This window comes from Salmonella sp. FC25216 (assembly GCF_057751355.1).
In genome coordinates this window covers 115,344-576,716 of sequence record NZ_JBDGON010000001.1, presented here as the reverse complement: position 1 = coordinate 576,716, position 461,373 = coordinate 115,344, and the positions used below count along the sequence as shown (strand labels likewise).

At 50.9% G+C, this 461,373-nt stretch carries 417 protein-coding genes, 8 tRNA genes, 26 pseudogenes, 1 riboswitch and 1 other annotated feature (2 of these 453 running past the window's edge); of the genes and pseudogenes, 232 read left to right on the top strand and 219 right to left on the bottom strand.

Going from position 1 to position 461,373, the window contains the following annotated elements; translation table 11 throughout:
• The 3 genes in view from AC3G3F_RS02750 to AC3G3F_RS02740 are tightly spaced (at most 8 nt apart) and all read left to right on the top strand, a layout consistent with a single transcriptional unit that may run on beyond the window.
• Nucleotides 1-1,064, top strand: partial view of a beta-barrel domain-containing protein gene (locus tag AC3G3F_RS02750; protein ID WP_223232409.1) — the 3' portion only. Its footprint begins 130 nt before the window's first position; only the last 1,064 of its 1,194 coding nucleotides appear in the window; its start codon lies beyond the left edge, outside the window; it ends in the stop codon at nt 1,062-1,064.
• Nucleotides 1,065-1,072: 8 nt separating this feature from the next.
• A complete protein-coding gene (locus AC3G3F_RS02745) occupies nt 1,073-1,474 on the top strand; it encodes a hypothetical protein (protein WP_023249535.1) in 402 nt (133 codons plus the stop codon).
• Nucleotides 1,471-3,441, top strand: a complete 1,971-nt coding sequence (locus AC3G3F_RS02740; RefSeq protein WP_488394394.1) for an ATP-binding cassette domain-containing protein — start codon at nt 1,471-1,473, stop codon at nt 3,439-3,441. Before AC3G3F_RS02745 ends, AC3G3F_RS02740 begins: the two co-directional genes overlap by 4 nt.
• Before the next feature lie 322 nt (nt 3,442-3,763).
• Here AC3G3F_RS02740 and rtsB read toward each other — a convergent pair whose 3' ends face one another.
• Nucleotides 3,764-4,051 carry a transcriptional regulator RtsB gene (rtsB, locus tag AC3G3F_RS02735; RefSeq protein ID WP_072158706.1) on the bottom strand — a complete coding sequence of 96 codons (288 nt, stop codon included), beginning with the start codon at nt 4,049-4,051 and terminating at the stop codon, nt 3,764-3,766.
• Complete coding sequence (locus tag AC3G3F_RS02730) at nt 4,048-4,923, bottom strand: AraC family transcriptional regulator (RefSeq protein ID WP_053509246.1); 876 nt, start codon at nt 4,921-4,923, stop codon at nt 4,048-4,050. Before AC3G3F_RS02730 ends, rtsB begins: the two co-directional genes overlap by 4 nt.
• 720 nt (nt 4,924-5,643) lie before the next feature.
• Between AC3G3F_RS02730 and AC3G3F_RS02725 the strand changes: the two are divergent.
• From AC3G3F_RS02725 to AC3G3F_RS02700, 6 genes and pseudogenes are all read left to right on the top strand, one after another.
• Nucleotides 5,644-6,836: pseudogene (locus AC3G3F_RS02725) on the top strand (IS4 family transposase).
• Between the two features lie 84 nt (nt 6,837-6,920).
• Nucleotides 6,921-7,402: pseudogene (locus tag AC3G3F_RS02720) on the top strand (E2/UBC family protein).
• A complete protein-coding gene (locus AC3G3F_RS02715) occupies nt 7,402-8,031 on the top strand; it encodes a Mov34/MPN/PAD-1 family protein (RefSeq protein ID WP_223232410.1) in 630 nt (209 codons plus the stop codon). The pseudogene AC3G3F_RS02720 and the gene AC3G3F_RS02715 overlap by 1 nt, the downstream one beginning before the upstream one ends.
• Nucleotides 8,032-8,811, top strand: coding sequence for a ThiF family adenylyltransferase (locus AC3G3F_RS02710; RefSeq protein WP_488394392.1), 780 nt, complete (start codon nt 8,032-8,034; stop codon nt 8,809-8,811). It abuts the gene before it with no gap.
• 38 nt (nt 8,812-8,849) lie between these two features.
• Nucleotides 8,850-9,137, top strand: a complete 288-nt coding sequence (locus AC3G3F_RS02705; RefSeq protein WP_072162019.1) for a ubiquitination-like system serine protease family protein — start codon at nt 8,850-8,852, stop codon at nt 9,135-9,137.
• 357 nt (nt 9,138-9,494) lie between these two features.
• Nucleotides 9,495-10,043: a hypothetical protein gene (locus tag AC3G3F_RS02700; RefSeq protein WP_220531291.1), complete on the top strand. Its 549-nt coding sequence runs from the start codon at nt 9,495-9,497 to the stop codon at nt 10,041-10,043.
• 494 nt (nt 10,044-10,537) lie between these two features.
• Here AC3G3F_RS02700 and AC3G3F_RS02695 read toward each other — a convergent pair whose 3' ends face one another.
• Genes AC3G3F_RS02695 through AC3G3F_RS02675 form a run of 5 tightly spaced genes read right to left on the bottom strand, consistent with a single transcriptional unit; the run spans nt 10,538 to nt 14,614 of the window.
• On the bottom strand, nt 10,538-11,275 hold the full coding sequence (locus AC3G3F_RS02695) for a hypothetical protein (protein WP_488394390.1): 738 nt from the start codon (nt 11,273-11,275) through the stop codon (nt 10,538-10,540).
• Nucleotides 11,276-11,310: 35 nt separating this feature from the next.
• The gene (locus AC3G3F_RS02690) at nt 11,311-12,048 is read right to left on the bottom strand and encodes a class I SAM-dependent methyltransferase (protein WP_220529818.1); all 738 of its coding nucleotides are present in this window, start codon (nt 12,046-12,048) and stop codon (nt 11,311-11,313) included.
• Nucleotides 12,026-12,736 carry a methyltransferase domain-containing protein gene (locus tag AC3G3F_RS02685; RefSeq protein ID WP_079814376.1) on the bottom strand — a complete coding sequence of 237 codons (711 nt, stop codon included), beginning with the start codon at nt 12,734-12,736 and terminating at the stop codon, nt 12,026-12,028. The genes AC3G3F_RS02690 and AC3G3F_RS02685 overlap by 23 nt, the downstream gene beginning before the upstream one ends.
• The gene (locus tag AC3G3F_RS02680; protein WP_053509793.1) at nt 12,723-13,634 is read right to left on the bottom strand and encodes a DMT family transporter; all 912 of its coding nucleotides are present in this window, start codon (nt 13,632-13,634) and stop codon (nt 12,723-12,725) included. Before AC3G3F_RS02680 ends, AC3G3F_RS02685 begins: the two co-directional genes overlap by 14 nt.
• Nucleotides 13,631-14,614: a sulfite exporter TauE/SafE family protein gene (locus tag AC3G3F_RS02675; RefSeq protein ID WP_226302618.1), complete on the bottom strand. Its 984-nt coding sequence runs from the start codon at nt 14,612-14,614 to the stop codon at nt 13,631-13,633. The genes AC3G3F_RS02680 and AC3G3F_RS02675 overlap by 4 nt, the downstream gene beginning before the upstream one ends.
• Before the next feature lie 86 nt (nt 14,615-14,700).
• Between AC3G3F_RS02675 and AC3G3F_RS02670 the strand changes: the two genes are divergently transcribed.
• Together AC3G3F_RS02670 and AC3G3F_RS02665 are read left to right on the top strand one after the other, a co-directional pair.
• A complete protein-coding gene (locus tag AC3G3F_RS02670) occupies nt 14,701-14,928 on the top strand; it encodes an ArsR/SmtB family transcription factor (protein WP_488394387.1) in 228 nt (75 codons plus the stop codon).
• Nucleotides 14,929-14,958: 30 nt separating this feature from the next.
• Complete coding sequence (locus AC3G3F_RS02665) at nt 14,959-15,414, top strand: hypothetical protein (protein WP_488394385.1); 456 nt, start codon at nt 14,959-14,961, stop codon at nt 15,412-15,414.
• Nucleotides 15,415-16,381: 967 nt separating this feature from the next.
• Here AC3G3F_RS02665 and AC3G3F_RS02660 read toward each other — a convergent pair.
• The 7 genes and pseudogenes from AC3G3F_RS02660 to aspA all read right to left on the bottom strand — a co-directional run.
• A pseudogene (locus AC3G3F_RS02660) lies at nt 16,382-17,261 on the bottom strand (tyrosine-type recombinase/integrase); the annotation flags it as partial.
• Between the two features lie 160 nt (nt 17,262-17,421).
• A tRNA-Phe gene (locus AC3G3F_RS02655) sits at nt 17,422-17,497 on the bottom strand.
• Between the two features lie 116 nt (nt 17,498-17,613).
• Nucleotides 17,614-18,189 carry a transcriptional regulator gene (locus AC3G3F_RS02650; RefSeq protein WP_053507701.1) on the bottom strand — a complete coding sequence of 192 codons (576 nt, stop codon included), beginning with the start codon at nt 18,187-18,189 and terminating at the stop codon, nt 17,614-17,616.
• Between the two features lie 36 nt (nt 18,190-18,225).
• A complete protein-coding gene (locus tag AC3G3F_RS02645) occupies nt 18,226-19,926 on the bottom strand; it encodes a protein-disulfide reductase DsbD (protein ID WP_488394383.1) in 1,701 nt (566 codons plus the stop codon).
• Entirely contained in the window at nt 19,902-20,249 is a 348-nt protein-coding gene (gene cutA / locus AC3G3F_RS02640) for a divalent cation tolerance protein CutA (RefSeq protein WP_080225635.1), read from the bottom strand. Before cutA ends, AC3G3F_RS02645 begins: the two co-directional genes overlap by 25 nt.
• A 120-nt stretch (nt 20,250-20,369) precedes the next feature.
• Complete coding sequence (gene dcuA, locus AC3G3F_RS02635; RefSeq protein ID WP_000637596.1) at nt 20,370-21,671, bottom strand: anaerobic C4-dicarboxylate transporter DcuA; 1,302 nt, start codon at nt 21,669-21,671, stop codon at nt 20,370-20,372.
• 114 nt (nt 21,672-21,785) lie between these two features.
• Nucleotides 21,786-23,222, bottom strand: a complete 1,437-nt coding sequence (aspA, locus tag AC3G3F_RS02630) for an aspartate ammonia-lyase (protein WP_023220389.1) — start codon at nt 23,220-23,222, stop codon at nt 21,786-21,788.
• 340 nt (nt 23,223-23,562) lie between these two features.
• Between aspA and AC3G3F_RS02625 the strand changes: the two genes are divergently transcribed.
• Entirely contained in the window at nt 23,563-24,039 is a 477-nt protein-coding gene (locus tag AC3G3F_RS02625; protein WP_001267291.1) for an FxsA family protein, read from the top strand.
• Nucleotides 24,040-24,099: 60 nt separating this feature from the next.
• Here AC3G3F_RS02625 and yjeH read toward each other — a convergent pair whose 3' ends face one another.
• Nucleotides 24,100-25,341, bottom strand: coding sequence for an L-methionine/branched-chain amino acid transporter (gene yjeH / locus AC3G3F_RS02620; RefSeq protein WP_070803994.1), 1,242 nt, complete (start codon nt 25,339-25,341; stop codon nt 24,100-24,102).
• 275 nt (nt 25,342-25,616) lie between these two features.
• Here yjeH and AC3G3F_RS02615 point away from each other — a divergent pair, with 275 nt between their 5' ends.
• From AC3G3F_RS02615 to AC3G3F_RS02605, 3 genes are all read left to right on the top strand, one after another.
• Nucleotides 25,617-25,910, top strand: coding sequence for a co-chaperone GroES (locus AC3G3F_RS02615; protein WP_000027827.1), 294 nt, complete (start codon nt 25,617-25,619; stop codon nt 25,908-25,910).
• A 43-nt stretch (nt 25,911-25,953) separates the two neighbouring features.
• On the top strand, nt 25,954-27,600 hold the full coding sequence (gene groL, locus AC3G3F_RS02610; RefSeq protein WP_023185643.1) for a chaperonin GroEL: 1,647 nt from the start codon (nt 25,954-25,956) through the stop codon (nt 27,598-27,600).
• Nucleotides 27,601-27,852: 252 nt separating this feature from the next.
• Complete coding sequence (locus AC3G3F_RS02605; protein ID WP_000558210.1) at nt 27,853-28,206, top strand: DUF4156 domain-containing protein; 354 nt, start codon at nt 27,853-27,855, stop codon at nt 28,204-28,206.
• Between the two features lie 47 nt (nt 28,207-28,253).
• Here the strand turns inward: AC3G3F_RS02605 and yjeJ are convergent.
• Both yjeJ and epmB read right to left on the bottom strand, forming a co-directional pair.
• A pseudogene (gene yjeJ / locus AC3G3F_RS02600) lies at nt 28,254-29,111 on the bottom strand (YjeJ family protein).
• Between the two features lie 283 nt (nt 29,112-29,394).
• Nucleotides 29,395-30,423 (bottom strand): EF-P beta-lysylation protein EpmB, encoded by a 1,029-nt coding sequence (gene epmB / locus AC3G3F_RS02595; protein WP_023248780.1) that lies wholly within the window; start codon nt 30,421-30,423, stop codon nt 29,395-29,397.
• Nucleotides 30,424-30,463: 40 nt separating this feature from the next.
• Between epmB and efp the strand changes: the two genes are divergently transcribed.
• The 3 genes from efp to ecnB all read left to right on the top strand — a co-directional run bounded on the left by efp (nt 30,464) and on the right by ecnB (nt 31,479).
• Nucleotides 30,464-31,030: an elongation factor P gene (gene efp / locus AC3G3F_RS02590; RefSeq protein ID WP_000257282.1), complete on the top strand. Its 567-nt coding sequence runs from the start codon at nt 30,464-30,466 to the stop codon at nt 31,028-31,030.
• A gap of 60 nt (nt 31,031-31,090) precedes the next feature.
• Nucleotides 31,091-31,225: a hypothetical protein gene (locus AC3G3F_RS02585; protein WP_023248781.1), complete on the top strand. Its 135-nt coding sequence runs from the start codon at nt 31,091-31,093 to the stop codon at nt 31,223-31,225.
• Between the two features lie 107 nt (nt 31,226-31,332).
• Nucleotides 31,333-31,479 (top strand): lipoprotein toxin entericidin B, encoded by a 147-nt coding sequence (ecnB, locus tag AC3G3F_RS02580; RefSeq protein ID WP_000239598.1) that lies wholly within the window; start codon nt 31,333-31,335, stop codon nt 31,477-31,479.
• Nucleotides 31,480-31,509: 30 nt separating this feature from the next.
• Here the strand turns inward: ecnB and AC3G3F_RS02575 are convergent, their stop codons facing one another.
• A complete protein-coding gene (locus tag AC3G3F_RS02575; RefSeq protein ID WP_023248782.1) occupies nt 31,510-32,097 on the bottom strand; it encodes a helix-turn-helix transcriptional regulator in 588 nt (195 codons plus the stop codon).
• A gap of 258 nt (nt 32,098-32,355) precedes the next feature.
• On the opposite strand from AC3G3F_RS02575, the gene sugE reads away from it, so the two are divergent.
• Nucleotides 32,356-32,673: a quaternary ammonium compound efflux SMR transporter SugE gene (gene sugE / locus AC3G3F_RS02570; protein ID WP_023248783.1), complete on the top strand. Its 318-nt coding sequence runs from the start codon at nt 32,356-32,358 to the stop codon at nt 32,671-32,673.
• Between the two features lie 16 nt (nt 32,674-32,689).
• On the opposite strand, the gene AC3G3F_RS02565 is transcribed toward sugE, so the two are convergent.
• The 5 genes from AC3G3F_RS02565 to frdA form a co-directional block, all read right to left on the bottom strand.
• Entirely contained in the window at nt 32,690-33,223 is a 534-nt protein-coding gene (locus AC3G3F_RS02565; protein ID WP_063390010.1) for a lipocalin family protein, read from the bottom strand.
• A 111-nt stretch (nt 33,224-33,334) separates the two neighbouring features.
• A complete protein-coding gene (gene frdD / locus AC3G3F_RS02560; RefSeq protein WP_000609650.1) occupies nt 33,335-33,694 on the bottom strand; it encodes a fumarate reductase subunit FrdD in 360 nt (119 codons plus the stop codon).
• A 10-nt stretch (nt 33,695-33,704) separates the two neighbouring features.
• Nucleotides 33,705-34,100, bottom strand: a complete 396-nt coding sequence (gene frdC, locus AC3G3F_RS02555) for a fumarate reductase subunit FrdC (RefSeq protein WP_079796256.1) — start codon at nt 34,098-34,100, stop codon at nt 33,705-33,707.
• A 10-nt stretch (nt 34,101-34,110) separates the two neighbouring features.
• Nucleotides 34,111-34,845: a fumarate reductase iron-sulfur protein gene (gene frdB / locus AC3G3F_RS02550; protein WP_000829509.1), complete on the bottom strand. Its 735-nt coding sequence runs from the start codon at nt 34,843-34,845 to the stop codon at nt 34,111-34,113.
• Complete coding sequence (frdA, locus tag AC3G3F_RS02545) at nt 34,838-36,628, bottom strand: fumarate reductase (quinol) flavoprotein subunit (RefSeq protein ID WP_001192954.1); 1,791 nt, start codon at nt 36,626-36,628, stop codon at nt 34,838-34,840. Before frdA ends, frdB begins: the two co-directional genes overlap by 8 nt.
• Before the next feature lie 322 nt (nt 36,629-36,950).
• Here frdA and epmA point away from each other — a divergent pair, with 322 nt between their 5' ends.
• Together epmA and yjeM are read left to right on the top strand one after the other, a co-directional pair.
• On the top strand, nt 36,951-37,928 hold the full coding sequence (gene epmA / locus AC3G3F_RS02540) for an elongation factor P--(R)-beta-lysine ligase (protein WP_070801348.1): 978 nt from the start codon (nt 36,951-36,953) through the stop codon (nt 37,926-37,928).
• Between the two features lie 225 nt (nt 37,929-38,153).
• The gene (gene yjeM, locus AC3G3F_RS02535; RefSeq protein WP_023248786.1) at nt 38,154-39,656 is read left to right on the top strand and encodes a glutamate/gamma-aminobutyrate family transporter YjeM; all 1,503 of its coding nucleotides are present in this window, start codon (nt 38,154-38,156) and stop codon (nt 39,654-39,656) included.
• Nucleotides 39,657-39,717: 61 nt separating this feature from the next.
• On the opposite strand, the gene mscM is transcribed toward yjeM, so the two are convergent.
• The 3 genes from mscM to rsgA all read right to left on the bottom strand — a co-directional run bounded on the left by mscM (nt 39,718) and on the right by rsgA (nt 45,175).
• Nucleotides 39,718-43,044 carry a miniconductance mechanosensitive channel MscM gene (gene mscM / locus AC3G3F_RS02530; protein WP_488394379.1) on the bottom strand — a complete coding sequence of 1,109 codons (3,327 nt, stop codon included), beginning with the start codon at nt 43,042-43,044 and terminating at the stop codon, nt 39,718-39,720.
• 18 nt (nt 43,045-43,062) lie between these two features.
• A complete protein-coding gene (gene asd / locus AC3G3F_RS02525; protein ID WP_023248788.1) occupies nt 43,063-44,031 on the bottom strand; it encodes an archaetidylserine decarboxylase in 969 nt (322 codons plus the stop codon).
• A 91-nt stretch (nt 44,032-44,122) separates the two neighbouring features.
• Nucleotides 44,123-45,175, bottom strand: coding sequence for a small ribosomal subunit biogenesis GTPase RsgA (gene rsgA / locus AC3G3F_RS02520; protein ID WP_023248789.1), 1,053 nt, complete (start codon nt 45,173-45,175; stop codon nt 44,123-44,125).
• A gap of 106 nt (nt 45,176-45,281) precedes the next feature.
• Here rsgA and orn point away from each other — a divergent pair, with 106 nt between their 5' ends.
• Nucleotides 45,282-45,827: an oligoribonuclease gene (gene orn, locus AC3G3F_RS02515; protein WP_488394377.1), complete on the top strand. Its 546-nt coding sequence runs from the start codon at nt 45,282-45,284 to the stop codon at nt 45,825-45,827.
• Nucleotides 45,828-45,888: 61 nt separating this feature from the next.
• Here the strand turns inward: orn and AC3G3F_RS02510 are convergent, their stop codons facing one another.
• Nucleotides 45,889-46,629 carry an arginine ABC transporter substrate-binding protein gene (locus AC3G3F_RS02510; protein ID WP_023248790.1) on the bottom strand — a complete coding sequence of 247 codons (741 nt, stop codon included), beginning with the start codon at nt 46,627-46,629 and terminating at the stop codon, nt 45,889-45,891.
• 402 nt (nt 46,630-47,031) lie between these two features.
• Between AC3G3F_RS02510 and AC3G3F_RS02505 the strand changes: the two genes are divergently transcribed.
• The 3 genes from AC3G3F_RS02505 (at nt 47,032) to AC3G3F_RS02495 (ending at nt 47,451) form a co-directional block, all read left to right on the top strand.
• Nucleotides 47,032-47,107, top strand: a tRNA-Gly gene (locus AC3G3F_RS02505).
• A 156-nt stretch (nt 47,108-47,263) separates the two neighbouring features.
• A tRNA-Gly gene (locus tag AC3G3F_RS02500) sits at nt 47,264-47,339 on the top strand.
• A 36-nt stretch (nt 47,340-47,375) separates the two neighbouring features.
• A tRNA-Gly gene (locus AC3G3F_RS02495) sits at nt 47,376-47,451 on the top strand.
• A 269-nt stretch (nt 47,452-47,720) separates the two neighbouring features.
• On the opposite strand, the gene queG is transcribed toward AC3G3F_RS02495, so the two are convergent.
• Nucleotides 47,721-48,860, bottom strand: a complete 1,140-nt coding sequence (queG, locus tag AC3G3F_RS02490; protein WP_023248682.1) for a tRNA epoxyqueuosine(34) reductase QueG — start codon at nt 48,858-48,860, stop codon at nt 47,721-47,723.
• On the opposite strand from queG, the gene nnr reads away from it, so the two are divergent.
• From nnr to AC3G3F_RS02390, 20 genes and pseudogenes are all read left to right on the top strand, one after another.
• On the top strand, nt 48,859-50,406 hold the full coding sequence (gene nnr, locus AC3G3F_RS02485) for a bifunctional ADP-dependent NAD(P)H-hydrate dehydratase/NAD(P)H-hydrate epimerase (RefSeq protein WP_064055799.1): 1,548 nt from the start codon (nt 48,859-48,861) through the stop codon (nt 50,404-50,406). The genes queG and nnr overlap by 2 nt on opposite strands.
• The gene (gene tsaE / locus AC3G3F_RS02480; protein ID WP_023248680.1) at nt 50,378-50,839 is read left to right on the top strand and encodes a tRNA (adenosine(37)-N6)-threonylcarbamoyltransferase complex ATPase subunit type 1 TsaE; all 462 of its coding nucleotides are present in this window, start codon (nt 50,378-50,380) and stop codon (nt 50,837-50,839) included. Before nnr ends, tsaE begins: the two co-directional genes overlap by 29 nt.
• A 16-nt stretch (nt 50,840-50,855) precedes the next feature.
• Nucleotides 50,856-52,172 carry an N-acetylmuramoyl-L-alanine amidase AmiB gene (gene amiB, locus AC3G3F_RS02475; protein ID WP_220529101.1) on the top strand — a complete coding sequence of 439 codons (1,317 nt, stop codon included), beginning with the start codon at nt 50,856-50,858 and terminating at the stop codon, nt 52,170-52,172.
• 9 nt (nt 52,173-52,181) lie between these two features.
• On the top strand, nt 52,182-54,038 hold the full coding sequence (gene mutL / locus AC3G3F_RS02470; RefSeq protein WP_088734535.1) for a DNA mismatch repair endonuclease MutL: 1,857 nt from the start codon (nt 52,182-52,184) through the stop codon (nt 54,036-54,038).
• A complete protein-coding gene (gene miaA, locus AC3G3F_RS02465) occupies nt 54,031-54,981 on the top strand; it encodes a tRNA (adenosine(37)-N6)-dimethylallyltransferase MiaA (RefSeq protein WP_023248677.1) in 951 nt (316 codons plus the stop codon). The genes mutL and miaA overlap by 8 nt, the downstream gene beginning before the upstream one ends.
• Nucleotides 54,982-55,063: 82 nt before the next feature.
• Complete coding sequence (gene hfq / locus AC3G3F_RS02460; RefSeq protein ID WP_001051879.1) at nt 55,064-55,372, top strand: RNA chaperone Hfq; 309 nt, start codon at nt 55,064-55,066, stop codon at nt 55,370-55,372.
• A 71-nt stretch (nt 55,373-55,443) separates the two neighbouring features.
• The gene (gene hflX, locus AC3G3F_RS02455) at nt 55,444-56,724 is read left to right on the top strand and encodes a ribosome rescue GTPase HflX (RefSeq protein WP_000460339.1); all 1,281 of its coding nucleotides are present in this window, start codon (nt 55,444-55,446) and stop codon (nt 56,722-56,724) included.
• A 216-nt stretch (nt 56,725-56,940) separates the two neighbouring features.
• Entirely contained in the window at nt 56,941-58,200 is a 1,260-nt protein-coding gene (gene hflK / locus AC3G3F_RS02450; RefSeq protein WP_000312502.1) for an FtsH protease activity modulator HflK, read from the top strand.
• Between the two features lie 2 nt (nt 58,201-58,202).
• Complete coding sequence (gene hflC, locus AC3G3F_RS02445) at nt 58,203-59,207, top strand: protease modulator HflC (protein ID WP_001232419.1); 1,005 nt, start codon at nt 58,203-58,205, stop codon at nt 59,205-59,207.
• Between the two features lie 78 nt (nt 59,208-59,285).
• Nucleotides 59,286-59,483, top strand: a complete 198-nt coding sequence (locus AC3G3F_RS02440) for a DUF2065 domain-containing protein (RefSeq protein WP_001089290.1) — start codon at nt 59,286-59,288, stop codon at nt 59,481-59,483.
• Nucleotides 59,484-59,585: 102 nt separating this feature from the next.
• Nucleotides 59,586-60,884, top strand: coding sequence for an adenylosuccinate synthase (gene purA / locus AC3G3F_RS02435; protein WP_023248676.1), 1,299 nt, complete (start codon nt 59,586-59,588; stop codon nt 60,882-60,884).
• A gap of 178 nt (nt 60,885-61,062) precedes the next feature.
• Nucleotides 61,063-61,599, top strand: a complete 537-nt coding sequence (locus AC3G3F_RS02430) for a GNAT family N-acetyltransferase (RefSeq protein ID WP_024149716.1) — start codon at nt 61,063-61,065, stop codon at nt 61,597-61,599.
• A 172-nt stretch (nt 61,600-61,771) separates the two neighbouring features.
• Nucleotides 61,772-62,197: a nitric oxide-sensing transcriptional repressor NsrR gene (nsrR, locus tag AC3G3F_RS02425; RefSeq protein ID WP_001177632.1), complete on the top strand. Its 426-nt coding sequence runs from the start codon at nt 61,772-61,774 to the stop codon at nt 62,195-62,197.
• Between the two features lie 37 nt (nt 62,198-62,234).
• Entirely contained in the window at nt 62,235-64,679 is a 2,445-nt protein-coding gene (gene rnr / locus AC3G3F_RS02420) for a ribonuclease R (RefSeq protein WP_070803985.1), read from the top strand.
• Between the two features lie 63 nt (nt 64,680-64,742).
• Nucleotides 64,743-65,474: a 23S rRNA (guanosine(2251)-2'-O)-methyltransferase RlmB gene (gene rlmB, locus AC3G3F_RS02415; RefSeq protein WP_001293263.1), complete on the top strand. Its 732-nt coding sequence runs from the start codon at nt 64,743-64,745 to the stop codon at nt 65,472-65,474.
• A gap of 122 nt (nt 65,475-65,596) precedes the next feature.
• Nucleotides 65,597-65,996, top strand: a pseudogene (locus tag AC3G3F_RS02410) (YjfI family protein).
• 4 nt (nt 65,997-66,000) lie between these two features.
• Nucleotides 66,001-66,222 (top strand): annotated as a pseudogene (locus AC3G3F_RS02405) (DUF2491 family protein); the annotation flags it as partial.
• A 35-nt stretch (nt 66,223-66,257) separates the two neighbouring features.
• A pseudogene (locus AC3G3F_RS02400) lies at nt 66,258-66,392 on the top strand (DUF1190 domain-containing protein); the annotation flags it as partial.
• Nucleotides 66,378-66,743, top strand: a pseudogene (locus AC3G3F_RS02395) (glutathionylspermidine synthase family protein); the annotation flags it as partial. The pseudogenes AC3G3F_RS02400 and AC3G3F_RS02395, both read left to right, overlap by 15 nt.
• A gap of 84 nt (nt 66,744-66,827) precedes the next feature.
• Complete coding sequence (locus AC3G3F_RS02390; RefSeq protein ID WP_053507686.1) at nt 66,828-68,450, top strand: isovaleryl-CoA dehydrogenase; 1,623 nt, start codon at nt 66,828-66,830, stop codon at nt 68,448-68,450.
• Between the two features lie 207 nt (nt 68,451-68,657).
• Here AC3G3F_RS02390 and yjfN read toward each other — a convergent pair whose 3' ends face one another.
• Complete coding sequence (yjfN, locus tag AC3G3F_RS02385) at nt 68,658-68,933, bottom strand: DUF1471 family protease activator YjfN (protein ID WP_001664967.1); 276 nt, start codon at nt 68,931-68,933, stop codon at nt 68,658-68,660.
• Between the two features lie 130 nt (nt 68,934-69,063).
• On the bottom strand, nt 69,064-69,393 hold the full coding sequence (bsmA, locus tag AC3G3F_RS02380; RefSeq protein WP_000236760.1) for a biofilm peroxide resistance protein BsmA: 330 nt from the start codon (nt 69,391-69,393) through the stop codon (nt 69,064-69,066).
• A 182-nt stretch (nt 69,394-69,575) separates the two neighbouring features.
• Here bsmA and yjfP point away from each other — a divergent pair, with 182 nt between their 5' ends.
• A complete protein-coding gene (gene yjfP / locus AC3G3F_RS02375) occupies nt 69,576-70,325 on the top strand; it encodes an esterase (protein ID WP_023248669.1) in 750 nt (249 codons plus the stop codon).
• Here yjfP and ulaR read toward each other — a convergent pair.
• Together ulaR and ulaG are read right to left on the bottom strand one after the other, a co-directional pair.
• Nucleotides 70,322-71,077, bottom strand: a complete 756-nt coding sequence (ulaR, locus tag AC3G3F_RS02370; protein WP_053529621.1) for an HTH-type transcriptional regulator UlaR — start codon at nt 71,075-71,077, stop codon at nt 70,322-70,324. The two genes, yjfP and ulaR, sit on opposite strands and share 4 nt — an antisense overlap.
• Before the next feature lie 105 nt (nt 71,078-71,182).
• Entirely contained in the window at nt 71,183-72,247 is a 1,065-nt protein-coding gene (gene ulaG / locus AC3G3F_RS02365; protein WP_053507683.1) for an L-ascorbate 6-phosphate lactonase, read from the bottom strand.
• Between the two features lie 363 nt (nt 72,248-72,610).
• Between ulaG and ulaA the strand changes: the two genes are divergently transcribed.
• From ulaA to AC3G3F_RS02335, 6 genes are read left to right on the top strand one after another with little or no spacing between them, the layout of a single operon-like run.
• Nucleotides 72,611-74,011, top strand: coding sequence for a PTS ascorbate transporter subunit IIC (ulaA, locus tag AC3G3F_RS02360; RefSeq protein WP_070801352.1), 1,401 nt, complete (start codon nt 72,611-72,613; stop codon nt 74,009-74,011).
• Nucleotides 74,012-74,023: 12 nt separating this feature from the next.
• Entirely contained in the window at nt 74,024-74,332 is a 309-nt protein-coding gene (gene ulaB / locus AC3G3F_RS02355; protein ID WP_023248665.1) for a PTS ascorbate transporter subunit IIB, read from the top strand.
• 9 nt (nt 74,333-74,341) lie between these two features.
• A complete protein-coding gene (gene ulaC / locus AC3G3F_RS02350) occupies nt 74,342-74,809 on the top strand; it encodes a PTS ascorbate transporter subunit IIA (protein WP_023248664.1) in 468 nt (155 codons plus the stop codon).
• A gap of 12 nt (nt 74,810-74,821) precedes the next feature.
• Entirely contained in the window at nt 74,822-75,472 is a 651-nt protein-coding gene (ulaD, locus tag AC3G3F_RS02345; protein ID WP_000056750.1) for a 3-keto-L-gulonate-6-phosphate decarboxylase UlaD, read from the top strand.
• 9 nt (nt 75,473-75,481) lie between these two features.
• Complete coding sequence (gene ulaE, locus AC3G3F_RS02340) at nt 75,482-76,336, top strand: L-ribulose-5-phosphate 3-epimerase UlaE (RefSeq protein ID WP_053507680.1); 855 nt, start codon at nt 75,482-75,484, stop codon at nt 76,334-76,336.
• Nucleotides 76,336-77,022 (top strand): L-ribulose-5-phosphate 4-epimerase, encoded by a 687-nt coding sequence (locus AC3G3F_RS02335; protein ID WP_053507679.1) that lies wholly within the window; start codon nt 76,336-76,338, stop codon nt 77,020-77,022. Before ulaE ends, AC3G3F_RS02335 begins: the two co-directional genes overlap by 1 nt.
• A 129-nt stretch (nt 77,023-77,151) precedes the next feature.
• Here AC3G3F_RS02335 and yjfY read toward each other — a convergent pair whose 3' ends face one another.
• On the bottom strand, nt 77,152-77,427 hold the full coding sequence (gene yjfY, locus AC3G3F_RS02330; RefSeq protein WP_053507678.1) for a DUF1471 family protein YjfY: 276 nt from the start codon (nt 77,425-77,427) through the stop codon (nt 77,152-77,154).
• A 490-nt stretch (nt 77,428-77,917) separates the two neighbouring features.
• On the opposite strand from yjfY, the gene rpsF reads away from it, so the two are divergent.
• From rpsF to AC3G3F_RS02305, 5 genes are all read left to right on the top strand, one after another.
• Nucleotides 77,918-78,313 (top strand): 30S ribosomal protein S6, encoded by a 396-nt coding sequence (gene rpsF / locus AC3G3F_RS02325; RefSeq protein ID WP_001216673.1) that lies wholly within the window; start codon nt 77,918-77,920, stop codon nt 78,311-78,313.
• Nucleotides 78,314-78,319: 6 nt separating this feature from the next.
• On the top strand, nt 78,320-78,634 hold the full coding sequence (gene priB / locus AC3G3F_RS02320) for a primosomal replication protein N (protein ID WP_012134407.1): 315 nt from the start codon (nt 78,320-78,322) through the stop codon (nt 78,632-78,634).
• 4 nt (nt 78,635-78,638) lie between these two features.
• Nucleotides 78,639-78,866 (top strand): 30S ribosomal protein S18, encoded by a 228-nt coding sequence (gene rpsR, locus AC3G3F_RS02315; protein ID WP_000135199.1) that lies wholly within the window; start codon nt 78,639-78,641, stop codon nt 78,864-78,866.
• A 41-nt stretch (nt 78,867-78,907) separates the two neighbouring features.
• Entirely contained in the window at nt 78,908-79,357 is a 450-nt protein-coding gene (gene rplI / locus AC3G3F_RS02310; protein WP_001196065.1) for a 50S ribosomal protein L9, read from the top strand.
• 148 nt (nt 79,358-79,505) lie between these two features.
• Nucleotides 79,506-80,432 (top strand): DMT family transporter, encoded by a 927-nt coding sequence (locus tag AC3G3F_RS02305; RefSeq protein WP_488394371.1) that lies wholly within the window; start codon nt 79,506-79,508, stop codon nt 80,430-80,432.
• A 49-nt stretch (nt 80,433-80,481) separates the two neighbouring features.
• On the opposite strand, the gene AC3G3F_RS02300 is transcribed toward AC3G3F_RS02305, so the two are convergent.
• The gene (locus AC3G3F_RS02300) at nt 80,482-81,117 is read right to left on the bottom strand and encodes a LysM-like peptidoglycan-binding domain-containing protein (RefSeq protein ID WP_023248659.1); all 636 of its coding nucleotides are present in this window, start codon (nt 81,115-81,117) and stop codon (nt 80,482-80,484) included.
• 220 nt (nt 81,118-81,337) lie between these two features.
• Between AC3G3F_RS02300 and bamJ the strand changes: the two genes are divergently transcribed.
• Nucleotides 81,338-81,958, top strand: a complete 621-nt coding sequence (gene bamJ, locus AC3G3F_RS02295; protein WP_023248658.1) for a BamJ family beta-barrel-assembly machinery protein — start codon at nt 81,338-81,340, stop codon at nt 81,956-81,958.
• A 294-nt stretch (nt 81,959-82,252) separates the two neighbouring features.
• The gene (gene cycA / locus AC3G3F_RS02290) at nt 82,253-83,662 is read left to right on the top strand and encodes a D-serine/D-alanine/glycine transporter (RefSeq protein WP_023248657.1); all 1,410 of its coding nucleotides are present in this window, start codon (nt 82,253-82,255) and stop codon (nt 83,660-83,662) included.
• A gap of 111 nt (nt 83,663-83,773) precedes the next feature.
• On the opposite strand, the gene ytfE is transcribed toward cycA, so the two are convergent.
• The 3 genes from ytfE to AC3G3F_RS02275 all read right to left on the bottom strand — a co-directional run bounded on the left by ytfE (nt 83,774) and on the right by AC3G3F_RS02275 (nt 86,433).
• The gene (gene ytfE, locus AC3G3F_RS02285; RefSeq protein ID WP_000331471.1) at nt 83,774-84,436 is read right to left on the bottom strand and encodes an iron-sulfur cluster repair protein YtfE; all 663 of its coding nucleotides are present in this window, start codon (nt 84,434-84,436) and stop codon (nt 83,774-83,776) included.
• Between the two features lie 102 nt (nt 84,437-84,538).
• A complete protein-coding gene (locus tag AC3G3F_RS02280) occupies nt 84,539-85,504 on the bottom strand; it encodes a DMT family transporter (protein WP_023248655.1) in 966 nt (321 codons plus the stop codon).
• An 80-nt stretch (nt 85,505-85,584) separates the two neighbouring features.
• On the bottom strand, nt 85,585-86,433 hold the full coding sequence (locus AC3G3F_RS02275) for an SDR family oxidoreductase (protein ID WP_023248654.1): 849 nt from the start codon (nt 86,431-86,433) through the stop codon (nt 85,585-85,587).
• A gap of 87 nt (nt 86,434-86,520) precedes the next feature.
• On the opposite strand from AC3G3F_RS02275, the gene AC3G3F_RS02270 reads away from it, so the two are divergent.
• Nucleotides 86,521-86,907, top strand: coding sequence for a winged helix-turn-helix transcriptional regulator (locus tag AC3G3F_RS02270; RefSeq protein ID WP_023248653.1), 387 nt, complete (start codon nt 86,521-86,523; stop codon nt 86,905-86,907).
• Nucleotides 86,908-86,964: 57 nt separating this feature from the next.
• Here AC3G3F_RS02270 and AC3G3F_RS02265 read toward each other — a convergent pair whose 3' ends face one another.
• A complete protein-coding gene (locus AC3G3F_RS02265; protein ID WP_023248652.1) occupies nt 86,965-88,908 on the bottom strand; it encodes a bifunctional 2',3'-cyclic-nucleotide 2'-phosphodiesterase/3'-nucleotidase in 1,944 nt (647 codons plus the stop codon).
• A 268-nt stretch (nt 88,909-89,176) separates the two neighbouring features.
• On the opposite strand from AC3G3F_RS02265, the gene cysQ reads away from it, so the two are divergent.
• The gene (gene cysQ / locus AC3G3F_RS02260) at nt 89,177-89,917 is read left to right on the top strand and encodes a 3'(2'),5'-bisphosphate nucleotidase CysQ (protein ID WP_000893398.1); all 741 of its coding nucleotides are present in this window, start codon (nt 89,177-89,179) and stop codon (nt 89,915-89,917) included.
• Here cysQ and AC3G3F_RS02255 read toward each other — a convergent pair.
• Entirely contained in the window at nt 89,907-90,464 is a 558-nt protein-coding gene (locus AC3G3F_RS02255; RefSeq protein WP_023248651.1) for a YtfJ family protein, read from the bottom strand. The genes cysQ and AC3G3F_RS02255 overlap by 11 nt on opposite strands.
• A gap of 325 nt (nt 90,465-90,789) precedes the next feature.
• Between AC3G3F_RS02255 and AC3G3F_RS02250 the strand changes: the two genes are divergently transcribed.
• The gene (locus AC3G3F_RS02250; RefSeq protein WP_023248650.1) at nt 90,790-90,996 is read left to right on the top strand and encodes a DUF1107 domain-containing protein; all 207 of its coding nucleotides are present in this window, start codon (nt 90,790-90,792) and stop codon (nt 90,994-90,996) included.
• 84 nt (nt 90,997-91,080) lie between these two features.
• On the opposite strand, the gene paeA is transcribed toward AC3G3F_RS02250, so the two are convergent.
• The gene (gene paeA / locus AC3G3F_RS02245; protein WP_023248649.1) at nt 91,081-92,424 is read right to left on the bottom strand and encodes a polyamine export protein PaeA; all 1,344 of its coding nucleotides are present in this window, start codon (nt 92,422-92,424) and stop codon (nt 91,081-91,083) included.
• A 183-nt stretch (nt 92,425-92,607) separates the two neighbouring features.
• A complete protein-coding gene (msrA, locus tag AC3G3F_RS02240; RefSeq protein WP_023248648.1) occupies nt 92,608-93,246 on the bottom strand; it encodes a peptide-methionine (S)-S-oxide reductase MsrA in 639 nt (212 codons plus the stop codon).
• A 212-nt stretch (nt 93,247-93,458) separates the two neighbouring features.
• Here msrA and tamA point away from each other — a divergent pair, with 212 nt between their 5' ends.
• Genes tamA through AC3G3F_RS02225 form a run of 3 tightly spaced genes read left to right on the top strand, consistent with a single transcriptional unit; the run spans nt 93,459 to nt 99,315 of the window.
• Nucleotides 93,459-95,192: an autotransporter assembly complex protein TamA gene (gene tamA, locus AC3G3F_RS02235; RefSeq protein ID WP_023248647.1), complete on the top strand. Its 1,734-nt coding sequence runs from the start codon at nt 93,459-93,461 to the stop codon at nt 95,190-95,192.
• Nucleotides 95,189-98,968 (top strand): autotransporter assembly complex protein TamB, encoded by a 3,780-nt coding sequence (gene tamB / locus AC3G3F_RS02230; protein ID WP_488394366.1) that lies wholly within the window; start codon nt 95,189-95,191, stop codon nt 98,966-98,968. The genes tamA and tamB overlap by 4 nt, the downstream gene beginning before the upstream one ends.
• Nucleotides 98,969-98,970: 2 nt before the next feature.
• Nucleotides 98,971-99,315, top strand: coding sequence for a gamma-glutamylcyclotransferase family protein (locus tag AC3G3F_RS02225; RefSeq protein ID WP_053507672.1), 345 nt, complete (start codon nt 98,971-98,973; stop codon nt 99,313-99,315).
• 146 nt (nt 99,316-99,461) lie between these two features.
• Here AC3G3F_RS02225 and ppa read toward each other — a convergent pair whose 3' ends face one another.
• Nucleotides 99,462-99,992 carry an inorganic diphosphatase gene (gene ppa / locus AC3G3F_RS02220; protein ID WP_000055079.1) on the bottom strand — a complete coding sequence of 177 codons (531 nt, stop codon included), beginning with the start codon at nt 99,990-99,992 and terminating at the stop codon, nt 99,462-99,464.
• 306 nt (nt 99,993-100,298) lie between these two features.
• On the opposite strand from ppa, the pseudogene AC3G3F_RS02215 reads away from it, so the two are divergent.
• From AC3G3F_RS02215 to AC3G3F_RS02205, 3 genes and pseudogenes are all read left to right on the top strand, one after another.
• Nucleotides 100,299-100,637 (top strand): annotated as a pseudogene (locus AC3G3F_RS02215) (substrate-binding domain-containing protein); the annotation flags it as partial.
• Nucleotides 100,637-101,022: pseudogene (locus tag AC3G3F_RS02210) on the top strand (ABC transporter permease subunit); the annotation flags it as partial. The pseudogenes AC3G3F_RS02215 and AC3G3F_RS02210, both read left to right, overlap by 1 nt.
• A gap of 66 nt (nt 101,023-101,088) precedes the next feature.
• Entirely contained in the window at nt 101,089-102,201 is a 1,113-nt protein-coding gene (locus tag AC3G3F_RS02205; protein ID WP_023248642.1) for a methyl-accepting chemotaxis protein, read from the top strand.
• Between the two features lie 97 nt (nt 102,202-102,298).
• Here the strand turns inward: AC3G3F_RS02205 and fbp are convergent, their stop codons facing one another.
• Nucleotides 102,299-103,297, bottom strand: a complete 999-nt coding sequence (gene fbp, locus AC3G3F_RS02200) for a class 1 fructose-bisphosphatase (protein WP_023248641.1) — start codon at nt 103,295-103,297, stop codon at nt 102,299-102,301.
• A gap of 174 nt (nt 103,298-103,471) precedes the next feature.
• Here fbp and mpl point away from each other — a divergent pair, with 174 nt between their 5' ends.
• The 7 genes from mpl to AC3G3F_RS02165 all read left to right on the top strand — a co-directional run bounded on the left by mpl (nt 103,472) and on the right by AC3G3F_RS02165 (nt 115,757).
• Nucleotides 103,472-104,839, top strand: coding sequence for a UDP-N-acetylmuramate:L-alanyl-gamma-D-glutamyl-meso-diaminopimelate ligase (gene mpl, locus AC3G3F_RS02195; protein ID WP_053529610.1), 1,368 nt, complete (start codon nt 103,472-103,474; stop codon nt 104,837-104,839).
• A 255-nt stretch (nt 104,840-105,094) separates the two neighbouring features.
• The gene (locus AC3G3F_RS02190) at nt 105,095-105,646 is read left to right on the top strand and encodes a hypothetical protein (RefSeq protein ID WP_023248639.1); all 552 of its coding nucleotides are present in this window, start codon (nt 105,095-105,097) and stop codon (nt 105,644-105,646) included.
• On the top strand, nt 105,643-106,896 hold the full coding sequence (locus tag AC3G3F_RS02185) for a hypothetical protein (protein WP_488394364.1): 1,254 nt from the start codon (nt 105,643-105,645) through the stop codon (nt 106,894-106,896). Before AC3G3F_RS02190 ends, AC3G3F_RS02185 begins: the two co-directional genes overlap by 4 nt.
• Complete coding sequence (locus AC3G3F_RS02180) at nt 106,896-108,215, top strand: TolC family protein (protein ID WP_023248637.1); 1,320 nt, start codon at nt 106,896-106,898, stop codon at nt 108,213-108,215. The genes AC3G3F_RS02185 and AC3G3F_RS02180 overlap by 1 nt, the downstream gene beginning before the upstream one ends.
• Nucleotides 108,202-109,479 carry an HlyD family type I secretion periplasmic adaptor subunit gene (locus tag AC3G3F_RS02175; protein ID WP_254888680.1) on the top strand — a complete coding sequence of 426 codons (1,278 nt, stop codon included), beginning with the start codon at nt 108,202-108,204 and terminating at the stop codon, nt 109,477-109,479. Before AC3G3F_RS02180 ends, AC3G3F_RS02175 begins: the two co-directional genes overlap by 14 nt.
• A gap of 11 nt (nt 109,480-109,490) precedes the next feature.
• Nucleotides 109,491-113,699 (top strand): Ig-like domain-containing protein, encoded by a 4,209-nt coding sequence (locus tag AC3G3F_RS02170; protein ID WP_488394361.1) that lies wholly within the window; start codon nt 109,491-109,493, stop codon nt 113,697-113,699.
• Nucleotides 113,700-113,720: 21 nt separating this feature from the next.
• Nucleotides 113,721-115,757, top strand: coding sequence for an ATP-binding cassette domain-containing protein (locus tag AC3G3F_RS02165; RefSeq protein WP_023248635.1), 2,037 nt, complete (start codon nt 113,721-113,723; stop codon nt 115,755-115,757).
• 84 nt (nt 115,758-115,841) lie between these two features.
• Here the strand turns inward: AC3G3F_RS02165 and AC3G3F_RS02160 are convergent, their stop codons facing one another.
• Nucleotides 115,842-116,009: a hypothetical protein gene (locus AC3G3F_RS02160; RefSeq protein ID WP_154707533.1), complete on the bottom strand. Its 168-nt coding sequence runs from the start codon at nt 116,007-116,009 to the stop codon at nt 115,842-115,844.
• On the opposite strand from AC3G3F_RS02160, the pseudogene AC3G3F_RS02155 reads away from it, so the two are divergent.
• Nucleotides 115,954-116,193 (top strand): annotated as a pseudogene (locus tag AC3G3F_RS02155) (hypothetical protein); the annotation flags it as partial. The gene AC3G3F_RS02160 and the pseudogene AC3G3F_RS02155 overlap by 56 nt on opposite strands.
• Before the next feature lie 42 nt (nt 116,194-116,235).
• On the opposite strand, the gene yjgA reads toward AC3G3F_RS02155, so the two are convergent.
• Nucleotides 116,236-116,793, bottom strand: a complete 558-nt coding sequence (yjgA, locus tag AC3G3F_RS02150) for a ribosome biogenesis factor YjgA (RefSeq protein ID WP_488394359.1) — start codon at nt 116,791-116,793, stop codon at nt 116,236-116,238.
• Nucleotides 116,794-116,888: 95 nt separating this feature from the next.
• On the opposite strand from yjgA, the gene pmbA reads away from it, so the two are divergent.
• The 13 genes from pmbA to AC3G3F_RS02085 all read left to right on the top strand — a co-directional run bounded on the left by pmbA (nt 116,889) and on the right by AC3G3F_RS02085 (nt 127,078).
• Nucleotides 116,889-118,241 carry a metalloprotease PmbA gene (gene pmbA / locus AC3G3F_RS02145; RefSeq protein ID WP_044136437.1) on the top strand — a complete coding sequence of 451 codons (1,353 nt, stop codon included), beginning with the start codon at nt 116,889-116,891 and terminating at the stop codon, nt 118,239-118,241.
• Between the two features lie 157 nt (nt 118,242-118,398).
• Nucleotides 118,399-118,785 carry a cytochrome b562 gene (gene cybC / locus AC3G3F_RS02140; RefSeq protein ID WP_023248632.1) on the top strand — a complete coding sequence of 129 codons (387 nt, stop codon included), beginning with the start codon at nt 118,399-118,401 and terminating at the stop codon, nt 118,783-118,785.
• Between the two features lie 287 nt (nt 118,786-119,072).
• Entirely contained in the window at nt 119,073-119,411 is a 339-nt protein-coding gene (locus tag AC3G3F_RS02135) for a glycine dehydrogenase (RefSeq protein ID WP_072094726.1), read from the top strand.
• A gap of 10 nt (nt 119,412-119,421) precedes the next feature.
• On the top strand, nt 119,422-119,784 hold the full coding sequence (locus AC3G3F_RS02130; RefSeq protein WP_000435389.1) for an SFCGS family glycine-rich protein: 363 nt from the start codon (nt 119,422-119,424) through the stop codon (nt 119,782-119,784).
• Entirely contained in the window at nt 119,784-120,086 is a 303-nt protein-coding gene (locus tag AC3G3F_RS02125; protein WP_488394357.1) for a DUF4312 family protein, read from the top strand. Before AC3G3F_RS02130 ends, AC3G3F_RS02125 begins: the two co-directional genes overlap by 1 nt.
• A 22-nt stretch (nt 120,087-120,108) precedes the next feature.
• Nucleotides 120,109-120,885 carry a DUF4311 domain-containing protein gene (locus tag AC3G3F_RS02120; RefSeq protein WP_023182642.1) on the top strand — a complete coding sequence of 259 codons (777 nt, stop codon included), beginning with the start codon at nt 120,109-120,111 and terminating at the stop codon, nt 120,883-120,885.
• 11 nt (nt 120,886-120,896) lie between these two features.
• Nucleotides 120,897-121,538 (top strand): DUF4310 family protein, encoded by a 642-nt coding sequence (locus AC3G3F_RS02115; RefSeq protein ID WP_000392124.1) that lies wholly within the window; start codon nt 120,897-120,899, stop codon nt 121,536-121,538.
• A 42-nt stretch (nt 121,539-121,580) separates the two neighbouring features.
• The gene (locus tag AC3G3F_RS02110) at nt 121,581-122,714 is read left to right on the top strand and encodes an amidohydrolase/deacetylase family metallohydrolase (protein WP_488394355.1); all 1,134 of its coding nucleotides are present in this window, start codon (nt 121,581-121,583) and stop codon (nt 122,712-122,714) included.
• The gene (locus tag AC3G3F_RS02105) at nt 122,698-123,816 is read left to right on the top strand and encodes a DgaE family pyridoxal phosphate-dependent ammonia lyase (RefSeq protein ID WP_488394353.1); all 1,119 of its coding nucleotides are present in this window, start codon (nt 122,698-122,700) and stop codon (nt 123,814-123,816) included. The genes AC3G3F_RS02110 and AC3G3F_RS02105 overlap by 17 nt, the downstream gene beginning before the upstream one ends.
• Nucleotides 123,813-124,553, top strand: coding sequence for a 2-dehydro-3-deoxy-phosphogluconate aldolase (dagF, locus tag AC3G3F_RS02100; protein ID WP_488394351.1), 741 nt, complete (start codon nt 123,813-123,815; stop codon nt 124,551-124,553). Before AC3G3F_RS02105 ends, dagF begins: the two co-directional genes overlap by 4 nt.
• A gap of 16 nt (nt 124,554-124,569) precedes the next feature.
• Complete coding sequence (locus AC3G3F_RS02095; RefSeq protein ID WP_488394349.1) at nt 124,570-126,483, top strand: BglG family transcription antiterminator; 1,914 nt, start codon at nt 124,570-124,572, stop codon at nt 126,481-126,483.
• A gap of 78 nt (nt 126,484-126,561) precedes the next feature.
• Nucleotides 126,562-126,804 carry a type II toxin-antitoxin system RelB/DinJ family antitoxin gene (locus AC3G3F_RS02090; RefSeq protein WP_023182636.1) on the top strand — a complete coding sequence of 81 codons (243 nt, stop codon included), beginning with the start codon at nt 126,562-126,564 and terminating at the stop codon, nt 126,802-126,804.
• Nucleotides 126,794-127,078 carry a type II toxin-antitoxin system RelE family toxin gene (locus AC3G3F_RS02085; RefSeq protein ID WP_000220584.1) on the top strand — a complete coding sequence of 95 codons (285 nt, stop codon included), beginning with the start codon at nt 126,794-126,796 and terminating at the stop codon, nt 127,076-127,078. Before AC3G3F_RS02090 ends, AC3G3F_RS02085 begins: the two co-directional genes overlap by 11 nt.
• A gap of 9 nt (nt 127,079-127,087) precedes the next feature.
• Here AC3G3F_RS02085 and nrdG read toward each other — a convergent pair whose 3' ends face one another.
• From nrdG to treR, 5 genes are all read right to left on the bottom strand, one after another.
• The gene (gene nrdG, locus AC3G3F_RS02080) at nt 127,088-127,552 is read right to left on the bottom strand and encodes an anaerobic ribonucleoside-triphosphate reductase-activating protein (RefSeq protein WP_023248625.1); all 465 of its coding nucleotides are present in this window, start codon (nt 127,550-127,552) and stop codon (nt 127,088-127,090) included.
• A 184-nt stretch (nt 127,553-127,736) separates the two neighbouring features.
• Nucleotides 127,737-129,875, bottom strand: a complete 2,139-nt coding sequence (gene nrdD, locus AC3G3F_RS02075) for an anaerobic ribonucleoside-triphosphate reductase (RefSeq protein ID WP_053507663.1) — start codon at nt 129,873-129,875, stop codon at nt 127,737-127,739.
• A gap of 408 nt (nt 129,876-130,283) precedes the next feature.
• Nucleotides 130,284-131,936 carry an alpha,alpha-phosphotrehalase gene (gene treC, locus AC3G3F_RS02070; protein ID WP_488394346.1) on the bottom strand — a complete coding sequence of 551 codons (1,653 nt, stop codon included), beginning with the start codon at nt 131,934-131,936 and terminating at the stop codon, nt 130,284-130,286.
• Nucleotides 131,937-131,985: 49 nt separating this feature from the next.
• Nucleotides 131,986-133,404 (bottom strand): PTS trehalose transporter subunit IIBC, encoded by a 1,419-nt coding sequence (gene treB / locus AC3G3F_RS02065; RefSeq protein ID WP_063390029.1) that lies wholly within the window; start codon nt 133,402-133,404, stop codon nt 131,986-131,988.
• Nucleotides 133,405-133,541: 137 nt separating this feature from the next.
• Nucleotides 133,542-134,522, bottom strand: a complete 981-nt coding sequence (treR, locus tag AC3G3F_RS02060) for a trehalose operon repressor TreR (protein ID WP_488394440.1) — start codon at nt 134,520-134,522, stop codon at nt 133,542-133,544.
• 111 nt (nt 134,523-134,633) lie between these two features.
• On the opposite strand from treR, the gene mgtL reads away from it, so the two are divergent.
• A complete protein-coding gene (gene mgtL, locus AC3G3F_RS02055) occupies nt 134,634-134,732 on the top strand; it encodes a mgtA regulatory leader peptide MgtL (RefSeq protein ID WP_108418447.1) in 99 nt (32 codons plus the stop codon).
• 140 nt (nt 134,733-134,872) lie between these two features.
• A complete protein-coding gene (gene mgtA / locus AC3G3F_RS02050; protein ID WP_053529637.1) occupies nt 134,873-137,581 on the top strand; it encodes a magnesium-translocating P-type ATPase in 2,709 nt (902 codons plus the stop codon).
• Nucleotides 137,582-137,669: 88 nt separating this feature from the next.
• Here mgtA and ridA read toward each other — a convergent pair whose 3' ends face one another.
• The 4 genes from ridA to pyrL form a co-directional block, all read right to left on the bottom strand.
• Nucleotides 137,670-138,056, bottom strand: coding sequence for a 2-iminobutanoate/2-iminopropanoate deaminase (ridA, locus tag AC3G3F_RS02045; RefSeq protein ID WP_000047540.1), 387 nt, complete (start codon nt 138,054-138,056; stop codon nt 137,670-137,672).
• 106 nt (nt 138,057-138,162) lie between these two features.
• A complete protein-coding gene (pyrI, locus tag AC3G3F_RS02040) occupies nt 138,163-138,624 on the bottom strand; it encodes an aspartate carbamoyltransferase regulatory subunit (protein WP_000148565.1) in 462 nt (153 codons plus the stop codon).
• Between the two features lie 12 nt (nt 138,625-138,636).
• On the bottom strand, nt 138,637-139,572 hold the full coding sequence (pyrB, locus tag AC3G3F_RS02035; RefSeq protein ID WP_023248618.1) for an aspartate carbamoyltransferase: 936 nt from the start codon (nt 139,570-139,572) through the stop codon (nt 138,637-138,639).
• 35 nt (nt 139,573-139,607) lie between these two features.
• On the bottom strand, nt 139,608-139,709 hold the full coding sequence (gene pyrL, locus AC3G3F_RS02030; RefSeq protein ID WP_000249504.1) for a pyr operon leader peptide: 102 nt from the start codon (nt 139,707-139,709) through the stop codon (nt 139,608-139,610).
• Here pyrL and AC3G3F_RS02025 point away from each other — a divergent pair.
• Nucleotides 139,689-139,829, top strand: coding sequence for a hypothetical protein (locus AC3G3F_RS02025; RefSeq protein WP_001541415.1), 141 nt, complete (start codon nt 139,689-139,691; stop codon nt 139,827-139,829). The two genes, pyrL and AC3G3F_RS02025, sit on opposite strands and share 21 nt — an antisense overlap.
• Here AC3G3F_RS02025 and AC3G3F_RS02020 read toward each other — a convergent pair.
• The 5 genes from AC3G3F_RS02020 to arcA (AC3G3F_RS02000) all read right to left on the bottom strand — a co-directional run bounded on the left by AC3G3F_RS02020 (nt 139,799) and on the right by arcA (AC3G3F_RS02000) (nt 145,204).
• On the bottom strand, nt 139,799-140,287 hold the full coding sequence (locus AC3G3F_RS02020) for an arginine repressor (RefSeq protein WP_023248617.1): 489 nt from the start codon (nt 140,285-140,287) through the stop codon (nt 139,799-139,801). The genes AC3G3F_RS02025 and AC3G3F_RS02020 overlap by 31 nt on opposite strands.
• Nucleotides 140,288-140,467: 180 nt before the next feature.
• Nucleotides 140,468-141,871 carry a YfcC family protein gene (locus AC3G3F_RS02015; RefSeq protein WP_023248615.1) on the bottom strand — a complete coding sequence of 468 codons (1,404 nt, stop codon included), beginning with the start codon at nt 141,869-141,871 and terminating at the stop codon, nt 140,468-140,470.
• 55 nt (nt 141,872-141,926) lie between these two features.
• Nucleotides 141,927-142,931: an ornithine carbamoyltransferase gene (gene argF / locus AC3G3F_RS02010; protein ID WP_023248614.1), complete on the bottom strand. Its 1,005-nt coding sequence runs from the start codon at nt 142,929-142,931 to the stop codon at nt 141,927-141,929.
• 109 nt (nt 142,932-143,040) lie between these two features.
• Entirely contained in the window at nt 143,041-143,973 is a 933-nt protein-coding gene (gene arcC, locus AC3G3F_RS02005; RefSeq protein WP_023248613.1) for a carbamate kinase, read from the bottom strand.
• Nucleotides 143,974-143,983: 10 nt separating this feature from the next.
• A complete protein-coding gene (arcA, locus tag AC3G3F_RS02000) occupies nt 143,984-145,204 on the bottom strand; it encodes an arginine deiminase (protein ID WP_488394342.1) in 1,221 nt (406 codons plus the stop codon).
• A 674-nt stretch (nt 145,205-145,878) separates the two neighbouring features.
• On the opposite strand from arcA (AC3G3F_RS02000), the gene AC3G3F_RS01995 reads away from it, so the two are divergent.
• On the top strand, nt 145,879-146,331 hold the full coding sequence (locus AC3G3F_RS01995; protein WP_023248611.1) for a YhcH/YjgK/YiaL family protein: 453 nt from the start codon (nt 145,879-145,881) through the stop codon (nt 146,329-146,331).
• A 73-nt stretch (nt 146,332-146,404) separates the two neighbouring features.
• Here AC3G3F_RS01995 and argF (AC3G3F_RS01990) read toward each other — a convergent pair whose 3' ends face one another.
• Both argF (AC3G3F_RS01990) and argL read right to left on the bottom strand, forming a co-directional pair.
• Nucleotides 146,405-147,409 carry an ornithine carbamoyltransferase gene (argF, locus tag AC3G3F_RS01990; protein ID WP_023180060.1) on the bottom strand — a complete coding sequence of 335 codons (1,005 nt, stop codon included), beginning with the start codon at nt 147,407-147,409 and terminating at the stop codon, nt 146,405-146,407.
• Nucleotides 147,379-147,474: a putative translational regulatory protein ArgL gene (argL, locus tag AC3G3F_RS01985; protein WP_394341729.1), complete on the bottom strand. Its 96-nt coding sequence runs from the start codon at nt 147,472-147,474 to the stop codon at nt 147,379-147,381. Before argL ends, argF (AC3G3F_RS01990) begins: the two co-directional genes overlap by 31 nt.
• Nucleotides 147,475-147,574: 100 nt before the next feature.
• On the opposite strand from argL, the gene rraB reads away from it, so the two are divergent.
• The gene (rraB, locus tag AC3G3F_RS01980) at nt 147,575-147,991 is read left to right on the top strand and encodes a ribonuclease E inhibitor RraB (RefSeq protein ID WP_000002940.1); all 417 of its coding nucleotides are present in this window, start codon (nt 147,575-147,577) and stop codon (nt 147,989-147,991) included.
• An 11-nt stretch (nt 147,992-148,002) separates the two neighbouring features.
• Nucleotides 148,003-148,816, top strand: a pseudogene (gene miaE / locus AC3G3F_RS01975) (tRNA isopentenyl-2-thiomethyl-A-37 hydroxylase MiaE).
• Between the two features lie 235 nt (nt 148,817-149,051).
• On the opposite strand, the gene AC3G3F_RS01970 reads toward miaE, so the two are convergent.
• The 4 genes from AC3G3F_RS01970 to pepA form a co-directional block, all read right to left on the bottom strand.
• A complete protein-coding gene (locus tag AC3G3F_RS01970; RefSeq protein ID WP_023248608.1) occupies nt 149,052-149,555 on the bottom strand; it encodes a GNAT family N-acetyltransferase in 504 nt (167 codons plus the stop codon).
• Between the two features lie 169 nt (nt 149,556-149,724).
• Nucleotides 149,725-152,580: a valine--tRNA ligase gene (locus AC3G3F_RS01965; RefSeq protein ID WP_053529596.1), complete on the bottom strand. Its 2,856-nt coding sequence runs from the start codon at nt 152,578-152,580 to the stop codon at nt 149,725-149,727.
• Entirely contained in the window at nt 152,580-153,023 is a 444-nt protein-coding gene (holC, locus tag AC3G3F_RS01960) for a DNA polymerase III subunit chi (protein ID WP_023248606.1), read from the bottom strand. Before holC ends, AC3G3F_RS01965 begins: the two co-directional genes overlap by 1 nt.
• A gap of 98 nt (nt 153,024-153,121) precedes the next feature.
• Complete coding sequence (gene pepA / locus AC3G3F_RS01955; protein ID WP_023248605.1) at nt 153,122-154,633, bottom strand: leucyl aminopeptidase; 1,512 nt, start codon at nt 154,631-154,633, stop codon at nt 153,122-153,124.
• A gap of 279 nt (nt 154,634-154,912) precedes the next feature.
• On the opposite strand from pepA, the gene AC3G3F_RS01950 reads away from it, so the two are divergent.
• From AC3G3F_RS01950 to lptG, 3 genes are all read left to right on the top strand, one after another.
• The gene (locus tag AC3G3F_RS01950) at nt 154,913-154,963 is read left to right on the top strand and encodes a hypothetical protein (protein WP_212724070.1); all 51 of its coding nucleotides are present in this window, start codon (nt 154,913-154,915) and stop codon (nt 154,961-154,963) included.
• Between the two features lie 63 nt (nt 154,964-155,026).
• Nucleotides 155,027-156,127 carry an LPS export ABC transporter permease LptF gene (gene lptF / locus AC3G3F_RS01945; RefSeq protein ID WP_023182613.1) on the top strand — a complete coding sequence of 367 codons (1,101 nt, stop codon included), beginning with the start codon at nt 155,027-155,029 and terminating at the stop codon, nt 156,125-156,127.
• Nucleotides 156,127-157,209 carry an LPS export ABC transporter permease LptG gene (lptG, locus tag AC3G3F_RS01940; RefSeq protein ID WP_001182242.1) on the top strand — a complete coding sequence of 361 codons (1,083 nt, stop codon included), beginning with the start codon at nt 156,127-156,129 and terminating at the stop codon, nt 157,207-157,209. The genes lptF and lptG overlap by 1 nt, the downstream gene beginning before the upstream one ends.
• Nucleotides 157,210-157,308: 99 nt before the next feature.
• On the opposite strand, the gene AC3G3F_RS01935 is transcribed toward lptG, so the two are convergent.
• From AC3G3F_RS01935 to idnD, 5 genes are all read right to left on the bottom strand, one after another.
• Nucleotides 157,309-158,811 (bottom strand): helicase HerA-like C-terminal domain-containing protein, encoded by a 1,503-nt coding sequence (locus AC3G3F_RS01935; protein WP_053507657.1) that lies wholly within the window; start codon nt 158,809-158,811, stop codon nt 157,309-157,311.
• A 66-nt stretch (nt 158,812-158,877) separates the two neighbouring features.
• Complete coding sequence (gene idnR, locus AC3G3F_RS01930; RefSeq protein WP_053529595.1) at nt 158,878-159,876, bottom strand: DNA-binding transcriptional regulator IdnR; 999 nt, start codon at nt 159,874-159,876, stop codon at nt 158,878-158,880.
• 63 nt (nt 159,877-159,939) lie between these two features.
• Nucleotides 159,940-161,259 (bottom strand): gnt-II system L-idonate transporter, encoded by a 1,320-nt coding sequence (gene idnT / locus AC3G3F_RS01925; protein ID WP_053507703.1) that lies wholly within the window; start codon nt 161,257-161,259, stop codon nt 159,940-159,942.
• A 61-nt stretch (nt 161,260-161,320) separates the two neighbouring features.
• Nucleotides 161,321-162,085, bottom strand: coding sequence for a gluconate 5-dehydrogenase (gene idnO / locus AC3G3F_RS01920; RefSeq protein ID WP_488394337.1), 765 nt, complete (start codon nt 162,083-162,085; stop codon nt 161,321-161,323).
• A 24-nt stretch (nt 162,086-162,109) separates the two neighbouring features.
• Complete coding sequence (idnD, locus tag AC3G3F_RS01915) at nt 162,110-163,141, bottom strand: L-idonate 5-dehydrogenase (protein ID WP_079796243.1); 1,032 nt, start codon at nt 163,139-163,141, stop codon at nt 162,110-162,112.
• A gap of 216 nt (nt 163,142-163,357) precedes the next feature.
• Between idnD and idnK the strand changes: the two genes are divergently transcribed.
• Entirely contained in the window at nt 163,358-163,888 is a 531-nt protein-coding gene (gene idnK / locus AC3G3F_RS01910; RefSeq protein WP_023248600.1) for a gluconokinase, read from the top strand.
• 27 nt (nt 163,889-163,915) lie between these two features.
• On the opposite strand, the gene ahr is transcribed toward idnK, so the two are convergent.
• Nucleotides 163,916-164,935 carry an NADPH-dependent aldehyde reductase Ahr gene (gene ahr, locus AC3G3F_RS01905; protein ID WP_023180041.1) on the bottom strand — a complete coding sequence of 340 codons (1,020 nt, stop codon included), beginning with the start codon at nt 164,933-164,935 and terminating at the stop codon, nt 163,916-163,918.
• A gap of 222 nt (nt 164,936-165,157) precedes the next feature.
• On the opposite strand from ahr, the gene AC3G3F_RS01900 reads away from it, so the two are divergent.
• Nucleotides 165,158-165,242 (top strand) — tRNA-Leu (locus AC3G3F_RS01900).
• A 147-nt stretch (nt 165,243-165,389) separates the two neighbouring features.
• On the opposite strand, the gene AC3G3F_RS01895 is transcribed toward AC3G3F_RS01900, so the two are convergent.
• From AC3G3F_RS01895 to AC3G3F_RS01885, 3 genes and pseudogenes are all read right to left on the bottom strand, one after another.
• Nucleotides 165,390-166,316 (bottom strand): tyrosine-type recombinase/integrase, encoded by a 927-nt coding sequence (locus AC3G3F_RS01895; protein WP_488394439.1) that lies wholly within the window; start codon nt 166,314-166,316, stop codon nt 165,390-165,392.
• Nucleotides 166,306-167,393: pseudogene (locus tag AC3G3F_RS01890) on the bottom strand (helicase/relaxase domain-containing protein); the annotation flags it as partial. The gene AC3G3F_RS01895 and the pseudogene AC3G3F_RS01890, both read right to left, overlap by 11 nt.
• A gap of 482 nt (nt 167,394-167,875) precedes the next feature.
• Nucleotides 167,876-167,995: pseudogene (locus tag AC3G3F_RS01885) on the bottom strand (phosphorothioated DNA-binding restriction endonuclease); the annotation flags it as partial.
• A gap of 112 nt (nt 167,996-168,107) precedes the next feature.
• Here AC3G3F_RS01885 and dndB point away from each other — a divergent pair.
• The 4 genes from dndB to dndE are packed head-to-tail and all read left to right on the top strand — an operon-like array spanning nt 168,108 to nt 173,179.
• Complete coding sequence (dndB, locus tag AC3G3F_RS01880; RefSeq protein WP_053529583.1) at nt 168,108-169,193, top strand: DNA sulfur modification protein DndB; 1,086 nt, start codon at nt 168,108-168,110, stop codon at nt 169,191-169,193.
• A complete protein-coding gene (gene dndC / locus AC3G3F_RS01875) occupies nt 169,190-170,827 on the top strand; it encodes a DNA phosphorothioation system sulfurtransferase DndC (RefSeq protein ID WP_053529582.1) in 1,638 nt (545 codons plus the stop codon). The genes dndB and dndC overlap by 4 nt, the downstream gene beginning before the upstream one ends.
• Nucleotides 170,817-172,826: a DNA sulfur modification protein DndD gene (dndD, locus tag AC3G3F_RS01870; RefSeq protein WP_488394334.1), complete on the top strand. Its 2,010-nt coding sequence runs from the start codon at nt 170,817-170,819 to the stop codon at nt 172,824-172,826. The genes dndC and dndD overlap by 11 nt, the downstream gene beginning before the upstream one ends.
• Nucleotides 172,826-173,179 carry a DNA sulfur modification protein DndE gene (gene dndE, locus AC3G3F_RS01865; RefSeq protein WP_053529581.1) on the top strand — a complete coding sequence of 118 codons (354 nt, stop codon included), beginning with the start codon at nt 172,826-172,828 and terminating at the stop codon, nt 173,177-173,179. The genes dndD and dndE overlap by 1 nt, the downstream gene beginning before the upstream one ends.
• Nucleotides 173,180-173,252: 73 nt before the next feature.
• Here the strand turns inward: dndE and AC3G3F_RS01860 are convergent, their stop codons facing one another.
• The 9 genes from AC3G3F_RS01860 to AC3G3F_RS01820 form a co-directional block, all read right to left on the bottom strand.
• Nucleotides 173,253-174,446 (bottom strand): DGQHR domain-containing protein, encoded by a 1,194-nt coding sequence (locus AC3G3F_RS01860; protein ID WP_053529580.1) that lies wholly within the window; start codon nt 174,444-174,446, stop codon nt 173,253-173,255.
• Nucleotides 174,447-174,450: 4 nt separating this feature from the next.
• Entirely contained in the window at nt 174,451-175,332 is an 882-nt protein-coding gene (locus AC3G3F_RS01855) for a hypothetical protein (RefSeq protein ID WP_053529579.1), read from the bottom strand.
• Nucleotides 175,333-180,390, bottom strand: coding sequence for a DNA phosphorothioation-dependent restriction protein DptH (dptH, locus tag AC3G3F_RS01850; protein WP_488394332.1), 5,058 nt, complete (start codon nt 180,388-180,390; stop codon nt 175,333-175,335).
• Nucleotides 180,371-181,699 carry a DNA phosphorothioation-dependent restriction protein DptG gene (gene dptG, locus AC3G3F_RS01845; protein WP_053529577.1) on the bottom strand — a complete coding sequence of 443 codons (1,329 nt, stop codon included), beginning with the start codon at nt 181,697-181,699 and terminating at the stop codon, nt 180,371-180,373. The genes dptH and dptG overlap by 20 nt, the downstream gene beginning before the upstream one ends.
• 4 nt (nt 181,700-181,703) lie before the next feature.
• Nucleotides 181,704-183,350 (bottom strand): DNA phosphorothioation-dependent restriction protein DptF, encoded by a 1,647-nt coding sequence (gene dptF / locus AC3G3F_RS01840; RefSeq protein WP_053529576.1) that lies wholly within the window; start codon nt 183,348-183,350, stop codon nt 181,704-181,706.
• A 167-nt stretch (nt 183,351-183,517) separates the two neighbouring features.
• Nucleotides 183,518-184,999, bottom strand: a complete 1,482-nt coding sequence (locus AC3G3F_RS01835) for a conjugal transfer protein TraG N-terminal domain-containing protein (RefSeq protein ID WP_488394330.1) — start codon at nt 184,997-184,999, stop codon at nt 183,518-183,520.
• A complete protein-coding gene (locus AC3G3F_RS01830) occupies nt 184,996-185,253 on the bottom strand; it encodes a hypothetical protein (RefSeq protein ID WP_070803964.1) in 258 nt (85 codons plus the stop codon). Before AC3G3F_RS01830 ends, AC3G3F_RS01835 begins: the two co-directional genes overlap by 4 nt.
• Nucleotides 185,250-186,434 (bottom strand): integrating conjugative element protein, encoded by a 1,185-nt coding sequence (locus AC3G3F_RS01825; RefSeq protein WP_079814210.1) that lies wholly within the window; start codon nt 186,432-186,434, stop codon nt 185,250-185,252. The genes AC3G3F_RS01830 and AC3G3F_RS01825 overlap by 4 nt, the downstream gene beginning before the upstream one ends.
• A gap of 2 nt (nt 186,435-186,436) precedes the next feature.
• Nucleotides 186,437-187,369 (bottom strand): TIGR03756 family integrating conjugative element protein, encoded by a 933-nt coding sequence (locus tag AC3G3F_RS01820; RefSeq protein WP_488394329.1) that lies wholly within the window; start codon nt 187,367-187,369, stop codon nt 186,437-186,439.
• 196 nt (nt 187,370-187,565) lie between these two features.
• On the opposite strand from AC3G3F_RS01820, the gene AC3G3F_RS01815 reads away from it, so the two are divergent.
• Nucleotides 187,566-188,939: a hypothetical protein gene (locus AC3G3F_RS01815; RefSeq protein WP_488394328.1), complete on the top strand. Its 1,374-nt coding sequence runs from the start codon at nt 187,566-187,568 to the stop codon at nt 188,937-188,939.
• Between the two features lie 114 nt (nt 188,940-189,053).
• Nucleotides 189,054-189,947, top strand: a complete 894-nt coding sequence (locus tag AC3G3F_RS01810) for a hypothetical protein (protein WP_085347330.1) — start codon at nt 189,054-189,056, stop codon at nt 189,945-189,947.
• An 81-nt stretch (nt 189,948-190,028) separates the two neighbouring features.
• Here AC3G3F_RS01810 and AC3G3F_RS01805 read toward each other — a convergent pair whose 3' ends face one another.
• The 28 genes from AC3G3F_RS01805 to AC3G3F_RS01670 form a co-directional block, all read right to left on the bottom strand.
• Nucleotides 190,029-190,508: an Hcp family type VI secretion system effector gene (locus AC3G3F_RS01805; RefSeq protein WP_085347331.1), complete on the bottom strand. Its 480-nt coding sequence runs from the start codon at nt 190,506-190,508 to the stop codon at nt 190,029-190,031.
• 2 nt (nt 190,509-190,510) lie between these two features.
• Nucleotides 190,511-190,858, bottom strand: a complete 348-nt coding sequence (locus AC3G3F_RS01800; protein WP_085347332.1) for a hypothetical protein — start codon at nt 190,856-190,858, stop codon at nt 190,511-190,513.
• A gap of 1 nt (nt 190,859) precedes the next feature.
• Nucleotides 190,860-191,534 (bottom strand): hypothetical protein, encoded by a 675-nt coding sequence (locus tag AC3G3F_RS01795; RefSeq protein ID WP_085347333.1) that lies wholly within the window; start codon nt 191,532-191,534, stop codon nt 190,860-190,862.
• A gap of 383 nt (nt 191,535-191,917) precedes the next feature.
• Nucleotides 191,918-194,584, bottom strand: coding sequence for a conjugative transfer ATPase (locus AC3G3F_RS01790; protein WP_488394437.1), 2,667 nt, complete (start codon nt 194,582-194,584; stop codon nt 191,918-191,920).
• Entirely contained in the window at nt 194,584-194,973 is a 390-nt protein-coding gene (locus AC3G3F_RS01785; RefSeq protein ID WP_085347335.1) for a TIGR03751 family conjugal transfer lipoprotein, read from the bottom strand. The genes AC3G3F_RS01790 and AC3G3F_RS01785 overlap by 1 nt, the downstream gene beginning before the upstream one ends.
• Nucleotides 194,973-196,310 carry a TIGR03752 family integrating conjugative element protein gene (locus tag AC3G3F_RS01780; protein ID WP_085347336.1) on the bottom strand — a complete coding sequence of 446 codons (1,338 nt, stop codon included), beginning with the start codon at nt 196,308-196,310 and terminating at the stop codon, nt 194,973-194,975. The genes AC3G3F_RS01785 and AC3G3F_RS01780 overlap by 1 nt, the downstream gene beginning before the upstream one ends.
• Nucleotides 196,307-197,089: a TIGR03749 family integrating conjugative element protein gene (locus AC3G3F_RS01775; RefSeq protein WP_488394327.1), complete on the bottom strand. Its 783-nt coding sequence runs from the start codon at nt 197,087-197,089 to the stop codon at nt 196,307-196,309. The genes AC3G3F_RS01780 and AC3G3F_RS01775 overlap by 4 nt, the downstream gene beginning before the upstream one ends.
• The gene (locus AC3G3F_RS01770) at nt 197,086-197,712 is read right to left on the bottom strand and encodes a PFL_4703 family integrating conjugative element protein (protein WP_488394325.1); all 627 of its coding nucleotides are present in this window, start codon (nt 197,710-197,712) and stop codon (nt 197,086-197,088) included. Before AC3G3F_RS01770 ends, AC3G3F_RS01775 begins: the two co-directional genes overlap by 4 nt.
• A complete protein-coding gene (locus AC3G3F_RS01765) occupies nt 197,709-198,062 on the bottom strand; it encodes a TIGR03750 family conjugal transfer protein (RefSeq protein WP_488394323.1) in 354 nt (117 codons plus the stop codon). The genes AC3G3F_RS01770 and AC3G3F_RS01765 overlap by 4 nt, the downstream gene beginning before the upstream one ends.
• 3 nt (nt 198,063-198,065) lie before the next feature.
• The gene (locus tag AC3G3F_RS01760; RefSeq protein WP_023247603.1) at nt 198,066-198,392 is read right to left on the bottom strand and encodes a TIGR03745 family integrating conjugative element membrane protein; all 327 of its coding nucleotides are present in this window, start codon (nt 198,390-198,392) and stop codon (nt 198,066-198,068) included.
• Nucleotides 198,393-198,410: 18 nt separating this feature from the next.
• Complete coding sequence (locus AC3G3F_RS01755) at nt 198,411-198,644, bottom strand: TIGR03758 family integrating conjugative element protein (protein WP_023247602.1); 234 nt, start codon at nt 198,642-198,644, stop codon at nt 198,411-198,413.
• Nucleotides 198,641-198,955 carry an integrative conjugative element protein, RAQPRD family gene (locus AC3G3F_RS01750; protein ID WP_488394321.1) on the bottom strand — a complete coding sequence of 105 codons (315 nt, stop codon included), beginning with the start codon at nt 198,953-198,955 and terminating at the stop codon, nt 198,641-198,643. Before AC3G3F_RS01750 ends, AC3G3F_RS01755 begins: the two co-directional genes overlap by 4 nt.
• A gap of 87 nt (nt 198,956-199,042) precedes the next feature.
• Nucleotides 199,043-199,996, bottom strand: coding sequence for an SIR2 family protein (locus tag AC3G3F_RS01745; protein WP_488394320.1), 954 nt, complete (start codon nt 199,994-199,996; stop codon nt 199,043-199,045).
• A gap of 30 nt (nt 199,997-200,026) precedes the next feature.
• The gene (locus tag AC3G3F_RS01740; protein WP_488394319.1) at nt 200,027-200,662 is read right to left on the bottom strand and encodes a hypothetical protein; all 636 of its coding nucleotides are present in this window, start codon (nt 200,660-200,662) and stop codon (nt 200,027-200,029) included.
• A 289-nt stretch (nt 200,663-200,951) separates the two neighbouring features.
• A complete protein-coding gene (locus AC3G3F_RS01735; protein ID WP_488394318.1) occupies nt 200,952-201,635 on the bottom strand; it encodes a TIGR03747 family integrating conjugative element membrane protein in 684 nt (227 codons plus the stop codon).
• The gene (locus tag AC3G3F_RS01730; RefSeq protein WP_488394317.1) at nt 201,635-201,901 is read right to left on the bottom strand and encodes a hypothetical protein; all 267 of its coding nucleotides are present in this window, start codon (nt 201,899-201,901) and stop codon (nt 201,635-201,637) included. The genes AC3G3F_RS01735 and AC3G3F_RS01730 overlap by 1 nt, the downstream gene beginning before the upstream one ends.
• The gene (traD, locus tag AC3G3F_RS01725; protein ID WP_488394316.1) at nt 201,864-203,897 is read right to left on the bottom strand and encodes a type IV conjugative transfer system coupling protein TraD; all 2,034 of its coding nucleotides are present in this window, start codon (nt 203,895-203,897) and stop codon (nt 201,864-201,866) included. Before traD ends, AC3G3F_RS01730 begins: the two co-directional genes overlap by 38 nt.
• Nucleotides 203,894-204,301, bottom strand: coding sequence for an integrating conjugative element protein (locus tag AC3G3F_RS01720; protein ID WP_488394315.1), 408 nt, complete (start codon nt 204,299-204,301; stop codon nt 203,894-203,896). Before AC3G3F_RS01720 ends, traD begins: the two co-directional genes overlap by 4 nt.
• Nucleotides 204,298-204,831 (bottom strand): lysozyme family protein, encoded by a 534-nt coding sequence (locus tag AC3G3F_RS01715; RefSeq protein ID WP_488394314.1) that lies wholly within the window; start codon nt 204,829-204,831, stop codon nt 204,298-204,300. Before AC3G3F_RS01715 ends, AC3G3F_RS01720 begins: the two co-directional genes overlap by 4 nt.
• The gene (locus tag AC3G3F_RS01710; RefSeq protein WP_488394313.1) at nt 204,807-205,457 is read right to left on the bottom strand and encodes a TIGR03759 family integrating conjugative element protein; all 651 of its coding nucleotides are present in this window, start codon (nt 205,455-205,457) and stop codon (nt 204,807-204,809) included. The genes AC3G3F_RS01715 and AC3G3F_RS01710 overlap by 25 nt, the downstream gene beginning before the upstream one ends.
• A gap of 6 nt (nt 205,458-205,463) precedes the next feature.
• Nucleotides 205,464-206,072 carry a hypothetical protein gene (locus AC3G3F_RS01705; RefSeq protein WP_488394312.1) on the bottom strand — a complete coding sequence of 203 codons (609 nt, stop codon included), beginning with the start codon at nt 206,070-206,072 and terminating at the stop codon, nt 205,464-205,466.
• Entirely contained in the window at nt 206,065-206,529 is a 465-nt protein-coding gene (gene pilL2, locus AC3G3F_RS01700) for a PFGI-1 class ICE element type IV pilus protein PilL2 (protein ID WP_488394311.1), read from the bottom strand. Before pilL2 ends, AC3G3F_RS01705 begins: the two co-directional genes overlap by 8 nt.
• Nucleotides 206,530-206,694: 165 nt before the next feature.
• The gene (locus AC3G3F_RS01695; RefSeq protein WP_488394310.1) at nt 206,695-208,011 is read right to left on the bottom strand and encodes a histidine-type phosphatase; all 1,317 of its coding nucleotides are present in this window, start codon (nt 208,009-208,011) and stop codon (nt 206,695-206,697) included.
• Between the two features lie 15 nt (nt 208,012-208,026).
• Nucleotides 208,027-209,151, bottom strand: a complete 1,125-nt coding sequence (locus tag AC3G3F_RS01690; protein ID WP_488394309.1) for a porin — start codon at nt 209,149-209,151, stop codon at nt 208,027-208,029.
• A 20-nt stretch (nt 209,152-209,171) separates the two neighbouring features.
• Nucleotides 209,172-210,287, bottom strand: a complete 1,116-nt coding sequence (locus tag AC3G3F_RS01685) for a YdcF family protein (protein WP_488394308.1) — start codon at nt 210,285-210,287, stop codon at nt 209,172-209,174.
• A gap of 262 nt (nt 210,288-210,549) precedes the next feature.
• Complete coding sequence (locus AC3G3F_RS01680; protein WP_023247587.1) at nt 210,550-210,960, bottom strand: STY4534 family ICE replication protein; 411 nt, start codon at nt 210,958-210,960, stop codon at nt 210,550-210,552.
• Between the two features lie 561 nt (nt 210,961-211,521).
• Entirely contained in the window at nt 211,522-212,040 is a 519-nt protein-coding gene (locus tag AC3G3F_RS01675; RefSeq protein ID WP_488394307.1) for a DUF3158 family protein, read from the bottom strand.
• Entirely contained in the window at nt 212,030-212,734 is a 705-nt protein-coding gene (locus AC3G3F_RS01670; protein WP_488394306.1) for a PFL_4669 family integrating conjugative element protein, read from the bottom strand. The genes AC3G3F_RS01675 and AC3G3F_RS01670 overlap by 11 nt, the downstream gene beginning before the upstream one ends.
• A gap of 366 nt (nt 212,735-213,100) precedes the next feature.
• On the opposite strand from AC3G3F_RS01670, the gene AC3G3F_RS01665 reads away from it, so the two are divergent.
• Genes AC3G3F_RS01665 through AC3G3F_RS01655 form a run of 3 tightly spaced genes read left to right on the top strand, consistent with a single transcriptional unit; the run spans nt 213,101 to nt 215,609 of the window.
• A complete protein-coding gene (locus AC3G3F_RS01665) occupies nt 213,101-213,823 on the top strand; it encodes a DUF6088 family protein (protein WP_488394305.1) in 723 nt (240 codons plus the stop codon).
• Nucleotides 213,820-214,785, top strand: coding sequence for a nucleotidyl transferase AbiEii/AbiGii toxin family protein (locus AC3G3F_RS01660; RefSeq protein ID WP_488394304.1), 966 nt, complete (start codon nt 213,820-213,822; stop codon nt 214,783-214,785). Before AC3G3F_RS01665 ends, AC3G3F_RS01660 begins: the two co-directional genes overlap by 4 nt.
• A gap of 56 nt (nt 214,786-214,841) precedes the next feature.
• A complete protein-coding gene (locus AC3G3F_RS01655; RefSeq protein ID WP_488394303.1) occupies nt 214,842-215,609 on the top strand; it encodes an HNH endonuclease in 768 nt (255 codons plus the stop codon).
• Between the two features lie 515 nt (nt 215,610-216,124).
• On the opposite strand, the gene AC3G3F_RS01650 is transcribed toward AC3G3F_RS01655, so the two are convergent.
• The 7 genes and pseudogenes from AC3G3F_RS01650 to AC3G3F_RS01620 form a co-directional block, all read right to left on the bottom strand.
• Nucleotides 216,125-217,258, bottom strand: a complete 1,134-nt coding sequence (locus AC3G3F_RS01650) for an STY4528 family pathogenicity island replication protein (RefSeq protein WP_488394302.1) — start codon at nt 217,256-217,258, stop codon at nt 216,125-216,127.
• Nucleotides 217,259-217,277: 19 nt separating this feature from the next.
• Complete coding sequence (locus AC3G3F_RS01645; protein WP_488394301.1) at nt 217,278-217,817, bottom strand: DUF2857 domain-containing protein; 540 nt, start codon at nt 217,815-217,817, stop codon at nt 217,278-217,280.
• Nucleotides 217,801-219,285, bottom strand: a complete 1,485-nt coding sequence (locus AC3G3F_RS01640) for a ParB family protein (protein ID WP_488394300.1) — start codon at nt 219,283-219,285, stop codon at nt 217,801-217,803. The genes AC3G3F_RS01645 and AC3G3F_RS01640 overlap by 17 nt, the downstream gene beginning before the upstream one ends.
• Nucleotides 219,282-220,637, bottom strand: coding sequence for a replicative DNA helicase (gene dnaB / locus AC3G3F_RS01635; protein WP_488394299.1), 1,356 nt, complete (start codon nt 220,635-220,637; stop codon nt 219,282-219,284). The genes AC3G3F_RS01640 and dnaB overlap by 4 nt, the downstream gene beginning before the upstream one ends.
• The gene (locus tag AC3G3F_RS01630; RefSeq protein ID WP_488394298.1) at nt 220,630-221,004 is read right to left on the bottom strand and encodes a hypothetical protein; all 375 of its coding nucleotides are present in this window, start codon (nt 221,002-221,004) and stop codon (nt 220,630-220,632) included. The genes dnaB and AC3G3F_RS01630 overlap by 8 nt, the downstream gene beginning before the upstream one ends.
• A complete protein-coding gene (locus tag AC3G3F_RS01625; protein WP_488394297.1) occupies nt 221,001-221,885 on the bottom strand; it encodes a ParA family protein in 885 nt (294 codons plus the stop codon). Before AC3G3F_RS01625 ends, AC3G3F_RS01630 begins: the two co-directional genes overlap by 4 nt.
• 131 nt (nt 221,886-222,016) lie before the next feature.
• Nucleotides 222,017-222,496, bottom strand: a pseudogene (locus AC3G3F_RS01620) (transposase); the annotation flags it as partial.
• A 236-nt stretch (nt 222,497-222,732) separates the two neighbouring features.
• On the opposite strand from AC3G3F_RS01620, the gene AC3G3F_RS01615 reads away from it, so the two are divergent.
• From AC3G3F_RS01615 to AC3G3F_RS01605, 3 genes are all read left to right on the top strand, one after another.
• Entirely contained in the window at nt 222,733-223,641 is a 909-nt protein-coding gene (locus AC3G3F_RS01615) for a hypothetical protein (RefSeq protein ID WP_053529544.1), read from the top strand.
• 70 nt (nt 223,642-223,711) lie between these two features.
• Nucleotides 223,712-226,009, top strand: a complete 2,298-nt coding sequence (locus tag AC3G3F_RS01610) for a hypothetical protein (protein WP_053529543.1) — start codon at nt 223,712-223,714, stop codon at nt 226,007-226,009.
• 12 nt (nt 226,010-226,021) lie between these two features.
• Nucleotides 226,022-226,663, top strand: a complete 642-nt coding sequence (locus tag AC3G3F_RS01605; protein ID WP_023247573.1) for an N-acetylmuramidase family protein — start codon at nt 226,022-226,024, stop codon at nt 226,661-226,663.
• 243 nt (nt 226,664-226,906) lie between these two features.
• Here the strand turns inward: AC3G3F_RS01605 and AC3G3F_RS01600 are convergent, their stop codons facing one another.
• From AC3G3F_RS01600 to AC3G3F_RS01590, 3 genes are all read right to left on the bottom strand, one after another.
• Entirely contained in the window at nt 226,907-227,623 is a 717-nt protein-coding gene (locus tag AC3G3F_RS01600) for a YebC/PmpR family DNA-binding transcriptional regulator (protein ID WP_023247572.1), read from the bottom strand.
• A 476-nt stretch (nt 227,624-228,099) separates the two neighbouring features.
• Nucleotides 228,100-229,731 (bottom strand): class I SAM-dependent methyltransferase, encoded by a 1,632-nt coding sequence (locus AC3G3F_RS01595; RefSeq protein ID WP_077944389.1) that lies wholly within the window; start codon nt 229,729-229,731, stop codon nt 228,100-228,102.
• Between the two features lie 4 nt (nt 229,732-229,735).
• Complete coding sequence (locus tag AC3G3F_RS01590) at nt 229,736-229,993, bottom strand: YjhX family toxin (RefSeq protein ID WP_001054380.1); 258 nt, start codon at nt 229,991-229,993, stop codon at nt 229,736-229,738.
• Nucleotides 229,994-230,479: 486 nt separating this feature from the next.
• Between AC3G3F_RS01590 and AC3G3F_RS01585 the strand changes: the two genes are divergently transcribed.
• On the top strand, nt 230,480-231,088 hold the full coding sequence (locus tag AC3G3F_RS01585; RefSeq protein WP_053507648.1) for a DUF1062 domain-containing protein: 609 nt from the start codon (nt 230,480-230,482) through the stop codon (nt 231,086-231,088).
• A 369-nt stretch (nt 231,089-231,457) separates the two neighbouring features.
• Here AC3G3F_RS01585 and AC3G3F_RS01580 read toward each other — a convergent pair whose 3' ends face one another.
• From AC3G3F_RS01580 to AC3G3F_RS01530, 11 genes are all read right to left on the bottom strand, one after another.
• Nucleotides 231,458-231,601, bottom strand: a complete 144-nt coding sequence (locus tag AC3G3F_RS01580; RefSeq protein ID WP_001767846.1) for a hypothetical protein — start codon at nt 231,599-231,601, stop codon at nt 231,458-231,460.
• A 35-nt stretch (nt 231,602-231,636) separates the two neighbouring features.
• Nucleotides 231,637-234,330, bottom strand: coding sequence for an autotransporter domain-containing protein (locus tag AC3G3F_RS01575; RefSeq protein ID WP_079796207.1), 2,694 nt, complete (start codon nt 234,328-234,330; stop codon nt 231,637-231,639).
• Nucleotides 234,331-234,339: 9 nt separating this feature from the next.
• The gene (locus tag AC3G3F_RS01570; RefSeq protein ID WP_488394296.1) at nt 234,340-236,739 is read right to left on the bottom strand and encodes a polysaccharide lyase 8 family protein; all 2,400 of its coding nucleotides are present in this window, start codon (nt 236,737-236,739) and stop codon (nt 234,340-234,342) included.
• 18 nt (nt 236,740-236,757) lie between these two features.
• A complete protein-coding gene (locus AC3G3F_RS01565) occupies nt 236,758-237,762 on the bottom strand; it encodes a hypothetical protein (RefSeq protein ID WP_012291304.1) in 1,005 nt (334 codons plus the stop codon).
• A gap of 44 nt (nt 237,763-237,806) precedes the next feature.
• Nucleotides 237,807-239,264 (bottom strand): DUF2264 domain-containing protein, encoded by a 1,458-nt coding sequence (locus AC3G3F_RS01560; protein WP_088734415.1) that lies wholly within the window; start codon nt 239,262-239,264, stop codon nt 237,807-237,809.
• A 33-nt stretch (nt 239,265-239,297) separates the two neighbouring features.
• Nucleotides 239,298-240,332, bottom strand: a complete 1,035-nt coding sequence (locus tag AC3G3F_RS01555; protein ID WP_488394295.1) for a glycoside hydrolase family 88/105 protein — start codon at nt 240,330-240,332, stop codon at nt 239,298-239,300.
• Between the two features lie 79 nt (nt 240,333-240,411).
• Nucleotides 240,412-240,849, bottom strand: coding sequence for a PTS galactosamine/N-acetylgalactosamine transporter subunit IIA (gene agaF / locus AC3G3F_RS01550; protein ID WP_012291315.1), 438 nt, complete (start codon nt 240,847-240,849; stop codon nt 240,412-240,414).
• A 9-nt stretch (nt 240,850-240,858) separates the two neighbouring features.
• Complete coding sequence (locus AC3G3F_RS01545; RefSeq protein ID WP_023247564.1) at nt 240,859-241,725, bottom strand: PTS system mannose/fructose/sorbose family transporter subunit IID; 867 nt, start codon at nt 241,723-241,725, stop codon at nt 240,859-240,861.
• Nucleotides 241,715-242,488, bottom strand: a complete 774-nt coding sequence (gene agaW / locus AC3G3F_RS01540; RefSeq protein ID WP_024149626.1) for a PTS N-acetylgalactosamine transporter subunit IIC — start codon at nt 242,486-242,488, stop codon at nt 241,715-241,717. The genes AC3G3F_RS01545 and agaW overlap by 11 nt, the downstream gene beginning before the upstream one ends.
• A 16-nt stretch (nt 242,489-242,504) precedes the next feature.
• Nucleotides 242,505-242,978 carry a PTS sugar transporter subunit IIB gene (locus AC3G3F_RS01535; RefSeq protein ID WP_023247562.1) on the bottom strand — a complete coding sequence of 158 codons (474 nt, stop codon included), beginning with the start codon at nt 242,976-242,978 and terminating at the stop codon, nt 242,505-242,507.
• A gap of 112 nt (nt 242,979-243,090) precedes the next feature.
• On the bottom strand, nt 243,091-243,879 hold the full coding sequence (locus tag AC3G3F_RS01530) for a DeoR family transcriptional regulator (protein ID WP_053529537.1): 789 nt from the start codon (nt 243,877-243,879) through the stop codon (nt 243,091-243,093).
• A 1,028-nt stretch (nt 243,880-244,907) separates the two neighbouring features.
• On the opposite strand from AC3G3F_RS01530, the gene AC3G3F_RS01525 reads away from it, so the two are divergent.
• A complete protein-coding gene (locus AC3G3F_RS01525; RefSeq protein ID WP_053507643.1) occupies nt 244,908-245,819 on the top strand; it encodes an STM4504/CBY_0614 family protein in 912 nt (303 codons plus the stop codon).
• 204 nt (nt 245,820-246,023) lie between these two features.
• On the top strand, nt 246,024-246,485 hold the full coding sequence (locus tag AC3G3F_RS01520; RefSeq protein ID WP_023247559.1) for a DUF302 domain-containing protein: 462 nt from the start codon (nt 246,024-246,026) through the stop codon (nt 246,483-246,485).
• 16 nt (nt 246,486-246,501) lie between these two features.
• On the opposite strand, the gene AC3G3F_RS01515 is transcribed toward AC3G3F_RS01520, so the two are convergent.
• A complete protein-coding gene (locus tag AC3G3F_RS01515) occupies nt 246,502-247,167 on the bottom strand; it encodes a dienelactone hydrolase family protein (RefSeq protein ID WP_053507642.1) in 666 nt (221 codons plus the stop codon).
• Nucleotides 247,168-247,519: 352 nt separating this feature from the next.
• On the opposite strand from AC3G3F_RS01515, the gene uxuR reads away from it, so the two are divergent.
• A complete protein-coding gene (gene uxuR / locus AC3G3F_RS01510; protein WP_023247556.1) occupies nt 247,520-248,293 on the top strand; it encodes a Uxu operon transcriptional regulator in 774 nt (257 codons plus the stop codon).
• Here the strand turns inward: uxuR and trpS are convergent, their stop codons facing one another.
• The gene (trpS, locus tag AC3G3F_RS01505; RefSeq protein ID WP_023247555.1) at nt 248,294-249,307 is read right to left on the bottom strand and encodes a tryptophan--tRNA ligase; all 1,014 of its coding nucleotides are present in this window, start codon (nt 249,305-249,307) and stop codon (nt 248,294-248,296) included.
• A gap of 717 nt (nt 249,308-250,024) precedes the next feature.
• Here trpS and AC3G3F_RS01500 point away from each other — a divergent pair.
• Both AC3G3F_RS01500 and cuyB read left to right on the top strand, forming a co-directional pair.
• Nucleotides 250,025-250,555 carry an Hcp family type VI secretion system effector gene (locus AC3G3F_RS01500; protein ID WP_072158623.1) on the top strand — a complete coding sequence of 177 codons (531 nt, stop codon included), beginning with the start codon at nt 250,025-250,027 and terminating at the stop codon, nt 250,553-250,555.
• A gap of 240 nt (nt 250,556-250,795) precedes the next feature.
• Entirely contained in the window at nt 250,796-251,530 is a 735-nt protein-coding gene (gene cuyB / locus AC3G3F_RS01495; RefSeq protein WP_023247552.1) for a cysteate racemase, read from the top strand.
• A 4-nt stretch (nt 251,531-251,534) separates the two neighbouring features.
• Here the strand turns inward: cuyB and hypT are convergent, their stop codons facing one another.
• From hypT to mdtM, 7 genes are all read right to left on the bottom strand, one after another.
• Nucleotides 251,535-252,443 (bottom strand): hypochlorite stress DNA-binding transcriptional regulator HypT, encoded by a 909-nt coding sequence (gene hypT, locus AC3G3F_RS01490; RefSeq protein ID WP_053529533.1) that lies wholly within the window; start codon nt 252,441-252,443, stop codon nt 251,535-251,537.
• Between the two features lie 118 nt (nt 252,444-252,561).
• On the bottom strand, nt 252,562-253,734 hold the full coding sequence (gene iadA, locus AC3G3F_RS01485; RefSeq protein WP_053507641.1) for a beta-aspartyl-peptidase: 1,173 nt from the start codon (nt 253,732-253,734) through the stop codon (nt 252,562-252,564).
• 14 nt (nt 253,735-253,748) lie between these two features.
• On the bottom strand, nt 253,749-254,210 hold the full coding sequence (locus tag AC3G3F_RS01480; RefSeq protein WP_053507640.1) for a YjiG family protein: 462 nt from the start codon (nt 254,208-254,210) through the stop codon (nt 253,749-253,751).
• Nucleotides 254,207-254,878: a nucleoside recognition domain-containing protein gene (locus AC3G3F_RS01475; RefSeq protein WP_023247549.1), complete on the bottom strand. Its 672-nt coding sequence runs from the start codon at nt 254,876-254,878 to the stop codon at nt 254,207-254,209. Before AC3G3F_RS01475 ends, AC3G3F_RS01480 begins: the two co-directional genes overlap by 4 nt.
• Nucleotides 254,879-255,586: 708 nt before the next feature.
• Entirely contained in the window at nt 255,587-256,771 is a 1,185-nt protein-coding gene (locus AC3G3F_RS01470) for an MFS transporter (RefSeq protein ID WP_023247548.1), read from the bottom strand.
• A 219-nt stretch (nt 256,772-256,990) separates the two neighbouring features.
• Nucleotides 256,991-258,262 (bottom strand): DUF445 domain-containing protein, encoded by a 1,272-nt coding sequence (locus AC3G3F_RS01465; RefSeq protein ID WP_023247547.1) that lies wholly within the window; start codon nt 258,260-258,262, stop codon nt 256,991-256,993.
• Nucleotides 258,263-258,348: 86 nt separating this feature from the next.
• On the bottom strand, nt 258,349-259,590 hold the full coding sequence (gene mdtM, locus AC3G3F_RS01460; protein ID WP_023247546.1) for a multidrug efflux MFS transporter MdtM: 1,242 nt from the start codon (nt 259,588-259,590) through the stop codon (nt 258,349-258,351).
• Between the two features lie 479 nt (nt 259,591-260,069).
• Between mdtM and AC3G3F_RS01455 the strand changes: the two genes are divergently transcribed.
• Nucleotides 260,070-261,035: an Rpn family recombination-promoting nuclease/putative transposase gene (locus tag AC3G3F_RS01455; RefSeq protein WP_063390077.1), complete on the top strand. Its 966-nt coding sequence runs from the start codon at nt 260,070-260,072 to the stop codon at nt 261,033-261,035.
• Nucleotides 261,036-261,215: 180 nt separating this feature from the next.
• On the top strand, nt 261,216-262,586 hold the full coding sequence (locus AC3G3F_RS01450; RefSeq protein ID WP_023179947.1) for an NAD-dependent succinate-semialdehyde dehydrogenase: 1,371 nt from the start codon (nt 261,216-261,218) through the stop codon (nt 262,584-262,586).
• 94 nt (nt 262,587-262,680) lie between these two features.
• On the opposite strand, the pseudogene AC3G3F_RS01445 reads toward AC3G3F_RS01450, so the two are convergent.
• Nucleotides 262,681-262,823 (bottom strand): annotated as a pseudogene (locus AC3G3F_RS01445) (hypothetical protein).
• Between AC3G3F_RS01445 and yjiS the strand changes: the two are divergent.
• The gene (gene yjiS / locus AC3G3F_RS01440) at nt 262,790-262,954 is read left to right on the top strand and encodes a DUF1127 domain-containing protein YjiS (RefSeq protein ID WP_063390078.1); all 165 of its coding nucleotides are present in this window, start codon (nt 262,790-262,792) and stop codon (nt 262,952-262,954) included. The pseudogene AC3G3F_RS01445 and the gene yjiS overlap by 34 nt on opposite strands.
• Nucleotides 262,955-263,028: 74 nt before the next feature.
• Here the strand turns inward: yjiS and AC3G3F_RS01435 are convergent.
• The 5 genes and pseudogenes from AC3G3F_RS01435 to hsdR all read right to left on the bottom strand — a co-directional run bounded on the left by AC3G3F_RS01435 (nt 263,029) and on the right by hsdR (nt 271,001).
• Nucleotides 263,029-263,727 (bottom strand): annotated as a pseudogene (locus tag AC3G3F_RS01435) (hypothetical protein).
• 73 nt (nt 263,728-263,800) lie between these two features.
• Nucleotides 263,801-264,133, bottom strand: a complete 333-nt coding sequence (gene symE, locus AC3G3F_RS01430) for an endoribonuclease SymE (RefSeq protein WP_053507635.1) — start codon at nt 264,131-264,133, stop codon at nt 263,801-263,803.
• 351 nt (nt 264,134-264,484) lie between these two features.
• Nucleotides 264,485-265,834 carry a restriction endonuclease subunit S gene (locus AC3G3F_RS01425; RefSeq protein ID WP_488394294.1) on the bottom strand — a complete coding sequence of 450 codons (1,350 nt, stop codon included), beginning with the start codon at nt 265,832-265,834 and terminating at the stop codon, nt 264,485-264,487.
• Nucleotides 265,831-267,420, bottom strand: a complete 1,590-nt coding sequence (gene hsdM, locus AC3G3F_RS01420) for a type I restriction-modification system methyltransferase (protein ID WP_488394293.1) — start codon at nt 267,418-267,420, stop codon at nt 265,831-265,833. Before hsdM ends, AC3G3F_RS01425 begins: the two co-directional genes overlap by 4 nt.
• A gap of 71 nt (nt 267,421-267,491) precedes the next feature.
• Nucleotides 267,492-271,001 carry a type I restriction-modification system endonuclease gene (gene hsdR / locus AC3G3F_RS01415; protein WP_079817165.1) on the bottom strand — a complete coding sequence of 1,170 codons (3,510 nt, stop codon included), beginning with the start codon at nt 270,999-271,001 and terminating at the stop codon, nt 267,492-267,494.
• A 197-nt stretch (nt 271,002-271,198) separates the two neighbouring features.
• On the opposite strand from hsdR, the gene AC3G3F_RS01410 reads away from it, so the two are divergent.
• From AC3G3F_RS01410 to AC3G3F_RS01400, 3 genes are all read left to right on the top strand, one after another.
• Nucleotides 271,199-272,113, top strand: coding sequence for a restriction endonuclease (locus AC3G3F_RS01410; protein ID WP_023247537.1), 915 nt, complete (start codon nt 271,199-271,201; stop codon nt 272,111-272,113).
• Nucleotides 272,114-272,381: 268 nt separating this feature from the next.
• Complete coding sequence (locus AC3G3F_RS01405) at nt 272,382-272,669, top strand: BrnT family toxin (RefSeq protein WP_023247536.1); 288 nt, start codon at nt 272,382-272,384, stop codon at nt 272,667-272,669.
• Entirely contained in the window at nt 272,656-272,958 is a 303-nt protein-coding gene (locus AC3G3F_RS01400) for a BrnA antitoxin family protein (RefSeq protein ID WP_023247535.1), read from the top strand. The genes AC3G3F_RS01405 and AC3G3F_RS01400 overlap by 14 nt, the downstream gene beginning before the upstream one ends.
• Before the next feature lie 74 nt (nt 272,959-273,032).
• On the opposite strand, the gene yjiA is transcribed toward AC3G3F_RS01400, so the two are convergent.
• The 3 genes from yjiA to btsT all read right to left on the bottom strand — a co-directional run bounded on the left by yjiA (nt 273,033) and on the right by btsT (nt 276,461).
• Entirely contained in the window at nt 273,033-273,989 is a 957-nt protein-coding gene (gene yjiA / locus AC3G3F_RS01395; RefSeq protein ID WP_488394292.1) for a GTPase, read from the bottom strand.
• A gap of 10 nt (nt 273,990-273,999) precedes the next feature.
• Complete coding sequence (locus tag AC3G3F_RS01390) at nt 274,000-274,203, bottom strand: YbdD/YjiX family protein (protein ID WP_000460616.1); 204 nt, start codon at nt 274,201-274,203, stop codon at nt 274,000-274,002.
• Between the two features lie 107 nt (nt 274,204-274,310).
• Nucleotides 274,311-276,461, bottom strand: a complete 2,151-nt coding sequence (gene btsT, locus AC3G3F_RS01385) for a pyruvate/proton symporter BtsT (RefSeq protein WP_079817162.1) — start codon at nt 276,459-276,461, stop codon at nt 274,311-274,313.
• Nucleotides 276,462-276,827: 366 nt separating this feature from the next.
• On the opposite strand from btsT, the gene tsr reads away from it, so the two are divergent.
• Nucleotides 276,828-278,489: a methyl-accepting chemotaxis protein gene (tsr, locus tag AC3G3F_RS01380; protein ID WP_488394291.1), complete on the top strand. Its 1,662-nt coding sequence runs from the start codon at nt 276,828-276,830 to the stop codon at nt 278,487-278,489.
• An 86-nt stretch (nt 278,490-278,575) separates the two neighbouring features.
• Here the strand turns inward: tsr and opgB are convergent, their stop codons facing one another.
• From opgB to AC3G3F_RS01350, 6 genes are all read right to left on the bottom strand, one after another.
• Nucleotides 278,576-280,867 carry a phosphatidylglycerol--membrane-oligosaccharide glycerophosphotransferase gene (gene opgB, locus AC3G3F_RS01375; RefSeq protein ID WP_070789376.1) on the bottom strand — a complete coding sequence of 764 codons (2,292 nt, stop codon included), beginning with the start codon at nt 280,865-280,867 and terminating at the stop codon, nt 278,576-278,578.
• Between the two features lie 281 nt (nt 280,868-281,148).
• Complete coding sequence (locus tag AC3G3F_RS01370; protein WP_023247530.1) at nt 281,149-281,640, bottom strand: YjjA family protein; 492 nt, start codon at nt 281,638-281,640, stop codon at nt 281,149-281,151.
• Between the two features lie 57 nt (nt 281,641-281,697).
• Nucleotides 281,698-282,435 carry a replicative helicase loader DnaC gene (gene dnaC, locus AC3G3F_RS01365; protein WP_000799924.1) on the bottom strand — a complete coding sequence of 246 codons (738 nt, stop codon included), beginning with the start codon at nt 282,433-282,435 and terminating at the stop codon, nt 281,698-281,700.
• Between the two features lie 2 nt (nt 282,436-282,437).
• On the bottom strand, nt 282,438-282,977 hold the full coding sequence (gene dnaT, locus AC3G3F_RS01360) for a primosomal protein DnaT (RefSeq protein WP_053507629.1): 540 nt from the start codon (nt 282,975-282,977) through the stop codon (nt 282,438-282,440).
• 92 nt (nt 282,978-283,069) lie between these two features.
• Nucleotides 283,070-283,543 (bottom strand): threonine/serine exporter, encoded by a 474-nt coding sequence (locus AC3G3F_RS01355; RefSeq protein WP_000511329.1) that lies wholly within the window; start codon nt 283,541-283,543, stop codon nt 283,070-283,072.
• Nucleotides 283,534-284,310 (bottom strand): threonine/serine exporter family protein, encoded by a 777-nt coding sequence (locus AC3G3F_RS01350; RefSeq protein WP_023247528.1) that lies wholly within the window; start codon nt 284,308-284,310, stop codon nt 283,534-283,536. Before AC3G3F_RS01350 ends, AC3G3F_RS01355 begins: the two co-directional genes overlap by 10 nt.
• A 709-nt stretch (nt 284,311-285,019) precedes the next feature.
• On the opposite strand from AC3G3F_RS01350, the gene AC3G3F_RS01345 reads away from it, so the two are divergent.
• On the top strand, nt 285,020-285,745 hold the full coding sequence (locus AC3G3F_RS01345; RefSeq protein ID WP_023247527.1) for a helix-turn-helix domain-containing protein: 726 nt from the start codon (nt 285,020-285,022) through the stop codon (nt 285,743-285,745).
• Entirely contained in the window at nt 285,706-286,380 is a 675-nt protein-coding gene (bglJ, locus tag AC3G3F_RS01340; RefSeq protein WP_024149624.1) for a DNA-binding transcriptional activator BglJ, read from the top strand. The genes AC3G3F_RS01345 and bglJ overlap by 40 nt, the downstream gene beginning before the upstream one ends.
• A gap of 51 nt (nt 286,381-286,431) precedes the next feature.
• On the opposite strand, the gene AC3G3F_RS01335 is transcribed toward bglJ, so the two are convergent.
• From AC3G3F_RS01335 to AC3G3F_RS01325, 3 genes are all read right to left on the bottom strand, one after another.
• Nucleotides 286,432-286,890, bottom strand: coding sequence for a YbaK/EbsC family protein (locus tag AC3G3F_RS01335; protein ID WP_023247525.1), 459 nt, complete (start codon nt 286,888-286,890; stop codon nt 286,432-286,434).
• Between the two features lie 150 nt (nt 286,891-287,040).
• Entirely contained in the window at nt 287,041-287,829 is a 789-nt protein-coding gene (gene fhuF, locus AC3G3F_RS01330; protein WP_063390083.1) for a siderophore-iron reductase FhuF, read from the bottom strand.
• 120 nt (nt 287,830-287,949) lie between these two features.
• Entirely contained in the window at nt 287,950-289,005 is a 1,056-nt protein-coding gene (locus AC3G3F_RS01325; RefSeq protein ID WP_053507626.1) for a GGDEF domain-containing protein, read from the bottom strand.
• Between the two features lie 250 nt (nt 289,006-289,255).
• Here AC3G3F_RS01325 and AC3G3F_RS01320 point away from each other — a divergent pair, with 250 nt between their 5' ends.
• On the top strand, nt 289,256-289,492 hold the full coding sequence (locus AC3G3F_RS01320; RefSeq protein WP_023247522.1) for a DUF1435 domain-containing protein: 237 nt from the start codon (nt 289,256-289,258) through the stop codon (nt 289,490-289,492).
• A 22-nt stretch (nt 289,493-289,514) separates the two neighbouring features.
• Here AC3G3F_RS01320 and AC3G3F_RS01315 read toward each other — a convergent pair.
• The 4 genes from AC3G3F_RS01315 to rsmC all read right to left on the bottom strand — a co-directional run bounded on the left by AC3G3F_RS01315 (nt 289,515) and on the right by rsmC (nt 291,052).
• Nucleotides 289,515-289,601, bottom strand: a tRNA-Leu gene (locus AC3G3F_RS01315).
• 31 nt (nt 289,602-289,632) lie between these two features.
• Nucleotides 289,633-289,719 (bottom strand) — tRNA-Leu (locus AC3G3F_RS01310).
• 27 nt (nt 289,720-289,746) lie between these two features.
• Nucleotides 289,747-289,833: transfer RNA gene (locus tag AC3G3F_RS01305), tRNA-Leu, on the bottom strand.
• Nucleotides 289,834-290,023: 190 nt separating this feature from the next.
• Nucleotides 290,024-291,052, bottom strand: a complete 1,029-nt coding sequence (gene rsmC / locus AC3G3F_RS01300; RefSeq protein WP_001272280.1) for a 16S rRNA (guanine(1207)-N(2))-methyltransferase RsmC — start codon at nt 291,050-291,052, stop codon at nt 290,024-290,026.
• 102 nt (nt 291,053-291,154) lie between these two features.
• Between rsmC and AC3G3F_RS01295 the strand changes: the two genes are divergently transcribed.
• From AC3G3F_RS01295 to AC3G3F_RS01260, 8 genes are all read left to right on the top strand, one after another.
• Nucleotides 291,155-291,592 (top strand): DNA polymerase III subunit psi, encoded by a 438-nt coding sequence (locus tag AC3G3F_RS01295; protein ID WP_023245593.1) that lies wholly within the window; start codon nt 291,155-291,157, stop codon nt 291,590-291,592.
• Nucleotides 291,537-291,983, top strand: a complete 447-nt coding sequence (rimI, locus tag AC3G3F_RS01290; RefSeq protein WP_023245594.1) for a ribosomal protein S18-alanine N-acetyltransferase — start codon at nt 291,537-291,539, stop codon at nt 291,981-291,983. Before AC3G3F_RS01295 ends, rimI begins: the two co-directional genes overlap by 56 nt.
• A gap of 21 nt (nt 291,984-292,004) precedes the next feature.
• Nucleotides 292,005-292,682, top strand: coding sequence for a pyrimidine 5'-nucleotidase (gene yjjG / locus AC3G3F_RS01285; RefSeq protein WP_053509861.1), 678 nt, complete (start codon nt 292,005-292,007; stop codon nt 292,680-292,682).
• 91 nt (nt 292,683-292,773) lie between these two features.
• Nucleotides 292,774-294,363 (top strand): peptide chain release factor 3, encoded by a 1,590-nt coding sequence (prfC, locus tag AC3G3F_RS01280; RefSeq protein ID WP_000175965.1) that lies wholly within the window; start codon nt 292,774-292,776, stop codon nt 294,361-294,363.
• A 403-nt stretch (nt 294,364-294,766) separates the two neighbouring features.
• Nucleotides 294,767-295,384 carry a molecular chaperone OsmY gene (gene osmY / locus AC3G3F_RS01275; protein ID WP_023245596.1) on the top strand — a complete coding sequence of 206 codons (618 nt, stop codon included), beginning with the start codon at nt 294,767-294,769 and terminating at the stop codon, nt 295,382-295,384.
• 128 nt (nt 295,385-295,512) lie between these two features.
• The gene (locus AC3G3F_RS01270; protein WP_000490276.1) at nt 295,513-295,674 is read left to right on the top strand and encodes a DUF1328 domain-containing protein; all 162 of its coding nucleotides are present in this window, start codon (nt 295,513-295,515) and stop codon (nt 295,672-295,674) included.
• 122 nt (nt 295,675-295,796) lie between these two features.
• Complete coding sequence (locus AC3G3F_RS01265; protein ID WP_023245597.1) at nt 295,797-296,870, top strand: patatin-like phospholipase family protein; 1,074 nt, start codon at nt 295,797-295,799, stop codon at nt 296,868-296,870.
• The gene (locus tag AC3G3F_RS01260; protein WP_070803674.1) at nt 296,867-297,640 is read left to right on the top strand and encodes a metal-dependent hydrolase; all 774 of its coding nucleotides are present in this window, start codon (nt 296,867-296,869) and stop codon (nt 297,638-297,640) included. The genes AC3G3F_RS01265 and AC3G3F_RS01260 overlap by 4 nt, the downstream gene beginning before the upstream one ends.
• A gap of 32 nt (nt 297,641-297,672) precedes the next feature.
• On the opposite strand, the gene AC3G3F_RS01255 is transcribed toward AC3G3F_RS01260, so the two are convergent.
• Both AC3G3F_RS01255 and AC3G3F_RS01250 read right to left on the bottom strand, forming a co-directional pair.
• The gene (locus AC3G3F_RS01255; RefSeq protein ID WP_023245599.1) at nt 297,673-298,536 is read right to left on the bottom strand and encodes a YjjW family glycine radical enzyme activase; all 864 of its coding nucleotides are present in this window, start codon (nt 298,534-298,536) and stop codon (nt 297,673-297,675) included.
• Nucleotides 298,508-300,058, bottom strand: coding sequence for a YjjI family glycine radical enzyme (locus tag AC3G3F_RS01250; protein ID WP_053529519.1), 1,551 nt, complete (start codon nt 300,056-300,058; stop codon nt 298,508-298,510). The genes AC3G3F_RS01255 and AC3G3F_RS01250 overlap by 29 nt, the downstream gene beginning before the upstream one ends.
• Nucleotides 300,059-300,317: 259 nt before the next feature.
• Between AC3G3F_RS01250 and deoC the strand changes: the two genes are divergently transcribed.
• From deoC to deoD, 4 genes are all read left to right on the top strand, one after another.
• Nucleotides 300,318-301,097 carry a deoxyribose-phosphate aldolase gene (deoC, locus tag AC3G3F_RS01245; protein ID WP_488394290.1) on the top strand — a complete coding sequence of 260 codons (780 nt, stop codon included), beginning with the start codon at nt 300,318-300,320 and terminating at the stop codon, nt 301,095-301,097.
• 128 nt (nt 301,098-301,225) lie between these two features.
• Entirely contained in the window at nt 301,226-302,548 is a 1,323-nt protein-coding gene (deoA, locus tag AC3G3F_RS01240) for a thymidine phosphorylase (protein ID WP_000477846.1), read from the top strand.
• Nucleotides 302,549-302,599: 51 nt separating this feature from the next.
• Entirely contained in the window at nt 302,600-303,823 is a 1,224-nt protein-coding gene (deoB, locus tag AC3G3F_RS01235; RefSeq protein ID WP_000816451.1) for a phosphopentomutase, read from the top strand.
• A gap of 135 nt (nt 303,824-303,958) precedes the next feature.
• On the top strand, nt 303,959-304,678 hold the full coding sequence (gene deoD, locus AC3G3F_RS01230) for a purine-nucleoside phosphorylase (protein ID WP_023245603.1): 720 nt from the start codon (nt 303,959-303,961) through the stop codon (nt 304,676-304,678).
• 83 nt (nt 304,679-304,761) lie between these two features.
• On the opposite strand, the gene lplA is transcribed toward deoD, so the two are convergent.
• Nucleotides 304,762-305,778 (bottom strand): lipoate--protein ligase, encoded by a 1,017-nt coding sequence (gene lplA / locus AC3G3F_RS01225; protein WP_063390088.1) that lies wholly within the window; start codon nt 305,776-305,778, stop codon nt 304,762-304,764.
• A 33-nt stretch (nt 305,779-305,811) separates the two neighbouring features.
• Nucleotides 305,812-306,456: a YtjB family periplasmic protein gene (locus tag AC3G3F_RS01220; RefSeq protein WP_000090066.1), complete on the bottom strand. Its 645-nt coding sequence runs from the start codon at nt 306,454-306,456 to the stop codon at nt 305,812-305,814.
• 116 nt (nt 306,457-306,572) lie between these two features.
• Here AC3G3F_RS01220 and serB point away from each other — a divergent pair, with 116 nt between their 5' ends.
• The 3 genes from serB to nadR all read left to right on the top strand — a co-directional run bounded on the left by serB (nt 306,573) and on the right by nadR (nt 310,350).
• Nucleotides 306,573-307,541, top strand: coding sequence for a phosphoserine phosphatase (serB, locus tag AC3G3F_RS01215; protein WP_053509872.1), 969 nt, complete (start codon nt 306,573-306,575; stop codon nt 307,539-307,541).
• Nucleotides 307,542-307,632: 91 nt separating this feature from the next.
• Nucleotides 307,633-309,015: a DNA repair protein RadA gene (gene radA / locus AC3G3F_RS01210; protein ID WP_023245606.1), complete on the top strand. Its 1,383-nt coding sequence runs from the start codon at nt 307,633-307,635 to the stop codon at nt 309,013-309,015.
• Between the two features lie 102 nt (nt 309,016-309,117).
• Nucleotides 309,118-310,350 (top strand): multifunctional transcriptional regulator/nicotinamide-nucleotide adenylyltransferase/ribosylnicotinamide kinase NadR, encoded by a 1,233-nt coding sequence (nadR, locus tag AC3G3F_RS01205; RefSeq protein WP_023245607.1) that lies wholly within the window; start codon nt 309,118-309,120, stop codon nt 310,348-310,350.
• A gap of 80 nt (nt 310,351-310,430) precedes the next feature.
• On the opposite strand, the gene ettA is transcribed toward nadR, so the two are convergent.
• A complete protein-coding gene (ettA, locus tag AC3G3F_RS01200; protein ID WP_488394289.1) occupies nt 310,431-312,098 on the bottom strand; it encodes an energy-dependent translational throttle protein EttA in 1,668 nt (555 codons plus the stop codon).
• A gap of 208 nt (nt 312,099-312,306) precedes the next feature.
• Between ettA and sltY the strand changes: the two genes are divergently transcribed.
• Both sltY and trpR read left to right on the top strand, forming a co-directional pair.
• Nucleotides 312,307-314,244, top strand: coding sequence for a murein transglycosylase (sltY, locus tag AC3G3F_RS01195; RefSeq protein ID WP_139386942.1), 1,938 nt, complete (start codon nt 312,307-312,309; stop codon nt 314,242-314,244).
• 57 nt (nt 314,245-314,301) lie between these two features.
• On the top strand, nt 314,302-314,628 hold the full coding sequence (gene trpR / locus AC3G3F_RS01190) for a trp operon repressor (RefSeq protein ID WP_000192003.1): 327 nt from the start codon (nt 314,302-314,304) through the stop codon (nt 314,626-314,628).
• Between the two features lie 76 nt (nt 314,629-314,704).
• On the opposite strand, the gene yjjX is transcribed toward trpR, so the two are convergent.
• The gene (gene yjjX / locus AC3G3F_RS01185; RefSeq protein WP_000554304.1) at nt 314,705-315,220 is read right to left on the bottom strand and encodes an inosine/xanthosine triphosphatase; all 516 of its coding nucleotides are present in this window, start codon (nt 315,218-315,220) and stop codon (nt 314,705-314,707) included.
• Nucleotides 315,221-315,268: 48 nt separating this feature from the next.
• On the opposite strand from yjjX, the gene gpmB reads away from it, so the two are divergent.
• Nucleotides 315,269-315,916 (top strand): 2,3-diphosphoglycerate-dependent phosphoglycerate mutase GpmB, encoded by a 648-nt coding sequence (gene gpmB / locus AC3G3F_RS01180; protein WP_023245610.1) that lies wholly within the window; start codon nt 315,269-315,271, stop codon nt 315,914-315,916.
• Here gpmB and robA read toward each other — a convergent pair.
• The gene (gene robA / locus AC3G3F_RS01175; RefSeq protein ID WP_053529516.1) at nt 315,913-316,782 is read right to left on the bottom strand and encodes an MDR efflux pump AcrAB transcriptional activator RobA; all 870 of its coding nucleotides are present in this window, start codon (nt 316,780-316,782) and stop codon (nt 315,913-315,915) included. The genes gpmB and robA overlap by 4 nt on opposite strands.
• A 212-nt stretch (nt 316,783-316,994) precedes the next feature.
• On the opposite strand from robA, the gene creA reads away from it, so the two are divergent.
• On the top strand, nt 316,995-317,465 hold the full coding sequence (gene creA / locus AC3G3F_RS01170; protein WP_023245612.1) for a protein CreA: 471 nt from the start codon (nt 316,995-316,997) through the stop codon (nt 317,463-317,465).
• 25 nt (nt 317,466-317,490) lie between these two features.
• On the opposite strand, the pseudogene AC3G3F_RS01165 reads toward creA, so the two are convergent.
• A pseudogene (locus AC3G3F_RS01165) lies at nt 317,491-317,859 on the bottom strand (fimbrial major subunit SthE); the annotation flags it as partial.
• A gap of 32 nt (nt 317,860-317,891) precedes the next feature.
• Between AC3G3F_RS01165 and AC3G3F_RS01160 the strand changes: the two are divergent.
• The gene (locus AC3G3F_RS01160; protein ID WP_063390092.1) at nt 317,892-318,764 is read left to right on the top strand and encodes a hypothetical protein; all 873 of its coding nucleotides are present in this window, start codon (nt 317,892-317,894) and stop codon (nt 318,762-318,764) included.
• Between the two features lie 116 nt (nt 318,765-318,880).
• Here the strand turns inward: AC3G3F_RS01160 and AC3G3F_RS01155 are convergent.
• Nucleotides 318,881-319,122 (bottom strand): annotated as a pseudogene (locus AC3G3F_RS01155) (IS4 family transposase); the annotation flags it as partial.
• A gap of 187 nt (nt 319,123-319,309) precedes the next feature.
• Nucleotides 319,310-320,026, bottom strand: coding sequence for a two-component system response regulator ArcA (gene arcA, locus AC3G3F_RS01150; protein ID WP_001194359.1), 717 nt, complete (start codon nt 320,024-320,026; stop codon nt 319,310-319,312).
• A 95-nt stretch (nt 320,027-320,121) separates the two neighbouring features.
• On the opposite strand from arcA (AC3G3F_RS01150), the gene yjjY reads away from it, so the two are divergent.
• From yjjY to thrC, 6 genes are all read left to right on the top strand, one after another.
• A complete protein-coding gene (yjjY, locus tag AC3G3F_RS01145) occupies nt 320,122-320,262 on the top strand; it encodes a YjjY family protein (protein ID WP_001541509.1) in 141 nt (46 codons plus the stop codon).
• Nucleotides 320,263-320,661: 399 nt separating this feature from the next.
• Nucleotides 320,662-321,348, top strand: a complete 687-nt coding sequence (locus AC3G3F_RS01140; protein WP_023245615.1) for a tRNA/rRNA methyltransferase — start codon at nt 320,662-320,664, stop codon at nt 321,346-321,348.
• A 213-nt stretch (nt 321,349-321,561) separates the two neighbouring features.
• A complete protein-coding gene (thrL, locus tag AC3G3F_RS01135; RefSeq protein ID WP_001575544.1) occupies nt 321,562-321,627 on the top strand; it encodes a thr operon leader peptide in 66 nt (21 codons plus the stop codon).
• Nucleotides 321,563-321,683, top strand: a sequence feature (Thr leader region). Its footprint overlaps the gene before it by 65 nt.
• Nucleotides 321,684-321,708: 25 nt before the next feature.
• The gene (gene thrA, locus AC3G3F_RS01130; protein ID WP_488394288.1) at nt 321,709-324,171 is read left to right on the top strand and encodes a bifunctional aspartate kinase/homoserine dehydrogenase I; all 2,463 of its coding nucleotides are present in this window, start codon (nt 321,709-321,711) and stop codon (nt 324,169-324,171) included.
• Between the two features lies 1 nt (nt 324,172).
• Nucleotides 324,173-325,102 (top strand): homoserine kinase, encoded by a 930-nt coding sequence (gene thrB / locus AC3G3F_RS01125; RefSeq protein WP_023245617.1) that lies wholly within the window; start codon nt 324,173-324,175, stop codon nt 325,100-325,102.
• Between the two features lie 3 nt (nt 325,103-325,105).
• Complete coding sequence (gene thrC / locus AC3G3F_RS01120) at nt 325,106-326,392, top strand: threonine synthase (RefSeq protein ID WP_023245618.1); 1,287 nt, start codon at nt 325,106-325,108, stop codon at nt 326,390-326,392.
• A 50-nt stretch (nt 326,393-326,442) separates the two neighbouring features.
• Here thrC and yaaA read toward each other — a convergent pair whose 3' ends face one another.
• Both yaaA and AC3G3F_RS01110 read right to left on the bottom strand, forming a co-directional pair.
• A complete protein-coding gene (gene yaaA / locus AC3G3F_RS01115; protein ID WP_023245619.1) occupies nt 326,443-327,216 on the bottom strand; it encodes a peroxide stress protein YaaA in 774 nt (257 codons plus the stop codon).
• 78 nt (nt 327,217-327,294) lie between these two features.
• Nucleotides 327,295-328,725, bottom strand: coding sequence for an alanine/glycine:cation symporter family protein (locus AC3G3F_RS01110; RefSeq protein WP_053509886.1), 1,431 nt, complete (start codon nt 328,723-328,725; stop codon nt 327,295-327,297).
• A 268-nt stretch (nt 328,726-328,993) separates the two neighbouring features.
• On the opposite strand from AC3G3F_RS01110, the gene tal reads away from it, so the two are divergent.
• The gene (gene tal, locus AC3G3F_RS01105; RefSeq protein WP_023245621.1) at nt 328,994-329,947 is read left to right on the top strand and encodes a transaldolase; all 954 of its coding nucleotides are present in this window, start codon (nt 328,994-328,996) and stop codon (nt 329,945-329,947) included.
• A gap of 59 nt (nt 329,948-330,006) precedes the next feature.
• Here the strand turns inward: tal and AC3G3F_RS01100 are convergent, their stop codons facing one another.
• The gene (locus AC3G3F_RS01100; protein ID WP_129382363.1) at nt 330,007-330,192 is read right to left on the bottom strand and encodes an RpnC/YadD family protein; all 186 of its coding nucleotides are present in this window, start codon (nt 330,190-330,192) and stop codon (nt 330,007-330,009) included.
• Nucleotides 330,193-330,400: 208 nt separating this feature from the next.
• Here AC3G3F_RS01100 and mog point away from each other — a divergent pair, with 208 nt between their 5' ends.
• Nucleotides 330,401-330,991, top strand: a complete 591-nt coding sequence (gene mog, locus AC3G3F_RS01095; RefSeq protein WP_023245623.1) for a molybdopterin adenylyltransferase — start codon at nt 330,401-330,403, stop codon at nt 330,989-330,991.
• Between the two features lie 128 nt (nt 330,992-331,119).
• Here the strand turns inward: mog and satP are convergent, their stop codons facing one another.
• From satP to AC3G3F_RS01080, 3 genes are all read right to left on the bottom strand, one after another.
• Nucleotides 331,120-331,686 carry an acetate uptake transporter gene (gene satP, locus AC3G3F_RS01090; RefSeq protein ID WP_053509888.1) on the bottom strand — a complete coding sequence of 189 codons (567 nt, stop codon included), beginning with the start codon at nt 331,684-331,686 and terminating at the stop codon, nt 331,120-331,122.
• A 148-nt stretch (nt 331,687-331,834) separates the two neighbouring features.
• The gene (gene msyB / locus AC3G3F_RS01085; protein ID WP_023245624.1) at nt 331,835-332,548 is read right to left on the bottom strand and encodes an acidic protein MsyB; all 714 of its coding nucleotides are present in this window, start codon (nt 332,546-332,548) and stop codon (nt 331,835-331,837) included.
• 35 nt (nt 332,549-332,583) lie between these two features.
• Nucleotides 332,584-332,988 carry a DUF2541 family protein gene (locus AC3G3F_RS01080; protein WP_053529509.1) on the bottom strand — a complete coding sequence of 135 codons (405 nt, stop codon included), beginning with the start codon at nt 332,986-332,988 and terminating at the stop codon, nt 332,584-332,586.
• A 349-nt stretch (nt 332,989-333,337) separates the two neighbouring features.
• Here AC3G3F_RS01080 and dnaK point away from each other — a divergent pair, with 349 nt between their 5' ends.
• From dnaK to AC3G3F_RS01060, 4 genes are all read left to right on the top strand, one after another.
• A complete protein-coding gene (gene dnaK / locus AC3G3F_RS01075; RefSeq protein ID WP_000516126.1) occupies nt 333,338-335,254 on the top strand; it encodes a molecular chaperone DnaK in 1,917 nt (638 codons plus the stop codon).
• A gap of 85 nt (nt 335,255-335,339) precedes the next feature.
• The gene (dnaJ, locus tag AC3G3F_RS01070) at nt 335,340-336,467 is read left to right on the top strand and encodes a molecular chaperone DnaJ (protein ID WP_001119011.1); all 1,128 of its coding nucleotides are present in this window, start codon (nt 335,340-335,342) and stop codon (nt 336,465-336,467) included.
• 277 nt (nt 336,468-336,744) lie between these two features.
• Complete coding sequence (locus AC3G3F_RS01065) at nt 336,745-337,692, top strand: LysR family transcriptional regulator (RefSeq protein ID WP_023245626.1); 948 nt, start codon at nt 336,745-336,747, stop codon at nt 337,690-337,692.
• 126 nt (nt 337,693-337,818) lie between these two features.
• Nucleotides 337,819-338,163 carry a phage holin family protein gene (locus AC3G3F_RS01060; protein ID WP_023245627.1) on the top strand — a complete coding sequence of 115 codons (345 nt, stop codon included), beginning with the start codon at nt 337,819-337,821 and terminating at the stop codon, nt 338,161-338,163.
• A gap of 60 nt (nt 338,164-338,223) precedes the next feature.
• Here the strand turns inward: AC3G3F_RS01060 and AC3G3F_RS01055 are convergent, their stop codons facing one another.
• Both AC3G3F_RS01055 and AC3G3F_RS01050 read right to left on the bottom strand, forming a co-directional pair.
• Entirely contained in the window at nt 338,224-338,757 is a 534-nt protein-coding gene (locus tag AC3G3F_RS01055) for a glycoside hydrolase family 108 protein (RefSeq protein ID WP_488394287.1), read from the bottom strand.
• Nucleotides 338,758-338,773: 16 nt separating this feature from the next.
• Complete coding sequence (locus tag AC3G3F_RS01050; protein WP_023245629.1) at nt 338,774-339,217, bottom strand: winged helix-turn-helix domain-containing protein; 444 nt, start codon at nt 339,215-339,217, stop codon at nt 338,774-338,776.
• Nucleotides 339,218-339,597: 380 nt separating this feature from the next.
• On the opposite strand from AC3G3F_RS01050, the gene AC3G3F_RS01045 reads away from it, so the two are divergent.
• The 12 genes from AC3G3F_RS01045 to AC3G3F_RS00990 all read left to right on the top strand — a co-directional run bounded on the left by AC3G3F_RS01045 (nt 339,598) and on the right by AC3G3F_RS00990 (nt 354,204).
• A complete protein-coding gene (locus tag AC3G3F_RS01045; protein WP_114048536.1) occupies nt 339,598-341,736 on the top strand; it encodes a glycoside hydrolase family 18 protein in 2,139 nt (712 codons plus the stop codon).
• A 92-nt stretch (nt 341,737-341,828) separates the two neighbouring features.
• On the top strand, nt 341,829-344,825 hold the full coding sequence (locus AC3G3F_RS01040) for a chitinase (RefSeq protein WP_488394286.1): 2,997 nt from the start codon (nt 341,829-341,831) through the stop codon (nt 344,823-344,825).
• Between the two features lie 287 nt (nt 344,826-345,112).
• On the top strand, nt 345,113-345,808 hold the full coding sequence (locus tag AC3G3F_RS01035) for a winged helix-turn-helix transcriptional regulator (protein WP_044135962.1): 696 nt from the start codon (nt 345,113-345,115) through the stop codon (nt 345,806-345,808).
• A 426-nt stretch (nt 345,809-346,234) separates the two neighbouring features.
• Nucleotides 346,235-346,777 (top strand): fimbrial protein BcfA, encoded by a 543-nt coding sequence (locus AC3G3F_RS01030; protein ID WP_154714302.1) that lies wholly within the window; start codon nt 346,235-346,237, stop codon nt 346,775-346,777.
• Nucleotides 346,778-346,875: 98 nt separating this feature from the next.
• A complete protein-coding gene (locus AC3G3F_RS01025; protein ID WP_023245634.1) occupies nt 346,876-347,562 on the top strand; it encodes a fimbria/pilus periplasmic chaperone in 687 nt (228 codons plus the stop codon).
• Nucleotides 347,563-347,566: 4 nt separating this feature from the next.
• Nucleotides 347,567-350,188, top strand: coding sequence for a fimbrial usher BcfC (gene bcfC, locus AC3G3F_RS01020; RefSeq protein ID WP_053509897.1), 2,622 nt, complete (start codon nt 347,567-347,569; stop codon nt 350,186-350,188).
• Nucleotides 350,189-351,196: a fimbrial protein BcfD gene (locus AC3G3F_RS01015; RefSeq protein WP_070801414.1), complete on the top strand. Its 1,008-nt coding sequence runs from the start codon at nt 350,189-350,191 to the stop codon at nt 351,194-351,196. It abuts the gene before it with no gap.
• Nucleotides 351,197-351,736: a fimbrial protein BcfE gene (locus AC3G3F_RS01010; RefSeq protein WP_023245637.1), complete on the top strand. Its 540-nt coding sequence runs from the start codon at nt 351,197-351,199 to the stop codon at nt 351,734-351,736. It begins immediately after the preceding gene.
• A gap of 15 nt (nt 351,737-351,751) precedes the next feature.
• Complete coding sequence (locus AC3G3F_RS01005; RefSeq protein ID WP_488394285.1) at nt 351,752-352,270, top strand: fimbrial protein BcfF; 519 nt, start codon at nt 351,752-351,754, stop codon at nt 352,268-352,270.
• Nucleotides 352,236-352,994, top strand: a complete 759-nt coding sequence (locus AC3G3F_RS01000) for a pili/flagellar-assembly chaperone (RefSeq protein ID WP_077950751.1) — start codon at nt 352,236-352,238, stop codon at nt 352,992-352,994. The genes AC3G3F_RS01005 and AC3G3F_RS01000 overlap by 35 nt, the downstream gene beginning before the upstream one ends.
• A 38-nt stretch (nt 352,995-353,032) precedes the next feature.
• Entirely contained in the window at nt 353,033-353,878 is an 846-nt protein-coding gene (locus AC3G3F_RS00995; protein ID WP_023245640.1) for a DsbA family protein, read from the top strand.
• Between the two features lie 38 nt (nt 353,879-353,916).
• On the top strand, nt 353,917-354,204 hold the full coding sequence (locus tag AC3G3F_RS00990; protein WP_023245641.1) for a hypothetical protein: 288 nt from the start codon (nt 353,917-353,919) through the stop codon (nt 354,202-354,204).
• Between the two features lie 112 nt (nt 354,205-354,316).
• On the opposite strand, the gene AC3G3F_RS00985 is transcribed toward AC3G3F_RS00990, so the two are convergent.
• Complete coding sequence (locus tag AC3G3F_RS00985) at nt 354,317-354,766, bottom strand: winged helix-turn-helix domain-containing protein (protein WP_488394284.1); 450 nt, start codon at nt 354,764-354,766, stop codon at nt 354,317-354,319.
• Nucleotides 354,767-355,137: 371 nt separating this feature from the next.
• Between AC3G3F_RS00985 and AC3G3F_RS00980 the strand changes: the two genes are divergently transcribed.
• Complete coding sequence (locus AC3G3F_RS00980) at nt 355,138-356,136, top strand: LysR family transcriptional regulator (protein WP_079817154.1); 999 nt, start codon at nt 355,138-355,140, stop codon at nt 356,134-356,136.
• 13 nt (nt 356,137-356,149) lie between these two features.
• Here AC3G3F_RS00980 and AC3G3F_RS00975 read toward each other — a convergent pair whose 3' ends face one another.
• Nucleotides 356,150-356,587: a winged helix-turn-helix domain-containing protein gene (locus AC3G3F_RS00975; RefSeq protein WP_023245644.1), complete on the bottom strand. Its 438-nt coding sequence runs from the start codon at nt 356,585-356,587 to the stop codon at nt 356,150-356,152.
• Between the two features lie 583 nt (nt 356,588-357,170).
• Between AC3G3F_RS00975 and AC3G3F_RS00970 the strand changes: the two are divergent.
• Nucleotides 357,171-357,326, top strand: a pseudogene (locus AC3G3F_RS00970) (hypothetical protein); the annotation flags it as partial.
• Nucleotides 357,327-357,430: 104 nt separating this feature from the next.
• Here the strand turns inward: AC3G3F_RS00970 and AC3G3F_RS00965 are convergent.
• A pseudogene (locus AC3G3F_RS00965) lies at nt 357,431-357,550 on the bottom strand (outer membrane protein OmpK); the annotation flags it as partial.
• A gap of 307 nt (nt 357,551-357,857) precedes the next feature.
• A complete protein-coding gene (locus AC3G3F_RS00960; RefSeq protein WP_254888664.1) occupies nt 357,858-357,992 on the bottom strand; it encodes a hypothetical protein in 135 nt (44 codons plus the stop codon).
• A 151-nt stretch (nt 357,993-358,143) separates the two neighbouring features.
• Between AC3G3F_RS00960 and AC3G3F_RS00955 the strand changes: the two genes are divergently transcribed.
• The 4 genes and pseudogenes from AC3G3F_RS00955 (at nt 358,144) to nhaR (ending at nt 362,264) form a co-directional block, all read left to right on the top strand.
• Nucleotides 358,144-359,637 (top strand): sulfatase family protein, encoded by a 1,494-nt coding sequence (locus tag AC3G3F_RS00955; protein WP_079817153.1) that lies wholly within the window; start codon nt 358,144-358,146, stop codon nt 359,635-359,637.
• 140 nt (nt 359,638-359,777) lie between these two features.
• Nucleotides 359,778-359,969: pseudogene (locus AC3G3F_RS00950) on the top strand (aryl-sulfate sulfotransferase); the annotation flags it as partial.
• A gap of 162 nt (nt 359,970-360,131) precedes the next feature.
• Complete coding sequence (gene nhaA / locus AC3G3F_RS00945; RefSeq protein ID WP_053509911.1) at nt 360,132-361,298, top strand: Na+/H+ antiporter NhaA; 1,167 nt, start codon at nt 360,132-360,134, stop codon at nt 361,296-361,298.
• 60 nt (nt 361,299-361,358) lie between these two features.
• Nucleotides 361,359-362,264: a transcriptional activator NhaR gene (gene nhaR, locus AC3G3F_RS00940; RefSeq protein WP_000062873.1), complete on the top strand. Its 906-nt coding sequence runs from the start codon at nt 361,359-361,361 to the stop codon at nt 362,262-362,264.
• An 82-nt stretch (nt 362,265-362,346) separates the two neighbouring features.
• On the opposite strand, the gene rpsT is transcribed toward nhaR, so the two are convergent.
• Nucleotides 362,347-362,610 (bottom strand): 30S ribosomal protein S20, encoded by a 264-nt coding sequence (gene rpsT / locus AC3G3F_RS00935; RefSeq protein WP_001518655.1) that lies wholly within the window; start codon nt 362,608-362,610, stop codon nt 362,347-362,349.
• 102 nt (nt 362,611-362,712) lie between these two features.
• Here rpsT and AC3G3F_RS00930 point away from each other — a divergent pair, with 102 nt between their 5' ends.
• The 8 genes from AC3G3F_RS00930 to dapB all read left to right on the top strand — a co-directional run bounded on the left by AC3G3F_RS00930 (nt 362,713) and on the right by dapB (nt 370,787).
• Nucleotides 362,713-362,931 (top strand): DUF2575 family protein, encoded by a 219-nt coding sequence (locus AC3G3F_RS00930; RefSeq protein ID WP_023245651.1) that lies wholly within the window; start codon nt 362,713-362,715, stop codon nt 362,929-362,931.
• 7 nt (nt 362,932-362,938) lie between these two features.
• The gene (ribF, locus tag AC3G3F_RS00925) at nt 362,939-363,877 is read left to right on the top strand and encodes a bifunctional riboflavin kinase/FAD synthetase (RefSeq protein ID WP_053509913.1); all 939 of its coding nucleotides are present in this window, start codon (nt 362,939-362,941) and stop codon (nt 363,875-363,877) included.
• Nucleotides 363,878-363,921: 44 nt separating this feature from the next.
• Complete coding sequence (gene ileS / locus AC3G3F_RS00920) at nt 363,922-366,756, top strand: isoleucine--tRNA ligase (RefSeq protein ID WP_070803685.1); 2,835 nt, start codon at nt 363,922-363,924, stop codon at nt 366,754-366,756.
• Entirely contained in the window at nt 366,756-367,256 is a 501-nt protein-coding gene (gene lspA / locus AC3G3F_RS00915) for a signal peptidase II (RefSeq protein ID WP_023245654.1), read from the top strand. The genes ileS and lspA overlap by 1 nt, the downstream gene beginning before the upstream one ends.
• Before the next feature lie 154 nt (nt 367,257-367,410).
• Nucleotides 367,411-367,860 (top strand): FKBP-type peptidyl-prolyl cis-trans isomerase, encoded by a 450-nt coding sequence (gene fkpB, locus AC3G3F_RS00910; RefSeq protein WP_000047271.1) that lies wholly within the window; start codon nt 367,411-367,413, stop codon nt 367,858-367,860.
• A 2-nt stretch (nt 367,861-367,862) separates the two neighbouring features.
• The gene (ispH, locus tag AC3G3F_RS00905; RefSeq protein WP_023245655.1) at nt 367,863-368,813 is read left to right on the top strand and encodes a 4-hydroxy-3-methylbut-2-enyl diphosphate reductase; all 951 of its coding nucleotides are present in this window, start codon (nt 367,863-367,865) and stop codon (nt 368,811-368,813) included.
• Nucleotides 368,814-368,878: 65 nt separating this feature from the next.
• Nucleotides 368,879-369,793 (top strand): ribonucleoside hydrolase RihC, encoded by a 915-nt coding sequence (gene rihC, locus AC3G3F_RS00900; protein WP_023245656.1) that lies wholly within the window; start codon nt 368,879-368,881, stop codon nt 369,791-369,793.
• Between the two features lie 172 nt (nt 369,794-369,965).
• A complete protein-coding gene (gene dapB, locus AC3G3F_RS00895) occupies nt 369,966-370,787 on the top strand; it encodes a 4-hydroxy-tetrahydrodipicolinate reductase (protein WP_053509918.1) in 822 nt (273 codons plus the stop codon).
• 230 nt (nt 370,788-371,017) lie between these two features.
• Here the strand turns inward: dapB and AC3G3F_RS00890 are convergent, their stop codons facing one another.
• Nucleotides 371,018-371,755 carry a hypothetical protein gene (locus AC3G3F_RS00890; RefSeq protein WP_023245659.1) on the bottom strand — a complete coding sequence of 246 codons (738 nt, stop codon included), beginning with the start codon at nt 371,753-371,755 and terminating at the stop codon, nt 371,018-371,020.
• Nucleotides 371,756-372,479: 724 nt separating this feature from the next.
• On the opposite strand from AC3G3F_RS00890, the gene carA reads away from it, so the two are divergent.
• The 4 genes from carA to AC3G3F_RS00870 all read left to right on the top strand — a co-directional run bounded on the left by carA (nt 372,480) and on the right by AC3G3F_RS00870 (nt 378,201).
• Nucleotides 372,480-373,628, top strand: coding sequence for a glutamine-hydrolyzing carbamoyl-phosphate synthase small subunit (gene carA / locus AC3G3F_RS00885; RefSeq protein ID WP_063390105.1), 1,149 nt, complete (start codon nt 372,480-372,482; stop codon nt 373,626-373,628).
• A 17-nt stretch (nt 373,629-373,645) separates the two neighbouring features.
• Nucleotides 373,646-376,870 (top strand): carbamoyl-phosphate synthase large subunit, encoded by a 3,225-nt coding sequence (carB, locus tag AC3G3F_RS00880; protein ID WP_070801417.1) that lies wholly within the window; start codon nt 373,646-373,648, stop codon nt 376,868-376,870.
• A gap of 284 nt (nt 376,871-377,154) precedes the next feature.
• Entirely contained in the window at nt 377,155-377,550 is a 396-nt protein-coding gene (gene caiF / locus AC3G3F_RS00875) for a carnitine metabolism transcriptional regulator CaiF (RefSeq protein ID WP_023245662.1), read from the top strand.
• A 234-nt stretch (nt 377,551-377,784) separates the two neighbouring features.
• Entirely contained in the window at nt 377,785-378,201 is a 417-nt protein-coding gene (locus AC3G3F_RS00870; protein WP_162786046.1) for a hypothetical protein, read from the top strand.
• 234 nt (nt 378,202-378,435) lie between these two features.
• On the opposite strand, the gene srfN is transcribed toward AC3G3F_RS00870, so the two are convergent.
• A complete protein-coding gene (gene srfN, locus AC3G3F_RS00865) occupies nt 378,436-378,726 on the bottom strand; it encodes a DUF1471 family virulence protein SrfN (RefSeq protein ID WP_023245664.1) in 291 nt (96 codons plus the stop codon).
• A gap of 696 nt (nt 378,727-379,422) precedes the next feature.
• Here srfN and AC3G3F_RS00860 point away from each other — a divergent pair.
• Nucleotides 379,423-381,312, top strand: coding sequence for a sulfatase family protein (locus AC3G3F_RS00860; RefSeq protein WP_053529494.1), 1,890 nt, complete (start codon nt 379,423-379,425; stop codon nt 381,310-381,312).
• Nucleotides 381,313-381,517: 205 nt separating this feature from the next.
• On the opposite strand, the gene caiD is transcribed toward AC3G3F_RS00860, so the two are convergent.
• From caiD to caiT, 5 genes are all read right to left on the bottom strand, one after another.
• Nucleotides 381,518-382,303 (bottom strand): crotonobetainyl-CoA hydratase, encoded by a 786-nt coding sequence (gene caiD / locus AC3G3F_RS00855; RefSeq protein WP_023245666.1) that lies wholly within the window; start codon nt 382,301-382,303, stop codon nt 381,518-381,520.
• A 114-nt stretch (nt 382,304-382,417) separates the two neighbouring features.
• Nucleotides 382,418-383,971, bottom strand: coding sequence for a crotonobetaine/carnitine-CoA ligase (gene caiC / locus AC3G3F_RS00850; protein ID WP_079817152.1), 1,554 nt, complete (start codon nt 383,969-383,971; stop codon nt 382,418-382,420).
• A gap of 62 nt (nt 383,972-384,033) precedes the next feature.
• Nucleotides 384,034-385,254 (bottom strand): L-carnitine CoA-transferase, encoded by a 1,221-nt coding sequence (caiB, locus tag AC3G3F_RS00845; RefSeq protein WP_053529493.1) that lies wholly within the window; start codon nt 385,252-385,254, stop codon nt 384,034-384,036.
• Between the two features lie 99 nt (nt 385,255-385,353).
• Nucleotides 385,354-386,496 (bottom strand): crotonobetainyl-CoA dehydrogenase, encoded by a 1,143-nt coding sequence (caiA, locus tag AC3G3F_RS00840; protein WP_000347100.1) that lies wholly within the window; start codon nt 386,494-386,496, stop codon nt 385,354-385,356.
• Nucleotides 386,497-386,527: 31 nt separating this feature from the next.
• Nucleotides 386,528-388,045, bottom strand: a complete 1,518-nt coding sequence (gene caiT / locus AC3G3F_RS00835) for an L-carnitine/gamma-butyrobetaine antiporter (RefSeq protein ID WP_000845326.1) — start codon at nt 388,043-388,045, stop codon at nt 386,528-386,530.
• 478 nt (nt 388,046-388,523) lie between these two features.
• Here caiT and AC3G3F_RS00830 point away from each other — a divergent pair, with 478 nt between their 5' ends.
• The 9 genes from AC3G3F_RS00830 (at nt 388,524) to folA (ending at nt 396,797) form a co-directional block, all read left to right on the top strand.
• The gene (locus AC3G3F_RS00830; RefSeq protein WP_023245669.1) at nt 388,524-389,297 is read left to right on the top strand and encodes an electron transfer flavoprotein FixA; all 774 of its coding nucleotides are present in this window, start codon (nt 388,524-388,526) and stop codon (nt 389,295-389,297) included.
• A gap of 9 nt (nt 389,298-389,306) precedes the next feature.
• Nucleotides 389,307-390,251, top strand: coding sequence for an electron transfer flavoprotein subunit alpha/FixB family protein (locus AC3G3F_RS00825; protein ID WP_070801421.1), 945 nt, complete (start codon nt 389,307-389,309; stop codon nt 390,249-390,251).
• A gap of 48 nt (nt 390,252-390,299) precedes the next feature.
• Nucleotides 390,300-391,586: an FAD-dependent oxidoreductase gene (locus AC3G3F_RS00820; RefSeq protein WP_079817150.1), complete on the top strand. Its 1,287-nt coding sequence runs from the start codon at nt 390,300-390,302 to the stop codon at nt 391,584-391,586.
• Nucleotides 391,583-391,870, top strand: coding sequence for a ferredoxin-like protein FixX (gene fixX, locus AC3G3F_RS00815; protein ID WP_000203755.1), 288 nt, complete (start codon nt 391,583-391,585; stop codon nt 391,868-391,870). Before AC3G3F_RS00820 ends, fixX begins: the two co-directional genes overlap by 4 nt.
• 104 nt (nt 391,871-391,974) lie before the next feature.
• Entirely contained in the window at nt 391,975-393,315 is a 1,341-nt protein-coding gene (locus AC3G3F_RS00810; protein ID WP_053508856.1) for an MFS transporter, read from the top strand.
• Nucleotides 393,316-393,403: 88 nt separating this feature from the next.
• Complete coding sequence (locus tag AC3G3F_RS00805) at nt 393,404-393,634, top strand: YgdI/YgdR family lipoprotein (protein ID WP_001172089.1); 231 nt, start codon at nt 393,404-393,406, stop codon at nt 393,632-393,634.
• Between the two features lie 99 nt (nt 393,635-393,733).
• Nucleotides 393,734-394,264, top strand: a complete 531-nt coding sequence (kefF, locus tag AC3G3F_RS00800) for a glutathione-regulated potassium-efflux system oxidoreductase KefF (protein ID WP_053508854.1) — start codon at nt 393,734-393,736, stop codon at nt 394,262-394,264.
• Entirely contained in the window at nt 394,257-396,119 is a 1,863-nt protein-coding gene (gene kefC, locus AC3G3F_RS00795; protein ID WP_053529489.1) for a glutathione-regulated potassium-efflux system protein KefC, read from the top strand. The genes kefF and kefC overlap by 8 nt, the downstream gene beginning before the upstream one ends.
• 198 nt (nt 396,120-396,317) lie before the next feature.
• Nucleotides 396,318-396,797 carry a type 3 dihydrofolate reductase gene (folA, locus tag AC3G3F_RS00790; RefSeq protein ID WP_000624378.1) on the top strand — a complete coding sequence of 160 codons (480 nt, stop codon included), beginning with the start codon at nt 396,318-396,320 and terminating at the stop codon, nt 396,795-396,797.
• A 94-nt stretch (nt 396,798-396,891) separates the two neighbouring features.
• Here the strand turns inward: folA and apaH are convergent, their stop codons facing one another.
• From apaH to lptD, 6 genes are read right to left on the bottom strand one after another with little or no spacing between them, the layout of a single operon-like run.
• Entirely contained in the window at nt 396,892-397,740 is an 849-nt protein-coding gene (gene apaH, locus AC3G3F_RS00785; protein ID WP_023245677.1) for a bis(5'-nucleosyl)-tetraphosphatase (symmetrical) ApaH, read from the bottom strand.
• Between the two features lie 10 nt (nt 397,741-397,750).
• Entirely contained in the window at nt 397,751-398,128 is a 378-nt protein-coding gene (apaG, locus tag AC3G3F_RS00780) for a Co2+/Mg2+ efflux protein ApaG (RefSeq protein ID WP_000610894.1), read from the bottom strand.
• A gap of 2 nt (nt 398,129-398,130) precedes the next feature.
• A complete protein-coding gene (gene rsmA, locus AC3G3F_RS00775) occupies nt 398,131-398,952 on the bottom strand; it encodes a 16S rRNA (adenine(1518)-N(6)/adenine(1519)-N(6))-dimethyltransferase RsmA (RefSeq protein ID WP_023245678.1) in 822 nt (273 codons plus the stop codon).
• Nucleotides 398,949-399,938: a 4-hydroxythreonine-4-phosphate dehydrogenase PdxA gene (gene pdxA / locus AC3G3F_RS00770; RefSeq protein ID WP_053508849.1), complete on the bottom strand. Its 990-nt coding sequence runs from the start codon at nt 399,936-399,938 to the stop codon at nt 398,949-398,951. Before pdxA ends, rsmA begins: the two co-directional genes overlap by 4 nt.
• Nucleotides 399,938-401,224, bottom strand: a complete 1,287-nt coding sequence (surA, locus tag AC3G3F_RS00765) for a peptidylprolyl isomerase SurA (protein ID WP_023245680.1) — start codon at nt 401,222-401,224, stop codon at nt 399,938-399,940. The genes pdxA and surA overlap by 1 nt, the downstream gene beginning before the upstream one ends.
• 53 nt (nt 401,225-401,277) lie before the next feature.
• A complete protein-coding gene (gene lptD / locus AC3G3F_RS00760; RefSeq protein WP_023245681.1) occupies nt 401,278-403,638 on the bottom strand; it encodes an LPS assembly protein LptD in 2,361 nt (786 codons plus the stop codon).
• A 253-nt stretch (nt 403,639-403,891) separates the two neighbouring features.
• On the opposite strand from lptD, the gene djlA reads away from it, so the two are divergent.
• Complete coding sequence (djlA, locus tag AC3G3F_RS00755) at nt 403,892-404,701, top strand: co-chaperone DjlA (protein ID WP_023245682.1); 810 nt, start codon at nt 403,892-403,894, stop codon at nt 404,699-404,701.
• 58 nt (nt 404,702-404,759) lie between these two features.
• On the opposite strand, the gene rluA is transcribed toward djlA, so the two are convergent.
• The 3 genes from rluA to polB form a co-directional block, all read right to left on the bottom strand.
• Nucleotides 404,760-405,419: a bifunctional tRNA pseudouridine(32) synthase/23S rRNA pseudouridine(746) synthase RluA gene (rluA, locus tag AC3G3F_RS00750; protein ID WP_053508846.1), complete on the bottom strand. Its 660-nt coding sequence runs from the start codon at nt 405,417-405,419 to the stop codon at nt 404,760-404,762.
• A gap of 11 nt (nt 405,420-405,430) precedes the next feature.
• The gene (gene rapA, locus AC3G3F_RS00745; RefSeq protein ID WP_063390115.1) at nt 405,431-408,337 is read right to left on the bottom strand and encodes an RNA polymerase-associated protein RapA; all 2,907 of its coding nucleotides are present in this window, start codon (nt 408,335-408,337) and stop codon (nt 405,431-405,433) included.
• 174 nt (nt 408,338-408,511) lie between these two features.
• Nucleotides 408,512-410,863 (bottom strand): DNA polymerase II, encoded by a 2,352-nt coding sequence (gene polB, locus AC3G3F_RS00740; RefSeq protein ID WP_053508842.1) that lies wholly within the window; start codon nt 410,861-410,863, stop codon nt 408,512-408,514.
• A gap of 657 nt (nt 410,864-411,520) precedes the next feature.
• Between polB and AC3G3F_RS00735 the strand changes: the two genes are divergently transcribed.
• Nucleotides 411,521-411,940, top strand: a complete 420-nt coding sequence (locus tag AC3G3F_RS00735; RefSeq protein WP_053508840.1) for a DUF4751 family protein — start codon at nt 411,521-411,523, stop codon at nt 411,938-411,940.
• A gap of 5 nt (nt 411,941-411,945) precedes the next feature.
• Here AC3G3F_RS00735 and araD read toward each other — a convergent pair whose 3' ends face one another.
• The 4 genes and pseudogenes from araD to araB form a co-directional block, all read right to left on the bottom strand.
• Nucleotides 411,946-412,641: an L-ribulose-5-phosphate 4-epimerase gene (gene araD / locus AC3G3F_RS00730; protein ID WP_053508838.1), complete on the bottom strand. Its 696-nt coding sequence runs from the start codon at nt 412,639-412,641 to the stop codon at nt 411,946-411,948.
• 14 nt (nt 412,642-412,655) lie between these two features.
• Nucleotides 412,656-412,733: pseudogene (locus AC3G3F_RS00725) on the bottom strand (hypothetical protein); the annotation flags it as partial.
• Between the two features lie 5 nt (nt 412,734-412,738).
• The gene (gene araA, locus AC3G3F_RS00720) at nt 412,739-414,241 is read right to left on the bottom strand and encodes an L-arabinose isomerase (RefSeq protein ID WP_070801425.1); all 1,503 of its coding nucleotides are present in this window, start codon (nt 414,239-414,241) and stop codon (nt 412,739-412,741) included.
• 10 nt (nt 414,242-414,251) lie between these two features.
• Nucleotides 414,252-415,961, bottom strand: a complete 1,710-nt coding sequence (araB, locus tag AC3G3F_RS00715; protein WP_070801426.1) for a ribulokinase — start codon at nt 415,959-415,961, stop codon at nt 414,252-414,254.
• A gap of 340 nt (nt 415,962-416,301) precedes the next feature.
• Between araB and araC the strand changes: the two genes are divergently transcribed.
• Both araC and AC3G3F_RS00705 read left to right on the top strand, forming a co-directional pair.
• Nucleotides 416,302-417,147 carry an arabinose operon transcriptional regulator AraC gene (araC, locus tag AC3G3F_RS00710; protein WP_023245690.1) on the top strand — a complete coding sequence of 282 codons (846 nt, stop codon included), beginning with the start codon at nt 416,302-416,304 and terminating at the stop codon, nt 417,145-417,147.
• 118 nt (nt 417,148-417,265) lie between these two features.
• On the top strand, nt 417,266-418,033 hold the full coding sequence (locus AC3G3F_RS00705; RefSeq protein ID WP_023245691.1) for a DedA family protein: 768 nt from the start codon (nt 417,266-417,268) through the stop codon (nt 418,031-418,033).
• A 103-nt stretch (nt 418,034-418,136) separates the two neighbouring features.
• Here AC3G3F_RS00705 and thiQ read toward each other — a convergent pair whose 3' ends face one another.
• The 4 genes from thiQ to sgrR form a co-directional block, all read right to left on the bottom strand.
• Nucleotides 418,137-418,835 (bottom strand): thiamine ABC transporter ATP-binding protein ThiQ, encoded by a 699-nt coding sequence (gene thiQ, locus AC3G3F_RS00700; protein ID WP_023245692.1) that lies wholly within the window; start codon nt 418,833-418,835, stop codon nt 418,137-418,139.
• A complete protein-coding gene (gene thiP, locus AC3G3F_RS00695; protein WP_023245693.1) occupies nt 418,819-420,429 on the bottom strand; it encodes a thiamine/thiamine pyrophosphate ABC transporter permease ThiP in 1,611 nt (536 codons plus the stop codon). Before thiP ends, thiQ begins: the two co-directional genes overlap by 17 nt.
• Complete coding sequence (thiB, locus tag AC3G3F_RS00690) at nt 420,405-421,388, bottom strand: thiamine ABC transporter substrate binding subunit (RefSeq protein WP_488394283.1); 984 nt, start codon at nt 421,386-421,388, stop codon at nt 420,405-420,407. The genes thiP and thiB overlap by 25 nt, the downstream gene beginning before the upstream one ends.
• A 31-nt stretch (nt 421,389-421,419) precedes the next feature.
• Nucleotides 421,420-421,519, bottom strand: a riboswitch (TPP riboswitch).
• A 46-nt stretch (nt 421,520-421,565) separates the two neighbouring features.
• Entirely contained in the window at nt 421,566-423,224 is a 1,659-nt protein-coding gene (sgrR, locus tag AC3G3F_RS00685) for an HTH-type transcriptional regulator SgrR (RefSeq protein WP_023245695.1), read from the bottom strand.
• 92 nt (nt 423,225-423,316) lie between these two features.
• Here sgrR and sgrT point away from each other — a divergent pair, with 92 nt between their 5' ends.
• Both sgrT and AC3G3F_RS00675 read left to right on the top strand, forming a co-directional pair.
• Nucleotides 423,317-423,439, top strand: a complete 123-nt coding sequence (gene sgrT, locus AC3G3F_RS00680) for a glucose uptake inhibitor SgrT (RefSeq protein ID WP_023245696.1) — start codon at nt 423,317-423,319, stop codon at nt 423,437-423,439.
• Between the two features lie 118 nt (nt 423,440-423,557).
• Complete coding sequence (locus AC3G3F_RS00675) at nt 423,558-424,736, top strand: sugar efflux transporter (protein ID WP_023245697.1); 1,179 nt, start codon at nt 423,558-423,560, stop codon at nt 424,734-424,736.
• A gap of 138 nt (nt 424,737-424,874) precedes the next feature.
• Here AC3G3F_RS00675 and leuD read toward each other — a convergent pair whose 3' ends face one another.
• The 5 genes from leuD to leuL all read right to left on the bottom strand — a co-directional run bounded on the left by leuD (nt 424,875) and on the right by leuL (nt 429,732).
• Complete coding sequence (leuD, locus tag AC3G3F_RS00670) at nt 424,875-425,480, bottom strand: 3-isopropylmalate dehydratase small subunit (RefSeq protein ID WP_023245698.1); 606 nt, start codon at nt 425,478-425,480, stop codon at nt 424,875-424,877.
• 11 nt (nt 425,481-425,491) lie between these two features.
• The gene (leuC, locus tag AC3G3F_RS00665) at nt 425,492-426,892 is read right to left on the bottom strand and encodes a 3-isopropylmalate dehydratase large subunit (protein ID WP_488394282.1); all 1,401 of its coding nucleotides are present in this window, start codon (nt 426,890-426,892) and stop codon (nt 425,492-425,494) included.
• 2 nt (nt 426,893-426,894) lie between these two features.
• Nucleotides 426,895-427,986, bottom strand: a complete 1,092-nt coding sequence (gene leuB, locus AC3G3F_RS00660) for a 3-isopropylmalate dehydrogenase (protein ID WP_023245700.1) — start codon at nt 427,984-427,986, stop codon at nt 426,895-426,897.
• Nucleotides 427,986-429,557 carry a 2-isopropylmalate synthase gene (gene leuA, locus AC3G3F_RS00655; protein WP_023245701.1) on the bottom strand — a complete coding sequence of 524 codons (1,572 nt, stop codon included), beginning with the start codon at nt 429,555-429,557 and terminating at the stop codon, nt 427,986-427,988. Before leuA ends, leuB begins: the two co-directional genes overlap by 1 nt.
• A gap of 88 nt (nt 429,558-429,645) precedes the next feature.
• A complete protein-coding gene (leuL, locus tag AC3G3F_RS00650) occupies nt 429,646-429,732 on the bottom strand; it encodes a leu operon leader peptide (protein ID WP_023245702.1) in 87 nt (28 codons plus the stop codon).
• Between the two features lie 655 nt (nt 429,733-430,387).
• Here leuL and leuO point away from each other — a divergent pair.
• The 25 genes and pseudogenes from leuO (at nt 430,388) to mutT (ending at nt 459,840) form a co-directional block, all read left to right on the top strand.
• Complete coding sequence (gene leuO, locus AC3G3F_RS00645) at nt 430,388-431,332, top strand: transcriptional regulator LeuO (RefSeq protein ID WP_023245703.1); 945 nt, start codon at nt 430,388-430,390, stop codon at nt 431,330-431,332.
• A gap of 321 nt (nt 431,333-431,653) precedes the next feature.
• Nucleotides 431,654-433,378, top strand: coding sequence for an acetolactate synthase 3 large subunit (gene ilvI / locus AC3G3F_RS00640; protein WP_053508828.1), 1,725 nt, complete (start codon nt 431,654-431,656; stop codon nt 433,376-433,378).
• Nucleotides 433,379-433,380: 2 nt separating this feature from the next.
• On the top strand, nt 433,381-433,872 hold the full coding sequence (gene ilvN, locus AC3G3F_RS00635; RefSeq protein WP_023245705.1) for an acetolactate synthase small subunit: 492 nt from the start codon (nt 433,381-433,383) through the stop codon (nt 433,870-433,872).
• A 285-nt stretch (nt 433,873-434,157) separates the two neighbouring features.
• A complete protein-coding gene (gene cra / locus AC3G3F_RS00630; RefSeq protein ID WP_023245706.1) occupies nt 434,158-435,162 on the top strand; it encodes a catabolite repressor/activator in 1,005 nt (334 codons plus the stop codon).
• A 596-nt stretch (nt 435,163-435,758) separates the two neighbouring features.
• Nucleotides 435,759-436,217 carry a division/cell wall cluster transcriptional repressor MraZ gene (mraZ, locus tag AC3G3F_RS00625; RefSeq protein WP_000488294.1) on the top strand — a complete coding sequence of 153 codons (459 nt, stop codon included), beginning with the start codon at nt 435,759-435,761 and terminating at the stop codon, nt 436,215-436,217.
• Between the two features lies 1 nt (nt 436,218).
• The gene (gene rsmH, locus AC3G3F_RS00620; protein WP_023245708.1) at nt 436,219-437,160 is read left to right on the top strand and encodes a 16S rRNA (cytosine(1402)-N(4))-methyltransferase RsmH; all 942 of its coding nucleotides are present in this window, start codon (nt 436,219-436,221) and stop codon (nt 437,158-437,160) included.
• The gene (gene ftsL / locus AC3G3F_RS00615) at nt 437,157-437,522 is read left to right on the top strand and encodes a cell division protein FtsL (protein WP_000625651.1); all 366 of its coding nucleotides are present in this window, start codon (nt 437,157-437,159) and stop codon (nt 437,520-437,522) included. The genes rsmH and ftsL overlap by 4 nt, the downstream gene beginning before the upstream one ends.
• 152 nt (nt 437,523-437,674) lie before the next feature.
• Nucleotides 437,675-439,429: a peptidoglycan glycosyltransferase FtsI gene (gene ftsI, locus AC3G3F_RS00610; RefSeq protein WP_000196885.1), complete on the top strand. Its 1,755-nt coding sequence runs from the start codon at nt 437,675-437,677 to the stop codon at nt 439,427-439,429.
• Nucleotides 439,416-440,903, top strand: a complete 1,488-nt coding sequence (gene murE, locus AC3G3F_RS00605; protein ID WP_053529481.1) for a UDP-N-acetylmuramoyl-L-alanyl-D-glutamate--2,6-diaminopimelate ligase — start codon at nt 439,416-439,418, stop codon at nt 440,901-440,903. The genes ftsI and murE overlap by 14 nt, the downstream gene beginning before the upstream one ends.
• Nucleotides 440,900-442,258 (top strand): UDP-N-acetylmuramoyl-tripeptide--D-alanyl-D-alanine ligase, encoded by a 1,359-nt coding sequence (gene murF / locus AC3G3F_RS00600; protein WP_023245711.1) that lies wholly within the window; start codon nt 440,900-440,902, stop codon nt 442,256-442,258. The genes murE and murF overlap by 4 nt, the downstream gene beginning before the upstream one ends.
• On the top strand, nt 442,252-443,334 hold the full coding sequence (gene mraY / locus AC3G3F_RS00595) for a phospho-N-acetylmuramoyl-pentapeptide-transferase (protein ID WP_000964138.1): 1,083 nt from the start codon (nt 442,252-442,254) through the stop codon (nt 443,332-443,334). Before murF ends, mraY begins: the two co-directional genes overlap by 7 nt.
• A gap of 2 nt (nt 443,335-443,336) precedes the next feature.
• Nucleotides 443,337-444,653 (top strand): UDP-N-acetylmuramoyl-L-alanine--D-glutamate ligase, encoded by a 1,317-nt coding sequence (gene murD / locus AC3G3F_RS00590; RefSeq protein ID WP_053508820.1) that lies wholly within the window; start codon nt 443,337-443,339, stop codon nt 444,651-444,653.
• A complete protein-coding gene (gene ftsW / locus AC3G3F_RS00585; RefSeq protein ID WP_001239803.1) occupies nt 444,653-445,897 on the top strand; it encodes a cell division protein FtsW in 1,245 nt (414 codons plus the stop codon). Before murD ends, ftsW begins: the two co-directional genes overlap by 1 nt.
• Nucleotides 445,894-446,961 (top strand): undecaprenyldiphospho-muramoylpentapeptide beta-N-acetylglucosaminyltransferase, encoded by a 1,068-nt coding sequence (murG, locus tag AC3G3F_RS00580; RefSeq protein WP_023245713.1) that lies wholly within the window; start codon nt 445,894-445,896, stop codon nt 446,959-446,961. The genes ftsW and murG overlap by 4 nt, the downstream gene beginning before the upstream one ends.
• Nucleotides 446,962-447,079: 118 nt before the next feature.
• A complete protein-coding gene (murC, locus tag AC3G3F_RS00575) occupies nt 447,080-448,555 on the top strand; it encodes a UDP-N-acetylmuramate--L-alanine ligase (protein ID WP_023245714.1) in 1,476 nt (491 codons plus the stop codon).
• Nucleotides 448,548-449,468: a D-alanine--D-alanine ligase gene (locus tag AC3G3F_RS00570; RefSeq protein ID WP_053508818.1), complete on the top strand. Its 921-nt coding sequence runs from the start codon at nt 448,548-448,550 to the stop codon at nt 449,466-449,468. Before murC ends, AC3G3F_RS00570 begins: the two co-directional genes overlap by 8 nt.
• A gap of 1 nt (nt 449,469) precedes the next feature.
• Nucleotides 449,470-450,300, top strand: a complete 831-nt coding sequence (gene ftsQ / locus AC3G3F_RS00565; protein WP_000075728.1) for a cell division protein FtsQ — start codon at nt 449,470-449,472, stop codon at nt 450,298-450,300.
• Nucleotides 450,297-451,559 carry a cell division protein FtsA gene (gene ftsA / locus AC3G3F_RS00560; RefSeq protein WP_000588463.1) on the top strand — a complete coding sequence of 421 codons (1,263 nt, stop codon included), beginning with the start codon at nt 450,297-450,299 and terminating at the stop codon, nt 451,557-451,559. The genes ftsQ and ftsA overlap by 4 nt, the downstream gene beginning before the upstream one ends.
• 60 nt (nt 451,560-451,619) lie before the next feature.
• Nucleotides 451,620-452,771, top strand: coding sequence for a cell division protein FtsZ (gene ftsZ, locus AC3G3F_RS00555; protein ID WP_000462785.1), 1,152 nt, complete (start codon nt 451,620-451,622; stop codon nt 452,769-452,771).
• 100 nt (nt 452,772-452,871) lie between these two features.
• Nucleotides 452,872-453,789, top strand: a complete 918-nt coding sequence (gene lpxC / locus AC3G3F_RS00550) for a UDP-3-O-acyl-N-acetylglucosamine deacetylase (RefSeq protein WP_000595487.1) — start codon at nt 452,872-452,874, stop codon at nt 453,787-453,789.
• 541 nt (nt 453,790-454,330) lie between these two features.
• Entirely contained in the window at nt 454,331-455,605 is a 1,275-nt protein-coding gene (locus AC3G3F_RS00545) for a hypothetical protein (protein WP_053508814.1), read from the top strand.
• Between the two features lie 12 nt (nt 455,606-455,617).
• Nucleotides 455,618-455,783, top strand: a pseudogene (locus AC3G3F_RS00540) (3,4-dihydroxy-2-butanone-4-phosphate synthase); the annotation flags it as partial.
• 245 nt (nt 455,784-456,028) lie between these two features.
• Entirely contained in the window at nt 456,029-456,526 is a 498-nt protein-coding gene (gene secM, locus AC3G3F_RS00535) for a secA translation cis-regulator SecM (protein ID WP_023245717.1), read from the top strand.
• Nucleotides 456,527-456,587: 61 nt separating this feature from the next.
• The gene (gene secA, locus AC3G3F_RS00530; RefSeq protein WP_023245718.1) at nt 456,588-459,293 is read left to right on the top strand and encodes a preprotein translocase subunit SecA; all 2,706 of its coding nucleotides are present in this window, start codon (nt 456,588-456,590) and stop codon (nt 459,291-459,293) included.
• Nucleotides 459,294-459,444: 151 nt separating this feature from the next.
• Nucleotides 459,445-459,840, top strand: coding sequence for an 8-oxo-dGTP diphosphatase MutT (gene mutT / locus AC3G3F_RS00525; protein ID WP_023245719.1), 396 nt, complete (start codon nt 459,445-459,447; stop codon nt 459,838-459,840).
• Between the two features lie 33 nt (nt 459,841-459,873).
• On the opposite strand, the pseudogene AC3G3F_RS00520 reads toward mutT, so the two are convergent.
• Nucleotides 459,874-460,002, bottom strand: a pseudogene (locus AC3G3F_RS00520) (aldo/keto reductase); the annotation flags it as partial.
• Nucleotides 460,003-460,044: 42 nt separating this feature from the next.
• Here AC3G3F_RS00520 and AC3G3F_RS00515 point away from each other — a divergent pair.
• Nucleotides 460,045-460,158: pseudogene (locus AC3G3F_RS00515) on the top strand (LysR family transcriptional regulator); the annotation flags it as partial.
• Here AC3G3F_RS00515 and yacG read toward each other — a convergent pair.
• The 3 genes in view from yacG to coaE are tightly spaced (at most 9 nt apart) and all read right to left on the bottom strand, a layout consistent with a single transcriptional unit that may run on beyond the window.
• Complete coding sequence (gene yacG / locus AC3G3F_RS00510) at nt 460,155-460,346, bottom strand: DNA gyrase inhibitor YacG (RefSeq protein WP_023245722.1); 192 nt, start codon at nt 460,344-460,346, stop codon at nt 460,155-460,157. The pseudogene AC3G3F_RS00515 and the gene yacG sit on opposite strands and share 4 nt — an antisense overlap.
• A 9-nt stretch (nt 460,347-460,355) precedes the next feature.
• Nucleotides 460,356-461,099, bottom strand: a complete 744-nt coding sequence (zapD, locus tag AC3G3F_RS00505; RefSeq protein WP_023245723.1) for a cell division protein ZapD — start codon at nt 461,097-461,099, stop codon at nt 460,356-460,358.
• Nucleotides 461,099-461,373 carry the end of a dephospho-CoA kinase gene (gene coaE / locus AC3G3F_RS00500; RefSeq protein WP_488394281.1) on the bottom strand. It continues 346 nt past the right edge of the window, so the window shows 275 of its 621 coding nt (coding positions 347-621); the start codon falls outside the window, past its right edge; it ends in the stop codon at nt 461,099-461,101. The genes zapD and coaE overlap by 1 nt, the downstream gene beginning before the upstream one ends.

Sequence of the window (461,373 nt, the reverse complement as noted above, 5' to 3'; positions counted from 1 at the left end):
AATTTGATTTAAGAACTGGCTCAAAGGTTAATATCGGAGATATACTTTTTTCGTATACGAACCTTGATGTCTTTCACCAGGAAAAAACACTTAATGAGTTAGTATTATTTGCAGACAGACGGATCGTTAGCCTGGAAGAGGATCAGCGATTGCTTAAAATACTCCTGGCTGGAGAAATATCCGAGGAAAGTGAGTTTAGTACGGAAAATAAAGATTTCTTCAGTCAGGAACTTAGTGCTTATAAGCTTTTGAATGAGTATTTTTCTTTAAGAAATGAAGAAAAGAATTTAAAGCTCAGAGAGGAGAAGATGATTGAAGAAAAAAACGATCTTCACGATCGATTGCTTCTTTTGAAAAGGAAAGGAAATTTACTTAAATCGGCCCGTGCGCCAGAAATAGAGATAATAAATAATAAAACTGAAATAAGTCAAATTATATCTCAAATAACTACAGGGGAGATCAGTTTACTCTCATTACAAAATGACATTAAGCTGGCAAACAATAGGTTTCGTAGTAGCGTCCTTGAGCAACTCAATAACAATGCTGAACAACTGGAACAGTTACGTAGAGAACGTCTTGAAAATCGGGGACAATTGGAACTACTAAGAAATAAAATTAAGGCTAATAGTGTTTTATCACCGACGAATGGCATAATATTAAGTATTGAACGTAGCTTTGAGAAGGGTTCTTATGTTGAAAACTCACAGCCAGTAATGACAATAAAGAAAAGTAATGAAAGTAAAGTCATTGATGCTCGTATTTTAGCAAAATACAGGCCTTTTATCTTTATGGGCACAACGGCAAAAATTACTGTGAATTCACCTGGCTATAAAAAAACACTCTCAGGTGAAATTACGAGGATAAGTGCTGATTCGTTCTCAGATGATGAAAAAAATGGTGCTGAACGTTATTACAAAGTTGAAATAAAGCCAGATGATAAAATTATAGTCCCTCCTGAGTTAGAGGGTGTCCAGGTTAATGTATATGCGCTAAGTAAGAAAGTGACTCTGTTAAATTACATTACAGCGTTAGTCGGCGATAATATTGTATTTAATGTATGGTAACGTAAACTATGCTTGGATTTGTTTCTGCATTATCTTCCGCTGTGGCAGTAATGATATTATTACTGTCTGTATTATTAGCTAATTTGCTATCTGTAGCTATAACGAAAGACAATAAGCTTGATTCGGCAAATCTAACCTATGAAGCTGATAATAAAGATCAGACTGACGTTGTCATGGGTAAAGGATTTTCTTTGTCAGTCAAGGATCTCTTGCCGTTACGTTCATCTGATGCTGCAGTCAGACTATATTGTACATATGGTAATAATTTAAGTCTTGAGGTGGCCAAAAAATACACCACTTATAATTATATCGTTGCCAAATCAGCCTTAGGAGATAAAGAAATTATTGTAGAACAACCGATCTATGAAACTAAAAAAAATAATTGCATTGTAGAAGAAGTGAAAAAATGAATAGTAACTTTTTTGAAATTATTAGGAAATATTGTCTTGTTGAAGACATTGATTTTGTTTTTAAAAATAAAAGCAAAGATATGTGTGATGTATTACAGAACTTTAATGATTATGTAAATAATCACTTCTTTGACTATAAAATAACCACTGATAATTCTTACGATTATACTCATCTACCAAAAACATTTATAGTAGAGTGGACTGAATCTTATTTTTTAATTATACAAAAAGAAAAAAATAAGCTAATTAATTTAACATCTACAGATATCGTCACACAGGACGACTTACTTAGTAAACGAATATTTTACTTGTCAAAAGAATTAAAAAATATAAATGATGTGGATGTTTTCGATGCTATCAAAAAGATGACACCTGGGGCGAGTTATTTTGCTCTTGGTTTGATTTTCTTTGCCTTGATGACGCCACTTTATTCAAACTTGTTTAATACTCGTTTGATTTACAGTGATTCTTATCATTCTGTTTTCTTTGTTACCGGAATATTTATAATTTTTGTTATCTTTGAGCTTATTTTAAAAAGCATTATTTATGACAAAGCGTCTTCTCAGATTAAAAGTAACAATATAAAATGCAATGCTTTTTTTTTATATGCTTTAAAAATTTCAAACTGCAGAAATGCGGCAGTAAAGATACGTACTATTGAATCTTCTGTAGCATCATTTTGGGAATCTTATCCTTTAATCTCAGTAGATTTCTCATTAACATTTTTGTTTATTATATGTCTTTTTGTAATGATGGGGGGGTATGCTTTCCCCTTGTTTATCTATTATATAGCGTTAGCTTTTCTTTGTGTTCATATCCGTTTTTCTGCATATAAAAAAACGTTGCAAACAAATAGCGTCAGTTATGAAAAAATGTCTACATTAATATCATTAGAAGAAAAAAGAAAAGAGTTGAAGTTTCTACGCAGCACCTTTTTTGAAAAGCTATTGATGGATAAAACTAATCGTGACGAATATACCAAAATGGAAATGAATATTGAAAATCATCATTGGGCTGAAATGATAAAGGCTAACTCTTTTGTTTCTATGATTGTGATGTTTATTTCATCCTATTTTGCTGTCGTCAATGGTAGTTTGACGACAGCCTCTATTATTGCCATTATGATTATCAACTCTCGGCTCTCAGGGGCTTTAGTTGGGGGCGTTAATAAGTTATATTTATCACGATTACATTCGTTTCACATCATGAATAGTTTAAGCGAGCTATTAAAAGATAAAGATACATTTGTATCGCATAGCGGTATATATATATCACGGATTCAACAACTATCAGTTGAAAAATTATCTATTTCGTTTGCCGAACGAAAACTGATCGAACCGCTCTCATTTACGGCTGTTCCTGGAGATTTTATTGGCATTGTTGGTGCATCAGGAGCGGGTAAATCATCTTTAATTAAAGCACTGTCAAACTCTATTAATTGCTATACAGGGTCAGTTAAGCTAAATAATGTTGATATAACACACATTTCTGAAGAGTATATACAGAGCTGTATCGCTTATCACTCTACAAACAGCTCTTTTATAAAGGGCTCGCTTCGTGAAAATTTCATGATATATGGTGTTGTGGATGATAGTGATATCATAGAGATATTAACTTTATGCTGTAGAAATCTTATTCTTTCGAAAGAAAACGTAGACGAAAAATTTGTTGATGAGCTAAACCTTTCCAATGGGGAAAAACAGAAAATTTTATTATGTCTCGCATTATTTAAAAAACCGGAGATGGTGTTCTTGGATGAATCGACATCTTATCTTTCAACCACTGACGCTTTAGATTTTCTGGAAAGAATAAAACATCTTTACTCAGATAGTATTGTCATTTTTGCGACCCATGATATATCACTACAAAGGTTATTTACTCGAAAGATTGAACTCTCACATGAACATTTAAGAACTGTAAGTTGTAATACAACGATAAGTATTCCGAAAATGAAACTGAATGGATGAAAAGGTTTAGGTTAGTATGTATGGGATTAAAACGGTAGTGTTTTTGGTAGTGGCGATTTAAGCCAGATTATATACAATATGTAAATGTAAAGCGGTGATATGAATATTACCGCTTATAAAACTATTTGATCATTTTCTGGCTCGATGAATCTATTGATGTCACGAAAAAACCTATATTATAAATAACTATTGTAGTGAAATCATAATATCTGAAACTGTAAGATTACTGACATGACTGCACCTCCAATAGAACGTTACTATGTGACCAGTACTTTACTGTTAGTCTATTTTAATCATGGTATTTCTGAATTTTATGATCAAATCAAGTTATCTCTAATGAAATAGAAAACTCAGTTAACATTAAATGAATTAGTTCCACATCAGTAGTGATAGCCATTTTTCTATAAGCTGATCTTTTTTGGGTTGAAATGGTCTTGATGTTTCGATCTAATAAGTTTGAACAGCTTTTTACCGATAACCCTGCTGCGATATAATAAATAACCTTTTTTTCGCTCAACGTTAAATTAAACTTTTCAGCGAGTAAGAGGATGCCATTTTTTATGTTAATATGCTTTAACTTATTCTTATACTGCATTGCTATATATCTCAGTTGACAAATTGATATTGAGAGGAAGACAAAAAAGATAGGAATTCTGATGGCGTTGTTTTAAAATGTTTTTTAAAAACACATGTAAAATAAGAAGCACTATCATAGCCACACATATACGCCACACGAGTAACATTATACTCACTATTGCGTAGAAGCTTTGCCGCTTTATTCATTCGCGCATTAAGGTAAACCTCGCTGAATGAGGTGTTCTCTTGTTTTAGTTTCCTTTTTAATGTGGAGCAACTCATATAAAGTGAATCAGAAATATCCTTGAGTGTCCATTTTCGACTTATGTCACTTATAATAATATTATAAATATTTTCGGCTACTGAATTTTGCGATAGTTCTCTAAAGAGATAAAATGCTTCAGGTTCATAGATGAACTCTGAAAGTAGAAATCTTATTAAATATTCTCTTTTATCTTGTGGCAACTTCTGGTTTTTATTTGAAGAGTGTAAGAGGTTGAATACTCTTGCCACTCCTGTTTCTATTGGCGCTAATAAATGCTTTGTTGTCGGTTTTGTCGGGGGGGCCGAAAACTCTGCATGTTCATACAGAAAAAAGTTATAAGCATTTTTGATTGATGCTGAATCTAATTCAATTAAATTATAATTTAACTTTTCATTGGTCTCTTCCAGGGTGATATGAATAGTTTGCTCTTTAGCCAAAAATATTAACATTGGTCCTGTTGTTGTAATATACTCTCCGGACGATGACGTAATTGAAATTTTACCTGTGGTGAGCTTGATGAGCACGGACTGCAGTAAATTTAACCCCTGAAGAGATAAGGACTTCCGCTGCCAATTTTGTGCTGATTGTAAATATTCAATGTTCCCCACCGGGATAGGTGAGGAATTAAACTCTTTTAGCATGATAACTACCTTTTATTAAATGTGTGTAAATTAAAATTTATGCTAACAAATATAAAAGAGAACTGATGAATATAATTATGTGTGTTGGCTATCTTAAAGTTTCAGGCTTTGATCTTTTCATTTTCTATTGAAAATGGTATTTTATATTCTATTGTTATATATTATAATATCGTTAAAAAAGTATGTCGCGTATAAAAAAAAGATGAAAATTTACAAGAATTGGCTCATATTATTATAAAGTCATCTCTTTAAAATTTGAAGTAAGTAATAATCACACTTGATTTTTAGAGTTGATCTCTTTAATTTCATGGGAACGGTTAGCATGAGGTACGGGATCTGGTGTTAATTTGAGATAAGTTTTCTCTGAGTTGTAAATATTAACGATCTCGATTGGGAAAGGGCATACAAAGCGGTAAAGATATATTGCGATGGGCAGAGGGCGTAGAGATATCCGGGAGTTTGCGGGGATGGGAAGGATTGTGTTGAATGGCTGGCTTCGTGAACAATCGTGTAGCGCGCTATTAGGTTTTTTTACTGTGCGTATCCGTTAGGTTTATGCTTTTACTGGATTGCATAATGTAGCGAGCTTTGGGGGCGGGGAGTATTGAATGCGCTTTTGCTACGCTGGCCCCGAAAGGCTGAGGAATCCCCAGAAAAAAAGACAGGCATAGAGTTTTGTGATCTACTGATTGCGCTAACAAATTCAATGAGATCACCTCTATGCCTGCCCGAACATTATGCCAGAAATTTTTCCGTGGCGCTCTGAGCCCGTTTCATCAATATCGTCAGAATGCTCTTCTTGATGCTACCGTGGCTTTGACCCGTGGTGCATCACTTACTCTGACAAGCATCGGTCGCTACCTTCCTGGTTCAGCACAAGTCAAAAACAGGATAAAACGCGTTGACCGCCTGTCAGGTAATACCTCTTTGCATGAGGATATCCCGTTGATATTCCGTAATATTACATCACTCCTTACTCGCCAGTTTTCCTGGTGTGTTATCGCTGTCGACTGGAGCGGTTACCCGTCCAGGAATATCACATCCTTCGTGCCAGTCTTATCTGTGATGGGCGTTCAATCCCTCTGCTTAGTCGGCTTGTACCTTCAGCAAAGCAAAATAATTCGCTGATACAAAAAGAATTTCTCGATGAACTTCACCGGTGCGTAAATCCCAAAGCAAAAGTCATACTTATTACAGATGCGGGGTTTCAGAGTGCATGGTTTCGGCACATAAAATCACTGGGGTGGGACTTTATTGGCCGCATAAGGGGAACGGTTCAATTCTGTCTGCTGCATGATGACGAAAGATGGCTGAAAATAACGGATGTTCGGGGTAAAGCAAGCCCGGAATATCCGGGAGCAGGATGGCTTGTCCGGGCGGAATATGCCCGGTGTTCAGGCCATTTTTATCTTCATAAAAGGGAAACCAGAGGACGTAAAAACCAGCGTTCCAGAGGGCGATTATCCAGCCCAACGACAGAAAAGGAAAAACAGGCCTCAGCGAAAGAGCCCTGGCTGATATTTACCAGCACAGAAGAGTTTAAGCCGCGAGAAATCATGAAGTTATATAGCAGAAGAATGCAAATAGAGCAGAATTCCCGTGATGAGAAAAGTGAACGCTTCGGATTCGGCCTGCGGGCCAGTTACAGTCGTTCTGCCGGGCGGCTGTCAGTCCTGAGCCTTCTGGCGACACTGAGCACAATCGTGCTGTGGCTTATAGGATATCATGCTGAAAACACAGGATTACATCTGAGATACCAGGCCAACAGCATTAAATCACGGCGTGTTATCTCATATCTGACATTAGCGGAGAATGTCCTGCGACACTCTCCGCTAATTTTGAAGCGAACAGCATTAGACGTCGTTCTTCATCATCTCGCCAGAACCTACCGAAGTATGGTGCTGGTTTATTAGCACTGGTTTTGTGGGGATCTCTCAGCCGATAAGGGTTGGATTTTAGTTCTCAAGGTTAAAGGGGAACCAAAGCAGGTTATTGGTATGGATGATGTTATCGATCTGCGAAAACCAGGTATTGAAAAACTTCACCTTATTCCTGCAGAAATCAATAATGGCGAGCTGCCAGTAAATTTTCCCCGGGATTTCGCCTTACTTGAGAAAGATACTGTCTACCTATGTCAGCAGAACTTTGAATGGGAAACTCGCGTTGTAGCTGCCCGCCGCTGGCTTATCATTCATGGCTACCCCCTTCCTGAGGGGGACAACCACGCGCAAATCGATTTGGCAGTCGAAATTCCTACAACTTATCCAGATGCTCAGTTAGACATGTTCTACGTATACCCTGCGCTTACACTAGCCAATGGGAAAAGTATTAGTCACAATGCCAGGCAAATATTCTCGGCAATAGCTATCAGCGCTGGCGCCGCCATCTGAATGGAACTACGAGATGGAATCCACTGACGGATAGTGTGACGACTCATTTGGCTGTAGTAGAAGAATCACTTCTGCGAGAGGTGGAATAATGAACACTGTAAATCACGACTCTTACTTCAGGCTGGCTCTAAGTGAAAATCATCACAACATGCTACATAAACATCTTTTTCCCGGCGTTGGCCTTGAAGCCGCTGCTATACTTCTATGTTCGCAAAGTTCGGCATCTCGCTATTTAGTCAAAGATATTTTATTGGTAGATTATTCTGAGTGCCGCACAAGAACAAACGACTTTATTAGTTGGCCAGGGACCTATATTGAAAATGCGATTGATGCTGCTGAAACAAACAATCTATCAATAGTATTAGTGCACTCGCATCCAGGAGGCACATTAGTATTTTCAGATATGGATGACGACAGTGACCGTGAAGTTTTACCTGCATTATTTGAAGCCAATGAGTCGTTAGACACTCTTCATGGTTCTGCAATTATGACTCCTGACGGAGCAATTCGTGCACGATTTTATAATCGCCGACTGGATATTATTCCCGTTAACGCTGTACATTGTGCTGGTGATAACCTCATTCAATGGAAAATGACTGAATTCGATAGTTTACAACCGCATCCAATGGCTTTTTCAGCTCAAATGGGGAAAGACCTGAAGTCCTTCACTGCCTGTATTGTAGGTGTGTCAGGTACAGGATCAATCATCGTTGAGTAATTGGCACGTCTCGGCATTGGGCGACTCATCCTAATCGATTTTGATGAAATTGAATTTAAAAACCTCAATCGTATTGTCAATTCAACGATAGAAGATGCACGTAATAGCGTAACAAAGGTCGCCAGTATTGCTGATGCACTAACTACATATCGCGACGATATTGAAGTAATAGCGATTAAAGCCAGCCTGTCAACTCGTGAGGCCATAACTTTAGCTGGTATGGCTGATGTATTGTTCTGCTGCGTAGACAGCTTTGAAGGCCGACAAATGTGCGATCGCGTTGCTACTGCCTTCTTGCAACCACTGTTTGATGTTGCAGTTACTATACCTACTCGAGAAACAGAAAGTGGGGTAACAATTGGGGATGTATGTGGGCGCTTAGACTATGTGAAACCTGGAGGAAGCACACTGGCAGACCGTGGTGTATATACCCCAGAAACATTACACAGAGAATACCTTCAAAAAGTCGCCTCCGATGAGCTCGATGAGCAAATTGCCGAGGGGTATATCAAAGGTATTGCTGATGAGGCTCCTTCAGTAATAACGCTTAACATGCGTGCTGCCAGCGATTGCGTGATGGAGTTTATTGCCCGTAAATATCCATTCCGTCATGACTCAAATAGCAAACGAACTCGATCGATTTTCTCACTTGCTGCTAATGAAGAAGATTTCATGAACGAATCAGACTTTGAGCGTGCACATAATCCTCATTTTGGTCGAGGATTAATAGAGCCGCTTATGGGAATGCCGTGTTTTAGCAACAAGGAGATATCTAAATAAGTTGGCCCCGTTGGTTTTTAAAACTGAAAGAATCTCTAATGCCTCGCCGACGGGTTATTGTGGTAGAGGGGGATACCCCTCCACTCAAACTCCCTAAGCGTAATTTGATCTTAGCCAGGGAAAATAATGAAGACTGGGCAGTAGCATTTTTCTGCCCATGTGGGTGTGGCAAGTGGATTGAATTGTTACTCCTAAAAGAAGCTAAACCTAATTGGTCGATCCATGTTGATCAAAAAAACATTCCAACGTTTCATCCTTCAGTTTTGTTACAAAAAGGCTGTAAATCACATTTTTGGCTGCGAAATGGAAAAATTGAGTGGGTTTGAAAGATATAAATTGGTTGCATATGTGGATTTTTCATCTAGGGACAATCAAACCCAGTTCGGTTCCATACTCTGACAATGAGAAATTCCAGATAGCCACATAGATAATGATTGGTAGCCTGAAAAAGTCTTTTATTGTGACTATCACTGATCATGTTCCATTTTATAAAAGAACAAATCGATACGTAGCTCATTCTTCAAAAAAGTAGATATCTAATTGATAAAATGAAAAATCTAGGTGCATATCGTGAATATAAAAAGAACATTAATGGCCATAGGGGCAGCAATAATTTTTTGTCCTGGTTTTATCTTTAGCTTAAAAGGTAGTGCGGATTTTTTATTTATATCAAAAATATAATCATGCCTAAAGATGAATATAATTTGGCGGTAATTCAATCAAGGTTACTTCCAGCCAGACCGGGTTTAAAGTTTAAAACAGATATGGCCAATGATGCGTTCATTATCTTGGAGCTCAGAAACTATAGTAGCAACCCAATTATATTCACCTCAGCAAAAGTAGAGGTTATACGTAGTCATGATATATCAACAACCGGAGCATATGGGCGTGAAGCCTGCTTACTTTCTAATGATCCAAATAGTAATCGTGGGCCTGTAACAATTGAGCCCGGTCAAACCAAGTGGATTGGGGTCGCTCTGGCAATTAGATTTAAGGGCCTCCTGGAATGGTTCCCAAGGAAAGAATTAGAAAGCCTTTTTCTTCACGAAACGGCTCCTCATATGCCATTTACAATCGCCGAGAACTATTATGTAGATATTTTAAATAAGAAGCTATCAGATCTTTACGGTGAAAACTCAGCAATTAAGGTTACATATACAGTCAATCTTAATGCCGGCACCAAAAAATTCATAATCCCATTAAAAAAAAGGGAAGGATATTTTTTTTCGTGACGGTAGCTTTCAGCATGACTGGATGGCTGCTCAATTAATTGAACCTTCAGCTATCCCTTCAATTAATTTATCAAGCTCAGAATGTAATATGGATAAAATTGTGTACTTCCCTGATTATGAAAATTAAAAAAATTATTTTGTTAAAATCATAGAGTGTGAAAGTTTAATAACTTGGAAAATGGCTGTAAGTATTTACCTTAATAATTATGTAACATAGAGTGTCGTTGAATAATCTAATATTTTTCCTGGTGTTATCTAGGATAACTTACTAGAAGTAGATATAAATTAATACATGTAGTAACACTCATCAAATGTTACAGCTATCCACCTGTTCCCCGATGAGTACTCCTGCTGTAGTACCGATAGGTGCCGACTTGTAATTTATGCATGCTGTTTTGAACGATATCAGAATATTGAGTCTGTTAATATAGAAACATTCCATTTTTTCTGATTAGATAAGTATCCTCAAATATATTGAGGATACTTATTTAAATCTATATAGCCACATCTATAATTCTGCTACTACCATCGAAATATTGTATCCCAGTATTGTAGTTAACTTCTGTTGATGTATTATAGTCCTTGATGACAAGATAACAGTGTGGATTGCCTTTAGATATTATTTGACTTATTCTTCCATTGTAATCTACTCCTATGAAATTATGCGGGGATGATGCTGAAATAATTCCATTTATAGCTAATTGTGTTTTTCCCAATGATTGGCATTCAAAACCAACAGGAAGGTTTAATGCGGATATAAATTCTCTATGTACCTGAGATTCTGTTGAGCTATAAGGTAAAATTCCCCAAATCAGAAATGGTTGAAAATACTTGAATAAGATTGGATTATTAATAACAGCACCTACATAATATCCTTGATCAAGAATATTATAAATTAGTGATATGAATTCTGAAAATAATAACTCTATCTTTTCCATGTTAGTATTTTCTATCTCATTGAAATTAAATGATTTTTCGAAATCAAATAAGATAATGATACTGCATGAGTAATGCCGTCGAGCCTCCAATAGTTCAGGATTTTTATTTTCCTTGTCGAAAGAGGAGTATGCATCATAAGTCATAATGAAATATGACATGTCAGATTTGTTTTCCAAGGCCTTGATCAGATTGCTCCTTCCAAAATTAATATGGTCTGCATATTTACCTGTCGGAAATTGAGGGGCTAAATTAAGATCGATGGATGGCTCATTGAAACCATGTTTTTTGTTCATGCTACGATTCATTATTCTTGGTAAAGTATGCCCTATTAACCTTTCATAAAACAACCAAACCAGAATCCATTTTCTCTCTCGAAATTTTCATCTCCAAAAGCCCTAATGTGTTCTGACACCACATCTAGTTTTTTTAGAGATAATTTATGTAAGTATCTTTCCAATTCATCGCTTGTATACGATTTCTCGATCATATTATCGAATTTCCGTTTAAACAAGCTTTCATCGCCAAGATTAGGGTCTAATATTTTATCCTTAAAAAAACCTTCCGTTCTGACACATAAGAAAAAATATATGCCACCAGGTTTTAATAACCGACAGATATTATCGAAATATCTCAGTCTTAAATCTTCATCTGGTATAAATGTAATAGCGGACATAATGTCAAATACACAGTCAAAACTTTCATCTGAGAATGGAAGTTGTTCGCCTGCATTTTCTTTGAAAATTTTCACAATCCCGTGATTGATATAGTTATTTAATAATGAAGAGGTTTTCGATATCGAAATATCTGTTTGATCTATTCCTACATATTTTCCAGAAAATTTATTCTCTAAAAGATATAGAAGGTTTCGACCAAAACCACAACCTATTTCAAGAGTATTTGTATTGGAACATGTTCCACTCGTTTCTATCATATTTCGTTCAGAAAATATTCTGCGTATAGCATAACTAGGTGTAGTTCTAGTTTCTTTTAATGAAGATTTCTTATGCAAATCCTCCCATTTAGTTTCATTCTCATTGACTAAACTATTTGATACAAAGGTATCCATGGAATTCTCCGTATTTCATGATTGTCTCAAACTGGGTAAACCCAGCATTCATCAATAGACGTATGTTTTGATTTTCAGTGTTAGTGTTCATTACACCTTCTAAGCTAAATTTTTTCGAGAGAACTTCATCAATAGAAAATCCTTGTTTTAATTTGAATTTAAGATAGCAAGACTCAACAATTTCATTAATTTTTGAATCATTAATTATTTCTTTCTCGAAAATAATCAGAGCTCCACCCGGCTGTAATTTTTCATAGAATTTATGGAATATATATTCTCTATTTCCCATTTCTATAAACTGTACGCAATAATATGATACGATAAGATTACACGGTTCTAGTTCCACTACTTCTATACATTCATTAATGTATTCAATATGCTTTCCCTTTGATTGTTTTTTTGCTTGTTCAACCATACTTTTTACAGGTTCGATGCCAATGAACCGAACATTATTTTTCATATGGTGCCGGTCAAAAATTTTATTAATCAACGCTCCTGTCGATGAACCAACTTCATATATAATAGCGTTATCTCTAACAAAGAAATCACTAATGAAACAAATTAGTTCATGGCCTTCAAGATAAACTGGAACAGATTGCTGCACATGACTATCAAAATAAGGAGCTACATTATTATCGAAAGTCCATTGTTTACCACTTTCTAAGGCAATTTCATTACCTAATTTCATCTTTATCCCCTTTATTTAAAAGATATAATGAAAGGACAATAAGTCCTCCACCAAGTATTAGATGAGTAGAGAGCCCATCGTGTAACGCCAAAACAGAAAAAATCACAGAGAAAAGAGGTACTAAGAATAGAAAACCACTTGTCAGAGTTGCTCCTCCCTGGCGTAATGCAGAGAACCAAAGCCCAAAGGATCCGATACTTGCAGGAATGATTAACCAAATAAACCATACCCATCCCCACAATTGGAGCGATCCTATATTATATTCTTCATGTCTTATGTATGCAGTGAGTAGCATAAATATTGCCCCCCAGAATAACTGCCAGCCAGTTAATACCCAGCTACTTTTGTCAAAGATAAATCTTTTTGTTATTATTGTGCATATTGACCAGCATAATGAACCCAAAAAAGCATAAATTAGTCCTATCCCCCCTTGCATGGTACTCAATCCAAGGCAGAAAATGACACCAGAAATTCCTATTATGAGTGAAATTATTTTTCTTTTATTTAATTTATCTTTCAGTAGGAAGTGAGCTAATAATGATAACCATAGTGGGTTAGTAAAAAGTATGATTGAAGACATTGAAGATGAGACACTTTGTAATGCAAGGTTCAAAAAACCCATCGTTCCTGTTGTTTGCAAACATCCAATTATACCAGTAAGAATAATTCCTCCTACAATTGATTGCTTATATGTTGGGACTACCTGTCTGTATCCTTTTAATATGGTAGCACTAATTAACATAAGTAACCCAGCCGCTAAAAATCGCCATCCTCCCATTAAGAAAGGGGGCATGTGCTCATTTGCTATAAGGTATTTCCCTGTGGGAAATGATGATCCCATACATATGGTGGCTAATATTACTTTAGGTAGAAAACCTGTATTATGATTATTGCTCATTTATTTTTTCCTTTGAATAATTTGTTTATGAGTAAAAGAAATAATGCTGATATTAAAATAACACAGACCGAAATGATTAAGTTGTTAATGATATGGAAATATGTCGATGCTACAACTAAATATTGTATTGTTACTATAAGCAGTAGTAATTTGCGGATAAATAAATCACCTCTTTTTGTCGCGTACATTATGCCTAGAGGGGCAAAAAATATGACAATTGGGATCGTTGCACTTAGATATTCTAGTGTATGTGTACTATAGTTACCCGTACTGAAATTTATAATGGTTGATAAAATAGATATTAAAGACATAACGACGACGGCTGAGGCCGTAGCGATAGATTCTGATTCGGAAAAAATTAATATCAAAGCACAAAAAAACATCACATCTATGCCATTTCCTATCCAAGATGTAATTACCCCACCAATAAAGCTAATTATTCCTAGGGTTAACATTTTTGATGATGCCATTTCCCCTTTGTTTCTCATCGTCAGCATTACTTTGTTTTTTCGACGTAGAAGATATATAGCAATGCCGAATGTCAACCAGAATGAAGAGAAGAATATTTTTAGACTTACTGATGAAAATGGATTTTGAATATATGCTAGGCCTACTAAATATCCTAGAGTAGCAATAACTGTGCTATAAATTATAAGAAAACTATTGACTTTAATTTTATTCTTATAAATGGTTAGAGATGCTGCCGTCATACCAAAAGCCTGCATAGCAAGGCAGAAGGTCGCTGCTTCTGATGAAGGAGCATGTTTGATGAAAGAAAGCACTGGAAATGCGATCACCCCACCTCCAACAGGAGTTGCACTACCTATAAATGCTCCAAACATCATTGATAAAGATAATATATAATTATTAATTATCCCTTGTACTCCAGTGGTAAAGACTATTAACCCTCCCCATATGATCAAAATAAGTGTTCTATAAACTAAAAGTGTATTTTTTTGTAAGTAAGAATACAAAAACATTAAATTATGCCATGTGAATCAAATGTAGTTGTATTATGGCTCTTCACTTTTGGAGATGTTTCATTACACGATGAACTATCATTGCTATGGACGATTCCTTACCTAACTTTAGCCGACTTGCATACTTACTAGCCAATCCAGGCAGAGCAAAGATGCTTTCTTCACTGATGGATAGCAATCATTTGACTGCATCAGAATTGGCTTACCTATCGGGGTTATCTGCGCAATCAACAAGTAATCACTTATCGAAATTGTTATATTTCAAAGTTGTTACTTTTGAGAAGGTTGGACGAAATAGGTACTATCGCTTATAAAACCAACTTGTTGCGCAGGCTATTGAGTCAATGATGGCAGCAACTTATACTGATCTTGCTCTTCAACAGCGGCGTAAGCCTGCAGGATTCAAAAAACTATGTTATGCACGGACATGCTATGATCACATTGCTGGGCATGTTGGTGTATCTATTTTTGAAAGCTTGTCGAAACAACAGATCTTGATTACTGAACGAGATCACCTAGAAATTAGCGAAAAAGGCTATCAATGGTTTATAAAGGAACTGGACATTGATATCCGTTCTGTTCCCCCATCCCGAAGAGCGTTGGTAATTCCTTGCATGGACTGGAGCGAACAGAGCTACCACTTGTCAGGCGAATTAGGGTCTATATTGCTTCGGTGTATGCTTGATAGGCGATATATAACAAAGGCTGATGAATATCGAACTTTAACCATCACCACTTCAGGTTTGCGGTTTCTTCAACAGGCGTTAGAGATCGGTGGGCTGTTGGAACCACATGAATAGAGAATTGAAATGTTGGAAATATTGTTATCTTATTTATTAGGTTATTATTACCATGGCATAATATGATATACTTCCTTATTTTATCGTTATCATGGCATATAAAAATCACGTTATCTATATACTAGAAACACTGTGAAATATATTAGCTAAATACAATGCTATTATCTATCTACAGCCCGTCGATTAGATATTATAGATAATGAAATGGCAGTTTTGACTTCTGTGTAAATTAATTTTCAGTTAGGTAAAAGAATAGGTTGGATATATATTACCAAAAAATAATAATTTTCAGTGTTCTAAGAGTGGCTATCATTTGTGAATAATTTTATTGCGTTCTCGATTATTTGTTATAACTGCTGGAGCACTCCGTAACTACTGGGTTATCTGTCAGTTCAGACTGTCGTGGGATATTTTTATTTAAAAAATTAACTGCCGTTGATGACTATATTTGACGATGGATACATCAAAACATTCTATCCGAATAATTTGATGTATTTACCTTTTATCTGATGCAGATGTTGTTACTTCTGCTTGAGGATAGAAGATTATAAATACCAGAAGAAAGGTCATAATCTAAAAAGCTGGAATCGGTATCGCTTAGCGATGTTGTCTTATTGGAATAACCTTCGATAATTTTTTAAGGCTAAAAATAGTTTCTTCTTTCTTTACTATCGCTTGCAGGATAGACTTTTTCCCAGCACAAAATGCTTCATGGCCTGAAAGAAGCGCCTGAGGAACTCAGGATGGCAGCCCCTACCGGTGAATACCTCCGCAAACACCGGCTCGCAGGCAACTGCGACAGAGGTCAAATTTCACACTTATCCTTTTAACTGCGCCAGCTTGCTGGTTAACGCTCCTTCACGCCGAGATATTCCGGCTCATCTGCATCTGCTGACATTCAGCGCCTTTTACCTGACGGGCTGCGGCCTGCAAAGACAGCAGGCCTTGTTGCCGCGTGACCGTATACCTGCATCTGCTCCAGCAGGGTAACGGCCTGAGAAGACAGCGGCACCAGATGCTCATCTTTCATCTTTGAACCGCACTCCTTTCACCGCCTCGCGTTGCGCGGGTACTGTCCAGATACGGGCTTTGAGGTTGAACTCATCCCAGCGGGCCAGACGCAGTTCGCTGGAACGCAAAAAGACGTGCAGATTAAGCTCCAGCGCCAGACGGGTCAGCTCCCGCCCCTTGTAGCCATTGATCTTGTCCAGCAGCTCCGGCAGGCGTTTCAGGGGCAGGGCGGGGTGATGTTGGATCACAACCGGGGTCACGACGCCATCCAGGTCAAAGGCCGGATTATAGCGGATAAGACCGCGCTGTACGGCATGATGCATGATTTTGGTCAGATGCTGGCGTACCCGTCCGGCGACATCATGCACGCCCTTATCATCGATAGCTTTGACTGGCTCGGCCAGATGCAGGGTTTCAATCCTGGTGATATCCATTGCACCAATATCAGGAAAGACATAGCGCTTAAGGCATATCAGGATTTTGTCCGCATGACCTTCTGACCAGCGAACAAGGTTATCCGTGTGCCATTCGGTGGCGATGAATTTAAAGGTCCGGGACTCGTCAACGGGGGATTTTCCGGTTTTGCGAAGCTGAGAGGGGCTTATATCAGATGCCAGCAGCTTTCTTGCCGCATCACGTTTTTGGCGGGCTTTGACCAGTGTCACCTGAGGGTAAGTGCCAAACGCCAGATGGAACTCTTTACCAGCAAAGCGGTAACGGAAATACCATAAGCGTGAACCGGTGGTAGAAACCATCAGGTACAGACCGTATGTATCAGTCAGCTTGTAGGATTTTTCAAGGGATTTTGCAGTGCGGATGTGGGAATCAGTTAACATAATGAGTCACTCAGTTTATCGAACTGAATGACCCGCAATCTGACCCCAAATTTTGTCGGATGCGTACAGATAAACAGATACGCACTGAGACATTTTTTACGCTAATTCTCTGAATCTAAATACTTATAGAGACATCCTGAGAAGCATAAAAACAGAATAGTGGTGCCCGGACTCGGAATCGAACCAAGGACACGGGGATTTTCAATCCCCTGCTCTACCGACTGAGCTATCCGGGCAACGGGGCGCATTAAACCGTAAAGGGGCGCGGTCGTCAACGGCTTTACACGAAAAAAGTGATAAAAGCGCGTTGGTTGTCTGCTTTTCAGGCAAAATGCGTAAAATCAGTACTCCGTCAGGTTAGCGCGCCACCCTGGCGGCACTGTGCAAAACGCAGAATATCTTCCGCCAACCGCTGAGCGGTATCTACATCAGCCTGACTGCGGTTGACCAGCATTCGACTGAGACAACCTTCCAGCACCAGCTCCATCTGCCTTGCGACCATCGCTGGATCGTCAATTTCCAGCGTGGTCAGTAGCTCATGGGTAAAATCATGTGCCGCGCGTTTTTGTTGATCGGCCAGTTGATGAATAGGATGGGCTGGATCGGGATAAAACGTGCAGGCGGCAATGAACAGGCAACCAGGATAACGGTTATTACTGACACATTCCGAGAGCGCGCTGTAGCGTGCCAGCAGCTTTTGTTCAGCAGAAAGGGTCTCATCAAGAAGAAGCTGGCGTCGCCAGATATCTACCTGCTGACTAAGATAACGTAGCGCGTCATACAAAATGGCTTCTTTATCTGGCCAGAAACGCTGTAATGTGTCGAGTGGTTGATTTACGCGCTCCGCCACCATTTCCAGCGTAGTATTGGCTATCCCTTGCGTCTCCAGTAATTTCAGGGCTTCTCCCAGAATATCTTCACGTTGCACGGTATTCTCCTCCGTCTTTGCTTTTGCAAGTGTCGCTCACGGTTGGCGATCGTGCAAATGCGCGCTAAAGGTTGCGGCGTCCATAAAGCCGGTGACTCGCGCTTGCGGCTGTTCCTGACCTTGAGCATCAAAGAACAGAATGGTGGGTAGCCCGAGGACTTGCAGATGCTTTAACAGCGCGACATCCTGCGCATTGTTAGCGGTGACGTTAGCCTGCAAGAGCACCGTGTTGTCGAGCGCCTGTTGGACCCGCGGATCGCTGAAGGTATACTTTTCAAACTCTTTACAGGCCACGCACCAGTCGGCGTAGAAATCCAGCATAACGGGTTTGCCTTTGGCCTGTGCCAGCGCCTGATTGAGCTCGTCCACGGTAGAAATAGCCGTGAAATTGAGGTGCGCCTGAGTCTGCGCGGACGGCGATCCGAATGCCCAATCCTGTAGCGGCCGCACGCTAATGAGCGCTGCTGCCAGCAGGATAATCTGTACGATACGCATCCATGCACGTCTGGCCTGAAGGCTGGTGATAAACGCCCAGCCAAAGAAAGCGACGCCCAGCAGCGACCACAGACGTAAACCCCAAGCCTCGCCAATAATCCGCTCCAGTAAAAATACCGGTAACGCGAGGATTACGAAACCAAAAGCGGTTTTGACATGCGCCATCCACGGGCCGCTTTTCGGCAGCAGGCGGTTGCCAAATACGGTGACCAGAATTAGCGGCAGACCCATGCCTAATGCATACAGATACAGCGTGCCGCCGCCCAGCCACATATTTCCGCTCTGAGCGATATAGAGCAGAATCGCGCTTAACGGCGCTGTGGTGCAGGGAGAACAAATTAATCCGGCAATCGTCCCCATAACAAAGACGCCGCCGGGCGAGCCGCCTTGCTGACGATTACTCATTAATGTTAGCCGGGTTTGCAGTGAGGAGGGGAGCTGTAGTGTGAACAGGCCAAACATCGACAACGCAAGCAGGGTGAACACGATGGCAAGGCCGATTAACACATAAGGGTGCTGCAGCGCCGCCTGAAACTGTAATCCCGCCGCGGCGACGACCAGACCCAGTGCGGTATAGGTCAGCGCCATCCCTTGTACATAGATAAAGGCCAGCAGCAGTGCGCGACCCGTCGACAAACGTTGCCTTCCGCCCAGTACAATACCGGAAATCAGCGGATACATGGGTAAAACGCAGGGCGTAAAGGCGATGCCGATGCCGATCAGAAGTGCCCAGATCGCGGAGAAAGGTAGCTGGGCGGCGGGTTTTGACGTCTCACCCGTCTGGGTGACAGCAGGCGTCGGCGTGGCGTCTATTGCCGCGGCGACTTCACTTAGCGGCACCGTTTTCGTTTCCGGCGGATAACAGAATCCCGCATCGGCGCACCCCTGGTATGTTACCGTTAATGTCGCGCCAGCCGCCTGGTTAACTGTTACCGGAACGTTTAGCCGCTTACGGTAGATTTCGCTTTTCCCGTAAAACTCATCTTCATGCCAGACGCCTGCCGGGAGCTGGACTGCGGCGATATCCGCTTTCGTCGGCGTAATGCTGATTTGTTTACGGTAAAGGTAGTAACCCTCTTTTACCTGCCAGGAGAGGGTAAGGTCGTGTTGATTTTGCTGAAAATCAAAAACAAAAGCCCGGTCGGCAGGGACGAACTGTGAGCGACCCGGCGCGTCGAATAATCCGGCGAAGGCGGATGTGCTGCACAGCAGCAGGATCAGCGTAAAGATGCGTTGAGCCATGAGAGGTAATCAGTATCTCCGTGAGTAACAGGTAAAACCAGAAGTTCGGGCGTTTGATACGGGTGATGAGACTTCAGGCAGTCGATAAGCGCTTGCTGATGTGAAACGGTGGTTTTCAAGATCATTTGAACTTCATACTCCTGCTCCAGTTTGCCTTCCCAGTAGTACAGCGATGTCGCTCCGGGGAGGAGGGTGGCGCAGGCGGCCAGTTTTTCCGCCAGCGCTTTGGCGGCCAGATCCTGGGCGGTAGCTTCATCCGGGGCGGTGCAAAGCACCACAACGGCCTCGGGGATGGAAATATCCTGACTCTTAACATCAAGCATAAACACCTCGAAAGAACAAAAAGATCCGCAAGTGAATGGTCACTATACAATGGACGAGGGCAGGATGTTAGTCAAAGGGCGGGAGAATGCGGGGCGTGATACGCCCCGCGGGTAAAACACTTACAGCATAACGCTGCCCAGCAGGAAGCCGAAGCAGACAGCCAGAACGACGCCCAGGGTGCCTGGGATGAAGAACGGGTGGTTAAAGACGAATTTACCGATACGGGTTGTACCGGTGTCATCCATCTGTACCGCCGCAACCAGAGTCGGGTAGGTCGGCAGAATGAACAGGCCGGAAACGGCAGCGAAGGAAGCGACTGCCGTCAACGGAGAGACGTTCAGCGCCAGCGCCATCGGCATCAGAGCTTTCGCCGTTGCCGCCTGAGAGTAGAGCAGCGCGGAAGCAAAGAAGAAGATGACGGCCAGCAGCCACGGATGACCCTGAATGACGCTACCCGCAGTATCTTTGATCCAGTCGATGTTAGCGGATACGAAGGTATCACCCAGCCACGCCACGCCCAGAATACAGATACAGGCGCTCATCCCTGCTTTAAAGGTACTGGAGTTGAGGATGGCGTCAGTTTCCACTTTACACAGGATGGTGGTCAGCGTTGCGACGCTCAGCATGATGATCAGAATAGCGTTGGTGGTGTTCATCAGCGGTTTCTCAACCAGGCCGAGGCTCGGACTGTTGACAATCGCATAAACAACCACGCAGATAACGCCCAGCAGGAACAGCCAGACGGAGTTTTTTGCCATCGGTTTGATTTCAATCTGCTTTTCACCACGCAGTTCAATCAGTCCTTCTTCCAGACGCTTGCGGTAAATCGGGTCGTCCGAAAGTTTGGAGTTGAACAGCATAGTGACCAGGAAGGACATCACCAGTACCGCCAGCAGCGTAGATGGGATAACCACGGACAACAGGTGGATGTAGCTGATGCCATGACCTTCCATGACAGAAGACATATACACCACGGCCGCAGAAATCGGCGAGGCGGTAATCGCGATCTGCGCGGATACCACGGCGGTAGAGAGTGGCCGGCAAGGTTTGATTCCCTGCTCCTTCGCGACTTCAGCAATAACCGGTAGCGTTGCCAGGGAAATGTTCCCGGTACCGGCAAAAATAGTCAGGAAATAGGTCACAATCGGTGCGAGGATGGTGATGTATTTCGGGTTCTTACGCAGCAGTTTTTCTGTCTGGTTTACCAAATAATCCAGACCGCCCGCGACCTGCATGGCAGAGATCGCGGCGATAACCGCCATGATGATGGAAATGACATCGAATGGAATTGTCCCTGGCTTCACGCCGATGGCGGCAAGTACCAGAACACCCAGCCCACCTGCGAATCCAATACCGATGCCCCCAAGTCTGGCGCCCAAAAAGATTGCCAGCAAAACAATGATAAGTTCGACAACTATCATATTAGCCTTCCTTGTTGTTTAACAAGTTGATATTAAATTGTTGTTATTTGGTAACTTATTGCAAGAAAAAAGGCACGTCATCTTGACGTGCCTCTTTGGTACTACCCTGTACGATTACTGTTCGCTTTCATCAGTATAACGTTTAGCTTTATAAGCCGGGTGCATCAAGTTCTGTACGGAGAAAATATCGTCCAGCTCGGCTTCCGTCAACAGGCCGCGCTCCAGCACAACTTCACGTACGCTCTTACCGGTTTCGGCACAGATTTTACCGACGATGTCGCCGTTGTGGTGGCCGATGAACGGGTTGAGGTAAGTGACGATACCGATGGAGTTATAAACGTACCCTTCGCACACTTCTTTATTCGCGGTAATGCCGTTAACGCATTTTTCCAGCAGGTTGTAGCACGCGTTGCTCAGAATGTGAATGGATTCGAACATCGCCTGACCGATAACCGGTTCCATAACGTTCAACTGTAGCTGACCGGCTTCCGCCGCCATCGTAACGGTGGTGTCGTTACCGATGACTTTAAAGCATACCTGGTTTACGACTTCCGGTACAACCGGGTTCACTTTTGCTGGCATGATGGAAGAGCCCGCCTGCAGTTCCGGCAAGTTGATCTCGTTCAAGCCGGCACGAGGGCCAGAAGAGAGCAAGCGCAGGTCGTTACAGATTTTGGACATCTTCACCGCCAGGCGTTTCAGCGCGCTATGAACCATGACATATGCGCCACAGTCAGACGTCGCTTCAATCAGGTCTTCAGCCGGAACACAAGCAAAACCAGTTACTTCAGCCAGTTTTTTCACCGCCAGCGGAGAGTATTCTTTCGGCGTGTTCAGACCGGTACCGATTGCCGTAGCGCCAAGGTTCACTTCCAGCAGCAGTTCAGCAGTACGTTCGATGCTTTTCACTTCTTCTTTCAGCAGGATGCTGAAAGCACGGAATTCTTGACCAAGCGTCATCGGTACGGCGTCCTGCAACTGGGTACGACCCATTTTCAGGATGTCCTGGAATTCAACTGCTTTACGTTCGAAGCCTTCACGTAACTGGTTGATGGCATCAATTAGTTTGATGATAGAGGCGTAAACCGCTACACGGAAGCCTGTCGGATAGGCGTCGTTAGTCGATTGACATTTATTCACGTGGTCGTTCGGGTTCAGGTACTGATATTCACCTTTCTGATGACCCATCAGTTCCAGCCCGATATTGGCCAGCACTTCGTTGGTATTCATGTTGACGGAAGTGCCCGCGCCGCCCTGGTAGACATCTACCGGGAACTGATCCATGCACTTACCGTTATTAAGGACTTCATCACATGCGGCAATGATGGCATTCGCCACACTCTTAGGAATGGTTTGCAGCTCTTTGTTGGCCAGCGCCGCCGCTTTTTTTACCATAACCATGCCACGCACAAATTCAGGGATGTCGCTGATTTTGTTATTGCTAATGTAGAAGTTTTCAATCGCTCTCAGAGTGTGAACACCATAGTAGGCTTCAGCTGGAACTTCCCTGGTACCCAACAGATCTTCTTCGATACGAATGTTGTTTGACATGTGAACCTTCTTTTTCAAGCTGCCAATGATTTTTACTTTAAAACACACAGGATATATGTGATTTCGAATGTTTTCTGACCGACGATTATCCCCTCCATCGGCCTGATAAACGAGATCATATGCTGGTTCAGAATTCCTACCGTAATCTGGATCACTTAAAGTGTGGGAATTTACCCCTTATTTATTATTTTGTGAAATAGGTCACCGCTTTAGGATTACTACTTAAAATAAGTGTACAAACTGCTTGAAATTTTGCTAAGCACCACCATATCGGATCAATGCGAATCGCAAACCCATTTAAATGGTCGTCGCAGACGGCTATGACTTACAGGAGAGTCCTTTGCGCTGGATACCCTTTTTAGCTGTCTTTCTCTATGTTTATATTGAGATTTCTATCTTTATCCAGGTCGCCCATGTGCTTGGCGTCCTGATGACGCTAATCCTGGTGATTTTTACGTCGGTTATCGGTATGTCGCTGGTACGTAACCAGGGTTTTAAAAACTTTTTGCTGATGCAACAAAAAATGGCGGCCGGTGAGAGCCCTGCGGCAGAAATGATTAAGAGCGTATCGCTGATCATCGCTGGCTTACTGCTCCTGTTGCCGGGTTTTTTCACCGATTTTCTCGGCCTTCTCCTTTTGTTACCGCCAGTGCAAAAACATTTGACGCTAAAGTTGTTGCCACATTTACGTTTTTCCCGGATGCCGGGCGGCGGGTTTAGCGCAGGTACTGGTGGTGGCGAAACATTTGACGGCGAGTATCAGCGTAAAGACGACGATCGCGATCGTATTGAACATAAGGATGATCGTCGGGATTAAAGGTGGAGATGCAGGTCGGATAAGTTGCGTGAGCGTCGCTATCCGGCCAATGGTTGCCTCTCACGTCATGCGTTTCCGCTTCGGTAAAAACCGCCATAACATTACCAGCATAATAGTGGCGTATAAGCTTTTCCAACCCACCATTACCAGCAATAATAGACACAGTAGACAACCCGTCACCGCCAGTGCATGACCGCGCCCTTTCAACAGCCGACAGCCCGCCAGCATACAAAGCAGATAGAGCATAATAAAAATACCGTTAGCATAGACGATCAGCGCATTGAGATTAATTCTCAGGGCGTAGACGACCAGGGAACTCACGCAACAACAGGCCAGAATGGCGTTTAACGCGTGCAAGGGGATGCGTCCGGGAGAGAGTTGAGCCAGATAGTGGTCGGGCTTATATTGCATTTGCGTCCATATCAGGCGCGCGAAACTCTGAGCATACACATTCAGGCTGGCAAAGCAGGTGAGATAACCAATAATGCAGGCTACCCACAACGCCTGCAGACCGAAGAGATGAACAATAATAAGCGGTAGCGATGCTGTCGCCGCTATCTTGTCGCTATAGACGCCAAAATGCAGTACCACGGCGGTACTGGCCCAATAAATGGAGCCGGCCAGCATCAGGCCAATGATCAATGCGCGCGGAAAATCACGTTCAGGATTTTTAAATTCAGACGACAAATGCGTAAAAGCCTCAATTCCCACAAATCCCCAGAATATGATCGCCAGGGCGGTACACAGCCGGGAAAATGTGAGTTCGTTTACGGCTGGAAAGGTGATATCCGCAGGTTTAATCGCGCCTTTCCACAGAATGGCGGCAATAAGCGCGATAATTAATCCAGCGATAATGGCTTGCAGGTTGGCGCTGGAGCTGGCGCCGCGAGAGCCCATAAACCATAGTAAGACTATAGTTCCCAGTTCCCCGAATAAGAGCTGCTCGTTCCGCCAGCCAAACAGCGCCTGACCGAAGCCCACCGCAATATGCAGGGCTGCGGGAAAGCTGACAGGAATTACCGATAAAAATAACCAACTGATCACCCGTTGTAGGTGCGGGCCAAATGCCATTCCGACAAAATGCGCTATGCCGCCAGCGTGTGGAAAATGACGTCCCAGCACGGCAAAGACAATGGCAATAGGGAAAATCAAAATAATGAGCAGCGGCCATGCCCACAGGCTGATGTTGCCTGCGGCCCGCGCAGCCAGTTCCGGAAGCGCAAAAACGCCAGTCCCTAATAATGACGTGGTTAACAAGATAACGCCCTGAACCAGCCCAAGCTCTTTTTTTAGTTCATTCATAAGCTAATTATCCGGCGGCATTGTAACGTCAGGCGACGACAGACATTTTTAAGCGTATCACACACGCATTTTCTTTTAGCAGGATGTTCTAAACCTCGGGTAAACGTGAGATAAGTAGCGTTTTTACAGCTTTTTTGGCTTAGAAGAATTTTTTTTCATCTCCCCCCTTGAAGGGGCAAAATCCCATCCCCATCTCTCTGGTCACCAGCCGGGAAACCGTTTACGGGCCGGCGTAACCCATAACTGATAAAGACTTTCTCAAAGGAGAGCTATCAATGAGTATTCGTCCGTTACATGATCGTGTGATCGTCAAACGTAAAGAAGTTGAGTCCAAATCTGCTGGCGGCATCGTATTGACCGGTTCCGCAGCGGGTAAATCAACTCGTGGCGAAATCATCGCTGTCGGTAAGGGTCGCATCCTGGACAACGGTACTGTACAGCCGCTGGATGTGAAAGTCGGCGACATCGTTATTTTTAACGATGGCTACGGTGTGAAATCTGAGAAGATCGACAATGAAGAAGTGTTGATCATGTCTGAAAGCGACATTCTGGCAATTGTTGAAGCGTAATCCGCGAACGACACTGAACATACGAATTTAAGGGAAAGAGAAAATGGCAGCTAAAGACGTAAAATTCGGTAACGACGCTCGTGTGAAAATGCTGCGCGGCGTAAACGTACTGGCAGATGCAGTGAAAGTAACCCTCGGTCCGAAAGGCCGTAACGTGGTTCTGGATAAATCTTTCGGTGCACCGACTATCACTAAAGATGGTGTTTCCGTAGCGCGTGAAATCGAACTGGAAGACAAGTTTGAAAACATGGGCGCGCAGATGGTGAAAGAAGTTGCCTCTAAAGCGAACGATGCTGCAGGCGACGGCACCACCACCGCGACCGTACTGGCGCAGTCCATCATTACCGAAGGCCTGAAAGCCGTTGCTGCGGGCATGAACCCGATGGATCTGAAACGTGGTATCGACAAAGCGGTTGCTGCTGCGGTTGAAGAGCTGAAGGCGCTGTCCGTACCGTGCTCCGACTCTAAAGCGATTGCTCAGGTAGGTACTATCTCCGCTAACTCCGACGAGACCGTAGGTAAACTGATCGCGGAAGCGATGGATAAAGTCGGTAAAGAAGGTGTCATCACCGTTGAAGACGGTACCGGTCTGCAGGACGAACTGGATGTGGTTGAAGGTATGCAGTTTGACCGCGGCTACCTGTCCCCTTACTTCATCAACAAGCCGGAAACTGGCGCAGTAGAGCTGGAAAGCCCGTTCATCCTGCTGGCTGATAAGAAAATCTCCAACATTCGTGAAATGCTGCCGGTTCTGGAAGCCGTTGCGAAGGCTGGTAAACCGCTGCTGATTATCGCAGAAGATGTTGAAGGCGAAGCTCTGGCTACCCTGGTCGTGAACACCATGCGTGGTATCGTGAAAGTGGCTGCGGTTAAAGCGCCTGGCTTCGGCGATCGTCGTAAGGCGATGCTGCAGGATATCGCTACCCTGACCGGCGGTACCGTAATCTCTGAAGAGATCGGTATGGAGCTGGAAAAAGCAACTCTGGAAGATCTGGGCCAGGCGAAACGCGTTGTGATCAACAAAGACACCACCACCATCATTGATGGCGTGGGTGAAGAAGCGGCCATCCAGGGCCGTGTCGCTCAGATTCGTCAGCAGATTGAAGAAGCGACCTCCGACTACGATCGTGAAAAACTGCAGGAGCGCGTAGCGAAACTGGCAGGCGGCGTTGCGGTTATCAAAGTTGGCGCTGCGACCGAAGTTGAAATGAAAGAGAAGAAAGCCCGCGTTGAAGATGCCCTGCACGCGACCCGTGCGGCGGTAGAAGAAGGCGTGGTTGCTGGTGGTGGTGTTGCGCTGATTCGCGTGGCGTCCAAACTGAGCGAGCTGCGTGGTCAGAACGAAGACCAGAATGTGGGTATCAAAGTTGCGCTGCGCGCAATGGAAGCTCCGCTGCGTCAGATCGTGCTGAACTGCGGCGAAGAGCCGTCTGTTGTGGCTAACACCGTTAAAGGTGGCGACGGTAACTACGGTTACAACGCAGCGACCGAAGAATACGGCAACATGATTGATATGGGTATCCTGGACCCAACCAAAGTCACCCGTTCTGCGCTGCAGTACGCGGCTTCTGTGGCTGGTCTGATGATCACCACCGAGTGCATGGTGACCGACCTGCCGAAAAGCGATGCGCCTGATTTAGGTGCTGCTGGCGGTATGGGTGGTATGGGTGGTATGGGCGGCATGATGTAATTGCCTACACCCTGCATCCTTCAGGCTGCAGATGCGTTGGCTGCGTTTGCTAACCCCAGTCACTTACTTGAGTAAGCTCCTGGGGATTAACAAACTGGCCGCCTTCCTGCAACCAGAATGATTTGGGTGCTTATCTCCCAGAATTGAGAAACCTCCGGGCAGAAATGACCGGGGGTTTTTCTTTTGGTCATCTTTTTAGTATAAGATTCAGATACGGACAAAACGTCCAGCTCATTGATTATGGGGAATAACATGCACGTGAAATATTTAGCAGGGATCGTTGGCGCCGCGCTGCTGATGGCGGGTTGTAGCTCCAGCAACGAACTCACCGCGGCCGGCCAGAATGTGCGCTTTGTCGAAGATAAGCCAGGCGCGGAATGCCAGCTTATTGGTACGGCAACCGGTAAACAGAGTAACTGGTTTTCAGGCCAGCACGGCGAAGAGGGGGGGTCAATGCGCGGCGCAGCGAACGATCTGCGTAACCAGGCGGCGGCGATGGGCGGGAACGTTCTGTATGGCGTAAGTAGCCCGTCGCAGGGCATGTTGTCCAGCTTTGTCCCGACGGCCAGCGAGATGAACGGCCAGGTTTATAAATGTCCGAACTGATATGTCTGAATCGTAACGCCCTCTGCAAGATTCAGAGGGCGATATGGTTAGTGTTTTTCCTGCGATGACTCCATGCGTAGATTATGCAACGCGCGCAGGCATTGATCTTGCGTCAGACGCGTTGCTTTACCGGTTCCTGGCGTTCTGACAAAAACCTTACATGGTCTTCCCTCCAGCTTTTTAAGACGCGGGCTGTAATTCAGCAAACGGCGTGATATCGCTTCGGCTTCTTTAGAGCCTGACTGACTGCGGGTTTTAATGATGGTGCCGCAATCATAAGATTTTCCTGCTTCATCCGTGTAACGATAAACGAGCGCCAGATAATGGTTATACAGATTATGTTTCCAGTCGGGCTGGTTATAGGTATCGAATTGCAGATTACCGTTTTCCAGACAATCAGCATCGTATAATGGTAAAAAGTCCAGCATTGAAGAAATACGCAATGCGAGCTCACGCATTCCGGCATTGTTAATAGCGTGAATAATAGCTATCACCAGGACTTCAACCTGCCACTTTCCAACCTGTAAATCCAGGTGGCTACCATTGTGCAGATTTAACGTAAAGATTAATGCCTCTTCTGTATTATCGCTGAGCGCTAAGGACTCAATGCGCTAATTAATATTGGCGTTTTCCAGCTCTTCACGGAGTATTGCCGGAATATTCTCATGCATTTTACGCACATGGCTGCTTTTGGCTTTCTGGCGTTTTTCCTGCTCTTGTTCCGGAAGCGAGTGTTGTAAATAAAGCTGGTGTTCAAGGCCGATCAGCAGGTCTCGCAGCGCGAGCACAGGAAAGAAAAGCACTATTTCTTTATTTCTCAGGGACTTCACCTTAAGCGCCAGCGCGATAAACGTATTATTGTGACGAATAACTCCGGTATTTAGTTCTTTAATCGTTAAGGCTATGTCAATTCTCCATAAATATAAAATAATTAAATGTTTAATAGTAATGTATTTAATATATGAATTGTTTATGCTGCTCTATAAAAAGGAAAGCCAGTATAATTTGAAAATGCAGTACATGCTAAGCGAGTCCTAAAACGGATTTTATTGAAAAGAGAGTGTCAGAAATAGGAGGGATAACGAACGTTATTTTATCGTCGCCAGATGGTGAGGAGAATCGCAGGGCGAATCTCCTCGTGATATTGCGCGGTAATATTTTTCGCCGTCCCTGATTCGCCCGCGAGTATTATTGTTGACGAAGCTGTAAATCAAGCGGCGTTTTGCTCGGTTCGCCGCCAATTTCACGCGCCAGTCTTGGCACCATATAGCCGGATACCAGCGTGAGCAGTTCGCGCATGATTTGCCGAGCTTCGTCATCGGTGACCATAAAATGCGCGGCACCCTGCACTTTATCCAGCACATGCAGGTAATAGGGCATCACTCCGGCGTCGAATAGCGCGTTGCTCAGATTCGCCAGCGTTTGCGCATTATCATTCACGCCACGCAGCAGGACGCTCTGGTTGAGAAGCGTTACGCCCACGCGGCGCAGTTTCTTCATCGCCAGGCAGAACGCCTCGTCCACTTCATTGGCGTGGTTGATATGGTTCACCAGCAAAAGTTGCAGACGCGACTGGTCAAAGCGGGCGACCAGTTCGTCAGTAATACGTGCCGGGATGACGATAGGCAACCGGCTATGGATGCGTAACCGCTTGACGTGCTTAATGGCTTCCAGTTGCGTAAGCAGCCAGTCCAGCTCATGATCTTTCGCCATCAGCGGATCGCCGCCGGAAAAGATGATCTCATCCAGTTCCGGGTGCGCGGCAATATACTCCAGCGCGACTTTCCAGTTGCGTTTATTGCCTTGATTCTCCGCATACGGGAAGTGACGACGGAAACAGTAGCGGCAATTTACCGCGCATCCGCCTTTTACCAGCAATAGCGCTCGGTTTTGGTATTTATGCAATAATCCTGGCACCACGCTGTGTTGCTCTTCCAGCGGGTCGGTGGAGAAACCGGGGGCGACAATAAATTCGTCCCGGGACGTCAGTACCTGACGTAAAAGAGGATCGTCAGGGTTGCCTTTCTCCATGCGCGCAATAAAAGCGCGCGGCACGCGGAGGGCAAACAAATGCCTGGCGTCCTGTCCTGCCCGGAGTTTTTCATCAGCTTCAATCTGTAAAAGATGCAGCAGTTCATCGGGATTGGTCACAACATCGGCAAGTTGCGCTAACCAATCTTCTCGCAATGGGGTATTTAGGGTTACAATATGCGCCATTTTGTGGCTTAGCTACCAGTTAACAATTTCAGAGGGCCTTATGGCGACTTACTATAGCAACGATTTTCGTTCCGGTCTTAAAATCATGTTGGATGGCGAACCTTATGCGGTTGAATCCAGTGAATTCGTGAAACCGGGTAAAGGCCAGGCGTTTGCCCGCGTTAAGCTGCGCCGCCTGCTGACCGGCACGCGTGTAGAGAAAACCTTCAAATCGACCGATTCCGCTGAAGGCGCGGATGTGGTCGATATGAACCTGACTTACCTGTATAACGACGGTGAGTTCTGGCATTTCATGAACAACGAAACCTTCGAACAGCTCTCTGCAGATGCCAAAGCTATCGGCGACAACGCAAAATGGCTGCTGGATCAGGCGGAATGCATCGTGACCCTGTGGAACGGTCAGCCAATCTCTGTCACCCCGCCAAACTTTGTTGAACTGGAAATCGTTGATACCGACCCAGGTCTGAAGGGCGATACCGCAGGTACGGGCGGTAAACCAGCTACTCTGTCTACTGGCGCAGTGGTTAAAGTTCCGCTGTTCGTGCAGATTGGTGAAGTGATCAAAGTCGATACCCGTTCCGGCGAATACGTATCTCGCGTAAAATAATTTACGTTACCGGGAAGTATGGCGTAGCGTGTGCTGCGCCATCGTATTTTTCGAGCATCAATGATGAAACGCCTTATCAGCCTTGTCGCGCTGGTTCTCCTCATCGGCACATTATTAACGGCATGTAATACCGCTCGTGGTTTTTGCGAAGATATTCAGCATCTCGGTCACACCCTCTCCCGCGCAGCCAGTTAATCACTTCTCGTCTTCCTAAAATTAGTCGAACGTCCGTCATTTTCTGGGATGTTGTCTATTATTAAGTTGCTATACACAAACAACATTGGCTAGAAAAGGAAGACATTATGGTTAAAAAGACAATTGCAGCGATCTTTTCTGTTTTGGTACTTTCCACTGTATTAACCGCTTGTAATACCACGCGTGGCGTGGGTGAGGACATCTCGGACGGTGGTAGTGCGATCTCTGGCGCTGCAACCAGAGCTCAGCAGTAATCATCAACGGTACGGCATGGCGTCGTACCGTTAATCTATTCTCTCCGGAAGCGTTAGAAAGGGAGAATACCGATTATCCATATGAAGTTTCATACGGATATTACGTTTATAGGTGTAAACCGTTTTCCCATGAATGCCAAGCGCATACGCAATTTCTTTATTGCTGGTGCCTTCTGTCCACATCGCGAGCACCTTTTCCTCCTGCGGAGAGAGCAATGGCGTGGCGCTTTCCGGCGCTTCCTGCAGTGGATGAGTACAGAGTGCGCCTTTAATTCGTTGTGCAAGCTCATGTAAAGACGTGTGTTTAGATAACACCGCATGGCTGGCATAGTGTGACCTGTACGGCACATCCCCTGACTGTAATAATACCAACGGCGTCATCCCACAGGCGGCGAAAAATGCATTGATAGGCTGCGCGGGCAAGGCATCGTTGAGAAAACCATATAAATCAGCGATAACCAGATGAGGCTTCCATTGCAGAATATGTTCTTTCGCCAGTATAAGGTTATTCATCCCGGATACCAGCAGCGAAGAACTGAGCACATCAGTGTGATTAAGCCAGGCCTCCATTCCCGTACGGGTAAAATGGCATCGGTCTATCACTAAAATTTTCAACATAGTTTTTTTGCACCTGGAAGTAGATAAAGCATTTTCTGATCCCAGAAAGCGCTCCATCATAGAGAACTCCTGTTGGCGCTAAATGCGAAAATTACGCGGCTTAAAAGGGTCAATTCCCGCCTTTAGACGGAAAAAAATAAAAAGGTTGAAATTCATTTTCTCTCAGGCAAGAATAGCTTTTAATCCGTATACGTTACAGGACGACCTGTAAACGCTATTCTCAGCGGGGACGGCCCCATTAATTCTCTGGAGCCTGATATGTCCTGGATCATTTTATTAATCGCTGGTTTACTTGAAGTGGTATGGGCTGTCGGCCTGAAGTATACCCACGGTTTTTCTCGTCTGACCCCCAGTATTATCACTATTATTGCCATGATTATCAGTATGGCGTTACTTTCCTGGGCAATGAAAACGCTACCTGTTGGAACGGCGTACGCTATCTGGACCGGCATCGGTGCCGTCGGGGCGGCAATCACCGGTATCCTTCTGCTGGGCGAGTCTGCCTCACCGGCGCGTTTGCTCAGTCTTGGCTTGATCGTCGCGGGTATAATTGGGCTAAAACTCAGCACGCATTAATTCGTCGCTGACATCGCTACGAACCTGATTGTTTTACCCAAATTAATTTATTGACGTCAAACCCCTCCCGGGTCGCGACGGCCAGCATTTGCTGTTTTATTTCCTCAGAGAGCGTTGGCGTGCGAGAGAGTATCCACAAATAATCGCGATCCGGGCCGCACACCAGCGCATGACGGTATTCCCTGTCAAGCGCAATCACGTTATAGCCGCCGTAGAACGGGCCGAAAAAAGAGACCTTGAGCGCGGCGCGGTTTGGACTACCGGTAAAATACGCTTTGCCTTCTGTTTTTTGCCACATTCCCCGATCCGGGTTATAGCCTTTATTGATGACATTAAGCCCGCCATCGTTACGCAGACTATAGGTGGCAGTAACTTGCTCCAGTCCACGCTCAAATCGATGATCGAGGCGTGCGATTTCATACCAGGTGCCGAGGTAACGTTTGGCATCAAAGTTATTTACCACGGTAACGCCTTTAGGCGGCGTAGGCGAACTACAGGCGACAACCAAAAATGCCGCGGTAACTGCAGCAACGACGGGCAGCAAGCGCATAGAATTTTTCCTTCCAGTGTTTTTTCTAAGTGTAGAACCTGGCGGGAAAATGAGGGGCAGGAAAAGAAAAAACGCCCTCTTACCGAGTAGATAAGAGGGCATCGTTGCGACTTAGAGAGTGATAACGCCAATCGCCGTCACAACGGTCAGGATTGCCGCCAGGCCGTAGAAGACCCATTTGCCCGCGGGCACATGAATTTTCAGGTCATGCATCGCATGGTGCATACGGTGTAAGCCACACCATAGTGGCAGTACGATCATCAGGAACAGAAAAACGCGACCAATAAAGCTTTGGGCGAACGTCAGTACGCGCTCAAAACTTAGGGCATCGCCCGGAAACAGCCCCAGCGGCAGCATGATGCCAACCAGTAGCACGATCACCGGCGCGATGATCGCGCCCCACATACCGCCTGCGCCAAACAGTCCCCAGAATACGGGTTCATCAGAACGTTTTGGGTTTGGATTAATCATCCGGGACTCCTTACCAGAACAGGGCAACATACAGAATGACTACGGTGACTACCGCAGTGACCATCCAAAGCCCTTTGATGATTGGCTCTGGCCCCATTTTTTCGTCTTTTACAATGATATTGGCAGCCTTCGGCGCCAGCTCAAACCAGGTTTTGGTATGCAGCAGCGCGGCAGCCAGGGTGATCAGGTTTAAGATCACTACCACCGGATTTTGTAAAAAGCCGACGAATCCCATCCAGGATTCCGCGCCGTGTTTGAGTGCAAACAGACCGAAAATCAGTTCAATACTGAACCAGACTGCCGGCACCGCTGTGCCTTCGCGCAGCATATAAAAGCGATAAAACGGCAGTTTCTTCCACCAGGTGGACGTCATCGGCCGCACATAGGGTTTGCGTTTAGTCGTCATGTTGCACTCCTTAGCGTGGTTTCAGGGTGGCGATAAGAAAGTCTTTCGAGCTTTCCACTTTACCCTGCTGAATGGCCGCAGCCGGATCGACATGTTTTGGACAGACTTCGGAGCAGTAGCCCACGAAAGTACAGGTCCATACGCCGTTCGGACTGTTCAACTGCGCCATACGCTCCTTCTTACCGTGGTCGCGGCTGTCTTCGTTATAGCGATGCGCCAGCGTAATCGCAGCCGGTCCGATAAACTCAGGGTTCAGACCGAACTGCGGGCACGCGGCGTAGCACAGACCACAGTTGATGCAACCGGAGAACTGGTGATACTTCGCCATTTGCGCCGGGGTCTGGACGTTCGGCCCCTGATCCGGCGTGCGAGAGTTGCCAATAATGTACGGTTTGATCGCTTCCAGACTTTCAATAAAGTGCGTCATATCGACAACCAGGTCGCGCTCAATCGGGAAGTTTGCCAGCGCTTCCACCTTCATACCGTTGGTGTAATCGCGCAGGAAAGTTTTACACGCCAGTTTAGGGACGTTGTTGACCATCATGCCGCAAGAGCCGCAGATAGCCATACGACAGGACCAGCGGTAGCTCAGGTCTGGCGACAGGTTATCTTTGATGTAGCCCAACGCATCCAGTAGCGACGTTGTCTCATCATAAGGAACTTCATAGAAAGCACTGTGTGGCGCGGTATCGGTTTCCGGGTTATAGCGCACCACCTCAACTTTCAGGTTTTTCATCTCAGCCATTCGCCTTCTCCTTCTTATCGGCTGCTTCCGCTTCACCGCCGTAAACACGTTTGGCTGGCGGCAGGGTGGTGATTTTCACGTCACTGTATTCCAGGCGGGTCGTGCCATCAGCATCGCGGAAGGCGAGGGTGTGCTTGAGGAAGTTCACATCGTCGCGCTCGGTACAGCCTTCATCCAGACGCTGATGCGCGCCGCGGGACTCTTTACGCGCCAGAGCAGAGTGCGCCATACATTCCGCCACGTTCAGACCATGACCCAGTTCGATGGTATATAGCAGGTCAGTGTTGAACACACTGGAGGTATCGGAGATACGTACGCGCTTGAAGCGTTCCTGAAGTTCGGCCAGTTTATCAACGGTTTTCTGCATCAGTTCCGGGGTACGGTAGATACCGCAACCTTCTTCCATAGACAGACCCATCTCATCGCGGATCTTCGACCAGTTTTCGTTGCCTTCCTGGTTCACCAGATTTTTCAGACGTTGTTCAATGTCGGCAACCTGGGCGTCGAGCGCGGCGCTATTTGCGGCGCCTGCCGTAGCAGCGCGCTCCATCGCTTGTTCGCCAGCCAGACGACCAAATACCACCAGTTCCGCCAGTGAGTTGGAACCGAGGCGGTTCGCGCCATGCAGACCGACAGAGGAACATTCGCCAACGGCAAACAGTCCTTTGACACGGCTTTCACAGTTCTGGTCGGTTTCAATGCCGCCCATGGTGTAGTGCGCGGTCGGACGTACTGGAATCGGTTCTTTAACCGGATCAACGCCGACATAGGCTTTCGCCAGTTCGCAAATGAACGGCAGACGTTCATGCAGTTTCTTCTCGCCGAGATGACGCAGGTCGAGGTGAACCACATCGCCGCGCGGCGTGGAGATAGTGTTGCCTTTACGCCATTCGTGCCAGAAAGCCTGGGATACTTTGTCGCGCGGCCCCAGTTCCATATATTTGTTTTTCGGCTCGCCCAGCGGCGTTTCAGGGCCCATGCCGTAGTCTTGCAGGTAACGGTAGCCATTTTTGTTGACCAGAATACCGCCTTCGCCACGGCAACCTTCGGTCATCAGGATACCGGAACCTGGCAGGCCGGTCGGGTGATACTGAACGAATTCCATATCACGCAGCGGAACGCCGTGGCTCAGCGCCATGCCCATCCCGTCGCCGGTGACGATGCCGCCGTTGGTGTTATAGCGGTATACGCGGCCTGCGCCGCCTGTCGCCATTACCACGGCGTTGGCGCGGATTTGCACCAGCGTGCCTTCCATCATGTTCATCGCCACCAGGCCGCGCGCATGGTTGTCATCAACCAGAATGTCCAGCACAAAATGTTCGTCAAAGCGCTGGATTTGTGGGAATTGCAGGGAAGTCTGGAACAGGGTATGCAGCATATGGAAGCCGGTTTTATCTGCGGCGAACCAGGTACGCTCGATTTTCATACCACCGAAGCGACGCACGTTAACGCTACCGTCCGGACGGCGGCTCCACGGGCAGCCCCATTGCTCGAGCTGCGTCATTTCAGTGGGACAATGGTGGACAAAGTAATCCACGACATCCTGCTCACACAGCCAGTCTCCGCCTGCTACCGTATCGTGAAAATGATAGTCAAAGCTGTCATGATCCTGGGCGACAGCGGCTGAACCCCCTTCGGCAGCGACAGTGTGGCTGCGCATCGGGTACACTTTTGAGATCAGTGCGATTTTAGCGTTGGGATTCGCCTGTGCGGCAGCAATTGCAGCACGTAATCCCGCGCCACCGGCGCCTATAATGGCAAGATCGGCTTGAAAGGTTTGCACGACATTCCTCCAGATTATTGTAATTTCACCCTCGCGCAGCCAGATAAAGCCTCTGGGTTCTGCGGAGTATGAATGCGTTTCCACTGCTCCTTTATGGGTACAACAGTATAGTCTCAGGGATGTCAGGGAAATTTGACGTGTTCGATTTTTTTAGCGTATCAGGGGGATGAATTATCATTGATTTTGATTAATTTAATTACTAAACCATCTGAAATCACTTTTTTTACCCTCCAGAAGGCGCCCGATACGCCCGCGCAAAATTTGTTTCGCCCGCGCGTTGCGAGTAGACTTCGTGACCTTGTCTTAAACTGGAGAAAGAATCATGAGCGAAACGGCAACCTGGCAGCCGAGCGCGTCCATCCCCAATTTATTAAAACGCGCGGCGATTATGGCGGAAATCCGTCGTTTCTTTGCCGATCGTGGAGTGCTTGAGGTTGAGACGCCTTGCATGAGTCAGGCGACGGTCACGGACATCCATCTGTTCCCGTTCGAAACGCGTTTCGTCGGACCTGGCCATTCCCAGGGGATGAACCTCTATTTAATGACCAGTCCGGAATACCATATGAAACGCCTGCTGGCGGCAGGATGTGGTCCGGTTTTTCAGCTATGCCGCAGCTTCCGCAACGAAGAGATGGGACGACATCATAATCCGGAATTCACTATGCTGGAGTGGTATCGACCGCATTACGATATGTACCGCCTGATGAATGAAGTGGATGATTTGCTTCAGCAAGTGTTGGATTGTCAGCCTGCGGAAAGCCTCTCCTATCAACAGGCGTTTCAGCGCCACCTGGAGATTGACCCATTATCAGCGGACAAAATGCAGATGCGTGAGGTGGCGGCAAAGCTTGATTTAAGCAATATTGCCGATACGGAAGAAGACCGGGACACCTTGCTGCAACTGCTGTTCACGATGGGGGTCGAGCCGCATATAGGTAAAGAAAAGCCGACCTTTATTTATCATTTTCCGGCAAGTCAGGCATCGCTGGCGCAAATCAGTACCGAGGATCATCGCGTCGCCGAGCGCTTTGAGGTGTACTACAAAGGTATTGAGCTGGCGAATGGTTTCCACGAGCTGACGGACGCACGTGAACAACAACAGCGCTTTGAACAGGATAATCGTAAGCGCGCTGCGCGCGGCCTGCCGCAGCAGCCGATTGACCAAAATCTGCTGGATGCGCTGGCCGCAGGTTTACCGGATTGTTCCGGTGTGGCGCTGGGCGTTGATCGTCTGGTGATGCTGGCGCTGGGGGCGGAAAGCCTGGCGGACGTGATTGCTTTTACGGTCGATCGGGCGTAAATCTGAAATTTACTCTTTTGCGAGATAAAATGGCGCAATAAGCGCCATTTTGTAGCATATTTTTTCAATTATCCTCTACTTGCCACAACATAAGGCTGGATATTTGATGCCATTTAGGTATCAATCCTGTGTTGATTTTTTTATCGCTGACCTTTGTAAAAAAGAAGGCGGCGTCAATCGGTGAGCGGCGTCTGGCAAACGCGCTCGAGCGTAAGGGATGGTTGAATGACTCACACAATAAAAAAGATGAGCCTTATTGGGCTTATCCTGATGATTTTTACTTCTGTTTTTGGTTTTGCGAATAGCCCTTCGGCGTTTTATTTAATGGGATATAGCGCAATCCCGTGGTATATATTTTCTGCCTTACTGTTTTTTATTCCATTCGCCTTAATGATGGCTGAAATGGGTTCCGCTTATCGAAAAGAAGAGGGTGGAATCTATTCCTGGATGAATAATAGCGTGGGGCCGCGTTATGCGTTTATCGGCACGTTTATGTGGTTTTCATCGTATGTCATCTGGATGGTAAGTACGGCGGCAAAAGTCTGGGTACCGTTTTCTACTTTTGTTTTTGGCGCCGATATGACGCAGCACTGGGGGATCGCCGGGCTTGAAGCTACCCAGGTTGTCGGATTGTTGGCCGTTGGCTGGATGATTCTGGTGACGTGTGTCGCCGCCAGAGGGATTAATAAAATTGCGCGAATTACGGCAGTCGGAGGTATTGCCGTAATGTGTCTTAATTTAGTTTTATTGTTAGTGAGTGTCGCTATTTTGTTGTTAAATGGTGGGCATTTTGCACAAGAAATTAATTTTACCTCGTCACCGAATCCGGGTTATCACTCTGGCCTGGCAATGTTGTCATTTGTTGTATTTGCTATTTTTGCTTACGGTGGCATTGAAGCCGTCGGCGGGCTGGTGGATAAAACCGAGAAACCGGAAAAGAATTTTGCGAAAGGTATCGTCTTCGCGGCAATTGTGATTTCAATTGGTTATTCTTTGGCAATCTTTTTATGGGGCGTCAGCACTAACTGGCAACAGATATTAAGTAATAGCGCCGTTAACTTAGGGAATATCACCTATATTCTGATGTCGAGTTTAGGCACGACATTAGGCAACGCGTTAAACCTTTCTCCAGAAGCGGCGTTGACGGTGGGCGTCTGGTTTGCACGTATCACTGGTCTTTCTATGTTTCTGGCTTATACCGGCGCGTTTTTTACGTTGAGCTATTCACCGCTGAAAGCCATTATTCAGGGGACGCCAAAAGCGTTGTGGCCCGCGCCGATGACGAAACTGAACGCTAACGGTATGCCGGCGACCGCTATGTGGCTACAGTGTGTGCTGGTGAGTCTGTTTATTTTGCTGGTCTCTTTTGGCGGCGATACCGCGTCGGCGTTTTATAACAAACTCACGCTGATGGCGAATGTCTCAATGACGTTGCCATACCTGTTCCTTGCGCTGGCATTTCCCTTCTTTAAAGCGCGTCAGGATCTGGAGCGGCCATTTGTTCTCTTTAAAACCAAAGCCTCTACCCTGGTCGCGACAGTTGTTGTGGTGCTGGTGGTGACGTTTGCCAACGTTTTTACCATCATCCAACCAGTGATTGAGGCCGGGGACTGGAATAGCGCTCTGTGGATGACCGGCGGCCCGATCTTCTTCTCGTTGTTAGCGATGGCGATTTATCAGAATTACAGCCGCCGTATGAGCGCTGATCCGGAGTGGGCGGCGGAGTAAGCGCTTTGCGTGTAGGCCTGATAGCGCTGCGCTTATCAGGCCTACACGACACGAACCCGGATTACAAACTGCCGGCCGGGCGGCTGGTTTTACCGGCTGACGTTAACGTTCTTCCCGTCTGCTTCCCGTTCAGGCTTTCCAGACGCATCTGGAACGGTGGGAATGGCATATCGATACCGTGCTTATGGAAGCCCGCCAGAATCAACTGATGGATCTCATGGCGTAATGGCATACGGTGCCCCATTTCCGCGGCATAGATACGCAGTTCGAAAATCTGAATACCCTGCTGGAGATCCACCAGAAAGATTTCAGGTGGTGGGTTATCAAGCACCAAAGAACAGCGCTGCGCCGCCGTCAGTAGAATTTGCGTCACCTCTTCGCTATTGGCATCCGCTGGCGCCGGGATGGTTAACACCACGCGCGTAACGGAGTCAGACAGCGACCAGTTAATAAACTGTTCAGTGATAAAGGCTTTGTTCGGCACGATAATCTCTTTACGATCCCAGTCGCTGATGGTGGTGGCGCGGGTATTGATTTTGGTCACGCTACCGGTGAGATCGCGAATGGTCACCGTATCGCCGATACGAATCGGCTTTTCAAACAAAATAATCAGACCGGAGATAAAGTTAGCGAAAATTTCCTGCAGGCCAAAACCGAGCCCAACGCCGAGTGCGGCAACCAGCCACTGTAGCTTCGACCACTCAATTCCGATCATCGAGAAGCCGACCAGTCCGCCAATCAGCATTAACAGATATTTGGTGATGGTAGTGATGGCGTAACCGGTGCCCGGCGTTAAATCGAGATGCTGTAATAACGCCAGCTCCAGCAGCGCAGGCAGATTACGCACCAACTGCGTGGTGATGATAAACACCAGAATCGCAATGAGCACCGCCCCCAGGGTAATCGGCTCCAGGCTCTCCACACCCTGCACCGTAGAGGTGACATCCCACAGCGAAATATTCTCCAGGAAGCCGAACGCCGAGTGGATTTCCGACCACAGTACGATCACCGATAGCAGGGCGATAAGCATCAGAATCGAGCGGACCAGACGTAGCGATTGAGCGCTAATAGTGTCAAGATCGATTTCACTTTCATCGATGTCGACCGCGCCTTCAAGGCTGGAGGAGTGCGCCGGTTCTTCTTCGCCGCGCGCGCGCTGCGCCAACATTTCCGCCCGACGATGTTTGGCGCGGTCAAAAGCCAGTCGGCGTCGTTGGATCAGCATCCAGCGGCGAATTACGTGATAAATGACCAGCAGCAGGAACCAGATGGCGACCGAGGTTTCCAGTCTCGCCAGTAGCGCCTGCGCCGTGGCCAGATAGCCCACCGCCGCCGCCAGAATCGCGATAAGTGGCGCGCCCATCAACATATTCCACAGCAGGCTGTTGACCATGTTGTCGCTGTTGCCTTCTTTATCGAGATAGAGCGGGATTCCCGCTTTTTTCAGACTCAGCGTCACCAGCGCCAGCGCGCCGCATATCAGGATGAAGCAAAGGCGGCCCAACGAGCCGGAAAACTCCCGATCGTTAAGATTATCAAACATGATCACCGCCATAATGAGCGGCACGATCAGCCCAATGCTCATCAGGTAGTAGCGCATCGCTTTCGCTACCCGATTTCGCGGCCAGCCGAAATGCGCCACAAACAGGCCGTTAGGGCGGGCAAAAGCAGCGCAAATCATGACTACCCACAACAGCGGTACTGTCGCCGTCACGCCATCGCCGATGGCGACGGCCAGCGGATACGGCCAGGCTTCCTGTAGGCCATAACCAAGCGTCGCCCATAAGACGGGCAGCGGCGAGGCGACCAGAATCGACCAGAACACCGTTCGCAGCGTCAGCGAGAAGTGATCCTGGGTAACTTTCCCGACGCGCGAGGCTGAGCGCTCAAGGAACCGGTTGAAGTGTTGGCGCGAATAGAGGCTAAATCCGACCAGCACCAGCGCGCCGAATAACGGCAGTAGCGTCTCTTTGCTGGTCAGCATCATGATGCTGGCTTTACCTAACTGATTAAACGTATCTAATGAGATAAGCCGACGTAAATCCTGAACCAAATCAACAGGCCAGGAGAGCGATAGTGGGCTAACGTCAGCGGTCCAGAACAGATAACGGTGGGTCGCTTCGTTAACCTCTTTAAGCGCATCCTCCAGTTGACTATTGGAGACTTTCAGTTTGGTCAGCTCCAGGATCAGCGTGTCGCCGCCCTGTAACAAGGAGTTGAGCAGCTCACGCTGAGTACGAAGCTGGGCGTCAAGGATCCGGTTTTGCTCGGCGGTCAGCGGCTGTCCATCGGCCTGACGTATTTGCCGTAGCTGCGGCTGCTTATTGAGTAACTCTTCATAGCGCATACGGTGAACGCGTAGCTGCGCCATTTCCGTATCAAGCTGCTGCGGCTTAGGCATTTCCGGCAGACGGGCGACCTGCGCGCGCAGCGCTTCGCCAAGCATGTTGGACACGCCAAGCCATTGCGATTGCTCCCGCAGCGTATTGAGCGCCTGACGCACCTGTAACGTTTGGCTGGTGGCCTGTCGCTGCTGCGAGGCGACCAGATCCATCCGCTGCGCTTGTTGATTGAGTGCTTGTGACAGTTCGCGGTTGATTTTAAATTGCTCGACGATGCCTTCCGGCAGACCGGCGCTGTTTTCCGCCAGCAGCTCAGTGCTTTCCAGCGCGCGTTCCGCTTCACGTTGACGCAGGCTGTTAAGCTGATTGCGCAGCGCCTGAAGATACGCATCCAATTGCTGACTCTGTTTTTCCGCCAGTTCGGAACGCAGACGAGCCAGTTCCTGACGGTTGTTGGCGGACAGTTGCGCCAGCTCCAGTTCGTCGACTAACGCCTTTAGTTTAGCGGATTCCGCCTGCATACTGAGACTTTGCGCCTGGCTAAGCGAGGCACTTCCGCCCGCGGCGCCGAGCCGTCGCTCAATCTCATTAAGCTGGCGGCGGGCGTCGTTTTGCTGTTGGGGAAGCTGGCTGAGCGAGTCGGCGATCTCCCTGGCGCGCTCCTGCTCCTGTTGCGCCTCGCGGGTTTTATCCAGTAGCTGGCTGCTAACCTGCAAGATCTCCTGATTTAACACCTCGGTGGACATCTCTGGCGGTACGCTGCGAGGTTCATCGCGCAGATTATTCAACTGGGCGCGCAAGGTGGCGGACAGCTTAGGGAAATTATCAATAACGTGTTGATATTGTTTCGCGCGCTCAAGCGAGCCTTTTCGCTCTTCAAGCGCGTTTAACGCAGTCTGGAGCGCCTCAACAACTTCCGGCTGAGCAGGCTTCGCCGCTTTTGCCTGCTCCAGTTCCTGCGTGATTTGTTTGGCGTCGGGGGCCGTTGCGGCGAACGCCCCCGTGCTGAGGCACCAGGCCATCAGAAAAGCGATAATCAGGCGCACGTCAGCGTTCTCTCTTGATTAGGTTTCGTCTTTTTTATCGTCAACCAGCGGGCTGGCGTCGTGTTCGGCTTTAATTTCTTCTTCCGGCAGTGGAGCAGGTTCTACCTCTGGTGCGACGAATGTTTCGGTCGAGGTTGCCAGCGGTTGGCCAATTTTGGTGACGGACAGGCTTGCCAGCGACTCGATCAGATCCACTTTCCCCGGCGCAAATAAGTTGATGACCGTGGAACCCAGTTTAAAGCGCCCCATCTCCTGGCCTTTCAACAAGGCGACAGACCCTTCATGTTCGCCTTCTGGCCAGGTCCAGCGCTTGATGATACCTTCGCGCGGCGGCGTAATGGTCCCCGCCCAGACGGTTTCGATACTGCCGACAATAGTCGCGCCGACCAGAATCTGCGCCATAGGGCCGAACTCGGTATCAAACAGACAGATAACGCGCTCGTTGCGGGCAAACAGGTTGGGGACGTTTTGCGCGGTCAGATGGTTAACGGAGAACAGATCGCCCGGTACGTAGATCATTTCGCGCAGGATGCCGTTGCATGGCATATGCACGCGATGGTAGTCGCGAGGGGAGAGGTAAGTGGTCACGAACGTGCCGTTGCGGAACTTATTCGCCATCAGGTAGTTACCCGCCAACAACGCCTCAAGGCTGTAATTATGGCCTTTGGCCTGCAAAATTTTATCTTCTTCGATACGGCCCAACTGGCTAATCACACCGTCGGCAGGCATAACCAGGATGTTAGGATCGGTATTGAGCGGGCGCACATCATCACGCAGCGGGCGCACGAAAAAATCATTGAACGTACGATAGCTGGCGGTATCCGGTTTTTGCGCCTCTGTCATATCGACTTTGTAATACTTTACAAAGAGATCGATAACCAGTTTCGTCAGCCATCCTGCTCGTTTGCTTGCGCCCCAGCCCGCCAGGCGAGTGAGCCATAGTTTCGGCAGAATGTATTGTAGCGAAAGTTTAAATGAGTTTAACAAGGTAGCCTCCAGGCCATTGTTGTTCCTGAACCGGCATTTATACCGGCATCCTGAAAAAAGGGGACGATTCTAACGACGCCTAGCGTATCTGTCAGTCGTCCGTATCAGAAAAGTTTTTACGCGTTTTTACCTGCGCCATACTTTCAAGAATTCGGTGATAATTTTCGAAACGGGTTTCCGCTATAGCGCCGTTCTCTACCGCCTCGCGAATGGCGCAGCCTGGATCGGCGTCATGCTTGCAGTCCCGGTATTTGCAATGTCCCAAATAGTCATGAAATTCGACAAAGCCCTGCGTGATTTGTTCCGGCTCCAGATGCCATAAGCCGAACTCGCGCACGCCAGGGGAGTCAATGACATCGCCGCCATGCGGGAAATGATACAGACGAGCAGCGGTAGTGGTATGTTGACCCAGACCGGAGACATTCGACACATCGTTCGTCAGAATCTCGTTCTGTAAGCCGAGCAGGGCGTTTAGCAGACTGGATTTTCCGACGCCGGACTGTCCGGCAAAAATACTGATGCGACCGGTTAACGCCTCTTCCAGCGGTTTCAGGCCATCCTGCGTATGGCTGGAGACCATCAGCACGCGATAGCCGATATTGCGGTAAATATCCATCTGCTCATTAACGAAGTCCATGCCTTCGTCATCCAGCAGATCAATTTTGTTCAGTACGATAAGCGGCTCAACCTGTAGGGTTTCACAGCCGACCAGATAGCGATCGATGATATTCAGCGACAGCTCCGGCAAAATCGCGGAGACGATAACGATTTGGTCAATGTTGGCGGCAATAGGCTTCACGCCGTCGTAGAAGTCCGGGCGCGTCAATACCGAGGTGCGCTCATGCACCGCTTCAACGATGCCTTTTACGTTGACGCCCTCTGAGGCGGCTTTGCCCGGACGCCAGACGACACGATCGCCTGTCACCAGCGAGCGAATGGTGCGGCGGATATTGCAACGGTGAACCTCGCCGTCAGCAGATTCCACATCGGCATGCATACCAAAACGGCTAATGACGATACCTTCTGCAGGCTCGCCAAACAGGTTGTCATCGTAGTCGGCTTTCTCCGCGGACGTTTTTAAACGACGCTGGTGATTGGCGTTCACACGGCGCTGCTGGCCTTTGGAGAGTTTATTTTTGCTCAATCGTACTGGCTCCTGGTCGCCCATAGTGGGCAAAACATCTATGATACACGCAATTGTAGATGAATATAGTCACAGTGAATGTGACCTCTGAAGGGTGGAAAATAGCATGAGTGCCGATGAAAACAACCTGATTTGGATCGATCTGGAGATGACAGGTCTGGACCCCGAGCGCGATCGCATTATTGAGATAGCCACGCTGGTGACGGATGCCAGTCTGAATATTCTGGCGGAAGGGCCGACGATTGCGGTACATCAACCCGATGCGCAACTGGCGTTAATGGATGACTGGAACGTGCGCACCCATACCGGCAGCGGCCTGGTGGGTCGCGTTAAGGCAAGTACGATGGGCGAACGAGACGCTGAACTGGCGACGATTGAATTCTTGAAAACGTGGGTGCCTGCGGGTAAGTCGCCGATTTGCGGTAATAGCATTGGTCAGGATCGTCGTTTCCTGTTTAAATATATGCCGGAACTGGAGGCTTACTTCCACTATCGCTATCTGGATGTCAGTACACTCAAGGAACTGGCGCGCCGCTGGAAGCCGGAGATTCTGGCTGGCTTTACCAAGCAGGGCACGCACCAGGCGATGGATGATATTCGCGAGTCGGTAGCGGAACTGGCTTACTACCGCGAGCATTTCATTAAGCTATGAGGCGCGACATGCCGGATGACGACGCCAGAGCGTTTTATCCGGCAGCTCTCCCGCCGCTGAATTACTGCGTAAACCATTTCTCTTGCATCTGCGCATATTCCGGCGACGCTTTCACCTTGTCGAGTGCGGCATTAATCTCTTGCAATAGCGGGTCATTGCCTTTGCGTACCGCAATGCCTAACCCTTTTCCGTAGTAGTCAGGATCGCTGGCGCGTTCATCCATGATGGCGTAATCTGGATTGTTTTTTAGCCATTTGCCAATCGCGGCGACATCGCCAAACACGCCCTCAAGGCGGTTATTTTTCAGATCGGTAAAGGCGTTCAGATAGCTGTCATAGGCGACTGGCGTGATTGCTTGTTGTTTATCCTGCAAATAGCGCTGATGCGTTGTACCGTTTTCCAGTCCGACTTTTTTGCCTTTCAGATCGGCAAAAGTGTGATAAGCCCCTTTACGCGTGACGACTACCGCCGACAAACCTTCGTAATAGGGTTGGCTAAAGGAGACCTGCTGTTCACGTTTGGGCGTCATGTCCATACCAGCGATCACCGCATCAAATTTCTTGAAGCGTAGACCGGGGATCAGGCTATCAAAGCTCTGGTTAGTGAATGAACACTCCGCTTGCATCTCTTTGCAGACTGCGTTGGCGACATCAATATCGAAACCAACAATTTTATTATCGGCATCGACAAACTCATAGGGCGCATAGGTTGCGGAGGTGCCAAAATGTAATGTTCTGGCGGAAACGGAAGCAGCGTGAACGGAGAGGCTGGCTAACAGCATGACAATAAGCTTTTTTTTCATCTTGATCCTTGATATCGATTGGATGTTGTGGTGGTTCCGATGCGCTTCGTTCTTTAAGCGGTTTTCTGGCGGCTGGCTTAAGATACGCCAGTCACATCGCTATCTATGTTCCTGATCGTTTTTTGCTGCTGCGATACCGCGTAAATGATGAGGCGCATACACCTTGCTATTCTTTTTTTGGCGCAGGGTGCTATTCTGATTCTGTGCCTTTAGGCGTGGCGTGAAAAGTTTTTTGTCGAATGACGCACGCTTTGCTCGTTTTTTATCTTGTTTGGTGATTTAATCAGCACTCAAACAAAAAACGCGAAAAAATGCGCTCAGGGGCTTGCAGCTAAATGGATTTCTCGTATAATGCGCCTCCCGTAACGACGCAGAAATGCGAATTACGACAGCAACAAATTTGCGGGAATAGCTCAGTTGGTAGAGCACGACCTTGCCAAGGTCGGGGTCGCGAGTTCGAGTCTCGTTTCCCGCTCCAAAATTTGAAAGTACTTGTTAAGTACAGACCACCAATCGCAGGATTTCGAATTGCGACAAGGCGGCAACTGAATGAGTCCTCAGAAGCTTACTGAAGTAAGTGGCTGAGGCGAGTGAAGGCAGCCAACGCAGTAGCGGTTCGAAAGACGAAGATTATGCGGGAATAGCTCAGTTGGTAGAGCACGACCTTGCCAAGGTCGGGGTCGCGAGTTCGAGTCTCGTTTCCCGCTCCAAATTTGATAGTGCTTGTTAAGCACAAACGCACCCAAGCGGGAATAGCTCAGTTGGTAGAGCACGACCTTGCCAAGGTCGGGGTCGCGAGTTCGAGTCTCGTTTCCCGCTCCAATTCTTATCTACAGTAAAATTATCCACAACGAAAATCGCGTTGGGGAACGTTTTGTTCCGCTTTCGTCAGATCCTTGTAAACAGACTTATCCACAGGATGGTCCATTACTCCTGGAATGCCAAAAATCATACCTAACCAGTGGAATTTATACAACGCATTGAAATTTATGCAAAAAATAAGATTTCAAAATGTTAGCGTTATGGACTGTTCCTTTTCTCCCTCTTGAATCGCAATGTGTTTTTATTTTTATACACAGCCTGTGAATAATTCAGGCATCGCGCACCAGCCCTTTCTCAATCACCCTGACCAGACGTTGTTTTTTCGGTAGCTGCACTTCAATGATGCAGGCGTTCCGCTTTTCAATTTGTTGCGCAACCGCCCATTCGATATGCTCATCAAGGAGTGGATGCTCACCCTTGCGGCTTTCCAGCGCCGCAATGACGGCATTACTCCACGGCGCATTCCCCAGCGCGACGGCAACATTGCGCAGCCAGCGTAAATGACCAATGCGCCGAATCGCAGAACCTTCAGTGACTTTCAGAAATTGCGCTTCGCTCCAGCTAAACAACTCAAGCAACTCCGGAGCATGCAGCGCCTTGCGTGGGCTAAAATCTGCTTCGTCGGTCAACTGAGAATAACGATTCCACGGACAGATAAGCTGGCAGTCATCGCAGCCGTAAATACGGTTGCCTATCAGTGGGCGAAATGCTTCTGGAATAGCGCCTTCCAGCTCAATGGTAAGATAAGAAATACAGCGCCGCGCGTCCACCGTATAGGGTTCGACAATCGCCCCGGTCGGGCAAATGGTCATACAGGCGACGCATTTGCCGCAACCTTCCTCAATCGGTTGGTCGACCGGCAGCGGTAAATCAATCAGCAATTCCCCCAGGAAAAAGAATGACCCCGCCTCCCGATTAAGAATAAGTGAGTGCTTACCCGTCCAGCCAAGTCCGGCTTTTTCCGCTAATGGGCGTTCAAGAATAGGCGCAGAGTCGACAAACGGTCTAAAATTCAGCGAACCGCAGTGCTGCTGGATCTGCTCGCCCAGTTTTTTAAGGCGGTTGCGTAATAGCTTGTGATAATCACGCCCCAGCGCATATCGGCTAACGTAGCCCAGCGTGGGATTCTTCAACGTACTGGCAAACGCGGCGTTGGCGGGCAGATAGTTCATGCGCACGCTGATGACACGTAGCGTTCCAGGTAAGAGTTCATGAGGCCGGGCGCGCATCATACCGTGGCGCGCCATCCATGCCATCTCGCCGTGGTATTGTTTGTCCAGCCACGCCTGCAGCACAGGTTCGGATGCGCGCAGATCGGTGTCGGTAATACCGACCTGCTGAAAGCCCAGCTCCAGCCCCCACTGCTTAATATTTTGCGCTAACTGATTGAGATCGAGGGGCTTTGACATGATGGACCATAACATGAAGAAAAACCCTGTAAGTATACCACACTCCATTTGGCCCGCCGATGACATCAAACGGCTGGAACGCGATGCGGCGGATGCCTTCGGGCTCACACTCTATGAATTGATGCTGCGCGCTGGCGACGCAGCGTTTCGGATAGCTCGTGACATGTACCCTGACGCCCGACACTGGCTGGTGCTGTGTGGTCATGGTAACAACGGCGGCGATGGTTACGTCGTGGCGCGACTGGCGCAAGCGGCGGGCATTAGCGTGACGTTGCTGGCGCAGGAGAGCGACAAACCGTTGCCTGAAGAAGCAGCACAGGCGCGCGATGCCTGGCTGAATGCCGGGGGAATTATTCATGCTGCCGATATTATCTGGCCGGAAGTGACAGATCTGATTATCGACGCGCTGCTTGGCACTGGCATAGCCCAGGCGCCGCGCGCCCCGGTAGCCAGTCTGATTGAACAGGCGAACGCCCATCCTGCGCCGGTTGTCGCCGTCGATATCCCGTCAGGTCTGCTGGCGCAAACGGGCACCACGCCCGGCGCGGTGATAAGTGCCGCGCATACGGTCACGTTTATCGCGCTGAAACCTGGGCTGCTGACCGGCAAAGCGCGTGATGTTACCGGCATACTGCATTATGACGCGTTGGGACTGGAAGGCTGGCTGGCGAGCCAGACGCCGCCGCTCCGGCGTTTTGATGCGACGCAGTTGGGGCAATGGCTAACGCCGCGTCGACCGACCTCCCATAAGGGCGATCATGGTCGCCTGGCCATTATCGGCGGTGACCTGGGAACTGCGGGCGCGATTCGGATGGCTGGCGAGGCGGCGCTGCGTGCGGGAGCGGGGTTGGTCAGGGTACTGACCCGCGGTGAAAACATCGCGCCGTTGCTGACGGCCCGCCCGGAACTGATGGTACATGAACTGACGCCTCAGTCGCTGGAAGAGAGCCTGACCTGGGCTGACGTTGTGGTTATCGGCCCGGGGCTTGGGCAGCAGGAATGGGGCAAAAAAGCCTTACAGAAAGTAGAAAACGTCCGTAAACCTATGCTGTGGGATGCGGATGCGTTGAACCTACTGGCAATCAATCCTGATAAACGTCACAATCGCGTGATTACGCCGCATCCGGGAGAGGCTGCCCGCCTGTTAGGATGTTCTGTGGCAGAAATTGAAAGTGATCGCTTACTTTCAGCACAGCGTCTGGTAAAACGTTACGGAGGCGTGGTTGTGTTAAAAGGCGCAGGAACGATTATCGCCTCTGCACACCACCCTTTGGCTATCGTTGACGCTGGTAATGCGGGGATGGCGAGCGGCGGGATGGGCGATGTCCTGTCTGGCATCATCGGCGCATTGCTTGGACAGAAGTTTACCCCGTATGATGCGGCATGTGTGGGATGTGTGGCTCACGGCGCGGCGGCGGACTTACTGGCAGCGCGTTATGGCGCTCGCGGCATGTTGGCGACCGATCTTTTTACTACGCTGCGGCGTATTGTTAACCCTGATGTGATTGACGTAAACCATGATGAATCGAGTAATTCCGCTACCTGACGAACAGGCGACGCTAGACCTGGGGCAACGGGTAGCCAACGCCTGCGATGGCGCGACCGTTATTTATCTGTATGGCGATTTAGGTGCCGGTAAAACGACGTTTAGCCGGGGGTTTTTACAGGCGTTAGGCCATAACGGTAATGTAAAAAGTCCCACCTATACACTGGTAGAACCTTATGCGCTTGATAACATGATGGTATATCACTTCGACTTATACCGTCTTGCGGACCCGGAGGAGCTGGAGTTTATGGGCATTCGCGATTATTTCGCCAACGACGCCATTTGCCTGGTGGAGTGGCCGCAACAAGGTAAAGGCGTTCTCCCCGACCCGGACGTCGAAATCCATATTGATTATCAGACGCAGGGGCGTGAGGCGCGCGTAAGCGCAGTATCCTCAGCGGGTCATTCGTTACTGGCGCGTTTAGCCGATTAGCTATAAAGGTGGCGGGATGATTTATCGCATCAAAAATGCCGTAATAGCAGCCTTAATCCTGCTGTGCGCGCAGGCGGGCGCCGCCAGTCTCTCTGATATTCAGGTTTCCAACGGCGAGCAGCAGGCGCGCATTACGCTCAGTTTTATCGGCGAGCCGGAATATGCTTACTCACAGGACGGTAAACGTACCGTGGCGCTGGATATCAGGCAGACCGGCGTGATTCAGGGGCTGCCGCTTCAGTTTAGCGGTAACAATCTGGTGAAAACGATCCGTGCCGGGACGCCGAAAGATGCGCAATCTTTACGGTTGCTTGTCGATCTAACAGAAAATGGCAAAACCGAGGCTGTGAAGCGGCAAAACGGCGGCAACTATACGGTCATTTTCACCATTAATGCCGATGTCCCGCCACCACCACCTGTCGTTGCGAAACGGGTTGAAAGTGCGCCCCGCCCGACGGAGCCTGCCCGTAATCCGTTTAAATCTCCTGATGATCGCCTAACCGGCGTAACCAGCAGCAAGACCGTTACGCGACCTACGGCGCGCGCGCCGGCAGGCGCTGGCGATAAAGTGGTGATTGCTATTGATGCCGGACATGGAGGCCAGGACCCCGGCGCGATAGGCCCGGGTGGTACGCGTGAGAAAAATGTCACCATCGCCATCGCGCGTAAGTTACGCACATTACTGAATAACGATCCGATGTTTAAAGGCGTGCTGACGCGTGACGGCGACTATTTTATTTCGGTGATGGGGCGGTCTGACGTGGCGCGTAAGCAAAACGCCAACTTCCTTGTCTCTATTCATGCGGATGCCGCGCCAAATCGCGACGCCACCGGCGCCTCCGTTTGGGTATTGTCCAATCGTCGCGCGAACAGCGAAATGGCAAACTGGCTTGAGCAGCATGAGAAGCAGTCCGAACTGTTAGGCGGCGCTGGCGATGTGCTGGCGAACAGTCAGTCAGACCCTTACCTGAGCCAGGCGGTACTGGATTTGCAATTCGGTCATTCGCAGCGGGTAGGGTATGATGTGGCGACGAACGTGCTAAGCCAACTGGACGGCGTGGGGTCACTGCATAAACGTCGCCCGGAACACGCGAGCCTCGGCGTGCTGCGTTCGCCGGATATCCCGTCCATTTTGGTGGAGACAGGCTTTATCAGTAATCACGGCGAAGAGCGATTGCTGGCGAGCGATCGCTATCAGCAGCAGATTGCTGACGCTATATACAAAGGGTTGCGTAAGTACTTTGCAGCGCATCCGATCCAGTCTGCGCCGCAGGGCGGCCCAGGCCAGACGGCCAGTACCAACCAGCCTGGCGGCATAACCGCCGCGAATTAAGGAGATTTCATGCCGATTCAGGTTCTGCCGCCGCAGCTTGCGAACCAAATCGCCGCTGGCGAAGTGGTGGAACGCCCTGCGTCGGTTGTTAAAGAGCTGGTAGAGAATAGTCTGGATGCCGGCGCCACCCGCGTTGATATCGACATCGAGCGTGGCGGCGCGAAGCTTATTCGTATTCGTGACAATGGCTGCGGCATTAAAAAAGAGGAGCTGGCGCTGGCGCTGGCCCGACATGCCACCAGTAAAATCGCCTCGCTTGACGATCTGGAAGCGATTATGAGTCTGGGATTTCGCGGCGAAGCGTTGGCGAGTATCAGTTCGGTCTCGCGTCTGACGCTAACGTCGCGCACGGCGGAGCAGGCGGAAGCCTGGCAGGCGTATGCGGAAGGGCGCGACATGGACGTGACGGTAAAACCCGCCGCGCACCCGGTCGGCACCACCCTGGAAGTTCTGGATCTCTTTTATAATACGCCCGCCCGGCGCAAATTCATGCGTACCGAAAAAACGGAATTTAATCATATCGATGAGATCATCCGTCGTATTGCATTGGTTCGTTTTGACGTCACTCTTAACCTGTCGCACAACGGCAAATTGGTACGGCAGTATCGCGCTGTTACAAAGGATGGGCAAAAAGAGCGCCGGTTAGGCGCCATCTGCGGCACGCCGTTTCTCGAACAGGCATTGGCGATCGAGTGGCAGCATGGCGATCTGACTCTGCGCGGCTGGGTCGCCGATCCGAATCATAGCACCACGGCGTTAACGGAGATCCAGTACTGCTATGTGAATGGCCGCATGATGCGCGATCGTTTGATCAACCATGCTATTCGCCAGGCCTGTGAAGACAAATTGGGCGCGGACCAACAGCCTGCGTTTGTGCTGTATCTGGAGATTGACCCGCATCAGGTGGATGTCAATGTTCATCCCGCCAAGCACGAAGTGCGCTTTCATCAATCCCGACTGGTGCACGACTTCATCTATCAAGGGGTGCTGAGCGTTCTGCAACAGCAGACGGAAACGACGCTGCCGCTGGAGGACATTGCGCCAGCGCCGCGGCATGTCCCGGAAAACCGTATCGCCGCCGGACGTAACCATTTTGCTGAACCCGCCGTGTCGGCTGCGGCGCGCGAGCCGGCTACACCGCGTTATTCTGGCGGCGCATCGGGCGGTAGCGGCGGGCGTCAGTCCGCTGGCGGCTGGCCTCACGCGCAGCCGGGCTATCAGAAGCAGCAGGGCGAGGTTTATCGCGCGCTTTTACAGACGCCTGCGACGAGCCCAACGCCGGAACCGGTTGCGCCTGCGCTTGACGGACATAGCCAGAGTTTTGGCCGCGTACTGACGATAGTCGGCGGTGACTGCGCGTTACTGGAACATGTGGGGAATATCCAGCTCTTGTCGCTGTCGGTTGCGGAGCGTTGGCTGCGTCAGGCGCAGCTTACGCCGGGTCAAAATCCGGTTTGCGCGCAGCCGCTGCTGATTCCGCTGCGTTTAAAAGTGAGCGCCGATGAAAAAGCCGCGCTGCAAAAAGCCCAACCTTTGCTGGGAGAATTGGGCATTGAATTTCAGTCAGATGCGCAGCATGTGACCATTCGTGCAGTGCCTTTACCCTTACGACAACAAAATTTACAAATCTTGATTCCTGAACTGATAGGCTACCTGGCGCAACAAACTACATTTGCAACGGTCAATATTGCACAGTGGATAGCGCGTAATGTGCAGAGCGAACATCCGCAGTGGTCGATGGCGCAGGCCATATCGCTGCTGGCGGATGTTGAGCGGCTATGTCCGCAACTGGTAAAAGCGCCGCCGGGTGGTCTGTTACAACCTGTTGATTTACATTCGGCGATGAACGCCCTGAAGCATGAATGATGTAAGTAAGGCGAGCCTGCCTAAGGCGATATTTTTGATGGGGCCGACGGCCTCCGGCAAAACGGCACTGGCGATAGAACTGCGTAAAGTTTTGCCAGTAGAGTTGATAAGCGTTGATTCCGCCCTCATTTATCGGGGAATGGATATTGGTACGGCCAAGCCGAATGCCGATGAGCTGAAAGCGGCGCCGCATCGACTGCTGGATATACGCGACCCGTCGCAGGCGTATTCGGCGGCAGATTTTCGCCGTGATGCGTTAGCGCAAATGGCGGAGATCACCTCCGCGGGGCGTATCCCGCTGTTAGTAGGCGGTACCATGCTGTATTTTAAGGCATTGCTTGAAGGGTTATCGCCGTTGCCTTCAGCAGATCCGGAAGTCAGATCCCGGATAGAGCAGCAAGCTGCGGAGCTTGGATGGGAAGCGTTGCACCAGCAACTTCAGGAGATAGATCCGGTTGCCGCCGCGCGAATTCATCCAAATGATCCGCAAAGACTTTCCCGGGCACTGGAAGTTTTTTTCATTTCGGGTAAAACTTTAACGGAGCTAACGCAAACGTCAGGAGACGCGCTACCGTATCAGGTGCATCAGTTCGCTATCGCCCCGGCGAGCCGTGAACTGCTCCATCAGCGCATTGAGCAGCGTTTTCATCAGATGTTGGCTTCAGGTTTTGAAGCAGAAGTCCGGGCGCTTTTTGCCCGAGGAGATTTGCATACGGACTTGCCTTCCATCCGTTGTGTGGGATACCGCCAGATGTGGTCATACATTGAGGGCGAAATTTCATATGATGAAATGGTTTATAGAGGTGTTTGCGCCACGAGACAGTTGGCGAAGCGCCAGATGACCTGGTTGCGCGGTTGGGAAGGGGTGCGCTGGCTTGACAGTGAAAATCCCGATCGAGCGCGAAAAGAAGTATTACAGGTTGTTGGTGCTATCGCAGACTGAATGTGTACAATTGAGACGTATCGTGCGCAATTTTTCAGAATCGAAAGGTTCAAAGTACAAATAAGCATATAAGGAAAAGAGAATGGCTAAGGGGCAATCTTTACAAGATCCGTTCCTGAACGCATTGCGTCGGGAACGTGTTCCAGTTTCTATTTATTTGGTGAATGGTATTAAGCTGCAAGGTCAAATCGAGTCCTTTGATCAGTTCGTGATCCTGTTGAAAAACACGGTCAGCCAGATGGTTTATAAGCACGCGATTTCTACTGTTGTCCCGTCTCGCCCGGTTTCCCATCACAGCAACAATGCCGGTGGCGGCACCAGCAATAACTACCATCACGGTAGCAACGCGCAGGGTTCTACTGCGCAACAGGACAGCGAAGAGACTGAATAAGTTCACGCGCTGTTTATCCATGTCGGGGGCGTCGGATAATCGCCCCCGCTGGTTATTAAGAGGGTTTACGCTTGTTTGACCGTTATGATGCCGGTGAGCAGGCGGTACTGGTACACATCTATTTTTCGCAAGACAAAGATATGGAAGACCTCCAGGAGTTTGAATCTCTGGTCTCTTCCGCCGGTGTCGAAGCAATGCAGGTGATTACCGGTAGCCGTAAAGCACCGCACCCGAAGTACTTTGTAGGTGAAGGTAAGGCAGTTGAAATTGCGGAAGCCGTGAAAGCGACTGGCGCAGCGGTCGTATTGTTTGATCATGCATTGAGTCCAGCCCAGGAGCGAAACCTGGAACGTTTGTGCGAGTGCCGGGTTATCGATCGCACCGGTCTTATCTTAGATATTTTTGCCCAACGTGCGCGAACCCATGAAGGTAAGCTGCAGGTTGAGCTGGCGCAGTTGCGCCATCTGGCTACGCGTCTGGTGCGTGGCTGGACCCACCTTGAACGTCAGAAAGGCGGGATTGGTTTGCGCGGTCCGGGTGAAACCCAGCTCGAAACCGACCGTCGTTTACTGCGTAATCGCATTGTGCAGATTCAGTCGCGCCTGGAGAAAGTTGAGAAGCAACGTGAGCAGGGGCGACAGTCGCGTATCAAGGCCGACGTTCCGACGGTATCGCTGGTGGGCTATACCAACGCCGGAAAATCCACCCTTTTTAATCAGATCACTGAAGCGCGGGTCTACGCGGCAGATCAGCTATTCGCGACGCTGGACCCCACGTTACGTCGTATTGATGTGGCGGATGTCGGTGAAACCGTGCTGGCGGATACGGTAGGTTTTATCCGCCATTTACCGCACGATCTGGTGGCTGCCTTTAAAGCTACCCTGCAGGAGACGCGTCAGGCGACGCTGCTGCTGCATGTGGTCGATGCGGCGGATGTTCGTGTGCAGGAAAACATCGAGGCGGTAAATACCGTTCTTGAAGAGATTGACGCTCACGAAATCCCCACCTTAATGGTGATGAACAAAATCGATATGCTGGACGACTTTGAACCGCGTATCGACAGAGATGAAGAGAATAAACCCATCCGTGTTTGGCTTTCAGCGCAAACCGGCGTGGGAATACCACAGCTTTTTCAGGCTTTGACGGAGCGTCTTTCCGGCGAGGTGGCGCAGCACACGCTGCGTTTGCCGCCGCAGGAAGGGCGTCTGAGAAGCCGGTTTTATCAGCTTCAGGCAATAGAAAAAGAGTGGATGGAGGAAGACGGTAGCGTCAGTCTGCAGGTACGAATGCCGATTGTCGACTGGCGTCGCCTCTGTAAACAAGAACCGGCGTTGATCGAATACGTGATCTAGAGCGGAGTCATTCAGGTCGCATTGAAGCGGTAGCTGAGAGAATCTCAGGAGTTTACAACTGTAAAGTGACTGGGGTGAAAGTAGCAGCCACTCAAGGAGCGGCCTGAGAGATGACGCCTGTAACGGCGGCTCGTCTGAAGCATGGAGTAATTTCGCCTTATCCTCTGGAGTCGAAAGACAACGGGGATCACCGCATAACAAATATGGAGCACAAACATGGCGTGGAATCAGCCCGGTAATAACGGACAGGACCGCGACCCGTGGGGAAGCAGCAAACCTGGCAGCAACTCTGGGGGAAATGGAAACAAAGGTGGCCGCGATCAGGGACCTCCCGATCTGGATGATATCTTCCGTAAGCTGAGTAAAAAACTCGGTGGTTTTGGGGGCGGTAAAGGCACCGGTTCCGGCGGCGGTAGCTCATCGCAAGGCCCGCGTCCGCAACTGGGCGGTCGTATCGTCGCCATTGCCGCGGCGGCAATAGTCATTATCTGGGCAGCCAGCGGCTTCTATACCATTAAAGAAGCCGAGCGCGGCGTTGTGACGCGTTTTGGTAAATTCAGCCATCTGGTAGAGCCAGGCCTGAACTGGAAGCCGACATTTATTGACGACGTCACGCCGGTGAACGTCGAAGCGGTGCGCGAACTGGCGGCGTCAGGCGTGATGCTGACGTCTGATGAAAACGTCGTGCGTGTTGAAATGAACGTGCAATACCGCGTCACCGATCCGCAGAAATATCTGTTTAGCGTGACCAACCCGGACGATAGCCTGCGTCAGGCCACCGACAGCGCGCTGCGCGGCGTCATTGGTAAATACACGATGGATCGCATCCTGACCGAAGGTCGTACCGTTATTCGTAGCGATACCCAACGCGAACTGGAAGAAACCATCAAGCCGTACAACATGGGGATTACCCTGCTGGACGTGAACTTCCAGGCTGCGCGGCCGCCGGAAGAGGTGAAAGCCGCCTTTGACGACGCGATTGCCGCACGTGAAAACGAGCAGCAGTACATTCGTGAAGCGGAAGCGTATACCAACGAAGTTCAGCCGCGCGCCAACGGTCAGGCGCAGCGTATTCTTGAAGAAGCACGCGCGTATAAAACCCAGACTATCCTGGAAGCGCAGGGTGAAGTTGCCCGGTTTGCGAAGATTTTGCCGGAATATAAAGCCGCGCCACAGATTACGCGCGAGCGTCTGTATATTGAAACGATGGAAAAAGTGCTGAGCCATACCCGTAAAGTACTGGTTAACGACAAGAGCGGTAATTTAATGGTGCTGCCGTTAGATCAGATGCTAAAAGGCGGGAATGCGCCGGCGGCAAAGAGCGACAATAGCGCCAGCAACCTGCTGCGCCTGCCGCCGTCCACAAAGTCTAACGCCAGCGGAGCAAGCAACACGTCGTCCTCAAATCAGGGCGATATTATGGACCAACGCCGCGCGAATGCGCAGCGTAACGACTACCAGCGTCAGGGGGAATAACGATGCGTAAGTCAGTTATTGCGATTATCATCATCGTGCTGGTAGTGCTCTACATGTCCGTCTTTGTGGTCAAAGAGGGCGAGCGCGGCATTACGCTGCGTTTTGGTAAAGTTCTGCGTGACGATGAGAACAAACCGTTGGTTTACGCGCCGGGTCTGCACTTTAAGATCCCGTTTATTGAATCAGTGAAAATGCTTGATGCGCGTATCCAGACGATGGATAACCAGGCCGATCGCTTTGTTACCAAAGAGAAGAAAGACCTGATTGTCGACTCCTACATCAAATGGCGTATCAGCGACTTTAGCCGTTACTATCTGGCGACCGGCGGTGGCGATATTTCGCAAGCCGAAGTGCTGTTAAAACGTAAATTCTCGGACCGCTTGCGTTCTGAGATTGGTCGCCTGGACGTAAAAGACATCGTGACCGATTCTCGTGGTCGTCTGACTCTGGAAGTGCGCGACGCGCTGAACTCCGGTTCAGCCGGTACTGACGATGAAGTGGCGACCCCGGCGGCGGATGACGCCATTGCCGAAGCGGCGGAACGCGTCACGGCGGAAACCAAAGGTAAGGTACCAGTCATCAATCCGAACAGTATGGCGGCATTGGGTATCGAAGTGGTCGATGTGCGTATTAAGCAGATCAACCTGCCGACCGAGGTTTCTGAGGCGATTTACAACCGTATGCGCGCCGAGCGTGAAGCGGTAGCGCGTCGTCACCGTTCACAAGGTCAGGAAGAAGCGGAAAAACTGCGTGCGGCGGCTGACTACGAAGTGACGAAAACTCTGGCGGAAGCTGAGCGTCAGGGGCGTATCATGCGTGGTGAAGGCGATGCCGAAGCCGCGAAGCTGTTTGCCGACGCATTCAGCCAGGACCCTGACTTCTACGCGTTCATTCGTAGTCTGCGCGCTTACGAGAATAGCTTCGAAGGTAATCAGGACGTCATGGTGCTGAGCCCGGACAGCGATTTCTTCCGCTACATGAAGACACCGAGTTCGACGACACGCTAAAATAGCGTCAGCGGTTTTAGACCAGCAAAACCACCGCATCCAAAGGATGCCGGTGGTTTTCTTTTATAAGGGCGATAAATGAATTCAACAATCTGGCTGGCGCTTGCTCTGGTATTAGTCCTCGAAGGGCTGGGACCGATGCTATATCCCGGCGCATGGAAAAAAATGGTTTCGGCACTGGCGCAACTGCCGGAAAATGTTTTACGTCGTTTTGGCGGCGGACTTGTGGTTGCGGGAGTTGTAGTCTACTACATGTTGAGGAAAACGATTGGCTGAGCAAAAAGTGGTCGGATTTGCCGCAGATTGAGTGCAAAAAGTGCTGTATATCTGAAAAAGCGATGGTAGAATCCATTTTTAAGCAAACGGTGATTTTGAAAAATGGGTAACAACGTCGTCGTACTGGGCACCCAATGGGGTGACGAAGGTAAAGGAAAGATCGTCGATCTTCTGACTGAACGGGCTAAATATGTTGTACGCTATCAGGGCGGTCACAACGCAGGCCATACTCTCGTAATCAACGGTGAAAAAACCGTCCTCCATCTTATTCCATCAGGTATTCTTCGTGAGAATGTTACCAGCATCATCGGTAACGGCGTCGTGCTGTCTCCGAGCGCGCTGATGAAAGAGATGAAAGAACTGGAAGACCGTGGCATCCCCGTTCGTGAGCGTCTGCTGCTGTCTGAAGCCTGTCCGCTGATCCTTGATTATCACGTTGCGCTGGATAACGCGCGTGAGAAAGCGCGTGGCGCGAAAGCGATCGGCACCACCGGTCGTGGAATCGGGCCTGCTTATGAAGATAAAGTGGCACGTCGCGGTCTGCGTGTTGGTGACCTTTTCGACAAAGAAACCTTCGCTGAAAAACTGAAAGAAGTGATGGAATATCACAACTTCCAGTTGGTTAACTACTACAAAGTTGAAGCGGTTGATTACCAGAAAGTTCTGGATGATACGATGGCTGTTGCCGACATCCTGACTTCTATGGTTGTTGACGTTTCGGACCTGCTCGACCAGGCGCGTCAGCGTGGCGATTTCGTCATGTTTGAAGGTGCGCAGGGTACCCTGCTGGATATCGACCACGGTACTTATCCGTACGTAACTTCTTCTAACACCACTGCAGGTGGCGTGGCGACCGGTTCCGGCCTGGGCCCGCGTTATGTTGATTACGTTCTGGGTATCCTCAAAGCTTACTCCACTCGTGTAGGTGCAGGTCCGTTCCCGACTGAGCTGTTTGATGAAACCGGCGAGTTCCTCTGCAAGCAGGGTAACGAATACGGCGCCACTACCGGTCGTCGTCGTCGTACCGGCTGGCTGGACACCGTTGCCGTTCGTCGTGCGGTACAGTTGAACTCCCTGTCTGGCTTCTGCCTGACCAAACTGGACGTTCTGGATGGCCTGAAAGAGGTGAAACTCTGCGTGGCTTATCGTATGCCGGACGGTCGCGAAGTGACCACTACTCCGCTGGCGGCGGACGACTGGAAAGGCATCGAGCCGATTTACGAAACCATGCCGGGCTGGTCTGAATCCACCTTCGGCGTGAAAGATCGTAGCGGCCTGCCGCAGGCGGCGCTGAACTATATCAAGCGTATCGAAGAACTGACCGGCGTACCGATTGATATTATTTCTACCGGCCCCGATCGTACTGAGACGATGATTCTGCGCGACCCGTTCGACGCGTAATCTTCCTGAGGGCGTGGTTATCCACGCCCTATGTTATCCTTCCCGCCGTTAGCGCCGCGCGTAAGCCCGCGACATTTCCCTGTTTTTAGACGCCAGCAACGCGAAGTTCGTTGGGTATAGCTATGTCCGGTTACGTGGTAGGATAAACGTTGGCATCAAGGCGCCAGAGAGGGAAAGCATGTTGACCATTACCACTGAGAGATTAATTCTACGTCCACAAACCATCGCTGATTTTGCAATATGGTATCCTATGTATGCCGATCCTGAGATATTTCGTCTGGATAATGCGCCTGGATTCACACCAGAAGAGGGATGGAATCGCCTATTAAGGAATGTGGGTCATTGGGCGGCATTCGGTTACGGCATCTTTGCCATTTTCCAGAAATCTGACGGCGCTTTCCTTGGGGAAACGGGGCTGGCTAACTTTCATCGCGGCCTTGATGATAACTTTGCGCGTTGCGCTGAGGCTTCCTGGGTTATTTCACGCCCGGCGCAGGGGCGGGGAATTGCAAAGGAAGCGGCTGTTGCCGCGCATCAGTGGTTTGTGCAGACATTCTCGCCAGCAAAAACGGTCTGTCTGATTGCCAAAAATAACCCTGGCTCGGTCAGCGTTGCTGAACATGTGGATTATCATATTTACGACGAATGTTTATACAAAGGCGCCGAGTGTTTAAAGCTTGCGTGTTTATGGGATAAATCAGTCGGCTCGCCTTGAGATTCGCGCTTTTTTGCTCTTGCGTTTAAATAAATTAGCGGCCTGAGCGCTGGCTGGTTTATCATCAACGATAATGCTCTTTATTGAGCTGGTGTCTGTGTTGGGTGTGTTGGCGCAACATTGATATCCTGAATCATAGAGGCATCCCTATCCGTTTTTCCCAGAGGTTGATGTGCAGTTAACGAGTTTCACCGATTACGGCTTACGTGCGCTAATCTATATGGCGTCGTTACCAGATGGACGAATGACCAGCATTTCTGAGGTGACAGAAGTCTACGGCGTGTCCCGTAATCATATGGTCAAAATTATCAATCAGCTTAGCCGGGCGGGCTTTGTCACCGCCGTTCGGGGAAAAAATGGCGGTATCCGCCTGGGTAAACCGGCTAATACTATTTGTATTGGCGATGTGGTGCGTGAGCTGGAACCCTTATCACTGGTCAACTGTAGCAGCGAATTTTGCCACATCACCCCTGCCTGTCGTCTGAAACAGGCGCTTTCTAAGGCCGTGCAGAGTTTTCTCAAGGAGCTGGATAACTACACGCTTGCCGATTTGGTTGAAGAGAATCAACCGCTTTATAAATTATTACTGGTGGAGTGAAGTAAACTTCATTAGAGATGACAATGGAGGAACCTCAATGTCACATGATCCTTTCCAGGAACGCGAAGCAGAAAAATACGCGAATCCTATCCCGAGCCGGGAATTTATCCTCGAACATTTAACGAAACGTGAAAAACCGGCCAGTCGCGAAGAACTGGCCGTAGAACTGAATATTGAAGGCGAAGAGCAGCTTGAAGCCTTGCGTCGCCGCCTGCGCGCGATGGAGCGCGACGGACAACTGGTCTTTACCCGTCGCCAGTGCTATGCGCTGCCGGAACGCCTCGACTTGGTGAAAGGCACCGTGATCGGTCATCGTGACGGTTACGGTTTCTTACGTGTCGAAGGCCGCAAAGATGATCTGTATCTTTCCAGCGAGCAGATGAAAACCTGTATTCATGGCGACCAGGTGCTGGCGCAGCCGCTGGGCGCCGATCGTAAAGGGCGTCGCGAGGCGCGTATCGTCCGTGTTCTGGTACCGAAAACCAGCCAGATAGTCGGGCGTTATTTTACTGATGCGGGCGTGGGTTTTGTGGTGCCTGACGACAGCCGTCTGAGCTTCGACATTCTTATCCCGCCAGAAGACGTCATGGGCGCGCGGATGGGGTTCGTGGTAGTGGTTGAACTGACCCAACGTCCAACCCGGCGTACCAAAGCGGTAGGGAAAATCGTCGAAGTGCTGGGCGACAATATGGGCACTGGTATGGCGGTTGATATGGCGCTGCGTACCCATGAAATTCCCTACATCTGGCCGCAGGCGGTAGAGCAGCAGGTCGCCGGGCTGAAAGAAGAGGTGCCGGAAGAGGCGAAAGCAGGCCGTGTCGATCTGCGCGATTTACCGCTGGTCACTATTGATGGCGAAGATGCCCGTGACTTCGACGACGCGGTTTACTGTGAGAAAAAACGCGGCGGTGGCTGGCGTTTGTGGGTCGCGATTGCTGACGTGAGCTATTATGTACGGCCGCCAACGCCGCTGGATCGCGAGGCGCGCAATCGCGGCACGTCGGTTTACTTCCCATCACAGGTTGTCCCAATGCTGCCGGAGGTGCTCTCCAACGGCCTGTGCTCGCTGAACCCGCAGGTTGACAGGCTGTGTATGGTCTGTGAAATGACCATCTCGGCGAAGGGGCGGCTGACCGGCTACAAATTCTATGAAGCGGTGATGAGCTCCCATGCGCGTCTGACCTATACCAAAGTCTGGCATATGTTGCAGGGCGACCAGGAACTGCGTGAACAATATGCGCCGTTGGTGAAGCATATTGAAGAGCTGCACAACCTCTACAACGTGCTGGATAAAGCGCGTGAGGAGCGCGGGGGGATCTCATTTGAGAGCGAAGAGGCGAAGTTTATCTTTAACGCCGAGCGTCGCATTGAGCGTATCGAACAGACCCAGCGTAATGACGCGCATAAGCTTATCGAAGAGTGCATGATCATGGCGAATATCTCGGCGGCGCGCTTTGTCGAAAAAGCTAAAGAGCCGGCGCTATTCCGTATTCATGATAAGCCCACTACCGAAGCGATTACCTCATTCCGCTCTGTACTGGCGGAGCTGGGACTGGAGCTTCCGGGCGGAAATAAACCGGAACCGCGCGATTATGCCGAACTGCTTGAATCCATTGCCGACAGGCCGGACGCCGAAATGCTGCAAACTATGCTGCTGCGTTCAATGAAGCAGGCGATTTACGATCCGGAAAACCGCGGGCACTTTGGCCTGGCATTGCAGTCTTATGCGCACTTTACCTCGCCGATTCGCCGCTATCCGGATCTTTCTTTGCACCGCGCCATTAAGTACCTGCTGGCGAAAGAGCAAGGGAACAAGGGCAACACCACAGAAACGGGTGGCTATCACTACTCGATGGAAGAGATGTTGCAGCTCGGTCAGCACTGTTCGATGGCGGAACGCCGCGCTGATGAAGCGACGCGTGATGTCTCCGACTGGCTGAAATGTGACTTTATGCTGGATCAGGTAGGCAACGTCTTTAAGGGCGTGATTGCCAGCGTCACCGGTTTCGGCTTCTTTGTCCGCCTTGACGAACTGTTTATCGATGGGCTGGTACACGTTTCCTCACTGGATAACGATTACTATCGCTTCGATCAGGTAGGGCAACGTCTGATTGGCGAGTCTGGCGGACAGACGTATCGCCTTGGCGACCGGGTCGAGGTACGCGTCGAAGCGGTGAATATGGACGAGCGTAAAATCGACTTTAGCCTCATCTCCAGCGAGCGCGCGCCGCGTAACGTCGGCAAAACGGCGCGTGAAAAAGCGAAAAAAGGCGAAAGTAAAAACGCCGGTAAGCGTCGTCAGGTAGGTAAAAAAGTTAACTTCGAGCCTGATAGCGCCTTCCGCGGCGAGAAAAAAGGTAAGGCAAAGCCGAAAGCGGAGAAAAAAGGCGATAAAAAAGCGAAAAAGCCGTCGGCAAAAACGCTCAAAATCGCCGCGGCTACCAAAGCAAAACGCGCCGCGAAAAAGCAATCCGCGGAGTAAATTTCCCCTTATAAGCCGGGTAAGCGTAGCGCCCCCGGCAAACGTCATGAATGAGAACCATCAATGAGTGAAATGATTTACGGCATCCACGCGGTGCAGGCCCTGTTGGAGCGTGCTCCTGAACGTTTTCAGGATGTCTTTATCCTAAAAGGGCGTGAAGACAAACGCCTGTTGCCGTTGATCCATGCTTTAGAAGCGCAGGGCGTTGTTATTCAGCTGGCAAACCGCCAGTTTCTGGATGAGAAAAGTGAAGGCGCGGTACACCAGGGCATTATCGCCCGTGTGAAACCAGGCCGGCAATATCAGGAAAACGATCTACCGGATCTGATCGCATTACACGATCGCCCCTTTTTGTTGATCCTTGATGGCGTCACCGATCCGCATAATCTTGGCGCCTGTCTGCGCAGCGCCGATGCCGCAGGCGTACATGCGGTAATTGTGCCGAAAGACCGCTCCGCGCAACTCAACGCGACGGCGAAGAAAGTCGCCTGCGGCGCAGCGGAAAGCGTGCCGTTGATCCGCGTCACCAACCTGGCGCGCACGATGCGCATGTTGCAGGAAGAAAATATCTGGATTGTCGGGACGGCGGGCGAGGCTGACCATACGCTGTATCAGAGCAAAATGCCTGGCCGCATGGCGCTGGTCATGGGCGCAGAAGGTGAAGGTATGCGTCGTCTGACCCGTGAGCACTGCGATGAGCTGATCAGCATTCCCATGGCCGGTAGCGTGTCGTCGCTGAATGTCTCTGTTGCGACCGGGATTTGTCTGTTTGAAGCCGTTCGCCAGCGAACCTGATGCTGATATTATTTTTTCAGAAAAAACCATCCATAATCGGATGGTTTTTTTTAATCTTTGGCTGGTAATATAAAAAGCAAAACATACCCTGTAGTTTCTTTTAGTTATAAAGAGATAGGAATATGGTATGGACTCCACGGACGCTGGCGGATGCGTTAAACAACATCGCCGATTTAGATATAGAATATAATAAATCATTCATTAATAATAAAAATGAATGATTATGGCGATTTACCACTGACGGTTTTATTTACCTCGCAACAAATAATTATCGAGACTTATATATGTCCGGCAAATACTATTAGAAATACCGCGGAGTTTAACGTTTTCTTACTTAGAAATCAGAAGGTTTTACCACTGTCTTCGGTCGGTATTACTCGGGTGAAACAGGAAGAATATTATGTCACTTTTGGTGCGTTGTCGTTAAATTCTTCGCTTGACGACGTGACGCTGGAGATCACCACGCTTATAGAAAATGCGTTGGATATCGTTGAAATAACACAAGACTACTTACAGGAATAATACAGGCGGCAGTCAGATTTTTCGCTACTACACCTCTGGCGATGAGTTTCTGCAAATTAACACGACTGGCGGCACGGATGTTGACGACATTGATGACATCAAACTCTTTGTGTACGAGGAAAATTTCGGTATTAACGAGGAACGATACTGGCGTTCAGCCATTGCGCCAGCGGAAATGGGACCGATAACCCTCAACTGGCAAGAACGGCGCTGGCTGGCGGTATTTTTAACTCTGCCTGTATGACATGGTAACGGAAGATCATGGCAAGAAAACGAAAATCCAGAAGCACATCCGGCGTAGGCTATTCGGCAATAAGACGGAAAGCCGAACCGGTTAATCCTTTTGAGCGGAAACGAAATCGCTACACGCCAAAATGCCTGATGCTGCCGCTATTGTGGCGCTTCTTCCCTGACCATCCGAATCTGCTGCCGGCCTGGTTTGAGGGCGAAAAATCGCTCGCAGCGCCTGGCGAAAGCAGTGTACGGAAGCCGATTTATTCGCGGGAAGGCGGTAATGCCACGATTTTCGATGACCGGAAAAATGTTATCGATTATGCCGACAGTGGCTACGCCGATGAGCCGATGATTTACCAGGCGTTTCAGCCTTTGCCGCGCGTTGGCGATAGCGATACGCTGATTGGCAGTTGGATCATTGACGATGAAGCCTCCGGGATGGGGATTCGCGAGGATAATATGCTGATTACCAAAGATACTTCCCGTTTCGTTCCACATTATATTGCCGATTAATCATACTTTTGTGATCTTCCTCCGGCGTCAATGGCGCGGTCATGACCATACTTGACTTCACCGCCATTGAAGGAGGGAGACACCATGTCCTGGCAAACACATACCGTTTTTAATCAACCTGCTCCGCTCAATAACAGTAACTTATTCCTGTCTGATGGCGCGCTGTGTGAAGCGGTTTCCCGGGAAGGCGCGGGATGGGACAGCGACCTTCTCGCCAGCATTGGTCAACAACTGGGAACGGCGGAATCACTGGAACTGGGTCGTCTGGCGAACGCGTATCCTCCTGAGTTGCTGCGTTACGATCCACAGGGACAACGTCTGGATGACGTTCGCTTTCATCCCGCCTGGCATCTGTTGATGCAGGGACTTTGCGCTAATCGGGTACATAATCTGGCCTGGGAGGAGGATGCCAGGGCGGGGAGCTTTGTCGCCCGAGCCGCGCGTTTTGTATTACATGCTCAGGTAGAAGCGGGAACACTCTGTCCTGTCACGATGACTTTTGCCGCGACACCGTTGCTATTGCAAATGCTTCCCGCCACTTTCCATGACTGGCTGGCGCCGCTGCGCAGCGATCGCTACGATTCGCATTTATTACCGGGCGGGCAAAAACGGGGTCTACTCATCGGTATGGGGATGACGGAAAAGCAGGGCGGATCTGACGTGCTCAGTAATACGACCCGCGCGGATCGGCTGGCGGATGGTTCATATCGGTTGGTGGGGCATAAATGGTTTTTCTCTGTGCCGCAAAGCGATGCACACCTGGTGCTGGCGCAGGCAAAAGGAGGTCTATCCTGTTTCTTTGTGCCGCGTTTCCTGCCTGACGGGCAACGGAACTCTGTTCGTCTTGAACGCCTGAAAGATAAACTCGGTAATCGCTCGAATGCCAGCGCCGAAGTTGAGTTTCATGATGCCGTCGGCTGGCTGCTGGGAGAAGAGGGCGAAGGGATTCGGCATATCTTAAAGATGGGCGGTATGACGCGTTTTGACTGCGCGCTTGGGAGTCATGGCTTAATGCGGCGCGCGTTTTCAGTCGCGATTTACCATGCTCATCAGCGTCAGGCTTTTGGTAAGCCGCTGATCGAGCAACCGTTGATGCGACAAACCTTAAGTCGTATGGCGCTATGCCTGGAGGGGCAGACGGCACTTTTGTTTCGGCTGGCGCGCGCCTGGGAGCAACGTCGCGAGGCGAAAGAGGCATTATGGGCGCGATTATTTACGCCAGCGGCGAAATTCGCCATCTGTAAGCAGGGAATCCCTTTTGTGGCTGAGGCGATGGAGGTTCTCGGCGGGATGGGGTATTGCGAAGAGAGCGAACTCCCGCGCCTGTACCGTGAAATGCCGGTGAACAGTATCTGGGAAGGTTCCGGCAATATCATGTGTCTGGATGTACTTCGGGTGCTGACAAAACAACACGGTGTCTATGACGTATTGGGTGAAGTTTTTGCAGAAGTCAAAGGTCAGGATCGCCATTACGACCGCGCGGTACGTCAGCTACAGCAACGTTTACGCAAACCGGACGAAGCAATGGGCAGAGAGATTACGCAGCCGCTTTTCTTGCTGGGATGCGGAGCGGAAATGCTTCGTCATGCATCGCCGCCACTGGCGCAGGCGTGGTGTCAGATGATGCTGGATACACGTGGCGAAATGCCGCTGTCTGCACAGGTACAAAATGATTTATTGTTAAGGGCGACGGGGGGATTGCGGTAGCGTTTTTCTGGTTTCGACCTGGTCCGGATGGGACACGGTGTGCCTGATGATACCTGGTGTCTGGCCTGCAGTACATGCCCATCCTTCAGGCCGGATAAGACCTAGCCGCCCTCCGGAAAATTGCCCGGTGGCGCTGTCGCTTACCGGGCCTTCGGGGGCGTCAATGTGTAGGCCAGATAAGATGCTGGCGTCGCTATCCACGCGGAATCAGGCGTAGAGTATCGCCTGTACGCGCCAGTTATCCGGCTGTTGTTCTTCATACATTTGAATAATCCTGTACCAGGATGCGCCCTGTTCATCGGCTTTCAGGGCGATAATCCGCTCTACATCCTGTGGGTTTCCTGCAACATTACTGACCGATATCAGGCCGATTTCATTCAGACCCGTTACGCAGTCAGCACTGGCGAATTCGGCAGACTGTGCCGTCGTACTCACCAGTCCGGCAGAAAGCAGCAGTGAGGATAAGGCAAGTTCTTGTTTCATCGTCAGCTCCTTATTACATACCCCGCATTTAACAGGACGCTCCATCACGGTAAACCTGTTTGTTTATTGTGCACAGGTAAACGCATAGGGGCGCAAAGCAATGTAAAACTGACTAAAAATCAATCTACTGTTATTGACGATACAAAATGGCTTGTGAATACCACTGTCCGGTTACAACCGTTTCATCAACCATTAAGATAACGTAATAATCGGCTTTCGCAGCGGCGGCTTTCGCTCTGATTTCATCTATTGCATCATCCGGGGAACCCCGAACCAGCGCGCTTACGGTCCCCATCCGCTGTAGTCCTTGCGTTTGATCGCGACGGATTTCCTGCGGGTGATCGGCGACAGGCGGCGCAGGTTGCGGCGTACCTTGCAGCACGCTACACGCGCTTAATAACAGTGCTGCTATTAATGAAGCAAACCGACGCATAACTCTATCTCGTTTCCTGATAACCATAGTGTAATGCCTTATTGATTTCCCTTTAGGGGGAATGTTCCCGAAGTGTTACCTGTCACGCGATTTTCGAATGAAAATGTTGCGAAAGCGTAACCCAGTTCTCAACATTATGAATCATTGCGCTATCCATAAACTTGCGTTAAGTATTTCTCCGTGGCATACCGGATAAAAAGGAGAGAATAATGATAGCGATTGAAACACGACAATTAGACGGGCGCGCCGTACTGCATGCCTTCCCGGAAGGGAAACGCGACGCGCCGCTTCCCTGTGTGGTGTTCTATCATGGTTTCACCTCCTCCAGCCTGGTTTATAGTTATTTTGCCGTTGCCCTGGCGCAGGCCGGATTCCGGGTGGTCATGCCGGATGCGCCGGAACATGGCGCTCGCTTCGGCGGCGACTCACAGGGACGGATACAGCGATTCTGGCAAATTCTGCAACAAAACATGCAGGAATTTACGACGTTACGTGCGGCGATTCTGGCGGAAAACTGGCTGCTTGACGAGCGTCTGGCGGTAGGCGGCGCATCCATGGGCGGTATGACGGCGCTGGGCATTATGACGCGTCACCGTGAGGTAAAATGCGGGGCCAGTTTAATGGGGTCGGGCTATTTTACCGAGCTCGCCCGGACGCTTTTCCCGCCGTTGTCCCCGCAGAACCCGGCACAACAGGCGGAATTTGACAATATCATTGCGCCGCTGCAGGAATGGGAAGTCACACACCAACTGGAACGACTGGCCGACAGGCCGCTTCTGTTGTGGCATGGTCAGGAGGATGACGTGGTGCCTGCTATTGAAACCTTCCGGCTCCAGCAGGCACTCGCCGGAGCGAAGCTGGATAAGCATGTGACCTGTTTGTGGGCCGCAGGCGTGCGGCATCGCATTACGCCAGAAGCGTTGTCGGCGACGGTAGCGTTTTTCCGACAGCATCTTTAAACGCGCAGTATGCTTACGCCCTGGGCTTCAAGCTGTTGCAAAACCTCCGGATTGGCATTTTTGCCGGTAATCAGCATATCGATTTGATCGGCGCGGCTGAATAACATCCCCGCGCGCTCCCCAATTTTACTGCTATCGACCAGAGCGACCAGTTTCCCGACGACGCTGAGCATTTTTTGTTCCGCCATGGCGGTCAGCATATCGGTTTTGTACAGGCCATCTGCGGTTAAGCCCTTTCCGCTGGTAAACATCCAGTGGCCAGCATAGAGACTGTTTTCACTTCCCTGCGGGCTCAGGGTAATCGACTGGCTTTTGTTGTACTGACCGCCCATGATAATCACGCTTTCATGCTCTTGATCGATCAAATAATTCGCCAGCGGCAGATAGTTAGTAATGATCTGTACCGGCTTCCCGCACATTTCGCGCCCCAGCAGGAAGGCGGTAGAGCCGCAGTTAATCACTACGCTTTCACCCGGATTCACCAGTTGTGACGCCGCTTTCGCGATGCGTACTTTTTCATCATGGTTTTGCGCCTGGTGCAGATTCATTGGCGTCCAGCGGGGCCGCTGTTGGGTGATGGCTTCCGCGCCGTTGCGTACTTTTTTAAGTTTACCGCTTTCGTCGAGCTTGTTAATGTCACGGCGCGCTGTCGCCGGGGAGATCCCCAGACGCTCAATCACGTTTTCGACGGTAACAAAGCCAAACTGTGCCAGCATATCCAGCAGTATTTGATGTCTTTGTGCTTCAGTCATGAGCTATTCCGATATAAATTGATTTGAAAAGATGATATTTGAAATAGCCTGAAAATACTAAAGTAAATGGGAAAAAATGCCGGGTAATCCCGGCATGATGTCGGCTCAGAGGAAGGATTTGAACGGTAGATCTGGCTCAATCGTAAAGCAATCGTCAAAACCACGTGGATAATGGTATTCGAAATTGTCTTTATCCAGCGGCCAGGTAAACTTGCCGCCAACCTGCCAGATAAACGGTTTAAAACCATACTTCAGGCGATCTTTTTTCATTTCCCATAGCACGCGGATCTCCTGCGGATCGGCCTGGAAGTTCGACCAGATATCGTGGTGGAACGGGATCACCACTTTGGTATTCAGCGATTCCGCCATGCGTAGAATATCCGCACTGGTCATTTTATCCGTAATACCGCGTGGGTTTTCGCCATAGGAACCGAGCGCGACATCAATTTGATGCTCGTTGCCGTGTTTCGCGTAATAGTTGGAATAGTGAGAATCGCCGCTGTGATAGAGATTGCCGCCCGGCGTTTTAAACAGATAGTTAACCGCGCGTACATCCATGCCGTCCGGCAGTACGCCAGCGGCTTTCTGATCGGCGGGCAGCGTGATTAATGCGGTGCGGTCAAAAGCATCAAGCGCATGAATTTCAATATCTTTCACTTTCACTCTATCGCCCGGTTTTACCACGATGCAGCGTTCTTTCGGGACACCCCATCCGACCCATAAATCCACGCAGGTCTGCGGGCCGATAAACGGAACATCATCGGCGCAATTCTGCATTACGGCAGCCGCCACATTGACATCAATGTGATCGTTATGGTCATGGGTCGCCAGTACGGCGTCAATCTGACGGATAGCGAAAGGATCGAGAACAAACGGTGTGGTGCGCAGATTAGGCTGTAATTTTTTGACGCCAGCCATACGCTGCATCTGATGGCCGGTTTTCATCAGCGGATTACCGTGACTTTGTTTACCAGTACCGCACCAGAAATCGACGCATACGTTAGTGCCGCCTTCAGATTTTAGCCAGATGCCGGTACAGCCCAGCCACCACATGGCGAACGTGCCCGGCGCGACCTGCTCTTGCTCAATCTCTTCATTCAGCCAGCTTCCCCACTCCGGAAACGTGCTCAGAATCCATGATTCACGCGTGATGCTTTGTACTTTACTCATCGCATTTACCTTCATGTTTGTTCAAAATTGCTCAAAGTGTGATTTGTTTTGATTAATCCTGACACTATTTTCTCAAGAAGGCAATGGGCTATTTTTTGGCTTTTTGGGAGAGGATAACGCTGATAGATGAAAAAATTAATCCGATATAGCGTCATGTAGATATATTCATGTTTATGATTTTACTTATTTTAATTAAAAAATAGGTTATCTGTAAGTAAACCATGTATTAAGTGTGCTAATTATTTGCGCGCTACGTCACATTTAATCAAATTCAATCTTGTTGTGATTACTTTTGAAAATTACAGTGAAGGGACACTATCCTGAGCGCCTGCGACTCAGCAACCTTGTCTACCGGAGATCGTTATGGGGATTCTCTACAACATCTTTACCGTTTTCTTTAATCAGGTAATGACCAATGCCCCGCTATTACTGGGTATTGTGACCTGCCTGGGCTATATCCTGCTGCGCAAAAGCGTCAGCGTCATCATCAAAGGAACGATCAAAACCATCATTGGCTTCATGCTGCTACAGGCCGGGTCCGGTATTCTGACCAGCACCTTTAAGCCTGTGGTGGCGAAGATGTCCGAGGTCTACGGTATCAACGGCGCGATTTCCGATACCTATGCTTCGATGATGGCAACGATCGACCGAATGGGCGATGCGTATAGTTGGGTAGGCTACGCGGTGTTACTCGCGCTTGCGCTGAACATTTGTTACGTCTTGTTGCGACGCATTACCGGTATTCGCACCATCATGTTGACCGGGCACATCATGTTTCAGCAGGCGGGGCTGATTGCGGTCTCTTTCTATATCTTCGGCTATTCCATGTGGACCACCATTATCTGCACGGCGATACTGGTTTCCCTGTACTGGGGCATCACCTCCAACATGATGTATAAGCCCACCCAGGAAGTGACCGATGGCTGCGGTTTTTCTATTGGTCACCAGCAGCAATTTGCTTCCTGGATTGCCTACAAAGTTGCGCCATACCTGGGCAAAAAAGAGGAGAGCGTTGAAGATCTCAAGCTGCCGGGCTGGCTGAATATCTTCCACGACAACATCGTCTCTACGGCGATTGTGATGACCATTTTCTTTGGCGCGATCCTGCTCTCTTTTGGTATCGACACCGTACAGGCGATGGCGGGTAAAACCCACTGGACGGTCTATATCCTGCAAACCGGCTTCTCGTTCGCTGTGGCGATTTTCATCATTACTCAGGGCGTGCGTATGTTCGTTGCCGAGCTCTCTGAGGCCTTTAATGGTATCTCCCAGCGTCTGATTCCGGGCGCGGTACTGGCGATTGACTGCGCCGCTATTTACAGCTTCGCGCCTAACGCCGTGGTCTGGGGCTTTATGTGGGGCACCATCGGACAACTGATAGCCGTTGGTATCCTGGTAGGTTGCGGCTCTTCCATTCTGATCATTCCCGGCTTCATTCCGATGTTCTTCTCTAACGCTACCATCGGCGTCTTTGCCAACCACTTTGGCGGCTGGCGCGCGGCGCTCAAGATTTGTCTGGTGATGGGCATGATTGAAATTTTTGGCTGCGTCTGGGCAGTAAAACTCACCGGTATGAGCGCCTGGATGGGGATGGCGGATTGGTCGATTCTGGCGCCGCCGATGATGCAGGGGTTCTTCTCCCTCGGCATCCTCTTTATGGCTGTCATCATTGTTATTGCACTGGTTTATATGATCTTCGCAGGACGCGCGCTGCGTGCTGAAGAAGATGCAGAAAAACAACTGGCAGAGATTTCTGCTCAATAAGGAGTTTGGATTATGACCGTACGTATTCTGGCTGTATGTGGCAACGGACAAGGCAGTTCTATGATCATGAAAATGAAAGTAGATCAGTTTCTAACCCAATCCAATATCGACCACACGGTAAACAGTTGCGCGGTGGGAGAGTACAAAAGTGAGCTGAACGGTGCGGACATCATCATCGCTTCCACACATATTGCAGGTGAAATCAGCGTGACGGGCAACAAATATGTGGTTGGCGTGCGCAACATGCTATCGCCCGCAGACTTTGGTCCGAAACTACTGGAAGTGATCAACGCGCATTTTCCACAGGACGTGAAGAAGTAAGGACGCAACATGAAATTACGTGATTCGCTGGCGCAAAACCATTCCATTTGTTTACAGGCGGAAGCCGACACCTGGCAAGAAGCTGTCAAGATCGGCGTCGATTTGCTGGTGGCTGCCGACGTGGTGGAGCCGCGCTATTACCAGGCCATTCTCGATGGTGTTGAGCAGTTTGGCCCCTATTTTGTGATTGCCCCCGGCCTGGCGATGCCGCATGGCCGCCCGGAAGAAGGGGTCAATAACACGGGTTTTGCTCTGGTGACGCTGAAAAAGCCGCTGGCGTTTAACCACGAAGATAACGACCCGGTCGATATTTTGATCACCATGGCGGCAGTAGACGCTAATACCCATCAGGAAGTGGGCATCATGCAGATCGTCAATCTGTTTGAAGATGAAGCCAATTTTGACCGTTTACGCGCCTGCCGCACCGAGCAGGATGTGCTGGATTTAATCGATAACGCCACTGCGGCGGCTGTTTAAGGGAGAAACAAAATGTCATTACCGATGTTGCAGGTCGCGCTGGACAACCAGACCATGGATAGCGCCTATGAAACTACCCGCCTGATTGCCGAAGAGGTCGACATTATCGAAGTGGGTACCATTCTATGCGTTGGCGAAGGCGTACGTGCCGTTCGCGACCTGAAAGCGCTCTATCCACACAAAATAGTGCTGGCGGACGCTAAAATTGCCGATGCCGGTAAAATTCTCTCCCGTATGTGTTTCGAAGCCAACGCGGACTGGGTGACAGTTATTTGCTGCGCCGATATCAATACCGCGAAAGGCGCGCTGGATGTGGCGAAAGAGTTCAACGGCGACGTGCAGATAGAACTGACCGGCTACTGGACCTGGGAACAGGCGCAGCAGTGGCGCGATGCGGGTATTGGGCAGGTAGTTTATCACCGTAGTCGCGATGCGCAGGCCGCGGGCGTAGCGTGGGGCGAGGCGGATATCACCGCCATCAAACGTCTGTCCGATATGGGCTTTAAAGTGACCGTGACCGGCGGCCTGGCGCTGGAAGACCTGCCGCTGTTCAAAGGCATTCCGATCCATGTCTTTATCGCAGGCCGTAGCATTCGCGATGCCGAATCGCCGGTAGAAGCCGCACGTCAGTTCAAACGCTCCATTGCCCAGTTGTGGGGCTAAGGAGGGGCTATGCTGTCGAAACAAATTCCGCTCGGCATCTATGAAAAAGCGCTCCCTGCCGGGGAGTGCTGGCTGGCGCGCCTGCGGTTGGCGAAAACGCTGGGTTTTGACTTCGTCGAAATGTCGGTGGATGAGACCGACGCCCGGCTGGCGCGGCTCGACTGGAGTCGCGAGCAGCGTCTGGCGCTGGTAAATGCGGTTGCTGAAACCGGCGTGCGCGTACCGTCCATGTGCCTGAGCGCGCATCGTCGTTTTCCGCTCGGTAGCGAAGATGACGCGGTGCGGGCGCAGGGGCTGGAGATTATGCGTAAAGCAATTCAGTTTGCGCAGGACGTCGGGATTCGCGTCATTCAACTGGCGGGGTACGACGTTTACTATCAGCAGGCCAATGACGAAACGCGCCGTCGCTTCCGCGATGGATTAAAAGAGAGCGTTGATATGGCCAGCCGCGCCCAGGTCACGCTGGCGATGGAGATCATGGATTACCCGCTGATGAATTCCATCAGTAAAGCATTGGGTTACGCTCATTATCTGAATAACCCCTGGTTCCAGCTTTATCCGGATATCGGCAATTTGTCGGCATGGGATAACGATGTACAGATGGAACTGCAGGCCGGAATAGGCCATATCGTCGCGGTACACGTCAAAGATACTAAACCCGGCGTGTTCAAGAATGTGCCGTTTGGCGAAGGCGTTGTCGATTTCGAACGCTGTTTTGCAACGCTCAGGCAGAGTGGGTATTGCGGGCCATACCTGATTGAGATGTGGAGCGAAACGGCAGACGATCCGGCGCTTGAAGTCGCGAAAGCGCGCGACTGGGTGAAAGCGCGCATGGCCAGCGCCGGCCTGGTGGAGGCAGCTTAATGCAAAAACTCAAGCAGCAGGTATTTGACGCTAACATGGATTTGCCCCGTTACGGACTGGTGACGTTTACCTGGGGCAACGTCAGCGCTATTGATCGCGAACGCGGGCTGGTGGCGATTAAGCCAAGCGGTGTCGCCTATGAAACCATGAAAGTAGATGACATGGTGGTGGTGAATATGGATGGCAAAGTGGTGGAGGGGCGTTATCGTCCTTCTTCCGATACCGCTACCCATCTGGCGTTGTATCAACGTTATCCATCGCTTGGCGGCGTCGTTCATACCCATTCAACCCATGCCACGGCATGGGCGCAGGCAGGGAAGGCGATTCCAGCGCTGGGCACGACCCATGCTGACTACTTCTTTGGCGATATTCCTTGTACCCGGGCGTTAAGCGAAGAGGAAGTGCAGGGCGAATATGAGCTAAACACCGGCAAGGTGATTATCGAAACGCTGGGTGACGTGGAACCGCTGCACTCGCCAGGTATTGTGGTGTATCAACACGGACCGTTCGCCTGGGGGAAAGATGCGCATGATGCGGTACATAACGCAGTAGTCATGGAGGAAGTTGCGCGAATGGCGTGGATTGCCCGCGGTATTAACCCTGGCCTCAACCCCATTGACGATTATCTGATGAATAAGCACTTCATGCGTAAGCATGGCCCGGATGCGTATTACGGGCAAAAGTGAAATGTGTGCTCCGTAATGTGAATATTATCGGGATGTCACAGGTCTAATTCCGGAGCCATCTTTCAGAGAAAAAAGCCCCCTGTTCAGGGGGCAAATCAAACTATGGCTTTTTTGTTGGTTTTCCTGATGCTAGCGATAAATATCCGCGCTGGCGTGTATATTGCCGTTGCTACCCGGTTCCCGGATAAGTATGACGTGATAATAGATTGCGTTTCGTGCCTCAGCCTCTTCATTCAGCGCCAGATTGGCTTCACTTTCCGTGGCGAAGTTATGGTTGATGTAGATCACGCCTAAGCTGTGCACATCATCCATATTTTTGGCCAGGCGATTATTTATTCTGGTAGCTGCTGTTGCTGTTATGCTAAGCAAGAGCGCAGCCAGAAATAGCATTATCCAGGCTCGCATGGTGTACCTCCTCAACAGCGCGGTCTGGTTGGCGCTATCTCCCGTCAGTGAATCGCTTCTGGTTTAATTTTAACCATAACCCGCCGCAGAGATGGCGACCTTTTCTGATGCTGTTGTTCAAAAAATTATCGCATTGTCGTTTTTTGCCTGATTAACAACTCGTTGACGTATGCCGCGATGTTTAAGAAAACCTGTATGGCAAATCAGTGCGCTTACCACATCGTCAATTTCTCGGCCGGAACAGGCTGTTTATAGTGGAGTGCGATATAAAGTTAACTTTATGATAATAAGGGAAAAGCATAGGTATCAAAATGCGACGGGATAGGTATTGCGTCCGGCACGATAAATAATCGTACAATCACCTTGAGTTTGCCCGCAGGCGCCAGTATTATAATGCGTCATTTTTCAGCCGACCTTTAACACGTTCCTTGCCTCCATGGGCCGCGGCTGACCCAGACAGGAGGCTGAATAATCCGTAAGGAGCAATTCGATGCGTCATTACGAAATCGTTTTTATGGTCCATCCTGACCAGAGCGAACAGGTTCCGGGCATGATCGAGCGTTACTCTGCCGCCATCACTGGCGCAGAAGGCAAGATCCACCGTCTGGAAGACTGGGGCCGCCGTCAGCTGGCTTACCCGATCAACAAACTGCACAAAGCGCACTATGTTCTGATGAACGTTGAAGCGCCGCAGGAAGTGATCGATGAGCTGGAAACTACCTTCCGCTTCAACGATGCCGTTATCCGCAGCATGGTTATGCGTACTAAGCACGCTGTTACCGAAGCATCTCCGATGGTTAAAGCGAAAGACGAGCGCCGTGAGCGTCGCGATGATTTCGCTAACGAAACCGCAGATGATGCTGAAGCTGGGGATTCTGAAGAGTAATTTCTGATGACCAACCGTCTGGCGTTGTCCGGCACCGTGTGCAGGATGCCCCTTCGTAAGGTCAGTCCATCAGGAATTCCGCATTGCCAGTTCGTGCTTGAGCATCGTTCTGTGCAAGAGGAAGCCGGCTTTCACCGGCAGGCGTGGTGCCAAATGCCCGTTATTGTTAGCGGACACGAAAACCAGGCCATTACTCACAGTATAACGGTCGGCAGTCGCATAACCGTTCAGGGGTTTATCTCTTGCCACAAGGCAAAGAACGGTCTGAGCAAAATGGTTCTGCATGCCGAGCAGATTGAATTGATAGATTCTGGAGACTAGCCATATGGCACGTTATTTCCGTCGTCGCAAGTTCTGCCGTTTCACCGCGGAAGGCGTTCAAGAGATCGACTATAAAGATATCGCTACGCTGAAAAACTACATCACCGAAAGCGGTAAGATTGTCCCAAGCCGTATCACCGGTACCCGTGCAAAATACCAGCGTCAGCTGGCTCGCGCTATCAAACGCGCTCGCTACCTGTCTCTGCTGCCGTACACTGATCGCCATCAGTAATCGGTCACGGTCCATTAATACGACTTTGAGAGGATAAGGTAATGCAAGTTATTCTGCTTGATAAAGTAGCAAACCTGGGTAGCCTGGGTGATCAGGTTAACGTTAAAGCGGGCTATGCTCGTAACTTCCTGGTACCACAGGGTAAAGCTGTTCCGGCTACCAAGAAAAACGTTGAATACTTCGAAGCACGTCGCGCTGAACTGGAAGCTAAACTGGCTGACGTTCTGGCTGCTGCAAATGCACGCGCAGAGAAAATCAACGCCCTGGAAACCGTTACTATCGCGTCTAAAGCAGGCGACGAAGGTAAACTGTTCGGTTCCATCGGTACTCGCGACATCGCTGACGCTGTTACTGCGGCTGGCGTTGACGTGGCTAAGAGCGAAGTTCGTCTGCCGAACGGCGTTCTGCGTACCACTGGTGAACACGAAGTGAACTTCCAGGTTCACAGCGAAGTATTCGCTAAAGTTATCATCAACGTGGTTGCTGAGTAATCAGTCATTCTCGTTTTTGCTAGCAACGAAACGTCGGCCCAGCGCCGGCGTTTTGCTTTTTTTACCCTATCGTTTTTCGACTGGCTATCTCCCCCTCTTTTCGCGATAATCAAAAAATAAAACATTATTTTAATTTCTTGGTGACAGAATGGATACCCAACGCCAGGCCTCTCCGTTTGCCCGCAGAAACGTCGTTTATTTGTGTGCCGCATTTTGTTGCCTGCTGTGGGGCAGCGCCTATCCGGCCATCAAAAGCGGTTATGACCTCTTTCAGATAGCCACCGACGATATCCCTTCTAAAATTGTTTTTGCTGGTTATCGTTTTTTGTTTGCGGGTGGGTTGCTGCTACTGTTCGCGCTGCTTCAGCGTAAACCGATTGGTCGGTTTCGCCCGCGCCAGTTTGGTCAGTTGACGTTACTGGGGCTGACCCAGACGTCGCTGCAATATCTCTTTTTCTATATCGGCCTCGCGTTCACCACTGGCGTGAAAGGCTCAATCATGAACGCCACGGGCACATTCTTCAGCGTATTGCTGGCGCACTTTATTTATCAGAACGACCGACTGAGCTACAACAAAACGCTCGGCTGTATTCTGGGCTTTGCGGGCGTCATGGCGGTGAACGTCAGTAGCGGTCTGGATTTCAGCTTTAATCTGCCGGGGGAGGGCTCCGTAGTACTGGCGGCGTTTATTCTTTCTGCGGCCACGTTGTATGGTAAACGTCTCTCGCAGACGGTCGATCCGATGGTCATGACTGGCTATCAATTGGGGATTGGCGGTCTGGTACTGGTCATTGGCGGTTACGTTTTTGGCGGTACGCTGACGATACATGGCTTCTCGTCGGTGGCGATTTTGGGCTACCTGACGCTGCTCTCGTCGGTCGCTTTTGCGCTATGGAGCATTTTACTCAAATATAATCGCGTGGGGATGATTGCGCCGTTTAACTTTCTGATCCCGGTTTCCGGCGCGGTACTCTCGGCTATTTTTCTCGGCGAGAATATTCTGGAGTGGAAATACATGGTTGCGCTGGTGCTGGTATGTTCAGGGATCTGGTGGGTAAATCAGGTGAAGCGGTAATGCTTCACCTGAACGAATGCGGTGTAGGTGGGGTAAGGCGCAGCCGGCGTTACTGTGCGCGAATAAAACTGCCGTCAGGCTGACGCGTAAACAGCACCTGCTGACCATTATCGCCATCTATCGTTAAACCTGTCACCACGCCGCTGGCATTCTGGCGAATTTTAATCATTTGACCATTTTTGAGATTACTCAGCGGTTTGCCAGCGCCTTCTACCTGCGCCATTGCATAAACGTCTGTCGGGGGCAGTCCGTGATCGCGGAACAGTTGCGCCAGAGTTTTACCCGGTTCCACCCGGTACGAGCGCCACTGTTGACCGATGCCGCTATCCTGCTGGAAAGGCTGAGTTTGCGCTTGGCCTGGTTCTTCCGGTTGGCCTTCCTGGATAGGTTCAGGCGCAACGGGCGCCACCTGATCCGGATCGTTTTGCGGTGCGACCAGTTGCGCCTGAATCTGCGCTTCGTCAGGCGCCCGGGAGGGCGATTGCAGATCCAATTGCGCTTCCCGCGTGACGACAGGCGCGTCGCTGGTCTCGCTGGCGGGCAGCAGGAAACCAATCACCAGCACGATAGCGGCAATGATAATGCCACGACGATGCATCGGCGGCAGTGGCTCCATGAGGCGAAAATTATCCGGCGCGTGCCAGATTTTCGCCAGGGTTGGTTTTAGTTCAAAGCGCCCGGGCATGGTTTACCTCCTGCTCCGCATCTCGTTCCTTAATCATAGAGTATAGATGGCTAACGCTATGATACTGGTAGTGCTATCCGCTTTCGTGACGTCAATACGGATAATCTATTGTTTCTTTTTCCCTGCGATTTGTCATCCTCCCTGAGACAAAGTTTTACCAGAAGAAGCGTGGCTGTTATGCTGCCCGCTACTTTTTTTGATATCCGATGAAGGAAAAATAATGGCCACCCCGAATTTTGACACTATCGAAGCGCAAGCGAGCTACGGCATTGGTTTGCAGGTAGGGCAGCAGCTCAGCGAATCCGGTCTTGAAGGACTGTTGCCTGAAGCGCTGGTTGCAGGCATTGCTGATGCGCTGGAAGGTAAACAGCCGGCGGTTCCTGTTGATGTGGTGCATCGTGCGCTGCGTGAAATTCATGAACGTGCGGACGCGGTGCGTCGTGAGCGTTTTAAAGCGATGGCGGCCGAGGGCGTGAAATATCTGGAAGAAAACCGCGAAAAAGACGGTGTGAACAGTACTGAATCCGGTTTGCAGTTCCGCGTTCTGACGCAAGGCGAAGGTGCGATTCCAGCGCGTACCGACCGCGTACGAGTGCATTATACTGGTAAGCTTATTGATGGCACCGTATTTGACAGCTCCGTCGCACGCGGCGAACCGGCTGAATTTCCGGTAAATGGCGTGATCGCCGGCTGGATTGAAGCGCTGACTCTGATGCCAGTAGGTTCCAAATGGGAGCTGACTATACCACAGGAGCTAGCCTATGGTGAGCGTGGGGCCGGGGCATCTATTCCGCCATTCAGTACCCTGGTGTTTGAGGTAGAGTTGCTGGAAATCCTGTAAGCGCCGTGGATTTGCCGGATAAGGCGAAGCCGCCATCCGGCAATCCTTGAATTCAGTAGATGTCGATATTTTATTTTGCAAATGGAATCGCTACGTGTATTTTTGTGAGATAATTCGCATTATCAAAGTGATATAACACTCACTTTAAACATAAAATTAACATTATATTTAAATCTTAGTATTCATCCCGCCGATTCTTACCTAATATCGATGAGTCCTGATAACAGGATCGTCGTATCATAGACCAAAGGCCGTAGAGCCCGCACAACACAGACAGGTACAGGAAGAAAAAACATGGTAGATCAGGTAAAAGTCGCAGCCGACGAACAGGCTCCGGCTGAACAGTCGCTACGGCGCAATCTTACAAACCGTCATATACAGCTTATCGCCATCGGCGGCGCTATTGGTACCGGTCTGTTTATGGGATCGGGTAAAACGATCAGTCTCGCCGGACCGTCGATCATTTTTGTGTATATGATCATCGGTTTTATGCTTTTCTTCGTGATGCGCGCCATGGGGGAGTTGCTGCTCTCGAATCTGGAATACAAATCGTTTAGTGATTTTGCTTCCGACCTGCTTGGTCCCTGGGCGGGATATTTCACCGGCTGGACGTACTGGTTTTGCTGGGTAGTGACCGGTATGGCTGACGTGGTGGCGATTACCGCCTACGCGCAGTTCTGGTTCCCTGGCCTTTCCGATTGGGTGGCCTCGCTGGTGATAGTGATCCTGCTGCTAAGCCTCAACCTCGCCACCGTTAAAATGTTTGGTGAAATGGAATTTTGGTTTGCTATGGTCAAAATCGTCGCCATCGTGGCGTTGATTGTGGTCGGGCTGGTCATGATTGCGATGCACTTTAAATCGCCAACCGGCGTTGAAGCGTCTTTCGCGCATCTGTGGAATGACGGCGGCTGGTTCCCGAAAGGTATTAGCGGGTTCTTTGCCGGTTTCCAGATTGCGGTGTTCGCCTTCGTAGGGATTGAACTGGTCGGCACCACCGCCGCAGAAACCAAAGATCCGGAAAAATCGCTGCCGCGCGCGATTAACTCGATACCGATCCGTATCATTATGTTCTACGTCTTTGCGCTGATTGTTATTATGTCGGTGACGCCGTGGAGTTCCGTGGTGCCGGATAAGAGCCCGTTTGTTGAGCTGTTTGTGCTGGTGGGCCTGCCTGCTGCCGCGAGCGTGATCAACTTTGTCGTGTTGACCTCGGCGGCGTCTTCCGCCAACAGCGGCGTCTTCTCGACCAGTCGTATGCTGTTTGGTCTGGCGCAAGAAGGCGTGGCGCCAAAAGCATTCGCTAAACTGTCAAAACGCGCAGTACCGGCGAAAGGACTAACCTTCTCGTGTATCTGCCTGCTGGGCGGCGTGGTTATGCTGATGGTCAACCCGAGCGTGATTGGCGCATTCACCATGATCACTACGGTTTCGGCCATTCTGTTTATGTTTGTCTGGACCATCATTCTGTGTTCATACCTGGTGTACCGCAAACAGCGTCCTCACCTGCATGAAAAATCCATCTATAAGATGCCGCTCGGTAAGCTGATGTGCTGGGTCTGCATGGCGTTCTTTGCGTTCGTGCTGGTATTGCTGACGCTGGAAGATGATACGCGCCAGGCGCTGATCGTGACGCCGCTGTGGTTTATCGCGTTGGGTCTGGGCTGGCTGTTGATAGGTAAGAAACGGATGGCGGGAATGCGTTAATTGTTTTGCCCGGTGGCGCTGGCGCTTACCGGGCTTACAGCGTAGCGTTGATTTGTAGGCCGGATAAGGCGCAGTTTACAGCCGCCATCCGGCAAAATGCCCGGCTGGCGATTATTCGCCGGCCAGCGCGCGTGGGAACAGCACGTTATTCTCTAGGCTGATGTGCTCCATCAGATCATCAATCATCTCATTAATGCCGTTATACATCGCTTTCCAGGTGGTGCAGGCTTCTGGCGGCGGCGTTACATTTTGGGTGACGTGTTTGATGACGTCTACCAGCTCTCCCGCCTCGTCATGCTCGCTTTCCATTACGCTTATCGGGCCCGTTGCCTGGCGACCCATACCCTGTTTGATCATTGGGAACAGGATCTGTTCTTCTTTCATCATATGGCTGGAAAGCTCTTCATGCAGCGCGGTGAGATATTTTGTCAGGCCGCGTGGGACGTTTGGCTTATCCGCGTGAACGCGTTCCACTTTGGTTGCCTGCAGGATAAGCTCCGGCAGTTGTTCGCGATGTCGGTCATGATAGCGAACAACGATATGGTCAATAATGTCCGCCAGCGGAACGGCGCGCCAGTCTTTTTCGATGGGCTGTTCAGCCAATTGCGCCAGTTGCGCTTCAATGATGTCAATATCGACGTCGTGACGCGCGGCGGCGCGCGCCAGCGTCTGTTTTCCGCCGCAGCAGTAATCCATATCGTACTGGCGAAACAGCGCCGATGCGCGGGGAATAGAGAGCGCCAGTTCGCCTAAAGGTTGATCGCGATAAGCCATAGCCGTTACCTCATTTGCAATAACATAAGTTGTATTTTAAATGCATCTTTAAGACGAGGCTATAACTCTTTCGGGGTGCGTATAATTTAATCCAGCATGAGACTAGCGTTCCGTGACCGGAACGACGGTCGCTTTTTCTGGTTTCGCTCTCACGGCGATGACCACGCCAGCCACCAGGAGCGCAATGCCGCTTAACGTCAGGAATGGCGGAATTTCCTGGCGTAGAATGAAGGTATAGAGCAGTCCCGCCAGCGTCTCAAAAACAATCAGCGGCCCTAAAATAACGGTTGGCAATTTTTGGCTGGCGATATTCCAGCACAGCGCGCCCACCCAGGAACATAGCACCGCGATGGCGATCATCAGACCGATAAACAGCGCGGGATGTGGGCCAAAGGGCAGGGCAAACGTCGGTTTCTGGATACTCAGCCACAGACAAACCGCCGCATAGCCGATTAACGAGACTGGCAGCGTGACCAGCGCCTGCGCCGTTGCCCACATCATGGGATGTTTGTCGGGATTTTCCCGCAGCCAGCGGGCGTTGCGCAGCGCATACCATGCCCAGCACGCTACAGAAATCAGCGCCAGCACAATACCTGAACCATAGCGCCAGCCGCTAACATCGGATAATCCTTGACTAAGTTCAGCAATATTGACGCACAGCAGGCCAAAACCGATAAGCGCCAGCGCGGGCGCTAAGCGCAGCCAGGATAATCTGCCGTCCCGTTGGCTATAGAGAACGTTAGCGAAAACCGGAATGACGACCGGTAGCGTCCCGATGATCATCGTCGAAACTGGCGCGCCGGTTCGCTGAATGGCGCTGGCGAGGCAGGTGTAATAGATCAGGTTGCCCATCAGAGTCAGTGACAGGGCGGTGGACCAGTCTTTGCGCGTCAACTGGCGTAACCGCGTGCGGCCTAACCAGGCAACCGGCAGGGCAATCAGCCCCAGCGCCAGATAGCGTCCCATTGACTGTAAGAGGGCCGGGTAATCCGGCACGATTAACGGGCCGACGAAAATCAATCCCCACATTAGCCCTGCCAGCAGGGCGTATAGCACGCCGCTAATCATCAGATTCTCCTCATAAACCGTTCCGTCATTATCAGAGAAGGTCTATGAGGATGCTACATAAATTAACTAAATTTTAACACTTACAATACGGAGCGAAGGCTTTCTGTGAGCATCGTCGTCGGGCGACCAATGAGTTTACGCAACGTATGGCTGTTATCAAACAGGCCGCCTTTCGCTGCGCCAACGTCAGAATTAGCCAACATATCCGCCAGTCCGTCAGGCAGGCCTGCGCCTTTCAGCGCGGCGGCAAAATCGACTTCGCTCAGGTTCTGGTAGACGATTTTTTTTCCGCTCTGATGAGTAAGTTCATCCACCAACTGGCTTAATGTCCAGGCGTCATCACCTGCCAGCTCGTAAACATTCCCGGCGTGACCCTCTTCACTGATGACGCGCGCGGCGGCGGCGGCATAGTCAGCGCGCATTGCGGAGGCGATTTTCCCTTCTCCCGCCGCGCCAATAAAGACGCCATGCTTCAGCGCGGCAGGGACGCTCGCCAGATAGTTTTCCGTATACCAGCCGTTACGTAATAGCGTGTGAGGAATACCTGACTCAGCCAGCATCTTTTCAGTTTCAATATGTTCATCAGCGAGCGCCAGTGGCGATTTATCCGCATGTAGCAGGCTGGTATAGGCGATGAATTTCACCTTCGCGGTAATGGCGGCCTGAATGACGTTGCGATGCTGCGCGGTGCGTTGTCCTACTTCGCTGGATGAAATGAGCAGCAGTTTATCAACGCCCTGTAACGCGGTGGTCAGTGCAGCTTCGTTAGCGTAATCCGCCAGGCGAACGGCGATCCCGCGCTGACTGAGCGGGGCGGCTTTTTTCGGGTTACGGACAATCGCGACGAGGTGACTGGCGGGCGTCGTTTTTAGCAGGTTTTCAATAACGTGTTGGCCCAGTTGGCCCGTTGCGCCGGTGATAGCAATCATGGTGAACTCCTCAGTATTGGTCTTGTGTTTTATTACGCTACCACCTAAACTTACTTTTAGTAAGTACGTACAAAAAGGTAAGTATCAATGCATGCTCATTCTCTTTCCCGGCAGTTGCGTGAAGGCAATCTCTTTGCTGAACAGTGCCCGTCCCGCGAGGTGTTAAAACATGTCACCAGTCGCTGGGGCGTGCTGATCCTGGTGGCGTTACGCGACGGTACACACCGTTTTAGCGACCTGCGCCGCAAGATGGGAGGCGTGAGTGAAAAGATGCTGGCGCAGTCGTTACAGGCGCTTGAACAGGACGGATTTCTCAACCGGGTGTCATATCCCGTTGTTCCGCCGCATGTGGAGTACAGCCTGACGCCGCTTGGCGAGCAGGTGAGCGATAAAGTCGCCGCGCTGGCGGACTGGGTAGAACTGAATTTGTCGCAGGTATTGGCGCAGCGGGAGCGTATATCAGATGGCGGCTAGCGCTTTATTCGGCCTGCCAGTCAGGCCGAATAAACGCGGCGCCATACGGTACTAACGTTACTTGCTCAAATCCACCTGATAAATGGCAAAACCGATATCATCGACAGCAACCTTATTCATCGGATACTGCCCTTTCTCTTTAATGAAAGCAGCGGCTTTATCGCCTGGCGATGTTTCAAAGCGGATATCCAGCGTCGTATCGCTGTGGATTGGTGCCAGACGCCAGTTATTATCCGCCGCCGGATGGATTTCGCCTGCGCGTTTTGACTCTGCGCCAATCCATGCCGCCAGCACGGCGCGATTTTCATCCGGAGACGCAAAGGCGATATGGCTGTCGCCAGTGCCGGCAAACTTGCCGCCGTAAGCGCGATAGTTATTCGTGGCGACCAGGAACGTAGCGCTCGGGTCGACAGGCTTACCGTTAAAGGTCAGGTTTTTAATACGCTCCGCCTGCGGATTCACCATCTGGCATTCGCCATCATAGCGGGCGGGCTGTGACACATCGATTTGATAATTCACGCCGTCAATGACATCGAAATTATAGGTGCGAAAGCCATCCCAATTGATCAATGATTGCGGTTTGTTGCTGTGAATATCAATCTGATTAAACTGTCCGGCAGAACATTCCAGCCACTCTTTTACCTCCTTGCCGCTGGCTTTCACCACCACCAGCGTATTCGGATAGAGATAAAGATCGGCGGCGTTACGGAAGGTCAACTGGCCTTTTTCCACTTCGACAAAGCTGGCGGGATCGTTCTTACGCCCCCCGACTTTAAACGGCGCGGCGGCGGAAAGCACCGGCAGTTTCGCCAGATCCGGATCGCCCTGAATAAAGTGTTCCACATACGCTTTTTGCGCGTTATTCACCACCTGTACGGTAGGATCGTCCTGCACCAGAGCAAGATAGCTGTACATGTTATCGGCGGATTTACCAATGGGCTTGCTGACAAACTCGCGGGTGGCATCGTGGTCGGCTTTCAGAATACCGACCAGCTTACTGTCTTCCGCCGCCAGCGACTTTTTAGCGGCGGCGTCGTAAATGGGCCGCGCTTCCGCTTTCGCCTGCGTAACCTGCCATTTGCCGCTGTCGTTATTGAGCACCAAATCGACCACTCCCAGATGGTCGCCCCACATGCCAGGCATCACCGCAGGAATGCCGTTAAGCGTACCTTTGGCGATATCCGCGCCTTTGATGTCGGCAAAATCTTTACCGGGGAAGACGGCGTGGGCGTGGCCAAACATAATAGCGTCGACGCCGGGAACTTCACTGAGGTAATAAACCGAGTTTTCCGCCATGCTGTGGTACGGATCGGCAGAAAGGCCAGAGTGAGCAATTACTACCACTATATCAGCACCTTTCTCGCGCATTTCGGGCACATATTTCCTGGCGGTTTCCGTGATGTCATTTACGGTGACTTTTCCGCTCAGATTCGCTTTATCCCAGATCATGATTTGCGGCGGCACAAAGCCGATATAGCCGATTTTCACGGTTTGCGGGTTGCCGTCTTTATCAATAACGTTCGTCTCTTTAATCAGATAAGGCGTAAAGAGCGGCTTTTGGGTTTTAACGTCGATAATATTGGCGTTAACGTAAGGGAATTTCGCGCCGGCCAGCGCGTTATGCAGATAGTCCAGACCATAATTAAACTCATGGTTGCCGAGGTTTCCAACCGCGTAATCCAGAGTATTGAGCGCTTTATAGACCGGGTGAATATCGCCTTCTTTGAGTCCTTTTGCCGCCATATAATCGCCCAGTGGGCTCCCCTGAATCAGGTCGCCGTTATCCACCAGCACACTGTTTTTGACTTCATTTCGGGCGGCATTAATCAAACTTGCGGTACGTACCAATCCGAATTTTTCGGTTGCGGTATCCTTGTAATAATCGAAATCCATCATGTTGCTATGTAAATCAGTAGTTTCCATGATACGGAGATCGACGGTGGCCGCATTCACGCTGGCAGCGATCAGCGTAGCCAGAAGCGTTGCACTAAACTTAATCATCAGAGGCACCTTTTAAGAACGCAATACAAAAGCCGGATAGTGAAAAATAGCGATGACAAACAGTGAAACCCGATAATCGCTCTGACCGTCGCCAGGAGAAGGCGAAACCGTCCCATCTGGCCGATTTTTTGCGATTGTTCACAGAATGGTGAATCATGCCATGAAAGGTATTATCAAAACCGCAGACGGTATCACAGTTGGCGGAACCCTTAACGATCGGGTATAAGTAAAACAACGAGTTAACGCCCCTGCCATAAAGAGGTGGAGAATGTTAGAACAAGTATGCCAGCTTGCACGGAACGCGGGCGATGCCATTATGCAGGTTTATGATGGAGCCAAACCGATGGAGTACGCCCGTAAGCAGGACGATTCTCCAGTCACTGCGGCGGATATCGCCGCACATACCGTGATTCTCGAAGGGTTACGTACGCTCACGCCGGATATTCCTGTGCTTTCAGAAGAAGATCCGCCCGCCTGGGAAGTGCGCCAGCACTGGCAGCGTTACTGGCTGGTCGATCCGCTCGACGGCACCAAAGAATTCATCAAGCGTAATGGAGAATTTACGGTCAATATTGCGCTGATTGAGCAGGGCAAGCCGGTGTTGGGCGTTGTCTATGCGCCGGTGCTGAAAGTGATGTACTACGCGGCGGAGGGTAAGGCCTGGAAAGAGGAGTGCGGGGTGCGTAAGCAGATTCAGGTCCGGGATGCCCGCCCGCCGCTGGTAGTGATTAGCCGTTCGCATACGGATGATGAACTCACCGAATATCTCCAACAGCTTGGCGAACATCAGACAACCTCTATTGGTTCCTCGCTGAAATTCTGTCTGGTGGCGGAAGGCCAGGCGCAGCTTTACCCCAGATTTGGGCCGACCAGCGTCTGGGACACTGCCGCAGGCCATGCTATTGCCGTTGCAGCCGGGGCGCACGTTCACGACTGGCAGGGAAAAACGCTGGACTATACCCCTCGTGAATCGTTCCTTAACCCCGGCTTCCGGGTGACTATTTATTGAGGAGCTTATGCAGCAGGTCGACCACCTGTTGTACCTCTTGTTGGGTTAACGCGCCATCTTTCACCCATTGAACCCGCCCGTCTTTGTCAAGCACGATGACGGCGGACCCCTCTTCTTTTAATTGCCAGGCGTTGCGCGCCACGCCATTGCTGTCGACAATAAATTGCGACCACGGATAGAGCTTTTTATTACTTTCTATACTGCTACGCACGAACATACCGGAGCCTGGGATCGCATCATCGGTATTCACAATTGTGGTCGTCTGGTATCTGTCGTGCGGAAGCCTGGCGGCTTTAATCGCTTCAATCAGCGTGGCGTTTTTCTCCTTCGCTGACGTTCGTCCGGCAATATGTAGCAGGACGCGCACTTTTCCCGCCAGTTGCGCGCTATTCCAGTTTTTATAGCTAAACTCATCTTTATTCAACATCAGTTCGCCACGATCGGCAATGCCTACCGGCGGCACCCGTTGGTTAACTTCAAGGTTATGCGCGGAAGCCATTATAGGGAGTAGCAGGCACGACATTGCCAGAATTTTACGTAGGGTCATGGTCATTCCTTCTTTATTTTTTGCAGGTGATCCGACCACTTTGGGCCGACAGTTAATCATATGTGCGATTGATGCTTTTTCCCGCAAAGGGGATGCCAGTTTGCGGGTGGGCGCACACTTCCTGTGAAAAATGAAGGCATATACTGACAAAAATGAGCTGATGTTTAGATAATTCTGAATAACTGTAATCAAAAGGTAAATATACTTATGCACACTGGAAACGACGTAGATATGGTCTATAGTCATATGGCATTAAAATTTGCGCCTTAAAACTGTTGGGCCGATTGTGGCACCGCAAGGGCGTAATACTCAGCAGGAGACAACAATGAAAATTTTCCAACGCTACAACCCGCTACAGGTGGCGAAGTACGTGAAGATCCTGTTCCGTGGACGGTTATATATCAAGGATGTTGGCGCTTTTGAGTTCGATAAGGGTAAGATTCTTATCCCAAAAGTGAGAGACAAGCAGCATTTTTCTGTGATGTCTGAAGTTAACCGTCAGGTTATGCGTCTGCAAACTGAGATGGCGTAACCAAAAGTGCTATGCAGTAGGTTAAAAAAGTAAAAAAAAACGGCTCCTGGATCAGGAGCCGTTAATGTTTCTGGTAAACGGATTTCAGGCCGCGCCGTCTTCTTTGCCTTTCGCATCTGGCAATTTCGGTGCCGGAACGTTGGTTTTACTGTCGAGACGCGTGACCAGCAACTGATCGATGCGGTAGTTGTCGATATCCACCACTTCAAATTTGTAGCCAGCCAGCTTCACCGAATCGGTACGTTTCGGGATCTTACGCAGCATAAACATCATAAAGCCGCCGATGGTTTCATAGTTGCCGGATTGCGGAAACTCATCGATATCCAGCACGCGCATGACGTCGTCAATCGGCGTGCCGCCGTCAACCAGCCAGGAATTCTCATCGCGCGCCACAATTTGTTCTTCCAGTCCCTGGCCGACCAGATCGCCCATCAGCGTAGTCATCACATCGTTCAGCGTGATAATACCGACGACCAGCGCGTATTCATTCATAATGACCGCGAAATCTTCGCCCGCCGTTTTGAAACTTTCCAGCGCCTCGGAAAGGGTCAGCGTATCCGGCACAATCAAGGTATTGCGAATTTGCACGCCGCTATTCAGCGCCATACTTTGGTTCGCCAGCACGCGATTCAGCAGATCTTTGGAGTCTACATAGCCGATGATGTGGTCGATATCTTCATTACATACTAAAAATTTTGAGTGCGGATGTTCGGCGACCTTTTTCTTCAGGCTTTGTTCGTCTTCGTGCAGATCAAACCAGATGATACTTTCGCGCGACGTCATAGAAGACGGTACGGTGCGGGATTCAAGTTCAAACACGTTTTCAATCAGTTCGTGCTCTTGCTTGCGCAAAACGCCCGCCAGCGCGCCGGCTTCCACCACCGCGTAAATATCATCAGAAGTGATGTCGTCTTTCCGCACCATTGGAATTTTGAACAGGCGGAAGATGTTGTTTGCCATGCCGTTAAACAGCCACACCAGCGGGCGAAAAACGAACAGGCAGAAGCGCATCGGGTTGATGATACGCAAAGCCACAGCTTCTGGCGCAATCATACCGATGCGTTTCGGGGTTAAATCCGCGAACAGGATAAACAGCCCCGTCACCAGCGAGAAAGAGAGAATAAAGCTCAGCTGCTCGGAGAGTTCTGGCGACATATAGTGCGAGAAAAGGGCGGAAAAGGCGGGCGAAAATGCCGCATCGCCGACGATACCGCCAAGAATAGCGACGGCGTTCAGGCCAATTTGCACAACGGTGAAAAACATGCCGGGATTTTCCTGCATTTTCAATACGCGTTGTGCGTTGATACTGCCTTCATCAGCCAATAACTTGAGTTTAATCTTACGTGATGCGGCAAGCGAGATCTCGGAGATGGAGAAGAACGCACTTACAGCGATCAGGCAGAATATAATGAATATACTGTTTAACATATCTTATCCGGCGAAACGCCAGATCCTCGGAAGGGAAGTTTATAAATCCGTGTGGTAACGTTTAATGAAAACCGGCTCGTAGCAGTGAGCCGGTAAGTTCAGGGCTAGTATAGCGTAAGCTACTGTAAAGTCGCCAGAGGGTTAATTTTCAACGCCGACAAGCGCCCCCTACGCCGTCACGCGTCACGCGTCAGGCGGCAGGCAAACGCCGAGCCCGCCAATCCCGCAGTAACCGTACGGATTTTTGTGCAGATACTGTTGGTGTTCATCTTCGGCGTAGTAAAACGGCGTCGCATGGGCGATTTCCGTGGTAATTGGGCGATCGTCTCCGGCGGTGGCCATTGCCGACTGGAAGCGCTCGCGACTGGCGTGAGCGGCGGTACTCTGTTCCGGTGTTAAGGGATAAATCGCAGAACGGTATTGCGTACCGTGATCGTTGCCTTGTTGCATCCCCTGCGCCGGATCGTGATTTTCCCAGAAGACCTGTAAAAGTTGCTCATAACTGATAACGGCAGGATCGTACACTACCCGTACCGCTTCGGCATGACCGGTCTGTCCGGAGCAGACTTCCCGGTAGGTTGGATTAGGCGTGTAACCGCCCGCATACCCTGCCGCGGTGCTATATACGCCGGGCAATTGCCAGAATAAACGTTCTACGCCCCAGAAACAGCCCATAGCGAAGTAGGCGATCTCCATCCCGGCAGGAACATTGGTCATAGAGTGTTCATTTACCGCATGCAGAGTGGCGATCGGCATCGGGGTATTGCGTCCTGGTAACGCATCTGCTTGAGTAACAAGATGTTTTTTATCAAATAAACTCATGAGCCATTCTCCCGAAAGCGTTAATTGGCGTTAAGGTTGTAACGAGACGCATCTTTGCACACAATAACAACATTAATGTATCTGGATTTAACCATAAGAAATATTTGGGCTGTCGTCTGCTTTTCAATCGCGATTGTTGATTTTATGTTAAGCCGCGGAGCGGTAGTGTGATTTTTTCCAGGGGTGGGAATAGGGGATATTCAGGAGAAAATGTGCCACATATCCGTCAGTTATGTTGGGTTAGCTTACTGTGCCTGAGCAGTTCTGCGGTAGCCGCAAATGTTCGTCTGAAAGTCGAAGGGCTATCCGGAGAACTGGAAAAAAACGTTCGCGCACAGCTCTCTACGATTCAAAGCGACGAGGTGACGCCGGATCGGCGCTTTCGCGCTCGAGTTGATGATGCGATTCGCGAAGGGCTTAAAGCGTTAGGCTATTACGAACCCACTATCAATTTCGACTTGCTTCCGCCGCCTGCGAAAGGACGGCAGGTATTAATCGCCAAAGTTACGCCCGGCCAGCCGGTGCTGATTGGCGGTACAGAAGTCATTTTACGCGGCGGCGCGCGTACGGACAAAGATTATCTGGCCTTACTGAAAACGCGTCCGGCAATCGGTACGGTGCTGAACCAGGGAGACTATGACAATTTTAAAAAGTCGTTAACCAGCGTGTCGCTACGTAAAGGCTATTTCGACAGCGAATTCGTTAAAAGCCAGTTGGGAATTGCTCTGGGCCGTCATCAGGCGTTTTGGGATATTGATTATGATAGCGGTGAGCGCTATCGCTTCGGACATGTCACCTTCGAAGGTTCGCAGATTCGTGATGAATATTTACAAAATCTGTTGCCGTTTAAAGAGGGCGATGAGTACGAGTCGAAAGATTTGGCGGAACTAAACCGCCGACTTTCCGCTACCGGATGGTTTAATTCTGTCGTCGTGGCGCCGGAATTTGAGAAATCCCGTAAAACAAAAATTCTGCCGTTAAAAGGCGTGGTATCGCCGCGAACCGAAAACACGATTGAAACCGGGGTGGGGTACTCCACCGACGTCGGGCCGCGCGTGAAAGCGTCGTGGAAAAAGCCGTGGATGAACTCTTACGGTCATAGTCTGACCACCAGCACCAGTATTTCTGCGCCGGAACAGGTGCTGGATTTTAGTTATAAAATGCCGCTGCTGAAAAATCCGCTGGAGCAATACTATCTGGTACAAGGCGGTTTTAAACGTACCGATTTGAATGATACGGAGCAGGATTCGACCACGCTTGCCGTTTCGCGTTACTGGGACCTTTCCAGCGGCTGGCAGCGGGCGATTAACCTGCGCTGGAGTTTCGACCACTTTACCCAGGGGAACGTCACCAATACCACCATGCTGTTCTACCCGGGTGTGATGATCAGCCGAACCCGCTCGCGAGGGGGGCTGATGCCAACCTGGGGCGATTCGCAGCGCTACTCGGTAGACTATTCGAATACGGCCTGGGGTTCCGACGTGGATTTCTCCGTGCTACAGGCGCAAAACGTCTGGATTCGGACTTTGTACGATCGCCACCGTTTTGTGATGCGCGCCAATTTGGGCTGGATAGAAACCGGTGACTTCGACAAAGTTCCGCCGGATTTGCGTTTCTTCGCCGGGGGCGATCGCAGTATTCGCGGCTATAAATACAAATCTATTTCGCCTAAAGACAGCGACGGCAATCTTAAAGGTGCCTCAAAACTGGCAACCGGATCGCTGGAGTACCAGTATAACGTCACCGGCAAATGGTGGGGGGCGGTATTTGTCGATAGCGGCGAGGCGGTGAGTGATATTCGCCGTAGCGATTTCAAAACCGGGACCGGGGTCGGCGTGCGCTGGGCGTCGCCGGTTGGGCCTGTCAAACTCGATTTTGCCATACCGGTCGGCGACAAAGACGAACACGGTTTACAGTTTTATATCGGTCTGGGGCCTGAATTATGAGTTTATGGAAGAAAATAAGCCTCGGGGTGTTGATTTTCATTGTGCTGTTACTGGCGAGCGTCGCGTTTCTGGTCGGGACGACGACGGGGCTGCATCTGGTGTTCAGTGCGGCGAACCGCTGGGTGCCGGGGCTGGAAATTGGGCAGGCCACCGGTGGCTGGCGGGATTTATCATTGAAAAATATCCGCTATGAGCAGCCGGGCGTCGCGGTACATGCGGGCGAAATTCATCTGGCCGTCGGGCTTGGTTGCCTGTGGCACAGTAGCCTGTGCGTCAATGATCTGGCGCTAAAAGACATTAATGTCGCTATCGACAGCAAAAAAATGCCGCCTTCCGCACCGGCGCAAGAAGAGGAAGAAAGCGGACCGCTGAACCTCTCCACGCCCTGGCCCATCACGCTGTCGCGCGTGGCGCTGAATAACATCAATATCAAGATTGATGGCACTACCGTTTCGGTGCTGGATTTTACCTCCGGGCTGACATGGCAGGAGAAAAACCTGACCCTGAAACCGACGCGGCTTCAGGGGTTGCTGATTGCGCTGCCGAAGGTCGCCGACGTGGCGCAGGAAGAGGTGGTTGAACCTAAAATCGAGAAACCTCAACCAGATGAAAAGCCGCTTGGCGAAACGCTAAAAGATCTGTTTGCAAAACCGGTAATGCCGGAGATGACCGATGTTCACCTGCCGCTCAATCTGAATATCGAGTCATTTCGCGGCGAGCAGCTACGCGTTACCGGCGATACCGATCTCACGGTGCGCACGATGCTGCTTAAAGTCAGCAGTATCGACGGTAATATGAAGCTGGATACTCTGGATATCGACGCCAACCAGGGCACGGTGAAAGCCTCCGGTACGGCGCAGCTCGCCAATAACTGGCCGGTCGATATTACGCTCAACAGTACGCTGAATATCGATCCGCTAAAGGGTGAAAAGATAAAACTTAAGGTCGGCGGCGCGCTACGCGAACAACTGGAGGTTGGGGTGAACCTTTCCGGGCCGATGGATGTCGCGCTTCGCGCCCAGACGCGGCTGGCGGAGGCCGGTTTACCGCTCAATCTTGAAGTCGTCAGCCAACGTATTGCCTGGCCGTTCACGGGCGATACCCAATTTCAGGCTGACGATCTGAAGCTCAAACTGAGCGGTAAGATGACCGACTATACGTTGTCGATGCGAACCGCCGTGAAAGGACAAGATATTCCGCCTGCGACCATTACGCTGGATGCCAAAGGGAATGAGCGGCAGATTAATCTTGATAAACTTACCGTCGCCGTTCTGGAAGGCAAAACTGAACTGAAAGCGCTGGTAGACTGGCAGCAGGCGATTAGCTGGCGTGGTGAACTGACGCTGAATGGCATCAATACCGCCAAAGAGATCCCGGACTGGCCCGCGAAGCTTAACGGCGTAATGAAAACCAAAGGCAGTCTCTACGGCGGTACCTGGCAGATGGATGTTCCGGAGCTCAAGCTGACCGGCAATGTGAAGCAGAACAACGTTAACGTCAACGGGACGCTAAAGGGCAACAGCTACATGCAGTGGACGATCCCGGGGCTGCACCTTGCGCTGGGCCCAAACAGCGCCGATGTAAAAGGCGAGCTTGGCGTTAAGGAGCTGAATCTTGATGCCACCATCGATGCGCCAGGGCTGGATAATGCGCTGCCAGGGCTGGGCGGCACCGCAAAAGGTATCGTTAAAGTCCGCGGTACGGTAGAAGCGCCGCAGTTGCTGGCGGATATCACCGCCCGCGGTCTGCGTTGGCAGGCGTTGTCTATCGCCCAGGCGCGCATCGAGGGCGATATTAAATCCACCGATCAGATAGCGGGCCATCTCAACGTTCGCGTAGAGCGGATTTCGCAGCCCGATGTTAACATCAATCTGGTGACGCTTGACGCCAAAGGCAGCGAGAAGCAGCATCAGCTACAGCTCCGCGTTCAGGGAGAGCCGGTATCCGGCCAACTCTCTCTGAGTGGCAGTTTCGATCGCGATGCGGCGCGCTGGAAAGGGACGTTAAGCGACACCCGCTTCCAGACGCCAGTGGGGCCATGGTCGTTGACCCGCGCGATTGCGCTGGACTACCGCAATAAAGAACAGAAAATCAGTATCGGGCCACATTGTTGGCTGAACCCGAACGCCGAGCTGTGCATACCGCAAACCATTGATGCGGGCGCCGCAGGACGAGCGGTGGTCAATCTCAACCGCTTTGATCTGGCGATGCTGAAGCCATTTATGCCTGATACCACTCAGGCCAGCGGGATCTTTAGCGGGAAAGCGGACGTGTCGTGGGACACCACCAAAGAAGGATTGCCGCAGGGGAAGGTCACGCTTTCCGGTCGTAACGTGAAGGTTACGCAGACCGTCAATGACGCGCCGTTACCGGTCGCGTTTGAAACGCTGAACCTCAATGCCGATCTGCACAATAATCGCGCCGAGCTGGGATGGCTGATTCGCCTGACGAACAATGGTCAATTCGATGGCCAGGTGCAGGTAACCGATCCTCAGGGGCGGCGCAATCTCGGCGGTAACGTCAACATGCGCAATATCAATCTGGCGATGGTCAACCCTATCTTTTCGCGTGGCGAAAAAGCGGCGGGAATGTTAAACGCCAGACTACGCCTGGGCGGTGATGTGCAAAGCCCGCAGTTGTTTGGTCAGTTGCAGCTTAGCGCGCTGGATATTGACGGTAATTTTATGCCGTTTGAGATGCAGCCGAGCCAGTTCACCATGAACTTTAGCGGTACGCGTTCGACGCTCGCCGGTATCGTGCGAACGCAACAAGGGCAAATTAACCTGAACGGCAACGCCGACTGGAGTCAGATTGACAACTGGCGCGCGCGGGTGACGGCGAAAGGCAGCCGGGTGCGGATTACCGTTCCGCCGATGGTGCGCCTGGATGTCTCGCCGGATGTGGTCTTTGACGCGACGCCCTCACTGTTCACGTTGGATGGTCGTGTGGACGTTCCGTGGGCGCGAATTGTGGTGCATGACCTACCGGAGAGCGCGGTCGGCGTCTCCAGCGATGTGGTCATGCTCAACAATAACCTGCAACCAGAAACGCCGCAGACAGCGTCTATTCCCATCAACAGTAATCTGACGGTACACGTCGGCAACAACGTGCGCATCGACGCCTTCGGGCTTAAAGCGCGTTTGACCGGCGATTTGAAAGTTGCGCAGGATAAGCAGGGGCTGGGGCTGAATGGTCAAATCAATATTCCTGACGGCCGATTCCGCGCCTACGGCCAGGACCTGCTTGTCCGTAAAGGCGAGCTGCTGTTCTCCGGCCCGCCGGATCAGCCGCTGCTTAATATCGAAGCGATCCGTAACCCTGACGCCACCGAAGACGATGTCATTGCGGGCGTGCGCGTCACAGGCACTGCTGATGAACCCAAGGCGGAAATCTTCTCCGATCCAGCGATGCCGCAGGCTGAAGCGCTTTCTTATCTGCTGCGTGGGCAGGGGTTGGACAGCAATCAGAGCGATAGCGCGGCAATGACCTCCATGCTTATTGGCCTGGGGGTTGCGCAAAGTGGTCAGGTTGTGGGTAAAATCGGAGAGACATTTGGCGTAAGTAATTTGGCGCTGGATACGCAAGGGGTGGGCGATTCGTCTCAGGTCGTGGTCAGCGGCTATGTACTGCCGGGTCTACAGGTGAAGTATGGTGTAGGGATATTTGACTCTCTGGCGACGCTCACGTTACGTTATCGCCTGATGCCTAAGCTATATCTGGAAGCAGTGTCTGGCGTAGATCAGGCACTTGATTTGCTCTATCAGTTTGAGTTTTAGCAATGCGAATATTTGTCTATGGCAGTTTACGACAGAAACAAGGCAACAGTCACTGGATGACCAATGCCCAATTGCTTGGCGATTACCGTATCGATAACTACCAGTTGTATAGTCTGGGCCACTATCCAGGCGCTGTTCCGGGAAACGGATCGGTACACGGCGAAGTTTATCGAATTGATAACGCCACGCTGGCCGAACTTGATGCTTTGCGCACCAGGGGCGGTGAATACGCACGCCAGTTAATCCTGACACCGTACGGCAGCGCATGGATGTATGTATACCAACGTCCTGTGGATGGATTAACTCTGATTGAAAGCGGTGACTGGTTAGACAGAAACCAGCCCTGAACTGAACACGCCACCCTCGGGTGGCGTTGTTTTTTTACATCCAGGCTGATGGCGCTAACGCTTATCAGGCCTACGCTATCCGGCAGGTATAAAAAAACCCTGACGCGCCGATAACTGGCGCTCAGGGTTTTTCCGCAACCAAAGACTTATTTCTTCGCTGCGCGCTCGAAGGAGGCAACGATTTCCGCTTTAGCCGCTTCGGCGTTGTCCCATCCGTCCACTTTCACCCATTTGCCTTTTTCGAGATCTTTATAGTGCTCGAAGAAGTGAGTGATCTGCGCTTTCAGCAGTTCCGGCAGGTCGTTCACATCTTTAATGTGATCGTACTCTTTGCTCAGTTTGGTGTGTGGTACGGCAACCAGTTTCGCATCTTCACCGGATTCGTCGGTCATTTTCAGTACGCCAACCGGACGGCAACGGATGACGGCGCCTGGCTGCAGCGGGTACGGCGTCGGGACCAGAACGTCTACCGGGTCGCCGTCCAGAGACAGGGTATGGTTGATGTAGCCGTAGTTGCACGGATAGAACATCGCGGTGGACATGAAGCGGTCAACGAACAGCGCGCCGCTCTCTTTGTCAACTTCGTATTTGATCGGATCTGCGTTAGCCGGGATCTCAATAACGACGTAGATATCTTCCGGCAGTTCTTTACCCGCCGGGACGTTGAGTAAGCTCATGTCTGTTTCCTTTGAATTTATGACAAACAAGTGGCGAGTATTATAGCCAACTCACGCCGAAAGTCTTCGCTTGTTTTTGTTTTCACTTCTCTTCACGCGTGCGTTGCTTGTCATTTTTATGACAAGAAAGTCCATAAGTTTAGCCGCTTTTTTAATAGGAAAATGGGAATAAATATAAACATTTAATTAACATTGCATTTGCTTTTTTGAGGTGTGATGTAGCGCAATTTGTTACATGGGTGATTGTCTATGGTTTTTCCCGCGATGGTTTTTTCGCCAATACAATTCCCCTACGAGGATGCCCTTATGTGGAAGCGCTTACTTTTAGTGACAACAGTTTCGGCAGCCATGCCGTCTATGGCGTTCGCCGCTCCCTTAACCATAGGATTTTCGCAAGTTGGATCGGAATCCGGCTGGCGCACTGCGGAAACGAATGTGGCGAAAAGCGAGGCTGAAAAACGCGGCATTACGCTGAAGATCGCCGACGGTCAGCAAAAGCAGGAAAATCAGATCAAAGCAGTACGTTCTTTTGTGGCCCAGGGCGTAGATGCGATCTTCATTGCACCGATAGTGGCGACTGGCTGGGAGCCGGTACTCAAAGAGGCTAAGGATGCGGAGATCCCGGTTTTTCTACTCGATCGTTCTCGGCGAATTTGATGGGAATCTCCATGCGAAGCGTCATGATTCGTATTTATATGTTGTCGACCGGTTTAGCGACGCTGCCGGGATCGTATTTTCCATTTATACCCAGGCGGGCGTCGGGGTGGAACTGGACGCCATTGCGTCGGTGGTGATCGGCGGTACGCTGCTGAGCGGCGGGGTAGGTACGGTACTGGGGACGTTATTTGGCGTCGCTATCCAGGGGCTGATTCAGACCTATATTATCTTTGATGGTACGCTAAGTTCCTGGTGGACAAAAATCGCTATCGGCGTTCTGTTATTTATTTTTATCGCGCTACAGCGAGGACTAACGGTACTGTGGGAGCATCGCCAGAGTTCGCCGGTGAGGCGTATAGCCGACAATAGCTAAACTTTTTTCGGTTGTAGTCGATAGGTTTTGTTAAGCCAAATTCAACTCTACAACTGGAATATAACAATGCCAAAAATCCTTTCTATTCGAGCCAGCTTGCTGGCGTTATTGTCTTCCCTGACGCTGCTTTTATTGCTAACGGGGAGTATGGGACTCTATGCTTCAGCGCGTGTTATCACCTCCTGGGCATACTATGGCGTGATGAGCGCCGCAACGTTGGTTGCGCTGGGCCTGTTATGGGTGATGTGGCTGATGCTGCGTAATAAGTTGCTGTATCCGTTGGATAACGTAGTGGAACAGCTAGAGCGGTTGGCGACCGGCGATTTAACGCCTGTTGACTATCAACCTGCCTGCGTCGAGTTTAACCGCCTTAATACCGCGATGGCGGATATGCGCGCCGCGCTGAGCAATTCCGTGAGGCGCGTGCGTGATGCCAGTTCACAGATTGACATCGGTAGCCGGGAATTAACGGCAGGTAATGTTCATCTTGCTACGCGAACCGAGTCGACCGCGACATCGCTCGAACAGACTGCTGCCAGCATGGAAGAATTGACGGCAACGGTGAAGCAGAATGCGGAAAACGCGGAACAAGCACATCAACTGGCGAAAACCGTGTCTGATACCGCCGATCGCGGCAGCGAAATGGTGTGCTACGTTATCGAAAAAATGCGCGATATATCAGGGAGTTCTAATCGCATCGCCGATATTCTCAGTGTGATTGACGGCATTGCTTTTCAGACTAACATCCTGGCGCTGAATGCGTCAGTAGAAGCGGCGCGCGCAGGTGAACAAGGGCGCGGCTTTGCCGTGGTTGCCGGAGAGGTTCGTCATTTAGCCAGCCGTAGCGCCGAGGCGGCAAAAGAGATTCGCACGTTGATTAGTGATTCGCAAACACAGGTGGGCGAAGGAAGCGAGCTGGCGCAGCAGGCTGGCGAAACCATGGATGAAATTGCGACCGAAGTTTTACGCATGACTAAATTGATGCGCGAAATCGCTAATGCGTCCCGCGAGCAGAGCCGGGGTATTGAGCAGGTCAATATTGCCGTCAGCCAGATGGATGAAACGGCGCAGCAGAACGCAGCGTTGGTACAACAATCATCCGCCGCAACGCGCTCTCTGGAGGAACAATCGCACGTATTAGTGGAGGCTGTTGCCACGTTTAAACTGCAAACGGCGTAACCACAAATTGTAGGCCGGATAAGGCGAAGCCGCCATCCGGCAATCGGCAACGCCACGCTTTTTCTCCGGCCTACATGCGGGCCTTTGCCCGAACGGATTACGCGTCCGGGAATTCCCGGATAAAGCGTTCCACATCTTCAACCATATGGCGATTACCGACGAAGAATGAGCGGCGCTGGTGCAGGCTTTCCGGGATGATATCCAGAATACGCTCTTTACCATCGCTCGCTTTGCCGCCGGCCTGTTCCGCGAGGAACGCCATCGGGTTGCACTCATACAGTAGACGCAGTTTTCCCTGCGGGTGGCTGGCGGTGCTCGGGTAGAGATAGATGCCGCCTTTTAGCAGGTTGCGGTGAAAATCGGCCACCAGAGAGCCAATGTAACGCGAGGTATAAGGGCGGCTTGTTGAACTATCCTCTTCCTGGCAGAATTTGATGTACTTCTTCACGCCATTCGGGAACTTAATGTAGTTGCCTTCGTTAATAGAGTAGGTTTTACCCTTTTCCGGAAAACGCATACGTTCCTGGCACAGACAGAACACGCCCAGCGACGGATCGTAGGTGAAAGCGTGTACGCCGCAGCCAGTGGTGTAAACCAGCATGGTGGAAGAGCCATACACGACATATCCCGCAGCGACCTGCTTGTTGCCGGGTTGCAGGAAATCTTCTTCGGTGACCGGCGTGCCAACGGGCGTCACGCGACGATAAATTGAGAAAATCGTACCGACAGAGACGTTAACGTCGATGTTAGAAGAGCCATCCAGAGGGTCCATCAGCACTACATATTTCGCGTGTTCGCAGCCTTCAAAGACGACGATTTCGTCCTCTTCTTCCGATGCGATGCCCGCTACAATATCGCGCGCTTTTAGTGCAGCTTTCAGTTTCTCGTTCGCGAACAGATCGAGTTTCTGCTGAACCTCGCCCTGTACGTTCTCAGCACCGCTGGCACCCAGGATATCGACCAGACCGGCCTTGTTGATATCGCGGTGGATGATCTTGGCGCCCAATTTTATTGCCGACAGCAAAGCAGTGAGCTCACCGGTAGCCTGAGAGAACTCGTGCTGCTTTTCGACAATAAATTCACCTAACGTTTTCATAACACTTTCCCTGCAATTGATTGGAGTAAAGCGACCGTAACAATCTTAACAAACATTTCAGATGATGCGCTCAGGTGAATCGCGCCAGCAAAGTACAGATTTACCTGAAATGCGTTTCTCACTTGCCAGACATGTGCGTAAAATGTCTCGCAGATAAAAAAAGGATAGTGACGTATGCGCATTCATATTTTGGGAATTTGTGGCACTTTCATGGGTGGACTGGCGATGCTCGCTCGCTCGCTTGGTCATGAAGTAACGGGGTCGGACGCCAATGTGTATCCGCCGATGAGTACTTTACTTGAGAAGCAAGGGATTGATCTGATTCAGGGTTATGACGCCAGCCAGCTCGATCCTCAGCCGGATCTGGTGATTATCGGCAATGCGATGACGCGCGGGAATCCGTGCGTGGAAGCGGTACTGGAAAAAAACATTCCCTTTATGTCTGGTCCACAGTGGCTGCACGATTTTGTGTTGCGCGATCGCTGGGTACTGGCGGTCGCCGGTACTCACGGTAAAACCACGACCGCAGGCATGGCGACCTGGATACTGGAATCGTGCGGGTACAAGCCGGGATTCGTTATCGGCGGCGTACCGGGCAACTTTGAGGTTTCCGCGCGGCTGGGCGAAAGTCCGTTCTTTGTTATCGAAGCGGATGAGTACGACTGCGCGTTCTTTGATAAACGTTCTAAATTTGTGCATTACTGCCCGCGTACGTTGATCCTCAATAATCTTGAGTTTGATCATGCCGACATCTTCGACGATCTGAAAGCGATCCAGAAGCAGTTCCATCATCTGGTGCGCATTGTGCCAGGGCAGGGACGGATCATTTGGCCCGAAAACGATATCAATATAAAACAAACCATGGCGCTGGGCTGCTGGAGCGAGCAGGAGCTGGTGGGCGAGCAGGGGCACTGGCAGGCGAAGAAGCTGACTACCGATGCTTCCGAGTGGGAAGTGTGGCTGGACGGCGAAAAAGTCGGCGATGTGAAATGGGGACTGGTGGGCGAGCACAATATGCATAATGGGCTGATGGCGATTGCCGCCGCGCGCCACGTGGGCGTCGCGCCCGCTGAAGCGGCCAGCGCGCTGGGGTCATTTATTAACGCCCGCCGCCGCCTGGAACTGCGCGGGGAAGCTTACGGCGTAACGGTCTATGACGATTTCGCCCATCACCCGACGGCGATTCTGGCAACGCTGGCGGCCTTACGCGGTAAAGTCGGAGGTACGGCGCGTATCATTGCGGTGCTTGAGCCGCGTTCTAACACCATGAAGATGGGGTTATGCAAGGATGACCTGGCGCCGTCGTTAGGGCGTGCGGATGAAGTTTTCCTGCTTCAGCCGCCGCATATTCCGTGGCAGGTTTCGGAAGTGGCGGACGCCTGCGTACAGCCTGCTCACTGGAATGGCGATGTCGATACTCTGGCGGATATGGTAGTGAAAACTGCACAGCCTGGCGATCATATTCTGGTGATGAGCAATGGAGGTTTCGGCGGCATCCATCAGAAATTGTTGGATGGCCTGGCGAATAAGGCATTGTTGTAACAATATTATATTAACGCACTATAAAGTGATCTTTATAGTGCGTAATATTATTTAATATACCTTTTAAGTTGATCTCTTAATATATTTTAAAATCGTCACCATTCATAATCCTAGTGAATGCACCCCTTCTAAACATCCCATTCTTATATTAATTTATTCTGAAAATGATACTTCAAGCTTCTGCATTCCTTGAACATATAAGTCCCACAATGGATGATAGTGCTATTAATTTTACTCTAACGCAAGGTCATTTTTATGGAAGAAAGCAACCCATGGCCAACATTTGTTGATGCATTTTCGACAGTATTAAGTATCTTTATTTTTCTGACGCTTCTATTCATATTGAATAGTATGGTCGTAATGTATGAGAGTTCACAAAAAGTTTATGCTCAGTTTAAAGCTGAAGTGCAGCAAAACAGCCAGTCTGAAACTGTAAGCGTTGAAAATAAAAAAGAATATAGCGTCTCAAAAGATGGTGTTTTTATTAAGGACGCAACTAATCATTCATCTTTAATTTTTAGTAAAGATAAAGTCATTATTAGTTATGATCCCAATAAGTGGCAGATATCAGAAAATGAACTAAAGCAGATAGTTGACTGGATTGGTAGTGAAGATCATGTCAGCATTGTGGCGACAAACGGCAATAACTTGCCTGTATCTGATGAAATTAAAATTGCCTATGAGAGAGCTGTCTTGCTGGCAAAATCTCTTGAAATTAATAAACATGAATTGAAGCTTTCAATTGAAGTGGCACCAGGCTCAAATAGCAGTAATGGGCAAATAATAATCTACAAGGGAACGAAATGATTTCAATAAAGAATAAATTCAGCATACTTATAATTCCAATTTTATCTTTGGTCGTTGCATTAATTCCCGCTATGTTTTTATTTTCTCCTTATCTAAGAGGATATATATTCTCAACATACAGAGCGAGTGCTATATTCAATACTGCAATTCTTACTATTTATAGCATTGGTGCTTTTGTTAGTTTCTACTCGATAGTTGAAGTTGGACGTGCCAGATTTATTTTAAGTAGTGGGGATGGAGATAAAAACTGTCGATTGATCTCTAATCTTAATAAGGTTTTTTATTCCGCTGAATACCCCAATGCAGGTTCATTGATATCAAGTGCCAATGAAAGCGCCTTTAAGACAAAAACGCAAAGGTTGTCATTGATTCACACTTGTATGAATACATCAACCATGATGGGGCTGCTTGGCACGTTTTTTGGTTTGTCTGTAACGGTTGCATCTGTTGTTGTCTTATTAGACAAATCAGGCCTTGGAGGTGGGGGCGTAAACAGTAGCGAGATATTAGATGTTATCGTTAATATCATGAAATCCCTTTCTGCCCCACTTCGTGGGATGAATATTGCTTTTGTGGCTTCTATTTATGGCGTAGTTAGTGCCATCCTCTTAGGCGTACAGACAATTATGTGTCGGAGCGCCTACAATTCACTTTTTTATTGTTTAAGAGAGATGTCAATTGAATACCTTAAGAGAAATGATGAGCAAATAGATTTAAATAATAACAAAGTTAATACAGGCAGAATTATTGCAAAGGGTATTAATAGTATTCTTGAACAGGTAATTAATCTAAATAACACAACTGATAAACAATATAATATTACTGCTGAGGTATTGTCTGGGATTGATATGAATATGTCCCGTATCAACTCTTGCCTTTCAAGTATTAATGATGCTTTGGTAATTTTGAGTCAGGAACAGGTTATCCTTAAGTCTGGTATTGATTCTGCAAAAAAAATGATTAGCGAAGGTATTTGTTTGCAGATGAAAAATCACCAGGAATATAGCAATAAATGCAATGATATCCTCAAAGGAAATTTATCGATAGCGGCAGAAATAGACAGTATTAGTGGGCAACAGGAAAAAAACCATCTTGAACACCTTGACATGCTAAAAGAAAATGCAACTGAAAATAAAATGTATGCAGATATTCTCTTAAAAGAAATGGAGTCAAGTCATTCAACATTTTATCCTTTGTTTGAAAAATTAGTAGAAATGCATAAAGCTTTAACAAGTAAGGTTACTAAATAATGTCAACATCTAAAGTTAATTATGCATTATTTGCTTTTGCATCGCTTTTCTCAATGCCATCGTTTTCTTCAGGGCAAAATATCTATGCGCTATCAACTTTGATTAAGGATGGGATTACTTCATCAAGTTCTGTGGCCTCAGCAAAATGGGGTTCTGAAGCAAAAAGAGAAGATATTAATATCGCAAAGTCATCATTATATCCGACATTAGATATGACATCAGAGGTTGCTCGTGCATATGAGAAAGGCTCTACGCGCACCACTGAAGACAATGTAAAAAATCAGATCATGCTAAATTATCGCATACTTGATTTTGGTGTAAGAGATCAGTTAATCGATGAGAGTAATAATGAATGGAGTTCTGCAAATTATATATATCTGGATCGTGAGAGTGAAATTGCAGGGAAAGTGACGAAAAGTTTCTTAACCGTGAATAAACAAAAAGAACTACTGGATATTATCCAAAATGAATTGAGCTACTATCATGACCGCTTGCATGATTTTGAATATCTCGTGAAATCTGGCGAGTCGACCGAGTCAGATCTAAAAAAAATACAGGCTTCAATTGATTCATTAAATGTCCAAAAGATAAATGTTAACGAAAAGCTTGATGATGAACTTAATACGCTAAATATATATACTAATGATCGGATATCCAGAAATAATTTGACTAGTGTACCATCGGCAATTAGTAAATACAGGTTTAATATGGATGGTGAAGCATTTTTATCACTTATATTGAAGCAGAATTCTAAAGTTCTTAGTGCAGATAAAAAAATTGATGCTGCAAAAGCAGAGTATATAGCATCAAAAGATAAATTCTTTCCAACAGTGGACTTCCAGGCTGGCTATACAGACAACACACCATCAAATGATTCTGATATTGATGACTATAAAGATGAATTTCGAGTTGGAGTAAAAGTTGGCTGGAATATTTTTAATGGGTTTAAGGATGTTTCTGATGCTAACAAAAGACGCGATATGTTGAATAAGACTCTCGCAGACCGGGATGATTTACTTAAAGAAGTTACGCTGAAAATAAAATCTAATGCCGCGCAGTATCGCTCTGGTATTGAATCTTTAAAATTGGCAAATCAATCATGCCGCAATGCCCGAGATTTGACATCTCTTTATGAGCAGGAGTTTAAAATTGGTCAAAAATCTTTACTTGATCTGGTCACTAGCCGTAGTGAACTCTTTCGCGCATGCTCAGAAATTATTGAAAGCCAATATCAGGTATACACAGCCAATTTAGATCAAATGTTATTAGGTGATATGCTAATAAAAACTATTAATGAAAATGAAAATGTATACCGTTGATGTGGACTCCATACACTCAGTTCGTATGATGCAGTGGCTTATTGTCTTTCTGCTTATTTTGTTGGGCATTTCTTCCTCGGCTGAAATTAATGCGGTTGTTCACGGGGAAGGTAATGTTGTTAACCGTTCAAACTCTCAGGTAGTTTCACTGAGTAAGGGGGGCGTAATCGCGGATTTATACTGCCATGAAGGCGATTATGTTCATAAAGGACAAGAACTGGCAAAGATAATTAACCACGATATAGATAAGGATTTCGAACAAAAGAAAGTTAAAGCGAAGCAACTTCAGAAAAAGATCAATGATCTTTCATATTTTATTTCAAATAATTTAAATGTAATTGATTATTTTAATTATGCAAATGTTGATGATCCTGAAATAATTAGTAATTCGAAGACTATCAATGATCAAATACAGTCAAAGCAAAGTGAAAGTAAAGGTGCTGAAAGTGAAATTCATGGTCTTGAGGAAGAAGTAAAAAATAAAAAAGAAGAATATAACCTGAGCGCTAAAGAAATAAACATCATTGAACCATTGGTGAAAAAAGGTATAAGTCCACTAAGTAATTTATTAGTTAAAAAACAAAGTGCTGTTCGTCTTCAATCTGAGATTTCAGAAATAAATAATCAAATTGTTAGTAAAAATAACTTTATTGATCTTAAAGGTAACGAGATCTCGACCATCAGGCAAGACTATTTACACTCAATTCAAAAAAAACTACAAGATAGTGAAAATGATTTGTCAATCTTGAATGCTGAGCTAAAAATTATCGGTTTACAACGTTCTGAGAATATTGTTCACTCCCCTGTTGAAGGCGTTATATATAATGTAAATAAAAATGCGATGACTATTGGGGGGGTTATTTCACCGACAGAAATGTTATTCGAGATTAAACCTGTTGATAAGCATATCAGGGCTGAGGTGAAAATTAATCCGAAGTACCGCGATCAAATTTTTGTTGGTGAAAAAACAACAATTTCAATCGAGTCAATTGTAAACTCCAGGCGTCAACCATATCCGGCAATAATTGAAAGTATTAGCCCTGATATTATTGAATCTAAGGATAATGCCGGGTTGAAAGAATATTATAAAGTTATGGTTGAGTTTTATGTTTCCGACAGTGCTTTATCAAATATTAAACCGGGAATGATCGTTGATGCAAATATTATAACTGGTAAGCATACGATTCTTGATTATCTTATGTCACCTATTGCTAAAACATTTAAAGGGGCGCTCTCAGAGCCGTTACCTTCTGACCATCGATAAGGAGTTTTATTATGGAAAATTATTACGTAAGCAATAATTCAAATGTTGATTTGACTAAGTATGGTTCGCTTGCTGATGCAAAAATTTCCATAAATGGGTCAGATCTTATTGTTAAATTTGAATCAAATGAGATCCATATTATAAATGGTGCGCTTTATTCATCGCTAAATGGATCGGGTATTGTCGTTACGTTTTCGGATACTGCAGTTGCGGGGAAAACACTTCTTGATAAAGTTGATCTGCAGAATGTCAATCTTACGCATTTAAGTCAGGATGTCATCAATAATCAACATACTCAAAATATCGATAAAGAAGAACTGGAAAAAGAACTCGCGAAAACAAAAGAGGAGCTCAAACATCTTGCTGAACATGTCAAACAGGAGCAACACTCTGAGCATTCCCTTCTTCAGGAAATGCATCAGATATTACAGCAAGATGCCAGGCAGCAAGATTTTTCTAATCCACAATCTGATGTTCATTTGAAGGATTTTGATTTTGAGTATGATGAGCAGATGGACAACGTCGAGCAGCGCGAATTTATGGTTTTATCAGACCCCTCAAGCTCAGTCAGTGCTCCTCCTGAGACACCGAGCGGCGGTAATTTGCCTTCTATCACGTTGGAGTTGGTTGACAGTAGTGATAGTGGCGTTGCACGTGATAATGTTACCAATGATATCTGCCCTATGGTTGCAGGAAAATCGCAAGCGGACAGTATTGTCTATATTTCAATTAATGGGGTAGTGGTTGGTGAAACAACAACGGACGCTTCAGGTAATTTTTCATATATAATTGATAGAAATCTTCCTGATGGAAGCTACTCCGTTCAGGCAACGACAATATATCCATCCGGTGCTCAGGAAAAATCAGGTATCAATATTACTATTGACACTCATGTATCAGTTCCTGAGATTAGTCTTGCGCTAAATAATGATACAGGAATAAGTAATGTCGATGGTGTGACAAATATTAACTCTCCCGTGTTAACTATATCTAATATAGATCCTGATGCTGCATCGGTTAAGGCCACTATTACCAATGATAATGGGGAGTTGATATCCGCTTCAACAGCATCAGAAAATGATGATGGAACCTGGTCTTTTAATGTTGGTCAGCAACTTCCTGATGGCGTTTATGTGATTTCAGTTACTGTGACCGATATTGCTGGTAATTCAGCAACATCAGTACCCGTTGATATCAGAATTGATACAACGATTTCACCCGTCACGGCAAATTTACTTTCATCAGATGATACGGGAAGCAGCAGTATTGATGGTATTACAATGCATAAAAATGTCTCCGTGACAGGTAATGCTGAGTCCGGTAGTATAATAACTATTTATGATAGCAATGGAATACCTGTCAGTACTACAACTGCAGATAATGAAGGGCATTGGGAAGTTACATTAAATTCATTGCCAGAAGGTAGTAATATTTTCACTATTACATCACAAGATGCAGCGGGTAATATTTCGGAAACTGTAATAAATATTGACTGTGATACTTCAACATTTGTTACTAATTTGACTATTACTGATGAAACAAATAGTGGAGCATTAACCGATCTTATTACGAATAATTCGTCTCCGGTGATTACAGCAAATGGTGAAGTTGGATCATCAGTTGATATCATAGTCAATGGTGTCAAAGTTGACACCATATCGGTTGGCGATGATGGGGTTATTACTTATGAGCTTAAATCTCTTCCTGATGGGGAATACTCCGTACAGCTGGTAACAACAGATGTGGCAGGAAATACGGCAACCTCTGAGGCTATTTCTGTCACAGTCGATACTCATATCAGTCAATTCTCTATTAGTATGAGCTCTCTGACGAATGACACTACACCCGCATTGTCTGGAAAGGGTGAGGCAGGGTCTACAATTGATGTTTATGTAGATGGTAGACATGTTGATGAATTGGCCGTTGATTCAAACGGGAACTGGTCTACTAATCTGTCATTAGGCCCTGATGGCGTATATTCTGTTTCCGTTGTTATCACCGACATCGCCGGTAACACTGAGACAAAAACAGCCTCTTTAACACTTGATACACATATTGATACTCCCACTATTGTATTTCCCGCATCGCAAGATTCGGCAGATCCAACAGACATGATTACAAATGTCTCTAAACCTACTTTCTCTGGCGAGGGTGAAGTAGGAGACACAATTACCGTTTATGTGGATGGTAAAAGCTATGCGACGACAACGGTTGATTCACAAGGAAATTGGACATATGAATTTTCTAATTCCTTAAGCGATGGGGCGCATAGTATTTATGTTGTTGCTAACGATGCTGCTGGAAATAGAGCCACATCGGATACAATTTCACTGACTATTGATACGGTTGCCCAAATTAATACGCCAACACTGGTTTCAGATGATGGGCTTTATAATAACGATAATATCACAGGCAATAATAACCCCGGTTTTAAAATTTCAGGCGAAGTCGGTGAGACAGTTATTATCTATCTGGATGGTAAGCCGGTCGATACGATTGTTTTAACGCAATCATCGCAAAATTGGCAATATACTCAAACATTAGATGATGGTGTGCATACCTTACAATATTCAGTCACTGATGTTGCAGGGAATACCAGTATTTCAGATGTTACAAATTTTACAATCGATACACACTATGATGCAACGCTTCTGGTGACCTCTGTTGAAGGAGTACAGGTTACTGCAAATACCGATGTGATATATATTACAGATAATCCTGCGACAATTTCTTTAAACGGTGAGGGGGAGGCCGATAGCAAAATCACTATTTATATTGATGGGGTACAAGTTGCCTCCGTATTGGCCGATAATTCGGGTAACTGGCAGGCAGATATTGATTCTGGAAAATTTCCTCCACAAGAGAACGCCTCAGTACAAATTATTTCGGAAGACGTTGGTGGTAACACTTCAGAAGTTGATTACACCATTCGTGTTGATAATCAAGTTGATGGTCTGACATTACAACTTGATAATCCAATAGCCAATACTTCTGGTGCTGAAGACTCTCCTGTCGTATGGAAATCAAATTCCGAATCGTTAGACTTTAGCGGGACGGGAGAAGCTGGAGCAACCGTCTCTATAATGATAGGTGGCGTTATCGTTGCGTCTTGTATTGTTGACAGCAATGGACAGTGGAGTACTGAATCATCACCTGTCAGTGATGGAACATGGAGCGTTACTATTGAAGAAACGGATGTTGCGGGTAATACAATGGAGTATACGCATGACATTGTTATAGATACCACGCCACCGCAAACACCTGATATTGAGTATTCCTCTTATATTGATGAACAAGGTATTGTTGTTCTTTCTGGTATGGGGGAGCCTGATAGTACTATTTATCTGACTGATAGTGCAGGAAATATCATTGCACAAGCAACGGTTTCTGATGATGGTTCATGGACTCTTTCCGCAAAATATACTTCAGGCACAGATTATTCTGTGTACTCTGTAGATAGCTTTGGGAACCAAAGCCCAGCAGTTGCAGTTAATGGTTCAACAGACGCCAATACCTGGCCCACAGATTCTATAGACAATATTAATCATTTGCTGATTACTAATGCTGATACCCATACGGTTGTTTTTTCCGATATCCCCAACAGTGCTAGCTCTGTTGATATTATATGGCAAGGAAAAACATATGCTTTAGTCCATGATGATGATGGTTCCTGGTCTATTCCTGGTAATGTCGTTCACGAGAATGGAGTTTATGAGGTTAATCTGGCAATCCATTATGCCGACGGAAGCACCTCGTATATGAATGAGTTTGTTGTGGTCGATATTCCTCAGGCTAAAAGTGCTTCTCATCAGGACTTATCTCATGTGTCTGATTTGATACCCCATATGGTCGATCATCATGTTGAACATTCGGGAGGCTTCGATAAGCATAAGTTGGCTGATATATTTCATCATGCCTCTGAGTCTCACCCACACTCAGTTCCAGCTAGCGTTACCCGATCAGAACATACGCCTTTGGAGCATACAAGTATCGATGCGTTTGCACAATTTATGCATAAAATGGAGCATCATTCTTCCGTATCCGAAAAAATCACTGGGCTTAATGACGCTTTTGCTAAGAACCATGAAGGGGAACATAGGGGATTATCTGGTAATCACCAGGTTAATATTATAAGGCATTTTATTACTCACGCGTATAACGAACATATGCATAATGCTGATGAACATCATCATAGTATTCATACCAATCATCATATTTAATCTATTCTTATAGAGTTAATAATGCTTAATATTGTTAGTGATTTATGTATTCGAACAGGCGAATTGATAACTGTACTGTCATGTTTTTGGGGGAGGGCGGAGCCTTCCCCCCCAGAAGTTGATGAAATTGCTGATTCAGAAGTAAAGATTAATGGTGTATTGTTACCTTATGGTATCACGGCTAAGCCTGTGTTAGCGGGATGTATTCATGACATAAGTGCAAAGAATATGCCCCTCATTATTCATGCTGGTGAAGGCCGTTGGTTAGTTGTCGTTAGAGTGATGAAAAATGCGGTCACGGTACTTGGATTAGATAAAAAGTTTCAGGATGTCATCATTGATGATTCTTTTTATAATGGTAAAACAATATTTCATGTTACCCAGAATGAAACCCTTAAAGAAAAAATATCAGTAAAGCGTATGCTTTTTAGACTTATCTCTGAGAACAAAAGTTATTACTGTAGATATTTTTTGGCCTCTTTTCTGTTAGCATTGACTGCGCTAACCATTCCTGTTTTTAGTAGTGTGTTTTATGATAAGTTAATACCTAGTGAGTCTGTTTCTTCGCTGTTCTCGATATGTGGTATTGTAGTGATTATGATACTACTTGAATTGTTTTTACGGACTTCGCGTGATATTAGTCAGTCATTGCTTTCTCGAGCTGATGATGTCACTCTTGATATTAGTTTTATGGAAAATGTTATCCGTACGAACAGCCATTCATACATGGTGTCGACGCTCTATTTCCTCTGGGTCGAGTTTCAGAGAGTTAAGTCTATTATTTTCTATGGGCTTATTCAAAAAGTTGCTGAATTACCTGTATTCATAATCTATGTTACTATTATTTGTATGAATCTCGGATTTGTGGGGCTGGTACCGGTAGTGATGACTATAGTTGGGGTAATATATTCCTGGTACCATAACATATCCATGGATAAACTAGGAAAAGAACAGCAAAATAAAAATCAGTCGCGAGACTCGTGGTTTTCTGAAGTTTTATTTTCTCTTGATTCGGTCAAAAATATAAATAGTGAAAGGTTATTGACTGACTGGGTAGTTATGTCAGAAGATAATTCAATTACCTCATTGAAGATTAAAAGGATGATGTCTACCTATCAGTATATTATGGCATCGATGTCTGGTTTAAATCAACTGTTGATAATGATGTGCTCGTGGTTTTTGGTCGTGCAGGGACGCATTACAACCGGCGCTATTATTTCTTCAGTTATTATTGTTGGGCGTATGTCTTCTATAATGAATTCATTTTCCTCACTGTTTATGTCTGTACTAACAGCAAGAAGAGTTACTCATGACATGGGGGCGCTATTTGATTCACCAACAAGTACTTCTCCAAATTTGTTAACCTATATTAAACCCAAAAATTCTATTCTGGTTAAAAATCTTTCCTGGAAATACGATGATGTTGGACCTGATGTTTTAAGAGAAATCGATCTCGAAATACCCATTGGACAAAAAATTGCAATTGTGGGGGAATGTGGAGCCGGTAAGTCAACTCTGCTTTCACTCATTAGTGGAATGAAATTGCCTCATTCGGGCGCAGTAATTTATGATGGTGTTAGCTCGAATCATTTATCCTCTGATTTTTTCTTTAAAGAAATTAGCTGTATTTACCCTAAAGATGGTTTTTTATCTGGTACCCTTGAATACAATTTTTTGCTTAAGAACAGCACCAATCCGCCTAAGGTTGTAGATGCCTTAAAGTTACTTGGGTGTGATTTTATTCTTAATGACCCTGGCGGTATGAAACGGCATGTTAGCTATATGGAAGAGGGTTTTTCATCGGGGCAATTACAGAAATTGCTTCTGGCAAGAAGTATCAGCGGTTCAGCAAATATCTTTGTTTGGGATGAGCCGACTTCTTCTCTTGACGAGAAAAGTGAAAGCGAATTTTTCAGTAAAATAGATACTATCCTTAAAGGAAAAACACTCGTCATGACAACGCATCGCAAACATTTATTACAATTTTTTGACAGAGTAATTTATTTAAAGAATGGAAAAATTACAGGTGATTATCTGCACGCAGAGCTATTCCCTTAATCAGTACAGTGTACCGCTTTTTTACATTTCTGCTGTTTGACCTGTAAATTAGCCCGCATATACGGGCTAATTTGTGCCAGTTATTTACGTTTTATCTTGGCTCATGCAAATGACTTCAGGCATGATGCCTGCATACCCGGCGCTGATGGAACTCTTTTCAAATTTTCCATGGACGGTACAAGCCTGCGCGCCCGGTATTATATTCTTTTCCAGAAGAAACCTGGCCGCCGTCATGGCGGCTTTTTCATTCACGGGAGTGTCGATGGATAAGAAGATTTGTGTCGTGTGCCTTAGCGTCAGAAAGCCAGCAATGCGTATTTATAAATAACTGGACCGGTAAAAGGCTATCAAGCGCCCACGGCAGGAGTCAGGGAAGTACATTCTGCATCAACGTATTTTCGATTCTGACCGGGATAAAAAAGGCGAGGAGTTTTACATTTTATTGAGTGGATACGCAAGGTTGCCCTTGCGTATCATTTTACTCTTCGTTCTCAGACAGCTCGCGCAGATACTGGAAGATCTGACGCGCTGATTTCGGCGGTTTGTTGCCTTCTTTCTCTTTCTTCGCATTGCGGATCAATGAACGAAGCTGTTGACGATCGGCGTTAGGCCACAGGATCAGTACTTCGGCTACTGCGTCATCGCCTTCGACGATCAGACGATCGCGCAGATGCTCAAGCTTGTGAAACAGCACCACCTGCTGATTATGGCGATTCTTTAGCTTGTCCAGCGCCTGGCGAATAGGTTCAACGTCGCGCTGGCGCAGCATCTTTCCGATAAGCTGCAACTGGCGGCGACGTCCTTCCATTTTGATACGCTGGGCCAGTTCAATGGCGTCGCGCAGATCGGCGTCCAGCGGGATCTTATCCAGCGCGTTTTTCCCCAGATCCACCAGTTCCGCGCCCAGGCGTTTTAATTCCTCGGCATCGCGTTTAATTTCACTTTTACTGACCCAGATAATTTCATCGTCTTCGTCTTCGTCTTCGATGTCATCACCGGGAACGTCGTCGAGCCAGTCTTCGGGCTGCTTTGTCATGTCAGGCTCCTTAAAAAAAGAGGCTAATGTTACCAGTTAAGATGCGCACTGAAAAACGGTTCTCTGTTAGACTTCAGAGAAACTCTCTCTACATTATGGCATTTGCAATGAAAGTAATCTCACAAGTTGAAGCGCAGCGTAAGATTCTGGAAGAAGCAGTTTCGACAGCGCTGGAGTTAGCCTCAGGCAAATCGGATGGGGCGGAAGTGGCCGTCAGCAAGACCACCGGCATTAGCGTCAGTACCCGTTATGGTGAAGTAGAGAATGTCGAATTTAATAGCGACGGCGCGCTGGGGATCACCGTTTATCACCAGAACCGCAAAGGCAGCGCTTCCTCGACGGATTTAAGCCCGCAGGCGATTGCCCGCACCGTGCAGGCCGCGCTGGATATCGCTCGTTACACGTCGCCGGACCCGTGCGCAGGCGTGGCGGACAGAGAGCTGCTGGCGTTTGACGCGCCGGATCTGGACTTGTTCCACCCGGCAGAGGTTACGCCAGACGAAGCCATTGAACTAGCCGCGCGTGCGGAGCAGGCTTCTCTAAAGGTGGATAAACGCATTACCAATACCGAAGGCGGTAGCTTTAACAGCCATTACGGCATTAAAGTGTTCGGCAACAGCCACGGTATGTTGCAAGGATATTGCTCCACGCGCCATTCGCTCTCAAGCTGTGTCATTGCTGAAGAAAATGGCGATATGGAGCGTGATTACGCTTATACCATTGGTCGGGCGATGGCGGATCTGCAAGCGCCGGAATGGGTCGGGGCCGAGTGCGCGCGCCGTACTTTATCCCGTCTGTCGCCGCGCAAGCTTTCCACCATGAAAGCGCCGGTAATTTTCGCCAATGAAGTGGCGACAGGGTTATTTGGCCACCTGGTCGGGGCGATTGCCGGCGGCGCGGTATACCGTAAATCCACTTTTCTGCTTGACTCGCTGGGCAAACAAATTCTGCCGGAATGGTTAACCATCGAAGAACACCCGCATCTGCTAAAAGGGCTGGCGTCTTCACCGTTCGACGGCGAAGGCGTGCGCACGGAGCGCCGTGACATTGTGAAGGATGGCGTGCTGACTCAATGGTTACTGACCAACTATTCTGCCCGCAAACTGGGGCTGAAAAGTACTGGTCATGCGGGCGGCATCCATAACTGGCGTATCGCCGGGCAGGGGTTGAACTTTGAGCAGTTGCTTAAAGAGATGGGCACCGGCCTGGTGGTGACAGAACTGATGGGCCAGGGTGTCAGCGGTATTACCGGCGACTACTCCCGTGGCGCTGCCGGATTCTGGGTTGAAAATGGTGAAATCCAGTACCCGGTGAGTGAAATCACCATTGCCGGCAACTTAAAAGAGATGTGGCGAAATATTGTCACCGTCGGCGACGATATTGAAACGCGTAGTAATATACAGTGTGGTTCGGTACTGTTACCGGAGATGAAAATCGCCGGACAATAATACCCGTCATACTTCAAGCTGCGGGTGTGCTGGCTGCGTCCGTTTACCCCGGCCACTTACTTATGTAAGTGACCGGGGGTACGTGCTTACCGGCTGCCTGCAACTCGAATTATTTAGGGTATTCAGCTTATCGTTAATAATAAAAAGGAAGTGAACAATGCGTAAAAGCCTGTTAGCTGCTCTTGCTGTGTCATCTCTGGTGTTCGGTTCGGCTGCTTTTGCTGCCGATCTTGAAGATAATATGGATATTCTCAATGATAACCTGAAAGTCGTTGAGAAAACGGATAACGCCCCTGAACTGAAAGCGGCGTTAACCAAAATGCGCGCGGCCGCGCTGGATGCTCAAAAAGCTACTCCGCCGAAGCTGGAGGATAAAGCGCCGGATAGCCCGGAAATGAAGGATTTTCGTCACGGTTTTGACATTCTGGTCGGCCAAATTGATGGCGCGCTGAAGCTGGCGAACGAAGGTAACGTCAAAGAAGCGAAAGCCGCGGCGGAAGCGCTAAAAAACACCCGCAATACATATCACAAGAAGTATCGTTAATTTTTGTGGGATGGCGGCTTTGCTTTATCCGTAGGTCGCCATCCGGAAAAATGTAATACTCATCACACTTTCTCACTTTATACGACCACGCCGTTGTTGATTTCTGCCGCGCCATTTTCTCTTTACGCCACGATACGCCTCACACTTTCCCGGCGCTAACTCATCAAGGCCGCCTTTTCTGTGCAGCAGATCACCCTCCCCACTCACCTTTCCACTTCGAGGTGGAAAATGACTCGCTACAAACTTTTAACCCTTGTCGCTAGTTTTATCTCATTGCCATTAACGGGGTGAGACGCGTGGATAACGGAGCAGTAAAACACAACGCCGGGGAGCGAATTAACGAACTGGCTGAACAGGTGTTAACACAGGTGGATGGCCTGCTGGGGCGGCATCACATTGTCCCCAATGCGGTACAGACGCAAATGCTGACCTCGCACGTTCGCGCGATGGCGCACCGGTCAATTACCGGCGAGCCTTTACCGGAGGTCGATGCCAGCTTGTTTGATGAAATCTCAGCCGAATCAATGGCGCTCGCCCGCGAAATCGTAGCGGCGTTTGGCAACCTTCCTGACGAAGAAGCCTGGCTATTATCGGTACATTTTGAAGTCGCGAAAGACAACCTCTAAGGAGCAAAAAATGGAACAGATTACCGTCGTGATTGGCGATCGCCTGGGTAAAGGCCAGAAAGTGGCGGCAGGCGTGGAAAAAGCGGGCGGACGTGCGGTTGTTGTACCGGGCGTCGCGGCAGACATGAAGCTGGGCGATGTGATGAAAGCGGAAAACGCCACCTTCGGCATTTCATTTTGCGGCAGCGGCGGCGCGGGCGCTATCACCGCGCAAAACAAGCATGGCTACAAAGCCAAATATGGGATGCGGTCAGTGGATGAAGGCGTCACCGCTATCAATGAGGGCTGTAACGTGTTGGGTTTCGGCTTTATGGATAAAGAAGAGCTCGGTGAGCGCCTGGTGCAGGCGTGGCAAAAGAAATACGGCGCCTGATGATGAAAGAGCAATTCACCACCACGGTGAGAGTAAAAGGCAAGGGCGACGCCAAAGCACGCGCCTTTGCCGATGCGCTGGACCATGTTCAATCGACGGTGATGAGAAAGTCGCCGTATATCTTACTGCGTATTGAGCCACAGGATGTGCGGATTGTTCAGGCGCATGAGTCGGTGCGTAAAGAGGCCTTTCTGTTTTTCTTTTTGCGCCGGGAACGACGCACTTACAGCGTGGAGCTGGATGTGACCGTCAACGTGACCGCCATCAATCTCGACAGGGTGGATTTTGTCGCGAAACGCTGATTTTTGTTAAAAAGGCATAGTTATGTTCCTGATAATACTAATTAAATCGCTCATTATCGGCGCGTTGGTCGGCGTAGGAGTGGGCGCTGGGGCTGCACGCATGTTTCACGCGCCAACCACGCAGGGGATGGGCGCGTTCCGTACGCTGGGCGAACTCAACTCTTGTGAAGGCGACCCGGCATCTCACTTCTCCTTTGGGTTAGGTTTCTTCTTTAACGCCTGGGCGTCGTCCGTAGCGGCCGGATCGTTCACCCAGGATGTCGATCACCGCATCATCCCGAACTGGGGCGCGGCGGCGCTAATGATCAAAAACCGTAACGTCGGCGAGACGCTGCACGATCCGAAGAAAATGGCGATTGCCTGCGCCGTCATCGGCATGATTGTCGTGACGTTCCTTAACCTGACCGCCTCATCCGTACCAGAAGCGCTACAGGTAACGGCGGTTAAGGTGCTGGTGCCAGCGGCAAACCTGCTGGTCAACATCGTCATGCCTGTGATCTTCTGGTTAGCAGCGATCGACGCTGGTAAAAAATCGGGCTTCTGGGCCACCGTTTTCGGCGGCGCGGCGCAGCTCATCATGGGGAACGCCGTACCGGGGCTGGTGCTGGGTATATTGATCGGTAAAGGCGTAGAAGAGAGCGGCTGGAACCATGTCACCAGAGTGATGATGGTTGCCATCGTGTTGCTGTTTGTATTGAGCGGCTTCTTCCGCGGCTTCGACATGAAAATGATCGAGTCTTTCAACATGACGGTCCCGAACTGGCTTGAACTGATCCACAACTCGCTCAGCGGCAAATAACGGAGGCCACAATGGAAGAGAATAAAGGTTTTTGGTATGCCGACTGGTCGTTCCCGATCTTTGTTGGCCTGCTCTCATCCGGCGTTTTCGCCGGGACGCATATGTACTATCTGTACGGTATCGGCGCATTTAACGAAGTCGCTTTTGTGGCGATGCTGAAAGCGGGGATGGATACCGGCGTCTATGGTGCGGTCGCCGCTTTCGGTGCCAGCTTTTTATTTGCCCGCATTATCGAAGGTTCGCTGGTCGGGATTCTGGATATCGGCGGGGCAATTCAGACCGGCGTGGGCTTAGGGGTTCCGGCGTTACTGCTGGGGGCTGGCTTTGTCTTCCCGGTGGCGAACTTTATCGCCTCGCTGATAACCGGTCTGGTGATTGGCCTGGCGATTGGCTACATCATTATTCTGGCGCGTAAGTTCACCATCAATCAGAGCGACTCCACGTACGGGGCGGACGTCATGATGGGGGCCGGTAACGCTTCAGGCCGTTTTCTGGGACCGCTGATTATCCTCAGCGCCATGACGGCGTCTATTCCGATTGGCCTGGGTTCGCTGGTGGGCGCGCTGCTGTTTTATATCTGGCAGAAACCGATTACCGGCGGCGCGATTTTAGGCGCGATGATTTTAGGTTGGCTGTTCCCGGTGGCCCTTTAATCCCTACGGGCGCTCCGGCGCCCGCCTCTTCAGGAGAACGTTATGTTTGATTTACTCCTGCGCCGTGCGCGGCTGGTCGACGATACGGTCTGCGATATCGCCCTACAAAACGGCAAAATTGCCGCGCTGGGCGACATTTCCGCGCCGGCGGTAAAAATCCTCGATCTACGCGGCAACTGTTTTGTCAGCGCAGGTTGGATTGATTCGCACGTCCACTGTTACCCAAAATCGCCGATTTATTTCGATGAGCCGGATAGTATCGGCATCGCGACGGGGGTGACGACGGTGATTGATGCAGGCAGCACCGGCGCAGACGACATTGATGATTTCTATGCCCTGACCCGTCAGGCGACCACCGACGTTTATGCGCTATTGAATATTTCCCGCGTCGGGCTGATAGCTCAGAATGAACTGGCGGACATGAACAACATTGATGCCGGAGCGGTAACGCTGGCGGTAAAACGCCACCCGGATTTTATCGTCGGCCTCAAGGCGCGGATGAGCAGCAGCGTGGTAGGCGTTAACGGCATCACGCCGCTGGAACGCGCTAAAGCCATGCAGCAAGAAAACGGCAACCTGCCGCTGATGGTACATATTGGCAATAACCCGCCGGATCTGGACGAAATAGCGGAGCGTCTGACGGCGGGCGATATCATTACCCACTGTTACAACGGTAAGCCGAACCGTATTCTTCGGCCTGACGGCGAGCTGCGTGCCTCGGTGACACGGGCGCTGGCGCGCGGTGTGCGTCTGGACGTCGGACATGGCACCGCCAGCCTGAGCTTTGCGGTGGCAAAACGCGCCATTAGCCTGGGGATTTTACCGCATACCATCAGTTCCGATATCTACTGCCGTAACCGCATCAACGGCCCGGTGCATTCGCTGGCTAATGTGATGTCGAAATTCCTCGCCATCGGCATGTCGCTGCCGCAGGTCATTGCGTGCGTGACGGCCAATGCCGCCGATAGCCTGAATCTGAAAACCAAAGGTCGTCTTCAGCCCGGCCTGGATGCCGACCTGACCCTCTTTACGCTTAAACGCCAGCCCACCGTGCTGGTAGACACGGAAAACGACAGCTTACAGGCTGAGGAATTGCTGACGCCGCTTGCCGCGATACGCGCAGGCAAGGGCTATATGACCGAACAAGGGAGCGCGGAACATGCCTTCGATTTTTGAGAAGTATCGATTAAAACAGGTGATTAACGCTTCCGGACGTATGACGGCGCTTGGCGTCTCCACACCGCGCCCGGAAGTGATAGACGCGGCGATAGCCGGAATGAATCAGTATTTCGAAATGAACGATCTGGTGAATAAAACCGGCGAGTACATTGCGAAATTGCTGGAGGTGGAAGGGGCAACGGTAGTCTCCTGCGCCAGTGCGGGCATTGCCCAGTCGGTTGCCGCGGTACTGGTTCAGGACAGCGACTGGCTGCTGGAAAACCTGCACGTTACACCGATTGAAAATAACGAAATCGTCCTGCCAAAGGGCCACAACGTCAACTTTGGCGCGCCGGTGGGAACGATGGTGGCGCTGGGCGGCGGCAAACTGGTGGAAGCTGGTTACGCCAACGAATGTTCCGCCGCGCAGTTGGCGGCGGCCATTACGCCGCGCACGGCGGCTATTCTCTATATCAAATCTCACCACTGCGTACAGAAAAGTATGCTTAGTGTGGAACAGGCAGTCGTTGTGGCGCGTAAACACCATCTGCCGCTTATTGTGGATGCTGCGGCGGAGGAAGATTTGCAATGCTACTACCGTTCCGGGGCGAGTTTGGTGATTTACAGCGGCGCGAAAGCGATTGAAGGGCCGACCAGCGGACTGGTAATTGGTAAAACGCAGTATGTTGAGTGGGTGAAGCGTCAGTCAGCGGGCATTGGCCGGGCGATGAAGGTTGGCAAAGAGGGAATTGTTGGCCTGACCTGCGCTATTGAATTGTACCTGCGGGCGCAAAAAGAGAGCGGCGCGGAGATGGTAGAAAAAATGGCTCCCTTTATCGACACGTTGAACACGTTTAACGGCGTCAGCGCCCGCGTAGTGTGGGACAGCGCCGGGCGCGATATCGCGCGGGCGGAGATTCAATTTGATGAAGCGGTCACCGGCATCGCCACTGGCGATCTGGTGGAGGCACTCAAACAGGGCGACTATGCGATTTACTTCCGCGGATACAAAGCCAACGAAGGGATTATTGAAGCGGATGTCCGCAGCGTCGATCGCGCGCAGTTAGCGATTGCGGCGCGTCGTATTGGCGAGGTGATTAATCAGGAGAAAAAAGCATGAAACTGACCCCTAACTTTTACCGCGATCGCGTTTGCCTGAACGTACTGGCCGGTTCGAAAGATAACGCCCGGGAAATCTACGCGGCGGCGGAAGGTCATGTGCTGGTTGGCGTGCTCTCCAAAAACTATCCGGATGTGGAAAGCGCAGTTGCGGATATGCGTGAATATGCGCGGCTTATCGATAATGCGCTCTCCGTAGGACTGGGGGCGGGCGATCCGCACCAGTCGGCGATGGTGAGCGAAATCTCCCGTCAGGTACAGCCGCAGCATGTTAACCAGGTGTTTACCGGCGTAGGGACCAGCCGGGCGCTGCTTGGGCAAAACGAGACGGTGGTGAACGGACTGATCTCGCCGACCGGTACGCCGGGGCTGGTGAAGATCTCTACCGGCCCACTAAGCCGTCGCGCGCCGGACGGCATCGTACCCATAGAAACGGCGATTGCGCTGCTCAAAGACATGGGCGGCAGCTCCGTTAAATACTTTCCGATGGGAGGTCTCACCTGTCGCGACGAGTATAAAGCGGTGGCTGACGCCTGTGCCCGCCATGATTTCTGGCTGGAACCGACGGGCGGTATCGATCTGGAAAACATTGCCGAGATTCTGCACATCGCCCTTGATGCCGGTGTAAGCAAAATCATTCCTCACATTTATAGTTCGATTATTGATAAGGTGAGCGGCAACACCCGTGCGGACGATGTGCGTCAGTTACTCGCTATCGTCCGGTCGCGTGTCGGCTAATCATGAGGAGAGAGACGTGCGATTCCCCAACCAACGTTTAGCGCAGCTATTTGCGATGCTGCAAAACGAGACGCTGCCGCAGGACGAGCTGGCGCAGCGGTTGTCGGTCTCCACGCGGACCGTTCGGGCGGATATCGCCGCGCTGAACATGTTGCTGACGCCGCATGGCGCGCAATTTACTCTCAGCCGCGGCAACGGGTATCAGCTCAAAATTGATGATCCGGCACGTTATCAATCCCTGCAAACGCAGCAATCTCCCGCGCTGGCGCGCGGTCCGCGCACCAGCCAGGAGCGGATACACTATTTGCTGGCGCGTTTTTTAACCTCCGCCTTCTCGCTGAAGCTGGAGGATTTAGCAGATGAATGGTTCGTCAGCCGTGCGACGCTGCAGAACGACATGGCGGACGTGCGCGAGTATTTGCTGCGTTATCATCTGACGCTGGAAACGCGTCCGCGTCATGGCATGAAACTGTTTGGCGGAGAGATGGCGATTCGCGCCTGCCTGACCGATCTTTTATGGACGCTGGCGCAGCAGGAGCCGTCTCATCCGTTAATCGTTGATACCACGCTGAGCACCGATGTGTCTCAACGGCTGCGGTCTCTTTTGCCGGATATTTTCTCTCATTTTCAAATTCGCCTGACCGATGAGGGCGAGCTGTTTCTGCGTTTATACTGCGCGGTGGCGGTACGGCGTATTGGCGAGAGTTATCCGTTATCGGAATGCGTGGCGGAGGAAGTGGATGAAAAGGTGCGCTATGCGGCGCATGAGATTGCGGAGCTACTACAACAACTGGCCGGCAAGCCGCTGTCGGAGCCGGAAGTAAGCTGGCTGAAGGTGCATATTGCCGCCCGCCAGGTACAGGAGATTGCCCCCAGCGCCATTAATGCCGATGATGAAGAGGCGCTGGTGCACTATATCCTCAATTTTATTAATACCCAGTACAACTATAACCTGTTGAATGATAAACAGCTTCATGCGGACTTGCTGACCCACATCAAAACGATGATTACCCGCGTGCGCTACCAGATCATGATCCCCAACCCACTACTGGAAAATATTAAGCAGCACTATCCGATGGCGTGGGATATGACGCTGGCGGCGATATCGAGTTGGGGAAAATACACGCCGTATACCATTAGCGAAAACGAAATCGGTTTTCTGGTGCTGCATATTGGCGTTGGGCTGGAACGTAGTTACAACATTGGCTACCAGCGGCAGCCGCAGGTACTGCTGGTGTGTGACGCCGGTAATGCGATGGTGCGGATGATTGAAGCGGTACTGGCGCGGAAATACCCGCAGATTGAGATTGCCCGCACTCTGACGCTACGCGATTATGAGGCGCGGGAAAGTATTGTGGAGGATTTTGTGATTTCCACGGCGCGGATCGGCGAAAAAGATAAACCGGTCATTATGATCGCGCCTTTTCCCACCGACTATCAATTGGAACAGATCGGTAAGCTGGTGCTGGTGGACAGAACCCGTCCGTGGATGCTGGATAAATATTTCGATGCCTCGCATTTTCGCATCGTGGAAGGGGAAATAGATCAACAGACGCTGTTTAAAACGTTGTGCGATCAGTTACACGAGGAAGGCTTTGTTGATGCGGCGTTTCTCGATTCGGTTATTGAACGTGAAGCTATTGTCAGTACGTTATTAGGCGACGGGATTGCCTTGCCGCACGCGCTGGGGCTGTTGGCGAAGAAAACGGTGGTTTATACGGTGCTTGCGCCGCAAGGAATTGTCTGGGGTGACGAAACGGCGCACGTTATTTTTTTACTCGCCATCAGCAAAAGCGAATATGAAGAGGCGATGGCTATCTACGATATTTTCGTCACGTTTCTACGCGAACGCGCCATGACGCGCCTCTGCGCATGTCAGAATTTTACGCAATTTAAAACGGTGGCGATGGAGTGCGTGAGCCGCTTTTGAGAGGCGTTTTCCAGAATCGAATGTAATACATATGTAATGCTATAATGCATTACAATAATATTATGCTCTGGAGACATAATGGCCACACTTAACGTCCGTTTGGATGACAAACTCAAAAACGAGGCTTATGCCGTGCTGGAAAAACTCAATATTACCCCCACAGAAGCTGTCCGGCTGTTGTTTCAATATGTGGCGGAAAACGGGCGTATGCCTGTTAAAACCGTTACGATTAGCGACAGCGAAGACGCATTGCTACAGACAGTCCGGGAACGACTGGCTAACCCACAGAAAGGAATCAGAGTTAGTCTGGATGACCTATGAGCTGGAGTTTGATCCACGCGCGCTAAAAGAGTGGCAAAAGCTGGGTGAAACGGTAAAAAAACAGTTCCGCAAGAAACTTGTCGACGTGTTGTCAAATCCGCGGGTTGAGTCTGCGCGGCTGCGTGAACTGCCAGATTGCTACAAAATCAAGCTGAAGACCTCAGGCTATCGTTTAGTGTATCAGGTGCAGGACGACGTGGTATTGGTGGTGGTGATTGCTATCGGCAAGAGAGAGAAATCGGCCGTTTATCGCCAGGCAGACAAACGGCTTTAGAACGCTGGACTAACGAAGGTGATGCACCACCTGGTTGCTGCTGCCGCGCCAGATAAGCGCAGGGTCTTTCAGATCCTGGACAAATTTACCGTCCACCAGCACGTTGATAATATTTACCACCTGCATCTGCGCGGCGTTGAGTTCATCAAGCTTGTAGCCAGTCCATACCCAGATATCCTTCCCGGGACACTCGGCGCGAATACGTTGTACCAGCGTCAGGATATCCGGCACGTTTTGCGGATGGAGCGGATCGCCGCCGGAAAGCGAGATCCCCTGGCGTTTAATCCGTGTATCGTTCAGATCGTGAATGATCCGATCTTCCATCTCTTTGGTGAACGGCTGGCCGGAATTAAGCCGCCAGGTGCTTTTGTTATAGCAGCCTGGGCATTCATGCACGCATCCTGACACAAACAGGGTGCAGCGAGTGCCGGGGCCGTTAACGATATCGACGGGGTAATATTGGTGAAATCTCATTTTTGCTTCTCATCCGCTTATCAATTCGCGCCATAGCTGCGTTAGCTGCATTCATGCGCCCGAGTCACTTACTCATGTAAGCTCCCCGGGACCCACTCATTTGCTGCCTTGCTATGACGTGAATTGCGTTGCGGAAAAAATGGCCCGAAAAGCGTCGCATCGCCAGGCAATAATACTGTCGAAATTAACCTATCTGCCCGTTGCCTAAATGCTTAACGCGGCGCTTCACTTCTTCCTGTTTGCCGGCGTTAAACGGACGTGCATCCGGGCTGCCTAAATAACCGCACACGCGGCGGGTGACCGACACGCGAGACGCGTCGTGGTTGCCGCATTTCGGGCAGGTGAAGCCTTTACTGGTGCACTCGAACTCACCGGTAAAGCCGCACTCGTAGCATTCATCGATCGGCGTGTTGGTGCCGTAATACGGTACGTGCTGATAGCTGTAATCCCAGACATCTTCCAGCGCTTTCAGGTTATGCTGAATGTTCGGGTATTCGCCGTAGCAAATGAAACCGCCGTTCGCCAGCGGCGGATACGGTGCTTCGAAATCGATTTTGTCGTACGGATTGACCTTTTTCTCCACGTCGAGGTGGAAGCTGTTGGTGTAGTAACCTTTATCGGTTACGCCCGGCACCACGCCGAACTCGGCGGTATCCAGACGACAGAAGCGGTCACAGAGGTTTTCGCTTGGCGTGCTGTACAGGCTGAAGCCATAGCCGGTCTCTTCTTTCCACTGATCCACGGCCTGGCGCAGACGCTCCACAATCGCGATGCCTTTAGCGCGAAGCTGCTCGCTGTCGTACAGGTGTTCGCCGCCGAACAGCGCGTTAATGGTTTCATGGATACCAATGTAGCCCAGAGAGATGGACGCACGACCATTTTTAAAGATTTCAGATACATCGTCGTCCGCTTTCAGCCGCACGCCGCAGGCGCCTTCCATATACAGGATAGGCGCGACGCGGGCTTTCACGCCTTCAAGGCGGGCGATACGGGTCATCAGCGCCTTCCGCGCCAGCGCCAGACGCTCATCCAGCAGTTTCCAGAATGCGGTTTCGTCGCCTTTTGCTTCCAGCGCGATGCGCGGCAGGTTAAGGCTAATCACGCCCAGGTTGTTACGCCCGTCGTGGATCTGCTCGCCGTTTTCGTTTTCCCACACGCCGAGGAAGCTGCGGCAGCCCATTGGCGTTTTGAACGAACCGGTGACTTTGACCACCTGATCGTAGTTGAGGATGTCCGGATACATGCGCTTGCTCGCGCACTCCAGCGCCAGTTGTTTAATGTCGTAGTTCGGATCGCCAAACTTGTGGTTCAGACCGTCGCGGATGGCGAAGACCAGTTTCGGGAACACGGCGGTTTTGCGATTTTTACCCAGACCGGCGATACGGTTACGCAAAATAGACGCCTGGATCAGACGCGACTCCCAACTGGTGCCGAGGCCAAAACCAAAGGTCACGAAAGGCGTCTGGCCGTTAGCGGTGTGCAGCGTGTTAACTTCGTACTCCAGCGACTGGAAGGCGTCGTAGCACTCTTTTTCGGTACGGGAGCGCGCATACCCTTCGGCATCCGGAATCTGCCACTCCGCGGCGGTTTGACGATGTTTATTGAAGCTGGCGGTAACAAACGGCGCCAGTACTTCATCAATCCGGTTAATCGTGGTGCCGCCATAAATATGGCTGGCAACCTGAGCGATAATCTGCGCGGTAACGGCAGTGGCGGTGGAGATAGATTTTGGCGGTTCGATCTCGGCGTTACCCATCTTAAAGCCCTGGGTCAACATGCCTTTCAGGTCGATCAACATACAGTTGAACATCGGGAAGAACGGCGAATAGTCGAGATCGTGATAGTGGATATCGCCGCGCTCATGCGCTTGCACTACGTCACGCGGCAGCAGGTGCTGGCGGGCATAGTGTTTGGCGACAATCCCGGCCAGCAAATCACGCTGGGTTGGAATGACTTTACTGTCTTTGTTGGCGTTTTCATTGAGCAACGCAGAGTTAGTTTGCTCGACCAGGCCGCGAATTTCCTGGTTCAGACGACCACGCTTTTCACGCTGGATGTCGCGATCGTGACGGTATTCGATGTAGGCGCGGGCAAGCTGTTTGTACGGGCCGGACATCAGTTGGTTTTCAACCGCAGTCTGGATCTCGTTAATATCGACCTGACTGCGCGCGTTCATTTGGCTGCTAACGACTTCTGCGACGGTGGCACAGTAATCTGCGTCATCGACTCCCGCTGCTTTAGCTGCACGTAGAATGGCTTCTTTAATGCGCTCTGATTTGAATGGCACTTTACAGCCATCTCGTTTCATCACATGCGGTGTCATGATCACTCCATATTTATAAGAACAGGTTATCCACAGAGGCCGGGGAAGCCATACCAGGTTTATTCATCTCTTTTCCAACGACTTCCCGCAATCCTGACCCAGGTTATCCACAATTCACCTTGTGTCGAGTGAACGGGTGTTGTAGCAATTGTAGTCAATTAATACAATATATTGGGTCGGCGTGCATTTTAAAGTCTATATGTAGTGATTTGCATCAAGGATGTTTGCAATTTTATTGACGTAGAACAAGGTAAAAATCAGAGCGTACAGATGGCGGGCACTGTAGCGTTTGTAAAGGATAGCAAGAAAAATCTGATTAATTATTCAACAAAAACAGAGAGTAACTTGAAGCAACGCCACAGCCCGTGCTAATAGGTCTGCGGCGTTTATCCCTATAGGGACGTCGCGCTAGCGTTGTAACCACCAGATGGCTTCAAATGGGCGGAGCGTCATCGCGGCTGGCTGGCTGGCGACTTCCTCATAATTGTGCAGTAGCGCCTGCCATTGCCCTTTGGTATGCGGCGGATGCCACTCCTGGCACGTTTTGCTCAAGTTGGCGACGACTAATAGAGTTTGCCCCTGCCATTGGCGGCGATAACACCATACTGATGGGCTATCCGGGAGGAGATCCTGATAATCGCCCCAGATCAGTACAGGCTGTGTTTTACGCAGCGAGATCAGTTTTTGATAGGTGTAGAACACCGAGTTTTCATCGCTCAATGCCGCCGCGACATTAACCTCCGCATAGTTATCACACAGGTTTATCCACGGCTCGCCCTGGGTGAAACCGGCGTTTTTAGCGTTGTCCCACTGCATCGGCGTGCGGCTGTTGTCGCGGGATTTACTGGCCAGGATAGCCAGCAGTTCGTCGGGGTCGCGCCCGGCGGCGCGTAGCGCGGCAAACATGTTATGGCTTTCCACGTCGCGATAATCGGTGATACGGGTAAAGCGCGGGTTGGTCATGCCGATTTCTTCGCCCTGATAGATATAAGGCGTCCCTTGCATACCGTGCAGCGCCATCGCCAGCATTTTCGCGGCCGGAATCCGGTATTCCCCCTCGTCACCAAAGCGGGAAACGATGCGCGGCTGATCGTGATTACACCAGAATAACGCGTTCCAGGCGACGTTATGCATCCCCTGTTGCCAGTGGCGGAACAACGCTTTCAGCGCCACATAATCAGGTTTGGCCTGCGTCCACTTTTCGCCATTGGGGTAATCCACCTTCAGATGATGAAAATTGAAGGTCATCGAGAGTTCGTTGCCGCTAAGCGCGGCATATTGCTGGCAGTTTTCCAGGGTGGTAGAGGACATTTCGCCTACCGTCATCAGATTACGCGGCGTAAAAACGTCACGGTTCATTTCGCGTAAAAACGCATGCGCGCGCGGTCCGTCGGTATAAAAACGGCGTCCGTCGCCCGCCGGATCGTCAGGAAAATCTTGATCTTTGGCGATCAGATTCACTACGTCCAGACGCAGGCCATCCACGCCGCGATCGGCCCAGAATTCACAGACCTTTTTCAGTTCGGCGCGCACGGCGGGGTTTTCCCAGTTCAGGTCGGCCTGCTCAGGCGCGAAAAGGTGTAAATAATACTGTTCGCTCTGGCTATGCCAGCGCCAGGCGCTACCACCAAATTTGGATTGCCAGTTATTCGGGCAGACATCCGGTGTACCATCGCGCCAGATGTAAAACTGACGGTATGGACTCTCTTTGTTCAGCGCGTCGCGAAACCAGGCATGCTGGGTAGAAGTATGGTTAAACACCATATCCAGGATGATGCGAATACCGCGTGCTTTCGCCTGCGCGACCAGCTCGTCAAAATCATCCAGAGTGCCGTAGGTCGGGTCGATAGCCGTATAATTTGCGACGTCATAACCGTTATCCACCTGCGGTGAGATATAAAACGGCGTGAGCCAGATGGCATCCACGCCGAGTCGCTGTAGATAGTCAAGGCGCTGCGTGACGCCGCGTAAATCGCCGGTGCCGCTGCCGGTCGTGTCCTGAAAACTTTTCGGGTAGATCTGATAAATAACGCCGTTTTGCCACCAGAGGGGAATAGTCATTGTAGTTTCCTGCAAGTGCGTTGGGGCGCAACTGCGCCCCGAAGAAGAATTAGACAATTTGTAATGTGCCCTGACGATGCTTACGCTGATAGATAAAGGTGGTCAGAATCATCGGGATAACGATCGCGATAACCATCGCCATGCCGTACACCTGCCAGTAGCGCGGCGGTATAGACAGGATGCCCGGCAGGCCGCCCACGCCGATACCGTTAGCGATGACGCCGTTCAGGCCGCAGAGCAGTCCCGCCAGACCAGAGCCTATCATCGCGCACAGCATCGGAAAACGATACTTCAGGTTGATACCGTACATCGCCGGTTCGGTTACGCCAAGATAAGCGGAAATGGCGGCAGGAACGGAGATCTCGCGTTCATTGTGTTTACGGCTGGAGATGATGATGCCCACCACGGCGGAGGCCTGCGCGATATTCGACAGCGCAATCAGCGGCCAGACTGGCGTACCGCCCATGCTCTGGACCATCTGCATATCGATAGCGAGCGTTGTCTGGTGGACGCCGGTAATGACCAACGGGGCATACAGGAAGCCGAACAGCGCCGCGCCTATCGGGGCGAAACTGCCGGTCATCAGATAACGTACCGCAAAGGCCACGCCGTCGCCGATCATACGGCCAAAGGGACCGATAAAGGTATGGGCGAGAAAGACGGCCAGTATCAACGAACAGACCGGGACGACGACCAGGTAGAGATAATTCGGCACGATGCGCTTCAACCGTGTTTCAATAAACCCAAGCGCCAGCCCTGCCAGTAGCGCCGGGATAACCTGCGCCTGGTAGCCCACTTTCTCAATGCTAAACAAGCCGAAGTTCCAGACGTCCGGCGTTTGCTGGCCCAGCAGATACGCATTCATCAACTGCGGTGACACCAGCGTCACGCCGAGCACGATACCAAGAATCGGCGTGCCGCCCATTTTTTTCACCGCCGACCAGCAGATTCCCACCGGCAGATAGAAGAAGATCGCTTCGCCGATCAACCATAAAAAATCATAAAGCGTTTTTAGCGTCGGATACATCTGCGCCAGCGTTTGGCCGTTGCTCATCGGCACATCGCCGATCACGTTACGAAAGCCTAAGATCAAACCGCCGCTGATCAACGCCGGTAGTAGCGGAAAGAAGATCTCCGCGAAGTGGGAAATTAACTGTTCATGCCACTTCATGTTCTGGCGAGCGGCTTTTTTTGCCTGCTCTTTATCGGCATGCGCTTTGCCGGTAGTGTCCAGCAGTGCTTTGTAGTAATCGCCAACGTCGGTGCCGATCACCACCTGAAACTGCCCGGCGTTGGTGAAACAGCCTTTAACCATCGGCAGTTGTTCGATCTCTTTTGGCCTGGCGTTTGTTGGCTGGTGGAGCACAAAGCGCAGGCGAGTAATGCAATGGCTCACCGTGGCGATATTGTCGCGCCCGCCGACCCGTTCAATCAGCCGGTCGATATCGGCTTGTTTTACTTTGCTCATCGTAAAGCCTCATGACAGAGGAGGTATGTTATTGGTTGGCGCAAGAGTATCTCTTCAACGTTTGTTTAAGAATGGGAACGTTCCCGAAATACGGCGACGATCACAAATTACTCATGGTATTCGGTTTAATTAGCCATTCAGGCGAGGGTAGAAGGAATGACGATCCGGCGCGGTTCGCAGCGGCCATTGATCTGTTCGATCAACTGCGAAGCCGCCTGTCGTCCGGCTTCAGCATAGCCAGGATCGACGGTGACGATCTCCGGGTGCAGGAATTTCATCAGCGGCGTGTTCCCGACGCTTGCCAGTTGCAGCGTCTCAATACGTTGCTCCTGTAAATACTTACTGGCGCCCAGCGCCAGCGTATCGGTGGCACAGACTAACGCGGTGGTATCCGGCATGATGACGCTTGCCGTATGGTCATAGCCCTGTTTCATGGCAAGACCGGGCAGGGCGGCGACGGGATGAAGTTTATGTTTTTTGCAAAACGCCAGGTATGCGTCATGCCGACGTTTGCCGGTCGTAACGTCGCTATGGGGAACGCCCAGAAAGCTAATGTTGCGGTGTCCCTGCTCATACAGCCGCTGCATGAGGATATGAATCGCGCCCTCGTCGTCGTAACAGACGGAGGCAAAACCTTTCGCATCTCTTGCCAGCAGCACCAGCGAGGCTTTCCAGGGGGCGATCAGCTCTTCTGTGATGCAGGTAAAGCCAAACAGCACCACGCCATCGATATTGCGTCGTCTGAGCATTCCCAGATGTTCCGCTACCAGCGTTGATGAGAACTGACTTTCCATCATAATAGGGTCGTAGCCCTGCTCATAAAACGCAGGCAGCATGGTCTGAACTGCAAGGTTTTCAGACAACGAATCGAGGCGAGTGACGATAATAGCGACCACTTTATCGCTTTGCCCCCGCATCGCACGGGCGGAGCGGGACGGGGAGAAACCGTGCTGATTCATCACCGCTTCGACACGCTCGCGGGTACGTTCGCTTACGCCGCTTTCATTGTTAAGCACGCGGGAAACGGTTGATTTCCCTACGCCGCTCAGGCGGGCGATGTCTTTGATAGTGAGCCGATATTGCATCCTGTTTTCCCGTAGCGTGACGTTGGTGGTGATAAAAAGAGTAACTTTACTCAAGCGAAGGACAATGGGCAAAGTCTGGTTTATAGTTGGTTTAATTACGTAACGGTATGATACCGCCATAATTGCCACAAAACTTATGGATTTATGCGTATAATCCGCGACGCAGATCATTCACTTACCGGAGGCGACATGGACCCTGAACCCACCCCTCTCCCGCGATGGAGAATTTTCCTTTTCCGGTAAGCCTGCCTCTGCTGTCTTACCGGTTTGTAAGACAGTGACACGATAACGTCCCTGTTTTTATTTAAAAATTGCTCATCGGGCAAGGCTTTGCCGTGCCTGAAGAATTTTCTGCGCCTGACTTCGGCGCGGAGGGATTACCTATGCTAAAAACCATTACCCGTCAGCTTTTTGCCCGGCTTAATCGTCATTTGCCTTATCGTCTGGTTCACCGCGATCCGCTGCCTGGTGCGCAAACCGTCGTAAACGCGACTATCCCGCCTTCGCTGAGCGAGCGCTGTCTGAAAGTCGCGGTAATGGAGCAGGAGACTCTCTGGCGCGTCTTTGATACGCACCCGGAGGGATTAAACGCCGCCGAGGTGACGCGCGCGCGTGAAAAGTATGGTGAAAACCGCCTTCCCGCACAGAAACCCTCGCCGTGGTGGGTGCATCTGTGGGTATGCTATCGCAATCCTTTCAACATCTTACTCACGATTCTTGGCGGCATTTCTTATGCCACGGAGGATCTGTTTGCCGCAGGCGTTATCGCCCTGATGGTCTGTATCTCAACGCTGCTGAATTTTGTGCAGGAAGCGCGCTCGACGAAAGCGGCGGATGCGCTAAAAGCGATGGTCAGCAATACCGCTACCGTACTGCGGGTTATTAATGAAAATGGCGAAAACGGCTGGCTGGAATTACCCATCGATCAACTGGTGCCCGGCGATATTATTAAGCTGGCGGCGGGAGATATGATCCCGGCGGATTTACGGATTATCCAGGCGCGCGATTTGTTTGTCGCCCAGGCGTCGCTGACCGGCGAGTCTCTGCCGGTCGAGAAGGTCGCCACGACCCGCGAGCCCCGGCAAAATAATCCGCTTGAGCGCGACACGCTGTGCTTTATGGGAACGAACGTGGTGAGCGGAACGGCGCAGGCCATGGTGATGGCGACTGGCGCCGACACCTGGTTTGGTCAATTGGCGGGTCGCGTTTCGGAACAAGATAACGAGCAGAACGCTTTCCAGAAAGGGATTAGCCGCGTCAGTATGTTGCTGATCCGCTTTATGCTGGTCATGGCGCCGGTAGTGCTGATTATTAATGGTTACACGAAAGGTGATTGGTGGGAAGCGGCGCTATTTGCGCTCTCGGTCGCGGTAGGGCTAACCCCGGAAATGTTACCGATGATCGTCACCTCCACCCTGGCGCGCGGGGCGGTGAAGCTATCGAAACAGAAAGTTATCGTGAAGCACCTTGACGCGATTCAGAACTTCGGCGCGATGGATATTCTGTGCACCGATAAAACCGGCACTCTGACGCAGGACAAAATTGTGCTGGAGAATCATACGGATATTTCCGGTAAGCCCAGTGAGCATGTACTGCATTGCGCCTGGCTGAACAGCCATTATCAGACCGGTCTAAAAAATTTACTGGATACGGCGGTCCTGGAGGGAGTAGACGAAACCGCCGCGCGTCAGCTCTCCGGACGCTGGCAGAAAATCGATGAGATCCCTTTTGATTTTGAGCGTCGCCGGATGTCGGTGGTGGTCGCCGAAGACTCTCACGTGCATCAACTGGTCTGTAAAGGCGCGTTACAGGAGATCCTGAACGTGTGTACCCAGGTGCGTCACAACGGCGATATTGTGCCGTTGGACGACAATATGCTGCGCCGAGTGAAACGCGTTACCGACACGCTGAACCGTCAGGGGCTACGCGTGGTCGCCGTCGCAACCAAATACCTGCCTGCGCGTGAGGGCGATTACCAGCGTATCGATGAGTCTGACCTGATTCTGGAAGGGTATATCGCTTTTCTCGATCCGCCAAAAGAGACCACTGCGCCGGCGCTGAAAGCGCTGAAAGCGAGCGGGATTACGGTGAAAATTCTCACCGGCGACAGCGAGCTGGTGGCGGCGAAAGTCTGTCATGAAGTCGGGCTGGATGCAGGCGATGTCGTCATCGGCAGCGATATTGAAGGGTTAAACGACGACGCGCTGGCGGCGCTGGCCGCGCGTACGACGTTGTTTGCGCGTCTGACGCCGATGCATAAAGAGCGCATCGTTACTCTGCTCAAACGTGAGGGGCATGTGGTCGGTTTTATGGGCGACGGGATTAACGATGCCCCGGCGTTGCGGGCGGCGGATATTGGTATCTCGGTAGATGGCGCGGTGGACATCGCCCGTGAAGCGGCCGATATTATCCTGCTGGAAAAGAGCCTGATGGTGCTGGAAGAAGGCGTCATTGAAGGTCGTCGTACTTTTTCTAATATGTTGAAATATATCAAGATGACCGCCAGCTCAAACTTCGGTAACGTGTTTAGCGTGCTGGTGGCGAGCGCCTTTTTGCCGTTCCTGCCGATGCTGCCGCTGCACTTGCTGATTCAAAACCTGCTGTACGATGTATCCCAGGTGGCGATTCCGTTTGATAATGTCGATGAAGAACAAATTCAAAAGCCGCAGCGCTGGAATCCGGCGGATTTGGGGCGCTTTATGGTCTTTTTCGGTCCGATCAGCTCGATTTTCGACATTCTGACATTTTGTCTGATGTGGTGGGTATTTCATGCGAATACGCCAGAAGCGCAAACTTTGTTCCAGTCCGGCTGGTTTGTGGTGGGATTACTGTCGCAAACGCTGATTGTGCATATGATCCGTACCCGTCGTCTGCCGTTTATTCAAAGTCGCGCCGCCTGGCCGCTGATGGCGATGACGTTGTTGGTGATGGTCGTGGGGATCTCATTGCCGTTTTCGCCGCTGGCGTCTTACCTGCAATTGCAGGCGCTGCCGTTAAGCTATTTCCCGTGGCTGATTGCCATTCTGGCTGGCTATATGACGTTAACCCAGTTGGTGAAAGGGTTTTACAGCCGACGTTATGGCTGGCAGTAAGCGTCGCAGTATTATGCATTATCGGCCTGGATGGCATACCAGGCCGAATAAGCGATAGCGCCATCCGGCCTCTATCTATAAACGAGCGTTAGCGACGAACAGCGATCGCTTCGATCTCAATTTTTACATCTTTCGGCAGACGCGCGACTTCCACGCAGGAACGCGCCGGGAAGGTGGCGTTGTGCTCGGTGAAGAAAGCTTCGTAGGTGGCGTTGACGGTCGCAAAGTCGTTCAGGTCTTTTACGAATACGGTCGTTTTCACAATGTCGCCTACTTTCAGACCGGCGGCTTCCACGATAGCTTTAACGTTGTCAAGCGACTGACGCGCCTGTGCGGACACGTCTTCCGGTACGCTACCTGTTTTCGGATCAACCGGGATCTGACCGGAAGTGATGATCATGCTGCCCAGATCTACGCCCTGAACGTATGGACCGATAGCTGCGGGTGCATTTTCCGTCGCAATAGTTTTGCTCATGATTTCTCCTGAATTACAGCGGTAAGTAAGGCTGCATCATGTGATTAAGGGATGCAGCCTGATGTCCCGCCATTATAGGGAGCCCGAAATTGTTAACCAACCCCAATTAGTTGGCCAGCACCACATTATGCGAAAACTCTTTTTCACAGTATTTGCATTTGAGGGCGATGTCATTGGCGCGTTTTTTCACTGCAAAGCTGGAGGACACCGGTTCTGCGTGGCTGATGCAGTTGCTGTTCGGGCAAACCAGCACATTATTAATACGCTCCGGCAGGTTGGGGCGTGATTTCCCGACTACGTCGTAGTTGTCGATACGGTTAACGGTGGCCTGCGGCGCGTACAGAGCAAGTTGGTTAACCTGCTCATCGGTGAGGAAGGTGTTTTCTATTTTGATTAAGTCCTTACGCCCCATCTCGCCAGACGGTAGATTCAGGCCGATAGTAATCCGCTGATCGGTCTCGGTCAGTTTAAACAGACTCAGCAGCTTAAAACCTACCTGCGCAGGGATATGGTCAATCACGGTGCCGCATTTAATAGCTTCAACCTGCAGTTTATTATCGTGTGTCATCTCTTTTCTCCCTTACAGACTCAGTTCGCTATTCAGTACCAACGCCAGTAACGCCTGGCGAGCGAAAATACCGTTGCCCGCCTGCTGGAAGTACCAGGCGTGTGGCGTTTTATCCACATCCGTGGTGATTTCATCAATCCGCGGCAGCGGGTGCAGCACTTTCATATTTTCACGCGCGCCGTTCAGGTCGCAGGCGCGTAGAACAAACTGCGCCTTCACATTGGCGTACTCCGACGGGTCGAGACGCTCTTTCTGTACGCGAGTCATATAGAGGATGTCGACTTCGGCCATGACGTCTTCAATAGAACCATGCAGGCTCCAGGCCATCCCTTTTTCATCAAGCATATCCAGAATGTACTGCGGCATCGCCAGAGCGTCCGGCGCGATAAAATAAAAACGGTTGCCGCTAAATTTCGCCAGCGCCTGGGTTAGCGAATGCACGGTACGACCATATTTCAGATCGCCGACCATTGCGATATGCAGGTTATCCAGACGGCCCTGCGTTTCCTGGATGGTAAACAGATCCAACAGGGTCTGCGTGGGGTGCTGGTTCGAACCGTCGCCCGCATTGAGCACCGGTACCTGACCGGAAAACTCAGTCGCCAGACGTGCCGCGCCTTCTTGCGGATGGCGCATCACAATCGCGTCTACGTAAGTGCTAATCACTGAGATCGTGTCGGCTAACGTTTCTCCTTTTTTCCCCAGTGACGTGTTGGCGCTGTCGGAGAAGCCCACTACGCTGGCGCCCAGGCGATGCATTGAGGTTTCAAACGACAGGCGGGTACGCGTGGAGGCTTCGAAAAAGCAGCTGGCGATCACTTTATGTTTCAATAGTTCCGGCTGCGGGTTGGCTTTTAATTTCGCTGCCGTCGCCAGTACCAGATTAAGATCGTCGCGGCTGAGGTCGTTTATGGAAATGATATGTTTTTGATATAGCGGGTTAGCCATGTTTATCTCCTGACGCCTGGACAAAAAAAAGCCCCTCAATTGAGGGGCTTGGTATTGGTTTTCAACGGAAAGAAAAACGGCAGGCCTGCGTCTTTTTTCAGACGCGGTAAGACAGAATGTCGTACACACTGAACCATGCTTCCTCCCGGCAAATTGTCCGCGATTATACTCAGCTCTGTTTTGGGATCAAGCGATTAATGCATGATTTACTCATCGCAAACGGTTCTTATGAATTTAAATTCATTTTAAGTAAATAATTAATTTGTTTATGTACCAGCGCCGTGCGCTTAACGACCCGCGGCGCGACCCAGACAATACTGCTACCGGCAACGACGCCGAGAATTTCCGGCAATGCGTGGTAATCCAGAATCCTTGCGACGGCGCGGCCATAGCCTGCCGCCGTGTGGATAAGGATAAATTCGCTATTATGTTCAATGCTGACTACCATTTCGGCTATTGAACGTCCGGCATCCGGCGAGGGACGCTGCTGGGGATTTACGGAATAAATCTTTTGTCCCTTCGTATTTCTAATTTTTATTGCGCCAAGCAGCTTGAGCAGGCGCGAAACCGTAGACTGACTGATACCTTCAAAACCCTCATTTTGTAAATCGCGGCGAATCTCCTCCTGGGACAGATAACTTTTTTCGCTAATCAGGCGCTGACAAACCGCCAGTTGCTGCTGTTCTTTGGCGGAGTAATCATCGTATTCCTTCATAAATGCACCTTATCTTTATTATTGATATCAACGGACTGGCGAAATTCATCACATTTGTCACATTGATTACGGATCAATCGGGCGGTTTTGCAGGAAAATGAGAAGCCGATCAAAAAAGGAGACGGTGTGCCTGATGGCGCAGCGCTTATCAGCCAGCCCTGTCGTCGCCATCCGGCACCGTTACATCATCGCTCCGATGCTCAGCACCGCCATATTCAGCAATGTCAGGATCAGCAACAGCGGCGCGACCCATTTCAGATAGCGGACATAGGGAACACGCGCGATCGCCAGTCCACCCATCACCACGGCGGAGGTGGGGGTAATCAGGTTCACAATCCCGGAAGCCGACTGGTAGGCTGTTACGACCAAATCTCGCTGTACGTGGGCAAAATCCGCTAACGGCGCCATAATGGGCATCGTCAATACGGCAAGACCGGAAGAGGAGGGCACCAGGAAGGAGAGCAGTACTTCCAGCCAGTAGGTTACGTTAATGAAAATGATTGTAGAGAGACCGGAAACCAGATTTTCCGCGCTGTGCAAAATGGTGTGGGTAATCATACCGTTGTCCATGACCACTACAATGCCGCGCGCGATACCGATAATTAGCGCTACGCCGAGCAAATCCCGCGCGCCGTCGATAAAGGTGCTGGTGAACGCTTCCTCACCCATCCGCGTTATCACGCCAACGATAATCGCCGCCGCCAGAAAGACGCCGGAAATTTCCGCCATCCACCAACCGAGTACCGCCACGCCGTAAATCATCACCGCGAAAGAGGCGGCGAAGATCAGCAGCACCCATTTACGGGTAGCCGTAAACTCCAACAGAGTATTGGAGCGATTGCCGAGAAAATGGGCGCGGTTCTCCTCCATTTTATCCGCTACGATGGAAAGCTCAGGATGAGCGCGTACTTTGCGCGCATAGCGCATTACCCAGACTACGCAAATCACGTAGCCCACGATAAGCAACAGAACACGCATCAGCATTCCCTGGGTAAACGGGATGCCAGCGGCGTTGGCGGCAATCACCGTGGCGAAAGGGTTAATGGTCGAACCGAGCGTGCCTATCCCCGCGCCGAGCAGCACGGTTGCCGCCGCCACCAACGGATCGAAGCGGGCCGCCATCATGACCGGTACCAGCAGCGTGTAGAAGGGCAGCGACTCCTCCGCCATGCCATAGATAGTGCCGCCTGCGGCGAACAAAGCCATCAGAATGGGGATCATCCACTCCTCTTTGCCGTTGAGCCTGACCGTTACCCGCTCGATACCGGCATCAATCGCCCCCGTTTTATTTACCACGCCCAGAAAACCGCCGATAATCAAGACGAACAGCGCAACGTCAATGGCGCCGGCGGTGTAGGTTTCGTGGTTATAGAGGCCGTCAATTGGCGCCAGTAAAACGGCGGTAATCCCTTGCGGATGCGCGTCAACGGGCGCATACGTTCCTGCCACCGGCACCTCTTTTCCCAGCGTGGCGTTCATCGCCATTTGATATTTTCCCGCTGGCACAATCCAGGTCATCACCGCGACCAGGGCAATAAGAATAAACAGGATGGTATAAGCGGTGGGAAATTTAAATTTACCCATGATGTTCTCTCCTGATATCACGGATATGCGCCGCGAGGGCGCATATCCTGTGGGATTAGTCGCCGAGCGTCGCCACCATGACCGCTTTGATGGTATGCATCCGGTTTTCCGCTTCATCGAAGACTACCGAGCCTGCGGACTCGAACACCTCTTCCGTGACCTCCAGCCCTTTCAGGCCGTAAGCCATTTCGATTTCGCGTCCCACTTTGGTGTGCTCGTTATGGAAGGCGGGCAGGCAGTGCATAAACTTCACGTCAGGGTTGCCGGTAGCGTCCACCACCTGCTGGTTGACCTGATACGGCGTCATCAGACTGACGCGCTCCGCCCAGGCTTCTTTGGGTTCTCCCATCGAGACCCAGACGTCGGTATAGAGGAAATCCACACCGTGAACGCCGTCTTCAACGCTCTCCGTTAAGGTGATACGAGCGCCGGTAACGCTGGCGATTTCCCGGCACTGCGCGACCAGCGCGGCATCTGGCCAAAAGGACTTTGGCGCTATCAGGCGGATATCCATGCCCATTTTCGCCGCGCCTACCATCAGCGAGTTACCCATGTTGTTGCGCGCGTCGCCCAGGTAGGCGAAGCTCAGTTCCGGCAGCGTTTTGCCCGGCGCATGTTCCAGCATGGTCATCAGATCGGCCAGGATCTGTGTGGGGTGAAATTCATCGGTCAGGCCGTTCCAGACGGGAACGCCAGCGTATTCCCCCAGCTCTTCCACAATGTGTTGACCAAAACCGCGATATTCGATGCCGTCATACATCCGTCCCAGGACGCGAGCGGTATCTTTCATGGACTCTTTATGACCAATCTGTGAGCCGCTTGGGCCGAGATAAGTCACCTGCGCGCCCTGGTCGAAAGCGGCGACTTCAAACGCGCAGCGGGTGCGGGTAGAGGTTTTTTCAAAAATAAGCGCGATATTTTTGCCGAGCAGTGTTTTTTGCTCATGTCCGTTTTTTTTCGCCGATTTCAGCGCAATCGCCAGGTCGATAAGGTGCTGGATTTCCTCCGGGGTGTAGTCAAGTAGCTTCAAAAAGTTACGATTTTTCAGTGTAATAGCCATTACAATATCCTTGTTAAAATGAATTTCCTGATGGCGCTGCGCTTATCAGGTCTACGGTTATGCGCGTTCTGTAGGCCGGATAAGGCGAAGCGCCATCCGGCAAAAAGCCTTATGCGTTAGCGTCAACGGTTTCGCATCGAATCAGGGTTCCTTTCTCACCCGCGAGAATGGCTTGCCCATCCGCCAGCGAGCCGATTCCGGCAATGCCGCGGCAATGGCTGACAAACTCGGCGCAGGCGGTCACTTTCGGGCCCATCGAACCGGCGTCGAACTGCATTTCACGAAGCCGCTCCGGCGTAACCTGCGCCAGCGGGTGTTGGGTGGGCTTGCCCCAGTCGAGATACACCGCGTCGGCATCGGTCAGAATGAGCAGCGCGTCGGCGTGAATTTGGCTGGCAAGCAGGGCGGCGGACAGATCTTTGTCTATCACCGCCTCGATACCGTGGTAGCCATCGGCTTTTTCCACAACCGGCACGCCGCCGCCGCCGTTACAGATAACCAGGTGATCGCGGCTAATCAGCGCGCGGATAGCATCGTTTTCCACAATGCGTTTCGGCTGCGGGGAAGGCACAACGCGGCGGAAGGCGTTACCGTCGGCTTTGAATACCCAGCCCTTTTCTGCCTGTAACGCGCGGGCCTGCGCTTCGTCGTAAATTGGTCCGATATATTTGGTTGGATTCAGGAATGCCGGGTCGTTGGCATCGACTTCGACCTGGGTGAGCAGGACGCTGATTTCACGCTCCGGCAGTTGATTTTTCAGCGCCTGTTGCAGCATGTAGCCAATCATTCCCTGGCTTTCCGCGCCGAGGATATCGAGCGGGTAGGGCGTAACGCTGGCGTAGGCGCTATTTTGTAGCGCCAGCAGTCCCACTTGTGGGCCGTTGCCGTGCACTAACACCACTCGCCATTGCTGAGTAAGCTGGGCGATGGTTCTGGCCGCCAGATCGATATTTTTACGCTGAATATCAGCCTCCAATGGCTCGCCGCGTTTGAGCAGCGCATTGCCGCCCAGCGCGACGACCAATGTGCGTTTGTTTGCCATAACGTCTCCTTTAAATACCATCGCGTTCCAGTGGGCAGCTCATGCAGCGTGCGCCCCCGCGCCCGCGGCCCAGTTCATCGCCGGGAATGGGAAGGACAGTAATGCCGGCTTTGTCGTATTTTTCGTTGGTCCAGATGTTGCGCTCATAGCCCACGACCACGCCGGGACGCAGGGTGAGCACGTTATTGGCGTCATTCCACTGTTCGCGCTCAGCTTCAAATGCATCGCCGCCAGTGGTGATTAAGCGCACCTGATCGATGCCAAGCGCTTTTTCAAGAGCGTGAACCAGCGTGCTCTCCTGGGTTCGTTTCAGATCGCCGTGTCCGTCTGGCGTCAGCGTCCAGCACTGAACGTTCGGGCGAACGACTTCCGGATAGACGGAGAAGGTGTCGATATCAATGTGGGTCATGACGGTGTCAAGGTGCATGCAGGAGCGATGTTTTGGCAGCTCAACGGCAATGACGCGTTCCGCCTGACGATGTTTAAACAATGCCTGCGCCAGGAACTCAATGCCCTGCGGCGTAGTTCGTTCAGACATACCGATCAGAACCGCGCCGCGGCCAATCACCAGCACATCGCCGCCCTCTAAAGTGGCGTGGTCGTAATTAATGTTTTCGTCGCCGAAATATTTAATGAAATCACCGTCCGCGAATTGTGGATGCCAGCGATAAATAGCACGTAAATTATTTGTTTCACGTTGACGTGCAGGCTTTGCCATGGGGTTAATTGAGACGCCGTTATATATCCAGCAGGACGTGTCACGGGTAAATAGGTGATTCGGTAATGGCTTCATAATAAAGTCATTAATATCGTGAGTATCGACCACCATATTTTTTATGGAGGCGGGGATTTCGCCGTAAGTTAAACCGCCGCTTAAATGGCGAGCCAGTTCACGGTGCGGCATATCTGCCAGCCAGGCGCGAATATCTGCGGCAAAGGTGGGCCCAAGGCGATAATCGGAAATTTGCGTATCCAGCAGCCAGGCTTTGGCGTCAGCCACATCCAGCGTTTGGGTGAGCAGGTCGGTTAACAGCAACACTTCTATCCCTTGCTGGCGCAGCGTGTTGGCAAAAATGTCATGCTCTTCGCCAGCGCGCTCTACGGATAATACATCGTCAAAAAGCAATTCCTGACAATTTGAAGGGGTAAGTCTTTTTAGGCTTAGATTGGGACGATGCAACATTACGCTGCGTAATTGACCGATTTCAGAACCGACAAAATGCTTTTCCATCGTTATACCTTTTACATAATTTCAAGAATAAAGAAGGAGTGGCTGCAAATATTTAGTGTGCTTGCAGTCGCGGCGTTTCAGTTAATTTCGGGAGCAATCATTGAATTTTATTAGGGGCGTTAATGTGATGGGATTCACATCAATTAAGGAGTGCTATTTTTCTTGTTTAATATATGAACCGGCTCAGAGAAATTCAAAAAACAATAAAGTATTAAATGAATTACTACGCAGCTATACGGTTTGTTATTTTTCATTGTTAATTATTTGTTTATTATGTTGAATGGTATTTAAATCATAACTTATTGAAAATAAACTAATTATTTACAACGATTGCATAACTATGCGTGAGGGTGATTTTATTATCGGGGATACTTAGATAATTTAAAAATAACTATGGATATGGAAGTAGTTTATGCAGGGAGCGCGAATTGTGATCGCTAAAACGTTTTTATGTTAACACCTTTAATATCAAATAGTTGCTGGTAGTGGCAATTTGGCGTCGCTGGGGTTTATGCATAGAGGCTGCATAAAGACTGGCGTACTATTAACAAAATATAAACACCACTGGCGATAAACATGCGCTGGCGCAAAATCGATGAGAGTAAGGGTAGTATGGCAGCCATTTTTCTCGTATAAATAGAAAACTAAAACACTGTTTTAACTAAGGGGGTGCGATGATTGTTGGCAATATTGAATATCTGGAGGCCTGGCTGCCGACGGCGCTACGTCAGGCGATTGAGCATATCAAAGCGCATGTCGCGGCAACGACCGCGTCAGGTAAGTATGAGATTGACGGCGACAGGCTGTTTTATATGATTTCTGAAAATATGACGGAGCCAGGTGAATCGCGTAGCGCAGAGTATCACGCCCGTTATCTTGATATTCAGATTGTGCTACAAGGTCAGGAAGGGATGGCATTCAGTACCCGGCCTGCGGGAACGCCGCACACTGACTGGCTGGCGGATAAAGACATCGCATTTTTACCGGCGAGCGTCGGGGAGAAAACCGTCGTCCTGAACGAAGGCGACTTCGTGGTGTTTTATCCCGGCGAAGTGCATAAGCCACTGTGCGCGGTGGGAGAGCCAGCACAGGTACGTAAAGCGGTTGTGAAAATGCTGATGGCGTAATTTTTTGTGCCGGATGGCGGCGCCTGCACGTTGCGATTTTGTGGGACAACCGCCATCCGGCATCATAACGTCCTTATTTAGACAGCGTCGCTACCATCACCGCTTTGATGGTATGCATTCGGTTTTCCGCCTCATCAAAGACAATGCTGGCCGCAGACTCAAAAACCTCGTCGGTCACTTCCATCCCGCCATGTAAACCATACTCTTCGGCCATTTTTTTGCCGAGCGTGGTTTCGTCATCGTGAAACGCAGGCAGACAATGCAGGAACTTAACCTGCGGATTGCCGGTTAACGCCATCATCTGGCTGTTGACCTGATAGTCACGCAGCAGGGCAATACGCTCCGCCCATTTCTCTTTGGGTTCGCCCATAGAGACCCAAACATCGGTATAGATAAAATCCGCGCCTTTTACGCCCGAGGCGATATCTTCAGTCAGGGTGATGGCGCCGCCGTTCTTTTTCGCCATGGCGCTGCATTCCGCCACTAACGCGGCTTGCGGCCAACAGGCTTTTGGCGCGACCAGACGGAGATCCAACCCTGTTAACGCAGCGGCTTCCAGCATGGAGTTGCCCATGTTATTGCGCGCATCTCCGGCATAAACCAACGTCATCTCGTTAAAGGCTTTACCCGGCAGATGTTCCTGCATGGTGAGCAGATCCGCCAATAATTGCGTTGGGTGAAACTCATCGGTTAAACCGTTCCATACCGGCACACCGGAATATTCAGCCAGCGTTTCGACGATCTCCTGACCATATCCTCGATACTGGATACCGTCAAACATCCGGCCCAGGACGCGGGCGGTATCTTTGATGGATTCTTTATGGCCGATCTGGCTACCGCTGGAACCCAGGTATGTTACGCGCGCGCCCTGATCGTATGCGGCAACTTCGAAAGAGCATCGTGTACGGGTCGAGTCTTTTTCGAAGATGAGCGCAATATTTTTACCCACCAACTTTTGTTCTTCTTTACCGTTTTTCTTATCGGCTTTCAGTTTGGCGGCAAGCTGCAACAGAGCAGTGAGTTCGCTGGCGGTGAAATCAAGTAACTTTAAAAAAGGTTTTTGGTAAAACGTAGACATACTTCCCTCACATGGCCTGGGCCTCTTGTTGAATTAAAATTCACTTTATATGGATGATTATTCATTTGCAACCCTGTTTGATAAAACTTTTCTCGATAAGGTGGAGGCAACGTCGGCGGTGTGTGACAATAAGAGTATCGGCAGGACATCTACGAGGAATGAGCTATGGCAAACCCGGAATTACTGGAAGAACAGCGTGAAGAAACGCGTTTAATTATTGAAGAGTTACTCGAGGACGGCAGCGATCCGGACGCGCTGTACACTATCGAGCATCACCTTTCCGCCGACGATTTCGAAACGTTGGAAAAAGCAGCGGTAGAAGCCTTTAAACTCGGTTATGAAGTGACGGAGCCGGAAGAGTTGGAAGTGGAAGAGGGTGACACGGTCATTTGCTGCGATATCCTCAGCGAATGCGCGTTGAACGCCGAACTCATCGACGCTCAGGTTGAGCAACTGATGAACCTGGCGGAAAAATATGATGTTGAATACGACGGTTGGGGAACCTATTTCGAAGACCCTAACGGCGAAGAGGGGGATGACGACGATTATGTCGATGAAGATGACGACGGCGTGCGTCACTAAAGCTGAATAGTATGACGGTACGGCAGCATTTGCTGTCGTATTTTTTTCAACAGGTTACGTATGAATTACCCGCAAATACTCTCTCCGGTGCTTAATTTCCTGCATTGCCCGACGCCACAGGCGTGGATTGTTCAGGCCCGCGATCCGCAAAATCTTCCTCTTCTGCTTACCGATCACTTGATCTGCGAACTAAAGGCCGCGCAAACCGCGTTGCTGTTAGTGCGTAAATATGTCGCCGATAAATCGGGCACCGACGCGCTGCTCGCCTGGTTGCAACCTTACGAGGCGTTCGCGTTTCGTCAGGGATCGGAGCCGGATTTTGTTGCCTTGCATCGACAGATTAGCAAAAGTGTCATGCCGAAAACTGATGACCCCTGGGGACGTCAGCTTGTCGACCGTATGGTGTTATTGATTAAAGAGGAGTTGCACCATTTTTGGCAGGTACGCGAGGTCATGCAGGCCAGAAACATTCCTTATGTGAAAATCACCGCCAGCCGCTACGCGAAAGGAATGTTGAAAACGGTACGCACGCACGAACCACTCACCTTAATTGATAAGCTGATTTGCGGGGCGTATATCGAAGCCCGCTCCTGCGAACGTTTTGCCGCTCTGGCGCCCTGGCTGGATGATGATTTGCAGACATTTTATCTCTCGCTCCTGCGATCCGAAGCGCGCCATTATCAGGATTACCTGGCGCTGGCGCAGCAGATTTCCGACGAGGACATTTCTGCGCGCGTGCGCTATTTTGGCGACGTGGAAGCCGACCTTATCTTGTCGCCAGACCGCGAGTTTCGTTTTCATAGCGGCGTGCCTGTCGCCGGGTAAACGGCGCACGGACCAGGAGAACAATATCTTAAATTGATGAAAGTGGAAGTAGTCATCATTTTGCGCCAGGCAGACATGATAGCTATTTTTTATATTTATCGTTAAATAAAGTATCTGCCGTTATTCAGCCTTAACGTGATGAAGTCTGAAGGAACGGATAAAGAAATAACCTGCAATCCGTCCAATATTTGGATTGCAGGTAGTAAGATTCCATGTATGCATTGCTGATGCGAAATTACAGTACTTTTAACATCCGCACTTCGCAATCGACATGTCCGGTGCAGCCGAGCGGTTCGCTAATATGTTCAAACCCTAAACGTTCGTACAGCGCAATCGCCTCGCGTAAAAAAGCCGTCGTTTCCAGATAGCAGCGTTTAAAACCCTGTTCACGAGCATGATCCAGCGCCATCAGCGCCAGCTTTTTCGCCAGTCCCTGACCACGAATTACCGGCAAAAAGTACATTTTTTGCAGTTCACAAATATCCGGTTCGCTACAGGATAATGGCGCCACGCCACCACCACCCACTATGCTACCGTTTTGCTCTATCACCCAATAGGCTGCGCCCGGTTGACTATAAACCTGATGCAGTTCATCCAGATTAGGGTCGGCGACGGTATAACCTTTATCGGCGGTAAGTCCGTATTCCGCAGAAACCTGACGGATGACGCGGGCAATTGCGGCGTTATCATCGGCAGAAATTCGACGCAGCGTCGCTGCGACGGAGGTAATGGCACTCATAGTGAACTCATGACATAAAAGTGAGACATATGCAGTTAATACCACTGCGGTAAGGGGAAGCGCAAGCGATGATAATTCAATAAAAAGCCTCTGAGCAGATGCGTCAGAGGCTTTTATCGTCTGCGATGCCAGTAGGCCGGATAAGCGTAGCGCCATCCGGCAAACAGCTTTACAGCGCGGCGATGACCGCCTGCTGCTCAATCAGCTTCGCTTTCGCTTCGGCGTAACCTTCCAGCTTTTCACGCTCTTTAGCGATTACCGCTTCCGGCGCGCGGGCGACGAAACCTTCGTTGGAAAGTTTGCCTTCAATACGGGCAATCTCACCTTCGATTTTCGCCACTTCTTTCGCCAGACGCGCCAGCTCATCGTCTTTATTGATGAGGCCCGCCATCGGGATCAGCAGTTCGGCGCCGTCGATAATCTTGGTTACAGAAACCGGACCTTTATCATCGCCTGGCAGCACGGTGATGCTTTCCAGACGCGCCAAAGTTTGCAGGAAGTTGCGGTTGTCATTGACGCGACGAACGGCTTCTTCACTACAGCCGCGCAGCAACAGTTCCAGCGGCTTGCCCGGCGCGATGTTCATTTCCGCGCGGATATTACGTACGGCGATGATTGCCTGCTTCAGCCATTCGGTATCGGCGAGCGCCACTTCATCCACCTGAGACGCATTGTACTGCGGGAATGGCTGTAGCATGATGGTGTCAGCAGTGATACCGCAAATCACTTTCACGCGCTGCCAGATGGTTTCGGTGATAAACGGAATGATCGGGTGTGCCAGGCGCAGCAGACCTTCCAGTACCGTCACCAGCGTATGGCGCGTGCCGCGCAGTTCCGCTTCCGTTCCGCCGTTCATCACCGGCTTGGTCAGTTCCAGATACCAGTCGCAGAACTGGTTCCAGGTAAATTCATACAGAATCCCCGCCGCGATATCGAAGCGGAAGCTGTCCAGCGCGTCGCGATAGGCCTTGATGGTCTGGTTGAATTCCGCCAGAATCCAGCGGTCCGCCAGCGACAGAGTCATCTCGCCGCCGTTGAAGCCGCAATCATTTCCTTCAGTATTCATCAGTACGAAACGGCTGGCGTTCCACAGCTTGTTACAGAAGTTGCGGTAACCTTCCAGGCGTTTCATATCCCAGTTGATATCGCGACCGGTCGAGGCCAGCGCCGCCAGGGTGAAGCGCAGGGCGTCGGTGCCGTGCGGCTCGATGCCGTTCGGGAACTGTTTTTCGGTACGCTTGCGGATTTTCTCCGCCATCTGCGGCTGCATCATATTGCCGGTGCGTTTTTCCAGCAGCTCCGGCAGGGAGATGCCGTCCACCATATCCAGCGGGTCAATCACGTTGCCCTTGGACTTGGACATCTTCTGGCCTTCGTCATCACGAATCAGACCGGTCATGTAGACGGTATGGAACGGTACCTGCGGTTTGCCGTTTTCATCTTTGATGAAGTGCATGGTCATCATGATCATGCGGGCAATCCAGAAGAAGATGATGTCGAAGCCGGAGACCATCACGCTGGTCGGGTGGAACTGACGCAGGGCGTCGGTGTTTTCCGGCCAGCCCAGCGTTGAGAAGGTCCACAGCGCGGAGGAGAACCAGGTGTCGAGAACGTCATCGTCCTGGCGGAGCTGAACGTCTGCGCCGAGGTTATTTTCCTGGCGTACTTCATCTTCATTGCGGCCCACGTAGACGTTACCCGCGTCGTCGTACCATGCCGGGATACGGTGGCCCCACCATAGCTGACGGGAGATACACCAGTCCTGAATATCACGCATCCAGGAGAAGTACATATTTTCGTACTGCTTCGGCACGAACTGAATGTCGCCGTTCTCAACCGCTTCAACCGCCGGTTTAGCCAGCACGTCGGCACGGACGTACCACTGGTCGGTCAGCATTGGTTCAATGACCACGCCGCCGCGGTCGCCATAAGGGACGGTCAGGTCGTGTGGTTTGATCTCTTCCAGCAAACCCAGTGCATCAACGGCAGCGACGATCGCTTTACGCGCGGCAAAGCGTTCCAGTTTCTGGAACTCAGCCGGAATCTCGCTGGAATAAACATCGGACTCTTCACCTTTGGTATCGAACACTTCCGCGCTTTCGCGAATGTCGCCGTCAAAGGTCAGGATGTTGATCATCGGCAGGGCGTGACGACGACCGACTTCATAGTCGTTAAAGTCGTGCGCCGGAGTGATCTTCACGCAGCCGGTGCCTTTTTCCATGTCGGCGTGTTCATCGCCGACAATCGGAATGCGGCGATTCACCAGCGGCAGGACCACAAATTTGCCAATCAGGTCTTTATAACGCGGATCTTCCGGGTTTACTGCCACGCCGGTATCGCCCAGCAGGGTTTCCGGACGCGTCGTGGCGACCACCAGATAATCTTTACCGTCGGCGGTTTTCGCACCGTCGGCCAGTGGATAGCGGATGTGCCACATTGAGCCTTTCGACTCGCGGTTTTCCACTTCAAGGTCAGAGATGGCGGTGCGCAGTTTCGGGTCCCAGTTCACCAGGCGTTTGCCGCGGTAGATCAGATCTTCTTTATACAGGCGGACAAAGACTTCTTTCACGGCATTGGAAAGGCCTTCGTCCATGGTGAAGCGCTCGCGTTCCCAGTCAACTGAGTTGCCGAGACGGCGCATCTGGCGGGTAATGGTGCCGCCAGATTCCGCTTTCCACTGCCAGATTTTGTCGATAAACGCATCGCGGCCGTAATCGTGACGGGTTTTACCTTCTTCAGCGGCAATCTTGCGTTCAACCACCATCTGGGTCGCGATCCCGGCGTGGTCGGTGCCGACCTGCCACAGGGTGTTTTTGCCCTGCATACGCTGGTAACGGATCATCGTATCCATGATGGTTTGCTGGAAAGCATGTCCCATATGCAAACTGCCGGTGACGTTCGGCGGCGGGATCATGATGCAGAAACTCTCCTGGCTTTCATCGCCATTCGGTTTGAAATAGCCCTGCTTTTCCCAGTGCTCGTAAAGCGGCTGTTCGATATCTTGGGGATTATATGTCTTTTCCATTATTTCCAGGTTGCCGTATTCAGGTTAAAACCAGCCACGCGGTAGGCTTTGTAGCGTTCGCGAGCCAGTTGTTTCAAAGTTTCTTCGTAAGGGACGAAGTCTACCACTTCTGTGAAAGCGGTGGCAAAATCTGCAAAGCTTGTACGCAGGCTGATTAAAATATCGCGCGGGCTGCTGTTGCGTTTTTGCGGCCAGGCGATTTCGACTGGCGCGCCGCCGCGTGGCCCTTCGCCTGCCAGATTGTGCGGGACAAAGCTTTCCGCCGGTCTCGCCCACAGAGCTTCATCCAGCCGAATGGCCTGCTTTTCGTCTTCGCAGGCGATCAGCACGCGCTTGCCGGCGCGCCAACGTTCTGCGGCAATTTCACACACCAGTTGTTCAACGGCGCTTAAACCGTCGGCGGTGGTGTCATTGTCCAGAAGATAGAACGTCGCATTTTTCATATATGGGGCTTCTTGTGGTGGATTTAAATGCATTGCCATGATGCGCCCCGTAGGCTGGATGGCGCTGCGCTTATCCGGCCTGCGGGGTAATTTCAACCTTACTCTTCGCCGTTAAAACCTGCGCGATTGAGCAGGAACTGCGACAGCAGCGCTACCGGACGACCGGTCGCGCCTTTCGCTTTGCCGGAGCGCCAGGCGGTGCCGGCGATATCCAGGTGCGCCCAGTTGTATTTACGGGTAAAGCGAGACAGGAAGCAGCCCGCGGTGATGGCACCGCCAGGACGCCCGCCAATGTTCGCCATATCCGCAAAGTTGGACTCCAGTTGTTCCTGGTACTCATCGCCCAGCGGCAGACGCCACGCGCGGTCGCCCGCCTGCTCGGACGCGCCGATCAGTTCATGCGCCAGCGGGTTATGGTTCGACATCAGACCGGTAATGTGATGGCCCAGCGCAATCACGCAGGCACCGGTTAGCGTCGCGACGTCAATAACGGCTTCCGGCTCGAAGCGTTCAACGTAGGTCAGCACATCGCACAAAACCAGACGGCCTTCGGCATCGGTATTCAGCACTTCAACCGTCTGACCGGACATGGTGGTCAGTACGTCGCCCGGACGATACGCGCGTCCGCCCGGCATGTTTTCACAGCCCGCCAGTACGCCGATAACGTTGATCGGTAGCTGAAGTTCGGCGACCATACGCATCACGCCGTACACCGCCGCCGCGCCGCACATGTCGTACTTCATCTCGTCCATCCCTTCAGATGGCTTGATGGAGATGCCGCCGGAGTCGAAGGTCAGGCCCTTACCCACCAGCACGATCGGGCGCGCGTCTTCGGATGGATTGCCCTTGTACTCAATAACCGACATCAGCGATTCGTTCTGCGAACCGTGGCCGACCGCCAGATAAGCGTTCATTCCCAGTTCGCGCATCTGCTGTTCGCCGATCACGCGAGTAATGACATTTTGGCTGTAGCTGTCGGCCAACTGGCGCGCCTGTGACGCCAGGTAGGCAGCGTTACAGATATTGGGCGGCATGTTGCCGAGATCTTTCGCGGCCTTAATCCCGGCGGCGATGGCCAGACCGTGCTGGATGGCGCGTTCGCCGCTGGTGAGCTCACGGCGGGTTGGCACATTAAAGACCATTTTACGTAGCGGGCGGCGCGGCTCGCTTTTATTGGTCTTGAGTTGATCAAAGCTATAAAGCGTCTCTTTGGCCGTTTCGACGGCCTGACGCACTTTCCAGTAGTTGTTGCGGCCTTTAACGTGCAGTTCGGTCAGGAAGCAGACGGCTTCCATTGAGCCGGTATCATTCAGAGTATTTATCGTTTTCTGAATAACCTGCTTATACTGACGTTCATCAAGCTCGCGCTCTTTGCCGCAACCAATGAGGAGGATTCGCTCGGAAAGAACGTTAGGAACATGGTGCAGCAACAGAGTCTGCCCCGGTTTTCCTTCCAGTTCGCCGCGACGCAGCAATGCGCTGATGTATCCGTCGCTAATTTTGTCGAGCTGTTCTGCAATCGGAGAAAGGCGACGCGGTTCAAAGACGCCCACGACAATGCAGGCACTCCGCTGTTTCTCCGGGCTACCGCTTTTTACACTGAACTCCATGCACTATGCTCCTGAATCTTAAAGACAACAGTGGTGGCTACAGCTATACTCGTCGTCTTTCAAGTTGCAGATGCGTTGGCTGCGCCTGCTCACCCCTGTCACTTACCTGATGTAAGCTCCGGGGCTTCACAGTCTTGCCGCCTGCCTGCAACTCGAAATCCATAGAGTATAGAAATTGAAAGCTTTCGTAACTCATGTCCGCTGTTGCGGTGACTTCGTGTTAATCTTAACGTTATTACGGCATTGGCACGTCAGAACAAGTTCTGAGAGGTGAATCCGCTGAGTATAATGATCTTAGCGATGATTTCGACGACTCAAGAGAATAAATGACGTTTAAGCCATGAAACAAGCTAAATTCCAGCAAAAAAACGGGTTTTTACGGGCGTATTTAAAGTGATAATCATAAGATATCTGGTGCGGGAGACGCTCAAAAGCCAGCTGGCGATACTCTTCATCTTGCTTTTGATCTTCTTTTGTCAAAAGTTAGTGAGGATTCTCGGCGCGGCGGTTGATGGCGATATTCCCGCAAATCTGGTGCTCTCGCTTCTGGGGCTGGGCGTACCGGAAATGGCGCAGCTCATCCTGCCATTAAGCCTGTTCCTGGGGCTTCTGATGACGCTGGGCAAACTGTATACCGAAAGTGAAATTACGGTCATGCACGCCTGCGGCTTGAGCAAAGCCGTCCTGGTAAAGGCCGCCATGGTACTGGCGTTATTTACCGGTATCCTTGCGGCGGTTAACGTAATGTGGGCTGGCCCCTGGTCGTCGAAACACCAGGATGAAGTGCTGGCGGAGGCGAAAGCGAACCCCGGTATGGCGGCGCTGGCGCAGGGACAATTCCAGCAGGCGACCAACGGCAGTTCGGTGCTGTTTATTGAAAGCGTTGATGGCAGCGACTTCCACGATGTTTTCCTTGCGCAAATTCGGCCTAAGGGCAATGCTCGTCCTTCTGTGGTGGTGGCCGACTCCGGACATTTGACTCAGTTGCGGGATGGTTCCCAGGTTGTCACCTTAAACAAAGGGACGCGCTTTGAAGGGACGGCGTTGCTACGCGATTTTCGCATCACCGACTTTCAGAACTATCAGGCGATTATTGGCCATCAGGCTGTGGCGCTGGACCCGAACGATACCGACCAGATGGACATGCGCACGCTGTGGAATACCGACAACGATCGCGCTCGCGCCGAACTGCACTGGCGTATCACGTTAGTCTTTACCGTATTTATGATGGCGCTGATGGTCGTGCCGCTCAGCGTGGTGAATCCACGTCAGGGGCGGGTCTTGTCTATGCTGCCGGCCATGCTGCTTTATCTGTTGTTCTTCCTGATCCAGACGTCCATTAAATCGAATGGCGGTAAAGGTAAACTGGACCCGGTTATCTGGATGTGGGTGGTCAACCTAATCTATCTGGCGTTGGCGATTGGTTTGAACCTGTGGGATACGGTGCCGGTCCGCCGCCTGCGTGCCCGCTTTCTGCGTAAAGGAGCGGTATAATGCAGCCATTTGGTGTACTTGACCGCTATATCGGTAAAACCATTTTTACCACCATCATGATGACGTTGTTCATGCTGGTGTCGCTCTCCGGGATCATCAAGTTTGTCGATCAGCTGAAAAAAGCGGGGCAGGGTAACTACGACGCGCTGGGCGCGGGTATGTACACCTTGCTCAGCGTACCTAAGGATATCCAGATCTTCTTTCCTATGGCGGCGCTGCTTGGCGCGCTGCTGGGACTGGGGATGCTGGCGCAGCGTAGCGAACTGGTGGTGATGCAGGCATCGGGTTTCACCCGTATGCAGGTGGCGCTGTCGGTGATGAAAACGGCTATCCCCCTGGTGTTGTTAACCATGGCGATCGGCGAATGGGTCGCCCCGCAGGGCGAGCAGATGGCGCGTAACTACCGTGCGCAGGCGATGTATGGCGGTTCGCTGCTTTCCACCCAGCAAGGTCTGTGGGCGAAAGATGGGAATAACTTTGTCTACATTGAACGGGTGAAGGGCGACGAGGAGCTGGCCGGCATTAGTATTTACGCTTTCAACGATCAGCGTCGTTTGCAGTCGGTGCGTTACGCCGCTTCGGCAAAATTTGACCCGGAGCATAAGGTCTGGCGTTTGTCGCAGGTGGATGAGTCCGATCTGCAAAACCCGAAACAGATCACCGGTTCGCAGACGGTGAGCGGCACCTGGAAAACGAACTTGACGCCGGATAAGTTAGGCGTGGTGGCGCTGGACCCGGATGCGCTTTCCATCAGCGGTCTGCATAACTATGTTAAATATCTGAAGTCGAGCGGACAGGACGCCGGGCGTTATCAGCTCAATATGTGGAGTAAAATCTTCCAGCCGCTCTCCGTGGCGGTGATGATGCTGATGGCGCTGTCATTTATTTTCGGGCCGCTACGCAGCGTACCGATGGGCGTGCGCGTGGTGACGGGGATTAGCTTCGGCTTCGTATTCTACGTCCTCGACCAGATTTTTGGCCCGCTGACGCTGGTATATGGCATTCCGCCGATTGTCGGCGCGCTGTTGCCGAGCGCCTCGTTCTTCCTGATTAGCCTCTGGCTAATGCTGCGTAAGTCATAGCATCCGGCATAGTACCGGGGGCGCTGCGCTTATCCGGCCTACATAGTACAGCTTTGTAGGCCGGATAAGGCGTTTACGCCGCCATCCGGCACATTGCCGTTAGCGTCTTCTGCCACCCAGCAGACTGCCTAACATTCCTCGAATGATTTGATGAGTAACCTGACGCGCCGCGCTTTTGGCTACACTTTGTATCACGCCATCGCGCTTGCCGCCGCGCGGTCCGGTACTGCCAAACAGGATCTCCTTTAGCCCACCAGGAACACTGCCGTCTACAGCGGGTGTCGTACCTTTTGTCGGAGGGGTATTTTGTTTTTCAGTAGTGGCCTGAATGCCTTTTTGCAACATTTCATATGCCGACTCACGGTCAACGTCGTCTTCATACTTGCCGTACAGCGCAGAGTGATTGATAAGCCCGTTGCGCTCATCATCCGTCACTGGCCCCATACGTGAACAGGGAGCGATAACCATCGCCCGCTCTACCACCGACGGGCTGCCTTTGGCATCTAAAAATGAGATCAGCGCCTCGCCGGTGCCCAGTTCCTGAATCGCTTTTTCCGTATCAAACGCCGGATTGGCGCGCATGGTCTGCGCCGCGGTTTTCACCGCCTTCTGATCCTTCGGCGTGAAGGCGCGTAAAGCGTGCTGGACGCGATTGCCCAACTGGCCGAGCACGTTGTCTGGAATGTCCGATGGGTTTTGGGAGACGAACCAGACGCCGACGCCTTTCGAGCGGATCAGACGGATAACTTGTTCGATTTTATCCAGCAGCACCTGCGGAGCATCATTGAATAGCAGGTGTGCCTCGTCGAAGAAAAACACCAGCTTCGGTTTCTCCAGGTCGCCGGCTTCCGGTAACTGTTCGTAAAGTTCGGAGAGCATCCACAGCAGGCTGGCGGCGTACAGTTTCGGCATCTGGTAGAGTTTTTCCGCGCTGAGGATATTAATGATCCCTTTGCCGCTGGCATCGGTGCGCATCCAGTCGTAGATATCCAGCATCGGCTCGCCGAAGAAGTGCGCTGCGCCCTGTTGCTCCAGCGTAAGCAATCCGCGCTGGATTGCCCCGACCGAAGCGCTGCTAATATTGCCATACTGATTCTGGAAAGATTTGGCGTTATCGCCGATATACTGGGTAATTGCCCGTAGATCTTTGAAATCCAGCAGTAATAACCCCTGGTCATCGGCGATGCGGAAAATGATATTCAGTACGCCGGATTGTACCTCGTTCAGGTTTAACAATCGGGCAAGCAGCAACGGCCCGAGATCGGAGACCGTCGCTCGCAGCGGATGCCCTTTCTCGCCAAAGATATCCCATAACGTGACCGGGCTGGCGTGTGGTTGCCAGTCAGACACGCCGATATTTTTCAGCCGCGCGAGCAGTTTCTCCGACGCCAGCCCTTCTTGCGCCACGCCGGTTAAGTCGCCTTTTACATCTGCCATAAACACCGGTACGCCGATGCCTGACAGTGATTCTGCCACTTTCTGGAGCGTGACGGTTTTTCCGGTGCCGGTAGCGCCGGTGATTAGCCCATGACGATTAGCCATCTCCGGCAGTAAAAACAGTTCCGTTTCCGGCGTGCGGGCAATTAACAGAGGTGCGCTCATTGAGATGTTCTCCACGTTTTCTGCCTGGAGTATAGGCAATCTGCGGGAAAGGGTAGGGCAAAAAATTTATAATGTGTTGCCGTGATAAATCTGATAACCCAAATCAATCGTATTATGGTTGAGATCGTTATTTTTAATTTTGTTAAGCAACATCTGCGCAGCCCTGCGCCCGATCTCAAAACGAGGGGTAATTACACTGGCGAGGCTCGGTATCATTTGCCTGCCCATCTCCAGACCGTGGAATCCGGCGATGGAAATCTGCTCCGGTACGGCCAGTTGACGCTCGCGGCACCACAGTAGAGCGCCCATTGCGATATCGTCGTTAGTACAAAAGACGCCATCTACGTCCGGGTGTGCAGTAAGCGCATCACGCATTAGCTGTATCCCCAGATGGATAGAGGAGATAGCGCGGGGATTGATGCGCAACGGCGCCAGCCCCCGGCGCGTCATCGCATCGCAGTAGCCATGATAACGCTGCTCATCACGGATATCGTCTTTTGAACCCAGATAGAGGATTTTCCGCCGCTGGCGTTTATCCAGCATGGTGCTGACCATATCAAAGGCGGCCTGACGGTTATCAAACCCCACTTCCATATCTAACCGATCGCCCTGGATATCCATGAGTTCTACAATCGGAAGGGTAGCTGAGCGCAGGAATTTGACGGTTCTGAGCGTATGATATTTTTCTGAAAGAATAATGCCGTCGATATTGTAAGACAGTAAATTGATAACGGACTCTTCTTCCGAATCGCGATCGTAATTGTAATTCGCAATAAGAGTTTGGTAGTTATGACCCGACGTCACGGATTCAATCCCGGCAAGAATGTCGGCAAACAACTGGTTCTGGAAAGAGGGGATCAGCACGCCGAGAGTGTAACTTTGCGCGTTTAACAACATAGCTGGCGCGCGATTGGGTATGTAGTTAATTTCCTCCATGATCTGCGCAATACGCTCGCCGGTTTCCCTGGCGACTTTTTTCGGCGAGCGGATGTAACGGCTCACCGTCATTTTTGTCACGCCTGCAAGCGTAGCGATATCCTGCAAAGAAATTCTGTGATTCCTCATGGTTTCTCCAGTACCGGGGGCGGGAAAGTCGCCCCCATGGTTAATTGGACTGCGGATGATGAATTAATGCAGAACCGCATTCAGCGCCAGTACGCCCAGCAGCCCCATGACAGAGATCAATGTTTCCATGACGGTCCAGGTGCGTAGGGTTTCCCCGACGCTAAGATTAAAATACCCTTTAAACAACCAAAAACCGGGATCGTTAACATGTGATGCAATAACGCTTCCCGCGCCTGTCGCCAGTACCATTAACGCCGGATCGGCGTGGGTTACGTTAATAATTGGCAATACGACGCCGGCGGTGGTAATCGCGGCCACGGTCGCGGAACCTAACGCAATACGAAGCACGGCGGCTACCGTCCAGCACATTAATAAAGGAGATAGCGATGTGCCGGTCATTAATTGCGAGATATATTGGCCCACGCCGCTATCCACCAGCACTTGTTTAAACGCGCCGCCGCCTGCGATGATAAAAACAATCATCGCGATAGCGCCAATGGACTCGCCGACGATATCCATCACCTGCTCAACCGTACGCCCATTGCGTCGGCCCAGCGTAAAAATGGCGATGATAATGGCAATAAACAACGCTACTGCCGGATTACCGATAAATTCGAAGAAAACCCGAACGGCATTCGTTTTTGGTAGCGTGATTTCACATACCGCTGCGATGGCCATCAGAATGACCGGGATCACGGCGGCAAAAATACTGTTCCAGAATGACGGCATCTCTTCTTCACTGAATAGATGAGGATTAAATAATCCTTCAGGCGGCGCTTTCTCAAAGCGCGCCAGCAATTTTGAAAACAGAGGGCCGGCAACAATCACGGTCGGTATGGTAATAATTAACCCATACAGCAGGGTCGTACCGAGATTTGCCTCAAAAATTGTCGCAATGGCGGTAGGGCCGGGATGCGGCGGCAGGAAGCAGTGCGTAACGGATAAGGCGGCGACCATTGGAACCCCGACATACAGCAATGGCAGTCCCGATGAGGCCACAATCGTAAAAACGAGCGGCAACAGCAGTACGAATCCGACTTCAAAAAACATTGCCAGGCCGACGATAAGCCCGGTTATCACCAGCGCCCATTGCACGCGTTTTTTGCCGAACGTATTAATGAGCGTCGTCGCAATGCGCTGCGCGGCGCCAGTATCGGAAATTAATCTTCCCAGCATCGCGCCAAAACCGAGGATCATGGCTAGTCCGCCCAGAGTACTGCCAATTCCGTTTTGTATGGAGTGCAGGACATCTTGTGCGCCCATCCCTTCGGCAAATCCCACAACGGCGGCAACCAGAACAAGGGCGATAAAGCCGTTAACTTTAAAGCCAATCATTAAGACCAACAGCAGCGCAACGCCTGCCGCAATAATTATTAATGGCATATTCGTCTCTCTTATCAGCGCCAAAATAGCAGCGCTTACGCGCTGCGTCGTATTTCCCTGGTCAGACGGCAACCAGCATACCGCCATCGACAAACAGCAGATGTCCGTTAACAAAGTCGGAGGCTTTAGAGGAGAGAAACACCGCTGCGCCAATAAGCTCCTGGGGATCGCCCCAGCGTGCGGCAGGCGTACGTTTGCATAGCCAGGAGGTGAAGGCTTCATCTTCAACCAGCGCTTTGGTCATCTCCGTTTTGAAGTATCCCGGCGCAATACCGTTGACCTGGATATTATGACGCGCCAGCTCCACGCACATGCCGCGGGTCAGCATCTTCACGGCCCCCTTCGATGCGGCGTATGGCGTAATAGTGTCGCGGCCCAGCTCGCTTTGCATCGAACAGATGTTGATCACTTTTCCTGCCTGCCGCGCCACCATACGGCGCGTAACGGCCTGAGAGACGAGAAAAACCGCGGTCTGATTTACGGCGATGACGTCATTCCACTCCTGCTCGGGAAACTCAGTAAACGGATGACGGCGCTGGATACCGGCGTTATTTATCAGGACGTCAATGACGCCAATATCTTTTTCGATATGTTCAACCGCAGCTTCAATATCCTGTTTATGGGTGACATTAAAGGGGGCGGCGATAGCTTTTATCCCTTCCTGCTGAAGTTTCGTCACGGCTGCTTCGGCGCGCTCCGGGGTAATATCGTTAACAATAATGCGCGCGCCATAGCGACCAAGACCGGTCGCCAGTAAATAACCAATTCCCTGAGCGGCTCCGGTGATAAGGATATTTTTACCTGCCAGTGAAAAAAGATCGTTCATGATAGTGTCCCTTATTTTACTTTCTCAGAAAACGAGCTGAACTTTTGCCGCCTGTGTTTTGTCTCCGGCAAAGATCAGCGCCGGTTCCAGGTCGGTAAATGGATATTCCGCGCTCAGTAACGGCAGCGGATCGATAACGCGGTTGGCAAGCCAGGAAACCGCAGTATTAAATTCGGTCGTAAAGCGGAAAGAGCCTTTCAGGGAGATCTCTTTGCTTATTAACATCATCATCGGGAAGTTAGGTACTGCGCCGCCCATGCCAACCTGCACCATCACACCTTTTGCCCGTGTGACTTCCAGACACGTTGAGATTGAGGAAGGATGCCCAGAGACTTCAAAACTGATATCGAAATACCCTTTTTCTGCTTTCCAGCCATCGAGAGAATCATGCTGTGGATTCACCAGCGTATCCGCGCCCATCTGCCGGGCCAGCGAGAGAGAGCGGGCGCTGATATCGGCACATACCACTTCCGCCGCACCCAGCGTTTTTACTGCGCTAACAATCAGGCAGCCGATAGGGCCAACGCCGGAGATAAAGACGCGTTTGCCCTGCAAATCGCCCGCCTCATGAGCCGCATGAATGGCAACTGCCAGCGGTTCGGCAAAGGCCATGGCTTTTTCGTCCGCCTGTTCCGGCCAGGGAATACACTGAGCGGTATCGACAGCTTTAAATCGGGTAAAACCGCCATCAACATGCGGAAAATACATGGCGCTGCCAAAGAAGCGCATTTCAGTACAGTGGTTTTCTTCGTGTTGCAGACAGTATTTGCAATGACCGCAAGGCTTCGATGGATTAATCGCTACCGGTTGCCCTTCACGTAATAAATCTGAGTCGCTATAAACGATTTTGCCAATCACTTCATGACCTAAAATCATTGGCGCTTTTACTGTAAAATTGCCGACTTTTCCTTCCTGATAATAATGTAAGTCAGACCCACAAATTCCACCACGGGTAATTTGTACGAGTGTTCCTTTATTATTCCATTCAATATTTTGTTCCGTAACGGCAACAGCACGCTTACCCGCAACAACGCAGGATTGAGTTTTTACTTCCATAAATTCCTCACTGGTCAGGTAGTTACCCTGAACGCATTTAAGCGGTTTTATTTGTCACTATTTGTGACTCATGTCACGCTGGAAAATTGTTACACTACAATGTTACGCATAACGTGATGTGCCTTAGAGTTCTTATCTATGCAAATTAAAAAATGTGAAATTGTCGAACGTAGAGGCGTAATATCATGTTGTGGAATATGACTCAGAGGTATCTAAATGGCCGGGGAAAGCTATATTTTAATGGGCGTTTCGGGTAGTGGTAAGTCTTTAATAGGCAGCAAAATTGCAACATTATTTTCTGCGAAATTTATTGACGGCGATGATCTCCATCCGGCGAAAAACATTGACAAAATGTCTCAGGGAATACCGTTAACTGATGAAGACCGCTTACCCTGGCTGGAACGATTAAATGACGCTTCATACAGTCTTTATAAAAAAAATGAGACAGGATTTATTGTCTGCTCGTCATTAAAAAAACAGTACCGCGATATTTTACGTAAGAGTAGCCCTAACGTACATTTCCTGTGGCTGGACGGCGATTACGCCACCATTCTGCAGCGAATGCAGCGTCGTGCCGGGCATTTTATGCCGCCAGACCTGCTGCAAAGTCAGTTTGACGCGCTGGAGCGGCCGTGTGTCGATGAACATGATATTGCGCGTATCGATGTTAATCATGACATCGAGCACGTGACGGAGCAGTGCCGACAGGCTGTACAGGCTTTTCGTCAGGCAGTCAGCGCTTCCTGATGATTGTCAAAGCGCTGAGCCAGGCGGTCAGAAGTCAGCTTTTAGCACTACCCGATAGCGGGCTTTGCCATCGCGAACGTGCTGGATAGCTTCGTTGATTTGTGACATCGCGAACAGTTCCGTGGTGGGCGCGACTTTGCTGCGTCCGGCGAATTTCATCAGCTTGCGAAGTTCATATGGTGTTCCGGTTGCCGAACCTGAGATACTGCGATCTCCGGCAATCAATGTAAACGCCGGTACGGGCAGCGGCTTCAATACGGCCCCAACGGTATGGAAGTTGCCGCCATAAGTCAGCGCTTCGAAGTAGGGCTGCCAGTCGAGATCGACGTTGACCGTGTTAATGATGAGATCGAACTGGCCCGCCAGTGCTTTTAATGCTTCCGGATCGCGGCTGTTCACCACGTTATTGGCCCCCATCGCCAGCACTTCCTGTTCTTTCGATGGATTTGAGCTGAACGCGGTGACTTCGCAGCCCATCGCGTGCAGCAGCTTGATTGCGATATGCCCAAGCCCGCCAATACCGATGACGCCAACGCGGCTGGTAGCAGTAATATGGTGCATCAATAGCGGTTTAAAGACCGTAATGCCGCCACATAACAGCGGGCCTGCGGACGCCATATCCATATTCTCCGGAAGAGGAATTACCCACTGCCAGCCTGCGCGAAGCTTCTCGGCAAAACCGCCACGATTGAGGATAGTAGGCACTGCGCCTTCCAGGCAGTTAATTTGATTACCGCTGATACAGGCATCGCAGTGTCCGCAGCTGTGTGCCGTCCAGCCGATTCCAACGCGCTGGCCGACTTTTAGCCCCTTGTCCTGTGCCGCGCTGCCGAGTGCGGCCACCCGACCGATGACCTCATGTCCGGCAACCAGAGGGTATTGAGAGAACCCCCATTCATTGTCGATCATCGACAGATCGGAATGGCAGATCCCGCAATAGTCGACCCGTACCTCGACATCTTCCGGTTGGAGTTCTCCGGCGTCATATTCATAGAGTTCGAGCTCGCCGCCCGCCTCTTTTGCGGCATAGCTTTTTATTATCGTCATTGTGTTTCCCTTAATGTGGTGTTGAACTGAAAAGTGTAGAGTATGGAGGCGAGGGCCGCCCGGCGTTAATCTGCTGGAGAAGATGGGAAGTAGCCTGATTATTCTATTTAATACCCAACGATGCTGAAATTTTCAGCACTTAGCGAGACAGGTGTATGCTCGTGCTTGCATGGCGGCGTATGACAGGTATAATCCACAACGTTTTCCGCATACCTCTTCAGTGCCGAAGTGGCGAAATCGGTAGACGCAGTTGATTCAAAATCAACCGTAGAAATACGTGCCGGTTCGAGTCCGGCCTTCGGCACCAAGAATTAAAAAACAGGCGGAAAAGCTAAAGCAGTCAATACGTTATTCATTAAGACCGGAAATTAACGGCAACTACAAGAGGCCGTGTTTCTGGCTTTTTTGTTTATAAAGCCTCAGTTCGGGATCTTTCCACTCACCTTCCGCTTTGTCAATCTCTCTCCACGCAACTTCTGAGCATCTCGACATTATGTTCGATATAGCTGAGCGTAACTTTAATATCCCTGTGCCCCAGCAGCTTTTGCGTGACGTATAAATTTTGCTCCGGTTTCTTCATCAGTTCGGTCGCCACGGTGTGGCGGTAGCGGTGTGAGGAAAAACGGCTGTGGCAGGCGTCGCTCAGTTTGGCAAAAAAGTAGCTGACTTGATTTTCTATCATTGTTTTGCCCTGGCGCAGCGTCCACTGGTTGAAGCAGTTGATATTAAATAACTGCTCGCCGGAAGCGATCCTCCGTTTTCGCGCCTCATACAGTAACATTTCCAGATGTGGCCGCAGTCGGGAGGAGATGGGTACCACATGCTCATCATGGCTTTTACTCCCTTCGTTCTGGATAAACAGGGTGTTATGCACCAGATCGATATCGCGGCCACGCAGATGCAGAAGCTGGTTCAGCCGGATGGCGGTGTAGTTGAACGTCTCTATTGCTGCCAGCCAGAACCAGGCGGGGTAAAACGGCGAACGATAGCCGTACTGCGTTTTCTCCTGCTCGATGTAGTGATGCAGCACGTCGCGTGAGAGAACAATCTGCTCATGAGTCAGGGTTTTCTTCCGACGGCGCGATTCGCGCAGCGTGATGTTCATAAACGGATTTACAAACTGCGTCAGCAGCCCCTGGCGGATGGCGAAGTTATACAGTGCCCGCAGGTGGCGCATGTAATGATTCCAGCTCACCGGCTTGATATCGCGCTCGTTCAGCAGATAGCTGCGCCATTCCAGCGCCATATGCGGCGTGATTTCGGCGGGCAGTACGTTGCGCCAGTGGGTGAGCTGTTCCACCGCCGTGCGATAACAATCTTGGGTCGCTGGCCGCAGCAGGCGGGCGAAAAAGTACTCCTCCAGGAGTTCTTCAAAGGTCATGGTCATTCTCTCCTTCATTCAGCAAGAGATGGGGGTTATTAAAGGGGACGTCATCGCCAAACAGCAGCGTGGGATCGTTAAGCAGATACACCTTTAAACGCGAGGAGCGGCGCGGGCCGACAACGGCGCAGTTCCAGATGTTGAGGCCGTTTTTGCGTTTGCGGTGCAGATTCAGGTCCTGAAACGCTTTCTGTACCTCCCGCCAGCGTTCTGCCGGGATATCCCTGCCACAGGCGCTAAGCCAGAGCTTAAAAATGCCCGGAGTCACCAGAAATGCGGTTCCGGTGACGGTGTGGATCCGGGCATTGGGTTCGTTGATTTCCAGGTGTTGCGCCTGGACGTTTTGGGTCAGCCACTGCCAGAAGGCTTCGCCTGAAAGTGGTGTATCGTCCTGTTCGGGTAGGGGGGATGGTTGTTCTACTTCGGTGTTTGTTTCAATCACCGCTTCTGTCTCATTTCGGATCCCCGCTATCGGTGTGACGGTTCCACCGAAGGTGGCGGGCCGCTGCTGTGGATCTTCCCAAATCAGTGAAGGGGAAAAGCGTAACAGCGAGAGTTCACTGCTCCAGCCACCGCTGGCCTCAATCCGGCAATGCCAGATGGCTTTATCCTCACAGGGAATGAGCAACTGGTGTGCCTGCATCTCATCGAACAGTCGCACGTTATGCTGCGGTACGGCGTCAATACCCTGGCGCAGCAGCCAGCCGCGCACCGCATCGGCAGCGTTCTTGCTGACCAGCCACAGCGCCTCTTCCGTCAGCCAGCCGTCAGAACCGCCATTTGGGTTGTTGAGTCGGAACTCATGCGCCAGCAAGTCGCGCAGGGCGGCGATGATTTGCTGCGGTAGCGAGGTTTGTGGGCGGTGGATATGATAACGGTGGTCCAGCGTTCGGACTGCGCCGCCTGATCTTCTGACGCTGCATCAGGCGGGAAAAGATAACTCTGCCGCAGTCGTGCGGCATAGCAGGCAGCTTCGAGACTGTGATCGAGCAGACCGCCCGCGTGGGGGTGATGGTGGTTTTCAGAGGCTGGGAACAACTGCGCCAGTTCTGCGAAGCGGTGGAGCGGCGTTAACCAGAGAGGGATCGGGTGGAAAACTGACTACCTTTTCCCAGGCCTCAGTTGAGACAGACAGCGATAAGGATTTTGCTTCAGGGCAAGATGAAGTAGGCATAGTATTTCTCCAGTGGTGAAAGCAGAGAAACGCCGCCCGGCAGGGAGGGATTCCCTGCATGGTGGGGTAGAGGATGTATCAGGCGCTGAGCGCTGTCCGCGAGGATGATACGGAGCGGACGAAAAGGCGAGCCTCACCGGGTAGGGTGGCAACCTGAAGGCTCTGGTTGCTGGTCAGAGTTTGTACAGATTAATACGGTATCAATAATAATCAAGAGTCAGGCTCTTCAGTGAGAGAGCTCGGGGCTCGTTATCTTGGAAGCCAGTCTGGTGCGCAGGATTTATCCGCTATAGGGGTTAAAGGCAATTTATCCTCTGGAGGGGATAAAGCATGTTGGGCAATCTAATCGATAGTACCTGAGGAGCACATCAGGAAGTTTATGGTTTCAGGACTTGAAGATCTGCTTACGGTGCCAGCCAACGTATTGTTCAGTGGGCCACAGCGATGTGTCATGAGGAAGATGCAACAGTTGGCCGTTCCTTTGCCAGAACAGGCTAAACAGTATAAACATTGGAATGTGTTACGCAAAAAATTACGTAAAATAACTATAAATCGTAACACATCTTACGTAAAATATCACGTCACCAAACTAACTCGATGTTTATACGGATTACTGTATGGCTAGTGTTGATGCAGATTACTGCTACTCGTTTCCAGCTATACGTGGCATTCAGGCTGGTCGCCCTTTCTATATCGCCACATGCCCGATGCGTATCATCCCGAAAATATTCAGTTTTGATGAAAATGATGTTCCACCGGAATTACGCGCACAGCGCACGCTAAATAAATCGCGCATCCCCGAAATGGTACGTTATTTGCTGGAAAACCCTAAAGATTATGTGTTTTCAGCCCTGACGGCTTCCATTGCGGTAGATGTCCAATTTGATGAGTTTCCGGGTTCCAACAACCTGGGAACGTTGTGTGTGCCAATGGATGCGCAAATTCTGATCAATGATGGTCAGCATCGCCGTAAAGCGATTGAAGACGCTTTAGACGCTCGTCCGGAGCTGGGACAGGATAATATTCCGGTGCTGTTTTTTGTTGATGAAGGCTTAAAACGTAGCCAGCAGATGTTCGCCGATCTGAATAAATACGCTATTCGTCCTAGCCCGTCGCTGGCGTCTCTATACGATCATCGCGATGCCAGTTCAAATCTGGCACGTTATCTGGCGATGTCCATAGAGCCGTTTGTTGGGATGACAGAACTGGAAAAATCAGGCATCAGTCAGCGGTCGAATAAGTTATTTACGTTGAGCAGCATCAAGCAGGCTACCCGCGCATTGTTGGGTAAAGATCCCAAAGAGAACAACTTTGAGGAATGCACCCAAATTGCTACCCAATATTGGCAGGCTATTTTTAGCGTGATGCCGGATTGGCAGTTAGCGGCTAAAAAAGAGGTTTCACCGGTTCAGTTACGACAAGATTATGTTCACGCTCATGGCATTGGATTGCAGGCACTTGGGCAACTGGGATATACCCTGCTAACGGATTATCCTGAGCAATGGCCGGAGAAAATAGCTGCACTTAAAACTTTTAACTGGCGCAGAAACAACCCAGATCTCATCAAACGTGCGATGCAGCATGGCAAACTGAGTAAAACCAGTACGGCGATCCAGCTCACCTGTAATGCGCTAAAAACCGCGCTCTCAATCCCCCTCACTCCTGAAGAACAGGAGCTTGAAGCTCAAATGGTTGTCTCATGAGTAAATTAGTTCAGGCCTACGATTTGGCCGAATACGAAGATTTTATTAATCAGGAGCAGTTCGCTGGACGCCCTCTGGCCGAATATGTTGCTGAGGTTCAAAGAATTTATTGTGCGGATAAGCGTCCGTGGGTAATTGGCTATAGCGGCGGGAAAGATTCTTCCGCCGTGATCACGCTGGTGTATCTGGCCCTGCTCGGCCTCCCCCCGGAAATGCGCAGCAAAGATGTTTTTGTGGTGTCATCCGATACGCTGGTGGAAACGCCAGTGGTAGTAGATTTAATTAAAAAAACAATGTTGCAGATTGAAGCAGGCGCAAAGCGTAATGGCCTGCCGATCACTCAACATGCGGTAACGCCTAAAACTAATGAAACCTTCTGGGTCAATTTACTGGGGAAAGGTTATCCGGCCCCAACCCGTAGTTTTCGCTGGTGTACCGAGCGTATGAAAATCAATCCGGTGAGCGACTTTATTAAAGATAAGGTCAGCCAGTTTGATGAAGTGATTGTTGTCCTCGGCTCACGTAGTAGCGAGAGTGCCTCCCGTGCACAGGTAATTGCAAAGCACAAAATTGATGGCTCCCGCTTGGCCCGACACACCACGTTGGCAAATGCGTTTATCTATACCCCCATTGATACCTGGGATGTGGAAGACGTCTGGAAGTTGCTACGCGGTGCGTTTCGCTATGCAACAGATGATGAAATTCAAGAGTGGGAAAGTCCATGGGGTGGAAACAACCGCCCTCTGTGGACGCTATATATGGACTCTTCCGCACAGGGCGAATGTCCGCTGGTCATCGATGAAAGTACCCCATCTTGCGGAAATTCTCGCTTTGGTTGTTGGACTTGTACCGTTGTCACTAAAGATAAAGCAATGGAAAGCCTGATTAAAAACGGCGAAGAATGGATGTCTCCGTTACTGAAATATCGCGATCTGCTGGCATTTACTACCGATCCGGTAAATAAAGATAAGTATCGCAACTATAAACGCCGTACCGGCAAGGTGAGCTATCAATACGCTAAAGACGGTGAAGATCGCAGTGCAGAGCGTAAGCATGTTCCTGGCCCCTACTGGCTCAAATACCGCCAGCAGTGGTTAAAAGATTTACTGGAAATTGAGCGCGATTTAAACGCCCAGGGCCACACAATTACGTTAATTACCCAGCCGGAGTTGCACGCTATCCGCCAGGAGTGGTTGAAAGATCCTAACGAGCCAGACTGGTACGACACGTTGCCGGGGATTTACCGTGAGGTATATCAGCAGGATCTGAACTGGGTAGTTGACGACCAGTCGCGCTTTGATGCCAGCGATGCTGATTTGCTGGCACAGATAACGCAAGGGTTTGACGTAGTACCTGAAATGGTGATGAAACTGATTGAGCTGGAAACCTCGATGGAAGGGTTAAGTCGTCGTCAGGGGATTTTTGAAAAGCTTGGTACGATTCTGAAGCAGGACTGGGGCAGCCTGGAAGAGATCCAGCAGCAACAGGCAATGCTGCAAAAGCGTAATGATAGAGATATTTATCAGGACGAGGTTGCCAAACTGGAAACTGAACTCCAGATCTTACAGCGCAGAATTGTCGATGCGGGTGAATCATCCATTCTTGTCGATGAGGAAAATGAACGTGCTCATTAAGCAACTGGTATTACATAATTTTCGGGTATTTAACGGTACACATACGATCGATTTGGCACCCAGAAAGCGCCAGCATGAAGTGAACTCTCGCCCGATTGTACTGTTTGGTGGTTTAAACGGTGCAGGGAAAACTTCAATTCTGTCGGCTATTCGGCTGGCGTTGTATGGGCGTCTGGCATTTGGCTCAGCGATGCAGCAGCAAGAGTATATTGAACAACTTGGTATGCTGGTCCACAACGGTACGTGTACGAAAGAGCGCCCGAACGAAGCTTCGGTAGAACTAACGTTTACCTATAATAAAGACGGCCGTGAGGCCGAATTTACCGTCACACGTAGTTGGAGAAAAGGAAAGAAAGATCGTCTTTCTTTGCAGCAGGATGGTCAACCACGTAGTGAGCTCAATTATGATCAGTGCCAGGGGTTTTTGAATGAATTGATCCCTCATGGTGTTGCCGATCTTTTCTTTTTTGATGGAGAAAAAATTGCAGAACTGGCGGAGGATGAATCTGGCAATATTCTGCGTACTGCGGTACGCCGTCTATTGGGTCTAGATTTAATCGCCAAACTGCAAAACGATCTGATGATTTTTGTCAAACGCCAGCAAACTAGCCAGTTAGCTGGCTCTCAGCAGCAACAGGTTGCAGAGCTTGAAACACAAATTAAAGAGTTCAAACGGCAGACAGAAAAATCACTGGAAGAAGCAAACTTTGTCAGCTCACGGATTGAATCTTTATCTGATGATATTATGCGTCATGAGGGATTACTGAACGCACAAGGTGGTGCATTTGCGCAGACCAAAGCACAGGAAAAACAGAAAGTTGAAACGCTGTTAAAAGAGAAAGAGCGTTTGGAAAAAGCGTTACGCCAGGAGTGTGATGGGTCGTTACCCTATGCGCTAGCTCCTAATACGTTGTCACGGCTGCTGGAAAAACTTGCTGATGAAGTGCAGATCAAGCAGGCGAAAAGTTTTGAGAAAGAGCTGGAGCAGTTTTTAGCCCAACTCCAGAAGGACATTACATTTCGCTCCAGTAGCGAGAGTAGTACCAAAAAAATAACCGCTGAAGTTATTACTGAGAATTTGACTGCATATGTAGCAGCTAAGCCCAAAGGGGATTTACTGTTTGATATCTCGGAGCGTGAAACAGGCATGCTTCAGCAAGCCGTTAAACTGGATAGTCAAGGAGCGTGGAAACGCTTTGATTTGTATCGGAATCAACTCGCCGATATAGAACAACAACTTGAACAAGCAGCAGCCAATATTGCTCGTGCTCCGGAAGATGATCAGCTAATGGATCTCTTTACAAAATTACGCGATCTCGATCATCAGCGTGAAAAGCAGCGGCATAAATACCGTCTATTACTGGAAAAAGCCAAACAGACGAAGCAACTGCAACTGGACTGTGTGCGACAGGTACAAAAAGCACATGATACTGCCCGTAGTCACCATGGCTTCAGCAGTGCTCTTAAAAATGCGGAGGAAACAATTAGGCTGCTTGATTACTACAGCGATGTATTGACACAGGCTCGGGTGAAAAAACTCTCTTCTAACTTTGAAAGCGCCTATCACAAGCTAGCTCGTAAAGAAGATTTACAGCTTAATGCTCACATTAATCCACAGACGTTTGATGTTGAGCTGATAGATGAAAACGGTTCAGTAATTAACCGTAAATTGCTTTCTGCGGGGGAAAAACAGATTTATGCGATTGCTATTCTTGAGGCGTTGGCGAAAACCTCTGGCCGTGATTTCCCTGTGATAATAGATACACCGTTAGGACGTTTGGACTCTCAGCATCGGGATAAGTTGATTAATCATTATTTCCCAGAGGCTAGTCATCAGGTCGTGTTGTTATCCACCGATACGGAAGTGGATGAGCGTTATTTTATTGACCGACTGCGTGATGATATTTCTCATGCTTATGAGATTGTGTTTAATGCGTATACTAAATCATCTTCGCTGAAACCGGGTTATTTCTGGGAATTAACGAAGGAGGCTATTTAATGCTCCCGAATAGAATGGTGCTTAGTCGGCAGACTGAAGACCAGCTTAAAAAGTTGAAAGGGTATACCGGGATTACACCTAATATTGCTGCTCGAATAGCATTTTTCCGTTCAGTGGAGAGTGAGTTTCGTTATTCGCCTGAGCGGGATAGTAAGAAGCTGGATGGCTCGTTGGTCTTGGATAAGATTACATGGTTGGGGGAAACTCTGCAGGCTACTGAATTGGTGTTAAAGATGCTTTATCCGCAATTAGAACAAAAAACGATGATTAAGGCGTGGGCGGCGCATGTTGAGGATGGTATTGCGGGGCTGCGAAATTACCGTAGCTTGGCACAATTTGTAAGTAATCTTTAGTTTTTTGAATTGAAATTAGGAAAGTCAAACAGGCTGCTCTTTTGAACAGCTTGGTTTGACTAGTAATTAACCATTAAGCATCTTCATCATCATAAAGAGCTAAGTTACCACAGATCATATCATATATAATCTTAGAGCTTTTAGAAACAGCGTCTAATTGCATAAATGCATTTTCATCAAGGTCCCCACCATCAAGAATTTGGGAAAAATCATCTATGGATAACACTCTTAAGGCATCAATATTGTACCTTTCATTCATATAGGAAAGAATATCTTTTAATACTCTAAAAAGAGCTATTAGTCCTATGGTTTTATTTAATGATGATATTTTGTTTGATTTATTCCAAGCATTCGGCCATAACTTCATCACGGCACTAAAAAAGTTAGATACATTCGCGGCGATTACAGAGTCTTTTTCTGCAATGAAGCTTTTACGCAATGGATACTTTATCAAGCTTGAATTATCGATCTTTTCAAGGTTGTATTCTTTTGAGATCTTTCCACCTTTTTCTTTAGCTAAGAAATAGTTGCGATCAGACTTTGCATCGAATGTTATCAGCTTTAGAAGATTTTCAACAAAAGCTGCTTGCGTCAGTGTTTCGTTAGATATTTTTGGTGTGGCTACACCAAGTCTTTTTATTCTTTTTTCAAATGGGCCATTTTTTTCTTTATTTAAAAGAACAGCAATATCATGACAGGTTTTTTCTGGGCTTCTTGAGTAAGCTAATGATTCTAAATCATATACCAGGCTTTTATTAACTTTCGTCTGAGCCAGATTTACTGTTGAGAAAACGTTAGCCTGAGTAGATATATCGGCATCAACAAAAACTGTAACTAATAATTCAAACTCTGATTCATCTCCAAGTTCATTGATGAATGTCATGTTGTTTTTATCAAAACCAGCGATTCTATGTTGCCCATCTAATATTTTTGCTAGCTTAGAAAAATCCCCATCATTATTTGGTGTAATAATGAAGTCATTATTATATTCATCCCAATTAACATTATCAGAACTCATGGCTATAATTATTGAATTCGGGAAGGATGAATCCACACCTGAGATAAAGTTCCTGATCGCTTTAACCCTAGACTCGATCAATGGTCGTTGAATACCAATATAATCGTCTAGCTCACGATTTTCCGAATCAGACATACGTCTAACATCTGAATATGTAATATCTACCAAATCACTGGCTTTTATCTTTCCACAATAAAATTCGCCAATCGGCTGAGAGACTTTAAATGCTTTTATTTTTATAGATTTCATCTAATTACCCCCTAACTTCACTGTATTCTTCAGACAATTTATCAGCCTGAGATGTTCTTATTTTAGAGTATGCTTTTGCAGATTTATTACTCATGTATGCAGAGTAATACCACACCAAAAGTGATGATATATATATTGTCCACGCCCACCCCCCTAATTTTGCAGAGAATATATCCAGCATTAAACCTGAATCTCTTGCAGCCAAGATAGCACCTGTCCTGTAATAGATAAAAGCGCCTAATCCTGCCAATAGTGAGACTATAGTTAATGCAAAAATGTAACCAATATAAGGCAATTCATCATTTTCTTTATTATTAGTTGACAGGTTCTTAACTAAAAAATAGAAAAATGGGGTAATTAATGCAGATGTGAAAAGAAAAACTTCTCCTCCTTTTATGTTTTCAGATAAGGCCGAAATAAAAGTCACTTTTAGGCACCAAACTCTAAAGACAGAATCTACAATAATAGGAAGGAAAGAGCCGAAAAGCATCCAGCAGCATTCGTGCAGAGTAATCTTATGAGCATCTTTATTCGCTGATATTCTAGTCCATTTGTTTTTGAAAAACTCAGCTATTTTATCACATTTTGTTGGTGGGTTAGTTTTGATAGGTGAAACTGTTACGGCTTCCACAACGACATTATCTAAATTTACATATAACGCATCTTTCCCTTCGCCAGAAGTTATCTTAAAAAATTTATTCTGACTTGCACTCGGGAAATTCAACCCTAATGTATGTACTCTTAATTTTACTCTCACTATAGATTTAGGATCTTTAGCGCCGAATTCATACAATTGCCTATCGATAATCTCTTGATAAATTTCTTCATATGTAGACGGTTTACCAATATTGTTCAAAGCAACTTTTATAGCATCAACAATAGTCATTTATAGCTCCCAAAAAGCCTTGTCACGCATTTTATTGACTTTTTTATCCCCATCTATATAAAGGCTAAAATGTTTATCAAGCTGCCTAATTTGCCCCATTAGAGACTCCTGCTCGCTTTTTTCATCAATGTTAAATACTGCTTTGATATCAGCATTCTTGATCTCAGAAACTCGATGAATCACCCAAGTTAAAATATAGGAGGCATAATTATTTTCACCAGTCTTAAAGTGAGTGATCTCCTGAGTTGAAAGGATCGCACCAACACCATACTCACGACCCTCCTTAAGAATCTTTCGCAGACTGGCAAAATCCTGGCGCATAAAGTTATCAGCTTCATCAACTAGAATCATTTTGGTTAGCTGGCGATAATCCCCTTGCACCATCGGTTTCCCGCGCTTTTGCATCTGTGCGTAAAAAAGGTCAAGCGTCAGCGCAACTACCAGGTTTTGAATCTCTGATGGATAACCAGCGAGTTCGATAACTGTGACGCCATCAACCAGATCATACAAACTGGTCATTTTCTCTGGATTCGTTTCGAATATCTGGAAACCTGCCAGATTATAAAGCGCAGCATATAATGAATCTTCATCGACTTTCTCTTGTGCTAGGTATTGCTGCCACACATCTTCAATAGTCGGCGCTACGCGATTCCATGTTGAGCGATCGTGAGGCACTATTCCTGCTAAGTCATAGCACTCCATTATTAGCGTAACCAGCTTCATGCGTTGTTTGACGCCAAGGTTATACGCTTTGCCCATCGTTTCAGCGAATGCCATGGCCGTATGCCTCGGTAACATGGGCATATCACCAAATAACGATAACGGATTGTAAGGTAACAACGATAGCTGGTATCTATTAGCTCCCGTAGCTTCCAGAAATGCATCATCCACATAGTCGGATTTATAGTCGAAGATCAACAAGCCAATCGGTTTACCATCAACGTTGTAGGACTGATTGCGCATCAGTTGCGTAACCAGCGATTTAGTAAACTGGGTTTTCCCGGTGCCCATCGTTCCAATAATGCCAGTATTGGTATTCATAAACTTAGCTGTGTTGGTTGGTTCCCAGTACAACGGATTCTGGTGCACAGCATCATGGCCAAACAAGACCTGTAATGGCGTGTTGCTGACATTACTGGGAGTTAGTGCCGATACTTCAGGTTGTGGAAGCTCCGGCGCAGAAATGGGCTGCGGCTCAGTTGTTGTTGCCGCCTGTTCCGGGTGTGAAGAATCGACATTACACTCTGGTTTAAGCAGATATTTTTCCGGCACCCGATAGCGTTCAGCTAGCGGAGGTTGATCACCTTGCGCTGCGATTAACGATGGAAGTAATGAATAGGGGATTTCGATCTGTAGAATATTTTCTGCCGTTTCTTTATATGAGAGATTAAAACAGGTTCCGCTGTCTACATGAGCTACCACAAAACCTTCTGCATAATCAGCAAGCTCGCCTAACTGATAGTCGCCAGTGAGCCACCATTCGCGTCGTTCCAGCAGAGGGGATAGCTTGTCGTTATCCAGTACACCATACAGACGCAACTTCTCTACCTGCATTAATACCTGGCGGATAAAAAGTGCCCGGTATAGTTGTGATGCCAGAGTTTGCGGCCCAAGAATATCTTGCAGTAAATAGCGTTTTAGCTCGCGGGCCTGCTGCCCCGCATGGCTGTAATCGGGTCGAGCCCCCGTTTTTACTTCCAGTGGTAACAGATAGAGGTCGTTATCTTTGAAGCCTACAAAGAGAACATCGTCAGAGATCGCTCCTTTTTGATAACCCTGTAAATGGCGGGATAAATCGCTTTCTTTCATTCTCAGCCCGACGTTACCGGACACTCGGATCATCTCTGCCACTGACAGTGGAACCCAGCAAATATCAGACTGGTGCAGCATAGACTGTACGAATTTGTATGCACCGATAATGCCGTGTTTCTCCTTGCGCTCCTTCTCATTTGAACGCAACATTTTCAACAGCCACTCGCCATTAAAAGCATTAAATTCAGCAAGAAGGTGCTGGCTATCGACGAGGGATTGCCCGGTTTGATTTCCTGTCTGAAGTAAACGCAGGAACAACTCAACCTGTTTTGTGACGGTTACGGCGTCATAACCTGCACAACTGGTGTACTGGTCAGAGTAATGAATCAGCACGACATCTTTTTGACTGGTAAAGAAATCGAGGGTGACCTTAGGGTCGATAATTGTAGTCCAGAGAGAACTATCATAAGAGCGGTTGAGTAACTGCTTAAAGTTACCGCTGACTGCCAGACTAATCCCCTGAGCGTGATATTGGCTGTTGCTCTGTCGTGCCGGTTGCCACAGACAACCCAACAAGCGGGCAAGGCGTAGGGCGCAATAAGGTTCAGTATCGACATTACGTAACCCAAAAGCAGTAAAGTAGGCATCGCCCTGAGTTTCTGCACCTTCGCCCGCAATAAGCCCATGGCATAGCACCCCGCTGGCGGCATCTTCAATACGAATCTGGCGGCAGTCAACCGGGGCGGTATTGGTGAAAAATGCCAGATGGGCGTAAGCCAACTTATCGCTTTCCGGCGGCTGGACAAATTTGCTGAATGTTAAGCGACTACGCAGTAGATCGATTAACATATCGGCTTCAGCACGCCATGCGCCACTGTTCAGGCTAAGATCATTTTTAAGTTGTTCATAGCTGCCACTTTCGGCAAAGCGATCAAAGGCATTGGGTAGCAGGCGTTCGTCGTAGCAGTTTACATGTATCGAAATTGCGCCATCTTTTTCCTGCTTAAAATACTCAACCAGCCCCAGGAATAGCTCTCTGGCATCTCCCAGATTAATGGCATTAATCACCAGCGCATTATTTCCTGCACTCTGGAACAATCGGGAATAGGCATCTGTAAATTCGTTGAGCTTGTCTTTAACCAGACGCTTAACATATTCATGGCTCATCTGACGCTGGGGAACAATGTCTATCCAGAAGCGGTTTTCCGCCATCGGTTGTAACTGTGCGTATTCATGTTCGCTGTGATACACAAATGGCATTAAGCCAGAAACGACCAGACGATCGAGAGTAATCTGCGGTAATGAAGCGAAAGAGGCTGATGTAGAGTCTCCTGGCTCCGCAATAATAGTTTCCGCCAACTGCAAATGGTAAGCCAGCACCAGGGGATGCAAAGGCGAGAGGCGTTCATAATTGTCGCCACGGCAAATCCCCAGATGTAGCAGACGCTTCTCTTGTGCAGTCAATGCTCTGCTCAGACCGATTTGCTGTAACGCCTGTTCAAAAGTAGCGATCATGTGACTGACTAACGCACGATATTCCGCTGACCATGACACCAGACTTGGCAGGGTATTTCGGCGTTGATAGTAAACAAACAGTTGGTGGTATGCATTATGGAGGTCGGGATAGCTAGCCTGAAGTTCGTCCAGTGCAAACTCGCTATTGTTACTACCTGTGCTGAGCAGATTATGCTCGATCAGGGAGGATTCCTGCATAAGCAACTGCTGGCGTACACCGACCACATTATGTTCGATATTGTCCAGGATGACGCGACCTTTCATCCGGTTCCAGGTTGCATTCCCTTCTTCTTTGAAGAGTTTATTGAAGCGGATCTGATCAAAAAGCAGGGGCAGTGTTAATCCTTCCTCTGCGCCAGGCCCTTCAATGTTAAACAACAAACGGGAATCACCTGAAACCAGCGCAAATTTGATCAGCTCACTTTGATTCGCCAACGTTTCAAAATTAACGAGTGCATAATGCCGACAATCAATATCATTACTTTCTTCATCAAGTAAACAAGTCTGGTCGCCGGTCTCGGCAATACGTAACTCGTTATCTTCCAGTTGTAGAGTCAGTTGGCCTTTACCTGGTTCAATACGATAACAATGCTGGATTTCATTAAGCCAGAATTGCCCTTGTTCAACTAACAACAGGCGAAACTTGTACTCTTCCGCCGAATTATTGCGATTGATTATTTCGAGGCTAAAGAAGCAGGGACGACCATCGAAAGGCACTGACGCCAGAATTTTAGAGTGCCGGCTGATACGCCAGAATCGTTCTTTCTGTAACTGGCGATGATGAGCAATTTTTATCTGATTGTCCTGAAGGTCGTTACCCTGAAAGATAAACTCCAGCTCAACCTGAGACTGTTCAGGCTGAGCTTGTACCAAGACGCTGATATCTCGTTTACCCGCTTTACTGGCACTTTTGGCTCTTTGCCAGACTACACCGCTTTCAACGACAATGTTTTCCAGTACCAGTTTCTGTTCGCTGTTCTGCGTCTTTTCATCCAGATAGACAGAAAAATCGAGTTCACGCCAGTCGTCTTTGTCAACGAAATGCTCCTGAATGAATTTTGTACTAAATTCAGTCAGGACATTCTCCAGTTGCCCGCTATAACGCTCAATACTGTCCTCTATCTGGCGATATAACTTTTGGTTTTCGTTTAACCGGGCGCGTAACTGTTTATCACTAAAATTCAGCAGATTATTATCGTTGAATAACTTCAGCTCGGAGAAATCCAGCTTACCGTCATCCAGCAGACGGTATAACGATGAAAAACCAAATACGGTTGCTCCTTCATCCAGTATTGTTGTCAATTGATCGCCCAGCAAACAGCGGGACACTTGAGAACGGGCACTGTCCGTTGTGATCAACTTTTCGAGTTGATGACGGAAGGTCTCGGGATGCCAGATAGCATCGGGCGCAGCCACATCTTTGGTACTATTGAGCAAGGTATCCAGCATGCTGTTATGGATAATTAACAATGCCGTATGGGCAAAAACTCCGTTGCGGCCGGAAACCTGATCGCGCAGATGGGAAATATAGTTTTCTGTAAACGCAGGAGCTGTTGTGCCGTGCAGTACTGGAATAAGCTGGATGCTATTACATTGGACACAGGTAAGGTGCTGTCCCGGTGCAATTTCTAATTTATTTCCACTCGCTAAGGAGACGAAAGCCTGCCAGAGCTTTAAGGCATTATCGGGATCGGGAGATTTAAACTGGTAGCGCTCACCCGGCTGGATGGTGCTGCTAACCCATTCAATGAAGGTTTCTGCCAGATAGGTTTCATACTGTTTTACGGACATATACGGCGTCTCCACTGTCACTCATTCGCTCCACGTTCCCCATGCGTTCATAAAACGCAACCAGCATTTGTGTGGACTGGTTATCCAGATAAAATCCGCGTTGCTCAAAACCACGTAGCAGTTCATGCAGCCGGAGTTTTTTGTTTTTACCCACGGTAAGGTTGGTCAGTAACAGCAGCCGATCCTGATTCAGCACCAGCACTTTCCCCGCCCGGCCACGAACCTGAATGAAGTCAGTACAAATCTGGCTTTCCAGCTCGTTAATGTATTTGCGATTTACTGATGCTCGTTCAGACTTTTTACCCTGAAATTGTTCAACGGCAACGGATAATAATTGTTTGAAGGCCTCTTCCAGGTTTGTAGCTCGATCGCGTTCAGGAAGATCTCGCTCCTCCTTACTTATAAACTTCTGTATGTAATCATTAAGCTCATTCAGTACTTGATTCGATGTATCTGAATAATTTAAACAATCTTGATATACCTGCCAGAGAGGGCGTTTTCTCTCTCCTTTACCCCACTGCAAAACCTCCAGTGCGGAAAGTATCGGGAAAAGTTTTTCGCTTTGGCTGGCAAACCACTTATAACCAAAGCGCTTAATCTGGTCACGCTCTGAGCTGGCTTTCTCAGTATCAAGGATAAAAAACAGTGATCTACTTTGCGGCTCACCATCCCGCCAGTAGTCCAGGTTGAGCGCCAACTGAGCACACCAGCTAAAGGCGTACAAACGCAGGGTATTGGTCAACTCCTGCAAAAGATATTGTGGATGATCTGCCAGAAATGCTAAATCGGACTGAAAACATGTCACCAGATAGGGTAAATAAGGTTGCTCTTTTGCAAATGGGCCTTCTCCCAGCCGTGTTAATCTAGTATTGAGCTTATTCAGCATTTCTTGTTCGATAAAATTCAACTTATCTTGTATCGGATGGTTAAGGCTAAAACCCCTCATCAGATTGGCAAACAGCGTTCCAAGACGTTTATCTGCTGCGGAACCTGCGCTTATTTTTTCAGCATCAAACTGGGCGTGAAAAAGCAAGAAAAGCGGAGAGACACGAAAGATATCCTGACTGGAAAAATACATCCGCTCCAGTACCGGCCAGAAACCTTGCTCATCAATTAATATTTGTAGGTGGGCTTTGCAATCTTCGCGAAATTGTTCGAGATTGTAAGTGTCGATTTTATATTTCACGGCATAGCTTAGTACCAGACCGGTGACAATTTGCCAGTCAATATTATTGTTCTTATTGCGTATCGGTAGGTAGCTATCCAGTTGGTTGTTGCCAACTTTTAATTTTGTTGCAATGGGATACATGATGTTATCCCTCCATGCCGCTGATAGTGATCATGTCGTCGTCCGCTCTTGCACTGTAAACCCGCTGCATGCCATCATAAAATTTGATTTCGCTGCTGGATTTGGCCTGTTCTGCAATCAGTTCAACGATTTCATCTAGTAATACAATCGCGCTTTTGTCATATTTATTAGGACGATAACCATTATTGAGTTTGCTCAATAGCTCAAATAAATTAAGACCGATACGAATAGGCTCCAGCGAGTTCTGGCCCACTTTCAAATGAACGTCGAAACAGGTTGGATGAGCTGTGTTTTTCTTGAGAATAGCATCCCAGTCTGGTTTTAGCGCGACTGGTGCCGTGATTTTAACTCCACCAAATTCGCCTAAAAAGAACTCTTCTTTTTGGGTACTCAGTTCAGGTGCTTTACGGTTTGCGTACCGTTGGATACCAGCGATAAGTTCAAAAGAATAAAACCGGTTCAGCGCTCTTTTTTGTTCCGGATTCGCAGTATAGTTCTTATGTAGATGCCAGATATCTGAATAGCGTTCAAATAGAGATTCTTTAAAGAATACTGAGAAGTTTTGATGATAGTTATTCCCCACTGATTCATGTTGTAGTAACCAGAATAGCCTAATTAAGGAAGCAGCATCACCCGGCTTAATACACTGGCGATCAAATGTAATATGTAATTGTTCAAGCTTTGCCAGAAAATTATCCAGTTCGGGATCCACTAATCCAAGCTCGTAACGCAAAATAAATTGATCGAGCTCATAGGTATGCATTCTGGCTGGATCGAAATCAGAAATCTTTTTAATCAGGTCATTTTCTGCACCATTAAAAAGGTTATCAAAAAGGTATCCTGGTCCAGTCAGTAGGTGATGCAAAAAGTCCAACAGCGTTCTTGTTGTAACAAACTGATCTTTAATTAACCGGGCTTTAAAAAGCTGTGTGATTAAAACATGCTGAACGCCGGGCATGCAAAGCAGTTTGAAGTTGGCAACGGTTTTTAAATCATGTCCTGTTGATTCATCCCGTTGAAAAATTGTGTAAAATAGATTCTTATCATCATCCGTTAAGTGATTTAATAATTTCTTTATAAAGGGTGAGTATTGCCGTTCCTCATCAAACTGGAACTTAGGGTAATGTTCAAAATCAAAAAATGAGCAATGTCCAATGCAAAAAGGTCCGCTACATTCCTGCTGTTCCGCCAGGAATGTATCAATCATTAAACGAAGCGCCTGATGGCATTCAGCACCTTCTCTGGCAAAATTAGCGAGCATCCCGGTATTGATACCTACAAGCAAAGGAGATGATTCTTGATGATGATTGCTAAATAAATGATTCAGTGCATCAATAGCGGTCTGCTGAGGAGCGAAGCTATGAGTTGCATCCAGATGAAAGGTAAACTGCTGCTGATAACGGGGGTTTGACTTACAGCGAGTTAATATTTCCGACTTACCATCGCCACTACTGCCGCATAGAAAAATGATCTCACCGGGCTTCGCTATATCCAGATAACGCTGTAATTCTTCTTCAATTTCTTGTTTAACAAAGAGTTGTTCTTTTAGCTCATCGAACACATCCTTTTGCCGATGAGTCTCGGTGGTTACGGAAAACGAAGATGACTTCGCAAGTACACCCAACGCTTTACGTAATGTGATCGCGCTCATAACTTCATGTTCTCTAAAGAAAGAATGTCTTCATTCTATACAAGCTAACCCATGATCTCCATATGCCTTTTTCCCCAGTGAGATCCAGGAGCTTTGACGCAATATCGCTAATTCATACTGTTATGGAAGCCCATTTATTGTCAGTGCCTTGTGGCAGAATAACTTTATCACCTCCCAATCATTCCCCCAGCCTTCCCCCCACTATCCTGCGCCACCTTAACCCCATCCGCCAGCGCGCCATTCACCGCCACGCCAATCCTCACTCCCGCCCACGTCATCGCTCCCAGCCAGAAGGTTGGCAGTACCAGAAACATCGACCCCATCACCAGATTAATAATCACGTCATCCTGCGTATTCTGGATCCCGGCCAGATTCCAGCTACTGTGGGTATCGCTGTTGTAGAGTACATCCAGCAACCAGCTATCGAGCCACCGCGCCAGTTCCCACCAGAAGGTGAGGAAGAACAGTGCGAACTGCACAAATGTCAGCGTCATTACCACCTTAACGTCCCATGTTGAACAGAGCGTTATCAGCGGAATACAGATCACCAGCGCCATTTGCAGCAGCGCCTGTACCATCGGTAGTGCCTGGCGCACACTGTCGAACGCCGGGAACGCCGCTATGCTGCCGAGGATATTTCCGGCGCTGGATGCCAGCCTGGTGGCGGCATTGGCGACGGTGCCATCGACATTCCCACCATAACCGGGGTAAACGCGCCCGTTCTGCGATACCTGCATATTTCGTTCACTAACCAGCGAGCGCAACACGGCCTCTTCATATACTGCCTGTGACTGTCCGATCTTTTTAAACGCTGTCCAGATATCCGGGGCCGGGAATTGCAGTAGCCGGGACTTCAGCCCAACGGTGTCGTCGGCCCACCACTGTTTACAGGTGGGATAGCCGCTCGCGCCCGTATCGGCCAGCCCGGCGTCGCGTGGTGCGCTGTACGGCCAGGTACTGTGTGGTGAAAGTGCATGGTCGGTATCGTAGTAACCCGTCGTGTTGAGAAAGTACGATGATCCCAGCCAGGCAGTATCATTACTGGTGTCATCGTCCAGCTCTCCGGCGAGAAATTTCAGACGGGCGCGGGAAGGGGCATAACACTCCTCGACAAAATCCCGCAGTTCCTGTGCCAGCGCTGGATCCTTGATTCGGGTGTGCTGCACCTCAAAACGGATCTGACGCAGATCCGGCTGGCAGGGAAGGGTGGCAACCGTTGCGCTGGTGATGCCTTTGCTGATCACATGAATAAAATACCACCAGACCGGGACTGCGGCGGTTTTACCGCCCAGCGAGTTTATAATCGGCTGATAGCCAGTATCGGCGGGTTGCGGCACCGACATGCCGCACTGCTTCGATCGCGTGGTGTCATATTTGATGGTATCGAGGTCGATGTTCAGCAGTGGCACGCAGGTGAACATAATGACCAGCAACGAGGTGTACATCAGGTGCTCGGCCCATATCAGGGACAGCGCGGCTTTGTTGCCCTCATCCGCTCCCTGACTTCTGGCCTGTAGCCACAGCGCCAGCAGCTTAATCAACAGCGGCAGAGCAAATAATCCGGTCGCGCTGATCGCATTCCACAGCCCGTTATTGACCACCCAGCCGAGCAGCGTCAGAAAGTACTCCAGGTAGCTGTTGGTCGTCACCGGAACACCTCCGGTACGATTTCGTTGAGCAGAATCAGTATGATAAATATCAGCGCGATACGGCGGATTGCCGGACGATGTGGCGATAAGCGGTCGTACAGATGCCAGCCCACACCACAAATCACGCCGTATAGCGTTACGCGCCAGGGCAGCAGGTCGCTGCGGTTAATCTGTGGTGTATTGTCAGCAGCCAGATAAAACATCACCGCCATGCAGACCAGAAGCAGGGAGCCGGACAGTATCAGCCGTTTCATTGCGTATCCCCGCCAGTGGGTTTGCTGAGATCGTCCATCCGTTTGTCGGTGTCGTCTTCTACGCCGACAGCCTGGCCTTTGGTCTTCGCGCGCATCGTCTGGCGTTCAAGGATGGTGAGCGCCGCGTTATCTGCCAGCGCCTGATGCATATCCAGTTCCAGCTTAAGCTGTGACAGTTCCTGGTCGAGCTGGGCGGTGGTCTGAGTCAGCGCGGTTTGTGCTTCTTTTTCATCGGAAACATTAGGTTCGCGCATTCCTGCCAGCAGCGTGCGCCGGGCCATCAGCGGCTGGATCTTATCCTGCTCTTCCTGAATCAGCGGCGTCAGCCCGACACTGGATTGTGCGCCGCTTTGCTGGTCAGTGTCGCCGGATTGATCGTTATCCGGGGCGACGTTAATGGTCTGTTCGCCAACTACCCGCGTCAGCCATTGCGCTGCGTCGTCGGGTTTGCTCCATACCTGGCAAAGTTCACCCTGACAGTCGTTGCTGGATACTGAACTGGTGCTGGTCGCGCTGCGATTATTGAGGATGTTGTAGCCTGCGACCGTCGTATCGCGAACCAGTTTTATGGGCGGTTGACCTTTACCGCCGCGATGTTCGCCACCAACCCAGCGTTTGCCTTTCTCTGCCGCTTCTTCAGCAGCTCTTTGGTCGGCGCGAACGGCGTCTTTTTCGCTGGCCGCAATGCCCTGATAGTTTTCCGCCTGAGCGCTCTGTGTCCATGCCGGACTGAGCGCATAATCGGTCATCTTGCCGGCCATCTTCTGGCAGCTTAACAGTGATTTATCGAAGTCGAGTCGTCCCTGAAGCACGCCGTTGGTTAACAGATCGTAGAGCTGAGGATTGGCTCGCTGGATCACCATCGCAGGCAGGCTGGCGACCGCACTGGTCGCGCTTTCGATAACCTCTCCCATCAGTTGCTGGAAGCCGTCCGTCACGCCGTTGAGTTGATTGCGCACTGTGGTATCAATATCGAAATTGCCGCACATCATGTCACTGTTCCAGCTTACGCCTGCCGTTAGCGGAAAGGTGTTACGCCGGGTTGGCGGTGGAGAGATGGCCGCACCGCCGCCGATGCGGTAATACATCCAGTCGCTGATCGCCCCCTGTTGCTGATACTGGTATTTATCAGCCGCCGGGGCGAGAAAGGCGATGAATAAAAGACAGAATGCCGGGCGCATGATTAACCTCCGCTACTGCCAAGAAAGGTCTGCCCACGACGCGGACAGCATTTATAGGGCCGCCACAGCGTCCGGACATATGCGCCATCCTCCGCCAGTTTATCGGCGTAAGAATCGGTGGTGGAGCCATCCGGGAAGATGGCGCAGGAGGCGGATTTTTTAGGAACCAGCATTTGCCACTGGTGGTTATTGTTGTCGCCTTCCGTAACCGGATCTGGAGGCCAGTAGCCATCGTGTGTACTGGCAGCCAGCGGAATATAAACATGCGGCTGACCACTGCGTGTTACCAGATCGGCAGCGCGTTGGGCGATGACTGCCCCGGCCTTGTAGTCATGCGTCTGGCTGAGCGCCCCGGCTCGCGGGTAGATATTGCCCCACATATCGCCGTCTTTACTCACCTCACGCAGTCCTGGCGTTAACGCCTCCGGGTAAAACATTTCCGGTACACCGCTGCGCCAGGCGAGCGCATCCAGCGTGCTGAGAAAGTAGGGGAGAAAAGGCTGTGACGACGGGGTGCAGACGTAGCCAAACTGGGCGAAGAATTTTGCCAGCGCATCACCGGCAGGGAAGCCAATCGCATCGGCGTTCTTAAACCGGATTTTGCTGTGCTGGCCGATGGCGCGGGGATTAGTATCGCCACCGGCTTCGGCGATACCGGGCAGCGGCGAACTGAGTAGCGACATCTCAGCCCACGGGTTTTGCCCGGTATCGCTGTAGGCTGATACCACCAGATCCGGTCGGAAATGACGTACCTTCACCGACGTGCGCACCGAGCAGCCAAACGGCGTGCAGAACAGCCAGTAGCAGACACCGACTACCTGATATTTTACGCACGTCGGCGACAGGGCTGAGGCGGCAATTTCCGGGGTAGTGATGACGTTACCTGCGCACGGCATCATTATCAGTAAGCAAAGTAATGTCCGGTGGAGATTCATGGCGATGTTCCTGAGCCGATATCATCAATGCAGGCTTTACCACAGGGCGGAAAAATGGCGTGGGGGAACTCTGTATGGCCAACAGAACATTTTGCTTTATGCAAATGCTTACAATCTGGCACGGTAAAAAGTGATTTCTTTCAATCACCAGCAAGCAACGATTTCTGATAATGTCGGCCAAAGGAGAGGGAGACCAATGTCAGATATTAATCCACGCGATGCCTTACCCTTGGATCGGGAAGCGCTCTATAAACTTGTCTGGCGCGAGCCTGAGGAGCGTATTGCTTCTTTCTATAACATCAGCACAGAGCAACTGGCAAAGCGATGCGCTGAATTACGGATACCAAGACCGCTTGCTGGTTACTGGAAAGCGCTGGCGAAAGGGACTGCACCTGCAGTGCCAGCATTGCTTGATTTGAAGAAGGACAAGGTAGAAAAAGCTTCAAGCAAAGCCAATTTGGCCGTACCTCCACCCACAAAAGTACCATCTAAAGTAGCAGTGCCAGCACCGCGAAAGCGATCAAGGACAGCGGGTAGTGGCTATGCACTGATTGATGATCTGAAAACCTACCTTCCCGTCTCTTCCGTCACAAAAGACGGCTACTACAGACCGATGAAAAAGAAACTACTCGATCTGAATGTTTCAGAAACGGGATTCAACAGTGCTATCGATTTTCTGAGTCGATTCTTTGCTGCACTAGGAAAGCAAGGGTATTGGGTACGATTAGCTGAAAGTGGTGAGGGGCTTCATTGTCAGGGTATCGATATCAAAGAAGATCCAAAAGAGGGAGGTTTGCGCTACGACAGTTTATGGCGCCCTTGTTCAGCCAGCATTATTTGCGTTGGGGACATGCTGTTCGCCTTTAGCCTTGCTGAAATGACGGAATATGTTCCGGCAAAAGAGGTGAATGGTCGATATATTCGCGATGAAACGATGAGCCGCTGGATGAGGGGAAAGTATGACAAGCCATTTCGCTACGTCATTAGGCATGCCTTACCTACAGGGCGATTTCTGCTACAGCTCTACTCGCCGTATTCGTCAACAAACTGGCAGGTACAGTTTCGCCAGACAAAACAGTGCGGGCTTATAAGCCAGATCCCGAAAATCATTTCTGCGATGCATGAAGCTGTTCCGTTGATTAAGAAGCAATTGGAAGAGGCGAGAGTCAAAGCAGAAGCTCGGCGGATCCAGTGGGAACTGGATGAGAAGAGATATCGGGAAAAGGAGCGAATTAGAAGGGAAAAAGAGGCATATAACGCCAGCTTGGCCGAGCTGAAAGCTATTATGGTGCAGTGGGCAGAAGATAAGCGTATAGAACAGTTTTTTCGTGAGGTGGAGCTGGATGTGGCAATATTGGATGGGCAAAAGAAGGCACTGGTAATGGAGCGTTTACAACTGGCCCGTCAACTCTTATCAGTGGATACGGCAGTTGAGCGATTGCTGAAATGGAAAACGCCGCAGGAACGGTTAAGCGAGGAGAAGCATTATAGGGAGCCATTTGTATTGCAGCGGCCACTTAATAAAACTCCCGACCGAGAGCGAGAATTGGACATTGTCCTAACGATGTAGGTAAATTTGAAATAATTCCTTACCTAGGTTTTTTTAATATAACTTTAGTTATCTTTTTTTACTGAAAATTGAGCTGTATAATATATGGCATAATTAAAATCTTGGGAGGGAAATATGAGTAATGTAAAAAAACCATCAGTTAAATTTTCACTCATTGAAAATGCATTGGATTCAATTGATTTAGGTCTTGAATATTTTTATGAAGCAAAAAAGGTATTCACCCCTAGAAAGTACAAACAATGTCTTATTAATATGTTTCATGGCTCTGAGCTGATATTGAAAGAATTATTGAGGAGAGTTGATGTAGTTTTGATTTTCGACAAAAATTCACTTTTTAAAGTATGTGAGAAACCACTAACCCCAACAGATGATGAGTTATATAAAGTTAAATCAATAGATATAAATACATTATGCTCCGAAGTTTTAAGGCATTATCCTGTTGAATTTAAGGGTAAAATAAATATTGTCTCAGGCCTTGCAAAGGAAAGAAATAAGATCCAGCATTTTGCTATCGATATTGATCCTGAAGTATTGTCAAAATTATTAACTAGCCTTTATGTAGATGTTTTTAAACCATCATTTAAGATAATTTTATCTGATTTAAGCTATGTTAATCCATATAACTCTCCACTTGAAAAACAGATTATAGATTCTGAGAGGAAATTTTTAGATATACAGGGGGATAGCGACAATTATTTAGCAATGTGTCCGAAGTGTGAAAATCATTCACATTTTATATTATATAAAGGTACTGGTTACCCTGTAGACACATATTGTATTTGTTGTGATTATAAAAATGTCGATATAGATGCGTCTGAACTATTTGTTTGTCCTGAATGTGGTAATCCTTCACTTATATATGATGAAGATAATCTGGCTGGTGTTTGCCTTTATGAAAAATGTTATTATGCGAAAGAGGGAGGCTTTGTAGAGATGAGACCATGCGAACGATGTGATGGTTTTATTATCGAAGATTCGTGCCCAACATGTGATGAGGATGTTGATTAGTTATTTTGACAGTTATCTGTACCTTTTAAGTTTGTTAAATGCCATACTTGGATGGCCTTAGTTGAATAAGGCCAAAACGTATCATGCTATAGCTCTGTGATTCCAGGAGTCTTTATAAATGATATTCCCATCGCAATGTTTCCAAGTAATGGCCTCATACCGTAGCTGAATAGTTTCGCTGTGTGTACCTGTACCAGAACCGGGAAATAAATTGGGGGTAATTCCAGTTACTTTTACATTCTCTAAAATAATATTAAAGTATTCGCTTTCAACACCTGCATCAAGGATCTGATACATTTTTATGGTTGCTGACTTTAATGTCTGGTTCTCACTCAGCGCTTTGTACAAAAGGGGCGTTGTTTTATCAAAATCTTTCTGTACAGTAATAGGTGTATGTACTCGGGTTCCTGTTAATCTCCCGGTGTTTCCATCCACAGGAATGGATAAGTGATGCGTTACCGCTTTTAATTCAATGGCACCAACACGCCCTGTAACTAAAGAACTACCAATTATAGGGGAGCCATTTGCATCGGTTAGCCAAAGATATGCTGGATTTGACATGGTTATTCCTTATCTCTGTTTATAAATGAAGGTAAGCAAAACATTATAACGACCCATAAAAACACACCAACAATCTTAACAGGCCAAGGGTCAAGTAAGGCTATACAAGCAATAGCACCTATAATTAATAATGGGCCCGATAGTAAATCAAAAAAACCGCCTAATATACGTATCTTCGTGCTCAGTAATCTATTTAATAAAATGGTGATGATATAAGCACTGCCGATTGTAATCGTAACTGCGACTATTTTATCTTGCCAGTTATCAAACTCAATCAGGCAAATGAAGCATATAGTAATAATATAGGAGCAGAAAATTATATTAACGATCGGAGCGATAAGTTTTTTCATATCACCCAGCCTTAGCGCTCGTATTTAAACGTTCTTCTACTCTCTTCATAATCCTGTCGAACACGGGTTTACCCTCAGTGTATCCTGCATGAATGGCATCAACAAAAGGTTGTACCGCATCGGCAAATAAGAAATAAAGGAGATCGTAATCGCGGGGTCTTAATAACTCGTATACCTCAGGTGCTTCATTACTGAGACTATCAGACGTCCTGATGGAACGCTCTGCCATCCCACCAAATAAGAGAATTGTACTTAAAAAGGCTATTGGATTACCTTTTCCCTTAAATACTACATAGGTAAATGAAGTCTTTTCTATAACGGCTTTAGCGATGTTAGATGCGATAATATTCGTGGAGATTCTGCCTACAATAGAGGTAACTACACTTCTGTATATTTTATCTTGTTCTGATTCAGATAAGTACTTATTGAATAATTGAAAGATTAATTTAACTGCATTAATGATGTTTTCATAGTTAAGGATATCGTGTCTTATAGCGGTCATCATACGGATTCTTTCGGTTTCTCGTTCATATCTTGTATCCGTATCAAAGATACCGTAAATCAGATAACCATAATCTAAGGGAACAGATAATCCACCATTGATAAGCCCTGTAACTGTATCAGGAGAAACAACGATATCGTAAATCCTCCGAGCTATCCCTTCTATGTCTGCCATATAGTTATCCTATATAAATTCACATCATTTTTGCAGAAAAAGAACCGATGATAATTTACAAGAGAATAGACACTTTGGTAAGTGTTACAATAATCTAATTGTTACAAATTATATTATAAAGTTGTTTTGACCAATTGTCTTCAATAAGACCTAAAACATCATTGTGTATGGATTTACGGTACATTATTATGATAAGTTTTCTTGATGTGAGATGTATTAGTTGAATAAATAATAAAGCGAATGTAAGTATTCGATTAGTGATTGGATACGCAGAAATTTGAATATTAACATTATTAAATTATATGTATTTGCTCGGGTTTGTTCATGCCAGAAACAGGTTCATGATTCATGAACGGGCGATTTATGTGAACATATCGACAACATCATGTTGTGACGTCGCTGGTAATAGCATGAGCTTTTGCCACCCTCATAGCCGCCTCCAGCTCACTACACCCAAACTCTCTCATAATCTGCATCCGCTCCGCCTTCTCGTGTTTCTCCGTCATCCCCAGCGCCAGCCACAGGGCAGGGGATACCACCCGGAACAACGCTTCCACACGCGGCGAAAGCACCACGCCTTCGGTATATTTCCCCGGCGCTTTGGTGGCGCTGAGCAGTAGCTGACGCTGTTCCGGCGTCAGGGATTTGAAGCGGCTGACTTGCTCCACCTCCTCGGGCGGCATCACCAGCAGTTCCCACCACTCGATCATATTGAGCAGTTTCTTCGCATCATCCGGGAAGTCGCTCAGGTTCTGCGTTGCCAGCCACAGCCAGATCCCCAGTTTGCGCCACATCTTCGATCCCTTTGTGAGAAACCGCGCCAGCAGCGGGTTGACGGTGATTATATGCGCCTCATCGGTAATATTAACAATGGGCCGTGCCAGGTGCTGGTCGCGTTCTCCGAGATTGTTGATATGGTTAATCAGCGAGATATAGGCAATCGCCAGTTGTGCTTCGTACCCTTCGCGGGCAAACATCGCCAAGTCCACCAGGGTGATATCTGCTTCCGGCCACACCTCGCCTTCGCGGTTGAACTGTTCGCCTTCAAACCCAGAACAGAACATATTCATCGCTTCGCCCATCTCCCACAGCCGGTTACGGCGGGATTCCGGTAGCGCCGCATCCTGCGCCAGTGTGAATAGTGCGTCGCGGATATCCTGTGTCAGCGTTTGTCTTTTTTCGCGAGCTGTGAGCCGGGCCGCGTGCAGAATCGCTTCGCGGATCAGCGCCCGGTCTGAGCGAGTCAGGCGGGCATCCTCCTTCAGTTCGCCACCGGTGATCATCAGACGAGCCGTAATCTCCATCTCGCCCAGCAGATCGCGCTGTTCGTTATCGGCGTCTTCGGGATCGTCATCATCCGGTTCTGTTGAAGGCACATCGCTTTCCGCCAGTTTCCACGCATCGGCAAACAGCGGCAGCGTGATACCTGAGCCGGGCTTCAGGCTGATTTTATTCACCGTCAGGCCGTGCTCGCGGGCGTAATCGGCCATCAGCCCGAAGGAGTTGCCCGCCTCGACGATAAACAGACGCGGGCGGTGCAGCGCCATCAACTGAGCGATTTTGGCGTTCAGGGTGGCGGATTTGCCTGCGCCAGTCGGGCCGAGCAATAACAGGTGCCCGTTCTGGGTGCGGTCCTCGCGGTTGAGCGGATCCCAGCACAGCATTCCGCCGCCACGATTGAAATAGCTGACGCCCGGATGCCCGGTGCCGCTTTCGCGTCCAAACAGCGGCAGCAGGTTGGCAAGGTGTTGCACAAAGCTAAAGCGGGTATAGAGCTGGCGTTTATCCCGTGCCGGGTCGAAACACATTGGCAGCCAGCGCAGCCACGAACTGAGCGGGGCGAGTTCGTCATTTTCCTGTACCGGGACCATACCCGCATTCAGCAGCAGACTGTTCAGGCTGCGCACGCGTCGGGTCAGTTCGCCGTTATCCGGGGCGGAAAGGTAAAATGCCAGCGCGCTGCGGTAGAGTTTGTGGCCGTCCTTCAGCCAGTGGCGCACTTCCTGACAGTCTTTTTTGGTGTACTCCGATTCGACGTTCTCACCGATGGCGCGGTCGCTGAGGCGGCTTAAATGTTCCTCCAGCCGATCCTGCGGCCAGACGACGATGGTCAGCGCCATAATCACCCCTTCCGGCAGCAGGTCGAACAGCGCGTTAATGCTGTCGCCGCGTGCGGATTCACCGGTCATATGGCCGACTGTGGGCGGTTTGCGTAGCCTGTCCAGCACAATGACCTTATGCGGACACTGGTCGAACAGCCACGTGCCCTGCGTGGCCTGAGAGCGGGGTTCGCTGCACAGCAGGCTCTCGGCAAAGTCGTATAGCTCCGGCGTGTCATCTTGCTGCGCCATCTGTTGCCAGAACTTCTGGGGGGAGTCTGCTATCTGCGGGGCGGGATTAAACCAGCGCAGCAGCCAGTGGCGAATGGCTTCACATTCCAGCCTGCAGGCGTGAATACCTGCGCCCGCCAGCGCGGAGACCATTCGTTCGCAAACGGTATTCAGCGCCTCTTCCGGCGAGTCTTCCAGCGGATCGCGGGATTTATTGGGGAGCCAGCGGTAGACCACCATCCGGGTATGGCGCTGCTGAGCACGCCAGCGGGTACGGCTGACCGCATCGTCCATGAAGTAGCCTTCCGGGCGGGAAACCGCGTGCAGATGGCGCTCCATCTCGTTCAGCCAGGCTCGGGTAAAGTCGGAATCCTTCGCCTCTGGTACGGCGTAGTCATGCAGCGCGGCCAGCCAGCTTGCGGTGTCGTCCTCATCCTGACAGTAAAATTGCACCACCCACGGATGGCGATCGTATTCCGTGAAGCTGTCCTGAAGCGCATCCTTTAGAATATCGCGCAGTTCTTCCAGCCTTGCCGGGGAGTGGCCTTCGGTGCCAAACGGCGTGATGTCATACACCGCGCCGACCGAGCGCCCGTCATCCAGCAGCAGCGTTTTGCTTTCCGGCTGATACTCCACCCACGGCAGAAAATCGACGAACGACGCGCCTTTCTGGTACAGGTTGTCCACCGTTCGTTCGGTCAGCGTGCCGCTACGCATCATCACAGTGGATCGGTCCGCTCGCCGGGCAGGGCGTACTGCACCCGGTTATAGAAGGGGAAGACGGTGGTGTATCCCGGCACCGGGACGCCTTCGCTGCCTGCCAGATGAGGGGAGATATACATCTCCAGATCCGGGTTAGGAAGTCGCCGGAACAGCGCCTGTGTGGCATTGCCGTCGCTTAGTGTGGCCTGCTGCTGTTGCGCGGTCAGTGTGGCGTCATCCAGCGGGCGGCGCAGCACCGATCGCGCGTCGTACAGCGCCTGTGTATCGTTATTCTGTCGGCCCCAAATGTTCAGCATGGTGGTGTTTTCATCCACCGGCAGCAGCGTTTTCTGGTCGGTGCTACAGGCGGTCAGCAGCAGCGATAACAGCAAAATCAGCATACGCATCAGTCCAGGTCTCCAGTGTGTTCGCCCGTCGTGCGGTAGTTCACCCGCCGTCCGTTGGGATCGTAGTCGATGGCGAGCTGGCGAGTGATATGGATGGCAACGGCCTGGCCGGGTGGTACGTAGATGGCGTCGAACATCTGGCCGTAGCGTTGTTTAAACCAGTCAGCGCTCTCTTTCAGGCCGCCGCCCAACGCCTGGCCGAGCACGTACTGCCCGCTGTCGCCTGTCAGCGCGGTGGTGATGGAGCCATCTTCCACGGTGGAGGTGGTCTGGTTGTTCGCCAGCGCCTGCGCGGCGGCGGACGATCCGGCCAGCAGGAACTGCGAGCCGATATATTCGGCGGCGTTGGATTTGCGCTCACCGGGGATACAGGGCAGGCCGTGAGGGTCGGATAGCCAGCCGATATTGCCCTCTGTGCCGTTTCCGGTTTTGTCGCCTTCGGCGGGTAGCGTGCGTACCGTGCCGTCGCGGAAGACAAAGGTGATTGACGTTAAGCTGCCGCGCACGCAGGAGAGCGTCCAGTCGCCAGTGGCACTGCCGGAGATCACCGCGCCTTCAATGTCGGGCAACTCGATGCCGTTGGCGGTGAGGTTATCGCGGCCAATCAGCACCTTGAATGGGTAAGGATCGGTGACGCTACCATTAAGCGGAATGCGTCCCAGCAGGGCGGTCATCGCTACCGAGCCGATTAATGTGCTGTTCTGCGGCAGGGTGTAGACCGGTTTGACGGTGGCGGGCGGTGGTGTTTCTGGTTGCGGTGTAGTGTTCTGCATCGAGGAAGGAAAGGCCAGCGCAGGTTGCAGTGGACGACCGTTTTTATCGGTTGGCAGGGCGTCGGCGGGCGTTATCCAGCGCAGTGGCTCGCCGGAGGCCACTTCCGGTTCATCAATCCCCAGCCCGGCCAGCGAGTCATCCGTTGTTCTGTTGCCCTTTAGCTGTTGGATCTGCGTCTGTAACGAGTTGAGCAATTCGTTTTGCTGCTCTGAAGCGCTGGTCTGCTGGCGGTTAATGGCCTCGTTGATGCGGCTGTCGGTATTCTGCTCGCGCTCACGCAGGCGCTGATTTTCCTGCAACAGTGCGGCGTTACTGGCTTTTACCGTTTCCAGCTCCTTGCGCCAGAGTTTTATCTGGCCGACCAGCGTGGCGACGGTATCGGCGGGCGTGTCGCCTTCAATCCCCAGCGCTTTCAGCTCGTCGAGGCTGAGGGGCGTTGCAGGCGCAGAGGATTTTGACGGTGTGGTTTTGCGATCCTGACAGGCATGAAACAGCAGGACGCTGCCCGCCAGCAGAGTGAGCGGCGCCAGAACCCGCAGCAGGATATTCGCCTGGAGTTTCATTTCTTCTTCTCCGGCGCAGGCTCCGGCAGGATCGCCTGTTCAGGACGCTGATTGCGGGTGATGAGATAGAGCACGGTGGTGTCTTCGGCGCTACCCTCAGGCCCTAGCCAGCGATGCTGGAAGGAGGCGGCGTAAAACCGCCCCTGAAGCTGGCGCGGATCGAGTTCAAGCCGGGTGGCGCTTTTATTCTGAAGCCGGATCGCTGCCAGGTGATAAGGATCGAGCCGCCAGCCGCCGATCGGTATGGCGCTGACGGGTAACGCGGGCAGCAGGGTGGTGATGGTTTTTGCCAGCCGCACGCCTTCAGGCTGAACGCCCGGCAAAGGCTCTACGGTGCGTAACGGGGCATATAGCATCTGCGCGGCATAGCGGGTGAGTGCCACCGGAAGCGGCGTGGAGGGTTCAGGAGTTGTGTCGGGCTTCGCATCAGACGTTTTCTTCTCTTCGCGGACAATGCGTATCGGCTCCCTGATGTGCTCGCCCTTGCTGGCGGAGACGTCCAGCAACATCAGCTCGCCGTTCTCTGTGCCCTGAAGCTGTAGCCGGGTGGCGGCAAACGGCTGGCTGGCAAGCAGGTACAGCGTGCCGTTGCTGCTTTGAATGCGCAGCTTGCCTTCGAGTGTGGCGGGATAGCCCACCCGGACATTACGATCGACAAAGACGATCCGCTCCTGCCCGATGTTCAGCGCCACCGGCAGCGGGATACGTTCCCACTTCACCAGTTCGACGGCGTGCAGGGGCAGGGCAACCAGCAGAATCAGCAGTGGTCGGACATTCATGGTTTAGCCGCCTCCAGTTTCTGCGGTGGTGAGGAGAAGCAGTCCAGTGCCAGCCCCCACGGATTTTTCTGCTGATCGATGTTGTAGCGCAGCACTTTGATGGGGTAACGGACCATCGCCCGCTTGACGGGTTCGGAGTGGAAATACTCATCGACGGTCAGATCCAGCGTCACAATCCAGTTGTCGCGGTCGAGGATCTGCACCCGCTTGTCGTTGAATCCCCGACCGGGGATTTCATACACGCCGCGTACTCGGTCGCGCAGCTCACCGTTTTGCAGACGCTGGTGAAATTCCCGGTCAATCTGGCTGTAGCAGCCGGGAGTAAGATAAGCCCGCAGGGCGCTGAGGTTGCGGGGATAATCAGCCTCGCCGTTGGTCGGCCAGCGGTTAATCTGCTGAAACACCGAAAACGTGAAGGCGTAGACCGTGGCGGGCGGCACTTCCCACCACGGACGCTGGCTGGCGGCGCGGAGATCCGGCGGCAGATACACCGTGAGCTGGCGTGGGGCGCTGTACCAGCCGAATCCCATGCCTGATGCCAGCAGGAATAACGCGACCAGCGCAATATGCAGAGTGCGGATATGCGCATCCCGCGCGGCCAGCGCGTGCTTAAAGGCGCTCATCGTCGGCTCCGACGAATAGCCCAGATGCCATCGTGCAGGACAAAACGCTGAGCGCCGATACCGAAATGGGCCAGTTTCAGCTCCAGCGCCCGATACAGCCAGCTCTCTGGACGCCCTCGCTTCAGCCGCGCCAGCCAGCGCCCGCCGCAGAGGATCGCCAGCGCACCGCCGGGCAGGGCGCAGCCGGGGATAAGGCTCCAGTTGCGGCACAGTATTGCCGGAATGGCTCCAGTAATGGCGCCGGTAGCCAGCCCGACCAGCAGCGCTATCAGCAGCTCGCTGACCGTCAGACCGCGAAACACCGCAGGCTCGCGGTTCAGCCGTTCCGGGAGAAAGGGGATGGTGCTCATGACTTACAGGATGTCCGAGGCCTGATTGAGCAACCAGATGGTGATCACCAGCAGAACCGCGCCGACGCCCGCCATTGCGCCTAAATCTTTCCACTGTTTGCGCCCGCCCTGAATTTCGGAGTAGGTGGCGATACAGTTGTTGGCGACCACCAGAAAACCCACGGCGCAGATGCCCAGCGTCATCAGGATCACGATGTCATAACCGTAGTTCTGCAAGGTTTCCATGATGCCGTCGCCCTGACCGCGTGAGGGATCTTCCATCTCTGGCAGATCGGCATATGCAGGTAGCGCCGGGAACCATAACAGCCATCTGAAGATGCGTTTTTTCATTTTGCCTCCTGAAATCTGCTAACTCAGTACCAGCCAGAAGCTGACCAGTAGCAGTAAAATGGTTCGTCCGCTGATGCTGCCCAGCGCCCGCCAGCTCACCCGCGCGGTCGCCACGCCCCGGTAGGCATCATTCAGTACCCAGACCACCCACAGCAGCAGAAAAGCGCTGAACAGGCCGAGCATCACCAGGCTAACGGCATCAGGCTTCACCAGGCTGGCTGCCTGGAAGGCGCTGATTTGTTCAGGGCTCATGGCGCGGTTTTCTCCTCACTGTATTGCCCGACCAGCGTTGCTGTATCTCGCGGCTGGGCGCGGGCGGGGGTGAGGTAATTTTCAATCCCGCTGCGCAGGGTGGTGATATCGCTGTGGATGCGCGGATAGTCGAAGTAGTAGCGCTCGTTGAGGCCAGTTCTGGCGCTTTGCTGGGCGCGGTGGAGCGAGGCTTCGATTTGGGTAAGCTGGTTGAGGGACAGGGTTAACTCTTCGCGCTCGGTGAGGGGGGACGCAAGGGCAGAACATGTACCTGATAATATAATAAAGAACGAAATAAAAAAGCTTTTCATATCTGCATCCTGAAACAGTTGCTTTTCAGAATGCAGATTTTGCTGGTTGGCAGAAAGAGGGAATTGATTATAGCGTGACTAAAATTTTTATGGATGTCTGCTATGAATATCCGCTATCACTGACAGGTAAAATGCTTCCTCCTTCTCTTTGGATTGTGTGAAATCACTACCAAAATTCGAATTGATATGTACACCAACGCTTTCGAGGAGTTCTACCTTGACAAGGAGGCGTTTGATATTTTCCTCTGGGCATTGAGATGAGTCGAGAAAGCAGGCAGGTAAGTAATAAGTGATGTTATTAGTTATGCTTATTTCTGATTTTTTTAGAAATCTATTTCTTTCTCTGGAAGTTAACAACCACCAAAGATCTATTTCCATAAAATCCAAAGTTAACCCGATGATATAGATATCTCTGAGGAAAAAATTATCTATCCAGCTGTATTCCGTTGTGATGGTTTTTTTCTTGAGTCTGCTGGTTAATGGTTTTTGGTCATAATCTTCCTTCTTATAATGGCTCCCGGTGATTGTATAGTTCCTCATGCCTTGTAGGTGGCCACTGTAGTGCTCATAACCAAGAGTGATTGAGTTAGGGACAGTAATGTCACCGTGGATATGCCAGATTTTTTTGCTACCCAATATATGATGCCTGAATACGTTGTAGCGCTGCTCCTTGATGATTCCTGCATTGCGAAGCTGCGTTGATCCTGTTTTCTGAATTATGGAATCCTCAAATGCAAGATCGTAATTTGTTGTCATTATATTCTGGCACTCGAGGCTGGTGATTGCCTGATGAATAGCATTAGGTTTTATTTTTGCAATCTTTTCAGCAATAAATTCTTTAACTCTACTTTCTGTATTGTTTTTACCGTTACCTTTGAGAATGTTAAAGTAAATTTCTTCATATGCTAGAGGAAAAGGTTTGTTTTGTGTATTAACATTTATCGAAAATTTATCATTGAGACTCTCTAGTACATCATTCCAAGAGTGCCCGTGGGAGAGATTATTGATGCCGTTACCAATAAGCAGTGAATAGTCGTTCATCTAACTTCCTTTTTATAAAGAGATTTTAAATTAAAACTCGTTCACAACTTGGTGAAACTCCGGACATTCATCGCCAAGATACATAAATAAATCACAGTATAAATCTATTAGTAAGTGTAGCGAGTCTATGAACTTTGCATAATTATAAAAATTGGGTCCACAATTGTTTTTTAACTCAACCTTTGTGTTGTTGATTTCAATTGAATAATCATTGCCGGATTTATTTATACCTATGTTGTGGATTGTGTTTCTAAGTGAAAATAAGAAGTGAACAAACTCTGTAGCTTTACTTCTTTGGGTTTTATCTGAAAGGCCCGTATAAGTTATTTTGGATAGAATGAAATCAATTTTTTCTCTTGATGATACATAGGAATTTGTCTTTGTGAAAATTTCCATTTTTAACTCGTCAAGAGCATCAGTGTTTCCAGTTTGCGTTAGTTCTACATATCTCAAAAGTCGTTCTTCTAGTTTTTTTAGTTTTGTATTCTTGCTTGCATGTTTGTTCTTTATTGCATCGTATGCTTTGCATGTCCAGTATTCAAATACGGAGAAAATATTTATAAAAAATCTTGTTAGAAGCATATGGATTAATTTGTCAGCTTGCCAGACGTATATGTCATTTAAATCTTTCTCAATTAATGCTGTGCTGTTATCACCATGTTTCAATTCTAAGTAGTGGTAGTATTTATTATTTTTTACGCAACTGTTTATGAGTTAGGTTATGCCAATCCTGTGATTTGAATTAGTAAGTTCATCATTCATAATGAATAACAATGGTAAGTCGATTTCATCGCTAAAATCAGAAAAAAAAGTACCACTGGTATGATGTTTAGACATTTCCTTCCGATATAAGCATCTTCTTTTAAGGCTAATTAATGCTTGTAGTCGGTCAATATTGTTTGGATCAAGATTGTTCATTTTTACCTCTAATTTGTATTGCATATTATACGTAAAGTTATAAATGCTTTTTAAACGCCCCTAGAGTCGCTGATAACGCCAGCCCAATTCCCAAAGCTCCTGGTATCAGCACATACTCCTGCTCAAGGAAAATTGGTACCGCTAACCACACCAGTCCCGTCGCTATCAGGCTGGACGAAATCATACGCTTGGCATGGTGATAAACAAACCCGGACTCATGGCCTGCGCCGAATCGCCGTAAGTCGCGGCGTACCAGCCCGTCGATAAGGCCAATGGTAATGGTGAGCGCAAACAGGGGTAGCGCCTGCAACAGAATCGCCAGCCGCAGCAGAAAGGTGAGGGTGATATTGCCTGCAGACAGTAATGCGCAGTGGATTAAGGTAGTGACGGTTTCCGTCCAGAACATCCCACGTTGCCCGTTGAGCGAAGCAATCAGCGCCGCGCTCGCTTGCTGCAACGTATTACTGGCAAGCGCCAGATCTTCTACCAACCATGCAGGTGCGCCAGCGGAACCCCGCCACCACTGCCATGTTGCCTGCAATACCTGTTCACTGTGGTTGGCGCAGGCGTTCCGCCAGAAAAACGCATCGCCCAGCCAGTTCAGCGCTATCGCCAGCATCCATGCACCGAGGAAAAAGCCAACCAGCATGCCGGGCAACAATGCGATCCAGCCGAGTAGTCCGGGGCGGCGTACTGGTCCTGGCGGCACATGCTCGGGCATCAGTGCAGCGGCAGTGTGATATAGCGGCAGAGGAATCGCGCCTCGTGCGCCTCATCCAGTCGAACCTGAAAAATATCGTGTTCATCCTGCGGTGATGTAGTTTCGCGCCATGCCTGAAAGCCCTGTAAATTCATGCGAGCGATAATCTGATCGGGCGTTTCTCCCTGCGTCAGCGCTTCCACCGCCTGTTGCAGGGGAAGAGGCAGCGTTTGTGCAGGCCACATCACTTCAACGCTTACGAGCTGGCGGTGTGTCCGGGGTATCATCGGTCAGTTTCTCCGTGGTTTCGCTGTCGTTCAGCCATAAAATAGGGTCATTTTTCGCTGTTACAACAGTCTCCGGCTGGTTCCACCATACGGGGGCGCTGTCGTACTGTTTTTCCATATAGCGGGATATTTGTGCGATGTTTTCTGGCATCAACGGATCGTGTGCTGCGCCCGGTAACGGGATGCGTAGCTTCCAGAGCTGGCCGCCTTCCAGCAGGGCGAACGCCTGACCTTTAGGGAGCTGTACCAGCGAGGCGGGTTCCAGTAGCGGCACCTGTACGCTGCTCACCCGATCCTGAGTGTTGCTGGAAAACCCGATATTGCCCTGAGCGTCAGCGCTGTCGGTGACGCCGGAGCTGACGCTGTTGCTGAGCACATCCACCTGTGGCAGTTGCTTCGTCAACAATTCGGCGGTGGCGGTCTCCCGCACTCGCATCATGATCAGGCTGTTGAAGTTGCCGACCACCTGGCCCGTTTTGGCGCGGTCGCCGATGCGGGCTTCGATATCGGAGAGTGTCTGGGTGTAGGCCGTGACCTGCACGCCCGCGCCGCCGCCTTTGTTGATCAACGGAATAAATTCCTCGCCCATCAGCTCACTGAACTCATCGCAGTGCAGGTTGATGGCTGCTTTCTCTTCCGCCTGCGGAAGATCATCCATCACGCCGTGCTTGTAGATATGCCCGGCGACGCTGACCAGATCGGCAAACATCGAATTTCCCACGGCGGCGGCAATCTCGGCATCGGACAGCGCATCCAGCCCGACATAGACAATCGCCCGCTGGCGAATGGCCTGCTGCCAGTCGAACACCGGGCGCGGGTCGTTAAGGTCGCCGTAGTCCGGGGCCAGCAGTTGCGCGATTTTCCCGGTAGTCAGTTTTTCCAGCAGCGGCAGTAGCGAGGCGACGATCTTATCGAAATAGGTTTTGTCATAGCGGACGGCAGAACGCAGGCCGTCGAGGATCGGGTCGTGTAATCGGGTGGTGGAAAGGTACTGCTCCAGCGCGACAACGTAGCTGTCCCGTCCCTGAAGGTTACGAGGCGTGTTTTTCTCGGTGATGCCACCGGCAATCCGTACCACGTTATCCCATGCCTGGCGATCATATCCGGGCAGAAAGACGCGGGCGTAGTCGATAAACAGTTCGTCGATGTTGATAACGTGACGGGCGATACGGGCATAGTCCGGGCGCTGGCCCAGCGCCACCAGGGCGCGGGTGATGATGTTGACGAAGCGCCAGGCAAACTCGCGGAAGGCGGCGGAATTGCCCTCGGTGGAAAGCTGCCCGGCGATGCGGCTGGCAACTTCCGAGATGCGACCAAAGCGTCCGACGGCGTTGTAGCGGGCGGAGATCTCCGGCCAGCCGAGATGAAACAGCCAGAAGACGCTTTCCCGCCTGGCGCGATGCGCTTCCGCCCAGACGCGACGCAACAGGTCGGCATCGCCCTTGGGGTCGAAAACAATCACCGTGTCGCCACGGCGAATATCCTGAGCAATTAGCAGCTCCGCCAGCCGGGTTTTGCCGACGCGGGTGGTGCCGAGTACCAGCGTATGCCCCGGTCGGTCGCGCAGGGGCAGCGTAACTCGACCTTCGCGCAGCTCCACGCCGTGCAGCAGCGGATCGCCGCCGCTGGCGGAAGGACGATCCGTCTGTAGCCAGTGTTCACATTGTGGCAGACGGCACAGATACAGCCGTTGAGTATGTGTGGGTAGCCAGCGAAAGCCGCGCCCGAGAAACAGCGAGTCGGGTAACTGCGGGATACGGCTGGCAGAGAGCGTCCAGAGCGGCAGATGGCGCACGCGACGGCGAAAGTGCAGGATGCGTAATCCCTGTTTTAGCCGCAGGGCCGACAGCGCCAGCAAGGCCAGCGCCAGCAGCCAGCCGGAATAAGGCGTCAGCAGCAGCGTTTGCGGAGCCATCATGCACCATACTGCCGCCAGCAGGGCCGCGCTGGCGCTGTAAAGCTCCACCGCCGGGCGCAGGATAAAATCGAGCCTCACTGTTCAAGCCCCTTGTCGGTGATCAGTACCGGATACGCGGTGATGGGCAGGTGTTTTGCCATATCGTCGGCGCTGACGGGCAGCAGCGTTAACGCTGGAGCGATGGCCCGCAGGGCATTCAACCGCGCCAGAGTGGTGACGTTCACGACCAGCCCGGTGGCGTGCAGGGTTTTCAATGCGTCCCGGTGCTGGCGCAGCCATTCTGTGGACTGTGGATCTTCGCCGATTAAAAACAACGGTGTCATTCCCGGTAGATTTAGCGCCAGACGCGGTTGCTGACCGGGATGCAGATTGTGGGTAACAACCGGCAGTAACCTGGCCTCATCCAGCGCCTGCATGGGAACGGCAGGTCCGGCAATCGCGGCGGCAGTAAACAGCAGCATGGCTGGAATAAGGTGTTTCATGGCGACGTTCCTGATGCGGAGAGCAGCCGGATTTGCTGGTCGATTTTCTGGCGGTAGACGGCGGCAGGTTTGCCTCCGGCGGGATGGTGGTAGCGGGTGGCAGCGTCCAGCCAGCTTCCGGGGGAGGCATTGTAGTGCTGACGCAGCAGCAGGGCGGTGACGGTGAGATTGTCCGCTGGATCGAAACTGGCGCACAGCGAGGGAAACCACTGGCCGTTCCAGCCGAGATTAATCTGTCCCAGCCCGGCATCGATGCGTTTCAGGCTGCGGGTACGAGCGAAGTCCAGCAATGCCCGGCAGGCTGAAGAACGGCTGGGGTAACGGTAGCCGGTTCCGGCAATATTCAGCGTCCACGGCCACGGATGCAGCCCCTGCGCCAGACGGGTGCCACTTTCCGCACGGGCTACCGCGTAGAGCAGTTCCGCCGGAATCTGCTGCTGGCGGGCGATTTGCGCATACAGCGGCGGCACGGCACTGGCGTGAGCGCTGATAAGCAGGCCACATATCAGGGCGCAGAGACGGGACGCCATTGCTCCCCCTGTTGTTCGAGCAATAACGGCAGTTTTCCGCCGCCGAGGCGTTGCCAGCGCCCGTTATCGTGATTAAGCGTTATCTGTCCGCGTTCGACTTTGCGCATATCAATATGCTGGCGCTGCGCCCAGCGTTGCAGGCTGGCATCGTCGTTACGACTGTTGACCAGCCAGATGTCCAGCGGACGGTCGTCGTTGATGAGCTTCTGCGCCAGCGTCTCGCAGGCTGGGCATTTTTCACTGACGAACAGCGCCATTCGTGGCTGGACGACGCTGCGGATGGGCGTCAGCGTCGGGTAAAGCCGCTTCCACGCCTGATCGTAGGCATGCTGGAACGCCAGTTCTTTTTCCACCCGCAGATGCTCTTTACGGGCCAGCAGTTCGGCGAAGCGCTGGCGTTCGGCGTCGTTGTTGGCTTCCACGCCGAGGGTGGTAAGGGGGTCGAGTCCCGGCGACCAGATGCCGCGCTCGCCCTGACGCAGTTGCTGGTAGTGCTGCCATTCGCTGTCGGTTAATCCCCACTGCTGCGCCTGAGTGTGGGTGATGGTCTGTTCTTCAATACGGGTTTGCTGCGGGCTGGCAAACAGCGGCAGTAGCAAAAGGCACAGCAACAGGTATCTGCGCATTGCGGTTTATCCTCCGGCGTTCAGCGTCAGCCGCTGCCCGCCTTTACGGAAAGTAGCGTGACTGCCGTCCAGTTGCAGCAGTTGCCAGCCCTGCACGCTGTCGCCGGGGGCAACAAGCTGAAGCTGTGAGAGCGAGCGGTAGCCGGATGGCGCGATGACGGCGAACTGCCGCCCGGCGCGAAACTCGCTGCTGATAAGGGAAAAAGGGGCCTTTGCGGCCCAAAGCGGAGATGGGACGGGGCTTTTTGCCGTGGCGCGGCTGCGCGTGGCGGTCTGTTGTTGCAGGTGTTGGTAACTGGCGTTCAGGGTCTGGATTTGTCCCTTCAGTACCCTGAGCTGTTCGTTAATGGGTTGAAGTCGTTCGGCCTGATCGCTGGTGGCATCGTCAAGCTGTCTGGCAAGGGCTTCTGTGCGGTCGGTGATGTCTTTTACGGCAACTTCCAGCTCGTGATAATCGCTGTCTGGCTGCTGTTGGTTATGCCATTGCACCATCTGGCGTTGTGTCTGCTGTTGCACCAGCGTCAGGGTATTCAGGCGGTTGACGCACCATAATATTGTCGCCGCCAGAAGAAGGAGAGCGCTGCCTGCTATCAAGTAAGCCAGACGTTTAAGCATGATGCTCTCCCGTTCCCGGTGTGTTCAGGTGAAAACAAACTTCGCGGTTCAGTACATCGGTCTGCATCAGCCAGCCTGGTCCGGCCAGCGTTTTGAGCGCCTCTTCCAGCCGCATCGGGCCGAGCCGGTATTGCGAAAGCGGCAGCGGTTTGCCAGCCAGAAACTGCGTTGGATGGTCATCGGCGCACAGGCTGTAGCCGCTCTGTTTCAGCAGCCAGGTAAAGGCGTCGCCCACAGTGAGCTTCAGGTTCAGCGGCAGGTTGATGTTGATGATTTGGTGCAGCGGGTTGCGCTGAGCTTCGTCGGGGCGGGTGTTGATCAGTAGATAACGGTCATAGCGCACCACTTCAGGCGCGGGCGGTGGTGTTGGTTTTGCCACAGGCACAGCGGGCTGTTGCGGCGCGGTGCAGCCGCCCAGCATTAGCAATGTGATAACCATTCCCGTTGTTCGTATCATCGTTTCTGTGTCAGATGAGTCATGTCCGGAGAGTGCGCAATGGCAGGGTGGGAAACAACGCAGAACTCATTACCGGCTTTGAAAAAAAGGCCTGCATGCAGGCCAATGAGGATCCAACAAAAAGAAAAGCAGTGGCTATTCTGGTAATGACCACTTAGGAGAAATCTATTCCGCGTAGTTCTGCGCGATAATCGCAGTCTTATCGAGACGACTGTTAACCTGCGCGGCAAACTCATCTATCGGGCACAGCCAGCCATCCGGGCTGTTTTTGCAGTTCAGATTGAGTTTGCGTTGTAGCGGTGGATTTTTATCGCTCAGTGGCTCAAGACGGCGTATCTGGTCCAGTGTCTGTGTGATAAAAGTGATGCCGATATACGTCTGACGGGTGTTGCTGTCGCGGTAACGTTCAAACATCAGCGTGCTGCCCGGTGGAGTATCATCTTTCGGATAGCCCTCCAGTTGCCATGAGACATTGAGCAGTGGTTGCAGATAGCCAAGGTTAGTATCGTGAGCAACATACATCACCATACGGGCGTCCGGCGCAGAGGCGCTGATTTGTCTGTTGGCATCAGGATCCTGATAGCCGGAACCTTGTTCCAACGCATACAGGATTTGGCTCATAAGCTGGGAACCTCCTCTGGCAGCGATGTAAGGGTTGTGTTCGATCAGGTCAAACTTGATTTCTTTTAGTTGCATCAGTGGTGCGATATCGGCAGCACGGCTGACATGACCAAAGGCAACATCCTTAACCGACATCCCTTCGGTGTATTGCAACCGGAAGGTTTCGCCCAGTTCGTTCCCTTTCGCAAGCGGTCCTTTCAGTGAAATATTGATATTTTGCTTGTCGGTACTGATTCCCCATTTATGGTTGGTGAAAGTGCATTCGGTGGGCTGGCATTCAGGATCGACTACCTTCTGCATCGCTGTTATCTGCGACGCATAACGTTGTCTGGCCGTATCGAAACTGCCGCCCAATGCCGTCATTATACTCTGCGTCGCTTTTTCAACATTCAGTGGTGCCATGCCGCTGACAATGGGCTCAAACAGTGTGTCGTCAGTTTTCTTGTCCGGGGAGTGAATCGGTATTGCACAGCCCGGAAATAATGAATCAGCCAGCGCGTTGGCCGTCATGCGGGTGCGCTGAAACGCGCTGGAACGGATAAAGATGTTCTTTGCATCGGGACAGGTGTTTTCAGTCAGAAACTTCTGGCTGACAAAATAACGGTGGAGATAATCTCCCATCAATGTCACGGCAGCGTAGCCGTGCATTGTCAGCTCACCGTCTTTCGCGCTGAAGGTGGGGATAGGCGTAGGGGAGTTTTCCTGTACGCTGGCGCTGTTGCTTTGTGAGCGAACGCCATGCCGAGTCATGGTGACGACTTTTTCCAGCACCAGATTATTACTGGTTGCGGCTGTCGCCATGGGTATGCTGGTTGAACAGGCCATACACGCGGCAGATATCATCAGGGGTAATTTTTTCATGATTGTCCCGGTTTATCAGAAGTAGTAACGAAGTCCGAGCGCTGATTTATCATCAGATTTGGTGTCGGAATCATAATTCGAACGGTTGTTCTGGCTGCTGTATTCCAGAAATACCAGCACGGATTTATTGAACTTATAATCGGTGCCTAATACGGTTCGCGTTTCCTGATAATTGTCGGCGGCTTCATCGCCATCTCTGATAGCCCAGGTGGCATAAACCGATTGTTTATCATTGAAGGTCCATTTTGTCCCCAGACCAAAAAGTTTGGCATGGGTGGTTTTGCCCCAGGGTTCGTAGGCATCTGAATCCCCGGTGTTGCCGTCTTCAATTTTTTCACCACCATAGTCAATAGCGAATGACAGACCCCATACGGGAATATCGTATTTTGCGCTGACGCCCCAGATGCTTTCCTTTACTGGATCGACATTATAATATCCCAGGTCTGCGTTGGATTCCGTGGAGCCATTACTTTCCTGTTGTGCATAACCTGCCCGCAGGTGGAGGTTAAAGGTGGTGTCGTAATAAACAGCCGTTGACCAGGCGTAATTAATATCATTGACGTTAGTTTCATCCTGTAAAGTGTAGGAGGCACCGAAACGGAAATCGTCATATTTATCACTCATGTATTTCAGAGTGTTGGATATCCTTTTGACGTAGTTGTTATCCCCGCCGCCAACGCGTTTGGTTTTCTTTCCACCATAATAAAGTGCGCCGTTATTGCCCCATTCATAGGTGTAGTCAGACTGATGGACTGACTCAAAGGGAACTGTAACGCGACCGAAGTCAATTTCACCGATACCCTGATAATGAAGGCCACCATAGGCCTGGCGGTTGGTAAAATTGAAGTCGTCTTTTTTCTCCGTTGCCTGAGTATCATTACCCCATTCGTAATAAACCAATGCTTTTAGCTTTTCATCAATTTGCCGTTCAAAACGAAAGCCAATACGTGAGGATTCATCTTCCAGTTTGTATTTGTTCGTGCCTTCTTCACGCGCTCTGGCGCTGCTGCCATCCATCATCAGGCGCAGAGAACCTTTTATTTCAACTTTATTTTCATCTTTGTCATAAAGCACAGTGGCGCTGGCGCACCCGGCATAAAATAATGATGACAGGATAACCGGAGTAATTATTTTTTTCATTTTACTGTCCCATGAGGTCATTAATTAATAAATCCCGGATACTCTTGCTGATAAATACGTAGAACATCCCGATAGGTGGCTTTGTAATCACCGCTACCCAGTTTGGGGGCTTTCTTTGCATCTTCTTCGGTTTTGTATTTAGTATCTTTCCAGGCTACCGAGTTAATGGCTACTTTCCATGGGACATAAAGTTGCGTCGCATTCTGCATAAGCGCGGTGCCGCGACGAATATGACCTGCACGGGTAACAATCGTGGCTTCACGAATATTAAAGCTACGCATAATCATGGCGACGTAGTTAGCATTCTGTACGGTGTCATAAGAAAGAACTTCAGGAATAATCCGCGATTTATCGATACCGTGAGAGGTAAAGAAATCAGACATAACTTCCGCCTCGACGCGATTATTACGCGGAACACCGCCGGTTACGATAATTTTTGAGGTGGGGTAAGCATTGGCGACGGCCAGTGCTTTATTCATGATGCCTACCAGAGGCTCCTGCGGATTGCCGTTTTTATCGAGCTGGAAACCGAGAACCACGATGGCGTGATAACGTCCGGGATTTTTCACTGCTGGAATATCGAAGTTAATCAGCGACTCGTCTTGCAGTAACTTATCCGCTGAATTGAGTATGGCCGTATATTTTCGGGTTTGATCCGGGTAGCGTTTCTTTAATTGTTGATAAAGCTCCGGCGCGGCATTGTCATGCTCATCTGGCGTTTTAGCCGCCGCACGGATCAGTGACCATGCGGTAAAGCCGGAATGGAAGTCGCCGAATTTGGTGAAGTTTGCTTTGTACTGATCGATTCCCTGAGGAGCATGACCATTTCTGACCAACGATGCGGCATAAGAATTGGCAATGTTGATGTTATCCGGTGATACTTGGTAAGCGGCCGCAAAACCCTCTTCGATAGGACCGTTGGCGTTTACGCCATAGACGGTATTACCCCAGTAAAAAATATGATGACTGACGGCATAATCCGTGAAGCAATCTGCTTTTTGTTCTGATGAAGAATACTGCTGGCAATCGGATAACGGAAAATCTTTATCCTCGTAGTTAGCATGGGCGGCCTGCGCTGATTGCTGAAAAGCGAGCAAAAGGACAGGCAGCAGAAAAAAGAGCTTTTTTCTGTTCATAGCAAAACCTTTATCATTATTAAGTATGGGAAAGACGCAATTTCCCGCCGGTACAGAGAAGCAGGCTTATAAATATGCGCAGGCAGGATAAGAAGATGGCGTGATGAATAAAATCCATTTTCCAGTATCTCCGCTTGATTAATAAGCTGGTTAACTCGCGGGATACCTTATGAAGATAAGCAAGACTTTACATTATGAAATTGTTTTCTCGCTCTGAATAATTAATGAGTATGACGCCCGGTATGGGCGTCACTGTTAAGGGTCAGGCGGCATCTTCTTCTGCTTCCTGATTGCTGGCCTGCCAGACGACTTCACCGTCGATTTTGACAAGACCGATATAGAGCAGTCGGGCTTTCAGGCTGACGCCGGTTTCGCCTTTACGCTCACCTTTGCTGTAGGTGAACATATCGACATATAAATCGCCCAGTCGGAAGTGAATCAGCACTTTGCGCTTTTCATTGACCGCCTGCTCACAGCGGGCAATCAGTTTCCGCGCTTCGTTACCGGTGACTTTGCAGTCAAAGCGGACATATTCCACCGCATCGGCTGCCCCACATAACGCCGCAATATCACAGCATAAAAAAGGCTCGCCGCGTTTGGGGGTCACGGTGCGGACACGGTTAACGTAGCCCAGGCCGCTGGTGTACAGGTTGAAATAGGTTTTCTCGTTCATAGGATCCTCCCGCGTCGTAATCGCGGTGCTGGTGATATGCAGAATGCATCGGGGGAAAGGGATGCGCCGGGGTGATGCTGCGCCATTTAAAGGGTGTGGAACCTCGCCATTCGGCGGGTAGCTTGCAGGTTCCGGCTACCGGATAAGCAATGGTGATTTAAGCGGTGGGTGAGGGGAATTGCGAGGCGATATTCTGTTTGTTGCACCTTAAAAATCGTGTTCCGCACGGCGTGTATTAAGGTGCAGGAGCTGAAGAGGCACTGTTCGCGTGGCATCACGCGCGATTTCTGATAGCAGTGTAAATCGTCATAACTGGCGCTTGCGCACAAACGGATCCCATTGTTATCCGGTGGGCGCCGGAACGATGAGGGAGTCCGGGCGGATAGCGAGACGGTTGGCGTCTGGCTATCCGCCCGGAAGGGAGTATATCAATGGCAGTGCAGGCAGCTTTACGTAGCAGGACCGATCTGCTGCGGGTGCGTGTTTATAAAGCGGGACGCACCATTGGGAGGAATGCCCGTTGAGCATAAGCGTGGAACAGGGATGTCGTCGTGGCGAAATTTATCTCCCGCGTTCATTATTTTCCGACAGAGTGAGCAATCCCATGTGCAATCTTTCCGCCTGTTCAACTTTTTCCTGACACTCCCGCGCTTGGCGAATGATAAAAGTCAGCACTGACATCTGCATGTTGAACACGATGCGATCTTTCTCGATTTCTAGCAGGGTATCTCTGGCGCGCTGCGGCACCTTCGGGTCGCCGATCAGGTGACAGAATGCCGGAGTACCGGTTTTATTATTCTGCTGGTTACGCCAGCGCAGAAAATTTGCGCCGGAGGGAGCCGGGCCGATGGTGAAGATCAGCGGAAGCTGGCGCACGGGGTAGCGCCGGGCGCTCTGGATCAGACGTCGCATCAGCGGTTCCATCATCTCACGGGCGGCTCTGGCGTTGCTTTCCAGCAGCTCAAGCTCCCCCTTACTCTTAAAAGGCTTTAAAAGGCCTTTTAGCGAGGAGACGTAAACCTGCATTTTATAGTCGTCATCAGCCAGCGGCTGGTAGCCGGTTGTCGGGTTATTCATCATGGGTGGCTCCCGGTGTGGTGTTCTGGGCGGTAGAGGATAACGGCGGTGAGTATGAGGAGCGCAGTTTGCCGCTCAGTACCGCCTCCGGCAGCGGGCCGCAGCGGGTAATGACTGCCCTGGCCTGCGGCGTATCGTCGATAAAATCCCTGCGCTTCAGACCGGAAATCTGATATTTCTGCGCCAGGCTGAAGGCACTGCGGATCACCGATGCGCCCCGGTTCAGCCACTGGTGCATATCCCGGCGCGACAGCACGGCGATATGCGAAGCCAGAAGAAGCTGGCGGGCAAGCTGGTCAAAATCGGTCAACAGATAGACGCCCTGGTATGCCAGCGGCGCGTTGATAAATAGTGGGAAGCGGGCGGGCTGTACGTTGAGGCAGCTTTCAATATCGATACCTTCCGGCAATTCGCTGAACAGCGCTTTCGCCTGTTCCAGCATCATTTGCATTATTTTGCGTGACTGCGCGAGCTTTTCCTCTATATGCAGCATCCACAGGTCGGCGTAGGGATCGTCATGCTCTGAAGCGATACGTATCTGGTTGAGGATTTCGATAAAGCGCGGCATGCCGATGATCGGCGCGGGGCCGTTCTCGGTCGCCCGTCGCCCGGTCCACAGTCTGGTGGCATTATGGGTGTGAAGCTGAATATGGATCGCACTGCGCAGGGGACCCATGTTGAAGGTGTAGTCCGACATACACTGTTTCCTGTTGCGGGTGGTGGTACGTGCAGGTTGGCGGCGTGAGGATATGTGAGCAACGGGAAAACGAAAATGCAGGCGGGAAGTTTTCTGACGGTGAGGGTGATACCACTGGCATCACCCTTTTGCCTATTGGTTGGTGGGGGATTGATAGGCATTGATGTGATGCCAGTGGCATCACATCGCACTTGTTGGTCGTTATCTCTACACAAAAGACACTGTTATGTGTCTTTTTTGTAGAGATGCCTCAGCATTGATTCTTAAGCAGAGTGGGGATATAGCAGCAATCTATTCAAGTTTTTCGCGCGAAAAACTTGAATAGATCGATATGCGAGAGGTAAAATTTTGTACAGGAGGTGACTCATGAGCATTCAGAAACAAGTCGTAAGAGATATTGATAGGATTGAGCCTGGTAAAATGTTTACCTACCAGGCGCTGCCTGCCTGGCGGTCGTCGCCGGAGAGCACTGCGAAGGCCATGAGTCTCTTGGTGAGCAGCGGTCAGGTTCGCCGTTTTTCAAAAGGCGTTTTTTATCGTCCTAAGCAGGGAGTTTTGGGGGAGGTTCGTCCTTCGGACAACGAAAAAATCCGCCTTTATCTCTTTGCGGGTGAAGAACGAATTGGCTATATAACGGGTCTCAGCCTGTATAATCGCATGGGGTTGACAACTCAGGTGCCGAAAACGGTCACTATTGCTACTGAAAAAGCGCGGCAGAAAAAAAATTTGGGTAATATTGATATTCGCCTGGTTCCCAGTAAAGCGCCTGTTAATGAACGAGACAAGGAATATCTTGAAGTTCTGGATGCTCTGACGGATATTAAAAATATTCCTGACAGTCAGCCTTTTGAAGTGCTTGGTGTGTTGAGCCAGAAAATAAAAAACATGGATGAAGGTGCGTTGGACTCACTGGTACAACTGGCAAAAGGATATTATCCACCTGCGACCAAAGCGTTGCTGGGTCTCATTTTGGATACCAATGGTTATGCTATCAGCCGCCTTCTGGCAGAAGATCTTAACCCTACAACACGCTATAACATTGGGTTGAAAGGGTACTGGTCTCAGGCTAAAAAATGGAAGGTCATATGAATATTCATGAAAATGCCGATAGTTTTGTCGAGATTATTCAGGCCACGGCAGACCATCTTTCTATACCGGCGGTATACGTTGAGAAAGATTATTGGGTAACATATATTTTAAGAAATCTCAGCCGCTCTGATTATAAAGAGCGGCTTATTTTTAAAGGTGGGACTGCGCTTTCAAAAGCCTATAAATTGATCCGTCGTTTTTCTGAAGATATCGATCTTGCTGCTCATTTGCCTGACTTTTCTGGAAATCAGATCAAAAATTATATCAGAGACGCCGAAGCCCGGCTTACCGAGGGGTTGACGTATCTACCGGGACATCCCGGTGAGTCAAAACATGGTTCATTTCGTAAAACATGGTTTGAGTATCCCAGACAAGTTGACGGTGAGTTTGCTCAGGCATCTCCGTTCCTTTTACTGGAAATCAACGCATTTACCACGCCCGAGCCTTATTCTTTAATGCCAGTGTATACATTGATTGCAGAGTCTCTGAATATGATGGGTCGGCCCGATCTGGTTCAGAAATTTGGGTTGATGGCATTTGAGGTCAAGGTCCTGAATATTGAGCGAACTGTTGCTGAAAAAATAATGGGGCTGGTTCGGGCTTCCCGTGAAGAAAATGTCGAGGAACAGTTGAAGGCTAAAATCCGCCATATTTATGATTTATGCCTTATCCGACGAGATGCTAAATATGCCGGGTTGTTTACTGATGATGGGCTGCTTCCCATGCTGAAGGTGGTCGAGGATGCTGACAGGCAACAGTTCAGGTACGCCGGAAGCTGGCTTGATTCCCCTTTATCCGAGGCCGTCATTTTTTCTGATGCGGCATCTGTCTGGCAGAAGATACGATTGGAGTTTCATACCCGTTTTGCTCCTCTTGTCTATGATAGTGATATTCCCGGAGATGGCGAAGTAATTAGTATGCTGGATGCTATCCATGTCCAACTTAGGAACTATGTACGGTAGAGGCATTTTGGCTAACTGATTTTTTGTTTGCTCTATGCCAGAAAACTCGCAGGATAATGGCAGGTATAAAAATAATGACTCAGAGATATACCCCTGAACAAGCTGAACGTATGAAAAAACGTCGCTATTGGTTTTATGTCGATGGACAGCGTTTTAGTAGTGCCAAAGCAGTAAATGATTATCTTGGCGAGAGTTTATGTCACGCAGCATGGCGAGCTGATCTTATCGCAGCTTCTGGTGGCGAGAATATGCAAATTGGGGATCGTACAGTACCAGTAAAACGCGGAGGGCACACAATTGTTCTGGAGCGCCGTGAAGACTTAATTGATAAGTCTGTTCGTGACTATAACGCAGCTCGGAAAAAGCTTCTCAGTGTAGCCTGGAGTGCAGAAGAGCTCGATAACTTAGGTAATGGACAGTTGTATTCAGAGTATAAGGCTGAGCTTGCACGTCAACGTCTGGATACACCTCATTTTGAAAAACAGGAAATAAAATATACCCAAGTGAAAATTCGTCCAGCACAAGGGGTCTTTCGCGCTCGGGTTATGACTAACTGGGACAATCGTTGTGCTATTACAGGGACAGGGTTAGCGTTGGAAGCGGCACACATTATCAGCCATGCAAGTGGAGGAGCACCGACCGTTGAAAATGGCTTGTGCCTGGCAGCTGATTTACACACTCTGATGGACCGGGGTCATTTATTGATTGATGGAAATGTAGTGCGATTGTCCGACGAAGCAAAAGAAGAACCGCGTTATTCAGGCCTTGATGGCACAGTGTTGCGTAAGCCTCGCCGACCGGTAGTTTTTCCGGATTCGCAATGATTTTGTCATCCGGATATCGGGTGGTACTTTTGGAATTACCCGGTATAGCTGGAAATTTTGATGCCACTGGCATCACCCTTTTTCCTATTAATTGGTGTTGAATTGAGAGGTATTGATGTGATGCCAGTGGCATCAACACGGTTTCCATATCGATGTCGTGTACCCGTATAGTTTAAATTATTTCGCTTTTAGGTACTAAAAGTACCTGTATTGTCATTTTTTTAAACTATGCAGCTGAAAAGCGTGAAAGCATCGGCTTTTACAGCCTGTAGGCTGTAATGTCTAAAAACAGCCTGCAGGCTGTAAAAACATCAAAAATGGAGTACTGCTTATCCATTAACTCATACTGACAACGCCGGGCATCCCAAATTAAGCATCTGGAAATATGTCGATGAAATGCATTTCTTTAAACATATGGCCGAAATATGTTTATGGCATCGACATGTTCCGACCATATGTCGATAAAAACGGTTTTTATAAACATATGGGCAGAAATCAATAAAGCCGTCACAACATCAGCCACTCCCCAGACACTGTGCCCGGATCTCCGCAACTAACTTACTGATATCTCGTTTTTTACGCGGTTCTGCCGGTATTTCCGGCTCTGAAACCGCAGGCGGCACAAACTCTGGCACCGCAGGTTTATCCCGCCGATACTGATTAAACTCGCCGTCCTGCGCCTTGCGCAACGTTGCCAGCAGGTAGGCGAGCGGGTTTTGCACGCCGCCGCGAGCGATGCGCCGGGCTGCATCATCGAGCACGTCCTGACGCAATGCGGATGGCATGTTCTTCATCGCTTGCAGGACAAGCTGTTTTTCGGGATGCGTCAGTGGGATTTCTGGCGGCCAGTTCGGCGGTGAGTTGTTCGCGCGCGCGGTAGTACTATTACAAATATCTGTAGATACAGTACGTACAGAAGCCTGGTCCTGATTTGAGACTAAGCCGCCAGGCCCCGGTTTCCGGCTTAGTCCCGATTCGGTACCAAGTAAAATTCCACCCGGTACCGTATTGAGACCGGGCGTTTTGGGCTTAGTCTCCTCAGAGGACTGGCGTTGTTGCCAGCGGGCACGTTCTTCCAGCAGATCAATGCGTGATGATAAGTAGCGCAGGCTGGTATCCTGGCGAATGTCATACAAAATGCCTTGCGCGGTGGCGCGGATGGTTTTGTTCTCGTGCCGCGAGCACTGCTCCAGCAAATGCAGGTAGCTGGCATCAAAACGCACGGCGTCCAGGACGGTGAGCGGTTCATCGTGCAGAGCGTAGATATTGCCCAGAATACGCCCGGAAACGCGGTCCCGCGCTTTGTGGCACAGGCTTAGCCAGCGCGTCAGGCGCAGCATCAGTAATGCCCGGCTGACGGTGCTGCGCGAGGCTTTTTCGTCCAATGGGCGGTTAGAGAGCTGTACCTGCAATTCGCTGTAGGAGGGGAACACCGCGCCGCCGTTCTCCTGCGCCTGCATCCGAATCACCTGCCAGGCGAATTTATCCCTGGGCGATAACAGCGAATCCTGCAATAAGCGACGCGGAACCGTGTCATGCGCGTTGCCCATAAACAACAGACTGTCAGAGGCTGAAGAAGGATCCTTCTGCATTCGCTGCTGGAGCTTGTTGCCGGTCGTGGCGATCAGCGCCTGAATGTACGGTGTCATGATATTCCCCATCGGTTATTCAGCTCGTTTCCCACTGCCGGATCAGGTTCCAGACCACCGTCAGCGAGAGCGAACGTTCCTGAGCCAGCAGCATCATGGCTTCCAGTGCTGGAATCGAGTCGATGTTATCGACCTTAATTTCCTGCCAGCGTTTCCAGAGCGCGGCTTCTTCCTCTTCGCCGGGAACCTGGTTGCGCCCCTGACGAACGTGGATCCCCAGTAATCGACGGCGGGCGCTGATTTCAGCGGTTGAGATGCCGAAATAGTGGCTAATCAGGGCGATGGAACCGCCCAGTTGTACCGCCTGGCTGACAATCTGCTGAAATTTTTGTTCCTGCCGTACCTGGACCAGCATTTTGCGCAGCACGTCATGGTTGATGGTGATTTTCAGAAACTGCGCTGAGGTATTGCCCAGATGCATCAGCTCTTCAAAGGTCAGAGAGTTCAGTTCATTCAGCTCCTCGCGGTCAAAGCCCAGCGCTTCGCAATAGCGCACGTTGCCGTCCTTCAGGGCCTGTATCACCTGTGACAAAACGGCCTGGTTAATCGTCGGCAGCATGTTGTGCCTCCTGCTGTAATTCTCTGATCCGGCGGACAATACGGATCAGCCGGAATGCTTTAATAAGAAACAGATCGCTGAAGAAGAAACCGCCCGTATCGCGTTGAATAAACAGGGCGGGTGTCAGTGCGGCGGACAAATCTTCTGTCAGTGGGATACCATTGAGTGTCGCCAGCAGTGCCCAGCAGGCGCGGGACTGTGGCCGGAAATACATAGGGTGATCAGAAGCGAGCGTATTGAGTCGGTAGCCAACGCCGTCGTCATCGTTATCCGCGATCACCCGATCTTCGATACCGCAACACTCCGCCAGATCCCATGCCAGCCGATCGCTTATCGACTGTAAGGCTTCGGTTGAGTCAAAGAGCGGTGAAATACGCCAGATATCCGTAATGGGTTCATTGCCTTCGCACAGTGGCGAGGCATCTGGCATTGACTCCGGCGGTGGAATAACCGTTCCCCCACGCGTTTCACCTTCGTCCGCTTTGCGCCTGCGCGCAACAGGGCGTGGTTCGGGTTCCTCGGGAGGGATATAAGGCGGCGGCTCCGGCGTGGGGCCGAGTACGGCCTGACGCTTCTGCTCTGAAGGATCGACGTCCAGCAACAGCAGGTTGTAATCAACATTTAGCGCCTGGCTCATCAGCCCCAGCAGTTCATCCTGTACTCGTTCAATGAAGAAGTCTTCAGGCTGATCGTTGAACAGCGACAGCGCAGAGGAAAAGAGACTCTCAAAGGAACCGGTGTCCCCGGTGGCATGGCGTTGCCAGATTTGCAGCGCCGCTGCCCGCAGGGACAGCAGTTTTTCCACCTGCGGGCGACCCATCCCGGCGTACAGCACTTCGGGGATGCAGGGCAGCAGATATTCCAGCGCCTGCTCCATCCGGCTGATATGCGACTGGTGGATCGGGTAGCCATCGTTTCTCAGGTGCTCTGCCAGTTCCCGCTGCGAGAGCTGGCACTCTTCCACCTGCTGGTACAGCTCCCGCGCTTTGTTGATCCCCAGCGCTCGCTCGATAAAGCTGAGTTTGCCGTGCAGATCGTTCTCCGCCAGATGGCCGATCAGGCAGCGCAGTTCGCCCAGCACGGGCTGCTCGGACGTTCCGCCCCATGGTTTGAACAGGCAATGAATGCGCCAGAACCGTTCATCATGCGTTTCGCGCCACAGCTCATTAAGGATCGACAGGCGCGTATTGCCGCCGTTGGCGATGATGTAGTAGTCCTGATCGGGACGACGGGTGATCGGCGGCGGCGTGTCCAGCCCACGCTGGCGGATCGAGGCTTTGATATCGTCGTAATTGGGATTGCGCATTAGTCGCGGATTGAGATCGTAAGGGCGGAGCTGCTCCAGCGTCACGACCATAGCGGTTTCCGTCAGCGGTTCGGCAAAGCGATCATCAGGTGAGCGTTCCCGATCAAAATTACCCTGTAGCAGGCGGGACTGAAGCTCCAGTGACGTCAGTTTCGTGTTCATGACGCGCCTCCCCGTAGGGCGAGCGATTCAAAGCGAGTCTGATCGCTGATAAATCGCGTGCGCACCGTGCCGACCGGGCCATTGCGCTGTTTACTGACGATAACTTCAGCAATGCCCCGATCCAGCGTGTTGGGATCGTACAGTTCGTCGCGATAGAGGAATAAGATGACGTCGGCATCCTGTTCGATAGAACCGGAATCACGCAGATCGGCATTGCAGGGGCGTTTGTTAAGGCGTGATTCCAGCGCCCGGTTAAGCTGCGACAGCGCCAGTACCGGGCAACTCAGCTCTTTTGCCAGCGCCTTAAGCGAACGGGAGATCGTCGAGATCTCCTGATTGCGGTTTTCCGCGCCGCCACTGCGCATCAGTTGCAGGTAGTCGATGACGATCAGCGAAGGGAGTCCATACTGGCGCAGCGATCGTCTGGCGCGACTGCGCAGAATAGAAGGGGTGAGGATCCCGGAGTCGTCGATCAGCAGGCGATCTTTCCATTCTGTCATCAGGATGTTGGCGCTGATGCCGATCTGTTGCCAGTCATCATCACTCAGATCGCCGCTACGAAGCCGGGTTTGTGAGACGCGCCCAAGCAAAGAAACCAGTCGGAGCAATAACTGCTCCGCCGACATTTCCATACTGTAGATTTGCACTGGCTGGGTGGGGAGCTGCATCAGCGCGTTGACGCACAGCGTCAGGGCGAAAGCGGTTTTACCCACGGCAGGACGTGCGGCGGCAATAATCAGATCGGCAGGCTGGAAGCCGCAGGTCAGCGCATCGAGCTGTTCCAGCCCGGAGGGCGTTCCGCTGAGGCTGCCACGTTCAGCCTCGTAGCGTTGAGCGATGCTTGCCAGCACGTTGTCAAAGCAGGCGCTGATATCGGTCAAGCCACCGTCCTGATGCGACTGGGCAATGGCAAACAGCTTTTGCTCGGCGAAGGCCAGCACATCGGCCACATTGTTGCGCGGCTGGCCTGCCATATCGCTCAGCTCATTGCCCAGAAGCAGAAGCTGGCGCAGTTCACCGTAGCTGGCGATGTATTGCGCGTAGGGAATGATATTGGCGGCGCTTGGCGTGTTTTTGGAGAGTTCTGCCAGATAGGCGAAACCGCCTACCTGTTTGAGCCGTTCCTGCTGTTCCAGCGATTCGCTCAGGGTGATCAGATCGATAGGGTTTCCCTGTTCGATCAGGGTTTGTATATGGCTATAGATAGTGCGATGCGCGGAGATAAAGAAATCCTGCGCGGAAATCTGCGTGGCGACGTCATCCCAGCGATCGTTATCCAGCATCAGGCCGCCGAGCACCGATTGTTCCGCTTCGACGGAGTGGGGCGGTTGTGGCCGTTTGCGCTTATTCATCGCGATTTCCCTCCTGACAGGCCAGAAAGGCTTCCCACAGTCGGGTTTGCTGATGCGGTGGCAGCAGCAATAGCGGTAAATCGCTGGAGTAGAGTGGTTTATTACGGGACCAGCCGATTTCAAACAGCGGCCAGTCTCTTGGGGCAGTCTCCGAGCCGGAGTTATCACGTAGCTCGTCTTCATCCTCCAGGTTGTAGCAGTCCACTTTTTCCAGTGGGATATGCCAGAGTAGCGACATTAACACTGGCAGGGTTTCGCGCGCCTCTTCACGGTCGGCGGCTTCAAAGTACACGAGTACTTCATCATCTTTCTCAAAGGGGCGTTGGGCGTAATAAGAGCAAAATGCCCGCCAGATTTTCCGTTTCATGCGATGCCCTCCCTATTCAGGGATGGCAGAGCGATAAGCTGCGGGAACAGCTCCTCGGCCAGCGAGCGCATGGTTTCAGCAGCACAGGGGGTTGTGCGTCCTTTCGGTCTGGCGGCATCCAGCCGATGCACCGGCATGCCCAGCGACGCCGCTCGGCGGTAAGCCACGCTGGCGTAAACCGGGGTCATCAGGATGTCGGTAGGAACCAGCAGCTCCTGCTCCTGTTGTTTATGCTGCAATACCTGGAGCAGGTTGTGGTGGATCTCGCGAGCGTCGTTGGTGTGGTCGAGTTTATTAATCACGGCCTTCAGCGGCGGTAATGGGATGCCGTAGCGGGTAAAGGGCTGGAGATCCTGATACATTTGCAGCGTACCGCGCAGGAACTCGCGTGCAGAGAGCATTTCCGGCAGCACCGGAGAAATCACCAGATCGCTTGCCAGCAGGACCATTTCCAGCGCGATGGTGCGTGCGCCGATGGTATCGATCAGGATGATGTCGTAGCCGGGGATCTGGCGTACCAGATGGCGCAGGCGGATCACGCCGTCCGGCGCGGCCTGAAGCAGGTTCATCAGTTCGCCGCGCGGATCGTTGGAAATGATGATATCCAGGCCGGGAATGGCGGTATGTGAGACGATCATCGCGGGATCCAGCTCATTATGTGCAATAAACTCGTAGATCCCGCCGGGAGCCTCGTAGTCGAGAGGGTAGTAGCTGCTGAGGGTTGGCTGACGGATATCGGCGTCAATCATCAGGACTTTTAGTCCCTGATCGGCGAGCCAGCCGCCAAGATTGGCGGTATCCGTGGTTTTCGCTACGCCGCCTTTGGTAGAGAGGATCGCGGCGATGAGCGTGGATAAAACAGGGGGATTTGCGTGTTTCATAACCAGTGCCTTTCTTGTTGACTTTAAAAGGCCTTAATGAAAAACGCTGACTTATGAATTAGTTATCTTATCTGCTTGTTTTTGATTCAAAATCAACCGTAGAAATACGTGCCGGTTCGAGTCCGGCCTTCAACTTTAACAACAATACAGTCCATATAAACAATGAGATACAGCGCATCCAGTTGCCGATTTTGCCATTCAGTAACCTGCTCTTTTACGGCATCGGTGACTTTAGATATCAGCGTAGGTGATACATCTGCGTCGTACATTTCTTTGAGGGTGGTGACGATTTCGCGGGTAGTCATGCCTTTGGCGTAGAGGGATAAAATCTGGCTATCCATCTGCGTGATACGCGTCTGGTGCTTCTTAATCAGCTGTGGTTCGAAGGTGTTTTCACGATCGCGCGGCGTATTCAGTTCTATCTCGCCGTCATCGCACAGCAACGTTTTTGATAAATAGCCATTGCGGGTGTTTGAGCCTGTTTTGGGCGCATTTTTCTCATGCCCGAGATGGTCAGTCAATTCCGCATTGAGTGCCGCTTCGACGGTTAATTCCGTCAGCATACGGAAAAACTGATTGAGGTCGGCTTCGGTTTTAAGGCCTTTAGCCAGTTAAGCAGCGAGCGCTTTGAGTCTCTTTTCGTCCATAATTTGCCGGTCTCCGTTGTTGGAGTGAACATATCAAAAACAGGCAATTACACAATTTTAATCACAGCCTCCATCGTGCGGATATTGATAAAATTTTCTACTACAGTTAAATATGATTTACATCACAGTTCCTTTCAAATAATTAAGACTAGACTATAAGTCTCCTGCCTTAATAGATATCTGTATGAAAAGGAATTTATATGAAAATGCTATTGCTAAGCGAGCTACGTCCTGCAGACGTATTGCTTTTCTCGCCTGAAAAAAAAAGTTTTATTTCATGGGCCATCACTTTCTTAACCGATGCTCCTGTCAGCCATGCTGCACTTTATTTTAATGAGGCACCCCCCACTATTATTGAAGAAACGCCGCCGCAGGTTTCTGAAAGCTCAGCACAAAAACGTTTTCATGGCCGCACCATCTATGTTTATCGCCATACCAGCACCTCGCCGCTTAATCCGGTTATTAATGCCGCCAGACGACACCTGAATAATCAGGAGCCTTACGATCACGCCGGGCTCTATATGGTTGGCCTGCTGCTGATGTATAAGAAATTCTCCATTAGCAGCCAGAAACAACAGGTGATAATCCGAATTCTGAAAAAGCTCACGGCAACCATTACCCACTACATTCAACAGCATCAGACACCGGGTAAACACCCGATGGTGTGCTCGCAGTTCGTCGCCCAATGCTTTGACGACGCGGGTAGCCCATTCCGCCTGCAGTTCCGCCAGACCTCTCTGACAGACTCCGCGTTTGGCGAAACGTTGTTAGATAAAGCAACTAGTTGGATGAAGCAGCATCAGCCGGTTTTCTCCGAATACGATACGGCAAGCGCGCCGGAAACCGCCAGCGATGAAGCGCTGTGCGAAGCATTGCACGATGCCTTTTTGGATAATACAAATCAACCAGCCCCTTCGATGACCGAGGCACTGGCAGAATCTATTTATCAGTTTGCCGAAGCCCATGCTGCACTGATAAATATTGATACCGCAGAAAAAAATTATCACCCGCTGACTGCTCTGCAGGCGAATAATAATATGTTTGTATCTCCGGGTGATTTAATGCGTGCTTACAGTAACTTAGTCCCGGTTGGAATTGTCATCATTTAATTATTATTGGATACCTCTCGTGTTTGTAGATACTTAACGATTATTTTATTATTCAGGAGTATTAATCATTATGGATGAAACACATAGCGACAACCAACAATCACATATTAATGAATCAAGCCAACAGGTTACCTCTACCACAACAACTATTTCAATGACCGAAGCTGCCCCAAGGCTAAGCGCGGCACTGGATAATGCTGGAGAAGTGCCAAGTTTTGCCGATCAGCTTTATGAAAAAATCACCTCGGTTATCGGCGGAAATAACCCTAATCAATTTTTCTGCATGAGCCTTCCCGGCATGCAAATTGATAAAAATCTCTACAGTTACGATATTGAAAACAACCAGCCGAAACCGCCGTTAGTTGAAGCCAACGAATCAAAGCTGGTTAACCGGCTATTTGATGCCTGTACGATGACCGGCTCTGACAATGGCCGTCACCTGCAAACGCAGTATAAAAGCGCGCTGGATATGTTGACGCCGCAGCTGAATGGCAAGCTGTTTGATGCAAAATCAAAGTTGCGTAAAGTTCTGATGACCCCCTATCCGTATAATTTTGGCGACGGGTTAACCACCGGCTTCACGCTTCAGCAGGTCTTCTACCGCTTGTATAGCGAATACGTTGATGCCAAACAGGCCTGGGCCAAAGTTCAGCTAGAGAAAAAAGCCGAGCTGGATGCCAAATACCCCGGCGAAACGAAGGAAACCAATCGCAGCAAACAAAACGACTATCTCGACTGGTATGAGACCACCGCCGAGTCTCAGTTGCTGAAGGTGCAAGAGAAGCTGGGGAAAGTGCTCAACGTTTTCTCACCGGGCGATATGGAGATTATTACCGGGATCCTCGACAGCGGCGCAGGGCGTGAAATTGCCGAGGCCCGGCAAACGCTGGCTAACGTACAAAAGCTCAACCCCGATGGTGGATACGTCTACCCGGTAACGCTGTATCCGGAAAACTGGTTCAACCTACTGGATACGTCGTTCACCCCTATCGACCTGTTAGAAAGCCCTGCGGCGCTGGCGCAGCAGCTCTCCGTGCTGTTGGTGCAGCGCAGCAATTTATCCATGACGATCGACTCGTTCCTGAATATTCTTCCTGACCCGGCGATGCTGAAAGATCTCAAGGATAAGCAGGACGCTGCGAAGAAGGAGCTTACAACGGCTCAAGAGGCAGTCACTAAGGTCTATAGCGCCATCACAAACGATACCCTAAAGCTGGTTGTCGATATTGTTGGGCGCTCCAATGATAAGGACAAAAGCAAAGCGCTTGCGGGTACCACGTCCAGGATCCTCAATGTTGATCCAGAGGTGGCAGGAAAAGTCATTACCGCATTAACAGACAACGCCAGCAAGTGCATGCAGGCACAGGACGAATTAATTCTGGCTGCCCAAAACGCCACCGAAAGCGCAATGAAGTATTTCGAGGCAAAAAACCTGACTCAGTACAAGTCAATGCTCTTACCACTGCAGACACAGCTTAAAAGAACGGAGGACGATATTGCCGCAGTACGGCAACAAATTAGCCTGGCGTCGGTGATGCAGCAGGCCAGCAAGCCAATAGATGGCAGCGATGTCACGCCGAACGCTGTGCCTAACGGTTTCACTCAGGTATTGATTGAGTCAACGATGGCGTCGGTCAGCCAGAAATCTAGTAGCGCCAGCTCGGCCTCTGAGTCCTCGTATCGCTCATCTTTCTTCTTCGGCGGATACAGCAGCAGCCGTTCGCACCGGGAGTCCATAGACAGCCGCGAGTCCGAGACCAGAAATGTCAAAATTCAGATTGGGATGTCAATTGCGAAGGTAAGCATTGGCCGGGAATGGTTTAACCCCGGCGTATTCCTGCTCACCAAAGATATGTACAACACGTCCAGCAAAAAAATCGCCCCGAATCAAAAAGGCAAACCGTTCCAGGAAACGCGTTTTAATGCAATGAACGACTGCGTTTTCCCGTGCTTCCCGGTTGCATTTATCATTGCCCGCGACGTTACCATTAAATTTTCCTCCGACCAGGCAATGTCGAGCAGCTTTGCCCAGAGTGTGGAAGATCACTCTTCGAGCGGCGGCGGCTTCTTTATCTTTGGCGGCAGTTCGTCCTCATCGTCCAGCTCCGCTAGTAGCAACTCGCGCGCAACCTCTTCGGCAAACAGCGTCACCGTACGCTTTACCAGCCCGCAAATTCTTGGCTATTACCTGGAGGCAACGCCGGCGGACGAAAGTATGACCCTCAGCGAAGTGCGCAACGCTAACGGCGACTACATATCAATCCTGGATTTCATTAAAAACTTCCAGTCCATGCTCGACGACTACAACAAAACCTATAACCGGGAGACCCTGCAAATGTACATCCCAAGGAACGAATCCAGTGAGTAACGGAGAAATGACATGGTAATAGGTGAACAGTCTGCCCCTCTAAACCAGAAGTCTGTTCGGGATAAAATTAGCTGGGAGGAGATCGTCACTGCTGCCAGACGGCTACAGATTGAGCCCTGTGCGCTACAGGCAGTTTGTACCGTGGAGTCGTCAGGGCAGGGCTTTCTCCCTTCCGGGAGGCCAAAGATCTTATTTGAGGGACATATTTTCTGGCGTGAGCTGGCAAAACGCCGCTATCAACCCGAGATTCTTGCTGCCAGCTTTCCCTCCATTATTTATCGGCAATGGACGGCGCAGCACTATCTGGGAGGAGAGAAAGAGCATGCGCGTCTGGAGACGGCAATGAGCCTCCACCGTGAAGCCGCGCTCTGCTCTACGTCATGGGGTGCATTCCAGATCATGGGATTTAATTTTGCCTTATGTGGATTTCACTCGGTTGAAGATTTTGTCGCGGCGCAAAGCCGCGGCAATCACGAGCAGTTGGAGGCTTTTTGCCAATTCATGGCGACGAATAATCTCAATTTTTATTTGCAAAATAAAGACTGGGTCAGCTTCGCCAAGCGCTACAACGGCCCGGGATATGCACAAAATCGCTATGATTTAAAAATAACAGACGCCTATCAGAGATGCTTGCAAACTCAGTTAACGAGCTGATGGGATATTTAATCTACCTCACATAAAGCCTCATCTTTTGGGTTGAGGCTTTATATTTTATATAGGGATTCAAAAGATTAGTTCGTAAATCATTTTGTAAGCGTCTCATTTAGAGTCTGACGCTCAGTCCAACTATAGGGCAGGATCGTCTACCGGGGTGGGGTCAGTCCAAGATATACTTTTTTATAACAACTTTATAAATTAAACAAATCTGCCATAGTGACAGATTTGTTTAATTTATAATTAGAGATTTGCAACGTTATGATATACTTTTTGAACATCATCATCATCTTCAAGGGCATCAATAAGTCCTTCAAAGATTTCTAAATCTTCTGGTGAAAGTTCAACTTCTGATTGAGCAATCATTTCTAATTCTGTTGTTGAGAATTCAGTAATTCCAACTGCTTTTAGAGCTGCAATTCCTTTGTGTAGATCTGTAGATTCAGTATAAATAACGATGTTTCCTTCTTCTTCGGTTACATCACGAACATCAACTTCAGCATCAATCAAAATTTCAAAAATATGGTCAGGGTCTGTTCCTTCAAATACAATTACTCCAGTATTGTCAAACATATAGCTGACAGCACCTGCCGCTCCGATATTCCCGCCTTTTTTATTGAAAATTGTGCGGATATTAGCAATCGTGCGGTTAACATTAGAAGTCAACGTTTCAGCGATAACCATTGAACCATTTGGTCCAAAGCCTTCATAGCGCCCTTGCACGAACGTTTCATCTCCGCCACCTTTGGCTTTATCAATGGCTTTATCAATAACGTGTTTTGGAACTTGTGCTTGTTTCGCACGTTCAATAACGAATTTTAAAGATGAGTTTGATTCTGGGTCTGGTTCACCTTGTTTAGCAGCAGCATATATTTCTACACCGAATTTTGCATATACTTTAGACGTTGCACCGTCTTTAGCCGTTTTTTTAGCAACAATATTGGCCCATTTACGTCCCACTGGAAACATCTCCTCAAAAATTCATTTACATTACGGGCAGGTTAATAACCTACATGTTCTCCATCTTATTATATCATAATATATAAATTCTCGTCTATGAGAAATAAAAATATCCGGATTTTACGGGGGATTGCTTTAATTTTAACAATGATTAATATTGTGGATAAACCATTTCCTAATTTTCTTCTGGTTCTTTTTTATTCTTAAAAATTGAATCGCAGCAATAACGCATAAGAAAAGAGAAACGAAAGGGATAATCCAGGCACTGCTAGCGCGATAGGCTATCATGCGCAACGCCTTATTGATGGAGTTTTTGCTCATCATGTTAGATGCCTCGCTTGCACGTCTTGCGGCATATCGTGGTGGAAGCTTAATGGTGAAATTAAAACGATATATTCCAGCCTTGAGCAGCGTTAATTTGTTGAATACTTTTAAATGGAGGTATACCCCTTGTAGGCTATACCTCCTGCACCACTTTATCGCGCGATTAACGCAAATATGCCCCAGCCAAAGTATTCCCGCGTCCAGGTGACGTGACGTTTGGGCGCTACCGTCAGTTCAGTTCGAACCTCTTGCGCAAACTCATCATCAGGGTTTTCCTCCAGCCAGCGGCGCATGGTCATCCACTTCGCGGCTTCATATCTGTCCCAGCCTTGCTGATCTGCCAGCACCATTTCCACCACGTCATAGTCGAGTTGGTCGAAAAAGGCGACAAGCTCGGGCAGGGGGCGAAAATCGGCGACGGATGAGACGCCACAGGCATGAGCGCTCTCTTCCGTTTCGGGGACCTGACGCCAGTACGGTTCACCGATGAGAATGATCCCGCCAGGCTTGAGGCTTTTGGTCAGCAGATCTATTGTCCCCGCGACACCGCCCGCAATCCAGGTAGCGCCTATGCAGGCCGCCACGTCATATTTTTCCTCATCAATGTAACCGGCCGCGTCGTTATGAATAAAATGTACGAATTCGCTGACGCCGAGTTCTTCTGCACGTTGCTTTGCCTGTGTGGTGAAGAGCGGGCTTATGTCAATGCCAGTACCAGTAACACCGTAATCGCGAGCCCAGGTGCAGAGCATCTCACCCGAGCCGCTACCGAGATCGAGAATCCGCATGCCTGGCTTCATGCGTAACACATGGCCCAGTGTGGCGTACTTTTCTGGTGTAAACGGGTTATGGATACGGTGTTCGCTTTCGCTAATGGTAAAAATACGTGGGATATCCATTGGTTTATTCCTTTTACTGAGGGAGATTCTCTCAGTGGGAGTTGTTTTTTCAGCCAGCAGCGCAAACAGCTTGCCTGCAAAAGTCTCGCCGACTGGCCAGGTGTGACTGTCCGGACGCTGCAACACAGTGAAACCAGCGTCACCAAGCAGGCTGATACATTCATCATCGCGCCAGGCCTTCATTTGGCTACCGAAACGGGTGGTACCGCCGTTTTCCGCTATCGCCCAGAACTGCGTTGAGCTGGTTTGGGCCTCTTCATCCCAGGCATTTTCCGTTAACAGCAGATGAGGCTCGGCAAGGAACAGACCGTGCGGGCAACGCTGCCAGCTTGCTTGCGCCATGCCCTGGCGTTTAACTTCATCGAAGGTATGAACTTCCACGAGCAGTTTGCCGCCCGGTTTCAACCACTGTGCGCAATGACTGATGAGGCTTTGCGCATCAGTAGCGCTAAAGACATTCAGTTCCCCAAACGTCATCATGATGAAATCGAAGGGTTCCGTGGGGTGATATGTACGAATATCCTGCTGAATATAGTCAATATTCAGATCTGCGGCCTGCGCCCGCTGGCGAGCCCATTTGATGGATGCCGGTGAGAAATCTACGCCTGTGCAGTGAAACCCGCGCTCCGCTAACAGGCGGGTATAAAAACCGGGGCCACAGCCGAGATCCAGAATGCAGGCGCCAGCAGGTAACTGACGGGTAATCCATGTTACCTGCTGCTCAATCACGGTTAGCCGGCGGCTGGCCCAGTCGTGGTCCTGCGATAGATGATTTTCCAGCATGCGTTGGCTGAAGGCCGGCTCATCCCAGGGGATTTTGCCTTCATCGGGTAATAGCCGAATGCGATGCGTTGCAAAAATAACGGCGCTGATATCCATCATCATCTCCTTAGCGATTGTCAGGCTGGGCGCGAACGTTGTTCAGCCCGGTCGTATTAATGCGGTAGGGCTGACCGTTAACGGATTTGATCAGCTTTTTGGTTTTGAGTTTTTTGAATACAGCGAGCGTGCAATCGGCGAGCAACAGCCCTTCGCGGCTATAGCACTCAACGGCGGTGACGCGGCCTGACGCATCGCGGATGTGTGTAATGCGTCCGCCTTTGGCGAGAACGTGTAAGGTACGTTGTTCCTGACGGGATAAATTCATACTGAAGAACCTGTTTAATCATCATATGCAAAACGTGCAAACACACTGCGGTGTCCGCATTCGATTTCGGCGCATTGATAATCAGTCCGGCCTGAAAAGGTCGGGAAACTGATTATCGGATGATGACATTCTCCAGCATCAAAGCCTCGGGTTGAGTTGAAAAGTATTTACGTAGTGAATGATAACACCTGATTTCTGTCAGTGAATAACCTGGAGTGAAAAGTGTGATCCGAAGGGAGGATCATGGCGTTTAGCGTGCCAGTTAAATAGATCCCGCCGCTACCATAATGAATATTGATTAAACTCATATACCCGATAATGGCCGCTTTGATAGTCTCGACGTATCTCTTTAGTCGTTGACAGGATTGTAGCGTTGGAAATCTTTTTTTAACCATCTGAAAAATATCACTTAAATATTTTTCATACACAAACATTTATGGTCCGCTGAGTACGGGCCGATTTTGTATGGGTTAAAAAAGGTACGTTATGAAAGTCATATGGACTGTCACTCCTGTGGGGTATCAGCGCATAGCGAAACGTTGCCCTTCATGCAGCGTAAAACGGGACTTCACGCCTTCTGGGGCATTTCGGGTTAATTCGCAAAAGAAGGTACTCGATGTCTGGAGTATCTATAAATGCACACACTGCGATTACACCTGGAATATCTCCTTGTTCTCGCGCCTGCCAGTCAACAAAATTAACCGCGATCTTTATTGCCTACTGATGGCGAATGATGCTGCCACGGTGCAATATTTTGCTTATGACAGCGCGATCCTGAAGCGAAACAATGCTGAATTATCGGGGCAGCCTGATTTTCACATTCAGGAACGGTGGCTGGTCAGTATCGCCTCCCACAAGCAGGTCAGTGTTAGCGTCAGGATTTCCCGTTCTTTTCAGGTCAGCCTGCAGTCGATTTTGAAGAAGCAACTCATGTTAAGCGCTGCCGAAATCAAGAGACGGATTGAAACTGGGCAAATAAGTGGCGTTACGATGAAAATGCTTAAATCGCGAAAACGGAAGAACGAGAAATATGATTTGCAGCTCTCTGCGGAAACACTGTATGACCGGCGAAGGATTGTTCTGATCCGTCGATAAAAATAATAAGCTCACCTTAAGTTTTAGTGTGCTGGTATGGCAACGAGGCAATGGAATGAAAGAAGAACTCATGGACAGGTGAGCTTTAGTTTCAAATTCACAAAGTGAATAAATATTGTATACGATGCCAGTTCAGGCATGAGGGAGGCATGGGGCAATATTATCGATAAAGATGAGGTAGACGAATTTTCTGGCGCGCTTTAAGCATTGCATAGCAGCTTCTATCTTCCGTTTAAGATGAGGCAAGGCATGAGTGTCTGGTTCGCTCGCATGTATGAAGCGAAGGGCGGGTAAAAAGGCCCGCCTTCGCTTGCGGAGCACCTTGATAAGGGTGCTCCGCAAGGTAAGCATTAACATGGATTTTGCGTATTAATCATCAAAGATTGGGCTGTCAGCATCATCAATGTTACATGTATCACAGTTTTGTTGAGATAATTCTGGACGTTTAAAATTTTGAGCTGATTCACATGCATTTAGCATTATTACCATGAGAAACAGCATGATATATTTCATCGCCACTCCTTAAATTATTTAATAATGGCCAATAGTTACCAGTATAAACTGACCCCTGTTGTTCCCTGCCAGGTCTTTTCGGATCGTTCACTAAGACCGTTTTGATAATCAACCTTGATATAATAATTTGTATAATCATTCAGCTTTACGGTCACGCCGCCGCTTATTTTTGCAGCAGAACCATTATAGGATGTAAGTAATGAATCCTGGTATCCCGTACTGCCTACGGTAACATTATTTCTGTCTCTGGCGGTCAGTTGATTATTCAGCTCTGCATCAAGGAAGGGGGACCACTGGACCCCGGATATCGTCATAGTATTCCAGTACAAACGAGCTCCAGCGGAGGCGGTTAACTGATTATCCAGATCGTTATTAACGTTTAAATCATCATAACGATAGTCATCTAATTTAACTTTCTGCCAGGATACAGAAATTCGTGGCACCAGTGTCAGCGCCTCATTTAGTACTCGCGGATAGCCCGCTTCAAAAGCCAGAATCTGCCCACGACCATGAATATCAGGTTTACGTGTACTGTTATTCGATTCTACCTGTCCAGAATACCGGGCTAGTTGTAAAGTGGTGTTTGTGTACCAGCCCTGGGTTGCTGTATAACGCCAGTATAAACCTGTAGCGTAAGTATTGAGCTGGTAGCTTCCAAGCTGGGCATTCGAGGTGTAAATGGTTTTGCCCGATACATTAGCATTACTGTCGAGATAACCCACATAAACACCCAGTTTATGACTGCTGTCTTCATCAGCAGGCCATAAATCAGCCCCAATTTGGATACCTTTTACGTGGCCATTCCATGCCGCATTTGTGGCTCCGTCACCTTGATTTTCCTGTTGTCCGTAAAGGGTACGTACCCAAATCCCTTGGCCATTTTGGGCCATTCCACTGGGTTCCGGAACGAGTCTGTCAGCAAACTGTGGTATTAGCGCCAGTCCAGCCTGACGGGTAATATCTCCCAATGCGCTGCTGACGACAGCATCTGCACGCATCGCGCCACGCTGTAGAAAAGAATCATATTGGTAACTTTGCCCGGCAAACACACCATAATCATACAAACCGGTAGTCAGAATGGCATCCTGAGCACTACTATTTTTGATTACCGCATTGGTATCATTACCACTGATACTACCAATGGTTAGGGAGTGTCCGTTAACATCCAGTATACTGCCTGTTGTAGTGTCATACGTTTTTGAAAAAACGATATGGTCAGTATAATTCAAAGCATTATCCGCGTTTATATTGACACTGGCATTTCCTTCTAGTTTCAATGTTGTATTATATAACGAGTTTTCATGATTCAGATTTATCAGTGAATTCCCTTTAAAACGCTGCTCGCCACCATTAATGGCATCCGCAGTATTAATGTTTAATGTCGAATTACCATCAAATAATAAATTTCCGCCATCCACACCATGCTGTGCTGAAATGTTCATGACAGCATCGTCTTTAAATGTGGTAGATGTGCCACCAGTAACTGCCTGGCTGACATTGGCGTTAAATATAGCATTATTACTAAATATTTGTTTGCTGTTACCAGAAATCGCCCCTTTACTGTTGCCATTCAGGATGCTGTTTCCACTAAAATTCTGGCTGCCTCCAGACAGGGTATCTTCGCCATTGGCATTTAATATACTATTATCGTTAAAATTTTGTATCCCCCCGGTAATGGTTGATTTACCGTTAGCATTAAATACTGCATTATCCTGTAATTTTATTTGTCCTCCAATAATAGCCTGATCTGCTTCTGTATTCAGGACTGAGCTTTTTGCCAGGATCTGATATCCACCACTTATACCTTGACTGGCATTGACATTTAATGTTGCATCGTTAAATGTTTGATTGCCACCACTGAGTGCCGTGGCTGCATTCACATTCATTGTCGTACCAGATTGAAATATCTGTTTATTCGTATTATTCGTTTCTCCCGCGATAGCACTAGCGGTATCCGCATTTAATACTGAACTCCCAGTGAACAGTAACGTGCCTCCAGTGACACTACCGTTTCCAGTCACATTGACCTCGCTGGAATCCTGAATGTTTAACTGCCCACCAGACATTCCCCCCGTGGCATTGATATTAACCGTTGACGTTCCTTTAACACTGCCAACTTTACCAGAGGACATCGTATTTTTAGTAAAGGCATCGGATGCGTTTAAATTAAGTGTCGCATCTGTGAATGTCAGTCCCGTGCTGTTAAATACGCCATCGGCTGCATTGATGTTTAGTGTTGTTCCAGCATTGAATATCTGACTACCGCCATTAATTGCTTTTTCAGTATTGGCATTGACTACGCCATTACTACCAGCGAGAGCAGTTAACTTGGCATTGTTTATACCAGAACTGGCATTGATATCGATTTCAACTTTCCCTGGTGTACTTCCGCCTCTTAGCGTGTATGTACCGCCATTTAATCCTGACTCGGCGTTGACTTTTACATGCGTATTCTCTCTGAACTCATAGGTGCCTTTGTTATTATTAAAGGCCTGGCTGGCAGAAACAGTAAGGCTTGTATCTCCCATAAATATCACAGGTGACTTATCTATGTATCCTTCAGTATCAGCATTGATTACTTTGCTTGTACAATATCGAGTAGCTCCACCAGGACAATCAGTCGAAATAGCCGCATTCACTGAGCTGGAAATAAAAGATAATGAAAACACCGCCAATAGCAGGGAAGAACCATATCCAGCAGAACGATGACAGAAAATTATTTTATCCATGGCTGCATCCTATTTATTTTTAGATAATTCAAAAGAATAACTACTGCCGCGTAGATTGGTCATATTCACGCTGACGATGTCCCCGTTAAGAGATACGCGCTTATCAGGGTCACTGGAAATATGGAATGGGATTGCATTATCGGGCAGTTGGAATGACACCCGACTATCACGACGTGGTGAAGATACTGCTATCTGATAACCTTGTGTTGTTGGCGTCATAATCAGGGACATTGGCGTCAATGCATGAATGCCTCCCACAGTTGCAGAACGCCAGAAATTAGCATAAATAACCTGCTGACCTGGTAGCGACACAGCCTGGACTTTTGCATCATTCGCAAGGAGCGTTATGTCAGCATTTACGGAAGGGGATGCGGACCCCGAGGGGAAGACAACCCAGGCATAATGATTATCTGATTCTGCGCTATGAGGCTGGATAATGGTTAAAAATTGTGCCGAAACTTTACCGGATGAGGTGCCGATATCGGCCCAGTTACCCTGACGTTGTTTCACACTAACTTGTGCGCTTGAGCCAGCTAATGGCTTCCAGATAATGTTATTACCTTTATCGTTTAAAACGACAGATTGGGTTGCTTTTCTCTCTTCTCCGGGCTGCAAGACGATGCCATCAACAAGCACTTTTGCCGAGCCACTGATTTTCTGATTAGCAATGGTCGTTACCGCCGGGCTATTACTGGATATCTGGCTCCCAAGCATGATCATTTCATGCGGTGCCATGAACCAGGATTTTTTCGCCTTGAGTGAATAAGTCGGCACTTTTAAATGCATACTCGCGCTTGCCCATTTATTCAGAGTATTGCCACCCGCCCAGGCGATATTTGCCCGACCTAACTGAGTCACACGGTATTGCTCATCACACCAACCCTGCTCGCCAGCAGAGGTGGTGCCTGGTAAAAACCGACTGTCGACCACAGGCCAGTAATCACGATATTGATCGTCATTGGGCAAATACAGCCAGGTCATCCCATCAGATGTTCTCTGCCCTTTTAGATTCTCGTTATTAATACATTCGTAGCTACCAGTACGATTGGAATGCATCGCTACAACAGCCAGATAGTTTGTACCCTGATAAATCAGACGATCCATATCTGCATACAGTTTACCGCCCGCTGTTCGGGGGGCCGGTGGCAAATGGCTATCCTGTTGAATACGCGTAATAACCTGCCAGGAGGTTAAGTTTTCTGGCAAGTGAGTGTGATAATATTCCGTTGTTTTTGAATTTAGCTGGGCTTTTAATACCTGTTCAATGTGGCGCTTTTCTTCTGGTGGCGCACCATTAACAAACAATGCAATGGCATTCATAACTGATGCGCCAACATCCTGATCCTGCCCATTTTTACGTGAAATACTGCGCCCATTGACGGCATCGGGCATTTTTCCCTCATGAAGTAAAGGTAAAAAAGCTTGTCTGATCACGTCATAAATACGGCGATTATCTTCAACTGAGAAATCCCATGGTGTACCTGCGACGCTGTTTTTAATTAATCCCAGACCATTCAGCAAAACCTGGCCATAGGTTCCGCTATAAGGTAAATCTTTATGCTGGATAAACGATCCGTCTTTGTAGAAACCATCTCCGGACTGAACGGTGTTAAGCACTTCAGGTACTGAAGTTACTGCAGCGCTAATTTCTCCAGGATCGTTAGCCAGGAGACCCCGAACAAAAACGACCATTGCGCTGTCAATGCGGTTTCCGCCAGTCGACGTAAAGGCATTTTTTGTGGTGGAGTAGGGGGCTCCGCTTCCTTCAGCTAAATAACGAGGGTCGCGAACAAAATGTCGGGTCGCGAGATTATATTTATCAATCAGCGTGGAAGGGAGATCATCATAAAGTATCACCAGAGTATTGTTAACACTGCGTGAAATGCCTAACTCCCAGTTCCACCAGTTTCCCCATTCTGGGGTCTGATCGTTATAATAGTCCTGGTTCAGATTGATCAGCGCTGATTTAAGTACAGTATACAACTGAGCATTTTTATAAAGATCTGTCCCCGGCGTAGCCCAGGCTTTTGCCAGGGTGAACAGGCGTTGGTATACCGTATAAAGAGTAGTGCCCAGTTTCAGGCGTCCTGATGTGCTTTCACTATCCAGTACGGTATCTGCCCATAACTGGCCTGCGGGGGTATTTTTATCTATTCCTTTCCAGAGTTTATTGGCCGTTTTGTTTAAACTTGCCACATACTCTGCTGATAATTCTGGCGCCGCTGGGCCTGAAGGCACAAAATTCTGCCGCCAGGTATCACGCATACGCTCAATAATATGCTGTTGCTGGGTTGACGTTGTGGTAGTTGATTTTACTACTGGCAGATTTACATTTTCGGTAGCGATCTGTGCATGTACGCTGCCCATACTTAAGCACAATAGCGAAAATGCTAAATTTGTCTTTTTCATTGATGTCACCCTCTATAATCAGAAATTATACTGAACGTTCAGCTTATAAAACCATTTCTGCCGCGACTGCATATCGTTGCCAGACTGATCCTGCATTTTCTCTTCCTGATAATAGGTTTCGGCACCCATAGACCAACGTCCGTTAAAGGAATAATTTGCGCGTAAGCCATAGCGGTTATAAGGTTGTTTTAAAGTAATATTTGAAGCAGGGTTCTTTTCTGATTTCAGTTTAATACTGCGATCAAGAGCAATACGGACATATGGCCCTAACGTTAATTTTCCTGTACGATATTGGTAATCCAGTGTTCCCTGAATTAGCTGATCATCATAGTTATTCGTAACGTCATCAAACTCCGTATGAACCCCCAATGCTACACTATTCGTGCTGTTAATGTTATGGCGGACTCCTGCGTCGAACTCATATCCCCAGTCACTGTATTTTTTAGAACAAAAACCAAAGGCATTGGCATCACTGGCTTTACATTCGCCATTGTTATAAGGGTCGGTAGTTCTGTCGTTCTTACGGCTTCCTTTTGAGTCGGCGATATAAAAGAATCCATTCAGGTAAAAGCGGGAGTCCTGCGTCAGCAGATAATCGAATTGAGGCAGTATTCTGAGTTGTCGCTCATATCGCTCACCATAGTAGTTCGCTTTATCATAAGGAATGATCCGAAAACCAATCCCCGGTCTGAAGATAAAATTACCACTTTTAATATAGTTAGTGGCGTATAGTTCATACAACCCAGATTGAGAGGTGCTTACTTTATTATTATAATCATTCTTATATGGATACTCTTTTAAAAGAATACGGCCGGAGTACGTCCAGTCAGAGTCTTGCGGTCGATAACTGAAGCGAATATACGGGTTGTAAGACGTCAGTCGATGATAGGCAATGTTTTCTTTTTGTGGATAGTATTCGTACTCACTACCGAATTGGATATATCCCCCGGCAAACGCGGGAAACGCACTTATCATCATTAATGCTGTAAAAAACAGAATACAGGGCCGTTGATAGTTTTTCATAAGCTACCTTTATTAATATTAGATTTATTTATGTCGTTATATTCTCAGAGGTATAAATTTAATCGGGAACTAAAAGTCGTAACCCCCTTACGTAATAAGTTGTTTTTAGGACGTGTTGAGCGCCCGGAGACACTTTCAAGAACAATTGGCCACCATCCTTGCTTTATTAATTTGCCATCCTTGAAAGGAGCATCAGGATACTGATCATGAGCAAATGTTACAATGACCTCTTGCGTTTCTTTAATTCCTGTGACGCGAGCTGAAATGGCGTCGATAGTAAAATCAAATGATGCAGTTTCAATTTCCAGAGGTGCCTCATCAATATCCCACAAGCCACATTCTGTTCCAGAATAAAGCATCAATATTAATGTCCGCAGTGACCATAAACTGCTGCCACTACCGCTGTAGCCATCCATCAACCGACGATCGGCTTGAAACAATCCCTGGGTGATGACGCCATGTTGTTCCGCGCCATGTAGTATGAAGAAATGGGTTAGCGTAGAAATGATCCGCTTTAATTGCCCATCAGCCCGACCCGATTGAATGGCATTCGCCATGAGCGCTACAGGTGCTGCAAGCCGATAACTAATACTTCTCCCAAAAAAAGGAAATCCGCATGGTGTAAAGAAATAGCGAAATGTTTTGGCAAATTCGGCGCAACTTTGTGTAATAAATTGATGATCAAAATCAGGGTTTATACGATCGATCCAAAATAAAAGATAGTGAAATGCCCACGAATTATAGTAATCGAAGTTTCCATTCGCCCCATCACGGAACCAGCCCTCACCGACGTAGAACTCTTTCACCCGTGCATAGCGCTGCTCGCTGTTTTCTCCTTTACCGGAAAGCGCCAGTACGACCTGCTGGGTTAACACAATAAATAAATGCCAGTTGTTATCAACGGTTTTACAGTTATTTACCCCTTGAAGCCAGCAAAGAATACGTTCTTGCTCAGATGCGCTATAGCTTTTCCAGACGGTATTGCGTACCAGCCATAACGCCAGAGCAATATCGCAGCATTCACAAATACGCTGATCATAATCTTTGATTTTTCCCCAATATCCTGGATGTTCAGGGTCGGTTCCACAAATAAAAGCTTGTCTTAGCGCCTGACGGACACATTTTCCATAGCTGTCTAACTTACCTTGATTTGTCATTTGATAATGGAGCCAGGCGGCCATCAGCGGTAAGGTTCGGGCCGTTGCTTCAATCGCATCGGACTCGGAACCTTGCTCACTGGGCCAGCCGGGTAAATATGCCCGGCAAAACTGAAAACGGGAGTAATAGAAAAATGAATCAATAAAATACACGGCCATCTGTTCGCATTTTTCCTTAAACGAAAGGTGGTTTTTCGCAAACAACTCAGCCATTTCACTGTTATGTGAAATAAAGGGTTTACGTAATAACACATCACGCTTTAATTTTTGCAGGAACAAAAGGGTATAATCCTTCCATCCGGGATGCTCATGGGGTAACCAGGGGCGTTGTGTCGGTGATATCATTTCTCTCATCACTCCTCATATTCCCGGATAGGTTTAAATCAGATTCAACATTTCAGTCCCGGCAAGCAAAAAGACACCTGCGCCATAATCAATGTTATGGCTGGCGTCCACTCTTCGGGGGTTATAAGCCGGAAGTTGTACCCATCCTAACTTCCCCTGTTCGTCGACACATTCTGTCAGTCCCTGCCAGGCCCGTAGCACGACAGGACGGTATTTATCATCCAGCACGCCATGATTAATTCCCCATGCCAGCGCATAGCAGAACAACGCACTGGCGCTGCTTTCAGGCTCAGGAAAATGTTCAGGATCAAGTAAGCTAGTACGCCATAAGCCATCCGCAGACTGGTATTTCACGACCTGTTCAGCTAGCAGTAGATACTGCGCCAGATAGCGTTCACGGGAAGGGAAGTTCTGGGGTAACCAGGCCAGGAGCCGTGGTATTGCCGCCAGGACCCAGCCGATGCCCCTCGCCCAGAATACTTTCTGCCCGTTCTGTTCACGGACGTCTTCGCCCTCTGGTAAAGGCATATATCGCTTGTCACGATAGTAAAGTCCCGTTTCTGGGTCGTGAAGAAAATCCACGGCATCCCACCAGAAGCGATCCATCTGCTCCCAATAAGCGGGTTGCTGAGAATGAGCGCCGAATGCAGCTAATGTTGGTGCCGCCATAAATAAAGCATCGGCCCACCACCAGATCTCTCTACCTTTTTTCTCGCTTGTCAGCATTGGCTCAAGCGCTTTTTGCGCGTACTGAATGGCGTCATCACAACCTAATGTTTGATAGACCTCCAGATAGCTTTGAAGACAGACCTGATCGTCAGCAAAATTCACCAGCGGTCCAGCCCGAAAACCCGTATTAAGGGTATATTCCGCAAGCCCATTTAAGTACACGTCATCCTGCGTTTCTCGCCATGCTGCGGCAACGCAACTCCAGAAAACACCGCGTTCCCAGTCGGTTGATTTTAAATAGCGGCGTTGTCCCTGGCCCCTGATTACCCAGCGAACCTGGTGTTCTTTTTGCCAGAGATAGACCTTACGCATTAATTGCGTAATTGATTGATGCTGCATAAAATAACCCGTTTGTAGATGCCAGATTTTGTCTGGCAGAATATTAATAATTAAAATCTTTCCAGAGATTGAAATTCAGTCAGAGACCATCATTCATATCATTTGGCTTATCTTCGGTCACAAAATTGTTGATATCAATCAGTCCAATGGAATGATGCCCTAGTTCTACAATGAGTGATGCAAGTTCATCAAGATTTGTAGCATCACGCTCAAGACAGGCATTGGCAATCATGGGTAAATTACTGCCAGTAATCACTCGCATATCAGAGTAATCAGACATGACGGCTGTCGCTCGGTTACAAGGGGAACCTCCAGCAACGTCTGTGAATACCAGAACGCCTTCTCCTGTCTGGCATTTTTCAACTGCCTGTCGGATATGTATTTCTAATTGTTCTGTACTCATGCCCGGAATAAAATCGATATATTCGACACAGGATTGCTCCCCGGCAATAGCTTCAACGGCAGAACGTAACCCTGAGGCAAAATTTATATGGCCTACAACAATTATCCCAATCATTTTTCTACCTTAGAAAATACCAATAACGTGTCCCACGACACCAAGAGCTAGCGTGCCAAATATCAGCGCACTGGGCGATTTACCTTTTTGTACCAGCCAGAACATGATCCAGACCAGCGCCAGCGGTAGCGCATTTGGCAATATCCTGTCCAGAAGGTCGGTTTGAACATTCACATGAGCAGCACCCGCCGTGACCACTAATGGTGTCGATACTTTAACAAAGGCGGCAGTCATAGAACCCAGCACCCCCAGGCCAATGATATTGGCCGCGCGTCCCAGTTTATCTGCCTGCTCGGATAATTTTCCGAGAGCCGCAACACCAGATTTATAGCCAAAAAAGAGCAGCCAGAAATAAACAAAAAAGTGGTAAATCTGGTACAAAATAAAAAATACGAATGGCCCGGCAATGCTACCTTGCAGAGAGATCGCAGCGCCAATACCTAACGTCAAAGGCATCATGGTCATATGGTCAATGGCGTCGCCGATCCCTCCTGTCGGCCCCATTGTCGCTGCTTTGATTGCGTTAATTGTTTCTGGTTTTTCTTTATTCTCTTCCATCGCAATTGCCAGCCCAAGTGGAAATGTAAAAAGCTTGGGGTGCGCATTATAAAATGAAAGGTTATTCTTGAGCGCCAGTGAGAAATCATGTGGATTACGATGAATCTTTTTCAGCGCCGGGATAATGCTAAAACAAAAACCACCGGCCTGCATACGTTCATAATTGAAATTTCCTTCCATAAAAAGACCCCGGAAACCAACTTTCCACAGGTCTCTTTTTGTTATAGCCGAACTAATTTCTTTATCCTGATACTCGGTATCAGGTGATACAGTCAGCTCTTCAGTGGTATCTGTGTCTACGGTTGCTTTAGAGATCATCATGAATATCCTCTAATACTCCTTCCTGATTTTTTCCGGTAGCGCTTCCTGACTGGAAATAATCAAGGATGGCCACGCAAAGAAACGCTATCGCGACAGCAATAATAGGTAATTTAAAATACGTTGTTAAAATGAAACCGATGAAAAAATGTGGCAGTAATTTGACATTAAACATCGTACGTAACAACATGGCAAAGCCCACGGCTGGCATCATTTTCCCTGCGATAGCCATTCCGGCAATAACTTTTTCCGGTAAATAGCTGATAATAAAATCGGCTGCCTGGGTTCCGTAGTAAACTGCCGCAAAAGCAACAACGCCATATAACACGGCTCTGGTAGCCAACCCAAAGTAAAGCATGCGATCAATACCAGAGGCATTTCCCTGCTCAGCATAGCGATCACATTTCTGCATCACCGGTGAAAATGATGTAAATAAGAAAATTACAAGCGCTTGCATTGCCATAGCAAACGGAATCGCCATACCAATCGACGCTTCAGGTGTGATACCCAGTTTAATAGCAAAAGCTGTTCCGACAATAGCTCCGATAGTAACATCTGGTGGTTGTGAACCGGCGTTTGGCACCAGCCCTAACCAGGCTAATTCCATTGCAGCTCCCGCAATTAATCCTGTCTGGACATCGCCTAAAATAAAACCAATCACAGGTCCTGTAATTAAAGGTCGATGAAAGTTTAAGGCAACATCATACTTATCTATTCCGCACAGGGCAGCCCATAAGGCGACCAAAAAAGCCTCATACATAATGACTCCTAAAAATTAATCAGATACAGTCGAAAATGTTTTTCCGTGAGCTTTCTGGCATATGCTGTATTATCGATTCAACGCCTTTTAGCTGAATGCGTTTGAAGGCCTGAATATCAGCCGGGCTAACGGAAACATTTTTGTCAATTTGTCTCCGCTCGGCATTATGATGCATATTACCGACGTTGACCTCATTAAACTTGACTCCTCCCTCAATAAGTTTGGCGACATCTTCTGGTGTTTTACACAGAATGAGTATACGTCTGCGTTCATCAGCTTTATTGATACTACCAATCAAATGCTCGATTGTTCTGAAAAGTACTACATACTCACCGCCGGCAGCGCCTTTAAAAGGTGCCTGTAATACAGGGTTGGCTGCTATTTCATCATTGGCGACAATAATGGTATTTGCACCAGAATACTTTCCCCATGTGATTCGAATTTGTCCATGTAAAAGACGTTCATCAATTCTAACCAGAACAATATTAGCCATTACTTAAATTTTCTCCAAAAGATAACGTACCATCAATGATGGTCTTAAATGATAAAGCTATAGCTACAGTATGAAATAATTCATATTACTCCATACTGTATTTACCTGAAAATCAGAGACTCTTTATTTTTGAGGCGTAAATAAAGTGTTCAGCGAAGTCTGCATCGCCAATCCAGAAATTGGCGATTTGTGACAGATTCTCATTTCGTACAATAAGTATAAGTTTTTTCGCAATAGTACGTAATGTTCTTAAGAACCTTACATCATTTTCATGGGCCGCAAAAAAACCTTCTTCGGGAACAAAATTATCAACCTCGATAATTGCATTTTCTACCCGGTATTCTTTTAAATTTTCTTCTGTTTTGCCACCCTCAAACATCATTTCTTCACTGTTAACAATGCCTCCAGGCATAATCACCGTCATTTTAGACGTAGGGAATAACCGAGAGGTTACTAACTGGATATCATTTGTCAGTATTAACCCAGAATCCCATTTTTGAATTTGTGCCCAATGTCGGGTTAACGCTCCGGCACCAATGAACAATGATTGTTCCAGGCTGCCTATTATTTCCGTCAGCTTCTGCTCCCATCCGTCGCCATTTGAATAAGATAGGGCTTTATTACTCTCTTCTGCCGATATGGCAACATCCTGTTCATGCCCTACCGTTACAGATTCTTTACGATTTCGGGATTCCGCTGAAAAGTTGGCAATGACTCCTTTGTTTAAAATGACATAACCGTTAGAGCGGACAATGTGCCCCATTGACTCCAGGAAACGTAAGTCAGTACGGATAGTCGCTCCGGATACTCCAAAATATTCGGTAAGATCCCCAACACTGACCTTACCTCTCACTCCAACCAGATTCGCGATTTCCATGCGACGTTCAATCGCGCTTTTCATAAGCTCTCCATTGAACGCTGTTAAAACCTTTCATCATTTTTCATTCTCTTTCATTGTCTACAATATGAACCTAAACCAGTGTTTTAAAAACCACCATCGTTACTAATTGTGGAACATGTCACAAAAAATGTTAACTTTAGTCATAATTTACAACTTAAATATTAAAAATCAGTAAGTTATGAAAAGATAATGACTAAGAGGCTATTCTCGGCATCCTATCCTCGAGCAAACTGGGGACAAATCTCCTGTTATCCTGCTTACTGTTCTCATTGTTTTGACTTCAGACGGTTCCGTTTGGCTACTTTTCTAAGGGATGGCTATCATCGTCTGGTGTAGCAACATATTCCCTAACATTTTGTAAAACGATATTATTCTTGGTATATCAGGCAATTAAATCAGAAGGGGGGGAGAAGAGATCTATAGCTATTCCGGACATCCGCTGTCCGCGTTGGGAATGGGTAAAGGGTGAGTTTAGGTTAATGTAAAGTTGAATAACTATTTGTATGATAAAGACTTATCACACCTGGGCAACCGGGCGACGCCTCGTTGTTTTGTTGTCATTGAGCTGAAACGCGATGAGACTGTAGCGCATAAAAGAATAGTGGCGCTGGTTGAGCAGATCTCTGGAAAAAGGAAAAACAGATCTCATAGACAGGAAGATACGTTGATTGTACTGTCGTCAGGTGAGCGTATTGCTATATCCACTCAATCGGTTTAGGGAATGTTGAACTGCTTATTGATTTTTTCTGTTGAGATAATTTTGTGGTTGAGAAGGGAGGGCAGATAGAATAATGGGATCTCACGTCTCACCCTATATGAAGACTCCAGCCTCATCACCCGTAACGTCATAATTACGTAAGCCCCTTTACTTTGATTATCATTTATATTGAATATAAATAATCACTCAATATAATTAAAAAATCAGAAAAAATGCCCCACTGTTGAGCTGATATTAACGCCTGTCTTGCTGAAACAGAGTAATGTGACGCTATCCAGAGATATGTTCTGTTGCGGTTACAGGGGGAGGTATGCACACCTTTAAACCATACTCACTAAGACATAGCGACCTGTTATATGAAGATATTCCGTTAGAAATACGCGAGCAGATAATTGTATTGATTATCAATACGTTAGGGAGTTGCTCCTCTTTTTATGATATGACATTATACTGTTATCATAATAGTCATTCTGACGAAGTTTATCGAAGGATATGTAAGACGCTACGCAAAGAGTATGGCTTATTCACCCTATATGCGCATTCAACGTCATATCTGGATGAAATTAGTAATTTGTTATTAAAAACAGACGATAAAAGAAAACATATTGATGCAATTGAGCTTGCTTTTAAATATATAGACACTTACCTTCGGACCTATGAAGTCACGCTTGGGTTAGAACCAGATAAAGCGATTAGTGAATTAAATAATATATTTCATGATCATGATTTAAAATATCGATATGAAAATGGTAGAATCGTAAGGTTGCGCAGAATAAAACGTCTTAAAAATATACGTTATTATTTGTATTCCCCAGGAGAGTATGGTTTTGTCGAATACGATCTTATGGAAGCGTATAATCGTCTGATGCTTAATGATTTTGCCCGTGTCGTAAGTGAATGCCACGCTGTCTTCAGAAGAGTTCTTATCAGAATTCATGAGAGAAAGGGTATCGTATATCATGAGCAAGATAGTTTAAATACGCTAATGGCAAATCTGATGACGAGAGGCGTTATATCTGCTGAATATGAGCGTAAATTTCATTTTTTAAGTAATGTGCTGGAGTCAGAAATATTTCCGCCAATTGCACAAGAAAAGTCGCATCATCACTACGTAATGATGCTTCGTATCTCTGAAGAGTTGGCTTGTAGTATCTATTATCTTACTGAGCGGAGTATATTTTTTCTTACCCAGCGGGCTGAAGAAGATGATGTGGTGACATAATAATTACCATACTGTCGCTAAGTCAGGATGTATCATCTTTATTTAAACTTGTTCAGATGTCTGAATTTTTTGTCCTGCCGTCTGCTTTTTTAGTGATGAGCTGTTCAGTGCAATAATAAGCGGTACAGTACGATGACTGATTTTTAACCTGTATATCGTCTGTGTCGCATTTACTCATGGGTATTGGGTCAGGGAGAGAGAGGAATGAGGACTATTTTAAAGCCTTTTTTACTGGCGGTAACCTTGATGTTAACCTTAATAAGGCCTGGCTTTGCAACGGAGGATGGAGTGATAACTATAGTTAAAACCTACAGCGCTTATGACTATCCGCAGACCCGGTCGCGGTTAATGCAAGCTGTCGCTGATCACGGTCTGGTATTATTTGGAGAATTTGACCATGCCAGAGCGGCACAGGATGTTAACCTGAAAATGCCGCCGACAACGGTTCTGGTCTTTGGCAATCCTAAAGGCGGAACGCCTCTCATGCTGACGCACCCCGAACTGGCGCTGGATTTACCGTTTCGGGTTCTCATTAGCCAGCAAGCCGATGGGCGAACGTTGGTCAGTTATCATCCGGCTGAAACGCTGCAACGTTATGGTCTTGATACCGCAGCCATACAGGCTTTGAAAAAACTGGAACAGCTCGTTGAAAAAAGTATCCACTAAAGCTGAAAATCTGGCCTCAATCGGACAATGTGTTTGCATGGGTGATGTCGCGAATAAATACGGTCACATCGTCCATTACCTGATGAGATAATGCGGCATCGAAGGTGGCGCTATCAGCATTACAGAATCCGTGCCGCGCATCGTACATTTTACACTGCACCCGAGGGCACTTTTCCAGCGTCTGTCGCATGGCGAGGGGATCAAATGCCGGCTCATAACGCGCGATAATAACCAGCGCCGGACAGAGAGGCGTAAGATGGGGGTATTGGCGTATACGGGAACCGTAATAGCAAATGACGCCATCGCATAACCCACTGGCCGCACTTAGCCATGCGAGCGTTGCGCCGACGCTATATCCAATGACGATCAGCGTCTCGTACTGCGCTCTGAGATCGTTGAGTAACGTGGTCACGATGGCGGGATCAAAACCGACATTTTCTGAAAAGTGACGGTAAGCCTCTTGTTGCTGTTCATAGCGAAAGGGGGTGTTGTGAGGAAACAACGTGGGAGTATAGACGTCGAATCCGCGCGTCATCCATTCATGGCCTGCGCGTTGGATATGATCGTTAATACCATAAATTTCATGCAGAATAATCGCTGCCCGGCGATGGCCGCTCGACAGGCTGGAGGTGTTGCTGCCTCCGGATATGCCAGGGGCGAAAAACACAGTGTTTTTTATCATAACGCGTTCTTGATACAAAGGGGGCGGGCTGGATTTTCGCCGATCACGTTATTTCAGGGGCTTTGTTCCTGTCAATGTACAAGCACATTTTATGGAATGATTTTTGGTTGATAAATTCATTATTGGTAAACCAATAATAGCGTTCATCTCCAGGTGTCAGGGCTAAAGGTGGATCATCAGTGGTGTATTATCTATTATTTTTCCCTTCATCTGGCTTCGCTGCCGAAAATGGGGCACATTATTGTGCTGCTGGTTGACCAGTTTCGCGTTTTTGGTGTGCTAAGCGTGCTATCCCTCTTTACAAATGCTATAGTCTGACACCGGGAAATCGCATCGGACGGGCACAACCAATATGAAATCAAACACTTCTCAGCAAAGACCCTACCAGGAAGTGGGCGCAATGATACGCGATCTGATTGTTCAGACGCCGTACCGCCCCGGGGAGCGCTTGCCGCCGGAGCGAGAGATCGCTGAGAGGCTCAACGTGACACGCACCGTCGTGCGTGAAGCGTTGATCATGCTGGAAATTAAAGGTCTGGTTGAAGTTCGGCGCGGCGCCGGAATTTACGTGCTCGACAGCGCGGATGATGACGAGATTGAAGGCGCTGACGTCAACCACTGTAATGACGCCGGACCGTTTGAACTGTTGCAGGCGCGTCAGTTGCTGGAAAGCAACATCGCTGAATTTGCCGCTCTGCAGGCCACCCGTGAAGACATCATTAAAATGCGCCAGGCGTTACAACTGGAAGAGCGAGAGCTGGCCTCCAGCGCGCCGGGCGGCTCAGAAAGCGGCGATATGCAGTTTCATCTGGCTATTGCTGAAGCGACCCATAACAGCATGTTGGTAGAGCTCTTCCGCCAGTCCTGGCAATGGCGTGAAAATAACCCGATGTGGCTCCAGCTTCATAGCCATCTGGGCGATACGCTTTACCGTAAAGAGTGGCTGGTAGATCATAAGCAGATCCTCGCGGCGTTAATTAAGAAAGACGCCCGCGCTGCGAAGCTGGCGATGTGGCAGCACCTGGAGAACGTGAAGCAGCGTCTGCTGGAGTTTTCCAATGTCGATGACATTTACTTTGACGGCTACCTGTTTGAGTCATGGCCGTTGGACAAAGTCGACGCCTGATCATACCTGGAATAGTGTGGGCAGACCCAGTCCACGCTTCACTTCCTGTAGCGTCTTTTGAGTGACTTCATGCGCCCGCTCGCTGCCTTTTTTCAGCAATTCTAACAGCATTCCCTTATCCGCAATAAAGGTTGCCCGCCGTTCTCGTATTGGCGCGATCAGCTCTTGCAGACAGCTCTCCAGCTCATTTTTACAGACACGATCGCCTAATCCGCCTTGTTGATAATGTGCTTTCATCGCCGCGACTTTAGCTTTATCAGGATAGAACGCATCCAGCCACGTAAAGACGACGTTACCTTCTATTTTTCCCGGATCGCTAATTTTTAAATGCCCGGGATCGGTATACATCGCGCTGACTGCACGGTGAATGGTCTCTTCGCTGGCGGAAAGGAGCAGGGTATTGCCGAGCGATTTCGACATCTTGGCGCTGCCGTCAATGCCGGGCAACCGGCCGGTATCGCTCAGTAGCGCCTGACAGTGCCGCAATACCGGCGAGGAGAAAAGATTATTCATCTTATGGACGATCTCATTCGTTTGCTCAATCATTGGCAACTGATCGTCGCCAACCGGTACCCGCTCGGCCTTAAAAGCGGTGATATCTGCCGCCTGGCTAATGGGATACACCATAAACCCGACCGGCAGAGAACGGGCAAAGCCTTTCTGGGCAATCTCATTTTTTACCGTGGGATTACGCTCTACTCGGGCGACGGTAACAATATTCATATACAGCACCGTTAATTCGGCGAGGGCGGGTAAAGCGGATTGCAGGCAGATCGTCGTCAGCGCGGGATCGATACCGACGGCCAGATAGTCGGCTAATACTTCCGGGATATTATCGCGGATTTTTTGTGGATTACTGCCGTTATCGGTGAGTCCCTGGAGGTCGGCAATCAGGACATACTGTTGGTGATCCTGCTGCAGCGCGACGCGCTGGCGTAGTGAACCGACATAATGGCCGAGGTGCAGCGCGCCGGTGGGGCGATCGCCTGTCAGAATCGTGGGAAGGGTGTTCATTAAGGACTCCTTTATGCTTACTGTAAAGCCGAAAGACGTCCCGAAACACAGTAGCCGCCTTTCGGCGGCTACTTAAAGAGGAATACTGATCCGTGCCGCCTTCAGGAAGGCAGCCACCAACGGAGATGATGTTGCGTAGCGTTGGATCGTTTCATGTTCATGTGACCTAACGTACCACGACTAAACGTAAGGGTAAAGCGGCTGCTGTATCTTGCGGGCACAAAGTCATATCGCCTGACCATAGAACATGTCGTTTAATCTGAAACGTGATTTTATCAATGGTGCCCAAAAATACGTGGCGCTGAAAAGCGCATTTTTGATGCAAATCATTTATTACTGTGATAACTCAGCGCGAGATAAAAGCATTAAATATATTCACATACTAAATATGTTCTATTGGAATGGTTGTTATTGATATTACAAAAGTCTAAAAAACCCATTGATGTGAAAAGGAATAAGAATTGTCTATATTCTGATTCTGTGCGATTAAGTAATTTCTCGGATAAAAATAAGAAATAATATTGATATTTCTTTTTTGATATGGTTCTTATAGCGGCTATGGTTATTCAGAGAACGATGTTTGAATGCCAGGCGTAATAGATTTTACGTCAGTAATGTTATTGTAAAATGGATTGTTTATGGCAGAAGGTATTTAGCAAGAATCCAGTTATATCAAATCGTTGGGCATTTAACCTGGTATATAGGGATACCAACGAGATGGCTGGAAAATGGAACGTTCTTTCATTGTTGGCGTTCTGTCCTTGTCAGCCTGCTTTGCCGCCTGATAATCACGGAGGGAGGATGGACGCCATCTATTTAAAACTGGACGGTATTGAAGGCGAAAGCCAGACCAAAGGTTTCGAAAAACAAATAAAACTTATTGCTTACAACCACAACCCGGCGAAGCGGGAGCCCGGTGAATCGAGAGGAGCATATATTGGAGGATTAACGCTGACAAAGCCTGTCGATCTTGCTACGCCTGGCCTCTATGAGCACTATTGTAGCGGGAAAACGGTGAAAGAAGGCGTGCTGACATTATGCCGTAGTGATAAGGGAGCAATGCTGCCATTTATTATTTATACGCTTACCAATGTGCGGATCTCACGCATGAGCAATCATGGCGACGCCGAAGACAGCGCCACGGAGACTGTAGATTTGCTTTATAGCCATATTCGCTGGGATATACCCGCATTGGCGCCGAAAAGCAAAACACGGCTGCCTCTGCACCGACAGGAGTTATGGCGATGAGGGCAAAACGGGCTTACAGACTCGCAGTGGAGGACCCGCAGTATGTCGAAACGGTATTTAGCGGCTTGCAAAAGTAATTTAGCGCTTATGTAGCCAATCGATTGCTTAAAAATGCCATAACGCGTGGTTCTTACACCCGTTATGATTTTTACGCATAGCCGCTAATAAAACGGCATTTTTTATATACACATCAAGTTGATAGTGTGTTTCTGACCTTGACGTAAATAAGCGGGAAAAGCGATGAAACACACCATTGGGATACTGGGGGGGATGGGACCTGCGGCAACGGCGGATATGTTGGAAAAATTTGTTGAACTGCGACATGCCAGTTGTGATCAACAACACATCCCGCTCATTGTCAGCTCTATTCCTGATATTCCCGATCGTACAGCATGTTTGTTATCCGGCGGGCCTTCTCCATACCGTTATCTGGAGCGTTATCTGCATATGCTGGAAGATGCCGGGGCGGAGTGTATTGTTATCCCGTGTAACACTGCGCATTATTGGTTTGATGATTTACAGAGCGTCGCGAAAGCGCGGATGATCAGCATCCTGGACGCCACCCTGGAAGACATTCCGCCATCGGCGCGGCACGTTGGGCTGCTGGCGACCAATGCGACGCTGGCGACCGGGTTATATCAAAAGAAAGCTCTGGCGCATGGGCTGACGTTAATTCAGCCAGAAGAAGCGGGGCAGGCGCTGGTGATGCAGGCTATTTATGCGCTTAAACGTGGCGATAAACCTGCGGCGCAAGCGCTGTTGTTACCGCAAATCGATAGCCTTATCGCCCGTGGCGCTCAGGCAATTATTATGGGCTGTACCGAAATTCCGCTTATTGTGGCCGGACATGAGGGTGCGATAGCGTGCCCGATGATTGACTCCACGGCGTCGCTGGTGCGCGCGGCGATTCGTTGGTATGAGTCCTGGCCGGACACTCGCGCCTGTGTGGCCGGGGAACAACGCCTTACCGCCTGATTGTCTACAGCGCGGCCTGAAGCCCACGCAGGTCGCGCCAAAATGTTTCGGCTACCTGACTCATGCGGGTACTCATGCGATAGGCATAAGCCTGAATCGGGATAACCAGTTCATCGGCATCAAGCACTATCAGGCGTCCGTCGGTAATCTCCTGACGGATAGCATACTCGGGCAACCAGGCGATTCCGCAGCCGTCCATCGCAACTTGTTTTAACAATTCACTCATTGAAGAGACGAAAAATGTACTGAAACTCAGTTCAGCATGGCGAGTCAGGGTACGATTTATCAGCCGGCCCATATAGGAGTTCTGGCTGTAATTAAGCAGGGGAAAGTGCGGCTGCTCAAGCGTATAGCGCGGCTCGCCCCGGCCATTGCTGGCGCAAACGGGAAACAGTCGCGACTCAAACAGGCGGATATTATCAAACGGCGCTTGTTGCAGGTTTTCATCGTGATAAGAAAAGATAAAATCGCTTTGCCCCTCACGTAACATATCCACTGCCTGATCGACATCTATCGCCTCAACGGAGTAGGTAAACTGCGTCGGCATCTGCTTAACGATGGTCGGCAACAGGCCGAGGGAGAGCGAGTGGGCGGCGGCAATCTTGATTTTACGCAGCGTATAATCGCTGCCGCCGCGCAGTTCGGTCAGATTACTTTCCAACTGCTGCAATAGATGGCGAACCTGGGAATGAAAGATTTTACCCTGTTCGGAAAGCTGTAGCGGCGAGACCTGCCTGTTAAACAGTTCAACGCCCACGGCATGTTCCAGGGCGCGAATACGGCGGCTAAAGGCCGGTTGCGATACGTTGCGGATAATGGCGGCCTGAGAGAAATTACGGCACTTTTCCAGCGTCAGAAAATCATAGAGCCATTTTGTCTCAATATTGTGCAAACCTGCTCCAGTTACATCCATTTACCGTTATCCTGTCAGTCGCCCGAAGGGGCATTCTACGTCCATTCGGGCGGCTGACAACCGCTTATCCCGTCCTCTTTCAGAATGCCGTGACGGGGCAGCCTGAAACTAGCGGGAATTACGCTGGTTCAAAGGTACCTTTCACGCAGGCTTTCCCCTCATTGACCATGCGTTTGCCGCGCGCATACACCTGCTCAATGCGTAAATCTGCGCTGAAGACGAGCAGATCCGCATCGTTACCGGGACGAATCTCGCCTTTGCCGTCCAGACTGAGGAAGGCGGCTACGCTGGTCGTCAGCGGGCGCAGCGCATCGGTCAGGCTGAATCCGTAGTGGTTAACCAGCGTCTGCAACGTCTCCAACAAACTTTCGAAGCCCGCGACGCCGATGCCCGTCAGATTCCCGGCAGCGTCAAACAGCGGCTGGCTGCCATTGCCGTCTGAACTGAGCGTCACCCGGGAAAGCGGGATGCCAGCTTTTACCGCTCTGGCAATGCCATCCGCCGGCGCGACGGGATCCGGAATACTGGTGGTTATGTCGATCACGCCGCCTTTAAGCGCGAACGCCAGCGCCTGCTCAAAAAGAGATTCGCTACGGTTGACGTGGGTAGGCAGCAATTTACCAATCGGCACGTCGCTGTTTTCCAGGATGTCATACAGCGGCTGTAACCCTTTTTTGCTGCTGCCCATATGAAAAACGCTGACACCGGGTTTGCCGCCCAGCAGGCCGCCAACGCGTGATTCAGCCGCCATGCTGGCGAGTTGATTACCGCCAGGCGCGGCGGAACGGTGGTCGGAGACCGCGCATTTCACGCCGATGACGCGATCGATCAGCGCGACGTCTTTTTCTACCGAGCCGGTAATGGTTGGCGATGGAACATGATATGCGCCCGTGAGCATCCAGGCGGTGATCCCTTCCTCATTTAACGCTCGCGTTTTGGCTAACAGCGAAGTGGGATGGCGGCTGACGGAATCGGTGCCAAGCAGGCCGATAACCGTTGTTATCCCGGCTTCTGTCAGGCGGCTCAGGGAGACTTCCGGCGTCCGAGTCGTCGGCCCCGCTTCGCCGCCGCCGCCGATCAGATGAACGTGTTGGTCGATAAAGCCCGGGCACAGCATACGACCGCTAAGGTTAATCACCGTACAGTCCGGTACGATATCGCCGGGGATGTCAGCGCCGACGGCAATAATTTTGCCATTCGCGAGCAGGACATCGCAGATGCCCCGGTCTTCTGGCGCAAACAGGTGCGCCCCCTGTAACAAGGTAAACTCCGCGGCGGATAAATCAGACATGATAACTCCTTGACTCAAACAATAAGCTGCATGACCCAGATCGACAGCAGCGCATTGATGGCGCAGACTGCGATAATATGCGGGTAATATTTAGCGTTGACTTCGGCAGTACCGAGGCAGCGACCGACATTCTGTACCGGGTTTCCCATCAGGTAAATGGCCGGCAGCAGCACAGTAACATCGTGGCCGCTCAGCGCGCCGGCGGTAGCCAGACTGGCAGCCACGCCAACGGCGCCGCCCATACTCATCAGCGAAGCCAGAAGCACTGTAGCCGCTTCGCCAGGAAGCCCCCACAGCGCCATCACGGGCTGGCAGATATGGCCTACCCAGTCGAGCAGACCGGTAATTTTCAGCGCCTGAATAATGACAAACGCCATGACCACATTGGGTAACAGGTTGGTCGTGGCGATGGTAAAACCGCGACGTGCGCCATCGATAAACATATCCATGACATTTTTACGTACCAGAGTCGTCATGATTGGGCTCCTTGCGCAGGGTGACGGCGTTCTTCGATGTTAATCCAGATGCGCAAAAGGTTTGCGCCGATAAATTTGAATAGCAGAATGACCACCAGCGGAATGATGACTGACGTTCCCAGAAAGGCGAATACCGCAACGCCGGAGGAGAAATAGTTGGTGATAATCGCGCTGCCGCTGGTTTGCCAGGCGGCAAAAATCACTTTATCGCGTTCGGTGATTTCGCCTTCCTGCGCCAGCTCTTTGGTCATACCCGCCGCCGCGTCGGTATTTTGCAGGTTAGCGATCAGCGCCAGCGAGCAAATGCCGGGAATGCCAAGCAACGGTCTCAGGATGGGCGTCATCAGTTGCTGTGCCGCCCGCAAACCACCCAGTCCATCCGTAATTGCGATGATACCCAGAGAAAGGATGACCGACGGCGCCAGTTCCAGCGCAAAAAGGAAGCCGTCTTTCGCGCCCGTTCCGCCCGCGCCGCGAAAGGTCTGCGCACCGGTCACATGACCGAATGACCCGTTGAGTACGGTAAAATCAAAAACGCGCCACCAGCCGTCGCTTCCGGAAAACACGCCGGAAAAGAAAATGATAGTGAGAAAAAACGCCAGATATCCCTTTATCCCGACTTTTTCTGTATCAAGCGGCATGGCCGCCCCGTCCACTTGTTGCGCCATAGCGATCCCCGAATTTTTTTGATGATGTGTTGGTTGTTGCCACAGGCTAAAAAGCCCGAAACAGAAAGACCTTATCAGTCATGAGGGTAAGGGCAAAATGCAAGTATGTATCGTGCTATGCGTTTCTTGCATAACAGCGCAGAAAATCACCATCCTCGCCACTGCCGTAGGCGCGAGGGAGTCGTGGACGGTATAACGCGAGGTAAAAAAGCAAAAGAAACAGATGTTGATGCAGGCCAGATCAGGGGGCAGGAAAAAGGAGAATAAATTTGACGTTAGTCAATTTTACGTCACTTAATTATCGTTGCTAAAAAATAGGCTTTTTTAACCGCAATTTTACCTTTTTACTCAGATTTTTCACGCCTGACGCCATATTGGACGACCAGTCAATGGCCGCTAATTGGCCAGTGTGCGCCCCAAAAATCATACGGGAAGGTAATAAAAAAAGCGAATAATCGAACTAGTTTCATCAGGTAATTTATTGATGACAGTGATGATTTAAGAATGAGTGAAAATGTGCAAAATGAGATATATAAAACAATATTCAAATTGATGGCACTAAAAACCATGAAATAATTATGGTTTTTAGTGCCATCTTTAACATGAAATAACGTGTTGAGGATTTGCTATTAAAAACAGAACCGTATCGCGCTGCGAATAGCGTTAAAGATATAGCCCGTTGCTGATAGCGCGAGTTTAATAAACCGCTTATTCACGTATCACAATCCGTTTTTGTTTTATCTGCTGCGCGGCGCTGATCAGCGCAGCAAAAAAGAGCGCCGCGGCGCCGCAAAGCGTGGCGTTGATAATTGCCGACGCGCCATTGCCTGACAGGCTGGCGGCTAGTGGACCGAGAATTTGCCCAATGCCATACGTTAGCGTAACCAGGCCTAACAAATTAATATTACCCGGCGCGCTGAGCTGTCTGGCAAGCGGCATCACCAGCGAGGTTGTGCCCATAAACGTGGCGCCAAAACCAATACTGCTCAGTATTAACAGCAACAACGAGTCGCTGGCGAGAGATAGCAGCACGCAGGCGCTCTGGATCAACAGATTCGCGGTCAGGCATGGCAGGACGCCCCAATGTTTTGCTGCCCACAGCCAGCCGAAGCAGCCGGGAATGATCGCCAGGCCGACTAACGACCAAAGGTGCGCCGTGAGCAGCGGAGAGCCCGCGCTTTTCGCCATCAGCGGCAAATAGGTAGCAACGATGATGTAGCCGAATCCGGCGAAACCGTACAACAGCGCCAGTTGCCACCAGGGCATAGGCTGATTTTCGATTCTTGCTAAGGGCGCAGGCGGCAGTGCATGAGCGCGGGGCGGAATCAACATCGCCACGATTAACAGCAATATACCGGCGAGCGCCCCGGCCCCCAGCCATAGCGAATGGGCCGAAAGCGCATAACGTAAACCGCCAATGACATATTCGTTGCCCAGTGCAATCCCGGCCCCGACGCCGGAAAAGAGCGCGGCGATAACAAACGGATGGCGGGTATGATGCAACACAATCATTGATCCAAAAATCATCATTCCCGCACTCGCGACGCCTGCCAGGAAGCGCACCAACATGACGACCGCGGGCTGAGTAAATATCGCCATAGACAGAATAAGAATACCGGTGGCGACCGCCGAAGCCAGCAGCATGGGGCGTAGACGAGAGGGGAGATGAAAAAGGCCAAAGGAAAACAGTAAGCTTCCCGCCAGATACCCTGCATAATTGGCGCTGGCAATCCAGGAGAGTTCGTTAAACGTTAGCTGCTTTTCCGCCAGCATTACCGGCAGCATGGGCGTATAAAGAAAGCGGCCAACTCCCATCCCCAGCGTCAATACCATCATACCGAAAAGCGCCGTAAAAATGGGATGGCGAGGTGAAGCGCTCTGAGCATGAACCATGGTTTTTCTCTTTGCTAAAGTAAGGCAGGAATGCCGGATTGTTGTTGCAAATGATAATAAAAAGTAAAATTAATGTTTTAAATTTGCAAGAAAAGAAAGTGAAGCGCAGGCGAATAACGGATTGAGAAGAGGGGTATCGGTGGGAAATGGCATTAACTTAATACCTCTCGCGTGCGGGATTTGGCGGTTAATTTGAGCGAGAACTGCGCCTTTCCCTTTTTAAATACTGAGCAGTGTGGGTAGTTGCGACAGTAAATATAACACCAGACCGATAGCGCCGCCGACCAGCGTGCCGTTCACGCGGATAAACTGCAAATCTTTACCGATATTAAGCTCAATCTGCTGCGACATATCGCGCGCATCCCAGCCTTTTACGGTATCGCTGATGTGGCGCGTCAGGAAGGCGGCGAATTCCGGCGCGACCCGGTGCGCGGCCTGTTCCAGATGACCGTTAAGTGAGGCGCGTAACGCATCGTCGGCGATCAGCGTCTCGCCAAACCATTGTCCGGCATGAGCGATGCGCTGCTTCACTTTCGAGTCTTCGGCGTTGATATCTGTCTTTAACCACTGGCGCAGATCCGCCCAGATCTCGCCGAGATAACGGTTAAACGCCTCATCTTCCTTCAGGTAACTTTTAATGTTTTCTGCCCGTGCAGCCATTTCCGGATCATGTTTAAGTTTATCGATCAGCTTATACGTCGCGCGATCGAAAGCATGACGAATCTGATGCGCGCGATCGTGGCTGATATCATCCAGCAGAGAATTTACCGCGTCGGAGACCAGTTCAGCGCTGTGTTCTCCCAGCCACTCGGTCGGCAGGATCTTCGCTTTTAACGGATGCTCGGTTTCCAGCCAACGTACAATCTGCCTGGCGATAAATGTCCGGGAGCTGTCACGCTGTAACAGGGCGATAAGCTGGGCGATCAGCGTATCGAGCAACACCTGGTGGCGATCGTTTTTGGTCATGCTTTCCAGCATCAGGGCGCTGGTGCCGGAAAGATCCACTTTATCAATCGCCTTATGTACCGCTCGCTTGAGTAGCCGCTGAATACGGGCGTCATCGGTCAGTTCCAGAAAGCCGCTCATAATTTGCAGCAGATGCTGCCCGACCCGGCTGGCGTTGTCCGGCTGGCTGAACCAGTTTCCGATAAGTAGCGCGGGTTCATGGCGGCGGATCAGTGCGATCAGCGACTGCGTATCAAGGAACTTCTCCTGCACAAATTGCCCAAGATTTTCGCCGATTCGGTCTTTGTTACGGGGAATAATCGCCGTATGTCGTGAAATAAACGGAATGGGAATGCGGCGAAACAGCGCCACCACGGCAAACCAGTCCGCCAGCGCGCCAACCATCGCCGCTTCGGCAATAGCTTTTACGCCCAGCACCCAAAAACTGGGCGGCAGGAAAAGCGTGGTTACAAACGTCGCGGCGGCTATCAGCAACAATGAGAGCGCCAGGCGTTTGGCTCGTTTGAGTTCGGCGATTTTATTCATAGGGTTAAGGATAGAGCCAGACGGCAGGAACGTGCAAAAAACATCAGATTATCCTGTGCCGGATAAGCCTCTATCCGGCACAGTATTTACTTCTCAGCGGCCAGTTCTGCCGTCTCATGCTGGCGCACGCGCTGTAATAATGTCGCCAGGGTGAAGACCACAATCACCCCAGCCACCGCTGCCAGCAGGTGAAACGGCAGCCTCCCGCCGTGAAACCACAGCCAGCGACCGACTTCGACCGACACCGCCATCACCGTCAGAATCACCATGTTCAGCGAGGCCGAAACCGTACCTTTTGGCAAGTTGTTGGAGAAAAGCGTGAAGCGGAACAGCGTCGGGAAAATCATTCCAATGCCGAACGCGTACAGGCTGGTGCCCAGCACAGACCAAAGCCAGACGTGTGGCAGAAGAAGATTACCGAGGATTAATGTCGCCAGCCCGCTTAACTGGATTGGTACGGCGCGCCAGATAAAACGCGGTCGGGTCGGATCTTTCACCAGGCGCACAACGATCATATTGGCCACGATCACCGCGCCGAATACGGGCACCTGCGCCCAGGCGTATTGGGAAGTACTCATCCCACCGGCATCGATCAGGATCACCGGCGACACCGCCACCCAGCTCATCATCGGGATGTAGCTCAACGACAGCGTCGCTGCCCCGGTGAGAAAAATCGGGTTGCGAAACACATTACGAAAATCGCGCAATACGCTCACCGCGCTGAACGGCACCGCGCCGCGTTGGACCGTTTCCGGCATCGCCAGCAGCAGGCCGCACAACGCCAGCAGTCCCATCACCGCAATAATACCGAACAGCACCTTCCAGTGAACGAAGTGCATCAGCGCGGCGCCGGAGAGCGGGCCGATAACCGGAGCGACCAGCACAATGGAGGTAATAATCGCCATCAACTTAATGGCTTTGGTTTGACCGAAGGCCTCCTGTACCGTGACGTAGCCGACCGTTGCGATAAAGCAAATGCTGGTGCCCTGCACAAAACGGGCAACCAGAAACTGCGTCATTGAGGTCGTCAACAGTGTTGCCGCGCAGGCGAGAGTAAAAATTAACGCGCCTGCTAGCAGCACTGGCCGGCGGCCAATCCGGTCAGATAGCGGCCCCAGAAGCCATTGTAACGCCATTCCGCCCGCCAGATAGAGACTTACCGAGGCCGGTGCAAGACTGACGTCAGCATTAAAATCGCGCACGACGTTAATTATGCCAGGCTGAATCAGATCCGTCGTCAGATAGGCGGCAAAATCGTACAAAATCAGCGCCATCGGGAAAAATAACGTTGTGGCACGTTGTGAGAAAAACTGAAGAATCCGTTGCATAAAAAATGCGCTCCATGTCGGAGAACCCCATGATGGGAACAGCGAAACTCAATACCGTCATCGTGACGTCAGGCAGGCGATGGAAACAGCGGCTGCGGATGTACTGAATTTCATGTAATCAAAAACGCTGCCGGTGAAAACACAGACAGGAAGAGACGCGTTCTGAATCTCGTCAGAACGTGTGGCGATTACAGATAACAATCAGCACATCACACCTCGGGAAATTTACGTTGCACGGAAAATATACACATTAAGTGTAATTAAATTTTGATGTTAATCAAAAGAGTTTGCCTGGTTAATAAAGATAAAGGAAGGGCGCGCAGGCTGGCGTTTTGCGTGTTCAGTTCCGAAAATGCATGTGCATTACAGATAACAGAATTTATCTTTCGTCGCGCCTCGTAATGCTGAAAAGGTACGGATGAGAAAGGCATTTTCAGGAGGTAGAGTCGCAGCATTCTGGTTTGGGGTGACGGAGCGCCATGAAAAAATCGACGACCTCAACACCGCATGATGCGGTGTTTAAAACCTTTTTGCGCCATCCGGAAACCGCCCGCGATTTTATGGAGATTCATCTGCCGGTGTCGTTACGCCAGCTTTGCGACCTGCGGACGCTAAAGCTGGAGCCTGGCAGTTTTATTGAAAAAAATCTGCGAGCCTATTATTCCGATGTGCTTTGGTCGCTGAAAACGCGCGAGGGCGACGGTTATATCTACGTCGTGATTGAACATCAGAGCACGCCGGATGCGCATATGGCGTTCCGGCTGATGCGGTATGCGATGGCGGCGATGCAGCAGCATCTGGATGCGGGGCATAAGCATCTTCCGCTGGTGGTGCCGATGTTGTTTTATCACGGTGTTGATAGCCCGTATCCTTTTTCGCTGTGCTGGCTGGATGAGTTTGCGAACCCGGAAGTGGCAAGAAGACTCTATGCCGCTGCCTTTCCGCTGGTCGACATTACGGTGGTATCGGATGATGACATTATGCAGCACCGCCGCATTGCGCTGCTGGAGCTCATCCAAAAACATATCCGCCAGCGCGACCTGCTGGGACTGGTTGAACGGATTGCTGCGCTGTTAGTTACTGGTTGCGCTAATGACAGGCAACTTAAAGCGCTGTTTAATTATCTTATGATTCAGCACGGACACACGCCTCGTTTCACCACGTTTATTCGTGATGTGGTAGGGCATGTCCCGCACACTAAGGAGAGACTGATGACGCTGATAGAGAGGATCCGCGCAGCGGATCGCAGAAAAGGGGAACGGCAAGGAAGACAGCTCGGTCTGGAGGAAGGATTAGCAGAAGGATTAGAAAAAGGGCTGGAAAAAGGTCAGCACGTTGCCGCATTGCGTATCGCCAGACAGATGCTGGCGGACGGACTTGACCACGAGACTGTCCAGCGGTTCACCGGCCTTACGGATGAAGAGCTTCAGGATGTTAGCCATTAACGCGGTTCCAGTCTGAATATTGCAGGCCCGGTGAGCGCCGGGCAACGCTCTCTATAATTATCGCTGATAACCGCACGAATATACCGAACTTTACCGATAGCACCAGCCATCTCTACTACCCTTATTGTTCTGAGCGGCATTTACGGCTGCCTTAATGACGATAACAAGGAGACATGTGATATGGCTTACCAGACAGTGAATCCTGCCAATAATCAGCTCATTAAAGAGTACCACCCGCACACTGACGCGGATATTGAAGCCGCGCTGCAAAAAGCTGACGCGCTCTACCACTCCGACTGGTCCAAAGGAGAGATTGACCAACGTCTGCCGGTACTGCATAAGCTGGCTGACTTGATCGACAGCCGTGTTGAAGAACTGGCTAAAATCGCCAGCCAGGAGATGGGCAAGCTCATCGAGCAGAGCCGTGGCGAAGTCAAACTGTGCGCGCAGATCGCTCGCTATTATGCGGATAACGCGAAGCAGTTTCTTGCCCCGGTGCCTTATAAAACCGAGTTTGGCGACGCGTGGGTAGAACATCATCCGATTGGCGTCATCATGGCCGTTGAGCCGTGGAACTTCCCGTACTATCAGTTGATGCGTGTGCTGGCGCCGAACCTGGCCGCTGGTAACCCGGTGCTGGCGAAACATGCCAGCATCGTACCGCACTGCGCCGAGACGTTTGCCCATCTGGTGCGCGAAGCTGGCGCGCCGGACGGCGCATGGACCAACCTGTTTATTTCCTCCGATCAGGTGGCGAACATCATCGCCGACCCGCGCGTGCAGGGCGCGGCGCTGACCGGATCTGAAAAAGCGGGGAGCGCCGTGGCGGCACAGGCGGCGAAGCACATTAAAAAATCGACACTGGAACTGGGCGGGAACGATGTGTTCGTCGTGCTGGACGATGCCGATCTTGAGAAAGCGGTGAAAATTGGCGTGCAGGCACGGCTCACTAATGCGGGGCAGGTATGTACGGCGGCGAAGCGCTTTATCCTGCATGAGAAAATCGCCGATCAATTCCTCAGCCAGTTCACCGAGGCGTTCAGCAAAGTCAAGGTGGGCGATCAGATGGACGCTTCTACCGAACTGGGGCCGCTGTCGTCGAAAGATGCGCTGGAAACATTGACCAGACAGGTCGAGGAAGCGGTGAAAAATGGCGCGACGCTGCACGTTGGCGGCAAGCCGCTGGAAAGTAAAGGCAACTTCTTTGAGCCGACCATTCTGACCCACATTACCCGTGACAACCCGGCGTACTTTGAAGAATTCTTCGGCCCGGTGGCGCAGATTTATGTGGTGAAAGACGATGACGAGGCGGTAAAACTCGCCAACGATTCCCACTACGGCCTGGGCGGCGCGGTGTTTAGTCAGGATATCGAACGCGCTAAGCGCATGGCCTCCCGGATTGAGACCGGGATGGTTTATATCAACTGGCTGACCGACACCGCAGCGGAGCTGCCGTTCGGTGGCGTTAAGCGTTCGGGCTTCGGACGCGAGCTATCGGATCTGGGGATTAAGGAGTTTGTGAACCAGAAGCTGGTAGTGGTGCGCCGCTAATCCCTGTTGCCCCTCTGAAAACGGGAGGGGCCTGGCTTTTTGCAGCGAAGGACGCGGATCTTAAATCAGAACGAAATAAGTGAACAAAACACCCTCAATCGCCCTCCTTATTTATCCACGTTGCACTAACCGTGCTTTTTATCCCGGTATTGTTTGTACAGACATTCATGATGCCGCATTTTCTGTTCTATGCGGAGGCCGGTATGGAATTTTACGAGAACCGCCCCGGACAACCATTTATTGGCTTTATGCAGCTCAGACGGGCGCTAAAAAGGTGGTGGCTGCGTAAGCGGGCCTGTCAGGCGCTGCGGCGAATGAGTGACGAGCAGTTAAGGGATATCGGGTTGGAAAGGAAGGATGTGGAATAGTGGATCTATTCAAGGGCAATAGTAGTTAAAGAATTTTATGATATATTACTATGTCCTTATGTTATGCGTGCTCACTATTTTATATCATTAATATTAATATCATTAATCTTTTTCTCAATATATTTTTCTGGTTTTACCTTAGTTTTTTGCTCAATCGCATGATATTTTTCCTTATCAATGGTTATAGTCATTTTTTCTTTTTTGTTAAATATGCCAGGGATGATAATTGCGGCTGCAATTATCATCAATATTATTATTGCTGCATGAATTTTGTATTTGGGAAATGTTTTTAATAGAGTACATAGGATTGTTATACCTTTATGTATAAGATAAGGGAAAGATAGAAATAAAACAAATGGGTAAGCAAAATTTATGACATATCTCCCATAGTAATTATTATTTATTATCAGCGAACCAATACAGAATGCCACCACACAAAATAGAGATATTCCGAAGCATAAGAAGGATATAATGAAAGAACCTTGCATAATTCTTTTATGCAACTCTTGCAAAATACTGTTTGTGAGCTTTTCCAGTTTAGTGTTATGACAAATAACTACCAACATCGCAAAAAAATCTCACATAAAGCAAGCGAAAATAACGTATTGAAGGCCATGTAATGCATCAGCGTTTCGAAAAATATACTTTGCTGAAGATAGTATGGTAATAGGGATTGACCTCCATAAAAAAGTACATAGAAATCCCAGGGTGACATAAGCAATTAAACCTTCATTTCTCCAGAGCGTAATGTGCTCTTTTATTTTTAGCCGCATGGTTTCCCTTCAATAATTGATATGAATTGTGATTTAAGCTGGCAAATAACCCTTGCCAGCTTATGTTATGCACTTACTTAGAACCTGCCATCACGCTAATAAACGCCTGCACCTGCTTTTGTTTACGCGCCGACAGTTTGCACACCTGGCGCAGCGACTGCATCAACTCGCTTTCTTCTGGTTGCGGCTGCTGTGCTGTGAGCACAATACAGCCGTTTATCACCTTCACATCGACTTCTGTGCCAGTGGCAAAACCGGAGGCTTCCAGCCACTGGCCTTTCAGAGTGATGGCGGGAATACGAGTGTAATCCGGGTAGCGGCTCGCATAACTGACGGTCAGGTGACGGTTATTTGTCGGGGACACTTCTGGATCGGTGAATTCTGCAATAGAATGCGGGGTAGTCATGATCTCTATTCCTATTCCAATAGTGATTGTGATTAGCGGTGCGGGCGTGTTGGCGCACGCTCGCACCGCGCTAAATACCTGTATATAACATCAGTAAATAAAAGAAAAGTCCAGATGAAAATAGACTGTAATAGGAATATTCAGGAGGGAACTGGATATATTTTTGACGGTTATGATTGCGAAAAATAATATACACAAAATCATTCGAGTTGCATCAAGGCGGCAAGAGAACGAGTCCCCATGAGCGTATATAAATACGTGACTGGGGTGAGCGAACGCAGCCAACGCCGAGGCAGCTTGAAGGATGAAGTGTAAAAAAGCGCACGGCTCAGGTGCGCTTGCAAATAACGATCAGGACTTTTTACGCGAGGTTTTTTTACCGTCGCTGGTGGCGCGTTCGGCCTTGATTTTTTCCAGCAGCGCGGCAGCGCTGTTTTCACCGCTGATCAGATCCGGGTTTTCCGCACGCCACTGGGCGGTCAGCTCGCCGCGGAAGGCCTTCGCCAGGATCGACTGGGTGAGGTTGTTGACGCGGGTCAGGGCGTTGTTGACCTGCTTTTCAATGGTGTCGGCGTAGGCGAAGAGTTGTTCGACACGGCGGACAATTTCGTGTTGTTCATGAAGCGATATAAGTTCGAAACTGAATTCTTTGACATCACGAATGTAAATCGCTTGCTGGGCTGTTGCTCCAGAGGCAGAGACCAGCTGTTGTTGCCCAGAAATATCATTAAATATTAATTTCATGTATTCCGGTACTACTTGTTCTGTATCCAATTTAATAAGTAAAACACTACCCATCAGACAAAATGTTTTACTCGTTGAAACTAAATGTGTTCTGCCAACAGTTGCTCCCCTACTTACAATTAAAATATCATTTTTTTCTGGTTTGCATCGATTCAGTGCTTTAGCTGCAATGGTATCTGATAAATACTTGACATTATCAAATAACAATTCATCTTCTTGCACATCTTTAGCTGATAATAGTGGAATGCCGCTATTAATTGTTTTAGGTGTAAGGTGTTCTCCATCAGTAATTTTTTTAGTGACGTCTATGAGTTTAACTATTTTAGCAGGGTTTCGTGATTGTTCTGAACTCTCATTTAGCGCCATAGCCAGCACCGCCTGACGAAAACGTTTCAGGATTTGTGGGATTTGCTCAAGACGTGCTTTGGTGCTGTCTACCTGCGCCAGCAGCGTATCGAGTTTTTCGGCGATGATTTTTTGTTCATAGACAGATGTCAATGGTAAATTTAATTTTTTAAGTTTGGAACCATTAACGTTTGGCTGCCCAATCCCTGCACTAAATTCTGTTATTTGACTCCAGTACGTAGGCGAGCGGAAAAAATAAGAAAGGTAATGGCTGTTTATTTTTTTGTTGCATCTAACTCTTATTAAATAAGATGCAAATACAATATTAGATATATCTTCATTAATTAAGAAACTTTTACCTACAGTAGCCCCTGTTCGTGCGAACACAAGATCGCCGTTACAAAGTAAATATTTATTTTTTTGATTATCCTCAATCTTACAGAAGGGTACTGAGTTCCAGTCCACTTTATTATCTTGAATATCGGTTATACGCAGCATTTTAGGACCGATATTTTCAGATGTTGATGAAGCGGTATAGCCATAGTTAATATCAGTAGCGATCTCATCCAGTTGAGGGCCAACCCACCCCTCCGGCAGTTTCCCCCCACTCATGCCTTCACCTCACCAAACGCTTCATTCAGCAACTGACGCTGCGCATCCGCCTCATCGCCCGCACCCAGCTCACGCATCAGCGCATCCAGCTCGCCCAGCGCCTGCACCAGCTCGCCCATCGCTTCTGCGGCGAGCACGTCTGGTTCCGGCAGGCTGTCGGCGTCGATGCTGTCCTTATCCTTCAGCCAGGAGATATCCAGCGAATCGGATTTTGCGCTGCGTATCCATTCGCGGCTGAACTTGCGCCAGCGGCTGGTGGCCTGGTGCTGGTCGGTGTTTTTGTTCTCTTCGCTGTCAGCGACTTCGCTCTCTTCGGCGTTAAAGCTCCACTCGCCTTCTTCACGCGGGCTTAAGCCGTGCGGATCTTCACCGTAGACGGTTTCAAACGGCTGCAGATGCTGCTCGGTAAACGGCGTGCGCTTGCCGAAGCTCGGCATATTGGTGCGCAGGTCATATACCCACACGTCATCGGTGCAGTTTTTATCCTGATGCGGATTGGCGACCGTGCCTTTGGTAAAGAATAGCACGTTGGTTTTGACGCCCTGGGCGTAAAAGATGCCGGTCGGCAGGCGCAGGATGGTGTGCAGATGGCATTTGTCCATCAGGTCGCGACGAATATCGGTGCCCTTACCGCCTTCAAACAGCACGTTATCCGGTACCACCACCGCCGCACGGCCACCGGGGTGCAGGGTTTCAATAATATGCTGCATAAAGCACAGCTGTTTGTTGCTGGTCGGGTGCACGAAGGTGCGGGTGATGTTGGTGCCCGCGGCGCTGCCAAACGGCGGGTTGGTGGCGACAATATGCGCCTTCGGCAGATTTTCGCCGTCGCTGCCCAGCGTGTTGCCCAGACGGATGGCGCCGCCGTGGTCGAGGTTGCCTTCAATATCGTGCAGCAGGCAGTTCATCAGCGCCAGACGACGGGTGCCGGGCACCAGCTCGAGGCCGATAAACGCGCGGTGGATCTGGAAATCCTGGGTGTCGCCATTAAGGTCATCCAGATCGTTGGTCTGCGACTTCACGTAACGGTCGGCTTCAATCAAAAAGCCTGCGGTTCCGGCAGCCGGGTCTTGTACCACTTCACGCGGCTGCGGCTTCAGCAGATGGATGATGGTTTTGATCAGCGGACGCGGGGTGAAGTACTGGCCCGCGCCGGATTTGGTTTCGTTGGCGTTCTTCTGCAGCAGCCCTTCGTACATATCGCCGAAGTCGTCACGGGACTTGCCGTGAGCGCCATTGTACCAGTCCAGTGAGTCCATACTGCTCACCAACTCGGTCAGTTGCTTTGGTTGGGTGATGGTGGTGTTGACGTTCTGGAACACCGCCTGTACCAGCTTTTTCTCGTCCGCGCCCAGATGCACCAGCAGGTTGCGGTAAAACTGCAATTGCTCCTGACCAATACGCGATTTCAGGTCATCCCAGCGGTAGCCTTCCGGCAGATAGTCCGCTTCCTGGCCGGTCTCTTTACACATTTTCAAAAACAGCAGCGAGGCGAGTTCATTGACGTAGTTTTGATAGGAGACGCCGCCGTCGCGCAGGTTGTCGCACAGTTTCCACAGTTTGGCGACCAGATCGTTATTGTTCATTGAAGATCCCATGTAAAACAGCGGCCCTTATCGGGGCCGCAGAAGAAGAAATTGCCGGGGATGATAACGCGTCAGGCGAGCTCATCCCAGATGTAATCGCTGAACTTATCCAGCACGCTGTCGAGGTTGTCGTCAAAGGCGCGTTGTAACATTGGCTTACCGCCGCGGCGGTGGAAATTACCGGTTTTGAAAACGTCGTCGTCGAGCACCACTTTCTCTTTCAGCGCCTGTGCTAAACGGTCGAGCCAGCTTCGCTGCTCAGGGCTCCAGTCGTTCTCGCCTTTGATACGCGCCAGCGCGTGATCGACACGCTCGTCGAACGGTTTGAGCGCATCGCCCACCGCCGCACGGCGGATATGGCCGATCAGGCGGGCGGCGATATCTTCATTGCGCGTCTCTTTCCACGCGCTGCGCAGAGAGGACTCTTCAAAATGCTGGCGGTCAAACCACTCCTGCAATTCCACCAGCCCTTTACGGGTGAGGTCGCGCGGGCGATTGATCACCGCCTGCAGGGCGGGCTGGGCATTCGGGGCGTGCTGCACCAGCGCATCGAACGCTTCGAGGAAATCCTGCGGCGTGTCGTAGTCGCCGTACAGCGATTTGACGCTTACCACCTCATCGTCAATATCGAGGAAGATCGGTGCATCGCGCAGGGCGTTGATGTCGGTTTTCAGCCTTTCGAGGCGGGCGATAAAGCCGGGAAGCTTATTGAAAATTTCGGCGCTCCAGTGCGGCCCTTTTTCCCGCAGGCGCGAGGCCAGACCGCCAAAGTTAACGCCCGCGGCATCCAGACACAGTTCGTCCAGACGGCGGATCTGTTTATCCACCGCTTCGCTGCGGTCACGGTTATAGGTGGCGAGGCCGATAATCCGCTGCAGTTTGGCGACCAACTGTTCATGGCTGTGTTCGGCAAAGCTGCGGCCATCCGCTTCAATGGTTTTGTAGGTTTCTGAGTCGGTAATTTCATTGACCAGCGTTTGCAGCTCCACCTGCGGACGCACAACCACCGGGCGCATGGTGTCGACGCTTTCCAGCGAGCTGTAGATATCGACGCAGTCGAAAATCTTAAAGCTGGTTTTGCCCACCGACGGGCACAGACGCGTGGCGCGGCCCTTCATCTGCTCGTAGAGAATGCGGCTTTTGACTTTGCGCAGGAACACGATATTGCAGATAGACGGGATATCCACGCCGGTGGTCAGCAGATCGACGGTGACCACGATATTGGGCAGCCGCTCTTTGTTGAAGCGGACGATCATGCTTTGCACTTTCTTCGCGTCTTTATCGGCATCGCCGGTGATCTTGATGATCGCGTCGTGCTCAAGCTGCGGATACTTTTTCTTAAACGCGGTGCGCAGCTCGTCAACCACCATATCGGCATGGGCGTTGGTGACGCAGAACACCAGCGTTTTTTGCTGCCCGGTGGGATCCAGATATTTGGTGAGCTCGCCGCATACCGCGCGGTTAAACGCTGGGATCACCAGGCCACGGTTAAAATCGGCGACCTCAAAATCCTGATCGTCGGCCAGCGTGTCGTTGATCAGCTCGCCCTGTGGGTTCAGGCGTTCCACCTGTTCACCCTCGGAAAGATAGACCCCATCCTGCGCGTTGCGGGTGACGATCTGAATGGGCGGATCCTGGTCGATCAGGAATCCGTCGATCACCGCCGTACGGTAGGTATAGCGGTAAACCGGTTCACCGAAAATATCCACCGTATGCAGCGCTGGCGTGGCGGTCAGGGCGATTTTTACCGCGTCGAAGTGATCGAGAATGCGACGATAGGCGGAAACGTAATCCAACTGGCTGCGGAACTGCAGCTCGCCTTCGGTCTGCTCTTTATCGAGAATGTAGCCACGGTGCGCTTCATCGACCACGATACAGTCGTAGCGGCCGACCGGCATCGGCTCATCGGATTGCAGCGTACGCTTGACCAGCGACTGAACCGTGGCGACGTGGATTTTGGTGCTGTCTTGCGGGAATTTGTCGGTCAACCCTTTGATATCGAAAATGCTGTTAAAGGTGTCGCCGTTAATCCGTGTATCTTCGAACGATCCCAGCGCCTGCTCGCCGAGCGAGCGACGATCGACCAGGAACAGGACGCGTTTGAAACGCTGCGACTGGATCAGGCGGAACATTAAAGCAATGGCGGTACGGGTTTTACCAGTACCAGTCGCCATCGCCAGCAGGATGTGTTGCTGACCGTTAACAATGGCCTTCTCTACTGCCCGGACGGCATCTTCCTGATAATAGCGCAGGCCCAGCTCGCTCATTCCGGGGTTTTCAGCAAACCACTGATTTTGTCTCTGCGGATCGCTGCCCAACATATCCAGCAGCTCTTCCGGGCGATGCCATTCCGGCAGCGCTTTCGACATGTTGGTGGTGTGGCGGACATCGCGATACCAGATACCGCTTTTGGTCTTCATCGCCGCGCGGTATTCGCGCCCGTTGGTGGAGTAGCAGAAGGGGATTTTAAAGCGCTGTTGACCGCTGGTGTCCTGCCAGCTGATTTCATACTCCGGTACGGCTTCGTGTACGTCGTCGGAAGCGTAGTGCTCCAGCAGCGTGTCGCGTAAAAAACCGTTATCGAAGCATTTGCTGTAGCGATAAGACTCGTTGAGCTTGCTGAAGACATCGGTATTTTTGCGTTTCGCTTCAACGACGGCGATGGGCTTCAGGCCAACGAACAGCACGTAATCGGCAAAGCCTGTTTTTCCCGTTTCATCTGTACCCGTCGGCCATTCGGCAATCGCTTTATTGACGCCGGGTTCCGGGCGAGCGCCTTTGGCAAAGCGTAACGTTTTGCTATCGGCCTGCCAGCCCGCTTTACGTAACTGGGCGTCAATCAGGAAGCGACTCTCTTCTTCGCTGAGATTCAGCGTACGTTTGATCGCCTGATCGGTGATCTCTTTGTGATAGGCCTTACGTTCCTGTTCGGTTTGCTTCGCCAGTTCGGCATCTTTTGCCGCAAGCTGTGCCTCCAGCGCGGCCAGACGTGCTTTGGTCTGAGCTTCGGTTTCCTGCTGTTTGCCCTCAAGGATGGCAATGTAGCCGTTGAGCGCAACCAGTCTTTGCTGCTGAGCTTCCAGTTCGGCCTGACTTTGTACTTTCTCTTGCGCCTGACGTTCCAGCTGTTGTTTCAGCGTCAGCACTTCCTGGTGATAAAGATTCTCGCCATGTTCTGGCAGAACAAACATCGGTACCGGGAAATCGTAATCTTTGGTCACCAGCCGGTAGTACCAGACGCTGAGACGGAACCCGAGCCGCAGGCACATCTGGGCATCATCCAGATCGTTATGATATTCGTGGACGGCCAGGTTACCAATACGGCGCAGCTTGTGGAAAACAGAAAGGATGCTGTCATCAATAAACGCAATCTTGCCCAGTTCGCGTAGCAGGTCATGCTGGTTTTCGCAGGCCGGTATATCCAGCAACTGACCGAGATGTTTCGCGGTGGCTTCGCCAAACATGCGCATTTTGATGAGGGTGGTGTTGGGGTCGTCGGGGTAGTTATTTTCCGCCGCGCAGGCAATGGCATAAATGAAGTCGTTGACCCCTTTGAGAAAGTCGAAGTTAGATTTGTTCATTTTTATCTATCCGGTTCCTGAGCGGGAAGACGTTATTACCCTGTGTCGTAAAGGGAAAATAACAGACCCATGGTAGACTTCATATTGTGTGTGATCAACGAACAATGAGAGAGTAACTGCTTCTTTCCTAATGTTTTCCTGAAGAGTATCGTTTTCCGGCGGGGTATCTGATCTATATCAATAGCAGGGATGGATTTATGGCTGTTCCAACATATGACAAATTTATTGAACCAGTGTTGCGTTTTCTGGCCACTCGACCCGAGGGCGCTTTGGTCAGAGAGGTGCGAGAAGCTGCAGCCGAAATGCTTGGGTTAGATGAGCAGCAGCGTGCAGAGGTGATTACCAGTGGACAACTGACGTACCAGAACCGTACTGGCTGGGCGCACGATCGCCTCAAACGCGCCGGGTTATCGCAGAGCCTATCCCGGGGAAAATGGTGTTTAACACCAGCGGGAATGAGCTGGGTTGCCTCGCATCCGCAGCCGATGACCGAGCAGGAGGTGAGTCATTTTGCTTTTGATTTTAACGGCGTAAAGCTCAGTAAGCCGGCAGATGCGGTGGCGTTAGATCCACAGCCAGAATCGATTGAGGATGATGAGCTTGCCAGAAGCAGCCCGGACGATCGCCTGGAGCAAGCGCTCAATGAGATTCGTGAATCTGTTGCCGAAGAATTGCTGGAGAATCTGCTTCAGGTTTCGCCGGCGCGTTTTGAAGTGATTGTGTTAGATGTGTTGCACCGCCTGGGATATGGCGGTCATCGCGGTGATTTGCAGCGCGTAGGGGGAACCGGCGATGGCGGCATTGACGGTATTATCTCTCTCGATAAGCTCGGGCTGGAAAAAGTCTACGTTCAGGCCAAGCGCTGGAAAGGCACCGTCGGGAGCGCTGAAGTCAGGGGCTTTTATGGCGCATTGCCTGAGCAAAAAGTGAAACGTGGCGTCTTTATTACCACCTCAGGCTTTACGGCGCATGCCAGAGACTATGCTAACAAAGTTGAAGGTCTGGTGCTGGTGGATGGCGACAGGCTGGTGCATCTGATGATTGATAATGATATTGGCGTATCCTCACGTTTACTCAAGTTGCCAAAGCTCGATATGGATTACTTTGAGTAGTGGTAACGCTGGAACCTGATTGCGGGTAATTGAGATGGATCACGTTGTGGGCACCTGTGTTTCTTCTCGCCCAGAAATCACATGACTTTTATGGCTGCGCATCAGCGCTAAACCCATACCGGATAGCGGCTGCGCCTTCTGCGGCCTACTCTCCTGGTCAATTTTCCTTTAACTCGAATACGCAAATTGTGAAGCTATTTCCAACAATCCAGGTATTATCGTAAGATAATTGTATATACATTTTTGTATATGCAATTAGGGAAAACACATGCCGATGGAGTTTGAATGGGATGCGAACAAGGCTAAAAGCAACCTGAACAAACACGGAATCCGCTTTGAGGATGCGGTGCTGGTGTTTGACGATCCCCGACACTTGTCGCGTCAGGAACGTTACGAGAATGGAGAATACCGTTGGCAGACCCTCGGCCTTGTTCATGGCATTGTGGTTATTCTGGTTGCTCATAGCGTTCGGTTCGAAAGTGGTTATGAAGTTATCCGTATCATCAGCACCCGCAAGGCGGACAGAAAAGAGAGGAATCGTTATGAGCATGGTTAAACATAAACGCGGCAATGTACCTGCGCTTAGTGCTCAGCATGAGGCTGAACTCAAGGCGCTGGCGAAAAAGTCAGATGATGAGATTGATTACAGCGACATTCCCGCTTCGGAGAATGGGCAGTGGTCTGAAGCAGTGCGTGGTAAGTTTTTTCGCCCGTTAAAAACCCAAGCCTCCGTGCGTATTGACGCCGATGTGATGGAGTGGCTGAAACGGCCAGGAAAAGGCTACCAGACACGGCTCAATGCTATTCTGCGCGAAGCGATGCTGCGAGATCAAAATAAGAAATAGCCCGAAGATGCCGGATGGCGGTTGCGTCTTATCCGGCCTGGAAATTCCCGCCAGGCCAGATAAGCGCTTAATGGTTACTTCCGCAGCCCCGCAAACGCCGCTCTTATCTCTTCTTCCGGTAACTGAATCCCAATAAACACCAGCGTGCTGTGCGGCGGTTCGTCGCCCCACGATCTGTCCCAGTCGGCGCTGTAGAGGCGATGTACGCCCTGGAACAACAGGCGGTTGGGTTCGCCGTCGATCCACAGCATCCCTTTGTAACGCAGCAGTTTATCCGCTGATTCCAGCAGCAGGTTTTCCATCACGCGCGACACGTCGCTGATATCCACCGGGTAATCCAGCTCCACCACAATTGACGACACATCGTTCTGTTTATCGGCAATAAAGTGGAAACGTGGTTGGCTTGCCAGCACGTTCTCTTCCAGCATAAAGCCGCTGGTATTAAACAACTGACTCAGGTCAATATCGCCGTGCACCACGGTGTAAACCGGGGCGCGGGCGTTGATACGCGCCAGCCGCTCGCGCAGTTTCTCGCTGTCGCCCGCCACGTCGGTTTTGGTCAACAGGATACGGTCGGCGTAGCCTATCTGCGACTGAGCGATGGTGAACTGGTTCATCTGCTCGTTAGCGTGCACCGCGTCGACCAGCGCAATCACGCCGTCTAACAGGTAGCGTTCGCATAATACGTCATGGGAGAAAAAAGTCTGAATAATCGGGCCGGGGTCAGCCATGCCGGTACATTCGATCACCAGGCGGTCGAAAGCAATATCGCCGCGGTCGCGACTGTCGAGTAGGTCTAATAACGCATCTTCCAGCTCGTTGGAGCGGGTACAGCAGATGCAGCCGTTGGTCAGGGTTTTGATCTGTGTGGCACGATCGCCAATCAGTTGATCGTCAACGGAGACTTCGCCAAATTCGTTTTCGATAACGGCAATTTTAAAACCATGCTGTTCGTTGAGGATATGGCGTAGTAGGGTGGTTTTGCCGGCGCCAAGAAAACCGGTAAGTAGGGTAACTGCAATCGGGGTCATAGTCTCTCCATTAACAACAGCGCATACCGCCTTTGCCATCGCCGCCGTAACGTGCTTGCTGACGTTCACGGAAGAACTCTTCATAGGTCATGTACGGCTTGTCGGGATGGTTGGTTTTCATGTGCTCGACATAGTTGTCGTAGTCCGGAATACCAATCAACATTTTTGCCGCCTGGCCGAGATATTTTTTTGCCTGACCTAAAGTATCAAACATTGCCTTATACCTGTAATGATTAAAGCCGGATAGCGGCTGCGCCTTATCCGGCCTACATTACTGCACATTCTGTAGGCCGGATAAGCGCAGCGCCATCCGGCAAGAGGTTAGTGGTGTGAAGAGAGCTTCACGCCGCCTTCCGGCACGGGTACATACGGGGTTTCTTTATCGGTACGTTTATCGCTGTTGCGTACCTTCATCCAGGTGGTGAAACCGTAGAAGATAATACTGTACACCACCACCAGGAACAGAATACTCAAACCAGCGTTAGTGTAGTTGTTGATCACGATATGGTTCATGTTGGCAATCTGCTGCGCGGTCAGGTTGGCGCCGTTGGCAATCTTCTCTTTATACAGGTTCGCCATGTAGAAGAAACCTTCCATTTGCGGGTTGGAACTGAACAGTTTCAGGCCCAGCGCCCAGGTGGTGCAGATCAACAGCCATACCGCCGGGATCACCGTCACCCAGATGTATTTGGTGCGCTGCATTTTGATCAGTACCACGGTGCTCAACACCAGCGCCACGGCGGCCAGCATCTGGTTAGAGATACCGAACAGTGGCCACAGGCTCTTCACGCCGCCCAGCGGGTCGACCACGCCCTGATACAGCAGATAGCCCCACAGACCGACGCAGCCCGCGGTACCGATGATACCCGCGACCAGAGAATCGGTTTTTTTCAGGAACGGGACGAAGTTACCCAGCAAATCCTGCAACATAAAGCGGCCGGAACGGGTGCCCGCATCCAGTGCGGTCAGGATAAACAGCGCTTCGAACAGAATACCGAAGTGATACCAGAAGCCCATGTCGGCCATCGGCATGACTTTGTGGAACACGTGCGCGATACCTACTGCCAGCGTTGGCGCGCCGCCTGCGCGGTTCAATACTGACGGTTCACCGATATCTTTCGCAGTTTGCAGGATTTGTTCAGGGGAAATTACAAAACCCCAGGAGCTGACGGTCGCCGCCGCATGTGCGGTAACGTCTTTCAACTGCGCCATAATCAGCGGCGCGTTCTCGCCGCCCATCTCGTGCAGGTTTGGCATGGTAATGCCCAGACCTGCCGGCGGGGTGTTCATCGCGAAGTAGAGACCCGGTTCAATGATCGAGGCCGCCACCAGTGCCATCACCGCAACAAAGGACTCCATCAGCATCGCGCCGTAGCCGATAAAACGCGCATCGGTCTCACAGGCCAGCAGTTTCGGCGTGGTGCCAGAAGAGATCAGCGCGTGGAAGCCAGAGACGGCGCCACAGGCGATGGTGATGAACAGGAACGGGAACAGAGCGCCTTTCCACAGCGGGCCGGTACCGTCGACATACTGCGTCAACGCCGGCATTTTCAGTTCCGGGTTGAGGATCACAATCCCCAGCGCCAGACCGACGATCACGCCGATTTTCAGGAAGGTGGCGAGATAGTCGCGCGGGGCGAGGATCAGCCATACCGGCAGCAGCGCGGAAACAAATGCGTAGCCGATCAGCGCGAAGGTAATGGTGGTGTCTTTAAAGGTCAGCGCTGGGCCCCAGTACGGGTCGTGGGCGATGACGCCGCCGAAGTAAATAGAGGCCACCAGCAGTACGATACCGATGACTGACACTTCACCCACGCGTCCCGGACGGATAAAGCGCATGTAGATGCCCATAAACAGCGCAATCGGTACGGTCGAGCAGACAGTGAAGACGCCCCACGGGCTTTCGGCCAGCGCTTTCACCACGATCAGCGCCAGCACCGCCAGAATGATGATCATGATTAAGAAGCAGCCGAACAGCGCGATGGTGCCTGGAACGGTACCCATCTCTTCTTTGATCATCTCGCCAAGGGATGCGCCGTTACGGCGGGAAGAGATAAACAGCACCATAAAGTCCTGCACTGCGCCCGCGAGCACCACGCCCGCCAGCAGCCACAGAGTCCCCGGCAGATAGCCCATCTGCGCAGCCAATACCGGCCCAACCAGCGGACCTGCGCCGGCGATGGCGGCGAAGTGGTGACCAAACAGCACGTAGCGGTTAGTCGGCACGTAGTTCAGGCCGTCGTTATTGATGACCGCCGGCGTTGCGCGCGTGGGGTCGAGTTTCATGACCTTCTGGGCGATGTACAGGCTGTAGTAGCGGTAAGCGACCAGATAGACGGAAACGGAAGCGACCACGATCCACAGGGCGCTCACGTGTTCACCCCGACGTAGGGCAACGACCGAGAGGCAGAAAGCACCGATGATTCCGAGAATCACCCAGGGTATGTGCTTGAATATCTTTTTCGTATCCATAGTAAAACCTGGTTGTAAGTTTAATTATCAGCCGAAGCTGGGTGGACATTGAGTTCGTGTTTGAGGAGGTAGATTGACTGCTATGCTGGAGGGATCTTGCCAGATCATCGCACGCGTAAAGTTCGGTAAATCAGTGAGTGGTTGTATGGCGGTTTAAGCGGTCGGACGTACCGGTGAGCGGTTTCGTGGAGGAGGGCATGGGCGGTTTTATGTGATTGAGATCACGATATAAAATGGGACGATCCTTCTTGCGCGGGGCACCATAACGACTCAACTGAGCTAATAGCGATATTAATGGCGCGAATCCCATAAAGTTTTCCCTTTCCAGGCCGAAAATTCTGTATCTGTCTAGCGGAAAGATAAAACATGTTAAAGCGAATTAAAATTGTTACCAGCTTATTGCTGGTATTGGCGCTATTTGGCCTTTTACAACTGACATCCGGCGGGCTGTTCTTCAGCTCGCTAAAGAATGACAAAGAAAACTTCACCGTATTGCAAACCATTCGTCAGCAGCAGTCTGCCCTGAATGCAACCTGGGTGGAACTGCTGCAAACGCGTAATACCCTGAACCGCGCGGGTATCCGCTGGATGATGGACCAGAGCAACATTGGCAGCGGCGCAACTGTCGCTGAACTGATGCAGGGGGCGACCAATACTCTGAAGCTGACGGAAAAAAACTGGGCGCAGTATGAGTCGTTACCGCGCGATCCACGTCAGAGTGAAGCGGCTTTCCTTGAGATCAAACGAACCTATGATATCTACCACGGCGCGTTGGCGGAGCTTATTCAGCTTCTTGGCGCGGGTAAGATCAACGAGTTTTTTGATCAACCGACTCAAAGCTATCAGGACGCTTTTGAGAAGCAGTACATGGCCTATATGCAGCAAAACGATCGTCTGTACGATATTGCTGTTGAGGATAACAACAGTTCCTATAACCAGGCGATGTGGGTACTGGTCAGTGTGTTGATTGCGGTTCTGGTGGTTATTATCGCCGTCTGGTTCGGTATCAAAATGTCGCTTATCGCCCCGATGAATCGTCTGATTGAAAGCATTCGCCATATCGCCAGCGGCGATCTGGTGAAACGTATTGATGTGGAAGGCTCTAACGAAATGGGGCAACTGGCGGACAACTTACGCCATATGCAGAGCGAACTGGTGCGTACCGTGGGCGATGTACGTAATGGCGCTAACGCCATTTACAGCGGCGCCAGCGAGATTGCCATGGGCAACAACGATCTCTCTTCCCGTACTGAGCAGCAGGCAGCGTCTCTGGAAGAGACCGCCGCCAGTATGGAACAACTGACCGCGACCGTGAAACAGAACGCCGAAAACGCCCGTCAGGCCAGTCACCTGGCGTTGAGCGCCTCTGAAACGGCGCAGAAAGGCGGCAAAGTGGTGGATAACGTCGTACAAACAATGCGCGATATCGCCTCCAGTTCGCAAAAAATCGCCGATATTATCAGCGTAATCGACGGTATTGCTTTCCAGACCAATATTCTGGCGCTGAACGCGGCGGTAGAAGCGGCGCGCGCAGGTGAGCAGGGGCGCGGGTTCGCGGTGGTGGCCGGTGAAGTTCGTAATCTGGCCCAGCGTAGCGCGCAGGCGGCACGGGAGATCAAGAGTCTGATTGAGGACTCCGTAAGCCGCGTTGACGTGGGTTCGACGTTGGTCGAAAGCGCCGGTGAAACCATGGATGAGATCGTCAATGCAGTCACCCGCGTAACCGACATTATGGGCGAGATTGCCTCGGCGTCCGACGAGCAGAGCCGCGGTATTGACCAGGTTGGTCTGGCGGTAGCGGAGATGGATCGCGTAACGCAGCAGAACGCCTCGCTGGTGGAAGAGTCCGCCGCCGCGGCCGCGGCGCTGGAAGAGCAAGCCAGCCGTCTGACCCAGGCCGTCGCGGTGTTCCGTATTCAACAGGAACAGCAGCGTGCGCGTGAAGTAGCCGCGGTAAAAACCCCGGCAGCCGTGTCGTCACCAAAGGCCGCTGTGGCCGACGGCAGCGATAATTGGGAAACGTTTTAAGAGCGTAGTGGTGGATAGCGGCCTACAGACGATCGTAGGCCGGATAAGACGCGTCAGCGTCGCCATCCGGCGTTGGTTTGCGCGGTTTAACTTTCCGCGTTCACCACTTTGATTTCCACCATCCCGATCCCCAATTTGCGCGGCGAATGGCCCAAAATATTACCTTCGTTGGTAGAGACGGGAACGGGCGGCGCAATGACTAAGGTATTCGCGTCCGTCGGGTTGTTGAAATGCAGTGTGATAGTGGACACATCGTGACCCAGCACCAGCGTCTGTTCTTCGTTGCCTACGCGTACCGGAATCGGGCGATTCGCGTTGTCGCCGAAGGCTTTGGCGGTGATCACCAGATCAAACTTTTTCGGCAGCGGCGCTTTATATTCGATTTTAACTTCATCGCCCAACTGCGCATTTGACCAGCGTCCCCAGGACTCCGGTCGGGAAATACCGCTAAACTGCTTCACCTCCTCCGGCGCGCCCGCGACATTAAAGATAAAGCTATCAGCTTTATAACGAATATCGTTATCGACAATTTTTAAGGTATCGACGTTGCCTTTATAGCGTTGCATATCAATCACCGTCTCTTTAAATGCGGTTTTGCCTTTCCACTGCGCTTTATCGACATGCTGTACGGTTTGTAGCCCGCCAAGCTGTCCCTGCGAGACGCACCAGTCGGTAGAGAGCGCCAGCGCCGGCGCCCATAGCTGCGCCATTTTGTAGCAGCGATCGACCCAAACGAAATTATCGCGCGGGGCGAAGTCGGCCAACTGGAATCGCAGCGGAGCGGAGTATTCGCTTTCCGGTAACGGTTCAACACGCTTATCCGATACGCGCAACAGTAACGGCAGGCGGAAGTGGCTACCGGAAAACGCGATCATGTTTTTGTCCCGATCGATAGTGAACGCTTTCATCTCTTTCGGGAAATTCCACAGGCGAACAATATCCGGCTTCATCGCCAGCACTTTCTCTTTTACATTCAGGAACACTTCCGATAGCGACTGCCCGGAAAGGCTACTGCGTCCCAGACCGATAAAATTATCGCCGCCGAGAATATCCAGCACCGTTGCGCCGTTGTCCATCGTGTTGCGTTTGACCGCCAGCGTCTCCTGCTGCGGTTTATCGCCGCGCAGAATGAAAAACAGATTGTTGCGATCTTGCTTATTCAGGTATTTCCATGCCGTATTATTCATCGCCAGATGGTCGGAAGAGACGACGATAACGGTATCTTTAAACCACGGTGACGCTTTGATTTTGTTGATAAACTCGGCGATGTTTTCCTGGCTGCAACTTACGGCGCTAAAGGACTGGTTGGGCTTGCCGTCGTAATCGTAGCGTTTACGGTTACAGGTGCGTGAGATAAACCCGTCCGGATGGTGAGTATCTACGGTCAGCGTAAACAGCGAAAACCGCTGGCCTGAGCGGGAAAGCGCTTCAAATTTCTTCCATGCCTCATCGAGCACCGTATCGTCGTAGAAGCCCCAGTCGTTACGATAAGACGGGTCCGCCACCACCGTTTTCAGCTCTTCAGCGCCGTACAGATGATCAAATCCGTGTGATTTCAGGAACACGTCTTTCCCGGCAAAACGCAGGTTAGCGCCCTGCACAAAATAGTTCTGGTAGCCGGAGTTTTTCAGAATGTCGCCGAGGCAAATATTCTGCGGGAAGAAGCTGGACACCGACGCTGAGGCATTGCCTTCAAACGGCGCAAACAGCGGAATACCGCACTGGGAAGCCACCATCCCGGCGATGGTGTAATCCGTTCCCGGCAGTTGTATGGTATGGCTGAAATCCAGCCCCTCATTTTTCAGCGCGCCCAGCTCCGGCGTGAGATTGGGGAAGGCGTCATTATCAAAATAGGTCCGTTCCAGGCTTTCGCCGTAGATATAGACCAGATTGAGCTTTGGATTAGGAATGGTTTTTGCCGGTTCTTTATAATAAACGGCAAAGTCCGGATCGCCATCGCGCGTTTGTGATTTTACCAGTTCGGTGATCTGACGAAACGCCGGGCTGGCGTCGACCGAACCCAACGCCAGCAGTAACGCCAGCAGACTGTAACCGACATGATGAGGACGGTGACGGCGGCGGCGTAGTACCCATCCCAGCGCGCCGAATACCGCCACTAACGCAAGGACAATGCCGATTCCTGGCAGAATATATTTGCCGACTCCCGCTCCCGTCAGGCTATTAGTGAGCGTATAAAGCACGGCATCGTTGATCCCGTCGCCGGTAAAATAGTCGCTGGCATACAGGGTAATATTCAGAATGACAAAAAGTCCCAGCACCGTGAGAGTGGCGGCAAACCACCAGGTGTTACGGCCCGCCTTCCAGGCATATATCAGCACAGAGGCGAGAAACAGGGCGACAGAGAGTAACTCGGACAACTGACGATCCTCAATAAACCAGGCTTATGGCTGGCAGGAAAAATTTTCTAACAATGTAATAGCGATGTCACATTGCTGCAATTCTAATGACATTACACGGTGCTGTTATTCAGAATTAGTTTAGAAGGTTGGTTTTTTGAACGACATCACTTCCCGTATAGCGGTTACTAACAGGAAAAGACGGAAGGAAAAGTCGGGTGAATGCCGCGCTGGCCGGTAAAGGGCCAAAACACGGCTTTTATCAGGGCATCCCCGGGGGGCGTAAGGCCATAAAAGCGCCGTCAGGAGAGGAAATTCAGCCCTTGCTGCAACACAAGATCACAGGCTTTGGTTTTCACCTTTTCCGCCAGCGGCGTACTGCCGATATTATTGAGGTTCAACTGCTGACCGTCCTTCGTCTTGAGCAATCCTTGCAGGCCGTCCAGGTAGTTAGTGTCCTGCTTCTGTTGTGTGGTATCCAACCCCAGCTTGTTCAGAATCTGATTTTTAACGTTCTCCACGTTGGTGGCGGACGCCAGTTTCTGTTTGGCGCAGTACTGCAAGATACCAGCGGCATTATTCATATTATCGGCGCTGAGCGACTGGGCGCCGTTGCTGAGCAGACCGGTTAGCGCAGAAAGCGACATCCCGCCCTGCTGTGAGTCCGCGTCCTGAGCGCTTAACTGACTGGCGGCGCTGGAAAGCGAATCCTGCCAGGAGGCGGCGATACCGCTGGTGGAAATCAGTACGCTGGCGACCGCCGCGCAGCACAGAACATGTTTCGCTGTATTCATGGTAATCACCTGTGTTATGCCAGCCAGGCGTAGTATCGCCCTGGAGCACGCTGCAATTTAATACTCTTTACCCGTCACCCGACTGCGGTAACTGTCCCAGGTAAAATTAACCCATAAACTGTTGCCGAGACGCATACGGTCCATGACGCGTTCGCCAAGCATTTTCGTCATCTCTTCCATATTGCTGTTCGTCAACATGCCGGTGGGACGTTTTGACGAAGAACGACGATCGACAATTTGATTGATGATCACTTTTTCATAGCGGGATTCAGTCTGCACGCCGATCTCGTCGATCACCAACAGATCAACGTTACTAAGATCGTTAAGCAACTGCTCTTCGCTGGTTTCCCGATTGCTGAACGTGTCTTTCATCGCTGACATAATATCCGCTACGGTGATAATCAGTACCGACTTTCCGCGCAGCAGCAGCTCGTTACAAATAGCCGCGGCGAGATGGTTTTTACCGGTTCCCGGCTTTCCGGAAAAGACAAAGCTAGCGATATTGCCGTCAAATTCATCAACGTACTGTCGGGCTTTGCTTAACGCGTTCATTTGTCCATCGCACTCAACCCGATAGTTATCAAACGAACAGTTCTGATGCAGCGGTCGAATGCCGGAACGGTTAAACGTGCGCTGCATTTTCATCGCCCGGTTTTCCCGCGCCAGCGCCGCCGCCCGGATCTCGCCTTGCTCTTTCTGCCACGCCAGTAGTTCTTCGCCCGTTTTAAACGCCGGCGTAATATGCGCAGGCATCATTTTTTGTAGACGCTGCATCAGGTCGCCAACATTTTTCATCGTTACCCCCTAAAACCTGGTGGAATATGATTGTCAGGTTCGCTGACGCTATTGATGTCGCGCTGCGGCATTCCGCCATTGCTGGAACGGCTGATTTGCACGCTGCGCGCCAGCTTTTGCTGCCACTGGATATGGTGAAAAACCTTACCTTCCGCCTGCCAGTAGGCGATAAACGCCGCCAGCTCTTCTGCGGTGACCGGCTCCCGGAGCGCCACGCCCCAAAGGGCGGCCTGACGTTGAAAATCCGCATCCGGTTGCCAGGCGGGATACATGGCGAATTTTCCGCAGGGAATCGCAACGGGGGCGGCTTCGGGTTCTTCGTAAAATTGCGCGTCTAACGCCACATCGCTTCCCGGACGTGATAACTTTTCTTCAAGCGCCAGCAGTTCAGCCATGCGCGCGGGCGTCACGGCATAAAACGCAGGCGCATTATTAGCGAATACCGCCACCGCGCCGCCCGTTGACTTCGTCAGCACGGCCTGGTGATCGTGTAAAAGGGCGTCAATACCGATGACGTTCGACGTTAAGATTCTGGAAGACATAATGTTTCTCAATATGGAACAACAACCGAGAAGGGCGACTGTTTTTATAGTACCACACAGACCTGTAAGAACAGCAGGAGGCGTTCCATTGATTACACGCGGGGGCGTTTGCGGTACAGCCATAATCCCGGTACAGAGAGGCCGATTGAGAGCGCGCCAACGATGGAAGAGGCTTTAAGGAAATTTGTCAGCAGCGTAATCATCATCGGTTCGCTATAGCCCAGATGACTAATTTTTACTGCGGAAATCATCGCGGTATAGGCGGAAATCCCCGGAAACATCGGGATCACCGCCGCGACGGTAAAAACTTTAGGGTGAGCGAGATACCAGCGCGACCATTGAATACCAATACTGCCGACCAGCAACGAAGCCATAAACGTCGACCATTCGATATTAAAGCCAGCACTCATCATGAGCATACGCGAGCCATGACCCAACGCCCCCAGTAGCGCGCACCACGGAAGCGCCCGGTGGGGAACATTAAAGACCATCGCAAATCCGACTGCGGGAATCGCAGACAGGATCATGTCCTGCATTAGCGCCAGTAAAAAGTCGATTATACCCATCCTCGTAGTCCCCATACTGTCATCGACATCACCACGCCCACACAGGTGGCCAGTGTCAGTAGGCTGGCGATAGCCCAGCGCGCCAGCCCGGTATTAATATGTCCTTTAAACATATCTGCGACGGAATTAATCAGCGGAAAGCCCGGCACCAGCAAAAGTACGCTCGCCGCCATGGCGATAGTGGGCGTCTGGCTAAAGGCGGGAAGGGTGAGCATCAGCCCGGAAATTGTGGTAGCGACAAAGGCGGTGATGCAAAAATTGATCTGTGGATGTAAATGTCGTTGCGCCAGCATCTGGCGAATATACATGGCTATCATACTGGCGAAAAAGGTGATAACCGCGCCATCCCAGCCGCCATTATTCAGCTTACAAAAGCAGGCGCAGGAGAGGCCGACCATAAACGCCACCAGCCAGCGCGGATAACGCAGCGGGCGGAGCTGACTAAAGCGTTTTTCCACGCCTTTGTAATCCAGCAGGCGATGTTCCGCGAGGATAACGATATGCTGAACCTCCGTGACGACGTGCATATTAATGCCGCGATCCTGGTTTTTACGTGTCGATGTCAGGCATTGTCCGTCTTTGATGGTAGTCAGTACAATGGCGTTAGAGGAGATCGCGCTTTCGACGCTATCCATGCCGAGCGCCAAACCGAGGCGGGTGGAAAGCTCATCAACCAGCGCGCTTTCCGCCCCGTGCTGTAATAAAAAAAGCCCGCATTGAATACATAATCGTGTTACCGCTCGTTGAACTGACTGCTCTTCTTGCATGACTCGTCCTGTACGAAAAGACATTTTATGCGCCATCACTATGACGGAGGCTTTCTTTTTAACACGAAGCACAGGCGTGATGGCGTTGGTTAAGATCAATTTTTTGTTGATAAAAACGCCAGTCGCCAGGCGCAACGCATAAGACTCTTCAGGTTTGCGCCAATTGCAGGCTGAACCTCTCATGGACGACGGTTCTTGTATGTCCGTTTCCAGAATAGACACATTATGCCAGTCTGGCCGTTCGTTTTTGAATCAATTATGAGGTGAATTTTATCAACTCTATGCATTAATCGTTTAACAACGACGGTGTGAGCGGCAGGTGTAAAAATAGGTATGGCATAGCGTAATTCGCAGGTATGGCGCGGATTTTCTGGGTAACTGTCAGTATTGCTGGGCTTCTGTTTTAGGGGGGCAATATGAATGAATGGCGAATCCATATTCTAAATTTATTAATATAATAAGATTGCGTTAGAATTACTAATGTGCAAATTTAGTTAATTTAATTGTCTTGCTTCTGGTTTTATGAGTAACTATGCGATAGTGATTTCATGTTTTTGTACTATGTGGATTGTAGCGCAATCAACGTTATATCTCTAAAACTAAAACAAGGATAATTAATTCACTCGGTCTATATTTCTTTGTGCTCGTTGTTAATAGCGTTTTTATTAACAGGACACTGGAAAAGAGGGCGCGTGGGTACGGAGGAATTATGCTGCCAGGATGCTGCAAAAATGGACTTATTATCAGTAAAACCCCCCTTATACAGGAAGGTCTTAAAGGGGCTATAACAGGTAATTTCCCTGATTATAAACTAGCGTATTGTCGCACGATAGAAGAGCTAACACTGTTACAGCTACGCCGAAGCAGTTTAGTTATTGCTGATTTAGCGGTTAACAATGCCTCTTCCCGTGCTATCTGCGAATATTTTTATAGCTTACTATCGCAATATCGTGACATACATTGGCTATTTCTGGTTCCTAAATCCTGTTATCCACATGCGGTTGATCTCCTGATGGGCCCCGTCAGCACGTTGCTTTCAGACGAAGAGCCTATCGAGAATCTTATTAGCGTTATCCGTGCGGGAAACGCTCACTCTGAAAGAATAAGCAAAACGCTATTATCGCCTCAAATACCATCTGAACTTCAGGAATCCGGCGGCAGGTCGATTGTCCTTACGCTGTCTGAACGAAAAGTATTACGCCTTTTAGGGAAAGGGTGGGGCATTAACCAAATTGCGGCATTACTTAAAAAAAGTAATAAAACAATTAGCGCCCAAAAAAATAGCGCCATGCGACGCTTATCAATACACAGCAATGCAGAGATGTATGCATGGATAAACAGTTCTCAGGGAGCCAGAGAATTGAATCTACCTTCGGTATATGGAGAAACCATGGAATGGAAAACAGAATCAGTAAGAGAAATGTTGCGCTCGTAGAAAAATGCGTAATGAGCAACGTTGGTATTAAAGGGTTATTTGATGCGATGCCGGATTGCCAACATACGCTTCATATTTTTTCAAAACCGTCCGCATTTTATAAGGCTGCGCTAAAGACGTCGTTTTCTGCCGTTATTTTTTCCCTCTCTGCGTTAAGAACTGAACGCCGGACAGGATTAGCTTGTCTGACGGAGCTGGCGATAAATTATCCTCATATGCGGCATCTGGTGATTGCAGATGATGATGTTGAAGCTCGCTTAATCAGCGCGCTATCTCCCCTGCCGCTGGATGGGGTCATCAGCAAAGCGTCGCCGTTGGACGTTTTACAGGATGCCTTATTTACATCGCTTAATGGCACCCGGCGGACGACGGAGCGTACAGGCAATCTTTGGGAGCTTCACCAGAATTGTATGCTTAGCCCAACCGAGCGGGAGATTCTGCGTTTTATGTCAAACGGCTACTCAATGCCGCAAATCGCCGTCCAGTTAGAACGTAACATTAAGACCATTCGGGCGCATAAATTTAATGTTATGTCCAAACTGGGCGTGAGTTCTGATGCCGGGTTACTCGATGCGGCGGATATTCTGTTATATCTGCGCGCCGGAGATGCTACCGCGCTCCAGCATCGGGTATAGCCTGCGCCAAATGCGCTGTGCTTGTCCGGGGTATCCGGGCGCCAGGGCACGTTATTGGCACACGTCTACCCAGGTCGCCGATGTCAGTTCAGCCATTCTTTCCGGTGTGATGCGTACCGCGCTATGCGTGGCGCCTGCGGCAGGCAATACTTCGTTATATCCCTTCAGAGAGACGTCGCAGTAAACGGGCAGCGGGTGTTCCAGCCCGAAGGGGCATACGCCGCCAACAGGATGTCCGGTTGCATTGACTACTTCATCGCTGCTCAACATACGAGCTTTTGCGCCGAAGGTGGTTTTAAGCTTCTTATTATCCAGGCGGGCATCGCCTTTAGCGACCACCAGGATAATGGTGTCTTTTACTTTAAGCGAGAGCGTTTTGGCTATCTGCCCTGGCTCCACGTTGTGCGCTTTGGCTGCCAGTTCGACAGTCGCTGTACTTTGATTTAATTCGATAATTTCAATATCGGGAGCATGATCGGCCAGAAATTGCCGTACAGATTGCAGACTCATTCTTCTCTCCTGAGACCTTACCAATAGCCACGGTAGACCCAAAAATGGCAAAACGTAATTTGTCATAAGGAGAGCGTCGCTGTAAATATAATAATGTTACAGGCCAACAACAGTAAGCCGTGACGATAACGGAATACAACGTAAAGCGGTTTACTTTAGCGTGCAGTCGCCGCACTGCTGTACGTCAGGTAAGCGGTAACGCTGGCAGCAGGTTCTGCGTACCAGAAGACCGTCGCGCATTACAACGGTCCGCCACAGCGGGTTATCCTGACCGTTAGAGAGCTGCTTTTCAAAAAAACAGCGCTGGCGTAGCGCTGCCAGCAGGGCTTCGCCAAGCAGCGGCTTCATCTCAGTCAGATACCAGTTAATTAAATAACCGGTATTGCTCCAGATTAGTTTGGCGTTGATGTCGCCAGTCGCCTCCAGCGCCTGAACGACCGGCTGCAGTGTGGAGACTACCAGCGTTTCCATTCGTTCTTCCGGGGAACGCATCGTTGTCAGGTTATCCTGATACACATCAAGCCAGAAACACGCTGCGCGCCCGGTTTCATGAAATTCAACGTGAATATGTTCCGCGGAGACATTGATAGCGCGCGCTTGCGTCAGTAATGCCAGCATCAACGGTGGCGCCATCAGCCCGATATACCATTGCGCCCACAGGGAGAGTAACGGCTTATTTTCACGTGGCAGGCCTGGCGTGTTCCGATAGATGTGATCGGAATAGACGGCCAGCAATGAACGGAACGTCGCGGGGCGCGTCCACTGGGCAAGAGTCATCGCCGTTGGCGGGGGCGTTTCATCCAGCCGGATGAAGTCCAGCAGGTGCTCACGGGTAGAGGCGATCGTCTCACGTACCGCTTCCGCCAACGAGGCGTCTTCCGGCTGGAGAGCGGCTCGCCAGATAATATCGTCAGCAATCGGTGCGGAACGGTAGGCCATAGCGCAATTTAATGATGTTAATCTAAATGATAATGATTTCTAATCCTATCGATAGCGATAAACGATGGCAAGCGGTTTATGGTTAACGTTGTCGGCGTAGCACGATTACGCCAGCAGTATTCATATGGTGTCGCTGACCAGAATGTGGTTACGTCCAAGATGCTTGGCTTCGTAGAGCGCTTTATCCGCTTTTTCAATAGCGTCCCCGATATTGCGATCCGTCAGCGGCGCAATGCCGATACTGACGGTAACATTGGTGGCAACGCTTTCGTTAAACATATGCGGGATTTTAAGATCGTATACTTTCTGTCGGATACGTTCTGCGGTAGCGCGGGCCTGCTGTGGTTCGGCGGCGGTCAGCAACACCAGAAATTCTTCACCGCCAAAACGGCAGACGACATCGCGCGATCGCACGGCGTCCCGAATTGCCGCTGAGACGCGAATTAACGCCTGATCGCCCATCATATGACCGTAATGATCGTTATACGCTTTGAAATGATCGATATCCAATAGCAGGACATAATGTTCATGGCTATCCTGCACCTGTAGCGTATCCAGCCGACTTTGCAGGCCACGGCGGTTATATAAGCCGGTTAATGGATCAAGCAGACTCAGGCCGTTGAGGGTTTCCCGCTCGGTCAGCAGCGTAAACATGAGTTGCTGAGCGAAGTTATCGTAGCGTTTCTGGATAACATGCTGGATAGCGATTCCCACCATCGGCAAGGCCAGTAAATAGAGGATTCGCAAACCCTGTTCATGACCGTTCAGCCACAGGCAGACTGCGACTGACGGTAAAGAGTGGAGTGTAAACGCGACGATATTCGCGGCAAAGGCTATCGAGCCGATAAACAGCACGCTAAGCAGGGAAATCAGTAAAAAAGAGAAATCATAATGGCCTAACGCCGGGTACTTCAGCGCAATATGCGCTGCCCACAATCCCCCAAAGAGTATGGAGATAAAGGGAAGGTTAACTCTTTTTTGCCCATATTTCCCATGCCATACCAACAGTAATACGCTCAGGACCAATATCCCTATCATCGGTGCGCAAAATACGTTGATCTGATAAAGGGGGAAAACGAGAGTAAACAGCGCCGATACGGCGTTGAGAAACAAGAAAAGACGTAAAGAAAACTGATACTTCTTAATACGAAGCGATCGCCAGGATGGTGTTGTCATGGGTAATTGTCGTTATTTATCGGTGATATACACGGAATCGGGCGCCAACATGAAAATAACGTGCGAGAAAAGGTCGCATAAAGCGAGGTGTTGTTGTTTTTACGTTAACAGTCGGACAATTTATCACCTTACTGAATACGTGTCATCAACCGTTAAGTAAAACTCATCTATTTAGCTTTCTCTCTGGCTGACAAATGAGAAAATATATCATATGATATTGGTTATCATTATCGATTCCAGAGGTGAAACCATGTTGCAGCGGACGTTAGGCAGCGGATGGGGCGTATTATTGCCTGGAGTTATTATCGTTGGACTGGCGTTTACCGGCCTGTCAGCTTATGTACTGAAGCTGTTGATTGTATCAGGATTGCTACTGTCTGCGCTGATGTTGTATCACAAACAATTACGGCATTTTGTGCTGCTGCCATCGTGTATGGCGCTTATTGGCGGCATGATGCTGGCGGTGATGAACTGGAATCAGGGATGAAATAGAGGAAGGATAAGATAATTGGTGCGAGGGGGGGGACTTGAACCCCCACGTCCGTAAGGACACTAACACCTGAAGCTAGCGCGTCTACCAATTCCGCCACCTTCGCACAGTTATCTTACTTTTTGATATTGCCTCGTTGGTGCGAGGGGGGGGACTTGAACCCCCACGTCCGTAAGAACACTAACACCTGAAGCTAGCGCGTCTACCAATTCCGCCACCTTCGCCCAGTGCAAGCAATATCAACGTGGTTTTGGTGCGAGGGGGGGGACTTGAACCCCCACGTCCGTAAGGACACTAACACCTGAAGCTAGCGCGTCTACCAATTCCGCCACCTTCGCATACCATCGATTCTTGAAAAGAATCACTACCACGGAGGCGCATTCTAGTGGTTTTCAGCTATTCGTCAATAGTTAATTGCATGGGATAGATTGATTGCTGCAAAAATGGGCGCGAGCCGTAGGTCGGAGAAGACGCTTTGCGTCGCCATCCGGCATATGCTGCCAGATGGCGCTGCGCTTATCAGGCCAACTATTTCTTCGCCTGACGGGTCATCACAGTACGATAAACCTTAAAGCGCCCGGTTTGCGCGATGACTTCATGGAAGCCAAAAGTCTCATCCAGAATCTTAGGATAGGGCAGAAAGGCGTTTGCCACGATGCGTAACTCTCCACCGCTGTTCAGATGGCGCACTGCGCCGCGAATGAGCGTTTGCGCCGCATCAAGGCTGGTTTGCATTCCGTCGTGGAACGGCGGGTTGGAAATGATCATGTCAAAACGTCCTTTGACTTCTGAAAAGACGTTACTGGCGAATACCTCGCCTTCAAGACCATTAGCGGCAAGCGTGGCGCGGCTGGCTTCCACCGCCGGAGCGCTGACGTCACACAGCGTCAGGCGCACTTTCGGCGAATGGCTGGCCAGCGCGGCGGAAAGCACGCCAGCGCCGCAGCCGACATCCAGCACTTTACCTTTGGTGTGCGGCGTCAGCGTAGACAGCAGCAGTTGGCTCCCGACATCCAGTCCGTCACGGCTGAATACGCCCGGCAACGTTTTGATGGTCAGACCGTCGATGCTGTACTCGGCCCACCAGGATTCGAGACTGAAGCGTGGCTGCTTTTCAAGACGCCCATGATAAAGGCCGCAACGTCGCGCGCTATCTACTTTGTTCAGCGGCGCATAGTCCGCCAGCATCTGTTCGGCGCTACGCACGCCGCTGCGGTTTTCCCCCACGACGAAAACATCGACGCCAGACGGCATCAGCGACAAAATATTCATCAACTGGAACTGCGCTTCGGGTTTATTTTTCGGCCAGTAGTAGATCAGCGTATCGCAGTCAGCGACATCGCTGGCTTGCGCTACCAGGCTAAAACGGACGTTATCGCCCATCTGGCGGCTTAACACCTGCCAGTGGTGAAACTGTTGCGTATGCGCGCGGCTGGCGGCGCATTCGAAGCGCGCGGGCAGGTCATCCTGCAAATCTCCGGCAAAAAGAATACGGCTTTGTTCGAAATCATCACTGTGGCGCAGCAAGACTTCACTTGCCGGGGTAAAAGCAGACATGGAATGCTCCTTAATTCAGACTGGCGGCGATTATAGTAGTTTGATGGCGCAGATTCGACAGATTTGCTATATTTGCGCCCCTGATTACAGGAGCGTTTCGCTATGACATCCCGACGAGACTGGCAGTTACAGCAACTGGGTATTACGCAGTGGGCGCTGCGACGTCCTGGCGCGCTACAGGGCGAGATTGCGATTTCCCTTCCCGCGCACGTTCGTCTGATTGTGGTCGCAGAAGAATTACCGGCGCTGAGCGAGCCGCTAATGTGCGATATTTTACGTGCGATGACCGTGAATCCCGATCAGGTTTTACCACTGACGCCTGAGCGCGTCGCCATGCTGCCGCAGGGCAGCCGTTGTAATAGCTGGCGGTTAGGAACTGACGCGCCGCTCCAACTCGAAGGCGCCCAGGTCACGACGCCGGCGTTTAATGAACTCCGGGCAAACCCGGCGGCACGCGCCGCACTATGGCAACAAATCTGCGAACATGAACACGATTTCTATCCTCAGCACGACCGATCTCCCCGCAGCCTGGCAGATTGAACAACGCGCTCATGCGTTTCCGTGGAGCGAAAAAACGTTTTTCGGCAACCAGGGCGAACGGTATCTCAACTTTCAGTTAACCGCTGACGGCAGAATGGCCGCGTTTGCCATTACACAGGTGGTGTTGGATGAAGCGACGCTGTTCAATATTGCCGTCGATCCGGATTTTCAGCGCCGGGGGCTGGGGCGTATGCTGCTTGAGCATCTGATTGATGAACTGGAAAAACGCGGCGTTGTAACGTTATGGCTGGAGGTGCGCGCTTCTAACGTTGCCGCCATCGCGCTGTATGAAAGTCTGGGGTTTAACGAGGCGACGATTCGCCGCAATTACTATCCCACAGCACAAGGGCATGAGGACGCCATCATCATGGCGTTACCGATAAGCATGTAATAAAAGAGGCAAGGTGTAATGATGAAGTGGGACTGGATTTTCTTTGATGCCGATGAAACGCTGTTTACGTTTGATTCTTTCACCGGCTTACAGCGGATGTTCCTTGACTATAGCGTCACCTTTACCGCTGAGGATTTCCAGGATTATCAGGCCGTGAATAAGCCGCTATGGGTGGATTATCAGAACGGCGCGATTACCTCATTACAATTGCAGCACGCGCGCTTTCAAAGTTGGGCTGAACGGCTAAACGTTGCGCCGGGGCTGCTGAATGACGCTTTTATTAATGCGATGGCGGAGATCTGTTCTCCCTTGCCAGGCGCCGTTTCGCTGCTTAATGCGATTCGCGGGCAGGCTAAAATTGGTATTATTACTAACGGTTTTACCGCGCTACAACAAATTCGACTGGAGCGCACCGGGCTGCGAGAGTATTTCGATCTGCTGGTGATTTCCGAGCAGGTTGGCGTCGCGAAGCCCGATCCGAAAATCTTTAACTACGCCCTGGAGCAGGCGGGGAATCCTGACCGCTCGCGCGTATTAATGGTTGGCGATACCGCGGAATCCGATATTCTTGGCGGCATTAACGCCGGGCTATCGACCTGCTGGCTCAACGCGCATCATCGCGAGCAGCCCGCGGGTATTCATCCAACCTGGACTGTGGCGTCATTAAGCGAACTGGAGCAGCTCCTGTGTAAACACTGATTGCCTCCCCCAGGTTGATGGGTAAAATAGCCGCATTTTTCGTATTCAACATGCGTGGTCAAACGCCGCGCTTACTCAAGAAGATTTGACTATGACGTTGTCTCCTTATTTGCAAGAGGTGGCCAAACGCCGCACCTTTGCCATTATTTCTCACCCGGACGCCGGTAAAACCACCATTACCGAAAAAGTGTTGCTGTTCGGACAGGCAATTCAGACCGCCGGTACGGTAAAGGGCCGCGGTTCCAGCCAGCATGCAAAATCTGACTGGATGGAGATGGAAAAACAGCGTGGTATCTCCATCACCACCTCGGTGATGCAGTTCCCGTATCATGACTGCCTGGTGAACCTGCTGGATACCCCAGGGCACGAAGACTTCTCCGAAGATACCTACCGTACCCTGACGGCGGTGGACTGCTGTCTGATGGTTATCGACGCCGCGAAAGGCGTTGAGGACAGGACCCGCAAGCTGATGGAAGTTACCCGTCTGCGCGATACGCCGATCCTCACCTTTATGAACAAACTCGACCGTGACATCCGCGACCCGATGGAGCTGCTGGATGAAGTAGAGAACGAGCTGAAAATCGGCTGCGCGCCGATCACCTGGCCGATTGGCTGCGGCAAGCTGTTCAAGGGCGTTTATCATCTTTATAAAGATGAAACTTATCTGTATCAGACCGGTAAGGGCCATACTATTCAGGAAGTGCGCATCGTTAAGGGGCTGAATAACCCGGATCTGGACGCCGCCGTGGGTGAAGATCTGGCGCAGCAACTGCGCGACGAGCTGGAGCTGGTGCAGGGCGCTTCTAACGAGTTTGATGAAGAGCTGTTCCTGGCAGGGGAAATTACCCCGGTATTTTTCGGCACCGCGCTGGGTAACTTTGGCGTTGACCATATGCTGGATGGTTTAGTGGCGTGGGCACCCGCGCCGATGCCGCGTCAAACCGATACCCGCACGGTGGAGGCCTCGGAAGAGAAGTTCACCGGTTTTGTCTTTAAAATTCAGGCCAATATGGACCCGAAACACCGCGACCGTGTGGCGTTTATGCGCGTGGTTTCCGGCAAGTATGAGAAAGGTATGAAGCTACGTCAGGTCCGTACCGGCAAAGATGTGGTGATTTCCGACGCGTTAACTTTTATGGCGGGCGACCGTTCGCACGTTGAAGAAGCGTACCCGGGCGATATTTTGGGTCTGCATAACCACGGCACCATTCAGATCGGCGATACCTTCACCCAGGGCGAGATGATGAAGTTTACCGGTATCCCGAACTTTGCGCCGGAACTGTTCCGTCGTATTCGCCTGAAAGATCCGCTGAAGCAGAAGCAGCTACTGAAAGGGCTGGTGCAGCTTTCTGAAGAGGGGGCGGTTCAGGTATTCCGTCCTATCTCCAACAACGATTTGATTGTCGGCGCCGTGGGCGTTCTGCAGTTTGATGTTGTCGTCGCGCGCCTGAAAAGCGAATACAACGTTGAGGCGATTTATGAATCCGTCAACGTGGCGACGGCGCGCTGGGTTGAAAGCGCCGATGCGAAGAAATTCGAAGAGTTTAAGCGTAAGAATGAAACGCAACTGGCGCTGGATGGCGGCGACAACCTCACCTATATCGCCCCAACGATGGTTAACCTGAACCTGACCCAGGAACGTTACCCTGACGTTCAGTTCCGTAAAACGCGCGAACACTGATCCCTTTCCGGCGCGGCATCCGCCGCGCCTTCGTACTTTCCCAGCCTTTTTAACTGCTTACGGAATGTTCTTAAATCCCGCATTTTTTCTCTGATCTGCCTGTTTTTTATACGTACCGACAAGCGATTTTAGAATTGTGATCTATATTTAACAAAGTGATGACATAAATGTCGGCTTTAATGCCTGTTCAATGCGTGAATGTTAGAGCTTAAAGCTGAGATTTGTTTCAGTCACGATATTAATAACTGAAACGGAAGGGTGGCAGGCGACGCGTCGTTACAAATTCACGAATGTGACGCCAGTCATTGACTTCAGAAACCGGTGAATTTTTTCACCGCATTCAGCAATGCAACCTCGTGTTGCCTGAGCTCAAATTACGAGCAAACTATACAGGACAAAATCGATGACTATGACAAGACTGAAGATTTCTAAAACTCTGCTGGCCGTAATGTTGACCTCTGCTGTTGCGACAGGTTCTGCCTTTGCAGAAAACGCAACAACGGACAAGGCGCAAAGCGGAACCGAAACCGCGGGGCAAAAAGTCGATAGCTCTATGAATAAAGTCGGTAACTTCATGGATGACAGCGCCATCACTGCGAAAGTAAAAGCCGCGCTGGTGGACCATGACAACATTAAAAGCACTGATATTTCTGTCGAAACCAATAAGAAAGTTGTCACTCTGAGCGGCTTTGTGGAAAGCCAGGCGCAGGCTGAAGCCGCCGTGAAAGTGGCGAAAGGCGTAGAGGGCGTGACCTCCGTTAGCGACAAACTTCACGTTCGTGACAGTAAAGAAGGTTCTGTGAAAGGCTATGCCGGCGATACGGCCACGACCAGTGAAGTCAAAGCCAAGTTGCTGGCGGATGATCTCGTCCCTTCCCGTAAAGTGAAAGTGGAAACGACCGATGGCGTCGTACAGCTCTCCGGTACCGTTGAAACTCAGGAACAAAGCGACCGCGCTGAAAGCATCGCGAAAGCCGTTGATGGCGTAAAAAGTGTTAAAAACGATCTGAAAGTTCAGTAATTCGTCGTAATTCGTCCTCCCGACGTTTGTCGGGAGGCGTAATGTGCACCACACTAAAAATATCGCGAATGAGTAGGTTGAGCGCTCATATTTAGCGGTCGACATTAACTATGGTAAAGGAGAGGCTTATGTTTCGTTGGGGCATTATATTTCTGGTTATCGCGTTAATTGCCGCCGCATTGGGTTTTGGTGGACTGGCTGGTACGGCTGCTGGCGCGGCGAAAATCGTCTTCGTCGTCGGGATCGTACTCTTCCTGGTCAGCCTGTTCATGGGCCGTAAACGACCCTAGCAGGCATCTGTAAAGATATATTGCTACCAAGCCAGTCCAGCGGACTGGCTTTTACGGTTTTAGCCGCCAACGTTTTGCGTTACCTTGTCATCCTGAAAAAAATGAAAAACAGGAAGGCAGAGGTGGGCCAGCGAATACCGGTTACGCTCGGCAATATTGCGCCGTTATCATTAACACCGTTCCGGCCAGGCCGTATGGCGCTGGTCTGCGAGGGCGGGGGGCAGCGGGGCATCTTTACCGCAGGCGTGCTGGATGAGTTTATGCGTGCGCAGTTTAATCCTTTCCATCTCTACTTCGGCACATCAGCCGGTGCGCAAAATCTCTCGGCGTATCTTTGCAACCAGCCCGGCTACGGGCGTAAAGTCATTATGCGCTATACCACCAGGCGCGAATTTTTTGATCCGCTGCGATTTGTACGTGGAGGAAACCTTATCGACCTCGACTGGCTGGTGGAATCCACTTCCGCCCGGATGCCGCTGCAGATGGATACCGCAGCGCGCCTGTTCGACAGCGGAAAATCCTTTTATATGTGCGCCTGCCGGGGGGATGATTACACGCCGGGCTATTTCTCGCCGACAAAACAAAACTGGCTTGATATCATTCGCGCCTCCAGCGCCATACCGGGTTTCTACCGTACTGGCGTTGCGTTAGAGGGCATCAACTATCTGGACGGTGGCATTAGCGATGCCATTCCGGTTCAGGAAGCGGCAAAGCGGGGCGCGAAAACCATTGTGGTGATCCGCACCGTACCGTCGCAAATGTATTACACGCCGCAGTGGTTTAAGCGTATGGAGCGCTGGCTGGGAGAGAGCAGTCTACAGCCGTTGGTCAATCTGGTGCAGCATCATGAAACGTCCTACAGCGCGATCCAACAATTTATTGAAAAGCCGCCGGGTAAGCTGCGGATCATTGAAATTTATCCGCCGAAACCGCTGCACAGCATGGCGCTGGGCAGCCGTATCCCGGCGCTGCGTGAGGATTACAAAACCGGGCGATTATGCGGGCGTTATTTCCTTGCCACCGTTGGTAAATTGCTTGCCGCAACGCCGCCACTGCTGCGTCATACGTCGCGGATTGCCGTGCCGGAAACGGTGGTCGTGCCTCCGGCACCGGTGGCCAATGATACGCATGTGGCGGAGGTAATTAGCGCACCGCAGGCAAACGATACCACATTTACCGACGAGGATCTGGCGTGAGCTGGCGCTTTATCGATACGCACTGCCATTTTGATTTCCCGCCCTTTACTGGCGATGAGCGCGCCAGTATTCAGCGTGCCTGTGAGGCGGGAGTTGAAAAAATCATCGTGCCGGCGACCGAGGCGGCTCACTTTCCCCGCGTGCTGGCGCTGGCGGCGCGTTTTCCGTCGCTTTATGCTGCGCTGGGATTGCACCCTATTGTGATTGAGCGTCATGCCGATGACGATCCTGATAAGCTGCAACAGGCGCTGGCGCAACGACAGAACGTCGTGGCGGTAGGCGAGATCGGTCTCGATCTTTATCGCGACGATCCGCAGTTCGCCAGGCAAGAGCGATTTTTAGACGCGCAACTGCAACTGGCAAAGCGCTACGATCTGCCGGTAATCCTGCATTCGCGGCGCACGCATGACAAACTGGCGATGCACTTAAAGCGCCAGGAGCTGCCGCGAACCGGCGTGGTGCATGGTTTTGCCGGCAGTCTGCAACAGGCCGAAACTTTTGTGCGACTGGGCTATAAAATCGGCGTCGGCGGCACCATCACCTACCCGCGCGCCAGTAAAACCCGTGATGTCATGGCGCAGTTGCCGCTGGACGCGCTGTTGCTGGAAACCGATGCGCCGGATATGCCGCTAAAGGGTTTTCAGGGGCAGCCGAATCGCCCGGAGCAGGCGGCGCGCGTGTTTGATGTGCTTTGCGAATTACGTCCGGAGCCCGCAGAGGTGATAGCTGATGCGTTGTATCGCAATACTGTTACCTTGTTTCGGCTCTGATGGCATCCCAGCCGCCATCCGACAAGTGATGCTTACAAATATAACGCCGGCAAAATCAGCTTCGCCACCCCACGCGCGCGCAATCCGTCAGCCAGCCGTTCCACCTCTTGCGGCGTCGCGCCTGGCCATGCTTTTGCTTCGCCATAGACGCCATGCGCATGAAAGGCATTCAAACGCACCGGAACCTCGCCCAGCGAAGTAATAAACGCTGCCAGTGAATCGATATGCGCCGCATAGTCCACCTGATCCGGGATAACCAGCAACCGCAGCTCCGCCAGTTTTCCCCGCGCAGCAAGAAAGCGGATACTGTGCTTAATACGCGCGTTATCACGCCCGGTCAGACGGTGATGACACTCACTCTTCCAGGCTTTCAGATCGAGCATTACGCCGTCGCAAACCGGCAGTAGTTTTTGCCAGCCGGTCTCGCTTAACTGACCATTACTGTCCACCAGACAGGTCAACCGTTGTAACAGCGGATCGGCTTTGATCGCCGTGAACAGCGCCACAATAAACGGTAATTGCGTGGTTGCCTCTCCGCCGCTGACGGTAATACCTTCAATAAACATCGATGCTTTACGAATATGACGCAGCACATCGTCAACGCTCATGGTCTGCGCCATTGGCGTTGCCTGCTGTGGGCACATTTTCAGGCAGGTATCACATTGCTCGCAGACGTCCGACCGCCATACCACTTTCCCGCCATCAACGCCGAGGGCGTGGTGGGGACACTGCGATACGCATTCCCCGCAGTCGTTACAGCGTCCCATCGTCCACGGGTTATGGCAATTCTTGCAGCGCAAATTGCAGCCCTGTAAGAATAATGCCAGGCGGCTGCCCGGCCCATCGACGCAGGAAAACGCAATAATCTTACTGACTAAAGCGCATCTGTTGTTCATGGCTGACTACGCGTGGCTGTCGTTCCAGGATACGGGTATTACGTGCGGCTTCTTCCCCCAGCCAGGTGGTATTGGTGCGCGAGCCTTCGGCGCGAAATTTCGTCAGATCCGACAGGCGCACCATATAACCGGTGACGCGCACCAGATCGTTGCCACTCACATTAGCGGTAAATTCCCGCATCCCGGCTTTAAACGCGCCAAGACAAAGCTGGACCAGCGCCTGCGGATTACGCTTGATGGTTTCGTCCAGCGTCAGAATGTCGCTGATCCCGGCATGATAAAAGGCGTGATGCGGCGCGACGGTTTGCAAATGGGTGATAGGGTCCGGTTCATCGCCATATGGCAGACGCGCGCCCGGCGTGGTGCCGATATCGGAACTGATGCCAGACTGGGCATGGAGCAGCGCCCGTTGCTTCCAGCCATACTTCACTGGCGTATTTTCGACAAAATCCGCCAGTTGGGCGCTAATACGGTAGCCCAGCTCGTTCGCCGTTTCATTCTTGCCGTAACGGGCGTTCAGGCCCGCGTTTTCGCACAGCAGGTTCACGGCTTCCGCCAGCCCGTACATACCGAACATTGGCGCAAAACGTTCGGGATCGATCAGACCTTCCTGTACAAGAAAGCTATTCTCAAAGAAATGTGACTTTTCATAAAGGAATTCACATCGTGAATTAATGATAGCGATCTGCTGTCGGCAGTAGTGCGGTAGCGTGCGTGAAAAGAAGTCATCGACAGACGTACTGCGTTCTGCCACAGCTTTCAGGTTGAGACGTACCAGCGTACTGCCGCCGCCGGCAAGCGGTAGCGAGTTATAACAACTGACGATGCCATAATGGCCTTTTGTGAAAATTTTATCATTTACCGGGCCGTTGGAAATGTGTGGCTTACTGCATTCGCAAATGTTTTTGGCGACCTCCAGCAGCAGATCGTCTGGCGTAATTTCCGCATCATAGATAAACGTCAGGTTAGGCGCTACCTGCTTTAGCTCGGCATCGGCGCGCAAAATCGCTCGTGTGACAGGCGTATCGGCAGGGCCAATATTGGCATGCATAAAGGCGTCTGGCAGCGTTCTGTCGAGATAACGCCAGAAACGTTTTATTCGAATATCGATCTCATTTTGTGTTAGAATTCTAACATACGGTTGCAGCAACGCATCAAGCTGACCGAGATAAACCGGCATGGACGTCACGGAAGGAACGTGATGATACAGAATGGTGAGTAGGGATAACGCATCATCCAGATCTTTCGCGCCTTCCAGTTCCAGCCACTGTGAACCGTTAGCCAGAAAACGGGCGTAATCGGGCAACACGTAGCGCGGTTTGAAGGGGGCGTGCCCCTCAAACATATCGCAAACGACGCCTTCATCCAGCGCCTGGCGGGCATCTTCCGGCAGGGCGGGATAAGGCAGGGCGTTTTCAGCTTCCAGCGCCAGAAAATGGCGTTTTTGTTCAGGCGTGAGCACCGGGCTGGTCACAATTTGCTGGCAACGCTGCTGGAGCGCAGTTTCGCATGAGGCAGGCATCTTCGTTTCCTCTTTATGCCGGGACAATGCGCTATTGTAGAAAATGGCGGTAAAACGACTTTGATCCTGATGCGCTTATCGCCCGGAGAACAGGCGATGATGGGTAAATAATTTGATTCAGATCTCATTACAGTAATGCAAATTTGTACGTAGTTTTCATTAACTGTGATGTATATCGAAGTGTAATCGCGAGTGAATGTTAGAATACTAACAGACTCGCAAGGTGAAATTTTATACGGCAATGCCGTTGGAGAATGTCATGACTGATTTAAAAGCAAGCAGCCTGCGTGCGCTCAAACTGATGGATCTGACCACTCTGAACGATGACGACACCAATGAAAAAGTGATCGCTTTGTGTCATCAGGCAAAAACTCCGGTCGGGAACACGGCGGCGATTTGTATTTACCCACGTTTCATCCCGATTGCACGTAAGACTCTGAAAGAGCAAGGCACGACGGACATCCGCATTGCAACGGTGACTAACTTCCCGCATGGCAATGATGACATCGATATTGCGCTGGCGGAAACCCGCGCGGCAATCGCTTACGGCGCCGATGAAGTAGACGTGGTGTTCCCGTACCGCGCGTTGATGGCGGGTAACGAGCAGGTGGGTTTTGACCTGGTGAAAGCCTGTAAAGACGCGTGTGCCGCAGCGAACGTATTGCTTAAAGTGATCATCGAAACCGGCGAGCTGAAAGAAGAGGCGCTGATTCGTAAAGCGTCTGAAATTTCCATTAAAGCGGGTGCAGACTTTATTAAAACGTCTACCGGTAAAGTGCCAGTGAACGCCACGCCGGAAAGCGCGCGTATCATGATGGAAGTGATCCGTGATATGGGCGTGGAAAAAACCGTAGGTTTCAAACCGGCGGGCGGCGTACGTACAGCGGAAGACGCGCAGAAGTTCCTCGCGATTGCAGACGAACTGTTTGGCGCTGACTGGGCAGATTCTCGTCACTACCGCTTTGGCGCTTCCAGCCTGCTGGCAAGCCTGCTGAAAGCGCTGGGTCACGGCGACGGTAAGAGCGCCAGCAGCTATTAATTGTTGCCTCTTCTTTTGTAGGCCGGGTAAGCGTAGCGCCATCCGGCAAGTGGGTTTGATGCCGGATGGCGGCTGCGCTTAATCCGGCCTAAAGCCGGCCTTCTACTCTTTTCCCTCAGGAGGGTATCGTGTTTCTCGCACAAGAAATTATTCGTAAAAAGCGTGATGGTCATGCGTTGAGTGACGAAGAAATTCGTTTCTTTATCAACGGTATTCGTGACAACACTATCTCGGAAGGACAGATTGCCGCCCTGGCGATGACCATCTTCTTCCACGATATGACCATGCCGGAGCGCGTTTCGCTGACCATGGCGATGCGGGATTCCGGTACTGTTCTTGACTGGAAAAGCCTGAATCTCAATGGCCCGATTGTCGATAAGCATTCGACCGGCGGCGTGGGGGACGTGACGTCTCTAATGCTGGGGCCAATGGTAGCGGCCTGCGGCGGCTATGTGCCGATGATCTCCGGTCGCGGCCTCGGACATACCGGCGGTACACTCGATAAACTGGAAGCGATCCCGGGCTTCGATATCTTCCCGGACGACAACCGTTTCCGCGAAATTATTCAAGACGTGGGTGTGGCGATTATTGGGCAAACCAGCTCGCTTGCACCGGCGGACAAACGTTTTTACGCCACCCGCGATATTACCGCGACGGTGGACTCTATTCCGCTGATCACCGGTTCCATCCTCGCCAAAAAACTGGCCGAAGGGCTGGATGCGCTGGTGATGGACGTAAAAGTCGGCAGCGGCGCGTTTATGCCGACCTATGAACTCTCGGAAGCGCTGGCTGAAGCGATTGTCGGCGTGGCGAACGGCGCGGGAGTTCGCACCACGGCGTTGTTAACCGACATGAACCAGGTGCTGGCTTCGAGCGCGGGTAACGCGGTGGAAGTGCGCGAAGCGGTGCAGTTCCTGACTGGCGAGTACCGCAATCCGCGCTTGTTTGACGTCACCATGGCGCTGTGCGTGGAGATGCTGATCTCCGGTCAGCTTGCTAAAGATGATGCGCAAGCGCGGGCGAAATTACAGGCGGTGCTGGATAACGGTAAAGCGGCAGAGGTCTTTGGTCGTATGGTGGCAGCGCAGAAAGGCCCGAGCGATTTCGTTGAGAACTACGATAAATACCTGCCGACCGCCATGTTGAGCAAAGCGGTATATGCTGATACCGAAGGGTTTATCAGCGCGATGGATACGCGTGCGCTGGGAATGGCGGTCGTCTCGATGGGCGGCGGTCGTCGCCAGGCGTCAGACACTATTGATTACAGCGTCGGTTTTACCGATATGGCGCGTCTGGGCGACAGCATTGATGGACAGCGCCCGCTGGCAGTGATTCATGCCAAAGACGAAGCCAGTTGGCAGGAAGCGGCGAAGGCCGTCAAAGCGGCAATTATCCTTGACGATAAAGCGCCAGCAAGCACACCTTCGGTCTATCGTCGAATTACTGAATAGTTGTATACTGATCTGATCAATTATTTTTGAAGCACTAAGTACGGAGAAGATATGAAACGTGCATTTATTATGGTGCTGGACTCATTCGGCATCGGCGCTACTGAAGACGCGGATCGTTTTGGCGACGTAGGTTCCGACACGCTGGGCCACATCGCAGAAGCTTGTGCCAAAGGCGAAGCTGACAATGGCCGTAAAGGCCCGCTGAATCTGCCTAACCTGACTCGTCTGGGGCTGGTGAAAGCGCATGAAGGTTCTACCGGTAAAATTGCCGCAGGTATGGACGGCAACGCGGACGTCATTGGCGCATACGCATGGGCGCACGAACTGTCTTCCGGCAAAGATACGCCGTCCGGCCACTGGGAAATCGCTGGCGTGCCGGTGCTGTTCGACTGGGGTTATTTCAGCGATCACGAAAACAGCTTCCCGCAGGAGCTGCTGGATAAGCTGGTGAAACGCGCCAACCTGCCGGGCTATCTCGGTAACTGCCACTCATCCGGGACCGTTATTCTGGACAAACTGGGCGAAGAGCACATGAAAACCGGCAAGCCGATTTTCTATACCTCCGCTGACTCCGTGTTCCAGATTGCCTGCCACGAAGAGACCTTTGGCCTGGATAAACTCTACGAGCTGTGCGAAATCGCCCGTGAGGAGCTGACCGAAGGCGGCTACAACATTGGCCGTGTGATCGCGCGTCCGTTTATCGGCGACAAGGCCGGTAACTTCCAGCGTACCGGCAACCGTCACGACCTGGCCGTAGAACCGCCAGCGCCGACCGTGTTGCAGAAACTGGTCGATGAAAAACAGGGCCATGTGGTGTCCGTGGGTAAGATTGCCGACATCTACGCCAACTGCGGTATCACCAAAAAAGTGAAAGCGACCGGTCTGGATGCGCTGTTCGACGCCACCCTCAAAGAGATGAAAGAGGCGGGCGATAAAACCATCGTCTTCACTAACTTCGTTGACTTCGACTCCTCCTGGGGGCACCGTCGCGATGTTGCGGGCTATGCTGCGGGACTGGAACTGTTTGACCGTCGTCTGCCGGAATTGATGGAGCTGGTGGGGGAAGATGACATTCTGATCCTGACCGCTGACCACGGCTGCGATCCGACCTGGACCGGTACGGACCACACCCGCGAGCACATTCCGGTGCTGATCTACGGCCCGAAAGTGAAACCAGGCTCGCTGGGCCACCGTGAAACCTTTGCGGATATCGGCCAGACGCTGGCGACCTACTTTGGCACATCGCCAATGGAATACGGTAAAAACATGCTTTAAAACCGTGTTGCAACCTGTAGGCCTGATAAGGCATCGCCGCCATCAGGCGCTCGCTATGAATATATTGCCGGATGGCGCTACGCTTATCCGGCCTACGCCTGGTAAAGGTGTTTGATTAATTAAAAGGAAATAATAATGGCTACCCCACATATTAATGCAGAAATGGGCGATTTCGCTGACGTCGTTTTGATGCCGGGCGACCCGCTGCGTGCGAAACATATTGCGGAAACGTTCCTTGAAGACGTGCGTGAAGTGAACAACGTGCGCGGCATGTTAGGTTTCACCGGGACTTACAAAGGCCGCAAGATCTCCGTGATGGGCCACGGTATGGGCATTCCATCCTGCTCTATCTATACCAAAGAGCTGATCACCGATTTCGGCGTCAAGAAAATTATTCGCGTCGGCTCCTGCGGCGCAGTGCGTATGGACGTTAAACTGCGTGACGTGGTTATTGGCATGGGCGCCTGCACCGATTCCAAAGTGAATCGTATTCGTTTTAAAGATCACGATTTCGCAGCGATTGCCGATTTCGGCATGGTACGTAATGCGGTAGACGCAGCGAAAGCGCTGGGCGTTGACGCACGCGTCGGTAATCTGTTCTCCGCCGATCTGTTCTACTCTCCGGACGGTGAAATGTTCGACGTGATGGAAAAATACGGCATTCTGGGCGTGGAAATGGAAGCGGCGGGCATCTACGGCGTTGCCGCGGAATTTGGCGCGAAAGCGTTGACTATCTGCACCGTGTCCGACCATATCCGTACTCACGAACAGACTACGGCCGCTGAACGTCAGACCACCTTCAACGACATGATCAAAATCGCGCTGGAATCCGTTCTGCTGGGCGATAAAGAGTAAGGGCTGTGGGCCGGGTGGCGGCTTCGCCTGACCCGGCCTACGGTTTTGGAGGCCCGCTAAGCGCAGCGCCAGCGGGCTTTTTATTAGCGCACTGCCAGTGCAATCCACGCCGATAATTCGCGCAACTCTTTTTCCTGTTCCGGGAAGTCAACCCGTAGCGCACTACACGCCTGTTGCAGTACCTCCGCGCGGTATTGACAGCCCTGTAACCTCTCCGCCAGTGCTTCCAGCGGTGCCGGGTTCAGACTGTCGGTAAAAATTTGCGCACGGGTAATATGGCCTTTCTCGACGTCGAAATGCAGCTCTATTCCACCCCAGGTGAAGCGTTCATCCAGCAGATGTGAAAAGGCGGGCGCCTGACCGAAATTCCACTCCCAACTGCTTTGACGGGCGAATGTCTCCGCAAAGTTGGGCAGATCCGGCGTGTTGTCCGGTGAGATCACTTCCGCCTCGACGCGTTCGCCATAATGCGCGAAAAAAGCTTCCGTGACCGCGGCGCATACTCGCTCATGGGTGATGCCCGGCAGCAGTTCGGTAAGATTCGCGACGCGTGAACGCACAGAGGTAATGCCTTTGGCGGCCAGCTTTTTCTTGTCCGGATTGAGATAGTTCGCCAGACGGCTAAGATCGGCGTTCAGCAACAGCGTACCGTGATGAAAGCCGCGATCTTTGGTTTCTCGATAGGCGGAACCGGAGACTTTGCGGTCGCCTTCGGCGGTTTTCACCACCAGATCGTTACGCCCGGAGGCTTCTGCCGTGACGCCCAGCGAATTCAGCGCCGCGAGCACAATATGGGTGGAGATGGTTTTATCGTATTCCGGTTTACCGGCCATAAAGGTAAAGCAGGTATTGCCGAGGTCATGGAATACCGCGCCGCCGCCGCTGCTACGGCGAGCCAGACGGACGTTATCTTCTTCCATACGACGCGTATTACACTCTTTCCACGGGTTTTGCGCGCGTCCAATGACCACCGTATCCGCGTTGCGCCACAGGAACAGCACGCGCTGGGTGGCAGGCATCTGGCGGAAAATGCACTCTTCTACCGCCAGGTTAAACCAGGGGTCGTAAGAGTCAGAAATAAGCAGGCGTAACGTTGTCATGGTGGTTTTCCTTACCTTTATTAAGCCGTCATTTTACTCTTTTTTCTCATGCTCTTCCTCTTCCGGAACAGGCTTGCTGGCTGTTAACAGAAAGGGTGACTGCTGCCAGCGGGTGCGTTTACCCTGCAACAACGTGCGTGTCAGCACCACGCCTATCGCCAGCGAAAGCAGCAGCATCAGGCGCAAAATGTTGGTGGTGTTATCCACCTGTTTCGCTTCGGTCGCCAGCGTATGGGTATCCAGCGTCAGACGCAGGTAGCCCAAGGGGCCGTTTTTCCCCTGGATAGGTTCGACAATTTGTTGGTTAAAATAGCTGCCCGCTTTTTTGCCATCCAGCGCCAGCCTGTCGCGCACGTTGACGCTTTCGCCTGCGCGAGTGATAAGATCGCCCTGTTCATCATAGACGCCGGCATCCAGAATACGGCTCTCTTGCGTGAGCTGACGCAGCACGGCGTTGATGCGATTTTCATCCGGTGTTTCGCTGCGCATCAGCGGGGCGATGTTGAGCGTCACCTGGCGCGCCAGCGTGCGGGCCAGCTCTTCCAACTGCGGGTTGCGCTGTCGCTGGTGGTTTTGACTAAACCATGAAGCGCCCTGCATGAGCGCGACGAGCAGTGTGAGACAGAACAATACAATGACTGCACGATGCAGCCGAAATTTCAGTTTTGCGCGAGCCATATTCCACCTGCTGAAAATTTGAGGCTTAATGTTGCCAGAAGCGATGGTTACAAGGTAGCCTCATGCGTTATTTTCCGCGGGGCGGTTACCGGCCTGAACGATTTACAGGAGCTTTAATGCCTAACATTACCTGGTGCGATTTGCCTGAAGATGTCTCTTTATGGCCTGGTTTGCCTCTTTCTTTAAGCGGCGACGAGGTGATGCCTCTGGATTACCACGCAGGCCGCAGCGGTTGGCTGCTGTATGGGCGCGGGCTGGATAAGCAGCGTTTAACCCAATATCAGACCAAACTGGGCGCCGCAATGGTGATTGTCGCCGCCTGGTGCGTGGAGGATTATCAGGTTATTCGCCTGGCGGGGTCGCTGACGCCGCGTGCGACGCGGCTGGCGCATGAGGCACAGTTGGATGTCGCGCCGCTGGGTAAAATTCCGCATCTGCGCACGCCTGGGCTGCTGGTGATGGATATGGATTCCACGGCGATCCAGATTGAGTGTATCGATGAAATCGCTAAGCTGGCCGGTACCGGAGAGAAGGTGGCTGAAGTCACCGAGCGTGCGATGCGCGGCGAGCTTGATTTTACCGCCAGCCTACGCAGCCGCGTGGCGACGCTGAAAGGCGCGGATGCCGATATTTTGCGCCAGGTGCGCGAGAATCTACCGCTAATGCCAGGATTAACACAGTTGGTGCTAAAACTGGAAACGCTCGGCTGGAAAGTCGCTATCGCGTCCGGCGGCTTCACTTTCTTCGCCGACTATCTGCGTGACAAGCTACGCCTGACGGCGGCGGTCGCCAACGAGCTGGAGATCATGGACGGTAAATTTACCGGTCATGTTATCGGCGATATTGTAGACGCCGAGTATAAAGCCAATACCTTGCTTCGTTTGGTGCAAGAGCATGACATCCCGCTGGCGCAGACGGTGGCGATTGGCGATGGCGCTAACGATCTGCCAATGATCAAAGCGGCAGGATTAGGAATTGCTTTCCATGCCAAGCCAAAAGTAAACGAAAAGACGGAGATTACAATCCGTCACGCTGACCTGATGGGCGTGTTTTGCATTCTCTCCGGCAGCATGAACCAGAAATAATGACATTGCCGGATGGGGCGTTCATTTTGTAGGTCGGCTAAGACGTGTTAGCGTCGTTATCCGGCAAACGTGTTAACGAAAGAGGTATATCGTGGCGAAAGCTCCCAAACGCGCCTTTGTCTGTAATGAATGTGGTGCCGATTACCCACGCTGGCAGGGGCAGTGCAGCGCCTGTCATGCCTGGAACACCATCACGGAAATGCGTGTTGCCGCATCGCCCACTGTCGCCCGTAACGAACGTCTGAGCGGATACGCCGGCAGTGCGGGCGTATCAAAAGTCCAGAAACTGTCTGATATCAGTCTTGAGGCGCTGCCGCGTTTTTCTACCGGTTTCAAGGAGTTTGACCGCGTACTGGGGGGCGGCGTAGTGCCCGGCAGCGCCATTTTGATCGGCGGTAATCCCGGCGCGGGCAAATCAACATTGCTGCTGCAAACGCTGTGTAAACTCGCCGAGCAGATGAAAACGCTCTACGTCACCGGCGAAGAGTCGCTTCAGCAGGTGGCAATGCGCGCGCACCGTCTCGGCCTGCCGACGGCGAATCTGAATATGCTGTCCGAAACCAGTATTGAGCAGATCTGCCTGATTGCGGAAGAAGAGCAGCCGAAGCTAATGGTTATCGACTCCATACAGGTGATGCATATGGCGGACATCCAGTCGTCGCCGGGCAGCGTTGCCCAGGTCCGCGAAACGGCAGCCTACCTGACGCGCTTCGCCAAAACGCGCGGCGTGGCGATCGTGATGGTTGGCCACGTTACCAAAGACGGGTCGTTGGCGGGGCCGAAAGTCCTGGAACACTGTATCGACTGCTCTGTGCTGCTCGACGGCGACGCCGATTCTCGTTTCCGTACTCTGCGCAGCCATAAAAACCGCTTTGGCGCAGTCAATGAGCTGGGCGTCTTTGCTATGACCGAACAGGGGTTGCGCGAAGTGAGCAATCCGTCCGCCATCTTTTTAAGCCGCGGCGATGAGGTCACTTCCGGCAGTTCAGTGATGGTAGTCTGGGAAGGTACGCGACCCTTGCTGGTGGAGATTCAGGCGCTGGTCGATCACTCGATGATGGCGAATCCCAGACGCGTGGCGGTCGGTCTGGAACAAAACCGTCTGGCAATCCTGCTGGCGGTGCTGCACCGACACGGCGGTCTGCAAATGTCGGATCAGGACGTCTTCGTCAACGTGGTCGGCGGCGTGAAAGTCACCGAAACCAGCGCGGATCTGGCTTTACTGCTGGCGATGGTCTCCAGCCTGCGTGACAGGCCGTTGCCGCAGGATCTGGTGGTGTTTGGCGAAGTGGGGCTGGCAGGCGAGATTCGTCCGGTGCCGAGCGGGCAGGAGCGTATTTCCGAGGCGGCGAAACACGGTTTTCGTCGGGCGATTGTGCCTGCCGCCAACGTACCGAAAAAGCCGCCGGAAGGAATGCAGGTGTTCGGCGTTAAAAAGCTTGCAGATGCGTTAAGCGTCTTTGACGACTTATAATAATCTGTATGTGTTTGATGTAGGCCATCAGGCGTAGCGTTGCCGGATGGCGACGCCGGAGCGTCTTATCCGGCCTACGATCTTTTTTTGCAGGAGGCTCTTGTGTCATCGTTCGACTATCTCAAAACCGCGATTAAGCAGCAAGGTTGCACTCTGCAACAGGTGGCTGACGCCAGCGGTATGACCAAGGGGTATCTGAGTCAGTTACTTAACGCCAAAATCAAAAGTCCCAGCGCGCAAAAACTGGAGGCGCTGCACCGTTTCCTCGGGCTGGAGTTTCCCCGCCAGCAGAAAAACATTGGCGTGGTGTTCGGTAAATTTTATCCACTGCATACCGGACACATCTATTTGATCCAGCGCGCCTGTAGCCAGGTGGATGAGTTGCACATCATTATGGGATATGACGATACGCGCGATCGCGGACTGTTTGAGGATAGCGCCATGTCGCAGCAGCCCACCGTGTCGGATCGCCTGCGCTGGTTGCTGCAAACCTTCAAATACCAAAAAAATATTCGTATCCACGCCTTTAATGAAGAGGGGATGGAGCCTTACCCGCATGGCTGGGACGTCTGGAGCAACGGCATTAAAGCGTTTATGGCAGAGAAGGGAATACAGCCGAGCTGGATCTACACTTCCGAAGAGGCCGATGCGCCGCAGTACCTTGAGCATTTAGGGATTGAGACGGTACTGGTCGATCCTGAACGCACATTTATGAATATCAGCGGGGCGCAAATCCGCGAAAATCCGTTTCGTTACTGGGAATATATTCCGACCGAAGTGAAGCCGTTTTTCGTGCGTACCGTCGCTATTCTGGGCGGGGAATCAAGCGGCAAGTCTACGCTGGTCAATAAGCTCGCCAATATTTTTAATACCACCAGCGCCTGGGAATATGGCCGCGACTATGTCTTTTCGCATTTGGGCGGCGATGAGATGGCGTTACAATATTCCGACTACGATAAAATCGCGCTGGGTCATGCGCAATATATTGATTTTGCAGTGAAATATGCTAACAAAGTGGCGTTCATCGATACCGACTTCGTCACCACCCAGGCATTTTGCAAAAAATACGAAGGGCGTGAGCATCCGTTTGTCCAGGCGCTGATTGACGAATATCGCTTCGACCTGGTGATTTTGCTGGAGAACAATACGCCGTGGGTAGCTGACGGACTGCGAAGCCTGGGCAGTTCAGTGGATCGCAAAGCATTCCAGAGCCTGTTGGTCGAGATGCTGAAAGAGAACAACATTGAGTTTGTTCACGTTAAAGAGGCTGATTACGATGGCCGCTTCTTGCGCTGCGTGGAGCTGGTGAAAGAGATGATGGGGGAGCAGGGATAAACTTTTTGCCCGATGGCGCTTGCGCTTATCGGGCCTGGCATAGGCCGGGTAAGCGCAAGCGCCACCCGGCATTCTGGCTTTTATTTGGCGATACGTTTGTACTTGATACGCTTCGGTTCCAGCGCCTCGGCGCCCAGCGTGCGTTTCTTGTACTCTTCGTATTCGGTAAAGTTACCTTCGAAGAATTCCACCTTACCTTCATCCTGATAATCCAGAATGTGGGTGGCGATACGGTCAAGGAACCAACGGTCGTGCGAGATAACCATCGCGCAGCCCGGGAACTCCAGCAGGGCGTTTTCCAGCGCGCGCAGGGTTTCGATATCCAGGTCGTTTGTCGGTTCGTCGAGCAGCAGGACGTTGCCGCCCACCTGCAGCAGTTTAGCCAGATGCAGACGACCGCGCTCACCGCCGGACAGCTCACCAACGCGTTTGCCTTGATCGACGCCTTTGAAGTTGAAGCGGCCTACATAGGCGCGGCTCGGCATTTCGGTGTTGCCGATCTTCATGATATCCAGCCCGCCGGACACTTCTTCCCAGACGGTTTTGCTGTTATCCATCGCGTCGCGGAACTGATCGACCGAGGCCAGCTTGACGGTTTCACCCAGTGTAATAGTGCCGCTATCAGGCTGCTCCTGACCGGACATCATGCGGAACAGGGTCGATTTACCCGCGCCGTTCGGCCCGATGATCCCGACGATAGCGCCTTTCGGTACCGAGAAGCTCAGGTCGTCTATCAACACGCGATCGCCGTAGGATTTACGCAGGTTGCTGACTTCAATGACTTTGTCGCCCAGACGCGGTCCAGGTGGAATAAACAGTTCGTTGGTTTCGTTACGTTTTTGATACTCAACGTTGTTCAGCTCCTCAAAGCGAGCCAGACGCGCCTTGCCTTTCGACTGACGGCCTTTCGCGCCCTGACGCACCCACTCCAGCTCTTTCTCAATGGATTTACGGCGCGCCGCTTCGGCAGACGCTTCCTGCGCCAGACGCTGATCTTTCTGCTCCAGCCAGGAGGAATAGTTGCCTTCCCACGGAATACCTTCGCCGCGGTCAAGCTCCAGAATCCAGCCGGCGACGTTATCGAGGAAGTAACGGTCGTGGGTAATCGCCACGACGGTGCCTTCGAAATCGTGCAGGAAGCGTTCCAGCCAGGCCACGGACTCCGCATCCAGGTGGTTAGTCGGTTCGTCGAGCAGCAGCATATCTGGTTTTTCCAGCAACAGACGGCACAGCGCCACGCGGCGGCGCTCACCGCCGGACAGTTTTTCGACTTTGGCATCCCAGTCCGGCAGACGCAGGGCGTCAGCGGCGCGCTCAAGCTGGACGTTCAGGTTATGTCCGTCGTGCGCCTGGATAATCTCTTCAAGCCGGCCTTGCTCTGCCGCCAGCTTGTCGAAGTCGGCATCCGGATCGGCGTACAACGCGTACACCTCACCCAGACGTTTGAGAGCGTTAACCACTTCAGAAACGGCCTCTTCAATCGACTCGCGTACCGTGTGTTCAGGATTTAGCTGAGGTTCCTGCGGCAGGTAGCCAATCTTAATGCCAGGCTGCGGGCGCGCTTCGCCCTCGATATCAGTATCGAGACCCGCCATGATGCGCAGCAGGGTAGACTTACCGGCGCCGTTAAGGCCCAGTACGCCGATTTTGGCGCCAGGGAAGAAGCTCAGCGAGATGTTTTTCAGAATATGACGTTTCGGCGGAACCACTTTGCCGACACGATGCATGGTATAAACGAATTGAGCCACGTTGGACTTCGCCTCTATGTTTATCGTGATGGTGAATAGATTTCAAAGGCGAAGTGTAGCCTTTTTCCCTGCCTAAGCCCAGCCAGCAGATCGTACTCGCAATAAAAGTAAAAAAATGTCCGTAACGTGGCGCAAATGGCTATGACTGGTTAGCATAAATTCATTACGCGGCATGATGCTGCATTGGATAACAATTGAGGAAGAGCTTGTGGATAGAGCCAAACCATTTGCCTGGCGTCTCATCGCCGCCAGCGTATGCCTGCTGATCTTTTGTCACCTCGCGCGGGCCGACTCACTGGAGGAGCAGCGTAACCGTTATGCGCAGATTAAACAGGCCTGGGACAACCGTCAGATGGATGTGGTAGAGCAGATGATGCCGGGTCTGAAAGATTATCCGCTCTATCCGTACCTGGAATACCGTAAGATCACCGACGATTTAATGAACCAACCGGCGATTGCCGTCACGCAGTTTGTTCGCACCAATCCTACGCTTCCGCCTGCGCGTACGCTGCAATCACGCTTCGTCAATGAACTGGCGCGTCGTGAAGACTGGCGCGGCTTGCTGGCGTTTAGCCCGGAGAAACCCGGCACCACGGAAGCGCAATGCAACTATTACTACGCGAAATGGAGCACCGGGCAAACGGAAGAGGCCTGGCAGGGCGCGAAAGACCTTTGGCTGACCGGCAAAAGCCAGCCGAATGCCTGCGATAAACTGTTCAGCGTCTGGCGGGCCTCCGGCAAGCAAGACCCGCTGGCGTACCTGGAGCGTATTCGGCTGGCGATGAAAGCCGGGAATACCGGTCTGGTTACGGTGCTGGCCGGACAGATGCCGGCGGAATATCAAACGATCGCCTCAGCGATCATTACCCTGGCCAACGACCCTAATAACGTGTTGTCCTTCGCGCGGGCCACCGGCGCCACCGATTTTACCCGCCAGATGGCGGCAGTCGCGTTTGCCAGCGTTGCACGCCAGGACGCGGAAAATGCGCGTCTGATGATTCCATCGCTGGTACAGGCGCAGAAACTTAATGAGGAACAAACGCAGGCGCTGCGCGATATCGTCGCCTGGCGACTGATGGGCAACGATGTGACCGATGCGCAGGCGAAATGGCGCGATGACGCGATTATGCGTTCGCAATCGACATCGCTTATCGAGCGGCGCGTGCGTATGGCGCTGGGGACGGGCGATCGTCGCGGCCTCAATACCTGGCTTGCCCGACTGCCAATGGAAGCGAAAGAGAAAGACGAATGGCGTTACTGGCAGGCGGATTTATTGCTGGAGCGTGGTCGTGACGCCGAAGCGAAAGAGATTCTTCATGCTTTAATGCAGAAGCGCGGTTTTTATCCGATGGTCGCGGCGCAGCGTTTAGGCGAAGAGTACACCCTTAAAATCGATAAAGCGCCCGCCAACGTAAACAGCGCGCTGACACAGGGGCCGGAGATGGCGCGTGTACGTGAGCTGATGTACTGGAATCTGGATAACACGGCGCGCAGCGAATGGGCGAATCTGGTAAAAAGCCGTACTAAATCCGAACAGGCGCTGTTGGCGCGCTATGCGTTTAACCAGCACTGGTGGGATCTGAGCGTACAGGCGACGATCGCCGGAAAACTGTGGGATCATCTGGAGGAACGTTTCCCGCTGGCGTATAACGATCTTTTTACACGCTATACCCGCGGAAAAGATATCTCACAAAGCTATGCCATGGCGATTGCCCGCCAGGAGAGCGCCTGGAACCCGAAAGTAAAATCGCCGGTGGGGGCCAGCGGCTTAATGCAGATCATGCCGGGGACGGCCACCCATACGGTGAAAATGTTTTCGATCCCGGACTACCGCAGCCCTGGCCAACTGTTGGAGCCGGAGACCAACATCAACATTGGCACCCACTATTTGCAGTATGTCTATCAGCAGTTTGGCAATAACCGCATTTTCGCCTCTGCGGCGTATAACGCCGGGCCGGGGCGAGTACGCACCTGGCTTGGTAATAGCGCCGGGCGTATCGACGCCGTAGCGTTTGTCGAAAGCATTCCCTTTTCGGAAACGCGCGGCTACGTGAAAAACGTTCTGGCCTATGACGCTTACTATCGCCACTTTATGGGGCAGAAAGAGACCTTAATGAGCGACTCTGAGTGGCAGCGACGGTATTAATGCGGACGGGTTATGTTATCATTTGTACTCGTGTAACAGTACAAACGGCGGTATAACATGACCCAGCATTCCCCTTATTCATCGGCTATCGCCGAACAACGTAATCAGGAGTGGCTTCGTTTTGTGGAGTTACTCCGCCAGGCATATGCAGAAGATCTGCACCTGCCTTTATTACAACTAATGCTTACGCCGGACGAGCGTGAAGCGCTGGGAACGCGCGTGCGCATTATTGAGGAGTTGCTGCGGGGCGAAATGAGCCAGCGCGAATTGAAAACCGAGCTGGGGGCGGGCATCGCCACCATCACGCGGGGATCAAACAGCCTGAAATCCGCGCCGGTTGAACTGCGTCATTGGCTTGAGAATGTACTGCTGAAAAACGCCTGATGGCGCTGCGCTTATCAGGCCGGCAACAGACGGCGTTTACCGTAGGCCGAATACTATCCGGCAATAACGCCCAGGTTTAACGGTATATCGCGTTATGAAACGGGCTGAGCGCCAGGATCACCGCCTGGTGGTAAACGCTGGAGCGCGTTAATTTTCCGGCGGTAAATACGCCAATGGCGCCCTCTTTTCGGCCAATCTCGTCAATACCGGTATATTGGGACATCACCGGACCGAGAGCCGCGCCGGCACGCACGTTTTCAAGAATAACGGCTGGCAGGGGCAGCGTCGCGGAACGCGCCTCGCCGCGCTGTTCGACGCTTTCGATCGCGACCCAACTGAAGGTGCTGTCATCATCAATGCCCGCTTCAATGGCGACCCAAAAGTCTGCTTCCGGATACAGCAAACGCGCATTCGCGATGCGATTTCGTGCGCCAGCGCGCGTTTCCTCGCTTCCGAAGGGCTGCTCCGGTACGCCGCTCTCGACGGCGACGGGCGTAATATGGCACGATCCTTCGCCGAAAATCTCTTCAAATGCCTGTAGAATTGCCTGAATTTTGGCAGGATTGGTGGTCGCGGAGATAACCTGGTGCATAATTAAGCTCAGTTTTAAAAATTCATCGCAGTATAACGGAAAAAAAACATGTTACAGGTATACCTTGTTCGCCACGGTGAAACGCAGTGGAACGCCGAGCGACGTATTCAGGGCCAATCGGACAGTCCACTGACGGCAAAAGGCGAGCAGCAGGCCATGCAGGTAGGAGAACGCGCCCGCAGCCTCGGCATCACCCATATCATCAGCAGCGATTTAAGCCGCACAAAACGCACGGCGGAGATCATCGCCCGGGCGTGCGGTTGTGATATCACCTTTGACTCCCGCCTGCGCGAGCTGGATATGGGCGTGCTGGAAAAGCGCCAGATCGACTCGCTGACGGAAGAAGAAGAGGGCTGGCGTCGTCAGTTGGTCAACGGCACGCAGGATGGCCGCATTCCCGGTGGGGAATCGATGCAGGAGTTGAGCGATCGCGTTCATGCCGCGCTGGCGTCCTGTCTTGAGCTACCGCAGGGCAGCCGACCTTTATTGGTCAGCCACGGTATCGCGTTGGGCTGTCTGGTCAGTACTATACTGGGACTGCCCGCCTGGGCGGAACGCCGGTTACGTTTGCGCAACTGCTCTATTTCCCGCGTCGATTACCAGGAAAGTCAGTGGCTGGCATCTGGCTGGGTGGTAGAAACCGCAGGGGACGTTTCGCATCTGGACGCCCCCGCGTTGGATGAATTACAGCGTTAACGGCGAATTGGGATCAGAAATTCGCAGCGTAGGTGAATAGGGCGATCGCCGGTTTTGGTATCTTCTGACGGATAATATCGCTCTATATCCTGTCCTTTACGACGGGTCAGATTCAGCATTGGCATACAGGTACCGTAAACGGTCAGGATAAAGTCCTGCACGCCGGTTCCTAAGCCTTCATAGGTGAACATGACGTATTCACCGCCCTGCAACAGCACGGGGCGCGCCGACTGGACATAGCCATCGGCCTGCTCTTGCGGCAGCGCGGTGGTATAGAACACTTCCTGCTCATCATCTTTCTCCAGGCTGGGGTGCGTTTCATTAAGCCCATAAAGCACTGGCGGAATAGTTGGCGAATGACCGAGGAAATCATGCCAGAATTGCACGCGCATTTCGTGGCGGAAGTCGGAAATCTGTTCCAGCGAGCAGGAATAGCTCTGCGTGACGCCAAGGAGCTGCGTATCTTCCAGCGTAACGAACTGATGTTCCGGCACGGTAAACTCGCCCAGCCGTAATGGCGGGCGAATGCCAAAGGCGCTCCATTCCGGGGAGCGACGATATAGTGCTGGCGTCTGAGAAAACTGTTTCTTAAAGGCGCGCGTAAAGGTTTGCTGAGAATCGAAGCGGTACTGGAGAGCAATATCCAGAATCGGACGCGCAGTCAAACGCAGCGCCACCGCTGATTTAGATAAACGACGGGCGCGGATATAAGCGCCTATGGCGTGGCCCGTCACGTCCTTAAACATTCTCTGCAGGTGCCACTTGGAATAGCCCGCTTTTGCCGCCACATTGTCAAGTGACAGCGGCTGATCCAGATGACCTTCCAGCCAGATTAACAGGTCGCGAATAATGCCAGCCTGATCCATAAAATATCCCCATCCTTTCAACAACGAGCACCCGATATCAGGTAAGAGGATAATAGCATTTTTTGTTCTTTTAGCATTCAGTGTTTTTTTTGAGCTTAAATGCTTTTTTTTGGACAACATAACACGTAATCATTCTAATCCTGTGATCTATAACCCTTTTATTTTAGAATGTTTAATAATTGTGCAATGTAACTTTTATGAATGGTAACAATATGAAATACAAGAACTTAGTACTCTTCTCAATTTTGTTGATGCTGGGGCAGATCGCCCGCGCGGAACAAATTGGTTCAGTCGATACGGTATTTAAAATGTTCGGCCCCGACCATAAAATCGTGGTGGAAGCTTTTGACGATCCTGATGTCAAAAACGTGACGTGCTATGTTAGCCGGGCGAAAACGGGCGGCATAAAAGGCGGATTAGGGCTGGCGGAAGATACGTCTGACGCCGCCATCTCTTGCCAGCAGGTTGGGCCTATTGAGCTGAGCGATAAAATTAAGAACGGTAAGGCGCAAGGAGAGGTGGTTTTCAAAAAACGTACCTCATTGATATTTAAGTCTCTACAGGTCGTGCGTTTCTATGATGAGAAACGCAACACGCTGGCGTATCTGGCCTACTCCGACAAAGTGGTCGAGGGGTCGCCGAAAAACGCCATCAGTGCGGTGCCTGTCATGCCGTGGCGGTAATAACAGGGAAAGAGTAGGCAGCACCGCTGGTCTGGTTAAAGGATACGCGCGCTATTGGGCTTTGGAATGTGGCGGTACCGGAAGCAACCGGGCCGCCTAAGGCAACCAGTTCAATATTGTAGGCGGGGGCCATCACATAGTGTGTTTTATCGCTATTATGGTAGATATTATCGTAGGGGCCAGAATTCGTTTGGGTTTTAATCGCAATTCTTACGCCGGAAAGATCGGTGCTTAATACTGGTGTGTTGTTCCCGTCATTCGCATTTATTGTCGCTGATGTATTTGACTACGCGCTACCGGGCTCATATAAGAAACCGACCTTATAATCGCGACTACAGCCATCCATTGTGACTTCAGAAGTGGAAACCCAGCCCGATTGCCACAACACTTCGCCTACGGCAGATCTTGGTCGTCTGTGGAAAAATAATGCCGCTGCTGGATACTGGGTATAATTTCAAGTATTGTCGCATTAGTGCGGATAAGTCAGCAGAAATTGCACAGCCGTTTTTCATACGGCCAGGGCAGATATTTATTTTTTTAGAAAAATTAAGAGGTTTTATGTTACCAGTATCTGCGTCTCAATCTGCTATCGCCCCAATTTCTATGTCTGAGGGACGACCACTAAGTGATCGACTTTCTATTGAAAATCTTCAGTGGCTTAAAGGTGCTGTCCTGAAACCTGCTGAAATGGCTATGGGGCCTTGTGTATTAACCTCTGCGGGTATCTTTACTTATCTTAATGGAGGAGGAAAAGAAAAGGCTGATGTTTTTTTCGAACAGGTACGATATAACGGCATGACAGGAAAAGACTGTTCGATGGAAATCATTGATATTTTTAGCAGTCTTATAGACACAGGTATGCCCCTAAAGGTTGATATTTATTTTTCCAACACCCATATCCGGGACAGAGAGGGGTGTACACATGGCCGATTAGCTGAAAAATTAGGACATATTGCACAGGAACATCCTTTTGATATCGACCTGGTCAGATACAAACTGAATTCTCTTTCTGCCGGACAATGTTTGATCCTGACAATTGATAACGCTCATGTTATCTCAGTCGCGCGCGATGCTGAAAATTTATGGCTGTTTGATACCAACTTAAATCCTCATAAAAATTGTTATGAACAGAAATACCGTGAAATCATTATCGAAACTCAAAGAGAGATAGCACCTTACCTCTTTACGCCATCAGGGGAAAAATACGCCTGTAATGAGGAAGCACAATGTATTCTGGATAACTATTTAAGTCGTGTTATCAAGAGGCAACCAGTAATAATAAGTGTCGACTCACAGTGAAGCATTTACCTGTAGTACAACTCATGTTTGACTGATGGACAACTGTGACGCACACCCCGATAAACTTGTCCGGCGTTGCCCCGAGTAGGGGCTGAGGGAACTCCACAAAATCTGTGCTAATAAACCAAAACTATATTTCGGTAGGCTTTAACAAGATGGTTAAGAGCGACGCTTAGCATCGTTCGTCGTAACATTAATGGAGAGCGTCGCAGGATATTATTCGCTAACGTCAGGTATAAGATAATCCGTCTTGATTTAAGTTTGTTGGCCTGGTGTCTCAGATATAATCCTTTATTTCAGAGTGATAGCCAAGAAGACATAATACTATTGTGCTCAGTGTAGCCAGCAGACTAAGTACCGAGTAAGCAAGGTACTTTAGTTTTCGCAAGTTGAGAAGCAGCGCCATACGACAATTTTTGTATAAAAGAGTACGTCATAACGGCAGGCCAGGAAGGACAGTGAAGCCACTCAGCGGAAGGAGACATAAAAAACAGCCAGTAAGAATGACTTACTGGCTGTTTTTACGGTTCGGCGCCAGGGCCGAATTAATCTTGCAGGTCGCCGCAGAAGCGGTAACCTTCGCCGTGGATGGTGGCGATGATTTCCGGCGTATCCGGCGTGGATTCGAAATGCTTACGAATACGACGAATGGTGACGTCAACAGTACGGTCATGCGGCTTCAGCTCGCGTCCGGTCATTTTCTTCAACAGCTCTGCGCGCGACTGGATTTTGCCAGGGTTTTCGCAGAAGTGAAGCATCGCGCGGAACTCGCTGCGCGGTAGTTTATACTGCTCGCCGTCCGGGCCGATCAGTGAACGACTGTTGATATCCAGTTCCCAACCGTTGAACTTGTAGCTTTCAACGCTACGGCGCTCTTCGCTGACGGTACCCAGGTTCATGGTACGGGACAGCAGGTTGCGGGCACGGATGGTCAGTTCGCGTGGGTTAAACGGTTTGGTGATGTAATCATCCGCGCCGATTTCGAGGCCGAGAATTTTGTCGACTTCGTTATCGCGGCCCGTCAGGAACATCAGCGCAACGTTTGCCTGCTCACGCAGTTCACGCGCTAACAGGAGACCGTTTTTCCCTGGCAGATTGATATCCATGATCACCAGGTTGATGTCATATTCAGAGAGGATCTGATGCATTTCCGCGCCATCTGTCGCTTCGAATACATCATAGCCTTCCGCTTCGAAAATACTTTTCAACGTGTTGCGTGTTACCAACTCGTCTTCAACGATAAGAATGTGCGGGGTCTGCATGTTTGCTACCTAAATTGCCAACTAAATCGAAACAGGAAGTACAAAAGTCCCTGACCTGCCTGATGCATGTCGCAAATTAACATGATCGGCGTAACATGACTAAAGTACGTAATTGCGTTCTTGATGCACTTTCCATCAACGTCAACAACATCATTAGCTTGGTCGTGGGTACTTTCCCTCTGGACCCGACAGTGTCAAAAACGGCTGTCATCCTAACCATTTTAACAGCAACATAACAGGCTAAGACGTACCGGACACCCAATAAAACTACGCTTCGTTGACATATATCAAGTTCAATTGTAGCACGTTAACAGTTTGATGAAATCATCGTAGCTAAATGCTAGCTTTCATCACAAATTTGCAATATTCCAACTAGTTGCGTAAGCCAACTAATAAATGCGATGAATCCAAAGGGCGCAATCCATTTTAAATTAAATTATCCTAAATAAACAGCAGGATAAGCATGTTTTGTTAACATAAACGGCAATAGTACAGATACGCAATAGTGTAGCGTCTTTTACTGAATCAAAAATACTTTTTCAGTGACATTCGTTAAAATTTTGTAAATTCGCGAAGCGTAATATGCTGACAAATACCAGCTAATTTCCTGTAAGTTAGTCAAAAAGAGTAATAAAATGCGTGTAACAATCGTTCTTGTCGCTCCCGCCAGAGCGGAAAATATTGGCGCAGCCGCCCGGGCTATGAAGACCATGGGATTTACTAACCTGCGTATTGTCGACAGCCAGGCGCACCTGGATCCTGCCACCCGTTGGGTCGCGCATGGTTCTGGTGATGTTATTGATAATATTGATGTTTTCCATACCCTTGCCGACGCGCTCCACGATGTTGATTTTACCGTAGCGACGACAGCCCGCAGTCGGGCAAAATTTCACTACTATGCTTCGCCCGCTGAACTGGTTCCCTTATTGCAGGAAAAATCACGCTGGATGCATCATGCCGCGCTGGTTTTTGGCCGTGAGGATTCCGGTCTGACCAATGACGAGCTGGCGCTGGCGGATGTGTTGACCGGCGTGCCGATGGCGGCGGATTACCCTTCGCTCAATCTCGGGCAGGCGGTCATGGTGTATTGCTATCAATTAGCAGGTTTAATGCAACAGCCTACGGAATCCGTTGATATTGCTGATGGATCGCAGTTACAGGCATTACGTGCGCGCCTTTTACGCCTGTTAACGACTCTGGAGGCGGCTGATGACCACAAATTAACCGACTGGCTACAACAGCGAATCGGCCTGCTGGGACAGCGAGACACGGTAATGTTGCACCGTTTGGTCCACGATATTGAAAAAAAGCTAACGAAATAACGTGCTGTAATTTTTAAAATAATAAGAGGTTACGTCTGGTTGCAAGAGGCCGGGACAGGGTGGATTGGTCGAAAATAAATATATCGCCAGCAGCACATGAACAAGTTTCGGAATGTGATCAATTTAAAAAATTATTGACTTAGGCGGGCAGATACTTTAACCAATATAGGAATACAAGACAGACAAATAAAAATGACAGAGTACACAACATCCATGAATCGCATCAGCACCACCACCATTACCACCATCACCATTACCACAGGTAACGGTGCGGGCTGACGCGTACAGGAAACACAGAAAAAAGCCCGCACCTGAACAGTGCGGGCTTTTTTTTCGACCAGAGATCACGAGGTAACAACCATGCGAGTGTTGAAGTTCGGCGGTACATCAGTGGCAAATGCAGAACGTTTTCTGCGTGTTGCCGATATTCTGGAAAGCAATACCAGGCAAGGGCAGGTAGCGACCGTACTTTCCGCCCCCGCGAAAATTACCAACCATCTGGTGGCGATGATTGAAAAAACCATCGGCGGCCAGGATGTTTTGCCGAATATCAGCGATGCCGAACGTATTTTTTCTGATCTGCTCGCAGGGCTTGCCAACGCGCAGCCGGGATTCCCGCTTGCACAGTTGAAAATCGTCGTCGAACAAGAATTCGCGCAGATCAAACATGTTTTGCATGGTATCAGCCTGCTGGGCCAGTGCCCGGACAGCATCAACGCCGCGCTGATTTGCCGTGGCGAAAAAATGTCTATCGCTATTATGGCGGGACTCCTGGAGGCGCGTGGACATCGCGTCACGGTGATTGATCCGGTAGAAAAACTGCTGGCGGTGGGCCATTACCTTGAATCTACCGTCGATATCGCGGAATCGACTCGCCGTATCGCCGCCAGTCAGATTCCGACCGATCATATGATCCTGATGGCGGGCTTTACCGCCGGTAATGAAAAAGGTGAACTGGTGGTGCTGGGCCGTAACGGCTCCGACTATTCCGCCGCCGTTCTGGCCGCCTGTTTACGCGCTGACTGCTGTGAAATCTGGACTGACGTCGATGGCGTGTATACCTGTGACCCGCGCCAGGTGCCGGACGCCAGGCTGCTGAAATCGATGTCCTACCAGGAAGCGATGGAACTCTCTTACTTCGGTGCCAAAGTCCTCCACCCTCGCACCATTACGCCCATCGCCCAGTTCCAGATCCCCTGTCTGATTAAAAATACCGGCAATCCGCAGGCACCAGGAACGCTGATCGGCGCGTCCAGCGACGATGATGATCTGCCGGTTAAAGGGATCTCTAACCTTAACAACATGGCGATGTTTAGCGTCTCCGGCCCAGGGATGAAAGGGATGATTGGGATGGCGGCGCGTGTTTTCGCCGCCATGTCTCGCGCTGGGATCTCGGTGGTACTCATTACCCAGTCCTCCTCTGAGTACAGCATCAGCTTCTGTGTGCCGCAGAGTGACTGCGCGCGTGCCCGGCGTGCGATGCAGGATGAGTTCTATCTGGAGCTGAAAGAGGGGCTGCTGGAACCGCTGGCAGTCACTGAGCGGTTGGCGATCATCTCTGTTGTCGGCGACGGTATGCGCACGCTACGCGGCATTTCAGCGAAATTTTTCGCCGCGCTGGCGCGGGCCAATATCAATATCGTGGCGATTGCTCAGGGATCTTCTGAGCGTTCCATTTCTGTGGTGGTGAATAACGACGATGCTACAACCGGCGTGCGGGTAACGCACCAGATGCTGTTCAATACCGATCAGGTGATTGAAGTGTTTGTCATTGGCGTTGGCGGCGTCGGCGGCGCGCTACTGGAACAGCTTAAACGTCAGCAAACCTGGCTGAAGAACAAGCACATCGATCTACGCGTATGCGGCGTGGCGAACTCAAAGGCGTTGCTAACCAATGTGCATGGCCTGAATCTGGAGAACTGGCAGGCGGAACTGGCGCAAGCGAACGCGCCGTTCAATCTGGGGCGCTTAATTCGCCTTGTGAAAGAATATCATCTACTCAATCCGGTAATTGTCGATTGTACCTCCAGTCAGGCGGTGGCCGACCAGTATGCTGACTTCCTGCGTGAAGGGTTCCATGTAGTGACGCCGAACAAGAAAGCGAATACCTCGTCGATGGACTACTACCATCAGCTACGTTTCGCCGCCGCGAAATCACGGCGAAAATTCTTGTATGACACCAACGTCGGCGCCGGTTTGCCGGTAATCGAAAACTTGCAAAACCTGCTGAATGCGGGCGATGAACTGCAAAAATTCTCCGGTATTCTTTCCGGGTCGCTCTCTTTTATTTTCGGCAAACTGGAAGAGGGAATGAGTCTCTCACAGGCGACCGCCCTGGCGCGCGAGATGGGCTATACCGAACCCGATCCGCGCGACGATCTTTCCGGCATGGATGTGGCACGTAAACTGTTGATCCTCGCCCGCGAGACGGGCCGTGAGTTGGAGCTTTCCGATATCGTGATTGAGCCGGTACTGCCGGACGGGTTTGACGCCTCCGGCGATGTGACCGACTTTATGGCGAATCTACCGCAGCTTGACGACGCGTTTGCCGCCCGCGTGGCGAAAGCCCGTGATGAAGGTAAGGTATTGCGCTATGTTGGCAATATCGAAGAGGATGGCGTGTGCCGCGTGAAGATTGCTGACGTTGATGGTAACGATCCGCTCTTCAAAGTGAAAAATGGTGAAAATGCGCTGGCGTTCTACAGCCACTATTATCAGCCTTTGCCGCTGGTGCTGCGTGGCTACGGCGCAGGCAATGATGTGACGGCGGCGGGCGTATTTGCCGATCTGTTACGTACCCTCTCATGGAAGTTAGGAGTTTAACATGGTGAAAGTTTATGCCCCGGCTTCCAGCGCGAACATGAGCGTCGGTTTCGACGTCCTGGGCGCGGCTGTCACGCCCGTTGACGGCGCGTTGCTGGGCGATGTGGTATCCGTTGAAGCAGCGGACAGTTTCCGTCTGAATAACCTGGGGAAATTTGCCGATAAACTGCCGCCGGAGCCGCGTGAAAATATTGTTTATCAGTGTTGGGAACGCTTTTGCCAGGCATTGGGGAAAACCATCCCGGTGGCGATGACGCTGGAAAAAAATATGCCGATTGGTTCCGGGTTAGGGTCCAGCGCCTGTTCCGTCGTCGCCGCGCTGGTCGCGATGAATGAGCACTGCGGCAAACCGTTAAACGACACGCGTCTGTTGGCGCTGATGGGCGAGCTGGAAGGTCGTATCTCCGGCAGCATCCATTACGATAACGTCGCGCCGTGCTTTCTTGGCGGTATGCAGTTGATGATTGAAGAAAACGGCATTATTAGTCAGCAGGTGCCGGGCTTTGATGAGTGGCTATGGGTACTGGCTTATCCGGGCATTAAAGTTTCCACCGCAGAAGCTCGGGCTATTTTGCCCGCGCAGTATCGCCGTCAGGATTGCATTGCGCATGGACGGCATCTGGCCGGTTTTATTCACGCCTGCTACTCGCGACAGCCGCAGCTTGCCGCCGCGCTGATGAAAGATGTCATTGCCGAGCCATACCGCGCGCGTTTACTGCCGGGCTTTAGCCAGGCGCGGCAGGCGGTAGCGGAGATCGGCGCGCTGGCGAGCGGGATTTCCGGATCGGGGCCGACGCTGTTTGCGCTATGCGATAAACCGGAGACGGCGCAGCGCGTCGCGGACTGGCTGAGCAAACATTATCTGCAAAATCAGGAAGGCTTTGTTCATATTTGCCGGCTGGATACGGCGGGCGCACGAGTAGTGGGATAATCAATGAAACTCTATAATCTGAAAGACCATAATGAGCAGGTCAGCTTTGCGCAGGCCGTCACGCAAGGGCTGGGCAAGCAGCAGGGACTTTTTTTTCCGCACGACCTGCCGGAGTTTAGCCTGACGGAAATTGATGAGATGCTCAACCAGGACTTTGTCAGCCGTAGCGCAAAGATCCTCTCGGCATTTATTGGCGATGAAATACCTCAGGAGATTCTGGAAGAGCGCGTCCGCGCGGCGTTTGCTTTCCCGGCGCCGGTAGCGCAGGTAGAAAGCGATGTCGGCTGCCTGGAGCTGTTCCATGGTCCGACGCTGGCATTTAAAGACTTCGGCGGGCGTTTTATGGCGCAAATGCTGACGCATCTCAGCGGCGACAAACCGGTGACGATTCTGACCGCAACGTCAGGCGATACCGGCGCGGCGGTGGCTCACGCGTTCTATGGCCTGGAAAATGTGCGGGTCGTCATTCTCTATCCGCGCGGTAAGATCAGTCCGTTGCAGGAAAAACTATTCTGTACGCTGGGCGGTAACATCGAAACCGTGGCGATAGACGGTGATTTCGACGCTTGCCAGGCGCTGGTGAAACAGGCATTTGATGACGAAGAGCTGAAAACGGCTCTGGGGCTGAATTCGGCTAACTCTATTAATATTAGCCGCCTGCTGGCGCAAATTTGCTACTACTTTGAAGCCGTGGCGCAATTACCTCAGGCGGCGCGTAATCAACTGGTGATCTCCGTACCCAGTGGCAATTTTGGCGATTTGACGGCAGGACTGCTGGCGAAGTCGTTAGGTCTACCGGTGAAACGTTTTATCGCCGCCACCAACGTCAACGACACGGTGCCGCGTTTCCTGCATGATGGGAAGTGGGCGCCGAAAGCGACGCAGGCGACCTTGTCGAATGCGATGGATGTCAGCCAGCCGAATAACTGGCCGCGCGTGGAGGAGCTATTCCGCCGTAAAATCTGGCGTCTGACTGAGCTGGGCTATGCGGCGGTAGATGATACTACGACACAGCAGACGATGCGCGAGCTGAAAGCGAAAGGTTATATTTCGGAGCCTCATGCGGCGGTAGCGTATCGGGCATTGCGCGACCAGCTAAACCCTGGCGAGTATGGCTTGTTTCTCGGAACGGCGCATCCGGCGAAGTTTAAAGAGAGCGTGGAGTCCATTCTGGGGGAAACGCTGGCGTTGCCTGAAGCGCTCGCCGAACGCGCCGATCTGCCGCTGCTTTCACATCATCTGCCTGCGGATTTTGCCGCCCTGCGTAAGCTGATGATGACCCGCCAATAACCGTTGTGCCCGGTGGCGCTGTCGCTTACCGGGCCTACGGGGCAATGTCGTTACTGCTCGTAGCGTTTAAAGACCAGCTCGTCTTGCGTGGAGGTTCCTTCATCAAAGAAATACCCTTCACTGCTAAATGCAGTAAGTTGTTCCGGCTTTGTTAAGCGGTTTTCAATAATAAAACGACTCATCAGTCCGCGCGCTTTTTTGGCGTAGAAGCTTACCACCTTAAACTTACCGTTTTTCTCATCAAGGAACACGGGCTTAATCAGTTCGGCGGTCAGTTTCTTCGGCTTCACCGATTTAAAATATTCCTCGGAGGCCAGATTCACCACCACCCGATCGCCCTGCGCCTCAAGCGCCTCGTTGAGCTTATCGGTAATGATATCTCCCCAGAATTGATAAAGATCTTTGCCGCGCGGATTTTCCAGGCGAATTCCCATTTCCAGACGATAGGGCTGCATTAAATCCAGCGGGCGCAATACGCCATACAAGCCAGAGAGCATTCGCAGATGCTGCTGAGCAAAATCAAAATCCGCGTCGCTGAACGTTTCCGCCTGTAGGCCGGTATAAACATCGCCTTTAAACGCCAGAATCGCCTGGCGCGCGTTATCCGGCGTAAAATGGGGCTGCCAGTCATGAAAACGCGTGGCGTTGAGATCCGCCAGTTTGTCGCTAATTCCCATCAGCCTGGCAATTTGCGGCGCCGAAAGCTGGCGGGCCTGGTGAATAAGCTGCTGGCTGTGATCCAACAGCTCCGGCTGGGTATAGCGGGTCGTGGCCAGCGGGCTTTGATAATCAAGCGTTTTTGCAGGTGAAATCAGAATCAGCATATCCAGTCCTTGCAGGGAATTTTCTGTGACTTTAGCAAAAAAACGCCACAGAGTTGACCAATGGTTGCGATTGTCGGCTTAATCGCGCGATGCCGCATCCCAGGTATCTGGCGCCAGTTGTGGTTCGATATCCGGGAAGCGCTGCGGATCGAACTGTGGTCTTACGCCCAGTTTCCGTTGTCGCAGATAATCGCTGGCGAGGGTATACACCACCGGCGAGAGCAGCAAAATCGCCGTCAGGTTGGTAATGGCCATACAGGCCATGATCACGTCGGCGAGCTGCCATATCAGCGGAAAACTGAGAAGCGTACCGGCGATGACCATGCCAATCGTCGCAAGACGTAACAGCCAGATGGCCTTTGCGTTATGTAACCGCAGAAAAAACAGGTTGTTCTCGGCGTAAATGTAGTTGGTGACGATAGAACTGAAAGCGAACAGGATGACCATAAGCGCGACAAAACTGGCGCCCCATTCACCGGTCAAAGAAACCATTGCGTGCTGGATAAGCTGAATGCCTTCTGTTGACGCGTGGGACGCGTGATTCCCCGCCAGCAGGATAATCATCGCGCTGGCGGTACAAATGATAATGGTATCGCTGAATACGCCAATCATTTGCACAATCCCCTGCGCGACAGGGTGAGGTGGATACGACGCTGCCGCAGCGGCCGCATTAGGCGTTGACCCCATTCCCGCTTCATTAGAGAACATCCCACGTTGAAAACCGCTGGTAATAGCCTGAGTGAGCGTATATCCGGCTGCGCCTGCCGCGGCTTCCTGCCAGCCAAATGCGCTTTTGACTATCGAGGCGATAACGCCAGGCATTTGCTCAATATGCCAGAGGCAAATGAACACGCTGCTGGCGACCCACAATAACGCGATAATGGGAATCAGCCACTGCATCAGGCGGGCGACGCCTTTTATGCCGCGAATAATAATTAACAGTGAACAGAACGCCAGAGCAATGCCGGAGATAAGCGGCGGAATGTTGAAGGCGAAATGGAGCGCGCGTGAGACGGAATTCGCCTGCACGCTATTAAAAATCAACCCGTAGGCGATGAGCAGAAAGAGGGCGAAAACCACGCCCATCCAGCGCATTCCCAGCCCGCGCGCCATATACCACGCCGGGCCGCCGCGGAACTGGCCTGTCGGGTCGCGTTCTTTATAAAGCTGGGCAAGCGAACACTCGGCGAAGGAGGTCGCCATGCCGATGATGGCCGAGACCCACATCCAGAATACCGCGCCGGGTCCGCCTGCGGCGATAGCCAGCGCCACGCCGGCCAGATTACCGCTGCCAATCCGCGCTGCGAGGCTGGTACACAGCGCCTGAAATGACGTCAGGCCGCCTGGCTGCGGGCTAAGGCTCCCTTTCAGGCTGCGGCTAAATTGACGAATATAACGAAACTGAATGAATCCGGTACGCCAGGTAAACCAACATCCTGCGCCGAGCAGCAGGTAAATCATTACCGAGCCCCAGAGTATTTCGTTAATAAAACTGAAAAACTCAGGCATTAACGTCCCTCTTGTTGATGCCGGCACGCTTTCATGATCCTGTATAAGCGTGGCCCATGATGTGGATGACCTTGTCAGGCTAATATTAACGGCAGTTTACCATAAATACGGCGGTATCCTTTAATTGCGCATAAACCGTCGGCAGATACGCAATCAATCTACAAGGGCAGCCAGGTGCATGTAGGCGGTTGCGCTGTGAGTGCGTCGTGTTATCATCAGGGTAGACCGGTTACATCCCCTAACAAGCTGTTTAAAGAGAAACTCTATCATGACGGACAAATTGACCTCCCTTCGTCAGTTCACCACCGTAGTGGCCGACACCGGAGATATCGCGGCAATGAAGCTGTACCAGCCGCAGGATGCTACAACTAACCCTTCTCTCATTCTTAACGCAGCGCAAATCCCGGAATATCGTAAGCTGATTGACGATGCTGTCGCCTGGGCGAAGCAGCAGAGCAGCGACCGCGCACAGCAGGTTGTTGACGCGACCGATAAGCTGGCGGTGAATATTGGTCTGGAAATCCTGAAGCTGGTGCCGGGGCGTATTTCTACCGAAGTTGATGCGCGTCTATCTTATGACACCGATGCGTCTATCGCCAAAGCAAAACGTATCATTAAACTCTACAATGATGCGGGTATCAGCAACGATCGTATCCTGATCAAGCTGGCGTCCACCTGGCAAGGCATTCGCGCAGCCGAACAGCTGGAAAAAGAAGGTATCAACTGTAACCTGACGCTGTTGTTCTCCTTCGCACAGGCGCGCGCGTGCGCCGAAGCGGGCGTCTACCTGATCTCGCCGTTCGTAGGTCGTATTCTTGACTGGTATAAAGCCAATACTGACAAGAAAGACTATGCGCCAGCCGAAGATCCGGGCGTGGTTTCCGTAACGGAAATCTACGAGTACTACAAACAGCATGGTTATGAAACCGTGGTTATGGGCGCAAGCTTCCGTAACGTAGGCGAAATTCTGGAACTGGCGGGCTGCGACCGTCTGACTATCGCGCCGGCATTACTGAAAGAACTGGCGGAAAGCGAAGGGGCGATTGAGCGTAAGCTCTCTTTCTCCGGCGAAGTCAAAGCGCGTCCGGAACGCATTACCGAAGCCGAGTTCCTGTGGCAGCATAACCAGGACCCAATGGCAGTTGACAAACTGGCGGATGGTATCCGTAAGTTTGCAGTAGACCAGGAAAAACTGGAAAAAATGATCGGCGATCTGCTGTAATACTAACGGATTGCATGACAATATAGCCCGCTTTCCGGTTGAGAGCGGGCTTTTTTTTATTAATGCTGCAGTGACGGGATCTCTTCTGCGCTAACGTCGGTCGTTTCGATGATATCGGCCATCGGTATGCCTTTTTTCAGCATTGCCCTGGCAATTTTACGTGAGGTTTTACGTTCGCCAGTTTGCATCCCTTGTTGTATCTCTTCCATACGACCTTTCTGCTTCAGTTGTTCTGCTAACGTCATCAGTTCGTCTCCATACTGAGGCGCGCGCTGCGCTATTTCATACAGCAATGTGTGGGCATCCTGTGCCTCTCCCGCCTGGAGCAGGTAGTTTACCGGCGCAATAACCTGCTGTCCGCTACACCCAATGTTTTACCTGTTCGAGGATTTAGTATTGCTGTCCATTCGCGTGTATGATTCTGCATAACGTGACAGTTTTAACGGAATAATTATGAATACCTTACGTATTGGCTTAGTTTCTATCTCCGACCGCGCTTCAAGCGGCGTTTACCAGGATAAAGGCATTCCCGCGCTTGAGGAGTGGCTCGCTTCCGCGCTGAGCACGCCTTTCGAGGTTCAACGGCGCTTAATTCCTGATGAACAGGAAATTATCGAGCAAACGTTGTGTGAACTGGTCGATGAAATGAGCTGTCATCTGGTGCTGACCACTGGCGGTACCGGTCCGGCGCGCCGCGACGTCACGCCGGACGCGACCCTTGCCATCGCCGACCGCGAAATGCCTGGTTTTGGCGAGCAGATGCGCCAGATCAGCCTGCGCTTTGTGCCGACCGCCATTCTTTCCCGTCAGGTGGGCGTTATCCGTAAACAGGCGTTAATTCTTAATCTGCCTGGACAGCCAAAATCGATCAAGGAAACGCTGGAAGGCGTAAAAGCGGACGATGGCAGCGTTATTGTGCCGGGCATTTTTGCGAGTGTGCCGTATTGCATACAGTTGCTTGACGGGCCGTATGTCGAAACGGCGTCGGAAGTAGTCGCCTCTTTCCGTCCGAAAAGCGCCAGACGTGAGAATATGTCAGCCTGACCGGGAGATACTGATGGCGGCGTCGACCAGCGTTTTTACGTTTCGTACAACGTAGGCTTGATAAGCGAGCGCCATCAAGCATTGCAGAGTAGGGGTATTCCTCCCTGTGCGGGAGGAATAAAAGAGATTTAGTGCGCCTCGCCGATTGGCAGAATAGTACGGCCAAATTGCTCGTTTAGCACTTCACCCATCGCCAGATAAATAGCGCTGGCGCCGCAAACCAGACCAACCCAGCCTGCGACATGGATAATCGCTTCATTACCGGTGATATTGCCAACCGCCAGCAGAGCGAACAGGACGGTCAGGCTCAGGAAAACAAATTGCAGCGCGCGGGCGGCTTTCAGCGTACCAAAGAACATAAACAGCGTGAACACGCCCCACAGACCTAAATAAGCGCCGAGTAGCTGGGCGTCAGGCGCATCCGTCAGGCCTATTTTCGGCATCAGCAGGATAGCGACCAGCGTCAGCCAGAACGAACCGTAAGAGGTAAAGGCCGTTAAACCAAAGGTATTGCCTTTTTTATACTCCAGCAGACCGGCAAAAATTTGCGCGATACCGCCGTAGAAAATCCCCATCGCCAGAATAATACCGTCCAGGGCGAAAAAACCGGCATTGTGCAGGTTAAGCAGAATGGTGGTCATGCCGAAGCCCATCAGGCCCAGCGGTGCCGGATTAGCCAACTTAGTGTTGCCCATAATTCCTCAAAATCATCATAATTGAATGGTGAAATAGTTTCCCGAAATAACGAGTTCCGTATTCGGGGCGCGGCATAATAATCAGGGGGGAGAGGGCTGTCTATGATCTAATAAGGGGAAAAGAAAATATTTTCCCCTGTGAGGGCATTCACGCCTGAATCGCCGCCATCATTCGTCGCAGGCAGGCAATTTGCAACACCGCCGGAATAGTAACGCGATACGCGCTGCCGCTCATCGCTTTGATGCCGTTTAACGCCGCGCCGACCGGGCCGCCGAGACCTGCGCCGCGCAACAATCCGTGACCCAGGATGCTCATTGCGGCATGGGTACGCAAAATGCGGGTAAGCTGGGTGGAAAGCAGGTGGGAGACCCCTTTTGCCAGACGGCGATCTTTCATGAGCAGCGGCAGCAGATCTTCCAGTTCAGAAACTTTGGCCTCTACGGCTTGCAGAAATTCCTGCTTATGCGCCGCGTCCATCTTCTGCCAGGTATGACGTAAAAAATGCTCCAGCAGTTGCTGTTCTATTTCAAACGTCGACATGCTTTTATCTGCTTTGAGTTTTAGCCGTTTTGCGACATCCAGCAGAATCGCGCGGTACTGTTTTCCGTGTCCGCGCAATTTGTTGGCAATACTGTCGCCGCCGTAATGCTGAAATTCGCCGGCAATGAGCCGCCAGTTACGGCGGTGTTGCTCCGGGTGACCTTCCATTGCTTTGAATAGCTCGTTATGGCTAAGGACGCTCGACAAGCGAGCTTTGCCCTTTTCGTTATGCGTCAGCAAACGGGCGAAATCGGCGAGCTGCTCTTCGCTACAGTGCTGAAGAAAGTCTAAATCCTCGTCGTGTAAATAGGTGACGTTCATTTTCAGTCTGGCTTTTGGAATAGAAATAACAGCGATTAATCGTCGCCGATGACTTTAAGTCTCGCCATATCGGAAGAATTTACCGTATGACCTGAGAAGGTAATCTTTGATACGCAGCGTTTGTTGTCGTTATCGCTATTAATATTGATCCAGCCTGTTGTCTGGCCCTCTTTGATTGAGGAAGGGACGTTCAGGCTTTGGCTGGCGCTACGCGCAGTTTTAAAATAGACGGATGCGCCGCTAAGTTCGATGTCGCCGTGATCCGCCGTGAATTGAATGCGCTTCACGATGCGGCAGACGGGAATTTTCAGCGCGAGATCGTTCGTTTCATTTCTGGGCATGGCAATAACGCCCAACACTTTATGGTCGTTTGCACGCGCGACGCTACTTAACGCCAGGCCGAGCAGCAGGCCGGCGGAAATCGTTAACACAAATCGCATGGAATTTCTCTTTGACGGGTTCAATAAGCAATTACCGTCTATCATACTCTGCTCGTGGCAACGATTCAGGTTTGTAATCTTTTCTTTTTATTACAATTTTTACGTGAATAATATTTTGGTGTTTAATTTATTTAGTGAATGTTTATCTGCCTGTTTTTCCGTCTTTCCCTCTCGTCAATAAAAAATTTTTTCATCTCCCCCTTGATGACGTGGGTTACGACCCCATCTTGTAGTCAACCGCAGTGGTGAGTCTGAAAAAAAACGATTCAGGGTAGTTGAAACCGTATGTTTCGCCCTTATTACAGATTCACAACCACATGATGACCGAATTTTTAGTGGAGACGTTTAGATGGGTAAAATTATTGGTATCGACCTGGGTACTACCAACTCTTGTGTAGCGATCATGGATGGAACGCAGGCACGCGTGCTGGAGAACGCCGAGGGCGATCGCACTACGCCTTCTATCATTGCTTATACCCAGGATGGTGAAACTCTGGTTGGTCAGCCGGCTAAACGTCAGGCAGTGACAAACCCGCAAAACACCCTGTTTGCGATTAAACGCCTGATTGGCCGCCGCTTCCAGGACGAAGAAGTTCAACGTGACGTTTCTATCATGCCGTACAAAATCATCGGCGCCGACAACGGCGACGCATGGCTTGATGTGAAAGGCCAGAAAATGGCGCCGCCGCAGATTTCTGCCGAAGTGCTGAAGAAAATGAAGAAAACGGCTGAAGATTATCTGGGCGAACCGGTAACTGAAGCGGTTATCACCGTACCGGCTTACTTTAACGATGCGCAGCGTCAGGCAACCAAAGATGCTGGTCGTATCGCGGGGCTGGAAGTAAAACGTATCATCAACGAACCGACTGCCGCAGCGCTGGCTTACGGTCTGGATAAAGAAGTTGGCAACCGTACTATCGCGGTATATGACCTCGGTGGCGGTACCTTCGATATCTCCATTATCGAAATCGACGAAGTAGACGGCGAAAAAACCTTTGAAGTTCTGGCGACCAACGGTGATACCCACCTGGGTGGCGAAGACTTCGATACCCGCCTGATCAACTACCTCGTTGACGAATTTAAGAAAGATCAGGGCATTGACCTGCGTAACGATCCGCTGGCAATGCAGCGCCTGAAAGAAGCCGCAGAAAAAGCCAAAATCGAGCTGTCTTCTGCGCAGCAGACCGACGTGAACCTGCCGTACATTACCGCAGATGCCACCGGTCCGAAGCATATGAACATCAAAGTGACCCGTGCGAAACTGGAAAGCCTGGTTGAAGATCTGGTGAACCGTTCTATCGAGCCGCTGAAAGTCGCACTGCAGGATGCTGGCCTGTCCGTGTCTGATATCAACGACGTGATCCTCGTCGGCGGTCAGACCCGTATGCCAATGGTGCAGAAAAAAGTGGCTGAGTTCTTTGGTAAAGAGCCGCGTAAAGACGTTAACCCGGACGAAGCTGTGGCTATCGGCGCAGCGGTACAGGGCGGCGTATTGACCGGTGATGTGAAAGACGTACTGCTGCTGGACGTTACCCCGCTGTCTCTGGGTATCGAAACGATGGGTGGCGTGATGACTCCGCTTATCACCAAAAACACCACCATCCCGACCAAGCACAGCCAGGTGTTCTCTACTGCGGAAGACAACCAGTCTGCAGTAACCATCCATGTGTTGCAGGGTGAGCGTAAACGTGCGTCTGATAACAAATCTCTGGGTCAGTTCAACCTGGATGGCATCAACCCGGCGCCGCGCGGTATGCCGCAGATCGAAGTCACCTTCGATATCGATGCTGACGGTATCCTGCACGTCTCCGCGAAAGATAAAAATAGCGGTAAAGAGCAGAAGATCACCATCAAGGCGTCTTCTGGTCTGAACGAGGAAGAAATTCAGAAAATGGTTCGCGATGCAGAAGCGAACGCTGAATCCGACCGTAAGTTCGAAGAACTGGTTCAGACCCGTAACCAGGGCGACCATCTGCTGCACAGCACCCGTAAGCAGGTTGAAGAAGCAGGCGATAAACTGCCGGCTGATGACAAAACCGCTATCGAGTCTGCGCTGAGCGCGCTGGAAACCGCCCTGAAAGGCGAAGATAAAGCTGCTATCGAAGCGAAAATGCAGGAACTGGCGCAGGTTTCCCAGAAACTGATGGAAATCGCGCAGCAGCAACATGCGCAGCAGCAGGCTGGCTCCGCTGACGCTTCTGCAAACAACGCGAAAGATGACGACGTTGTCGACGCTGAGTTTGAAGAAGTAAAAGATAAAAAATAATCGCCCTTTGAACGGGTAATTACTGGCACGGGCGAAGAGGTTTCCTCTCCGCCCGTGTATGCATGTTAAGGGCAGATAAAAAGAGATGGCGAAAAGAGATTACTACGAGATTTTAGGCGTTTCCAAAACAGCGGAAGAGCGTGAAATCAAAAAGGCGTACAAGCGCCTGGCCATGAAATATCATCCGGACCGCAATCAGGGTGATAAAGAGGCCGAAGCTAAATTTAAAGAGATTAAAGAAGCCTATGAAGTGCTGACCGATGCGCAAAAACGCGCAGCCTACGATCAGTATGGTCACGCCGCGTTTGAACAAGGCGGTATGGGCGGCGGCTTTAATGGCGGCGCTGATTTCAGTGATATCTTTGGTGACGTTTTTGGCGATATCTTTGGCGGCGGGCGCGGTCGCCAACGTGCGGCGCGTGGGGCTGATTTGCGTTATAACATGGATCTCACCCTGGAAGAAGCGGTGCGTGGCGTGACCAAAGAGATCCGTATTCCGACGCTGGAAGAGTGCGACGTTTGCCACGGCAGCGGCGCGAAAGCTGGCACGCAACCGCAAACCTGTCCGACCTGTCACGGTTCCGGTCAGGTGCAGATGCGCCAGGGATTCTTTGCTGTACAGCAGACCTGTCCGCACTGTCAGGGACGCGGTACGCTGATCAAAGATCCGTGCCATAAATGTCATGGTCATGGGCGTGTTGAAAAGAGTAAAACCCTGTCCGTTAAAATCCCCGCAGGCGTGGATACAGGTGACCGTATTCGTCTGGCAGGCGAGGGCGAAGCGGGCGAGCATGGCGCACCGGCAGGCGACTTGTACGTTCAGGTCCAGGTGAAACAACACCCTATTTTCGAGCGTGAAGGCAATAATCTTTATTGCGAAGTGCCGATCAACTTTGCGATGGCGGCGCTGGGCGGTGAAATCGAAGTGCCGACGTTAGATGGTCGCGTGAAGCTGAAAGTACCGAGCGAAACGCAAACGGGCAAGCTGTTCCGTATGCGCGGAAAAGGCGTGAAGTCCGTACGCGGCGGCGCGCAGGGCGATTTGCTGTGCCGTGTGGTGGTTGAAACGCCGGTCGGTCTGAGCGAAAAACAGAAGCAATTGCTAAAAGATCTTCAGGAAAGTTTTGGCGGCCCGACGGGGGAGAAAAACAGCCCGCGTTCAAAAAGCTTCTTTGACGGCGTGAAAAAATTCTTTGATGATTTGACCCGCTAACCGTTTTTCCGTTGTATTTTTCTTCAGCCCGGGTGTTTATCCGGGCTTTTTTCTGCCTGTACGCGCCAGGCCTCTGCTAAACGCATCATATTCTCTCATTTGTTGATATTGTGTTTTTACTGATAAACAAATTGATGTTAATCAGCAGGTTTGCATACGCTCATTTTAAAAAAAACGTGATGTGATGACATTACGATTGCTTTTTTAGATGCTGTGAATTGATTTATCTTGAGTATTATCTATATTGCTTTTTTTAGTTTCCGGAGGCAGACAGCGAATGGGATCGAAAGGTGCCAACAAGAACTTTGATTATAATTTGATCAAAATTCTTGACGCTGTTATTTTGTCAGGAAATGCGGCTATGGCGGCTAAGAAGTTAGGCATTACGCCGGCTGCCGTTTCGCTGGCGTTAAAGCGCTTGCAGAGTTATTACCCGGAAGAGCTGTTTAGCAGAGGGAAAGGCGGACTCATCCCCACGGCTAAGGCTGTCGACATTCACCAAAATTTCAGTCAGGTGATGAAACTGGTGGACGACACCTTTCTCAGTAAGAGCAAAAAAGATGAAGCATTTCAGATAACGCTGTTAGGCAGTGATATTGTTGAAAGCTATTACCTTTCTCAGCTCTATAACAGTGACATTTTTGATCGTATTCTGATAAATCATTTCTCCGTCAGAAATATGAGCCGGGAGCGTATCAGCGAGCTTCTGTTTACTGCGCAAGGCGATCTGCTGATTGGCGCTGAACCTTTGCTGGAATCCGGTATTGAGAATCAAGTCATTGATAGTTTTAAATCGTTTGTTTGTATCTGTAGCAGTAAACATATGCTAAGTACTCTGTCACAACTGTCGCTACATCATTTTTATTCTTCGCGTCATGCATTGTATCAGCCAGGAATGGGGGCTTCGATGATATATCATGATAGCGAATTATTTAAGGATGAGCTTTATTATACCGGCAGGCGTATTGTCGGCTATCGCAGTGATTCACTTAACGGTTTGATGAGCATGATCGAACGAACATCATTGATTGCGTTGATGCCTTTAAAATTAGCGCTTTTCTATAAAAATTATCGTAAATATGACATTAAATTTATTCAGCCTCCGCCCGAGTTGGCTTTTAAGTCAATTCAGGTCTACGCATCCTGGAATAAAAATAGTAGAAATATATCGACGATTAATGAGATGGTAAGCATGTTACAAACGCTTTCCTCCTTTCGTCGCTAATACATCTCATTTTTGGTCTTTGAGTGAATATGGTTTTAAATGATGTGCTTTGATTTTTACGCTCCTGACAGGGCGCTTACACTCCTCGTGTTAATTATTTATTTATAATGATTCAGGAGTGTTAAAATGTCTATTCCCAACCATGTATCGACAACGGAAGTTGTGCTATTGGAGCTGGAGATCTTACTCACTATTATTGCGATTGGCGCGTGGGGGGGCTTTGTCAGCTATCTTTTACGCAAAGATAAGAAAGAATATAATAGTTCTCATGAAAGTATTAAATATTGTTTAACGCAGATCGTTATTTCCTGTTTTACCAGTTTCTTGCTAAGCGCGATTGCGATTGAAAAAGAGTGTAGTTTCAACATGGTTCTGCTGGCGGCAGGCTTAGGTGGTGTTTTCGCTGGTCCCATTTTAAAAATACTTGGGCAGAGGATTAAAAAAATTATCGAAGGGAATACTTCAGATTAATTATTCTTCGCAATATCAGGCTCATCCGTGAGCCTTTTATACGCCTTTTTTTAGCCTGATTCAGGTTACTCTATTCTTAATCCAGCCATAAATAAATTGTTCGTTGTTGTGGTTTTTTTCAGCAACATTTAAGTAGTACTCACCCTGGCTGCAATTGAGGGCCTTCACCAAAACGGCTTCCCCTTCCTGGCCTCGCCGGATCAGATAATGTTCAAGAGCGGCAAGCGTCCGCGGGCCAATATTGCCATCCACATGAATATCCGGGTAGCGTTTACCTTCGTGATTAAAGACGTTCAACCAGCGTTGTAGCCACGCACTGGGATGGTAAGCGCCTATGTTGACTGCCGCATCGCACAGCTCGAATGAGACTGGCCACGATAACGTCGAGATGACATCAAAGCCTGGTTTTATCCAGTAATCCTCTTCGAGAATCGCGTAGGCTTCGGTGCGGGTCAGATCCCGCATATCACCAGCATAACCATGCGCTCGCGCCGTTGCTTCGGTAATGCCCCAATGGGTAGCGCCACCTTTATCTTTAGGATTAAATACGTAGCCGCCTTCAAGCGCTATAATTCCATCTATAATTGGATTCATCTTCCCTTTCCTTCGCTTAGTGAATATGCAGATACATGAGTGAACCTAACGTTACTGAGAATACAGTCGTCAGAGCGGCGATGGTTTGCCGTACAATCTGTTTATTTCTTCCCTTTGTTTTGCTGTCCGTCGCGGTAATGGATATATCGCTATTAACCTTGAGACCTTGTCTTGGAATGGTAATAAAAAGATCGTTAATGCCAAGCGCTTTAAGGTCGCGTCTGATTAAATAGAGTATCTGCGTTAGATTTGCATCATTAACATAGTGGCTTCGACTTCCCCATAACGCGTTGGTTATTTTTTGTCGCTCGATAATCTCCAGGTGAGCATTCTCGATGATGAAACTGAGACATTTAGCTCTCATCGCAGTCATTTTAATAACGTGTGAATTTGAGAACGTTCTCAGCTCATATTTACCTTCATTGTAAATACAATTGCTATTAATGATATAACTTTTCATAACGTCTTCCTTTAGAGATATACATCCTGGTTGTCTGTGCTGACTATATTGTATGAGAAGTATCTTAATCCAATAAATATCACTGGTTTTATTGTATTGTCATTGTCTATAGCGAGTGAAGTCACATTATTTCATTGTAATTAAATGATATTTAATTACATGATAAATGATATTTACTATGTTCTCACCAGAACGGAGTAAGCGTGCGATGAGAGGTGTTGTTTTCTCTTCGGCAGGCGGTGCTGTTAACCTCATTTTTATGATTTTTATATCATCTAAAAACATGATGTTTTGTGATTAGCCATTTTTTGTGTCTGTAACGATTATGGACCCCGCAGAACGAGCTGCGACAATTTTTAAACGTAAAAGGAAATTTGAAAATGGCTACAAGCAAACTGATTCAAGGTGATACCCTTACTGAAACCAGTAATGCAGCAGATGGTTTTAATCCTGCCACGGATGACAGCAAATTAAGCTATACCTCTGCTCGTGTCGCTAAGCCGGTTTATAACAAGTACAAAGAGTCCACCACCAAACCAAAAGTTTTCGGTTATTACACTGACTGGTCGCAGTATGACAGCCGTCTGCAGGGTGACGATATCCCTAAAAATCGTGGACGTGGTTATGATCTGACCAACGTTTCACCGACAGCGTATGACAAACTGATTTTCGGTTTTGTCGGCATCACCGGTTTTAAAAAGGTTGATAAAGAAGACCGCGACGTCATCGCTGAAGCGGCGGCGGCATGTGGCAAAGTTAAGTATGAGCCAACTTTCCTCGACCCGTGGGGCGACTTCCAGTCTTATGTCAACTTAGGTTTCGATGTGAGCGGTTGGGACGTTGATCCGATGACCGTTACCCAGGCCAATGCAAAAGGTCTGCTGGGCGCGCTGCGTGATATGCAGGCAAAAGCAAAAGCAGCGGGCCACACACTGGCGCTGTCGATGAGTATCGGCGGCTGGAGCATGAGTAACGGTTTCCACGAAACCGCCGCTTCTGACTCTTCTCGTAAAATCTTTGCGAAAGGCGTGGTGAAACTGTTCAAACAGTTCCCGATGTTTAGCGAAGTGGATATCGACTGGGAATACCCGAACAATGAAGGGGCGGGCAACCCGTTTGGTGCGGAAGATGGCGCTAACTACGCGCTGCTGATTGCAGAAGTACGTAAGCAACTGGATTCCGCTGGTTTGAGCAATGTGAAGATCTCTATTGCCGCTTCTGCCGTCACCAATATTTTTGACTATGCGAAAGTAAAAGATCTGATGGCTGCCGGCCTGTACGGCATCAACCTGATGACTTATGACTTCTTCGGTACTCCGTGGGCGGAAACGCTGGGCCATCACACCAACCGCAAAGCGCTGGAAGAAGGTGGCTGGTCTGTCGAAACCATCGTTGATCACCTGCTGGCGGAAGGTTTCTCCGCTGAGCGTATCAATATCGGTTATGCGGGCTATACCCGTAATGCCCGCAACGTGGAAATGGAATTACTCTCTCCGCTGAAAGGTACATATAACCCAGGCAAATTATTGTCCAACGGTGAATATGAAACCACTACCGGTTCCTTCGAATCCGGCACCAGTGAATGGTATGACGTCATTTATAACTACCTGGATCTGGAAAACCAGAAAGGTCGTAACGGTTTCAACGTTTACACCGACCAGGTTGCTGACGCTGATTACCTGTATAACCCGGAATCCAAACTGTTTTTATCCCTGGATACGCCGCGTACTGTCAAAGCGAAAGGCGAATATGCAGCGAAACTGGGCCTGGGCGGCGTATTTACCTGGACTATCGATCAGGACAACGGCGTGCTGGTTAACGCCGTGCGTGAAGGTCTGGGTTATGAAATCGAATCTGAAGTTATCGATATGGAACCGTTCTACTTCGAAGGTATCAATGTAGAAAATGATGAAGAGCCGAGCGACAGCGACGACGCGCAGAAGGTCAACCACGCGCCGAAAGCGGCGATTGAACTGATGGTCGTAGGCGGATCTACGGTACAACTGTCTGGCGCAGGTTCTTCTGATGAAGATAACGATGAGCTGTCCTTTAGCTGGGGCGTGCCTTCTCAAATCACGGTGGCAGACAAAACCGCAGAAATCATTGAGGTTGTGGTACCGGAAGTTAGTGAAAAAACGGCCTTCCAGTTCACCTTGTTTGTACGCGACTGCTACAACGAACCATCCTCTCAACAGCGCTTTGTTCTGACGGCTGTACCTGCGCTGTCTCAGGTTCAACCGGAACCGGAGGAGGAAGAAGAGGAAGAAGAAGAGATTATCGTTCCTGTACCGGACGAGGAAGAAGATACCACGCCGGCTGAGGATGATACGCCAGCAGATGACAAAACGTCACCTTACGCGCAGTGGGAGGCCTCTACCGTTTATGGCGCAAGCTGGGGTACTTTCGAAATCGTTAGCTGGAAAGGCCATAACTATCAGGTGAAATGGTGGACTATGGGCGATCAGCCTGACCTGAACTGCAGTGCCGGCGGTGCGTGGACCGATCTTGGCGCTTACTAATACACGGTATTAAACGCGATGTATTGGGCTTCATGATTCAAGCCCCGATTTACCGGGGCTTTTCTCCACCAGGGACAGGGGAAGAGTAGACCATGACCATTTCCATCCATGCCAGCGCATTTGACGTCAACAGCTGGTATCAAAAAATCACCTTAACCTTCATCAATGAGAGTGGTAATCCGGTCGATATGAACCATGCCGCGATATTATTCACGGCTTCCGGACACATCGATCCATGGGGAAATAGCGGTGGTACGCTCAAAGGGAACCTGCCGCTTACGCTGAATGATACTTCGTATGGCACGCTGGAAACTAACAACATCATCATTAATAACAGCGATGTATTACTTCTTCAGCCGGGCGAATGCGGGACACTCTCTTTCAGCCTCGCGGCGACGCAGGTGCCGGTAAAAATGTCCGCCATTACGTTGACGCTGGCATCATCTTCATCCGAAGACGCAGAGTCTGAAACGATATCCGATGAGGACACGCCAGCGATACCCGTCGCAGATGAACAACCAGCCGAAACCGATATGCCGGAAAAGGATAACGACCTTCAGGAACACGGTCTTATGCTTAGCTTCAGTGAGTTGAATACGGCGAGTTGGTATCAACGCGTCACCTTTACGCTAATCAACCTCTACGCCCAGGCGGTAGATCTTAATCAGCTTCAACTGAATTTTACGACCAGCGCGCACCCCGATCCCTACAGTCCGTTTCAGGGAACGATGCTGGGGAGTCAGGCCGTAACGCTGGTCAGCGATGGGGGATGGCCCATCGAAAAGAATACCATCACCATTAATCATGACGGCGCGCTGATGCTGGCGGCGGGGGATATCGCCGAATTACAGTGCTATCTGGCCGCCACGCAGACGCCGGTTGCCATCAGCGATCTGAGCGCGACGCTGGCCCATGACCCTGCCCGTCAGGGAAAAATTTGCGTTCACTTTCCTGCCATGACGCAGACCGTGGCGCTCAAACCGGCAATTGAGCTGCTCTTTCCTGCCGGCGAAACCCGGCGCTTTGTCGGTGAGTGGGGAGAGGTTCTGACAATAGGCGATCTTAGCGCAGGAACGTATCGGCTTACCGTACCGGTACTGGCGAATGATGAGATGCAAATCGCGCCTGTCGAGTCCTCTTTTACCGTTACGCTGCAATCCGGCGGCGACGCCGCGCAGATCCAGGTATCCTGTCTACCGATTGTCCGTTATGCCAGCGCGCGTCTGATGATTGACGACCCTGCGCTTGGTCATGCGAAATTGACCGTTGAGATCGCCGACGCTACGCAAGCGGATGAGCGTACCGTCACGCTTATCGCCAACCAACCGCAGTTAATTACCCGGCTACTGGCGGGGCATCATTATACGGTCAATCTACAGCCTGCGATGATTAATAACCGCTTCATATCGGCACCCGTACAGCTTACGGGGTTTATCCCTGCCGCGGCGCAGGTTGCCGAGGTTGCTGTCGCTTACCAACAGTCCGCGATCGACACAGCGAGTTTCGTGACGGTAGATGCCACTATTCTGGGCCTGCCCGATGGCGCTGCGCCGCAGCGTTATCTGTTCAGCAGCGGTAAATATCAATACTCATTAATACTGAAAAGCGGCAGCGATCGGCAGACGTTAGCATTACGCTTTGTGCCCGGGCTGTATGATGTTCAGACTGACGATATTTTCATCGATAGCGTGCTGTGGCGTTGTGAACAGGCCGGGCCGCTACGCTTGTTGCAAAAGGTCAACCATGTGGCGCTGGAGTTTCTGCCCGGCGTGAGGCTACAGGTAAAAGGTTGGCCTGATTACCTTGCTCATGGCGGCGTGACGGTTAACGCGCCAGAGACGGTTTCTCTTTATCGCGATGTACCGTTTAGCGCGTTGTTTAAATACGATGGTTTTGACGGTGGCGGCGATCCGGTTCCGGCCGCGGAGGTTGACGTGAACGGAGATGGTTTTCTGGATTACGCGACGTTACCCATCCATAAAACCGTTGCGCTGGTGCGTCAGATAGAAAAAGAGGCCGGGCGTAGCATCATGCCGGTGATGGTCATTTATACCGCGAATGCCAGCGGTGGTAGCGCCCTGGCGGATTTACAGGATGCGCAAAAGCTACGTAACCATTTTGGTAACTTTATTACCCTGTGTCTGGCGGCGCAGTCATACAAAGATGAGACGCATCCAGTTCCGGCCACCTTTGTGCTTAACCCGGATTTTTTGGGGGCGCTACAGCAAGGACCGTATGGCTACACCGTAGTACGGCAAAAAAACAGTGTGCCGGTGAATGCCCAACTGGCGGCGGCGATACAAGCATTACCGGCTATTACTGGCTTTATCGCGCCTTCGTTGCCGACGTTTAGCGATGATCTCTACGGCTATATTCAGGCGGTGAACTATCTTGTTCGTCAGTTTGCCCCGGATGTGGCTTTTGGCTGGCAGACGAATGTCTGGGCGACAGGAACGGCGGACTGGGTGCTGCGCGATACCGCTGATCCGGTAGCTGAAGGGCAGGCGATCGCCGGATTTATTCATGAACTGGGCGTTTATAGCGGAGAATATGCGCCGGACTTTATTGCGTTTGATAAATTTGAGCGTGATTGTTTCAGTCCTGATGCGCTTGCCCACTACGGCTGGAATGCGACGTGCTGGCTTAATTACCTGGAGATGGTAAAACAGGTGACGAAAGCGCTGCTGATGCCCGCCATGTTGTGGCAAATTCCTGGCGGCCATATGCCTACAGTAGAAGAAGGCGTGAGTAAAATCACCGCAGCGCACTTTGCATCTGGCGGAACATTTTTTATGGGGGACGCCCGCATTGGCAGCGATCCTGACACTCTCTCTTTGCAGCTACTCAATACGGCATTAAATAGCGCGACTTACGGCGTCCCGACCGTCGGCGACTTTTTACGTAAAGATAAAGGGTATGACTGGAGCCAGGTGCAGGCGCTGAACCTACCGGACTTTAACGTCTTCTCGATCTTATGGGGCGGCGGTTCCACTATCAGTATTACAACAATCCATTCTAACGGTGAAGACGGCGGCTGGCTGGCGGATAAAATGGTAGAGTATTATGCCGATCCACGATATTTTAGATAATATCACTGCTTATTTGCGTTAATCTGGACTATAGATTTGAGGTTCGAAGGCGTGCTCTTTCGAATCTCTTTGCCTGCGCCATCTGCCTCTCATTCTTTTTACGCAATTTGCCATTACTTTTCTGTAATCATTTTGTGTTAAGGATCATCTTAATCATAAAAATATTGCGTATTAGTGCTTTCTGAATACAGAAATACTGCATAGCGATGTTATTTATTATTAATTTAAGCGCTTTTTGAGAGGTTATACTGTGGCGCTACATTGAGTAGACAACCGTTAATGAAAAAATGATGAACGATGCTTTTGCTAAAGATAATAATGAGAATTTATTACACTCTTTTCTTTTTTCTCAGCAGGCTAAACCTCACGCGGCGATTGATGCCTTATTTTCGGCATTATTGCCGTTTGGTCAACCGTTTATGCTGGGTATTGGCGACGAGTTTTATTTACAGGCAAACGATGAGAACTACATTGTATTACTGGAATCAGGGATCGTTTCTTTCTGCCGTAATGATAACCGACTCCATATATCTTCAGCGTTTGCGCCATCGGTCGTGGGGATGGTTGACAGCTATGGCGCTACCTATAACGTCCCGGCGCGACCAGAGCACTTTTTGCTCGCAGAAACGGCCTGTACCGGTAGATTTGTTCGCTTACCTGATTTTATAAAAATTGCCGATGAATGTGATTTGTGGCAAGACGTGGCCCGCTGTCTGGCTTACCGCCTGATGGTGATGAGCGCGCGCGACCGTGAATTAGTTGGCGTTGATTCTTATCTGAAAGTCCGGACGCTGCTGATTGAGATTTGGGCTTATCCCCAGGCCTACCGGGAAAACATTATTGTGTTGAATTTTATTCAGCGGCGCACCGGGATATCGCGTAGTCGGGCCATGAAAATTCTGTCTGAACTGAAAAAAGGCGGGTATATCCATATCGATAATGGTCGGTTAACGGCGCTCGGAAAACTACCAGTAGCATATTGATGAACTATACGCAACGATATATTTACATATCGCGGCTGAATTTTTATTTTATTGTTAATGCGGCGTTTTATTTTAAATTGCTGTGAAAATTATTTTCAAAAAGTCAATGTGGTCAAAGGCCGTGGGTAAAATGGCTGGTGTAAATTTTTATAAAACAATAAGTTAGTTCTGGTCCTTTAAAACCAAACGTCGATGATTGCAACTTGTCTGTGGCTTGCTAATAATTAATAACATCGTTATTCCATTATAACGTAAAGATTAACTCACAACGTTGAGTTGCTGTCTTATTGCTGTCTGACATTTATATCAGAACAAGAAGACGCTTTTTTTCGCATAAGAAAAGGCGTGATATTGCTGTGAAGCAATATCAGTAGCCGCTTTGTTAAAAATCTGATTACCCTCATTTTATATTTAAAAGGAGTTTGAATGAAAAAGTCTGTATTAGCATTAATGGTCTCTGCGATTGCCTTTGGCGGAATGCTCTCCACCGCACAAGCGGCTACTACAACCGTCACTGGCGGTACGGTGAATTTTGTCGGGCAGGTGGTTGACGCCGCCTGTTCTGTTTCCGCTGACTCTGTCGATCAGACCGTGACATTAGGCCAGGTCCGCGCCAGTAAATTAACCGATGCCGGTATGGTGGCGAATCAAAAAGAAGACTTCACCATTAAGCTGGAAGACTGCGATACTCAGACCAGCCAGAATGCGGCGGTTATTTTTAATGGTCAGCAGGACGCAAACCAGCCGGGGTCGATGGCGAATACCGCCGGTGCAGGTTCGGCGACGAATGTGGCATTACAACTTTATGGACCTGATGGCCAGGCGCTGAATATCGGTGAAACGTCCAGCACCGTTACCCTGAACAATGGCGAAAACGTTGTTCCGCTTAGCGTGGACTATATCGCTACCGGTGCCGCGACTGCTGGTAATGTCAACGCGACTGCAACATTTAGCATGGTTTATTCCTGATTCCTCATCGGGATTTTTTCTCGTCTGTTGGCGACGAAAGAGGGGCGTTACGCGCGTTACGGCGCGTAACAAACCGACGGTATCAGGATATTACGTAGATGAAAAAAACAGTACCAATTTTTCTTCGATTATTGCTACTGCTGTCGGCGGCCGGCCTGTCGTTTGCCGCGCAGGCGGGAGGCATTGCGCTGGGCGCGACAAGGGTGATTTATCCGCAGGGAAGTAAACAAACCTCCTTGCCGGTTATTAATTCCTCTGACAGCAATGTTTTTTTAATTCAGTCATGGGTTGCGAATGCCGATGGTTCACGCTCGACGGATTTTATCGTTACGCCGCCTCTATTTGTGATCCAACCTAAAAAAGAAAATATATTACGCATTATGTATGTCGGACCGTCATTACCGACCGATCGCGAGAGCGTATTTTATTTAAACAGTAAAGCAATACCCTCTGTCGATAAAAATAAATTGGCCGGCAACTCCCTGCAAATTGCGACGCAAAGTGTGATTAAGCTATTTATTCGCCCGAAAAATCTGGTGGAGGTATCAACCGATGCCCCGGCGACGCTTCGCTGCCGTAACGCGCACGACCAGTTAACGATTGTTAATCCTTCGCCGTACTACGTTTCGCTGGTTGAACTGTACAGCGCGGGGAAAAAACTGCCGAATACCATGGTGCCGCCAAAAGGCTCGATCACCCTCCCGGCAACGCCCGGTCAGGTATCTCTGCGCACGGTAAACGATTTTGGCGCAACGACACCAGCCCACGTTTGTTCAGCCTCATGATGTTATGCGCGATAAGCTTTTCATGACGCGATACTACTCCGGCGTAGTTAAACCCGTATTAACCCGACTGGCGCTGGCTATCGCATTGGCGCCGGTGCCGGGGTGGGCGGAAAACTATTTTAACCCGGCATTTCTGTCTGACGACCCGTCTGCGGTGGCAGACTTATCAACCTTTTCCCGTAATGCCCAGGCGGCGGGAGTGTACCGCGTTGACATTTATCTGAATAATACCTTTATCGCAACCAAAGATATTGCCTTCCAGGCGGTGAAAACGGCGGGAAAAAGCGCGCCAACCGATGACAGCGGATTACGCGTCTGCCTGACGCCTGAAATGCTTAAAAATATGGGTGTAAATACCGGAGCGTTTCCGCAGTTGGCGAAGGCGGCGGCGGGAAGTTGCCCGGATCTTGCCAGCGCGATACCGGTCGCCCGAACCCGCTTTGATTTTGCGCAGCAACGTCTCGACATTAGCATTCCGCAGGCGGCGATGATTGCCAGCGCCAGAGGATATATCCCACCGCAATACTGGGATGAAGGTATTAACGCGCTGCTAATGAATTACACGTTTACCGGCGCGAATAGTCGGGATCGGAGCGCAGACGGCAGTGCGGAGAATAGCTATTTTCTTGGATTAAATAGCGGCCTTAATTTAGGGGCCTGGCGGTTACGCGACTATTCCACATGGAACGCGAATAGCGGCGATCAGAATAGCGACAGCAACTGGCAGCATATCAGTACTTATCTGGAACGTGATATGGGCTTTTTGCAGGGAGAACTGACGGCAGGCGACAGTTATACCCCCTCCGCATTGTTCGACAGCCTTCCTTTTCGAGGGCTACAACTGGCGTCTGACGACAATATGTTGCCAGACAGCATGAAGGGCTTCGCGCCGACCATTCACGGCATTGCCAGAAGCAACGCGCAAGTGACCATTCGGCAAAACGGCTACATCATCAATCAGCGTTATGTGCCGCCCGGGGCATTTACTATCAATGATCTCTATCCCACCGCCGCCAGCGGCGATTTGACCGTTGAAGTCAAAGAATCCGACGGCTCTATTAATCGCTATAACGTACCCTATTCCGCCGTGCCAATTCTGCAGCGAGAAGGGCGGTTGAAGTACGCGGCAACGGTGGCGGAATATCGCGGCGATAGCAGCCAAAAAGAGAAGGTGAAATTCAGTCAGGCGACGCTGATATGGGGTTTAGCGCATGGCTTTACGCTGTATGGCGGAACGCAACTTTCCAGTAAATATCATGCGCTGGCGATCGGTAGCGGTGCGAATCTGGGCGATTGGGGCGCGGTGTCGCTGGATGTCACCCAGGCCGCCAGTACGCTGGCGGATAACAGCACCCACCAGGGACAATCGCTGCGGTTCCTGTATGCCAAATCGCTTGCGCAGACAGGAACTCATTTACAGCTCATGGGTTATCGCTATTCAACATCGGGCTTTTATACGCTGGATGATACGGCGTGGAAACAGATGAGCGGCTATGACGATGACGATCGGACTGACAACGATAAAAGCAGGCCGGAATGGGCGGATTATTACAATCTGTATTATACCCGGAGGGGGAAAGTACAACTCGATATCAATCAGCAGTTAGGCGGGTTGGGATCGCTTTTTATTACCGGCAGTCAGCAAAGTTACTGGCACACCGATGAAAAGGATTCTCTGTTGCAGGTGGGATACAGCGATACGCTGGCGGGTATTGCATGGAGCATTTCTTACAACAATAACAAATCCTCAGGCGATGCAAAGCGCGATCAAATTTTTGCGCTGAATATCTCAGTGCCGCTAAGTCAATGGCTGCAACACGATGATGAGGTTACACGCCATCACAACGTTTACGCCACCTTTAGCACCAGTACGGATAAACAGCATAACGTTACGCAGAATGCGGGCCTTAACGGCACGCTGCTGGACGAAAATAACCTTAGTTACAACATACAGCAAAGTTATCAGAATCACGGTATTGGCGAAAGCGGCGCCGCCAGCCTGGAATACGATGGGGCGAAAGGTAATGCCAACATTGGCTATAACGTCAGCGATAACGGCGATTATCAGCAGGTGAATTATGGTCTGAGCGGCGGTCTGGTGGCGCACGCGCATGGACTCACGTTAAGCCAGCCGCTGGGCAATACCAATATTTTGATTGCCGCGCCGGGCGCAGCTAATGTCGGCGTTGTCGACCAGCCGGGTATTCATACGGATGCGCGCGGCTATGCGGTGGTGCCGTATGCGACGACGTATCGGCAAAACCGTATGGCGCTGGACATCAACGCGATGGCCGATGATGTTGATATTGATGACGCGGTGACTCGCGTTGTGCCGACCGAAGGCGCGCTGGTTCTGGCCCGCTTTAAAGCGCGGGTCGGCGCGCGAGCCTTATTGACGCTGAATCATAACGGTAAACCTGTGCCCTTTGGCGCGACGGTGACGGTGAATGATCGCCATGCGGAGGCAATTGTTGACGAGGCCGGGGAGCTCTATCTTTCCGGGTTGTCAGCACAAGGCGTTCTGCACGTTCGCTGGGGGGACCTGCCGGATCAACAATGTGTCGCGCACTATCATCTCTCTTCCTCCCGTCAGATTCTGAGTCGACAACATGCGGAGTGTCATTAAATGAAAATACCTCTTTTATTTGCTCTGCTGACAGGAAGTGTCGTATCGCAGTATGCATTTGCGGACGTGTGTAAAAACGTTAACGGCGTGCCTTCCAGTGTTAATTACGATTTAACGACCACGTTGACGGCAGAACAAAACCAGGCAGGAAAGACGGTCCAACTGGAAAAAAGCCAGAAAGTCAATGTACAAGCGGTGTGTCCCGCCAGCGCGGCGACCTATAGCCAGACCTATCGCTCCTATGTGTCGCAATATCCGGTCGTAGAAACGAGCGGTAACTGGAAATATGTAAAGCTGGACCCGGACCACCTTGAAGGCGGAATGCGGATTGTGGATTCTGCGGCGGGCGATATCTATCCGCCAGTGAACAATATCCCTATGGGGCATGATGAAAAGGTTAAAGCTGGCCAACCGTTTTACGTTCGTAACTCAAATCTGGAGTTTCAACTCAAAATTATTAAACCGTTCATCGGCACGGTGAATATCAGCCCTAAGACTATGTTCAACGTTTATGTTACGACCGCCGTCGGCGATCCGCTGACAGACGTGGTGTACAGCATTCTTTATAGCGGAACGGTGACCGTACCGCAAAGCTGCGAAATCAACGCCGGACAAACGATTCTGGTGAATTTCGGCGCGTTATACAGCGGCAATTTTAGCCACGCAGGCCAAAAACCCGTGGGGGTAAGCGCGAAAAAATTCAGTGTACCGGTAAAGTGCAGCGGTCTGGATTCGCCGGTCAATTTAACGATGCGTCTTATCGCTACGCCGGATAGCCATTTTCCCCAGGCTATTGCTTCGGATAATGCGGATGTCGGCGTAGTGGTCGAAACCGATGAAGGAAACGCGCTTATCCCTAATGATGTGCAGAGCGTCGCGCCTTTTATCACCGATAGCGCCGGACGCGCTAACATCACGTTGCAGGCCTACCCGATGAGTACGACAGGAGAAACGCCCGCGGAAGGGGCGTTTACCGCGTTGGCCAGCCTGCGAGTGGACTTTGACTAAATGAACAGATCACACTGTACTTTTTTTGCTATGGGGCTGATGCTGTGCCCCGAAATCAATGCCAGCGCTGACGACCTTGCTTATAACCTCGAATTTACCGGCACTATTGTGGCGCAAACCTGCGACATGGATATTTCCAGCCTCAGTCAAAGTATTGATTTAGGACGGTTTGCGGTCGGCGATTTTCCCTCGACGGGAACTACGACAAAATTTAAGCCCTTTAATATCAACCTCAAAAATTGTTCCCGAGGAATTGCCGGGGCGAAGATCTGGTTTACCGGCGAACCCGATCCAGACAATCCCGCGCTATTAGCGATCACCGATACCGGAATGGGAAGCATGCTGGCAAGCGGTATAGGGGTGGAAATTCTGAATGAGGATCAGGATACCGTCAGTATCAATAATACCGACTCGGTGGTCTATCCGTTGAAAGCCGGACGCAATACGCTGTCTTTTTATATTCGCTATAAATCGACCCGGCCAATGGTCACGTCCGGGAACGCGACGGCGGTCATGTATTTCGATATGCAGTATGAATGAGGAGTCATCGTAATTATGCGTAGCGATATCCTGTGCGGCATCGGGATGCTGCTGGCGGTATCCGGCGTCCTGGCGCACGATGGACGGGTCTATGTCTCCGGAACCATCACGGACAATACCTGTTCCCTCTCTCCAGGCTCGGAAAATATTAACGTGGCGATGGGCGCGGTTTCTCAACGCCAATTTTATCGCGCGGGTGACGGTTCCGCCTGGCAACCTTTTGCTATCGATTTACAGAACTGCGGCAGCACTGCCAGTGGCGTAACGGTCAGTTTTAGCGGTACGGCGGACAGTCGTAATACGGATTTATTGGCGCTTACAGCGGGGAAAAGCGACGCTTCAGGCATTGGGATCGCGCTTTATGACCAGAATAAAACCTTAATTCCACTGGGGCAGGAGAGTGATGTGGTAACGCTCAGCCCGGGGCTGGCGTCGGCGCATCTGCAATTTTACGCGCGTTATCTTGCCGATGACAGTACAGTGACGCCCGGTGACGCCAATGCTTCCGCGACTTTTATTCTTGCGTATGAATAAGTTCTTTTTACGCTACGTGATGTGTTGGTGCTTACTTCCCATATCATGGGCGCAGGCCGGCGTAGTTATTGGCGGTACTCGTTTTATCTATCATGCGGACGCCCCGGCATTAAGCGTACCGGTAAGTAACCATTCAGACGCGTTCTGGCTAATTGATACGCATCTTTTACCTGGCGACCGATGGCCAGGGGCGAAAAGCGCAGGGAATTCCACGCCATTCGTGGTCACGCCGCCATTATTTATGCTTTCAGCGCGCCAGGAAAACACGCTGCGGGTGGTTTATACCGGTGAACCGCTGCCAGCGGACAGGGAAAGCCTGTTTACCTTGAGTATCGCCGCTATTCCCTCCGGTAAACCGGAAGCGAACCGTGTGCAAATGGCGTTTCGTTCAGCCTTAAAACTACTCTATCGCCCTGATGGACTTGCCGGCGAGCCGCAGCAGGCTTACCGGCATCTGGTCTGGAACCTTACCCCCGATGGGGCGACGGTGCGTAATCCGACGCCCTATTACGTTACGCTCTTTTTGCTGCGCGCCAATGGACGCGCCCAGAATAACGCCGGGGTGGTTGCGCCTTTTGCAACACGTCAAACGGAATGGTGCCGGCACACGGTTCGCTGCACTGTGCGCTGGCAAAGTATTAATGACTATGGGCGGGTGATGCCGCCGCAAACCGTGGATCTGACGCGTGTGCAATACCCTATTTTTACAGGCGTCTCCCGATAGCGGGAGGCTTTCCGATCTTATCGAACGAGACTTTTATTATGTATTATCACGCGTTAAAACGTTCCCGGCTGGCGATATTGACGCTGGCAAGCGTTGCGGTATCCGGCGCGGCAATCGCCGCCGATTCTGTCCCGACGTCGCAAATTGGTCCGGCGGCGGAAGCCTACATCGTCAGCCATCCGGATAAAGTGGGGGAAGTGGTGGCGACGTATCTGGCCGAACATCCTGAATTTTTGGTCGCCGCCAGCGAGACGTTGCATCAGCGTCAGCAGATTGCGCAACAACAGGCTTATGTTCAACTGGCATTACAGTATCGTGCTGAGCTGCTAAGCAGTAACACTCCTTCCGTTGGACCCGCCGATGCAAAAGCGGCAGTGGTGATGTTTTTTGATTACCAGTGCTCGTGGTGCAGCAAAATGGCGCCTGTGGTTGAAAATCTGATTAAGGCGAATCCGGATACTCGGTTTATTTTCAAAGAGTTTCCTATTTTTTCCTCCCGCTGGCCGGTATCCGGACTGGCGGCAAGAGTCGGCGAACAGGTATGGCTTACACAGGGGGGAGAAAAATACCTCGCCTGGCATAATGCGCTTTATGCCACGGGGAAGGTTGAAGGTGCGTTAACGGAACACGATGTCTATACCCTGGCGCAACATTATCTGACGCCGACGCAGTTGGCGGCCGTAAAAGAAGTGCAAAGCCGCGGCGCGGTACATGATGCGCTACTCACTAACCAGGCGCTGGCGCAGCATATGGATTTTAACGGGACGCCTGCTTTTGTCGTCATGCCCCAGACGCAAGATGGTGACATAAAACGGGTTGCCGTGATCCCGGGAAGCACGACTCAGGATATGTTGCAAACGGCGATTCAGAAAGCGAAGGGGTGATATTCGCTCAGAGGAGAGCGCACAGGAGTGAAAGTAAAATGAAGACTATGCGTTGCGTAATACCGGTGATTTTACTTTCCTTTATCGTTCATGCAGGGAAAGCGAAGCCAACCGCTCAGATTCATTTTATGGGTTCGGTAGTCGAGGCTGGCTGCTGGAATGACGTGGGAACCTTAGAAATTCAATGCCATAATAAAGAGGGGGTTGAACGCTATATTCTCGTCGAGAATATAGCCACGCCGATATCGTCTCCTCATGCAATGGTAAAACAAGATTATTTGGATGAAGATAAGCAATTAACAGTGCTACGCATTGTCTACGACTGAGTAGTCGTTATTTGTTATTAACAGACAGCAGGCGGTGTCCCGTCAGTATAATGGGAAGATATTACGTAAAATAATTCCCTACTTATCGGGACATGGTCTGTTGCCTTGCTATTTAAATAAACGGCGCCAAAAAATATAGTACGATCAATAGAAAAAGAGCAGGTATACCCATGGATATAATTTTACTATATCGATGAGTATGATATTCAATGGATTGTGGCGGCATGTCATCAGAGTTTATGATAAATCTTTCATCAATTTTTATCCCCTGTCTGGGGAGGGTGACGAACAGCTCGAAAAGCCCGATTTGCTGTAGATCTCGTCGCAGTAGATAAAGAAGTTGCGTCAGATTGGCATCGCTAACAAACTGGCTTCTCTCTCCCCAAACCGCCTGTGAAATCATTTCCCGCGTGATCAGTTTCCTGTAGGCATTTTCAAAAAGATAGCTTAAACAGCGGGCCCGCATGAGCGTGACTTTTAGTACCTTTTTATCACGCAATGATATTATTTCTCTTAACGTTTCATTATAAATGAATTCGTCATTGATAGTGTATTGTCTCATGAATTCACTCCATTTTGATATTCATAAGGTAAACTTTCACACTGTCGGTGTGTTCACTGGCAGTAAAGTACTCCGTACATCAGCACGGATAAGCGTAGAGAATCTCAAAGGAATAAGAGAATCATTTGTGATTAAATAAGATAACATCATGCTTTTTTGTTTTTTTATAAAGTGTGTTAGATATTTTTGATGTTTTTATAATATGGTTTTATATGTTTTTGCTTCACTCAGGCATGAAACTATGTAAATAAAATTATAATTTATTAGCAAACAGATAAGATAAGCGATTTATTTTATTGAAATAAATGTGGTGCGAGGTTAATCTGCGCCTAAAGTGATAGTGCCAGAGTATGCCAGCCAGGATAAGCTATATGCGGCCAATAAAAAATGCTAAAAAAATTGACTACAATCTGATCAAAGTATTCGATATGGTTATCACTGAAGGCAATGCAACCAGGGCTGCAAGGAAGCTGGACGTCACACCTGCGGCTATCTCTCAGGCTCTTCTTCGCTTACAAAGTCTTTATGGCGAAGAGTTATTTATCCGAACCAGGCAAGGCTTAGTCCCTTCCAGCAAAGGTAAATCACTCCATCAGGTATTCCGCCAGGCAATTGAATCTATAGAGAATACGTTTTACGATAAAACCTACGTTCAGGAGAGTAATGAACTTACCGTTCTGGGCAGTGATATAACCGAAAACTATTATTTTCCGGCATTGCTGGATACCATGCTGCTTAATCGACATGTTATTAAACATTATGCGATTAAAAAAACAGGGGAGTACACGCCTGCATCTATGCTGACGCATGGATATGCGGATGTGGTTATGGGAATTCTGGAAATTAAGAATGCGATGATCGAAAGTTATCTTATTGATAACTTATCTGATTTTGTTTGCGTTTGTGGTGAAAAGAGCCCACTGGTTGGACTTGAACAAATCTCTTTATATAATTTTTATGCCGCCAGACATGCTGTCTACCATTCAGATATGTTCTCTTCTTTCACCGCTGACACTATTGACTTGTTCAAGGTCAGTACGCCTTATACGGGGCGCAGGAAAATAGGTTATCATAGTGATTCATTATTTGGAATTATGGGTGTCGTTGAAAAAAGTGATATGGTTGCGATTTTGCCAAGAAAGATTGCCGCTTATTTTAGAGATGTGAGACGTTATAATATAAAAATAATGCGCATGCCTGATGAAATGACTTTTCGAGCATTGCCTGTTTATGCCTATCTGGCCACAAACAGTATGAGTTATAAAAATGCTAAGAATCTGATATCAACCTTTCAGTCCATCTCTCTGATTAAGCCAGAAAAGGAACCTGATATTTTGGTTAAAGATAGCATATCCTTATGCCATTTATAGATTTGGAATTAAATTATTGCATTAAGAAAATAATCATTGTAATCATGCTTAGTGAGGCGAAAAATAATACCATATACTTATACTGTGCTCTTCTTAAAGAAGAGGTTTTTTTGGGTTTTTCATTACTGATAATGATTTCAGCATCTACTTTAATCCCGGTTCGTGGTACGGTAGAAAAAAATTGGCTCAGGCCAAAACCTTTAAGGTCGCGACGTAATAGATATAAAATTTGAGTCAGGTTGGCGTCGCTGATAAATTGACCTCTTTCTCCCCAAAGTGCGTTGGTGAGTTGGCGTTTATAAATAATCTCTTGTTGAGCGTGGTTTAGCATATACTCCAGACACTTTACACGCATCGCGGCAATTTTTATCATCTTTCCCGTTTTTATGTTTTTTAGCTCATTTGTTATATCATTGTATGTATGCGTGTTGTTAATTAAATAAATAGTCATGATATTATTTTTTTTTTTGAGTTTAATTTGGGGTGCGATAATAGTATGCATATTAATTTTAATGGATCAACTGGTGAGGCTGCACTGACGTCTTTTTGCGAAAAAAAATTGTATCAGGTCACAAAGATGATGGTTTTTTAGAAAGGCTAAAATTTCATGTTTAGCTATTCTAAAAATAAAGTGATAGTAGTGTTAATTTTTATCGGTAGGTTGGTGTATTTTGATTGATTTATTGTTGATGTAAAATAATTTGAATTATGCCGTAAGGCTTATGTCAATCGTGAAAAAGGTATAGGCTATTAGTTATAATGCATTAATTTTACATAACTGTTATGCTTTTATATTAGTGCCAGGGAAATAAATCCTAATAGTTTTAGTCTGTGTTTTATTTTATGGACGTTTTATTTTAAATTATTAAACGGTTTCTCTTGCTGAGGTTGGGTTATTTGGCAAGCAACTTGCTGGGATGTTGTGGCAGTACGTTGTCTGTATCTGAAATAATCGGGAGAAATGTATGGATAAGAAAAACCCATCAATGGTTAACCTGCCCGCATCGCATGAGTCGATTAACCAGAAAATCGATACCATTACCGCGCAACCGGGCTCCAGCGATCTTGTCGATCCGGATGAAGGACAACAGGCATTAGGCTGACTGGTATTACAAGAAATCAATAAAGAGACGAAAGAGGCATTGTTTGAAGCGACGGTGACGTCGGGCTATTTCAAGAACGAAGAAAGTTGCGAACCATTTCAACGTCGTTCCAGTTCACAATGATAAACTTTTCATTAAACATATTGAAGTTATCTGCTGCGGCCCAGCCGAGGACATAACTGTTAAAGTCAGTCGCCGTACCCCAGGCTAATTTTGCCGTATACGCGTTTAAGCTCTGTTGCCTGGCCATTAAAGCAAGAGAAAAGAACACATGCGGCGAGTAGACTATTAATATATTTCTTATTTTTCATGCTCAACTCCATGAGGTAAAAACACAGTGAAATGTTGTGTAAAAAAGCGAATTCTAAGGAGTGTCTTTTTATACGTAGGTGATAGATGTCTGAAAAATATCAGCAATATATATTCATTAATTATTGGTGTTAGATAATGTTGTTTGTTATGTGGTAGCTATTTTATTTGTGATTTATGTTTCTGTTGTAAAATTCACACCCGATAACGAGAAATTAATGAAACCTCGAATGGGAATAATTTCTCGCAAAGACAACTTACTGCCAGTGAATGAGGATGTTATCGTTGAAACAGCAACATATATTGACATCACAACAGCGGTTCTGACACATGAGCTATATTTGAGATCTGCATCACTCGTTCGCGATCCATTTTTTTATAGCCTGCTTCAGGCGTGTTTTCTTTAGCACGAAATATATTTATGGCATTAATATTATAATGCATATGAATAATTTCCTGCGATAAAATGATGTTGATTAAAGAAATATAAGACAAATCGAATGTAATAGTGCAATTCATTTAGGCTGTATTCCGCAGCCGGGTCTATCGGCAAATATATCGTAATCAGACCGTGCGATAACTCAAAGGAGTTGAAATGAAAAGAACAGTCGTTGCCAGTATGATAGGGTTGGCGCTATGCGCTGGAAGCGTATTATCCACCGCGCAAGCGGCAACCGCAAAGCGCCCTAATTTAGTCATTATTCTGGCGGATGATTTAGGGTATGGTGATCTCGCCACCTACGGGCACCGCATCGTTAAAACACCTAACATAGATAAATTGGCGCAGGAGGGGGTGAAGTTTACCGACTATTATGCGCCAGCGCCTCTGTGTTCTCCTTCCCGCGCGGGCCTGTTAACTGGCCGTATGCCGTTCCGTACCGGAATCCGTTCCTGGATACCGGAAGGCAAAGATGTTGCGCTGGGGCGTAATGAGCTGACCATCGCCAATCTGCTGAAACAGCAGGGCTACGACACGGCGATGATGGGGAAATTACACCTGAACGCGGGCGGCGATCGCACCGATCAGCCGCAGGCGAAAGACATGGGCTTTGACTATACGTTGGTTAATCCGGCGGGATTTGTCACCGATGCTACGCTGGACAACGCCAAAGAGCGCCCGCGCTATGGCGTTGTGCATCCTACGGGGTGGATTCGTAATGGCCAACATATTGGCCGCGCAGATAAGATGAGCGGCGAGTTTGTGAGCTCTGAAGTGGTGAACTGGCTGGATAACAAAAAAGACGATAATCCGTTCTTCTTATACGTCGCCTTTACCGAAGTCCATAGTCCGCTGGCGTCGCCGAAAAAATACCTTGATATGTATTCGCAGTACATGACCGACTACCAGAAACAGCATCCGGATCTGTTCTACGGCGACTGGGCGGATAAACCGTGGCGCGGCACCGGCGAATACTACGCGAACATCAGCTACATGGATGAGCAGGTGGGTAAAGTGCTGGATAAAATCAAGGCGATGGGCGAGGAAGATAACACCATCGTCATCTTCACCAGCGACAACGGTCCTGTCACGCGTGAAGCGCGTAAGGTGTACGAGCTGAACCTGGCCGGGGAAACCGACTGTCTGCGCGGACGTAAAGACAACCTGTGGGAAGGCGGCATTCGCGTACCGGCAATCATCAAATACGGTAAGCATATTCCACAGGGAATGGTAACGGACACGCCGGTATATGGTCTTGACTGGTTGCCGACGCTGGCCAACATGATGGACTTTACACTCCCGACCAATCGTACCTACGACGGTCAGTCTTTAGTTCCGCTACTGAAGGGCAAGACTTTAAAACGCCAGAAACCGCTGATCTTCGGTATCGATATGCCGTTCCAGGACGATCCGACGGATGAGTGGGCGATCCGCGATGGCGACTGGAAGATGATCATCGATCGCCAGAATAAACCCAAATACCTCTATAACCTGAAAACCGATCGTTTCGAGACGCTCAATCAAATTGGTAAACAGCCGCAGATTGAGAAACAGCTTTACGGTAAGTTCCTGAAGTATAAACAGGATATTGATAACGATTCGCTGATGAAAGCCCGTGGCGATAAGCCGACGCCTGTCACCTGGGGCTAATGAAATAATTATAAAAAATTAAGTATGCCACTTAGGGCGATGCCCACCTGCTCCGGTCACTCTGTGCCGGATCAGGTTCTTTTATTTCAGGGAAGGTAATGATGTCTGGGAAAAGTTGTCAGGTCATGGTTAAACCGACCATTATCGATCCGCAGGCGGGCAGTGAGGCGATGGGGCTGCTAATTTTACAGGAGATTGCGCCTACGGAGAAAACCGTGCTTTTTGAAGCGACCATGACGTCAGGTTACTACAAAAACGCGGCAACGAACGGGGAAGGCTATCGCTACGATATTACCCGCTTCCGGGTGTATAAAATGGATCTGTACGCGTAGCTTTCTATCGTCAATGACTGACTACACTAAAAAGGTTCGGTGCAAATCGGACCTTATTTCGTAAAAAACGAGCTATTCATCATATATAATCTAATTTTAACGATGAGTCAGGCGGGGTAACATAGTGGATTCGAAGAATTCACCTGATAGAGAGAATAAAAAGTGAAACATCTGCACCGATTTTTTAGCAGCGATGCCTCTGGAGGCATCATTCTCATCATCGCCGCTGCGCTGGCTATGCTGATGGCCAATATGGGCGCAACCAGTGGATGGTATCATCATTTTCTGGAGACGCCGGTTCAGTTACGGGTTGGGGCGCTAGAGATCAACAAAAACATGCTGTTGTGGATCAACGATGCGTTGATGGCCGTGTTTTTCTTGTTGGTTGGTCTGGAAGTTAAGCGCGAACTGATGCAAGGCTCGTTAGCCAGCCTGCGCCAGGCCGCCTTCCCGGTGATTGCCGCCATCGGTGGGATGATTGTACCGGCATTGCTCTACCTGGCTTTTAACTACTCCGATCCTGTCACTCGCGAGGGTTGGGCTATCCCTGCCGCGACGGATATCGCCTTTGCGCTGGGCGTGCTGGCGCTGTTAGGCAGTCGGGTTCCGCTGGCGCTGAAAATTTTCCTGATGGCGCTGGCGATTATCGATGATCTCGGCGCTATCATTATTATTGCGCTGTTTTATACCAGCGAGCTTTCTATCGTCTCGCTGGGCGTGGCGGCGTTCGCGATTGCCGTGCTGGCGCTGTTGAACCTGTGTGGCGTCAGACGGACAGGAGTATATATTCTGGTCGGGGCAGTGCTGTGGACGGCGGTACTGAAGTCCGGCGTTCACGCGACGCTGGCAGGCGTCATTGTCGGCTTCTTTATTCCGCTGAAAGAAAAACATGGTCGTTCGCCGGCGAAGCGGCTGGAGCATGTCCTGCACCCGTGGGTTGCGTACCTGATCCTGCCGCTGTTCGCCTTTGCGAATGCCGGCGTTTCTCTTCAGGGCGTCACGATTGATGGCCTGACCTCAATGTTGCCGCTGGGAATTATCGCCGGTCTGCTGATTGGGAAGCCGCTGGGGATTAGCCTGTTTTGCTGGCTGGCGCTGCGTTTCAAGCTGGCGCATCTGCCGCAGGGGACCACTTATCAGCAAATCATGGCGGTTGGCATTTTGTGCGGGATTGGCTTTACGATGTCCATCTTTATCGCCAGCCTGGCATTTGGCAACGTCGATCCGGAGCTTATTAACTGGGCGAAATTGGGCATTTTGATTGGCTCATTGCTCTCCGCAGTCGTGGGATATAGCTGGTTGCGTGCGCGTTTGAATGCGCCGGCATAACCAGTACGAAGGAAAGGGGAGCGATGTATCGCTCCCTTACGACATTGATCAGGGAGAGAAATGAGCATGTCTCATATTAACTACAACCATCTTTATTACTTCTGGCATGTTTATAAAGAAGGTTCTGTCGTGGGCGCCGCAGAGGCGCTTTTTCTGACGCCGCAAACCATCACCGGCCAAATCAAAGCACTGGAAGAGCGTTTACAGGGTAAGCTATTCAAACGTAAGGGGCGCGGTCTTGAACCCAGCGAACTGGGCGAGCTGGTTTTTCGCTATGCGGATAAAATGTTTACGCTAAGCCAGGAGATGCTGGATATCGTCAACTACCGTAAAGAATCAAACTTGTTGTTCGATGTTGGCGTCGCCGATGCTTTATCCAAACGTCTGGTCAGTAGCGTTCTGGATGCGGCGGTGGTGGTGGACGAACCCATACATCTACGTTGCTTCGAGTCCACGCACGAAATGTTGCTCGAACAGCTTAGCCAGCACAAGCTGGATATGATTATCTCCGACTGCCCGATAGATTCCACGCAGCAGGAGGGGCTATTCTCAGTCAAAATCGGCGAATGTAGCGTCAGTTTCTGGTGCACGAATCCGCTTCCCGAAAAAGCGTTCCCTGCCTGCCTGGAAGAGCGACGGTTGCTGGTGCCGGGACGTCGCTCGATGCTGGGGCGTAAATTGTTGAACTGGTTTAATTCGCAGGGGTTGCAGGTTGAGATTCTCGGCGAATTTGATGACGCGGCCTTAATGAAGGCGTTTGGTGCGACACACAATGCGATTTTTGTGGCGCCGAGCCTTTATTCGCTGGATTTTTATGCCGATGAGTCGGTAATAGAGATTGGGCGCGTCGAGAATGTCATGGAAGAATATCATGCAATTTTTGCCGAAAGAATGATTCAGCATCCGGCGGTACAGCGTATTTGTAATGCGGATTACTCTGCGTTGTTTACGCCGATAAGCAAATAGCTTATTTATTACGCTGCCATCCGGCAGGTATAAAAAAACCCGCGAAAGCGGGTTTTTTCACAAAGCGTCAACGAACGGGCGATTAAGCCAGCTTGTTGATCTGTGCAGTCAGGTTAGCCTTATGACGTGCAGCTTTGTTTTTGTGGATCAGACCTTTAGCAGCCTGACGGTCCACGATCGGTTGCATTTCGTTAAATGCTTTCAGTGCAGCAGCTTTGTCGCCAGCTTCGATAGCTGCGTATACTTTCTTGATGAAAGTACGCATCATAGAGCGACGGCTTGCGTTGTGCTTACGAGCCTTTTCAGACTGAACGGCGCGCTTCTTAGCTGATTTGATATTAGCCAAGGTCCAACTCCCAAATGTGTTCTATATGGACAATTCAAAGGCCGAGGAATATGCCCTTTTAGCCTTCTTTTGTCAATGGATTTGTGCAAATAAGCGCCGTTAATGTGGCGACGCTCGTTACGTAGTGATGGCGCAGGATTCTACCAGCTTGGCGCCTGTGAATACAGCTTTTCCATGATAAAAATTACATTAAGCGGCGGGTTTTGGAGCGGAGTTTGCCGCATGGCGATGAAAAGCATCTTCTTTATGTTTCATCAGGGCAATCGCCGGTTAACCTTGACCGCTGTACAAGGTATACTCTTGCGATTTTCACTGTTTTGAGTCAGACATGAAGCTGATACGCGGCATACATAATCTCAGTCAGGCCCCGCATGGGTGTGTGCTGACCATTGGTAATTTCGACGGCGTACATCGGGGGCATCGCGCTCTACTGCAGGGTCTGCAGGAAGAAGGACGCAGACTCGGTCTGCCGGTGGTGGTCATGATTTTCGAACCGCAACCGCTGGAGCTGTTCGCGACGGATAAAGCGCCCGCCCGCCTGACGCGCCTGCGTGAAAAACTGCATTACCTCGCGCAGTGCGGCGTGGACTATGTGCTGTGCGTGAAATTCGATCGTCGCTTTGCCGCTTTGACGGCACAAACGTTTATCAGCGAACTTCTGGTGGAGCGACTTGGCGTGCAATTTCTTGCCGTCGGCGATGATTTCCGCTTTGGTGCTAGCCGCGCGGGCGATTTCTTGTTATTACAGAAGGCGGGGGCGGAGTATGGTTTTGCGGTTTCCAGCACCCAAACCTTTTGTGAAGGTGGCGTGCGTATCAGTAGCACTGCAGTGAGACAGGCGTTGGCGGAAGATAACCTGGCGCTTGCCGAAAGCCTGCTGGGACATCCCTTTACTATTTCCGGGCGTGTCGTTCATGGTGACGAGCTGGGACGTACCATTGGCTTCCCGACGGCGAACTTACCGCTGCGCCGTCAGGTCTCCCCGGTAAAAGGGGTCTATGCGGTGGAAGTCACCGGGCTTGGCGATAAGCCGTTACCCGGCGTGGCGAACATTGGCACTCGTCCAACGGTGGCTGGCGTGCGTCAACAACTGGAAGTGCATCTGCTGGACGTTGTAATGGACCTCTATGGTCGCCATATAGATGTAATACTGCGTAAAAAGATACGTAATGAGCAGCGATTTGCGTCGCTTGATGAGCTAAAAGCGCAAATCGCACGCGATGAGTTAACGGCCCGCAAGTTTTTTGGGCTAGCCGGGCAGGTATAACCCTGACGGTGTTTATCAAACCGAAATACGGAACCGAGAATCTGATGAGTGACTATAAATCGACCCTGAATTTGCCGGAAACAGGGTTCCCGATGCGCGGCGACCTCGCTAAGCGTGAACCGGGAATGCTGGCGCGTTGGACCGATGATGACCTATACGGCATCATTCGTGCAGCCAAAAAAGGCAAAAAAACCTTCATTCTGCATGATGGCCCTCCATATGCGAATGGCAGCATTCATATTGGTCACTCAGTTAACAAGATTCTGAAAGACATTATCGTGAAGTCCAAAGGACTGTCGGGATTTGACTCGCCTTACGTGCCGGGCTGGGACTGTCACGGTCTGCCTATCGAGTTGAAAGTCGAACAGGAGTACGGTAAGCCGGGCGAGAAATTCACCGCCGCTGAATTCCGCGCCAAGTGCCGCGAATATGCCGCCACTCAGGTTGACGGTCAGCGTAAAGACTTTATTCGTCTGGGCGTGCTGGGCGACTGGTCGCATCCCTATCTGACGATGGACTTCAAAACCGAAGCCAACATCATCCGCGCGCTGGGCAAAATCATCCGCAACGGTCATCTGCACAAAGGCGCTAAGCCGGTGCACTGGTGCGTTGACTGCCGTTCTGCGCTGGCGGAAGCGGAAGTTGAATATTACGACAAAACGTCGCCCTCTATCGACGTGGCGTTCCGCGCCGTCGATCAGGATGCGGTGAAAGCGAAGTTTGGTCTGCCTGGCGTGAGCGGCCCGATCTCGTTGGTTATCTGGACGACCACGCCGTGGACGCTGCCGGCTAACCGCGCCATCTCCCTTGCGCCGGAGTTTGACTATGATCTGGTGCAGGTTGACGGACAGGCGCTGATCCTGGCGAAAGATCTGGTAGAGAGCGTGATGCAACGTATCGGCGCGGCGGACTACACCCTTCTTGGCACAGTGAAGGGCGCTGAGCTGGAATTGCTGCGCTTTACCCATCCGTTTATGGGCTTTGACGTGCCAGCGATCCTCGGCGATCACGTCACCCTTGACGCGGGTACCGGCGCGGTACATACCGCGCCTGGTCACGGCCCGGATGACTACGTGATCGGTCAAAAATATGGCCTGGAGACCGCTAACCCGGTTGGGCCGGACGGCGCTTATCTGCCAGGCACATATCCAACGCTTGACGGCGTTAACGTCTTCAAAGCGAACGATATCGTTATTGAACTGCTGAAAGAAAAAGGCGCGCTACTGCATGTCGAAAAAATGCAGCATAGCTATCCGTGCTGCTGGCGTCACAAAACGCCGATCATTTTCCGCGCGACCCCGCAGTGGTTCGTCAGCATGGATAAAGAAGGGCTCCGTCAACAGTCCCTGAAAGAGATCAAAGGCGTTCAGTGGATCCCGGACTGGGGTCAGGCGCGTATTGAATCAATGGTCGCTAACCGTCCTGACTGGTGTATCTCACGTCAGCGTACCTGGGGCGTACCGATGTCGCTGTTCGTGCATAAAGAAACGCAGGAGCTATTGCCGATTGAGCGTACTCTGGCGGCGATGGAAGAGGTGGCGAAACGCGTCGAAGTTGACGGTATCCAGGCGTGGTGGGATCTCGACCCGAAAGAGATCCTCGGCGAAGATGCTGATCAATACGAGAAAGTTCCGGATACGCTGGACGTTTGGTTTGATTCCGGTTCCACCAGTTACTCCGTGGTTGACGCACGTCCGGAATTCGCCGGTCACGCTGCCGATATGTATCTGGAAGGGTCTGACCAGCATCGCGGCTGGTTTATGTCCTCCCTGATGATTAGCGTGGCGATGAAAGGCAAAGCGCCATACCGCCAGGTACTGACTCACGGCTTCACCGTCGATGGTCAGGGTCGCAAGATGTCCAAGTCCATTGGTAACACCGTGTCGCCGCAGGATGTGATGAATAAACTGGGCGCGGATATCCTGCGTCTGTGGGTGGCGTCTACTGACTATACCGGCGAAATGGCGGTCTCTGACGAGATCCTCAAACGCGCCGCCGATAGCTATCGTCGTATCCGTAATACCGCGCGCTTCCTGCTGGCGAACCTCAATGGCTTCAATCCGGCCACCGATATGGTCAAACCGGAAGAGATGGTTGTGCTGGATCGCTGGGCGGTGGGTTGCGCGAAAACGGCGCAGGAAGAGATTCTGAAGGCATACGAAGCTTACGACTTCCATGAAGTGGTACAGCGCCTGATGCGTTTCTGCTCCGTTGAAATGGGCTCGTTCTACCTCGACATCATTAAAGATCGCCAGTACACCGCGAAGGCCGATAGCATCGCGCGTCGTAGCTGCCAGACCGCGCTGTATCACATCGCGGAGGCGCTGGTCCGTTGGATGGCGCCGATCATGTCCTTCACGGCTGATGAAATCTGGGGCTACCTGCCGGGCGAGCGTGAAAAATATGTCTTCACCGGCGAATGGTACGACGGGTTGTTTGGCCTGGAAGAGAATGAAGAATTTAATGACGCATTCTGGGATGATGTCCGTTATATCAAGGACCAGGTCAACAAAGAGCTGGAAAATCAGAAAGCCAATGGCATCAAATCGAATCTGGAAGCAAAAGTAACGCTGAAATATGTTGACGATGCTAACGGTACGATCAAGAAGCTGAAACTGTTGGGTGAAGAGGTCAGATTTATCTTCATTACTTCCCAGTTCGTGATTTCTGAGCAAGCGGGGGGTATTGATGATGAAAATATTCAGTACAATGCTGGTAATACGACAGTTCAGGCAGTGGTAACGCGTGCCGAGGGTGATAAGTGTCCGCGCTGCTGGCACTACACTACTGATGTCGGCAAGGTGGCGGAACACGCAGATATCTGCGGACGCTGTGTCAGCAACATCGCCGGTAATGGCGAACAACGTAAATTTGCCTGATGAGTAAACCACTCTGTTCAACAGGACTACGCTGGCTATGGCTGGTAGTAGTCGTGCTGATTATCGATTTGGGCAGCAAATACCTGATCCTCCAGAATTTCGCTCTGGGGGATACGGTAGGGCTGTTCCCGTCGCTTAATCTGCATTATGCGCGTAACTACGGCGCGGCTTTTAGCTTCCTGGCGGATAGCGGCGGCTGGCAGCGCTGGTTCTTTGCCGGGATTGCGATAGGTATCTGCGTAATTCTTTTGGTGATGATGTATCGCTCGAAAGCGACGCAGAAGCTGAATAACATCGCTTATGCGCTCATTATTGGCGGCGCGCTGGGTAATTTGTTCGATCGTCTGTGGCACGGTTTCGTTGTCGATATGATCGATTTTTACGTCGGCGACTGGCATTTCGCGACTTTCAACCTTGCCGATAGCGCGATCTGTCTCGGCGCGGCGCTGATTGTACTGGAAGGCTTTTTGCCGAAGCCAGCAGCGAAAGAACAGGCATAAGCGTAAATACCGGGTGGCGCTTATCAGGTTTTGTAGGCCTGATAAGCGCAGCGCCATCAGGCAAACGTTGTGCCGGATGGCGGCGAAAACACCTTATCCAGCCTACGGTTTTATCGTTCTTTGTGCCTCCGGGCAAAACACGTGAGCAATTTGCATGTCTAAATCCGTACAGAGCAACAGCGCGATCCTCGTTCACTTCACCCTGAAACTGGATGATGGCTCAACGGCGGAATCTACCCGCAACAATGGCAAGCCTGCCCTGTTCCGTCTTGGCGATACCTCGCTTTCCGAAGGTCTGGAGCAGCAGCTTCTGGGATTGAAAGAGGGGGAAAAGAAAGCGTTTTCGCTGGAGCCTGACGCCGCGTTTGGTGTACCCAGCCCGGACTTGATCCAGTATTTTTCGCGCCGTGAATTTATGGCGGCGGGCGAACCGGAAGTCGGGGCGATTATGCTTTTTACCGCAATGGATGGCAGCGAGATGCCTGGCGTGATTCGCGAAATCAACGGCGACTCGATTACCGTTGATTTTAACCATCCGCTGGCCGGGCGTACCGTTCATTTTGATATTGAAGTGCTGGAAATCGATCCGGCGCTGGAGGCATAAACATGCAGATCCTGTTGGCCAACCCACGCGGTTTTTGCGCCGGGGTAGACCGCGCTATCAGCATTGTTGAAAATGCGCTCGCCATTTACGGCGCGCCAATTTACGTTCGGCACGAAGTGGTGCATAACCGCTATGTGGTGGACAGCCTGCGCAAGCGCGGGGCGATCTTTATAGAACAAATCAGTGAGGTACCGGATGGCGCCATTCTGATCTTCTCCGCTCATGGGGTTTCCCAGGCAGTGCGTAACGAGGCGAAAAGCCGCGATCTTACCGTTTTTGACGCCACCTGCCCGTTGGTGACGAAAGTCCATATGGAAGTGGCCCGCGCCAGCCGCCGTGGTGAAGAATCTATTCTGATCGGTCACGCCGGACACCCGGAAGTGGAAGGGACGATGGGACAGTACAGCAACCCGGAAGGGGGGATGTACCTGGTCGAGTCGCCTGAAGATGTCTGGACGCTGAATGTTAAAAATGAAGGCAAACTCTCCTTCATGACGCAAACCACGCTTTCCGTGGACGATACGTCCGATGTGATTGATGCGCTGCGTAAACGCTTTCCGAAAATCGTCGGCCCGCGCAAAGACGATATTTGCTATGCCACTACTAATCGTCAGGAAGCTGTGCGGGCGCTGGCGGAGCAGGCTGACGTGGTGCTGGTGGTCGGCTCGAAAAACTCTTCTAACTCTAACCGGCTGGCGGAACTGGCCCAACGGATGGGAAGAACCGCGTTTCTTATCGACGATGCGGCGGATATCCAGGAAACGTGGGTGAAAGAGGCCGCCTGCGTCGGCGTCACCGCTGGCGCTTCCGCGCCGGATATTCTGGTGCAGAATGTTATTGCGCGCCTGCGGGAGTTTGGCGGCGGCGAGACTGTCACGCTTGAGGGGCGCGAAGAAAATATTGTTTTCGAAGTGCCGAAAGAGCTGCGTGTGGAGGTTCGTGAGGTAGAGTAAATTTTTCATGCTCCGGTTATGCGAAGATGCCAGATACTCTGTCTGGCATTTTTTATGGAGCAGATATGCGTTTGCCAATCCTACTTGATACCGATCCGGGCATTGATGACGCGGCTGCGATTACCGCCGCGCTGTTCGCCCCCCAGCTTGATCTGCAACTGATAACCACCGTCGCAGGTAATGTCTCGGTTGAAAAAACGACCCGTAATGCGTTGCAGCTTCTGCATTTCTGGAACAGCGATATTCCACTTGCCCAGGGGGCCGCTACGCCGCTGCTGCGTCCGTTACGTGATGCGGCGTACGTCCACGGCGAATCCGGCATGGAAGGCTATGATTTTGTCGACCATCAGCGCCAACCGTTGGCGAAGCCTGCATTTATCGCTATCCGGGATGTGCTGATGAATGCCCCGGAGCCCATGACATTGGTGGCGATTGGGCCATTGACCAATATTGCGTTGCTACTGATGCACTATCCGGAGTGTGCGTTTAACATTCGCCGTCTGGTGATGATGGGCGGTTCCGCAGGGCGCGGCAATTTTACGCCTAATGCTGAATTTAACATTGCTGTCGATCCGGAAGCTGCCGCCCACATATTTCGTAGCGGCATTGAGATTGTGATGTGTGGGCTGGACGTCACGAATCAGGCGATGCTCTCGCCGGCGTTTTTGGATAAACTGCCCGCGCTTAATCGTACTGGCAAGATGTTGCACGGCCTGTTCAACCATTATCGCAGCGGTAGTATGCGTACTGGCGTCCGGATGCACGATCTCTGCGCGATCGCCTGGCTGGCGCGCCCGGAATTATTTACCCTTAAACCCTGCTTTGTTGCGGTGGAAACGCAGGGGGAATATACCGCAGGCACGACGGTCGTTGATATTGAGGGGCGGCTGGGAAGACCGGCAAACGTGCAGGTGGCGCTGGACATTGATGTTGCCGGATTTCAACAATGGGCCGCAGACACTCTGGCGTTGGCGCCGTGACCTCTTCGCTTATACCCCCATGACGTTACTTATTTCGTAACGTCATGTCTTTTACTGATATCGCTCCCTGTTTATCATTAATTTCTAATTATCGGCGATTTTAGATGGCAGCCTCTTCAGAGGCTGGTTAATCTGAAAACGGTTTACATCATTTTAACGTAAGAGAATAACTATGCATGAAGCACAGATCCGCGTCGCGATTGTCGGCGCGGGAGGACGCATGGGCCGTCAATTAATTCAGGCCGCGTTGCACATGGAGGGTATTCAGCCAGGCGCCGCGCTGGAACGTGAAGGGTCTTCATTGCTGGGTAGCGATGCGGGCGAACTGGCGGGCGTGGGGAAAACGGGCGTCATCATTCAAAGCGATCTGGCGTCCATCAAAGATGATTTCGATGTTCTGGTCGATTTTACCCGTCCTGAAGGCACGCTGGCGCATCTGGCATTCTGCCGTAAACATGGTAAAGCGATGGTGATCGGCACCACCGGTTTTGATGAAGCCGGTAAACAGGCTATCCGCGACGCCGCGCAGGAGATCGCCATTGTTTTTGCGGCTAACTTTAGCGTTGGCGTCAATGTGATGCTTAAACTGCTAGAGAAAGCGGCGAAAGTGATGGGCGACTATAGCGATATTGAGATTATCGAAGCGCATCATCGTCACAAAGTTGATGCGCCGTCAGGAACCGCGCTGGCGATGGGAGAGGCGATTGCCCATGCGCTGAATAAAGATCTGAAAGACTGTGCGGTATACAGCCGGGAAGGGCATACCGGCGAGCGCGTGCCGGGAACGATTGGCTTTGCAACCGTTCGGGCGGGTGATATCGTCGGCGAACATACCGCGATGTTTGCCGATATTGGCGAACGCGTAGAGATTACGCATAAAGCTTCCAGCCGCATGACTTTTGCAAATGGCGCATTGCGAGCGGCATTATGGCTAAAAACGAAGAAAAATGGGCTATTTGACATGCGGGATGTGCTGGGCCTGGATGTATTATAAGGACTAAATACCTTCGTGATGTGGTTATGGTAATCAAGATGAATTGATTACAAAGGGCAATATATTATTGCCCTTTTGTTTTTTGTAGCTCAACCAGTGAGCCAATTTGCCACTGTTCTGTTAAACCATCCTCAAAGGAACCATCAATAATAATATTGTTAATCCCAGCCACGAGATATTTCTTTTAAATAGAATTAATAAAATGTTTACTGGTAAATAAGCGTGGAGGGTTATTCAATATTGAAAACACCGCTCGCAGTAAGCTGTTCATAGGTGGTTTCACAGAGTAAATACTCTTTTCCGGTAAGGCTGTTATAGGCGCGGAACTGGAATACATCGCCGGCAGCAAAGCTGGAATAGCCGCCGGTTTGGTTAAAGTCATCCGGGCCAATGGCATCCATCTGCGCGACGTAATTGCCATTACAATAAATGCGGTTAATTTGCCCCTCAGGCGCATCAGTACGGGTCATGACGTTCAACTGGAAAAAGTTACTGCTTGAACTGACGTTAGTCATATTCACCCACAGCGGTTTACTGTATTCAAAAGGCACCTCGACCAGGCTGATAAGATCGATATCCATTGGGGTGTTGGCGCTGTTCCACGGAACGGAAATCCTGAACGCGGTACGACCAGTATCAGCGCTGGTTGTGAAGACATACTCTTCCCTGTGCCATTCAGCATTTAAGTTAGTATTAATGTCAGAGATAAAAGAGGTATGGACTGGATAAGTCTGAGAAATAGTGACGTTTCCTTTCGCCTCGCCTCTGACGGCGAGAGTCAGTCGATAGGTGGTTTCGGGCTCAATGGTAAAGTATTGCGTAATGGTATTAGTGGGCTCGATTCGACAAAAGTGGTTATTTCCTGTTGCGCCATCTTCGACAAATATGGATGACTGCGATGACAGTACCCAGCCATCAAACCCCTCTTCAAAACCGCCATCGATAATAATATTGCCTTCAGTAGACATGTTTTTTCCTTAAGTTATTGAATTAAAAGAATGTGATAAAGCGAACGAAAGCTATGATGGCCTGCCGGGAGGTAAGATTTTGTGATGGGGGTCACATTCATTTTTAAGGTGATGTTGTTTTATCTCTTTTATCTCAATAGGTTATCTTTTTTATGCTGTAGTGGGGCTGGTTGTGGTCCAATCGTATGCACTTCTCTTAAATAAAAAGAGGTTTTATCTGCATATTTTGATTGTAATCCTTACTATATTACATTAATTTGTTGTTTTTTATGGCTTTGCTGTCATTTGATTTTTTTATTATTTTGAATAATTCATTGATTTTTAAGTTGTTTTTTATGTTAACTTATTTTGTTTTGCATTTTTATGAATTTACTCAATTTAATGGTTATTAAATGATTTTTGTTGTTGTTTTTTGTTGGTTTAATGTGAAATTTGACCATTTGGTCCATTTTTTATCATGCCATCCAATTTTTTGTGAACTCAAGGAAGCGCAAGCGTTTTCTATCTTCACTTAGTTGATCTTTTTGCCTGTTAAAACGAATAACTTCCTTATAATGTACAAAATAACATAAAAAATACCCTCTTTAAGTTGACTTTTATCCGGCTTAACTTCAGAATGCCGCCGTTTGCCAGAAATCCACGGGTAAGCAAATTTGCATTGCTTCATACTGACTGAATGAATTAATATGCAAATAAAGTGAGTGAATATTCTCTGGAGGGTGTTTTGATTAAGTCAGCGCTATTGGTTCTGGAAGACGGAACCCAGTTTCACGGTCGGGCCATTGGGGCAACAGGTTCGGCGGTTGGGGAAGTCGTTTTCAATACTTCAATGACCGGTTATCAAGAAATCCTCACTGATCCTTCCTATTCCCGCCAAATCGTCACTCTTACTTATCCCCATATTGGTAATGTCGGCACCAATGAAGCCGATGAAGAATCTTCTCAGGTTCATGCGCAAGGTTTGGTGATTCGCGATCTGCCGCTGATTGCCAGCAACTTCCGTAACACGGAAGACCTCTCTTCTTACCTCAAACGCCATAATATCGTGGCGATTGCCGATATCGATACCCGCAAGCTGACCCGCCTGCTGCGTGAAAAAGGCGCCCAGAATGGCTGCATCATCGCCGGCGATAATCTGGATGCGGCGCTGGCGCAGGAAAAAGCGAAAGCATTTCCTGGACTTAACGGTATGGATCTGGCGAAAGAAGTGACCACTGCGGAAGCCTACCGCTGGACGCAGGGTAGCTGGACGCTGAAAGAGGGTTTACCGGAAGCGAAATCTGAGGATGACCTGCCGTTCCATGTGGTGGCCTATGATTTCGGCGCCAAGCGCAACATTCTGCGTATGCTGGTGGACCGTGGTTGCCGCCTGACGGTCGTTCCGGCGCAAACCTCTGCCGAAGAGGTGCTGAAAATGAACCCGGACGGCATCTTTCTGTCGAACGGCCCTGGTGACCCGGCGCCGTGCGACTACGCCATCGAGGCGATTGAGAAATTCCTCCAGACCGACATTCCGCTATTTGGCATCTGTCTCGGTCATCAGCTACTGGCACTGGCGAGCGGGGCGAAGACCGTTAAGATGAAGTTCGGCCATCATGGCGGCAACCATCCGGTAAAAGACATGGACCGAAACGTGGTGATGATCACCGCGCAGAACCACGGCTTTGCGGTGGATGAGGCGACGCTGCCCGCCAACCTGCGAGTGACCCATAAATCCCTGTTCGATGGCACCCTACAAGGGATTCATCGTACCGATAAACCGGCGTTCAGTTTCCAGGGCCATCCGGAAGCCAGCCCTGGCCCGCACGACGCCGCACCGCTATTCGACCACTTTATCGAGCTTATCGCGCAATACCGTAAAACCGCTAAGTAATCAGGAGTATTAAGACCATGCCAAAACGTACAGACATAAAAAGCATCCTGATTCTGGGCGCGGGCCCGATTGTTATCGGTCAGGCGTGTGAGTTTGACTACTCCGGCGCTCAGGCGTGTAAGGCGCTGCGCGAAGAGGGATATCGCGTTATCCTGGTGAACTCCAACCCGGCGACCATCATGACCGATCCGGAAATGGCCGATGCCACCTATATTGAGCCGATTCATTGGGAAGTGGTGCGCAAAATCATTGAAAAAGAGCGCCCGGATGCGGTGCTGCCGACGATGGGCGGCCAGACGGCGCTGAACTGCGCGCTGGAGCTGGAGCGGCAGGGCGTGCTGGAAGAGTTCGGCGTGACCATGATTGGCGCGACGGCGGATGCAATTGATAAAGCCGAAGACCGTCGTCGCTTCGATATCGCGATGAAGAAAATTGGTCTCGACACCGCGCGTTCCGGTATCGCGCACACCATGGAAGAAGCGCTGGCAGTTGCCGCTGACGTGGGCTTCCCATGCATCATTCGACCTAGCTTCACGATGGGCGGCACCGGCGGCGGTATTGCCTACAACCGCGAAGAGTTCGAAGAAATTTGTGAACGCGGCCTGGACCTTTCCCCAACCAACGAACTGCTGATTGATGAATCGTTGATCGGCTGGAAAGAGTACGAGATGGAAGTGGTGCGTGATAAAAACGACAACTGCATCATCGTCTGCTCTATCGAAAACTTCGATGCGATGGGCATTCACACCGGTGACTCCATCACCGTGGCGCCAGCCCAGACCCTGACCGATAAAGAGTATCAAATCATGCGTAACGCCTCGATGGCGGTACTGCGTGAAATCGGCGTCGAAACTGGCGGTTCCAACGTCCAGTTTGCCGTGAACCCGAAAAACGGTCGTTTGATTGTTATCGAGATGAACCCGCGCGTATCCCGCTCCTCGGCGCTGGCCTCAAAAGCCACCGGTTTCCCGATTGCCAAAGTGGCCGCCAAACTGGCGGTGGGTTACACCCTCGACGAACTGATGAACGACATCACCGGTGGCCGCACTCCGGCGTCGTTTGAGCCGTCTATTGACTACGTTGTGACCAAAATTCCGCGCTTTAACTTCGAGAAATTCGCGGGCGCGAACGACCGCCTGACCACCCAGATGAAATCGGTCGGTGAAGTGATGGCGATTGGTCGCACGCAGCAGGAATCCCTGCAAAAAGCGCTGCGCGGCCTGGAAGTAGGCGCCACCGGCTTCGACCCGAAAGTGAGCCTCGACGACCCGGAAGCGCTGACCAAAATTCGCCGCGAGCTGAAAGATGCGGGCGCCGAGCGTATCTGGTACATCGCTGACGCTTTCCGCGCCGGTCTGTCCGTTGATGGCGTATTTAACCTGACCAATATCGACCGCTGGTTCCTGGTGCAGATTGAAGAACTGGTGCGTCTGGAAGAGAAAGTAGCTGACGTCGGGATTACTGGCCTCAACGCCGACTTCCTGCGTCAGCTCAAGCGTAAAGGCTTTGCCGATGCGCGTCTGGCGGTACTTTCGGGCGTACGCGAAGCGGAAATCCGCAAGCTGCGCGACCAATATGACCTGCATCCGGTCTATAAGCGCGTGGATACCTGCGCGGCGGAATTCGCCACCGATACCGCCTACATGTACTCCACTTATGAAGATGAGTGTGAAGCGAACCCGTCCGTTGACCGCGACAAAATTATGGTGCTCGGCGGCGGCCCGAACCGTATCGGCCAGGGGATCGAGTTTGACTACTGCTGTGTACACGCCTCGCTGGCGCTGCGCGAAGACGGTTACGAGACCATTATGGTCAACTGTAACCCGGAAACCGTCTCTACCGACTACGACACTTCCGACCGCCTGTACTTCGAGCCGGTGACGCTGGAAGACGTGCTGGAAATCGTGCGCATCGAGAAGCCGAAAGGCGTGATTGTACAGTACGGCGGCCAGACGCCGCTGAAGCTGGCGCGCGCGCTGGAAGCGGCAGGCGTGCCGGTTATTGGCACCAGCCCGGACGCCATCGACCGCGCGGAAGACCGTGAACGCTTCCAGCACGCGGTTGACCGTCTGAAGCTGAAGCAGCCAGCCAACGCCACCGTCACCGCTATCGAACAGGCTGTCGAAAAAGCGAAAGAGATTGGCTACCCGCTGGTGGTACGTCCGTCTTACGTGCTGGGCGGTCGGGCGATGGAAATTGTCTATGACGAAGCCGATCTGCGTCGCTACTTCCAGACCGCGGTCAGCGTCTCTAACGATGCGCCAGTACTACTTGACCGCTTCCTTGATGACGCGGTTGAAGTGGATGTGGACGCTATCTGCGACGGCGAAATGGTGCTGATTGGCGGCATTATGGAGCACATCGAGCAGGCGGGCGTACACTCCGGCGACTCTGCCTGTTCTCTGCCGGCCTACACGCTGAGCCAGGAAATTCAGGACGTAATGCGCCAGCAGGTACAGAAGCTGGCTTTTGAGTTGCAGGTGCGCGGTCTGATGAACGTGCAGTTTGCGGTCAAAGACAACGAAGTTTACCTGATTGAAGTCAACCCGCGCGCGGCGCGTACTGTCCCGTTCGTCTCTAAAGCCACCGGTGTACCGCTGGCAAAAGTGGCGGCGCGTGTGATGGTAGGCCAGACGCTTAGCGTACAGGGTATCACCAAAGAGGTCATCCCGCCGTATTATTCGGTGAAAGAAGTGGTGCTGCCGTTCAACAAATTCCCCGGCGTTGACCCGCTGTTAGGGCCAGAAATGCGCTCAACCGGCGAAGTGATGGGTGTGGGCCGTACCTTCGCGGAAGCGTTCGCTAAAGCGCAACTGGGCAGCAGTTCGACGATGAAGAAATCGGGCCGTGCGCTGCTCTCTGTACGCGAAGGCGACAAAGAGCGTGTGGTGGATCTCGCCGCTAAACTGTTGAAACAGGGCTTTGAGCTGGATGCCACTCACGGTACGGCGATTGTGCTGGGCGAAGCCGGTATCAACCCGCGTCTGGTGAATAAGGTGCATGAAGGTCGTCCGCACATTCAGGACCGTATCAAGAATGGCGAATACACTTATATCATCAATACCACCGCTGGCCGCCGGGCGATTGAAGACTCAAGGGTGATTCGTCGCAGCGCGCTGCAGTATAAAGTACATTATGACACCACGCTGAACGGCGGTTTTGCGACGGCGATGGCGCTCAATGCGGACGCTACGGAAAAAGTTATCTCAGTGCAGGAGATGCACGCGCAAATTCAGAAGTAACGTATAGCCCGTCGGACCATCGAAAGATAACATCCATTATCATGTGTATAAACGGTTCCTGAAAGGGAACCGTTTTTTTTTACGTTATCAGGTAATTCCTGGCCAAAAGTATTTCGTTAACCGTATTTTCAATCTGATAAGCAAGATTTTGCTCACACTAATTGACCGTTAAGTTGCATACTATTCCTCTATATCCACATTATTAACATGGTTAATGAGGTGATTTAAAGGTTGCCGAAATAAGCCGTAGCGAGATTTTTTTAATTTGTAAAAATGGTGTGCTTATGAGTAAAGAATATGTTGAAAAACCACTTTATTTGTTAATTGCTGATTGGGTAATGGCGGAGAACCGTTGGGTGAGCGCTAAAGAGATTGCTAAGCAATTTAATATGGACCACTGCAAAGCGATAAACACGGTTTCTTATATTCTTTCAGAAGTGGGAGAAATAAACTGCGAAACTAAAACCATTCCTAATCAACTCGAAGGGCGAGGTTGTCAGTGCCAGCGTCTGGTGCGTATTAAAAGTATTGATTCGCAGCTGTATGCGCGCATTGGAAATAGCGCCCGGGAAAAAATGGCAGGGGCAGAAAAAACGCCACGTATGACGACGGTACCGCCGACGGAGCTTAACCGGGAGCAAAAGTGGCAGATGATGTTGTCAAAAAGTATGCGTCGTTAGACTGTACGCCTGTGTCGGGTAATCTTGGAGTCAAACTGTTTCGGACAGGCGTATCGACATACGTCTGTCCGGAAAAAGTCCACATTTCCGCTTTCTCCACTGCGCTATCCGCTTACATGACGTTACACTCATCGGCATTTCTCTGAATAAAGGCTCAACATTTCCGGGAAAAAGACGTATCGCAGGGCATTTATCCTTATGATTAGGCATAAGGAACAGGAGCCTGTGATGAAAATGAAGCTGATACCCTTTTATTTGTTTGTGCTATTTTCCGCCGCGTCCTGGGCTACGGAGATAAACGCCTGCAAAGACCTGATCGGAACATGGGAAACCACGGCAGATAACCCGCCTTATACCATGACAATATTACCACCGGTAGAAACCTGCGGAGAAAAATGTGTGAAACTGAACGTGCAGTATGAACTTGACGTGACTCACCGCAACGCGCTTTATTGCCATGAAGGACAAGAGGGCGTAAAAGGGCAGGGGCCAATGGTGATAGCATTTGAAGGGGCGTATGGTGGACACGCTATCGGAACCTATAACCGACAGTTGCAATTACTTTGGGCTGGCGTAATACCGAAAAATAAACAGGGGAAATGGATGATGAAAATGGAAAACTACTGGTTCAAACAGGTAAAAGCGCACTAAATATTACCTTAAAACAGCCCCGGGAAACCGTCTTACTCACAAGGGATTTAGTGTCTATGCGCGCGCATTTTACAGGCGTACCTGCTCTTATTTTATTGCTATAACTTAATAAAAAAGGAGGGCCAGCATCTGTTTCCAGACGGCCCTGAGTGGATTGTGATACAATAGGCACCTTGCCGGCACTCTCTTATTGTTTCATGCCTGTGCCATCGCTATGGCGTAATCAGAACATTTTTATTTCGCCGCATCATTATAAACTTCGGCAACGGCTTCAAAATTCGGACCATGCTCTCGCGCAGCAATAATATGGTAATATTTCCCGCCTTTCGCATCTGCTAACTCTGAAAGTTTTTCACGCAAATCAGTTGGTGAGGAAATCTGCCCGCCACTCTGGGACACATTTACTGTACCGACCTTAACCAGTTTGAAGTGGCTGATTTCTTGCTTAGAGACCTGTTCTGCTGCAAGCGTACTGAATGAAGAGATCGTTGCCAGTAATGCTACGGCGATAATGCGTTTTTTCATAGTTCTGTTCCTGTTATATTGATGGTAATGTTTGTGCAGTATCAGCAATCCGTACCGAACTTATTTATAAGTTCGGTTGATTATTCTAAATAGACTTGTTTGACATAACAGCCTTATATATTGTTATAGCCGCCCCTTTATGTTTTTGTCAATGTAAAATAATGCTTTAAAGGTTAAAAAGAAACATAACCCTATATAAATAATGGATTTTATATTGCTGTTTGTAATGGCGGAAAGGTTATTGAATCACGCAGTAATGCGATAGTTTTTATCCATAAGCAATATAACAGAATTGAGTTATGTTTTAATTTCGCAGGGTGATATTACCGGTTGTATGTCCGTTGTGGCGCGGCTTGTTGCTAATGGTATGCTTTTCCAGGGAAATTTCATTGCAGCGACATAGGGTAATCGCCGTAGCTGAGGGGAAATGGAGCGAGTATGGTGCTATAAGGTATGTTTAATAATGTATTTTTTTATGAAGTAATGTCTGGAGTTGTATCTCTAAAATAAAAACAATGTATTTTTCGGCTAAATAATTTTCTGATGAATATTGTCATTTACTAATATATTTCTAATTTGAAATATAAATCAATTTATAACACATATTCTTACCCGGAAAACATTGATATATGTCCTCGCTTACTCGTACAGTAATAAATGAATATGTGATAATTTACTGACAACAGGTATAATAATATGAGTAATAAAAAAAATCTGTCTACAGAAGAGACGGATCTTACGCGTAGGAAACTGTTAACCAGCGCCGGTATTCTTGCCGCCGGCGGTATGTTATCCGGCGCGGTAAAAGCTGATGAAAAATGCGCCGTTAAGGCGAAACCGGCCTGGGATAAACCGTTTACCGGCGAGATCCCGGAGAAATTGCCAGAAGGATATAATATTCTGTTAGTCGTGACCGACCAGGAGCGTTTTTTCCCTACGTTTCCTTTCCCGGTACCCGGCAGAGAGCGGCTCATGAAAACGGGGGTGACATTCTGTAACCACCAGAATACCAGTAATGTTTGTACGCCTTCCCGCTCCGTATTGTATACCGGCTTACATATGCCCCAGACAAAGATGTTTGATAATCTGGGATTACCCTGGATGCCCTATGACCTTGACCCCGCTCTTGGAACTACAGGACATATGATGCAGGAACTGGGATATTATACGGCCTATAAAGGTAAGTGGCATCTTACAGAAAAACTGGAGAAGCCTCTGCCTGACGAAAAAGATGAGGATATTGATGTCGGGAATATTCCTGAACCAGAATTACATAAAATTATGGAAAAATATGGTTTTTCTGACTATCACGGCATCGGCGATATTATAGGCCATAGTAAAGGCGGCTATTTTTATGATTCAACCACCACGGCTCAGACTATAAATTGGTTAAGATGCAAGGGGCAGCCCCTGAATGACCAACACAAGCCCTGGTTCCTGGCCGTTAACCTCGTTAATCCCCATGACGTGATGTTTATTGATACCGATAAGGAGGGAGAAAAGGTACAGTGGCGTGGCGAGCTGGATCAGGATGATAATACCCTGGCGCCCACGCAGCCGCCGGAAAACGCGCTTTATCAGGCAAGCTGGTTGAACTATCCGCTGCCGGCAAACAGGCATCAATCATTCAATGAGCAGGGAAGACCGCCAGCGCATCTTGAATACCAGACGGCGCGCGCTGCGCTGGAAGGGCAGTTTCCTGATGAAGATCGTCGTTGGCGTAAACTGCTTGACTACTATTTCAACTGTATCCGCGATTGTGATACTCACCTTGACCGGATATTAAATGAACTTGATGCCCTCAAGTTGACTGATAAAACGATTGTTGTATTTACTGCCGATCATGGCGAATTAGGCGGAAGCCATCAGATGCACGGTAAAGGCGCTTCCGTTTATAAAGAACAGATCCATGTGCCGATGATTATTTCCCACCCGGCGTATCCAGGTAATAAGAAATGTCAGGCGTTGACCTGTCATCTTGATATCGCGCCGACATTAGTTGGACTGACCGGTTTGCCGGAAGAAAAACAGCACAAAGCGTTAGGCAACCGGAAAGGCGTTAATTTTAGCAGATTGCTAAAAAACCCGGAAGGCGTTGCGGTTAATGCGGTGAGAAACGCCAGCTTATATTGCTATGGCATGATCCTGTATACCGATGCCCATTATCTCCACCGCGTTATAGCGCTACAAAGAGATAAGCAAAAAACGGTGGCGCAAATCAAGCAGGAAATCTCCCATTTGCATCCTGATTTCAGCCATCGTTCAGGGACGCGCATGATTAACGATGGCCGTTATAAGTTTGCGCGCTATTTTTCGCTAAGGGAGCATAATACGCCGGAAACCTGGGAGGATCTTATTAAATACAACGATCTTGAACTTTACGATCTTAAAAATGATCCCGATGAGAACCATAACCTTGCTGCTGATAAAGAGAAATATCAGGATCTCATTCTGATGATGAATGAAAAACTGAATAAAATTATCAAAGACGAAATTGGCGTGGATGACGGCAGCTTTATGCCGGATGCCACCCGCGAGCCGTGGGATCTTACCATTGAGCAGTTTAACCGCATGGCGAAAGATTAAGCGCCTGACCCATTAGGTTAATTTATGTGTCGGCGATCTGGCGTCCACCGTGGTCTGGTGGTTCAGATGCTGTTGGCGCTGCGCTTATCGGGCCTGTATCATCATTTAATCTATTGATATTGCAATAATTACAGGCATATTTAGCGCAGCGCCGCCCGACAAGAAGACCTTAAACCGGTTTGTCAGCGGTTCAAGGCTGCTATCATCACCGACCTTTCCACACCGGATCGCGCTTTTCCGCAAACGCCTGTGGCCCTTCGAGGGCATCTTCCGAGTGCAGGACGGCGGGATAGTGTCTCAGCGCGCCGCTACGGATATAGCGATAGCCCTCTTCGACTGACATATCGCGAGTGGTGCGGGTCATTTCTTTCAAGGCGGCGACCGCCAGGGGGGCGCTTTGCACCAGTTGTTGCGCCAGTTCACGGGCGCTGTCCATTAACTCATGTGGACTGACGACGCGATTTACCACTCCCCAGCGCAGCGCTTCTTCCGCTGTCATGCGTCTGCCGGTCATCACCATATCATTGACGATCGCAGGCGGCAGGATCTTCGGTAGACGCAGTACGCCGCCGCTATCTGGCACAATACCAAGTTTTGCTTCCGGCAGCGCGAAGCTGGCGTGATCCGCGCAGATAATGAAATCCGCCGCCAGCGCCAGTTCGAATCCGCCGCCGAAAGCGTAGCCGTTGACCGCGGCAATCACCGGTTTATCAAGATCAAAAAGCTCGGTTAAACCGGCAAAACCGCCGGGGCCGAAATCCGCATCCGGCGCTTCACCTTCGGCGGCGGCTTTTAAATCCCAGCCGGCTGAAAAAAACGTCTCTCCCGCCCCGGTGACAATCGCTACGCGTAAATGCGGATCGTCCCGGAAGCGCAGAAAGGCCTCACCCATCGCAAAACTGGTTCTGGCGTCAATCGCGTTCGCTTTCGGGCGATCGAGCGTAATTTCAAGAATGGGGCCATTACGGGTCAGGTGCAATGATTCACTCATATCTTCAATCCTTTATTCGCTTATTCCCTTTTCAGGGCCACAGTTATCCGCCAGAAATATCTCTATTTCCACGACAATGTTGATGTATTCAGCGGGCAGTGCCCGCCGGAGAGGTTATTTCAGATTTTTTTTAATGATTTTTCCTGAACAATTACGGGGCAAATCTTTTCTTATTTCCAGATATGACGGTACTTTAAATTTCGCCATATTTGCCTCACAAAACGTAAAAAAATCTTCCTCGGTTAATGTCTCACCTTCATTGAGTACCACAAACGCTTTAATAGCTTCATCACGAATATCATCCTTAATACCGATAACCACGATATCCTGAATTTTAGGATGCCCGGCGATGATATTTTCCAGCTCGACGCAAGAGACATTTTCTCCGCCGCGCTTAATCATGTTGCAGCGACGATCGACGAAATAGAAAAAACCTTCCTCATCACGATAGCCGGAATCGCCGGTATGTAGCCAGCCGTTAGGCTCAAGCGCTTTGGCTGTAGCGTCCGGGCGTTCGAAATAGGCTTTAAAAAGCGTTTTACCTGGAATGCCTTTAACGCATATTTCCCCGATTTCGCCGGGAGGCAACGCACGATTTTGCTCATCGCGAATCTCCGCTTCATAGCAAAAACCCGGACGACCAATCGACGGCCAGCGTCGCTTATCGCCGGGGCGGTCGCCGATAATACCGACGATAGTTTCCGTCATACCATAAGAGGTGAGCAGTCGGACGCCGAAGCGTTCGATAAAGGCCTCTTTCTCTTGCACGGAGAGGTTGAGGTAAAACATCACTTCGCGTAAACAGTGGTGACGATCGTCAGCGGCGGGCGGCTGCGTCATTAACGTTCGGATCATCATCGGGATACATTCGGTGACGGTCGCGCAATATTTTCTCACCTGTCCCCAGAAGGCGCGGGCGCTGTATTTTTCGATCAGCACAAACGTAGCGCCCGCTGAAAAGGCCGCCATCGCCGCCGTACACTGGCAGTCAATGTGAAAGGCGGGCATGACGGTTAGATAAACATCATCTTCGCGCAACGCGCATTGCCAGGCGGAGTAGTAGCCAGCAAAACGTAAATTATAGTGAGTAATCACTACCCCTTTCGGGCGGGACGTTGTGCCGGAGGTAAAAAGGATTTCCGCGGTATCCTCAGGCGTTAACGGCGGCGTATAAAGCAGGACGTCGGGCTGCTGCGCTTTCAGCGTGTGAAAGTGGCTAACGCCTTCTTCGACCGGGAGCGTCGGGCCGATCAGACAAATATGCCTGAGCGGCGTATGCCCTTCCTGTTGAGTCTGACGATACATCGGATAAAACGGCGCGCTGGTGACCAGTAACGATGTCCGGCTATTTTGCAGTATCCAGGCGCTCTCCTCGCGCAATAATCTGGCATTAATCGGCACGACGATGGCGCCGATTTTTGCCAGCCCAAACCAGCAAAAGATAAATTCCGGGCAATTGTCCAGATGCAAAGCAACGTTGTCGCCTTTACGTACGCCTAAGGAATAGAAAAGGTTTGCCGTGCGATTGATCTCTCTATTCAGTGCGGCATAGCTGAAGTGTTGTCCTTCTCCCGCGCAGGATTCAAAAATTAACGCCGTTTTGTCTTCATATATTCCGGCCAGGTCGTCCCACATCTGACGTAAGTGTTGTCCGCCTACAATATCCATTGCACTTTTATCCACAAAATCAGGCGTGAGCGCTAACCGGAAAACCGATTAGCGCATCGCGTTTAATCCTCAACTTTGGCCAGCCCTTTGCCGACCAGTTCCTTAATATCTGCTTCGCTATAACCAATATTTTTCAGAATGGCGGCGGTATCCATGCCGTGTGACGGCATGGCGCGCCAGATTTTCCCCGGGTTGTTTTTGAATTTCGGCATGACATTCGGCCCCTTACAGGTGCGACCGTCCATCGTTTGCCACTGGGTAATGGACTCACGGGCCACGTACTGCGGATGATGTTCCAGCTCCGGAATAGTCAGCACTTTTGCGCAGGCGATATTCAGTTCGGCAAAACGCGCCTGAACGTCAGCAATAGAACGCGTCGCCAGCCAGGTATCCAGTTTTTCTTCCACCAGCGGCCCATAAGGGCATTCGATACGGTGAATCAACTGCGTGCCTTCCGGCACTTCCGGCGTACCGAGAATATGCGCGAGGCCGATATCTTTAAAGCATTCGTTAATTTGCGTAATGCCGACTAACTCCATCACGATATAACCGTCGGCGCATTTATATAATCCGCAACCGGCGTAATAAGGGTCTTTACCTTTGGTCATTCGCGGGCAGATTTCGCCGCCGTTGAAGTAATCCATCATAAAATACTGCCCCATCCGCAACATCACTTCATACATCGCAATATCAATACTTTCGCCTTTACCGGTTTCCCGTACTTTATGCAGCGCCGCCAGCGCCGAGGTAGTGGCGGTCAGGCCGGAAAAATAGTCGGCGGTGTAGGGAAAGGCGGGCATCGGTTGGTCGATATCGCCGTTTTGGATCAGATAGCCGCTGAACGCCTGGGCGATGGTATTGTAAGCCGGCAGATGGGTATACTCTTCGTCGCCAAACTGACCGAAGCCGGAAAGATGGGCGATAACCAGTTTCGGGTTATGTTCCCACAGTACTTCATCGGTAATGCCGCGGCGGGCGAACGCCGGGCCTTTGCTGGCTTCAATAAAGATATCGGTCGTTTCCATTAATTTCAGAAACGCTTCTCGTCCTTCGTTTTTAAAGATGTTCAGGGAAAGGGCGTGCAGATTACGACGTGAAAGCTGCGGATAATTCGGCTGGACGCGAATGGTATCGGCCCAGGCCACGTTTTCGATCCAGATAACCTCCGCGCCCCATTCTGCGAACATTTGTCCGGCGAACGGCCCGGCGATTTCTATTCCGGAAAAGACTACCCGCAGCCCCGAGAGGGGGCCGAAGGCAGGCATTGCTAAATGCGTTGTCATGGTATCACTCCTGTTGCCGGATGCGGCGTAAACACCTATCCGGATTACAACATGCACAATCCGTAGACCCGGTAAGCGCAGCGCCACCGGGCGCTTTACTTAGCGGTACTGCTTCAGCACCGCGCGACCGAGCGTCAGGATCTGCATTTCGTCAGATCCGCCGGAAACGCGGTCAACGCGCAGATCGCGCCAGAACCGCGAAATACGATGATTCCCCGCAATGCCCACGCCGCCTAATACCTGCATGGCGCTGTCCACAACCTCAAACGCGGCGTTAGCGCAGAAGTATTTACACATGGCTGCATCGCCGGAGGTGATTGTGCCGTTGTCTGCCTTCCATGCCGCTTCCAGCAGCATATTTTTCATGGCGTTTAATTTGATCGCCATATGGGCGAATTTCTCCTGAATCAGTTGGAAGCGACCAATTGTCTCGCCAAACTGCACGCGCTGATTAGCGTAACGCGCCGCATCTTCAAAGGCGCATAGCGCCGTGCCGTAGTTGGTTAACGCCACCAGGAAACGTTCATGATCGAACTCTTCTTTAACGCGATTAAAGCCGTTACCTTCCCGACCGAACCTGTCTTTCTCGTCCAGTTCAACCTCATCGAAGGTAATTTCGCAGCAGCTATCCATACGCAGACCGAGCTTTTCCAGTTTGGTCACTTTGATGCCCGGTTTGCTCATATCCACAAACCATTCGGTATAGACAGGCTTATCCGGCGATGCGCCATCCCTTGCCATCACCACAATGTAGGGGGTGTACGCGCTACTGGTGATAAAGCACTTGCTGCCATTGAGGTAAACCTTACCATTTTTGCGGGTATAGGTGGTTTTTAAGCTCCCGACATCCGAACCGGCACCCGGCTCGGTAATTGCCGAGTTCCACATCTGCTTACCGGTGCCGCGAAAGGCCATAATCTTATCGATCTGTTCCTGGGTGCCTTCACGCAGGAAAGTGTTGAACCCGCCCGGTAATTGGTACAGCACATATGTCGGTGCGCCCAGACGCCCCAATTCCATCCATACCGCCGCAACGGTAACGAATCCGGCGTCCAGGCCACCGTGCTCTTCCGGGATCAGCAGGCTATCAATCCCCATCTCCGCCAGCGCTTTCACAAAACGTTCGGGATAGATGCTGTCACGATCGCACTCGGCAAAATAGGCTTCCCAGTTCTCACTGGCCATCAATTCACGAATACCGGCGACAAACAGTTCCTGTTCATCATTTAAATTAAAATCCATGTTCCAACCTCTTGATCTCTTGGGGTTAATTTTATTTATCTTTCCAGTGCGTTTTGGCGTCTTTGATAAAGGAGAGCGTCACCATGATGTTGACGAAGAACAGCGGGCAGCCGCCGGCGATAATGGCGGTTTGAATTGGTTTCAGCCCGCCGAGCGCCAACAAAACAATGCCAATAATGCCCACCAGTACCGACCAGCCGATCCGCACCAGCAGCGGCGGTTCTTCGCCGTCGCGTATCTCGCGACAGGTCGACATCGCCAGGGTATAAGAACAGGCGTTAATCAGCGTGACGGTGGCGATAAAGCACAGGATGAAGAATCCCCACATGGTGGCGGTACTGAGCGGCAGGGCAGCCCAGGTTTCGATAATGGCGCGCGCCACGCCGTGTTGGTCGATTAACTGCGGAATATTGAGGATATTTTTATCCATCAGCAGGAGAGTATTGCTGCCGAGGACGGTCCACAAAATCCAGGTAGAAGCCGTCAGCCCCAGCACCATGCCGAAGCAGAGTTCACGCACTGTCCGACCACGGGAAATACGGGCGAGGAAGATGCTCATCTGGATGGCGTAAATCACCCACCATGCCCAGTAAAAGACGGTCCAGCTTTGCGGGAACCCGCTTTTACCTATCGGATCGGTGTAAAACAGCATCCGCGGCAGGTACATCAACAGTGTACCGACCGAATCGGTAAAATAGTTCATGATGAAGCTGGCGCCGCTGACGATGAATACCCAGCCCAGCATCAGAAAGCTTAAATAACTGCGAACGTCGCTGGCGATTCTGACCCCTTTTTGCAAACCGCAGGCGACACAGATCGCGTTCAGGATGATCCAGCAGGTAATAATAATGGCGTCCAGCTCCAGGGTGTGCGGAATACCGAATAGATACTGCATACACTCCGTCACCAGCGGCGTCGCCAGACCGAGGCTGGTTCCCATCGCAAAGATCAGCGCCACCAGGTAGAAGTTATCGACGATGGTGCCGAAAAGCCCTTTGGCATGTTTTTCGCCGACCAGCGGTACCAGCGTGGAGCTGGGACGGATAACATCCATCTTACGGACGAAAAAGAAGTAGGCAAAAGCGACGGAGAGGAAACTGTAGGTCGCCCACGGCAGCGGGCCCCAGTGGAACAGGCTATAGGCGAGGCCAATCTCTTTCGCGCCGGTGGAGTTGGGCGCAAGGCCGAACGGCGGCGTAGAAATATAGTAATAAATTTCTATCGACCCCCAGAACAGGACGGCGGCGGAGGTACAGGAGGCGAACATCATAAAAATCCAGCTAGCGGTGCTGAATTCCGGCGGTTCATCGCCTAATTTCTTTTTCGCATAAGGACCAAAGACCAGCCAGAACCAGCCGATGAGCATGACGACCATATACCATTCAAAGGCCCATCCCCATACGTTGGTGACATAACTGAATACGGCGTTAATAACATTATTTGCCGCATCAAGATCCCGAACCGTTAGCCAACAAAGTATCCCTACGATTATAAGTGGCGGGAAAAAAACCTTTGGTTCTATTCCAGACTTTTTCTTGTCAGTTTTCATGAGTTAATTCCAGTGTCAAAACGAAATTTATGCTGCGTTCCTGGCTATTATATTTTGTTTATTTTCCTGAATATTCGACCGGTGATAATTTGACCTCAGGGCGCTTTTGCGAGTAACTCATAATGAGTATTCATCGCACGACGTTCTGTAATCTGGATCACACTTTTTTGTCGTTTATGTTGACGGTTTGTTTTGTATTTATTTCTTTATAATCAATGAAATACAGGGTTGTTGGGCGTTTTTTGCGCGCCTCTCTTTCAATATTGGTGATCCGTAAAACAATATTGAAAATTTTTATATTTTGTCGCTGACTGTTCAATATTGGTGAGGTGCTTAACAATATTGAAAGTTATGAAGAACAGGATGTGACTTTTTCAATATTGGTGATTAATGTTTTATTCCCGAATTTAAGAGCGTGATATCTGTATTTAACACCGCCGATATAGATGATCTTTCCTTCATGATTTCTGGAGATGCAATGAAGATATTGACTTGCTACAAGTGCGTGCCTGATGAACAGGATATTGTGATTAATAACGAAGATGGTTCATTAGATACCCGTAAAGCCGACGCCAAAATTAGCCAATACGATTTAAATGCGATTGAAGCCGCTTGCCAGTTAAAACAGCAGGCCAGCGATGCCGTGGTGACGGCAATGAGCGTGGGCGGCCAGGCGCTGACCAATGCCAAAGGGCGTAAAGATGTGCTTTCTCGCGGCCCTGACGATCTTATTGTCGTAATTGATGAGCAGTTTGAACAGGCGCTGCCGCAACAAACCGCCGCCGCGCTCGCCGCCGCTGCGCAAAAAGCGGGTTTTGATCTGATTATCTGCGGCGATGGCTCTTCCGATCTTTATGCTCAGCAGGTGAGCCTGCTGCTGGGTGAAACGCTGCATATCCCGGCCATTAACGGCGTGCGCAACATCCTTTCGCTGAGTGAAGACGCCCTTATCGTTGAGCGCGAGCTGGAAGATGAAATCGAAACGCTGCATATCCCGTTACCTGCGGTCGTGGCGGTCTCTACCGATATTAACTCCCCGCAAATCCCGTCGATGAAAGCGATTCTCGGCGCGGCGAAAAAGCCCGTCCAGGTCTGGTCTGCGGCGGACATCGGCTTTAGCGCGGCGGCTGACTACTCCAGCCAACGCGTCGCTGCGCCGAAACAGCGCGAGCGTCAGCGAATTGTCATTGAAGGCGAGGGCGAAGAACAGATCGCCGCATTCGCCGAAAACCTGCGCAAAATCATTAACTAAGGGGAAGTTATGAGCAAGTTTTCCAGTGTTTGGGTATTCAGCGATACGTCTTCTCGTCTGCCGGAACTGATGGGCGGCGCGCAGCATACCGGCGAACAGATTAACGTTTTCGTACTGAGCGAGGCGGATAGCGAGGCAGCGTTCCATTTTGGCGCGGATCGCGTCTGGTTTTTACGCGGTAAACCTGATGACCGTATGGTGGAAGACTATGCGGAAGCCATAGTGGAAACCCTCCATAAACATGGCGGCGAGGCGGGCATGGTACTACTGCCGAATACCCGTCGCGGAAAACTGCTGGCGGCTAAGCTCGGCTACCGTCTGGCAGCGGCGGTGTCTAACGATGCCAGTAGCGTCGTACCACAAGCGGAAGGGGCTGCGGTAAAACACATGGTTTACGGCGGGCTGGCGATGGGCGAAGAGACGATTACCTCTCCCTGGGCGGTAGTCACGCTGAGCAGCGGCGCTTTCGAACCGGCGCAGGCGGATACGGCGCGCCGCGGCGAGGCGCAGAGCGTGGAGTGGATAGCGCCGGCGATAGCGGTGACGCGTACCGCGACGCAGGCGCGTCAGAGCAACCGCGTCGATCTGGATAAAGCGCGGCTGGTGGTGAGCGTTGGACGCGGGATCGGCAGTAAAGAGAATATCGCGTTGGCACAGGCGCTGTGTCAGACCATCGGCGCGGAGCTGGCCTGCTCTCGTCCGGTCGCGGAAAACGAAAAATGGATGGAACATGAGCGTTATGTCGGTATCTCCAACCTGATGTTAAAACCCGAACTTTATCTTGCCATCGGGATCTCCGGGCAGATCCAGCACATGGTCGGGGCGAATGGATCGCAAACGATCTGCGCCATTAACAAAGATAAAAACGCGCCGATCTTCCAGTACGCGGATTACGGCATTGTGGGCGATGCGGTAAAGATCCTGCCCGCGCTGATCCAGGCATTAGCACGTTGATTGAGCAAGGCGGGGCAAAGCACGTCCCGCCGCTGACTGGGAGTTTCTATGTCTGAAGATATCTTTGACGCCATTATTGTCGGCGCAGGGCTGGCCGGGTCAGTCGCCGCGTTGGTGCTGGCGCGTGAAGGCGCGCAGGTACTGGTGATTGAGCGAGGCAATTCTGCTGGCGCGAAAAACGTCACTGGCGGTCGCCTCTACGCGCATAGCCTGGAGCGTATTCTACCCGATTTTGCGGCACGAGCGCCCGTAGAACGTCTCATTACCCATGAAAAACTCGCCTTTATGACCGAACAAGGGGTGATGGCGGTTGATTATGTTAATGCGGAGGAGCAAGCGCCTTCACAGCGTTCTTATTCCGTGCTGCGCAGTAAATTTGACGCCTGGCTGATGGAGCAGGCGGAAGAAGCGGGCGCGCAACTGATTACCGGTATCCGCGTGGATAACGTCGTACAGCGCGACGACAAGGTCGTCGGCGTGGAGGCCGATGGCGATATTATCGAAGCGAAAGTCGTGATCCTGGCGGACGGCGTCAATTCCTTGCTGGCGGAAAAGCTGGGCATGGCGAAACGCGTCAACGCCTCGCACGTTGCGGTGGGGGTGAAAGAACTGATCGAATTACCCCAATCCGTTATTGAAGATCGTTTTCAACTTCGGGGCAATGAAGGCGCAGCCTGCCTGTTCGCCGGCGCGCCGACCGCAGGGCTGATGGGCGGTGGATTTTTGTATACCAATGAAACCACGCTGTCGCTGGGGCTGGTGTGCGGTCTGCACCATCTGAACGCGGCGACAAAATCCGTGCCGCAAATGCTGGAAGATTTTAAACAGCATCCGGCGGTCGCGCCGCTGATCGCCGGCGGCAAACTGGTGGAGTATGCCGCGCACGTCGTCCCGGAGGCCGGGTTTGCTATGCAGCCTGAGCTGGTGGGCGACGGGGTGTTGATTGCCGGTGATGCTGGCGGAATGTGCATGAATCTGGGCTTTACTATCCGCGGTATGGATTTGGCCGTGGCGGCAGGAGACGCGGCGGCGAAAACCGTCCTTTCCGCACTGCGCAGCGCTGATTTCAGTCGGCAAAAACTGGCGGAATATCGCCAGCATCTCGACAACGGTCTGATGCGGGATATGCGAATGTACCAGCGTCTGCCGGCGTTTCTCGATAACCCGCGCATGTTTACCCGCTATCCGGAAATGGCGGTCGGTATCGCCCGCGATCTGTTTACCGTTGATGGCGGCGCGCCGGAGCCGATGCGTAAAAAAATCCTGCGTCATGCAAAGAAAGTCGGCCTTATCAATCTGATGAAGGACGGTATTAAAGGAGCGACCGTATTATGACTTCCCCCGTCAATGTTGACGTCAAGCTGGGCGTTAATAAATTCAACGTCGATGAAAATAACCCGCATATCGTGCTGAAAACCGAACCGGATAAGCAGGCGCTGGAGGTGCTGATTAAGGCATGTCCCGCCGGGCTGTACAAGAAGCAGGATGACGGCAGCGTGCGGTTTGACTACGCCGGCTGTCTGGAATGCGGTACCTGTCGGATTCTCGGCCTGGACAGCGCGCTGGAAAAGTGGGAATACCCGCGCGGTACCTTTGGCGTGGAGTTTCGCTACGGTTGATTGACTGCCGGATGGCGTTGCGCTTATCCGGCCTACGCTCACGGACCTGGTCGGCCTGATACGCGCAGCGCCATCAGGCAACCAGGATAAAACAGGACATAACCATGCCGCAGCCCAGGAACTTTGACGACCTTAAATTCTCCGCCATTCATCGCAGAATTATGCTGTGGGGAAGCGGCGGCCCGTTCCTTGATGGCTACGTGCTGGTGATCATTGGCGTGGCGCTGGAACAACTGACGCCGCTATTGCACCTTGATGCTGAATGGATTGGCGCGCTCGGCGCGGCTACGCTTGCCGGACTGTTTATCGGCACCTCGCTGTTTGGCTATATTTGCGATAAAGTCGGGCGGCGTAAAATGTTCCTGCTTGATATTATCGCTATCGGCGCTATCTCCGTGGCGACCATGTTTGTTTCCACGCCGCTTGAATTGCTGGTGATGCGCGTTTTAATTGGCATTGTTATCGGCGCGGATTACCCTATCGCCACGTCCATGATTACGGAGTTTTCCAATACCCGGCAGCGCGCGTTTTCCATCGGTTTTATCGCCGCGATGTGGTACGTCGGCGCGACCTGCGCCAATCTGGTGGGGTATTGGTTGTATGACATGGAAGGCGGCTGGCGCTGGATGCTTGGCAGCGCCTTTATCCCATGCTTAATCATTTTGATTGGCCGCTTTGACCTGCCGGAATCGCCACGCTGGCTATTGCGAAAAGGACGGGTAAAAGAGTGCGAACAAATGATGATCAAACTGTTCGGCGAACCGGTCTGCTTTGACGATGAGCCGCCGCAGGAGACCCGCTTCCTGCAACTGTTTAACCGCCGTCATTTCCCGTTTGTACTGTTCGTCGCGGCTATCTGGACCTGTCAGGTGATCCCGATGTTCGCTATCTATACCTTTGGGCCGCAGATCGTCGGGTTACTCGGCTGGGAACAGGGGCGCAGCGCAGCGCTCGGCAATGTGGTGATTAGCCTCTTTTTTATGCTGGGCTGTATACCGGCGATGTTCTGGCTAAACAGTATTGGCCGTCGCCCTCTGCTTATTGGCAGCTTCGCAATGATGACTATTGCGCTGGCGTTGCTGGGGCTGGTGTCAAATCTGGGCATCATACTGGTAGTGGTGGCGTTTGCGGTGTACGCCTTCTTTTCCGGCGGACCGGGCATACTGCAATGGCTTTATCCTAATGAACTCTTCCCTACGGACATTCGCGCTTCGGCCGTAGGGGTCATCATGTCATTAAGCCGCATTGGAACCATTGTCTCCACCTGGGCATTACCGATTTTTATTACTCGTTACGGTATTAATAACGTCATGCTGATTGGCGCGTTGATTTCGTTAGTCGGGCTTGGCGTATCGGTGATGTTTGCCCCGGAAACTCGCGGCTTGACGCTAACACAGACCGGAAACATGACTTTGCGCGGAACGCCATCGGATAACCCTCGTTAAGAGTGTTCTGCATTTCTCCCCGCTTTTCGCCAATAACGCTACAGTTAACAGTCACATGCTAAAACAACTGAAAAGCAGGGAGAACACCATGCAAAAACGTCTTATGACCGCACTGTTTACCGCAGCAACCCTATTCACCGTCGCAGGATGCTCTTCTAACCAGGCGGTTGAAACCACGGATGGAAAAACTATCGTCACCGACGGGAAACCCGAGGTCGATAACGATACCGGTATGGTGTCTTACAAAAACGCCGCCACCGGGAAAACCGAACAGATTAACCGCGATCAGCTGAAAAATATGAGCGAGCTGGATAATTAATTCAATTTTTTCTGATTAGCTGCTCAATAATATTCACTATTAGCCTGGTGAATTTGTCACTACACTTTGTGATAAAAAACCGATAATCACAGGCTAATCATGATCCTCATTATTTATGCGCATCCGTATCCGCATCACTCTCATGCGAATAAACGGATGCTTGAACAGGCAGGGACGCTGGAAAACGTCGAAATACGTTCGCTTTATCACCTCTATCCCGATTTTAATATTGACGTTGCCGCCGAGCAGCAGGCGCTGTCGCGCGCGAGTCTTATCGTCTGGCAGCATCCGATGCAGTGGTACAGCGTCCCTCCTTTACTCAAATTATGGATGGATAAAGTCCTCGCCCACGGCTGGGCCTACGGTCATGGCGGTACGGCATTGCACGGTAAACATCTGCTGTGGGCGGTAACGACCGGCGGTGGTGAAAACCATTTTGCTATCGGTTCACATCCGGGATTTGACGTCCTTTCTCAGCCGCTACAGGCGACGGCGCTCTATTGTGGTTTAACGTGGCTGCCGCCGTTTGCCATGCACTGCACGTTCATTTGCGATAACGAGACCTTACAGGCGCAGGCGCGTCAGTATAAACAGCGTTTACTGGCATGGCAGGAGGCGAATCATGGATAGTCATACTCTACTGCAGGCGCTGATCTATCTTGGTTCGGCGGCGTTGATTGTGCCGATTGCGGTACGTTTGGGCTTAGGTTCGGTGCTGGGGTATCTGATTGCGGGTTGCATTATCGGCCCCTGGGGGCTGCGACTGGTGACGGATGCCGAATCTATTCTGCATTTTGCGGAAATCGGCGTCGTGCTGATGTTGTTTGTCATTGGGCTTGAACTGGACCCGCAGCGGTTATGGAAGCTGCGCGCCTCGGTATTTGGCGGCGGCGCGTTGCAGATGGTGGTCTGCGGCGGGCTGATTGGTCTGTTCTGTATGCTTCTTGGCCTGCGTTGGCAGGTGGCGGAACTGATCGGTATGACGCTGGCGCTTTCGTCCACGGCTATCGCCATGCAGGCAATGAATGAGCGTAACCTGACCGTTTCGCAAGTGGGGCGTAGCGCATTTGCGGTGCTTTTGTTCCAGGATATCGCGGCGATCCCGCTGGTGGCGATGATTCCGCTACTGGCCGCCAGCGGCGCATCCACCACGCTTGGCGCGTTTGCGCTGTCGGCGTTAAAAGTCGCAGGCGCGTTGGCGCTGGTGGTGCTGTTGGGACGCTACGTCACGCGCCCGGCGCTGCGCTTTGTCGCGCGTTCTGGTTTGCGGGAGGTGTTCAGCGCCGTGGCGCTATTTCTGGTGTTTGGTTTCGGCCTGTTGCTCGAAGAGGTTGGGCTGTCAATGGCGATGGGCGCGTTCCTGGCGGGCGTTCTGCTGGCGAGTTCGGAATATCGTCATGCGCTGGAAAGCGATATTGAACCCTTTAAGGGATTGCTGCTGGGGCTGTTCTTTATTGGCGTCGGCATGTCGATTGATTTCGGCACGCTGGTGGAGAATCCGCTGCGTATTCTGCTGTTGTTGGTCGGTTTTCTGGCGATCAAAATCGTTATGCTGTGGCTGGTCGCGAGGCCCCTGGGCGTACCGGCAAAACAGCGTCGCTGGTTTGCCGTCTTATTAGGCCAGGGAAGTGAGTTTGCGTTTGTGGTTTTTGGCGCAGCGCAAATGGCGGATGTCCTTGAGTCGGAGTGGGCGAAAGCGCTGACGCTGGCGGTCGCGCTGTCGATGGCGGCAACGCCGATTTTTCTGGTGCTGCTGACGCGCATGGAGAAGGCCGCGACGGGCGAAGCGCGCGAGGCGGATGAAATCGATGAAGAGCAGCCGCGGGTCATTGTGGCCGGGTTTGGGCGATTTGGTCAGATAGCCGGGCGTCTGCTGCTGTCGAGCGGGGTGAAGATGGTGGTGCTCGATCACGACCCCGATCATATCGAAACGCTGCGTAAATTCGGCATGAAGGTTTTTTATGGCGACGCGACGCGTATGGATTTGCTGGAATCTGCCGGAGCGGCGAAGGCGGAGGTATTGATTAACGCCATTGACGATCCGCAAACCAATCTGCAACTGAGCGAACTGGTGAAGACGCATTTCCCGCATCTGCAGATTATCGCCCGCGCTCGTGATGTCGATCATTACATTCGCCTGCGACAGGCCGGCGTGGCGATGCCCGAACGTGAAACTTTCGAAGGCGCGCTCAAAAGCGGGCGACAGGCGCTGGAAGCGCTGGGGCTGGGGCGTTATGAAGCCCGCGAGCGCGCGGATCTGTTCCGCCATTTTAATACCCAGATGGTGGAAGAGATGGCGAAAGGGGAAAACGATCCGTTATCTCGCGCCGCCGCCTATAAACGTACCAGCGCGATGTTGAGCGAAATTATTACCGAGGATCGGGAGCATCTGTCGTTGATTCAGCGTCACGGCTGGCAGGGAACGGCTGAGGGCAAACATTCCGGGGAGGTCGCCGATGAACCCGAGGTCAAACCGTCAATCTAAAGTAAAAAATGTGATGTTCTGCAAACTTTACTGCTAATTGGCTGTTTTTGAACTACTGTAATGCTGGCGCTCCACATCAAATGAGTGGCGTCGCCAGCAGAACGAAAAATTTTCGTGCTCATCCTCTTTTCGTCAGTCGACGAAAGATTGCGCTTTACGTATAGTGGCGGCAATTTTTTTGGTATCAGGAAATAATTAATGATCAGTCTGATTGCGGCGTTAGCGGTGGATCGCGTCATCGGTATGGAAAACGCCATGCCGTGGAACCTGCCTGCCGATCTCGCCTGGTTTAAACGTAACACGTTAAATAAACCTGTCGTCATGGGACGTCACACCTGGGAATCTATCGGACGCCCCTTACCGGGACGTAAAAATATTATTATCAGCAGCCAGCCGGGCACCGACGATCGCGTGCAGTGGGTGAAGTCTGTCGATGAGGCGATTGCCGCTTGCGGCGATGCGCCGGAAATTATGGTCATTGGCGGCGGGCGCGTGTATGAGCAGTTCCTGCCAAAAGCACAGAAGCTTTATCTGACGCATATTGATGCGGAAGTCGAAGGCGATACCCATTTTCCGGATTATGAACCGGATGACTGGGAGTCGGTATTCAGTGAGTTTCACGATGCCGACGCGCAGAACTCTCACAGCTATTGTTTCGAGATTCTGGAACGGCGGTAAGCGGCGGCGGATATGTATGTTGCCGGATGGCGACGCATGGCGTCTTATCCGGCCTACGCTCACGGACTGTGTAGGCCAGATAAGCGCAGCGCCATCAGGCGTTGATTGCTTCGCCTTCGCCCATATCCATCTGGCGGTTTGACGGCTGCACAAAATACTGTTTATCTTCCCAACGTAAACAGGTCAACTCTCCGCCCCAGCAGCAGCCGGTATCCAGCGCGTAAATACCCTCCGGCGTCCCTTTCCCTTCCAGCGACGCCCAGTGCCCGAACGCGATGCTGTAAGCCTCGCTCACTGGCCCTGGAATGGCAAACCACGGCTTCAGCGGCGCAGGGGCATTTTCCGGCGACGCTTTGCTGTACATATCCAGTTGACCGTTAGGAAAGCAGTAACGCATACGGGTAAAGGCATTAGTAATAAAGCGTAGCCGCGCCAGACCGCTTAACTCCGGCGACCAGTTATTCGGCATATCGCCATACATCGCGTCGAGGAAAAACGGGTACGAGTCGCTCGACAACACCGCTTCAACATCGCGGGCGCACTCTTTTGCCGTCTGCAAATCCCACTGCGGCGTAATACCCGCATGCGCCATGACCAGCTTTTTCTCCTCGTCTACCTGCAACAGCGGCTGACGACGTAACCAATTCAGCAGCTCATCGGCGTCCGGCGCTTCAAGAAGCGGGGTTAGCCGGTCTTTGGGTTTGTTGCGGCTAATCCCGGCGAATACGGCCAGTAGATGTAAATCGTGATTCCCCAACACCAGACGCACGCTATCGCCAAGTGCTTTGACGTAGCGTAACACGTCCAGAGAACCGGGACCGCGGGCGACCAAATCGCCAGTCAGCCACAGAGTGTCTGTTTCTGGCGTAAATTCCACTTGCTGTAATAAGGCGATCAGTTCGTCGTAGCAACCGTGAACGTCGCCGATGAGGTATGTTGCCATTGCTATAATTTTAGTGAATGAGTGTAGGGACGGCGAGTCGAAACACGGGAATGTCGATGGTAAAGGCGTCGCCATTTTCATCGATCATTTCGTAATGACCCTGCATGGTGCCCAGCGGCGTTTCAATTACCGCGCCGCTGGTGTACTGATACTCTTCGCCTGGCGCAATGCGAGGCTGGACGCCAACCACACCTTCGCCCTGGACTTCAGTTTCACGGCCATGACCATTGGTAATCAGCCAGTAGCGGCCTAGTAGCTGCACTGGCGCCCGGCCCAGATTGCGGATGGTCACGGTATAGGCAAAAACGTAACGTTCATCGTCAGGTGAGGATTGCGCCTCAATATAGACGCTTTGCACCTGAATACACACTCTGGGCGAATTGATCATATTTAACTCTCCTTCAAAGGCGCGTTTTCCGACAGATAGTTGGCCATCTGGCAGTACTGCGCGACAGAGATATTTTCCGCGCGCATTGCCGGGTCAATACCCATTTCCGTCAACGTCTCAACGCTAAAAAGATTGCCGAGGCTGTTACGGATCGTTTTACGGCGCTGGTTAAAGGCCTCGGTGGTAATACGGCTCAACACGCGAATATCTTTAACCGGGTAAGGCATCGTTGCGTGTGGAACCAGACGCACCACGGCGGAGTCCACTTTGGGCGGCGGCGTGAAGGCGGATGGCGGTACTTCAAGCACCGGGATCACCTGACAGTAATATTGCGCCATCACGCTTAAACGACCATACGCTTTGCTGTTCGGCCCTGCAACCAGACGATTTACCACTTCTTTTTGCAACATAAAGTGCATGTCGGCAATGGCATCAGTATAGCTAAAGAGATGGAACATCAGCGGGGTGGAGATGTTATAGGGCAGATTGCCGAACACACGCAGCGGTTGGCCCAACAGCGCAGACAGTTCGCCAAAGTTCATGGTCATGGCGTCCTGCTGATAAATGGTCAGTTTCGGCCCTAAGAACGGATGGGTTTGCAAACGCGCCGCCAGATCGCGGTCAAGCTCGATGACCGTGAGCTTATCCAGTCGTTCGCCGACCGGTTCCGTCAGCGCCGCCAGACCGGGGCCGATTTCAACCATCGCCTGGCCTTTTTGCGGATTAATAGCAGAAACAATACTGTCGATCACAAACCGATCGTTGAGAAAGTTTTGCCCGAAGCGTTTACGGGCTAAATGGCCCTGATGGACTCGATTATTCATTGGGTATTAACAATCATTTTGATGGCGAGATTAAGCGCCGTAATAAAACTGCCGACATCCGCTTTTCCCTGGCCCGCCAGTTCAAGCGCGGTGCCGTGGTCAACGGAGGTTCGAATAAAAGGTAGGCCGAGCGTAATATTCACTCCCCGACCGAATCCCTGGTATTTTAGCACGGGCAGGCCCTGATCGTGGTACATTGCCAGCACCGCATCAGCATGGTCGAGATATTTAGGCTGAAACAGCGTATCGGCGGGCAGCGGACCGGTAAGGTGCATTCCCTGCGCGCGCAGTTCGTCGAGTACCGGAATGATAGTGTCTATCTCTTCCGTCCCCATATGGCCGCCTTCACCCGCGTGCGGGTTAAGACCGCACACCAGAATATGAGGGTTGCGCAGTCCGAATTTCGTCCGCAGATCGTGATGTAAAATAGCAATCACGTCGTGGAGTAACGCAGGCGTAATCGCATCAGCAATCGCCCGCAGCGGCAAATGCGTGGTCGCCAGCGCGACACGTAACGCTTCGGTCGCCAGCATCATCACCACTTTTTTCGCCTGCGAGCGTTCCTCAAAAAACTCCGTATGTCCGGTAAATGGAATGCCGGCGTCATTGATCACGCCTTTGTGCACCGGCCCGGTGATCAGCGCCGCGAATTCATGTTGCAGACAGCCGTCGCAGGCCCGCGCCAGCGTTTCCACCACATAGGGGCCATTTTCTACCGTCAACTGACCGGGAATAGCAGGCGCGCGCAGCGAGACCGGCAATAGGGTCAGCGTTCCCGCGGGCTGTGGCGCAGCGGGGACATCAGGCGAGTAAGGGAGAAGCGAGAGGGGCAGGCCGAGCATGGCGGCCCGCTCCGTCAGGAGCGCGCCATCCGCACAGACGACCAGTTCAATCGGCCACGCGCGTTGCGCCAGTTGGACAACAAGATCGGGGCCAATCCCGGCGGGTTCGCCGGGAGTGATAACAACGCGTTGCGCACTGCTCATTAGTTACTCAGAATCTTAACGTAAGCACTGGCTCGCTGTTCTTGCATCCAGGTCGCCGCTTCTTCTGAGAATTTACGGTTCATCAGCATACGATAAGCGCGATCTTTCTGCGCCGCGTCGGTTTTATCTACCTTACGCGTATCCAGCAATTCGATCAGATGCCAGCCGAAAGAGGAGTGTACCGGCGCGCTCATTTGGCCTTTATGCAGCTTCGTCAGCGCGTCGCGGAACGCCGGATCGAAAATATCTGGCGTAGCCCAACCTAAATCACCGCCCTGGTTAGCGGAGCCAGGGTCCTGAGAGTACTCTTTCGCCGCGGCGGCAAACGTGGTTTTACCACTCTTAATGTCAGCCGCAATTTCTTCCAGCTTCAGGCGCGCCTGCTGATCGGTCATGATCGGCGACGGCTTAAGAAGAATGTGACGAGCGTGAACTTCGGTCACGGAGATATTCGGGCTCTGACCGCGCAGGTCGTTTACTTTCAGAATGTGGAAGCCGACGCCGGAGCGAATCGGGCCGACAATGTCGCCTTTCTTTGCTGTACTCAGCGCCTGGGCGAAAATTCCCGGCAGCTCCTGAATACGGCCCCAGCCCATCTGACCGCCTTTTAACGCCTGCTGGTCGGCAGAGTAGGTAATCGCCAGTTTGCCGAAATCTGCGCCGTTACGCGCTTCTTCAACAATGCTTTCCGCCTGGCGTTGCGCGTCGTTAACCTGCCCGGAGGTGGGGTTTTCCGGCAGTGCAATCAGGATATGGCTCAGGTTCAGCTCGGTGCTGGCGTCGTTTTGGGTGCCAATCTGTTTTGCCAGCGCGTCAACTTCTTGCGGCAAAACGGTGATACGGCGACGAACCTCGTTGTTGCGCACTTCAGAGATAATCATCTCTTTACGAATCTGGTTACGGTAGGTTGAATAGTTCAGCCCATCGTAAGCCAGGCGGCTGCGCATCTGATCCATCGTCATATTGTTCTGTTTGGCGATGTTGGCGATGGCCTCATCCAACTGCTCATCCGTGATTTTCACCCCCATCTTTTGACCCATTTGCAGGATAATTTGATCCATAATCAAACGTTCCAGGATCTGATGACGCAGCGTGGCGTCGTCCGGAAGCTGCTGACCTGCCTGACCCGCGTTGAGTTTGACTGATTGCATTAAGCCATCAACGTCGCTTTCCAGCACGACGCCATTATTGACGACGGCTGCGACTTTATCGACTACCTGGGGGGCAGCGAAACTGGTATTCGCGATCATGGCGATACCGAGAAGCAGCGTTTTCCAGTTCTTCATACTTTTTCCATTTCAATTAACCGCAATGCGGATTACGTGGTAAATCAATCAGATTACATAGAGCTTTGATACGGCAGAATGTTAGAACGCAACATTTCTTGCGTGCCGAGGCCGTAGTTAGAGCTCAAACCGCGCAGCTCAATGTTGAAGCCGATCGCGTTATCATAAATCGCGTGTTGTTTATCGTTATCCCAACCGTTCAGCTTACGTTCGTATCCGACGCGGATCGCATAGCAGCAAGAGTTGTACTGCAAGCCGAGCATCTGGTCTGCAGGTTTACTCGAATTGGTATCGAAGTAGTACGCGCCGACAATTGACCAGCGATCGGCAATTGGCCAACTTGCCACCGCGCCCACCTGGTTGATGCCGTTTTTATACTGCTCTGCCGTGGAATAATACGAAGGCAACGTGGCCTGAATATATTCCGGGCTGGCATAGCGGTAGTTCAACTGTACCAGACGATCCTGATCCCGACGGTATTCGAGGCTGCTGCTGCTGGTGGCGACGCTATCCAGACGGGTATCGTACTGTACTCCGCTACGCAGACCCCAGCGTTCTGAAATACGCCAGTAAGTGTCGCCTGCCCAAACCAGCGAACCGGTTTTGTCGTCATTCTCCCATTTAATGTTGTCATCGCCGGTGCGAGACTCCGTGAAATAGTAGATTTGACCCACAGAAACGTTAAAACGTTCAACGGCGGCATCATCATAAATGCGTGTTGTGACGCCGGTCGTGACCTGGTTGGCGGAAGCAATACGGTCGAGACCGCCATAAGTGCGGTCGCGGAACAGGCCGTTATAGTCGGATTGCAGTAAAGAAGAGTCGTAGTTATAGATGCCGCTCTGGTCGCGATACGGCACATACAGGTACTGCACGCGTGGTTCCAGCGTTTGGGTATACCCCGGCGCCAGCATCGCCATATCACGTTCGAAGACTAATTTCCCGTCGACTTTAAACTGCGGCATGACGCGGTTAACCGAATCATCCAGCTTATTCACGTTCGCTGAATTATTGTTATAGGCATCCAGATTCGTTTGCTGGTAGTGCGTCGCCATCAGCTTCGCTTCGGTGTTCAGGCTGCCCCAGCGGTTGGAGAGCGGCAAGTTGATGGTCGGCTCCAGGTGGACGCGGGTCGCTTCCGGCATATCGTCTCTGGTGTTGACAAAGTGTACCGCTTGGCCGTAAATCCGGGTATCAAACGGCCCAAGATCGTTATGATAGTAGTTAACGTCTAACTGCGGCTCCGCCGAGTAGCTGCTGTTGTTCTGATCGTTAAATACCTGGAATTGCTTGGTCGACACCGTAGCGTCAAAGTTTTGTACGGCGTAGCCGACGCTGAATTTCTGCGTTGCGTAGCCGTCAGTACTGGAACCGTACTTACTATCGAAATCGTTAAAATAGCTGGAGTCGCTGACTTTGGTGTAATCGACGTTAAAACGCCACACCTGATCCATCACGCCTGAGTGCTGCCAGTAGAATAACCAGCGGTGCTTATCGCCCTCTTTGGGGTGATCGTCTTCATAGACTTTATCAGAAGGCAGATAGTCTAATTCCATCAGCCCTGCGCCCGCCTGCGTGAGATAACGGAATTCGTTCTCCCACATAATATTGCCGCGGCGGTGCATATAGTGCGGGGTAATGGTGGCGTCCATATTGGGCGCGATGTTCCAGTAATACGGTAAGTAGAATTCGAAATAGTTCTTGGTCGTGTATTTCGCGTTCGGGATCAGGAAACCTGAGCGACGTTTGTCACCGACGGGTAGCTGTAAATAGGGGCTATAAAAGATCGGAACCGGACCGACTTTAAACCGGGCGTTCCAGATTTCCGCAACCTGTTCTTCACGGTCATGGATGACTTCACTCCCCACCACGCTCCAGGTATTGGAGCCAGGCAAACAGGAGGTAAAGCTGCCGTTTTCCAGAATGGTATAGCGGTTTTCGCCGCGCTGCTTCATGAGGTCGGCTTTACCGCGCCCCTGACGGCCCACCATTTGGTAGTCGCCTTCCCAGACGTTCGTGTCTTTGGTGTTCAGGTTCGCCCAGCCCTTCGGCCCTTTCAGGATGACCTGATTGTCATCATAATGGACATTACCCAGCGCATCGACGGTACGTACAGGTTCCGGCTGACCTTCCGCCTGCTTCTGATGAAGTTGTACTTCATCCGCTTGCAGGCGACTATTCCCCTGCATAATGTCCACGTTGCCGGTAAAAACGGCATCGTCCGGGTAGTTACCTTTAGCGTTATCGGCATTGATAGTGACTGGCAGATCGTTGGTATCGCCTTTTACCAGAGGACGATCATAGCTCGGCACGCCCAACATACACTGTGAGGCAAGATCGGCTGCCAGACCCTGATGACTATAAAGGGCGCTGGCGATCATGGTGGCCAGAAGAGTGGGAATACGTTTTTTCATACGTTGTATTTATTGTTCCATCATCGGTAGCGTTGCGCGTGACAAACGGTCACAGCCTAACTTACTCATCTTCGCTGCGCCAGTGTTAATCCTGCCGTTTAGCGTCTGTGGTGTTAGGCACGGCATTGAATGACAGGTATGATAATGCAAATTATAGGCGATGTCCCACAATTGACCGTAGCCTTCATTCGCGGAAAAGCACCTTATTTTGTGGGAGATAGCCTCACCGATAGCGTAACGTTTTGGGGAGTCTATGCAGTACTGGGGAAAGATAATTGGCGTCGCCGTCGCCCTGATAATGGGCGGCGGCTTTTGGGGCGTGGTCCTGGGTCTGTTGGTGGGCCATATGTTCGACAAAGCCCGCAGCAGAAAAATGGCGTGGTTTGCCAACCAGCGGGAACGACAAGCGCTGTTTTTTGCCACCACCTTTGAGGTGATGGGCCACTTAACCAAATCAAAAGGACGGGTGACGGAAGCGGATATTCATATCGCCAGTCAGTTGATGGATCGCATGAATTTACACGGCGATTCACGTACTGCCGCGCAGAACGCCTTTCGGGTCGGAAAAGCGGATAATTACCCATTACGTGAAAAGATGCGACAGTTTCGCAGCGTTTGCTTCGGGCGTTTTGATCTGATTCGGATGTTTCTGGAAATTCAGATCCAGGCGGCGTTTGCCGATGGCTCGTTGCACCCTAATGAGCGGGAAGTGCTGTATGTGATTGCGGAGGAGTTAGGCATTTCCCGCGTGCAGTTCGATCAGTTTTTGCGCATGATGCAGGGCGGCGCGCAGTTTGGCGGCGGTTATCATCAACAGTCCGGCGGCTGGCAGCAGACGCAGCGCGGCCCGACTCTGGAAGATGCCTGTAATGTGCTGGGTGTTAAAACCACCGACGATGCGACCACCATTAAACGCGCTTATCGCAAGCTGATGAGCGAGCATCATCCCGATAAGCTGGTGGCGAAAGGATTGCCGCCGGAAATGATGGAGATGGCGAAGCAAAAAGCGCAGGAAATTCAGAAAGCATATGAATTAATTAAAGAACAGAAAGGATTTAAGTAACCGTTTTGCCGGATAGCGACGCGTGGCGTCTTATCCGGCCTACAATCGGGCGTTTTCGCTAAAAATCCGCTGGCGCTTTAAAGGTCATGCTGGTGCCGTAAGCGGGGTGGGTAATGGTCAGCATTTCGGCATGTAACTGCAAACGCGGCGCCAGAGCCAGTGCTTCCGGCGAGGCGTAAAATCGATCGCCTAAAATCGGGTGACCTAACGCCAGCATATGCACACGAAGCTGATGCGAACGTCCGGTGATCGGTTTGAGCACCACGCGGGCGGTATTATCCGCCGCAAAGTCCACCACGTTATATTCCGTTTGCGCCGGTTTGCCGGTTTCATAACACACTTTCTGCTTTGGCCGGTTCGGCCAGTCGCAGATGAGCGGTAAGTCAACCACCCCTTCCGCAGGGGAGGGATGCCCCCATACACGCGCCACATACTGCTTTTTCGGCTCACGTTCGCGGAACTGGCGTTTTAGCTCCCGCTCCGCGGCTTTGGTCAGCGCCACTACAATCACGCCGCTGGTGGCCATATCCAGACGATGCACCGACTCTGCCTGCGGGTAGTCGCGCTGGATACGCGTCATAATGCTGTCTTTGTGCGCTTCCAGACGTCCCGGCACGGACAACAGACCGCTGGGCTTGTTGACCACCATAATGTGCTCATCCTGATACAGGATAACCAGCCAGGGTTCCTGCGGCGGATTGTAGTTTTCCATCCCCATGTACGGCTCCGTTATTGGTGCGTGACGACGATAAGACGCAGCGCGTCCAGACGCCAACCTGCCTGATTCAGGCTTTCCAGCACCTGTTGACGGTTACTGTCGATAGCGGCAAGTTCGTCGTCGCGAATGTTCGGGTTGACGGCGCGCAACGCTTCCAGACGCGACAGTTCCCCGGACAGTTTTTCATCCGCCTCGCGACGTGCGTTATCAATCAGCGCTCTGGCGGACTTTTCAATCTGAGTCTCGCCCAGTTGCAAAATGGCGTGGACGTCCTGTTGAACGGCGTTAACCAGTTTGCTGCCGGTGTGGCGATTAACGGCGCTTAGCTGACGGTTGAAGGTTTCAAACTCGACCTGGGCGGCCAGGTTGTTACCGTTTTTATCTAACAGCATACGTACCGGCGTCGGCGGCAGGAAGCGGTTCAGTTGTAGCTGTTTCGGCGCTTGCGCTTCCACGACGTAAATCAGTTCGACCAGCAGCGTGCCGACCGGCAGCGCTTTATTCTTCAACAGCGAAATGGTGCTACTGCCGGTGTCGCCGGAGAGGATCAGATCCAGCCCGTTACGGATGAGCGGATGTTCCCAGGTAATAAACTGCGCATCTTCGCGAGACAGGGCTACGTCACGTTCAAACGTGATAGTACAGCCGTCTTCCGGCAGACCGGGGAAATCCGGTACCAGCATGTGGTCGGACGGCGTTAGCACGATCAGGTTGTCGCCGCGATCGTCCTGGTTAATGCCGACGATATCGAACAGGTTCATGGCGAACGCGATCAGGCTGGTGTCGTCGTCCTGTTCTTCAATGCTTTGTGCAAGCTGTTGGGCTTTTTCTCCGCCGTTGGAGTGGATCTCCAGCAGGCGGTCGCGCCCCTGTTCTAACTGGGCTTTTAGCGCTTCATGTTGCTCGCGGCAGGACTTGATCAGATCGTCAAACCCGTCGGTTTCTTCAGGCGCCCCCAGATAGTTAATCAGACTGGCGTAGGCTGAATCATAAATAGCGCGACCGGTCGGGCAGGTGTGCTCAAAGGCGTCCAGCCCTTCGTGATACCAGCGAACCAGCACCGACTGGGCGGTTTTTTCCAGGTACGGGACGTGAATCTGGATATCATGCGCCTGGCCGATACGATCCAGACGACCAATACGCTGTTCCAGCAGATCCGGGTTAAACGGCAAGTCGAACATCACCAGATTGCTGGCAAACTGGAAGTTACGTCCTTCGGAGCCGATTTCGGAACATAACAGCACCTGCGCGCCGGTATCTTCTTCGGCGAACCAGGCGGCGGCGCGGTCGCGTTCGATAATCGACATGCCCTCATGGAACACGGCGGCGCGGATGCCTTCGCGTTCGCGCAGCACCTGCTCCAGTTGTAACGCGGTGGTCGCCTTGGCGCAGATCACCAGCACTTTTTGCGAACGATGGCTGGTCAGATAGCCCATCAGCCACTCAACGCGCGGGTCGAAGTTCCACCAGGTGCCGGTATCGCCTTCGAACTCCTGATAAATTTGTTCCGGATAGAGCATATCGCGGGCGCGATCTTCCGCGCTTTTACGCGCGCCCATAATGCCGGAGACCTTAATGGCAGTCTGATACTGGGTCGGCAACGGCAGTTTTACCGTATGCAGTTCACGTTTCGGGAACCCCTTGACGCCGTTACGGGTGTTGCGGAACAGAACGCGGCTGGTGCCGTGGCGATCCATCAGCATCGACACCAGCTCCTGACGGGCGGCCTGCGCGTCGTCGCGATCGCTATTAGCCGCCTGCAACAGCGGTTCGATATCCTGTTCGCCGATCAGATCGCCCAGCCTGTTCAGTTCGTTGTTGCTGAGCTTATTGCCTGCCAGCAGCATGGCCACCGCATCGGCGACAGGGCGGTAGTTTTTCTGTTCTTCGACAAACTGTTCGAAATCGTGGAAACGGTTCGGATCGAGCAGGCGCAGACGGGCGAAATGGCTTTCCATCCCCAGTTGTTCCGGCGTGGCGGTCAGCAGCAGCACGCCCGGCACGCGTTCGGCTAACTGTTCGATGGCCATATATTCACGGCTCGGCGCATCGATGCTCCACACCAGATGGTGCGCTTCGTCGACCACCAGTAAATCCCACTCGGCGTCGCACAAATGTTCCAGACGCTGCTTATTACGGCGGGCGAAATCCAGCGAGCAGATCACCAGTTGTTCGGTTTCAAACGGGTTATACGCGTCGTGCTGCGCTTCGGTATAGCGTTCGTCATCAAACAGCGCGAAGCGCAGGTTGAAACGGCGCAGCATTTCTACCAGCCACTGGTGTTGCAGGGTTTCCGGAACGATGATCAATACGCGTTCCGCCGCGCCTGATAACAACTGTTGATGCAGAATCATCCCGGCTTCAATGGTTTTCCCTAAGCCCACTTCGTCCGCCAGCAGCACGCGCGGCGCGTGGCGACGACCAACATCATGAGCGATATTAAGCTGATGCGGGATCAGATTGGTCCGCTGGCCGCGCAGGCCACTGTACGGCATACGGTACTGCTCGCTCTGAAATTTACGGGCGCGATAGCGCAGCGCGAACCGATCCATTCGATCGATTTGACCGGCGAACAGACGATCCTGGGGCTTACTGAAAACCAACTTGCTGTCGAGCAGAACTTCGCGCAACGTCACATTGGTCTCTTCGGTATCCAGTCGGGTGCCGACATAGGCAAGCAGGCCATTTTCTTCTTTTACTTCATCAATATGTAGCTGCCAGCCTTCATGGCTTGTAATCGTATCGCCAGGGTTGAACATGACGCGGGTCACGGGAGAATCACTGCGCGCATACAGACGGTTTTCCCCTGTGGATGGGAAAAGTAAGGTGACGGTTCGCGCATCCATCGCAACAACGGTTCCAAGTCCCAGTTCGCTTTCTGTATCGCTGATCCAGCGTTGACCAAGTGTAAAAGGCATATTTTGTTAGGCTCTATATCTTTGATTGCAGGCATTACTCGTCATACCCAGGCGATAGCGCTGGATAATTGCAAGTATACGACCCCGCTACCAGGCTAATGTGGTAGTGGCGTTAATTAGGTCCAGGAATGGAAAGGGCGCTATGGTACTGGAAGGCGGCGCTTTCGTCACGCGTCAAAATAGCCCCAGTTGCCCGGTCAGTAGTGTAGCAAAATTATCCTCAATGAAGGGAAGAATTCCTTCCGCCACGGGTTGTAGCTGGCGGGTAAGATAGTGTTCGTAATCCAGCGGCGACTGCTGGTAATCCACAGGCTCGGGGCCATTAACGGTCCAGACATATTTTATGGCGCCGCGATTCTGATACTGCGCCGGACGCCCCCGCTTCAGGTTTTGTTCATCCGCCAGCCGGGCGGCGCGTACGTGCGGCGGGACGTTACGCTGGTACTCATGTAAAGGGCGGCGTAGACGCTTACGATAAACCAGTTGCGCGTCCAGTTCGCCCGCCATCAGTTTATCGATAGTCTCGCGCACATAGTCCTGATAAGGTTCATTGCGAAAAACGCGCAGATACAGCTCTTGCTGAAAGCGCTGCGCCAGCGGCGTCCAGTCGGTCCGCACCGTTTCCAGACCTTTAAATACCATGCGCTGGCTGTCGCCTTCCTGAATCAGGCCCGCGTAGCGTTTTTTACTGCCGGTATCCGCGCCGCGGATGGTCGGCATCAGAAAACGGCAAAAGTGGGTTTCAAACTCCAGTTCCAGCGCGCTGGTCAAATTTTGCTGTTGTAACGTTTGTGCCCACCATTCATTCACGTGACGCACCAGCATATGCCCGATTTTCGCTGCGTCTGCTTCTGAATGCGCGCGCCGAAGCCAGACGAAAGTCGAATCGGTATCGCCATAAATCACGTCATAACCCTGCGCCTCAATCAGCGCTTTGGTCTGGCGCATAATCGCATGGCCGCGCATGGTGATTGACGACGCCAGACGGGGATCGAAAAAGCGGCAGGCCGTGGTGCCGAGTACGCCATAAAAGGCATTCATAATGATTTTAAGCGCCTGCGAGAGCGGTTTATTGCCCTGACGTTTGGCTTCATCGCGCCCGTGCCAGATTTGGCTAACAATTTCCGGCAGGCAGTGTTTTTCTCGTGAAAACCAGGCGTCAAGGAAACCTTCGGTACTGTGTTCCGGATTCGGCTGCGCCATGCCTTCGACCAGCCCGACCGGATCAATCAAAAACGTGCGGATAATTGACGGGTACAGGCTTTTATAATCCAGCACCAGTACCGAATCGTATAATCCGGGTTGTGAATCCATCACGTAACCGCCGGGGCTTGCCAGCGGCGGCACTTCGCCGAGATTGGGCGCGACATAGCCGGCGCGGTGCATTCGCGGAAAATAAAGATGCCCGAATGCGGCGACCGAACCGCCGTGGCGATCGACCGGCAGGCCGTTGATCGTCGCGCGCTCCAGCAAAAACGGCATGATTTCGGTTTTATGGAAAATTCGCGTGACCAGCTCGCAGTCTTTCAGGTTGTAGGTGGCGAGGGCGGGTTTATCCTGGGCAAAGCGACGATCGATCTCATCCATACGATCCCAGGGATGATCAATGGATTTACCTTCTCCGAGCAGTTCCTGCGAGACGGCTTCCAGCGAAAAAGACGAAAAATTCCAGAATGCGGATTTAAGTGCATCAATACCATCGATAATGACTCGCCCTCTGGCCTGGGCGAAAAAAACGCCGTTTTTAAAGCCATGTTCGCGCCACTCCAGTTCGCTATTGTCTCGTCCCAGCCGTAAAGGGGTGCGGTAGCGTTCGGCATGTTTTTGCAGCATACGCAGGTCGAACTGCACAACGTTCCAGCCGATGATGACGTCAGGATCATGTTCGGCAAACCAGGCGTTGAGTTTTTCCAGCAACTGCGGGCGGCTGGCGACATACACAAGCTCGAAGTCCAGTTGGCGGTCATCGCCATTCGCCGGACCAAGCATATAAACAATACGCTGACCGCAGCCTTCCAGACCAATGCAATACAGTTCGCCGTGTCGCGTGGTTTCGATATCCAGCGAGACCCATTTTAGCGGCGGTCGATAGTCGGGATGGGGTTTAAGACGCGCATTGCGGACAACGCCGTTGCGCATCTCGCCGTCCACCCAAACGGGCGAAGTAATAAAGCGTTCCATCAGGTAACGTTCCGGCGGCCGTACATCCGCTTCATAAACGGTGACGCCGTTTTCGCGCAGCAGTTTCTCCATCCGCATAAGCTGGCGATGAGTGCGGCAATACAGGCCGGATACCGGCTGGCGATGAAAGTCTCGCAACTGGAGCGGCGTCAGGCGATAGTCTTTTTCCGCCTGTAGCAGCGAGGCGGCGCGAGAGGTCTGGCTGGTCGGAATAAACGCCACGGACTCCTGCGGCGCCAGAGTCGCCTGCAAAGGGCCGTTGTCTGTTGCCAGCCAGAAAGAGACTTCAGTCCCTTGCGGCGTATCCCGCCAGTGCCGGGTTAAAATGAAACCTGCCTGCGCCACGCTGATTACCTGTCTAAAAAATTCACGCTCATTATAACCTGGTTTAGGGTGAAACACTGTTATTTTGTACAGGCATATAACGTAAAAGTCGGTATTCGTGGAAGAACGATCGCTGCGTTGATGATGTCGTGGTATTTCATGAATGAATTCGTTCCCCGTGATGGGTGTAATGAATATTTTAACGGTAAAAGGACTACTGGCGTCAGATATTTGTGCTGGCGTATGTTTATCAATACGATGATGCTGGTGTATACAGTAGATGTCATTATTCTATAACTGCTAATTTTGAATCATGCTTATTTACAGTTTTTATCTATAGGTTGACTGTTTTGTGTCAAGTCTGTTTTCAGATATTTAGTGTTTTTCAGAATAGTGCTTGTTCGAATCTGTTACTTATTTCTCGGATTAATAAAAAAGCGATATTTTTGTTTGTGTTAATTAATGAAAAATGTAAGAGTTTTATTTGAAGTATCCGCGCTGCCAGGTTGAAATATAATATTTCAATTGACCGCTATGGTTAAGTAAAAAATGGATTACAGTGCGAATTCGTCGGGAACTCTCTGCATAATTTACTTTTTATTTTAGAATATGACTTTATTTTCACTTCCAGGTGCGGATGTTTTCATCAAAATTTGTGGTACTCGGGAATTATCTTTTATGAATGTGAATATGCAGGCATGTCTGGTGGGGAACGACCACTATCTTTTCGTCAATACTCAACGCGCCAACCCTTCCATAAAAACCGTGAGTCGATTTTTTGAGTATAAAACATGGACAGATCAGATTTGGCGTACCGAAATTATTGAAAACGGCAATGCTTTTTTTCACTGGCAAGGACACGACAGAAAAAACGGACATCGGGATACCATTATTAACTATCTGCTAAATGGGCAACGCTGGCGGTCAACAATCGAGGATTATATTTTCTTCCATGCGCTGGAAGGAAAAGTGTTGCAGGGACATTATGATAATATTATTGAATATGTGAGCTCTGATAATTACGTCTATCAAAGCGCATTTGCTGAATATATCACCGACCAGATTCATCAACGCGCCCCAAATGGAACGCGTCTTTAGGGACATTACTGCCCGTAATAGGCTTTTGCGCCGTGTTTGCGTAAATAATGTTTATCCAGAAGGGATTGCTGCATGTCGGGTAACTGCGGTGCAAGCTGGCGGCAGAAGATCCCCATATAGGCCACTTCTTCCAGCACGATGGCGTTATGCACTGCATCCTCGGCATTTTTACCCCAGGCAAACGGGCCGTGTGAATGGACAAGCACGCCGGGCATTTGAGCGGCGTCAATGCCGTGTTTTTCAAAGGCTTCGACAATGATATTGCCCGTTTCCCACTCATACTCGCCATTAATTTCCGCGTCAGTCATTTTGCGGGTGCAGGGAATCGTACCGTAGAAATAGTCGGCGTGGGTGGTGCCCGTCGCCGGAATCGACTGACCCGCCTGCGCCCAGATAGTCGCGTGGCGCGAATGGGTGTGCACAATGCCGCCGATAGTCGGAAATGACTGGTACAACAGACGGTGGGTTGGCGTATCGGACGAAGGTTTCTTATTACCCTCAACGACTTCACCGGTCTCCAGGCTGACCACTACCATATCGTCAGCGGTCATGACGCTATAATCGACGCCGGACGGCTTAATCACCAATACGCCGCGTTCGCGATCGACGGCGCTGACGTTACCCCAGGTAAGGGTGACCAGGTTGTGTTTTGGCAGTGCCAGGTTGGCTTCCAGTACCTGGCGTTTGAGATCTTCTGGCATGTTGACTCCTGTGTGCCGGATGGCGGCATAAACGCCTTATCCGGTCTACGAATTTCTGTGTGCCGGATAAGCGCAGCGCCATCCGGCAACAACGTCACTAACGTTTTAAGCCGTAATACACTTCGTTCCAGCGCAGCGCGTCTTTAAAGCCAGGCAGGCGAGTCTCGTTATCAATCACCGCGATTTCGATATCGTGTATTTCTGCGAACTGGCGCATATCGTTCAGATCCAGCGCGTGGCTGAAGACGGTATGGTGCGCGCCGCCAGCCAGAATCCACGCTTCGGAGGCGGTCGGCAGATCCGGCTGCGCCTTCCACAGCGCGTTAGCCACCGGCAGTTTCGGCAGATCGTGCGGCGTTTTCACGGTATCGATGCAGTTGACCAGCAGGCGATAACGATCGCCGAGGTCGATCAGGCTGGCGACGATCGCCGGGCCGGTTTGGGTATTGAAAATCAGACGTGCCGGATCTTCCTTGCCGCCAATGCCGAGGTGCTGGACGTCGAGGATCGGTTTCTCTACTACCGCGATGGACGGACACACCTCCAGCATGTGCGCGCCGAGCACCAGATCGTTGCCTTTCTCGAAGTGGTAGGTGTAATCCTCCATAAATGAGGTGCCGCCCTGCAGACCAGTTGACATCACTTTCATAATGCGAAGCAGAGCGGCGGTTTTCCAGTCGCCTTCGCCCGCAAAGCCGTAGCCCTGCTGCATCAGACGCTGTACGGCCAGACCCGGAAGCTGTTTCAGACCGTGTAAATCTTCAAAGGTAGTGGTGAATGCGTGGAAGCCGCCCTGTTCCAGGAAACGCTTCATACCGAGTTCAATACGCGCCGCTTCCCGCACGTTCTGGCGTTTATCGCCGTGGAGCTGGGTGGCGGGCGTCAGGGTATAGCTGCTTTCGTACTCGTCAATCAGAGCGTTGATATCGCCGTCGCTGATGGAATTCACCACCTGTACCAGATCGCCGACCGCCCAGGTATTGACCGAAAAGCCAAATTTTATTTGCGCGGCTACTTTATCACCGTCAGTCACCGCGACTTCACGCATATTGTCGCCGAAACGGCAGACTTTTAGCTGACGGGTATCTTGTTTAGAGACCGCCTGGCGCATCCAGGCGCCGATACGTGTATGGGCCTCTTTGTCCTGCCAGTGACCGGTGACGACCGCGTGCTGCTGGCGCATCCGCGCGCCGATAAAACCGAACTCGCGGCCGCCGTGCGCGGTCTGGTTCAGATTCATAAAGTCCATATCGATGCTGTCCCACGGCAGGGCGGCGTTAAATTGGGTATGGAATTGCAGCAGCGGTTTGTTAAGGATACTCAGCCCGTTGATCCACATTTTGGCCGGGGAGAAGGTGTGCAGCCAGACCACCAGCCCCGCGCAGCGATCGTCATAATTGGCGTCACGACAAATGGCGGTAATCTCATCCGGCGAGGTGCCCAGCGGTTTTAATACCAGTTTACATGGCAGTTTGGCTTCGGTATTCAGCGCGTTTACCACATGCCCGGCATGTTGAGTGACCTGACGCAAGGTCTCTGCTCCATACAAATGCTGGCTGCCAATCACAAACCATACTTCATAATTATCAAAAATCGTCATTGTTGTGTCCTTAATGAGTCAGGATTGCCTGATTCGCCGGGGTGGTTGGCGCCGGCGCGGCTGTCGGAAGATAATGTTGTTCTGCGCTTAGCGCCCACTGTTGGTAACGGCGGTAAAGCTGCTCGAAGCGTTGCGCCTGTTCAGGGCGGGGGTGCAGAGTGCGTTCTACCGCGCTCGCCATGCTTTGCTGGGCGGTGGGAATATCGGCATGTACTTTCGCGGCGACGGCGGCAAAGATAGCGGCGCCTAATGCGCAGCACTGGTCGGAAGCGACGATCTGCAACGGACGATTCAGTACGTCGCAGCAGGCCTGCATAATGACCTGATTTTTACGGGCGATGCCGCCAAGCGCCATCACGTTATTGACCGCGATACCCTGATCGGTAAAACACTCCTGAATGGCGCGCGCGCCGAAGGCGGTCGCGGCGATCAGACCGCCAAACAGCGCCGGAGCGTCGGTGGCGAGATTGAGATCGGTAATCACGCCTTTCAGACGCTGGTTGGCGTTCGGCGTGCGGCGGCCATTGAACCAGTCGAGCACCACAGGCAGGTGGTCCAGCGACGGATTTTTCGCCCACGCGTCGGTCAGGGCAGGCAGTAGTTGCTTTTGGCTGGCGTTAATCTGATCTTTTAGTTCCGGATGCTGCGCGGCAAGCTGTGCCAGCGGCCAACTGAGTACGCGACCAAACCAGGCGTAGATATCGCCGAAAGCGGACTGGCCCGCTTCCAGACCGATAAAGTTTGGCACCACGCTGCCGTCAACCTGACCGCAAATCCCTTTCACGGCGCGATCCCCGACGCTCTGTTTATCCGCAATCAGAATGTCGCAGGTTGAGGTGCCTATCACTTTCACCAGCGCATTGGGTTGCGCGCCTGCGCCGACCGCGCCCATATGACAGTCGAACGCGCCGCCGGAAATCACCACGCTTTCCGGCAGGCTGAGGCGCTGTGCCCATTCAGCGCACAGATTGCCCACAGGCAGATCGGCGGTGAAGGTTTCGCTAAATAACGGGTAGTGCAGATGACGGTTAATACATGGATCGAGCTCATCAAAGAAGCTCACGGGCGGCAGACCGCCCCAGCTTCCATGCCACAGTGATTTGTGCCCGGCGCTACAGCGACCACGGCGGATATCCTGCGGACGAGTGGTGCCGGAAAGTAACGCTGGCACCCAGTCACACAGTTCAACCCACGACACGGCGGCCTGCGCGACGGCGCTATCCTGACGGGTGACGTGCAGAATCTTCGCCCAGAACCATTCGCTGGAGTAAATACCGCCAATATAGCGGGAGTAGTTGACCTTACCTGGCCTATGGCACAGACGGGTGATTTCGTCGGCCTCTTCCACCGCGGTGTGATCTTTCCACAGCACAAACATCGCATTTGGGTTCTCGGCGAACTCCGGACGCAGCGCCAGGACGTTACCGTCGGCGTCAATTGGCGCTGGCGTAGAGCCGGTACTGTCAACGCCAATGCCAACGACATTGGCGCGTTGCGCGGCGCTTAATTGTGCCACAACGGCTTTCAGCGCGGCCTCCATTGATTCTATGTAGTCGCGCGGATGATGACGGAACTGGTTGTTCGGGCCGTCGCAATAACGGCCTTCTTGCCAGCGCGGATACCACTCTACGCTGGTGGCGATCTCGTCGCCGGTGGCGCAGTCCACTGCCAGAGCGCGCACTGAATCACTGCCAAAATCGAGGCCAATTGCAATTGCCATCGTCTTACTCCATCCAGAAAAACAGGTATGGAGAAACAGTAGAGAGTCGCGGCAAAAACCGTCAGGCAGGAACCGCTAATCTTATGGACAAAAATGCTAATGCTTTGCAAAGTGTGACGCTGTGCAAATATTCAATGTGGACATTCCAGCCATAGTTATAGACACTTCTGTTACTTAATTTTATCGCCTGCACTGTACGCTTTTGTTACAAAGCGCTCTTCACAAGCGGGGTTGATGCGTGCTTTCATCAAGCACAAGGTCTTGCGGAGACGTAAGCTCTGTCGTCCTGGTCAATATGGACAATTTGTTTCTTCTTTGAACATCGGGGGGTAGAGAAATAATGGCTGAAACGCAAAATGATCCGCTATTGCCGGGATATTCATTTAATGCCCATCTGGTCGCCGGGCTGACGCCGATTGAAGCGAATGGATATCTGGATTTTTTTATCGATCGTCCGCTGGGCATGAAGGGATATATTCTTAACCTGACCATCCGCGGAGAGGGCGTCATTAATAATAATGGCGAGAAGTTTGTCTGTCGGCCTGGCGATATACTATTGTTTCCGCCAGGCGAGATTCATCACTATGGACGTCATCCGGACGCCAGCGAGTGGTATCACCAGTGGGTTTACTTCCGGCCTCGCGCCTACTGGCAGGAGTGGCTTGCCTGGCCGACAATCTTTGCCCAGACAGGGTTTTTCCGCCCGGACGAGGCGCGCCAGCCGCATTTCAGCGAACTGTTCGGGCAGATCATCAGCGCCGGGCAAGAGGAAGGTCGCTATTCTGAGCTACTGGCGATCAATTTGCTGGAACAGTTGCTGCTCAGACGTATGGCGGTAATTAATGAGTCGTTGCATCCGCCGATGGATAGCCGTGTGCGCGATGCCTGCCAGTATATCAGCGACCATCTGGCGGACAGCCATTTCGATATCGCCAGCGTCGCCCAACATGTCTGCCTGTCGCCCTCCCGGTTGTCGCATCTGTTCCGTCAGCAGTTAGGCATTAGCGTATTGAGCTGGCGCGAAGATCAGCGTATCAGTCAGGCAAAACTCCTGCTTAGTACCACGCGAATGCCGATAGCGACCGTCGGGCGCAATGTTGGATTTGACGACCAGCTCTATTTTTCGCGGGTATTTAAAAAATGCACCGGGGCAAGTCCTAGCGAGTTCAGGGCCGGATGTGAATAAAAAGTGAATGATGTGTCCACAAAGGTGTCATAAGTCGTAACTATTCAGATAATTGACGGCTTGACGAAGAGGGGCGGGGTAAGCAGAATCCCTGCTTCATCACGCTGACGGACACACTATGCAAGCACTGCTGGAACACTTTATCACCCAATCCACGCTGTATTCGCTTATCGCCGTGTTGCTGGTTGCCTTCCTGGAATCGCTGGCGCTGGTGGGGTTGATTTTACCCGGCACGGTGCTGATGGCGGGGCTGGGGGCGCTTATCGGCAGCGGCGAGCTCAATTTTTGGCATGCCTGGCTGGTGGGCATTATCGGCTGTCTGATGGGCGACTGGATTTCGTTCTGGCTGGGGTGGCGCTTTAAAAAGCCGCTACACCGCTGGTCTTTTATGAAAAAGAACAAGTCGCTGCTGGATAAAACCGAACACGCGCTGCATCAGCACAGTATGTTCACGATCCTGGTCGGACGTTTTGTCGGGCCAACGCGGCCGCTGGTACCGATGGTGGCAGGGATGCTGGATCTTCCCGTGGCGAAATTTATTGTGCCGAACTTGATTGGCTGTTTGCTGTGGCCGCCGTTTTATTTCCTGCCGGGCATTCTGGCTGGCGCCGCCATTGATATCCCCGCCGATCAACAAAGCGGCAGCTTCAAATGGCTATTGCTGGCGACCGCATTGTTATTATGGATTGGCGGTTGGTTGTGCTGGCGATGGTGGCGCAGCGGCAAAGCGGCGACCGATCGACTCGCGGCGTTTTTACCGCGCACCCGTCTGTTATGGCTGGCGCCGATGGCATCTGGCGTGGGGGTTATTGCGCTGGTGGTGCTGGTTCGCCATCCGCTGATGCCGGTGTATATTGATATTCTTCACAAGGTCGTCGGCTTCTGATAACGCTGTTCCACTCGCCGGGAGCTTGTAGGCCGGATAAGGTGTTAATGCCGCCATCCGGCATTGTGGGGCCTGATGGCGCTGCGCTTAGCGAGTCGCACGATCAGCCGTTAATCCCCAGCAACGCTGAGGCGCTGGCTCGTCCGCTGAGTAATTCTGTCGTCTTTCCCTGCCACGCGATACGCCCGTCGGCCACGACAATGGCGCGTGACGCGATCCGCGCCGCATCTTCCACGCTGTGCGAGACCATCAACAGCGTGAGCTGTCGCTCGCGGCAGATATCGCTGACCAACGTCAGCATCTCCTGGCGCAGCGCGGGATCGAGCGCCGAGAACGGTTCATCCAGCAGTAGCATCGGCTGTTCACGTACCAGGCAGCGCGCCAGCGCTACCCGCTGACGCTGGCCGCCGGACAGTTCGCCCGGCAAACGCGTCATCAGACTCTCAATGCCCATCTGACGTGCGATGGCGTCCCGTTTTTCCCGCTGGCTGGCGTTGAGCGTTAACCCGGGATTTAGCCCCAGACCGATATTTTGCTGCACATTCAGATGGCTGAATAAATTATTCTCCTGAAACAGCATTGAGACCGGACGGCGTGAGGGCGGCGTAAGCGTATGATCCTCGCCTGCAATCAGTAGCGTACCGCGGGCAGGGGTGAGAAAACCGGCAATTAAATTCAGCAGAGTGCTTTTCCCCGCGCCGCTGGGGCCAAGAATCGCCACCTGCTCGCCGCGTTCTACCGCCAGCGTAAAACGCATCGGCAAATGATGGTAAAGCCAGGTGATATCAATCAGTTTTAGCATGTCGGCCCGGTAGTTTCTCTATGAGGGTAAATAGCGTAAAGCAGAGCAGCAACAGTATCAGCGCGGTCACCGCGCCGTCCTGGCCACGGTAGGAGCCGATCTGTTGATACAGATAAAACGGCAGCGTGCGGAAATTGTCGTTGCCGAAAAGCGCGACGACGCCAAAATCACCGATAGAAAGTACGCAGGCAAACGCCAGCGCTTGCGCCAGTGGACGTTTCAGTGCTCGCAGCTCCACGATCTTTAACCGCGACCAGCCTTCAATTCCTAATGACTGGCACAGCATTCCGTAACGGGCGGTAACATCGCGCATTGGGTTTTCCAGGACTTTTAGCGCGTAGGGGATCGCCATGAGCGCATTGGTGAAAATCACGATGCCGTCGGCGGATTCCGGTAAGCCGAGGCTATTATTGAGCAATAAAAAGAAGCCCGTCGCCAGCACGATCCCCGGCATCGCGAGGATCAACATCCCGCTGAGTTCCAGCGTTTGTCCGGCGAATACCTGCTGGCGTTGGCGTAATTCGCGGCTACTCCACAGCAGCATCATGGTCAGTACCACACACAGAATGCCCGCCGCCAGCGCAATGCGTAGTGATGTCCAGACAGCCTGCCACAGAATAGGTTGCGCCAGCACCTCCGGCAGGCTGCGGTTGACGCCATCGACCACCACGGCGACCAGCGGCGGAAGCAGCAGCAGCAGCGCCAACACGATTAATAAGGCGTCCGTCAGACGGCTGTGGAGACGATCGTCAGGATCGCGCCAGCCCTGCGTCAGCGTCATCCCCGGCGCAATCGCTTTGCTTAACCGCTGGCTTAGCAGCACCAGCGCCAGGCAGCAGACCATCTGGATTAATGCCAGCATCGCCGCGCGGGCGGGATCGTAGTCATAACTGAGCGCCTGATAGATAGCCAGTTCGATAGTGGTGGCCTGCGGGCCGCCGCCGAGTGACAGGACCGTCGCAAAACTGGCGAAGCAGAGCATAAAAATCAGCGCCGCGACGGGCGGAATTTGGCGGCGCAGCCACGGCCATTCGACAAAACGGAAAAAATGCCAGCCGCGCATACCGAGCTGGGCGGCGAGCTGGCGCTGCTCGCCGGGAATGCTTTCCAAAGATTGCAGCAACAAGCGGCTCGCCATTGGCAGATTAAAAAAGACGTGCGCCAGTAAAATGCCCTGCAAGCCGTAGGGGGAGAATGTCCACTGAAGCCCCAGCATCTGCCACAGCGAGGCCAGCCAGCCCTGGCGGCCATACACGCTAAGAATGCCGAACACGGCAACCAGTACCGGCAGAATCAGCGTCATGGCGCACAGACGCAGCAGTGCCAGACGTCCAGGAAAACGGCGTCGATAAAGCGCGCGGGCGAGAAAAACCGCCGGGACCACAGACAGCACCGCGGACAGAAACGCCTGCCAGAATGAGAAGCGCACCACATGCCACAGGTAGCTATCCCGCCAGATTGTCGACCATGCGCCCGACGGCGTGCTCAGCCAAAGCGCCAGAAAGGCCGCCAGAGCGACGGTTATCATCAGCGCGGCGGCGCACAGCCCCGGAATTAGCCAGCCGGGAATTAACGGCTGACGGCGCGTTGCCATTCGCTAATCCATGCCTGGCGTTGTGCTGCAACCTGCTGCGGCGTGAATTCCAGCGTTGTGGCGGGTTTTACCAATGATTCAAACCCTGCCGGTAAGGCGACGTCCGCTACCGGGTACATCCAGTTGCCGGTTGGTATGGCGTTCTGAAACGCTGGAGAAACCATAAATTTGAGGAATTTCTCCGCCAGTTCCGGCTGCTTACTGGAGACGGTACGCGCCGCTACTTCTACCTGTAAGTAATGACCTTCGCTGAAGTTCGCGGCGGCGTAATTGTCCTTCTTCTCTTCAATAATGTGATATGCCGGCGAGGTGGTGTAACTGAGCACCAAATCGCTTTCACCTTTCAGAAATAAACCGTAGGCTTCGCTCCAGCCTTTCGTCACCGTGACCGTTTTGGCCGCCAGTTTTTGCCAGGCCTGCGGCGCGTTATCGCCATAGACTTTGTGCATCCACAGTAATAGCCCCAGCCCTGGCGTACTGGTACGCGGGTCCTGATAAATCACCCGCCATTTTTGATCGCTCTCGACCAGTTCTTTCAGGCTTTTCGGCGGATTTTTCAGCTTGCTTTTATCGTAGACAAAGGCGAAATAGCCGTAATCGAACGGAACAAATGTGTCGTTTTTCCAGCCGCCGGGCACCTTGACCGCCTCATTCGCCACGCCGCTTTTAGCAAAGAGTTTAGTTTGCGTAGCCGCTTCCAGCAGATTGTTGTCCAGCCCCAACACCACATCGGCTTTGCTGTTCTTCCCCTCCATCCGCAGGCGGTTGAGCAGCGAAACGCCATCCTCCAGCGCCACCAGTTTTAGCTCGCAGTTACAGTCGGCTTCAAACGCTTTTTTCACCGCCGGGCCTGGCCCCCAGTCGGCGGCGAACGAGTCGTAGGTATAGACGGTGAGAATGGGTTTGGCGAAGGCAGGCGCCGCGCACAGGAGTAAAAGCGGAAGATATTTTTTTAACACTTTGCACCTCAGTTAAAGAGTGGCAAAGGACTTGAGAGGTAGCCTCAAATCCCTTCGCCGGCATTATCCGGATCAGGTTCGACGGGTATTTTCTCAGCGCACGCACGGGCGCGGCACCCCGTTGAGTTCGGCGTTAGTGTAGTGATTTTGTTGCCGGGCAGCAATCAAGAGCTGGCGTTAAGGATCTGGCGGCGCAAACCACGCCGATTTAAAATCAAACCAGCCGAGGGTATTCATACGCAGCCCGCGCATACTGCGCTGTCCCTGGATAATCAGCCAGTGGTGGATCAGCGGCACAATCGCTTTGCAGGCCAGCAGTTGCTGGCACCAGTTTGCCAGGTTCATTTCGCCAGCGCGCCACTGCGCGGCGTCGCCCTGCCAGTCGCGCGGAATACAGTTCTGCAAGAGCGGTACTTCGCACAGGTGCGCGAACAACGAGAAATCCAGCGGCAGAGTAAAGTTAGCGCTATTGAGCCAGATATCGCTTTCGATCTCGCCGGCGTGCCATTGATCGTAGTCGATCTCCTGAATATGCAGATGCACCTGATGCTCAGCCAGAAGCGCGCTCATGATACGGGCGATAACCCGGTGCTCAATGTGTTCGCGATAGAAGGTCAGCGTGAGGGTTTCCAGCCCGGCGGGTTTTTCGCCTGGGCCTGGATGGGCGTGATGCCAGCGCGGTAAAAGCCCATAGGCAGGGAACCAGAGCTGCTGTAGTGGCTCATCGGCATGATAGAGTAAATTGGTGGGGGAGAGGACATGGCTCACCCATTCTCTGACCTGTGGATGCGCGCCGCGCGGCGTTCTGGCGTCGAATAGCAGATAATAGCACCCCTCTTCCAGACGGCTTTCTATCGCTTTTTCACCACCTTGTATCGGCCCTTCCAGCATCAAGCCGCAGGCCGGTTCTTCACTGATATCCGGCAGTACCCAGACGTTCACTTCGTCTATCAACGCCCGATAGCCGAAGTAGTCATCAAAGGCGAGTATCTTGAGCTGGTTTGGCGTATTACGCCGCACGGCATAAGGCCCGGTGCCGATAGGGTGGCTGGCGAAATTAGTCAGCGTTTCCCACTCCCGTGGCAAAACCATCGCCGGGACCTGGCCCAGCAGCCACGGCAACCATCGATCCGGCTGGGAAAGATGAATATCCAGCGTCCACGCGGTAGGGGAGTCTATCTTTGTAATGTGCGAGTAAAGCGGAAGCGTATTGATACGCGTCAGCGAGGCGATGACATCTTCCATCTCCAGTTCGCGACCATGATGAAAATGAATGCCGGGGCGCAGGTAGAAGCGCCACAGTAAAGGGGAAATTTGCTGCCAGTGGTGCGCAATGTCCGCTTCCAGTTCCCCGTTTTCCTCATTTACCCGCGTGAGCGAACTGAAAATCTGCCGGGCAATATGGGTTTCCGAGCGACGTAATGCGGTTCCCGGCAGGAGATTGTGCATCGGGCGATAGTAAAGAACCCGCAGAATATGCCGCCCCTGGCGGAAGCTGCGTCCCAGATGGGAAATCAGCATTTGCCTGACGGCGCTTTTATCGCCAACCAGTTGTACCAGTTGATCGATTCGATCTTGTTCCAGTAGGTCTTCCGCTCGCTGCTGTTGTAGCGCCAGTCCGGTATACAGGAACGTCAGACGCGAACGCTTTCCGCGTCCAACCTCCGCTTCCCATGTTAGCCAGCCGCGCGCCTGCATCGTATTTAGCAGCGTACGCATATGGCGACGGGAACAGTTCAGCAGATCCGCCAGCTCATTAAGCGTGGTGTCTTGCGTTTTACCGTCACAACATTGCCAGAGACGGATAAATTGTTGTTGCAGGCGACCTGAGGGCATAAAAGGGGAACTCCGATGAAAAACTCAGCAATTTTATTATCCCTATATTAGGCCAATAATACCTTTCGATGAAGCAAGAGGAAGAGGTCGCTATGTACCAGTTCTGGTTGAGATATTTTGCCGCGACGGAAAAAACGTCCTGGCTGGTTTGCCTGAGCGCGCCGCAACGCTTAAAAATGCTCGCAGAACTGATGCAGTGGGAGGCGACCGATTGAAGCCAATTGCAGACATCATGTGTGACTGAGTATTGGTGTAGGCTATAGCCTAAAATCACCCGCCAGCAGATAATACCTGCTGGCTTTTTTTATTTCGGCTGCGCTTAAAGGACTTACTATGCTCTGGATTACGACGATGGGACGGCGTCTCAACGGGATTTATGCGGCGTTTATGCTGGTCGCTTTTATGATGGGCGTCGCTGGCGCGCTTCAGGCGCCGACGTTAAGCCTGTTTCTTAGTCGCGAAGTGGGCGCGCAGCCGTTTTGGGTGGGGCTATTTTATACCGTCAACGCCATTGCCGGGATTGGGGTCAGTCTGGCGCTAGCGAAACGCTCAGATAGCCGCGGCGATCGCCGTAAGCTGATTATGTTTTGCTGTCTGATGGCGATCGGCAACGCGTTATTGTTTGCTTTTAATCGTCATTATTTAACCTTAATTACCTGCGGCGTACTGCTGGCGTCGCTGGCCAATACCGCCATGCCGCAACTGTTTGCGCTGGCGCGGGAGTATGCCGATAGTTCGGCGCGCGAAGTGGTGATGTTTAGTTCGGTGATGCGCGCCCAGCTTTCGCTGGCGTGGGTGATCGGCCCGCCGCTGGCCTTTATGCTGGCGCTGAATTACGGATTCACCGTCATGTTCTCTATTGCCGCCGTTATTTTTGCCGTCAGCCTGGTTCTGATTGCCCTGATGCTGCCTTCGGTGGCACGCGTCGAACAACCGGTCGATGCGCCGCTCGCTCAGATAAACGGCTGGCAGGATAGAAATGTGCGTATGTTGTTTATCGCCTCCACATTGATGTGGACCTGCAATACCATGTACATCATTGATATGCCGCTATGGATAAGCGTTGAGCTGGGTCTGTCGGATAAACTGGCCGGCGTATTGATGGGCACGGCGGCAGGGCTGGAGATTCCGGCAATGATTCTGGCCGGTTTTTATGTGAAGCGCTTTGGCAAGCGGCGGATGATGATTGCCGCCGTGGCGGCGGGCGTGCTGTTTTATGTCGGTTTGCTCTTTTTTCACAGCCGGACGGCGCTGCTGTTGTTGCAACTTTTTAATGCGGTATTTATTGGCATTGTCGCCGGGATTGGAATGCTGTGGTTTCAGGATTTGATGCCAGGCAGGGCAGGGGCTGCCACGACGCTTTTCACCAATAGCATTTCAACGGGCGTTATTCTGGCGGGCGTGATTCAGGGCGCGGTGGCGCAAAGCTTCGGCCATTTTGCCGTTTACTGGGTGATTGCGGCGATTTCTGTGGTCACGCTGGTCATGACCGGGCGAGTAAAAGACGTATAAAAAATGCCGGAATATCCCCTGGCGTTAGCGACCGATGACCACCCCGAAGCCTGATGGCACTACGCTTATCAGGCCTACAGGATATAGTGGCAACCTGGTGATATTGCATAACCTGTAGGCCAGGTAAGGCGTCAAGGATTACCGCATAAACGCTGGTTGTTTATTTTCGTAGGCGGCAATCGCATCTTCGTGTTGCAGCGTCAGCCCAATGCTGTCCAGACCGTTCATCATACAGTGGCGGCGGAAGGCGTCGATCTCAAAGGGATAACGTTTGTCGCCGGCTTTCACGACCTGCGCTGCCAGATCCACCTCAAAATGAATCCCCGGATTAGCCTGCACCAGCGCAAACAGCTCGTTCACCTCTTCTTCGTTTAACTTCACCGGCAGCAGTTGGTTGTTAAAGCTATTGCCGTAGAAAATGTCGGCGAAGCTCGGCGCGATCACCACTTTAAAACCGTAGTCGGTCAGCGCCCACGGGGCATGTTCGCGCGACGAGCCGCAGCCGAAGTTTTCCCGCGCCAGCAGAATAGACGCGCCTTGATATTCCGGGAAGTTCAGGACGAATGCCGGATTAGGCTGCTGACCCTGTTCGTCCAGAAAACGCCAGTCGTTAAAGAGGTGCGCGCCAAAACCGGTACGCGTTACCTTCTGCAAAAACTGCTTGGGGATAATGGCGTCAGTATCGACGTTGGCGGCATCCAGTGGGACAACCAGGCCTGTATGTTGGATAAATTTTTCTGCCATGATTGTTCTCCTTATTTGATGCTGCGAATATCGGCAAAACGGCCCGTGACGGCAGCCGCGGCGGCCATCGCCGGGCTGACCAGATGGGTGCGCCCGCCACGGCCCTGACGACCTTCAAAATTGCGGTTGCTGGTCGAGGCGCAACGTTCGCCCGGATTCAGACGATCGTTATTCATCGCCAGGCACATCGAGCAGCCCGGCAGACGCCACTCAAAACCGGCTTCGATAAATATTTTATCCAGCCCTTCTGCTTCCGCCTGCGCTTTGACCGGGCCGGAGCCGGGAACCACCAGCGCCTGTACGCCCGGCGCGACTTTACGGCCTTTGGCGACTGCCGCCGCCGCGCGCAAATCTTCAATGCGTGAATTGGTACAAGAGCCGATAAAGACTTTATCGATAGCAACGTCCGTTAACGGTACGCCCGGCTGTAAGCCCATATAAACCAGCGCTTTTTCAGCGCTGGCGCGTTCAACCGGATCGCTAAAGGAGGCGGGATCGGGGATGATGTCGGTGACGGAAATCACCTGGCCCGGATTAGTGCCCCAGGTCACCTGCGGCGCGATCTCTTCCGCCCGCAGGGTGACGACGGTATCAAAGGTCGCACCGTCATCGGTTTTCAGCGTTTTCCAGTACTCAACGGCGTCGTCAAAATCGCGGCCCTTCGGCGCGTGCAAACGCCCTTTTACGTAGTTGAAGGTGGTTTCATCCGGGGCGACCAGACCGGCTTTGGCACCCATCTCAATCGCCATATTGCACAGCGTCATGCGGCCTTCCATACTCAGCGCGCGGATCGCGTCGCCGCAAAATTCAACCACGTGTCCGGTACCGCCGGCGCTGCCGGTTTTGCCGATGATCGCCAGCACGATGTCTTTGGCGGTAATGCCCGGCGCGGCGTTGCCCGTGACTTCAATCTTCATGGTTTTAGCGCGCCCCTGTTTCAGGGTTTGCGTCGCCAGTACATGTTCCACCTCAGAGGTGCCGATGCCGAAGGCCAGCGCGCCAAACGCGCCGTGGGTGGCGGTGTGGGAGTCGCCGCAGACGATGGTCATGCCCGGCAGGGTGACGCCCTGTTCCGGCCCCATCACATGGACGATACCCTGATACGGGTGATTCAGGTCATACAGTTCAACGCCGAACTCGTTACAGTTCTTAATCAGCTCCTGCATCTGGATACGCGCCATTTCGCCGGAGGCGTTAATGTCTTTAGTCTGCGTCGAGACGTTGTGATCCATCGTGGCGAAGGTTTTCTCTGGCTGACGTACAGGACGATGGTGCGCGCGCAGACCGTCAAACGCCTGCGGTGAGGTGACTTCGTGTACCAGGTGGCGATCGATGTACAGCAACGGCGTTTCGTTTGGCGCCTCAAAGACCACGTGGGCATCAAATAATTTTTCGTATAATGTCTTCGCCATGATTACACCCCTTCTGCGACATAGCGGGCGATAATATCGCCCATCTCATCGGTACTGACCGCGGCAGCGCCCCGGGCTAAATCGCCGGTGCGAATGCCTTCTTCTAATGCGCGATTGATCGCCTGTTCAATGGCTGTTGCCGCCTCATCGGCGTCCAGGCTGTAGCGCAGCAGCAACGCCAGCGACAGGATCTGCGCAATCGGATTGGCGATATTTTTCCCGGCGATATCCGGCGCGGAGCCGCCAGCCGGTTCATACAGACCAAACCCTTGCTCGTTCAGGCTGGCGGACGGCAGCATCCCCATTGAGCCGGTGATCATGGCGCATTCGTCGGACAGAATGTCGCCGAACAGGTTAGAGCACAGCAGTACGTCAAACTGCGACGGGTCTTTAATCAACTGCATGGTGGCGTTATCGATGTACATGTGCGCCAGTTCCACGTCGGGATACGCTTTCGCGACGTCATTGACGATCTCACGCCACAGAATAGAGCTTTGCAGTACGTTGGCTTTATCAATAGAGGTGACTTTACGGCGGCGTTTACGCGCCGATTCAAAGGCGATACGGGCAATACGTTCGATCTCAAAGCGGTGATAAACTTCGGTATCAAAGGCTTTTTCGTACTGACCGCTGCCTTCGCGGCCTTTTGGCTGACCGAAATAGATCCCGCCAGTCAGCTCGCGCACGCACAGGATATCGAAACCGTTAGCGGCGATATCGGCGCGCAACGGGCAAAACGCTTCCAGTCCCTGATACAGTTTCGCCGGGCGCAGGTTACTGAATAATTTGAAATGTTTGCGCAGCGGCAGCAGGGCGCCGCGCTCCGGCTGGCTTTCGGGAGGCAAATTTTCCCATTTCGGGCCGCCGACGGAGCCAAACAGAACGGCATCCGCCTGCTCACACCCTTCAACGGTGGCTTTCGGCAGTGGATGACCATGATTGTCGATAGCAATACCGCCGACGTCATAGCGGCTGGTGGTAATACGCATACCAAAACGGCTGCGCACCGCGTCCATGACTTTCAGGGCTTGCGCCATGACTTCCGGGCCGATGCCGTCGCCCGGCAATACGGCAATATGATAGTTCTTCGACATTACACGGTTTCCTTGTTGTTCTCTTTATTGTGAGCTTTGCGTTGCAATTCTTTTTCAACTTCGGCAGCGCGCCAGATATTGTTCAGCACGTGCACCATCGCTTTGGCGGAGGATTCGACGATATCCGTCGCCAGCCCGACGCCGTGGAAGCGTCGACCATGATGGTTCACCACGATATCGACCTGACCCAGCGCGTCTTTGCCCTGGCCTTTGGCGTTCAGGTCGTATTTAACCAGCTCAACGTCGTAGCCCGTGATGCGGTTAATCGCCTGATAGATAGCATCGACCGGGCCATTGCCATTCGCCGCTTCGGCCTTGATCTCTTCACCACAGGCCAGTTTCACGGAAGCGGTGGCGATATCGCTGGAGCCGGACTGCACGCTGAAGTAGTCCAGACGGAAATGCTCTGGCTCTTCTTGCTGTTTATTAATGAACGCCAGCGCTTCCAGGTCGTAGTCAAACACCTGGCCTTTTTTGTCCGCCAGCTTCAGGAACGCGTCGTACAGGTGATCCATGTTGTAGTCTGTGTCTTTGTAACCCATCTCCTCCATGCGGTGTTTGACCGCGGCGCGGCCAGAGCGGGAGGTCAGATTCAGCTGTACCTGGTTCAGACCGATAGACTCCGGCGTCATGATTTCATAGTTTTCGCGGTTCTTGAGGACGCCGTCCTGGTGGATGCCGGAAGAGTGGGCGAAAGCGCCGCTGCCAACAATGGCTTTGTTGGCCGGAATTGGCATATTACAGATCTGGCTGACGGTCTGGCTGGTACGCCAGATTTCGTGGTGATTGATGTTGGTATGCACGTTCATAATGTCTTTGCGCACTTTAATCGCCATGATGACTTCTTCCAGCGCGCAGTTACCGGCGCGTTCGCCGATACCGTTCATCGCGCCTTCGACCTGACGCGCGCCCGCATGTATCGCCGCCAGTGAGTTGCCTACCGCTATCCCTAAATCGTCGTGGGTATGAACAGAGATGATGGCTTTGTCGATATTGGGGACACGTTCATACAGGCCGGAAATGATTCCCGCAAACTCAAACGGCATGGTATAGCCCACGGTATCGGGAATGTTGATGGTTCTCGCGCCGGCGTTTATGGCGGCTTCCACCACGCGCGCTAAATCGTCAACAGGCGTCCGGCCAGCGTCCTCGCAGGAGAACTCCACGTCATCAGTATAATTACGCGCATGCTTAACCATGTATACCGCGCGTTCGATGACCTCATCCAGCGTACTGCGCAGCTTGGTGGCGATATGCATTGGCGAGGTGGCGATAAAAGTATGGATACGAAACGCGTTGGCGACCTTCAGCGCCTGTGCCGCGACGTCGATGTCTTTTTCTACACAACGGGCCAGGGCGCAAACGCGGCTATTTTTGATGGTGCGCGCGATGGTTTGTACGGACTCAAAATCACCCGGAGAAGAGACCGGGAAGCCCACTTCCATGACATCAACACCCATGCGCTCAAGGGCCAGGGCAATCTGCAGCTTCTCTTTCGCGCTCAGGCTGGCCTGTAACGCTTGTTCGCCGTCGCGTAAGGTCGTATCAAAAATAATGACTTGCTGGCTCATGATGTGGTCCTTGTCTCCTGGAGCGCCTTGCGTCAGGCATAAAAAAACCCGCGCAACGGCGCGGGTTTTTGTTTGACTTCGAGCTGACTTAATGCTGAATGCCGCCCACCAGTCTACCGCGCACAGTAAATGCGTTTAGTAGTAGTAGCCCAGTGAAACGAACAATATGTGACATTAATTCAACTCCAGCGAATGCGATATGCTTTTAGTGGTACTGGATATGCCATTTGATGTCAACTCTGATTTCTAGCGCCATTGCATTTTGTTGGTCGTATCCGATACTTACTTTAGCTAATTGTGCTAGGTATGGCGTCCAATAAAGGATAAAAGAATGGGTAGACATTCATACTTTTCATTGTTTGAAATATTTAGGCATTTTTGTTTGCAAATTGGTTAGAGGAGCGGTCAGCTAAAGGTATGCTAAAGGTTAGGTTTATCTTTTTGATTTATTTTGTTTTTTAGTAAATAACCTTGTTTACTTAATGGGTAAAGATAATGTTATTGATAAATTAATGTTAACTTTTCCGGCATTAATAATATAAACATTTAATTGAAACTTAAATTATCATTCACTTGGCGTATGATTGTGTATTCGCCATGGTTATGGTTATATTGCTTCCGTAATTTAAACATTATGAATTGCGATGATGTGGCTCAGGGTACATTACGCTTGCGCTGGCATTCTATTTGTCTCTGTCAGCGTCTTTATGTTTTCCGAATTTTAACGCTTTCCCTTTTTCTTATTTTATATGCATGGTAAATCATATTTTCAGGAATTATTTCTGCTTTCAGCCAGAAAAAGGGAGTTAAGCGTGACAGTGGAGTTAGATATGCCAGAGGTCAAAACCGAAAAGCCGCATTTTTTAGAGATGAGCAAACCGCAGCTTCGCATGGTTGATTTGAACCTATTAACCGTGTTCGATGCGGTGATGCAAGAGCAGAATATTACGCGCGCCGCCCACACGCTCGGAATGTCGCAGCCTGCGGTCAGTAACGCCGTGGCGCGTCTGAAGGTTATGTTTAATGACGAACTTTTTGTTCGGTATGGACGAGGAATTCAGCCGACTGCCCGTGCATTTCAATTATTTGGTTCAGTCCGTCAGGCATTGCAATTGGTACAAAATGAATTGCCGGGATCGGGGTTTGAGCCGACCAGTAGCGAACGTGTATTCAACCTTTGCGTGTGCAGTCCGCTGGATAATATCCTGACGTCACAGATTTATAATCACGTAGAACAAATTGCGCCGAATATTCATGTCGTTTTTAAAGCATCGTTGAATCAGAATACCGAGCATCAGCTACGCTATCAGGAAACCGAGTTCGTTATTAGTTATGAAGAATTCCGTCGCCCTGAATTTACCAGCGTACCGCTATTTAAAGATGAAATGGTTTTAGTCGCCAGCCGGAAACATCCGCGTATTAGCGGCCCCCTGCTGGAAAGCGATGTTTATAGTGAACAACATGCGGTTGTTTCTCTCGAACGTTATGCTTCATTTAGTCAGCCATGGTATGACACGTCGGATAAACAGTCGAGCGTGGCTTATCAGGGCATGGCGCTTATCAGCGTTCTGAATGTGGTTTCGCAGACACATTTGGTCGCAATTGCCCCGCGTTGGTTGGCGGAAGAGTTTGCGGAGTCGCTGGATCTGCAAATATTGCCGTTGCCTTTAAAACTGAATAGCCGGACATGCTACCTTTCCTGGCATGAAGCGGCTGGGCGTGATAAAGGGCACCAATGGATGGAAGAGTTATTAGTCTCTGTTTGTAAGCGATAAAACCGGGCAGAATAAATCAGAAATACTTTCTGGTTTATTCTGCTTTTTGTCGTATATCAAAAATTTTATGCTGAATTAGCGCCTGGCGATTCTTTCCGTCACTATGAAAAATAGATGAATTGCTGTAAGTCTGCATTTATAAGCGATTATTTATTACCTGGTGTGATTCAGACGGAGTATTTATCCACTTCTTCTCTTATTGCTTCCTGATTATTCTAATCTTCTTCCCCTTTACGTCATTCCCCCCAATTGCCAGGCGTGATAGCGAGCGGTTAAGGTGTCCATCAAACCGTGATGACAGGTATAAAGTGGAGGCAAGCCGTGGAGATGTTGTCTGGAGCCGAGATGGTCGTCCGATCGCTTATCGATCAAGGCGTAAAACAGGTGTTCGGCTATCCTGGAGGCGCAGTGCTTGATATTTATGATGCGCTACATACCGTCGGGGGGATCGAGCATGTACTGGTTCGCCATGAACAGGCCGCGGTGCATATGGCGGATGGTCTGGCGCGAGCCACTGGCGACGTTGGCGTGGTGCTGGTGACTTCCGGGCCGGGGGCGACCAATGCGATTACCGGGATTGCTACGGCCTATATGGATTCCATTCCGCTGGTGATTCTTTCCGGCCAGGTCGCTACCTCATTGATTGGCTATGATGCCTTTCAGGAGTGCGATATGGTGGGGATTTCCCGACCAGTGGTCAAACATAGCTTCCTGGTCAAACAGACGGAAGATATTCCGCAGGTACTTAAAAAAGCCTTCTGGCTGGCGGCAAGCGGGCGTCCCGGGCCGGTGGTTGTGGATCTGCCGAAAGATATTTTGAATCCGGCGAAAAAAATGCCGTATGCCTGGCCGGAAACGGTCAGTATGCGCTCTTACAATCCCACAACGTCAGGACATAAAGGGCAAATTAAGCGTGCGTTGCAAACACTGGCGTCGGCGAAAAAACCGGTGGTCTATGTCGGGGGAGGGGCGATAAGCGCAGCCTGCTATGCGCCGCTGCGCCACATAATCGAAACTTTTAACCTGCCGGTGGTCTCTTCATTAATGGGACTGGGCGCGTTTCCTGCTACTCATCGCCAGTCGTTAGGAATGCTGGGAATGCATGGCACTTATGAAGCCAATATGACCATGCATAGCGCTGACGTAATTTTTGCTGTTGGCGTACGATTTGACGACCGGACGACGAATAATCTCGCTAAATATTGTCCGAACGCGACGGTATTACATATCGATATTGACCCGACTTCTATATCCAAAACGGTGAATGCTGATATCCCGGTGGTAGGCGATGCCCGTCTGGTACTCGAACAAATGCTGGAGATGCTGGCGCAGGATGCGCCGTCTCAGCCGCGGGATGATATTCGCGACTGGTGGCAGCAGATAGAGATCTGGCGCGCCCGTCAGTGCCTGAAATATGACGCGGAAAGCGAAAGCATTAAACCCCAGGCGGTGATTGAAACCCTCTGGCGTCTGACGAAGGGCGACGCGTACGTGACGTCCGATGTAGGACAACACCAGATGTTTGCCGCCCTCTACTACCCGTTCGATAAACCGCGTCGCTGGATTAATTCCGGCGGGCTCGGCACGATGGGTTTTGGCCTACCGGCTGCGCTGGGCGTTAAAATGGCCCTGCCGAAAGAAATGGTGGTCTGCGTGACCGGCGATGGCAGTATACAGATGAACATTCAGGAGCTGTCGACAGCCTTACAGTATGAACTGCCGGTGCTGGTTCTGAACCTGAACAACCGTTATCTGGGGATGGTGAAACAGTGGCAGGACATGATCTATTCCGGTCGTCATTCTCAGTCTTATATGCAATCGTTGCCGGATTTTGTGCGCCTGGCGGAGGCCTATGGCCATGTCGGACTTCAGATTAACCGTCCGGATGAGCTGGAAAGCAAACTCAGCGAAGCCCTTGAGCAGGTACGTAATAACCGGCTGGTGTTCGTCGATGTCATTGTTGATGGCAGCGAGCATGTCTATCCGATGCAGATTCGCGGGGGCGGGATGGACGAAATGTGGTTAAGCAAAACGGAGAGGACCTGATGATGCGCCGGATATTATCGGTATTACTGGAAAACGAATCTGGGGCGTTATCGCGGGTTATCGGCCTCTTTTCGCAACGCGGATATAATATTGAAAGCCTGACCGTCGCGCCGACAGACGATCCGACGTTGTCACGCATGACAATCCAGACGGTAGGCGATGAAAAAGTGCTTGAGCAAATTGAAAAGCAACTGCACAAGCTGGTTGATGTGCTGCGCGTCAGCGAGCTGGGACAGGGAGCGCACGTTGAGCGGGAGGTCATGCTGGTGAAAATCCAGGCCAGCGGCTACGGACGAGAAGAGGTGAAGCGTAATACGGAAATTTTCCGTGGCCAGATTATTGATGTCACGCCAATGCTGTATACCGTCCAACTGGCGGGCACCAGCGATAAACTGGATGCTTTTCTGGCCTCGCTGCGAGACGTGGCGAAAATTGTTGAAGTGGCGCGTTCAGGCGTCGTCGGGCTTTCGCGCGGCGATAAGATTATGCGCTGAGCAGATTTGCCGGATGACGACGCGGTCGCGTCTTATCCGGCCTACAGGCTGATATCTGGCCCAGGCCGGATAAGCGTAGCGCCATCAGGCAGATTTGCCGGATATGAGCCAACAGGAATTATCGCCCCCAACCCAATATCACCGGTTGGGCTTTTTTTTGCGAAATCCGTGGTAACCCGGAATAAAAGCGGTTGCCGGAGTGATCAAACTGCGCTTAGATGTTAAAGATTTTAACCCATGCCGACATAAAGGTTATGGTTTGTACAATTTACACAAGGGGCAATTGTGAAACTGGATGAAATCGCTCGGCTGGCCGGTGTCTCGCGTACAACTGCAAGCTACGTTATAAACGGTAAAGCAAAGCAATACCGCGTGAGCGACAAAACCGTAGAAAAAGTCATGGCGGTGGTGCGTGAGCACAATTACCATCCTAATGCTGTGGCTGCCGGGCTACGTGCTGGACGCACACGTTCCATTGGTCTGGTGATTCCGGACCTTGAAAACACGAGCTACACCCGTATCGCAAACTATCTTGAGCGCCAGGCGCGCCAGCGTGGCTACCAACTGCTGATCGCCTGTTCTGAAGATCAGCCGGATAACGAAATGCGCTGTATTGAGCACCTTTTACAACGCCAGGTGGATGCAATCATTGTTTCAACCTCGTTACCGCCGGAACATCCCTTTTATCAGCGCTGGGCTAACGATCCGTTCCCCATCGTCGCGCTCGACCGCGCGCTGGATCGTGAACATTTCACCAGCGTGGTCGGCGCCGATCAGGATGATGCCGAGATGTTGGCGGAAGAACTGCGTAAATTCCCGGCGGAAACGGTGCTTTATTTGGGCGCGCTGCCGGAGTTGTCTGTCAGCTTCCTGCGCGAACAGGGATTCCGTACCGCATGGAAAGACGATCCGCGGGAGGTGAATTTCTTATATGCCAACAGCTATGAACGCGAAGCCGCCGCACAGCTATTTGAGAAATGGCTGGAAACGCATCCTATGCCGCAGGCGCTCTTTACCACATCGTTCGCGCTATTACAGGGTGTGATGGACGTTACGCTGCGGCGCGATGGAAAACTGCCCTCGGATTTGGCGATTGCGACCTTCGGCGATCATGAGCTGCTGGATTTTCTGCAATGTCCGGTGCTGGCGGTGGCGCAGCGTCATCGCGATGTCGCGGAACGCGTGCTGGAGATTGTGCTGGCAAGCCTTGATGAACCGCGTAAACCGAAACCGGGCTTAACGCGTATTCGGCGAAACCTGTATCGTCGTGGCATTCTAAGCCGTACCTAACGGACCGGCGGTAAAAGACCCTCTCTTCTGCCGCCGTCAAACAAAAAGCGTATCAGTAAAAATATCCCTCGAATAATTAAGATTATTCCTTAAAATTATCCGAAAATTCTTTTTTATTACCTTTCTTTTGTCCGCATTCCGATAATTAAGACGTAACAAGTGTTTTCCTTTGTCTTGTTTTGTTACAGGCGGGCAAGAAATCGTCGAATTAACAGCCACTTTCTCTCTCTGGCGCAACAGACGCCCGTAGGCGCTGGTATAGCAGGTGTCGCACACGTTAAACAGACATTGTTAACACAGTGCAATATGTCCTAAAATGCCGCTCGCGTCGCAAACTGACACTTTATATTTTTCTCGGATTATATTGAGTCCGTTTTAAACGGTGGTGGGTCTTTGGTTTTTTTCTTACAAATATTCATAACGTTAATTTGTCTGGTGCGCTGGACGGAAATTAATCAACGCAGATATTCGTCATAAACATTGGCTTTTTTACTTCGGTAAGCGTTGTGACTTGCTTGACAAGCTTTTCCTCCGCTCCGTAAACTCCTTCGAGTGGGAATTTGTGGGATAAAGTGGTAAGAAGGGGTGAGACTGGCATGTTCCGGGGGGCAACGTTAGTCAATCTCGACAGTAAAGGGCGCCTGACCGTGCCGACCCGTTATCGGGAGCAGCTGATCGAGAGCGCTACCGGTCAAATGGTATGTACCATTGACATTCATCACCCATGCCTGCTGCTTTACCCCCTGCCTGAATGGGAAATTATTGAGCAAAAGTTATCTCGTCTGTCGAGCATGAACCCGGTAGAACGTCGCGTACAGCGGTTACTGTTGGGCCATGCCAGCGAATGTCAGATGGACGGTGCAGGTCGATTACTGATCGCGCCAGTTCTGCGGCAACATGCCGGACTGACGAAAGAAGTGATGCTGGTTGGACAGTTCAACAAATTTGAGCTGTGGGATGAAACGACCTGGTATCAACAGGTCAAGGAAGATATCGACGCTGAACAGTCAGCTACCGAAACGTTATCGGAGCGGCTGCAGGACTTGTCTCTATAAGATGATGGAAAATTTTAAACACACTACGGTACTGTTGGATGAAGCCGTTAATGGGCTGAATATTCGTCCGGATGGTATCTATATTGATGGCACATTTGGTCGCGGCGGCCACTCGCGCCTGATCCTCTCGCAACTGGGCGAAGAGGGGCGTTTGTTGGCGATCGATCGCGATCCGCAGGCGATCGCCGTTGCGCAGACCATTAATGATCCTCGCTTCTCCATCATTCATGGACCTTTTTCCGCGTTGGCTGATTATGTGGCCGAGCGCGAGCTTACCGGCAAGATTGACGGAGTCCTTCTCGATCTTGGCGTCTCTTCTCCGCAGCTTGATGATGCGGAGCGCGGTTTTTCATTTATGCGCGACGGTCCGCTGGATATGCGAATGGACCCGACGCGCGGCCAGTCTGCCGCCGAGTGGTTACAAACGGCGGAAGAGGCGGATATCGCCTGGGTGTTAAAAACATTCGGCGAGGAGCGTTTTGCCAAACGTATTGCTCGCGCCATTGTTGAGCGCAATCGCGAACAGCCGATGACCCGCACCAAAGAGCTGGCGGAAGTGGTTGCGGCGGCGACCCCGGTAAAAGACAAATTCAAACATCCCGCGACCCGTACCTTCCAGGCGGTGCGCATCTGGGTAAACAGTGAACTGGAGGAGATAGAGCAGGCGCTAAAAAGCTCGCTCAACGTGCTGGCCCCGGGCGGGCGGCTTTCAATCATCAGTTTCCACTCGCTGGAAGACCGTATTGTGAAACGCTTTATGCGTGAGCAAAGCCGCGGTCCGCAAGTGCCGGCCGGATTACCGATGACGGAAGCGCAGCTCAAAAAACTGGGCGGTCGTGAGTTACGAGCGTTAGGCAAGTTGATGCCGGGTGAAAAAGAGGTAGCTGAAAATCCTCGGGCCCGTAGTTCAGTTCTGCGTATCGCAGAGAGGACGAACGCATGATCAGCAGAGTGACAGAAGCCCTAAGCAAAGTTAAGGGATCGATAGGAAGCAACGAGCGCCATGCCTTGCCTGGCGTGATCGGTGACGATCTTTTGCGGTTCGGGAAGCTGCCACTCTGCTTGTTCATTTGCATTATTTTAACGGCGGTGACGGTGGTCACGACGGCGCACCATACTCGCTTACTCACCGCGCAACGTGAACAACTGGTTCTGGAGCGCGATGCATTGGACATTGAATGGCGCAACCTGATCCTTGAAGAAAACGCGCTCGGCGATCATAGCCGGGTGGAGCGGATCGCAACGGAAAAGCTGCAAATGCAGCATGTTGATCCGTCCCAAGAAAATATCGTAGTGCAAAAATAAGGATAAACGCGACGCATGAAAGCAGCGGCAAAAACGCTATACGCGAAAGCATTCATGGTGCATCAAAGCGGCAAGCGTATGAATCCTCGGGAGCTTACTCAGGTAAGTGACAGGGGCGAGTATGCGCAGGCAACGCAGAGGCAGCTTGAAGGATGACGCGTATAAAATCGAAACGCCAGGAAGAACAGACCAACTTCATCAGTTGGCGTTTTGCGTTGCTGTGCGGCTGTATTTTACTGGCGCTGGTTTTTTTACTCGGGCGCGCGGCGTGGCTACAGATTATCGCTCCGGATATGCTGGTGCGTCAGGGCGATATGCGTTCGCTGCGTGTTCAGGAAGTCTCCACCTCACGCGGTATGATTACTGACCGTTCCGGGCGTCCACTGGCGGTCAGCGTACCGGTTAAGGCGATCTGGGCCGATCCGAAAGAAGTTCATGACGCCGGCGGCATCAGCGTCGGCGATCGCTGGAAAGCGCTTTCTACTGCGCTCAATATTCCGCTCGATCAGCTCTCCGCCCGTATCAACGCCAACCCGAAAGGGCGTTTTATTTATCTGGCGCGCCAGGTAAATCCCGACATGGCAGACTACATCAAAAAACTCAAACTGCCGGGTATTCATTTGCGTGAAGAATCACGCCGCTACTACCCGTCAGGAGAAGTAACCGCTCACCTCATCGGTTTTACCAACGTCGACAGTCAGGGGATTGAAGGCGTTGAAAAGAGCTTCGATAAGTGGCTTACCGGTCAGCCTGGCGAGCGAATCGTGCGTAAAGACCGCTATGGCCGCGTGATTGAGGATATCTCCTCCACTGACAGCCAGGCGGCGCACAACCTGGCGTTAAGCATTGATGAACGCTTACAGGCGTTGGTTTACCGCGAACTGAACAATGCGGTGGCGTTTAACAAGGCAGAATCCGGTAGCGCGGTGTTGGTCGATGTCAATACCGGTGAAGTACTGGCGATGGCGAACAGCCCTTCCTATAACCCCAACAACCTTGCCGGTACGCCGAAAGACGCGATGCGTAACCGCACCATCACCGACGTGTTTGAACCGGGTTCTACGGTTAAGCCGATGGTGGTGATGACCGCGCTTCAGCGCGGTATCGTCAACGAAAATACGGTGTTGAATACCGTTCCATACCGAATTAACGGCCACGAAATCAAAGACGTGGCGCGCTACAGCGAATTAACCCTGACCGGGGTTCTACAGAAGTCGAGTAACGTCGGCGTATCCAAACTGGCGTTAGCGATGCCGTCCTCAGCGTTAGTAGATACTTACTCACGTTTTGGGCTAGGAAAGGCGACCAATTTGGGGTTGGTCGGAGAACGCAGTGGCTTATATCCTCAAAAACAACGGTGGTCCGACATAGAGAGGGCCACCTTCTCTTTCGGCTACGGGCTAATGGTAACGCCGTTACAGTTAGCGCGAGTCTATGCAACGATCGGTAGCTATGGCATTTATCGCCCGCTGTCGATTACCAAAGTCGATCCGCCTGTACCCGGCGAACGCATCTTCCCTGAATCCACCGTGCGCACCGTGGTGCATATGATGGAAAGCGTGGCGCTGCCTGGCGGCGGCGGCGTGAAGGCGGCAATTAAAGGCTACCGTATCGCTATCAAAACCGGTACGGCGAAAAAAGTGGGGCCGGACGGTCGCTACATCAACAAATACATTGCTTATACCGCAGGCGTAGCGCCTGCGAGTCAGCCGCGCTTCGCGCTGGTAGTTGTAATCAACGATCCGCAGGCGGGTAAATACTACGGCGGCGCCGTTTCCGCGCCGGTGTTTGGTGCCATCATGGGCGGCGTTCTGCGCACCATGAACATCGAACCGGACGCGCTGGCAACGGGCGAAAAAAATGAATTCGTAATTAATCAAGGCGAGGGAACAGGTGGCAGATCGTAATTTGCGCGACCTTCTTGCTCCGTGGGTAGCTGGACTACCCGCGCGAGAACTGCGAGAGATGACGCTCGACAGCCGTGTGGCTGCGGCGGGCGATCTCTTTGTGGCAGTGGTGGGTCATCAGGCGGACGGGCGTCGATATATCCCGCAGGCGATAGCGCAAGGCGTAGCTGCCATTATTGCAGAGGCGAAAGACGAGGCGACCGACGGTGAGATTCGCGAAATGCACGGCGTACCGGTCGTCTATCTCAGCCAGCTCAATGAGCGTTTATCGGCGCTGGCGGGCCGCTTTTACCATGAGCCATCTGAAAACATGCGTCTGGTGGCGGTGACCGGCACCAACGGCAAGACCACCACCACCCAACTGCTGGCGCAGTGGAGCCAGTTGCTCGGCGAAACCAGCGCGGTGATGGGAACGGTAGGCAACGGACTGTTGGGCAAAGTGATCCCGACGGAGAACACAACCGGTTCCGCTGTGGATGTTCAGCATGTGCTGGCCAGTCTGGTTGCGCAGGGCGCGACCTTCGGCGCGATGGAAGTCTCTTCTCACGGCCTGGTGCAGCATCGCGTGGCGGCGCTGAAATTTGCTGCCTCCGTATTTACTAATTTGAGCCGCGACCATCTCGACTATCATGGCGATATGGCGCATTACGAGGCGGCAAAATGGATGCTTTATTCAACTCACCATCACGGGCAGGCAATCGTCAACGCCGATGATGAAGTTGGACGCCGCTGGCTGGCGTCGCTACCCGATGCGGTCGCAGTATCGATGGAAGGGCATATCAATCCTAACTGTCACGGCCGTTGGCTGAAAGCGGAGGCGGTGGACTACCACGACCGCGGAGCGACGATTCGTTTTGCTTCAAGCTGGGGTGAAGGCGAAATAGAAAGCCGCCTGATGGGCGCGTTTAACGTCAGCAACTTACTGCTGGCATTGGCGACGCTGCTGGCGCTGGGCTATCCGTTAACGGATTTGCTGAAAACCGCCGCGCGTTTGCAGCCGGTTTGCGGGCGGATGGAAGTCTTTAGCGCGCCAGGCAAAGCCACTGTCGTTGTCGATTACGCGCACACGCCTGATGCGCTGGAAAAAGCGTTGCAGGCGGCGCGTCTGCACTGCGCCGGAAAATTATGGTGCGTCTTTGGCTGTGGCGGGGATCGTGACAAAGGTAAGCGCCCACTCATGGGGGCCATTGCCGAAGAGTTCGCGGATATCGTCGTGGTGACTGACGATAACCCGCGTACCGAGGAGCCGCGCGCCATTATCAACGATATTCTGGCTGGAATGCTGGACGCCGGGCAGGTCAGGGTAATGGAAGGCCGCGCTGAGGCGGTAACCAACGCCATTATGCAGGCAAAAGACAATGACCTCGTGCTGATTGCAGGTAAAGGGCACGAGGATTACCAGATTGTCGGCACGCAGCGTCTTGATTATTCAGACCGCGTGACCGCAGCGCGTTTGCTGGGGGTGATCGCATGATTAGCGTAACGCTCAGCAAAATTGCCGATGTCCTTGGCGCCGAACATCGCGGGGCGGATCTCACTCTCGATACGGTCATTACCGATACACGGAAAGTGACGCCGGGATGCCTGTTCGTGGCGCTGAAAGGGGAACGCTTTGATGCACATGATTTTGCCGATAAAGCAAAAGCGAACGGCGCTGGCGCACTGTTGGTCAGCCGTCCTCTGGATATCGATCTTCCGCAGGTGATTGTAAACGACACGCGTCAGGCATTTGGCCAACTGGCCGCCTGGGTGCGTATGCAGGTACCGGCGCGGGTGGTGGCGTTAACCGGTTCGTCCGGCAAAACCTCGGTCAAAGAGATGACCGCCGCGATGCTTAGCCAGTGTGGAAATACCCTGTATACCGCGGGCAATTTTAACAACGACATCGGCGTGCCAATAACGCTGCTGCGCTTAAACCATGATTATGACTATGCGGTAATCGAGTTAGGCGCTAATCACCAGGGGGAAATCGCCTGGACCGTTAGCCTGACGCGCCCGGAAGCGGCGCTGGTCAATAACCTGGCGGCGGCGCATCTGGAAGGCTTCGGCTCGTTGGCCGGCGTGGCGAAAGCGAAAGGCGAAATCTATACCGGTTTGCCTGAGAACGGTATCGCGATTATGAATGCCGATAATAATGACTGGCTGAACTGGCAAAGCATTATTGGCGATCGCCAGGTGTGGCGCTTTTCGCCGAATGCGGCAAACAGCGACTTTACTGCCGCGAATATCCACGTTACGTCACACGGTACCGAATTTACCCTGCAAACGCCGATGGGCAGCATTGATGTGCTACTGCCGTTGCCGGGGCGGCATAATATTGCTAACGCGCTGGCGGCCTCTGCTTTATCAATGGCGGTGGGGGCGACGCTTACGGCGATTAAAGCAGGGCTGGCAACGTTAAAAGCCGTACCCGGGCGTCTGTTCCCGATTCAGCTAAGTGAAAAACAACTGGTGCTGGATGACGCTTATAACGCCAACGTCGGTTCGATGACCGCCGCAGTGCAGGTCCTTTCTGAAATGCCAGGCTACCGCGTGCTGGTGGTAGGCGATATGGCCGAACTGGGCGCAGAAAGCGAAGCGTGCCACCTCCAGGTTGGCGAGGCCGCAAAGGCGGCGGGTATTGATCGCGTGTTAAGTACCGGAAAACTCAGTCAGGCTATCAGTCACGCCAGCGGCGTCGGCGAACATTTTGCCGATAAAGCCGCGCTGATTGCGCGTTTACACGCTCTGCTTCAGGAGCAACCGATGATGACTATTTTAGTGAAAGGATCACGCAGCGCCGCGATGGAAGACGTGGTTCATGCGTTACAGGAGAAAGGTTCATGTTAGTTTGGCTGGCCGAGCATTTGGTCAAATATTATTCCGGCTTTAACGTCTTTTCTTATCTGACGTTTCGCGCCATCGTCAGCCTGCTGACCGCGCTGTTCATCTCTTTATGGATGGGCCCGCGTATGATCGCTCGTCTGCAAAAACTCTCTTTTGGCCAGGTGGTACGTAATGATGGCCCGGAATCGCACTTCAGTAAACGTGGTACGCCGACGATGGGCGGCATCATGATCCTGACGGCGATTGTGATTTCCGTTCTGTTATGGGCTTACCCGTCTAACCCGTACGTCTGGTGCGTGCTGGTGGTACTGATTGGCTACGGCATTATCGGTTTTGTCGATGACTACCGCAAAGTGGTGCGGAAAGATACCAAAGGGCTGATTGCGCGCTGGAAATATTTCTGGATGTCGGTTATCGCGCTCGGCGTGGCCTTTGCGCTTTATCTCGTCGGGAAAGACACGCCCGCGACCCAGTTGGTGGTACCGTTCTTTAAAGATGTTATGCCGCAATTGGGGCTGTTTTACATTCTGCTGTCCTACTTTGTCATCGTCGGTACGGGTAACGCCGTGAACCTGACCGATGGGCTTGATGGTCTGGCGATTATGCCGACTGTTTTCGTTGCCGCCGGCTTTGCGTTGGTGGCCTGGGCGACCGGGAACATGAACTTCGCCAATTACCTGCATATTCCGTATTTGCGTCATGCGGGCGAGCTGGTGATTGTCTGTACGGCGATTGTCGGCGCGGGATTAGGATTCTTGTGGTTTAACACCTATCCGGCGCAGGTTTTTATGGGCGATGTCGGATCGCTGGCGTTGGGTGGCGCGTTGGGCATTATCGCCGTGCTACTGCGTCAGGAATTCTTGCTGGTGATCATGGGTGGCGTCTTTGTGGTGGAAACCCTGTCGGTCATCCTGCAGGTGGGTTCCTTCAAACTACGCGGACAGCGTATTTTCCGTATGGCGCCTATCCATCACCACTATGAACTGAAAGGCTGGCCGGAACCGCGCGTGATTGTGCGCTTCTGGATTATTTCGCTGATGCTGGTGCTCATTGGCCTGGCAACGCTGAAGGTACGTTAATCATGGCTGATTATCAGGACAAAAACGTCGTCATTATCGGTCTGGGCTTAACCGGACTCTCTTGCGTGGACTTTTTCCTCGCCCGCGGCGTGACGCCGCGGGTGATGGATACTCGCGTGACGCCGCCGGGTCTGGATAAGCTGCCGCAAGAGGTTGAGCGTCACGTTGGCGGTCTGAACGACGAGTGGCTCTTAGCGGCGGATTTAATCGTCGCCAGCCCTGGCATCGCCCTGGCGCATCCCTCTCTTAGCGCTGCCGCCAGCGCTGGAGTAGAAATTGTCGGCGATATCGAACTGTTTTGCCGCGAAGCGCAAGCGCCGATTGTGGCCATCACCGGCTCTAACGGCAAAAGCACCGTGACCACATTAGTGGGTGAGATGGCGAAGGCGGCGGGCGTCAGTGTTGGTGTTGGCGGCAATATCGGTCTTCCGGCGCTGATGCTGTTGGATGCCGATCGCGAATTGTACGTGTTGGAATTATCCAGTTTCCAACTGGAAACCACGTCAAGTTTGCAGGCGGTGGCGGCAACGGTGCTCAATGTTACTGAGGATCATATGGATAGGTATCCGTTTGGTCTGCAACAGTACCGGTCGGCGAAACTGCGCGTCTACGAGAAGGCGAAAGTGTGCGTAGTGAATGCCGATGACGCGTTGACGATGCCGGTACGCGGGGCCGATGAACGCTGTGTCAGCTTTGGCGTCAATATGGGGGATTATCACCTTAATCGTCAGCAGGGCGAAACCTGGCTGCGAGTCAAAGGCGAGAAGGTGCTGAACGTGAAAGAGATGAAGCTTTCCGGTCAGCATAACTATACCAATGCGTTAGCGGCGCTGGCTCTGGCGGATGCCGCAGGCCTGCCGCGCGCCAGCAGTTTGAAGGCGTTGACGACATTTACCGGTCTGGCGCACCGCTTCCAACTGGCGCTGGAGCATAACGGTGTACGTTGGATCAACGACTCGAAAGCGACCAACGTCGGCAGTACCGAAGCGGCGCTAAACGGTTTGCATGTGGACGGTACGCTGCATCTGCTGCTGGGCGGCGACGGTAAGTCGGCAGACTTTTCTTCGTTGGCGCGCTATTTGACCGGCGACCGTATCCGTCTGTATTGCTTTGGGCGCGATGGTGCGCAGCTTGCCGCGCTGCGCCCGGAAATCGCCCAACAGACTGAGACGATGGAAGAGGCGATGCGTCTGCTGGCGCCACGCGTTCAGCCGGGGGATATGGTGCTGTTGTCGCCCGCCTGCGCCAGCCTCGATCAGTTTAAAAGTTTTGAGCAACGGGGCGATGTCTTTACCCGTCTGGCGAAGGAGTTAGGTTGATGCGTTTATCTCTCCCCCGTCTGAGAATGCCGCGCGTACCAGGTTTTGGCCTCCTGGCCTGGCTGTTTGCGGCGCTTAAAGGCTGGGTGATGGCTTCGCGCGATAAAGACGCCGACAGCCTGATCATGTATGACCGCACGCTGCTATGGCTGACCTTCGGGCTGGCGGCGATTGGTTTTGTCATGGTGACGTCGGCCTCCATGCCAGTCGGGCAGCGCCTGGCGAACGATCCGTTTTTGTTTGCCAAACGTGATGCGCTCTATATCTTCCTGGCATTTTGTCTGGCGATGGTCACGCTGCGTTTGCCAATGACTTTCTGGCAAAAATACAGCACGACGATGCTGATTGCGTCGATCATTATGCTGCTTATCGTGCTGGTCGTCGGGAGTTCAGTCAACGGGGCGTCGCGCTGGATTGCGCTGGGGCCGCTGCGTATCCAGCCTGCGGAGTTTACCAAGCTGTCGCTGTTTTGCTACCTCGCGAACTATCTGGTGCGTAAGGTTGATGAGGTGCGAAACAACCTGCGCGGCTTTTTAAAACCAATGGGGGTGATTCTGGTGCTGGCGGTGTTACTGCTGGCGCAGCCTGACCTCGGGACGGTGGTCGTACTGTTTGTCACCACGCTGGCGATGCTGTTTCTCGCCGGGGCGAAATTATGGCAGTTCATCGCCATTATCGGGATGGGCATCTCGGCGGTGATTCTGCTAATCCTCGCCGAACCGTATCGTATTCGCCGCGTCACCTCTTTCTGGAATCCCTGGGAAGATCCGTTCGGCAGCGGTTATCAGCTAACGCAGTCGCTGATGGCTTTTGGTCGCGGTGAGATATGGGGGCAAGGGCTGGGGAATTCGGTGCAGAAACTGGAGTATTTGCCGGAGGCGCACACCGATTTCATCTTCGCCATTATTGGGGAAGAACTGGGTTATATCGGTGTGGTATTGGCGCTTTTAATGGTATTCTTCGTCGCTTTTCGCGCGATGTCGATTGGCCGTAAGGCGCTGGAGATTGACCACCGTTTTTCCGGTTTTTTAGCGTGTTCTATCGGTATCTGGTTTAGCTTCCAGGCGCTGGTAAACGTTGGCGCGGCTGCGGGGATGCTGCCGACCAAAGGACTTACGCTGCCGCTGATCAGCTATGGCGGGTCGAGTCTGTTGATTATGTCGACGGCCATTATGTTTTTATTACGTATTGATTATGAAACGCGTCTGGAAAAAGCGCAGGCGTTTACACGAGGTTCTCGATGAGTGGTCAACCGAAGCGGTTAATGGTGATGGCGGGCGGTACCGGCGGACACGTGTTCCCGGGACTGGCCGTTGCGCATCATTTAATGGCCCAGGGCTGGCAGGTTCGCTGGCTGGGTACCGCCGATCGTATGGAAGCGGATTTAGTGCCGAAGCATGGTATCGACATTGACTTTATTCGGATCTCCGGCCTGCGCGGTAAAGGCGTAAAAGCACTTCTGGCGGCGCCGTTGCGGATTTTTAACGCCTGGCGGCAGGCGCGGGCGATCATGAAACGGTTTAAGCCGGATGTCGTGCTGGGAATGGGCGGTTATGTTTCCGGCCCCGGCGGTCTTGCCGCCTGGTCATTGGGTATTCCGGTCGTCTTGCATGAGCAAAATGGTATCGCCGGGCTAACCAATCAGTGGCTGGCCAAAATCGCGACCACGGTGATGCAGGCGTTTCCCGGTGCGTTTCCGAACGCGGAAGTGGTGGGTAACCCGGTGCGTACCGACGTACTGGCGTTGCCGCTGCCGCAGACGCGTCTGGCCGGTCGTGGCGGCCCGATTCGCGTGTTGGTGGTCGGCGGTTCGCAGGGGGCGCGAGTCCTGAACCAGACGTTGCCGCAGGTTGCCGCCAGACTGGGCGATACGGTTACAATCTGGCATCAAAGTGGAAAAGGCGCGCAGCACACGGTAGAGCAGGCGTATGCCGGGGCGGGACAACCGCAGCATAAGGTGACGGAATTTATCGATGATATGGCCGCCGCCTATGCGTGGGCGGATGTGGTGGTGTGTCGTTCCGGCGCTTTAACGGTGAGCGAGATCGCCGCCGCCGGGTTACCGGCGATATTCGTGCCGTTTCAACATAAAGACAGGCAGCAGTACTGGAATGCGCTGCCGTTAGAAAACGCTGGCGCAGCTAAGATTTTTGAGCAGCCGCAGTTTACTGTAGAGGCTGTCGCCGACACCCTGGCGGGGTGGTCGCGCGCGACGTTATTAACCATGGCGGAGCGTGCCCGCGCGGTATCTATTCCGGATGCCACCGAGCGCGTCGCCAGTGAAGTCAGCCGGGTTGCCCGGACATAATTTGTAGCGGTGCCTTTTGCATCGTAGGGTTTTTCTACCCTCAATAATTTGGGTTGCAGGAAAGCCAACGCACCTGCAATTTGAAGTATGACGGGTATTGGAGTTAATGGCGTAAAGAATGAATACACAACAACTGGCAAAACTGCGTTCCATCGTGCCCGAAATGCGTCGCGTTCGGCACATTCACTTTGTCGGCATCGGTGGTGCTGGTATGGGCGGTATTGCCGAAGTTCTGGCCAATGAAGGGTATCAGATCAGTGGTTCCGATTTAGCGCCGAATCCGGTGACCCAGCAGTTGACGAGCCTGGGGGCGACGATTTTCTTTAACCATCGTCCGGAAAATGTGCGCGATGCCAGCGTGGTTGTGGTTTCCAGCGCGATTTCCGCGGATAACCCGGAAATTGTCGCGGCGCATGAGGCGCGTATTCCGGTTATTCGCCGTGCGGAAATGCTGGCGGAACTGATGCGTTTTCGCCACGGTATTGCCATTGCCGGGACCCACGGTAAAACCACAACGACCGCAATGGTGTCCAGTATTTATGCCGAAGCGGGGCTGGACCCGACTTTCGTGAATGGCGGACTGGTGAAAGCCGCAGGCGTTCATGCGCGTCTGGGCCATAGTCGTTACCTGATTGCCGAGGCGGATGAGAGCGACGCGTCTTTCTTGCATTTGCAGCCGATGGTCGCGATTGTCACCAACATCGAAGCTGACCATATGGATACCTATCATGGCGACTTTGAAAATTTAAAGCAGACGTTTATTAACTTCCTGCATAACCTGCCGTTCTATGGTCGCGCGGTAATGTGCGTCGACGATCCGGTTATCCGCGAGCTGCTGCCGCGGGTGGGGCGTCAGACCACGACGTATGGTTTTAGCGAGGATGCTGATGTCCGCGTAGAAGATTATCAGCAGATAGGGCCGCAGGGGCACTTTACGCTGCTGCGCCAGGGAATGCCGGATCTGCGCGTGACGTTGAATGCGCCGGGTCGCCACAATGCCTTGAATGCCGCGGCGGCAGTGGCGGTAGCGACCGAAGAAGGCATCGACGATGATGCTATCCTGCGGGCGCTGGAAAGCTTCCAGGGGACCGGGCGTCGCTTTGACTTCCTCGGCGAGTTCCCGCTTGAGCCGGTGAATGGTAAAGCCGGGACGGCGATGCTGGTGGATGACTATGGTCATCATCCGACCGAAGTAGACGCCACCATTAAAGCCGCGCGGGCGGGGTGGCCGGATAAAAACCTGGTGATGCTGTTTCAGCCGCACCGTTACACGCGCACGCGCGATCTGTATGACGATTTCGCTAATGTGCTGACGCAGGTCGATGCGCTGCTGATGCTGGACGTTTACCCGGCGGGCGAAGCGCCGATTCCGGGCGCGGATAGCCGTTCTTTATGTCGCACGATTCGTAATCGGGGAAAAATTGACCCGATTCTGGTTTCCGATCCGGCTCAGGTTGCGACAATGTTAGCACCGGTGCTTACGGGTAACGACTTGATATTAGTGCAAGGCGCAGGAAATGTTGGCAAAATTGCGCGTTACTTATCTGAAATCAAGCTGAAGCCGCAAATCCAGGAGGAAGAGCAACATGGCTGATAAAATCGCGGTCCTGTTGGGCGGAACCTCTGCGGAGCGGGAGGTCTCGTTAAATTCCGGCGCGGCAGTGTTGGCAGGGTTACGTGAAGGCGGCATTGATGCGTATCCCGTCGATCCGCAAGAGGTCGATGTCGCGCAGCTTAAAGCAATGGGCTTTCAGAAGGTCTTTATTGCGTTGCATGGCCGTGGCGGTGAAGATGGCACCTTACAGGGAATGCTTGAACTGCTCGGCCTGCCTTATACCGGCAGCGGAGTGATGGCCTCGGCGCTTTCAATGGATAAACTGCGCAGTAAATTGCTGTGGCAGGGCGCAGGGTTACCCGTCGCGCCGTGGGTCGCGTTGACGCGCGCCGGGTTTGAAAAAGGCCTTAGCGAAGAACAAAAAGCGCGAATTTTGGCGCTGGGTTTACCGCTGATCGTCAAACCCAGCCGTGAAGGCTCCAGCGTCGGTATGACGAAAGTGGTAGAAGAAAATGCTTTGCAGGGTGCGTTATCATTGGCTTTTCAGCATGATGACGAAATACTGATTGAAAAATGGCTGTGCGGTCCGGAATTTACGGTGGCGATAGTTGGCGAAGAAATTTTACCGTCAATTCGTATCCAACCGGCAGGAACCTTCTATGATTATGAGGCGAAGTATCTCTCTGATGAGACACAGTATTTCTGCCCTGCCGGTTTAGAAGCGCCTCAGGAAGCCGCGCTACAGTCGCTCGTCCTGCAGGCATGGAAAGCTTTAGGCTGCACGGGATGGGGGCGTATTGACGTCATGCTGGACAGCGATGGTCAGTTTTATCTGCTGGAAGCCAATACTTCTCCGGGTATGACCAGCCATAGTCTGGTGCCGATGGCGGCGCGTCAGGCGGGAATGAGCTTCTCGCAGTTAGTGGTACGAATACTGGAGTTGGCGGACTGATATGTCGCAGGCTGCGCTGAACACGCGAAACAGTGACGAAGAGACACCTTCTTCACGCCGCAATAATGGAACGCGTCTTGCGGGAATTTTATTCCTGCTGACGGTACTGTGCACCGTGTTTGTTAGCGGGTGGGTCGTGTTAGGGTGGATGGAAGATGCGCAGCGTTTACCGTTATCAAAGCTGGTGTTAACCGGCGAGCGTCACTACACGCGTAACGATGATATCCGCCAGGCGATACTGGCTCTGGGCGCGCCGGGAACCTTCATGACGCAGGATGTGAACATTATCCAGAGCCAGATTGAGCGTTTGCCGTGGATTAAACAGGCCAGCGTCAGAAAACAGTGGCCTGATGAATTGAAGATTCATCTGGTTGAATATGTGCCGATTGCGCGTTGGAATGATCAACATATGGTCGATGCTGAAGGGAATACCTTCAGTGTGCCGTCAGATCGCATCGGCAAACAGGTTTTACCCATGTTGTACGGCCCGGAAGGCAGCGCGAGTGAAGTGTTGCAGGGATACCGCGAGATGGGGCAGGTGCTGGCTAAGGATAAATTCACTCTGAAGGAAGCGGCGATGACCGCACGTCGCTCCTGGCAATTGACGCTTAATAACGGCATTAAGCTCAATCTCGGCAGGGGCGATACGATGAAAAGGTTGGCTCGCTTTGTAGAACTCTATCCGGTTTTACAGCAGCAGGCGCAAACCGATGGCAAACGGATTAGCTACGTTGATTTGCGTTATGACTCAGGTGCGGCGGTTGGCTGGGCGCCGCTCCCCCCTGAGGAATCTAATCAGCAACAGAATCAGGCACAGGCAGAACAACAATGATCAAGGCGACGGACAGAAAACTGGTAGTAGGACTGGAGATCGGCACCGCGAAGGTTGCCGCTTTAGTAGGGGAAGTTCTGCCCGACGGTATGGTCAATATCATTGGCGTGGGCAGTTGCCCATCGCGGGGTATGGATAAAGGCGGGGTGAATGACCTTGAGTCAGTGGTGAAATGCGTTCAGCGCGCCATTGACCAGGCGGAATTGATGGCCGATTGCCAGATCTCCTCGGTATATCTGGCGCTTTCTGGAAAGCATATTAGCTGTCAGAATGAGATAGGCATGGTGCCTATCTCTGAAGAAGAAGTGACGCAGGAAGATGTGGAAAACGTCGTGCATACTGCGAAGTCAGTGCGCGTGCGCGATGAGCATCGCGTGCTGCATGTGATTCCTCAGGAGTACGCCATTGACTACCAGGAGGGCATTAAAAATCCGGTCGGTCTTTCCGGTGTGCGCATGCAGGCGAAAGTACATTTGATTACCTGCCACAACGATATGGCAAAAAACATTGTCAAAGCTGTTGAACGTTGTGGTCTGAAAGTTGACCAACTGATATTTGCCGGACTGGCGGCCAGTTATTCCGTGTTGACGGAAGATGAACGTGAACTGGGCGTCTGTGTCGTGGATATCGGCGGTGGTACAATGGATATCGCCGTTTATACTGGCGGCGCGCTGCGTCATACCAAAGTGATCCCTTACGCGGGGAACGTGGTGACCAGTGATATCGCTTATGCCTTTGGTACGCCGCCGAGCGATGCCGAAGCCATTAAAGTCCGCCACGGTTGCGCGCTGGGTTCTATCGTCGGTAAAGACGAGAGCGTTGAAGTGCCGAGCGTAGGCGGGCGTCCGCCGCGCAGCCTGCAACGCCAGACGCTGGCGGAAGTAATTGAGCCGCGTTATACCGAGCTGCTCAATCTGGTCAACGAAGAAATATTGCAATTACAGGAACAGCTTCGCCAACAAGGGGTAAAACATCACCTGGCGGCGGGGATTGTGTTAACCGGCGGCGCGGCGCAAATCGAAGGGCTTGCTGCTTGCGCTCAGCGTGTGTTCCATACGCAGGTGCGTATCGGCGCGCCGCTGAATATCACTGGTCTGACGGATTATGCCCAGGAACCGTATTACTCAACGGCGGTGGGATTGCTTCACTACGGGAAAGAGTCCCACTTAAACGGTGAGGCAGAAGTGGAAAAACGTGTTACGGCATCAGTTGGCTCGTGGATCAAGCGACTTAATAGCTGGCTGCGAAAAGAGTTTTAATTTTTATGAGGCCGCCAGATATTACGGCCTCAGGCGACAGGCACATGACGGAGAGAGATTATGTTTGAACCTATGGAACTAACCAACGACGCGGTGATTAAAGTCATCGGCGTCGGTGGCGGCGGCGGTAACGCTGTTGAACACATGGTGCGCGAGCGCATCGAAGGTGTTGAATTCTTCGCGGTGAATACCGACGCGCAGGCGTTGCGTAAAACGGCGGTTGGCCAGACCATCCAAATTGGTAGCGGCATTACCAAAGGTCTGGGCGCCGGCGCAAACCCGGAAGTCGGTCGTAATGCGGCGGACGAAGACCGTGAAGCGCTGCGTGCGGCGCTTGAGGGCGCAGACATGGTATTTATCGCGGCAGGCATGGGCGGCGGTACCGGAACCGGCGCGGCACCAGTGGTTGCTGAAGTGGCAAAAGATTTAGGTATTCTGACCGTTGCCGTGGTGACTAAGCCTTTCAATTTTGAAGGCAAAAAGCGCATGGCATTTGCGGAGCAGGGTATCACCGAGCTGTCCAAACATGTAGATTCGTTGATCACCATCCCGAACGACAAGTTGCTGAAGGTGCTGGGCCGTGGTATCTCCCTGCTCGACGCGTTCGGCGCGGCGAATGACGTGCTGAAAGGCGCGGTTCAGGGTATCGCAGAGCTGATCACCCGTCCGGGCCTGATGAACGTCGACTTTGCTGACGTGCGTACCGTGATGTCTGAAATGGGCTACGCAATGATGGGCTCCGGCGTGGCGAGCGGTGAAGACCGTGCGGAAGAAGCGGCTGAAATGGCTATTTCTTCTCCGCTGTTGGAAGATATCGACCTGTCCGGCGCGCGCGGCGTGTTGGTCAACATTACGGCGGGCTTCGACCTGCGTCTGGACGAGTTTGAAACCGTCGGTAACACCATTCGCGCGTTTGCGTCGGATAACGCCACCGTGGTTATCGGTACCTCTCTGGACCCGGATATGAATGATGAACTGCGCGTGACCGTGGTGGCGACCGGTATTGGTATGGACAAACGTCCGGAAATCACTTTGGTGACCAACAAACAGGTGCAGCAGCCGGTATTGGATCGTTATCAGCAGCACGGTATGGCGCCGCTGACGCAGGAGCAAAAAACGGTCGCGAAAGTGGTTAACGACAATACGCCACAGGCGGCGAAAGAGCCGGATTATCTGGATATCCCCGCATTCCTGCGTAAGCAAGCTGATTAAGAATTAGCTGGAATTTGGGATTCTGGGCTCTTTGTGCTAAACTGGCCCGCCGAATGTATAGTACACTTCGGTTGGATAGGTAATTTGGCGAGATTATACGATGATCAAACAAAGGACACTTAAACGTATCGTTCAGGCGACTGGCGTCGGTTTACACACCGGCAAAAAAGTCACCCTGACATTACGCCCTGCGCCGGCCAATACCGGGGTCATCTATCGTCGCACCGACTTGAATCCACCGGTAGATTTCCCGGCCGATGCCAAATCTGTGCGTGATACCATGCTCTGTACGTGTCTGGTGAATGAGCATGATGTACGGATTTCAACCGTTGAGCACCTGAATGCTGCTCTGGCGGGGTTAGGTATCGATAACATCGTTATTGAGGTTAATGCCCCGGAAATCCCGATCATGGATGGCAGTGCCGCTCCGTTTGTCTACCTGCTGCTTGATGCCGGTATTGATGAACTGAACTGCGCCAAAAAATTCGTACGCATCAAAGAGACTGTTCGGGTTGAAGATGGCGATAAATGGGCTGAATTCAGACCGTACAATGGTTTTACGTTGGATTTCACCATCGACTTTAACCATCCGGCTATCGATTCCAGCAGCCAGCGCTATGCGATGAACTTCTCTGCGGATGCGTTCATGCGCCAGATCAGCCGTGCGCGTACCTTCGGTTTTATGCGTGATATCGAATATCTGCAGTCTCGCGGCCTGTGCCTGGGCGGCAGCTTCGATTGTGCCATCGTTGTTGACGATTATCGCGTATTGAACGAAGACGGCCTGCGTTTTGAAGATGAATTCGTTCGTCACAAAATGCTTGACGCGATTGGTGACTTGTTCATGTGTGGTCACAATATTATTGGTGCGTTTACCGCGTATAAATCCGGTCACGCATTGAATAACAAACTGTTACAGGCAGTCCTGGCAAAACAGGAAGCCTGGGAATTTGTGACCTTCCAGGACGACGCAGAACTACCGTTGGCTTTCAAAGCGCCTTCGACGGTACTGGCATAACGACATACGCTGTCGTATAAATTCGACTGGTAAACCTGGCACTCTCTCCGGCCAGGCGAGCCAGTCGTTTTTTTTACTATTCGTTATCTGCGTTTCTCTTAATACGGCCATTTTAGCGTGGACTCCCGGCGAATTCATTTTTTCATAATAATTTCAGCAGATAATATTAGCGGCCTCTAACCACAACTCTGATGGCATCAGTTGATGTCAAAACCATGCTGAACCATTGAATAAAAAACAACATGTTATTATCTGTCGCGCAGTAACCTGACTGACCAGTAATACTGTGAACTCAACGATATTCCCTTCACATCCTTCGCGAATGGCCAAAAAGTAACGTAAAAATTGAAAACCGGGCAAATGAACATGGCGGATATGCCCTGTCTCTCCGGGCAAGAGCTGTTGCAGCAGCAGAGAAAATCAGCCAGTGACCAGACCGGTACAGGATGACCTGATCAGGTAAATGCCTGGTAACTAAAAGGGGAAAGATATGGAATAATTTTTTACATTATAACTTCTCTAATAAAGGGGAGCACGCAGTATGATGATTTTCTCTCTAATATCTGCCGTAAACGATGGTGTGTTATTACCTGCGCGCGCTCATTTTCCTTTAGATGAGAATAAGTTCGTTGAGCCTGTTATTATTGGAGGCGATGAAGAACGAACAGTGCAATTTGGTATGTTACTTGACCAGCTTAAACTTTATCCACATGAAACAGCAGATCCATTGTGCGTTTCTATAAACGCGGTGACCCCATGCTGCGGTGAGAGTAATGCCTACCAATTGGCGGTATCTACAGGGCAGCTCCCTTTGTATGTCTCTGAGATTAGTGAATTGATGAAAGATTTTCTTTATCAACATGTCGTTGATGCCAATGGTTATGTAAAAATGACCTTCCCCGATATATGTAATGGGCTGAATTCGTTATGGAGAACGTTCGCTGAAGAAAATTTAAGTGGAACTTTAAAAGCTGAAAAGGTTCTGTGTTCGCCTTATATCATGCCTGTATCTGTGCTGGGAGAAACGAGTTCTCTTGAAGAAGAGAAAATGACGTTGAAGGATGTGATGAATTTCAAGAAAATACAATCTGCCTTCAAGCACGAGTTGCACTCCATTCAGAAATCGTTAAACGTGCTTAATAACCATGAAGCTGTTGAGCGTTTTAAAGAGAATAAAACGCTCGAACTCTTGTTGCAAACGGGGGTACACACTGGGATTGGTATCGCTGGTGGCGTGTTGGGCGCTGTCATCGGCACGGCAATCGTTCCCGGCTTGGGGACGTTCATCGGCGCGGGGATTGGCGCAGGATTAGCGTGGGCAGGTAAAAAGCTTTACGATTATGCCGCAGGCGTTGTAAGCAATAAAATAAATCCTAACCCGCATTTAAAAACCCAGGAAATTGACCGGAAAATAAAATCTGCCGAGAAAGGTACCGTCTGGGAGTGTGGGGCAAAAATAAAGTCACTCGTTGTGGAACCCTCGCGGGCGGGCGGTATCCTCGTGGCTAGCCTTATCTCTTCAGTAATAAAAGGGGTCTCGTTACCTATTCATGATATAGCCACTGCTTGTTATGATTATGAAAGAGCCAGTGAAGGATTAACACCTGAAAAAGCGTCTAAGATTGAAGCCTTACTGGTAAAGTATCATAGCAAGCTGAATAAAGAATATGAACAGGTGCTCGGGTATCTCGAAGAGAATCCGACACCGGATAACCAGCGACGTAAAAATAAGATCCTTGAACGGGATGCAGTGATTTGCGAGCGATTAGCTGCTATCCGCGAAAGTATTAAGGACGCTGTGGAATCTCGACGTTAGAGTATTCATAAAGGCCGCAGTGTAATGACGCTGGATGATGAAAATCGTACCAACGAGGCAATATAATTTTCGCCGCTGAAATCATGACGGTTGAACAGATGACGCTAACCATCCGCCACGGTAGCGTCTATACCTGACCGAAGAACGTTGTAAACTGTTTGATCTGCCGATGATAGTGGGGAAACAACGCCAACGCTGTTTTTTGGTCAAGGTAGCCTGGTGCCGGAAGACAATGTTTCTCTCTATATCCGCGCCTGTTTAGCAGGATTAAATCGAAATACGGCGCGTTCGCTGTTTTCTTAGCCATTTTTTATCTTTGTTTCTCGTCATTACTGCTGTAGCGCGTACGCTTTAATGATAAGATTTGTGCGCAAATTGTTTTGATTTCGTAAGCCCACGAGGGGCATATCAGGTGGCAATGACGTGAGTGGAATACTGACGCGCTGGCGACAGTTAGGCAGACGATACTTCTGGCCGCATCTCTTATTAGGGATGGTCGCGGCGAGTTTTGGTTTGCCCGCGCTCAGTAACGCCGCCGAAACCAATACGCCTGCAAGGGCGACCGCCAGCACCGCATCTAAAGTTAACTTTAGCCATCTTGCGCTGTTAGAAGCCTCTAACCGTCGTCCTAATTTCACCGTAGACTACTGGCATCAGCACGCTATTCGCACGGTGATTCGCCACCTTTCTTTTGCAATGGCGCCGCAAACGCTGCCCGTTGCCGACGCGCCGTCGCCATTACAGGCGCATCATATCGCCTTACTGAATACGCTCAGCGCGATGCTCACGCAGGAGCGGACGCCGCCTGCTATTGTTCGTCACGTCTCCCTGGCATATTTCGCGCCGCGAACCGCGTTTAGCATCCCGGCCTGGATAAGTCAGGCACAGGGTATCCGCGCAGGGCCTCAACGTCTCAGCTAACGAAAAAAGACCTTTTAACTTTATTTGTAGCTCCGCGGCGCGGGGCGTTTGAGACTTTATTATGCTAATCAAACTATTAACGAAAGTATTCGGTAGCCGTAACGATCGTACACTGCGTCGTATGCGTAAGGCCGTCAGCCTTATTAATACGATGGAACCGGAGATGGAAAAACTCTCCGATGACGAACTGAAAGCGAAAACCAATGAATTTCGCGCACGTATTGAAAAAGGCGAAAGCGTAGAGAGCCTGATTCCGGAAGCGTTCGCGGTGGTGCGTGAAGCCAGTAAACGCGTCTTTGGGATGCGTCACTTCGACGTTCAGCTATTGGGTGGTATGGTGCTCAACGATCGCTGCATCGCGGAAATGCGTACCGGTGAAGGTAAAACGTTGACCGCAACGCTGCCAGCCTACCTGAACGCGCTGTCCGGCAAAGGCGTTCACGTGGTGACTGTGAATGACTATCTGGCTCAGCGTGACGCCGAAAACAACCGTCCGCTGTTCGAATTCCTCGGTATGTCCGTTGGCATCAACCTGCCAGGTATGCCTGCGCCAGCCAAGCGTGAAGCTTACGCTGCCGACATCACTTACGGCACTAACAACGAATACGGTTTTGACTACCTGCGCGACAACATGGCGTTCAGCCCGGAAGAGCGCGTGCAGCGTAAACTGCATTATGCGCTGGTGGATGAGGTTGACTCCATCCTGATCGATGAAGCGCGTACCCCGCTGATTATTTCCGGCCCGGCGGAAGACAGCTCGGAAATGTACAAAAAAGTGAACAAAATCATTCCGCACCTGATTCGTCAGGAGAAAGAAGATTCTGACACTTTCCAGGGCGAAGGCCACTTCTCCGTTGATGAGAAAGCGCGCCAGGTTAACCTGACCGAACGCGGTCTGGTGTTGATTGAAGAGCTACTGGTGCAAGAAGGCATCATGGATGAAGGCGAGTCGCTCTACTCCCCTGCCAACATTATGCTGATGCATCACGTTACCGCCGCGCTGCGCGCGCACGCGCTGTTTACCCGCGACGTGGATTACATTGTGAAAGACGGTGAAGTCATCATTGTTGATGAGCATACCGGTCGTACCATGCAGGGGCGTCGCTGGTCTGACGGCCTGCACCAGGCGGTAGAAGCGAAAGAAGGCGTTGAAATTCAGAATGAAAACCAGACGCTGGCGTCTATCACCTTCCAGAACTACTTCCGTCTGTATGAAAAGCTGGCCGGTATGACCGGTACGGCGGATACTGAAGCCTTCGAATTTAGCTCTATCTATAAGCTGGACACCGTCGTTGTTCCGACTAACCGTCCGATGATCCGTAAAGATTTGCCGGATCTGGTCTACATGACCGAAGCGGAAAAAATCCAGGCCATTATCGAAGATATTAAAGAGCGTACCGCGAACGGTCAGCCAGTGCTGGTCGGGACGATTTCTATCGAGAAGTCTGAAGTGGTCTCCAGAGAGCTGACCAAAGCGGGCATCAAACATAACGTACTGAACGCTAAATTCCACGCCAACGAAGCAGGCATCGTTGCGCAGGCCGGTTATCCTGCGGCGGTCACTATCGCTACTAACATGGCGGGTCGTGGTACCGATATTATGCTGGGTGGTAGCTGGCAGGCGGAAGTCGCCGCGCTGGAAGCGCCGACGGAAGAACAGATTGCGCAGATTAAGGCTGACTGGCAGGTACGCCACGACGCAGTTCTGGCTGCAGGCGGTCTGCATATCATTGGTACCGAGCGCCATGAGTCTCGCCGTATCGACAACCAGCTACGTGGCCGTTCCGGTCGCCAGGGCGATCCAGGTTCTTCCCGTTTCTACCTGTCGATGGAAGATGCGCTGATGCGTATTTTCGCCTCCGATCGTGTCTCCGGTATGATGCGTAAACTGGGGATGAAGCCGGGCGAAGCGATTGAGCACCCGTGGGTGACTAAAGCTATTGCTAACGCGCAGCGTAAAGTAGAAAGCCGTAACTTCGATATTCGTAAGCAACTGCTGGAATATGATGATGTGGCGAACGATCAGCGCCGTGCAATTTATACCCAGCGTAACGAACTGCTGGATGTGTCTGACGTAAGCGACACCATTAACAGCATTCGCGAAGATGTCTTTAAGGCGACCATTGACGCCTACATTCCGCCGCAGTCGCTGGAAGAGATGTGGGACATCCCGGGTTTGCAGGAACGCCTGAAAAACGACTTCGACCTGGAGATGCCGATTGCCGAATGGCTGGATAAAGAGCCGGAACTGCACGAGGAGACGCTGCGTGAGCGCATCCTGGCGCAGTCTATTGAGGTGTATCAGCGTAAAGAAGAGGTGGTTGGCGCTGAAATGATGCGTCATTTCGAGAAAGGCGTGATGCTGCAAACTCTCGATTCCCTGTGGAAAGAGCATCTGGCGGCAATGGATTACCTGCGTCAGGGTATTCACCTGCGCGGCTATGCGCAAAAAGATCCAAAGCAGGAGTACAAGCGCGAATCCTTCGCTATGTTCGCTGCGATGCTGGAATCGCTGAAATATGAAGTGATCAGTACCCTGAGCAAAGTCCAGGTACGTATGCCGGAAGAGGTCGAAGCGATGGAAATGCAGCGTCGCGAAGAGGCGGAGCGCCTGGCGCAGATGCAGCAGCTAAGCCATCAGGATGACGATGCCGCCGTGGCTGCCGATCTGGCCGCCCAAACAGGCGAACGTAAGATTGGACGTAACGATCCTTGCCCTTGCGGTTCCGGTAAGAAATACAAACAGTGTCACGGTCGCCTGAGCTAATGCGATAAAGTTATCGGCCTGATAAGACATAATGTGTTGCCATCAGGCCGATGCTGGCATTATTGCCGAATGGCGCTACGCTTATTCGGCCTGGCATTGAACACAGATAAAAAGGCGCAGGCGACTGCGCCTTTTTTATGGATGCAACAAGATGAAAAAACTGCAAATTGCGGTTGGGATTATCCGCAACCCGAACGACGAAATTTTTATTACCCGACGCGCCGCGGATGCGCATATGGCGAACAAGCTTGAATTTCCCGGCGGAAAAATTGAAGCCGGAGAAACACCAGAGCAGGCGTTGATCCGTGAGCTACAGGAAGAGGTAGGGATTACGCCAACACAGGTGACCTTATTCGATACTCTGGAATATCAATTCCCGGACCGACACATCACGCTGTGGTTTTGGCTGGTTGAACGCTGGGAGGGCGAACCGTGGGGGAAAGAAGGGCAGCCGGGACAGTGGATCGCGCAAAGCGCGTTGAATACGGACGATTTTCCGCCAGCCAATGAACCGATTATTCGCAAATTACGCCAATTTGCGCATTAGTTGGGGATCTCAACACGATCCCCCTCGATGTTATTATCGATTTAATGTGGACATAATTTCCGGCCAGTAGCGGGGGCCGGCCGCGGCGTCGTGAGGAAAAACCGCCTCAATTGCCGCCAGCTCCTGCGGACTTAGGGTCAGTGATAACGCGCCAGGGTTTTCTGGTGCAATGGCGGCTACACTTCTGTTACAGCCTAATCTCACCGGTTTTATTTGTATTATCCCGGCCGCACGCATATGGCGCCAAAACTACGCGTATTTATTGATTATTTTTGTCATAAGGCGATATTGCCGTATCCAGAGAACCATCGCCGTTAGCGCTCTTCGCTCCAGTCGTCGCTATCAGACTGGTCGCCGCTGCTGGCGATTCGCTTCTCTTCGGCGGCCCATTCGCCCAAATCAATTAACTGACAGCGTTTAGAACAAAATGGGCGGAAGGGGCTAATTTCCCCCCAGACGACCGGTTTACCGCAGGTCGGACAGCTTACGACGGTCACGTCAGACATTTTTACTCCTTAGCAACAGGCCAATTCAAAATCAAGACGCTCCGGCACCAGACCATTCTCACTATCCAGCGGCATAAAGCGAATGGCAAAACGGCTCTTATGACCGGAAATTTGCGGATAAAGTTGAGAATCGAGCGTCAGTATAAGACGCAGCAAATCGGCGTCGTCCCCGTTATCCTGATAAAAACCGTTCAGGCTGGTTTGCTTACGGAAAGGCGCTGAATTGCGGATCAGATCAAGCACCAGAGTCAGCGCCTGCGTGAGGGGCTTCAGGCTGGCAAGCCAGGTGTCAATCTGGGCGTCGCGCTGCGGCTGTTGTAGGTGTAACCAGATATGCAGAGTGGGTAAATCGAAACTGCAACAGCCGCCCGGAATACTTAGGCGTTGACGCACAAGGGCAATCAAGCGATCTTCGCGTAGCTGCTGGCCAATCCTCGGGGCAGAGATCAGCACGCTGCCCGCGGATTTTAACTGCTGGCGCAGGGCTTCAATACGGTCTTGATCGACGCCGGGAACCTCAACCCAGGCCTGTAATTTACGCTGCTGGCGCTCCAGTTCTTTCAGCAGTTCGGTACGGACTTCGCCCCGTTCGAAAACATCCAGTAGGTCGCTGATATTACGGAAAAAATGCAGTGCGCCAGCATGGTCTGCAATTGGCAGGTTGATGGAGAGCTGTTGGATCAAAAACTCTATGCGCAGCCACGTACGCATCTTCTCATTGAGAGGGTGTTCAAATAGGACCTGGGTGTGCATTACGGTTTTTCCTGTGAGACAAACTGCGACGCGAGCTTAAGATAACTGGCGTGCAGGCGGGCCACATCTGATGCGATAGCATCCGGTGCGCCGTTATTATCAATAACATCGTCCGCTACGGCAAGGCGCGCTTCACGCGTCGCCTGCGCAGCGAGAATGTGTTCAACATGCTCGCGTGTAACATCATCACGCTGCATTGTGCGCATGAGCTGCGTTTCGGGCGTAACGTCAACCACCAGAACGCGGTTGGCCTTTTGATACAGCCTATTTTCAA

What these genes read in the sequence shown, in the direction of transcription:
- AC3G3F_RS01710 (WP_488394313.1), bottom strand. Translation starts at nt 205,457, where the DNA reads ATGCGCAGATACCTGTTGCTGTGCCTTTTGCTACTGCCGCTGTTTGCC.
- caiF (WP_023245662.1), top strand. Translation starts at nt 377,155, where the DNA reads ATGAGTAAAGAATATGTTGAAAAACCACTTTATTTGTTAATTGCTGAT.
- idnR (WP_053529595.1), bottom strand. Translation starts at nt 159,876, where the DNA reads ATGAGGAATCACAGAATTTCTTTGCAGGATATCGCTACGCTTGCAGGC.
- ulaG (WP_053507683.1), bottom strand. Translation starts at nt 72,247, where the DNA reads ATGAGTAAAGTACAAAGCATCACGCGTGAATCATGGATTCTGAGCACG.
- ridA (WP_000047540.1), bottom strand. Translation starts at nt 138,056, where the DNA reads ATGAGCAAAACTATTGCGACGGAAAATGCACCCGCAGCTATCGGTCCA.
- AC3G3F_RS01515 (WP_053507642.1), bottom strand. Translation starts at nt 247,167, where the DNA reads ATGATAAAAAACACTGTGTTTTTCGCCCCTGGCATATCCGGAGGCAGC.
- serB (WP_053509872.1), top strand. Translation starts at nt 306,573, where the DNA reads ATGCCTAACATTACCTGGTGCGATTTGCCTGAAGATGTCTCTTTATGG.
- pyrI (WP_000148565.1), bottom strand. Translation starts at nt 138,624, where the DNA reads ATGACACACGATAATAAACTGCAGGTTGAAGCTATTAAATGCGGCACC.
- caiT (WP_000845326.1), bottom strand. Translation starts at nt 388,045, where the DNA reads ATGAAAACTGACAAGAAAAAGTCTGGAATAGAACCAAAGGTTTTTTTC.
- yjjX (WP_000554304.1), bottom strand. Translation starts at nt 315,220, where the DNA reads ATGCACCAGGTTATCTCCGCGACCACCAATCCTGCCAAAATTCAGGCA.
- AC3G3F_RS01535 (WP_023247562.1), bottom strand. Translation starts at nt 242,978, where the DNA reads ATGGCTAATATTGTTCTGGTTAGAATTGATGAACGTCTTTTACATGGA.
- gpmB (WP_023245610.1), top strand. Translation starts at nt 315,269, where the DNA reads ATGTTACAGGTATACCTTGTTCGCCACGGTGAAACGCAGTGGAACGCC.
- AC3G3F_RS01570 (WP_488394296.1), bottom strand. Translation starts at nt 236,739, where the DNA reads ATGAAAAAGACAAATTTAGCATTTTCGCTATTGTGCTTAAGTATGGGC.
- cycA (WP_023248657.1), top strand. Translation starts at nt 82,253, where the DNA reads ATGGTAGATCAGGTAAAAGTCGCAGCCGACGAACAGGCTCCGGCTGAA.
- AC3G3F_RS01965 (WP_053529596.1), bottom strand. Translation starts at nt 152,580, where the DNA reads ATGGAAAAGACATATAATCCCCAAGATATCGAACAGCCGCTTTACGAG.
- AC3G3F_RS02125 (WP_488394357.1), top strand. Translation starts at nt 119,784, where the DNA reads ATGATGAAAGAGCAATTCACCACCACGGTGAGAGTAAAAGGCAAGGGC.
- AC3G3F_RS02275 (WP_023248654.1), bottom strand. Translation starts at nt 86,433, where the DNA reads ATGATTGCTATCACCGGCGCAACGGGCCAACTGGGCCAACACGTTATT.
- rapA (WP_063390115.1), bottom strand. Translation starts at nt 408,337, where the DNA reads ATGCCTTTTACACTTGGTCAACGCTGGATCAGCGATACAGAAAGCGAA.
- trpR (WP_000192003.1), top strand. Translation starts at nt 314,302, where the DNA reads ATGACCCAGCATTCCCCTTATTCATCGGCTATCGCCGAACAACGTAAT.
- yacG (WP_023245722.1), bottom strand. Translation starts at nt 460,346, where the DNA reads ATGTCTGACGTGACCGTCGTAAGCTGTCCGACCTGCGGTAAACCGGTC.
- AC3G3F_RS01000 (WP_077950751.1), top strand. Translation starts at nt 352,236, where the DNA reads ATGCTTCCGCGACTTTTATTCTTGCGTATGAATAAGTTCTTTTTACGC.
- dapB (WP_053509918.1), top strand. Translation starts at nt 369,966, where the DNA reads ATGCATGAAGCACAGATCCGCGTCGCGATTGTCGGCGCGGGAGGACGC.
- ileS (WP_070803685.1), top strand. Translation starts at nt 363,922, where the DNA reads ATGAGTGACTATAAATCGACCCTGAATTTGCCGGAAACAGGGTTCCCG.
- pmbA (WP_044136437.1), top strand. Translation starts at nt 116,889, where the DNA reads ATGGCATTTGCAATGAAAGTAATCTCACAAGTTGAAGCGCAGCGTAAG.
- AC3G3F_RS01895 (WP_488394439.1), bottom strand. Translation starts at nt 166,316, where the DNA reads ATGACCTTTGAAGAACTCCTGGAGGAGTACTTTTTCGCCCGCCTGCTG.
- paeA (WP_023248649.1), bottom strand. Translation starts at nt 92,424, where the DNA reads ATGTTAAACAGTATATTCATTATATTCTGCCTGATCGCTGTAAGTGCG.
- AC3G3F_RS01730 (WP_488394317.1), bottom strand. Translation starts at nt 201,901, where the DNA reads ATGATACCCCGGACACACCGCCAGCTCGTAAGCGTTGAAGTGATGTGG.
- orn (WP_488394377.1), top strand. Translation starts at nt 45,282, where the DNA reads ATGAGTGCCGATGAAAACAACCTGATTTGGATCGATCTGGAGATGACA.
- kefF (WP_053508854.1), top strand. Translation starts at nt 393,734, where the DNA reads ATGATCCTCATTATTTATGCGCATCCGTATCCGCATCACTCTCATGCG.
- ribF (WP_053509913.1), top strand. Translation starts at nt 362,939, where the DNA reads ATGAAGCTGATACGCGGCATACATAATCTCAGTCAGGCCCCGCATGGG.
- AC3G3F_RS02745 (WP_023249535.1), top strand. Translation starts at nt 1,073, where the DNA reads ATGCTTGGATTTGTTTCTGCATTATCTTCCGCTGTGGCAGTAATGATA.
- yjiS (WP_063390078.1), top strand. Translation starts at nt 262,790, where the DNA reads ATGGAATTTTACGAGAACCGCCCCGGACAACCATTTATTGGCTTTATG.
- agaF (WP_012291315.1), bottom strand. Translation starts at nt 240,849, where the DNA reads ATGATTGGGATAATTGTTGTAGGCCATATAAATTTTGCCTCAGGGTTA.
- AC3G3F_RS02250 (WP_023248650.1), top strand. Translation starts at nt 90,790, where the DNA reads ATGAAAATTTTCCAACGCTACAACCCGCTACAGGTGGCGAAGTACGTG.
- ahr (WP_023180041.1), bottom strand. Translation starts at nt 164,935, where the DNA reads ATGACGATAATAAAAAGCTATGCCGCAAAAGAGGCGGGCGGCGAGCTC.
- AC3G3F_RS02130 (WP_000435389.1), top strand. Translation starts at nt 119,422, where the DNA reads ATGGAACAGATTACCGTCGTGATTGGCGATCGCCTGGGTAAAGGCCAG.
- AC3G3F_RS02085 (WP_000220584.1), top strand. Translation starts at nt 126,794, where the DNA reads ATGACCTATGAGCTGGAGTTTGATCCACGCGCGCTAAAAGAGTGGCAA.
- yjjG (WP_053509861.1), top strand. Translation starts at nt 292,005, where the DNA reads ATGAAGTGGGACTGGATTTTCTTTGATGCCGATGAAACGCTGTTTACG.
- dnaB (WP_488394299.1), bottom strand. Translation starts at nt 220,637, where the DNA reads ATGAATAAGCGCAAACGGCCACAACCGCCCCACTCCGTCGAAGCGGAA.
- AC3G3F_RS00990 (WP_023245641.1), top strand. Translation starts at nt 353,917, where the DNA reads ATGAAGACTATGCGTTGCGTAATACCGGTGATTTTACTTTCCTTTATC.
- AC3G3F_RS02670 (WP_488394387.1), top strand. Translation starts at nt 14,701, where the DNA reads ATGGACGATTCCTTACCTAACTTTAGCCGACTTGCATACTTACTAGCC.
- leuO (WP_023245703.1), top strand. Translation starts at nt 430,388, where the DNA reads ATGCCAGAGGTCAAAACCGAAAAGCCGCATTTTTTAGAGATGAGCAAA.
- creA (WP_023245612.1), top strand. Translation starts at nt 316,995, where the DNA reads ATGAAATACAAGAACTTAGTACTCTTCTCAATTTTGTTGATGCTGGGG.
- AC3G3F_RS01765 (WP_488394323.1), bottom strand. Translation starts at nt 198,062, where the DNA reads ATGAGCACCATCCCCTTTCTCCCGGAACGGCTGAACCGCGAGCCTGCG.
- epmB (WP_023248780.1), bottom strand. Translation starts at nt 30,423, where the DNA reads ATGGCGCATATTGTAACCCTAAATACCCCATTGCGAGAAGATTGGTTA.
- AC3G3F_RS00995 (WP_023245640.1), top strand. Translation starts at nt 353,033, where the DNA reads ATGTATTATCACGCGTTAAAACGTTCCCGGCTGGCGATATTGACGCTG.
- AC3G3F_RS01745 (WP_488394320.1), bottom strand. Translation starts at nt 199,996, where the DNA reads ATGAACGACTATTCACTGCTTATTGGTAACGGCATCAATAATCTCTCC.
- AC3G3F_RS01770 (WP_488394325.1), bottom strand. Translation starts at nt 197,712, where the DNA reads ATGAGCGCCTTTAAGCACGCGCTGGCCGCGCGGGATGCGCATATCCGC.
- thiP (WP_023245693.1), bottom strand. Translation starts at nt 420,429, where the DNA reads ATGGCAACGCGCCGTCAGCCGTTAATTCCCGGCTGGCTAATTCCGGGG.
- ftsW (WP_001239803.1), top strand. Translation starts at nt 444,653, where the DNA reads ATGCGTTTATCTCTCCCCCGTCTGAGAATGCCGCGCGTACCAGGTTTT.
- leuD (WP_023245698.1), bottom strand. Translation starts at nt 425,480, where the DNA reads ATGGCAGAAAAATTTATCCAACATACAGGCCTGGTTGTCCCACTGGAT.
- rnr (WP_070803985.1), top strand. Translation starts at nt 62,235, where the DNA reads ATGTCACATGATCCTTTCCAGGAACGCGAAGCAGAAAAATACGCGAAT.
- fkpB (WP_000047271.1), top strand. Translation starts at nt 367,411, where the DNA reads ATGTCTAAATCCGTACAGAGCAACAGCGCGATCCTCGTTCACTTCACC.
- murC (WP_023245714.1), top strand. Translation starts at nt 447,080, where the DNA reads ATGAATACACAACAACTGGCAAAACTGCGTTCCATCGTGCCCGAAATG.
- AC3G3F_RS01585 (WP_053507648.1), top strand. Translation starts at nt 230,480, where the DNA reads ATGAAAGTCATATGGACTGTCACTCCTGTGGGGTATCAGCGCATAGCG.
- AC3G3F_RS01780 (WP_085347336.1), bottom strand. Translation starts at nt 196,310, where the DNA reads ATGAAACTCCAGGCGAATATCCTGCTGCGGGTTCTGGCGCCGCTCACT.
- AC3G3F_RS02510 (WP_023248790.1), bottom strand. Translation starts at nt 46,629, where the DNA reads ATGAAAAAAAAGCTTATTGTCATGCTGTTAGCCAGCCTCTCCGTTCAC.
- ilvN (WP_023245705.1), top strand. Translation starts at nt 433,381, where the DNA reads ATGCGCCGGATATTATCGGTATTACTGGAAAACGAATCTGGGGCGTTA.
- AC3G3F_RS01390 (WP_000460616.1), bottom strand. Translation starts at nt 274,203, where the DNA reads ATGTTTGATACTTTAGGTCAGGCAAAAAAATATCTCGGCCAGGCGGCA.
- AC3G3F_RS00830 (WP_023245669.1), top strand. Translation starts at nt 388,524, where the DNA reads ATGAAGATATTGACTTGCTACAAGTGCGTGCCTGATGAACAGGATATT.
- trpS (WP_023247555.1), bottom strand. Translation starts at nt 249,307, where the DNA reads ATGAACACCCTTCCCACGATTCTGACAGGCGATCGCCCCACCGGCGCG.
- argL (WP_394341729.1), bottom strand. Translation starts at nt 147,474, where the DNA reads ATGAATAATCATCCATATAAAGTGAATTTTAATTCAACAAGAGGCCCA.
- ispH (WP_023245655.1), top strand. Translation starts at nt 367,863, where the DNA reads ATGCAGATCCTGTTGGCCAACCCACGCGGTTTTTGCGCCGGGGTAGAC.
- AC3G3F_RS01500 (WP_072158623.1), top strand. Translation starts at nt 250,025, where the DNA reads ATGGCTGGAAAATGGAACGTTCTTTCATTGTTGGCGTTCTGTCCTTGT.
- lplA (WP_063390088.1), bottom strand. Translation starts at nt 305,778, where the DNA reads ATGACAACGTTACGCCTGCTTATTTCTGACTCTTACGACCCCTGGTTT.
- AC3G3F_RS01630 (WP_488394298.1), bottom strand. Translation starts at nt 221,004, where the DNA reads ATGAAACGGAAAATCTGGCGGGCATTTTGCTCTTATTACGCCCAACGC.
- rpsF (WP_001216673.1), top strand. Translation starts at nt 77,918, where the DNA reads ATGCGTCATTACGAAATCGTTTTTATGGTCCATCCTGACCAGAGCGAA.
- nrdD (WP_053507663.1), bottom strand. Translation starts at nt 129,875, where the DNA reads ATGACACCGCATGTGATGAAACGAGATGGCTGTAAAGTGCCATTCAAA.
- djlA (WP_023245682.1), top strand. Translation starts at nt 403,892, where the DNA reads ATGCAGTACTGGGGAAAGATAATTGGCGTCGCCGTCGCCCTGATAATG.
- ftsL (WP_000625651.1), top strand. Translation starts at nt 437,157, where the DNA reads ATGATCAGCAGAGTGACAGAAGCCCTAAGCAAAGTTAAGGGATCGATA.
- AC3G3F_RS02730 (WP_053509246.1), bottom strand. Translation starts at nt 4,923, where the DNA reads ATGCTAAAAGAGTTTAATTCCTCACCTATCCCGGTGGGGAACATTGAA.
- AC3G3F_RS01450 (WP_023179947.1), top strand. Translation starts at nt 261,216, where the DNA reads ATGGCTTACCAGACAGTGAATCCTGCCAATAATCAGCTCATTAAAGAG.
- mutL (WP_088734535.1), top strand. Translation starts at nt 52,182, where the DNA reads ATGCCGATTCAGGTTCTGCCGCCGCAGCTTGCGAACCAAATCGCCGCT.
- AC3G3F_RS01545 (WP_023247564.1), bottom strand. Translation starts at nt 241,725, where the DNA reads ATGATCTCTAAAGCAACCGTAGACACAGATACCACTGAAGAGCTGACT.
- AC3G3F_RS01030 (WP_154714302.1), top strand. Translation starts at nt 346,235, where the DNA reads ATGAAAAAGTCTGTATTAGCATTAATGGTCTCTGCGATTGCCTTTGGC.
- thrA (WP_488394288.1), top strand. Translation starts at nt 321,709, where the DNA reads ATGCGAGTGTTGAAGTTCGGCGGTACATCAGTGGCAAATGCAGAACGT.
- ulaA (WP_070801352.1), top strand. Translation starts at nt 72,611, where the DNA reads ATGGGGATTCTCTACAACATCTTTACCGTTTTCTTTAATCAGGTAATG.
- pyrL (WP_000249504.1), bottom strand. Translation starts at nt 139,709, where the DNA reads ATGGTTCAGTGTGTACGACATTCTGTCTTACCGCGTCTGAAAAAAGAC.
- apaG (WP_000610894.1), bottom strand. Translation starts at nt 398,128, where the DNA reads ATGATCAATTCGCCCAGAGTGTGTATTCAGGTGCAAAGCGTCTATATT.
- AC3G3F_RS01110 (WP_053509886.1), bottom strand. Translation starts at nt 328,725, where the DNA reads ATGCCTGAGTTTTTCAGTTTTATTAACGAAATACTCTGGGGCTCGGTA.
- hsdR (WP_079817165.1), bottom strand. Translation starts at nt 271,001, where the DNA reads ATGAACAAATCTAACTTCGACTTTCTCAAAGGGGTCAACGACTTCATT.
- thrC (WP_023245618.1), top strand. Translation starts at nt 325,106, where the DNA reads ATGAAACTCTATAATCTGAAAGACCATAATGAGCAGGTCAGCTTTGCG.
- AC3G3F_RS01640 (WP_488394300.1), bottom strand. Translation starts at nt 219,285, where the DNA reads ATGAACACGAAACTGACGTCACTGGAGCTTCAGTCCCGCCTGCTACAG.
- AC3G3F_RS02015 (WP_023248615.1), bottom strand. Translation starts at nt 141,871, where the DNA reads ATGGGTAAATTTAAATTTCCCACCGCTTATACCATCCTGTTTATTCTT.
- AC3G3F_RS00870 (WP_162786046.1), top strand. Translation starts at nt 377,785, where the DNA reads ATGAAGCTGATACCCTTTTATTTGTTTGTGCTATTTTCCGCCGCGTCC.
- AC3G3F_RS02575 (WP_023248782.1), bottom strand. Translation starts at nt 32,097, where the DNA reads ATGTTGAAAATTTTAGTGATAGACCGATGCCATTTTACCCGTACGGGA.
- AC3G3F_RS01580 (WP_001767846.1), bottom strand. Translation starts at nt 231,601, where the DNA reads ATGAAATATATCATGCTGTTTCTCATGGTAATAATGCTAAATGCATGT.
- AC3G3F_RS02300 (WP_023248659.1), bottom strand. Translation starts at nt 81,117, where the DNA reads ATGCCCGGGCGCTTTGAACTAAAACCAACCCTGGCGAAAATCTGGCAC.
- AC3G3F_RS01525 (WP_053507643.1), top strand. Translation starts at nt 244,908, where the DNA reads ATGCACACCTTTAAACCATACTCACTAAGACATAGCGACCTGTTATAT.
- arcA (WP_001194359.1), bottom strand. Translation starts at nt 320,026, where the DNA reads ATGCAGACCCCGCACATTCTTATCGTTGAAGACGAGTTGGTAACACGC.
- sgrT (WP_023245696.1), top strand. Translation starts at nt 423,317, where the DNA reads ATGTACCAGTTCTGGTTGAGATATTTTGCCGCGACGGAAAAAACGTCC.
- AC3G3F_RS01345 (WP_023247527.1), top strand. Translation starts at nt 285,020, where the DNA reads ATGCTGCCAGGATGCTGCAAAAATGGACTTATTATCAGTAAAACCCCC.
- AC3G3F_RS01100 (WP_129382363.1), bottom strand. Translation starts at nt 330,192, where the DNA reads ATGACGTTAGCAGAACAACTGAAGCAGAAAGGTCGTATGGAAGAGATA.
- AC3G3F_RS01355 (WP_000511329.1), bottom strand. Translation starts at nt 283,543, where the DNA reads ATGGGTATAATCGACTTTTTACTGGCGCTAATGCAGGACATGATCCTG.
- AC3G3F_RS01530 (WP_053529537.1), bottom strand. Translation starts at nt 243,879, where the DNA reads ATGAAAAGCGCGATTGAACGTCGCATGGAAATCGCGAATCTGGTTGGA.
- bglJ (WP_024149624.1), top strand. Translation starts at nt 285,706, where the DNA reads ATGGAAAACAGAATCAGTAAGAGAAATGTTGCGCTCGTAGAAAAATGC.
- AC3G3F_RS01575 (WP_079796207.1), bottom strand. Translation starts at nt 234,330, where the DNA reads ATGGATAAAATAATTTTCTGTCATCGTTCTGCTGGATATGGTTCTTCC.
- murD (WP_053508820.1), top strand. Translation starts at nt 443,337, where the DNA reads ATGGCTGATTATCAGGACAAAAACGTCGTCATTATCGGTCTGGGCTTA.
- iadA (WP_053507641.1), bottom strand. Translation starts at nt 253,734, where the DNA reads ATGTCTGATTTATCCGCCGCGGAGTTTACCTTGTTACAGGGGGCGCAC.
- mraY (WP_000964138.1), top strand. Translation starts at nt 442,252, where the DNA reads ATGTTAGTTTGGCTGGCCGAGCATTTGGTCAAATATTATTCCGGCTTT.
- caiC (WP_079817152.1), bottom strand. Translation starts at nt 383,971, where the DNA reads ATGGATATTGTAGGCGGACAACACTTACGTCAGATGTGGGACGACCTG.
- folA (WP_000624378.1), top strand. Translation starts at nt 396,318, where the DNA reads ATGATCAGTCTGATTGCGGCGTTAGCGGTGGATCGCGTCATCGGTATG.
- AC3G3F_RS01480 (WP_053507640.1), bottom strand. Translation starts at nt 254,210, where the DNA reads ATGACGACTCTGGTACGTAAAAATGTCATGGATATGTTTATCGATGGC.
- yjfN (WP_001664967.1), bottom strand. Translation starts at nt 68,933, where the DNA reads ATGAAACAAGAACTTGCCTTATCCTCACTGCTGCTTTCTGCCGGACTG.
- yjjY (WP_001541509.1), top strand. Translation starts at nt 320,122, where the DNA reads ATGACTAAAGTACGTAATTGCGTTCTTGATGCACTTTCCATCAACGTC.
- AC3G3F_RS00930 (WP_023245651.1), top strand. Translation starts at nt 362,713, where the DNA reads ATGTGGCGACGCTCGTTACGTAGTGATGGCGCAGGATTCTACCAGCTT.
- arcA (WP_488394342.1), bottom strand. Translation starts at nt 145,204, where the DNA reads ATGGAAAAGCATTTTGTCGGTTCTGAAATCGGTCAATTACGCAGCGTA.
- yjeM (WP_023248786.1), top strand. Translation starts at nt 38,154, where the DNA reads ATGACTCACACAATAAAAAAGATGAGCCTTATTGGGCTTATCCTGATG.
- rimI (WP_023245594.1), top strand. Translation starts at nt 291,537, where the DNA reads ATGAACACGATTTCTATCCTCAGCACGACCGATCTCCCCGCAGCCTGG.
- AC3G3F_RS01715 (WP_488394314.1), bottom strand. Translation starts at nt 204,831, where the DNA reads ATGGCGTCCCGTCTCTGCGCCCTGATATGTGGCCTGCTTATCAGCGCT.
- AC3G3F_RS01455 (WP_063390077.1), top strand. Translation starts at nt 260,070, where the DNA reads ATGAAAAAATCGACGACCTCAACACCGCATGATGCGGTGTTTAAAACC.
- nrdG (WP_023248625.1), bottom strand. Translation starts at nt 127,552, where the DNA reads ATGAGATTTCACCAATATTACCCCGTCGATATCGTTAACGGCCCCGGC.
- ftsZ (WP_000462785.1), top strand. Translation starts at nt 451,620, where the DNA reads ATGTTTGAACCTATGGAACTAACCAACGACGCGGTGATTAAAGTCATC.
- ftsQ (WP_000075728.1), top strand. Translation starts at nt 449,470, where the DNA reads ATGTCGCAGGCTGCGCTGAACACGCGAAACAGTGACGAAGAGACACCT.
- carB (WP_070801417.1), top strand. Translation starts at nt 373,646, where the DNA reads ATGCCAAAACGTACAGACATAAAAAGCATCCTGATTCTGGGCGCGGGC.
- lptD (WP_023245681.1), bottom strand. Translation starts at nt 403,638, where the DNA reads ATGAAAAAACGTATTCCCACTCTTCTGGCCACCATGATCGCCAGCGCC.
- AC3G3F_RS00705 (WP_023245691.1), top strand. Translation starts at nt 417,266, where the DNA reads ATGCAAGCACTGCTGGAACACTTTATCACCCAATCCACGCTGTATTCG.
- pepA (WP_023248605.1), bottom strand. Translation starts at nt 154,633, where the DNA reads ATGGAGTTCAGTGTAAAAAGCGGTAGCCCGGAGAAACAGCGGAGTGCC.
- AC3G3F_RS01995 (WP_023248611.1), top strand. Translation starts at nt 145,879, where the DNA reads ATGATTGTTGGCAATATTGAATATCTGGAGGCCTGGCTGCCGACGGCG.
- rsmC (WP_001272280.1), bottom strand. Translation starts at nt 291,052, where the DNA reads ATGTCTGCTTTTACCCCGGCAAGTGAAGTCTTGCTGCGCCACAGTGAT.
- AC3G3F_RS01325 (WP_053507626.1), bottom strand. Translation starts at nt 289,005, where the DNA reads ATGACAACACCATCCTGGCGATCGCTTCGTATTAAGAAGTATCAGTTT.
- frdB (WP_000829509.1), bottom strand. Translation starts at nt 34,845, where the DNA reads ATGGCTGAGATGAAAAACCTGAAAGTTGAGGTGGTGCGCTATAACCCG.
- uxuR (WP_023247556.1), top strand. Translation starts at nt 247,520, where the DNA reads ATGAAATCAAACACTTCTCAGCAAAGACCCTACCAGGAAGTGGGCGCA.
- leuL (WP_023245702.1), bottom strand. Translation starts at nt 429,732, where the DNA reads ATGTCACATATTGTTCGTTTCACTGGGCTACTACTACTAAACGCATTT.
- AC3G3F_RS02225 (WP_053507672.1), top strand. Translation starts at nt 98,971, where the DNA reads ATGCGAATATTTGTCTATGGCAGTTTACGACAGAAACAAGGCAACAGT.
- dnaK (WP_000516126.1), top strand. Translation starts at nt 333,338, where the DNA reads ATGGGTAAAATTATTGGTATCGACCTGGGTACTACCAACTCTTGTGTA.
- ulaD (WP_000056750.1), top strand. Translation starts at nt 74,822, where the DNA reads ATGTCATTACCGATGTTGCAGGTCGCGCTGGACAACCAGACCATGGAT.
- AC3G3F_RS01465 (WP_023247547.1), bottom strand. Translation starts at nt 258,262, where the DNA reads ATGAATAAAATCGCCGAACTCAAACGAGCCAAACGCCTGGCGCTCTCA.
- ulaC (WP_023248664.1), top strand. Translation starts at nt 74,342, where the DNA reads ATGAAATTACGTGATTCGCTGGCGCAAAACCATTCCATTTGTTTACAG.
- holC (WP_023248606.1), bottom strand. Translation starts at nt 153,023, where the DNA reads ATGAAAAATGCGACGTTCTATCTTCTGGACAATGACACCACCGCCGAC.
- mgtL (WP_108418447.1), top strand. Translation starts at nt 134,634, where the DNA reads ATGCGTATAATCCGCGACGCAGATCATTCACTTACCGGAGGCGACATG.
- caiA (WP_000347100.1), bottom strand. Translation starts at nt 386,496, where the DNA reads ATGGATTTTAATTTAAATGATGAACAGGAACTGTTTGTCGCCGGTATT.
- hypT (WP_053529533.1), bottom strand. Translation starts at nt 252,443, where the DNA reads ATGGATGTAACTGGAGCAGGTTTGCACAATATTGAGACAAAATGGCTC.
- AC3G3F_RS01760 (WP_023247603.1), bottom strand. Translation starts at nt 198,392, where the DNA reads ATGAAAAAACGCATCTTCAGATGGCTGTTATGGTTCCCGGCGCTACCT.
- leuB (WP_023245700.1), bottom strand. Translation starts at nt 427,986, where the DNA reads ATGTCGAAGAACTATCATATTGCCGTATTGCCGGGCGACGGCATCGGC.
- AC3G3F_RS02105 (WP_488394353.1), top strand. Translation starts at nt 122,698, where the DNA reads ATGCCTTCGATTTTTGAGAAGTATCGATTAAAACAGGTGATTAACGCT.
- AC3G3F_RS01520 (WP_023247559.1), top strand. Translation starts at nt 246,024, where the DNA reads ATGAGGACTATTTTAAAGCCTTTTTTACTGGCGGTAACCTTGATGTTA.
- rlmB (WP_001293263.1), top strand. Translation starts at nt 64,743, where the DNA reads ATGAGTGAAATGATTTACGGCATCCACGCGGTGCAGGCCCTGTTGGAG.
- AC3G3F_RS01470 (WP_023247548.1), bottom strand. Translation starts at nt 256,771, where the DNA reads ATGGTTCATGCTCAGAGCGCTTCACCTCGCCATCCCATTTTTACGGCG.
- tsaE (WP_023248680.1), top strand. Translation starts at nt 50,378, where the DNA reads ATGATGAATCGAGTAATTCCGCTACCTGACGAACAGGCGACGCTAGAC.
- msrA (WP_023248648.1), bottom strand. Translation starts at nt 93,246, where the DNA reads ATGAGTTTATTTGATAAAAAACATCTTGTTACTCAAGCAGATGCGTTA.
- AC3G3F_RS01805 (WP_085347331.1), bottom strand. Translation starts at nt 190,508, where the DNA reads ATGTCAAATCCAGCATATCTTTGGCTAACCGATGCAAATGGCTCCCCT.
- AC3G3F_RS02690 (WP_220529818.1), bottom strand. Translation starts at nt 12,048, where the DNA reads ATGGATACCTTTGTATCAAATAGTTTAGTCAATGAGAATGAAACTAAA.
- AC3G3F_RS01160 (WP_063390092.1), top strand. Translation starts at nt 317,892, where the DNA reads ATGCCGCTGCTGGATACTGGGTATAATTTCAAGTATTGTCGCATTAGT.
- AC3G3F_RS01675 (WP_488394307.1), bottom strand. Translation starts at nt 212,040, where the DNA reads ATGATGAATAACCCGACAACCGGCTACCAGCCGCTGGCTGATGACGAC.
- treB (WP_063390029.1), bottom strand. Translation starts at nt 133,404, where the DNA reads ATGAGCAAAGTAAAACAAGCCGATATCGACCGGCTGATTGAACGGGTC.
- surA (WP_023245680.1), bottom strand. Translation starts at nt 401,224, where the DNA reads ATGAAGAACTGGAAAACGCTGCTTCTCGGTATCGCCATGATCGCGAAT.
- queG (WP_023248682.1), bottom strand. Translation starts at nt 48,860, where the DNA reads ATGTCAAAGCCCCTCGATCTCAATCAGTTAGCGCAAAATATTAAGCAG.
- deoB (WP_000816451.1), top strand. Translation starts at nt 302,600, where the DNA reads ATGAAACGTGCATTTATTATGGTGCTGGACTCATTCGGCATCGGCGCT.
- AC3G3F_RS02270 (WP_023248653.1), top strand. Translation starts at nt 86,521, where the DNA reads ATGCATGCTCATTCTCTTTCCCGGCAGTTGCGTGAAGGCAATCTCTTT.
- AC3G3F_RS01595 (WP_077944389.1), bottom strand. Translation starts at nt 229,731, where the DNA reads ATGATGATGGATATCAGCGCCGTTATTTTTGCAACGCATCGCATTCGG.
- yjiA (WP_488394292.1), bottom strand. Translation starts at nt 273,989, where the DNA reads ATGACCCCGATTGCAGTTACCCTACTTACCGGTTTTCTTGGCGCCGGC.
- pyrB (WP_023248618.1), bottom strand. Translation starts at nt 139,572, where the DNA reads ATGGCTAACCCGCTATATCAAAAACATATCATTTCCATAAACGACCTC.
- rsmA (WP_023245678.1), bottom strand. Translation starts at nt 398,952, where the DNA reads ATGAATAATCGAGTCCATCAGGGCCATTTAGCCCGTAAACGCTTCGGG.
- AC3G3F_RS01680 (WP_023247587.1), bottom strand. Translation starts at nt 210,960, where the DNA reads ATGAACGAGAAAACCTATTTCAACCTGTACACCAGCGGCCTGGGCTAC.
- AC3G3F_RS02165 (WP_023248635.1), top strand. Translation starts at nt 113,721, where the DNA reads ATGCTTAATATTGTTAGTGATTTATGTATTCGAACAGGCGAATTGATA.
- mutT (WP_023245719.1), top strand. Translation starts at nt 459,445, where the DNA reads ATGAAAAAACTGCAAATTGCGGTTGGGATTATCCGCAACCCGAACGAC.
- AC3G3F_RS01685 (WP_488394308.1), bottom strand. Translation starts at nt 210,287, where the DNA reads ATGAACAGAAAAAAGCTCTTTTTTCTGCTGCCTGTCCTTTTGCTCGCT.
- AC3G3F_RS01935 (WP_053507657.1), bottom strand. Translation starts at nt 158,811, where the DNA reads ATGAGCGCACCTCTGTTAATTGCCCGCACGCCGGAAACGGAACTGTTT.
- AC3G3F_RS01475 (WP_023247549.1), bottom strand. Translation starts at nt 254,878, where the DNA reads ATGGCGCAACAAGTGGACGGGGCGGCCATGCCGCTTGATACAGAAAAA.
- AC3G3F_RS01690 (WP_488394309.1), bottom strand. Translation starts at nt 209,151, where the DNA reads ATGAAAAAAATAATTACTCCGGTTATCCTGTCATCATTATTTTATGCC.
- lptG (WP_001182242.1), top strand. Translation starts at nt 156,127, where the DNA reads ATGCAGCCATTTGGTGTACTTGACCGCTATATCGGTAAAACCATTTTT.
- AC3G3F_RS01720 (WP_488394315.1), bottom strand. Translation starts at nt 204,301, where the DNA reads ATGAAACACCTTATTCCAGCCATGCTGCTGTTTACTGCCGCCGCGATT.
- AC3G3F_RS01370 (WP_023247530.1), bottom strand. Translation starts at nt 281,640, where the DNA reads ATGAATACAGCGAAACATGTTCTGTGCTGCGCGGCGGTCGCCAGCGTA.
- dndC (WP_053529582.1), top strand. Translation starts at nt 169,190, where the DNA reads ATGAGTAAATTAGTTCAGGCCTACGATTTGGCCGAATACGAAGATTTT.
- AC3G3F_RS02180 (WP_023248637.1), top strand. Translation starts at nt 106,896, where the DNA reads ATGTCAACATCTAAAGTTAATTATGCATTATTTGCTTTTGCATCGCTT.
- AC3G3F_RS01670 (WP_488394306.1), bottom strand. Translation starts at nt 212,734, where the DNA reads ATGTCGGACTACACCTTCAACATGGGTCCCCTGCGCAGTGCGATCCAT.
- AC3G3F_RS01705 (WP_488394312.1), bottom strand. Translation starts at nt 206,072, where the DNA reads ATGCTTAAACGTCTGGCTTACTTGATAGCAGGCAGCGCTCTCCTTCTT.
- dnaJ (WP_001119011.1), top strand. Translation starts at nt 335,340, where the DNA reads ATGGCGAAAAGAGATTACTACGAGATTTTAGGCGTTTCCAAAACAGCG.
- AC3G3F_RS01320 (WP_023247522.1), top strand. Translation starts at nt 289,256, where the DNA reads ATGTTGCAGCGGACGTTAGGCAGCGGATGGGGCGTATTATTGCCTGGA.
- thrB (WP_023245617.1), top strand. Translation starts at nt 324,173, where the DNA reads ATGGTGAAAGTTTATGCCCCGGCTTCCAGCGCGAACATGAGCGTCGGT.
- AC3G3F_RS01815 (WP_488394328.1), top strand. Translation starts at nt 187,566, where the DNA reads ATGTCAGATATTAATCCACGCGATGCCTTACCCTTGGATCGGGAAGCG.
- AC3G3F_RS02115 (WP_000392124.1), top strand. Translation starts at nt 120,897, where the DNA reads ATGGAAGAGAATAAAGGTTTTTGGTATGCCGACTGGTCGTTCCCGATC.
- AC3G3F_RS01820 (WP_488394329.1), bottom strand. Translation starts at nt 187,369, where the DNA reads ATGAATCTCCACCGGACATTACTTTGCTTACTGATAATGATGCCGTGC.
- treC (WP_488394346.1), bottom strand. Translation starts at nt 131,936, where the DNA reads ATGACTATTCCCCTCTGGTGGCAAAACGGCGTTATTTATCAGATCTAC.
- AC3G3F_RS01735 (WP_488394318.1), bottom strand. Translation starts at nt 201,635, where the DNA reads ATGCCCGAGCATGTGCCGCCAGGACCAGTACGCCGCCCCGGACTACTC.
- AC3G3F_RS02740 (WP_488394394.1), top strand. Translation starts at nt 1,471, where the DNA reads ATGAATAGTAACTTTTTTGAAATTATTAGGAAATATTGTCTTGTTGAA.
- fixX (WP_000203755.1), top strand. Translation starts at nt 391,583, where the DNA reads ATGACTTCCCCCGTCAATGTTGACGTCAAGCTGGGCGTTAATAAATTC.
- dptF (WP_053529576.1), bottom strand. Translation starts at nt 183,350, where the DNA reads ATGAGCGCGATCACATTACGTAAAGCGTTGGGTGTACTTGCGAAGTCA.
- cutA (WP_080225635.1), bottom strand. Translation starts at nt 20,249, where the DNA reads ATGCTTGATGTTAAGAGTCAGGATATTTCCATCCCCGAGGCCGTTGTG.
- efp (WP_000257282.1), top strand. Translation starts at nt 30,464, where the DNA reads ATGGCGACTTACTATAGCAACGATTTTCGTTCCGGTCTTAAAATCATG.
- AC3G3F_RS01565 (WP_012291304.1), bottom strand. Translation starts at nt 237,762, where the DNA reads ATGAAAAACTATCAACGGCCCTGTATTCTGTTTTTTACAGCATTAATG.
- AC3G3F_RS02190 (WP_023248639.1), top strand. Translation starts at nt 105,095, where the DNA reads ATGGAAGAAAGCAACCCATGGCCAACATTTGTTGATGCATTTTCGACA.
- ecnB (WP_000239598.1), top strand. Translation starts at nt 31,333, where the DNA reads ATGGTTAAAAAGACAATTGCAGCGATCTTTTCTGTTTTGGTACTTTCC.
- bsmA (WP_000236760.1), bottom strand. Translation starts at nt 69,393, where the DNA reads ATGGTTATCAGGAAACGAGATAGAGTTATGCGTCGGTTTGCTTCATTA.
- AC3G3F_RS01825 (WP_079814210.1), bottom strand. Translation starts at nt 186,434, where the DNA reads ATGCGCCCGGCATTCTGTCTTTTATTCATCGCCTTTCTCGCCCCGGCG.
- yjfP (WP_023248669.1), top strand. Translation starts at nt 69,576, where the DNA reads ATGATAGCGATTGAAACACGACAATTAGACGGGCGCGCCGTACTGCAT.
- araD (WP_053508838.1), bottom strand. Translation starts at nt 412,641, where the DNA reads ATGCCAGAAGATCTCAAACGCCAGGTACTGGAAGCCAACCTGGCACTG.
- murG (WP_023245713.1), top strand. Translation starts at nt 445,894, where the DNA reads ATGAGTGGTCAACCGAAGCGGTTAATGGTGATGGCGGGCGGTACCGGC.
- robA (WP_053529516.1), bottom strand. Translation starts at nt 316,782, where the DNA reads ATGGATCAGGCTGGCATTATTCGCGACCTGTTAATCTGGCTGGAAGGT.
- lpxC (WP_000595487.1), top strand. Translation starts at nt 452,872, where the DNA reads ATGATCAAACAAAGGACACTTAAACGTATCGTTCAGGCGACTGGCGTC.
- AC3G3F_RS01645 (WP_488394301.1), bottom strand. Translation starts at nt 217,817, where the DNA reads ATGCTGCCGACGATTAACCAGGCCGTTTTGTCACAGGTGATACAGGCC.
- AC3G3F_RS01010 (WP_023245637.1), top strand. Translation starts at nt 351,197, where the DNA reads ATGAACAGATCACACTGTACTTTTTTTGCTATGGGGCTGATGCTGTGC.
- AC3G3F_RS02335 (WP_053507679.1), top strand. Translation starts at nt 76,336, where the DNA reads ATGCAAAAACTCAAGCAGCAGGTATTTGACGCTAACATGGATTTGCCC.
- tal (WP_023245621.1), top strand. Translation starts at nt 328,994, where the DNA reads ATGACGGACAAATTGACCTCCCTTCGTCAGTTCACCACCGTAGTGGCC.
- deoC (WP_488394290.1), top strand. Translation starts at nt 300,318, where the DNA reads ATGACTGATTTAAAAGCAAGCAGCCTGCGTGCGCTCAAACTGATGGAT.
- AC3G3F_RS00980 (WP_079817154.1), top strand. Translation starts at nt 355,138, where the DNA reads ATGCGGCCAATAAAAAATGCTAAAAAAATTGACTACAATCTGATCAAA.
- AC3G3F_RS00675 (WP_023245697.1), top strand. Translation starts at nt 423,558, where the DNA reads ATGCTCTGGATTACGACGATGGGACGGCGTCTCAACGGGATTTATGCG.
- dnaT (WP_053507629.1), bottom strand. Translation starts at nt 282,977, where the DNA reads ATGTCTTCCAGAATCTTAACGTCGAACGTCATCGGTATTGACGCCCTT.
- AC3G3F_RS01665 (WP_488394305.1), top strand. Translation starts at nt 213,101, where the DNA reads ATGAGCATTCAGAAACAAGTCGTAAGAGATATTGATAGGATTGAGCCT.
- AC3G3F_RS01860 (WP_053529580.1), bottom strand. Translation starts at nt 174,446, where the DNA reads ATGAAATCTATAAAAATAAAAGCATTTAAAGTCTCTCAGCCGATTGGC.
- AC3G3F_RS01025 (WP_023245634.1), top strand. Translation starts at nt 346,876, where the DNA reads ATGAAAAAAACAGTACCAATTTTTCTTCGATTATTGCTACTGCTGTCG.
- amiB (WP_220529101.1), top strand. Translation starts at nt 50,856, where the DNA reads ATGATTTATCGCATCAAAAATGCCGTAATAGCAGCCTTAATCCTGCTG.
- AC3G3F_RS01750 (WP_488394321.1), bottom strand. Translation starts at nt 198,955, where the DNA reads ATGAAAAGCTTTTTTATTTCGTTCTTTATTATATTATCAGGTACATGT.
- sugE (WP_023248783.1), top strand. Translation starts at nt 32,356, where the DNA reads ATGTCCTGGATCATTTTATTAATCGCTGGTTTACTTGAAGTGGTATGG.
- AC3G3F_RS01970 (WP_023248608.1), bottom strand. Translation starts at nt 149,555, where the DNA reads ATGAGTGCCATTACCTCCGTCGCAGCGACGCTGCGTCGAATTTCTGCC.
- AC3G3F_RS01295 (WP_023245593.1), top strand. Translation starts at nt 291,155, where the DNA reads ATGACATCCCGACGAGACTGGCAGTTACAGCAACTGGGTATTACGCAG.
- ftsA (WP_000588463.1), top strand. Translation starts at nt 450,297, where the DNA reads ATGATCAAGGCGACGGACAGAAAACTGGTAGTAGGACTGGAGATCGGC.
- AC3G3F_RS01590 (WP_001054380.1), bottom strand. Translation starts at nt 229,993, where the DNA reads ATGAATTTATCCCGTCAGGAACAACGTACCTTACACGTTCTCGCCAAA.
- cysQ (WP_000893398.1), top strand. Translation starts at nt 89,177, where the DNA reads ATGTTAGAACAAGTATGCCAGCTTGCACGGAACGCGGGCGATGCCATT.
- argF (WP_023248614.1), bottom strand. Translation starts at nt 142,931, where the DNA reads ATGGCTATTACACTGAAAAATCGTAACTTTTTGAAGCTACTTGACTAC.
- AC3G3F_RS01350 (WP_023247528.1), bottom strand. Translation starts at nt 284,310, where the DNA reads ATGCAAGAAGAGCAGTCAGTTCAACGAGCGGTAACACGATTATGTATT.
- ytfE (WP_000331471.1), bottom strand. Translation starts at nt 84,436, where the DNA reads ATGGCTTATCGCGATCAACCTTTAGGCGAACTGGCGCTCTCTATTCCC.
- AC3G3F_RS01800 (WP_085347332.1), bottom strand. Translation starts at nt 190,858, where the DNA reads ATGAAAAAACTTATCGCTCCGATCGTTAATATAATTTTCTGCTCCTAT.
- ulaE (WP_053507680.1), top strand. Translation starts at nt 75,482, where the DNA reads ATGCTGTCGAAACAAATTCCGCTCGGCATCTATGAAAAAGCGCTCCCT.
- AC3G3F_RS02280 (WP_023248655.1), bottom strand. Translation starts at nt 85,504, where the DNA reads ATGATTAGCGGCGTGCTATACGCCCTGCTGGCAGGGCTAATGTGGGGA.
- mog (WP_023245623.1), top strand. Translation starts at nt 330,401, where the DNA reads ATGAATACCTTACGTATTGGCTTAGTTTCTATCTCCGACCGCGCTTCA.
- srfN (WP_023245664.1), bottom strand. Translation starts at nt 378,726, where the DNA reads ATGAAAAAACGCATTATCGCCGTAGCATTACTGGCAACGATCTCTTCA.
- AC3G3F_RS00545 (WP_053508814.1), top strand. Translation starts at nt 454,331, where the DNA reads ATGATGATTTTCTCTCTAATATCTGCCGTAAACGATGGTGTGTTATTA.
- AC3G3F_RS02700 (WP_220531291.1), top strand. Translation starts at nt 9,495, where the DNA reads ATGCCTAAAGATGAATATAATTTGGCGGTAATTCAATCAAGGTTACTT.
- AC3G3F_RS01855 (WP_053529579.1), bottom strand. Translation starts at nt 175,332, where the DNA reads ATGACTATTGTTGATGCTATAAAAGTTGCTTTGAACAATATTGGTAAA.
- AC3G3F_RS01410 (WP_023247537.1), top strand. Translation starts at nt 271,199, where the DNA reads ATGGCTGTTCCAACATATGACAAATTTATTGAACCAGTGTTGCGTTTT.
- kefC (WP_053529489.1), top strand. Translation starts at nt 394,257, where the DNA reads ATGGATAGTCATACTCTACTGCAGGCGCTGATCTATCTTGGTTCGGCG.
- AC3G3F_RS02605 (WP_000558210.1), top strand. Translation starts at nt 27,853, where the DNA reads ATGCACGTGAAATATTTAGCAGGGATCGTTGGCGCCGCGCTGCTGATG.
- epmA (WP_070801348.1), top strand. Translation starts at nt 36,951, where the DNA reads ATGAGCGAAACGGCAACCTGGCAGCCGAGCGCGTCCATCCCCAATTTA.
- pilL2 (WP_488394311.1), bottom strand. Translation starts at nt 206,529, where the DNA reads ATGATACGAACAACGGGAATGGTTATCACATTGCTAATGCTGGGCGGC.
- prfC (WP_000175965.1), top strand. Translation starts at nt 292,774, where the DNA reads ATGACGTTGTCTCCTTATTTGCAAGAGGTGGCCAAACGCCGCACCTTT.
- AC3G3F_RS02120 (WP_023182642.1), top strand. Translation starts at nt 120,109, where the DNA reads ATGTTCCTGATAATACTAATTAAATCGCTCATTATCGGCGCGTTGGTC.
- AC3G3F_RS00805 (WP_001172089.1), top strand. Translation starts at nt 393,404, where the DNA reads ATGCAAAAACGTCTTATGACCGCACTGTTTACCGCAGCAACCCTATTC.
- AC3G3F_RS02025 (WP_001541415.1), top strand. Translation starts at nt 139,689, where the DNA reads ATGTCGTACACACTGAACCATGCTTCCTCCCGGCAAATTGTCCGCGAT.
- yjeH (WP_070803994.1), bottom strand. Translation starts at nt 25,341, where the DNA reads ATGAATGAACTAAAAAAAGAGCTTGGGCTGGTTCAGGGCGTTATCTTG.
- AC3G3F_RS00985 (WP_488394284.1), bottom strand. Translation starts at nt 354,766, where the DNA reads ATGAGACAATACACTATCAATGACGAATTCATTTATAATGAAACGTTA.
- AC3G3F_RS01255 (WP_023245599.1), bottom strand. Translation starts at nt 298,536, where the DNA reads ATGAACAACAGATGCGCTTTAGTCAGTAAGATTATTGCGTTTTCCTGC.
- araC (WP_023245690.1), top strand. Translation starts at nt 416,302, where the DNA reads ATGGCTGAAACGCAAAATGATCCGCTATTGCCGGGATATTCATTTAAT.
- AC3G3F_RS00975 (WP_023245644.1), bottom strand. Translation starts at nt 356,587, where the DNA reads ATGACTATTTATTTAATTAACAACACGCATACATACAATGATATAACA.
- AC3G3F_RS02020 (WP_023248617.1), bottom strand. Translation starts at nt 140,287, where the DNA reads ATGAAGGAATACGATGATTACTCCGCCAAAGAACAGCAGCAACTGGCG.
- nnr (WP_064055799.1), top strand. Translation starts at nt 48,859, where the DNA reads ATGATGGACCATAACATGAAGAAAAACCCTGTAAGTATACCACACTCC.
- rpsR (WP_000135199.1), top strand. Translation starts at nt 78,639, where the DNA reads ATGGCACGTTATTTCCGTCGTCGCAAGTTCTGCCGTTTCACCGCGGAA.
- AC3G3F_RS01220 (WP_000090066.1), bottom strand. Translation starts at nt 306,456, where the DNA reads ATGGCTCGCGCAAAACTGAAATTTCGGCTGCATCGTGCAGTCATTGTA.
- AC3G3F_RS00860 (WP_053529494.1), top strand. Translation starts at nt 379,423, where the DNA reads ATGAGTAATAAAAAAAATCTGTCTACAGAAGAGACGGATCTTACGCGT.
- AC3G3F_RS02255 (WP_023248651.1), bottom strand. Translation starts at nt 90,464, where the DNA reads ATGACCCTACGTAAAATTCTGGCAATGTCGTGCCTGCTACTCCCTATA.
- secA (WP_023245718.1), top strand. Translation starts at nt 456,588, where the DNA reads ATGCTAATCAAACTATTAACGAAAGTATTCGGTAGCCGTAACGATCGT.
- AC3G3F_RS02565 (WP_063390010.1), bottom strand. Translation starts at nt 33,223, where the DNA reads ATGCGCTTGCTGCCCGTCGTTGCTGCAGTTACCGCGGCATTTTTGGTT.
- mpl (WP_053529610.1), top strand. Translation starts at nt 103,472, where the DNA reads ATGCGCATTCATATTTTGGGAATTTGTGGCACTTTCATGGGTGGACTG.
- AC3G3F_RS02680 (WP_053509793.1), bottom strand. Translation starts at nt 13,634, where the DNA reads ATGAGCAATAATCATAATACAGGTTTTCTACCTAAAGTAATATTAGCC.
- rplI (WP_001196065.1), top strand. Translation starts at nt 78,908, where the DNA reads ATGCAAGTTATTCTGCTTGATAAAGTAGCAAACCTGGGTAGCCTGGGT.
- symE (WP_053507635.1), bottom strand. Translation starts at nt 264,133, where the DNA reads ATGACTACCCCGCATTCTATTGCAGAATTCACCGATCCAGAAGTGTCC.
- AC3G3F_RS02175 (WP_254888680.1), top strand. Translation starts at nt 108,202, where the DNA reads ATGTATACCGTTGATGTGGACTCCATACACTCAGTTCGTATGATGCAG.
- AC3G3F_RS00810 (WP_053508856.1), top strand. Translation starts at nt 391,975, where the DNA reads ATGCCGCAGCCCAGGAACTTTGACGACCTTAAATTCTCCGCCATTCAT.
- ppa (WP_000055079.1), bottom strand. Translation starts at nt 99,992, where the DNA reads ATGAGCTTACTCAACGTCCCGGCGGGTAAAGAACTGCCGGAAGATATC.
- AC3G3F_RS01610 (WP_053529543.1), top strand. Translation starts at nt 223,712, where the DNA reads ATGGATGAAACACATAGCGACAACCAACAATCACATATTAATGAATCA.
- AC3G3F_RS02645 (WP_488394383.1), bottom strand. Translation starts at nt 19,926, where the DNA reads ATGGCTCAACGCATCTTTACGCTGATCCTGCTGCTGTGCAGCACATCC.
- AC3G3F_RS02205 (WP_023248642.1), top strand. Translation starts at nt 101,089, where the DNA reads ATGCCAAAAATCCTTTCTATTCGAGCCAGCTTGCTGGCGTTATTGTCT.
- AC3G3F_RS01785 (WP_085347335.1), bottom strand. Translation starts at nt 194,973, where the DNA reads ATGCGTATGCTGATTTTGCTGTTATCGCTGCTGCTGACCGCCTGTAGC.
- AC3G3F_RS02390 (WP_053507686.1), top strand. Translation starts at nt 66,828, where the DNA reads ATGTCCTGGCAAACACATACCGTTTTTAATCAACCTGCTCCGCTCAAT.
- AC3G3F_RS01560 (WP_088734415.1), bottom strand. Translation starts at nt 239,264, where the DNA reads ATGATATCACCGACACAACGCCCCTGGTTACCCCATGAGCATCCCGGA.
- AC3G3F_RS01425 (WP_488394294.1), bottom strand. Translation starts at nt 265,834, where the DNA reads ATGAGTGGGGGGAAACTGCCGGAGGGGTGGGTTGGCCCTCAACTGGAT.
- thiQ (WP_023245692.1), bottom strand. Translation starts at nt 418,835, where the DNA reads ATGCTAAAACTGATTGATATCACCTGGCTTTACCATCATTTGCCGATG.
- dndB (WP_053529583.1), top strand. Translation starts at nt 168,108, where the DNA reads ATGGCTAGTGTTGATGCAGATTACTGCTACTCGTTTCCAGCTATACGT.
- AC3G3F_RS02615 (WP_000027827.1), top strand. Translation starts at nt 25,617, where the DNA reads ATGAGTATTCGTCCGTTACATGATCGTGTGATCGTCAAACGTAAAGAA.
- frdD (WP_000609650.1), bottom strand. Translation starts at nt 33,694, where the DNA reads ATGATTAATCCAAACCCAAAACGTTCTGATGAACCCGTATTCTGGGGA.
- AC3G3F_RS01650 (WP_488394302.1), bottom strand. Translation starts at nt 217,258, where the DNA reads ATGACACCGTACATTCAGGCGCTGATCGCCACGACCGGCAACAAGCTC.
- yaaA (WP_023245619.1), bottom strand. Translation starts at nt 327,216, where the DNA reads ATGCTGATTCTGATTTCACCTGCAAAAACGCTTGATTATCAAAGCCCG.
- AC3G3F_RS00570 (WP_053508818.1), top strand. Translation starts at nt 448,548, where the DNA reads ATGGCTGATAAAATCGCGGTCCTGTTGGGCGGAACCTCTGCGGAGCGG.
- araB (WP_070801426.1), bottom strand. Translation starts at nt 415,961, where the DNA reads ATGGCAATTGCAATTGGCCTCGATTTTGGCAGTGATTCAGTGCGCGCT.
- yjgA (WP_488394359.1), bottom strand. Translation starts at nt 116,793, where the DNA reads ATGACAAAGCAGCCCGAAGACTGGCTCGACGACGTTCCCGGTGATGAC.
- bcfC (WP_053509897.1), top strand. Translation starts at nt 347,567, where the DNA reads ATGCGCGATAAGCTTTTCATGACGCGATACTACTCCGGCGTAGTTAAA.
- ulaR (WP_053529621.1), bottom strand. Translation starts at nt 71,077, where the DNA reads ATGACTGAAGCACAAAGACATCAAATACTGCTGGATATGCTGGCACAG.
- AC3G3F_RS01405 (WP_023247536.1), top strand. Translation starts at nt 272,382, where the DNA reads ATGCCGATGGAGTTTGAATGGGATGCGAACAAGGCTAAAAGCAACCTG.
- mgtA (WP_053529637.1), top strand. Translation starts at nt 134,873, where the DNA reads ATGCTAAAAACCATTACCCGTCAGCTTTTTGCCCGGCTTAATCGTCAT.
- AC3G3F_RS02170 (WP_488394361.1), top strand. Translation starts at nt 109,491, where the DNA reads ATGGAAAATTATTACGTAAGCAATAATTCAAATGTTGATTTGACTAAG.
- AC3G3F_RS01035 (WP_044135962.1), top strand. Translation starts at nt 345,113, where the DNA reads ATGATGAACGATGCTTTTGCTAAAGATAATAATGAGAATTTATTACAC.
- satP (WP_053509888.1), bottom strand. Translation starts at nt 331,686, where the DNA reads ATGGGCAACACTAAGTTGGCTAATCCGGCACCGCTGGGCCTGATGGGC.
- AC3G3F_RS00820 (WP_079817150.1), top strand. Translation starts at nt 390,300, where the DNA reads ATGTCTGAAGATATCTTTGACGCCATTATTGTCGGCGCAGGGCTGGCC.
- AC3G3F_RS02265 (WP_023248652.1), bottom strand. Translation starts at nt 88,908, where the DNA reads ATGATTAAGTTTAGTGCAACGCTTCTGGCTACGCTGATCGCTGCCAGC.
- purA (WP_023248676.1), top strand. Translation starts at nt 59,586, where the DNA reads ATGGGTAACAACGTCGTCGTACTGGGCACCCAATGGGGTGACGAAGGT.
- AC3G3F_RS01050 (WP_023245629.1), bottom strand. Translation starts at nt 339,217, where the DNA reads ATGAAAAGTTATATCATTAATAGCAATTGTATTTACAATGAAGGTAAA.
- AC3G3F_RS02675 (WP_226302618.1), bottom strand. Translation starts at nt 14,614, where the DNA reads ATGTTTTTGTATTCTTACTTACAAAAAAATACACTTTTAGTTTATAGA.
- tsr (WP_488394291.1), top strand. Translation starts at nt 276,828, where the DNA reads ATGTTAAAGCGAATTAAAATTGTTACCAGCTTATTGCTGGTATTGGCG.
- dptH (WP_488394332.1), bottom strand. Translation starts at nt 180,390, where the DNA reads ATGTCCGTAAAACAGTATGAAACCTATCTGGCAGAAACCTTCATTGAA.
- sgrR (WP_023245695.1), bottom strand. Translation starts at nt 423,224, where the DNA reads ATGCCCTCAGGTCGCCTGCAACAACAATTTATCCGTCTCTGGCAATGT.
- rsmH (WP_023245708.1), top strand. Translation starts at nt 436,219, where the DNA reads ATGATGGAAAATTTTAAACACACTACGGTACTGTTGGATGAAGCCGTT.
- murF (WP_023245711.1), top strand. Translation starts at nt 440,900, where the DNA reads ATGATTAGCGTAACGCTCAGCAAAATTGCCGATGTCCTTGGCGCCGAA.
- AC3G3F_RS01655 (WP_488394303.1), top strand. Translation starts at nt 214,842, where the DNA reads ATGGCAGGTATAAAAATAATGACTCAGAGATATACCCCTGAACAAGCT.
- hfq (WP_001051879.1), top strand. Translation starts at nt 55,064, where the DNA reads ATGGCTAAGGGGCAATCTTTACAAGATCCGTTCCTGAACGCATTGCGT.
- rluA (WP_053508846.1), bottom strand. Translation starts at nt 405,419, where the DNA reads ATGGGGATGGAAAACTACAATCCGCCGCAGGAACCCTGGCTGGTTATC.
- dptG (WP_053529577.1), bottom strand. Translation starts at nt 181,699, where the DNA reads ATGTATCCCATTGCAACAAAATTAAAAGTTGGCAACAACCAACTGGAT.
- leuC (WP_488394282.1), bottom strand. Translation starts at nt 426,892, where the DNA reads ATGGCGAAGACATTATACGAAAAATTATTTGATGCCCACGTGGTCTTT.
- hflK (WP_000312502.1), top strand. Translation starts at nt 56,941, where the DNA reads ATGGCGTGGAATCAGCCCGGTAATAACGGACAGGACCGCGACCCGTGG.
- idnO (WP_488394337.1), bottom strand. Translation starts at nt 162,085, where the DNA reads ATGAACGATCTTTTTTCACTGGCAGGTAAAAATATCCTTATCACCGGA.
- AC3G3F_RS01065 (WP_023245626.1), top strand. Translation starts at nt 336,745, where the DNA reads ATGGGATCGAAAGGTGCCAACAAGAACTTTGATTATAATTTGATCAAA.
- AC3G3F_RS02305 (WP_488394371.1), top strand. Translation starts at nt 79,506, where the DNA reads ATGGATACCCAACGCCAGGCCTCTCCGTTTGCCCGCAGAAACGTCGTT.
- AC3G3F_RS02110 (WP_488394355.1), top strand. Translation starts at nt 121,581, where the DNA reads ATGTTTGATTTACTCCTGCGCCGTGCGCGGCTGGTCGACGATACGGTC.
- priB (WP_012134407.1), top strand. Translation starts at nt 78,320, where the DNA reads ATGACCAACCGTCTGGCGTTGTCCGGCACCGTGTGCAGGATGCCCCTT.
- bamJ (WP_023248658.1), top strand. Translation starts at nt 81,338, where the DNA reads ATGGCCACCCCGAATTTTGACACTATCGAAGCGCAAGCGAGCTACGGC.
- cybC (WP_023248632.1), top strand. Translation starts at nt 118,399, where the DNA reads ATGCGTAAAAGCCTGTTAGCTGCTCTTGCTGTGTCATCTCTGGTGTTC.
- AC3G3F_RS01790 (WP_488394437.1), bottom strand. Translation starts at nt 194,584, where the DNA reads ATGATGCGTAGCGGCACGCTGACCGAACGAACGGTGGACAACCTGTAC.
- AC3G3F_RS00960 (WP_254888664.1), bottom strand. Translation starts at nt 357,992, where the DNA reads ATGCATTATAATATTAATGCCATAAATATATTTCGTGCTAAAGAAAAC.
- tamB (WP_488394366.1), top strand. Translation starts at nt 95,189, where the DNA reads ATGAGTTTATGGAAGAAAATAAGCCTCGGGGTGTTGATTTTCATTGTG.
- AC3G3F_RS00825 (WP_070801421.1), top strand. Translation starts at nt 389,307, where the DNA reads ATGAGCAAGTTTTCCAGTGTTTGGGTATTCAGCGATACGTCTTCTCGT.
- AC3G3F_RS01605 (WP_023247573.1), top strand. Translation starts at nt 226,022, where the DNA reads ATGGTAATAGGTGAACAGTCTGCCCCTCTAAACCAGAAGTCTGTTCGG.
- ulaB (WP_023248665.1), top strand. Translation starts at nt 74,024, where the DNA reads ATGACCGTACGTATTCTGGCTGTATGTGGCAACGGACAAGGCAGTTCT.
- AC3G3F_RS01005 (WP_488394285.1), top strand. Translation starts at nt 351,752, where the DNA reads ATGCGTAGCGATATCCTGTGCGGCATCGGGATGCTGCTGGCGGTATCC.
- AC3G3F_RS00955 (WP_079817153.1), top strand. Translation starts at nt 358,144, where the DNA reads ATGAAAAGAACAGTCGTTGCCAGTATGATAGGGTTGGCGCTATGCGCT.
- rihC (WP_023245656.1), top strand. Translation starts at nt 368,879, where the DNA reads ATGCGTTTGCCAATCCTACTTGATACCGATCCGGGCATTGATGACGCG.
- AC3G3F_RS02685 (WP_079814376.1), bottom strand. Translation starts at nt 12,736, where the DNA reads ATGAAATTAGGTAATGAAATTGCCTTAGAAAGTGGTAAACAATGGACT.
- idnK (WP_023248600.1), top strand. Translation starts at nt 163,358, where the DNA reads ATGGCCGGGGAAAGCTATATTTTAATGGGCGTTTCGGGTAGTGGTAAG.
- AC3G3F_RS01810 (WP_085347330.1), top strand. Translation starts at nt 189,054, where the DNA reads ATGAGTAATGTAAAAAAACCATCAGTTAAATTTTCACTCATTGAAAAT.
- AC3G3F_RS01555 (WP_488394295.1), bottom strand. Translation starts at nt 240,332, where the DNA reads ATGCAGCATCAATCAATTACGCAATTAATGCGTAAGGTCTATCTCTGG.
- frdC (WP_079796256.1), bottom strand. Translation starts at nt 34,100, where the DNA reads ATGACGACTAAACGCAAACCCTATGTGCGGCCGATGACGTCCACCTGG.
- AC3G3F_RS01775 (WP_488394327.1), bottom strand. Translation starts at nt 197,089, where the DNA reads ATGAATGTCCGACCACTGCTGATTCTGCTGGTTGCCCTGCCCCTGCAC.
- caiB (WP_053529493.1), bottom strand. Translation starts at nt 385,254, where the DNA reads ATGACAACGCATTTAGCAATGCCTGCCTTCGGCCCCCTCTCGGGGCTG.
- AC3G3F_RS01040 (WP_488394286.1), top strand. Translation starts at nt 341,829, where the DNA reads ATGACCATTTCCATCCATGCCAGCGCATTTGACGTCAACAGCTGGTAT.
- idnD (WP_079796243.1), bottom strand. Translation starts at nt 163,141, where the DNA reads ATGGAAGTAAAAACTCAATCCTGCGTTGTTGCGGGTAAGCGTGCTGTT.
- osmY (WP_023245596.1), top strand. Translation starts at nt 294,767, where the DNA reads ATGACTATGACAAGACTGAAGATTTCTAAAACTCTGCTGGCCGTAATG.
- AC3G3F_RS02185 (WP_488394364.1), top strand. Translation starts at nt 105,643, where the DNA reads ATGATTTCAATAAAGAATAAATTCAGCATACTTATAATTCCAATTTTA.
- AC3G3F_RS02715 (WP_223232410.1), top strand. Translation starts at nt 7,402, where the DNA reads ATGAACACTGTAAATCACGACTCTTACTTCAGGCTGGCTCTAAGTGAA.
- mdtM (WP_023247546.1), bottom strand. Translation starts at nt 259,590, where the DNA reads ATGCAACGGATTCTTCAGTTTTTCTCACAACGTGCCACAACGTTATTT.
- deoD (WP_023245603.1), top strand. Translation starts at nt 303,959, where the DNA reads ATGGCTACCCCACATATTAATGCAGAAATGGGCGATTTCGCTGACGTC.
- miaA (WP_023248677.1), top strand. Translation starts at nt 54,031, where the DNA reads ATGAATGATGTAAGTAAGGCGAGCCTGCCTAAGGCGATATTTTTGATG.
- fhuF (WP_063390083.1), bottom strand. Translation starts at nt 287,829, where the DNA reads ATGGCCTACCGTTCCGCACCGATTGCTGACGATATTATCTGGCGAGCC.
- AC3G3F_RS01250 (WP_053529519.1), bottom strand. Translation starts at nt 300,058, where the DNA reads ATGCCTGCCTCATGCGAAACTGCGCTCCAGCAGCGTTGCCAGCAAATT.
- msyB (WP_023245624.1), bottom strand. Translation starts at nt 332,548, where the DNA reads ATGAACGTCACCTATTTACACGACGAGGATTTAGACTTTCTTCAGCAC.
- AC3G3F_RS01055 (WP_488394287.1), bottom strand. Translation starts at nt 338,757, where the DNA reads ATGAATCCAATTATAGATGGAATTATAGCGCTTGAAGGCGGCTACGTA.
- hsdM (WP_488394293.1), bottom strand. Translation starts at nt 267,420, where the DNA reads ATGAACAATAACGATCTGGTCGCCAAACTGTGGAAACTGTGCGACAAC.
- apaH (WP_023245677.1), bottom strand. Translation starts at nt 397,740, where the DNA reads ATGGCAACATACCTCATCGGCGACGTTCACGGTTGCTACGACGAACTG.
- argF (WP_023180060.1), bottom strand. Translation starts at nt 147,409, where the DNA reads ATGTCTACGTTTTACCAAAAACCTTTTTTAAAGTTACTTGATTTCACC.
- AC3G3F_RS01140 (WP_023245615.1), top strand. Translation starts at nt 320,662, where the DNA reads ATGCGTGTAACAATCGTTCTTGTCGCTCCCGCCAGAGCGGAAAATATT.
- AC3G3F_RS00735 (WP_053508840.1), top strand. Translation starts at nt 411,521, where the DNA reads ATGAATGTGAATATGCAGGCATGTCTGGTGGGGAACGACCACTATCTT.
- dcuA (WP_000637596.1), bottom strand. Translation starts at nt 21,671, where the DNA reads ATGATAGTTGTCGAACTTATCATTGTTTTGCTGGCAATCTTTTTGGGC.
- AC3G3F_RS02440 (WP_001089290.1), top strand. Translation starts at nt 59,286, where the DNA reads ATGAATTCAACAATCTGGCTGGCGCTTGCTCTGGTATTAGTCCTCGAA.
- AC3G3F_RS01400 (WP_023247535.1), top strand. Translation starts at nt 272,656, where the DNA reads ATGAGCATGGTTAAACATAAACGCGGCAATGTACCTGCGCTTAGTGCT.
- leuA (WP_023245701.1), bottom strand. Translation starts at nt 429,557, where the DNA reads ATGAGCCAGCAAGTCATTATTTTTGATACGACCTTACGCGACGGCGAA.
- AC3G3F_RS01625 (WP_488394297.1), bottom strand. Translation starts at nt 221,885, where the DNA reads ATGAAACACGCAAATCCCCCTGTTTTATCCACGCTCATCGCCGCGATC.
- AC3G3F_RS01270 (WP_000490276.1), top strand. Translation starts at nt 295,513, where the DNA reads ATGTTTCGTTGGGGCATTATATTTCTGGTTATCGCGTTAATTGCCGCC.
- yjfY (WP_053507678.1), bottom strand. Translation starts at nt 77,427, where the DNA reads ATGCGAGCCTGGATAATGCTATTTCTGGCTGCGCTCTTGCTTAGCATA.
- AC3G3F_RS01660 (WP_488394304.1), top strand. Translation starts at nt 213,820, where the DNA reads ATGAATATTCATGAAAATGCCGATAGTTTTGTCGAGATTATTCAGGCC.
- AC3G3F_RS01755 (WP_023247602.1), bottom strand. Translation starts at nt 198,644, where the DNA reads ATGAGCCCTGAACAAATCAGCGCCTTCCAGGCAGCCAGCCTGGTGAAG.
- AC3G3F_RS02430 (WP_024149716.1), top strand. Translation starts at nt 61,063, where the DNA reads ATGTTGACCATTACCACTGAGAGATTAATTCTACGTCCACAAACCATC.
- AC3G3F_RS01335 (WP_023247525.1), bottom strand. Translation starts at nt 286,890, where the DNA reads ATGAGTCTGCAATCTGTACGGCAATTTCTGGCCGATCATGCTCCCGAT.
- AC3G3F_RS01015 (WP_070801414.1), top strand. Translation starts at nt 350,189, where the DNA reads ATGAAAATACCTCTTTTATTTGCTCTGCTGACAGGAAGTGTCGTATCG.
- AC3G3F_RS02665 (WP_488394385.1), top strand. Translation starts at nt 14,959, where the DNA reads ATGATGGCAGCAACTTATACTGATCTTGCTCTTCAACAGCGGCGTAAG.
- AC3G3F_RS02090 (WP_023182636.1), top strand. Translation starts at nt 126,562, where the DNA reads ATGGCCACACTTAACGTCCGTTTGGATGACAAACTCAAAAACGAGGCT.
- rraB (WP_000002940.1), top strand. Translation starts at nt 147,575, where the DNA reads ATGGCAAACCCGGAATTACTGGAAGAACAGCGTGAAGAAACGCGTTTA.
- ftsI (WP_000196885.1), top strand. Translation starts at nt 437,675, where the DNA reads ATGACGCGTATAAAATCGAAACGCCAGGAAGAACAGACCAACTTCATC.
- groL (WP_023185643.1), top strand. Translation starts at nt 25,954, where the DNA reads ATGGCAGCTAAAGACGTAAAATTCGGTAACGACGCTCGTGTGAAAATG.
- caiD (WP_023245666.1), bottom strand. Translation starts at nt 382,303, where the DNA reads ATGAGTGAATCATTGCACCTGACCCGTAATGGCCCCATTCTTGAAATT.
- AC3G3F_RS01045 (WP_114048536.1), top strand. Translation starts at nt 339,598, where the DNA reads ATGGCTACAAGCAAACTGATTCAAGGTGATACCCTTACTGAAACCAGT.
- zapD (WP_023245723.1), bottom strand. Translation starts at nt 461,099, where the DNA reads ATGCACACCCAGGTCCTATTTGAACACCCTCTCAATGAGAAGATGCGT.
- cuyB (WP_023247552.1), top strand. Translation starts at nt 250,796, where the DNA reads ATGAAACACACCATTGGGATACTGGGGGGGATGGGACCTGCGGCAACG.
- AC3G3F_RS01795 (WP_085347333.1), bottom strand. Translation starts at nt 191,534, where the DNA reads ATGGCAGACATAGAAGGGATAGCTCGGAGGATTTACGATATCGTTGTT.
- araA (WP_070801425.1), bottom strand. Translation starts at nt 414,241, where the DNA reads ATGACGATTTTTGATAATTATGAAGTATGGTTTGTGATTGGCAGCCAG.
- dagF (WP_488394351.1), top strand. Translation starts at nt 123,813, where the DNA reads ATGAAACTGACCCCTAACTTTTACCGCGATCGCGTTTGCCTGAACGTA.
- arcC (WP_023248613.1), bottom strand. Translation starts at nt 143,973, where the DNA reads ATGGCAAACAAACGCACATTGGTCGTCGCGCTGGGCGGCAATGCGCTG.
- btsT (WP_079817162.1), bottom strand. Translation starts at nt 276,461, where the DNA reads ATGGATACGAAAAAGATATTCAAGCACATACCCTGGGTGATTCTCGGA.
- AC3G3F_RS01830 (WP_070803964.1), bottom strand. Translation starts at nt 185,253, where the DNA reads ATGAAACGGCTGATACTGTCCGGCTCCCTGCTTCTGGTCTGCATGGCG.
- AC3G3F_RS02705 (WP_072162019.1), top strand. Translation starts at nt 8,850, where the DNA reads ATGCCTCGCCGACGGGTTATTGTGGTAGAGGGGGATACCCCTCCACTC.
- idnT (WP_053507703.1), bottom strand. Translation starts at nt 161,259, where the DNA reads ATGCCATTAATAATTATTGCGGCAGGCGTTGCGCTGCTGTTGGTCTTA.
- AC3G3F_RS01080 (WP_053529509.1), bottom strand. Translation starts at nt 332,988, where the DNA reads ATGCGATTTGTGTTAACGATTTCCGCCGGCCTGCTGCTCGGCCTGGCG.
- dndE (WP_053529581.1), top strand. Translation starts at nt 172,826, where the DNA reads ATGCTCCCGAATAGAATGGTGCTTAGTCGGCAGACTGAAGACCAGCTT.
- AC3G3F_RS01615 (WP_053529544.1), top strand. Translation starts at nt 222,733, where the DNA reads ATGAAAATGCTATTGCTAAGCGAGCTACGTCCTGCAGACGTATTGCTT.
- lspA (WP_023245654.1), top strand. Translation starts at nt 366,756, where the DNA reads ATGAGTAAACCACTCTGTTCAACAGGACTACGCTGGCTATGGCTGGTA.
- AC3G3F_RS01695 (WP_488394310.1), bottom strand. Translation starts at nt 208,011, where the DNA reads ATGAAAAAATTACCCCTGATGATATCTGCCGCGTGTATGGCCTGTTCA.
- AC3G3F_RS02585 (WP_023248781.1), top strand. Translation starts at nt 31,091, where the DNA reads ATGATGAAACGCCTTATCAGCCTTGTCGCGCTGGTTCTCCTCATCGGC.
- fbp (WP_023248641.1), bottom strand. Translation starts at nt 103,297, where the DNA reads ATGAAAACGTTAGGTGAATTTATTGTCGAAAAGCAGCACGAGTTCTCT.
- nhaR (WP_000062873.1), top strand. Translation starts at nt 361,359, where the DNA reads ATGAGCATGTCTCATATTAACTACAACCATCTTTATTACTTCTGGCAT.
- dnaC (WP_000799924.1), bottom strand. Translation starts at nt 282,435, where the DNA reads ATGAAAAATGTTGGCGACCTGATGCAGCGTCTACAAAAAATGATGCCT.
- AC3G3F_RS00890 (WP_023245659.1), bottom strand. Translation starts at nt 371,755, where the DNA reads ATGTCTACTGAAGGCAATATTATTATCGATGGCGGTTTTGAAGAGGGG.
- aspA (WP_023220389.1), bottom strand. Translation starts at nt 23,222, where the DNA reads ATGTCAAACAACATTCGTATCGAAGAAGATCTGTTGGGTACCAGGGAA.
- AC3G3F_RS02695 (WP_488394390.1), bottom strand. Translation starts at nt 11,275, where the DNA reads ATGAACAAAAAACATGGTTTCAATGAGCCATCCATCGATCTTAATTTA.
- AC3G3F_RS01060 (WP_023245627.1), top strand. Translation starts at nt 337,819, where the DNA reads ATGTCTATTCCCAACCATGTATCGACAACGGAAGTTGTGCTATTGGAG.
- mraZ (WP_000488294.1), top strand. Translation starts at nt 435,759, where the DNA reads ATGTTCCGGGGGGCAACGTTAGTCAATCTCGACAGTAAAGGGCGCCTG.
- hflC (WP_001232419.1), top strand. Translation starts at nt 58,203, where the DNA reads ATGCGTAAGTCAGTTATTGCGATTATCATCATCGTGCTGGTAGTGCTC.
- pdxA (WP_053508849.1), bottom strand. Translation starts at nt 399,938, where the DNA reads ATGAGCAGTGCGCAACGCGTTGTTATCACTCCCGGCGAACCCGCCGGG.